This window comes from Brevundimonas pishanensis (genome assembly GCF_022750635.1).
Lineage (GTDB): Bacteria > Pseudomonadota > Alphaproteobacteria > Caulobacterales > Caulobacteraceae > Brevundimonas > Brevundimonas pishanensis.
On record NZ_JAJKBG010000002.1, the window covers coordinates 111,184 to 512,957 of the forward strand.

Sequence of the window (401,774 nt, forward strand, 5' to 3'; positions counted from 1 at the left end):
TTGTCGCTCTATCCCGAGGTTTACAGTGCTGCCTCCAGTGATGAGGCGATGGTCACGGGTGCAATAATGTTAGGCGGCAAGAAACTCGCCTATACCCAGACTTGGATTTTGGATTCGGCCTTGAACAAGTGGAACCTCAAAAGCTGGACCGTATCCGAAGCTGCGGACGAGAACTGAGACCCTTTGCTAAATAACTCCGGCGCACGATTCATAGAGGCCTTGGCACGGCGTTGGCCGGCTATCGTCGCCGGCTTGCTGGTCCTGCTTGGGATGACCCTGCTGTTCGCTGTGGGCAAGCACCATTTCGTTGATAGTCAGGACGAGGTTACCCGCTGGCTGTCGGGATATCGGGCAGGGCCGTGGGGCGTAGTCGTGGCTTCGGCGCTTTTTACGGCTGCGGCAATCGTTGGTGCCCCCCAGTTCCTGCTGATCGGAATATGCGTGCTGGTTTTCGGACCGTGGCACGGCTTTGCCTATAGCTGGGTTGCGACCGTCGTCTCGGGGGCGATCACCTATTGGCTCGGGCGCGGGCCGGCGGCACGTTGGCTGGATCGCGTCGGTGGGGAGGGCTATGCACGCGTTCGCGCCTTCATCGGAAAAAACGCCTTCGTGGCCAGTTTCGTGATCCGCAACGTCCCGTCTGCACCCTTCGTTGTGGTCAATGCCGCCTTCGGAGCGGTGCGCGCGAACTTTTGGGGTTATCTTGCGGGATGTGCTCTAGGGAGCCTGCCCAAGACAGCAGCGATTGCCTTCTTTGGCGGATCGTTTTTGACCGCCGTAAAGGGCGATGGCGTTTGGTCATCGGCCATTCTGGCGGCAATCGCATTTGTCTGGCTGTTGATCATGGTGCTGACGAAGCAGTGGATTCGCAGCCGCCTGAGACGCGCTGGCTCAGACCTTCAGCCGTGAAAGTGAATTGTGTCGGAAAGGAGTGGGAAATCACCATCTTCCGGCCCGATTTATACCTTCGCTTGCACAAGGCGTTGATCGTATCGCTTAGGCGCTTGCAATCGTCGCATCATAAGGGCAAACCGAAACTTCAGTCGGCTTGGCAAGGGCGATCAGAAGGGCCAACACACCATTTTGGTGTGCGGGCGGGGGCATTGCCGTTGCAGACCAAATCTTTCAGTGCCCTAACAGGCTCAAAACATACATAGCGGTAACCGACGCATGTTCTCACCCCTCTTCGGCATGATCTCCAATGACATCGCGATGGATTTGGGTACGGCTAACACCCTCATCTACATGCGTGGCAAAGGGATCGTTCTGAACGAACCTTCCGTGGTTGCACTTCGCAACGTCGGCGGTCGCAAGATTGTTCACGCTGTTGGCCTCGAGGCCAAGCAGATGCTGGGCCGTACTCCGGGCCACATGGAAGCCATTCGCCCGATGCGCGATGGCGTTATCGCCGACTTCGAAGTCGCCGAGGAAATGATCAAGCACTTCATCCGTAAGGTTCACAACCGCAAGGGTTTCGTGAATCCGAAGATGATCGTCTGCGTGCCGTCGGGCGCAACCGCCGTTGAGCGCCGCGCTATTAACGACTCGTGCCTGAACGCTTCGGCCCGCCGCGTCGGCCTGATCGACGAGCCGATGGCTGCTGCTATCGGTGCCGGCCTGCCGATCCACGAGCCGACCGGCTCGATGGTTGTCGATATCGGCGGTGGTACGACCGAAGTGGCCGTTCTGTCGCTGTCGGGTATCGTCTACTCGCGCTCGGTTCGCGTGGGTGGTGATATGATGGACGACGCGCTGATCGCCTACATGCGCCGCAACCACAACCTGCTGATCGGTGAAACGACCGCAGAGCGCATCAAGAAAGACATCGGTACCGCCCGTACCCCGGCCGACGGCGAAGGCCTGTCGATCGAGGTCAAGGGTCGCGACCTGATGCAGGGCGTGCCGCGCGAAGTGAAAATGAGCGAGCGTCAAGCCGCAGAGGCTCTGGCCGAGCCGGTCTCGCAAATCGTCGAGGCCGTGAAGGTCGCTCTGGAAGCCACTCCGCCGGAACTGGCTGCCGACATCGCCGACAAGGGCATCATGCTGACCGGCGGCGGCGCTCTGCTGCGCGGTCTGGATGCTGAGATCCGCGACCACACCGGCCTGCCGGTTCAGGTTGCTGATGATCCGCTGTCTTGCGTCGCCATCGGCTGCGGCAAGGTGCTGGAGCATCCGTCGTGGATGAAGGGCATCCTGGACTCGACCCTCTAAGGTTCGACAATCCACTGGTGTGAAGGCCGATTTCGTGAGAATCGGCCTTTACTCATTTCCGAACTCCCGACGTTCGCGTCGATTCTGTAAACTTAGCAGGAAGGCTGGCCGTGGCGTTTCGCGACGGACCATTCGAGAATATCAAGTTGCCGCTGGCGTGGGCCGCCGCGGCAGTTGTTGTCGTGGGTATTATCACGGCAATCTTCATGCTGGCAGGTGGTCAGCGTCAGGCCCCGACCCGCATGTCCTATATGCGCGCTGGCGTGGAGACTGCGGCTGCGCCGGTGGGCGAAGCGCTGTCGGCCCCTGTGCGCTGGACGGGCAATGCCTTTGACTACATCGGCGGCTACTTCTTCGCGGTGTCGGAGAACCGTCGTCTGCGCGCCGAGATCGCCGAACTGAACGATTGGCGCGACGAGGCCATCGCCCTCAAAAACATCAACGCCCGCTATGAAAAGATGCTGGGCGTCCATACCGACCCGCCGATTCCCATGGTCACTGGTCGTGCTGTCACGGACACGCGCGGTCCCTTCGCTCGTGCGCGCCTGGTCAATCTGGGGCAGGGCGACGGCGTGCGTCCGGGCAATCCCGTATTGTCTGAGCATGGTCTGGTTGGTCGCATCAGTGGCGTCAGCGGCCCTGTCAGCCGCATGGTCCTGCTGACCGACGTCTCCTCGCGTATTCCGGTAATGGTGGAGCGTACTGACGCACGCGCCGTGCTGGCGGGTGATGCCAGCCGCAACCCGCGCCTAGACTATGTGCGCGGCGTCAACATGGTTCAGGAAGGCGACCGCGTCATCACCTCGGGTGATGGTGGCGGCGTCCCGCGTGGTCTGCCGGTCGGAATTGTCGCCAAGGGCGTAGACGGCTCGTGGCGGGTGAAACTGTTCAGCGAGCGTGTGGCGATCGACTATGTGCGGGTCCTGCTGTTCCAGGACTTCAACCAGCTGGTTGATCCGTCGGCGCTGAACGCCGCGCCTTTGGCTGCACTGGATTCGGCACCGGCCCCCACGCCGCAGCAAGCCGCCGCCATTGCCGACGCCACCACCCGCCGTGCAGTAGCCAACGCCGCTGCCGCAGAGCGTGCGCGTCTGGCGGAGGCTAATGCCGTGGCACGCGAGCAAGCCGAAGCCGCCGCCCGTCGCCAGCAAGAACAAGCTGCCGCCGCTGCACCGGCGGCCACGCCTGCACCAGCCGGGAATACTCCGGGATGAGGCGGCCCATATCGGTTCGGGTGGTCGGTCCTCTGGAGTGGGTCGTCTATCCGGCCCTTGCGGCCATGGCGCTGACGATCTTGCTGGCCACTCCACTGCGTCTTTTCGGACTGGCGTTGCCAGAGCCGGTGTTCCCGTTGGTGCTGGCCTTCGCATGGCCGATGATCCGGCCCAATGCCTTGGGGCCGATTGTCCTGTTCGGACTGGGACTGTTTCTGGACCTGTTCTGGGGCGGGCCGATGGGGCTTTGGGCGCTTGGTCTGTTGGTCGTCTATGGCACGATGTTGATCATGCGCATCTTCATGTCGGGCCATGCGACGATCATTAATTTCGGATTGTACGCCGGATCGGTGTTGCTGGCCTTCTTCACTGCCTATCTAGTGACGGTGCTTCAGACCGATAACGCTCCGGCTATCATTCCTCTCGTGGGCCAGATGCTGCCGACGTTGCTGCTGTTTCCGGTGGCTGACTGGTTGATGCAGAAGTTCGACGACAATGATGTGAGGTTCATGTGAGTAGTGAACCGCAACTGTTTTTCACGGATGTGAACGAGCGTCAGGGTTCGTTCCTGCGCCGCACTGTGGTGCTGGGGGGAGCGACTCTGGGCGGCTTGGGGCTGCTGGTCGGGCGACTGGCCCAACTCCAGATCGTTCAGGCTGACGAATACGCTACTCTGGCCACGAACAACCAGTTCAACTTCCGCCTCGTGCCGCCGCCGCGCGGCCTGATCAAAGATCGCAACGGGGTGGTGGTTGCCGGCAACCGGCCCAGCTTCCGCGTACTGGTCGTTCGCGACGAAACCAAGGACCTGGACCAGACGCTGGATATTTTGGGGCGGCTGTTGCCCGATACGCTGGAGCGTCGCCGCAATATCATCCGCGAAGTCAACGCCGCGCCGCGCTTCTCGCCGGTTCCGGTTAAGAGCGATCTGTCGTGGGAAGAGTTCGCCAAGGTCAATCTGCACGCGGCCGATCTGCCCGGCATCATGGCCGATATGAACGAGGCTCGTTACTACCCCCACGGCGGTGCCTATGCCCATGTGGTGGGGTATGTAGCGAAGGTCTCGGACAACGACGTCAAGGCGCTGCGCGAACGCGGCGAGGAAGTTCCGTCGATCCTCTACAACCCCGGCTACCGGATCGGTCGTCAGGGCATCGAAAAGGCGCTCGACGAACAACTACGTGGCGAGGCGGGCGGAAACCGGGTTGAGGTTGACGTTCGTGGCCGTGTGGTTGCCGAGGACATGGCTGGCTCCAAGCCGCCGGTCCAGGGGGCCGAGGTCGTCCTGACGCTCGATAACGATATCCAGCAGCGTGCCCTCGAAGTGTTCGGTGAGGAAGCGGGCAGCATCGTCGTCATGGATGTGCGCAACGGCGACATCCTTGCAATGGTGTCATCGCCATCCTTCGACCCGAACCTGTTCGTTTCGGGTGTTCCGTCGCGCATTTATCGCGCGCTTGCCGATTACGAGCGCCGTCCGCTGACCGATAAGGCGTTGTCGGGTACGTTCGCGCCCGGCTCGACCTTCAAGCCCGTGGTCGGTCTGGCCGCGATGAAGCGCGGTGTGGACCCGAACCGACGCATTGTTTGCAACGGCAGCTTCTATCTGGGGCGCCGCTTTGCCTGCCTGGGCCGACATGGCGCATTGGATCTGCGCGGCGCGCTGAAGGCGTCTTGCAACGTCTATTTCATGACGCTGGCTACCGAGATGGGCCCTGACGCGATTGCTGAGGCCGCCCGCGATATGGGCTTTGGCCAAACCTTTGATATCGGCATTTCGGGACAGAAGGCGGGCCTCGTGCCTGACCGCGAGTGGCGCCGGAAGAATCCGGTGCGCGGTGACGCCAAATGGTATCCGGGCGAAACCCCCAGCTACGGTATCGGGCAGGGCGCACTGACGGTCAATGCGCTGCAGCTTGCGGTCTATACCGCGCGTATCGCCAATGGCCGCAAGGCAGTCGTGCCGCGTCTGATCAAGTCCATCGGCGGGGTCGAGCAACAGACCAGCGCGTTTGCGGACCTGCCGTATGATCCGAATATGTTCCAGGTCCTGCGCGACGGCATGGAAGCCGTGACTGCAGCGGGTGGTACGGGCTTCCGGAACAGCCAGTTGGGCCTTGGCACTGTGAAAATGGCAGGCAAGACCGGCACGGCGCAGGCTCGTAACTATGGGGCCGGTTCGCGTAAGGGCGCAGGTCGTCCGTGGGCCCAGAAGGACCACAACCTGTTCGTCGCCTATGCGCCCACCGACAACCCTCGCTATGCCGTTTCGGTCATTGTCCAGCACGGCGGTCTGGGCGGCGGCACCGCCGGTGCGCCGCGAGCGCGCGAGGTCATGAAGATTGCCCTCCTGAAGGATCCCGAAATCCGCGCCCGTATCGAGCAATCGGGCTTCGAGGTGCAGGAAGATGCCGGTGCACTCGAGGCCGAGGCGCGGGGCGAGCCTGACAACATCGTGGCGACCAATCCTGCCACCCCGCCGCCGCTTGTGGAGTAGGGAAGATGACGGCATCCGCCCTGACGCGTCCTGGTGAGCGCGAGCGTCTTTCGACCAAACTGACCCAGATCGACTGGCGTATTGTCGGCCTGCTGACCTTCCTCGCGGGGGTTGGCACGCTGATGCTGTACTCGCTTGGCAAGCTGTCGTGGGAGCCGTGGGCCGCCAAGCATCTCATCCGCTATGCAGTCCTGCTGCTGGCTATGCTGGGGCTGGCGCTGGTCCATCCCAAGTGGTGGTTCCGCTCGGCCTATCCGCTGTATGGCGTCTTGCTCGTGATGGTCGCCTTGGTGGATTTTACTCCGCTCGGCTACACGGCAGGCGGTGCGAAGAACTGGCTAAATCTGGGTGTCATCCGCATCCAGCCCGCCGAGTTTATGAAGCTGGGCTTGGTGTTGGCCCTAGCGCGCTGGTATCACAGCCACTCGGCCCAAGAGGCCCGTTGGTCTTGGAAGCTGCTCATTCCCGCAGGCATGATCGGGGTGCCGTTTGTACTCGTCGCGGCCCAGCCTGACCTAGGGTCGGCTATGATCATCGGCCTGACGGGTGCTGCGGTAATGGTGCTGGCGGGCTTGAGCTGGCGCGCTATCGGGGCGGCAGCGGCCGCTGCGGTCGCGATCATTCCGCCCTTCGTGATGTTCGTGATGCACGACTATCAACGCAACCGAGTGTTGAACTTCCTTAATCCGGAGATGGACCCCTCGGGCACAGGTTACAACATCATCCAGTCCAAGATCGCGCTGGGCTCAGGCGGCCTGATGGGCAAGGGCTTTGGCCTCGGGAGCCAGAGCCAGTTGGAGTTCCTGCCAGAGCGCCATACCGACTTCATTTTCTCGACGGTATCGGAAGAGTTCGGCTTCCTCGGTTCATTCACCGTGCTAGCGGCCTATGCGGCGCTGATCCTGATCGCGCTGCGGATTGCGGCCCTGTCGCACAGCCACTTTGGACGCATCGCCAGTTCGGGGATGACGGCCTTCGTGGCGCTGTTCGTCCTGATCAACGGGGCTATGGTCATGGGTCTGGCACCTGTGGTCGGCGTGCCCATGCCGATGCTGTCCTATGGCGGCTCGGGTATGATGACGGTGATGATCGGGTTCGGTTTGGTTATGTCGGTGCGCGTCCACCGCTATGCCGAACTGCCTAAAGGGCATGGCCTGTTCTAACAACGGTCGCTAGGGTAGGGGCATGACCGAGCCACTACCCAAGGCCGATCCGGCCATGTTTTCCGATTGCGGCGACACCCCGTGCCCGCAGCCTGTGACCGCAGACCCTGCCAACGCCAACGCCGTTCAGGACATGTCCGTCCGCATGCGCGACAATCCGGCAGAGTGGGCGTTTGTGCGCCTGTCCAAACTCATTCAGGAGTTTGAGGCCAACCTCAACAAAGACGAGGAAATCGGGGCCACCGTCGTCGGTTTGCCCGGAGATGGCACGATGCAGATCGTCGATGTCGGGTTTTGGGGGCCGGACTTGATCATGTTCTTTGGCCGGAACGTGGACGGAAAGCCTGTCCGGCTGATCCAGCATTACACCCAGCTCAATGTGGTGCTGAGTGCGGTCCGCAAGCCGGAAGATCAGGCTGAACCCAATCGCATCGGCTTCCGTCTGGACGAGTTGGTGAAAAGCACCAACCCGTCCTTGGGACGTCCGTAAAGATTACTGCTTCGCGGCCCAGTCGGTGCCGCGGATCAGGCTGTCGACGATGCCCGGCTCGCTGGAGGCGTGGCCTGCGTCGCCGATGATCTCAAGCTTGGCCTCGGGGAACGCACGGTGCAGGGCCCATGCGCCCGATGCGGGTGTCACTACGTCCCAACGACCTTGAGCGATCCACGTCGGGATATGGCGGATTTTTTCGACGTTTTCGATGATCCAGTTTTCGCTGTTGAAGAAGCCGCCGTTGGTGAAGTACCAGTTCTCGATGCGCGCAAAGGCGACGGCGAACTCCGGATCACCGAACTTGTCCGGTGCACCTGCCGCGCCGGCGACCGTGACGGTGTTGCCTTCCCATGTGGCCCACGCCACGGCGCAGCGATTGCGCTCTTCGATGTTGTCACCCGTCAGGCGCTTGTAATAGGCGGCCATCAGATTATCGCGCTCGTCCTCGGGGATCGGCGCGAGGAAGTCCTCCCACAGGTCGGGGTGAATCATCGATGCCCCGTCTTGATAGAACCAGTGCAGCTCTTTCTTCGTCATCAGGAAGATGCCGCGCAGCACCAAAGCGCGCGTGCGCTCGGGGTGTTTGATCGCATAGGTCAGCGACAGGGTTGAGCCCCATGAGCCGCCAAACACGACCCATTTGTCGATACCCAGCAGCTCGCGGATGGCCTCGATATCGTTCACCAGATCCCACGTCGTATTGTTCTCGAGGCTGGCGTTCGGGCGCGACAGGCCGCAACCACGCTGGTCGAACATGACGATGCGATAGACTGCCGGATCGAAAAAGCGGCGCATACCCGGATTGACCGCACCGCCCGGACCGCCGTGCAGCACGATGACAGGAATGCCCTGCGGATTGCCGCTCTCTTCCCAATAGATTTCGTGGACGCTGTCCGTCTTCAGCCAGCCGTGATTGTTCGCTTCGATCTCGGGATACAGGTCGCGGCGGGGGGCGGTGATTGGAGGAAAGGCCATGAGGGTTCTTTCTACAGGTTACGCGATGAGCTCACCGTGCGGCGCACAGCGTGCCCGGCCAGCAACAGCCAGCCCAGAATCATCAAACTGCCGCCGATCGGGGCGACGGCTCCCATGAAGCGAAGTCCGGCCAGAGCCAGCAAAGTAAGAGCCGAACAGAACACCAAGCCGCCCGACGCCGCAAGCCAGCCTGCTATCCGTCCGGCACGACCGGAATCGGGCCAAAAGCCAATGGCGGCGGCCAATACAGCGTGGACCATTTGGTACTGTCCGCCGGTCTGCAGCAGCTCAGCTTGGGAACTGGCGACCCCGTGGGCACCAAATGCGCCGATGGCGACGGACATAGCCCCGTTCAGGGCGGCGAAAACGATGAGGTTTTTGTTCGCTCTCATGACCAAGGTTTAGACTACATCCGGCCTAAAGTCTCTGCTACCGGCCCGCGCATGAATTCGGCAGCTCGCGTCTCCCTGCAATATGCACTCCTGTTCGGCACCACTGGTGTGGTCATGCCGTTCGCAGCCTTGTGGCTGGCTTCCACCGGTATGATAGGGGCGCAAATCGGCCTTCTGTTGGCTCTGCCGATGGTGGGGCGACTGGCGACGGGGCCGCTGTTAGCGGTCTGGGCCGACGGGTTCAAACACCGCAAGACCGCCATTGCCCTCCTAGGACTGGCCATGGCTGCGGGCTATGGCGGAGCCGCGCTGGTCGACAGCACACTTCTGCGCGGTGCGTTCTGGTTCATCGGGGCGACGGCCTGTGCGGCCATCATTCCGCTCGTGGACGTTCTGACGTTGCGGGTCGCCAAACGCGACGGCTATCCCTTCAGCCTGCCTCGGGGATTTGGCTCTCTGGCTTTCGTTATGGCCAATGTCGGAATGGGGGCGCTGCTGACGCAGTGGTCAGAGCAGGCGGTGATCGTATGGATTGTGGCCGCCAGCACGCTGTGCACGATGGTGTCGCTGCTCGTTCTGCCTGCTTTGCCGGTGACCGAGGATGGGCTTACCCAGTCGGGTAGGGAGCGTTTCCGCGGACTGGGTCGCTTGCTGAAGAACCGCACCTTCATGGCCGCTGTGCTGGGCGTTGGCGCTATTCAGGCCGCCCACGGCTTCTATTACAGCTTCTCCGCCATCCTCTGGAAACAGCAGGGCATTCCCGAGAGCACTACCGGTCTGCTTTGGGCCTTTGCCGTCGCGGGCGAGATTGTCTTTATGTGGCTGATCGACCCGTGGCGTCGCAAGATCGGGATCGGACCGTTCACGTTGGTTATCATCGGCGGCATGGCCGCTGTCGCACGCTGGCTGTTTATGGCCGGAGAGCCGTCGGTTGGGTGGCTTCTGCCGCTACAGGCACTGCATGCCTTCACCTTCGCCGCTGTTTATCTGGGCAGCGTGGAGATCGTCGACACGCTTAGCCCGCGTCAGGATCACACCTCGTCGCAGACGCTGGCGTCCATGCTTTCCTCGGGCCTGATGACGGGTCTGGCGACAGCCGCATCCGGTCCGATCTTTGATCGTTGGGGCGGTGCTGGCTATCTGCCTATGGCGGGCTTGGCCGTCGTGGGGGTCTTCGCGGTTATGGCAGTACGCGCCGAGGTCAGGCGCGGCCTGCCCCAAATCGCGGAGCCTGCGTAAAGTTCTGCGTCATTACAATGACGGCGCTCTTCACCGCCTGCGCGATGGAGGCTTCCGTCATGGAAGCGGGGAAGCGCAGAAGCGCCACCGGAGGGGTTTCCAGAGATTCCCCGATCCGGTTCAGCAAGCCGTAAAGCAGCTCGCTGCCCTCGTCGGGCTCATGCTCGGAAGAGGCGACGATCGAGACGTGGGCCTTGGCGACGGCATCGAGGATATCAGCCGCCGGACCGGTCGAGCGGACTACGCCGGGGCCGTCAGCGGAAATCCGTATGCCGTTCTGGTGCGGGATTTCGGCCCGCAGCTGCAGGCGGGCGGCGCCTTCGTGGCGGGTATGTCCGATCAACAGCACGGCCCGGGCGTCACGGCTCAATAACCGCTCGGCCAAGCTTTCCGCCAAGCTGGCGATGTTGCTGTCACCTTCGACGAGTTCGGTCTGGACGCCTTCGGGTTGCCACGGCACGCCGGACAGGTCCTCGACCAGATCCCATGCAGGGTTGGTAGAGGACCAGTTGCAGATCAGGATAGTTGGACGACGGTCATCGTGCGCGGACTGCGTTGAAAGAGCCATCAGCTAAGCTACTCCTGCCCATTGCCCGGGAAAGCTGCATATAGAGGCCAAAGCGGTCAACCCCCTGTATAGGTTGCGCCGATCAGCGATTATCGTTCAGCGCCGCATCATAGATGAGGAAGGCGCGGCCATCGTCCGTTGCCAGCCGTGCGTTGACCGTGTGCTGGTCATCGCCGTACTCGGCCAGCGCAGCAGCATAACGCTCTACATAGCCGAGGATGTCGCGGTGCAGCTCCTGATCGGCGGTGACGCGGCGGTTGACGCTGCGGACGGCGGCGGGGGCCACGCGGCGCACGATCTGGCGGGCGCGCGTGACATCCTGACGGGCCAGAGCGTAGGCGGCGTCTTCGATGCGGGCGCGTGGCAGAAGGGCATTCGGGTCCACGCCCATACGACGGATGGCAGACACGGCGCGCTCGGTCAGAACGCTCATCGCCACGGGGGCCGGTGGGACCGGCTCTGCATAGGATGATGCCCAAGGGGCCGACTGAGCGGGAGCACGCGTCTCGTGGAGCGGCGGGGCGGGGCGCAGCGGAATGCGGGGGGACAGGTCGTCTGCCGGCGCGTGCGGTTCGTTGGGCGTAGAGCCCATCAGGCGCACCGCCTCGTTGACCATCTCGTAGTTCTTACGAACGCGATCCTGGAAGCCCATGTCCAGCGCTTCAGCCTCGGCGGCGGCGCGGCGGGAGGCATCGGTCAGGCTGGCAAGGCTTTGTTCTGCGGTCTGGCGGACTGCGGCCATGCGCTGGGCCGCTTCTTCGGGCAGACGTGCTGTACGGTCATCCAGATCACGAACCGAGGTCTCGATACGGCCCAATGCCTCGTTCATGCGCTGGGTCAGTGTTTCCAGACGCGACATGGCTTCCATGCCAGTGTGGTCCACCAGTTTGAGGGTCTCATCGACAATGCGGCGCGCACCGGCGATGCGCGACTCTGCCGCGTCATCGGCCTGACGGGCCGCGTCGAACAGGCTCTCGCCCAGTCGGTCGGCACGGATCTGGGCTTGTTGCAGCGCTTGTTCGGCCAGTTGGCGCTGTTCAAGAGAAGCGCGGTTCAGGGTTTCGACGGCAGCGCGGGTTTCCGCCAGCAGACGGTCGCGGCTTTCGGCGGCCAGCGCCTCGAACTTGTCGAGCGACAGCTTGGTCGCGGCGTCGAAGCCTTCGGCCTCTCGTTGGGACATGTTCACCAGCGTTCGGAACTGCTCGAGAACGGCCTCGACCTGATTTTTGATGCCCTCGGCAATCTGGTCGCCGGTTTGGTTTAGATCGTTGGCCGCCGTGCGCGTCACGCTGAGGTGGTCGATAAACTGGGCGCGCTGGCTTTCGATCTGGGCTGCAAAGTCTTCCTGATCGGTGCGCAGCGAATAGGCGGCGGTGACAAGGGCGGCGCGTTGCTGGCTCAGACCATCTTCAACGGCCTTGATCTGTTCGCTGACGCCGGTGCCGGCGGTTTCCAGACGCAGGGTCTGGCGGCCAAGGTCTTCGGCGGCGACACGGGCGGCGTCCTGCGCCTCGTTGGCGGCGGCTGCAAGGTCGGCTGCACGGGCTGCGAGGGCAGCCTCGGCTTCGCGCAGTTGGGCCTGCGCCATGTCCGAAGCTTCAACAACCATTTGAGCCTGACGCTGAACGGCGTCCGCAACCGACAGTGCCTTGCTGTCCAGAGTTTCGCCCAGCGTTGCCAGCTGCTGGCGCTCGTCGCCCATGGTCCGGGTGATATTCTGGGTCGCGGCCTGGGCGGTGCGCGCGGCATCGGACAGGCGGGTCGCTTCGGTCAGAAGGATTTCGCGCAGCTGCGTCAGTTCCTGACGCGCGCGCTCTGCCATACCGGCGGCTTCGTCGATGTCGGTTCGGAGCGAGGCGACAATGCCGGACGTTTGCTGTGCACCGTAGAGCGTGGGGGCTACCAGGGCATCAGCCAGTTCACGCGCGCGGTTGCTCTCGTAAGCCAGCGCAGAGCCTAGGCGCAGCGCATGGGCCAACAGGAAGGCAAGTCCCACAGGCGCAACCGCGATGAGGGCGTAAACCGCAATGCGGATGGGCTCCAGATCCACCATGCCGGAGCCAAACTCATAGGCGAACCATGAGCCGATGCCGCCCACCCACAAGGCCGAACCAATGATGGCGAAGGCATAGGCCGCGCTACTGCGGGCAGGGGTATTTCTCTTTGTCTTGGCAACCTTGGTGGCCTTGGTCGATGCGACCGCGGGCTGTGTCTCGTTCGGTGCAGTTAGCGGACCGTCCGCACTTTCGGCCAAGGGCGAGAGGAACTGGTTCTGGCGTTCTGCGTCACGGCTGCGCTGCTCGGCCTGACGTTGCTGCTCGGCCAGACGGCGGCGCTGACGTTCGGACATGGGGCGCGCATAGGGATCGGGCTTGGGCTCGACGGCCTCGGCCTTCTTTTCCGGCTGGGGCGGGATGGCGTCAATCGGCGTATCGAACGGGTCGTTCAGAGGCGCGTTGTCGATATCCGCTGCGCCAGTCGCTGCAGAGGTTTCTGACGAGGTTTCTGGCCGATGGGGTGTCGTCATGGGCGTCAATCTCGGTCGGCTATGCGTCGGTGGGCAGGATCGAAGCTAGGACCCTAGACGCTAGCAGGAGCCGCGCAAAGCCGCATATGGCTGAAATTTGCGAAGAAATAGGCGGAAAACTGAGGGAAACCGGCCGTTCGTTCGCCCGGATAGCCGAAGAATCAGGGCTTCAGACGTCAGCAGGTCTTGCTGGCGTTTGCTTTCCCGGCTTCATCCGGCGAAGAATGACATTCCGGCAAGCGCTTGATTTCCAAGGGCTGCGACACGCGATCGATATTCAAGCCGAACTGGGCAAGGGCCGCAGCGGCTAGGAAGGCAACAATGCCTGCTAGAAAATCGATCAACATCTTCATGCGGCATTCATGCCAGAAGTTGTGAGTTGCGGCAATCTCTGGGCGGCATAAGGTCCGCATTGCGCGCGTTTTTTACGATCTTGCGGAACCTTGTCACGCGGCTGTCGCTGATCAGGTGTTGGTGGGCAAGTGGCTGTTACGACCGGGGGGGATATGCTTAGGCGCACAGTATATGACCACTCCCTCCTGATCGAGGGGGATGCCATCTGGCGAACGGCTGTAGCGGGGCGGCTGTCTCCGCTGATGGAGAACGATACCTATTTCGAAGCCCTAAGCGCGGCTTTGGAAAAGGCGGAAAAGTCAGTGTTGGTTCTGGGTTGGCAGTTCGATCCGCGGACGCGCCTTGATCCCCAGTCCCCCAGTGACGAACGCCGATTTGAAATCGGCGAGCGGCTCAAATCCATGGTGAAGCAGAGGCCGGAGCTTGAAGTTCGCCTGTTGATCTGGCGCTCGCCGATCCTGATTGCCGCCTCTCAGGGGTTCTATCCGCACAAGGCGCTCAAATTCTTCAACAAGCGCATGGTTCAGCTGGAACTAGAGGGTGTGGGCCTTCTCGGAGCCTGCCATCACCAGAAGGTGGTGGTCATCGACGATAAGGTGGCCTTCTGCGGCGGCGGTGATATCTCGGTCGACCGCTGGGACGAGGAGGGACACTTCAGTGGTGATCCCCGCCGCTGCATGCCGTCCGGCCTGATCCCTTCACCGCGCCATGAGTGGATGAGCGTTGTCGACGGCGATGCGGCCAGAATGCTGGGCGATCTCGTACGCCAGCGCTGGGCGATGGCAACAGAGGAGGCCCTGCCAACGGTTCAGACCGATGGTGACCCGTGGCCGGACCACGTCGCGCCGATCTTTACCGATATTCCTGTCGGGTTGTCCCGCACCTATCCGGCCGTGAAGGGGCGCGATGAGGTGAGGGAAAACGAAGCTTTACATCTTGAAGCAATACGTGCGGCTAAATCTCTGATTTACATGGAAAATCAGTACTTCACTTCACCTTTGATCGCCTCCGCCATTGCCGAGCGTTTGGCCGAACCGGATGGCCCCGAAGTGGTGTTGGTCTCAACCGGACGCAGCCCGTCCTGGTTCGATGGTTTGACCATGGATACGGCGCGGGCGGAGGTGCTGTGGCGATTGGAAAAAGCAGATGTGCACGACCGCTTCTTCTCCTTCTATCCGGTGACCCGTCGAGGCGACCGGATCATCGTCCACGCCAAGATGACCATTGTGGACGACAAGCTGATGCGGATCGGGTCCAGCAATCTCAACAACCGCTCGATGGGGCTGGATACTGAATGCGACCTATCGTTCGAGGCTCGTGACGAGACCGAGCGCACTGCCATCCGCCGGCTTCGCCAGCACTCGCTAGGGCATTTTATCGGTGTTTCGACCGACGACTTTGCCGAGGCCGAAAGCCTGATGGGGGGTGTGGGGCGATCTGTCGCCACCTTCGGTCAGGCCCGTATGCGGGCGATGGGGCTGCGCCAACCTACGGGGATTGAGCGCATGTTTGCCGAATGGCAGTTGGGCGACCCGCTCTCCGCACACGATGCGTGGCGGCCTTGGAGGCGACGTCATCTGACGCGCGCCACCCGTCCGCGTTCCGAAGGCGGCACGGCGGCCGGTTAAGCGGCGATCTCGAAATCCATCACCAACGGAAGATGATCGGAAGCCACCCGTGCCAACGGGCTGGTCGGCACCCGGATGCCAGTGACGCGGATATGCGGACTGATGAACAGATGGTCGATCCGTATCGCCGGGAAAGCGGACGGGAAGGTCTTGATGGACGGTTTCAGCCCCAGAACCCGCTGGGCGTCCTTCAGGTGGCGGGTCAGCTCGCCATAGGGGCGGGTGATGGACGTCGCGTTGAAATCACCGGCGAGGATCGTTGGGCCCTCGCACGCGCCCACCCATTCTCGGCTGGAAAGGGCGGCGGCCTGTTTGCGCTGTTCGCGCGGCACAAGACCCAGATGGGTGTTGATGATGTTCAGCCAATGCTCGCCAATCTGGATGCGCGACCAGACCGCGCCCCGAGGTTCCAGACCCCTAATGCCGGTTACCGATGGCAGGCTGTCAGCGCGGACGAGCGTTTCGGGCAGGCGCGAGAGAATGGCGTCGCCATACTGCTCGGCCTCGATCCGCATGGCCGGGTGAAACCGCGAAGTCATATTCAAACGCTGGGCCAGTTCGGCGGCCTGATCGACGCTGCCGGTCCGCAGGCGCCCGACGTCCAGTTCCTGAAGACAGACGATGTCGGCATCTTCATCGGCAATGACATCGGCGATGCGCGCGACGCTTAATGTCCGGTCTGTGCCCACGCAGCGGTGGACATTGTAGGTAAGCAGTCTGGGCATGACCGTATGAAAACGCAGGAATGTGACGAAAGATCAGTCGATCAGAGAACGATCAGTCTATCGGGGACTTCGTTGATATCGTTTTCACGCGGCGGGAAATGCTCGGCGAGCGCATTGCCACATAGAGCGATGGCGTCCTCCATCCCGTCTATCGGCTGCCCGCGCTTGATACCGCGCACTAGCGCCTGAACCGTTTCACCCCAGAACTCCGGCTTTGTTTTGGAGTAAATACCGGTGTCGGCGATGACCTCGACCTCATGATCGGCCATGGCGGCAAAGATCAGGACGCCGGTACGGTCCACGGTATCGTGCAGGCCGTGGGCCATGAACTGTTGCAGGGCAACGCGGCGGACGCGGGCACGACGAATGCGCTGCGGCACCATTATAAGCCCTATGACCGGTATCCTGCTCAGGAGATAGACACCGATGAAGGTGAGGGCTTGGGCGATAATATAGGCGGTAAGAGCCTGGTTGACCTCGTTGGACTGGCTGGCCGCGTGGGCTATGTGCCAACCGTCGTTGACGCCCAACCATTCGCCCGTCAGGCCTAAAGGCACTAGCACGGCAGGCAGGACCAGTGACGCTGTCGCCGCCCACGCCAGCCGGATATCGCGATAGGTCGAGACCCGCCGCGAGATGACGCAGAAGATTTCGCCACTGGTGTTGGCTTCGGCTGCGGAAATGGCGCTCGAGACGCGTGCGTGATCTTCGGGTGTGAAATCCATTACCAACCTCCAGACGCACCGCCGCCGCCGAAGCCGCCGCCGCCGCCGCCAAATCCGCCGCCGCCGCGACCACCGCCGCCGCCACGTCCACTGCCACCGCTGCTGACGATCATCGAAAGGATCTGTGCCGTCGTCCACAGTACAGTGCCCGCACCATTGGCTGCGCCATGGATGCGACGACCGCGTCCGCCTGAAGCAGCTCCTGCCGTAGCGCCCAGAGCCACCATCACACCGAAGACGATGAAGACGATCACCAGTATGCGCGAAGTGCCGTCGCTGCCGGATTGAGCCTCTGCCTGCATTTTGGCAGCGCGGGCAGCGGCCTCTTCGGGATCCAGAGTAAGCTGGGTGGTAAGGGCATCGACGCCCTTGTCGATCCCGCCGTAATAGTTGCCTTCGCGGAACGAGGGCAGGATGTCGTTGCGAATAACGATGGATGCAAAGGCGTCGGTGATGACGCCTTCGAGGCCGTAACCCGTCTCGATGCGCACCAGTCGGTCATTCGGTGCCACAATCAGCAGCGCACCGTTGTTGGCCTCTTTCTGGCCAATGCCCCAACTGCGGCCCAGTTGGTAGCCGTAGTCGGCAATATCATAGCCTTCGAGCGAGGCGAGCGTGACCACGACCACCTGATCGGTCGTCGACTGTTCGAGGCGCGAAAGCTTTTCCGTCAACGCAGCCTCTTCGGCAGGCGTGAGGATATTCGCGCCGTCGACTACGCGTCCGGTCAGAGCGGGAAACTTGATGTTGCTCTGGGCCATGGCCGGAAGCGGCATTGCCGTTCCCAGCCACAGACCCAGTACAAACAGAAGGGCGAGTGCCCTTTTCATTGGCTGAATGCCTTAGTTGGCAGCGGCAGGAGCCGCAGCAGGAGCCGAGCCCGGAGCCACAGCCGGAGCATTACCGCCCGGTTGAGCCGTAGCGCTCGGGTTCAGGCCGTCGAAGTTCACGTTCGGTGCCGTCTGGGCTTCAGCCGTAGCGGTGAACAATTGCATCGGCTTGGAGCCGCTCTGGATGGTCTTGGCCCAGATGATGCTGGGGAAGGTGCGCAGGGTAGTGTTGTAGTCGCGAACGGCTTCGTTGTAGTCGCGGCGGGCAACCGCGATGCGGTTCTCGGTACCTTCCAGCTGCGACTGCAAGGCGACGAAGTTCTGGTTCGACTGAAGCTGCGGATAGGCCTCAACCGTCACCAGCAGGCGCGACAGGGCACCCGACAGTTCGCCTTGGGCTTGCTGGAACTGCTGGAAGGAAGCCGGATCATCCGCGTTCACATTGACGCTGGTGGCCTTGGCGCGGGCTTCGATGACCTGCGTCAGGGTGGTGCGTTCCTGAATGGCGGCACCTTGAACGGTCGCAACGAGGTTCGGCACCAGATCGGCGCGGCGTTGGTACTGGCTCTGGACGTCGGCCCAAGCGGCCTGTGCGCGCTCGTGCTTAGTCGGAATGGTGTTGTAACCGCAGGCACCCACAGCCGGAGCCAGAGCGATAACAGCGGCCACGGTGGCCATACGGGGGGACATACCAGCCATCAGCTTCCTCCTGTCGGTCACTATGACCGATCTCGGGTATAGGATTGGGGTGCGATGGGGCCTTAGCGCAAGTCCAAAGCCACATCGCTTTACAAAATTACTGCGCCAGAAGGTCGTCCGGCTTTACGCCGACGGACCGGCAAGCTGCCGTATAGGTGTTGGCCAGCAGGCAGGCGATGGTCATCGGACCGACGCCACCCGGAACCGGAGTGATCTTGCCTGCGACCTGAGCAGCTTCGTCGAATGCCACGTCGCCGACTACGCGGGTCTTGCCATCGGCGGCCTTGACCGGGTCCTTGGAGGGGACGCGGTTGATGCCCACGTCGATAACGGTCGCGCCCGGCTTGATCCAGTCGCCCTTGATCATTTCCGGACGGCCAACGGCGGCGACAAGAATGTCGGCGGTGCGGCACAGGGCCGGAAGGTCCTTGGTGCGCGAGTGGGCGATGGTGACGGTGCAGCTCTCGCCCAGCAGCAGTTGCGCCATCGGCTTGCCCACAATGTTGGAGCGACCAACGATGACGGCATTCAGGCCCGACAGGTCACCCAACTGATCCTTGAGCAGCATCAGGCACCCCAGCGGCGTGCACGGCACCAGACCGTCCTGACCCACAGCCAGACGACCGGCGTTCACAACGTGGAAGCCGTCCACGTCCTTGTCCGGCGAGATGGCGTCCAGCACGGCATTGGAATCAATGTGAGCGGGCAGGGGCAGTTGAACCAGAATGCCGTGAATGCCGTCATCGGCGTTCAATTGGGCGATCAGATCCAGCAGCTGGTCTTGAGTGGTATCTTCCGTCAGGCGGTGCGTGTCGGAGCGCATACCGGCTTTCAGAGTGGTCTCGCCCTTGTTGCGAACATAGAGCTGGCTGGCGGGGTCCTCGCCCACAATAACGACTGCCAGACCGGCCTTTACGCCATTTGACTTGATAAGGCGCTCAACCGCTGCGCCAACTCGCGTCACCAGCGTTTGGGCAAAGGCCTTGCCGTCAATGATTTCGGCAGCGGCATTTTCGGTCGCCATGGGTTTGACTCCACCTGTTGGCACGGAACTGAATTCGTTCGGGGCGATTTACAGGCGCCACGGTTCGTCGTCTATGATGACGTTATCTTATTGAAGAGGCAGACCCCTTATGCGTCACTCGTTGCTTGCCGCCGTCAGTGTCCTGGCAATCCTCAGTGCCCCGGCATTGGCAAACGCGCAGGCGGATAGCGGATCGGTCCGGGTGGGGCAAAGTGTCTCTGGCAATACCGACGATGATGGCCGCGACTATACCCTGACGCTGCATGCAGGTGACGGCATCGAAGTCATCATGCGCAGCGACGATATTGATTCCCTGCTCGAGATCTACGGGCCTTCGGATTCCGAGGAGCCGCTGGCGATGGACGATGACGGTCTCGGCGACGGGCTTCATTCCCGCCTGCGCTTCATGCCGTCCGAGAGCGGCACCTATCGTATTCGCGCCAAGTCCCTGTCCGAGGCGGGCAATTTCAGCCTGTCGGTTCAGCGCTGGCGGCCGACGCCGGTCCGTTCGGTCAACATCAGTCGCGGGCGCGAGGTACGCGGCCAGATCAACAATCGTAGCTCACAGGATAATGACGGCAACAAGTTCCAGCAGTACCGCCTGAACCTGTCGCAGGGCGAGCGCGTCGCGATCAAGGTCGAAGCCAACGATATCGACCCCATCGTCCGAATTGGCCGTGAGACGAACGGTGTGTTCGAAGAGCTGGGCGTGAACGACGACGCGCCGGGCGCAGGTCTGAACTCGCAATTGAACTTCTCTGCGCCGACCAGCGGCACCTATGCCATTCGCGTAGGCTCGGTAAGCGGCTCGGATGGGCCATTCACGATCACTGTAGAGGACGCCGCCCCCCTGACACCGCCGACCCCGATTGTCATCGGCGAGAGCGTTGCGGGCGAACTGTCCGATAAGACCCCGACGGGGATGTCGGGCGTGCGCGCCGACCGCTACGCCTTGCAGGTTGTGGAGGGACAGGCCTACGAAATCACTATGACAGGCGATGATTTCGATGCCTTTTTGAATGTTTATGATGAAGCGGGCACCGAAGTGGCGTCGGACGATGATAGTGCCGGCGACCTCAACCCGTCGCTGTTGCTGACCCCGAAAACCAGCGGCACCTACATCATCGAGGCCCGCGGTTTGTCGGACGCTAATGGTGCCTACACGCTGGAAGTTGAAAGCGTAGAGCCGCCACCGCCACCGCAACCGCTTGCGATGGGTCAGGAAGTGGAGGGGGAACTGACCGATGACGATGCACGCCTGAAAGGCAATGCCCGTTTCGACGGCTACAGCTTCACGGCGACCGAGGGTCAGCGGCTTCAGATCACCATGACCTCGTCCGAGTTTGATGCAGTGCTGGAAGTCGGCAAGGCTGAAGGGACTTTCGAAGCCCTGGCCAGTGACGACGACGGCATGGGGCAGGGCACGAACGCGCGCCTGACCTTTGATGTGCCCGAGGACGGCGAATACATCATTCGTGCCCAGAGCTTCGATGACGGACGCTGGGCCTATCAATTGCGCTTGACCGATCGCGGGCCTGAACCGGAATCGGGCAGCCTGTTGATTGGATCGACTGTGCGCGGCTCGCTGGGCGAAAACGACAACACCTCGAACGAAGGCCGCTTCGGGGGCGGCTATTACGACGACTACACCTTTGCCGCACGCAAGGACGAGAAGCTGCGCTTCATCCTGGTTGCGCCAAAGTTCGATGCGGTTGTTCTGGTGGGGCAGAAGTCGGGCTCGTCCACCTCTTTCAGCAAACAGGACGATGACGGTCTGTCCGACACGCATTCGCGTCTGATCTGGACCGCGCCGCGTGATGGCGACTATGTCGTCCGTGTTACCAGCTTCGGACCGAATGCCACCGGTGACTATTCCCTGATCGTCGAACGACAGCCCTGATAGAAGAACGTCCTCAGCCTATGTCCGCGTCCCCCCACATTTCGCGAAAAGACCAGCACCTTGATGTGGTGCTGTCGGGGCGGGGGCGGCATGCGCTTGGCACGGGCTTTGACGACTGGCGCTTCGTGCACGAGGCCCTGCCGGATATCGATCACGCCAAGATCGATCTGGGCGTCGACTTTCTCGGGAGGCGTTTGAAATCACCTTTCCTTATCAGCGCCATGACCGGAGGTCCGGCGCGCGCGGAAGCGATTAACGCGCGGCTGGCCGAGGCAGCTCAGCAACTCGGCATCGCTTTGGCAGTAGGATCGCAGCGTTCTGCTCTGGCGGGCGAGGATACCGGACTGGATCTGGCGCTGCGGCGTCGTGCACCGGATACACCCATTCTTGCCAATATCGGCGCGGCCCAGTTGACCCGGGGTGTCGGGCGCGACGAGGCCCTGCGGCTCATGGATATGATCGATGCCGACGCCTTGGTCGTGCATCTGAACCCGCTTCAGGAAGCCTGTCAGCCAGAAGGCGATCGGGACTGGTGGGGTGTAGCTGCCGCCTTGCATGCCCTGGTGCGTGAGTTGGGGCGTCCTGTCATCGTCAAGGAGACAGGGACGGGCATATCCGCTCTTACCGCCCAGAAGCTGGTGGCTATGGGGGTCGCGGGCATCGACGTTGCAGGCGCTGGCGGTACCAACTGGGCGCTGGTGGAAGGCGCGCGCAGCGACGATCCTGACCACGCCGGGCACGCGGTCGCGTTCGCAGACTGGGGCATCCCGACGGCCCGAGCGATTGCCGAGGCTCGCAACGCTCTACCGAGTGTCTTGTTGATCGGCTCCGGCGGCGTTCGCGACGGCGTGGACGCCGCCAAGGCTATCCGACTGGGAGCCGATATCGTGGGCGTGGCGGCAGGCGTTTTGCCTGCGGCCACGCAATCTACCGAAGCCGTCGTCAGTCATTTCCAGACGATGACGCGACAGTTGCGAACGGCCTGTTTCTGCGTAAACGCACCCAGTCTCGCGCATTTGAAGCGGGTGCCGCTGCTACCCGCGCGCTGACTTTAGTAATCGGCAGGAACCTTGGTCACCTTGACCTTGGGATCTGCGACCGGAGCGGTATCGCGCACTTCGATCGCAGGGCCAGTCCCCTCGGCCCAGTTCTCGTCATTCCAGGTCGTGCCGATGTCGTCAACCGGCTGCTCTACCGCGTGGGCGCGCGCCATGGTCTGCTCGTGGTCATAGCCGTTGGCCAGATCACCGACTGACAACTGACCACCAGCAGGGACGATTTCGGGCTCGCGTGGGGCGACGACGTCGACCCGCAGGCCTTCGCCACCGACATGCGGCTCTGTCTTCTCGGGCGAACAAGCACCAAGGGCGACGACTGCGGCCAATCCAAGCAGGGAAAGGGTCTGTTTGCGCATTTCAGGCTCACCGACGGACTAAGCAACAGATTGACCGAGCGTTTCGCTCAGGCCGAACGTCCTCTCTACACCCGTTGGGGGGATCAAAGAAGCCGGCCCATGACATTCTGTCAGCGCGATAGGGCTTCAAGAAGGGCGTCGCGGACTGCGACCTCGGTGAAGGGTTTTTGGATGGTGGGGTGTCCGCGCCATTGCTCGGGCAGACCGCCTTCACCGTAACCGGTCGAGAATACGAAGGGGATACCGCGCCCCTTCAGGGCCTCGGCAACAGGAAATACCAGCTCGCCCGCAACATTTACGTCCAGCAGGGCTGCGTCGATCTCGGCGGAACGGGCGGTATCGGCACCCGCCGCCACCGTGCCCTCGGGGCCCACGACATTGCAGCCCAGATCTTCGAGAATGGTTTCCAGCAGCATGGCGACGAGCGACTCGTCTTCCACCACCAAAATCCGGCGAGTTTCCAAATCTTCCGCCATAAAGTGCGCCCCGCTCTTAATCGAATAATGCACAGTGTAGGGACCAATGGGTGATCCGCATACCGTGCGTAGCTACTGCCCAGCCAGCAACAATACAGCAACGTCTGATCTTGCGATGAGTGCCACAGACCCGTGAATAAAGTTCACAACGTCTGACATTTGGCACCAGCGAGGTGGATCGGACTTATGGGGGAGGGTGAAGATGGTGGACGCGACAGGGATTGAACCTGTGACCCCCTCGGTGTGAACGAGGTGCTCTCCCGCTGAGCTACGCGTCCATCTTCTGGAACGGGTTCGTGCGAACCGCGTCGGGAGGCGGCGATTTAGCCCGCGAATCCCCCGACGGCAAGTCCAAACTTATCAAATACCTGCGGCACGTGCCGCTTCGGCGGTTTCCGCTTCCGGATCACCGGGCAGCCATTCGACACGCCCGTTGTAGATGTCCTGATTGAGAATGCCTTCTTCCTTGGCGACAATCACAGGCACTAACATCTGGCCGGTCACATTTGTCGCGGTACGCATCATGTCCACAATGCGGTCGATGGCGACGATGTAGCCAATGCCTTCCAGCGGCAGGCCCGCAGTCGATAGCGTCAGGGTCAACATGACAATCGAGGTGCCCGGAACACCTGCCGTCCCCAGCGATCCCAGCACGGCAGTGAGGCCGATCAGGATGTACTGCGTCACCGTTAGATCGATCTGGAAATACTGGGCGATGAAGATGGCCGCGATTGCGGGATAGATGGCACCGCAACCGTCCATCTTCACATTGGCACCCAGAGGCACAGCGAACGCGGCATAGGCCTGCGGGACACCAAGGCGCTCGACCGTCTGGCGAAGCGTAATCGGCAGGGTGCCAAGCGAAGACGAGGTCGCAAAGGCGGTCTGCTGGGCGGCGAATGCGCCGCGGAAGAAGCTCGTGGCCTTAAGCCCGTGCAGCTTCAGCAGGCCGGAATAGACCACCAGAATGTGGAATAGGCAGGCGACGTAGATGGCAAGAATGAACTTGCCCAGCGGCAGCAGGCTTTCCCAGCCATAGCCACCCACAACCGAACCGATCAGGGCAAAGACCCCGAACGGGGTCAGCTGGATAATCCAGCGTGTGATGCGGAAGATGATGGCCGCACCTTCGTCCACGGCGCGGCGTGCAATCTGGGCACGATCACCCAATGCTACCAGCGCGGCACCGACAAAGGCCGAGAAGAAGATGATCTGCAGCACCTTCCCTTCGCTGAGCGCGGCGAAGGGATTGCGCGGTACGATATCAAGCAGGACCTGCAGCGGCGTCGGGATTTCACGCGCCTTTACCTCGCCAAGAGGCAGGTCCGCTAGACCCACCCCCGGATTGATGATGTGCGCCGTCGCAAAGCCCACCAGCACGGCCAAAAGCGAGGTGATAGCGAACCAAATGATGGTGCGCATGCCAAGGCGAACCGCGCCCACCCCTTCGCCCAGTTTGGCGATGGAGCTGGCGATGGTGAACAGCACCAGCGGCGCAACGACCATCCGGATGAGGTTCAAATAGACGTCGCCGATGGGCTGGAGCACGGTCGGCGCTAGGTCGCCCAGCAGCAATCCAGCCACTACGCCAAGCGCAAGGCCAGCAAAGGTACGTTTCCAAAGGGGGATGGCAAAGAAGCGACGGATCATAGGTTCACCTGAAGTCAGGAGGCCTATGTCTGGCTTCGCACCCCGCGCGGCAACCGGGGAGAGTGTTAGAAGTTCTAAACTTTGGGTGAGAATATCTAACGATCAGGCGACGAGTTTCGCCAACGCAGCCTCGAACTCGCTGTAATGGTCTATAGTGATGTCCCCACCCATTTCTGCCAGTGGAACGTCGCTGTAGCCAAAGCTGACGAGAATGCACGGGATGTTGGCATGCTTGGCCGCGCGGGTGTCGGTGGTGGAGTCACCGACCATGATGGCTTTCGCGGGATCGCCGCCGGCCTTGATCACAGCCTCGCGAATGTGTGCTCCGTCCGGCTTTTTCGCGGACACAACGTCGGGGCCGACGATAGCGGCAAACCGATTGCTGATGCCCAAGGTGTCCATCAGATTGGTGGACAGGTCTGTACGCTTGTTCGTAGCGACAACCAGCGTTGCTCCGCGCAATGCCAAACGGTCCAGCACGTCGAGGCACGACGGGAAGGGCGCGGTATCAACGGCGATATTGGCGTTGTAGTCGACGAGGAAGGCGTCAAACAGCGCCTTGCTGTTCTCTTCCTTCCAGTCGGCACCGGCCTCGGCAAAGCCGTTTTTTAGAAGAGCCAAGGCCCCGTGTCCGACCAGATGGCGCGCGGCCTCGATAGGCCGTGGCGGCAGGCCCTCCTTTTCCAGCAAACGGTTCAGCGTGCCGATCAGATCAGGTGCTGAATCCACCAAGGTACCGTCCAGATCAAAGGCAATCGTCCAGCCTTCGAGATCGCGTTCGGTCATTGGTGTCTCCCGTTCGAGCATTGGATGGTTTAGAGCCATGGGTGACTAGCCTCCGGGACGACTCATGACCAGCATTTCTACACGCCGCGCCGCTATCATTCTTGCCGCAGGGCAGGGTACGCGGATGAAATCCTCGCTGCCTAAGGTGCTGCATCCGGTGGGGCACCGCGCCATGGTGGATCATGCCATTGATGCCGCCGAGGCGCTGGGCTGCGAAAAGATCGTGGTCGTGGTGGGTAACCACTCGCCGGAAGTCCGCGCCCATATCGTCAAACGTCTGGGCGAGGATGCCATTGCGGTTCAGGACCCGCCGATGGGCACCGGCCACGCCGTGCGTGCGGCCGAAGAGGCGCTGAAAGATTTCGATGGCGAGGTCGTCATCACCTATGGCGACGTGCCGCTGCTGAAGGCCAAGGACATCGAGCAGGTGTTCGGCGGCAAGGGCGTCAGCGTGATCGGTTTCGAAGCTCGTGATCCGGGGGCTTATGGCCGTCTGGTCGTCGAGGGCGAGACACTGGTCGCCATCACCGAGGCCAAGGAAGCCAGTGCAGAGGTTCTGGCCATCCGTTCGTGCAACTCGGGCGTCATGGCGGCTCCTGCCAAGATACTGTTCGAGCTTCTGGCCGATGTGAAGAACGAGAACGCCAAGGGCGAATACTACCTGACCGACGTGGTCCAACTGGCCCGCAAAGGTGGTCACGACACCCGGGCCGTCTTCGCGCATGAGGACGCCGTGATGGGTGTGAACTCACAAGCCGAACTGGCGGATGCCGAGGCCCTGTTCCAGAAAGTTCAGCGTGAAACCTTCATGGCCAATGGCGTGACCATGAGCGCGCCGGAAACCGTCCACTTTGCCTATGACACCCAGATCGCGGCTGGCGTCACCGTTGAACCGTTCGTCGTCTTCGGTCCGGGGGCGGTGGTCGAGAGCGGCGCACGCATTCGCAGCTTCTCGCACATCGAGGGTGCCAAGGTCGGTCCGAAGGCCGAGGTTGGCCCTTACGCCCGCCTTCGCCCCGGTGCTGACCTCGGCGAGAAGGTGAAGATCGGCAACTTTGTCGAGGTGAAGAACGTGACGCTGGGCACCGGCGCCAAGGCCAACCATCTGGCCTATCTGGGCGACGGCTCGGTCGGTGCAGGGGCGAACATCGGCGCGGGAACGATCTTCTGTAACTATGACGGCTTCTTCAAACACCGCACTGAGGTGGGCGAGGGCGCTTTCGTTGGCTCGAACAGTTCGCTGGTCGCGCCGGTGACCATCGGTGACGGGGCCATGATCGGCTCTGGCTCGGTGGTGACGAAGAGTGTGGGGGCGGGGGAGCTGGCGCTGGCGCGAGCACCGCAAGTCAATAAGGCCGGTTGGGCCACGCGCTTCATGGAAATGATGCGCGCAAAAAAGGCTGCGAAAAAGTGAGTGATATCCAGAAGAAGAACGCCGGCTATGCCGCTGCCCAATATGTAGAGCCAGGCATGAAGATGGGCCTTGGCACCGGCTCGACCGCTGCATGGTTCGTCAAGGCTCTGGCAGAGCGTAACCTGCCGAACCTGAAGTGCGTGCCGACGTCGGAAAAGACGGCTGATCTGGCGCGCGAACTGGGCCTGACCCTTTCTACTCTGGAAGATACCCCGCGACTGGACCTGACGGTTGATGGCGCGGATGAAATCGGCCCCGAACTGGCGTTGATCAAGGGCGGCGGCGCGGCTCTGCTGCGCGAGAAACTGGTGTGGGAAGCGTCCGACCGCTGCATCGTTATTGCCGACGCGGCCAAGTCTGTCGCTGAACTGGGCCAGTTCCCGCTTCCCATCGAAGTCGTCGCCTTCGGGCACAAGACCACGGGCGCGCGTATTAACGCCGTACTGGCTGCCCACGGCCTCGGCGAGGCGACTGTGCGCCAAGCGGACCGTGGCATGGTCCGCACCGATGGCGGCAATGTCATCTATGACGCCGCGAAAGGCGTGATCCACGATCCGGTGAAACTGGCTGCTGACCTGAAAGCCATTACGGGCGTGGTCGAGCACGGTCTATTCCTCGGATTGACCGAGCTTGCAGTGATCGGCACCGACGAGGGTTTCCACACAATCGGCTGAACCCTTGATGGGTTCTGCCGTATGCAAGATTAAGGGCGACGGTCATGCCGTCGCCTTTTGTCTTATTCGTCAGTGGCCTCCATCAAACGGGCCTGTCGCTCGATAGAGTTCGCGATCTCATCCCTCGCGGCACCCGCTATGCGCTGGGTGCGTTGGGCCGAGTAGAGGCCCTGCAAATAGGCCTTGTCCCAGTTCGTGAGGCCCGCGACTTCATTAGGGTGTGCCACGACGTTCAGGATAGAGTCATAAGCCTCGGTGTCTGCTTCGGGGTTGACCTGGGCGAGGCTCAGGAATGCCAGATAGTCGGCGAGTTGGTCCGCGGTCAGGTGGGTGAGCCGGGTGGGATCAAACACAATAAAGACCGTACGGAGATAATCTGCGTCACCCGTGAGAATGCGGGATGCCGTTTGGTGGGATTTGCGCACTCCTTGCAGCGCCCGATCGATAATCGGATCGCCTGGTATGCCTGTGTCGTTGTGGATAGAGGTCACGTATGAAACGTGCCACCAGCGAACCGGAGCAGGGTTCTCGATGAACCTGTCGTAGGATCTCCGACCAGCCGTGGTCCCGCTTTCGTTTCTCATCAAAACGGGGCGCAGGTTCGTGCGCAGCCATTCATTTCCAGCGTTCGATTGGTCCGCCGCAATCATAAACACATTGGGTGTACAGCCGGGTGCACCGACCCGTAGTTCAAGGCCTCTGGCGACGTCGCCAATTCTGTCCGCGACATATTGGGATGTTGCCTGCGGCATATTCATTACGCCGACGCAAAACTGATCCCCCCGGCGCCAGCGTGCAACCTGACGGTTCGTCGAGGGCTGCGCGACGTTGGCTACGAAGCGGTCAATCAACGGGCGACGCCGTGTGCCCTGCACGGCCAAATCTTCCAGCCGGATGGGAGCCTCGGCGGCCGCTGTCGCAGGAGCCTCCTGGCCCACGCCCAAGGTCGGTGACAGCATGGCTGCTGACATTGCGATTGACGCTAGCAACATTTGTATCGGATCCCAATCTGCCAATGGTGTGATGACACTCAGACTGCACACAACAGTGTTATGTATAATCGGATTGTTGCAAGTCCCGATTTCGTGAGGCCCAGCACTCGCGAATGGGCGTCAGGCGCATTAAATAACGCCCGACAACTTTGTGGAGCCTTCTATGTCCAAATCCTATGACTACGACCTGTTCGTGATCGGTGCAGGTTCGGGGGGCGTGCGAGCAGCCCGCCTTACGGCCATGGGAGGCAAGAAGGTCGCTGTCGCCGAAGAGTATCGGGTCGGTGGTACCTGCGTGATCCGTGGGTGTGTGCCCAAGAAGTTCATGGTCATGGCGTCGGACATCACCCACCAGATCGAGGTGGCCGAGGGCTTTGGCTGGACCATCGAGAAGGCCAGCTTCGACTGGCCCAAATTCCGCGACACCAAGGAAACCGAGATTGCGCGCCTGTCGGGCCTCTATAACGCCAACCTGTCCAAGGCGGGCGTCGAGGTCATCAACGGCCGTGCGGTCCTAAAGGACAAACACACTGTAGAAATCGTGGGCACGGGCCAGACGGTCACCGCAGAGCGTATTTTGATCGCCGTTGGTGGCCGCCCGTTTGTACCGACCTTCCCGGGCTCCGACCTGACCATCACCTCGGAAGAGGCCTTCCATCTGCCGGAACTGCCCAAGCGTATCGTGGTGGTGGGCGGTGGCTACATCGCTGTGGAGTTCGCAGGCATCTTTGCGGGCTTGGGCGTGGAGACCACGCTTGTTTATCGTGGTCCGGGCATCCTTCGCGGGTTCGATGACGACGTCAGCGCCCATCTGACGCGTGAAATCGAGCGTCACGGCATCAAGGTCGTCCTGAGCGCCGAGCACACGGCGATCGAGAAAACCGAAACCGGTCTCCTCAATCGCCTCAGCAACGGCATGGAGTTGGAAACCGATGTGGTGATGTTCGCCACCGGTCGAGTGCCCTATGTGAAGGATCTGGGCCTGGAAAACGCTGGCGTGGCGTTGAACGACAAGGGCGCGATCAAGGTCGACGAATATTCGCAAACGACGGCGGACAACATCTGGGCCGTGGGCGATGTGACCGATCGCGTGAACCTGACGCCGGTTGCCATCCGCGAAGCCGTGGCCTTCCACGAGACGGTGTACAAGAATAACCCGCAGACCGTGGATCACACCAATATCGCGACGGCTGTCTTCAGCCAGCCGCCGGTCGGCACTGTTGGACTGACCGAGGCCGAGGCACGCAAAGTCTGCCCGGGCGAGGTCGATATCTACGTCGCCAACTTCCGTCCGATGAAATACGCCTTCTATGGCGCAGAGCATCGCATGCTGATGAAGCTGGTGGTGGATGCCACCACCCAGAAGGTGGTAGGCTGTCACATTGTGGGTGACGATGCGCCGGAAATGATCCAGCTGGCCGGTATCGCGGTGAAAGCGGGCCTTACCAAGCAACAGTGGGACGAGACCTGCGCCGTTCACCCGACGGCGGCAGAAGAGCTTGTGCTGTTGAAGGAAAAGCGCGTCGTCGAGCAGCTGCCCTAATCGAGCAGGCGATCGCGGGCCGCGTTAACACGCGCGGCCAATCCCTCGGACCCACCCTGATCGGGGTGGGTTCTTGCCATGAGGCGCTTCCAGGCGGCTTGGATGTCCTGTGGGCTCGCGTCCGGACCGACACCCAAGATGGCGCGGGCTTCGCTCTTGCTCATCCGGGATGACGGGTTCGGATTTGAGGGTCGGGGCGGGGCCGTCCTGATCCGCGACTGGACCACCAGATAACCGCCGGCCAGAGCCAGCGCCGCTGCAACCCAGTATGAGTTGCGCGCAACGCTAAGGACGGCACCTGCAAAGCAGACGCCGCCCAATAGGGTTGCCGATATCCGCCAATGACCGCGACGGGCTTTTTCAGTCTGCTTGCCTAGCCGGACAAGAACCCACAGCGCCACGGCCGCTAGGCCCAGCCCGATTAAAAGCATACCGCGTTTATGCCGCTTCGATCAGCGGCGCACCGTTGTCTTCGAGGCCCATGTCGGCCAGCAAGCCGCGCAGCTCTTGCCGCGCCGAGATGTGCGACATGGTGATCGATACTGGCTTGATGTCGTCGGACAGGTCGGCAACCGTCAGGCCGAATGGGAACAACTCGCGATAGATCACGCGTTCGCGCAGTCCGGGGCCGACGCGGAAGCCCACGCGCTTGGCCAGCTTGCCCATACGCTCTTCCAGACGGTCGCGGTTGCGCGCGTGCACGCCTTGCAGACGGTTGGTGACAACCAGCCAGTCGATGGTGGCCTGACGGCCTTGCTCGATGGCGCGTTGCTTGCGGGCTTCCCAGACGCTTTCCGAATAGATCGACGGCTTTTGCAGCTCGAGCGTGACGGGATCGACCTGACCCAACAGGTCAAAGTCGACGAAGCTGTCGTTCATCGGAGTGACGATCTGGTCCGCACGGGCGTGCGCCACGCGCGACAGGGTCGTGTCACCGCCGGGAGTGTCGATCAGAATGACTTCGGCATTGGGAACGGCGTCCGCAAAGGCGGCCTCGAACTTGGCAAGCTGTTCGGCCGGTTCGGCCTTGGCCAGAGCCTTGCCGTCGCCCATGTCCGGCACATAAGGCTGGGGCAGTTCATGCCCGTTAGCGGCCAGCCAGACTTTGCGGTTGGCAAAGAAGCGCTCCATCGAACGCTGGCGAAGGTCGAGATCGATGATGGCGACCTTCTTGCCCGCGTGGAGCAGGCCCGTGGCAATATGGATGGCGAGGGTCGACTTACCCGCTCCGCCTTTTTCATTGCCGATGACGATGACCAGAGGCTGCGCCATTGTGAGAACCCACTTTCAGGACGGGCGCGACTCAATAGCGAGGGCCCTGCATTATGGCGGGAAGATCACGCCACACGCCCAAATCGTCAATGAAAGCTTAATGGAAGATTGTGGATGCGTCCGCAGTCGTGACCGCGCGGGCGCACCAGGGATCAGCCGAGGCCACGGATTGGCAAAGGTTTTGTACCCGATCTTCGCGGGCAGACACGCGCAAACGCACAAGTTGGCGACCGCCAACTTCGGTCGGCTCGAACTGGGGGGCAAGGCCTCGCAGGGTGGCGGCATTGGCACCGGTGTTCAGGCGGTCCCACGCCGAGCGGGCCGCCTGTTCACTGCTGTAGGCCCCCAGTTGGACCGTGCGGAAGGCGGCACCTGATCCGGTCGCAGGTGTCGTTGTGGGGGGCGTGGGGGCGACAGGGATTGGGGACGAGGCGTCGGTGCTCAAGACGACGACGGGGGCTTGGCCGGAGTTGTCGGACACCAAGACAGCCTTGGTCGTACCCTCTGCCACCTCGATAGACGGCACTTTAAGCGGGCCATCGCGCAGGTCCCACAACTGATGCGGGGACATCAGTTCGACGCGCAGAGGCCGGGCCGGGCGATGCGCGGCGGGAGCCTCGTTGAGAGGTAACAGCGTGGGTGTACTCAGGCTGTCGTTGCCGACATCCTTGGGCGAGAGCGGAATGGACGACACATGTTCGGCCATCGCCTGATAGGTCGACGTGCTGCTTTGACCAGAGTTGTCGCATGCCGATAGGCAGGCGGAGACCGCAGTCAGGCAGACAAGGGGACGCAAGAACACAGCTCTCATGGTCCCCACTGTCGCTGCGCAATCTTGCGGCGTGGTTAACGCGATAAAAACTCTTGTTAGATGACTGCGCCGACGCAGCCTTCGGCGTCACCGACGCTGAGGTCTGCTTCGGTCAGGGCCAAGGTCCAGCCGTGATGGGTGTTCAAGCCCCAGCGGCGTGCGCCGGAACCATCGCCCGCGTCGCCACCAGCAGTGACCGTCACGCGGCGACCCGTCGGCAAGGCAGGCGGATCGATCTTGCCGACAGCCAGCGCAGTCGGGTTGTCGCGACCGCCCAGACCCTCGAAGACGCTGAGCATCGACCATTCTTTGCGCAGGCCAATCCACCAAGGCTCGTCGCCGTTGATGGCCAGAACCGACACGCCATTACCCTCGGCCGCGTGTTGCAGGGCGGTCTCGGCGCTGTAAACGACACGGATATCGGCAGCGGCACCGAAGCGGGTGCGGGCGGCATCCATGGCGCGGGCACCATCTACCGGAGCATAGACCTGAACCTGCAGACGGCCCTGACGGGCTAGACCCCAGCCGACGATCTCGCGCCAAAGGGCACCGACGGCTTCTTTATTTTCCGGCTGGGCGTTGCCTACAAGGCGGCCCAGCACGGACTGCTCGCGGTCGGGGCGCAGCTTGGTGTGCGGTCCGGTCGGGGCGTCCTTGGCCTTGCCGACTTGGGCTGCAATCGCAAGACGACGCTCGAACAGTTCGAGGATCTGGTCGTCGATGCTGTCGATTTCAGCGCGGAGGGCCGACAGGGCCTGTTGCTCGGCAGTCAACTCGGTCACCTCGACGGGCAGGGATTTTTGCAGGGTGGTGGTCATGGCACTAGCTTTGAATTCGGTTTTTCGATGGGGAGAAAACGCGCAAGGGCGCAATGCCGCTCTGGTCAGAGACGGTCGCCGGAGAAGCTGTCAGGAAACGGGGTGTCCCAACGCCTCAGCCGGCGTATCGAAAGCCGTAAAAGCTAAAGCCATAATAGAAACCGGCCACTTCGTACGAAGCGGTTTCAAGGACGAATTGTGCGTTCGAAGACGACATTTTCGGGTCCGGTTTCTGGATCAATGTTGATCCGACGGGTTCTTAAACACGCAAAGTTTGTGCGTGGTCAACCCTTGGGGGGTCCTAAAAGGACAAAGCGTGTGCGATTGTCACTGAAATCCTGAAGATCGTTGCGCAAAATCTGCAGGCCATAAACCTCTGCCGCACGGGCCGGAGCCACAGCAGCGCGGGTGAGATCGCCTGCTTCTGCAACGTCGCGGGCCGCACCGGCGGTGTCGAACACCACCAAAGGTTCAATGCGCAGCGCCTTCAGGCTCTGGGTGCATTGCTGCAGCGCGATGGGGTGGCTCTCAGCGGTTTTGATATCCGACAGTCGCGCCGAGGGCAGGGCCAGAAGCGCGTGCCGGATCGGACGCCATGCCTCGGACAGCGGTTCAAGCCCTGCTTCCTCGACGAGCGTGGCCGCAGGTTCGACCGTGCCGACTGTGGTGTTCTCCAGCGGGATCAAGGCCAGATCGCAGTCGCCGGTTAAGACAGCGTCGATCGCGCCCTCGAAGGTTTCGAACGCCACAGGAACGTCCCAAGGACGCAGGTCGAGGCAGGCCTCATGGCTGAAGGCACCCGGCGCGCCCTGATAAGAGATGCGGGCCGGGCGGACGTCTTCGGTCGTGTCGGTCATGCGGCTTTGGACTGGGCCTGACGTCCATCTTTCAGGCGCTCGGCGACCAGGAAGGCCAGTTCGAGTGCCTGATCGGCGTTGAGACGCGGATCGCAATGGGTGTGATAGCGGCTGGACAGGTCATCTTCGGTAACCGGCTGGGCACCGCCGAGGCATTCGGTGACGTTCTGGCCGGTCATTTCGAGGTGGACGCCGCCGGGGTGGACACCCTCGGCCTCGGCCACGTCGATGAAGCTGCGGACTTCACCCATGACGCGGTCGAACGGACGCGTCTTATAGCCGTTGGCGGCCTTGAGGGTGTTGCCGTGCATCGGGTCGATGGACCAGATCACGCGCTTGCCCTCGGCCTTCACCGCACGCATCAGCGCAGGCAGGCGGTCGCCGACCTTGTCATGGCCAAAACGGCCAATGAGCGTCAGACGGCCTGGAATATTGTTCGGGTTCAGCGCGTCGATCAGCGGAAGCAGGTCTTCTGACGTCATGGTCGGGCCGCACTTCACGCCGATGGGGTTCGAGATCCCCTTCATGAACTCGACGTGGGCACCATCCAACTGACGGGTGCGCTCGCCGATCCACAGCATGTGGGCCGAGGTGTCGAACCATTCGCCCGAACCGCTGTCGACACGGGTCAGAGCGGTTTCGAGGTTCAGCAGCAAGGCTTCGTGGCTGGTGAAGACCTCGACGCGCGACAGGTCAGGATGCGTCTGTGGCGTAACGCCAACCGCTTCCATGAAGGCCAATGCCTCGGTGATCTTGTCCGCCAGTTCACGGTACGCAGCGCCCGCACCGTTATCGGCAAAGCCCAGCGTCCACTTGTGGATGTTGTACAGGTCGGCATAGCCGCCGCCCGCAAACGCCCGCAGCAGGTTCAGTGTGGCCGACGACTGGTGATAGGCCTTCAGCAGACGCTGAGGGTCCGGAATACGCTCTTCCGGCGTGAAGCCCATGCCGTTGATGATGTCGCCACGATAGGACGGCAGTTCAACGCCACCGATTTCCTCGATGGGCGAGGAGCGGGGCTTGGCGAACTGACCTGCGATACGGCCCACCTTCACCACGGGCTTGCGGCCCGCGAACGTCAGCACGACCGCCATCTGAAGGATCAGACGGAAGGTATCGCGGATGTTGTCCGCCGAGAATTCTTTGAAGCTTTCGGCGCAGTCGCCGCCTTGCAGCAGGAAGGCATTACCGGCCTCAACCTGAGCAAGTTGCTGGGTAAGACGACGCGCTTCGCCCGCAAAGACGAGGGGCGGCATAGCCCGAAGTTCGTCTTCAACGCGGGCCAGTTCGGCCGCGTCAGGATAATCCGCCGGCATGTGCAGGGCGGGCATTTGTCTCCAGGAATCTGGGGTCCAGCGCTTAGTCATTTCCATAGAATAAGCGTTTCGCCTGCTTAGAACAATGAAAATGCCCACAATTGTGCGATGCGGAATAAAAAGAGCCGCCCCGATAGGGGCGGCTCCGTGTTTTGCGGTGGAATATGGCCGTGCTTAGACGTCGAGGACGTCTTGGGCGAACTGGGCATTCTCCTGAATGAACTGGTAGCGCGCCTCGGCCTTGCGGCCCATCAGGCGTTCGACCAGATCTTCGATCTCTTCTTCGCTTTCGGGCAAGGAGACACGAGCCAGCGTGCGCTTCTTCGGGTCCATCGTCGTTTCTTTGAGCTGGGACGCCATCATCTCGCCCAAGCCTTTGAAGCGGCCGATTTCGAACTTCTTGCCCTTGAAGACAGTCGCGATGAGTTCGTCGCGGTGGGCGTCGTCGCGGGCGTACTCGGACAGCGGGCCTGCCGAAATGCGGTACAGCGGCGGCAAAGCCATAAACAGTCGGCCCTGACGGATCAGGTCCGGCATCGAGCGGTAGAAGAAGGTAATCAGCAGGGCGGCAATGTGCGCGCCGTCGACGTCAGCGTCGGTCATGATGACGACGCGCTCATAGCGCAGGTCATCGACGCTGAAGCGGGTGCCCCCTTGAACGCCGAGTGCCAGCATCAGATCGGTCAGTTCGACGTTGGCGCGCAGTTTGTCCGCTGTAGCAGAGGCCACGTTCAGGATCTTACCGCGCAGCGGCAGAATGGCCTGGGTTGTACGGTCACGGGCCTGTTTGGCCGAACCGCCTGCCGAGTCACCTTCTACGATGAACAGTTCGGTGCCTTCGGCGGCCTGACGCGAGCAGTCGGCCAGCTTGCCGGGCAGGCGCAGCTTACGGGTAGCCGCGGCGCGCTGGACTTCCTTGTCCTTGCGTCGGCGCAGACGATCTTCGGCGCGGTCGATGACGAAGTTCAACAGGGTGTTGGCCTGTTTCGGGCTTTCCGTCAGCCACAGGTCGAACGGGTCGCGCAGCAGTTGCTCGGCCAGTCTCGCACCTTCCGGCGAGGACAGACGGTCCTTGGTCTGGCCCTGGAACTCCGGATTGCGAATGAAGATAGAGATCAGCGCGCCGGCGTTGGCGATCACGTCTTCGGCGGTGATCTGGGCGGCGCGTTTCTCGTTGGTCAGTTCACCATAGGCCTTGAGGCCCTTCACCAGAGCGGCGCGGAAGCCCGCTTCGTGGGTGCCGCCGTCAGGCGTGGAAACCGTATTACAGTAGGAGGCGACGAAGCTGTCGGCATCACCGAAGCCGATGGGCGACCATGTGACGGCCCATTCCAGCGCGCCAGCCTCGCCCTTACGCTCTACGCGGCCAGCGAAGACGGGCGTAACAGTCTCTATCTCGCCCACGCGCTCGGCCAGTGCATCGGCCAGACCACCGGGGAAGTGCAGGGTCGCAGACGCAGGCGTCTGATCGGTGATGCGTTCAGGTGCACAGGTCCATTTGATCTCGACGCCACGGAACAGATAGGCCTTGGCGCGGGCCATGCGGAACAGGCGAGCGGGCTTGAAGGCCGCGCCTGCGCCGAAAATCTCTTCATCCGGTTTGAAGCGGATGCGGGTGCCTTTTTTCTTCGACGGGCCGACTTGCTCGATTGGGCCAAGCACGTGGCCGCGGCTGAACGACTGACGCCATTCAAAGCCGTCACGCCAGACGGTGACATCGAGGTTGGTAGACAGGGCGTTCACGACCGAAACGCCCACGCCGTGCAGACCGCCGGACGTCTCATAGGCCTTGCCGGAGAACTTGCCGCCCGAGTGCAGCACGCTCATGACCACTTCCAGCGCCGACTTGCCCGGATACTTCGGGTGTGGGTCAACAGGGATACCGCGGCCGTCGTCGCGAACCGACAGGAAGCCGTCGGCGTCCAGATCGACCGTGATCAGCTTGGCGTGCTTGGCGACGGCTTCGTCCATCGCGTTGTCGAGCACTTCGGCGAACAGGTGGTGCAGGGCACGTTCGTCGGTGCCACCGATGTACATACCGGGGCGCTTACGGACAGGCTCAAGACCTTCCAGAACTTCGATCGACTCTGCCGAATAGCCGGTGGCCTGAGCCGCGCTGGTGGCACCTGCCGAAGCGGGCGCAGCCACAGGGGCCTTCGCAACCGGAGCGGCAGGGACAGGGGCAGGCGCAGCCGCCTTTACCGCAACCGGAGCTTCCTTTTTCGGCTCGGGTTTCGGCTCGGGCTGATCGTCATTCAACTGGGAAAAAAGGTCCATGAACTCAGTCTGCGGTGATTCGGAACGAGGTCACCTAGGACGATAGGCCCTGTGGTGCAAGCGGGGGTGGATTATTGGTCCACAACAGTGGGCAAGGCACTCTTTGAGCGGTTGCGGGTTAGGCATCCCATGACCCGACGAGACGACAGCAAGCAAGGCTTTAAGTATAACCGTTCAAAGACTACCGGGCTTGGGCCATCTACGGTCCGTTTGTCGCCGCCGTCATGTTGAACGCTATTGTGCGCCCCTCGCTAGCGACCCCACTGGGCGGCGAGCTTGTCAGTCGGGGCGGCTCCACCAGAGGCAACGATCGTTGGTGGGTGTTTGATGATGCAATACGCGCGGATCATCCTTGGTTGACTGGATTCCTGTCGCTTTCTGACGGGCTGATCGGGATTGGTTTCTTTGCCCTGATCGCCATTCTGCTGTCAGGAGGTTGGCTGGCAAACCGGTTAAAGGCGAGGCACCCTTAAGCGCCCCGGGAGTTTTCCCTCCGACGGGGGAGCACTTTAGGCCATGCGCGATAAGCCGATCTTTGAGTACTGGGTGTTGTTATTCTTCGTGCCGGTGGGGGTTGTGTTTCTGCTTAACGGCGTGGTGCGCCCGCTTATGGGGTCGGCGCTGGGTGGCACGATGGTGCGGACCAGCAACAACATACGGCGCGGTGACATATGGTGGATGTTCGACGACGCGACCCGCGCTGATCATCCGCTGCTCACAGGCTTTCTGGCGGATTATTCGAATGGAGCAATTGCCCTGACGGGCGTTGTTACCGTGATCGGCCTTATGACGGCAGGTTGGGTGGCGAAGCAGGTTCGGTCACGCTTGCCTCGGTAGGGTCAAACGCGCGGGCCAGCGCGGCAAGGCAGAGCACCCACGGCAGGTTCTGGGCCGTCATCACCACACTCTCCGACAGGCTCAATAGGACGAAGATGCCCAGATGGGCCAGAGACCACCAACCTTCGGTCTTCCCAGACCTACCAGCCCGCACAACGTGGATTAGCCCAGTGAGGGCCGTGACTGCGCCCGTGAAAATGGCACCGGTCCAGCCCAGTTCTAGCAGGATGTCCAGCCACCCGTGGTGGGCGGACGGGACGTCCCATCCGGTGCTGTGGCGTATCCAGTTGGCAGGCACGGATTCCTTGCCCCAGAAGGCGTTGTAACCATAACCCAAGGCGGGATGCTGCGCGCAGGCCTTGGCCACGGCCTCCCAGATCTCGGTGCGACCGGTCAGGGTCGGGTCCTTGCCCAGCAAGGCTAGAATAGCAGCGGAATCAGTTGTCCAAATCCACCACCCGACGCCGGCAACCACGACCCCGCACCAGACGGCGATGATACCCAACACGGGCCCGCCCCGCCGCATCACCGCTAATGCGGTCACGACGCCGACACCCAGCATGAGGCAGACCAAAGACGTCTTGGAGGCCGTCGCCAGTGCCAGCCCAGAGCACAGCACCAGCGTGCTGATGGCCAGTTTGGGGCGATCACTCCCAGCCGCCAGCCATGATGCAGCTCCGACGGCACAGGCCACCATCACCAGCCCCATCTGGTTCTTCTCGTACCAGATACCCCGCCACAGGCCGTCATTCACACCGTGGTGCACACCGATGTGCGGAAGGAAAAGGACGAACAGCACCGACAATCCGCCCATCCACAGGCCCGCCATCGCCAACAGGCGGGGCAGGGCGGCACCTCGATATCGCGCCCCCAGATAGACAGCGAAGGCGCTGTTCACTGACAAGGCGATAAATCGACGCTGGGTCGTCTCCGGATCAATGGACCAATAGCGCGACGCAAAGGCCAGCAAGGCCATCAGAGCGACCAACATGGCCGCCGGCCAAACCCGCACCAGATCGCGCCAACGCAACAGACAAAGCCCTACCGTCACCGCATAACTGGGCAACCAGAACAGGCGAAGCGCAGTGTTCTCGACCTGATCGGGTGCCAAGATCGGCCCGATCAGCGCCCCTGTTAGCATTATCAGCACATAGAAGGCCGCGCCTTGTTCCCATGCTGGAATATTGCTGATCGACGAATCTTGTACGGAATGGCTATTCACCATTTGCGTAATCGTTTGGGATGCGGCGAATGAGGGGTGGGTCATGTTGGAGCGATTGTTCGGGTCTAGGCCATTTCTCGATGCGGATGTTGAAGCGTGGCACCTTGAAACATGGGCCTGGCTAATCGATCATTTCGCCTCTGAAGTTCCTTTAAAGTCGACGCCGCTCGTTCTGGCAAACGCTGATTTTTTTCCGGCGTCGGATGCCACCGGGCATGCGCGCGCCTTGCACGTATTCGACTGTGTTAAGCGGATCATGCACATCGAGGATTGGCCCTGTACGTTAGAGGCTCAGTCTCGTCGTACCGCAGGCCACAGGGTCGCCGAGTTTGTCGCTGTGGCAGGCGGAGATGACCCTAATGGCACATTCCGTATCGAGGAAGGCGGAGAGGTCATCATCACCTATGCGCCAGACCTGCTAGATCGGCCGGTGGAACTGGTCGCGACGCTGGCGCACGAACTAGCGCACTATCTTTTGGCGCACGAGAATGATCTGGACGAAGAAACCCACGAACTCATCACGGACCTGACCGTAGCCTATACGGGCCTAGGACTGTTTGGTGCCAATGCAGCGTTCAGTTTCAGCCAGCACGGCGACGCCTTCTCCCAAGGCTGGTCCAGCAAACGTTCGGGGTATCTGTCACCGCCGAGTTGGGCATTTGCCTTGGCGGTGTTCGCCCAACTGACAGACGACAACCGAGATTACAGACCTTGGTTGTCTGCGGAGGTGGCGGGGCCGTGGAGGGCCGCCATGAAGTATTTGGGTAAGTCTCCAGAGATTCTGGCCCCGTTGAGGGCTAAAATCGCGGGGTAAATCAGGCCTTCTCTACGAAGGTGTCGATGACTTTTTTCTCGCCGGCCTTGTCGAAGCTGACGATCAGTTTGTTGCCTTCGGTGGCCTTGACCGAGCCATAGCCGAACTTCTGGTGGAAGACGCGGTCGCCTCGCTTCATGCCATTGCCGGACTTGGGATCGGCGGTGGCGATCAGCTTGCCTTCGCCCTCGATGACGGCGCGGCGGGCATAGGCGGGCTGGCTAGAGGCGCTGGCGGCATTGGCCTGACCGCGCATCCACCCGGGCGAGCCATAGCTGCCGGAGAAGGTCGGGGCATCGTCCCAGCGGCTGCGGGCGTCCTTCATGCCTTGCGATGCGCCGTAGTAGCCGGTGTCGGAGGCGACCTCGACGTGTTCGATGGGCAGTTCGTCCACAAACCGGCTCGGCAGCTGGGTGGTCCAACGGCCATAGACCATGCGGTTGGCGGCAAAGCTGATGCGGGCGTCGCGCTTGGCGCGGGTGACGCCGACATAGGCCAGACGGCGCTCTTCCTCGAGGCCCTTCAGGCCCTTTTCATCGATGCTGCGCTGGCTGGGGAAGACGCCTTCTTCCCAGCCGGGCAGGAAGACCAGCGGAAACTCCAGCCCCTTGGCCCCGTGCAGAGTCATGATCTGAACCGCGCCGTCACTGTTTTCCTCGTCAGCGTTACGCTCGAGGTCCATCACCAGCGACACGTGCTCCAGATAGGCTTGCAGCGTGTCGAACTGCTGCATGGATTGCACCAGTTCCTTGAGGTTATCGAGGCGGGTCTGGCCGCTGGTGCGGTCGGCCTTTTGCATGTCGGTATAGCCGCTCTCTTCCAGAACGGTTTCCATCACCTGCCAGTGCGGAGTGCCCATCTTCAGCAGGTCGCGCCAGCGGTCGAGGTCGCGCACGAAATTGGTCAGCGGCGTGCGGGTGCGGCCCGGCAGCTCATCGTTGAGCATCAGATGGCGCACGGCCTGCATGGCCGAAACGCCATTCTCGCGGCCGATGTGCAGGATCTTCTGGACCGAGGTGTCGCCGACCCCACGCTTGGGCACATTGACGATGCGCTCGAACGCCAGATCGTCATTTTCCGATTGCAGCAGGCGCAGATAGGCGTGGGCATCGCGGATTTCTGCACGCTCGAAGAAGCGCGGGCCGCCGATGACCTTGTAGGGGATGGCCAGCATGACAAAGCGTTCTTCAAACGCCCGCATCTGGAAGGAAGCGCGCACCAGCACGGCGATGTCGCGATAGGGGATGCCGCGACGGCGGGCGTCCTCGACCTCCTCGGCGATCATACGGGCCTCGGCGTCACCGTCCCAGAACCCGCGCACGCGAACCTTGTCGCCGCTCTCGTCCTCGGTCCAAAGCTGTTTGCCGAGGCGCTCCTTATTGGCCGCGATTAGCGCACCGGCGGCCCCGAGGATATGCACCGTTGAGCGATAGTTCTGCTCCAGACGGATCACTTTGGCACCGGGGAAGTCCTTCTCGAAGCGCAGGATGTTGTCGACCTCTGCGCCGCGCCAGCCATAGATGGACTGGTCGTCATCGCCCACGCAGCAGACGTTGCCGGTAGAAGACGTCAGCAGGCGCAGCCACAGATACTGGGCGACGTTGGTGTCCTGATACTCGTCGACGAGGATGTATTTGAAGCGGCGACGGTATTCCTCGGCCAGATCAGCGTGTTGGCTCAGGATCGTCAGGTTGTGCAGCAGAAGGTCGCCGAAGTCACAGGCGTTCAGGGTGCGCAGGCGGTTTTGGTAGGCGGTGTAAAGCGCCTTGCCGCGCCCCTCGGCGAAATCCTCGCTGGGCGGCAGCTTTTCGGGCGTCCAGCCACGGTTTTTCCAGTGGTCGATGGCGGCGGCCAGCGACTTGGGCGTGTGCTTTTTGGTATCGACATTGGCCGCCTCAAGAAGCTGTTTCAGCAGCCGCTCCTGATCGTCGGTGTCGAGGATGGTGAAGGAGGATTGCAGACCCACCAGTTCGGCATGGCGGCGCAGGATCTGCGCGGCGACCGAGTGGAAGGTGCCCAGCCAGCGCAGGCCCTCGGCCTGATCACCGATCAGATGGCCAATCCGCTCGCGCATCTCGCGCGCGGCCTTGTTGGTGAAGGTGACGACCAGCAGCTCCCACGGACGCGCACGGCCTGTTGCCAGAATGTGGGCGAGGCGCGTGGTCAGCACCCGTGTCTTGCCCGTCCCCGCGCCGGCGAGCACCAGAACCGGACCCTCGGTCGTTTCCACGGCTTCGCGCTGCTCGGGGTTCAGACCCGCCAGATAGTCTTTCACAGCGCCTTGCGGCGGCTGCGGGCGGGCGAGGTCGGAGATGCGGACGGGCGGTTGATCGGTCACAGTTCACTCGGGCGGCGGAATCGTGAGTGAAACATAAGCGGAACATGGGCCAAAGTCAGGCCCGCAAACCCAGAAACCTTATTTAGTGGTCCCTGGCGTCGGCAAAGCCGCGATCACCGGCAGCCCATTGAAGAGCCAGAACGCGGCAAGCGGACGCCAAGGGGCGGCGGCCCCGCCACTCGTCGATGCGGATCAATAACTCTGCGCGGGTCAGTTTCAGCTCTTCGCCGATGCCATCCAGAACGGCCCAGAATTCCGGTTCCAGCGCTACTGACGTTGCGTGGCCCGAAAGGAGGACAGAGCGTTTGGCTAGGTTACTCACTGACTTACTTGACCCCGATCATAATGATTGTCGCCGCGTTTGACTGGCCCAGGGTCAGCACACCGTGATGCGTATCGGTGGTGAAGCGCAAATTGCCTGCGCTGTCACGAATTTCAGCGCGCGCGGCATAGCGATGGTTAGGCTGGATCGCACTGGACGGCACGGTCACGTGGACCCGATAGGGGGGAGAGCGCCCGTCCAGAGGCAATGACACCTCGTTCAACGTCTTGGCGGGCGCGTCGGCGAGGCTGACATCCTGAACACTGACGCGAAGGACGTGGCCGGGCGTCAGCGCAATCCGCTCGCGATATGCGGCGTTGATCTCGACCGTCTCGGTCGCCATCGACACCGATGAACCAGCCATATCGGTCGGCGCACACGCGGCTAGCGAAAGGAGGGATGCAGCAGCCAGAACGGTGAGTTTCATCTGAGTTCCATATGCAGGCGATGACAGCGTCACCTTAAAATGCGCAGCGCCCAGTAAGGTGCCCGATTTGTAATCTTCTGATCTTTCAAACCGGTGTAAGGACGCTTCTCTCTTCCCCAGATTGCCGACCGGATTTCCAATGACCTCCACGCCTGCTTCTTCGTCTTCTGCGGGACTGGCTGGCTATAGCAGCGTCGCAATTTGCGCAGTGGTGTGGGGCACGACGTGGTACGCCATCACGTTCCAGCTCGGTGCGGCCGACCCGGCCGTCTCGGTTATTTTGCGGTTCGGGATAGCTGCCGTCGGCATGGCTATCGTCGCGAAGCTGTTCAATCAGCCTCTGCGTCTGAACCGCAAACAGCATCTGGCGGCTGTGGGGCAGGGGGCCTTTGCCTTCGCCCTGTCCTACTACTTTGTGTATGCGGCCGAAGAGCGCATCGCATCGGCGGTGGTGGCTATCATCTTTGCGGCGCTGACTTTCATTAGTCTGGGCGTTTTCCGCATTCTCTCGAACCAAAAGGCTGGAGCGGCGTCGTGGATCGGGGCGCTGATGGGTGTGGCGGGCGTCGCCGTCCTGTCGTGGGGCGAGGTTGCGGGCAAAGGGCTTGGCGATGACGTCGCGGCCGGTATCGCTTTCGGCTTCATCGCGGTGTTCGCATCGGCCATGGGGAACTGGTTCGCGTGGCGCGGGCAACGGGCGGGCGCAGCGGTTCTGCCTGCCACCGCATGGGCCATGGCCTATGGTACCCTTATCCTCGCCGCCTATGCGCTGATATCGGGTCGTAGCTGGCACATCGAATGGAGCCAGTCCTACATTCTATCGCTGGCCTATCTGTCGCTAGTGGGGTCGGTGGTGACGTTCGGCCTCTATTTCAGCCTCGCGCGCAGCAAAGGTTATGCGCTGGCGGCCTATATTTCCGCGCTGACACCGCCCATCGCCATGCTGGTCTCGGTCATTTTCGAAGGTGCACGTTTCGGGCTTTTGGCCCTCGCGGGACTGGTTTTTGTGCTAGCGGGGCAGGTGTTTATCGCCCGCTCGCCCAAACCCTGATCACTCGTCGGGGGTCAGCTTGTGGCCGTCCACATGACTGATGATCTGGGCACGTTCCTTTTCAGTCGTCAGCTTTTCGACCTTGGTGCGCCCGAAGGTAAGGCGGTTGGCTTCTGCCTTGGCCTTGTCCTGTTGGCGCGCGGCCTGTTTGCGGAAGCGGTTGAGGTTGACGACTTCACCCATTGTCGGCTGCCTTCGGGGTAGGCGTTTCGGCCGGACCTTCGCCGGTGGCGTTGTTGTCGTTGGCAGGTTGCTCTTCGACTTTCAGCTCTTCGGGAATGTCCTGCTCGGACACTTCATCCGCCGGCACAAAGTCCTTGGACGGGTCGTCTTCGTCCAGACGACGCCAAGCCGATCCATCACGTCCGCGTTGGCGAGCAAGCTCGAACAGAGCCGTCATGGACGCCTGATCGAAAGCCAGGGCCGAGGCCTGCACGTTGTCCGGAATGGCGGTGAACGAGAACTCCAGACCGTTGCGACGCGCAAAGCCCGCAGTTACAGCCAGATGGGTGCGCAGCGACGCCTTGCTCATACTGTCGTAGGTCCGGCCCAGAATGCCGGTCAGGCGACCCGGTGTGGTGCCGATGTTTCGACCCGTCTGGCCGTTGACGACCACATACATGGCACCGGCGCGGATGCCTTCCTGACGCGGTGAGGTCCACAGCATCAAGCCCTCGGGCACCGCCAGGTAGGGCAGGTTCACGCCGCCATCGACGTGCATCTCCATCATGACCTGCCCCTGATCGGACAGGCCGGGAAGAAGCACGGGCGGGAAGACACCGGGGATAGAGGCCGAGGCGACGAGGACCTTCTTGAACAGTTCGCGAGCCTCTTCATCTCCGCGACGGGCGATTTCGCCCATGTCCCAGATGACGGATTCCTGCGTGTCGAGATTGGTCGTTACCACCAGCAGGCGACGGCCTTTGGCATGCTCGCGGGCGACGGCAGACATCAGCTCGAAAGAGACATAGGAATCCACCAGATCTTGTAGGCGTCGCGACGAGAACAGGCTGGGGTTAAAGACTGCTGCGAAACTGCGCGCGCCGATCAGGTTGTCCGACTGGCCGCTGGTGTAGGCCTCACGAAGCTTGTCATCCCATTCGGAACCAAGGAAGGCGAAGGGTGCCGCCAGCGCGCCGGTCGATACACCCGTCACCACATCAAATACAGGGCGGGTTCCGGAGTCACTCCAACCCACCAGCAGTCCCCCGCCATAGGCGCCGTTCGCGCCGCCGCCCGACAGAGCCAGCAGGTTGGTCTCGTTGCGGTCGGCCATCAGGTTGCCGAACTCGTTCAGGAAGTCGGTGACGCGTGCATCGACGCTGGCCTGCGCCTGCGCCGGCGTGACACCCGCCTTGGGATCATTCAGACGCAGCGGGCCATCGGGCCGGTCAAGCGTGCCGCACGCTGCGAGGCTTGCGGTCAGTGCGAGAGTGGCTAGGGGACGGAGCAGAGAGCGCATGGAGTTCCCAAAGTGATCGGCGTTAAGGCAAGTCTTTAATGCCAAGCGTTGCCAATCGCTATCTGTTCCCCAAATTGGAAATAGGCGTCATGATTTTGCACGACGTAACCGAATGAAGGAATGGCTGTTGCCCTTTATCCGACTGATCCTGAACCTGCTGTGGTTTTTCACGGGTGGCTTTGCCACGGGATTCGCATGGCTGTTTGGAGGGCTTTTGCTGTTGCTGACCGTCGTCGGCGCGCCGTGGGCCTTTAGCGCGTGGCGGATTGCTTCCTACAGCTTCTGGCCCTTCGGGCGCGAGATCGTCTGGCGTGATCCGGATGCCAGCGTCGTCGGTGTAGGCTGCCTGGGTATCGGCATGAATGTTATCTGGCTGGTATTGGCGGGATGGTATCTGGCGATTGGCCACATCCTCGTGGCCGTGCCCCAGTTCATCAGCATCATCGGTATCCCGTTCGCGCTGAAGAATCTGGAGCTGGCCAAGCTGTCGCTGGCTCCGGTGGGGCGGATGATCCGCCCCAAGAGCTAAACCGCTCAGGCGGGCGGGCTGTCTTTCTGGAGCGCGCGAGCCAGTGCCGGTCGCTGGCTAATGCGCTCCAGATAGTTGTCATAGGGTTCACCGGCGGGCATCGCCGCCCGGTACCACTGCAGCAGACTCCCAAACAGGATATCCAGTGCCGAGAAATCGCCGAGGATATAGCCGCCGTCCTTGATGGCCGCGCTCCAGCGGCGTTCCAGCCCAGCATAGGCTTCATTCTGAACCGGCGACCAAGTTTCAGGGCTGCCCGAGCCCAGAACGCCTTCTACGACGCCGCTGTAGAGGCCCAGCCATGAGAAGTATTCTGCGCGGCGTGGATGGGTCGGTGTAGGCGCGAGATTGGCTATGCGGAAACGGTCGGTCAGGAAAGGAAAGATCAGCGCGGACTCGATCAGCAACTGATCGCCGACCTCGATCGCGGGCACCTGTTTCAAGGGATGGGGGTTATTGCCATCAGGGCCGCCCGAGCCATCCATCCTGCGGATCGTCACATAGTTGACCCTGTAATCGGCCCCGAGCTCCTCCAGCAGCCAAAGCAGTCTCGTCGAGCGCGTTTGCGGAGAGTGGTGGACGATGATGGACATGGGCTTCCTCGGTATTTTGTATTGTTTTGCCGCATCGTAACGCCGTTCGAGCGGTCGTGCGAGACAAGAAAAAGCCCCGCCGGAACGGTCCGGCGGGGCTTCTTTTTCGGAGTGAACCTTCGAAGGCTTACTTCGGGGAGATCATGTTTTCCGGACGGACGTACTGGTCGAACTCTTCGTTCGTCAGGTAGCCACCGCCGACAGCTTCTTCGCGCAGGGTGGTGCCGTTCTTGTGCGCGGTCTTGGCGATCTTGGCGCAGGCGTCATAGCCCAGCTTGCCGTTGAGTGCGGTGACCAGCATCAGGGAGTTTTCGAGGCCACGCTTGATGTTGTCTTCGCGCGGCTCGATGCCAACAACGCAGTTGTCGGTGAAGCTGATGGCAGCGTCGGCAACCAGACGGACCGACTGCAGGAAGTTGTAGGCCATGACCGGGTTGAAGACGTTCAGCTCGAAGTGGCCTTGCGAGCCAGCGAAGGTCAGGGTGGCGTGGTTGCCGAACACCTGAGCGCAGACCTGAGTCAGCGCTTCACATTGGGTCGGGTTGACCTTGCCCGGCATGATCGAGGAGCCCGGCTCGTTTTCCGGCAGGGCGAGTTCGCCCAGACCCGAACGCGGGCCCGAACCGAGGAAGCGGATGTCGTTGGCGATCTTGAACAGCGAAGCGGCAACGGTGTTGATCGCGCCGTGCGAGAAGACCATGGCGTCGTGGGCAGCCAGAGCTTCGAACTTGTTCGGAGCAGTGGTGAATGGCAGGCCGGTGATGGCGGCGATGTTTGCAGCGACCTTCTCGGCGAAGCCGACCGGAGCGTTCAGGCCGGTGCCGACAGCTGTACCGCCTTGCGCCAGCTCCATCAGCTTCGGCAGGGTCGATTCAATGCGCTCAATGCCGTTGGCGACTTGTTGGGCGTAACCACCGAACTCTTGGCCCAGCGTCAGCGGGGTCGCGTCCTGGGTGTGGGTACGGCCGATCTTGATGATGTGGGCCCAAGCCTTGGCCTTGGCGTCCAGAGCAGCGTGCAGGTGCTTAAGGGCCGGGATCAGGTCGTTGACGACCTGCTCGGCGCAAGCGACGTGCATTGCGGTCGGGTAGGTGTCGTTCGACGACTGGCTCATGTTGACGTGGTCATTGGGGTGAACCGGCTTCTTGGAGCCCATTTCACCACCCAGGATCTCGATGGCGCGGTTCGAGATGACCTCGTTGGCGTTCATGTTCGACTGGGTGCCCGAACCGGTTTGCCAGACGACCAGCGGGAAGTGGTCGTTCAGCTTGCCTTCGATGACTTCGTTGGCAGCCTTGATGATGGCGTCAGCCAGACCTGCGTCCAGCTTGCCCAGATCGCGGTTGGTCTCGGCGGCGGCGCGCTTGACGATGCCGAGGGCACGCACGACCGGCAGCGGCTGCTTTTCCCAGCCAATCTTGAAGTTACCCAGCGAGCGTTGGGCTTGGGCACCCCAATAGCGGTCGGCGGCGACCTCGATAGGGCCAAAAGTATCGGTTTCGGTACGGACGTTGCTCATCACGAACTCTCAGACGTGGCGGGAAGTTGGTTGGGGGTGTAGCACTTGCCGCCGTCAGGGCAAGGGAACTGACCTAAGGAAAAGGTACGAGTGCGTGACGCAGGGCTGGATCGGAACCGGAAAGGTACGTGCGCGTGAAGATGGCGACGCGGTCGAGATCGTCATCGACGGCCTGACGACACAGGCAAAATACTACAAGCCGCTGGTGTACGAGTTCATGCGCAAGGAGTGGCAGTCACGCCCTGCGTGGGGTGACCACGTGGTGGAGATTTTGATGGAACACGTCGGCGACCCGCCGTGGATGGACCTCGACAATCTGGCCAAGGCCCTGCTTGATTCCATCAAAGGCTATCTGTTCCACGACGACAGTCAGGTCGCGCGCCTGCTGGTCGAGCGGTTCGAGGGCGAGCGCGAGCGGATCATCATCCGCAGCTATCCGCGTCAATCGAAGGGCGGGTAACGCTCGAACGAGGGCAGGTGGTTCAGATCGGCCATCCAGCCGATACGTTCGGCGGTTTGTATCTGGCCTCCTAGTGGAATGACATCCGGGTTGTCCAGCGTGGCGGATTGCACGTCGATCATGCCAGGGAAAATCGTCTCGTTCAGATAGAACAGGCTGGTACCGCAATCGCCGCAGAACAGTCGTTGTGCGTCGGGCGACGAGGCGTAGCTCTTGGGCTTGCCGGAAATGCGAATGTTATCCCGCTTCACCAAGGCCCAAGATACGGCTGGCGCGCCCGAGGCGCGGCGACAATCCGTACAGTGACACAGCGCGTGATGTTCAACCTCTGCGGTCATCTCATAGTGGATCGACCCACAATGGCAGCGTCCTGAAATCATAACCCTTCCTCCCTTTTAGTTCTTCTTTTGTTCTAATATGTCTCGTCGAACATTGCGAGCGGAATGTTCATCCCGAAGAGTGTGTGAAGCGCAGGAGTGGCAGCCGGAACTGCATTTCCGAACCCACGAACAGTTGTGGCTCTGACGGGGTGTCGATTTCCGCCTCGGCTTCGCGGCGCGCGACACAGGCCCGCGCCGACTGCGCCAACCCCAGAAAGTCGTCCGCTGTGGGAAGGTTTTCCAAAATACAGGCGTCGAACCAGGGATAGGTCTCGCCTTCGCCGCAGCCGAACGAAGACCGGTCGCGTCGCGCCGCCGTAAGGATCATACGGTTGGGGGCCTTCAGCGCATCCACAAACGATCCCGAATAGCAGGCTGATAGCACCAGCACCGTCGGGCGCGCCTGGCACCAGCGGCGGAGCATGACGGCCAGGTCGACAGGCGTGATGCCCTTGGTGTCTCCGAAAACGATCTCTCCGGGCACGCCGTGCGATGTCATATAAAAGAAGCAGCCACCCGTACCGCTGGACAGTGTGTCGCCCATCTGGCGCAGGGCCTCGGCAGGGGCTGCGGCGTCTCTCTTCGCAGGGTTCAGCGTAATAGAGCGATGATGAGCAGAGGGCATGCCTGCTTTGACAAAGGCGCTCGACAGGTCACGCCGCGCATTATCGAACGCTTCAATCGGCCTGCCGTCTCCGTCGCGCCAATCCCCGGCGATTACGACCGACGACCAACCGTCCAGTCTGGTCTGGGCCTGACCGGAGACGGCAAAACAGAACGATACTGCAATCGCACTTGCACAGACGAGCACCCGTCGGATAATCCGTAACGACACCTACTGCCCTCCCGAGGAGCCATGCCGACAAAGATACCGGCCGGCCCTGTGTGGGACCGGCCGGCGTCAGATTACCGAAATATGCAAGGGCGCAAAGCCCAAAGCTTAGCTGGAGGCGTTTGAAATCATGGTCTGGATGTCGGCCGGTTTCCGGATGTCGCTGCCGGGAGTTTTGAGAACCTCCAGCTTGCCGCCCTGCCAAAGCCCGACCTCCAAAGCCTTGGTCTGAGGATTGACCAGCAGATAGGCGGCATCCGATCCGCCCTGATGAGGCTTATTGCCACTCAGATAAAGAACATCTCCGTCCTGCTGCAGCGGACTTTCAACCTGCATATTGGTTTTGAAGGCGTCGAACTTGTCGCCCAACAGGACTTTCAGCGGTTGGCTGATCACGCTGTTTTCCAGCAGGCCGCTTTGTGACGGATACTTGCCGTTGGCCGACTGGAGTGCGGCCCATTCGCCGGTGATCGGGGCAGAAGGGACTGAAGGCGCGGGAGCAGGTGTCGTTTCGCTGACCGCAGCGGGCGGCTCGGACGCGGGTGCAGGGGCGTTCGCATCACCACAGGCTGTCAGTAATAGACAGGTGCCTGCTGCGGCAAGAACGGTGAGGCGGGGGAGGGTCAGGCTGTACATAAATCAACTCCACATCGGCGCAGGGGCACGGAGGTACCGGGGCACCGATGTGGAAACGGGTATGACAGCGCGGCGGTTGCCGTTATTTTTTGCGGAATTGGTCCAGCGAAACGACCTTGGCTTCGCCGCCTTCACCCGACGGCGCGGCGGGCGCAGCTTCCGGGTCACGCACAGGCGTGGGCAGCGGGGCGACCTCGGCCTCTACGATTTCTGGCTCGTCGAACTGCAGCATGAACTGCACGCTCGGGTCATAGAAGCGCACAATCGCGTTGTAGGGCACGTTCAGAACCTTGGGCGCGCCGCCAAATTTCAGCATGACGCTGAACTGGCTGTCGGAGACTTCGAGGTCCCAGTACTGGTGCTGAAGGACGATGGTCATCTCGTCCGGGTATTTAGCGGCAACGTCATTGGGCAGGGTAACGCCCGGAGCGCGCGTCTTGAACGTGATGTAGAAATGGTGGGCACCGGGAATGCCTTCCGGTGACGCAGCACGTTCGAGCGCCATGCGGATAACCCCGCGCAGAGCATCCTGAGCCAGCTGCTCATAGTTCATATCGTCGATCGGTGGTTGCTGATCAGTCATGGCTGGCCTCAAAACTCGCGTTGCGAAGTGTTAGCGATGTGTGGGCCGCGATGAAAGGTGCAGTCGTCTGTCAGACGCGCTTTTCAGCAAATAAGTTTTGATGGAAGTGGTGGGTTTCTGTTGGCAGGCACCCACCGAGCCCCGCCTAAGGATCTGAACCCCTAGGACTTAGATCGGAAATTCACCGAACTGCGTTACGCAGCGAGGCGGACTTCACCAGCGAAGTTATCGTTCGCATTTAGTTTAAATAGCCCGATACGATGAGCCACGTCGGGCGAAAGCAACCTCTTTACACGTCCGTCGATGCTAGTCGGCCCCATACTCGCCCCGCCGATAACGCAAGGAGGAAAGAGAATGGTGGAGCCGCCGGGATTCGCACCCGGGTCCGGTCCGCTTATTACAAGCGCGTTTATCGCCATAGTCCGAGCAAGCCCGAACACCTTGAATATAGAGACGCTTTTATCGTCTCACAAGGGGCGTGGCGCAGGGATGTGGCGGGGCCAGTCGCGCTGCTGGTTGCGGAACCAGGTCAGCTGGCGTTTGGCATAGTTGCGGGTGGCCTGTTTCATAGCGTCGGTGGCGTCTTCGCGAGACATTTCACCGGACAGCCATGCGGCAATCTCGCGCACACCGACGGCCTTCATGGCCGGCAAGCCAGCGTCCAGATTGCGGGCCATCAGACGCGCGACCTCTTCGACTGCGCCGGTATCCAGCATGATATCTACGCGGTGGTCGCAGTTGACGTAGAGAACATCGCGCTCGGGCTCGACGATGATACCGCGCCATTCGTGCTGGTGGAGAAGGGGACGGGTGTTGGCTTTCCAGTGGCTTAGGCTCTCGCCGCTGGCCTGATAGACCGACAAGGCCCGTACCAACCGTTGGCGATCCGACGGAAAGATGGCCTGTTCGCTTTCGGGATCAACGGCGCGCAGTTCGGCGCGGAAGGCGTCCTCGCCGATTTGGTCGTAGTGCGATTGTACGTGGTCACGAACCGAAGTCGGCACTTCAGGAATATCGGCCAAGCCTTTGGTCAGGGCGTTAAAATAGAGACCCGTGCCGCCCACGATGATGGACGGGCGGCCCTGCGAGCGAGCTTTAGCGACTTCATCCAGTGCAGCTTCAGCCCAGCAACCCACCGACCAAGCGTCGGCGGCATCCGCGACGCCATAGAGGCGGTGTTCGGCCAAGGCTTCATCCGCACGCGAGGGGCGGGCGCTCAAAACATCCAGATCCGCATACAGTTGCTGACTGTCGGCATTGATAATGACCGCGCCGGACTCCAGCGCCAAATCCAGCGCCAGCCGCGACTTACCCGAGGCGGTCGGCCCTGCGATCAGGGTGATGTCTGGCGATGAATCGTTATTGGACAATGGTTCAGGCTCGCGGTTCTCTTCACACGGCGATAGAAGGCCCTCAACGACGCGGCAAGTCCCGCGAACGTATTGCTGGAGTTTCCCTTGATCGACCGCGCATCTGTCATCGCCGTTCTTGATACCGTCATTGACCCGAAATCCGGGCAGGGGCTCATGGCGTCGGGCATGGTGCAAGGTTTGGTCGTGGATCAGGGCCGTGCAGGCTTTGTGCTTGAGGTCGCAGCGCAGGATGCCCCGCTTTATGCCCCGGTGCGCGACGAGGCAGAGGCCAAGCTTAAGGCGCTTGAGGGCATGGATCGCGTGTCGGTGATCCTGACCGCCGAGGCCGTCGCAAAACCCGCACGCCGTACTGCCAGCCTTTCGACCGCAGCGGTCGAGCAGACCAAGCCCAAGGCACCCGTTCCGACCGAACGTCCTGCCCATGTCAAACGCGTGCTTGCGGTGGCCAGCGGCAAGGGCGGGGTGGGTAAGTCCACCGTATCCGTCAATCTCGCTGCGGCACTCGCTAAGCGGGGCCTGTCGGTCGGTATTCTGGATGCCGACGTCTACGGCCCGTCCATGCCGACGATGATGGGGATATCGGGCAAGCCTGACTATGTGGACGGCGCAATCGTCCCGCTGGAAGCTCATGGCCTGAAGGCCATGTCGGTAGGCCTTTTGACCAAGGGAACAGACGCCATGGTATGGCGTGGTCCTATGGCATCCCAGGCTATCAACCAGATGCTTAGCCAAACCCGCTGGGGCACGGCCGAACAGCCGCTGGATGTCTTGGTGGTCGATCTGCCGCCCGGTACGGGGGACGTTCAGCTGACCCTTATCCAGAAGACGCCGCTGGACGGCGTGGTCATCGTCTCGACGCCGCAAGAGGTTGCGCTATCCGACGCGCGCCGTGCGCACACGCTGTTCGAGAAGGTTGGTGTCCCGACGCTGGGTCTCATCGAGAATATGAGCGGCGACATTTTTGGGCGCGGCGGAGCGAAAGCCGAAGCCGAGAAACTGGGCGTACCCTATCTGGGTGATCTGCCGCTGGATGCCAGCGTGCGGGAGGGAGGTGACGCGGGGACACCCGTCGTCGTGGCCGTTCCGTTTGGCGATATCGCGAGCCGTTTCGACTCGATTGCCGAAAGCTTGGCTAATACCTTGAATAGCTGAGCCGTACGTTTACCATAACCCTTCGTTGAAATCGCCAGTCTGCGATTCACGCTTGCAAAAAGGCGATGCATCTCTGTGCGTTGTCGAGCGTTCAGTCAGGCCAAGTCACCAGGGAAAGGAGCTTTCCGTGAACGAAAAAAGTGTGCTGCGGAAATCGCCGATGACTTCGCCAGAGGCACCGGCCAAGGCTGACAAGCCCAAGACAAAGGTCACCGCGTCCAAGTCGCTACGGGACGAGTTTGCAATGGCCGGGCTGGATCACGCTACCAGCGTCTATACCAAGATGACGATGACCGAACTGGATCGTCTGATGGGGCGCAAGAACTACTCCAAGGACGAAGCGATCGCCCGTCTGGCCTATAATATGGCCGACGCTATGCTGGTCGCGCGGGAAATTTAATTTTCCCTCTTCCCTAAAGGCCAAGGCTCACCAACTCTCCTATCTGCATTCGAAGGAGATACAGTTCTGTGAGCCTCGACCTATTGTTCCAGCCATTCACCATCAAGAACCTGACCCTGCCGAACCGGCTGGTCATGGCACCGATGACGCGTTCGTTCTCGCCGGGTGGCATTCCGACTGACGAAGTGGCTGCTTACTACCGCCGTCGTGCCGAGGCCGACGTGGGCTTGATCGTGACCGAGGGGACGGTGGTTGACCGGCCCGCAGCGCGTAACGACGAGAACGTGCCGATCTTCTACGGCGACGCCCTGCCAGCCTGGAAAAAGGTGGTCGATGAAGTTCACGCCGCCGGTGGCCATATCGCTCCGCAAATCTGGCACGTCGGGTCCGCCCGCGGGCAGGGCGCAGACTGGAAGCCCTTCGGCAAGGTCGACAGCCCGTCGGGCATGACGGCACCGGACAAGGTCAAGTTCGAGCCGATGACCGAAGAGGAAATCGCCGACACCATCAGTGCTTTCGAAAAGTCAGCGGGACACGCGCGCGAGCTGGGTTTCGATGCGGTCGAAATACACGGAGCCCATGGGTACCTGATCGACCAGTTTATGTGGGACGGTTTGAACCGCCGCGACGATCGGTGGGGCGGTAAAACCCTGTCTGAACGCAGCCGTTTCGCTATCGAGGTCATCAAGGCCGTCCGGCGCGGTATCGGCGAGGATATCCCGCTGATCATGCGTCTGTCGCAGTGGAAACAGCAGGACTATACGGTCCAGATGGCCAAGACGCCGGACGAGATGGCCGCGTGGCTGCAGCCGATGGCCGAGGCCGGTGTGGACGTCTTCCACTGCTCGCAACGCCGCTTCTGGGAGCCGGAGTTCGAGGGTTCGGACTTGAACTTTGCCGGATGGGCAAAGAAGCTGACGGCCAAACCGACGATCACGGTCGGGTCGGTTGGTCTGGATGGAGAGTTCCTCGCCAGCCTGACCAAGGGTGAAGGTGCCCACAAGTCGGACCTCAATGAACTGCTGCGCCGTCTCGAACGTGAAGAGTTTGATCTGGTGGCCGTGGGCCGTGCGTTGCTGGCGGACCCACAGTGGGCCTCCAAGGTGAAGGCGGGCAAGTTCGACGAGACGGTCGACTTCGACCGCAAGCACATGATGAACCTGTACTGATAGAAAAAGGGCCGCTCGAAAGAGCGGCCCGATTTCTTTGCGGTTTAGCTGATGGGCTCGACCACTACGGCGGTACCATAGGCCAATACTTCGGTGGTTCCGGGCATGATCTCGGTGGCGTCATAGCGGACAGCGAGAATGGCATTGGCCCCCATCTCGGTGGCGTGTTTCAGAAGCTCGTCATAGGCTTCCTGACGAGCCATTTCAGCCAGTTTGACATAGGCACCGATACGACCGCCGAACATGGCGTTCACGCTACCGACGAAGTCAGCCACGGCATTGCGGGACCGCACCGTCACTCCACGCACCATGCCCAACTGGCGCACAACACGGTATCCGACAAGGTCGTTAGTGGTGACGATGATCATCGCAGTATTCCCGTTTTAGAGACGCTCCAGCGTCCGGAAGGTGAAGGCGTGATCGTCTTTCTCTGTGCCTTCATGAGGCTCGTTGAGAGTTTCTGTCCACGCGGATTCGTCAAAGGCGGGGAATAGCACTTCGCCATCGGGCGCGGCGTCCACCTCGGTGATGTACAGGCGCTTGGCCTTGGGCAGGGTGGCCTCGAAGATCGCCGCGCCACCGATGACGCAAACTTCGTCGACGCCGTCCTCCATTGCCTGTTCGCGCGCCATCGACAGCGCTTCGGACAGGGACGTCACGACCACGCAGCCCTTGGCGGCGCTGTGCTCGTGGTAGGACTCGTCTTTGGTCAGGACCAGATTCAGTCGGCCCGGCAGCGGGCGCAGCGGCAGGCTTTCCCAGGTCTTACGGCCCATGATGCAGGGCTTGCCGATAGTCACAGCTTTGAAGCGCTGCAGATCGGATCTCAATCGCCACGGCAGATCGCCGTCTTTGCCGATAACTCCGTTGCGACCGCGCGCAACGACCAGTGCGATAGAGGGTAGGGGCAAGGCGTAGTCTCCAGACGGAATCAGGGGCGGGCGAACCCGCCCCTTACGCCGTAAGGTTAGGCTTCTGGCTCCAGCAGATTCAAGCGGAACAGAACGCCACCGATTGCGGCACCGATCAGCGGGGCGACAATGAACAGCCAAAGCTGGCTAAGCGCTTGACCACCCACCAGAACGGCAGGGCCGAAGCTGCGGGCCGGATTGACCGATACGCCCGTAACTTGGATGCCCACGATGTGGATGACGGCCAGCGTGATGCCGATGGCGAGACCGGCAAATGCGCCATGACCCTTGCGGCCCGTCACGCCCAGAATGACGATCAGGAAGATGGCCGTGGCAACGATCTCGAAGATCATACCGGCTTGCAGGCTGTATCCACCGGGAGAACCGGCTTCGAAGCCGTTCTGACCCAGTTGGGCAAAGCCTGTCTTGGCGATCATGCCAAGGATGAAAGCACCCAGAAGGGCACCGATGAACTGAGCTACCCAGTAGACCAGCATGTCCTTGGCCGACATACGACCAGCGACGAACGCACCAAAACTAACGGCCGGATTGACGTGGCAACCGGACACCGGCCCGATGCCATAGGCCATCGCGACGATGGCAAAGCCGAAGGCGAGGGCGATGCCCAACTGGCCAACGATATCAAACCCGCCGAGTACGGCAGCACCACAACCGAACAGAACCAAGACAGCAGTGCCGATAAGCTCGGCTGCGAACTTTCTGATCATGGAAAGCCTCCCATAGGCCTGTTCTGCCAGACGTTCCGGCAGAATCAGTCCCAGAGAGATGAATCAGTTGGCGGCTTTTGACCATCCACTGTTTCGTGAGTTTACGTTTGAGGCTTTAACCAGTTCAACCACTTACGCTGCATCGCATCTTCAATATCGATGTTGTTCATGGTGCAGTAAATCAACAGCATACCGAGGACATCGGCGGCCTCGTCTGCCTGCAATTGCGTGTTCGGAACGCCCCGTGCGCGGCTGGTAAGGCGCAGGTGTTCTTGCGTCAGTTCGCCCAACTCTTCTTGCAACTTGAGCAGTGCCCAGTCGCGGTCGCGATTGATGGAATGTTCGCGCGCATAGATGTCAGAGATGCGCATAACCGCATCCTGTAGGTCTTTGATATTCATGATGTCTTTGGGTTTAGACCGAAACGGCGGCCTTGATGTGCGGCCACGCCTCATAGCCCGACAGGACAAAGTCCTCTGGGCCGAAAGCAAACAGGTCCGTGTGCGGCGCGATCTGCATCTGCGGGAAGGGCAGAGGTGTGCGCGTCAATTGCTCGCGCGCCTGATCGAGGTGGTTTAGATACAGGTGTGCGTCGCCGAAGCTGTGCACGAAATCACCCGGTTCCAGACCCACGACCTGCGCCACCATCAGCGTTAACAGCGCATAGGAAGCGATGTTGAAAGGCACGCCTAAAAACACATCCGCCGAGCGCTGATAGAGCTGGCACGACAGTTTTCCGTCCGCGACGAAGAACTGGAAGAGGCAATGGCAGGGGGGCAGGGCCATGTCATCGACGTCGGCGGGGTTCCACGCAGACACGATGTGGCGGCGGCTGTTCGGATTGGTTTTCAGGCCATGGACGAGCTTTTCGATCTGGTCGATGACGCGGCCATCCGGCGTCGCCCAAGAGCGCCACTGCTTGCCGTAAACGGGACCCAGTTCGCCCTCGGCGTCGGCCCATTCGTCCCAGATGCTGACCTTGTTTTCCTTCAGCCAGCGAATATTGGTCTCTCCACGCAGGAACCACAGCAGCTCGACAATGATGGAGCGGGTGTGCAGCTTCTTGGTGGTGAGAAGCGGGAAGCCTTTGGAAAGGTCAAAGCGGATTTGGCGACCAAAAACGCCCAGCGTGCCAGTGCCAGTGCGGTCCTCGCGCTGGATGCCGTTGTCCAGAATATCGCGCAGTAGATTCAGGTACTGCCACTCGGGATGGTCAGCGGGGGCCGCAGCAATGCGGTCGTGGAGATCGGCGAGGGCTGCGTGCGCGTTCATTCGAGAAGGATGCCAGCGAATCACCGCTCTTGTCAGTGGCATCGACCTACCTCTTGTGGACGATATCGATCACAAAAAGTTGGGCCCGCTAGCTGTGGCTAACGGGCCCGATTTAAGGCTTTGAAATGGCTCAAGTCCCCGGCGCGAGGCGCTCGTTCTGGACCCAGCCGATGTTGTCGTTGTCATCCATAACTTCCCACCAAACGCCTTCGCGTTTGCCGGTCGGATAGACGCGCAGGCCTTGTGGCAGTGCGCGCACAACCGATCCACCTTCCGGAGCCGTGCGCAGGGTGGACGGCTGCTGAACGGTATAGGTCTGGATCGGGGCTTCGGCCGCAGCGTTACCGCTCAAACCACCCAATTGAGTGACCATGTCGGTGTAGGCCTGAATGAACGAGGCAGCTACGATGCGACCGATCTCGGTGTTTTCGTACGCGCCGCCGCCCAGTGCACCAGCGCCAAAGCCGGCAGCACCGGCACCCCACGACATGTTGCTGCGCGAGGCATAGCCTTCGGTCACAGCCACAGTCTCGGAGGTGCGCACGCTGGTGAGGGACAGGACAGTGTTGGCTTCCTGGCGACGGGTGCGAAGGCCGCCTACGATGGCACCGGCGCGACCGCCAAGAGCGGCACCCGCCAGACCCGCTAGGGCAGAGCCACCTGCGTTATCGTTCTGGCTAGCGATTTCGCCGACCAGCACATAGTCGGCTGCACGGACTTGACCGCCGCCGATGTTCGAGCCGCGTTGCAGGTCGCCACCGGCGGCCATCTCGCGTTCGCGCTGGGCGACGCTCAGACCCGACCCGCGATCAACCAGAGTGAAGCAGCCCGAACGCTGAATGACGACACGCAGCAGCGACTGCGGCGGCGAAAGCTGTAGTTCACGCCAGTAGCTGGATTGTCCATCAGTGATGGTGATGGTTCCCAAGTTGGTCGTGCAGCGCGGGATTGCCGCTATTTGCTGGTCTTGGGCGCGCTGTGCACCGGTGCGACGGGACTGGGCGTCGGCAACCGACGGCAGACCCATGGTCAAAGCAATCGCGACAATGACGAGCTTCGAAGGCTTGGGGGACAAGAGGCATCTCTCCGCTAAAGACGTGTCGGGTATTATTTGCATGATCATACGGGACATAAAACACCTTTATGCCACATTTGGTATCTGGTCCGTAAAAGTTACTTCACACGGTCCTTGAGGATCCAACCGGTCGAGCCGTCCGACGTACGGACCTGAACCCATTCGTCGGTTTCCTGTCCGGTAGAGGTCACGATGGCACCGGCCTGAACGGGGGCCGTGGCGGTCCCCAACGGTGCGTCGCGAAGAACCGCGGTGCGGGCAATCTCCAACGACTGGCCAACGCTACCGGAGGTGACAGCTGCAGCGGGGCGGGCCGGAGCCTCGGTGTCTACGGGCGCAGGATCGGCACTCATGACTGGGCGCGAGGGCGCGTCTTCAATAGCGACGGGCGCTTCGGTTGCGGATGCGCGGGCGCGTTCGCGGGCCATTTCCAGCTCGACTTCGCGGCGGGCTTCGGCGCGGAGGCGGGCGGCTTCTTCAGCACGCAGGCGTTCGCGGCGCTCCGCCTCGCGGTTCTCGGCTTCGGTGACACGGCGCTCTTCGGCCAAGCGCTCGGTTTCAGCTTCCTGAATGGCCTCGCGGTTTGCGAGAACGATCTCCGGCGTGTCGGAACCCGTACCGCCAAGACTTACGACCAAGTCGGCGTAGGCCCGCACTAGCGCAAGCGCGACGACCTTGCCTTCGTCGGTTGATTCGTACCCGCTGCCGATGCGACCGCCGAAGTGATTGTCGCGGATGCGCAGACGACGCAGTTCGTCTTTGTTGGCGGTGCGACGGGTGTAGCCGACCTGTTCAGCGAGAGGCACGCTGGCGATCGACATAATGATCTGGGCGTCTTCCTTGCCCTTAGCCAGATCCTTTTGCAGGTCCTTGATAGCGTCAACCGAGCGGTTGCTGAGCGCCTGTCCGACCTGGTTACCGGCTACATTGGCGCCGAAGTTCAGCAGCTCGCCCATGCCCTCAGCCGCACCCCCTTCCTGCGTCATGGCAGCGACACCGGCTTGGAGCAGCATACGGCCGCCGCTGGCAGCCAGGCTGCCGAGCAGGCCGCGGCTGCGGTCGCCTGTATCGGCGTCGATAGTGTTGGCCAGTTCGGCGGCGATCACAAAGTCGGCCGTGCGAATCCGGCCTGCTGCCCCCAGACTGCGTTCGCGCTGGACCGCTGCCAAGCCTGCGCCGCGTTCAATCAGTCGAAAGCAGCCAGATTCGCGCACTACGTGGCGTAGAACATCGACGGGAGCGCCGAGTCCCATCTGTTGGAACATGACGTCCTGTTCGCCGGCCACGCTCAGTGTGCCGAAGCTCTGGGTACAACGCGGGATTTCGTTGATGACGTTGGTCTGGGCCGCATTGTTGTTGCGACCCAGCGAGAACATTTGCGCCGCCGCCGTCTGTGGGATCGCGAGAACGAAAGCAGCAGACGAGAGAAGAGCGAGGCGATGCAATGTCATGGTAAGCTCGTAACAGCGGCGTCAGAAACGCCAACCGCATAGCTTAGCCATATATTTGCCACAACCCGCGACGGGCGATCGTCAGCCGGAAAAACCGCCAGATTGAAGGAATTCAAGCTCTTGTGGTGTGGTTTCACGACCTAAAGACGTATTGCGATGCGGAAAGCGGCCAAACTCGGCAATGACGTCACGATGGATCACTGCATAGTTGTAGGTATTTTCGTGCACCGCCGGATCCAGCATATCGACGAGGTCTTGCTGGTCTTTCAGGGATTCTGAATGCATCAGCGGCATGAGAATGAACGGCTGGAGTTCAGTCGCCACCTGTTTGTGAAGTCCGGCCGCGATGGCTTTCTTTGCTAGCGCCAGCGCCAGACTGTCGGTGGCAAACATGTGGCCCGTGTTGCGGAAGGCATTGCGCGGAAGCTGATCCAGCAGGATCATCAGGGCCAGTACGCCTTCACCGGTCTGCATCCAGTGGTCTAGTTCGCGACGCGCGGCAGCATAGTGGGCCGCAAGGAATCGCGACTTGAACGCTTCGTCGAAGGCGTCGTCTTTGGTGAACCACTTCTCAGGACCGGCCTCGATCCAGAACTGGACGACTTCGGCGGCGGCGAGCAGGGGGGAATGATTTTCGGCCATATGCCATCATAGCCAGCGCTCAGCCTACAGCAATGCCGCGCCCTAGGGGGCGAGATAACATGGCGAGATAACATATAGATTTTTAGGGAAAAGATGGTCGGAGTGGCAGGATTCGAACCTGCGACCCCCGCGTCCCGAACGCGGTGCTCTACCAGACTGAGCCACACTCCGACTTGTTCTCGAAGCGGTGGGGCGCTGCCCGCCGCCGAGGTGTGGGTGTATAGCCACCCTCTTTCTGTGCTGCAAGAGCCAAAATAGCAGTTTTAAAAAAAGACGTTGCTCGATGAAAATTTCTGCAATTTCAGCAAGAAAGGGGCTTGCGAAACAAAAAGCTCGCGAGTATCAACCACACATCGCCGGGGCGCACTGCTCTCCAGCGGTTCACCGGAAACGGTGGGGAATGGTGTAATGGTAACACTACGGTTTTTGGTACCGTCATTCTAGGTTCGAGTCCTAGTTCCCCAGCCATCCGGTTCAAAAGGCCGCCCTTCGGGGCGGCTTTTTTGCTTTCTGGCCCCCGCAATCCCATAGGCGCGGGAGAGGCAGTTCCGGCCTGTGGCTTTAGTCTTCTGGCAGATCATTCGCAGGAGATGCCGACATGGCCGGTCACAAAAAACTCGTTGTCGTGGGTGTAGCCTCAATCCTACTGATGGGTGCCGGAGCCAGCGCCATGGCTTTGCGCGCTGATCGCACCGCAATGCCGGTTCGGCCGGTCATGATGAAACACGCTGCTGGTGAATCGCCCAGTTCACGCGCGAATGACGCTATTCCGGCGATGTCCTCATCTCAGTCTGCGACTTCGCCGGTCATTCCAGCTGAGTTGCGCGCACATTCCGAACGAATCCGCGCCATTTGGACCGACGGGGCCAATCTTGCGGACCACTATGTCCAGTTCACCGTGCCATGCGACGGCAATGATTGCCGCGAACTGCTGGTCGGCAACTTGATGACGGGCGAGATCGTGCAAACCGGGATGGGATTCGCGCAGATGCCTGATCTGACCGCATCTTCTTCGCAGGACAGCGCCCGCCTCGTCCTGTCGTGGATCAATGTGGCTGGGGCCAACTGCGCGCGTGCCACTTATCGCTGGACCGGCGAACAACTGGCGGCTGAAAGTGATATCGAAGAGATCCCCTATGAAGACGCAGGCTGCGACCGTGGCTTGGCGGAGCACTAAGCCAACTTAACCGTCGGAACGAACCCGCGCGCAGGCGATTGAAGGTCTGAAGAGGCTTTGATCGGAGTGGGATATGGCGGACAGCCGTCTGGATCGTTTGGAACGACTGAACCGGTTGCGCGAAAGCGGAGCCCTGACACAGCAGGAGTTCGAACGTGAAAAGCTCTTGCTTGATATGCCATCGCAAGAGCCGGTCGCCGCGCCAAGATCGGGCGATTCATCTAAAGCGCTACTTCTCGTTTCAATCGCAGCACTGGCTGTCGTTGCGGCGGGCGCTGTGTTTCTACTGACGCAGAATCGGGAACCCTCCGTGGTTCGTGAAGCGGCGCCGACTGTTGTGCAGCCCTCGGTCCAGGCACCGACCACGACCAACGCGCCAGAAGCGCAGGCTCAGCCGGTGGAACCTATTGCGCCAGCACAGCGTCCGGCCGACCCGCTTGTCGCGCCACAGCCTGCGGTTGCCGAACCCAATCTAACGGGCGGCTTCTATGACTATCGCACCCGCATTCGAGAGGGTTGGCGAGGGCGCCCGAATCTCGCGGGCGAGTATGTCGTGATCCGTTGGGGCTGCGGTTCGGGGTGCACGACGGGCGTTGTCGGAAACAAGCGCACGGGCGAGCTTCATTGGCTTGAATTGGGCGGCGAAGACTATCCGTACCTGCAACTGCAGTTCGGTGCGGGCGGGAATAATGTTCTGGCAACGTGGCGCGAGGATTTGCACCTATGCGCGGCCCAGATGTTCCAGTGGAACGGGCGCAGGATGATTGCACAGGAACAGGCGGAGTTCCGTAAGACGCCGGACGACGACTGCTCCATCTAGGCGAGGTCTAAAAGCAAAACAGCCGCCGGATCGCTCCGGCGGCTGTTCGCTTGTTTGACTGCTGGCTTGCTTAGAACCGGAAGCTGGCCCGCAGCAGCAGAGTGTAGCGGACGTAGTCTTCGAGCAGCTCGGCATCGCCAGTGATCGACAGCATGCCCAGCTCGTTGCCGACATTCATGCGGAAGCCGAGGATCGGACCACCGCCTTCGATGCCCAGACCGCTGAGCTTGAACGAGTCGCCACCCGAAGCGAAGCGGGCGATGGTGTCGCCGGCATCGACCGAGAAGTTATGGCGGTAACCGACGCGGAGTTCCGGACGGATCCAGCCATCCTTGCCGAAGCCGTAGCCGATGTTCACAGCAGCGACGCCCGAGAAGATGTGGCCGTCGCGGTCTTGGATGTCGAGGTCGAAGCCATCACCACCACCGCGTTCGGTACGGGCGTCCTCGCTCAGCGAGAAGTACTCGGCATAGACTTCGGGGCGAACGTTCAGGCGACCGAAGTGCTTCTCGTAGGATGCGCCACCGGCAGCAGAAAGGGTGAAGCCGTTCCAGTCGGACTCGTTCTTCAGATTGATGCCATCAGCGACGAGACGACGGGTTGCGTCGAACCATGCGTAACCGGCAGCAGCACGAGCCCAGGTGGTCCACGCCTGACCCTGAGCGCGCCAATACAGGCCCATCTCGAGCAGGTTGGCGGACAGGACTTCTTCCGCAGCCGATTCAGGATCTTCAAGGTCCGAAGAGGTGAAGGCCACCGACAGACCAAGAGCGCCTGCCTTGGTGCCGCGTTCGATGCCGCCCGCGACGCCAAAGCCTTCCGAACGGAAGCCGTAAGTGTCGGTCTTGTCCTTGTCGGCGTAGAAGTTGATCTCTTGGACCCACGCGCTGGTTTCGCCCTGTGCAGCCGACGCGTTACGGCCCGTCAAGGCACGCGTTACGGCGTCAACACCGGCAGCCAGCGACATCAGCGGGCCACCGGAGTGGTCCGGCAGCATTTGCTCGTAGACGTCGAAGAAGCCGTCGCGGGTGGTCTGCGAAAGCAGGGCATTGCGGACCGTTTCGTTCTTGGACAGTCCTTCGTACAGAACGTCATAGGCGCTGGCTTCAGCGGCAATCATGCCGGCTTCCTGCGCAGTACGACGGCGTGCATCGATGAACACTTGGCCGTTGGCCACGTCCGAATCCACGCCCACCACATAGGCATAAGGCGAGTTGGTTTCCAGCGACGGAAGGTCGATCTGGCCGAGGTTCAGGGTGTCGGCATCAATAACGGTGAAGCGCGACGGCTCCTTGACCAGCGAGTTGAAGCGAACGCCAAGGCCTGCGCCATCTGCCAGAGTAGCGGTGCCATTGACCTTGAAGCCACCGTTGGTGGAGCTCGCCGGGTCAAGCGTCACAACCAGAGTGCCATCAGCACCGACGTTCAGGTCGGTCAGATTGGTCACGCCGGTCTGGCGTGCATCCAGCGTGCCCTTGCTGACGTTGATCGAAAGGTTGCCGTCGCCCGAGTTGATCGCACCCGTAACCACTGCACCGCCCGAAACCAGCAGGCGGTCGGCACCGTTGCCGAACGACAGGTCGCTGTTGACGGAGCCGTTACGGATATCCACCACATCGGCACCCGAGCCGAGGATGATGGCACCCGTCGTCGTGGGTTCCTTCGCGTCGGGCACGCCGTCCTTGTCGCTATCCGGCGAGGTTTCGCTGACGCCGCCGACGATACCGTCCTGAATATAGGTCAGGCCGGCGGTGTTGTTCGCCGCGTTGATGGCTACAGCCTTACCGGTCAGCACGTCGTCGCCGTCGATCGGCGAAATCAGAGCGGCAATCGTGCCATTGTTAGTGATGCTGCTCAGCGAACCGCTGACGTCGTTGATGGCCGTGGCCGAGGCCTTGCCGCCGGTCACGTCAGAGATGATGTTGCCGGTGTTGGTCAGGCTGCCGAGCGAAGCGCCCGTACCGACGTCGATTGCCGTGAATTGGCGTGCGACGTTGGAAGTGCCGGTGGCGCGGATCGTGCCGGTGTTGTTGAGGGTAGGGGTGGTCGCGCCCTGGCCCAGACGGACAGCGGTGGCGTTACCGTGCAGCGAGCTGGCGACGATTTCGCCTTCGTTGCTGATACCGCCAGCGACAGTGACGGTTTGGCCACCGTCGACACCCACACGCAGGCCGGTGCTGTCGACGTTGTCGTAAACGCCTGCGCCGTTGATCAGGCCACGGTTTACGATGCCGTATGCATTCGAGCCCGTGCCCACGACATCCAGCGTGATGGCTTGGCTGGTGGACCCGATCTGAACAGCCGGAGCGCTGCCGAACGAGGTGATGGCCGCGCGTGTTTCCAGCGAGTCGAGGATGCCGTCGCCGTCGCGGTCGGTGTCGGTAGAGTTTTTGATGCCGTCGCCGTCATCATCCTCGTCACCGTTCTTGATACCATCGCCGTCATCGTCACCGTCGACGCCGCCCGTGCGGTACGTCGGTGCAGCATCCAGCAGGAGGCCCTGGCTAAGGTTGCCCGCGATGTTCACGGCCGGACCGCCTTGCAGCAGGTCGTCAGGCTCGAGGTTCTGATAATAGATCGCGCCGTCGATGGCACCGCTGGTCGGCTTATCGGCGGGGCGAGTGGTGTAGCGGTAACCGGTCGTGGTCACCTGACCTTGAATGTTCAAACGACCATTCACGTCGCCCTGTACATCGATGCCCGTAGCGCCTTCGCCCGTTGCCTTGATGTTGCCCAGCAGGTTGACGTTGCCGGTCTGGTCGCCACCGATGTGCACGGCGGTGCTGCGGTCGCCGAAGACCGTGACGGCACCAAGGGTAGTCACTGCGCCGTTGTGGTTGCTCTCGATCGAGATACCGCGCGAGTCGTTACCCTCGACGAGGATATTGCCCGAGGTTTCTACCGTCAGCGGGCCGGTCGAAGTTCCCGGACCGGCATAGCGCACGCCATAACGGTTGATGCCGCTTGCCCATGGTCCATCGAGGTCACCGTCTTTATCGGTGTCCGGATAGGTTTCGATCGAATCCAGCACACGGACCGTACCACCGATCACCACGGCACTGGTGTGGCCCGGCTGGACCAATACACCGGTCGAACCGTCCGCAGACTTGTCCATGTTGATCGAACCGCCGGACTCCAATTTGAAGTCGTGCGAAGAATCAACAGTGACGGCTGCGCCGTTAGCGACCGCGATCGAGCCGTTACCGGCGATACGGATGCTGTCCGGAGCGGAGCCGGTGGCGTTGGCGGTGTTGATCGGCGTCGTACGAGCGGTCGACACGACCTGCTCGGCCCAAGCGCCCGACGCGACAACTAGAGGAGCTATCGCTGCCGCTGTAGCCAGTAGTGCACGCATTCGAAACTAACCCCTCGATGCAATCAGTCGTCAAAGTAGCAAAGTCTGCGTTTAGCAGGACAATCACTCGTTGACCCCAAGTTTCTCAGATTTGAGGCGAATGCAAGACCAACCGGCCCTTTTAGAGGTCAAAGTGCAGGGTCACATTACCAAGATTTATATGCGAGATGTCGCGTCAGCTTTCGTTCATCTGGACTGTGCGATTCGTTGATGTTGGATGGCATCCTGCAGGCGGGTTGTGCGTTACGGTGATCCCCGCGCCAGAGGTAAGATATCCATGAGCCAAGTCGACATTCAGGAAGCCGAATTCAGTTTGCTTCCTGGGCTGGATGAACAGATCGGTTCAACGCTCCAGCGGCTGAAAGGCATGGCCAACAGCGACCGTCCGCGGCTTGTGGACACGACTATGCTGTTCGCGCCCCGCTCGGGTGGTGTGAAGCGCTATCTGCTCGCCAAGCAGGCTTGGCTGGCCGAGAACCGTCCGGGCGTCGATCACACACTGGTGGTCCCGGGTGCAAAGCATCAGGTTGGCAGGGATGGCATTGTCCAAATCCGGTCACCCAAGCTGCCGTTCGGGGATGGCTATCGCTGGCCCAGTTCCGTGCGCAAATGGGGAGCATGGGTTTCGGCCCTCAATCCATCCGTCATTGAAGCCGGTGACCCCTATACTGCGGGGCAGGGTGCGCTTGAGGCCGGTCAGCGGGTTGGCGCTCCGGTTGTCGGCTTCTGTCACTCCGACCCCGCAGCATTGGCCGCTCTGCATTTCGGCGAATGGGCCAAGAGGCCTGTCGAAAAGCGCTGGGCCAAACTGTTCTCGCAGTTTGACCGCGTGGTTTCCCCGAGCCGCTTCATTGCCCGCCGTCTCGAAGAGGCCGGTGTCGGCAATATTTTCATCCGCCCTCTCGGCGTGGAAATTGACACCTTTACGCCAGAGCGACGTGATCGCGACTGGCTGTTGAAGAAGGTTGGCCTCCCGGCAGACGCCCGTCTCCTCTGCTTTGCCGGTCGTCCGGCCAAGGAGAAGAATGTCGAGGTGTTGATCGAGGCTGTCCAAAAGCTGGGCGACCCGTACCACCTGATTCTTGTGGGCGCCGGTCAAGGCATGCCGGCAGAGGATCGTGTGATCTCTCTTGAGTATGAGAAGGATCCAAAGGCTGTCGCAAAGATCGTGGCGAGCGTGGATGCCTTCGTGCATGCCAATGACAAGGAGCCGTTCGGCCTTATCGTTCTGGAAGCTATGGCCTGTGGACGCCCTGTTGTCGGGGTGAACTCTGGCGGTGTCGCTGAAACGGTTGATTCCTCGGTCGGCCAGTTGGCTCCGCGCGCCGAGGCCGATGTTTATGCCGAGGCCATTACCGCGCTGTTCGAGCGGGACATTGAAGCTTTGGGCCGTGCAGCACGCGTGAAGATGGTCGAACAGTTCGCGTGGAATCGCGTCTTCGAGGAACTGAGCATGCTCTACGGCGACCTCAGCGGTTGCCCCGAGTTCGCTATGGCGGAATCGCAACTGACGCTCGACGGATAGCAGAAGGCCGCGCACGGCATTATCGTGTGCGGCTTGGCATCTTCGATTGTGAGGAGAGAGGGAAGGGCGGATGCGCCACTCTTGCTTCCTAGACTTTAGGAGAAGAGTGGCGCGAGTGACGGGGCTCGAACCCGCGACCTCCGGCGTGACAGGCCGGCACTCTAACCAACTGAGCTACACCCGCGTTTCCCAGCCGAGGCGTCTAGTGCGCCGCGGCGAGGTGGGTCGTTTACTGAGGCCCTACGTTCAGGTCAAGCGACCGGAGCGAAGAAAATGCATTTTTTCGAAAATTGTACGAAAAAATCCGACACTTGGCGCCAGTGAAGGAGGCAGGAAACTGCCCACATATAGAAGTGTCGAAGCTGCCAAGCTGAAATTCCGCTTTATCCGATATTCGGAACATAACCCGCGTTCAGGCGTCACCAACTGTGCGGTTTTCGTTGCGTAACGCAGGCCTATGAAATCCTCCTCTTTTTGCGAACCATTCTCAATGTGGACTTATTGGCTTCATGGGTTTGAACACTGGCGGAGTTGGGTCTAAGAAGCGCCGAATCCGCCCCCTCCATCGGCGGGCGAGGCAGCTCGAATGAATGAATTTCTTCTAGATTACCTACCGATCGTCGTTTTCCTGGGGATCGCCATTGTTCTCGGCTCGGCATTCATGCTGGCCGCATGGGTTCTGGCACCTAAAAACCCGGATACGGAAAAAGTCTCGGCTTATGAGTGCGGCTTCAATGCCTTTGACGACGCACGCATGAAGTTCGACGTCCGTTTCTATCTGGTTTCGATCCTCTTCATCATCTTCGACCTCGAAGTAGCCTTCCTGTTCCCGTGGGCTGTGTCGCTGTTTGATCTCTCGCACGCACAGATGGTCTTTGCCTTCTGGTCGATGATGGTCTTCCTCGGCGTACTGACCGTGGGCTTTATCTACGAATGGAAGAAGGGAGCACTGGAATGGCAGTGATCACGCCTTCGTCGTCGCTTATCGCACCGGCGTCGCCGCTGGTGCCGGCAGGTAGCGCCGCGCGTTCGACCGTTGAGGGCTATGACCCCAAGGTCCACGATAAATTCTTTGAAGCTGTGAACACCGAACTGGGTGAGCAAGGCTTCCTGACGACTTCGCTGGACGACGTCATTACGTGGGCCCGTACCGGCTCGCTGATGTGGATGTCGTTCGGTCTGGCGTGCTGCGCAGTGGAGATGATCCACCTGTCGATGCCGCGCTTCGACCTCGAGCGTTTCGGTACGGCTCCGCGTGGTTCGCCGCGCCAGTCGGACCTGATGATCGTCGCTGGTACCCTTACCAACAAGATGGCTCCGGCTCTGCGCAAGGTCTATGACCAGATGCCTGACCCGCGCTACGTCATCTCGATGGGCTCGTGCGCCAACGGCGGCGGCTACTACCACTACAGCTACAGTGTCGTTCGTGGTTGCGACCGTGTGGTTCCGGTTGACGTTTACGTCCCGGGCTGCCCGCCGACCGCCGAGGCTCTGCTGTACGGTATCCTGCAACTGCAAAAGAAGATCCGTCGTACCGGGAGCATCGAACGATGAGCGAACTCGTCCGCGTGGCCGAGCGTGAGTCGGCCCTGACCCCGCTGGGTACGGAAATGGTGGCGGCTCTCGGTGTCGAGGCCGTCGTTGCCTTTGGTGAACTGACCCTGATCGCTCCGCGCGAGCAGATCGTTTCGGTGATGCAAAGCCTGCGGGACCAATTCGGCTTCCAGCAGCTGATGGACGTCTGCGGTGCAGACTATCCGGATCGCGAAGACCGTTTCGAAGTGGTCTATCACCTGCTGTCGCTGACCCGCGCTGCGCGCCTGCGCGTCAAGATTCAGACCGACGAACTGAAGCCGGTCCCGTCGGTCGTTTCGGTTTATCCGTCGGCTGGCTGGTTCGAGCGCGAAGCTTTCGACATGTACGGCATGATCTTCTCGGATCACCCCGACATGCGCCGTATCCTGACCGACTACGGTTTCCAGGGTCACCCGCTGCGTAAAGACTTCCCGATGACGGGGTATGTCGAAGTTCGTTACGACGAAGAGCAGAAGCGCGTGGTCTATGAGCCTGTGAAACTGGCTCAGGAATACCGTACCTTTGATTTCCTCTCGCCGTGGGAAGGTGCCGACTATCCGGCTCCGGTCCTGCCGGGCGACGAGAAAGCGGGAGCCTGATCCATGGCTGATGGAAACAACACCCCCGCGCGTCCGCTTGGCGTCACCGTCGATCCGTTCGAGGATTACGAAGACAGCCTTACCCCGCACGCCCGTGCGATGGACGATCGCAAATTCACCATCAACTTCGGCCCGCAACACCCGGCAGCGCACGGCGTGCTGCGTCTGGTGCTGGAGCTGGACGGCGAGCTGGTCACGCGCGTTGACCCGCACATCGGCCTGCTGCACCGCGGCACCGAAAAGCTGATGGAATCGCGTACCTATCTGCAGAACATCCCGTATCTGGATCGTCTCGACTACGTGTCGCCGATGAACCAGGAGCACGCGTTCTGCCTCGCTATCGAGCGTCTGCTCGGTGTCGAAGTGCCGTATCGTGGTCAGCTGATCCGCGTGCTGTACTCGGAAATCGGCCGCATCCTGAACCACCTGCTGAACTCGACCATGCAAGCCATGGACGTGGGCGCTCTGACCCCGCCGCTGTGGGGCCACGAAGAGCGCGAGAAGCTGATGGTGTTCTACGAGCGCGCCTGTGGTGCCCGTCTGCACGCCAACTACTTCCGTCCGGGCGGCGTCCATCAGGACCTGACGCCGGAGCTGATCGACGACATCGACCTGTGGTGCAAGGAGTTCCCGCGCGCCCTGGACGACATCGAAAAGCTGGTCACCGAAAACCGCATCTTCAAACAACGCAACGTCGACATCGGCGTCGTGTCGAAGGAAGACGCGCTGGCCTGGGGCTTCTCGGGCGTCATGCTGCGTGGCTCTGACATCGCGTGGGATATCCGCAAGGCGATGCCGTACGACTGCTACGCCGACATGGAATTCGACATCGTTGTCGGCAAGAACGGCGACTGCTGGGACCGTTACCTGTGCCGCGTCGAAGAAATGCGCCAGTCGGTCCGCATCATGGAGCAGTGCATCCACAAGCTGCGCAACTGCCCCGGTGAGCCGGTTCTGGCTGAAGACAACAAAGTCACCCCGCCGCGTCGTGGCGAGATGAAGCGCTCGATGGAAGCGCTGATCCACCACTTCAAACTCTACACCGAAGGCTTCAAGACGCCTGAAGGTGAAGTGTATGCGGCTGTCGAAGCGCCAAAGGGCGAGTTCGGCGTGTATCTGGTGTCGGATGGCACCAACAAACCTTACCGCGTCAAGCTGTCTGCACCGGGCTTCCGCCACCTGCAGGCTATGGACTGGATGAACCGTGGCCACATGCTGGCTGACGTTTCGGCCATCCTTGGCTCGCTCGACATGGTGTTCGGAGAAGTGGACCGATGAGCGTTCGTCGTCTGGCCAAAGAGCAACCGGCCTCTTTCGAGTTCTCGAAAGAGACGATGGAAAAGGCTCAATGGTGGATCAAGAAGTATCCGGAATCGCGCCGCCAGTCGGCTGTGATCCCGGTGCTGTGGCTTGTGCAGAAGCAGGAAGGCTGGGTCTCCGAGCCGGCTATCCGCGCTATCGCCGAGCTGCTGGGCATGGCCTACATCCGCGTTCTGGAAGTGGCCACCTTCTACACCATGTTCCAGCTGGAGCCGGTCGGTAAGGTCGCTCTGATCCAGGTCTGCGGCACGACCCAGTGCATGCTGCGCGGCTCGCAAGACCTGATGCGCGTCTGCAAGGAAAAGATCGGTCCGAAGGACAAGCTTTCCGCCGACGGTCGTTTCACCTGGCAGGAAGTTGAATGCCTTGGCGCGTGCTCGAACGCCCCGATGGCCCAGATCAACGACTACTATTACGAAGACCTGACGCCGGAAAACATGGCTCAGATCATTGACGACTTCGCCGCTGGCAAGCAGCCGGAGCGTGGTCCGTACAATGGTCGCCATAACTCGGCACCGATCGGTGGTGCCAAGGTCCTGCTGGACCCGGCGCTGTACGACGGTTCGGCTGCCAAGCCGATCGACAAGCTGCCGAACTCCGAACCCGTTAAGGCTGACGCGTAATGGCAAAGCCGGACCTCGAAACACCTCAGGGCAGGGCAGCCTATCGCGCCGAGTTGAAGCGCGTGGGCTGGAAGCTGCGTCTGGGCGGCTTTGTGCTGATCGTGGTCGCGGCTCTGCTCGTCGTGCTGTCCCGTGACGGCAAGCTGGGTCTGACAGAAGATGCGGTGCCGGTTGCGTACGCTATGCTGTTCGCAGGATGGGTGATGGTCATTGCCGCCATCTTCCAACGCACCCGCCACCACAAACGCCGCATGGCGGAAGGACTTTAAGGAACCATGGTCGGAATCCTCGAAGACAAGGATCGGATCTTCACCAACCTCTACGGCTTCCATGATTGGGGTCTTGAGGGGGCGAAGAAGCGCGGCGCGTGGAACGCCACCAAGGACATGCTGGACCTTGGCCGCGACTGGATCATCAATAACGTTAAGGCCTCGGGTCTTCGCGGTCGCGGTGGCGCAGGCTTCTCGACCGGCCTGAAGTGGTCGTTCATGCCGAAGGAAGTGAAGGATCGTCCTCACTACCTCGTCATCAACGCCGACGAATCCGAGCCCGCGACCTGTAAAGACCGCGAGATCATGCGTCATGATCCGCAACTGCTGATCGAAGGCGCTCTGATCGCTTCGTTCGCAATGCAAGCCCACGCTTGCTACATTTATCTGCGCGGCGAGTACGTGCTGGAGCGCGAGCGTATGGAAGCCGCCGTCAAGCAGGCCTATGAGGCCAAGCTGATCGGTGACAACAACGTCCACGGCTGGGACTTCCACGTCTACATCCACCACGGTGCCGGCGCTTATATCTGCGGCGAAGAGACCGCTCTGCTGGAATCGCTGGAAGGCAAGAAGGGCCAACCGCGCCTGAAGCCGCCGTTCCCGGCTGGCGCAGGCCTGTACGGCTGCCCGACGACCGTGAACAACGTGGAATCGATCGCTGTGGTTGGCACCATCCTGCGTCGCGGTGCTGACTGGTTCGCCAGCTTCGGTCGCCCGAACAACACCGGCACCAAGCTGATGTCGCTGGCTGGCCACGTGAACACGCCTTGCGTGGTCGAAGAGGCCATGTCGATCCCGCTGCGCCAACTGATCGAAGATCACGGCGGCGGCGTGCGTGGCGGCTGGGGCAACCTGAAAGCCATCATTCCGGGCGGCGCTTCGTGCCCCGTCATCACTCGCGAACAAGCCGAAGTCGCCCTGATGGACTTCGATTCCATGCGTGAACTGCGCTCGTCGCTGGGTACCGCTGGCGTCACCGTCATGGACGAGTCGACCGACATCGTTCGCGCCATCGCCCGCATCAGCTACTTCTTCAAGCACGAGAGCTGCGGCCAGTGCACGCCGTGCCGTGAAGGCACCGGCTGGATGTGGCGCGTGCTGGAACGTATGGCTGTCGGCGATGCCGACCCTTCGGAAATCGACCTGCTGCTGGACGTGGCCGGTCAAGTCGAAGGCCACACCATCTGCGCTCTCGGTGACGCTGCTGCATGGCCTGTCCAAGGCCTGATCCGTCACTTCCGTCACGAGATCGAAGACCGCATCAACACCTACCGTAGCAGCCGCGCGAACTTCGCCGGCCACACGATCGCGGCGGAGTAATCGTAATGCCTATCGCCAAGGTAAATGGTGTCGAGGTTGAGTTCGAGCAGGGCATGACCGTGCTGCAGGTCGCGGAACGCGCCGGGCAGGAAATCCCGCGCTTCTGCTACCACGAACGCCTGTCCATCGCCGGCAACTGCCGCATGTGCCTCGTCGAGGTGAAGCCTGGACCGCCGAAGCCACAAGCTTCGTGCGCGCTTCCGGCTGCTGACGGCCAGGAAATCTTCACCGACACCCCGATGGTCAAAAAGGCCCGCGAAGGTGTGATGGAGTTCCTGCTGATCAACCACCCGCTGGATTGCCCGATCTGCGATCAGGGCGGCGAGTGCGATCTGCAAGACCAGGCAGTCGGCTATGGCCGCGACGGCTCGCGTTACAGCGAGAACAAGCGCGCCGTAGAAGAAAAGAACATGGGCCCGACGGTGAAAACCTTTATGACGCGCTGCATCCAGTGCACGCGTTGCGTTCGTTTCATCACCGAAGTGGCTGGCGTTCCGGACATCGGCATGATCTCGCGCGGCGAAAGCGCCGAGATCACGACCTATCTGGAAAAGAACATCGACAGCGAACTGTCGGGTAACGTCAACGACCTGTGCCCGGTTGGCGCTCTGACGCACCGCCCGTGGCAGTACCACTATCGTCCGTGGGAACTGCGCAAGTGCGAAACCATCGACGTCATGGACGCCATGGGTTCGAACATCCGCGCCGACTACCGTGGCTCGGAAGTGATGCGTGTGCTGCCGCGTGTAAACGAAGGCATCAACGAAGAGTGGTTGGCTGACCGTTCGCGTTACGCCGTCGACGGCCTGCAAGCCCGTCGTCTCGACCGTCCGTGGGTCCGTGAAAACGGCAAGCTGCGCGCTGCGTCGTGGGATGAAGCCCTGAACGTCGTCGCTGCCAAGCTGAAGGCCGCTCCGGCTGACCGCATCGGCGCGATTGCGGGTGACCTGCAAGACGCTGAATCGATGAAGGCTGTGCTGGACCTGTTCCGCGCACTTGGCTCGAACAACACCGACTGCCGCCAGGACGGCGCTGCAATCGGGGGCGGTTCGCGCGAAGGTTACCTGTTTAACACTTCGATCCAAGGCATTGAAAATGCTGATGCTATCCTGATCGTGGGTGCCAACCCGCGCGTCGAGGCTCCGCTGCTCAACGCCCGTATCCGCAAGGCTTGGCTGACAGGCGGCACCGAGGTTGGTGTCATCGGTCAACAAGTGGATCTGACCTACGACTACGCCTATTTGGGCGAAGGCTCGAAGACCGTCGGCAAGCTGCCGAAGGCCGCAACCGAGTTCCTGACCAAGGCTGAACGTCCGGCGATCATCGTCGGTATGGGCGCTCTGGTTGGCGAAAACGGCGCGGCTGTGCTGAACGCTCTTGGCGCAATCGCCAAGAAGGTTGGCGTGGTCAAGGACGGCTGGAACGGCTTCAACATTCTGCATACCGCCGCTTCGCGCGTTGCCGGTCTGGACATGGGCTTCCTGCCGGGCGAGGGCGGTCTTGCCGTCGCGGACATGCTGAAGCCGGGTGCTCTGGACGTTCTGTTCCTGCTGGGTGCCGACGAGGTGAATGCTTCGGGTTCGGACGCTTTCCGTGTCTACCTCGGCTCGCACGGTGACCGTGGCGCGCACAGCGCCGACGTCATCCTGCCGGGTGCCGCATATACCGAGAAGTCGGGTCTGTATGTGAACCTCGAAGGCCGCGTCCAACTGGCTGAACGCGCTGTGTTCCCGAAGGGCGAGGCCAAGGAAGACTGGGCTATCGTTCGCGCACTGTCGGAACGCGCAGGTCAAACCCTGCCGTACGATACGCTGGACCAACTGCGTACCAAGCTGATGTCGGACGTTCCGACCTTCGGCCGTATCGATTATCTGGCTCCGTCGGCTTCGTTCGACGTGGCATCGCTCGGTACCAAGGGTGATGTGGGCGATACCGCCTTCGTTTCCCCGATTGCCGATCCTTATCTGACCAACCCGATTGCGCGCGCCAGCGAAACCATGGCCGAACTGTCCCGTGAACGGGTCGCGCCGGTTGCTATGGCGGCGGAGTAAGACATGGAAGCTGCGACTTCATTCTGGGCTACGCCGGTCGGCTGGACCCTCATCACTGTTGGTGGGATCCTGCTGGTTACCGTCGGTATCCTGATTTCTCTGGCCTTCCTGCTGCTGGCCGACCGCAAGATCTGGGCGGGCGTTCAGCTGCGTAAGGGTCCGAACGTGGTTGGCCCGTTTGGCCTGCTGCAATCCTTCGCCGACTTCTTCAAGTTCGTGCTGAAGGAGATCGTGGTTCCGGCGGGTGCCGACAAGGTAGTCTTCCTTCTCGCGCCGCTGATCACTTTCGTCCTGGCCTTCATCGCCTGGGCGGCCATTCCGTTTGCACCGGGTTGGGTCATTGCAGACCTGAACGTCGGCATTCTCTACATTCTGGCGATCTCGTCGCTGGGTGTTTACGGCATCATCATGGGCGGTTGGGCTTCGAACTCGAAGTACCCGTTCCTCGGCGCACTGCGTTCGGCGGCCCAGATGGTTTCGTACGAAGTGTCGATGGGCCTAATCATCATCAACGTCATCCTGCTGGCTGGCACGATGAACCTGACGACCATCGTTACCCAGCAGGCCGGCTTCTTCTGGAACTGGAACGTGTTTGGCGGTGGCGCAGGGACGTGGCCGACGATCATCGTGATGATCCCGATGACCATCGTCTTCTTCATCTCGGCACTGGCTGAAACCAACCGTCCGCCGTTCGACCTTCCTGAAGCAGAGTCTGAACTGGTAGCCGGTTATCAGGTCGAATATTCGTCGACGCCGTATCTGCTGTTCATGATCGGCGAGTACGCTAACATCGTGTTCATGTGCGCGATGATGACCCTGCTGTTCTGCGGTGGCTGGAACCCGGGCTTCCTGTCTGCTGGCTTCCTTGAAAGCCTGCCGACGTGGATGAGCTACACCATCTATCTGCTGACCTTCATCATCAAGACGGTGTTCTGGTTCTTCATGATCGCCTTGGTGAAAGCGTTCGTACCGCGTTACCGCTATGACCAACTGATGCGTCTGGGCTGGAAAATCTTCCTGCCGTCGTCGCTGGTGGCCGTGGTGTTCGTGGCAGCCTGGCGCGTCTTCGCCGTAGGAGGCTGATGGGTATGATCCGTTCGCTTGCGATTTCGACGCTGTTGGTTATCGGTCTGGGGGCAGGGGCGTGCAGCCACTGGAAACCCTATGACTACGAGGCCAACCGCAGTTCGGAATCGTCGGTCGAGCGCGAGGCACGTCGTGAACGTGAGGCGCGTGGCGAGCAGCAACGGATCGTTCGATGCGAGACCATGGGGCAGGCGGCACGTCGTGACGCGCCGGACTGTCGCATATAATGGTCCGCGTCGGGCTTGCAGTCTTGGGTCTTTGTACCCTATCGGCGTGCGGAACCCCGTATGAGGCCGACCCTGTGTCGGTCTATCAATGGGAACGTCGCCAGGAAGAAATCGTGAGGCAAAACGCTGACAAACAGCGTCTTTGTCAGACTTTGGATAAGGATAGCGCACGCTATAAACGCGAGTGCGCTGGAGTGAGATCGTAATGCTGACCCGTATCGTTCAGGCGGCCAAGGGCGCGATGCTGACCGACGCGTTCGGCGCTGTTGGCCTTTCGCTGAAGTACATGCTGAAGCCCAAGGCGACGGTGAACTATCCGTTCGAGCGCAACCCGCAATCGCCGCGTTTCCGTGGCGAGCACGCTCTGCGTCGCTATCCGAACGGCGAAGAGCGCTGCATTGCGTGCAAGCTCTGCGAAGCCATCTGTCCGGCACAAGCCATCACCATCGAGGCTGAACCTCGTGCCGATGGCTCGCGTCGTACCACCCGTTATGACATCGACATGGTGAAATGCATCTACTGCGGTCTGTGCCAAGAGGCCTGCCCGGTGGACGCCATTGTCGAAGGGCCGAACTCCGAGTTCGCAACCGAAACGCGCGAAGAACTGCTCTACGACAAGGAACGCCTGCTCGATAACGGCGACCGTTGGGAACGGTTGATCGCGAAGAATCTGGAACTCGACGCGCCCTACCGCTAAAGGTCGCGTCGAATCCGCCGTACTGACCCCGTCCGTAGGGCGGGGCCGCAATTCTGGAATGGTTCGGGCTTCGTCTGAACCATGGTTTTGAAGGGGGCATCGTCCCGCACATGCTGCAAGGCCTGGCCTTCTATCTTCTGGCAACGATTGCCGTGGTTTCCAGCCTCCTGGTTGTGACCGCGCGTAACCCTGTCCACTCCGTCCTCTGGCTGATCCTGACGTTCTTCTCGGCAGCCGGTCTGTTTGTTCTGCTCGGTGCCGAGTTCCTCGCCATGCTGTTGGTGGTGGTTTACGTCGGTGCAGTCGCGGTTCTGTTCCTGTTCGTCGTCATGATGCTGGATGTCGACTTTGTCCGTCTGCGCGAAGGCTATGCGCGCTACCTGCCGCTGGCGGGTATCGTGGCCGCCATTCTGCTGGCCGAGATGGTCATGGTGTCGCTCAGCGTTGTTCAAGGTGGCGCTGCCAAGGACGCAGTCGCTCCGGTCCTGATGGCCGAGGGCGTGACGAACACCGAAACCATCGGTCGAGTCCTGTATACGGACTACGTCTACCTGTTCCAGGCTGCGGGCATTGTTCTGCTGATCGCGATGATTGGTGCAATCGTTCTGACCCTGCGCAAGCGCGATGGCGTTCGCCGTCAGGATCTGGCTGCTCAAGCCAACCGTCGCCGTGTGGATGCTGTTGAAATCAAGTCGGCCGCTACTGGCGTCGGCGTGAAACCCGAGGAGCTCCTGTGATGGACATTTCGCTCCAGCACTACCTCGCGGTCGCCGCGATGCTGTTCACCATCGGTGTGTTCGGCATCTTCGTGAACCGCAAGAACATCATCGTTATCCTGATGTCGATCGAGATGATCCTTCTGGCGGTGAACATCAACTTTGTCGCGTTCTCGCGCTACCTCGGCAACGTCGAGGGTCAGTTGATGGCGATGTTCGTTCTGACCGTTGCCGCAGCCGAGGCCGCCGTTGGCCTGGCTATTCTCGTGACCTTCTTCCGTAACCGTGGCGACATCGCTGTGGACGACGCCTCTGTGATGAAGGGCTGATTGGGACCGTGTCTATCCAAACTCTCGTCATTTTAGGCGTCTTCGCCCCGCTGCTGGGCGCGATGATTGCTGGCTTCTTCGGACGCCGGATTGGTGACATTGCCTCGCAGGCAGTGACCACCGGCCTGCTGTTCGTGTCGTGCCTGATTTCGTGGATCGTCTTCAGCAAGTGGACGTGGGGTGGCCTCGAGGCCTTCACCGTCAAACTGCTGCCGTTCATCCACGTTGGTGACTTCCAGTCGAACTGGGCGATCCGCATCGACGCCATGTCGGCGACCATGCTGATCGTGGTGACCAGCGTCTCGGCGCTGGTTCACACCTATAGCTGGGGCTACATGAAGGAGGACGACAGCCGTCCTCGCTTCTTCGCCTATCTGTCGCTGTTCACCTTCATGATGCTGGCGCTGGTGACGGCTGCCGACTTCCTGCAGATGTTCTTCGGCTGGGAAGGCGTGGGCCTCGCTTCGTACCTGCTTATCGGCTTCTGGTATAAGAAGCCGTCGGCTACGGCTGCATCGATCAAGGCGTTCGTCGTCAACCGCGTGGGTGACTTCGGTTTCCTGCTCGGCATGATGACCGTCTTCTGGATGTTCGGCACGATCGAGTTCGCCAAGCTCTTCCCGCTGATCGCTGCCAAGGCTGGCACCGGCTGGGAATTCCTCGGCTACACTTGGTCGGCTCTGGATCTGGCTGGTCTGCTGCTGTTCATCGGTGCGATGGGTAAGTCGGCCCAGTTCTTCCTGCACACCTGGCTGCCGGACGCGATGGAAGGCCCGACTCCTGTGTCGGCTCTGATCCACGCCGCAACCATGGTGACCGCAGGCGTCTATATGGTCTGCCTGCTGTCGCCGCTGTACGAACACGCGCCAGTCGCGACCCAGTTCATCACCGTCATCGGTGGCATCACGGCGATCTTCGCCGCGACCGTCGGCATGATGCAAAACGACATCAAGCGCGTGATCGCGTACTCGACCTGCTCGCAGCTCGGCTACATGTTCTTCGCTGCTGGCGTAGGTGCGTATCAGTCGGCCATGTTCCACCTGTTCACGCACGCCTTCTTCAAGGCTCTGCTGTTCCTCGGCGCAGGTTCCGTGATCCACGGCATGCACCACGAGCAGGACATGCGTAAGATGGGCGGTCTGTGGAAGCTGCTGCCGCTCACCTATGCAACCATGATGATCGGCACCATTGCCATCACCGGTCTGGGCATTCCGGGCATCGGCGGCTTTGCAGGCTTCTACTCGAAGGACTCGATCCTCGAGAGCGCCTACGCTTCGGCCACCTCGGGTCATGCTGTCTTCGGCATGTTCGCCTTCACCATCGGTATTCTGGCAGCACTGCTGACGGCTTACTATTCGTGGCGCCTGGTCTTCATGACCTTCCACAATAAGGCTCAATGGAAGGAAGAGGAGGGCGCTGCCCACCACGACGACCATCAGGCCGTTGTGGCTCATGACGATCACGCCGGCGCGCACGCTGCTCATGACGACCACGCGCACGACGACCACCACCACGGCCCGTTGCAACCGCACGAAAGCCCGTGGATCATGGTGTTGCCGCTGCTGGTTCTGTCGGTCGGTGCTGTGTTCGCCGGTATGGTCTTTGCACCGCACTTCATCGGTCATCACGAGGGCGAGTTCTGGCGTGGTGCTATCCAAACGCTCGAGTCGAACCACGTGCTGCACGACAGCCACAGCGTTCCGACCTGGGTGAAGTGGGCTCCGCTGATCGTCACCCTGCTGGGTACCTTCATCGCTTTCGTACTGTACGTACTGAAGGAAGGCACCGCCAAGCAGATGGCCGAGAAGAAGGGTGCGCTGTACACCTTCCTCTACAACAAGTGGTACTGGGACGAGCTTTACAACGTCACCTTCGTGAAGGGCACCAAGGCTCTTGGCGACTTCTTCTGGAAGGTCGGCGACGTGAAGATCATCGATGGTCTGGGTCCGAACGGTGCTGCTTGGGCATCGCTTAAGTCGGGCGGCTGGCTGTCGCGCTTCCAGTCCGGTTTCGTTTATTTCTACGCATTCGTGATGCTGATCGGCGTTGCGGCCTTCCTGGCCTTCGCGATCTTCACGTGGGGAGCTTAATCTCGTGCCTCACATTCTGAGCATCGTTACCTTCCTTCCGCTTCTCGGGGCCGCGGCGATCATCGTCGCGAGCCTCCTGAACAAGGGTGGCAAGGAAGCTGCGGCCCCGGCCGCACGCTGGATCGCACTGGGCACGTCGCTGGTGGGTCTGGCTCTGTCGATCCTGCTGGTGGCCCAGTTCGACCCGTCGAACACCGCCTATCAGTTCGTGGAATATGCGCCGTGGTTCGCCGGTGCGGCTTACCACCTCGGCGTTGACGGGATTTCGATCCTGTTCGTGCTGCTGACCGCCCTCCTTGTCCCGCTGTGCGTCATCGCCAGCTGGAAGGCGATCGAACACCGCGTCGTCGAATACATGGTCTGCTTCATGCTGCTGGCGACCATGGCGATCGGCGTGTTCACCTCGCTGGACATGTTCCTGTTCTATTTCTTCTTTGAAGGCACTCTGGTTCCGATGTTTCTTGTTATCGGTATCTGGGGTGGTGCGAACCGGATCTACGCCTCGTACAAATTCTTCCTCTACACCCTGCTGGGTTCGGTGCTGATGCTGCTGGCCATGCTGTGGATGCGCCACGAGACGGGCACGTCCAGCATTCCGGAGCTGAAGCAGTACGCCTTTGATCCGGCTGTCCAGCCGCTGCTGTGGCTGGCCTTCTTCGCATCTTTCGCCGTGAAGATGCCGATGTGGCCGGTTCACACCTGGCTGCCGGACGCCCACGTTCAGGCTCCGACCGCCGGTTCGGTCATGCTTGCCGGTATCATGCTGAAACTGGGTGGCTACGGCTTCATCCTGTTCAACCTGCCGATGTTCCCGCAGGCCTCGGAAATGTTCACCCCGCTGGTGTTCGCTCTGTCGGTTATCGCCGTGGTTTACACGTCGCTGGTCGCCTTCCGTCAGACCGACATCAAGAAGCTGATCGCCTACTCGTCGGTGGCACACATGGGCTTCGTGACCATGGGTATCTTCGCCGGTAACGACGCAGGTGTTCAGGGTGCTGTGTTCCAGATGCTGAGCCACGGTCTGATCTCGGGCGCACTGTTCCTGTGCGTTGGCGTGATCTACGACCGCATGCACACTCGCGAAATCGCCTTCTACGGCGGTCTAACGGCTCGCATGCCTTGGTACGCAGCCATCTTCCTCTTCTTCACCATGGCGAACGTGGGCCTTCCGGGCACCTCGGGCTTCATCGGCGAAGTGCTGACGATGACCGGTGCCTATCAGGTCTCGACCTGGACGGCTCTGATCGCTGCCTCGGGTGTGATCTTCTCGGCTGTTTACGCCCTGACGCTGTTCCGCAACGTCATGTACGGCCCGATCACCAATCCGAAGCTGGAAAACATCACCGACATCGACAAGCGCGAACTGCTTATCTTCGTGCCGCTGATCATCGGTACCGTGGCTCTGGGTCTGTACCCGAACGCCATCCTCGACATCACGGGGCCTTCGGTTGAAGCCCTGACCACCGCCTATCGCGCAGCAATCGGCGGGTGAGAGCACAATGACTGATCTGTCCTCCGCACTCCAAATCGCCGCCCCCGAGGTTACCCTCGCGGTCGGCGGCCTGGTCCTTCTCATGATCGGTGCTTTCACCGGCGAGAAGTCCACGCGTCTGGTATCGGGCCTGTCGGTCCTGCTGCTGCTGGCGGCGACGGCTCTGACCGTCACCGGCCCGCTGGGGCAGGCGTTCGGCGGTACCTACATCGCTGACCCGCTGGCTGTTTACGGCAAGGCCGTGATCTTCCTGTCGGCTGCTCTGGCCATCGTGCTGGGCGACGTCTGGATGCATCGCAACAACATGGCGAAGTTCGAATACCCTGTCCTGATCACGCTCTCGTCGATCGGTCTGGGCATGATGGCTTCGTCGGGTGACCTGATCTCGATGTACATGGGCATCGAGATGAGCTCGTTGGCTCTGTATGTTCTCGCGGCCTACCGTCGCGACAGCCTGCATGCCTCGGAAGCTGGCCTGAAGTACTTCGTACTGGGCGCGCTTTCGTCGGGTATCCTGCTGTACGGTGCCTCGCTGATCTACGGCTTCGCCGGCTCGATGAAGTTCGACGAAATCGCTGCCTTTGCCTCGAACAACCCGGGTCCGGGTCTGATCTTTGGCATGGTCTTCCTGATCGCTGGTCTGGCGTTCAAGGTTTCGGCTGCTCCGTTCCACATGTGGACGCCTGACGTTTATCAGGGCGCTCCGACCCCGGTCGTGGCTCTGTTCGCCACGGCGCCTAAGGTCGCAGCGATGATCCTGATCGCCCGCGTTCTGATCGACGGCTTCAACCTCGCGCACTTCCAGTGGGCACAGGTTGTGATCCTGATCTCGCTGGTTTCGTTCGCTGTCGGCGCCTTCGGTGGCCTGCTGCAAAAAGACATCCAGCGCCTGCTGGCTTACTCGTCGATCATCAACATCGGCTACGCGCTGCTAGGTATCGCTGCCGGTACCGAGATGGGCGTTCAGGCCATGCTGATGTTCATGACCCTGTATGTCATCGACCAGTTCGGCTTCTTCGCCATCCTGCTGTCGCTCAGCCGCAATGGCCGTCCGATCCGCAACATCTCGGATCTGGCTGGTCTGAAGCAAGAACGTCCGCTGACCGCGATTGCCCTGACTGTACTGGCTCTGTCGGCTGTCGGTATTCCGCCGCTGTCGGGCTTCTGGGGCAAGTTCTACGTCTTCGGTGCCGCTGCTGATGCGGGCTACTGGATGGCGGGTGCTGCTGGTCTGGTCGCCTCGGTTGTGGCTGCCTTCTACTACCTGCGTATCATCAAGGTCATGTGGTTCGACGCTGCTGAAACCGAAGTGAAGACGGACAAGGCTCCGGCTGTCCCGCAATGGATTGGCTGGGCTGCGGCTGCCTTCGCCTTCCCGGTTCTGCTGGTCGCACTGACCTGGCTTGAGCCGCTCACGAAGGCTGCGGCCGCTGGCGTGGGCGTAGGTTAAGGAGCCTTGGCGGCTCCGGTCCTGATCCTACAGGAGACCGACTCGACCAATGCCGAAGCGCGCAAACGCGCCGAGGCGGGCGAGTTCGGTCCCCTGTGGATCGCGGCCAAACGCCAAACCGCCGGACGTGGTCGCAGGGGCCGCGCGTGGGATACCGATACGGGCAATCTGGCCCAGACCCTGCTGCTCACCCTCGAAAAGACACCAATAGAGGCCTCGCAGTTGACGTTTGTCTCTGCGCTAGCGGTCTATGATCTGGTCGCGCGCCATGTCCCGCCCAGTCTGGTGACGATCAAATGGCCCAATGATGTGCTGCTGGATGGCCGCAAGGTCTCCGGCATCCTGCTGGAAAGCGGGCCACTGGGGACAGGGCATATCTGGCTGGCCATCGGCATTGGCGTGAACGTGCTGACTGCACCGACAGGGCTTGAGCGTCCGGCCACGGCCATCGCTGATCACCTATCCGCCGACCGCGTTACGCCGCCTTCGTTTGAAGAAGGAGCCAATGCATTGGCTGAAACCTTCCAACATTGGCTGGATATCTGGACGCAACAGGGCTTCGAGCCGGTCCGTCAGGCGTGGGTGGATCGCACTCCGGGGTTGTACGGCCCTTGTATCGCCCGATTGAGTAACGAAACGCTGGAAGGCACAGCCGACGGAATCGAATCCGACGGTTCGCTGCGTTTAAGGTTAGCGGACGGCACTGTACGGGTGGTATCCGCTGGTGACGTGTTTTTCGGAGTGAACGCCTGATGCTGTTGGCGATTGAACAAGGCAATACCAACACGCTCTTTGCGGTTCACGACGGCGAAAGCTGGATCGCCCAGTGGCGGACTGCCACCGAGGCGACGCGCACCGCCGATGAATACGCGGTTTGGCTGCACCAGTTATTCGTATTGATGGCGGCCAAGACCGGCCGCAGCATCGGCATGACCGACATGGACGGCTGTATTATCTCGTCCGTGGTGCCGCAATCGATCTTCAACCTGCGCAACCTGTCGCGCCGCTATCTGGAGGTGGAACCTCTAGTGATCGGCGAGAATGCCGAGCTGGGCATTGAAGTTCGCATCCCCAAGCCGAGCGAGGCGGGCGCGGACCGTCTGGTGAACGCCATTGGCGCCCTGACGACCTATTCCGGCGACCTGCTGTTGATCGACAGCGGTACAGCCACCACATTCGACATCGTATCGGCTGGTGACGCCCCGGGCACGGGTGCCTTTGAGGGCGGCGTCATCGCGCCGGGTATCAATCTTTCCGTGCAGGCTCTGCACGAAGCGGCAGCGAAACTGCCGCGCATCGCTATTCAACGCCCGTCCGTCGTGATCGGGCGCGACACCGTCACCTCGATGCAGTCGGGGGTTTTCTGGGGCTATGTCGGCCTCATCGACGGGCTCGTCGCGCGCATCAAAGATGAGTGGGGACGTCCGATGACCGTGGTGGGAACCGGCGGCGTCGCGTCTCTGTTCGAAGGGGCGAGCAACAGTATTGACCGGTTTGATCCGGACCTGACCATCCGCGGCCTTTTGGAAATCTGGCGGCGGAATAACCTCCGATAAGGACTGTATGACTCAAGTATCCCAGAACGAACTCGTTTACCTGCCGCTGGGCGGTTCGAACGAGGTCGGCATGAACCTCAATGCTTACGGCTTTGGGCCGGAGCATGATCGCAAATGGATCATCGTCGACGTAGGCGTGACCTTTGGCGATCAGTCGACGCCGGGCGTCGACGTGATTGTGCCCGATCCGGCCTTCCTCGAAGGCGAGGAAATCCTCGGCATCGTGCTGACCCACGCCCACGAAGACCACATCGGTGCTCTGGGCTGGATTTTGCCGCGCATCAGCGCGCCGATTTATGCCACGCCGTTCACGGCCTTCCTCGTTCGCGAAAAGCTGCGCGAACGTAACGTTTTGGACGATGCCGAGCTGAACATCGTCGAACTGGGCGGCAAGGTCGACCTCGGCCCGTTCGAAGTTACGTTCGTCAACATGACGCACTCGATTGCCGAACCGACCGGTCTGGCCATCAAGACGCCGCTGGGCTCCGTCTTGCACACGGGCGACTGGAAGATCGACGACACGCCTGTCGTCGGCACCCCGACCGACGAAAACTTCATCCGCAGCCTCGGAGACGAAGGCGTGCTGGCCATGGTCTGCGATTCCACCAACGTATTCGTTGATGGCGTTGCGGGTTCCGAAGGCGATGTGCGTATCAAGCTTGCTGAACTGATCCAGCCGCTGAAGGGCCGCGTTGCTGTGGGCTGCTTCGCCTCGAACGTCGCCCGTATGGACAGCGTGATCCACGCTGCCGAACTGGCCGGTCGTCGCGTTGCGCTAGCGGGTCGTTCGATGCACCGCATCACGGCTGCCGCCAAGTCGGTCGGTATGCTTGCCGACGTTCAGTTCCTGTCGGAAGAAGAGGCCAAGGTCTGGCCCGCCGACAAGATCCTGTACCTGTGCACCGGCAGCCAGGGCGAGGACCGCGCCGCACTGTCGCGCATCGCCGATGGTACGCACCCGTTCGTGCGTCTGGGTGCTGGCGACCACTGCATCTTCTCGTCGCGCGTCATTCCGGGCAACGAGCTGGGCATCGCCCGTCTGCAGGACAAGCTGGCCGAGAAGGGTGTGCGTATCTACACCGAGAAGGACAGCCGCGGCATCCACGTCTCGGGCCACCCGTGCCGTGACGAACTGCGCCAGATGTATGAGTGGGCCAAGCCGAAGATTTCGGTACCGACCCACGGCCAGCGTCGTCACCTGATCGAGCACGCCAACTTCGCCCGTGATATGGGCGTTACCCAGACCGCAACGCCGAAGAACGGCGAGATCGTCCGTCTGGCTCCGGGTATCGTCGAGATCATCGACGAGGTTCCGGCCGGCCGTCTGTTCGTAGACGGCGGCATGCTGGTCGAGGAACAGGGCGAGGCTCTGCGCGAGCGCAAACATGCGGCCAGCAACGGTATGCTGGTGGTGTCCTTCGCCCTCGACAAGCGCGGCAAGATCGTCAGTGATATCGACATCCGCTCGATCGGCCTTCCGGGCGACGAGAAGAACAAGCTCGAAGAAGTCCTCGATGATCTGGCCGAGCGCGTCGAAGATACGGTCAACGGCCTGAAGGGTGCAGCCCTTGAGGACGAGATCGTGATCGAACAGGCTGTGGCTCGGACGCTGAAAAAGGCCAGCCAGCGCGTCTGGGGCCGTCGTCCAATCGTTGAAACGGTTGTTCTGAGGCTCTGATGACCGACAGGCTGTACCTGCTCAATCCGGATTGGCACGACGATCAGGGCGGCCCATGGTTCTGCCCGCCGGGCGCGATGATCGAGGGCGTTCTCGGCCTCTATCCGCGCCTGCGCGAGCAGATGACCATCACCTATGTCGACCACCCGCGCCCGCGCGCGCTCGTGGTGGCCGAAGTAGGGGAGGCCGACCAATCCTGCCCTATGTTGATCCTCGACGGCGAGTTTGACTGGCCGGATGCTCTCGTCAGCGCCGAAACAGGGGCGCGATATCTCAAGGACGGCGACATTCTGCCGTATTGGGCGGCCCGCTACGGTATTGGCCGCCCGCACCCCTAAAGGGATTGGACCGGATCAGCCCGCTGTCACCTTGTGATAGTTGGGCTTGTCCAGTTCGCCGATCTCCACGCTGATCTGGCGCGGACCATCATATTGGGTCAAAGCCGCAACCAGGGCCTGTTGCACTGCCTGACCCAGAGCGGTCTTCTGCTCCTGCGTGCGTCCCGTGAGGATGCGCAGATCACAGTGCACCATGGCCTGAGCAGGCGATCCGTCCGCAATCACCAGATCCTCTGCCCGTACAATCCGGGTCTTGCATGATTCCAGCGTCGCACCGGTATGCACTTCGCACAGATGGTGGATGTCCAGCGCCAGTGCGCGGAAGTCGGCGTTGTCGAAATGGGTGGAGTGTTCGAGCATAATCTGTGGCATGACGGGTCCTGAGATTGGGTGACTGTCATCTACGCCGTGCGTGGGCTGGCGTCACCCTTACGTGCTTGTCTTTGGGGATGTGTCTATGCCGCTGGGTCCTTTCACCCTTGTCGCTATCTATCTGACGTCGTGGTGGATCGTACTGTTTATGATCCTGCCACTGGGTATGAGCGGTCAGGTGGACGCGCCCCCGACGGACGGCTCACAGTGGGGGGCACCGAAGAACCCCAATCTGAAGAAGAAATTCATCACCACGACCTGGGTTTCGGCCATCGTCTGGGTCGTCATCGTGGGTGTGATCTGGTCGGGTATCATCCCCGTGCCCGAGATCGATCCGTCGCGTCTGCCGGCGCTTTAAAGCGCGTCTCAAACCCATTTTTCCGGCGGCGTGCGTTGCCATGCCAAAGCCCTAGGGGCTAATCACTCCGGACAAGATTCAGGAAAGCCTACCCCATGCGTCTGTCGCGCTATTTTCTGCCGACCCTCAAGGAAGCCCCTTCGGATGCCCAGATCGTCTCGCACCAGCTGATGCTGCGTGCAGGCATGATCAAGCAGGAAGCCGCGGGCATCTATGCCTGGCTGCCGTTGGGCCTGCGTGTTCTGCGCAAGATCGAAAACATCGTCCGCGAAGAGCAGACCAAGGCAGGCGCTGTCGAGCTGCTGATGCCGACGCTGCAACTGGCAGACCTGTGGCGCGAGTCGGGCCGCTATGACGCCTATGGTCCGGAGATGCTGCGCATTACCGACCGTCACGAGCGCGAACTGCTGTACGGACCGACCAACGAGGAAATGGTCACGGACATCTTCCGTGGCTATGTGAAGTCCTACAAGTCGCTGCCGCTGAACCTCTTCCACATCCAGTGGAAGTTCCGTGACGAGCGCCGTCCGCGCTTTGGCGTGATGCGTGGCCGCGAGTTCCTGATGAAGGACGCTTACTCGTTCGACATCGACGAAGCGTCGGCCCGTATCGCCTACAAGCGTATGTTTGCGGCCTACCTGAACACCTTCTCGCGTCTGGGCCTCAAGGCCGTGCCTATGCGCGCCGACACCGGCCCGATCGGTGGCGACCTTTCGCACGAGTTCATCGTTCTGGCCGACACCGGCGAGAGCGAAGTCTTCTGCGACCGTAAGCTGGTGGAAATGGCCCCTCCGGGTCACGACCTGAGCATCGAGCAACTGGAAGCCGTGTTTGACGAGCGCACCGCGCTATACGCCGCCACCGAAGAAATGCACGACGCGGACCGCTTCGCTGCTGAAACGGCAGAGGGCGACCGCCTGTCGGCCCGCGGTATCGAAGTCGGCCACATCTTCTACTTCGGCACCAAATACTCGGCCCCGATGAAGGCCAAAGTCGCTGGTCCGGACGGCAAGGACACCGAAGTCCACATGGGCTCGTACGGCGTCGGCGTCTCGCGTCTGCTGGGTGCGATCATCGAAGCCAGCCACGACGACGCGGGGATCATCTGGCCGGATTCGGTCGCGCCCTTCGACGTCGCCGTCATTTCGATGCGCGCTTCGGACGAAGCCGTCTCGGCGGCTTGTGAAGATGCGGTGAAGCGTCTGGAAGCCGCTGGCGTCGACGTTCTGTACGACGACACCGACGAGCGCCCGGGCGGCAAATTCGCCACTGCCGATCTTATTGGCATTCCGTGGCAACTGGTTATCGGTCCTAAGGGTTTGGCTGACGGCGTGGTTGAACTGAAACGACGCGCGACGGGTGAAAAGCAAACCCTGTCGCTGGATGCTGCTGTGGAGCTGCTTACGAAATGACCGAACACGCGACCGGATCCGTTCCGTCGCCGTCCCCCGCATCGCGCCCGTCGGGCCCGTTCTCCTCTTGGGAGATCGGGCTGGCGCTGCGTTACCTCCGCGCCAAGCGCAAGGAGGGCGGGGTGGCCCTGATCGCCATCATCAGTTTTGTCGGCATCATGCTGGCTGTGGCGGTGTTGATCAGCGTGATGAGTATTATGGCGGGCTTCCGCGGTACGCTCATGGACCGGATCTTGTCGTTCAACGGCCATATGTACGTTCAGGGGCCGGTGTTGTGGGCTGCGGACCGCGACGCCACCCTGAAGCGACTGACGGACTTGCCTGGTGTGGCGTCGGTCAGTCCCTATACCGAGAACGCGGCCATGTTCCGCGTGGCCGGTGCCGCAACAGGCGGCATTGTCCGCGGCGTGCGTCCGCAGGACCTGCAAGCTTCCAAATACATCTATGAATCGCTCGACGATGCGGCCAAGGCCAGCTTCGGCAAGGGCGAGTGGGGCGGCGATAACGTCCTGATCGGCAAGACGCTGGCCAATGAGATGGGTCTGCGTGTAGGCGATCCTATCAGCCTGTACTCTCCGACAGGTGCTGACAGCGCCTTCGGCAATCTGGGCGGTCTGGAAAAGACCTATATCGTCGGCGGTATCTATACTTCCGGTGCGTCGGACTATGATCGCGCCTACGTCTTCATGCCGCTGGAACAGGCTCAACTGTTCTTCGGCAAGGACGGCGTCTGGGACGTGATCGAGATGAAGGTCGACCAGCCTGACAAGGTCGAGACCATGATCGCGCCTGTGACACAGCTTGCTGGACCCGGTGCCGTTGTTACAGACTGGCGTAACCGTCAGGCCGCCATCTGGGGGGCCCTGAAGGTCGAGCGCGTGGCCATGAGCATCATTCTGGGCATGGTGGTCGCAATCGCCGCCATGAACATCATCAGCGGCATCGTCATGCTGGTGAAGAACAAGACCCGCGACATCGCCATCCTGCGCACTATCGGTGCCAGCCAGTCGGCGATCCTGCGGATCTTCTTCGTGTCGGGTGCAGCCATCGGCATTGGGGGTACTATTGCCGGTCTGACGCTGGGCCTGCTGTTCTGCCTGAACATCGGCTCGATCCAGCACTTCCTCGAAGCCCTGCTGGGCGTCCAGTTGTTCAATGCGGACGTCTATATGCTCGATTCCATTCCGGCGGACGTCGATCCGTGGGACGTGACGTGGGTCGCGGTCTTCTCCTTCTTCATGAGCTGCCTCGCCAGCTTGCCGCCGTCGTGGAACGCGTCGCGCATTGATCCGGTGGAGGCTCTACGCTTTGAATAAGTTGCTCAAGAGAAAGACCGCCACGGCTCCGGTCGAAGGCGCGCCGACGCTCTCGCTGCGCGGCGTGACCCGTACCTATAAGACGGGGCAGGGCGGTTTAACGGTGCTTAAGGGTGTCGATCTAGACATCATGCCGGGCGAGGTTGTTGGCCTTATCGGTCCATCGGGTTCGGGCAAGTCGTCGCTGCTGCATGCTGCGGGCCTTTTGGAGCGCCCGACCTCGGGTCAGGTGATGATTGACGGCGAAGACGTCGGCGCTCTGGACGAGCGTGCGCGCACGCGCATCCGTCTGGGCCGCATCGGCTTCGTCTATCAGTTCCACCATCTGCTGCCCGAGTTCGACGCACTCGACAACGTGGCCTTGCCGATGCGTATCGCTGGCGTGCGCGAGGCGGAGGCCCGCGCGCGTGCGACCGAAATGCTGGCGGCGCTGGGGCTAGGCGAGCGTGTGACGCACCAACCGGCCCAGTTGTCGGGTGGCGAGCAACAGCGTGTGGCCATTGCCCGCGCACTGGCTAACAGCCCGCGCTTGCTGCTGGCCGACGAGCCGACCGGCAACCTTGATCCGACGACCAGCCATACTGTGTTTGAAGCCTTGCGCCGTCTGGCCAAGGAGGAGGGTGTCGCGGCTCTGATCGCGACCCACAACATGGAACTGGCCGGACATATGGACCGCGTCTTCGCTCTGAAGGACGGCCATCTGGAAGAGCGCAAGGCCGAGAGCCAAACATGGTGAAATGGAGGGTATTTTAATACCAACCTTCGGGTATTTTAATACCAACTAATAAAAATCGTTCTACTTCAATGCTCTAGCGATTTTTCGGCCTGTGGATTGACGTTGACGTTCTCCGCAACCCGCATTATCAAGCCCACCAATGTCCTCCCCAAGCGGGACGGACTGTTTTTACGTCTTTAGGACCCTCATAATGCTGAAGAGCACTACGGCTGCACAAAAGCCGGCTGAGGTCGAAAAGAAGTGGATCCATATCGACGCTGAAGGCGTCGTGGTGGGCCGTCTTGCGACCTTCATCGCTAACCGCCTGCGCGGTAAGCACCTGCCGACCTACACCCCGCACGTTGACATGGGCGACTACGTCGTCGTCACCAACGTCGATAAGGTTGTATTCACCGGCAAGAAGAACACCGACAAGGTTTACTACCGCCACACCGGTCACCCGGGCGGTATCAAGGAAACCACCCCGGAGAAGGTCCTGAACGGCCGTTTCCCGGAGCGCGTTCTTGAGAAAGCCGTTGAGCGTATGCTGCCGAAAGAGTCGCCGCTGGCTCGCGCGCAGATGACTCACCTGCGTCTGTTCGCTGGTTCGGAACACGACCACGCCGCCCAACAGCCGACCACCATCGACTTCAAGTCGATGTCGGCCAAGAACACCCGGAGCGCATAAGCATGACTGACGCGATTCAAGAAACCGCTGAAGGCTTCGACGCTCTGAAGGGCCTCGGCACTGAAGCTGCTGCTGTTGTTGCTGAACCGAAGATCGACGCCCTGGGCCGCTCGTACTCGACCGGCAAGCGTAAGAACGCTATCGCCCGCGTCTGGGTGAAGCGCGGCACTGGCAAGATCACGGTCAACGGCAAAGAACTGAACGACTATTTCGCTCGTCCGGTTCTGCAAATGATGGTTGCTCAGCCGCTAAACGTTGCTGACCGCCTGACCCAATACGACGTCGTCTGCACCGTCACCGGTTCGGGTCTGTCGGGTCAAGCTGGCGCAATCCGTCACGGCCTGTCGCACGCTCTGACTCACTACGAACCGGAACTGCGCAAGGTTCTGAAGCCGCACGGCTTCCTGACCCGCGACAGCCGCGTCGTTGAACGTAAGAAGTACGGCCGCGCAAAAGCACGCCGCAGCTTCCAGTTCTCGAAGCGCTAATCGCTTTACCGCGATCGGTATTTGGAAAGGGCGTTCCGGAGAAATCCGGGGCGCTCTTTTCTTTTGGGCTTTCTGCGCATTGTTCGCGCGGGCCAAGCCTATTATGTCAGCGTCGCCGCACCGTTGCGGCTTAGGGATTAGAGTGAGTTGACCCACACCATCTACATCGACGGCGAGGCCGGTACGACCGGTCTGGAAATCCGCGAACGCCTTGAGGCGCGCACCGACCTGCAACTGATGTTGCTGGGCGACCGACGTCGTGATGTGGAAGCCCGACGCGAGGCGCTGAACAGCGCCGATGCCGTTATCCTGTGCCTGCCGGATGATGCGGCCAAGGAAGCCGTGTCGATGATCGAGAACGATAAGGTTCGCGTAATCGACGCCTCGACGGCTTATCGCGTCGATCCGAACTGGGTTTACGGCTTTGCCGAAATGGACGCGGGCCAGCGCGAGGCCATCGCCAGCTCGACCCGCGTGTCGAACCCCGGCTGCTATCCGACCGGCTTCATCGCCCTGATGCGTCCGCTCGTCGCGGCAGGCATTGTGCCTGCGGATCATCCGGTCACCGTAAACGCCGTGTCCGGCTATTCGGGCGGCGGCAAGCAGATGATCGCCGAGTTTGAAGCTGCCAAAGAATCTGAGGGGGCCGCTTCGACCGCGTTCCGTGGGTATGGCCTGTCGCTGAAGCACAAGCACGTGCCGGAAATGACCAAGCACACGGGCCTGCAACAGCCTGTGCTGTTCTCGCCAGCCGTGGGCAACTATCGCCAAGGCATGCTGGTGGAAGTGCCGCTGCATCTGGTCAGCCTGTCGCAAGGCGCGTCGGTGGAAAGCATCCACGCGGCTCTGGCTGCGGCCTATGAAGGCCAGCGTTTCGTCGAGGTTGTCGATCTGGCAGCCTCGGAAGCCATGACCGGCATCGAGCCGGAAGCGCTGAATGGCACCAACACCGTGCGTCTGCATGTGTTCGGCGACCGCAACGGCGGTCAAGTCCGCCTGGTTGCGATGCTGGACAATCTGGGCAAGGGCGCATCGGGCGCTGCGGTCCAGAACCTCAACATTATGCTGGGTCTGGACGAAGCCACCGGCCTTCGCTGAACCCGACACAAGCTGTGAAAAAGGCCCGCTCCGATATCTCGGGGCGGGCCTTTCGCTGTTCAGAAGGCGAGGGGGCTTTAGCCCACCTTCACCCGCATGGCGGCTTCCGGCAGGTCCTCGCCAAAGGCGCGCTGATAGAACTCAGCGATGGTGGGGCGCTCCAGCTCGTCGCACTTGTTCAGGAAGGTCAGGCGGAAGGCGGTACCCACGTCGCCGAAGATCTCGACGTTCTGGGCCCAAGTGATGACCGTACGCGGCGACATAACGGTCGAGATGTCGCCGTTCATGAAGGCGTTGCGCGTCATGTCGGCGACACGAACCATCGCGGCGATTTGGCGACGGCCATTCTCGTCGGCGTACTGCGGCACCTTGGCGGCGACGATCTCGGCTTCCACATCATGGTCGAGATAGTTCAGCGTGGTGACGATGTTCCAGCGGTCGAGCTGGGCCTGGTTGATCTGCTGTGCGCCGTGATACAGGCCCGTGGTGTCACCCAGACCCACGGTGTTGGCGGTGGCGAACAGGCGGAAGTACGGGTTCGGGCGAATGACGCGGTTCTGGTCCAGGAGGGTCAGAGCGCCTTGCGCCTCCAGCACGCGCTGGATCACGAACATCACATCCGGACGTCCGGCATCATATTCGTCAAACACGAGGGCGACGGGGCGTTGCAATGCCCACGGCAGGATGCCTTCGCGGAATTCGGTAATCTGCTTGCCGTCTTTCAGGACGATGGCGTCCTTGCCGATCAGGTCGATACGGCTGACGTGGCTGTCGAGGTTGATACGCACCAGCGGCCAGTTCAGACGGGCGGCGACCTGCTCGATGTGGGTCGACTTACCCGTGCCGTGATAGCCCTGAACCATCACGCGGCGGTCGAACGCAAAGCCTGCACAGATGGCAATCGTGGTCTGCGGGTCGAACTTGTATGTCGGATCGATTTCCGGAACGTGGCTGTCGCGCTCGTCGAAGACCGGAACAAGCATGTCGGAATCAATGCCAAACACCTCGCGCAGCGTCACCTTGCGGTGCGGGGCCAAGGTCAGCAGCGGATCAATGTTGGCGTCGAGCGGAGAGGTCATGGCAATCCATTAGAGCGGGCGCGTTCATGGCTCAACCGCCATCAACTGATACGATCGGGAGTTTAGGCGGCGTGACCGGCCTTTTTAAGCGTCTTGTACGCTTTGATCACGTTCTGGAGTTTTGTCTCGGTAGCGCGGTCGCCGCCGTTGGTGTCGGGGTGGAAGCGTTTGAGCAGCTCGTGATAGCGCGCCTTGACCGCTTCCTTTGCCGCGCCGGGCTCCATACCCAGTTCGGCCATCGCCTGACGCTCCAGCTTGCCCATGCGCGCCTCGGCCTCGGACATGACGGGTCCAGCCTGATCGTTCACGCGACGCTCGAACAAGCCAAAGCTGTCCTGCCAGCCATTGGGGTTGGCAGCGCCACCGCCCATTTTGGCATTGATGGCTGCGTTGACGCGTGAGTTGCGGCTGACCTTCATGTCCCACGTCGGGCGTCCGCCCGTCATGGCTTCATTTTCTTGGGCGGCGCGAATCTGCCCCTCGGTCATGCCCGCGTAGAAGTTCCAGCTCTTGTTGTACTGGGACGCGTGGGGCTGACAGAAGTTATAGAAATCGTTCAGGCGTTCGCGCGACTTGGGCGCACGTGCAGTGGCCGGTTTTGAACAGCCTTCGAAGTCGCACGGCTTTTCGCCGGGCTTCAGGTGCAGTACGTCTTCGGTCGCCGCCTCTTCTTCGGGCTTGGGCGGCTTCACCCGAATATCGGTGAAACGGGGTTTGTATTCGAATGACGCAGACATCGTTGCAAGTGTAAGCCTGATTTGGACTGCTTCAAGGACTTGACCTATGTCCGAAGGCCCTGTGGCGCAAATTATCCGACAAAAGTTGGATGCCGCGCTCTCTCCGCAACGTTTGTTGATCGAGGATGACAGCTGGCGGCACGCTGGCCACCATCACGACGGCGGCATGGATGCCCAGCCCGGCGGCGAGAGCCACTTCAACCTGACCGTAGTCAGTGCTGCGTTTGAAGGGCAATCCCGCGTCAATCGCCAGCGCATGGTCCAAAAGCTGTTGGCCGATGAACTGGCGGGCCCGATCCACGCCCTGTCGATCTCGGCAAAAACTCCGACTGAGGATGAAAAATAATAACGTTGTTCGGCGTTCATCCTGTCTTAGCGACTCGACCATAATGTCGCCGCCAACGAAATAGCCGTGGGACGCGAGGGGCGGCCAATATGGTGGGTGGTGGAAGTATCGGGCGTGGCCTACATGGCGACGTGCCGGGCTCGGCTGGTCAAGCGCTGAGCGCAATTTTAGAGACGCAGTATCTCAGGTACCTGATCATCGTCAGCTGGGGTGTCGCTATGTGCGCCACAGTGGGCCTGAAGGTCGGGATGGCGTGGTTTGTGGCCACGCTGACGGCAGGCATGCTGCGTAGTCTGGCAGAGCGCCGCGCGAGCCGTCGGGAGCAGAACGACTGGGGCACAATCTTCCTTGCGGTGGCGACCTTGTCGACCGTCGCTTGGGCGGCGGCTCCGTTGCTGGCGTGGTTTTCCGGCCGATCCTTCGGTCAGGAGATGGCCGTGGCCCTTTTGGCCTCTGGCTATGTGTTGGTTTTCGCGCAACTGCGAAACTCCCCGCGTCAGGCCGTGCTGATCTCGTCGCCCTATGGCGGCGCAGCCGTCATCATCGCTTCCTCGCTTTGGGGCACGCCCGAGTTCTGGGCGTTTCTGGCGATGGGTCCGCTTATGTTGGGCGGTCTGTTCGTGCTGGTCTTGATGACCATGCTGCGCGAAGAGCGGATCATCGCCTTCCAGGAGCACCAGACCCACTTGATCGCCGAACTGGAAGCAGCGCGCGACAAGGCCGATGCGGCCAATACCGCCAAATCCAGTTTCCTCGGTGTGATTTCGCACGAACTTCGCACGCCCATGAACGGCGTTCTGGGTGCGGCTCAGTTGTTGAGCGCTTCACGCCTCGATGCCCAGCAGCGCGAGATGCTGTCTATCATCCGCAACTCGGGCGACAGCCTGCTTTCTCTGCTGAACGACATCCTTGATCTGACCAAGATCGAGGCGGGCAAGATGTCTTTTGAAGTGGTCGATATCGACCTCGATGCGCTCCATCGCCGCCTGCTGTCGCCATTTGAAGCACAGGCGAGGGCGAAAGGCCTCGTTATCACGCCGGTCTTTAGCGGTGAGGTGCCAGCGATTGTGCGCGGGGATCCTCTGCGTGTTTCGCAAATCCTGTCCAACCTGCTGTCGAACGCCGTGAAGTTCACGGACAAGGGCGAGATTCGCTACGGCGTCTTCGGTCGCAGGATTGCGGACAACCGCGTTGCTTTTGAATTCTCGGTCGAGGATTCGGGGGCCGGTATCGCGCCGGATGACCTGCAACGACTGTTCCAGCCCTTCACCCAGATCGACAACTCGTCGACGCGTAAATATGGCGGCACGGGACTTGGCCTGACCATTTCTCGTCGACTGGCCAATATCATGCAGGGTGATATTCATGTTGTTTCTGAAGTTGGCGTAGGTTCCACCTTCACCTTCATGGTCGAGGCCGAAGTCGTCGCGTGGGACGATCAGGTGGTCGAAGAAACCGAAGCCAGCGCACAAGGCGAGGTCGAAGGTCTTAACGTGTTGGTCGTCGAGGACCACCCGGTGAACCGGATGATCCTCGAAGCGTGGATGGGCAGCAACGGGCATCAGGCCACGACAGCCGAACACGGCGGGATGGCGGTTGAGCAGGCTTCGACACAGGCCTTCGATCTAATTGTCATGGACGTGAACATGCCGGTCATGGACGGGCTGGAGGCGACCCGCCAGATTCGTCAGGGCTCATCACTGAATGCGGAAACGCCCATCATCGTCTTGTCGGCCTCTGCTCGCGTTGAGGACCATCAGGCAGGGTTCGATGCCGGTGCCGATGCCTATCTGAACAAGCCGATCGATTTCAGGCAGTTGGCTACATACATGAACCGGTCATGTGAGGGGCGGGCCGCCCTGCGAGGACTTAGCGCAACGACGGAGCTGGCCCACTTTGCCGCCTAGGTGAGGTCGGGAAAGAATAAGCTTAATCATGCGCTTCCATTCGGCGGCCAAGGCGTTAGCCTATGGGAATGATTATCGATCCCGCCGCCGTTACTGCCTTGCCGCCCACTCTGGCTGAAATCGACAAGCGTCTGAGCGCAGACGCTGTCGTCATTGCCAAGGCCATCGACATGCTGGGTGGCTTTGCGATCAACCTGGTGATCGCGCTGGTAATCTTCGTTGTCACGCTGGTGGCGGCGAAATGGGCCAGTTCTGCAGCGCGCAAAATCCTGTCGCGCACCCGCGCGGTGCGTCGCGATCCGACAGTTTTGGCATTCCTCGTTCAGATCGTGCGGGTCGTGGTGATCGTGATCGGTATGATTGCGGTGCTTCAGCGACTGGGCGTCCAGACGACTTCGATCATTGCCGTGCTGGGCGCAGCGTCGCTGGCTGTGGGTCTGGCGCTTCAGGGTACGCTATCCAACGTGGCGGCAGGTGTGATGCTGCTCCTGTTGCGTCCATATCGTGTGGGCGAGGTTATCGAGATCGGCGGCGTTACGGGGCAGGTCCAGAAGCTGGACCTGTTCACCACCCAACTGTCGACCGCAGGAAGCAGCAAGGTGATCGTGCCGAACGCTAAGGTGCTGGGCGACGTGATCACCAACCTCAGCGGCCAAACCAATCGCCGCATCGAAATCCATTTCACCGTGGGTTACGGCGAGAACCTCAACAAGGTTCGCGAGATTCTGACGAACACCGCGATTGGCCATTTTCGCGTGCTGAAAGAGCCCTCGGTATGGTGCGGTGTGACGGCCTTACAGGATAGTGCCGTTCAAGTGACCTTGCAGGCTTGGGTGCGGTCCGACGACCACTTCCAGACGCAGTCAGACCTTATTCAAGCGGGTAAAGAAGCGCTGGATCGTGCCGGCGTCGAGATTCCATACCCGCATCAAGTCTCAATCAATCACGGCGAACTGGCGATGATGCCAGCGCCGGACCAAGCCCCCGTTCAGAAAGACTGAGTGCGTTGCGTTACGATTTTGCCTCCGACAACACCGCAGGGATGGCTCCGTCCGCGCTAAAGGCGCTGGTGGATGCCAACCAGGATTTCGCAGCGGGATATGGAGCGGACGCCTACTCAGCAAAGGCTGCCGATGCAGTTCGCGGATTGCTGGATGTGGATGCCGATGTTCGTTTCGTATTCAGCGGAACGGCAGCGAACTCCATTGCGCTTTCGATGCTGGCCCAGCCTTTCGAGGCAGTTTTGGCGCACCATACGGCGCACGTCTGTACGGATGAAACCGGCGCGCCCGGTTTCTTCGGCCATGGCATGGGTCTGATCGGCTTGCCGGGGTACTCGGGCAAGATCGACGTGGATGGCCTGTGCGCCGCTCTGGACGAGCCTGTCGTCGGCCATCGTCAACCTCCCGCTGCCCTGACCCTGACCCAAGCCACCGAATACGGCACGGTTTACAGCGAAGACGAGATGGCGCTGCTGATCCGCATGGCTAAGGGAGCCAATCTGGGCGTGCACGTTGATGGCGCGCGTCTGGCCAACGCGGTGGCTGCGGGCTTTGACCCCAAGTCGTTGGGACGTATGGGCGTCGATATCATCAGTCTGGGTGGCGCAAAGGCCGGTGCACACGGTGTCGAAGCCTTGGTGGTGCTCAACCGTTCGCTTTCGTCGCGTCTGGACAACCGGTTGAAGCAATCCGGTCAGACCGCATCGAAGGGCCGTCTGTTGGCTGCGCCTTTGGGTGGGCTAATCCAGAGTGGCGAGTGGCTTTCCGGCGCTCAGAACGCCAACGCTATGGCGCAGCGTCTGGCCGATGGGATTGAAGCCTCCACGCCGTTCGTGCTGGCCCATCCGGTGGAATCCAACACTGTCTTCGTGCGTATGTCGGACGAAGCCTTGGCAGCGGTCCGGAACAAAGGTTTCGCGGTTTACGCATTCGATGACGGTTCCGTTCGTTTTGTATGCTCGTGGGCAACGAAAACCGAGGCAGTTGATGAACTTATCGCTGTCTTGAGCAATTTGGACTGAGGGGCTTTGCCCCATAGGCCGCAAACCCAAAGGAAGGCAGCGAACCATGCGTGGTGAAAGAGGCGGTTCGCGACGGGGCGATGTAACCACCAAGGCCACACAGGCCGGAGCAGATACTGCGGTGTCTGACTCGCCCAAAACCTTGGCCGCAATCGGCAATCTGATCTCATTGGTCGGGCGTTCGGGTGCGCCTCAGTTGCCGTGGCGGATCACAGGCGCTGTTGGCCTGACCCTGGCAGGCAAGGGTTTGGGCGTCGCGGCTCCGTTGGTGCTTGGTGCAGCGGTGAACAAGCTGGCCGAAGGGCAGGGCGCAGCCGCCTCTGTGGGGCTGGGATTTGCCGCTTTTGCTGTCGGTTGGGCGGTTATACGCCTGTTGGCAGCGGCCACGCCTCAACTCTCCGACGTCGTATTCGCGCCCGTGCGAGCGGCGGCGCAACGGAAGACGGCGGCTGATGCTTTTGCCCACGCATTGAGCCTATCGACCGATTTCCACCAGACCAAACGCTCAGGGACCTTGTCGCGGGTGATGGATCGCGGATCGCGGGCGGTCGACTTCCTGCTGCGCATCCTGATGTTCAATCTGGGGCCTACGCTGCTGGAGCTCGTGCTCGCTGCTGCGGTTCTGGGTGGAAAGTACGACTGGCGTTTCGCATTGGTGGCGATTGTTGTGGTGGCCGTTTATGCGACCGTCACCTTCATGATGGCCAACTGGCGACTGGAACACAGGCGCACGATGAACGCGGCCGACGCCGAGGCGGCCGGCTTGTCGGTTGATGCACTGCTGAACTACGAGACGGTCAAATCGTTCGGCGCTGAAGATCGCACGTCGGCGGCTTATGAGCGCTCCCTGTCGGCCTACGCCACAGCTTCGCTAAAGGCGAACTCGTCGTTGGCGGCGCTGAACCTCATTCAAGCGGTCATCATGAATGTGGGGCTGGGTGTCATGGCGGTGATGGCCGGCTTTGAAGCCGCTGCGGGACGGATGGGGCCGGGGGATGTCACGGCGGCTGTCCTGATCATGACTTCGCTGTACCAACCGTTGAATATCCTCGGCTTCGCCTACCGGGAAATCCGTCAATCTTTCATCGACATGGAAGAGATGCTTAAGGTGATGCGCGAGAAGCCTCTGGTGGCGGATGCGCCCGATGCGAAGGATCTACCGCGCCCCGAAGGCGACTGCGGTGCCGAGGTGAAGTTCGATCACGTCAGCTTCCGTCACGACGCGCGCGCAAACGGTCTGACGGATGTCAGCTTCACCGTCCCGGCACACACGACCACCGCGCTTGTAGGTCCTTCTGGAGCGGGCAAGTCCACAATCGTCAAACTGGCCCTCAGACTGCTGGATGCCCAGTCGGGCAGTGTGTCGGTTGCGAGCCATGATGTCCGCAAGATCAAGCAACAGTCGCTGCGTCAGGCAGTGGCTCTTGTTCCGCAGGATGTGGCGCTCTTCAACGACACGCTGGCAGCCAATATCGCCTTCGCCCGGCCCAGTGCGAGCGAGCAGGAAATCTGGGCGGCGGTCGAAGCGGCCGAACTGGGTGATTTCATCCGCACCTTGCCCGACGGTCTGGAAACAAAGGTGGGCGAGCGTGGCCTCAAGTTGTCAGGTGGCGAACGCCAGCGTGTGGGTATCGCCCGCGCACTGATTGCCGACCCGTGTGTCCTTATTCTCGATGAAGCGACCAGCGCCTTGGACAGCCGTACAGAGTCGGCCATCCAGCAGACGCTGCGGAAAGCACGCAGGGGCCGGACGACGCTGGTTATTGCGCACCGCCTTTCCACCATTGTGGATGCCGACCAGATACTGGTTTTGAAGGCGGGCAAGATCATCGAGCGGGGGGCCCACCATGAACTGGTGGCACGTCAGGGCGGCGAATACGCCACCTTGTGGCGCAAACAGACCCGTGCAGGCCAAACGGACGCTTAAGCGCCCAGTTTGGCCTTAAGCACTTCCTGCAAGCTGGCCAGAACCTGTTTGCGGGCCTCGGCCTGTTCCTCAGGCAGGATCAGCAGCAACCGGAAGCTCTGAGCGTGCACGGTGATGATGCGCCAGTCGAACATCTGATCGACAGGCGAACCATCCAGCAGGTCGCACAGGTTGGTGGCCGCACGGCACAGGTCTTCGCGCGCAAAGGGGCCCGCGGCGTCGATAATACCCGCCGACAGGGCATAGGCCTCCTTCAGCTTGTCGTGCACTTCATCGATCGATGCAGGCGGCGACATGTCCGCCAGCTTCTGGATCGTTTCTTCGACCAGAGCGAGGCTCTGGCTTTCCAGACCGGCGAGGTTCTCGGCCGCCTGTTTTAGGGCAATGCGTGTGCTGATGCCGCCTGGCTGATCGATCAGGCTGGAGAGGCGGGAGCGGCGACGATTGTGGGTAATTACAGTCGTCATTCCTTACCTGCCTTTCTGCGTATCTCGTCGGCGCGGCGCTCGGGGCCGGCATAGGGTTCGGATTTGAAGCGGCGGTCGGGACCTAGATAGTCCCCGACCTCCATAAACGGTCGGTTGTCGCGCGAGACCCAGACGATTCGCTCTAGAAGGGTGAGCGAACTGAAAGGCTTGGTAATCAGGAAGTTGGCACCACAATCGCGGGCCTCGGCGACCTGTGACTGTCGTACGTGCGCGGCAGTCATGATTACGGGCGCGAATGCGTTTGGTTCCAGCTTCGAGCGTCGTAACCACCGCACGAACTCGAACCCCGTCATGCCGGGCATATCCGAGTCCACCAGAATCAGGTCGATCGGATTTTCCTTGAGAATGGAGATGGCTTCGACTGCAGACGCGCAGGCATGGCGGGTCTTCAAGCCGAAGCCGTTGAGCGCGCGCATGGTCAGTTCCAGCGCGAACGGGGAATCATCGATGACCATGGTCACCGCGCCTTCAAAGTTGAAGACGGCGCTTTCGCGCAGGGCTTCCCCGATGCCTGGCGAACGCGTTGCCGTGAATGACACGCTGGCCGTCTCCGAACTTGGTTTGAGGCTTAGCCTAGACGGCCGATGGCGTAGAAGCGATCTGCACGCTGGGTGCGCAGTTCGGCGGCAGACAGGCTTGATAGGGTCTTGAGCTCTTCCTCGATGGCATCGCCGACAGAGGTGAGGGCTTCTGCTGGCGCGGTGTGGGCACCCCCGACCGGCTCCTTGATCACGCGATCAACGATCTTCAGTTCCATAAGGTCGGGACCGGTGATTCGCATGGCCATGGCCGCATCTTTCGCGCGGCTGCCGTCGCGCCACAGGATGCCTGCGGCACCTTCCGGCGAAATCACTGAATAGATGGAGTGTTCCAGCATCATCACACGGTTGGCCGCAGCGATGGCGATAGCACCGCCTGAACCACCTTCACCGGTGACAGTGGCGATGTAAGGCACGCCCAGCGTGAGGCCGCGCTCGGTCGAGCGGGCGATGGCCTCGGCCTGACCGCGCTCTTCGGCACCAAGGCCCGGATAGGCACCGGCGGTGTCGACGAAGCTGAGGACCGGAAGGCCGAACTGCTCGGCCATGTCCATCAGGCGCACCGCCTTGCGGTAGCCCTCGGGGCGAGCCATGCCGAAGTTGTGGCGCAGGCGGGTCTGCGTGTCATGGCCCTTTTCGTGGCCCATGATGACAACGCCCTGACCCCGGAAACGTGCGACGCCGCCTAGAATGGCTTGGTCATCGCCGAACTGGCGGTCACCGTGCAGTTCTTCGAAATCGGTGAACAAGCCATCGATATAGTCGATGAAATGCGGACGCTGCGGGTGGCGAGCAACCTGAGTGCGCATCCACGGATCGAGATTGGCATAGGTCTCGGAGCGCAGGACCGCAGCCTTGTTCCTGAGGGTGTTGATCTCATCCTCGAACGAACCGCTGGACGGAGCGAGCTGCGAAAGCTCGGCGATCTTCGCTTCCAGTTCTGCGATGGGTTTTTCGAACTCGAGATAGTGCGTGGCCATAAAGCGCCCGTGTAACGACCGCGCCATCTTGGCGCTACGGAAAGTGGCGGACCCTAAAACCCGTAGGGGTTCGGGGCAATAGTCAGCTTGATATCAGTTTTTTCGCGCCAGCGGGTGCGACTTGTGCACCACTTGCGACAATCGGTCGGTGGCGACGTGGGTGTAGATCTGTGTTGTCGAGATGTCCGCATGCCCCAGCAGGGTTTGGACCACCCGTAAATCGGCCCCGCCTTCCAGCAGGTGCGTCGCGAAGGCGTGGCGCAACACGTGCGGACTTATGCGCGCGGGATCGATTCCCGCAGCGGCGGCGGCCTCGTCCAACAGCTGTGCGAAGCGGCGAGGGGTGAGGTGGCCCGTTCTTCCCGTCGAAGGGAATAGCCATGGATTGGCCGCCAGTTTCGCCTCGGCCTGTTTGTTGTCGGCCTTGGCGCGGGGCTGGCTGCGAATCTCCAGCCACGTCTTCACAGCTTCCCGGGCAGAGGCATTCAGCGGCACCAACCGCTCCTTGTTGCCCTTGCCGGTGATAATCAAATAGGCCGGATCGCGCTGAACCGCCGATAGTTTGAGACCCAGAACCTCCGATACGCGCATGCCGGAGGCGTAGGTCAACTCCACCAGCGCAAGCAGCCGGACCGCCGAAGCGCTGTCACGCTCGGCGATGGTGGAGAGCAATCGATCCACTTCTTCCCGCGACAGGCTTTTGGGCAGGGGGCGACCTTGCTTGGGGGCATCCAGCCGCCGCGAAGGATCATCTGTGCGCCAACCTTCGCCCATGGCAAAGCGGTAGAACTGCCGAACGGACGCACGACGACGCGCCGCCGTTGCGGCAGACAGTCCGCGTCGCGAGAGATCGGAATACCAGCCCTCGACGTCTTCCTGATCTGCCTTCAACAATCCTCCGGCACCGGACAATGACTGCTCGGCGTCCGTGAGGTCGCGACCATAGGCAGCAAGCGTGTGCGGAGAGGCGTCCCGCTCGACGGCCATCATTTCCAAAAAGGCTTCGATTTGTGGGGTCATCGGCGGTGCTGAGGGGTGCGAGGTTTGTTCATCCGTGTATAGAAGAGGGCGTTAAGAACATGAACTGTGCTGCCTCGCCCGATTCTCCGATAATAAAGTTGAACCGCACCATAGCGTTGGTGGGTCTGATGGGCGTCGGCAAATCGACAGTCGGGCGCCGTTTGGCGGCGCGCTTGAACCTGCCCTTTGCGGATGGCGATCACGAGATCGAATCTGCAGCCGGAATGACAGTCAGCGAAATCTTTTCGACCCGTGGCGAAGCCGAGTTCCGCGCTGGGGAAGCCCGCGTGATGAAGCGCCTGCTTGAAGGGCCGCCGGTCATTCTGGCAACCGGTGGCGGGGCGATGATGAACGAAGAGACGCGCCGCATGCTGAAAGACCATGCTGTGACCGTATGGATGCGCGCCGATCTGGAAGTCATCGCCGAGCGCGTGGCGCGACGCGATACCCGACCGCTCTTGCGCGGCCGCGACACGCTGCAAGTCCTGAGCGAATTGGCTGAAAAGAGATATCCCGTTTACGCCGAGGCCGATTTGACCGTCGATGTCGGGGGCGGGTCCCACGGCGTTGCGGTCGATGCGATGCTGACGGCTTTGAGAGCATACGCACAAGGCGCACTGAACAAATGATCACGGCTATCCGCGTCGAAGGCGGCGATTTCCAACCCTATGAAGTGCTGGTCGGAAATGGCCTGCTGGCGACGCTGGGTGCGCGGGTAAAGGCCTTGGCTCCGACCCGTGTGGCGGTGATTACCGACAGCACTGTGTCCGGCATCCATGCCGACGCCGCGCTGAACTCTCTGCGGGAAGCAGGCGTGCCGGCTGAACTGGTCGTCGTGCCGGCGGGCGAGGCATCCAAGTCCTTTGCCCAGTTGGACGCTGTGCTGGATCAGGTGATCGCGCACGGACTGGATCGTCGCAGCCTTGTTGTGGCGCTGGGCGGCGGAGTGATCGGTGATCTGGCCGGGTTGGCCGCTGCACTGTTCATGCGCGGTATCGATTTCGTTCAGGTGCCGACCACCTTGTTGGCCCAAGTGGATTCATCGGTGGGCGGGAAAACAGCCATCGATACCCCGCGCGGGAAGAACCTGATCGGCGCATTCCACCAGCCGCGTCTGGTTCTGGCCGACATCGATCTGCTGTCGACGCTGCCCGCACGGCAAATCCGATCCGGCTGGGCTGAAATCCTCAAGCACGGCCTCATCTGTGATGCGGAATATTTCGAATGGCTTGCCGGCGAGGGGGCTGTGGGAGCGGCGGGCGATGCCGCTGCGCTGACCAAGGCTGTTGTCCGTTCGGTCGAGATCAAGGCGCAAGTGGTTGGTGAAGACGAGAAGGAAGCTGGCCGGCGCGCGCTGCTCAATCTCGGTCACACCTTCGGCCATGCGCTGGAGGTCGAAGTCGGTTTCGACGATACCCTGACACACGGCGAGGCCGTGGCCCTCGGCTGTGCCATGGCTTTCCGGTATTCGGCATCGACGGGTCTGTGCTCGGCCGAGGACGCCGAGCGGGCAGAGCAGGGCATTCGCTCGGCGGGCCTGCCCACACGGCTTTCCGACATCGCGCATGCTTTCAAAGCCGACGTGCTGTTGTCCCGTATGCTCGGCGACAAAAAGGCCGAGGGCGGAAACCTCACGCTGGTTCTGGCCACGGGCATAGGGCAGGCGTTCGTCGACAAGAAAGCAGACACCGCTTCGGTCATGGCCTTCCTCAAGTCTGAAGGCGCAGACTAATGCTTTTCCCCGTCGTGCTTGAAGACGAGCATGAACGGCTGGAGCCATTCAGCGACAGGCACAAGGCCGAGGTCGCGCGTGCATTGGATCACGATCCGGAGGCTTGGCACGGCATGGTCGGGGCTGCCTACGGTCGCCACTTCGAGCCTTGGTGGTCGGCGGCCATTACGGCAATGGAAAGCGGCTCACGCATAGCCTATGCGGTGCGCCGTCAGGCAGACCAACAGGTCGTGGGGACGACCAGCCTTTACGAAATACGTTTCGAACATCTCCGGTGCGAGATTGGATCGACTTTCTACGTTCCTGCAGTTCGGCAGTGCCATCAATCCCGCTTCGAAGCTGCTGCTTCTAGACTATGCCTTCGCTCATGGCATGATCCGCGTGGAAATCATCACCGACGCTCTGAATGCAGCCAGTCAGGCTGCTATCCGCAAACTGGGCGCGACCTTTGAGGGCACGCTAAGGCAGCACAAGCGGACATGGACCGGCCGCATGCGAGACACGGCACAGTTCTCGATTCTGAAGGATGTGGAATGGCCCGAGGTGCGGGCGAAGCTGCAAGCCAGACTGGCGAACAGGTCCTAGTCGCGCGGTTTGACCTCGGTGACGGTGCAGGTGGTGTCGGCCAGTCGGGGCTCGCGCCACGTAGCATTCTTTCCGACACCCTTGAGTTCGGTTTGGGTGGCCTTGAACTCGTAACCGGTAGAGGTGGGCTCGCGCATGAGATCTGCGGCAAGTCCGTCTGACCGGCGCACAGTGGCCATCTGGCGCGGATGGTCGAACGTCGCGACCAATCCTATCCCGTTGGCGCACATCAAAGTCCACTCTGCAGCGTCGTCGGGGCGGACATTGTCGGCAATGTCGGGGCGATCGCCTGCTGTCGTCTGCGACGAACGCTCTGCAGGGTGGCAAGCCGCCAGCATCAATACGACGACCGAAACAATCTGTGCCTTCACGTTGCCAACCTGATTTGAAACTTGCCCGAACGCTATCTGCGCCCGTGTGACTAACTCGGCGGGTACGGCACAGTTCCGAAAAGAACAGCGTCAGACTAAGCGGGTCTGGATTTTCGACGGGAACGGAAAAAGGATTTCAACTGCTCAGCGGCGGTTTCAGCCTGAATGCCGGCTTCGATTTCGGGCCGCCAATGGCAGGTGGGCTGTTCGAAGAATTTCGGACCGTGCAATACGGCGCCGCCCTTGGGATCATTCGCTCCCCAGACAACGCGTCCGATACGCGCATGGCTGATCGCACCTGCGCACATGGCGCACGGTTCCAGCGTTACATATAAAGTGAGGTCCGTTAGTCGATAATTCTCGACCGTGGCTGCTGCGTCGCGCAGAGCCACGATTTCGGCGTGAGCCGTCGGATCATGGCTTGTGATTGGACAGTTTTGCCCTTTACCTATCACTTCGCCGGTTAATTCGTTCACTATCACTGCGCCGACAGGCACCTCGCCAGCTTCAGCTGCCGCTTGCGCCAAGTCCAGCGCCATGCTCATGAACCGCTCATCATGGATCGCCATCCCCGAGACAACGACAAGAAGCCCCGCGCCCGTCAAGATGACGCATCGCGCGGTCCCCGTAAATTCGCCGATAAGGGCCCGAAATTCGGCTCTGGTGACAAGAAAGACCGCAAGTTTGACGACCGCGGCCCCCGTTCGCGTGACGATGACCGTCCGCGCACCGAGGGTCGATTCGAAAACCGCGGCCCCAAGGGTTCCAAGCCGGCTGCGAAGCCCGCGACACCCGAACGTACCGAACGCATTGCCAAAGCACTGGCACGCGCAGGTATCGCTTCGCGTCGTGAGGTTGAGCGTCTGATTGGCCTTGGCAAGGTTGCCGTAAACGGTCGCATCCTCGACACGCCAGCCGTGCTGGTAAAGCGTGATGACGTCATCACCGTCGATGGAAAGCCCGTTGGTGCCGCCGAGGCCACCCGCGTCTGGCGCTATCACAAGCCAGCCGGCCTGATCACCAGCCACAACGATCCGGCAGGTCGCCCGACTGTTTGGGACGCGCTTCCGGCTGATCTGCCACGCGTGATCTCGGTTGGTCGCCTCGACTTGGCTACCGAAGGTCTGCTGCTGCTGACCAACGACGGTGAGCTGAGCCGTGCTCTGGAACTGCCGGACACCGCGCTGGTGCGTCACTATCGCGCCCGCGCCCGTGGCCGTATTACTCAGGACAAGCTGGACACGCTTAAGGAAGGCGTCGTCGTTGACGGCGTCCGCTATGGTCCGGTCGACGCCAAGATCGACAAGGCCAAGGAAAAAGAAGAGGACGGTCAGCCGAGCTCGGCCAACCTCTGGATCAGCGTTTCGATCACCGAAGGCAAAAACCGCGAAGTCCGTAAGGTTCTTGAAAGCCTCGGTCTTCAGGTCAACCGCCTGATCCGTCTGGCCTATGGCCCGTTCAACCTCGGTACCCTGCCGGTGAACACGGTCGAGGAAGTCGGCCCGCGCGTCATCCGCGAGATGCTGAGCGAATACATCCGGCCGGAAAACCTGCCGACCGGTAACTCGGTCGCGACCCCTGCGCCGATCCCGGGCCGTCGTCCGGCTGGTGCGATCATCAAGGGACGCTCGGGTTCGGCCATGTCAGATCCGTCGCGCAAGCCCAGCCGCGTTCGTGCTGCCAATCAGGCGGTCGAGGACGGCGTTCCGGCTAAACCGGCGCGTCCGGTGAAGAAGGAAGGCTGGGCCAAGGCCAAGCCGAAGTTCGAGCACACCAAGACCTTCAAACCGCGCGCCCGTCCGGAACCGCGTGAAGGTGACGAGGGCGCTTCGTCGGAACGTCCGCGCAAGCCGTTCAACCGTGAACTGCGTGCAGACCAGTTTATTGACGACCGCCGCAAGCCCGCGGGCAAGTCGTTTGGCGACAAGCCTACCGGTCGTTCGTACGGTGACCGCCCGTCGGGTGGTGAGCGGACTTTTGGGGGCAAGCCGGGTGGCAAACCTGCTGGCCGTTCCTACGGCGATCGTCCTACAGGCGAACGCTCGTTCGGCGACAAGCCTGCTGGCCGCACCTATGGCGACCGTCCGACGGGTGAGCGTTCCGGTGGTGACCGTCCGTCGGGCGGTAAGTCGTTTGGCGGCAAGCCGGGCGGTAAGCCTGCTGGTCGTTCGTTCGGTGATCGCCCGTCGGATGGCAAGCCCTCGGGCAAGCCATTCGGTGGTGGTCGCGGCGGCCCTCGCGGTCGTAGCTAAGGACTAGCCGACGATGCGGATTGTCGCTGGCAGTCTCAAAGGTCGCGCCATTGTCGCGCCGGAAGGGCAGGGCACCCGCCCGACGTCCGACCGCGCGCGTCAGGCCATCTTTAACGTGCTTGAGCACGCTGGCTGGGCTGAAGACGTTCTGGATGGCGCACGGGTCATCGACCTGTACGCCGGCTCGGGCGCGCTGGGCTATGAAGCAATTTCGCGCGGTGGTGCCTTCTGCCTGTTCGTCGAAACCGACGACGGTGCACGCGGTGCCATCCGTGAAAACATGGATGCCTACGGCCTGTTCGGACGCACCCGTGTCCACCGCCGCAGCGCCACCGATCTGGGTCCGCGTCCGGGCTCGGCGGGGGAAGCCTTCACGCTGGCTTTCCTTGACCCTCCTTACGGCAAGGGTCTGGGCGAGCAGACGCTGGAAAAACTGCTGGAAGGCAACTGGCTGGCCCCCAATGCCGTGGTTGTTTACGAGCGCGGCTCTGACGAACCGGAGATTGAAACGCCCGGTTACGAACGCATGGATGCCCGCGACTACGGCGCGGCGCGCGTTCTGTTCCTGAAGGTCGCTCCTTCAGAGTAGCATTACGCAGAATATCGTTGATAGGCTGTGGCGCATGATGATTCATCGCCGCAGCCTTATCGTCTCTGTCGCCGTAACGGCGGCACTTCCCAAAATCGCTATGGCCCAAACAAAACCGCGTTGGCAGCGTCGGGCCGATATGCCGTGGGCTACGCAGGAGGTGTACTGCGCGGTTCTGGATGGAAAGATCTACGTCGCGGGCGGGCTAATCCGTGACCGGCTGCACACGCGGATCAACGACCGCGTAGGCGCGTATGATCCCGCCACCGATAGTTGGTCCGAGGCCGCTCGTCTGCCGCAACCGCGTCACCACCCGATGCTGGCGACCGCCAAGGGGCACCTCTGGTCCTTTGGTGGATATGACCGTCGGGAGGGCGGGGAGTGGACTTCCATGACCGACGTCTGGGTGCTGGACGGCGACCTTTGGCGGCCGGTCGGGCAAATGCCGCAGCCGCTGGCCGAAACCGTGGGGGCCACCGTTGAGGATCGCGTTCACCTGATCGGTGGGCGCTCGCCGGTCACAGGGAGAAACGGCCAATGGAACGATCAGGCCGATGTGACGACCCATCTGGTGTTCGACGCGTCCGAGGGGGCGTGGGATACAGCAAGACCAGCCCCTGCGGCCCGCAACAGCGCGGCGGCTAGTGTCCACCACGGGCAGATCTACGTCGCGGGCGGTCGAACAGTCGAAGGCGGGCGCGGGACGGGGCGTCTGGACCGCTATGACCCTCGATCGGATCGCTGGGATACTTTAAGTCCAATCCCTGCGTCCGATAGTGGCAATCAGGTCGGCGGTGGGCTGGCTATGGCCGCCGTGGGAGAGAAGCTTGTCGCCTTTGGCGGCGAGTGGCTGACGCGGCCGGGTGGGGTGTTCACCGAGACCTGGGTTTACGACATCGCTTCCGACAATTGGACACGCGGGCCGGATATGGGCGTGCCGCGCCACGGCTTGGCAGGCGCAGCGGTTGATGGCGTCGTCTATGCGCTGGCTGGCGGAGAGGTCTATTCCGGCGGAAAAGCCAGCGGAGTGGTGGAAGCGCTACGGTTCTAAAAGACATTCAGTCGGATTTCAGGACCTGCTAGGGCATGCACAACTTCAATAGAGTGTGTCCCATGATCCAGCCGACAGCTTCTTTCAAAGACAACCTGCAGCTTCTGCCCTCTATCGAGGGGCTAGAGCAGATCGAACTGCTGGATGGCGCTGGTGCTGTTGTGGCGACCATCGAGAACCAACCGGGCAAGCAAGGCTCGTTGGCGGTTTACCAGTACTTGCAGAATGAGTTCGGTGCGTTGGACGCCGAAGCAGCAGCGCATGGGCTGATGGTATTTGCCGAACACACGCCGGACGCTCGCCAACATCCGGGTGCGCACCCCAATATCGACCGTCTGCTCGACATTGTGGGCGGTGCCAAGCCACTGCAAATCAGGCTGGTCGCAGCTTAAGGCTCAGGCCTCGTTGGCAAGGTGGTCGGCGAGGCCTTTCGATGCCTCGACCACATCGGCCCAAGTGATGTTGAAGCCGTCATCATCCCCGTAATACGGGTCTTGCACGCTCTCGCCCTTACGACCGGCCCAATCCAGCATTAGGCTAAGTTTCGCGGTCGCATCAGCTGGCATGATGCGCTTCAGATTGGCCAGATTATCGGCATCCATCGCCACGATGTGGTCAAAGCGCGTGAAGTCGGCCACTTTAACCTGACGACCTCGCAGGGTGGATATGTCCACGCCATTGCGCTTTGCCGTAGCGATGGCGCGAGGATCGGGCTTTTCGTCGATGTGATAGGCAGCAGTGCCCGCACTGTCAGTCACGACTGGCAGCTTGAGACCAGCCACCTCAGCGCGGAACGCCCCCTCTGCCAGCGGCGAGCGGCAGATGTTTCCAAGACAGACGAATAGAACCGATTTGAACATTAAGTCGCGCCTTTAACTATCGACGACCAAACAGCTTTTCTAGATCGTTGAGCTTTAGCTCCACATAGGTTGGACGGCCATGGTTGCACTGACCGGAGTGGGGCGTGGCTTCCATCTGGCGCAGCAGGGCATTCATTTCAGGGGCACTGAGCACACGGCCCGAACGCACCGAGCCGTGGCAGGCCATGGTGCCGCAGACCTCTGCCATCCGCTCTTTCAACGACAGTGCCGCTCCGTGTTCGGAAAGGTCGTCGGCGATATCGCGGATCAGGCCTTGAACGTCGGTATCGCCAAGCAGGGCCGGCGTCTCGCGTACCAGAACCGCGCCTGCCCCGAACGGCTCGACGATCAGGCCCATCTCGGCCAGTTCTTCAGACTTGGCGCCAATGCGGTCGGCCTCGGACGGGTCCAGTTCCACCACCTCCGGCGTCAGCAGGGCCTGACGGGTGACGTGCCCCCCCTCCATCTGCACCTTCATACGTTCATAGACGAGGCGTTCGTGGGCAGCGTGCTGGTCGACGATGACCAGACCATCGCGGGTCTGCGCGACGATATAGGTGCCATGTAGCTGCGCGCGGGCGGCCCCAAGCGGAAAGTCGATAGGATCGACCGGGGTATTCGGCTGCGGCGCAATCTGGCCCGCGTGCTCTGCTTGAACCTCGGACAAGGTACGGAAAGTCGGCGCGGCTTGCTGGCCCGACCAAGTGTGCTCCACGCGTGCTGAACGCTCCGACAAGCCGGGGATGATCTGGGAAACCGCGTCGGGCTTGGACCAACCAGCCCAACCCGAAAAGCCCGCTGCAGACGGGGGCATGGAGGCCTGATCGCCATAGGTCTGCACGCCTGTATGCGGTTGAAAGCCCGACAAAGCATCGGCCGCCACGGTGGTGGAGGCGCGGTGACCGGCAGCGTGCAGCGCATGTTTCAATGCGCCGACGATCAAACCCCGCACCAATGCCGGATCGCGGAAACGAACCTCGGCCTTGGCGGGGTGAACGTTCACGTCAACGTAAAGCGGGTCGATATCGATAAACAGCGCTGCTGCCGGATGGCGGTCACGCGCGAGGAAATCGGCATAGGCCCCGCGCAGCGCGCCTTGCAGTAGGCGATCGCGCACGGGACGACCATTCACGAACAGGAACTGGTGCGCAGCATTTCCTCGCGAATAGGTCGGCAGGCCCGCATAACCCGACAGGCGTACCCCGTCGCGCTCCTGATCGATCAGCAGGGCATTGGCTTCAAAGTCGCGCCCAAGGATCGCGCCCAGGCGGCGTAGGCGGCCTTCATCGCCTTTGTGTTCGGCGGGCAGGCGCAGCGTCGTCTTGCCGTCCAGCGTCAGGGCGAAAGCCACATCTTCATGCGCCATCGCCTGACGTTTGATCTCTTCGGAGATCGCCATGGCTTCGGATCGCTCCGACTTCATGAACTTCAGTCGGGCGGGGGTGGCATAGAACAGGTCGCGCACCTCGACCCGTGCGCCGTGAGGCCCGGGGAAGCCTGCGGGTGCGACCGGTTTGTGGTCGCCGCCTTCGACGGTGATGGCCCACGCTTCCTGCTGACCGGCATCGGACTTGGCGCGGGTCGTAATGGTCAGACGGGCGACCGACCCAATAGAGGGCAGGGCCTCGCCGCGGAAGCCCAGCGTAAAGATACGCAGCAGGTCTACATCGCCTGCATCGTCCGGCTCCAGCTTGGAGGTCGCGTGACGCTCGACCGCGATGGGCAGTTCTTCCTTTGGGATGCCCTTGCCGTCGTCGGCGATGAGGATGCGGGTCAGGCCGCCGCCGTCTGCCTGGATTTCAATATGGGTCGCGCCCGCGTCGATGGCGTTTTCCACCAGTTCTTTGATGGCGCTGGCAGGGCGTTCCACCACTTCGCCGGCGGCGATGCGGTTTACGGTTTCGGGCGGGAGACGACGAATAGGCATGCGAGTCTCAAGATAGGCGGCGCAGCGCCTTGATGCATCCACCGTTTGCTGGAAGCTAACATTTCAATGTGATTTTATTTGGGGTCGGGCTTGTAGAACTAAAACTGATACATATACTGATACCGTTCTCAAGCGGTCGATTCCGCTTCATCAAGGCCTCGACATTCGTGTGGCGGGGCAGGGCTAAACTGAAGAAGGTCTACTATGAAAATCAAAGCCAGCCTTATCGCCGTGGCCGCCGCCGCACTTCTCGCCGCCTGCGGTCAGCCGAACGCCGCAAATGAAAATACTGCCGCTGCTCCGGCGGCCGCAGGTCCGGTGGACCTCAAGGCTCCTGCTGGCGTCTATGTGCTGGACCCGACGCACGCCATCCTGCAAGCCTCTGTGCTGCATAACTCGATCTCGAACTACACCGTGCGCTTCAACAAGGTGGAAGCCAAGGTAACGCTGGATCCGTCTAATCTGGAAAACAGCACCGTGGAGATGAGCGTTGATCCCAAGTCGGTCGATGCCAACTTCCCGGGGGATTACACGGGCACCCACGCCAACAGCGGCTTCAAGAACTGGAATGAAGACATCGCCAACAATCCGGCAAACCTGAATGCAGGCAAGTTCGGCCAGATGACCTTTAAATCGACCAAGGTGACCAAGACCGGTGACCGCACCGCTGACGTGACCGGCGACCTGACCTTCCTCGGCGTCACCAAGCCGGTGACCTTCAAGGCCACCTTCAACGGAGAGATCGAAAGCCATCCGTTCATGCAGGTTCCGGCCATCGGTTTTGCCGCTGAAGGCACTTTCAAGCGTACCGATTTCGGCATGGCGGCTGGCTATGTCGGTGACGAAGTGACCGTGCGCTTCGACGGTGAGTTCATCAAGGAAGCGGCTCTGGCAGCACCGGCGGCCGCCCAATAAGTGGCAACGCGGGTGGAGGGATGACCTCCACCCGTTTTTTGTGATCCCCCAGACCCCTTGAACGCCATGACCACATCAGCCACCCACAGCCGCGACCGCTATCCTGCTGTTGCTATCCTTTTGCACTGGCTGATTGGCCTGTCCATTCTGGCCATGATCCCGATGGGGTGGTGGATGTCCGACGCGATTGAGCAGGCCGAGACACAGGCGCTGGCCTATCGCGTGTTCCAGATTCACAAGTCGGTCGGCTTTTTGATTTTGGCGCTTACGCTCCTGCGGATCGTGTGGCGTTTGACGCATCCCGTGCCGCGGTTGCCTGCGCAAATGCATGGCTGGGAGCGTTTTGCGGCGCGCGCGACGCATGTGGCGTTTTACGCGCTGATGCTGGGGCTGCCGCTGACGGGCTGGGCCTATGTGTCGAGCGGTTGGGCCGTGGCGACCGACACGCCGCTGTCGGTACCGACAAGCTGGTTCGGCCTGTTTGCCATCCCGCACATCGGCTTCATCGAACATGCGAGCGAGGCCGTGCGCCGTACCATCGGCTATATGGCTATGGGTGCGCACAGCAAACTGGCATGGGGGGCCATCGTATTAGTGGTGCTGCATGTTGGGGCGGCGTTGAAGCACCAGTTCCTCAACCGTGACGGCGTGTTGGCGCACATGGTTCCGGTCCTGCCGCACGCGGACGTGCCACTGGCCGCGCCGCCAAGCGCAAAGGAAAAATGGGTCGATGGTTTCGCAGGCGTCGCCTTTGTCGCCATCATCGGCCTGACGTTCGCAATCGCCGCCAAGCCCGCTCCGCTGGCGCAGGCAGACGCTCCGGCGACGGTGGCTGCTGCTGCAAACGATACGGCCCTGAAGGCAGGCACTGCATCGACGTGGACCGTGGATCAGGCGGCGTCCTCGATCCAGTTCAGCGGTACGCACTCTGGCGCGGCCTTCACGGGCAAGTTCAACAGCTGGACCGCCGAAATCCATTTCGATCCTGCTGATCTGGCAGGCTCGACGGCGGTGGTCACTGTCGAAACGGCATCGGCCCAAACCGGAGATGCCACCAAGGATGGCGCGCTGAAGGGTGCTGAATGGTTCAATCCGGCCCAGTTCCCGACGGCGCGTTTTGAAGCTTCTGAGTTCGTCGCTTTGGGCGGTAACCGCTACGAGGCACGTGGCACGCTGCGAATCAAATCGACGTCCCAGCCCGTCGTGCTGCCTTTCACCTTTGACGAGGCGTCGGGAGAGGCCAACGTCTCGGGCAAGGTGTCGGTTGATCGCACTCAACTGGACCTCGGCATGGTGTCTGACGCCGCCGCAGGCTGGGTCTCGAAGATGATCGACGTCGAGATCAAGGTACGAGCGAAAAAAGCGGCCTAATGTTACCGCCTATTATGGCTAACGGGTTTGCCTGTGAGCCTTAGTAACGGTAGAGCAGGGCCTTTCTTTAACTGCCCTAGCTTTAGGCCACGATCATGCACGACATCAGAGCGATCCGAGACAACCCCGCAGCGTTTGTAGCGGGCTGGTCGTCGCGCGGTGTCGAGGATGCCCAATCGGTCGTGGATCAAATTCTGGAGCTAGACGTCGCTCTTCGTGCAGCCCAGACCACGGGTCAGGAAGCCCTTGCCAAGCGCAATGCGGCTTCCAAGGCCATTGGCGCAGCCATGGGTAAGAAGGACATGGCCGAGGCTGATCGCCTGAAAGCCGAGGTCGAGACCCTCAAGAACGAAATCGCTACGGCTGGCGAAGTCGAGGCTGCCAAGGGCGCGGAACTGCGTGACCTGCTGGCTGGCCTGAAGAACATCGCTGCCGAGGACGTGCCGAACGGCGCTGATGAAAACGACAACGTTGAAGTCAGCAAGTGGGGCACCCCTCGCACGACTGGCCCGAAGAAGGACCACGCCGATCTCGGCGAGGCTCTGAAGCTGCTGGACTTTGAAGGCGCGGCCAAAATGTCCGGTTCGCGCTTTGCTGTGCTGAAGGGCCAACTGGCGCGTCTGGAACGCGCTATTGGCCAGTTCATGCTGGACATGCAGACCGACAAGCATGGCTACACCGAGGTGAATCCGCCGCTGTTGGTCCGCGACCACACCATGTTCGGTACCGGCCAGCTTCCGAAATTCAAGGAAGACCTGTTCCGCGCCGCCGATGGTGATCCGGCCGCTCCGGTTGATGAAGAGGCCGGTAGCCGCTGGCTGATCCCGACTGCAGAAGTTTCGCTGACCAACCTCGTGCGCGAGCAGGTGCTGAGCGATGAGGAAGTCGCCCAGCCGATCCGCATGACAGCTCTGACCTACTGCTTCCGCGCGGAGGCCGGTTCGGCGGGGCGCGACACCCGTGGCCTGATCCGTCAGCACCAATTCCAAAAGGTGGAAATGGTCTCGATCTGCAAACCGGAAGATTCGGATGCAGAGCACGAGCGCATGACCGGCTGTGCCGAGGCCGTACTTCAGGCGCTGGAACTACCGTACCGCAAGGTGCTGCTGTGCAAGGGCGACATGGGCTTCTCGGCCCAGAAGACCTATGACCTCGAAGTGTGGCTGCCGTCGCAGGATACCTATCGCGAGATCAGCTCCTGCTCGAACTGCGGTGACTTCCAGGCGCGTCGCATGGACGCCCGCTTCAAGCGCGCCGGCGAGAAGAAGACCGAGTTCCTGCACACCCTGAACGGCTCGGGCCTGGCCGTGGGCCGCACCCTCGTTGCCGTGATGGAAAACTATCAGCAGGAGGACGGCAGCATCGCCATTCCGGCCGTGCTGCAACCGTACATGGGCGGTCTCACCGCCATCGCTGCTGCTTAAAGAGTATTCATGCGTATTCTTCTGACGAACGACGACGGCATCGACGCCGAAGGCCTGACCTGCCTCGAAAACATCGCCCGCACCCTGTCGGACGATGTCTGGGTCGTGGCTCCGGCTGTGGAGCAGTCGGGCAAGGGCCGCGGCCTGACGCTCACCGAGCCTCTGCGCGTCAACAGGCACGGCGAGAAGAAGTTCTCGGTCACGGGTACCCCGACCGACTGCGTCATTCTGGCGGTGAACGACCTGATGCCTGAAAAGCCCGATCTGGTGCTGTCCGGCGTCAATCGTGGTCATAACGTCGGCGAAGACGTGTCCTATTCGGGCACGGTCGCTGGCGCACTGCAGGGCATGGCGTTCGGCATTCGCTCTATCGCCTTGTCGCAGTCTCTGGAGCGTTTCCACGACGACGTGACGGCGCACTGGGAAACCGCAGAAGCTTTCGCTCCGGGCATTATCAACCGCCTTCTGGAACAGAAGTGGCCGGATGGCGTGGTGATGAACGTGAACTTCCCGCGCCTGCCACCTGAACTGGTAAAGGAAGTCGAGATCACCCGTCAGGGCTTCCGTGATATCGGCGAACTGCACGCAATCCGTCGTGACGACCTGCGCGGTCGTCCGTATTACTGGATGGCTTTCCGTGGCACACCGCATGAACATCCGGCGGGGACCGATCTGCGTGCAATGGAAGAGGGCCGTATCTCGGTCACGCCTCTGCATATCGATCTGACGCACATGCCGATGATCAACGATCTTAAGAAGGTACTGGGCGGCGCTCCGCCCAAGGGTCCGCAAGAGAAGTAAGGCACTACACATGAACCTCGGGGATGATCGCGCTGGCCGTCTGATCCTGTCGCTACGGCGGCAGGGGGTGACCGATGCGCGCGTCCTCAAGGCCATGGAAGACGTCGACCGCTCGCTGTTCGTACACGAGAAGTTTCTGGATCAAGCCTGGGAAGATCAGGCGCTTCCCATCGACTGCGCCCAAACCATCAGCCAGCCGTTTATCGTTGGACTGATGACTCAGGCCCTGCAGGTCGGCCCGCGTCACCGCGTGCTCGAGATTGGCACCGGCAGCGGATACCAGTGCGCGGTCCTCAGCCGGATGGCCCGCTTCGTGTATACGGTCGAACGCTACAAAAGCCTGTTGACCGAAGCCGAGGGACGACTGAAACGCCTCGGTATCGAAAACGTGTTCACGCGCCACGGCGATGGCGGGGTGGGCTGGAATGAACAGGCCCCGTTCGACCGCATCATGGTCACGGCAGCTTCGCCCCATGAGCCGACCGAGCTGCTCAAGCAACTCAAACCCAACGGGGTTTTGGTGGCACCGGTAGGCCGCACCTCGGTTCAGATGTTGAACCGATACACCGGTCAGGATGACGGCAGCTTCACCCGCGAAAGCCTGTGTGAAGTGCGCTTTGTCCCGCTGGTCGAGGGCACCGCCAAAGAAGGGTAAATACGCCCTTAACCATTTCGCCCCACTTTCGCGCGAGTTTGCCGTTTTGGTCTGGATTCGAATCCGGCCAACCCGGATATTCTGAATGTGAATTGTGATGACGGAGACGGGGATGCTGAGCAGCCGCAATTGGTTACGGGCGGGATTGCTGGCAGGGAGCGCACTGACGCTCGCCGCCTGTTCGACCTATCCTACTGAGCCGCGCTATTCCACGCGTCCGACCCCGATGGGGCAGGCGCCGGCGCCGTATGGTCAGAATCCGTATGCGCCACCCGCGCAAACGCAGCCGGCCCAACCCGCGCAGACTGCCCCCAGTAACCCTTACTATCAGCCCAACACGCCGCCGCCAGTAGAGCAGGGGCCGATTGCCAGCGCCGGTTCGATCGAGGGCGGTGGTCTGCCGGCTCCTGCAGGTCCGGCCTATCCGTCCACGGGTGAACCCACCCGGGTAACCCCGCCGGCAAATACAGCTCCGGTCGAAGCGGGTGCAGCCTATGTGATCCAGCAGGGCGATACGATTTCAGGCGTCGGTCGCCGCTTTGGCGTTCCGGTGCAAACCCTGATCGACCTGAACAATCTCGGCCCCCGCGGTAGCATTACCGCCGGTCAGCGGCTGACCCTGCCGACTTCGGCGGTTGATCGTGGGACGGATCCTTACGCCACCGGTCCGGCACCATCGGGCGTACGTATCGCGTCCGGGGCTTCTGCGCCGCCACCGCCGCCGCCGCCGAGCGGGAATGCACCGCTTCCTGCAGCGCCGCGTCCGCAACCGGCACCGGCTCAATCCACGCCGTCTGCGACCAATCCACCCGCGCCGATTGGTCAGCGCGTTGCGCTTCAATGGCCTGTACGTGGCGACATCCTGCGTCGCTTTGGTCCAAGCGGCCTTGGCGAGCGCAGTAACGGCATCAATATTGGCGCTACGGCAGGCGCGGATGTCAAAGCTTCGGCAGACGGCACCGTGGCCTATGTCGGTAGCGATATTGTGGGGCAGGGCCTCACGGTGCTGATCGTACACCGCGACGGTTGGCGTACGGTCTATAGCCATCTGGGTTCGGCAACGGTTCGTGACGGAGCTACTGTTCGCGCAGGCCAAACCATCGGCACGGTCGGCACCACGGCGGGCGATGGCCGTCCGTCGATCCACTATGAAGTTCGCCAAATGCGTGGTGACGATCCCATTGCGATCGACCCGCTGAGCATTTTGCCGCGCTAAAATCACAAAAAACGATGCGATTGGGGACGGATTGAGTGAAATGATCCGTCCCTGCCATCGGGTCGCGTTGCAAATGCATGCCGCGCACCCTAGTTTTCGCGCCTTATTTCCAATGGGTCCCCCAAGGTGGGGCGTGGCCCAATTCGGGGAGCTATAAATTGAATATGTCCGATCCGGGTGCCATGGGTGCCATCATGCAGTTCGCGCCGCTGGTGCTGATCTTCGTGCTCTTCTACTTCCTGATGATCCGTCCTCAGCAGAAGCGCATGAAGGCTCACCAAGCCATGCTTCAGGCTCTGAAGCGCGGCGACGAAGTCGTTCTGTCGAACGGCATGGTCGGTAAGGTCACGCGCGTCGAAGAAAACGAAGCCATGGTCGACATCGCCCAAGGCGTTTCGGTCCGCGTCGTGCGCTCGATGATCGCTGAAGTGCGTAACCGCACCGCAATCGCGGCTAACGACAAGGGCTAAGGCCCCCATTAACGGCGGCTAGCCGCCCGGAGATGCCCTGACATGATTCAGCTAGCACGCTGGAAAGTCGTCTTGGTCAGCCTGTCGCTCGTTATCGGGCTTCTGCTGGCCTTCCCGAGCATGCTCACGTCCGAACAGCGCGCTGCGCTTCCGGGCTGGCTGCCGAAGAATGGTGTGAACCTCGGCCTCGACCTGCAGGGGGGCTCGTACCTCCTGCTCGAAGTTGACGTTCCTGCCATGCGCGCAAAGCGCGTCAACAACCTGATGGAAGACGTCCGCGTCACCCTCGGCGAGCAAAAGGTGGCCGTCGGCAACCTGCAGCGCGAAGAGGGCGGGGTGGTTGTGACCGTAACCGATCCTGTCCAGAACGAAGCCGCCCTCAAGGCGCTGCGCCAGTTGGCCAGCACCGGTGCGGGTGCTCAGGGCGTTTCGGATCGCGCGGTTACCAAGCTGAGTGGCGGTCGTATCCGTTACGGCTTCACCGATGCCGGCATGTCCAGCATGGGTGCAACCGCTGTCGATCAGTCGATTGAAGTGGTTCGTCGTCGCCTCGACAGCTCGGGCACCAAGGAAATCTCGATCACCCGTCAGGGCGCGGACCGCATTGTGGTTCAGGCTCCGGGTCAGTCGGATCCCGCTGAACTGGAACGGTTGGTCGGTCAAACCGCACAGCTGACGTTCCAGATGGTCGATACCTCGGCCACGGGTCTGCAAGACGCACTGGCTGGCCGCGTGCCGCCGGATGCCGAACTGCTGCTCGACGACAACAACACGCCTTATCTGGTGAAGCGCCGTATTCTGGTCTCGGGTGAGAACCTGACCCGTGCGGGCGTTGGTACCGATCAGAACGGTCGTCCGGCTATTGACTTCCAGTTCGACGGTCAGGGTTCGCGCCGCTTTGGCGAGGCAACTGCCCAGAACATTGGCAAACCGTTCGCCATCATTCTGGACGGCAAGGTCATTTCGGCCCCGACCATTCAGGGCGCGATCACTGGCGGTTCGGGCCAGATCACGGGCAGCTTCTCGATCCAGTCTGCTGCTGAGCTGGTGAACCTGCTGAACGGTGGCGCGCTTCCGGCTCCGCTGAAGGTGGAAGAGCGCCGTGTGGTGACCGCGGAACTGGGTGCTGATGCTGTTAAGGCCGGTGCCATCTCGACGGCCATCGGCTTCCTGCTGATCATCGTCTTCATGATCGGTGCCTACGGCTTCCTATTCGGCGGCATCTCGGTTCTGGGTCTTATCCTGAACGGTATCCTGATCGTTGCGGCCATGTCGGTTATCGGCGCGACCCTGACGCTTCCGGGTATTGCCGGTCTGGTTCTGACCTTCGCCGTGGCCGTGGACGCCAACGTTCTGATCTATGAGCGGATGCGTGACGAAGCCCGTCTGGGACGTTCTCCGATTGCGACCATGGATGCCGGTTTCAACCGCGCCATGGGCACCATCGTCGACGCCAACCTGACGACGCTGGTTGCTGCACTGATCATGTTCATGTTCGGTGCGGGTCCTGTACGCGGCTTTGCGTGGACGCTGACCATTGGCGTGTTCACCTCGATGTTCTCCTCGGTGATGGTCGCCCAGGTTCTCCTTGGTTATTGGCTCAAAGTGGCCAAGCCTAAAAAACTGCCGATCGCGGAGTAATGCCGATGCGTGGATGGCCTCTCATCAAACTGCTTCCGCAGAAAACCAACTTCCGCTTCGTGCGCTACGCCAAGCTTATGGGCGGTCTCGCCGTTCTGCTGTGCGTGGCCTCGATTGTCGGGGTTTTCTATCCGGGTCTGAACCTCGGCATCGACTTCCGTGGTGGCGCTTCGCTTGAAGTGTCCAAGCCGGCGGGTCAGGTGCTGGAATTGGATAAGGTCCGCTCGGCCGTGGGCGCACTCGATATGGGTGACGTTCAGGTTCAGGGTATCGACGGCGTCTCGTCCGCCATCGTCCGCTTCCAGGTTCCTGCCGGACAAGACCAAACCGCCGTCGTGAACCGCGTCGAAGGCGCGATCCAGTCGGCCGTTGGCGACGTGAAGTACTCCAACGTCAGCGTTGTGGGTTCGAAGGTATCGGGCGAACTGTTCCGTTCGGGCATTTACGCTCTGGGCGCGGCGATCTTCCTGATGTTCCTCTACATCTGGTTCCGCTTCGAGCCGCAGTTCGGCTTTGGCGCGATCATCGGCCTGCTGCACGACGTGATCCTGACCTTTGGTCTGATCGTCCTGTTCCGCTTCGAGTTCAGCCTGAACACCGTGGCCGCCATTCTGACGGTTATCGGTTATTCGATGAACGACACCGTCGTTGTGTTCGACCGCCTGCGCGAAAACCTGCGCAAGTATAAGACCATGCCGCTGCGCGACGTGATCGACCTGTCGCTCAACGAGACCCTGTCACGGACGATCATCACCGGCGTCACCGCCGTTGGCGTTCTGGCTGTGCTGGCGATCTGGGGTGGTCCGGCTCTGTTCGACTTCTCCATCGTTCTGATGATCGGCATCATCATTGGCACCTTCTCGTCGATCTATATTGGTACGCCGGTCGTGCTGATGTGGGGCGTGAAGCGTGGTGCACTCAGCAAGGATGGCGACGACGATAACAAGCCGGTCAAGTTCGGCATGGCCAGCCGCCCGTAAGGCGCGACTGAGTTCAAGCTTTGAAGGCCCCTTCGCCCCATGGTCGAGCGGGCCTTTTCTTTTGCTTACGCCAAGGGTTCGGCCTTGCTTGGGAGGACGGCATGCGCCATCGGGTGAGGCAATGACCGGATTTGATCTCGATGCGCAGGTGCGCGAAGCCGAACACGACCGCTGGCTATCCAGCCGCTTTGTGTCTGACCCCTCGCTGAGGGCTGATCTTGTTACGCTCTACGCACTGGAAGCCGAACTGCTGGCCATTCCCACGCGCGTAACCCAGCCGATGCTTGCCGAGATGCGCTACACTTGGTGGTCGGAACAGTTGGACGGCGTGTTCTACAATAACCCCCGCATCGGTCACCCCGTACTGGAAAGGCTGACGGCGGTCGTTGCACGTCATGATTTGCCGCGCGGGCCGTTCGATGCGCTGATCGATGCGCACGTTGATCGCGTGAACGGCCACCCCCACGATCTGGCTGCGCTCTTTGTTGCGCCGATGCAGTTGGCGGCACGCATCCTCGCCGGAGAGGGGCATGACGACGCCGTCGCGGGGGCAGGGCAGGTTTATGGTCTGATGCAAACGGGGCAAGAGGCCGAGGCCAAGGCAGCCAAGGCGCAGGCCAATCGCGATCTGGCGCGTCTGCCTGCGACAGCGTTTCCGGCGGTCGCCCACGCTGCGCTATCGCGTCAGGCACCCGAACCGTTTAAACGACTGCAGATATTCTGGGCGACGGTGAGGGGCCGAATCTAATGAATGAAGCGCAACTGCGCCGACCCGCGGCTCTGTGGCTGGCAGTCACGACCCTGTTTGGGCTGGCTGGAACGGTCGTGGGCCTGCTGCCCGTCGTGCTGACGTGGGGCCTGTTCCGCGATGGTCAGGTCGGGCTCGGCACCGCGCTGGGTACGATGATCCCGTACGTCATGCTCATGGTCTGCCCGCTGGTCGCATGGTGGCTGCTGCTGCGTCGCCGTTATCTGTCCTCGATAATCGTTGCCACGCCGCCCATCCTGATGTGGGCTATCAGCATCATCGCTCAGAAGCTGATGGCCTAATCTCAGATCTGGTTCAAAGGCAGTTTGATGAACCGCTTGCCGCTTTCCTCGGCAGGCGGCAGAGCCCCCGCTCGGATATTTACTTGAAGGGCGGGCAAGATCAGCTTGGGCGCGGACAGTGTGGCGTCGCGGGCTTCGCGCATAGCGACAAAGTCGTCCTCGCTGCGCCCCCCGCCGACGTGGATGTTCGACGCCTTCTGGGCACCCACTGTCGTTTCCCAAGCAAACTCGGTTCGACCCTGTGGCAGGTAGTCGTGCCCGACGAACACGCGCGTCGAATCCGGTAACGAAAGAATGCGCTGGATGGACTGATAGAGTGTCCGCGCATCCCCGCCCGGAAAGTCGCAACGCGCGCTACCGTAGTCGGGCATGAACAAGGTGTCCCCGACGAACGCTGCGTCCCCGATGACATAGGTCACGCAGGCGGGCGTATGACCGGGGGTGTGTATGACACGCGCTTCTAGGGCACCGATCATGAAGTGGTCGCCGTCGGAATAGGTTTCGTCGAACACCACGGAATCAGGCGTGACGTCGTGTGCATCAAACAGATTGCCGAATACCTTTTGGACCTTTGTGATGTGCTGGCCGATACCGATTGGCACGCCGGTGCGGTGACGGATTTCATCCGCGCCCGTGAGGTGGTCGGCGTGTGCGTGGGTTTCAAGTACGCGCACGAGCTTCAAATCGTGATCGCGAATGTGCGTCAGGATACGCTCGATTGAAGCGGTCGAGGTGCGCGCAGCGGCCTGATCGTAATCGAGCACCGGATCGATGATGGCCGCACTATTCGTCGCCGGATCAACCACCAGATAACTTACCGTGTTTGTCGCCGTGTCGAAAAAGCCGGTGACCTCGGGGGTGTGGGTATGGGTCATACGTGCCTCCATTCCGAGCCTTAAAATATTAGGCATTGCTAATTTAGCAAGAGCTAATATATATGCGGCATGGTTGATCTCACGCAAATAAGCCTCGAGCAGTTCCAAGCTAACGCCGACAAGGCCGCAAAGCTGCTCAAGGCGATGTCCAATGAAAGCCGTCTGATGATCCTTTGCCAGATCGGTGAGGGCGAGCGGCAGGTAGCAGAGCTTCACCTGGGCCTGTCCCAGTCGGCGCTGTCCCAGCATCTGGCCCGTCTGCGCGAGGATGGACTGATCTCGTCGCGTCGTCAGGGCACGGCAGTCTTCTACAGCATCAGCGATCCCTCCGCGATGAAGGTGATCGGCACCTTGGCCGAAATCTATTGTCCGCCGATGGCGGGCTGACCTCCCCGAAAGGAAATCCCCCATGAATCCTCTCGTCGTCCTGAATCCTCGGGATGTCGCTGCACGTTTGAAATCCGGACAGGCTGTCCTGATCGACGTTCGTGAGTCAGACGAATACGCGCGTGAGCACATTGCAGGCGCGGTTTCGGCCCCGATGTCTGTGTTCGAAAATGCCAACCTGCAACTAGAGGCGGGTAAAGACACCATCTTCATGTGCCGAAGCGGCAACCGCACGGCCAGCAACTGCCAACGTCTGGACGCCCGCGTCGTCGGGACGGCATTCGTGCTCGATGGCGGCCTTGAGGCTTGGAAGAAGGCTGGCCTGCCGATCAAGTTGGATACGAAGCAACCGCTTGAACTGATGCGTCAGGTTCAGATGGCAGCGGGTGGTTTGATCCTGACCGGAGCGGTGTTGGGCACCGCCGTTCATCCGGCATTCTTAGGGCTTTGCGCATTTGTCGGCGCTGGTCTGTTTGTTGCGGGTGCGACGGGTTTCTGTGGAATGGCGCGTTTGCTGGCCGTAATGCCGTGGAACCGCGGAATGAAAAAGGCCTAACCCATGGAACCGACCCAGCTTCTGCTGACGGCCCTCAGTGGAGGGTTGGTGGCCCTGTTGCTGACGGTGTTCGGCGGTGGCGGGTCGGTTCTGGCCGTCCCATTGCTGCTTTACGTCGTGGGCGTCGCAGATCCGCATACGGCCATTGGCATTTCGGCAGCAGGCGTTGCCCTGAACGGCCTGACGGCCTTGGCGGGTCAGGCGCGGGCAGGGCGTGTGCGCTGGCCTTGCGCCATCATGTTCGCCGTGATCGGCGCGGCGGCATCATGGGTGGGCTCATCGGTAGCCAAGGCCATACCCGGTGACGCACTATTACTCGCCTTTGCAGTGGCTATGGGCCTGATCGGTGCCTCCATGCTGAAGCCGAAGAAGGACCCTGGAGACCCTTCTGTGCGCCTGAACCGAGCCATGGCACCTCGCCTCGCAGGCGCAGCGACGGTCGTTGGCAGTGCGGCTGGCTTCTTCGGTATCGGTGGCGGGTTCCTGATCGTTCCGGGCTTGATGTGGGCCACGGGAATGACTCTGGCCGCAGCTCAGGCGACCTCGCTTCTCAGCGTCGCTGCGTTCGGAGCCAGTACCGCGGTCAACTACAGCCTGTCGGGCATGGTCGACTGGGTGGCCGTTGCTGTCATGGCGCTTGGCGGAGTTGTCGGCACCTTGGTCGGCTTGCCGATCTCCCGACTTCTGGCCGATTACGCTGCGCTGGGGCGGCGGTTGTTCGCAGGGTTGATCCTGCTGGTGGCGGTCTATGTGGCTTTTAAAGCAATAACGGGCGGCTGAGTTCTCAGCCGCCCGTCGGGTTTAGAAGTTGACGTCGCGCCAGTTCTTCAGCGCGTCCAGAGCGCGGATGCTCTGCAGACGCTTCTTGGCCCGGCCGCGTTCCTTGGGATGGATACGCTTGCCGTCTTCATCAACCTTGGGCGCTTCCAGTGGCGGCAGCAGGCCGTAGTTGATGTTCATCGGCTGGAACTTCGAGCCTTCCATGTGGCCACCGGTGATGTGCTCGACCAATGCGCCCATGGCCGTTTCCGGCGGCGGGACATCGATCTGGCGACCCAGAGCCTGAGCCGCAGCCAGACGGCCCGTCAGCAGGCCCATGGCGGCGCTTTCCACATAGCCTTCAACGCCCGTGACCTGACCGGCAAAGCGCAGACGCGGCAGAGCTTTAAAACGCAGTTGCTTGTCCAGCAGCTTGGGCGAGTTCAGGTACGTGTTGCGGTGAAGACCGCCCAGACGGGCGAATTGGGCATTCTCCAGACCCGGGATCATGCGCAGCACTTCGGTTTGCGCGCCGTACTTCATCTTAGTTTGGAAACCGACGATGTTGTAAAGCGTGCCCAGAGCATTGTCTTGACGCAGTTGCACGATGGCGTGGCATTTGACCGTCGGGTTGCGTGGATTGGTCAGGCCAACCGGCTTCATCGGGCCGTGGCGTAGGGTCTCGCGACCGCGCTCTGCCATCACTTCAATCGGCAGGCAGCCATCGAAGTAGGGGACGTGTTCCCATTCCTTGGATACAGCGGTCGGGCTGGCCAGCAGCGCGTCGATGAACGCGTCGTACTGTTCCTTGTCCATCGGGCAGTTGACGTATGCCGCCGTCTCGCCGCTCGGGCCTTCCTTGTCATAGCGCGACTGCATCCACGCGGTGTCAAAGTTGATGCTGTCGGCGTGAACAATCGGCGCGATGGCGTCAAAGAAGCTCAGGCCTTCTTCACCGCCCAGTTTCAGAACGGCGTCAGCCAGTGCTTCGGACGTCAGCGGGCCGGTGGCGACGATCACATTGTCCCAGTCTTCCGGCGGGATGCCTGCCACTTCACCACGCTCGATGGTGATCAGCGGGTGTTCCATCAGGCGCTTGGTTACAGCGTCCGAGAAGCCGTCGCGGTCAACCGCCAGCGCGCCGCCAGCAGGAACCTGATGTTCATGACCGCATGCCATGATAATCGAGTTCAGCTCGCGCATCTCTTGGTGCAACAAGCCGACAGCGTTGTATTCCCAATCGTCCGAGCGGAACGAGTTGGAGCAGACCAGCTCGGCAAAGCCGGCGGTCTGGTGCGCGTCGGTACGAACCTTGACGACTTCACCGTCTGCACCGGCTTCGTCGCGGCGCATTTCGTGAAGGATTACCGGCACGCCCGCATTGGCGATCTGCCAAGCAGCTTCCGAGCCGGCCATGCCGCCGCCAATAACGTGGACGGGGCGAATAGGGGAGGTGGTGGACATGAGGGCGCTTCTACCGATCAATGGCCTCGCTGTCATGCGGCTATACGTTGGTATAGGCTCTGGCGGAATCAAACGGGGAGCGGCTTATGACTGCAGCAACATTCGATCCATGGACGGCAGTCACTGACTCGCTGACGTTCCTCAAGGAAAATTACCGTCGCGTCGCGATATGGGGCCTGCTTATGTATGTCCCGGTTGTTTTTATCCTTCTGGCCTTCATGCCAATCTTCCTCGCCGCCGCTGCTGCCGGTGCAAGTGGTGGAACTCCCGAGGATTTAGGTTTGGGAACGTCTCTCGCTGTCAACGCTGTGAGCGGCTTGGGCAACGTACTTCAGGTCGTCGCGGCTATTCCGATCTATGTGGCCGTTGGTTTCATGATGTGGGGACGTACCCGCACTAAAACATGGCTTGGTCTGCGCATCGGCATGGACGAGGTGCGTGTGTTTCTAGTCTATCTCGGCATGATCGCCGCCATCTGCATTGGCTTTATGGTGGCCGCAGTTGTTATCGGTCTGATTGTTGTCCCGCTGAGTTACGTGTCCAAGGTCGCAGGCGCTTTGGTGGCTGTGCCCTTGGTTCTTGCGGCCATCGCCGCAACGATTTGGGTCGGCATCAGGGCGTCACTGATTATTCCGGCGACGCTGGACAAGGGTAACTTCGCCTTTGTTGAGGGCTGGCAGGCGACGAAGGGTCGATTCTGGCCGCTTCTGGGTGCGGGGCTTCTGGCGTTTCTGATGATGCTATTAATTGCGGTCGTGTTCGTGGTCGTGATCATGATTATCGCGCTGATTGCGATGTTGATTGTCGGTGCCGCGACTGGTTGGAGTTTCGATCTAGCACCTGGAACGATCCTCGCTTTGACCATTCCGGGCCTAGTGGTCTATGTCGTCGCGATGGCGGTGCTGGCCGGAGCTCAGGTCGTCTTGACGATGGGGCCGTGGTACTCGATCTGGAAGCAGCTGAATCACAATGGTTCTGCGCCTGTTGCGCAGCAGCCCGAACCTGATGCTCAGCTCTGAAATTCGAGGGTCTTAAATGACATTTTCGCCGACCGACGCCGCGTTTGAGGGATTTCGCCTCACGCGTCGCGAACCCAGAATGTTTATCGCGCTAGCACTCGTGTATGCCGTGTTTTCGGCATTGCTGTTGGTGGTGACCTATCAGCCCCTCGGCGAGATCATGCGGGCAGCCTCCCAAGTCAGTTCGGGCGGGGAGCCAGACCAGGCGCAAGTCCTGTCGATGATGAATGCCTACGGGCGCTTGATTTCGATCACCCTGCTGCCATCGCTCATTGTGAACTCGGTCGTGCAGTGCGCCATTATGCGTGCAGTACTGACGCCAGTTCCCGACCGTTATTCCTACCTTCGTCTGGGTAAGACGGAGTTGCGCGTGGTGGCGGTCAATCTGCTGGTCGGAATGATGCTTGGCGCAATCGCCATCATCGGCTTCGGGCTGGCCGGTGTGCTGATCGGATTTGCAGTCGGGGGCTATCCGCTGTTGGCCATCGCGGCTCTGCCGATTATGCTTGCAGTCGTGGCGGCTCTTATCTGGGTTTCTGTTCGACTTTACCTCGCTGTGCCGATGACCGTGACCGAGGAACGGATCGTGGTCTTTGGTAGCTTTGCGGCTACCAAAGACCATTTCTGGCCTCTGTTGGGAATGGTGTTGCTCGCCATGCTGTTGTCGTTGGCGGTTAGCTTCCTCGGCTCCATCGTCACGGCACCGCTGACGGCACTGACGGGCGGCCTCAGTGTTCTGGAAACCAGTGCAGCGATATCGGGTCCGATGATCGCGGCCCTGTTCGTCTGGATCGTGGTCAGCGCGGCCCTGAGCGCGGCACAGCTGCTCATTTTGTACCCGCCCATGGCGGTTGCCTGGAAATCGCTGAAAGCCTGAGGCGAGCGTGTTTCAGATAATGAAAAGGCCGGAGATCTGATCTCCGGCCTTTTTGCTATCCGGCCTTTGCCTTGGCCTTAGATTTGGTCTGCGTGAGTGCGGCGACGCGAGCCTTGCGGCGGTCTTCATGGCGCTCAAGCACCTCTTTGAGGTACCGGCCCGTCCAGCTCTTGGCGTTCGCCGCGACTTCCTCCGGCGTCCCGACCGCGACGATTTCACCGCCGCCATCGCCGCCCTCGGGACCGAAGTCCAAAATGTAATCGGCAACCTTGATGACATCGAGATTGTGCTCGATCACGACGATGGTGTTGCCGTTGTCGACCAACTCCTGAAGCACATCCAGAAGCTTGCGAATGTCCTCGAAATGCAGACCCGTGGTCGGCTCGTCGAGGATGTAGAGCGTCTTGCCAGTCGCACGGCGCGACAGTTCCTTGGCCAGCTTCACCCGCTGGGCTTCACCCCCTGACAGGGTGGTCGCAGGCTGACCGACCTTCACATACCCGAGCCCGACCCGCGTCAGGGTCAGCATCTTGTCCCGGATCGAGGGGACAGCGTCAAAGAAACGGGCGGCTTCCTCGACCGTCATCTCCAAGACATCGGAAATGCTCTTGCCTTTGAACAGGATCTCCAGCGTTTCGCGATTGTAGCGTTTGCCCTTGCAGACGTCGCACGTGACGTACACGTCCGGTAGGAAGTGCATCTCGATCTTGATGACCCCGTCACCCTGACAGGCTTCGCAGCGGCCACCCTTGACGTTGAAGCTGAACCGCCCCGGCCCGTAGCCACGTGCCTTCGATTCCGGCAGGCCGGCAAACCAGTCGCGGATCGGGTTAAACGCACCTGTATAGGTGGCGGGGTTCGAGCGCGGTGTGCGGCCAATCGGCGACTGGTCAATGTCGATGACCTTGTCGAAGTGGTTCAGCCCCTCAATACGGTCAAAGTGAGCCGGTGCCGCCGAGGCATTGTTCAGTCGGCGAGCCGCGGCCTTGTACAGGGTCTCGATGGTAAAGGTGGACTTGCCACCGCCCGACACGCCGGTGATGCAGGTGAACACGCCAACAGGGATTTCGCCGGTGACATCCTTCAGATTGTTTCCGGTTGCCCCCGAAACCTTGAGCATGCGCTTGCGATCGATCGGACGACGACCATCGACAGGCAGGGCAATCTCGCGTTCGCCCGTCAGATATTGGCCCGTCAGGCTTTTGGGGTTGGCCATGATCTGCTCTGGCGTACCCTCGGCGCACACGTGGCCACCGTTGATGCCCGCGCCCGGTCCCATGTCGATGACATAGTCGGCCGACAAGACGGCTTCCTCGTCATGCTCGACGACCAGCACGGAGTTGCCGAGGTCACGCAGCCCTTTCAGGCTTTCCAGCAGTCGGGTGTTGTCGCGCTGGTGAAGGCCAATGGAGGGTTCGTCCAGAACGTAAAGCACACCGGTCAGACCAGAGCCGATCTGGCTGGCCAGACGGATACGCTGGCTCTCGCCGCCCGACAGAGTGCCGGACGAGCGCGACATATTCAGATATTCCAAACCGACGTTGTTCAGGAAGCGCAGCCGGTCTGTGATCTCTTTCAGGATACGGCGCGCAATCTCCATCTGCTTTTCAGTCAGGCTGTCCTCCAGCGTGGAGAACCACAGGAAGGCCTTGCTGATGGACAGTTCGGAGATGTCGGCAATGTCCTCGCCACCGACCTTAACGGCAAGTGCTTCGGGTTTCAGGCGTTTGCCACCGCAGGCATCACACGGCGTTTCGGACTGGTAGCGGCCAAGTTCTTCGCGAACCCAAGCGGAGTCCGTCTCGCGCCAACGGCGCTCGAGGTTCGGGAGAATGCCCTCGAACGGCTTGGAGACTTCGTATTTGCGCGCATTATCGTCGTAGACGAACTTGATCTTGGTCGTGCCCGTACCGCGCAGAATGACCCTCTGGGCGTCCTCGGGCAGTTCGCGCCACGGCTTGTCCATCGAGAATCCGTAATGCAGCGACAGCGCCTGTAGCGTCTGGGTATAGAGCGGCGACTGCCCCTTGGACCACGGCGCGATGGCACCCTTGTGCAAGGTCTTGTCGCGGTCAGGCACTACCAGATCGGCATCAAACGCCAGTTTTACGCCAAGGCCGTCGCACTTCGGGCAGGCCCCGAAGGGATTGTTGAACGAGAACAGGCGCGGCTCGATCTCGGTGATCGTGAAACCCGACACCGGACAGGCGAACCGCTCCGAGAAGGTGAGGGTGCGAGGCTCGGTCTCGCCCTCGGCAGGTTTTACCCATTCAGCCACGGCAATCCCGTCGGCCAACCCAAGCGCAGTCTGCAGGCTGTCGGCGTAGCGGCTCTCAAGGCCTTCTTTGGTGACGAGGCGATCGACGACGATATCGATGTCGTGCTTGAATTTTTTGTCGAGCGTCGGCGCGTCCTCGATGGAGTAGAATTCTCCGTCGATTTTCAGGCGCTGGAAGCCCTGACGCTGCCACTCGGCGATTTCCTTTTTGTACTCACCCTTGCGACCGCGCACGACGGGAGCCAGCAACAGGATGCGTTCGCCATCAGGCAAGGCTGACAGCTTGTCGACCATCTGGCTGATGGTCTGACTTTCAATCGGCAAACCCGTCGCAGGCGAGTAGGGAACACCCACACGCGCCCACAGTAGACGCATGTAGTCGTGGATTTCCGTCACGGTCCCGACGGTGGAGCGCGGGTTCTTGGATGTGGTTTTCTGCTCGATCGAAATGGCCGGAGACAGGCCCTCGATCAGGTCCACATCCGGCTTACCCATCAGCTCGAGGAACTGGCGCGCATAGGCCGAAAGGCTTTCGACGTAGCGACGCTGACCCTCGGCGTAGATCGTATCGAACGCCAGCGAGGATTTGCCCGAACCCGAGAGGCCGGTCATGACCACCAGCTTGTCGCGCGGAATATCGATGTCGACATTCTTCAGGTTGTGCTGGCGCGCGCCGCGCACACGGATGTTGTTATGCTTTTCGATCATCAGGGCCCGTGAACGCGGGAGAAGGGGAACAGGTTCGTCTGCGAAGCGGCTTATATGGGAATTCGGACGCTTCGGATCATCTAGAACAAAAGTGGAACTTTAGTCGAGTCGTGCTCGACGAAAGCCTCACTCCGGCTCCCACGCCTCGACAGCGCGCATATAGCGTTGGCCATTGTCGAGCATAATCCCGTTGGCATTGGCCACGCCAAGCTCGAGGCTTTGGGCGATGCGGCGAGCGCGTACCAGAAAATGCTCGACCTGAAGTGGAGTGCAAAGTGTGCGGGCGGTGGATTCGAACAGTTGAAGCCAGCGGTCAAAATGGCGCGCATCGATGGGTAGCTTCAGATGCTTCGGCGTTGGACGGCCTTGATAGACCCCTGTCGACAGAGCCACCGAGGACCAGAACAACTTCATTTGCGCCAGATGCGGCCCCCAGTCCTCGATCCGGGCAGAGAAGATGGGGCCCAGCATCTCGTCATCGCGGACGCGCTCGTAAAACGCTTCCACCAACTGGTCGATGAGGTTTTCGGAGATGCCGGTCTCTTGCCGGAGTTTCTCTGTTGCAGCCGTGCGACGGGCGGCGGCTTCCAGCCGGTCCTCCGGCGTTTGCACGGTGAAGCTTAGTGTCTGACGGTGGCCGCTGCTCATAGCCCCTACATAGGCATTGCGGGCGGGTTTACCAAAGCGCGCGACGCTTGGATTTGCCGAAATGGGGCGTTTTGCACTTGCGCAGCGTGTGACCAGACCCCATCCTCCCTTCGAGCATTTTTTTTGTAGAGGAGCTCGAACACCATGATCAGCGCCCTGGCCATTGCAACCGCAACCGTGTTGTCTGCCTCGCTGCTTCTGGTGCTCAATGCCGCTCAACCCAAGCCAAAACCCATCCGCGTCCGCACGCGTGACCCTCGGATTGTTCGCCGTCCTCAAGACTGACGGCACAAGGCTTTTCGAACCTGCAAATCTAACCTTTGGTGCCGAACGCATCGGCCTTGTCGGTCGTAATGGCTGCGGCAAGACCAGCCTGCTTCGCGCTATCAATGGCGAGAACCTCGTCCATGAGGGGAGCGTCACTGTGTCCGGTACTGTCTGGACCCTGCCCCAGATCGGCCAGCCGGCGCCAGACGAGACCGTCGCCCACGCGCTGGGTGTAGCCAGCCAGATCGCAGTCGTGGACCGTGTTCTTAAGGGCATGGCCACAGAAGCAGACTTTGAAACTGCCGACTGGTCGTTAGAAGAGCGGGTAGAGCGGGCGCTGGCCAAGGTAGGCCTACCCTATGTGGATATCGACACCGGACTCGCCAGCCTTTCCGGCGGAGAACGAACCCGCGCTTATCTGGCGGGATGGTGATGGCAGAGCCTGATGTGGCTCTGTTGGACGAGCCGACCAACCATCTCGATGGCGGCGGACGGCAGGCCGTTCTAGATCTTATTGCCGGATGGGACGGTAGCTTGATCATTGCCAGTCACGACCGTGAGGTTTTGATGGCGGTGGACCGCATCGTTGAGATCTCGCCCTCCGGCCTGCGGAACTATGGCGGCAACCACGACGTCTATCGCCATCAGCGTGATCTGGAGTTGGACGCGGCCCAAGCCGCAGCCGAGAGCGCGACCCGATCATTGGAAACCCTCGAGCGAGAGACCCAGGCCATGCGCGAGCGTCGCGCCAAGCGTGACAGCGCTGGACGCCAGAATGCCCGTTCAGGCAGTTTGCCCAATATCGTCCTAGGACTTCGCAAATCCGCCGCACAGTCCTCTGCAGGCAAGGAGATGGCTCAGGCTTCTAGACGTCTGGAAGACGGTCAAGCCCGCGTCACCGAGGCACAGCAGGCGTTGGAACGCGTGCAGGCACTGGATATCCCTGTCGTCTCGACGGGGCTTTCTGCCGGTGCCGATGTGTTGAGACTTGAGGGAGTGGAAGTTGACCTCGGCGGCGGGCGCTTGTTCGATCCCGTGGATGTCCATCTCAGAGGCCCCGTGCGCGTGGCTTTGAGCGGACCGAATGGAAGCGGCAAATCCAGCCTGCTTCGTGCCTTAACGGGCCAAATCTCCCACTCGGCAGGGACACTGGAATGCACCATCAAGCCTGTACTGCTGGATCAGGATGTTTCAATCCTGCGCAACGACGAGACTTTGCGTGACGCATGGCTACGCCTCAATCCGACTGGTACGGTGGAAGATGCGCAGGCGGCGCTGGCTCGTTTTCTGTTTCGGAATAAGGCAGCCCAGAAACGTGTGGGCGAGCTGTCCGGTGGTGAGCGGGTCAGGGCAGGGCTCGCCTGCGTTGTTGCGGGTAAACCAGCGGCCAAATTCCTGTTGCTGGACGAGCCGACCAACCATCTGGATCTGAATTCGGTCGAAGCGGTGGAGCAGGTGCTCAAAGCCTATGACGGTGCGCTGATTGTGGTCAGCCATGACCGCCATTTCCTGGACGCCATCGGCATCGATCAGGAAATCAGCCTTAGCCCCAGCTCTCGGTTGCTCCGCGGCGACGGGCGCGAACTATAGAAGGACCAATCTGGGTGCGCGGCTCCGGCTCTGCGCGCCCGAACAGCCACCCTTGGGCATAATCGACGCCCAGTTCTTGCAGGGCCTTGGCCTGATCCTCGGTCTCGACCATCTCGCCGACAGTTTCCAAGCCGAGGGAACGGCCCAGTTCGACGACATGGCTGATCAGGGTGCGGATACGGGGCTCGGAAACGATGTCCCGGATCAAGGAGCCGTCAATCTTCACAATGTCAGCGTTCAGGCCGCGCAAATAGTCAAAGCTGGCCGAGCCCACGCCGAAATCGTCGATACAGATTTTGATGCCCACATCGCGAAGGCCGCTCAGGCGCCGGTTGGCAGAGGCGATTTCCGCAAGCGCAGCAGTCTCGGTCACTTCGACCAACAAGCGCTTGCGTACTTCGGGCGTCGATGCCGTGATGGCCAGCAAGGCCGTGACATAGGCATCGTTAGACAGTGACGCACCCGAAACATTGATTGCGAACTTCAGCAGGCCGCTACCGGGTGCGCGCAGCTTACGTACAGCCATTTCCGCCACGCTAAGATCGAAGGCTTCGATCAGGGCCAGTTCCTCGGCCATTTTGATCGCAGGGCCGGGACCGGTGGAGTTCGGGAAGCGTGACAGGGCTTCGAAGTGATGGACCGCGCGTGTCTTCAGATCGACAATGGGCTGGTAGTGCAGGCTGAAGTTACGGTCGCGTACCGTATTGCGGAAACGCTCTGCGTCTTTCAGCGTGCGCTCCAGCATTTCGGCAAAGCCGGTTGCCGGATTATCGATATCTTCGCGCAGACAGGCCTCGATGGCGAAGCGCATGGCACGCAAGGCGGCGGCTGCATCGGTACCGATAGGGGTCTGTTGGGCCGAGGCGGATAGAGGAACACCCTCCATAGTACCGACGGCCTTCAACTCTGCTTCTATGTCGCGACCATTGTTGGTCTGGCTGACAACGGCATAACGCGATCCCGATATGCGGCCTGCACATTCGCCGCCGAGAGAAATGGAGCGCAGGACGGAATAGAGTCCCGAATATATCGACGCCTGTTTGTCACTCGACACGTTTTCCATGCCGCCGACATCGACGAACGACAGGGACATGGTCTTGAGTTCGTCTGCAGAATGATTTGCCAGCCGCTGACGCAGTTCGCCCATCAGTTCCTGGGCGTCCGCAATGCCCTCGGGCAGGGCTGCCGCTCCAGCGTTCGCCTTGTGCGTGATGTAGGTTAGCGAGCACGACACGGCCGGAGCCAGTTCGGGCAGTTTGAAGGCGTGCAGGTGCGCCTGACGGATCACGCCGTGCCCGCAATCGATCTCGATATGGAGAGAGCTGCTGCGTTGGCCCGGCTGGAGTTTGCTCAGCGTGTCGCGAAGTTGAGCTGCAGTATCCGGTGTCAGCAAGTCGGCGAGCGAATGCCCAACCCATGACGCAACCGGCATGGATGAAGTGGGGCCGGCCCCCAGAGCGAAGCGAACGACTCCCCTAGCGTCGAGCTCGACAAGGGAATCCGCGGCCGCAAAGGCCAGACCCAATAGACGCGGAGCGAGCGACATAAGCTGGAATCAACGCTGTTGGGTGGACATTGTTGTGCGTCACAATGACGGCAGAGGTATCGCTACGCAACCCGGTATGGCTAAGCTTGACCGCTCAAGCCTTTCGATCGAGTGCGACAGCACGCCCGTCACCGGCCGCTGCGTGACCCGAGGCGACGTATCCTGTGCCCATGGCGCGGGCCCCTGCGACCTCGTTGGCGATGGTGCGGACCAGCCCTTCCGAAATCCGGCGAGCGGCCTCTACGGCCTCCGAATGGGTCGCCAGAGTGGCGTCGAACGCCTCGGTCGCCGCAACCAGCGCGCGCTTTAGGTCCATCGGCGCGTTCGCGATCAAACCGGGCGAGGCCTTAACGCGGGCAGACTCGCGGCGATATTCGTTGGCGAGGTCTGCTGTCTGGGCCATGCCGTGCGCAATGTGGGCAGCTTTATTCGACTGGATGAGTTCCAATTCGGTGCGAAGACGTTGATCCAGCTGCTCCGTCAGAGAAATCAGCTTCTGGACCTGCAGGCCCGCCATTTCGGGGTCCAGCATCATACCAGACCCTCCTGGGCCTTGAGCATGTGCGACAGAACCGTGTCGGCCAGTCCGACGCCCCCAGCGCGAGCGGTCTGTTTGCCCATCTCCTCGACGAGGAAGCCGCGCCACATCTCTTCGCCGGCACCACCGCCAAAGGGCCCGTCCGACTTCAACCCTTCAAACATGGGCTTGAGCATCTGTGAGAGGTAGCTGGCCTCGAAATCCGTTGCGACCTTGCGCATCGCCGCTTCCGATATGTCCTTGCAGGGAGCTGTAAACGTGCCGGCCGGACGCAGCAGAGCGGGGGAAACAGAGTTGGCATCCATTAGATGACCTCGATGTCGGCTTGTAGTGCACCTGCGGCCTTGATGGCCTGCAGGATGGAGATCATGTCGCGCGGGCTGACGCCCAGGGCGTTCAAACCGTTGACCAGCGACGAGAGTGACGTCTTGCCGCCGACAATCTGCATACGGCGGCCGGTTTCCTCTTCGACCTGCACCGACGACTGGGGGGTGACGACCGTCTGGCCGTTGCTGAAAGCATTGGGTTGGCTGACGGCGGGGGTTTCCTGCACCGATACGGTCAGATTGCCCTGTGCGATAGCGACGGTGGATATGCGGACTGCTTCGCCCATGACAATCACGCCATTGACCTCGTCGATCACGACCTTGGCCGGGCTGTCGACCTGAACCGGCATGTTCTCGACGCTGCTGATGAAGTTGGCGATGGACTGGCCCTGCGGTGCGCGCAGAGAGATGACCGTGCCGTTCTCCGCCGATGCGGTGCCTGGGAAGTTGGCGTTGATGGATGCGGCGACGCGCTGGGCGGTGGTGAAGTCAGGGTTGCGCAGTGCGAGACGAAGCACATCCATGTTCTGGAGGCTAAAACCCGTTTCGCGTTCAACGACTGCGCCAGACGAGATGCGGCCCGCCGTCGGCACGCCACGCGTAATGGACGAGCCTGATCCGCCCGAAGCCGAAACAGCCCCTGTTTGCACGGCACCCTGTGCGACGGCGTAAACTTGGCCGTCAGCCCCTTGCAGCGCCGTTACCATAAGCGTGCCGCCGAGTAGGCTCTTGGCGTCGCCCATGGCCGATACAGTCACATCAAGGCGCGAGCCGGGAACCGCGAACGGGGGCAGTTCGGCGGTGATGATCACCGCAGCGACGTTCTTGGTATTGGCCGTTGAGCCGCGGATGTTGACGCCCTGACGCTCCATCATCCCTTCCACCGACTGGCGCGTGAAGGGAGAGTTGCGAAGGGAGTCGCCTGTGCCGTTCAAACCGACCACCAGACCGTAGCCCATCAGCTGATTGCTACGGACGCCTTCTACCGTCGCGACATCCTTGATGCGCGACTGGGCGAGGGCCAAGGACGGGACCGCTGCAGACGCAATGAGCGCGAGGGCTGCAACCGGAGCCATAAAGGTGGTAAGAAACTTCGACATAAGACAGGCGTCCCTGTTTGGTGTTCGCGATTAACCATGCGAACTTCGTGCCGATTAATTTTCTAAATAAAATCAATGCCACGCTCGGAGGTGGGGCTAGGTGAGCGGCAAAAAATGCCGGGACGTTAACCAAGATTTCAGCCTGATGGCAGAGCTTGCAGGGGTAGGCAGGAGTTAAGACTGATGAAGGTCAATGGTGTAGGCGGCCCGTCCACAACCCCGACGTCTCGTCCGTCGTCGCGTACGGGCGCGGGCTTTAGTCTTCCGGGTTCTACGGGTGCAGCGTCGTCCAGCGCAACCAGTGCCGCCAGCGCGGCCTCCGGCGTTGCGGGCATGTCGGCGCTTATGGCGTTGCAAGGCGTAGAGGACCCGATGGAGCGTCGTCGCCGTGCCATTCGTCGCGGATCGAACCTGCTCGATAAGCTCGACGAGCTGAAATTGGCGCTGCTCGGAGGTGAGTCGTCGAGCGTCAATTTGCAGGCTTTAGCTCGCGCTATGGCTGAATCTCGCCCCGAAGGCGAAGAGGGCGACCTTAAAACCTTGTTAGATCAGATCGATCTGCGGGCAGCCGTCGAGATCGCCAAGGCAGGGGGACGGAGTGGGCGTTAGGTCCTGAAATTTCCGCATTATTGTTCGACCAAGGTCGTACAATCTGCGTTTGTAATTGCCGTGTTATCCACTGATCATGCAGGCTTTGCCGTATCACGGAAACGCGAACGGGATTGCTACGGGCTCAGACCTTCCCTATACGCCGCCTTGCGCCACAGGGGGGCGCGATGGAAACGAGCGTTAAGCTAATGAACGCAACCGCTTCTTTGGTTCATCCCACGCCGGTCCAGTATCGACCGTCGGACGACGAGCCGTTCATGAATGAACGGCAGCTGGCCTATTTCAAGGCCAAGCTTCTGCAGTGGAAGGAAGACATCCTTCTCGAAGCCAGAGGCACGGTGACCAATCTAAAAGCCGAAACCGAAAATCATCCCGATCTGGTGGATCGTGCATCGTCCGAAGCGGACCGCGCGCTCGAACTGCGGACGCGGGATCGCCAGCGCAAGCTGATCTCCAAGATCGACGACGCGCTGCGCCGCATCGAGGACGGCAGCTACGGCTATTGCGAAGAGACCGGTGAGCCTATCGGTCTGGGACGTCTCGAAGCCCGCCCGACGGCAACCCTGTCGGTCGAAGCGCAAGAGCGACACGAACGCCGCGAACGCGTTCACCGCGACGACTAAAGTAAAACGGGAATGGCCGCGGAACCTGGTTTCAGCGGCCATTCTTCGTTTCAGACTATCGGACGGGGGCAATAATCCGCCTCGCGCCTTGACTTCGAGGGTCGAGAGCGCGACCTAACCGCCTCGTTTTGAGGTCAAAGGCTATCATGTCCGTCAAGGTCCGCTTCGCCCCGTCTCCGACGGGTAAACTGCACGTCGGTAACGTTCGCACCGCTCTGGTGAACTATCTGTTCGCCAAGGGGCAGGGCGGCAAGTTCGTGCTGCGCATTGACGACACCGACCTGGTCCGCTCGACCAAGGAGTCGGAAGACAACATCGAGATCGACCTGAAGTGGCTCGGTATGGAATGGGACGAGCGCTACAACCAGTCGAAGCGCTTTGACCGCTATGAGGAAGCCGCTGCGAAGCTGAAGGCTTCGGGCCGCCTCTACCCTTGCTACGAGACGTCGGAAGAGCTGGACCTGCGTCGCAAGGTGCAACTGTCGCGCGGCCTGCCGCCGATCTACGATCGCGCAGCTCTGAGCCTGACCGAGGAGCAGAAGGCCGCCTACGAGGCTGAGGGCCGCACCCCGCACTGGCGCTTCAAACTGGAAGGCAAGCGCGTGTCGTGGGAAGATCTCGCCCGTGGTCACGCTGAGGTGGACACGGCTTCGATGTCGGATCCGGTTCTGATCCGCGCTGACGGCCTGTTCCTCTACACCCTGCCGTCGGTGGTCGATGACATCGATATGGAAATCACCCATATCATCCGCGGTGAAGACCACGTCACCAACACCGGCGCGCAGATCGAGATTTTCGAAGCGCTGGGTGCCAAGGTTCCGGGCTTCGCGCACATGCCGCTGCTCGTCGGTGCCGATGGTTCGGCGCTGTCCAAGCGTCTGGGCTCGCTGGCGATTATGGACATGCGCGCCGACGGGTATGAGCCGATTGCGATCACCAGCCACCTCGGCAAGATCGGCACTTCGGACAACCTCGAGGTCGCCCCTTCAATGAAGGAACTGGGCGAAGCCTTCTCCTTCTCGAAGATGGGCCGCTCGCCTGCGCGTTACGATGAAGCCGACCTGGGCCGCCTGAATGCTCAGGCTCTGCAGGTCATGGATTACGCCGTGGCCCAGCCGCGTCTGGCCGAACTGGGCGTGGATCTGGGTGAGGCGTTCTGGAACGCCGTCCGCCCGAACCTGCACTTCTTCAAGGAAGTCGTGGGTATGGCTGCCATCATCAACGGCCCGATTACGCCGGTGATCGAAGATGCAGCCTTCGCCGAAGCCGCTCTCAAGCTGCTGCCGGAAGACATCAATGCGGACGTCTGGTCTGTTTGGACCGGTGCCGTAAAGGCCGAGACCGGTGCCAAGGGCAAGAGCCTGTTCATGCCGTTGCGTCTGGCGCTGACGGGTCAGCCGCATGGTCCAGACATGGGTGCGATTGTGCCGATGATCAGCCGTGAGCGCATCGTCGCTCGCCTGAAGGGCGAAACAGCCTAACGGCCGAACAACAAACCAATAAAAAAGGCCGCTCCTGACGGGGCGGCCTTTTTCGTATTCGGATCGGGTCAGATCAGGCGTTGCAAGCCGCAATCTGTTCGGCGCTCAGTTCCTGACCCTTGTAGGAAAAGGCCGAAACCTTGCCGATGCGGGCAACGACGCGGCGGCAGGCGCGGGTTGCCGGTTGGGCCGAGCCGCCCGTAGCAACGCAGGCTTCGCCTTCGCAGCTCCAGCTTGCGCCGTCGATGATGACACGACCGGCTGGAGCCTTGGACGCGTCAGCCAGCGTAGCGCGGGTGACCGGAGCTTCGGCAAAAGCGGGGCCAGCAATCAGAATGGCCGCCGCGAGGGTGAGGGCACGCATAGTAAATCTCCTGAACGGGGGCCCGTTCTCCGGACCTCTGGATCGGGAGTTGTGCGTCTTTTTTGACTACTGTCAACCTAACTGAACGTCGATCTGTTACCAGCGATCAGTTTGTCGCAGCCCCTCTCGGATCGTGACGGATATGGGGGGTGTCCTCAGCGGATGTCATCTGGGCAATGGCGTCTTCGACGCTGTCGGCCACGGTGTAGGCCTCCAGGAAGCTGGCGGGTGTCATGCCGGCGTTGACTGTGTCTTCAACCAGTTTGAAGAACGAATCCCAGAAGCCGTTGATATTGAGGAAAATCACCGGCTTGGCGTGCAGGTCCAATCGCTTCCACGACAGCAATTCCACCACTTCTTCGAGGGTGCCGATGCCCCCAGGAGCGACGACGAACACGTCGGATTCGTCATACATCATCTGCTTGCGCTGGTGCATGGACTCCACGACCACCGTCTCGACCTCGTCGAACAGACGTTCGCGGCTGCGCAGAAAGCCCGGCATAATGCCTACGACGCGACCACCAATGGCATGAGACGCGCGCGCAGCAGCACCCATCAGGCCCACGCCACCACCACCATAGACCAGTCGCCAGCCTTCTTCCGCCGTACGGCGTCCAAACTCGCGGCCTGCCTCCAGATAGACGGGGTCATTGCCATCGGACGATGCGCAGAACAGGCATACCGATTGACCTTCATAGGGCGCGACAGTGGATTTCAGTTCAGTCATGGCAATCATAATTGGGGGAAAAGAAGGATATTCCCCATGTAATGGGGCAAGCATCTATCTAGAAGAGAATTCGAGGGGGATGGAAAGATGAAACGTTGCATGTCGGCCAAATCAATGACCGCCGCCGCGCTTGTATCCCTCATGGCCTTGTCGGGGTGCAAGTCCGAGGCCGATCAGGTGGGTGGACAACGCTCTGCCGGATCGGACTGGCAGCGGCCACCGACGGTCGAATCTGCCCGTTGGAACGGCCTTCGAGTGGCGCTGTCAGGTGTGGCGGAGCCGAGTGGTAGGGTGGTGTTATCCAGCGCTGAGGGCACTGTGTTTGCGGCGAATGCGGATCGCGACGGTAAGTTCACTATTGAACTGGACGCGCCGTCCACGGTCATTGCACTGAAACCGAAAGCGCAGGTTGGGCAAACCTTCATTGACGGGCAGGGGGTGCTTTATCTCGTGCCGGGTGATGCGCCTCTGGCGGTAACCGTTCTGGATGGAAAGGCCAGCCAGAGGCTTGGTAAAAGTGGGCCGCTCGATTCCGTCGATACCGATGGGGTGGTGTTGATCCTGTCCGGCCGGACCACGTCAAACGCCGCACCGAAAGTTCGCATCGGTCAGGAAACCTACTCGCCGCGTCCGGATCGAGAGGGGCGCTGGATTCTGGCTGCAACGGGCGGGGCATCGGCCACAGATTTCGCGGTAGGTGACAGAAGTTATGATTTCCCCGGCGTAGGGCGACTGGAATCACCGCCCCAGATAGTCGGCGGTGGTTGGCTGCTGACGCGTAATCTCGGTGGAAAGGCTGTGCAAACGACGTGGTTGCCCGTCGATATGTAGTTGTTCGGTAATGAAATCTTTACGGTTAACCTTTTGTTAACCAAAGCAGCACGATCTAGGGACGTTCTCTGAATTTCTTAGAGACACCCACCATCACCGAATACCTTTCACCCGGCGCTCCATAGCGTCGGGTATTTTTTCGACCTGCTGGCCTGATGCTTCCAGCAGAGCCTCGAACAGATACCGGCCCAAGTGTTCGACCACGGGCGCGACAACACCGTCTCCGGTCAGGTGATAGGCGTCGTTGTAGTTTTTAGGCAGGCGATAGGTATCAGGCAGTCCCATCAGGCGAGCCGTTTCGCGCGGAGAGATCAGGCGCGTGCGGATGCGGCGTCCGTCCACGACCATAATGATCTGGCGGCTGGAACCCCCGGAAGGTGTGCGCAGGCAACCGGCTACATCGTCGAAGCGCACTTCGGCGCGCTGAACCTTGGTGCCGTCGGGCAGGCGGCGCGTACGCTTATAGATGCCGCCGACCATCCGGCGTCCTGCACGCTTGGCAGCCGTAACCTTGGCGCGGTTCACGTCGGACATCTTTGCCAAAAGCGCGCGAGTTTCCTCAGCCGAATGCCATTCGACGCCCTTGGGACGATCCTCGATCAGGTCGACGAAGTCCTGTGCGCGACGTGGCGGGATCGGCAAGTTCCACCAAACCATCTGTTCGCGTACGGCGTCGGGCAGTTTGGACGCGGCGCGACGCAGCGGCGCGTTGTGGAATGGCGCGATGGGCTCAGGAGAGACCAGCTCTTCAGGGATGACGAGATCCTCGGCAACCCCGATGACGAACAGGCGTGGGCGCGACTGGGGCACGAACTGATCGGCGTTGATCACCAAAGCGCCAAAGCGATAACCCGCGTCCGCGAAACTTTGGCAGATGCGGATGAAATCCTCGCCCCCACGCGAACTCAGCGCGCCACAGACATTTTCGACTGCCACCATTCGCGGCGCGCGTTTCTCGGCCTTGAGTCGCTCGATCAGGGACCAGAAGACGTGGAAAGTGCCAGACCGCTCTCCAGCCAACCCCTTTCCCCAACCCGCTAGCGAAAGGTCCTGACAGGGGAAGCTGCCCCAACACATGTCGGCACGACCGGCGAGGTCGGACGTCTCGACTTTGCGGATGTCACTGACGAGCAGTTCGCCGCCAGTGCCCCAGTTGGCCTGATAAGACAGGCCTTTCTTGGCATCGAAGTCATTGGCGAACACACAGTGCCAGTCAGGCCCGAGGCCCTGACGCACCATGCCGCCGCCAGCGAAGAATTCGTAGAAGGTGGGCATCAACACATCATGGGGCGGGCGGGAATCGGACGCTCGAAGTGTGGACGCCGCCGTAACGCGCGTAAACCCGGCTTTAGGTGCTCCAGACGCTTAGTCCACGATCCAGATCGGCGATAAGGTCATCAACGTCCTCCAACCCAATGTGGAGGCGCAGGATTTCCCCCTCCAAAGCCTGCTGGTGGACACGCCATTCCAACTGGGAGGTGTCATTGGTGATCAAGCTCTCGAACCCGCCCCACGAATAGCCCATTCCGAAGAGGCTGAGCGCCGACATCAGGCGATGCGCGTCCGAACGGTTGCCGCCCTTCATTACCACGCCAATCAGGGACGCTCCGCCGTCGAACTGGTCCCGCCAAAGTCCGTGATAGGGAGACGAGGGCAGGGGCGGATAGAGCACGCGGGAGATTTCTGGACGCGTCTCCAGCCAAGCGGCCACCTTCATAGCTGACTGGAACTGGCTACGATAACGCACGGGCAAGGTACGCACGCCGCGCAATGCCAGCCAGGCATCGTCCGGCGAGACATGCCAGCCATTGTCGTCGATCGTCTCAAAAACGGTTTGGGCTAATGCGGGATGGCGCACCGAAATACTGCCCATCAGAATGTCGGAGTGCCCGCCCACATATTTGGTCAGCGCCTGCACACTAATATCCAAGCCATGCTCAAGCGGTCGGTAGGCCAGACCCGCACCCCATGTGTTGTCGACCACAGTAATGATGCCGCGTTCCCGACAGGCCAAACCGATTGCAGCCATATCGACCACCTCGAACGTCAGTGATCCGGGGGCTTCGATTATGACGATACGGGTACTCGGCGTGAGACATTCGATGATCTGGGCAGCCGTCGCGTCCGCCGGATGAAAGCGCGTGGTGACCCCACGGTCCGCCATATGCCGCGTCAGGAAGCGGCGCGTGGGACCATAGACAGCATCGGTACATACAACCTCGTCGCCGGGGCGGAGCACTGCGGTCAGCGGGACGGTTACCGCGGCAAGGCCCGAGGGCACGATAAAGCTGTCGGTTGCGCCCTCCATATTGCTCAGGACGCGACGAAGCTGCTGCGCAGCGCTGCCGCCCTCCAGTCCATAGACCGGACCGTCGCGCGAACTGTTCATTTGCGCGGGATCGTCGCTGAGCATGGTCGAGGCGCGCTCGATGGGAGGATTTACCGGTCTCCGACCCTGACCCCGACGGGTCGCCGTGGAAATTATGCGTGTGGCAAGGCCGTGTGGACTGTCTTTGGGGTCGCTCATTGGCATCCTAGGTTGCAGCTTGCCGAATACAGAGGTCTAAAGACCCGAGGGTGCATGCTGCCGCAGGAGATTTGCGTATGGAAGAGACGTCACGCGCACGCAAAGTGGGTTTGATCGTTGCTATAGCGGCGTCTCTGGTGCTGGCCGGCTGTCAGCGCGATACAAAGACAGCGGGTAACGAGCACACTTCCGTACCTTCGGCGGCAGATGATCTTCCGGAGATCGTCCATGCCAGTCCCACGCTTGCGCGGATCAAATCGCGCGGCCACCTGATTTGCGGTGTTCATGAAGGCTTGGTGGGCTTTGCCTATACGGACAACCGAGGCCAGTGGCGCGGTTTCGATGTCGATTTCTGTCGAGCGACTGCAGCGGCTGTATTAGGTGACCCGAACGCCGTCCGCTTTGTGCCGCTGGGATCTGCACAACGCTTTAACGCGCTGAAAGAGGGACGTGTGGACGTTCTATGGCGCAACACGTCCTGGACGATGAGCCGCGACACCGGCGGCGATTTGGCCTTCGCGGGAATCAATTACTACGACGGTCAGGGCTTCCTGGTGCGCCGCGCACTCAATCTCGCGAGCGCGACCGAGCTGAATGGAGCTCGCATCTGTGTCCACGGAAGCTCAACCAGCGAACTAAATGCGGAGGACTATTTCCGTACACGCGGAATTGATGTTCGCCCTGTCGTCGCTCCCAGCGAGGAAGAAGCACGTCGGACTTACGCGCGGGAAGGGTGTGATGCGCTTACGGGCGACGTGTCGTCACTGGCTGCCGCGCGTAGCCTTATGACCGACCCACAGCAGCACATTGTCCTGCCTGAAGTGGTGTCCAAAGAACCGCTGGGACCGGTCGTCAGAGCCGGTGACGAGCGTTGGACCGCCATCGTGCGATGGGTGCTGAATGCCCTTATATCCGCAGAGGAAATGGGCGTTACCAAAGCCAATGCCAAGTCCATCAAAGAGGATGAAGGCTCTCCGGACGTTAGCCGCCTGCTCGGCTTTGAAGGGGACTTCGGTCCTCGCTTGGGTTTGAGCCGCACCTGGGCGCGCGATGCTATCGCGGCCGAAGGCAACTATGGCGAGATTTTCGAAAAGAACATTGGTCACCAATCACCGCTCGATTTGGAGCGTGGACTGAACGCTCAATGGAGCGCATCACAGGGTGGCTTGATTTACGGCTTACCTATCCGCTAGGCGGCATAATCCAGTTTTGTAAGGGGGATTCATGGATCAGGCATCCAAACGCGGCCTGCCACTGCATATGTTGATGTTGATCGGCTTTGTCGTCGGCCTCGCCGGCGGTCTTGTGGTCAATACGACGGTGGGCGGCGATTCTTATTGGGTCCAGTGGGTCACGACCAATGTGACCGGTCCGATCGGCCAACTGTTCCTGCGCCTGCTGTTCATGCTGGTTCTGCCGCTGCTGTTCTCGGCGCTCGTCGTCGGTGTAGCCGAGATGGGGGACCTGAAGGTTCTCGGCCGCGCCGGTATCAAGAGCCTGCTGTTCACCGTGCTGGTGTCGGCCGTTGCCGTCCTCATCGGTCTGGTGATGGTGAACGTCTTCCGTCCGGGTGACGGTGTCGATCCGGCTGTGGCCCAGCAACTGCTGGATCAGGGCAAGGCCGGTGCAGCCAATATCGTAGAAAATGCAAAGGCCGGTGGTTCGGCGGGCGAGTTCTTCCTCGACCTGGTCCCGACCAACGTCTTCGCGGCTGCTGCTGAGAACCAGATCTTGCCGGTCATGGTGTTCGCCATGCTGTTCGGCATTGGCGTCGTCATGGTGCGCAACAGCGCCACCGATCACCTGCTGAAGACCCTTGAGGGCGTCTTCGAAGTGATGATGAAGCTGATCGGCTTGGTCATTAAGCTGGCCCCGTATGCCATCGCCTGCCTGATGTTCAATCTGGCGGCTCTATTTGGCTGGGATCTGCTGGTACGTCTGGCAGCGTTCGTCGGTGTAGCTGTGGGCGCAATGGCCATCCACATGTTCGTCGTCTATCCGCTGCTGATCTGGACCATGGGCGGCCGCAATCCGGTGACCTTCTTCAAGGACATCCGCGAAGCCATCGTGGTGTCGTTCTCGACCGCATCGTCGAATGCCAGCCTTCCGGTCTCGCTGCGCGTCGCTGAGGAGAACCTCGGCCTGCCGCGCAAGATCGCCCGCTTCGTTCTGACCGTTGGCGCAACCGCCAACCAGAACGGCACCGCGCTGTTTGAAGGCGTGACCGTGCTGTTCCTCGCCCAGTTCTTTGGCGTTGACCTCAGCCTCGGTCAGCAGTTCGTCGTGATGATGATCTGTATCCTCGGCGGTATCGGCACGGCTGGGGTTCCGGCTGGCTCGCTGCCGGTGGTGGCCATGATCCTCGGCATCGTCGGCGTTCCCCCGGAAGGTATCGGCCTGATCCTCGGCGTCGATCGCTTCCTGGATATGTGCCGCACCACGCTGAATGTATCGGGCGACCTCGTTGTTGCGACACTCGTGTCGCGCGGCGAGGAAGACACGCCGGACGCCGATCAAGGCACCGAACCGGTTGTGGCTACGGCCTGATGCCTAGGGCTCGATGGGGGTGTCCTCGCGGCTCCCCCATTCGGTCCACGATCCGTCATAAAGCTGAGATGGCTTACCTAGCAGTTCCAGACCCAACGTCAGGATTGCGGCAGTAACGCCGGAGCCACAGCTGGTGATGACGGGACGATCAAAATCGACACCGATTTCTTTGAAGGCGGCTTCCAGTTCGGAGCCGCCTTTTATTGTGCCATCAGCATTCAGGAGGTTGCCGAAAGGCAGGTTCAGCGCGCCGGGCATATGGCCGCTGCGCACACCGGGGCGCGGCTCTGCCATCTGAGCATTGAAGCGTGCCGCACCGCGCGCATCGATAATCTGCGTAAATGTGCCCAAGGCGGCCTTAACGTCGTCCAGATAGGCGACTGCGGACTGATCCTGCGAGGGCTCGAACCGGGCGGCCGGTCGCGGGCGTGCTTGGCCTATTTCGACAGCATGGCCGTCTGCCAGCCATTTGGGCAAACCGCCGTCCAGAACCTGCACCTTGCAGGCCCCGAACGTCTTGAACAGCCACCACATGCGCGCTGCGGAAAACAGACCTTGAGTGTCATAGACGACGATGTGGCTGTCATTGGAAATGCCATGTCCGCCGACTGTTTCCGCAAAATGGGCCGCAGTCGGGAATGTGTGGGGAAGAGCCGATGCAGGATCGGACACGGCGTCCACGTCTATGAACGTCGCTCCGGGAATATGTGCTTCGGCGAAGTCGAGGCGCGCGTCCCGTTTATCCATCCACCAACTGGCATCAATGACGCGCAGATCATCGTTGTCGAGAATGGCTGCCAACTCTGCAGCGGTGATCACAGGCGAGACAGATTGGGTCATTCGGTATCCGTATCACGATCGGAAATCGTGTCGTTTGAAATGATTGTGTCAGAGTGGTCACCAAAGGTGAGCGCGTGATAACTTGCGTTCCGACACGAGGGACGCCACCTAACGGCCAACCCTACGACGCAGGACGTGCGTCGAATCGTGAATTTGAAGGTTTCGCCGTGACCCAACCCAACTCTGTCATCACCCTGTCTGACGGTCTTGCCAAGCCGGTCGTCATTGGCGGCGGCAACCGCATCGTCTTCATCGCCGGCCCCTGCCAGATGGAAAGCCGCGAACATGCCCTGATGACGGCCCAGCGCCTGAAAGAGATCAGCGAGCGTCTGAACGTCGGCATCATCTACAAAACCAGCTTCGACAAGGCCAACCGCACCAGCGCCTCGGCGGCGCGCGGTATCGGCTTCGAAGCGGCTATGCCGATCTTCAAGGAAATCCGCGAAACGGTCGGTCTGCCGACCCTGACGGATGTACACTCGGAGGCCCAGTGCGAAGCTGTGGCTCCATATGTCGACGTCCTTCAGATCCCGGCCTTCCTATGCCGTCAGACCGACCTGCTGCTGGCCGCGGCCAAGACGGGCAAGGCGATCAACGTCAAGAAGGGTCAGTTCCTCGCCCCTTGGGACATGAAGAACGTGATTTCCAAGATCACGGGTGCAGGCAATCTGAACGTCATGGCGTGCGAACGTGGTGCTTCGTTCGGCTACAACACCCTCGTCAGCGACATGCGCGCCCTTCCCGAACTGAAGGCTATCGGTTGCCCTGTCGTGTTCGATGCCACCCACAGCGTGCAGCAACCGGGCGGTCAGGGTACGTCTTCGGGAGGTCAACGCCAGTTCGTTCCGGTTCTGGGTCGTGCGGCTGTGGCGGTAGGTGTGGATGCCGTCTTTATCGAAACCCACGAAGATCCGGATAACGCACCGTCGGACGGTCCGAACATGGTCCAGCTGGACCGTTTCGAGGCTTTGGCTGCCGAACTGATCGCCTTCGATGATCTGGCAATCAAAGTTGGTGCCAAGGGCCCTGTGGCCTGATCGGCAGGAATCCGTTAGTTCGGCAGTATGGCTGAACGCTCATTCGATCTCGCAGAGCTCCAGAACCTGCTGGAGCGCATCAAGGGCCTCAAGGTCGCCTGTGTCGGTGACCTGATGCTCGACCGCTTTGTGTACGGCGAGGTCAGCCGAATATCGCCCGAAGCGCCGATACCGGTGCTGAAGACACGCCGCTCGGTCGCCATGCCGGGCGGGGTGGGCAATGTGGCCCGCAATGTCGCGGCCATGGGTGCCGTCGCCCGCTTGGGCGCAGTTGCTGGCCGGGATGCCGCTGGTGACGAGTTGGCTGCTCTTATCGCTGGCGAAGACCGCATCGACGACGTCCTGACGCGTCCGGAAGGTGCTGACACCATCGTCAAAACTCGCTTCGTCTCGTCTGGTCAGCAGTTGCTGCGTCTGGATGAAGAGGCTGCGCCCCATGCCGGGTATGCGGACGCTACGGTGTTTGCGGGCGCTTCGGCTATCTTGCTGTCGGACTATGCCAAGGGCGTGGTGGATGACGGCCTGATCCAGTCAGCACTGGCGGCGGGTGCTGCGCTCAACGCCCCGGTAATCGTTGACCCCAAGGGCGCCGATTTTGCGCGTTACGGTTCTGTCGACCTGATCAAGCCCAACGCCAGCGAACTGTCAGGGGCAACCGGCATGCCCGTTGGCACCGACCAAGAGGTCGAGGCCGCGCTCCAAGCCCTGTTAGACACGACCTCGGTCAAGGCTGTCGTGGTCACGCGGGCGGGTAAGGGCATGTCCATGATCCGCCATGGCGAGGCAGTTGTGCACTTCCCAGGCCGAGCACGTGAAGTGTTCGATGTGTCGGGTGCGGGTGACACCGCCCTAGCGGCACTTGGCCTCGCGCTGGGGGCGGGAATGTCTCTGGAGCAAGCTGTTCAGTTCGCTTTGCTGGCCTCGGGCGTTGTGGTCGGCAAGGCCGGCACGGCTGTTGTCACCCCGCAGGAACTGCTGGACGAAGAGGGCGGCGAGGGCGTCCACGCCTTCGGAAACGGCCTTAGCGAAGCCGATGCGCTGGCCGATCAGGTTAGCCGTTGGCAGGCCGAGGGTTTGAAGGTTGGCTTTACCAACGGCTGTTTCGATATTCTGCACCGTGGCCACGTGGCCTATCTAGCGCAGGCCCGCAGTTGGTGCGACCGCTTGGTCGTGGCTCTGAACACCGATGCCTCGGTCAGCGCGCTCAAAGGGCCAACGCGCCCCGTGAACAATCTGGACAGTCGCGCCGCAGTTATCGGCGCATTGGCCAGCGTCGATGGCGTCACCTATTTCGGCGAGCAGACCCCGCTGGAGCTTATCAAGCGCCTGCGGCCCGACGTACTTATCAAGGGCGCCGACTACACCAAAGAACAGGTCGTCGGTGCGGCCGAGGTCGAAAGCTGGGGCGGGGAAGTCCGACTGGCCAGCTTTGAAGACGGCTATTCCACCACCAAGACGATTGAGAAAATGAAGAACACATCGGAGAAGCCAGCATGATCCCGCGCATGATTGTCGTCACGGGAGGCGCGGGCTTCATCGGTTCGAACATCGTTGCCAGCTTGTGCGATAGCGGTGCGTGGGATGTTGTCGTTTGTGATCGTCTGGAAACGGCTGATCTGGGCAAGTGGAAGAACATCGCCAAGCACCAGATCGCGGACTTCTGGGAACCGGAGGAGATGTTCGAGCAGCTGGAGCGCCATGCCGACCGCATCGAGGCCGTGATCCACATGGGGGCCATTTCCTCGACGACCGAGCCGGACGCCGAGTTGATCATGCGCACGAACTTCAGCCTGTCGCGTGACATCTGGGATTGGTGCTCGATCCGTGATGTGCGGATGATCTACGCGTCCTCAGCTGCGACATATGGCGAGGGTGATCAGGGCTTCGACGATCAGGATGATCTTGAGAGTCTGGCGAAGCTTCGTCCGCTAAACGCCTATGGATACTCGAAATATCTGTTCGATCAGTACGCCGTTCGCCAAGCAGAGCGCAAGCAGGCTCCGCCGCAATGGGCAGGCCTAAAGTTCTTCAACGTCTATGGCCCCAACGAAGGTCACAAGGGCGGCATGAAGTCGGTGATCGCGCAAATCTGGCCCAAGGTTGCGGCAGACGAGACGGTCAGTCTGTTCAAGTCGCACCGTCCCGATTATGCGGATGGTGGACAGTTGCGCGACTTTGTCTTCGTTGAAGACATCGTGTCGATTATCAACTGGCTGTTGTTACGTTCTGAAATCAGTGGCGTTTTCAACGCAGGTTCAGGTCGTGCACGTTCGTTCGCTGATCTTGCGAAAGCCACCTTTGCCGCAGCGGGCAAGGAGCCAAAGATCACCTACATCGACATGCCCGAAGTCATTCGTGACCGGTATCAGTACTTCACCGAGGCCAAAATGGATCGACTGCGGGCGCTCGGATACGATGGGCAATCGACGCCGCTTGAAGAAGGGGTTCGCCGCTATGTGCAGAACTTCCTGGCTACCGAGGACCCGTACCGCTGATGCGTAGTCGCCTGAGCCTTAAGCACTGGGTGCGGTTGTCGCTGTTTGCGTTGCTGTTTCTGCTGCTTCTGGCTTTGGCTGTGTGGCGCGGGGATATCCTGCGGGCGGCGCTGGACCCGAAAGTCCCGTTCCAGACCTATACGCCTCCGGCTGCGCCCGACTATTCCCAGAATGAAGCCTGGGCGATGCGGGATGTTCGCATCAACGGAGCAAAGGATGCGTCGGTCTTCTTCCTGCATTCCACTACCTATGACGGCGGGCAGGAATGGAATGGTCCGATCGGCGATCAAAAGGCAGATACCTATCTCCACCGAGTGGTCCTGCCGAACTTTGCGGCACCGTTTGCAGTGGCAGGATCGGTTTCAGTCCCTCTTTATCGTCAAGGGAGCCTCTATAGCCGCCTGACGCTGCGCGAGGATGCGCGTGAAGCGCGTGCCTTTGCCTATCACGATGTGGAGGCTGCATTTAATCATTGGATCGCCCGCCATCCTGACGGTCCGATTGTCCTGGTTGGCGTAGAGCAGGGCGGCGAACTATTGGCGCGGCTCCTTAGGGATCGGGTTGCCCCCGACGCAGCGCTGAAGCAGCGTCTGGCTGTGGCTTATATGATGGACACCATGGTGCCGGCCGATGCGATCAAGCTTCCGGTCTGTTCGCGTCGCGAGCAGAGCGGATGTCTGGTGGCGTGGTCTATGGTCGATGAGGGTGCCACAGGCGTGATTTCCAGACGTCAGCGTCGAGCGCTGTTCTGGGACGAGAAGGGTCGGCTGGTCGAATCCGGCAACAGGCCGATCATTTGCGTGAACCAGGTCAGCGGCTCCGATAACGAGCAAAAGACCGATCCGCGACTGCATCTGGGGGCCGCCAACGCGACCGGTCTGGAATGGGGCGTGCGGCCAGCATTCATCGACCGCGCTGTTACTGCGCAATGCCGCGAGGGTTTTCTGCGCAATACGCCGCTCAAGTCGGAATCTTTCCGCGAGCAACGGGCGTGGACGGATCGCCGAAAGGCCAAGCCCTATAATCTCTTCTACGCCGACACGATGGCGGACGTTCTGGCCCGTCTGGATGCGTGGCACGGCAAGAAAGCCACGACTTTTCCCCCGTCACCCCCAAGCGCGTGACAGAGTGGGCTAGACTTATTCGTCCTGATCCTCGATTCGATTTCGTATGACCGTTCACACCACACCGCTTAACGGCGGCCGCATCGTCGAAGAACCGATGGCCGAGGCGCTCTCGCGCCGTTATCTGGCCTACGCGCTCTCGACGATTACCAACCGTGCGCTGCCGGATGTGCGTGACGGGTTCAAGCCCGTTCACCGCCGCATCATGTACGCCATGCACCAGATGCGCCTGAACCCGCAGTCTGCGGCGCGCAAGTGCGCCAAGGTGGTGGGTGAGGTCATGGGTGGATACCACCCGCATGGTGACGCCTCGATCTATGAGGCGCTGGTGCGTCTGGCTCAGGACTTTGCCCAGCGTTATCCGCTGGTCGACGGTCAGGGTAACTTTGGCAACATCGACGGCGATAGCGCCGCGGCCATGCGTTACACTGAGTGCAAGCTGACGCCCGCTGCGGTTCTGCTGCTGGAAGGTATCGATCAGGACGCGGTCGATTTCCGTCCGACCTATGACGATCAGGACGAAGAGCCGGTCGTTCTGCCGGCCGGTTTCCCGAACCTGCTGGCTAACGGCTCATCTGGCATCGCCGTGGGTATGGCGACGTCGATTCCGCCGCACAACGTGGGCGAACTGATCGACGCGTGCCAACTGCTGCTGGATAAGCCGGAAGCGAACACCGACGACCTGATGCAGTTCGTCCCGGGGCCGGACTTCCCGACGGGTGGCGTTTCGGTCGAAGGTGCTGCCTCGATCCGCGAAGCCTATGAGACCGGTCGCGGTGGCGTGCGCGTGCGCGCCCAGTGGGAGACCGAAGACCTTGGTCGCGGCGTCTGGCGCGTGGTCATCACCGAGATTCCGTATCAGGTTCAGAAGTCCAAGCTGATCGAACAGCTGGCGGACCTGATCGAAAACAAGAAGGCCCCGTTGCTGGCCGACGTGCGCGATGAATCGGCGGAAGACATCCGCCTGATCCTCGAGCCGAAGAACCGCACCATCGAGCCCGAGATGATGATGGAGAGCCTGTTCAAGCTCTCCGATCTGGAAGCTCGCTTCCCGATCAATATGAACGTGCTGGATGCCACGGGCACGCCGCGCGTCATGGGTCTGAAGGAATGCCTCAAGGCCTTCCTCGATCACCGTCGCGAGGTTCTGAACCGTCGCTCGCAGTGGCGCATCGCCAAGATCGAGAAGCGCCTGCACCTGCTTGAAGGCCTGCGGGTTGCGTTTCTGAACCTCGACGAGGTCATTCGCATCATCCGCGAGGACGAGCAGCCCAAGGCGACCTTGATTGCGCGCTTCAACCTGACCGAGGTTCAGGCCGACTTCATCCTCGACACCCGACTGCGCCAACTGGCCCGTCTGGAAGAGATGGTCATCACTGAAGAATACAACAAACTTCAGGAAGAGCTGGACGGCCTTAAGGCGCTGACCTCGTCGGAAGCCAAGCAGTGGAAGGCCATCGGCAAGGAACTTCAGGCTGTACGCAAGGCGATGCTGTCGCCGCGCCGTACCGTCATGGCCGATGCCGTTGATTCCTCGGCGTTCGTCGCACCCGAAGCCTTCATCCCGCGTGAAGCCATCACCGTCATCCTGTCGGATCGGGGCTGGATCCGTGCGGCCAAGGGCAAGGTGGATGATCCGTCGGAACTGAAGTTCAAGGAAGGCGACAAGCTGGCCTTCCTCGTTCCGGCATACACCACGGACAAGCTGCTGATCGGTGCTTCTGATGGGCGCATCTTCACGGTGGGGGCCGACAAGCTGGCGTCTGGTCGAGGCCATGGCGAGCCGCTGCGACTGATGATCGATCTTGATGAAAAGGCTGATATTATCAATGTCGTAGCGCACGAACCTAATTCGAAGCTTCTGGTGGCTTCGACGGCGGGTTACGGCTTTGTCGCGCCTGAAAATGACCTTCTGGCTCAGAAGCGTGGCGGTAAGCAGGTACTGAACGGCGAGATGAAGTCGATGCTGCGCGTCAACGGCGACCACGTCGTAACCATTGGCGACAACATCAAGACCCTGATCTTCCCCATTGCCGAACTGCCTGAAATGGGCCGGGGCAAGGGTGTCAGGCTGCAGAACTACAAACAAGGCGGCTTGGCCGACGTGGCGATCTTCAATGCCGAAGTTGGCCCCGAGTGGGTCGATGGCGGCGGTCGCAAGCGCAAGTGGGACGACTGGCGCGAATGGCTCGGCAAGCGCGCTGGTGCCGGTCGTCAGGGCCCTCGCGGGATGCGCAAGTTCCGCTAAATAATGGTGCGGGCTCATCTGTATGATTTGTCATTTTAAATCTACGGACTGAGCCCGCATAATCCTGTTCTATTAATGAGCAGGAGGGATCGATGATCCTCATGATCGTCGTTATCGCCATCATCGCCGTTGTGGCCTTCATGATGGTGGGCGCTTACAACCGATTGGTGAAACTGGACCAATCCGCGAACCAGTCGTTTGCCGACATCGACGTCCAGTTGAAGCAGCGCCAAGACCTGATCCCGAACCTTGTTGAAACGGTCAAAGGCTATGCTGACCACGAGAAGGGGACGCTGGACGCCGTGACGCAGGCCCGCGCCGCCGCTGCGGGCGCTCGCACGGTCGAAGACAAGGTTCAGGCTGAAAACATGCTGACGGGCGCTCTGGGGCGTCTGTTTGCGGTGTCCGAGGCCTATCCGGATCTCAAGGCCAACTCCAATTTTCAGCAGCTTCAGTCCGAACTATCGGACATCGAGAACAAGCTGGCGGCGGCCCGTCGCTTCTTCAACAACTCGATCAACGAGTTCAACTCGGTGCGGCGTCAGTTCCCGACTGTGCTGTTCGCGGGCATGTTCGGCTTCGGTTCGGATAAGGCCTTCTTCGATGTCGGCTCCGCAGAGCGCGCGGCGCTGAACGAAGCTCCTCCAGCGCTCAAGTTCTGACACCGCGATGATCGGGTTCGGCCCAGCCGTCGGTATCAAGACCTTCATCTGGCAGAATAATACCCGTTCGGCATTGCTGCTGGCCGGGTTTCCCGTGCTGCTGGTGATGCTGGTATTTGCCGTCAATGTTCTAGCCATGGGCAGCGGTCTGGTGGGCTCGTCCGGGGGGGGACTGGCCGATGATCTGGCACTTGCGAGCCGCAACACTATAGCCAGCATTCCGCTCGCGGTCGTGGTGTCGGTGATTTGGTTCGTGGTGGCCTATTTCGGGCACCAGAGCATGATCGATGCCATCACAGGCGCTCGGCGCGTGGCTCGCGGGGAAGAGCCCGAGCTTTACAACTTGCTGGAAAATCTGTGCATTTCACGCGGCATCACAATGCCTGCTCTACGGATAATCGAGACGCATGGCTTGAACGCCTATGCGTCGGGTCTGCGGGACGGGCAATATACGGTCACCGTTACCCGCGGGCTTATGAATGTGTTGGGCCGCGACGAGCTGGAGTGCGTGCTGGCGCACGAGTTGACGCATATTCTGAACCGCGACGTGCGAACGATGGTCATTGCCTCGATTTTTGCGGGCATCATCAGCGTTGTGGCCGAACTGATATTTCGCGGTCTGTTCAGGTCGCGCGGTGGCGGTCGGGGGAAGAACGCGGCCCCCTTGATGCTGATTGGTCTGGCGATCGGTGTCGTAGGATACGGGCTGGCGTTTTTGATCCGTATGTCGCTGTCGCGCACGCGGGAGTATGTGGCGGATGCCGGCGCGGTGGAACTGACGAAAAATCCCGACGCGATGATCTCGGCCCTGCGAAAGGTCTCCGGCCATTCGGCTATCGAAGCACCCGAGGAACTGCGCGGCATGTTTTTGGACAACACGGCCGATAAAAGCGGGTTTGCGGGCTTGTTCGCGACCCATCCCCCGATCGAACGCCGGGTTGCTGCCTTGATCGAGTTTTCGGGTGGACGCGACTACGACCCGTACCAGACCGGCCTCGCGACTGCCGTGCCGACGACCTAGTCGATCTGGAGCGTTTGCCAGCCAAAGAGGGTCAGACCCTCCAGCGGTTGGTATTGCGCCTTATAGTCCATTGTCGGTGCGCCCTTCACCCAATAGCCGAGATAAAGGTAGGGCAGGGCCACCACGCTGGACTGATGCAAATGATCCAGCACGATGAACCGTCCAAGGCTGCGATTGGGCAGTTCTGGATCATAGGCGCTGTAAACCATGGACAGGCCATCAGCCAGCAGGTCGATGATGGCAAAGCCGACAAGGCGACCTCGCTCGCCTTCTGCCTCTGGGAGCCGGTATTCGACCACGTGCGTGCGGACACTGCTGTCCTCAACCATAGTGACAAAGTCGCTCTCGCTCATCTCGTTCATGCCGCCGCCGGGGTGGCGGGCCGCGAGATAGGCCTTCAGCAGGTCATACTGCTCGGCCGTGGCAATCGGATCGACCACACGGCGAACAAGGTCCTGATTGCGGTTTCGCACCTTCCGGTCAGTGCGGTTCATCACATAGGCGTGGACCGGAATACGGACCGATACACAGGCCGCGCAAGTCTCGCACGATGGTCGATAGGCAATGTTCTGGCTGCGCCGGAAACCGGCGTGGGAGAGGGCGTCGTTGACCGCTGCGCCATCGACATAGGGCAGATGGGCGAAGACCTTCTTCTCCATCTTTCCTGCCAGATAGGGGCAGGGCGCTTCGGCCGTCACATAGAATTTCAACTGACGCGTGGAGACGTGCTCGGTCATGGAAATATACTGCGCCCCCCGACGAAGATTTCGCAAGGGGGCAGCATCATCCTAGAGGCTTGTATCGCGAGGAAGAACAGGCGCTTCACGCAGCAGCACGATGGCGATGCGACGGTTTCCGGCCAGCGAGGGATCATCCGGATAAAGCGGGTCTGAGCCTGCCTTGCCCGCAACCGAATAAATGCGGTCGGTATTTACGCCCGACGACTGCAGGATCTGGCGCGAGGCGTCAGCCCGGCTGGCGGACAGCGGCCAGTCACCGGCGGCGCTGGCGCGGTTGGAGCCTGCCACGGCGCTGGTGTGGCCCGAAATGGTAATCCGGTTCGGTAGGCGGTTGATCACACGGGCCACAGCACGAAGCAGGGTTTGAGCCCGCGCATTGGGGCGAGCCGAGCCGTTCTCGAACATCGAACGGCCTTCCTGGTCCACCAGTTGGATACGCAGGCCTTCGGGGGTCTGGTCGATGATCAACTGTTTGGACAGTTCGGCCAGTTCCGGCATCGACTGCATGGCTTGGCGCAAGGATTCGGCGGCGCTGGCAAAGTCGGCGGCCTCGCGGCGGGCAATCTCGGCCCGAAGCGCCGCTTCGCTGGCGGAGGCCAGATCGGACGATTGACCGGCGGCCTCCGGCGATTCCGGCGCAGGCGGAGCCAGTTGCTCGATTACGGTGTTGGAGCCCGCACCCTTGGCACCTTCGTCGTCACCCAAAGAGGTGCCGCCCAGAATACCCCCCGAACCGGAGCTGGACGCAGACACGGACGATGGCGCGAAATATTCGGCAATGCCGCGCTTTTGCTCCGGATCGGTCGTGTTGATCAGCCACATCAGCAGGAAAAAGGCCATCATGGCGGTGACGAAGTCGGCATAGGCCACCTTCCACGCGCCACCGTGGTGACCGCCGCCCTGGACCTTCTTGACCTTTTTGATCAGAATTGGCCGATCGCTCTGCGCCATAGTTCCGCAACCTTAACCTTATTTGTAAGGCTTAATGTCATGGCGGGCGTTAAGAAGCGGTTGCGCTTTATGCAGTTGGACTTGCCGCGTGAAGCCGTGCGGCCTAGTCAGGGAGCGTGACCGGATTGCCTGAAAATACCGCCGAGTTTGACCCGCGTGCCTATCGTCAAGCGCTGGGAGGTTTCGCCACGGGCGTGTGCGTGGTGACCGCGCATACAGTCGACGGTGCCTTGGGCATTACCGTAAACTCGTTCACATCGGTGTCGCTCGACCCGCCGCTGGTGCTGTGGTGCATGGACATCAAGTCCGATCGCCATGATGCCTTCGCAGCGGCGGACCGGTTTGCGGTGCACGTCCTGCCGGTCGAGGATCAGGCCATGTCCGACCGCTTTGCATGGGGCGTGGCGCGGTTGTCCGAGACCGAGTTCGAGACCGGAAACCCCGAACCTCCGCGATTGCGCAATGCCGTGACCCGACTGGATTGCGTCACACACGGCCGGATCGTCATGGGAGACCATCTGGTGATCGTCGGTCGTGTGGTTGGCTTTGAAACGCGTCCCGGCGACGCCTTGACCTATTTCCGGGGCAAATACGGTCAGGCCGTCGATCCGACAGCCTGACAAGTAGGTGAGGGGGCTATTAAGCCCCCATCATGCGCGCTGCGGTCGGCGCGAAATAGCTGATGATGCCGCTGGCACCGGCGCGTTTGAACGCGTGCAGGCTTTCCAGAATAACGCGGTCACCGTCCAGCCAGCCATTGGCAATGGCGGCCTGCAACATCGCGTACTCGCCCGACACCTGATAGGCGAAGGTCGGTACGTGGAAAGTCGAGGTGACGCGCTGGACGATGTCCAGATAGGCCATGCCCGGCTTGACGATGACGGCGTCGGCACCTTCGGAAATGTCCATTGCGACTTCACGCAGGGCTTCTTCCGTGTTCGCAAAGTCCATCTGATAGGTCTTCTTGTCGCCGGTCAGCGACTTCGACGAACCCACAGCATCGCGATACGGCCCGTAGAAGGCCGAGGCGAACTTGGCCGCATAAGCGATGATGATCGTGTCCCAATAGCCGTTGGATTCCAGCGCATTCCGGATCGCCTGAATGCGACCGTCCATCATGTCCGATGGAGCAACAGCGTCCGCGCCGGCGTGGGCGTGGATGAAGGCCTGCTCTTCCAGACGCTCGATGGTCGCGTCGTTCAGAATCTTGTTGCCTTCCATCACGCCGTCGTGGCCGTGGTCGGTGTAACAGTCGAGCGCGACGTCGGTCATGATGCCGACTTCAGGAGCCGCATCCTTCATAGCGCGGATCACTTCCGGGATCAGACCGTCCGGATCGGTTGCGCCGGTGCCGACATTGTCCTTGGGCGTGTGGGCGATGTTGGGGAACAGGGCGATCATCGGGATGCCCAGATCGCGGGCTTCCAGAGCGGCATTAACCGCTTCTTTGCGCGACAGTCGGAACATCCCGGGCATGGAAGGTACGGCGACTTTGTCATCTTCGCCGTCATGTACGACGATCGGCCAGATGAGGTCGGACGGGTTGAGCGTAGTTTCAGCAACCAGACGACGCACCCACGGTGCCGTGCGCAGACGACGCGGACGCGCATAGGGGAAGGCGGCGGGCTGATAGGGAGGAATGCTCATGGGTAGTGTCCTTGGAACTCAGACGCGGTTGCTAACGCAATCGACGTTGTCACGCAAAACACAGCGTGAAACGTCATCTTTCACCTTGAAATCCGGTCTGTTTCCCTAACCTTGGCTGCGAACCGTTATCAGTTGGTCGAACTGGGTCATTTTGTCCTGCCGCTAACGTGGACAAGCGGTTATCAAGAGCGCAAATAAGCTAACGCCTTTATAAAGAAAAGAAACGCAGTCTTGTTCGACTATAAATCCGCCTTTCAAAACTCTGTAGAGCAGGTACGTACCGAGGGCCGCTATCGCGTGTTCGCGGACCTGAAACGCGTGCGTGGAGAATTCCCGAAGGCTGTACGCCGTCGTGAAGATGGCACCGAACAAGACGTCGTCATCTGGTGCTCGAACGACTATCTGGGCATGGGCCAGCATCCGGTTGTTCTGGAGGCTATGCACGAAGCGCTGGACAGTGTTGGTGCCGGTGCCGGTGGCACCCGCAACATCTCGGGTACGACGCGTTCGGCTGTTGATCTGGAAGCTGAACTGGCGAGTTGGCACCAGAAGGAAGCCGCGCTTCTTTTCACCTCGGGTTACGTTGGCAATGAAGCGACGCTTTCGACGCTTCAGAAAGTCCTGCCGGGCCTGATCATTTTCTCTGACGCCCTGAACCATGCTTCGATGATCGAAGGCATTCGTCACGGCGGTGGCCCGCGCCATATCTTCCGTCACAACGATCTGGCGCATCTGGAAGAATTGCTGGCCGCAGCACCTGCCGACGCACCAAAGCTGATTGCGTTTGAGTCCGTCTATTCGATGGACGGCGATATTGCCGACCTGAAGGCGACCATCGCTCTGGCCCGTAAGTACAACGCCATGACTTATCTGGACGAAGTCCATGCGGTTGGCCTGTACGGCGCGACCGGCGCAGGTGTGGCCGAGCGTGACGACGTTCTGGCCGAAATCGACATCATCGAATGCACCATGGGTAAGGCTATCGGCGTCATGGGCGGGTATATTGCGGCCGACGCTGTGATTATCGACGCTGTGCGTTCGTGGGCTTCGGGCTTCATCTTCACGACCTCGCTGCCGCCGGCACTGACCGCTGGTGCGTTGGCGTCGGTTCGCCACCTCAAGACGCACCCTGAACTGCGCGAGCAGCATCAGGAACGCGCTCAGGCGCTGAAAGACCGTTTCGCCGCTGCTGGCCTGCCGGTCATGCCGTCGGAGAGCCACATCGTTCCGGTGCTGGTCGGCAATCCGGTCCACTGCAAGAAGATTTCGGACATGCTGCTGGACGAGTACGGCATCTACGTTCAGCCGATCAACTATCCGACCGTGCCCAAGGGGACCGAGCGTCTGCGCTTTACTCCGTCGCCCAACCATGACGACGACATGATGGACAAGCTGGTCGACGCGATGGACAAGCTGTTCTCGCACTGCAACGTTGCGCGTCAACCGGTCGCTGCGTGAACACGAACACTGGCGAACTCGGCGAAGTGATCGTCGAGTTCGTTCGTAACGGCACATATTTGAAATGCTCCGCAGTTCACGTCGCCACAGGCCGTGAAGTGAGCGCGATGGGCTCGGCCAACGATCCCAGAGGCGTGGAGCGTGTCGCTATCGCAAAGCTGCGGCGTGCGCTGGCTATGACGTCGGGCTGATCTGGCCGACTGGCGGAGCTCAAACGGTACTCGGCACGCGATATAATGGGGTAGGGTGCCAACCTTGCCCTTAGATATTGTGGTTAGAGACGACGCGGCCTAGATAGGAGCACCGTTTTCCCCACAGCCTTCGGGATTCTCACAGTGACCGCCTTCACCCACGACTCCTATTTCACCAAATCTCTGGCCGACGCAGATCCGGAGATTTTCGGCGGCATTCAAAGCGAGCTGGGTCGCCAGCAGGAGCAGATCGAGCTGATCGCTTCTGAAAACATCGTCTCGAAGGCGGTGCTGGACGCTCAGGGTTCGGTCCTGACCAACAAATACGCCGAAGGCTATCCGGGTCGTCGCTACTATGGTGGCTGCGAGTTCGTCGACATCACCGAAGATCTGGCCCGCGAGCGCGCCAAGAAGCTGTTCGGAGCCCAATTCGCGAACGTTCAACCGCACTCGGGCGCACAGGCTAACCAAGCTGTGTTCTTCGCCCTGCTGCAGCCGGGCGACACCTTCCTCGGCATGGATCTGGCTTGTGGTGGTCACCTGACCCACGGCTCGCCCGCCAACCAGTCGGGCAAGTGGTTCCGTCCGGTGACCTATAAGGTCCGTGAAGACGACCACACCATCGACTACGACAACGTTGCCGAAATGGCCGAGCGCGAGAAGCCGAAGCTGATCCTCGCCGGCGCTTCGGCTTATGCGCGCGAGATTGACTTCAAGCGCTTCCGCGAAATCGCTGATAGCGTCGGCGCTTACCTGATGGTCGACATGGCGCACTATGCCGGTCTGATCGCCGGTGGCGTTTATCCTGACCCGCTGCCGCACGCCCACGTCGTCACCACCACGACCCATAAGACCCTGCGCGGTCCGCGCGGCGGTATGATCCTGTCGAACGACGTGGATCTGGGTAAGAAGATCAACTCGGCAGTCTTCCCGGGCCTGCAAGGCGGCCCGCTGGAGCACGTCATCGCCGGTAAGGCTGTGGCCTTCGGTGAAGCACTGAAGCCGGAGTTCAAGCTCTATGCCCAGCAAGTCGTGAAGAACGCCAAGGCTCTGTCGGAAGTCCTGATCGAGCGCGGTCTGGCCATCGTCACCGGCGGCACCGACAGCCACCTGATGCTGGTCGATCTGCGTCCGATGGGCGTGACCGGCAAGGCCACCGAGCATGAGCTCGAAAAGGCTCTGATGACCTGCAACAAGAACGGCGTGCCGTTCGACACGGCTCCGTTCACCGTCACCTCGGGCATCCGTCTGGGCACGCCGGCTGGCACGACCCGTGGCTTCGGCGAGGACGAGTTCCGCCAAATCGGTCACTGGATCGCCGACGTCGTTTCGTCGATGAATGGTGGCGATGAAGCCGATCCGGCTGTGATCGCCTCGGTCGCTGCTCAGGTTCGCGAGCTCACCAATCGCTTCCCGATCTATCGCTAAGGGATTGATTTGAATGAAGTGCCCCTTCTGTGGAAATGGCGACACTCAGGTGAAGGACAGCCGACCGTCGGATGACGGGTCAGCTATCCGTCGCCGTCGCTCGTGCCCGCAATGCGGGGGGCGCTTCACCACTTTCGAGCGCGTTCAACTGCGTGAATTGGTCATTCTGAAACGGAATGGCCGCCGCACCCCGTTTGATAGGGACAAGCTGGAACGCTCGTTGGGCATTGCCTTGCGTAAACGCCCGGTTCAGCCGGATCAGGTCGAACAACTGGTCAGCCGCATCGTGCGCCAGTTGGAAAGCCTCGGTGAAACCGAAATCCAGTCCAGCGTCGTGGGCGACTTCATCATGAAGGCGCTCAAGAGCGTCGATGAAGTAGCCTATGTCCGCTACGCCTCGGTTTACAAAGACTTCCGTCACACCAGCGACTTCGCCAAATTCCTCGGCGAAGAAGGCTTTGACGAGGCCAAGCCGCGCTCCGGTCTGGACTAGTGCGCCCGCGCGTCACCCTTAAACTGGCGACGTCTCTGGACGGCCGTATCGCTATGGCGTCGGGTGAGAGCCAGTGGATCACGGGTGCGGAGTCGCGCCTGCAAGGCCATCGGCTTCGTGCAGCACATGCGGCCATCATGGTCGGTGTTGAAACGGTGCTATGCGACAATCCGCAACTGAATGTCCGGGTACCGGATGAACAGCATCCCGACCCGTTGCGTGTCGTACTGGATAGCCGTCTGCGCACACCCGTCGATGCGCGTGTTCTAACTGGCGCATTGGTGCTTACTACGGCAGAACCCTTGGCGCTGGGTGATGCCGAGGTGGTTCGCGTAGAGGCAGACGGGCAGGGGCGTCCTGATCCAGCGGCGGTATTGGCCGCTCTAGCCGACAGAAATATTACCAGTGTTCTGATCGAAGGCGGTGGCCGCGTGGCCGCATCCTTTGTAAAGGCAGGGCTGGTCGACGTAATCGAGTGGTTCAGAGCTCCGGTGCTGCTGGGCCACGAGGGACGTCCAGCGGTAGCTGATCTCGGTTTTGACCGACTTTCGGATACGCCAAGGTTCAAGCGTCTTGCGGTTTCGCCTTTGGGTGACGACCTGTGGGAACGCTACGAGAAGGCATGAATTATGTTCACAGGCATTGTCACTGATATCGGGCGCGTCCGCGACGTCCGCCGCACGGAACGCGACTGGCGTTACGAGATCGAAACGGTCTGGGACACCTCGACGATTGATCTTGGCGCTTCGGTTTCGCATTCAGGCTGCTGCCTGACCGTTACCGAAAAGGGCGATGGCTGGTTCGCAGTCGAGGTTTCGGCCGAAACCCTGTCCAAGACCAAGCTGGGCGAGTGGGCTGAAGGTTCGCGCATTAATCTGGAACGTGCGGCGACCCTGGGTTCGGAACTGGGTGGTCACATCGTGTCGGGCCACGTCGACGGTCTGGGCATGGTTGTGTCGATCACGCCGGAGAACGGCTCGCACCGCATTCGTTTTGAGGCTCCGGCTCCGCTGCACCGTTTCATCGCGGCCAAGGGCTCGATCACCGTCGACGGCGTTTCGCTGACCGTGAACGAGGTCGAAGGCCAAGAGTTCGGCGTGAACATCATCCCCCACACCTGGGAAGCGACCACCTTGGGTACGCTAAAGGTAGGGGATAAGGTCAATCTGGAGATTGATATGCTGGCGCGATACCTCGCGCGGTGGCAGGAGACTGCATAATGCAACTGACGTCCGCCATCCCCGACAGCCCGATCAGCCCGATCGAAGACATCATCGACGACGCCCGTAACGGCCGTCCGTACATCCTCGTGGATGCGGAAGACCGCGAGAACGAAGGCGACGTGATCATTCCGGCCCAGTTCGCGACGCCGGACCAGATCAACTTCATGGCCAAGCACGCGCGTGGCCTGATTTGTTTGGCGGTTACGGCTGAACGCGCCAAGCAGCTTCGCCTGCCGCCGATGGCTGCGGAAAACCGCGAGAGCATGGGCACGGCTTTCACGGTCTCTATCGAGGCGAAGGAAGGCGTCACGACCGGTATCTCGGCGGCTGACCGTGCGCGTACTGTTCAAGTAGCTGCCGATCCGACCAAGGGTGCCGACGACATCGTCTCGCCCGGTCACATCTTCCCGCTGGTCGCGCGTGAGGGTGGCGTGCTGGTTCGCACCGGTCACACCGAAGCTGCGGTAGACATTAGCCGTATGGCTGGCCTGATCCCCGCAGGCGTGATCTGCGAGATCATGAACGACGACGGCACCATGGCCCGCATGCCGGACTTGGTCGCCTTTGCACAAAAGCACGGGCTCAAGATCGGTACGATTGCCGACCTGATCGCCTATCGCCGCCGAACCGAACGCTTCGTCGAGCGCACGCTGGATACTCCGTTCGAAAGTATCTATGGCGGTACGTTCCGCATGGTGGTCTATCGCAATACCATCGAAGGCCACGAGCATGTCGCTCTGATCAAGGGCGAGATCAACCCCGACACGGTGACCCGTGTTCGCATGCACCAGATCGACTTTGCAGCCGATCTGCTTGGCCATATCGAGGCGCGTCAGGACTATATCCCGCGCGCACTTAAGGCTATGAGCGAGCACAACGGCCCTGCCGTTGCCGTATTTTTGCGTGATCCGGGCCTTCACAGGCTTTCGGAGCGTCTGGTCGGTGGCGACCAACCTGCGGCAGCTGATAGAGCCCTTAAAAATTACGGCGTGGGCGCGCAGATCTTGCTGGATCTGGGCGTGCGCGACATGACTGTTATGAGTTCCAACCGCCCCAACCCGACGGCGCTCGATGGCTACGGCCTTCGTATTGTCGGCTGGTGCGATATGGACGGAGAAGACCAATCCTGACCGATCCTTATCGCGTCCTCATTGTCGAGGCACGCTTCTACGACGATCTCGCTGATGCGCTGCTGGACGGCGCAACCGATGCTCTGCGTTCGCAAGGCGTCGAATTTGACGTTGTTACCGTACCGGGCGCACTCGAAATCCCGACTGTAATCGCCATGGCTAATGAGGCAGGTAAACTGCCGACCGCACCGCGCTATGACGGCTATGTCGCGCTGGGCACCATCATTCGTGGTGAAACCTACCACTTCGAGATCGTCGCCGACCAATCGGCCGCCGGTATCATGGAGTTGGGCCTCAAGGGCCTGGCCATTGGTAACGGTATTCTGACGACCGAAGACGAAGATCAAGCCTGGCACCGCGCCAAGCGTTCGGAAGCAGATAAGGGCGGCTTTGCAGCCCGTGCCTGCCTGGACCTAATCAACCTGCGTAAACGACTAACCAAAGGACTGGCTTCGTGACGGACGCCCCCAAACCCGCAACCGTTGCCGAAGTCATGGCCCAACTGGCCGAGGCGGATAAGGCAAATGCCGAACCGCAACTGACCAGCCGTCAGCGCCGCGCCCGTACCGTGTCCCGTCTGGCTGCCGTTCAGGCGCTGTACCAGATGGAACTGGTCGGCGAGCCGGTCGAGAAGGTGGTCCGCGAGTTCCGCAACTTCCGCTTCGATGGTGATATCGAGGGTCAAACGCTGGCTGAAGCCGACGAAGACTACTTCGCGGACATCGTACGCGGTGTGGTTGAGGATCAGGCCGCTATCGACACGCTGGTGAAGGCGCATCTGGCGTCGAACTGGCGCATGGAGCGTCTGGACTCGACCGTTCGTGCGCTGCTGCGTTGCGGCACGTGGGAACTGAAGCACAAATCCGAAGTGCCACTGGAAATCGTCATCGACGAGTATGTCGAGCTGGCTAAGGCCTTCTTCGACGATGCAGAGGCCAAGTTCGTGAACGCAGCGCTGGACGCTGTGGCTCGCGATGCCCGCGATTGACGTTGTAGGCGAATTCGAGACGATCCAGCGGCTGTTGAAGCCGCTGGCCCATCCCGAGTGGGCGAGGGGGCTGGCTGACGACGTCGCTGCCCTTCCGTCCCGCTCGGGATTTGACTTGATCCTCACCAAGGACGCCTTGGTCGAAGGGGTCCACTTCCTTCCTGAAGACCCGTTGGACGAAGTGGCGCAAAAGCTGCTTCGCGTGAACCTGTCCGACATCGCGGCCAAGGGTGCGGTGCCATTTGGCTATCTGCTGGCCTGTCATTGGTCGGAACGATGCGGCTGGCCGGAGCGCGAACTGTTTGTCGCAGGGCTGCGACGCGATCAGGCGCTTTTCGACATTCAACTCATAGGCGGCGACACGGTCCGCACCCCCGGTCCGTTGTCATTTTCGGTGACGATGCTGGGCTGGGTGCCCGCAGGCAGGGCTGTGCATCGCGGCGGCGCGCGTCCCGGCGACGCTGTGTTTGTCACGGGAGCGATCGGCGACGGCTGGCTGGGGCTTCAGGCCTGTCAGGGCACGCTCAATCTGGCGCAGGACCGGCTCGAGTATCTACAGCGGGTCTATCGCACGCCCATGCCCCAAACCGACTTTGCCGAGGTGATCCTGAAGTCGGCCAGTGCCAGTGCCGATGTCTCGGATGGGTTGATGGCCGACGCAGGTCGCATCGCCGCGGCCAGTGGCTGCTCCGTTGTTCTCGACCTCGAGGTGACGCCGCGCTCTGCTGCTGCGGACGCGTGGTTTGATGGACGGGTTGATGAGCAGGCGGCGCTGGAACAGTTGGCGTCGGGTGGTGATGACTACCAAATTCTCTTCACCGCATCGGCTTCCACCGAAGAGGCGCTGCGTCGGGAGGCCGAGCGCCGTCATGTGCGCCTGACCCGTATTGGCTCGGTTGTGGCGGGCGAGGGGCTGGTCGTGCGTTATCGCGGTCAGGACATAACGCCCGAAGTGACAGGCTATTCCCACGACTGAGGCAATCAGTTGCTAACGGCTAAGCTGTACGTTCGCGGCATGCTTGTTCGATCTCTCGCCGCCCTTGCTCTGATACTGGCCGCTGCGCCGACCGCGGCGTTGGCCGCTTCACCTGAGGCGGCTGCCCCGCCCGAGGCCGCTTGGGTAACCTTGACCGGCGTCGGTCTGCCGATCATCGCGGACGGGCGGGTGCGAAACCACGTCTTTGTCGAGATGAAGCTTCATTTGAAGCCCGGTTTGGCTCCGGAACAGGCACGCGCCAAGAATACAGCGATCCGCGACGCACTGATCCGCGAGGGACATCGGCGGTCGCTTGGTGAAGCGCGGAACTGGAACCGGCTGGACGAGCGGGCCTTGGCCGCAGCGGTGATGCAAATCGCCAACACCCAGCTTGGACGCGGAAGCGTGCTACGGGTCGAGGTTGTTAGACAGACCCCTCGCATGCGTGTGCGCAATCCGGTCTGAGATTTCGCGCAAAGAAAAGGCCCCGATAAAATCGGAGCCTTGATCTTTTGAGAGTGCCCTAAGCCTTAGTCGCGGCGCTGTTGGCCCGGCACGTCTTCGTCGGTTCGCGGCAGTTGGCCACGGCCCACGTTACCCAGCAGCTGCTCGAGGATGGTCAGCGAGCGTCCACGGGTCGGGGTCTCGCGCTTGATCATCGCGATCTGCAGACCGTCATCCAGATCCACGTTGCGAACCGCCGCAACAACGCCGGTGCCTTCGTTGAAGGTGATCTCGGTGATGTTGCGCTGGGTCACCTTAGGCGTCGAGTAGGTGTAACGCTCGGTCACCTGGGTGACGTAGTACCAGACGTTTTCTGATTCGAACGTCGACGAGGTCGAGGGCGAGCCCAACTTGGACAGCACAGTCTCGCGCGTGTCGGTACCAACGACGATGTCGTCCGGCTTATTATCGATTACCTGAAAGCCCTGAGTCGTGATGCGCGGGGCGCAGGCAGCGGTAAGGACAGTCAAGGAAATGACGGCGAGAAGCGACTTAGTGCGGAGCATCTGCGATGGGCCTCTGCGAAACGAGCTCTTTGACCTAGCGTCCGTAGCGCCTTAGTGCAACGTCGCGGAGTAAAGAGGGTCGTGAAATAATATGTTCAAATCACTATTCAAAGCCAAACCTGTCCATCGTGAGGCGCTAGACCTCTATTCGCTGGCCGTGGAGCAGGCTCGCCAGCCGGCCTTCTATACCGATCTGGGCGTGGCCGACCGCATCGATGCCAGATTCGAGCTTTATACCCTCCATGTCCTGCTGCTTTTCGTCCGCATGCGCCATGACGGTCAGCGCGGGGCGGACCTGGCGCAGGCCATGTTCGATCAATATGTATCGGCCCTCGACAATGTTCTGCGCGAGCTTGGCGTCGGCGATGTTTCGGTAGGTAAGAAGATGCGTAAGCTCGGCGAGGCGCTTTATGGTCGTATGGCCAGCTACGAAAAGGCGCTTACCGATAATGACGTGGCGGGCATGACTGCGTCGATCGCACGTAACGTCTATGAAACGTCCGATGTGGAGCAGGGTGAGGCTTTGGCCCGTTATGCCTTCGCCAGCCACGAAGCCTTGGCCACCCAGACGATTGCCGAGATTGAACGCCAACCCAAATGGGCGCAAATTAGCGAATGAACGAGATTCCTCTCCCTTACAGCGAACCCCTCCGCCTTCATCAGATCGGCGCGGGCCTGACCCGCACCCTTGAGCCGGATGCCGCGCAGCGTACCAAGATTGCCAAGGCGCTGAGTCTGGCGTCGCTGGACAGCTTTACCGCTGACGTGTCCGTAACCCCGACCGTATCGGGCTGGCGCATGACGGGCCGCGTGGTTGCAGAGGCTGTGCAGAGCTGTGGTCTGACGCTGGAGCCTATTCCGGTCAGCATCGATCGGAACTTCGTCGTCAATCTGGTCGAGATAACCGAAGAAGAACCCGACGAGGACGGTGAGATTGATATCGAACTCGACGACGAGTTTCCCGACGAAGTCGAGGATGGCAAGATCGATCTGGGCCAATACGCTGTAGAGCAGCTTTTCCTGTCGCTTGATCCGTTCCCGCGCAAAGACGGTGCCGTGTTCGTGCAGCCGCCCGAGCCGGTAGAAATCTCGCCGTTTGCGGCGTTGAAAGCATTGAAAGACAAGAGCGAAGGTTGACCTAGCGTCGCCTTGGTAGCATCCAATCCTGCGACATTTGTGCGCAATCCCCCAGTATCCACCGCGAAATGCGGTGCCGGAGACCCGACGATTTTGGCATCCTCGACCCTGATTTCTCTAGACGCCATGGGTGGCGATCACGGCCCCTCGGTCGTTGTTGGTGGCGTCAAAGCCTACCGCGCCCGCTATGGCGGCGAGGGCGTCCACTTCCTGTTGCATGGCGACGAAGCCGCAATTCTGGGCGAGATGGCCAAGAACGGTCTGACCGACGCCCACATCACCATTCGCCATACCGACAAGGTGGTGGCCATGGATGAAAAGCCGGCAACGGCCATGCGTCGCGGTAAAGGCTCCAGCCTGTGGAATGCAATCGAGGCCGTTAAAACTGGAGAAGCTGCAGCAGTCGTGTCGGCGGGTAATACCGGCGCGCTGATGGCAATCTCGAAACTGCAGCTGCGTATGCAATCGACGGGCCTGGAACGTCCGGCCATCGTGGCTTCGTGGCCTACGTTGCGCGGCACGACGTCGGTTCTGGATGTGGGTGCCAATATCGGCAGCGACGCCAAGCAACTGGTCGAGTTCGCCATTATGGGCGAGGCGTTCCAATCGGCGGTGCATGGCACCAAGAACCCGACGGTCGGAATTCTTAACGTCGGCTCTGAAGAAATGAAGGGTCACGACGAAGTGCGTGAAGCCCATGCCATGCTTCGTACGGGCCATCTGCCGATCAACTATCACGGCTTCGTCGAAGGTGACGACATTGCCAAGGGTACGGTGGATGTCATCGTGACGGACGGCTTTACCGGCAATATCGCGCTTAAGACCGCTGAGGGGACCGCTCGCTTCATTGGTGCGCTTCTGAAAGACGCGCTGAAGTCGGGTATACAGTCCAAGATCGGTGCCCTGATCGCCATGCCGGCTCTGAAGCAGATGTCGCGCAAGATCGACCCCAGCACCGTCAACGGCGGCCCTTTGCTCGGCCTGAACGGTCTGGTGGTGAAGAGCCACGGCGGCGCATCCGCTGAAGGTTTCGGCAATGCGATCCGTGTGGCTGTTGATCTGGCCCGCAGTGATTATCTAACCAAGGTTGGTGCCAATCTGGCCCGTATGGCCGAGATGGCGGAAAACGTCGCGACGGCCGAAGTGGAGTCTGGTGAGTGAGCTTGATCAGAACGGCCGTCACGGGGGTCGGGTCCTTCCTGCCCGAAACCATCGTCACCAATGAAGAACTGAGCAAGACGGTCGACACGTCCGACGAGTGGATTGTCGAACGCACCGGCATCCGTCAGCGCCACCGTGCCGCTGACGACCAGCCGACCAGCGACCTGGCTGTAGAAGCCGCAAGACGCGCGCTGGCCGATGCGGGCAAGACCGCTGCGGACGTCGATTTGATCATCGTGGCGACGACCACCCCCGACAGCACATTCCCCGCAACGGCTGCACTGGTTCAGAGCAAGCTTTGCGCTCCGGTCGGTATCGCATTTGACGTTCAGGCCGTTTGCTCGGGCTTCGTCTATGCGTTGAGCGTGGCGGACGGCTTCATCTCGCGTGGCAACGCGAAGTGCGCTCTGGTCATTGGAGCCGAGGAAATGACCCGTCTGATGGACTGGTCCGACCGCACAACCTGCGTTCTGTTCGGCGACGGGGCGGGGGCGTTTGTTCTCGAACCTCGTGAAGGGGCTGGAACCAAGGAAGATCAAGGCGTGCTGGGCTTTGCCCTGCGTTGCGACGGCTCGAAGTCGGAGCTTTTGTACGTGGATGGCGGTCCGGCAACCACTGGCACCGTGGGTCATCTGCGCATGATCGGTAATCAGGTGTTCCGCCACGCTGTGGTGAACATTTCCGAAGCGATCGTTGCTGCAACCGAAGCTTCGGGCATCACCATTCCGGAAATCGACTGGTTCGTACCGCACCAAGCGAATCAACGAATCATCCGCGGAGTCGGCGAGCGTCTTGGCCTGGACGAGAATCGCGTCGTCTCCACCGTCGATATGCACGCAAACACGTCTGCTGCGTCAATTCCGCTCGCTATGGATACTGCGATCAAGGATGGCCGCATAAAACGCGGTGATTTGATCGTAATCGAAGCTATGGGCGGCGGTTTGACCTGGGGCGCTTGCGCCTTCCGCCTGTGATTTTGCAAAGAGTGCTTTGATTTTTCGCTGTTTTGGCTTTGTATGATTCCCGGATGATCAACGGGGAGACGCAAGTGACGGCACAGCACACCCTCACCCGAGCAGACTTGTGCGATGCGGTCCACGAAGAAGTGGGCCTCTCGCGCCAGGAATGCTCTGGTCTAGTAGAACGTACGCTCGAGTTAGTGGTTGAATCCCTTGAGCGCGGCGAGACGGTCAAACTGTCCGGCTTCGGCGTGTTTCAAGTCCGGGAAAAGCGGGCCCGCATGGGTCGTAACCCGAAAACTGGCGAACCGGCCGCGATTAATCCGCGCCGTGTCATCAGCTTCCGTGCATCCCAAATCATGAAGTCGAGGGTCCACGACGCCGTAGTCGAGGATTGAGATTGTCCAAGAGTCCCCAAGCTTTCCGTTCCATTTCCGAAGCCGCCGACGAGGTGGGTGTTCCTCAGCACGTGCTGAGATTTTGGGAAGGGAAGCTGGACGTCATCCAGCCCGTTAAGCGGGCTGGGGGACGGCGCTTCTATCGTCCTGAAGATATCCAACTTTTGAAGGATATCCGTCGTCTGCTGCACGACGAAGGCATGACGATCAAAGGGGTAGAGCGTCTATACAAAGAAAAGAAGGCGCGCACGCCGCGTGCGCAGTCCGACGTCGCGTCCGAAGCTGTGGTATCGGCTCGCCCGCTTGACGATGCTGCGCGAAGCCGTCTGGCCCATGTGTTGGTCCAGATCGAAGCGGCGCAGGCTAGCTTAACGTCGGTACTTTCGCGCTAGGCGCAGCTTATTGTTCATAAGCCGTTTTTTGGTTTGCGGTAGGCCGATTGGCCGTCTATACGAAGCCGCATCGGAGCGTGGCGCAGCCTGGTAGCGCACTTGACTGGGGGTCAAGGGGTCGCAGGTTCGAATCCTGTCGCTCCGACCATTTCCTCCCGGGGAACTGGCATAGAAAAGGGCACCTTTGGGTGCCCTTTTTGCTGTCCGGTAACTTCTCTAAAGATGTGCGCGAAATACGAAGTGGGGGTAGATCTGTTCGCTTCGGGCCCCGGTCTGCGCGATCCATTCTTCGACGGCCTGGGTCGCGCCGATACAGCTTGATGCGGTCGCGTCGTCGTAGACCATGTATCCGCCCTTCACGATTTGCGGATAGATGGCGTGCTGGATGTATTTGATCGGGTGGTAGATATCGAGGTCGATATGCGCCAGCCCAAACCGGTGATCCGGATCGAACCGCGCAGGGAAAGTGTCCTCGACCAGCCCTTTCACCGTGATCAGATTGGTTAGCCCGATTGACCGGGCATAGGCGTTGATCTCGGCCTCGTCGGAATTGGAAAAATCTCCGGCGCTGTGGTGATCCAGTTCCTTGTCGGTCGGTGGCATGCCTTCGAATGTGTCGCAGGCAAAAATGCGTGCATCCGGATAGAGACGCGCCAACAGGGTGGCCATGAAGATGGCGCTACCGCCCCGATAGGAGCCGAACTCAATAATGTCCTTGCTCTCTAAACTGTCGAAATAGAGCGCGATTAGCAGGAACAGGTTCATGGTGCGGTGATAGTGCATCACCGAGCGGCGCTGGGCGTTGTGACACGCCTCGATGAACAACGGATGCTGCTCGATCCGTTGGGCAAGATCGCCGTATTCCAATCCGACACCGCGCACTGTGCCGTCATAGATGCTGCGGCCGCCCATGATCTTGTTCGTCAGATCAATCGGCGGAAGCGGTAGATCGCTGTAACCAGCGCGTAGGAGTGCAGACATCGACGTCTCCTGATGGCCCCCCGTCAGAAACCAACTCAAGCTACGCTATTGATGTCATCTATAACTCCACAACCGTGGGTATGTATAGGTGCCTCGAAACGCGCCCTTAGCGCGAAGCCTATGACCTAGTCCCGCTCAGCCCAACGCAGAAGGGGAATGAGAGGCACGCCCCAACCGATACCGGCAACGGTGAAGAAGATCAGATCGACCCACCAGATGTCGGGTAGAAACCCGTTCAGCGTAACCGCACCCCAGACCCAGAAGGTGAGGAAGGCCAGAACGCCGACCGTGGCGATGAAACGTTTCAGGCGCGGGTTCATTAGCGTTGTTTCCGGAACAGGAAATAAAGAACGATGGCGGCAACGGCACCGATGGCGGCACCCATGGGCCATAGCCAGCTATCGATGGTGCTCAAGGCAAAGACGCGCAGTGTCAGGAAGGCACCACCCGCCGCGCCAGTCAGGGCGACCACGATGAAGCCCGGCAGATCTCGTCGTCCGGTTACAATATCGGCCAGCCAGGCCAGTGCGACAGCAACCACAGCCGTTGCGGCCATCTCAATGTACGGCATGAAAAAGGTGCTCCTGAACAAACCGTGACGCTTAGGCTGACGAATGCGACTCGAAATCGCCGCGAGTCAGGGGCATACCCCTCTCACGACCGTAAGACGATAGGCGGTCTCCATATCGGGGCAAAGAGCAGGCGTCGAATGATGCGTTTTGGTGAATCTACGCGCAGCCGCGCTGTGGCTGTCTGGTTGTTCGTTTGTGCTGCCATGGTGTTCGCCATGGTGGTCGTAGGCGGTGTGACGCGGCTGACCGGATCGGGTCTGTCCATCACTGAATGGAAGCCCATCATGGGCACCATTCCGCCGCTGAATCACGAGCAATGGATGTTGGCCTTCGAGAAGTACAAGGCCATTCCGCAGTACCAGTTGGTCAACGCTGGTATGACGCTTCAGGAATTCCAGGGGATATTCTGGTGGGAGTGGCTACACCGCGTCATCGGGCGTCTGATCGGGGCTGTGTTCGCAATTCCGTTCATCGCCTTCCTTGTTATGCGCATGATACCGCGCCGCCTGATCTGGCGCAGTGTCGTCCTGCTGGGTCTGGGCGCGCTTCAAGGCCTGATCGGATGGTGGATGGTCAGTTCGGGCTTGAGCGAGCGCGTCGATGTGGCTCCCGAGCGGTTGGCCGTGCACCTTGGGCTGGCGTTCCTGATTTTCGCCGCGCTGATCTGGACTGCTCTCGAAGCTTGGTCCGGTGAAGAGTTCAACCGCGCGCCGCGTGGCTGGACGATGGGTGCAACGGCATTGCTGGTGCTTGTCTTCGTGCAATGCCTTCTGGGCGCGCTGGTCGCAGGCTCCAAGGCCGGCATGGTCTATACCGACTGGCCTTTGATGAACGGTGCCGTGTTCCCGCCGGTCGAGTGGGGCATGGGTGGGCTGGCCTTCCTGCATGATCAGGGGTTGGTCCAGTTCAACCACCGCCTCGTAGCCTATGGCCTGTTGGCCGCGGTGACGCTTTACGCCGTCAATGCATGGCGCTGGCGTATCGCGGAAGGATCGGGCGTTTCGGCCTATCTGCTGGCGGCGGCTGTGTGGGTGCAGGCCATCCTTGGTATCGCGACACTGATGTACGCGGTGCCGATCACCCTGGGTGTTCTGCACCAGGCGATTGCCGCGCTCGTGCTTGGTATCGCCACTTTGAACCTCTGGTTGGTTCGCCGGTCGCGCCCGCGTATCTTCAGTTCGGGCCCACGAGGCTGATGACCCATTAAAAAAGCGCCGGAGGTTCAGCCTCCGGCGCTTTATTCTTTAATGGGACTCTTTTCGTTCCAGCAGGGCCGAACTGATGGTTCCGCCGAACCAGACGGCACCCACGATGATGAGGATGCCATAGTCGCGTCCGCTGAAAATAAGCGGCACGATCGCCAGCAGGGTAATCATCGCGGGATACAGCGTGGCCCACATGGCCGAGCGCTCGGATTCCAACGTGATGATTTTAGTCGTGGGCAGACCCATGCGACGGCGCATTATGGCGTTGAGCGGCGGGAAGGCGGCCGTCACGATGACCGCAATGATCACATATTTCAGCAGCAGGCCGGGCGCACCGAATATCGCGGCGCTGCCGATCAAAACGCCCAGCGAGCAACCCGTTGTGACGGCTAGCAGGGCATTGGGTTCTAAACGCATCAAGACTTTACCTTAACGTAGGAGCCGGGTGCCGGCTCGAGAGGGGCGAGGGGCCCCTTTTGCGGATCACGCGCGGTGACCATTTTTCCAGAGTGACCCGCCAGCCAATTGGCCCAGTGTGGCCACCAACTGCCTGGGTGAGCTTCGGCGTCGGCTTGCCATTCTTCGACCGTTTCGGGAAGGGCACTGTTGGTCCAGTGCTGATATTTCACAGCGTCGGGGTGGTTGATGACCCCGGCGATGTGACCCGATCCCGCCAACGTAAAGGTGACTGGGCCGCCAAACAGTTTGGCCGACCGGTAGACCGAGCGCATAGGAGCGATGTGATCTTCGCGGCTGGCCTGGAAATAAAGCGGGATTTTTACCTGATCCAGCTTGATAGGCGTCCCCTTCAACGTCAGCTCGCCCTTGGCCAGCGAGTTCTGCCCGTACATCAAGCGCAGATAGGCCAGATGAAGCGCCTTTGGCATCCGCGTCTGATCGGAGTTCCACGCCAGCAGGTCAAAGGCTTGCGGGGATTTGCCCATCAGATAGTTGGATACAAAGAACGACCAGATCAGGTCATTGCTGCGCAATGCATTGAAGGTCTCGGCCATGGTCGTGCTGGGCAATACGCCGCCAGCCTCATCCATTTGGCGCTCAATCTCGGCCAGCCAGTGCTCGTCCGTGAACAGCGTCAGATCGCCTGCTTCGGAAAAGTCGTGCTGTGCCGCGAAGAAGGTCGCGCTGTTGATGCGCGTATCCTTATTGGCAGCGGCATGGGCCAAGGCGGCCCCCAGCAAGGTTCCGCCGATGCAGTAGCCCACGGTGTTGGTGGTCTTTTGACCCGTCTGCTCCAGCACCTTTTCGATTGCGCGATAGATGCCTTTTTCCAGATAGTCGTCAAAGCCCAGCGAGGCCTTGTCCTTGTCCGGATTGACCCACGAGCATATGAATACAGAGAAGCCCTGAGCGGTCAGCCATCGGACCATCGAGTTCGACGGCTGCAGATCCAGAATGTAGAATTTATTGATCCAGGGCGGGAAAATCAGCAGCGGAATGGAGTGCTGCTGCTCGGTTGTAGGCGCGTATTGCAGCAGCTCGAACAGTTCATCGCGCCAAACCACCTGACCCGGAGTGGTGGCGACCGTCTCTCCGACCTTGAAGTTGCTGTCGTCAGTCTGGCGGATAGAGAGCCGTCCGCGCCCGCGCTCCAGATCCGAGGCGAAGTTCTGCATGCCGCGCACCAACGACTCGCCATTGGTTTCCGTCAGGGCCTTGAGGGCCACCGGATTGGAGGCGAGAAAGTTGGCCGGCGACAGGGCATCGGTCAGCAGGCGGGTAAAGAACTGGGCCTGGCGTTTGACCTTGGGATCAATGTCCTCGGCGCTGGCGACAAGGTTATTCATCCAGTCGGATGTGGTAAGATACGACTGCCGCATCATATCGAACAGCGGGTTCTCGGACCACGCAGGGTCGCGGAACCGTTTGTCGGTTGCGGGGGGCGTCTCGTCTTCCTGACCCCATGCCCGACGGGTCGCCGAGGACCAAAGCCCCATGTAACGATTGAACAGGTCTGCCTGGGCCTGGAACAGTTTTTCCGGCTTGGCGGCCAGACTGGTCATCACCGCCCCCATGGCGGGGGTGACATTGAAGGGATCGGCGCTGAGCGCTGCTGGACGATCGGCTTGGGTGAGGGCGGCTTCGGCTACAGCGGACTGGGCCAGCATCGCCGCCTTGGCCAGATTGAGCGACAACTGCTCGATCTGTTGGATGTGGTCCTGCCCCAGTCCTTGGGGCTGGCGTTGGTCGGCGGCTTCTTCCGGCGAGGGGGCTTGGGTTTGGCCCTCTGGCGTGCCCACAGCGGGCTTGGAACTGCGTTTTGGCGCAGCCTTTTTACGCGTGGTCGGTGTTGCAGCTTTAGCCATTACCCGTCCTCCCGGAGGCGCCAAGCAGTCTCGCGCCTTTCTCACAGTCGCATGTTGGCATATGTAGGTAGGTGAAATGAACGCGTATCTTGTGAAATTCTCGCTTCGGTCGATCGCTGTTGTTGCAGTTTGCGGCGCAGTGTCGGCCTGTGCCACGAATCCGCCGACGGATCCGTCCTCGCCACTGGTCGCCGAGATCGAGCAAAAAGTGGCGCAAAAGCGTGATTATCCGCGTTTGGAAGACTTTCCGCTTGCGCCCGTGAATGTGCCGACGCCCGCCTATGTGCGTACTGCCGTAAACCAGCTCGAACAATCGCAGGCGGGTTTAAACCGTCAAATCAGCGCCATCGACTGGACACTCGATGACGACGCCGAGCAGTATGCGGCTTCGTTACGTCAGCGTATCGCCCAAGATCGTGTGGAAATACCGACCCTCAGCACGCCCGCTGAAATCGAAGCGTTCGCTCAATCGCTGCGGCAACGGGCCAAGGCACCGCCACCGGTAGATCGTCCGCTGCGCTAAAGCGGACTGCGACCGACTTTGTCGTCGTCTTATGTTCACCCTAGAATCAGCGTCGCCTTGCGATGCTGATGCCACCTTGCGGGTGGCCACCCGTTCGAGGAAATGAAAGACCGCAATGGCGGATGACCTGACCCCGCAACCGTTTCTCGGTTTCAGCCGATCCATGTCGGGCCGTAACTGGCGTATGCGACCGGCCGATCCGACGGTAACACGCGCCCATATGCAAACTCTGGGGTTGGGGGAGGCTCTGTCGCGGGCGCTGGCCTCGCGCGAGGTCGCGGCGGACGACGGAACGCATTTCCTGAACCCGACCTTGAGGGCTCTGTTTCCGGACCCGTCCAGCTTCATGGACATGGACAAGGCGGCCAATGCCATCCTCGACTCACTCGAGGCCAAGGAGAGCATTCACGTCTTTGCGGACTATGATGTGGATGGTGCATCGAGCGCGGCTTTGCTGGTGCGCTGGTTCCGGTGTGTGGGCGCGGAACTGCCGATCTATGTGCCCGACCGCATGAAAGAAGGCTACGGCCCCAGCGCGCCAGCTTTTGACCGCCTGAAGGCCAGCGGTGCCGATCTGGTTATCACGGTAGACTGTGGCGCGGCGGCGAACGAGGCCGTGGCCCATGCCTCCGCAATCGGACTGAAGGTGGTGGTTATCGATCACCACATGATGCGTGAAGAACCGCCACAATGTCTTGCCGTGGTGAATCCGAACCGGCCCGGTTGCGGCTCGGGGCAGGGCAATCTGGCGGCTGCGGGTGTGGTTTTCGTTCTTCTGGCAGCCTTGAACCGTGAGGGCCGGCGACGGGGGCTGTTTGCTGACAAGCAGGAGCCGGATATCCGTCAATGGCTGGATTTGGCAGCCATGGGGGCCATCTGCGATGTTACGCGGTTGACGGGTTTCAATCGCGCTCTGGCCAGCCTTGGACTGCGCAGTCTGTCGGCCTGGAAGAATATCGGCCTTGCCGCACTGATGCGCGCTGCGGGCGCGGAACTGGGCGAGGCCAAGTCCCAGACCATCGGATTTGTTCTGGGCCCTCGCATCAATGCGGGGGGGCGAATCGGTAAATCCGATCTGGGTGCGAAGCTGCTTTCGACCGACGATCCGCGCGAAGCCGCCATGCTCGCCGAAGAACTGGACATGCTGAACCGCGCGCGTCGTGACGTAGAGGCCGAAGTCACCGATCAGGCTATCCGCATGGTCGAGGCCACCGGTGCCCATCAGGACGAATCAAGCTGCGTCGTGGTGGCAGGCGAGGACTGGCACCCTGGCGTCGTAGGTATCGTCGCAGGACGTCTGCGGGAGAGGTGGCGCAAGCCGGTTGTGGTTATCGGTCTGGATCCGGTCACTGGCATCGGCAAGGGCTCCGGTCGCTCTCAACTCGGTATGAATTTGGGGCGGGCCGTCCAGAAGGCGTGGGAAACCGGCGTACTTATTGCCGGTGGCGGGCATTCGATGGCCGCTGGCCTGACGGTAGAGACTGCAAAGATTGATGCCCTGCGTCAGTTCCTGAATGCCGAACTGTCCGGCGAGCAAGAAGCCGCGATTGCGCTGGACTGGGTCGAGATCGATGCCTTGATCGATGCACGCTCAGCGACGCGCGACCTGTTCGAGAGTTTCGAACAACTGGCTCCTTATGGCCCTGCCAATCCCGAGCCCGTGTTCGGCATGGAGCATATGCAGGTGAGGGAGCCCATGGCGATGAATGGCGGCCACGTCAGGTGTCGACTGGTCGGTCCCGACGGAGCGTCGGTGCGTGCAATCTCGTGGCGCTGTGCCGATTTGCCGTTGGGCAAGACCTTGCTGTCAGGGCAGGGCGGGCTTTGCGTTGCGGGCCGTCTCAAGGCTGACGACTGGAATGGCCGCCGCGGTGTGCAAATGGAAATCGAGGACGTCGCCGATCCCCGTATGGGTGGCTGAGGCGGGCAAGGCTCACCGCTCGCAGGTCTTTGAAAAAAAATACAGAAAATCGATTGGCACCGGTTGCCATCGTCGAGATTGGCCACTATCAAGCCACTCGTTCGCGACGCGGTCCCTTCGTCTATCGGTTAGGACGTCAGGTTTTCAACCTGAAAAGAGGGGTTCGATTCCCCTAGGGACTGCCACGCGGACCTGTTTTCGAGCTTCGGTTCGGGCGCGGATTTCATCACGGTTTCGCTCTTCTGTTGGAAGATCGGCCCAATGGTAAAATACGGGCTTGCATCAAAGTTAGAACGCAGCTAAATGCCCGCTCCTCGCGCTGCGGTCCCTTCGTCTATCGGTTAGGACGTCAGGTTTTCAACCTGAAAAGAGGGGTTCGATTCCCCTAGGGACTGCCACGCGATGTCGCCTCCGAGCTGTTCGGATAAGTGGCATTACAAACAATATTCGCGCTGCGGTCCCTTCGTCTATCGGTTAGGACGTCAGGTTTTCAACCTGAAAAGAGGGGTTCGATTCCCCTAGGGACTGCCACGCGGTTTTCGTTAGAAAACCCTTACAATCGACTGCTTGCAACCGTTTGACTGCTCTGTGCGCTGGTCAATGCGGCCGTTCGTATGCGCAGTTAATGCTCCGCTTTGAAAGAATCATTTTTCACTCTGCGGGACAGTTAATTTGTGTTACGTTTCGTTGTTCGTTCAATAGAAGCTTCTCGCTTAGATTGAATGCCTTGTCTGCTTTGCTTGGGTATGTGGGGATGGAAGAAAACGATTCGGTACGCGTCGAGGGGCGTGTAAAATGGTTCGATCCGGGGAAGGGCTACGGCTTCATCGTGCCTGATGACCCGAGCCTGACCGACATGAAGGATGTCCTGCTTCACGTCAGCAGTCTGCGCGATTTGGGTCGCGAAGATGCAGAGGAAGGGGCCCGTATCAGCATTGATTGCGCCCGCCGCGCCAAGGGCTGGCAGGTTGTGAGCATCGTGGATCTGGCCGAGCCGGTCGCCGAGCCGCGTCCGCAGCGCCCGTTGATTCAGCGCAGCGGTATTTCGGCTACGCCGATTGGCGAAATGGAGCCCGCGGTCGTTAAATGGTTCAACCGAACCAAGGGGTATGGCTTCGTTGTGCGTAACAGCGCCGAGGGCGACATCTTCGTGCATGTCGAAACCTTGCGCCGCAACGGTCTCGAAGACCTCTTGCCCGGCGACGCGGTCGATGTGCGTTTTGCCGAAGGTCCTAAAGGATTGGTGGTAGCCGAAATTCGTCCGGCGCAGTAAGTTTGTGGCCTCAACTGGAGGCGATTCCATGAAGTTCACGCGCCGTACATTGGTATTGGTCGCTGCGGGTCTTGCACTGTCGGCTTGTGCCGGTAGCAAACAGGCCGTCGACGAACGTGGCCGCCCGCTGGAGCCGCTCTCCATCGTCACGAGTTCAGGCGAGCACCAGTTTCTGGTCGAGATCGCCGATGACGACGCGTCGCGCGCTCGGGGCCTGATGTTCCGTCCGCCGCTCGCGGATGATCGCGGGATGCTGTTCCAGTTTCCTACGGCGCGCGAGCAGTCTTTCTGGATGCGCAACACTCCAAGCTCGCTCGACATTATCTATGTGGCTCCTGACGGCAAGATCGTCTCGATTGCCAAACACGCGACGCCTTATTCCGAAACGCCCATCCCGTCGTACGGTGCAGCCAACGGCGTGGTAGAGTTGCGCGCAGGTCGAGCCGACGAAATCGGTGCCAAACCCGGCGATGTCGTAAAACACAACTTCTTCAAACCGTAGAAGTTTTTCTATTGCAGTCCGGTCTCTGACGTGACATTAGAGCGTCTTCCGCGGCTCGGGGTATGGCGCAGTCTGGTAGCGCACCTGTTTTGGGAGCAGGGGGTCCAAGGTTCGAATCCTTGTGCCCCGACCACGGAATAATCTCCCTGCATTTCGAGCCTAGTTCCAGCGCCCGTTAAGGGCATAGCTGAAGCCGACCGGTAGAGCGTCGCGCACCTGGGTCATGTAGGCTCCGATCTCACCAACAGTATTCCGTGGCACAAAGATGATGTCGCCTCGACGTGCACGTGGCGCATTTCCTGCAGGTGCCCGAAGGTCGAGCGTGCGGACCATCGGCTGGCCGTCGGAGCCGCGACGGACCAAAACCGCCTTGCCCGCGCGGGCACCGACGGATGCGCCTCCCGCCAAAAGCAGCGCCTGATAGACCGTTATGGCTTCACCCGGCAGGTCATAGCCGCCCGGCGTCCTGACCTGACCATCTATCCAGACCTTCGACGGGGCAGCACGGCGTAGGGTAATCTCGACGGCGGGTCGGACAAGATGGGGTACCAGTGACTGCGACACGCGCGTCTCCAGCTCGTGGAGGCTGAGATCGGCAGCGGATACATGACCAATCAGGGGCATCGATATTCGGCCGTCAGGCCCGACCGTAACGCTGCGGTTCAACTCGGGCGCGGAGGGCAGGGCGATGTCGAGTTCATCGCCGGGAAACAGTACATAAGGCGGCTCGAAATCACTCCAAGCCGTATCAATCGCGCGGCCTGTGGCGGGGCGTGATGCATTCGCCGCGCAACCGGCAAGGCCGGTTAAAAGGCCGGCCAGAATAAGCCTGCGGTCAATCATGCATGTCCCCCGAGCCGACGATCCCAACTCCCGAACCAATGTTCGAAATTTATGGTTCACGTCTGATTAACGCCCTTTGGGGCATTCATATAGCAGAGGTTCATCTTTCGCAGGCTTGAGCGTATGGCGTCAATCAGCACCGGACATGGCCGCGCCCGCTATGGGTTGGTCGATGTCGTCGCGCTGTTGTGGCGCGAGTTATGGCTGATGGCGCTTGTGTTTATCGTGATCGTCGCGGTGGGCACCGCAGCCATTTTGACTCTCAAGCGATCATATTCGGCCGGTGCGACACTCTTCGTGGGTGTAGGGCAGGAATACGTTTATCAGCCGCGTGTGGGGGCGGGCGATAGCAGCCCGCCGATGGCGTCTGAAGTGGCCCAGTCCGAGGCGGCCATTCTCAACAGCCTCGAAGTCAAGCAACGCGTCGTTCGCGCGATGGGCGTCGAATCGTTCCAGCCTGCAGCCAAGGGGCCGGTAGAGGGAGCCAAGGCTGAGGCCGCGGCTATTCAAGCGGTCGGGCAGGCGCTGACCATCTCGGTATCGCCCGAGAGTCCGGTGATAGGCCTCTCATATAAAAGCACTGATCCACGTCAGGCCGCGCAGGTTCTGAACTCGGTCATCGACCAATACCTGAATTATCGCCGCGAGGTGTTCCGCGACCGCGCGACACCGGCGATCCGTAGCCAGCGCGCCGCGTTCGAACAGGAATTGAGCGCAGCCGACAAGGCATACGAGGACTTCTTGAAGTCCAACGACATCGGCGATTTCGCGACGGCCAAGGCGGCCTTGTCGCAGAGCTATCAAACCCTTTTTGCAGAGCGATTGGCCACACAGGCGCAACTTAATCAGGCTGCGCAACGCCTCGCGACGATAACCGCCCAACAGGGAAGGGTGCCGTCCGATATCGCCTTGCAGAAAGATCTGAACGTCAGCGCACAGGACCAAGTTCTTCAGTTGCGCACTGAACGGGAGGCGCTTCTGTCACGATATCAACCCGATGCTGCGCCGGTTCAGGAGATCGATGCCCGCATTCGCCAGCTTCAGGCCTATGTTCAAACCGGAACCTCGGTTGGACCTAAAGAGATCAGAACTGGCCCGAACCCCGTCTGGGTGGAGTTGGAAGGCACACGTATCTCGACGATGGCCGAACGCGATGCACTGGGGGCGCGCTTGCGGGTCATCGACAACCAACTGGCCGATATCAAGGCTCGCCAATCGCGCCTGACGGATCTCGAATCCCGCAACTCGACGCTGGCTGGTAACCGCGAAGTCCTCAGCCAGTCGATCCGCGAGTTTCAACTGCGTGAAACCCAGAGCCGCGCGGATAGCGAACTGGTTTCTGCTGGTGCGGACAACGTCACCGTCATCGAGCGCGCCCAACCGCCGTTGACGGGTAAAAGCATGAAGTTGCCCCTTATGGCGCTGCTGCTCGCTTTCGCAGCCTTCTCTGCGATCTGCGCCGGCCTTCTCAGGGTGTTCACGCGGGGTAATGTGCTCACCCCGTCTGCCGCCCGGCGTACGTTTGATTTGCCCGTGCTGGCCGTGGCCCCTGCTAAACGCTAAGCCGTGCTAGGATCACCCTGTTATTTTAGGGCGCACCGATTCGCATGGTTGACTTAACGGCTGAGATGGCAGGCCTCTGGACGGCGCTGGGCGCTGCTCCGAGCCATCGCGGCCGCTTGATCATGTTCGTAAGCGCTAAAACAGGCGAAGGGGCATCCACCGTCTCGCGTGAGTTCGCGCGTTTGGCGGCGGTCCGTGCCGAAAAGCCGGTTTGGCTGATCGACGCCGATTTGGGGCGGCAAGAGCAGCAAATCCAGATGATCCAGCATCCGGAACGATTTGGGCGCGCGGGTTCGGCCGTGGCGGCATCACCTGACGGGTCATGCTTCTTTGCCCTTAAGCCGGCCTTTGTCGACGATGCGGGTCGGCGCGTAAGGCCTGCCAGATTGTTGACGGCGAAACCTTTCCTTGGGCGAAGGCTGTACGTATCGCGCTTCCGGCAGGAGGCGCTCAAGGCAGGTCAGAACGCGATTATTCTTCGCCAGGGCGATTATTGGGCCGCGCTGGCCCATCACGCCGATACCGTGATTGTCGATGTTCCGGCGGCGGACCGAAGCGACGCAGCAATGATGCTGGCACCCTTTATGGACGATGTGGTGATGGTGGTCGGCGAGCGCGGAGACGTGGGGCCTTCTCTAGGCCTGAGAACCCAAATCGCCTCTGTCGGCGGGCGCTTGTCCGGGGTGGTGATCAATCGCGCGACCTATCAACCACCCAAAGCCTTACGTCGCCTGATCGCTTGACCCTGCAGGCTGTGCTTTTAACTCGCTTTGGCCGTAAAGTTTGGGCTCAAAGCTACTGAACCAAAACATCTTTCCAAGGCCCTCTGCGCACCTTATTGCAAGGCGCGCACTGGTGTGAGGTGAGGCGAAGCGTGTTGCCAATGCCGAGACGCCATAAACACAAACTTGCGCGGCACCTACCAGACTCCAACCAATCAAGCCTAACCAGTGCCGGTTCTCCGCTGAGGTCTGACTGGGGCCTTGGCCGCGGGCAAATGCGCGAACCAAGAGGTAGCGCATGGTCGCACGGTGCTTCGGCACATGCTCCTCCACTGCGGCGTCCGCACTCCACGCGATCACTGCGCCTTTTGCGATTAGGCGGGCAAAAAGTGTGTCGTCCTCACCGCCTGTCTCGTTGGTTGCGGGGTCAAATGGGACCCCGTCGATAAGACATTTCGCCTTCAGCAAGCTGTTGCCGCATCCGTAAGCACGATCGATGAGCTGCGTTTCCTTCGGACCAGACCGGCTGAAGAAGGCTTCGACCAGTGGGCGGGTCTCCACGGGGGCGCAGGAGGCATAACCGTCGATCGGACCAAAAACGACATCCGCGTCATACATTAAGGCTGTGGACACCAGTGCATTCAGCCACTGTGGGCTGGCCACTTCGTCATCATCGAGGAAGGCGATGAAGTCCGCATCCGCACATTGGGTGACGCCGGCATTCCGCGCATTCGCCACGCCCGGCCTTGGCTCGTGCACGTAGATTACAGAAAACTCTGCCTCGTGCTTCAGACGGTTGGCAACCGATAGGGCCGTGGCTTGTGGGTGGTTGTCGACAATGACCAGTTTTTCAACAGTGCCGGCATTCTCTGAGTTGAATAGAGAACGGACTGCCCGGTCCAACTGCTCGGGACGGCCCATAGTTGGCACAACAACGTAGACCTTGCTCATACCCTCAGCGCCTCGGCATAAAGCGACGCCCGATAGAACCTGAGAGCAAGGGCGCGTAACCCGGCCGGCAGGCGCTCACAAGCCGCCGTGCGATGCGACACGGCCTGAATTGGTTTTTCAAGAGATGCTGCCCTAATGATCCTCGCGATTTTGTACGAAGGGTAGGTTGCCACCAGCGTCGGATGACGCGCCGCGACCTTGGCGAAGTTGGATGCCGATTGACGGTACTTCGCCATCAACTGGGGCACAGTATCCAGACCCAGATGTGTTGCGGGTATGTCGTGGTGCTGAATGGCGTGGTCGGAAGATACACGCATGGCCCATTCCACGTCTTCCCAGCCCCAGCCCGTGAATCGTTCGTCGAAGTGCGCCGTGGTGAAGATGTCTGAGCGGACGAGAAGGTTGGATGTGAAGACGTATTTTTCTGGCTGCTGGCTCCGCCGTACGGCGGGGAGGCAATCGGACTTCGCAGCCATGGCGCGATGAACCTCATAGGCTGGATCGCGCGGGGCTAAATCGACGCTGAAGCCGCCGAATGCAATTTCAGGCGCGGCGTTGTCGATCAAGGCGAGCCAGTCGGCAACAAAGCTCTCGCCATCGGGTCGCATGTCGGCATCGAGAAACAGCAGATATTCGCCGCGCGCCTTGCGGGCCAACAGGTTCCGACCGGACGCACGCCCTGAGTTTTCGGTGAGGGTAATCAGCGATCCTGCAATCGGTATCGACTGGATAAGGCTGACCAACCTTGCGGACAGAATGGGATCATTTGTCCCGTCATCTAGCAAGATCAGTTCCAGCTGGGACGCCTTGTCCGGTCGTTGCTGGGAGAGCGGTTCCAGAAGCGGTGTCGGATCATCGCGCAGAAACGGTATCAGGATGGACAACTTTGGCCGTACGTCGGGCCAAGAGGTATTGGCATGGTGGATCACAGCGCGGCCTCAACGCCGCGGGCCTCGCCCCTGATCCGCGCAAGTAATTGACGGGCATTGCCGGCGTTGGTCGCGTAAACCAGCGCGGCATACACAAGCGCACCGACCGATGCGTCCAACATAACTTCTCCGATGCCACCAAAGCTTGGCAGCATGAGAACAACGGCGGCCATCGCTGCGCTACAGGCGAGGCACAACGTCAGATCACGCATGGGGACCGGCATCAGAAGTGTCCGACGTCCGACAAAAATGGATGCGATCACGCCAACGCCATATCCCGCCACAGAAGCTGCTGCGGCTCCTGACAAGCCAAACCGGGGAATGAGGACAAGATTGCCGCCGATATTGACTACGGCGGGTATCAGCATCGTCACCAGCAGCAATCGGGTACGCTTTGCCAAGGTGAAGGCCTGATTGAAATAATAGTACAGGAAGCCCGAGAGCAGGGCCGATGCGGCGATCCACGGGGTCACCATGGCCGAAGCGCTACGAAGTTGCGGCCCGATAACCACTTCGGCAAGCGGCCTCGCGACCAGTGCGAGTCCCACCGCTGCCGGTATCGTTAGCAGGATGAGGGCGCGTGCCTGATCCGTGGCGGCTTCCTTTAATGCGTCGCGGCTTCCGCGTTCCAGAGCCATGACAAGGGCAGGCGCACCTGCGGTACCAAGCCAGATGAACATGACGTCCAGCGTGCGGCTCGCGAGGCTATAGCTGGCGTGATAGGCCCCAACCGCCGCTTCGCCCATCAGCCATTCCAGCATGAACCGATCTGTCGTCGCCAGTATCAGCCCCATGCCTAGCGAGATGGAGATCGGATACCCGTAGGCAGCAAAGGCTTTGAGCCTGTCAGCATTTAGGACACCGCCCCGCGCACGCTTTAATTCGGCAGGCAGGACCACGGGCAAGAGCAACAGGGGCGCGATCAGCAGTCCGATCAACGGCGCTGACCCTCCAGCACCACTGAGCGCCGCGACGATGCCGATTGCAAAACCTGCAACGACGAAAAACATGTCGAGGTTGGCTGCCCTGCGGACATCGCCGCGAGCGCGCAAGGCGACCTTCACCAGATTCATGCAACAGCGCACCGGCACTCCGATCAGGCCAATGCAGACGGCAATGCGTATTTCGGCACTGGCGGGCAGAAACAGATAGGTGCCGATAACCACCGGTACGAACAGGACGCTGATCAGAAGCGCCGTTTTATATAGCGTGGCGTATAGTGCACCGTGCCCGCCGTCGCGGTCTGCCTCGGCCCAATGGCGCTCCATCGCTGCTTCGATCCAAGAAAAGAGCGAAACGTGGGCGAGCGTCAGAACCGCAAATGATAGTGCATAGATGCCGAACTGTTCCGCAGTTAGCAGGTGGGTGAAGACCCAGATAGTGGCCACCCCGACAACGGCCTGTAGGATGTTTGAGGGTAGGTAACCCAGAATACCGCGAACAAACATCAGCGCACTGCGAGCTTGTCGCCCAGCAGAACGGGCAGGGTGCGGGCCATGATCCAGATATCGAACCAGAAGCTCTGGCGCTCGATATAGTCGATATCCAGTTGCACGCGACGACGGACGTCTGCGGCGGTGTGCATGGGACCGCGCGAGCCATTGATCGCGGCCCAACCGGTCATCCCGGGCTTGATACGGTGGCGATGGGCGTAATCGGCGACAATGTCCGACGACATAACCTGACCGGTCTTCATCGCGATGGCGTGGGGCCGGGGGCCCACGAGGCTCATTTCGCCACGAACGACGTTGAATATCTGCGGAATCTCATCAAGGCTAGTGGTGCGTAGAAAGCGGCCTGCGCGCGTAATGCGGTCGTCATCGCTGGTGACTTGGCTAACTCCGGAGTGGTCAGCGCGGTCCGCCCGCATCGTCCGAAACTTCCACACGACGATTTCCTCGTGATTGAACCCATGACGGACCTGCCGGAAGAGGGCGGGACCCTTGCTATCCAGCCGCACCCAAATGGCGATGGCGATCATGAGTGGGGACAACAAAAGAAGTGCCGCCGCGCCACAGATGATGTCCTGGAGACGCTTGTAAAAGGCGGCTGTATCCCGTGAAGGGGGATGTCGGAGCGTCGCGACAGGCGTTAGAGCCATCTTGTCTAGCGCGTGCGCGATTTCCTCGTCGGAAGGTGCCTCACTCTGGATCAAAGTCACCACCCGATTGGGCATCAGCGTAAGTCTTCGCTCCAGTTGGCGGACGCGCTCGTTGGCCTCGCCGGGGACGGTGAGGGCGATACAGTCCAGATATCCGGTGAGTCGGTGCGACAGCAGCGCCTCTGTTTCGCCAAGCACCGGCACGCCACAAACCCGATCGGGTCTGCGGGCCCGTCGGTCGTCGAAAATGCCGAGAATGTTCACGTCCCGGCGCTTCAGCGCCGCCTGAATCATCCGCTCGGCATGATCGGTCGCACCGACCAAGGCGACATTTGGCGTTAGCGCTCCAGTGAGTCGCCCCTTGCGGATCGCTATCGCCCAAATGAGATGGAGGCAAAAAATAAGGGCCGCAAACCCGCACGCCCACACCAGATAACGGGGAGTGCCATCGGGATCCAAGGCAATCTGTGTGATGCCGCCCGCCAGACTGCCAATGATAATGCAGCCACCGGCGACCAGCGCGTGTTTGATGATCCCACGTGGAGACACAAAGCTGTACGAACTGGAGGCGAGCAAGAACCACATTCCGCCCAGCCACCCCAGAAGGTAGGGAGCGATCTCGAGCACGGTCAGCTGTCCGACAGCTGCGATGCTGCGCGGATAGGCCAACCAGCCCGCTGTCACCAGGAATGAAACGGCGAGGTCCAGACCGCGATAGTAGAAAACGCGTAGTCGATATCCGTTTCGCTTACGTGCGGTGATCCATACATCAGGGCGGAGGGGGCCGCGCATGGCATGGCCATGCTTCGACTCACTGTGAGTCGAATCGCGATCACTTGCGGGCGCGGGTTCACCGCGCGCTGCCATAGCCAAATTCGCTTCCAAACGGACGTCCACCCAACCCCTGTCAGCCCAAAACCCCTCTGACATGACGTCGAAATCTGACTTAGTGGCCTATACCGCAGGTTAACGCGCAAGATTTCTCGAAAACCCCGTTGCATACCCGACAGTTACGGGCTATCCACGCCGCCTGCCGGAGACGTGGCCGAGTGGCTGAAGGCAACGGTTTGCTAAATCGTCGTACCCTGTAAGGGGTACCGAGGGTTCGAATCCCTCCGTCTCCGCCAGTCCCTTCTGTGGACTGGCTTTCCCGCAAAATCAGGGGCTTATCGCAAGTGGGTGTTACATCTGGAGCAGATGAAGGCCCTATGCCGACCTACCTGACCAAGCGTGGTGCTACCTACTATTTCCGGCGTGTTATTCCAGATGATTTGCGGCCGGCTTTCGGCGGCAAGCGCGAACTGACTTTTTCTCTCGGAACGAAGGATCGCGCCGAGGCGTCGAGGCTGTGCCGAGCTGCAGCCGTCCAATCCGATATAGATTTTGAACAGGCTGAAGCTCAGTTAGCTAGACCTCCGGCGACTAGTTTGAAGTCCGCTGAAACCGCTACGATGGATCGGCAAGCTTATGCGGCTACCGCCTTTGCTTCGCTGCAACGACAGCGTGAAGCAGCCTTTGCGGCGGGGAACTTGGCAGCCTTCAATGCGCGGGCGCGCGATAATCTAGAGATGTATCAAACGATACTGGAAGGCGGCGACAATCTTGACCTGACGTTAGTGCAAGTTGAGGGGATGCGGAGAGCATACAAGGCATTACTAGCTGACGATGGCGCGGCCGTGTTTTCGGCAACGGCGGTCACATTGCAAGAGCGAGATCAAGTCTCACCTCCACCTGAGACGCCCATGCTGCCCGAACTCATCAAACTATGGGCGGCCGAACGTAGCCCTGATGCTAGATCTGTCGATATGTGGCGGCGGACGTGTGCCATGTTCTACGCGGTAGTTGGTGAAAAGCCCGTAGGTGCAATCACTAAGGCCGATGTGATTGCGTTCAAGGCGCACTTGATCGGCAAGGGTAATGCACCGGCGACCGTGGACAGCCGTCTCAATCATCTGCGCTCGTTGTTCAGGATCGCCGTTGAACAGGACATAATCCCCCTCGACCCGGCGGCCACTGTGAAGGCCCCCTCAATGAAGGGGGAAGCGTCGCCTCGTCGCTACTATGGCGCCGGTGAACTCAAGGCTGTGTTCGGATCTGCGATCTACACCAAAGGCGAGCGTCCTAACCGTGGGGCAGGGGAGGCCGCCTATTGGCTTCCATTGCTGGCGCTCTACACGGGCGCGCGGCTCAATGAGATTGGTCAACTTCGGCCGAAGGACATTTTGCAGGAAGTCTATCTGGACGCGGACGATAAGGAACTGAGGGCGTGGGTCATCCGCATCACGGAGGATAAGCAAGATGGCTTGAGGGTGAAGAACCCAAGTAGCAACCGGCGTGTCCCGATCCATCAGGCGCTTATCGATCTGGGCTTTCTTCGCTTTGTGGATGCTGCTCGCGACAAGGGGCAGGCTCGCATCTTCCCGGACCTCAAACCCGACCGCTACGGCGTAATTACCGGCAACTGGTCGAAATGGTATGGCCTTCACCTGCGCGAAGTCTGCGGCGTGTCGGATAAGAAGATCACCTTCCACTCATTCCGACATAACTTTAAACGCCATTGGCGTGAGTGTGATCTCAGCAAAGCGGCAAACGACGCGATCACTGGGCACGAGAGTGGTTCGGTAGCTGATAAATACGGTGGAGACTATCCGCTCAGGCCGCTGGTCGAGGGCATGGCCCGCTATCGGGTGCCAGACTTCACCTTGCCTCCTCCCCCTGCATCCCTGAAGTAGCCACGAATGCCGAAATGCGGGGCGCTGAGCGCCTAATAACGTCTGTGGCAGGGATAGATGTGCCCCTGAAAATCAGCCCCTGTGCGCCCCTCAATTCCGCGATTTTGCAAAGGCGGAAAGGAGACAGATGCCGCACCTGCATTTGCCGCTCAAATTCCAGCGTCAGCCAACAGTTCAGACACCAAACATCCCAGCGCGGCAGATATGCCGATTAGGGCCACTAGGCTGACGTTTCGCTTCCCCCGCTCCACCTCTCCCATATGGGTCCGATTGATACCTGCTGCATCAGCCAGCGCCTCTTGGGACATGCTCTGCGCGTTTCGTCGCGAGCGAATTTCATCACCTAGCCGCCCCAACGCGGCCTGATTATCAGTACTGACGGAAACCCTTGGCATACGTCTAGCGACGCCAGATGTTGGATTTACGCACCACCTGATCTATGAACCATTCCAACATATATGGAGGGTTTCATGGGGTATGTCGTAAGCGCTTTGGTTGCAGCCGCAGTGATTTGGTTTTTCACTGCTCTAGCTCGCGAACAGGCTGACCATAATCTTCATCGCAATCTCAGCCGACTACTCGATCAGGCTAAGGCCACTCTAGATGAAGATGATATGCAGAGATTACGCTCTGCATTGATCGAGTTGGAGATCATAGCCGACGCTCAGATTGCAACCAGACAGGTCACTACGAAGCAGGGACGTCGCATGCTCATGAAGGCGAGCATTCAAACGATCCAATCTTTCATGGAAATCGGACGGATGTTCTCAGGCCAAGCATCCACTTAAAGGAATTGGACAGCACGAAGCCTATCAGGCTGATTTTCTAACTGTTTCAAATAGATGCGGCCAATCCATGAGTAGCGCTCTCAGGAAGTAAATGGGACTGTTGTGCGAGAGGGTATCAAAACGATTTTCAAGAGTGGGATCGGGCTGATCCTCTCTCGCATCAGAAATATCTCATCGGTCCTGAGGTCCGGCTGTCACGCTGCGGAACTTGGGTGCTCGCGCATCACGCTACAGCCGCGCAGTATCGCTTCACAGTGGCCGGTGACAGCGCGAAATGACGAGCGGTCTGAGCAATGCTGGCAGCATTCTCCTTGCGCCACACGGCCACCGCAGCCGCGTCCTGAGCAACAGGACGGCCAAGGCTTTCCTTCCCCCTGTGCGTCTTTCCTGTGGCCGCGAGCGTTGCCTTGGCAACCTGCCGCCCGGCCTCAGTGCGCTCCCTGATACGCTGGCGCTCCATGTCAGCCACCTGAGCGAGCACTGCGAGGATCAGTTCGCCGACGCCCCTGCCAATGGGGCCGATGCCATAAACATCCACGGTCACGCCCGCTTCAATGAGGCGGCGCACAGTCGCTTGAACATCCAGCGCGTCCCGGCCTAACCGATCTACTGCGTACACATGCACAACGTCGCCAGAGCGCACCTTGTTAAGCAAGTCCGCAAACCCCGGACGATCAGCAGCGCGTGTCCCACCGCTCACGCCAACATCACTGAACTCTTGGTCGAAGTCCCCACCAAGGGCGAGACGCTGGCTCTCTATGCTCTGGTCCCCGGTACTGACGCGATAGTATGCGATACGGTGCATGTCTGGCTCATAAGTTAGGACGCTCTTTGATCTAGCTCATAACCATAGCTCAATTAGCCGTCAATGTATCTTATGAGCTATAGCGCATAAGCTACAACTTATGATCCGCCCAGCTCTACGCTTGGTGCGTTGGAGTATCAGGGAGGCCACTATCCTCTTGTGGCTGGTAGGACCTAAGGGGGGAGCTAGTCCCTTCTAAATTCAGATGAGCTGCCTCGGATGGCTAAGGCAAATTTCGGTTGAGCGTGGCTTTATTGAATAACAACGGTTAATGAATGGACATGCAGAATGAGCCACTCATCTTTGTCAGCTACGCAAGCCCCGACCGTGAGCGTGTTATGCCGTTCTACTCGGCGCTAAAACAGCGCGGGCTAAATGCGTGGATCGACAAAGAACGCCTCCTCGGCGGTCAGAATTGGGATTTCGAGATAAGAAAGGCATTAAACAGTGCCTCTCTAATTGTAATGTTTATATCCCACAACTCTATTACTAGGCGCGGTTACGTCCAGAGAGAGATTAAGCTTGCCCTTCACAAGCTAGAAGAGAAGCTCGTAGACGACATCTATATTATCCCCGTAATGCTTGATGTTGATGCAAGGCGTCCGGATCAACTGGAAGGACTTCAATTCTTAGATGCCTCCGATCCTGACTTCGTCAATCATCTATGTGAAGCGATTAGTCATCAGGCCATTGAAGCCGAAACTGCGACCGCCGCATGGACACATGAGCACGATCTTTCGTGGACCAAGGTAGCGATTAAAGAAGAATGGAGCGGCTTGCCGGGATATCAGTTCTCCAGCGAAGTCGTCCATCTAGTATCCGGAAAATATCAAAATTTATCAGACTGTGCCGATATAATTAAAGGCTGGATAAAGTCTTCCCTTTTAGAGCAAAGGTTAAGTATACTAGATCAGAGCTCTGAGTTTTATAACTTCGGGATGACAAGAGAACTTCGATCGCATATATGGGACGCGTTCGCCTCAGATCCTGTATTTGCAGGTAGATGCGTTTCCATCAAATATAGCGTTAGCTGGTATAACGCAGGTGCGGCGCATTCGATTTTTGGCTTTCATACGTTCAACTTTTTACTGGACCCGTGCTGCGAGTTAGGCAGGCTCGAAAGATGGTTTTCAGAAGAGGAAACTGTGCTGAGCATCATCCAAGCGACGGTTAAAGAAGAGCTATTGAAGCTAAGATGGGATGATGACGAAGAAGACACCCCCCTCCTCATGGAAGACGATATTGTTAACGGCACTTCTAGCTGGTCAGATTTCAGTAATTATTCGTTAGGCGAAGAGGCAATCGAGTTCTTTTTTGGTGCCTATCAAGTAGGCCCTTATGCTGTAGGTCCGCAATCTGCTCAGGTGCCTTACTCTAAAGTTGCAAAGTATATGAACGACACGCTGCGTTCGGCTTTGAATATTACTTATACCGACGGGCCTGAACCCCCGTGGCTTTCAGAAGAACCAAGCGCAGATGATGCGACCTCTAATGATCAAGGCTGATGAAGCGATTTCCACATGATTGGATTGAGCGGTGAGGCGATCCCCCCGCCTCTGCGGAACGCCTAGAAACCTTCACCCCTCCAGTTGCTACACTACGGCTCACGCAGTCGAAACGCTCTAAGTCATCGATTTTAAGAGACGTGAAGACAGTCCCTCTCGGTCCGCCAGCGTGCCGCCTTTTACCTATTGAGCAGTTGATACAAATTGCTACATTAGTGCGTAACAACAGCTACATTCCGCTTTCGTTAGGTTACTGATTTTGCTGGATAAATATTGATGGCGGGGTAATCCCTCCGTCTCCGCCAGATCTCTTTGCCGAGATCCGGCACCTTCCCTCAAAAGCTAACTTTACAGCCCTGATGATTTGGGGCGTTGACGCGCGACTGCAGCCAGTTTGCGCACGACAACAGCTCTACGCCCGCTGCTAAGCTGGATGGTATTTGCGCCGGAACATGGTTGACGGCCAGTTCACGCAAAAAATATTCGCATACCGACGTTTTTACTCTTGCTGATTTCGCAGATGCGTTCAAAACTTCGCACATGCGTAAACATAGAGGGGGATACTCGAGTGACGCACAAAAAGAGCATGATGCCAGGGCTTGTTGCCCTTGGCTGCTTTGCCGGCGGTCTCCTCGCTGCCGGAGCGGCATGTGCCGCGGCTACCCCTGAGGTAGCCACAACCATCGCAAACGTCGCTGCAACAGCGTCGGAGCCAGCCGCTCCGGCGCTGTTTTCACATCAGGTTCCGTTGGAGCTTGATGCCGCCGCGACGTCTTGGCTCGGAACGTCAACGGCACTGGTGCTGCTGATGACCTTGCCGGGTCTGGCCCTGTTCTACGGCGGTATGGTGCGCCGCAAGAACGTGGTGGCCACCATCACCCAGTCGGTGGCTGCCTTCGCGGTAGTCACGCTGGTATGGATGGTCGCTGGCTATACCATTGCCTTCGGCGTGAACCCCGATGAGGGGCTGAACCGCTTTGTCGGCAGCTTTGACGCGCTGTTCCTGAAGGGCATCACCAAGGATACGGCCTACGCCGCTCTTCCGGGCATTCCGGAGTATCTTTGGCTATCGTTCCAGCTGACCTTCGCGATCATCACGCCGGCGCTCATCACCGGGGCCTTTGCAGAGCGGATCAAATACTCTGGTCTGCTGCTGTTCATCGCCCTGTGGTCCTTGATCGTTTATGCCCCGATTGCCCACTGGGTGTGGGGCGGGGGCTTCCTCGGTGCGGGTGGCGTGCTGGACTTCGCCGGTGGCGCAGTTGTTCACGTGAACTCGGGCGTTGCGGGCCTTGTGTGCGCGATCTTCCTGGGTGCCCGTAAGGGTTACGGCGTCGAGCCGATTACAGCGCACAACCCTGTGCTGACGATGATCGGTGCTTCGCTGCTGCTGGTAGGCTGGATCGGCTTTAACGCCGGTTCTGCCGGCGCAGCAGATGGTCTGATGGCTGTCGCGCTCATCAACACCCTCATCGCAGCTGCGGCTGGCTCGTTGAGCTGGAAGTTCATCGAACGTATCGAAAAGCGCAAATGGTCGCTGATCGGCGTTCTATCCGGCATCGTTGCCGGTCTGGTGGGTATTACGCCAGCCGCTGGCTTCGTCGATCCTATGGGCGCACTCATCATCGGTCTGGTCTCCGGTCCGGTCTGTTACGTCTCGTCGGTCTGGCTCAAGAAGCTGCTCAAATACGATGACAGCCTCGATGCGTTCGGTCTGCACGGCGCGGGCGGTCTGGTCGGCGCACTGCTGACGGGCCTTCTGGCAACCACTGCGGTCAACGACCTGTCAGAAGGTGCAAACGTTCTGGCCCAGTTCATGGGTCTGGTCTGGACGATCGTCTGGAGCGCCATCGGTACGCTCGTCGTGCTGGTGATCTGCAAGTACACCACCGGTCTTCGCGTGAACGAGACCGTGGAAGACGAAGGCCTCGATACTCACCTGCATGGTGAGGCTCTAGAGCCTTCTGCCTAAGCGGCTTCATAGCCGTGGGGCTTTGATGCCCCGCTGATACCCAAAGTCGTGCCGGGCGGCGTGTCCTCCCACCGTCGTCCGGCCCGCAAGCCACCCTGAGTACTGTGATCGTTTTACCTCCGATGGCGGCTTCGCTGTCGGGACTGTTCGCGTGCGTAAAGTTCAATGACTTCCAGGGGATACACTAATGAAAAATGCAATCCTTGGCCTTGCAGCGCTGGGCCTGATGACTGTTCCGACGCTTGCTGTCGCGCAAGAGGCGGTGCCGGAATGGTCCTTTAACGCGGGCGTGGTGAGCGACTACATGTATCGCGGCTTCAGTCAGTCCGATAACGGCGTGGCTTTGCAGGGTGGTGTCGATTTCACCTACGGCCAGTTCTATGCAGGCACCTGGGCATCCAGTGTGAACTTCGGTGACGGAACCGATGCCGAGTGGGATTTCTACGCTGGTCTGACAGGCGTGGTGGGTGGCTTGGACTATGACGTAGGGGCCACCTATTTCACCTATGTCGATGCACCTGATGGCAGCGACTACAACATGATCGAGTTCAAGGCAGGCCTGTCCAAGACCATCGAACAGGTCACGTTCGGAGGCACTGTCTATTACTCCCCCGACTTCTTCGGTGCGGACGAGCACGCCACCTATATCGAAGCCTCCGTGGGCTATGAACTGAACGACAAATGGTCGCTCTCCGGGGGCATCGGCCGCCAGTATCTAGATGTCGGTACGGACTACAATTCGTGGAACGCGGGCGTGATTTATAACGTGAATGCCAATGTCGCGTTGGACGTCCGCTTCTGGGATTCCGGGGTTCGATCCGAACTCAGCGACGCGCGTGTCACTGTCGGACTGGGGTTGTCTTTCTGACCGTTGCTTTGCTTTCACTGATGAAAATAAGTGATGAAAGTGAAAAAGCCTTACGCTAGGTGATCTTGGCACGGGGGCCTGCAACCGCTAGCTCTTGGGTATCAAACGTCTAAGGGATGACGCTCATGGCCGATCTGGCTCAAATCACCGCAAAAATCCAAGAAGCCATCAACACCAACGGCGGCTTCGGCAAGACCATCAAGCTGGACCTCGGCGAAGCTGGCAAGATCTTCATCGACGGGATCAACAACACCGTCACCAACGATGACAACGCAGCCGATGCGACCGTCTCGCTGAAGATGGAAGACTTCCTGGCTCTGGCCGAAGGCCGCCTCGACCCGATGATGGCCTTCATGCAAGGCAAGCTGAAGGTTACTGGCGACATGATGCTCGCACAAAAGCTGGCTCCGCTGCTCAAGGGTCGTTGATCCTGAAGCGGTTAAGCTGAAAAGTAGGGCGCGGTTCTTTTAGGGCCGCGCCTTTTTCATGGCTCTAAATCGCCAGTCAGAGCGATGCGCCAAACGATGCCCAGGGGAGGGTTAATGCTATGGATTTCCGCTTTTCCGATCGATCGCTGGTTTGGCAGGACAAGCTTTCGCGCTTCATGCAGGACCACGTCATTCCGCAGGAGGACGCCTATATCGCTTCGGTTCGCGCCAATCCGCGCGTGTTCTCTCCGGTGATGGTCGAGCTAAAGGCCAAGGCTCGCGAGGCAGGCCTATGGAATATGTTCCTGCCGGGCGATCATGGGGCTGGTCTGAGCAATCAGGACTACGCACCGCTGGCCGAGATGATGGGGCGTCACCTGTGGTCGGCCGAGGTCTTCAACTGTAACGCGCCTGATACCGGCAATATGGAGGTGCTCCACCTCTATGGAAACCAGCGGCAGCAGGAACAGTGGCTGACACCTTTAATGGAGGGCGAAATCCGTTCGGCCTTCCTGATGACCGAGCCGGCCGTCGCGTCTTCCGACGCCACCAATATCGAGACGCGTATCGAGCGAGACGGCGATGAATACGTCATCAACGGGCGCAAGTGGTGGTCGACCAATATGGCCCACCCGAATCTGGCCTTCACGATTGTCATGGGCAAGACCGATCCCGATGCCCCCGTCCACCAGCAGCAGAGCCAAATCCTTGTGCCCGTCGATACGCCCGGTTTCCGTATCGAGCGCATGCTTTCGGTATTCGGCTATGACGAGCTTCCTATTGGTCACGCCGAGGTGGTGCTGGAGAATGTTCGCGTTCCGGCGGCGAACCTGATTGCGGGTGAGGGCAGAGGGTTCGAGATTGCACAAGGGCGCCTTGGACCAGGCCGCATCCACCACTGCATGCGCGTGATCGGTGCTGCCGAGCGTGCGCTCGAGCTGATGGTGGATCGCCTGTTGAGCCGCGTAGCATTCCGTAAGGCGTTGGCCGAACACTCCGTCTGGGAGCAGCGTGTCGCCGAGGCCCGCACCCAGATTGAAATGTGCCGTCTGCTTGTGCTGAAGGCCGCGTGGATGATGGACGATGTGGGTGCCAAGGGGGCCCGCTCCGAAATCGCCCAGATCAAGGTCGCTGCTCCGAAAATGGCGCTCAAGGTAATCGATGACGCTATTCAGGCTTATGGCGGTGCCGGTGTGTCTGCTGACACTCCGCTGGCAGAACTGTACGCTACGGTTCGCACCCTGCGGATCGCGGACGGACCTGACGAGGTTCACAACCGCACGATTGCCCGGCTGGAATACGCGGCAAGAGCGGTTCAAGCCGCGCGCTGAGGTCTAAGGGGGCGGGGGAACATCCTTCGCCCGCCTCGCGTTGCCTATGTAACGGTACACTCGATGTGCCGATTTACAGAGGGAAACGATGCGACCCGCCCCACGCCCCCTTCCGCTCGTCAGCACGGCCCTGCTTTCAAAATATCAAAGGGTTAGAGAACAGACCTTACGTTTGGTCTCAGGTTTTGCGCCGGAAGACCTTGTGGTTCAGTCCATGCCTAATGCCAGTCCGGCAAAGTGGCATCTTGGACATACCAGCTGGTTCTTTGAGGCCATGATACTGGCGCGTGATCCTCGCTATGTTCCGGTAAATCCCCAGCTCCAACTCATATTCAACTCCTATTATGAAGCCTTGGGGAAGCGTGTCGCTCGTGCGGAGCGAGGCCTAATGACGCGCCCGTCGCTTTGCGAAGTCCAGGCTTATCGGGCCGAGATTGACCGGCGAATGTATGACCGGCTGAATGATCCGCTTTCAGAAGCCGAAGAGTATCTGTTCAATCTTGGCCTCAATCACGAGCAGCAGCACCAAGAGCTTCTTGTTCAGGATCTACTGCATCTCTTTTCACGCAATCCCTTACGTCCCGCAGCGTGGCGCGAAGAGCCGCGCACGGCACCTTTGGCTTTGCCTAGAGGGGGTGTCATCGAGATCTCCGAAGGCTTGGTGTCCGTCGGCCATGACAAGGTCGATGGCTTTTCCTTCGACAACGAAATACCGGTTCATCGGCAGTGGTTAAATGCCTACGCCTTGTCGGCCGATCTGGTTTCCAACGGCCAGTGGGCGCGCTTCATTGAAGACGGCGGCTATGAGCGTGCGGAACTTTGGCTGTCTGACGGCTGGGCGCTAGTGCAAACGGAGGGACTGAGAGCGCCCGCATATTGGCGCAGCAGTGGCTCGGGCTGGAAGCAGTTTACCGTCACGGGCGAGGCCGATCTCGACGAAGACGCGCCCGTCCGACACATCAATTATTACGAGGCCGATGCCTTCGCGCGGTGGGCCGGCGGTCGCTTGCCGACCGAGGCCGAATGGGAGCACGCCGCTGCTACACGCGGAGCGGAGTTCTCAAATCTGGATACGGAGGTGTGGCAGTGGACCCAGTCGTCCTACGGCCCGTATCCCGGCTTCCAGCCGACCGAAGGGACTGCCGCCGAGTATAACGGCAAGTTCATGGCCAACCAGATGATCCTGCGCGGCGGAAGCTTCGCGACGCCACGCGATCACCTGCGAACCACCTATCGCAACTTCTATTATCCGCACCAGCGCTGGGCCTTTACCGGTCTGCGACTGGCCTTTGATCGCGCCCAGAATCCGGAGGTGGCATGCAAGCCTTTCGTCGTGAACTAACCGAAGGGCTGGCCGCATCGCCAAAATCGATATCTCCCAAATGGCTGTACGATGCCAAAGGCTCGGAGCTGTTCGAGGACATCACTCGACTGCCCGAATATTATCCGACCCGGCAGGAGAGGGCGTTGTTGCGCCGAGTGGCACCAACGTGGGCTAAGGGTGTCGGCCCCGACGCGACACTGGTCGAACTGGGCTCCGGTGCCAGCGAAAAGACCCGTATCGTGCTGGACGCTTTGCCTGCACTGGCGGCCTATATTCCTTTGGACATCAGCCAGTCGGCGCTTGAAGAGGCCGCCGCGTCTATCCGTGCAGACTATCCCAAGCTGGATGTCCGACCTGTGCTGGGTGACTTCAGCGCATTGCCATCACTACCGGACGATTTGCCGAGCGGCAGGCGCGTAGGGTTTTTCCCCGGTTCGACCTTGGGAAATCTCGAGCGGGACGAGGCCGTCAGGCTGCTCGCATCTTCGCGTCGCATGCTGGGTGAGGATGCGCTGTTTATCCTCGGGGTGGATCTCATCAAGGATCGCGAAACGCTGGAGGCAGCCTATGACGACGCGCAAGGCGTGACGGCGAGGTTCAATCTCAACCTGCTTGAGCGCGCCAACCGAGAGTTAGGCACCGACTTCGACCTTACGGCATTCCGTCACCGCGCGGTGTGGAACGAGGCGTGCTCGCGTATCGAAATGCATCTGGAAGCCGTGAGGGATACCCAAGTCACGCTGGACGGTATGACCTACGATTTTGCCGGGGGCGAAACGCTGCACACTGAAAGCTCGCGCAAGTTCAGTCGTGACCAGATCGAACAACTGGCATCGGCTTCGGGGTGGAGCGTGCGAGACTGGGCCCAATCCGACGCACCGTCGGTCGCATTGGCTGTGCTGGCCCCGGCGTAAAGACAAAGGGCGGTGCATCGCTGCACCGCCCTTGGATTACTCAGGTTGCCACAGTCTTAGTTGGCACGCGGAGTAGCCGATTGATCCTTGAGATCAGCCTTGTTGCGCGAACCGTGAGAAGCTTCGCCTCCTTTTCGACCGGCTTGTGCGGCCAGAGAACGATCTTGGGAAAAGCTGCGCTTCTCCGAAGGAACGCTTGCACCACCCTTGCGGGCGATTTCACGCTGACGCGCTGGGTCCATCGACGCGAACCCACGTTTGGAAATACCCGAAGGCTTAGCCGGTACTTGGTCGGCCATATGCGAACTCCTTTCGAACTGTAGCACTCACAGAAAGAAGGAGCCGAGCGTAGCTAAGGTTCCGCGACCTTTGTCGCATTTTACAACCTTTGCGGGACCAACATGTTAAGCATCGGAAATAACGAGCATTAATTGCTGTTAATCAAGCAAATCCGGACGTGTTATTTGACAATTCATCGCTGTTCAAAGCGGCGTCGCCCACGAAGGGATTTGTGCGCCGCTCCTGCCCGAAGGTCGAGTGGGGGCCGTGGCCGGGGATAAAGGTCACATCGTCCCCTAGCGGCCAGAGTTTCTGGACGATCGACTGCACCAGATCCTGATGGGAGCTTTGGGGGAAATCGGTACGGCCCACCGATCCCTGGAAAAGAACATCCCCGACCTGGGCGAATCGCGCCTCGCGGTTGAAGAAGATCACGTGGCCGGGCGTGTGACCGGGGCAGTGATAGACTTCCCAGCGGGTTTCACCCAATTCCACGGCATCACCGTCAGCAAGCCAGCTGGTCGGAGTGAAGCTGCGGGCGTCCGGCAGCCCCCAGCGCTGGCCCTGTTCTGGAATCATATCGATCCAGAATTTGTCGGCTGTGTGCGGTCCGACGATTTCGACGCCCGACAGATCTTGCAGGTCCTGTGCGCCACCGGCGTGGTCCAGATGTCCGTGTGTGATCCAGATCGCTTCCAGCGTCAGTCCGCGGCGCTTGATCTCGGCATAGAGCGCGTCTGCGGATGCGCCGGGATCGATGACTGCAGCCTTCAGGGTTTTGGTGCACCACACGATGGTGCAGTTCTGCTGAAGCGGAGTGACGGGGCTGACGAGAACGCCAATAGGTGCGACTTGCTGGTTCATAAACACTGAAATAGCGCTGCTAGAACATCAAAGAAACCCGCTGCGCGTTGACGTAAGGGTCTTGGATCGACATAAGAGCGGGCTTCGAGGGTACCGCTCCTGTGGGGCGGTCCTTTTGCTTTATTCCACTCGCGCGCCTTTTGGGCGTCGCCCCAGAGCGTCAGATATCCGACCATGCAAGTCGTCGAAAAGTCGAACGAAGGCCTCAGCCGCGTGATCGCGGTGACCATTCCGGTAGCAGAGCTGAACGAAAAGCTTGAAGCCCGTATCAAGGAAGTCGCCCCGCAAATGAAGCTGAAAGGCTTCCGCCCGGGCAAGGTGCCGGCCTCCTATGTGAAGAAGACCTTCGGTCGTGACTTCATGGGCGAAATCATCAACGCCTCGCTGAACGAAACCAGCCAAGGCGCTCTGGACGAACTGAAGGTCCGTCCGGCTGCTCCGGCAGAGATGAAGCTGATCTCGGACATGGACAAGGTCGTCGCAGGCGAAGAAGACCTGTCGTACGAAATGTCGCTGGAAATCATGCCGGAGTTCACCCCGGTTGATCCGAAGACCCTCGAGCTGTCGCGCCCGACCTATGAAGCGTCGGACGAAGACCTCGAAGAAGCTCTCAAGGAACTGGCCTCGCAAGCCAAGTCCTACGAGGACAAGAAGGGCAAGACCGTCAAGGCCGCTGATGGCGACCAACTGACCATCGACTTCGTCGGCAAGATCGATGGCGTCGAGTTCGACGGTGGCGCTGCTACCGACGCTGATCTGGTCATCGGTTCGGGCCGCTTCATCCCGGGCTTCGAAGAGCAGCTCAAGGGTGCCAAGGTCGGCGAAGAGAAGACCATCGAGGTCACCTTCCCGGAAGAATATCAAGCCGCTCACCTGGCTGGTAAGGCCGCAACCTTCGACGTCACCGTCAAGGCTATCAAGGCTGAAACCGAAACCGCCATCGACGACGAGTTCGCCAAGCGCATCGGTCTGGAGTCGCTGGACAAGCTGAAAGAGCTGCTGAAGGCCAACTTGAACCAGCAATACGCTGGCGCAGCCCGCTTCAAGCTGAAGCGCGCTCTGCTGGACGTTCTGGACGCCGGTCACGACTTCCCGCTGCCGCCGAAGATGGTGGAAGCCGAGTTCGAAGGCATCTGGGCTCAGGTGTCGGCCGACAAGGAAGCTGGCAACCTGACCGAAGACGACGCCAAGAAGTCGGAAGACGACCTGAAGGCCGAGTACAAGAAGATCGCCGAGCGCCGCGTGCGTCTGGGCCTCGTGCTCGCTGAAATCGGTCGCCTGAACAACGTCGGCGTGACCGATCAGGAACTGTCGAACGCCATCATGGCCGAAGCCCGCAACTACCCGGGCCAAGAGCGCATGGTTCTGGACTTCTACCGTCAGAACCCGAACGCAGCTGCCCAGCTGCGCGCTCCGATCTATGAAGAGAAGGTCGTCGACCTGATCGTCTCGGTCGCCAAGGTGAAGGACGAAGCCATCACCAAGGAAGAGCTGCTGAAAGACGAAGAAGAAGCCTAATCGGCGGTCCTTCTGATCAGAAGTTTAAAGGGCGGTGCGAAAGCGCCGCCCTTTTTCGTTGCTGAACTATTTTTTGCCGCAATCCATGCATCGATTTAACTAATGGCGCGTACCTAGCAATGTTACGTAAGGACGACCCTTAGGAGTAACGAATGTTTTTTGCCGCCTTGGCTCTCGCGGGAGCACTCACCGCCCAACCGCCGCAGCAGGCTCCGTCGTCGCCGACGCAGGTGGATGACATCGTCGTGGCGGGACGTCCGGTCGGCGAGCAAATCCGTAGCTTCCTTGACGACGTAGCTCTGCCGGACCCGAACCTGCGGGTCGCACGCTTCCATAATAATGTCTGTGTCGGTGCCGTGAATATGCGCGGTGAGATGGCTCAATATGTCGTGGACCGCATTTCGGACGTGGGCGACGCCATTGGTCTCGAGGTTGGCGGTCCGGGCTGCAAACCCAATGTGCTCGTGATTGCGGCGGACGATGGGGCTGCCTTTGCCAAGGGGTTGGTAGACTCGCGTCGCCGCGCCTTCGTACCGGGCGGTTCTGGAATGGTGCGCACCTACGCAGCGCTGGACCGGTTCCAGAACACTGATGCGGGCATCCGCTGGTGGCATGTCTCAATGCCGGTCGACGCGCGTTCCGGGGCAATCGCGACCCGTTTGCCGGGCGAAGATCCTCCCTTTGTGACCGGCGCGGGTTCGCGCTTGCGCTCGGAGATCCGCAACGACATCAACCGCGTCATCATTATTCTCGACTTCAACAAGCTGCAGGGCCTGAACTCCCGCCAGATCGCAGACTTTGCAGCTATGGTTGCGTTTTCGCAGGTGGACCTGGACTCCGACTTCTCCGGATATGATTCCATTCTGTCCCTTATGTCGGATCGCGAATATGAGGGAATGAGCGAGTGGGACATGGCTTATCTCAAGGCTCTGTACAGTGCCGAGCTTACCGGCGTGTCCAAGACCCAACAGCGTGGCGAGATCGCCGCCCTGATGGAACGTGCCCAGGTCGGCCCGCGCGCCCGTCGCAAGGCGGTCGATGCGGCGGTTGATCCGTCTTAATCGCTTAATCCGCTCATGTGGCCTTGCATCGCCCATAGCGGGTGATGATATCGTGAGAACTAAGGTGGGCGGCTGTGAGTCGCCCCGAGATTCTCGAAAAGGCCCACATGCGCGATCCGATCGACTACATCTCCAACAATCTCGTTCCTATGGTGGTGGAGCAATCCAGCCGTGGTGAACGGGCGTTCGACATCTTCTCGCGCCTGCTGCGTGAACGCATCATCTTCCTGACCGGCCCGTTCGAAGACGGCATGGCTTCGCTGATCTGCGCGCAGCTGCTGTTCCTTGAATCGGAGAACCCGAAGAAGGAAATCAGCATGTATATCAACAGCCCCGGCGGTCAGGTGACCTCGGCGCTGGCGATCTACGACACCATGCAATACATCCGCTCGCCGGTTTCGACTGTGGTGATGGGTATGGCCGCTTCGGCAGGTTCGCTGATCCTGACCGCTGGTGAAGCCGGTCAACGCGTCGCTCTGCCGAACGCACGCGTGATGGTGCACCAACCGTCGGGTGGCTTCCGTGGTACCGCTTCGGATATCGAGCGTCACGCCGAAGATATTATCGCGACCAAGCGTCGTCTGAACGAAATCTACGTCAAGCACACCGGTCGCACCTATGAAGAGGTTGAGCGCACGCTCGACCGTGACCACTTCATGACGGCCGACGAAGCCAAGGCCTGGGGCATCGTGGACCACGTCTATGATCGCCGTATTCAGGCGGACGCGGACGGCGTGAAGGCTCCCTAACGCCTGACGACATGACGAAATGACGCGGGGCGGTCCGGATTATCGGGCCGCCCCGAATCATGTTTGCACGTAATTTGAGTATGAGCGCGGGGCAGGGTGATGTGGGATAACGGCTTGAAATACGGACTGGTGACGCGGGTGCTGCATTGGTCCATTGCGACGCTGCTAGCCTATCAGCTGGGCGGCGTCATCGTCGGCATGGTCTTGGGCGAAACACCGCTGACCGAAGCGTGGGGCTCTGAACACAAGGCGACAGGCCTGCTGTTGTTTATACTCGCCGTAGTTCGCGCTGTGTGGGGACTGGTAAACTTGCGCCAACGACCTGCCGCGCACCGAGAGTTGATCGGCAAGGCTGCGGTCGCCGGTCATCTGGTGCTTTACGGCCTGTTGCTGGTCGTTCCTGCGATCGCATTGGTGCGCCAATACGGGTCTGGCAGGCCATTCGAGGCGTTCGGGCTAACGATCATGCAAGGCGGCCCCGACAAGATCGAGTGGATGACCAAGCTGGGTAGCGATTTTCACGGCGAAATGGCGTGGGTGTTGCTTGTGATGATCGCGCTGCACATCGTTATGACGCTGGTGCACCAATTCGTCTGGAAGGATGGCACGCTGAAGCGGATGGCGGGCTGATCCTCCTCGCCGAACATGCTATCAGGCCGCCATGCAGTACACCAATGACACCAAGGGCACGATAGAGGTCGATGGCGACGTCTATCTTTGGGAACTCCGCCGACAGCAGCGTCCGGTGGGCAAGAATGCGTGGGAGGGCATAGCCATCGCCTTCCGCCATCAGGACTATAAGCGCGAGGCTGTGGCCCAGTACCCTGCGCTGTTCCGCCCGAACGGTTCTCCCAATCTGGAGAAGCAGCGCATCGATCTGGACGTGCTGGCCAGCACGGTACGTTCAATCATCGAAGCCGGCTGGGAGCCTGCGTCGCGCGGCAAGACGGTGAACTTCGACGTGGATGCGGACGGCAACTGACCGCCCGCACCGTCGGACAGATCAGGGCTTCCGGGTGAAAACCTGGAGGCCTTTTTCTTCGGCCATGGCGATCATCTGTTCATCGCCGGACGTGTCCCCATAGGCCGCCAGGACGCGCACATCGGGTCCGTAGACGGCGTGGATGCGCTGGACCTTCTGTTCGCGACGGCAATTCGGTGTGGCAAACCGTCCGGTGACGCGGTCATCGCCATCGAACTCCAGTTGCGTGCCGATAAGGTTTTCCGCACCCAACCGCTCTGCGAATGGCGCGATGGTCGTTTCGGGCGATGCGGTCACGATGACGCGGTGGACACCCTTGGCACCCCATTCTTCCCATTTGGCGAGAGCGTCCGGACGCATAAACTTCTTCCAGACCTCGTCGCGATAGGCCTCGGCCTGAATGGCCAGTGCCTCGCGCTTGATGCCCTTGAGAAACACATCGACCGACGCTGCCTTGATCCGCCCCCGATCGCGGTCACCAAGATAGGCAAGGGCCGCCGGCACCAGCCGGAGCATCCCGCCAAGGTACTTAAGTGGTCCTACCCGCCATTTGAGAAATGCGGTGAAGCTGTCGCGAATCGACAGAGTGCCGTCAAAATCGAACGCGACTATTTCCTTTGGCATTTCGCTTGTGCGAAAAGGGGGCTGGCGCGACGCGTCCACATTACCCATCTGTGACATCCTGCCTGTATTCCCCATAAGTTCCTGCGGAGTGACGTTTCTCGCGTCACGGTACCCAAACGGGCTTGTGGCGGAACCTCTGATGGGTGATTGTTATTTTTTGAAGACTTTGCTGCTTAGATTCTAGTGTCTAACATCAAGGTTGTCGCCTTTTCCCCCAATCCCGGTGGAAATGGCGGAGAGTGAGATGGGTCTATGACCAAAGCCGCCGGCACTGACGCCAAAAGCACGCTCTACTGCTCCTTCTGTGGAAAGAGCCAGCATGAGGTCCGCAAACTGATTGCGGGCCCGACCGTGTTCATCTGCGATGAATGCGTCGAGCTGTGCATGGACATCATCCGCGAAGAACAGAAGATCACGCTCAAGACGTCGAAGGACGGGGTGCCAACCCCGAAAGAAATCCGCGACGTTCTGGACGACTATGTGATCGGTCAATCGCACGCCAAGAAGGTGCTGTCGGTTGCCGTACACAACCACTACAAGCGCCTGAACCACGCGGCTAAGAACAACGACGTCGAACTGGCCAAGTCGAACATCATGCTGATCGGTCCGACCGGCTCGGGTAAGACCCTGCTGGCACAGACCCTGGCGCGCATCATCGATGTGCCGTTCACCATGGCGGACGCGACGACGCTGACCGAAGCCGGTTACGTCGGTGAAGATGTCGAGAACATCATTCTGAAGCTGCTTCAGGCGTCGGATTACAACGTTGAACGCGCCCAGCGCGGCATCGTTTACATCGACGAAATCGACAAGATCAGCCGCAAGTCCGACAATCCTTCGATCACCCGCGACGTGTCGGGCGAGGGTGTTCAGCAGGCTCTGCTGAAGATCATGGAAGGCACGGTTGCATCCGTCCCGCCGCAAGGTGGCCGCAAGCATCCGCAGCAGGAATTCCTGCAAGTCGACACGGCCAACATCCTGTTCATCGTCGGCGGCGCGTTCGCCGGCCTTGAGAAGGTGATCTCGGCGCGTGGCGATGGCGTGTCCATCGGCTTCGGTGCCAAGGTCAAGGAAGTCGACGAGCGTCGTACCGGCGAAATCCTCAAGGAAGTCGAGCCCGACGATCTGATGCGTTTCGGACTTATTCCGGAGTTTATCGGTCGTCTGCCGGTCCTGGCTACTCTGGAAGATCTGGACGAAGAAGCGCTGATCAAGATCCTGACTGAGCCGAAGAATGCTCTGGTCAAGCAGTACAAGCGCCTGTTCGACATGGAGAACGTGAACCTGACCTTCACCGACGACGCGCTGTCCGCGGTCGCCAAGAAGGCTATCACCCGCAAGACGGGTGCACGTGGTCTGCGTTCGATCCTGGAAGGTGTTCTGCTGGAAACCATGTTCGACCTGCCGACCTACGAGGGCGTGGAAGAAGTGGTGGTCAATGCCGAGGTTATCGAGGGCCGCGCCCAACCTCTGCTGATCTATTCCGAGTCGAAAAAGAAGAAAGCTGACCCTGCAGCTTGATTTGAACTGATGAGCTAGCGGGCAGGGCGGTCCTTTACGGGGCCGCCCTGTTGCGTTTTTAGCCCATGTTTACCGCTGTAAGCCCGAACTCTGTGGGTCGTTCTGGCGTTAAGCTTGAACCCGCATAATCACGTCCCACATAGTCCATTTGAAAAGCCGCCTGATGGCGGGCCGAGTCGGTAAGCGGAACAGGTTGTTCAAGCGGATCGGCTTTGGCGGGCCGGAGATTCACAAAGGCTCCCGAAAGTAAGCACCATGACCGAGAGCAAAATCCTCCCAGTCCTGCCGTTGAGAGACATCGTCGTCTTTCCGCACATGGTCGTGCCGTTGTTTGTCGGCCGCGAGAAGTCCGTGCGTGCCCTCGACGAGATCATGAAGGGCGAGAAGCAAATCCTGCTCGCGACCCAGAAGAACTCGACGGATGACGATCCCGCGACCGATGCCATCTATCCAACGGGCGTTCTGGCGACCGTACTGCAGCTGCTGAAACTTCCCGACGGCACCGTGAAGGTGCTGGTGGAGGGCAAGTCGCGCGCGCGACTGACCAAGTTCACCGACCGTCAGGAATATTACGAAGCCGAAGCTGTCGAAATCGACGACGAGCCGGGCGAGGCTTCGCAGTCCGAAGCTCTGCTGCGCGCAGTTATCGAGCAGTTCGAAAACTACGTGAAGCTGAACAAAAAGGTCCCGCCCGAGGCCCTCAGCTCCATTCCGCAAATCGCTGAACCGTCCAAGTTGGCTGACAGCGTGGCGGCTCATCTGGCCGTAAAGATCGCCGAGAAGCAGTCGCTGCTGGAAACCATCAGTGTCACCGAGCGCCTCGAGAAGGTCTACGGCCTGATGGAAGGCGAGATCTCGGTCTTGCAGGTCGAGAAAAAAATCCGCTCGCGCGTGAAGCGCCAGATGGAAAAGACCCAGCGCGAGTACTATCTCAACGAGCAGATGAAGGCGATCCAGCGCGAGCTGGGTGAGACCGACGATGCCCGCGACGAACTGCTGGAGCTGGAAAAGCGCATCGCCAAGACGCGCCTGTCGAAAGAAGCCCGCCTGAAGGCTGATGCGGAGCTGAAGAAGCTGCGCAACATGAGCCCGATGTCGGCGGAATCGACCGTGGTCCGCAACTATCTGGACTGGCTCCTGTCTATCCCATGGGGCAAGGCCAAGACCAAGGCTATCGACCTGAGCAAGGCCGAGGACATCCTCGAAGCCGATCACTACGGTCTGGAAAAGGTCAAAGAGCGCATCATCGAGTATCTGGCCGTTCAAGCCCGTACCGGTTCGCTTAAGGGCCCGATCCTGTGCCTCGTTGGCCCACCGGGTGTTGGTAAGACCTCGTTGGCGCAATCCATCGCTAAGGCAACGGGCCGTGAATACGTCCGTATGTCGCTGGGCGGCGTGCGTGACGAGGCCGAGATCCGCGGTCACCGCCGAACCTACATCGGCTCCATGCCGGGCAAGATCATCCAGTCGATGAAGAAGGCTAAGACCACCAACGCCTTCGTGCTGCTGGACGAGATCGACAAGCTGGGCGCAGACTGGCGCGGTGACCCGTCGTCGGCCCTGCTCGAAGTGCTGGATCCGGCACAGAACTCGACCTTCGGCGACCACTACCTGGAAGTCGACTACGACCTGTCGCAGGTCATGTTCGTCACTACGGCGAACAGCCTGAACATGCCGCAGCCGCTGCTGGACCGCATGGAGATCATCCGTGTCTCGGGCTACACCGAAGACGAAAAGGTCGAGATCGCCAAACGCCACGTGCTGCCGAAGCAGCTCAAGGATCACGGCCTCAAGGACGGTGAACTGATCGTTCCGGAGCAGACCATTCGCGACCTCATCCGCTACTACACCCGCGAAGCCGGTGTACGTTCGCTGGAGCGCGCGCTGGGTGGTCTGGCACGCAAGGCGGTCCGCGAGATGGCCAAGACCGGCGTGAAGTCCATCACGGTCGACGAAGCCAAGCTGGCCGAGTATGCGGGCGTGAAGAAGTTCCGCTATGGCGAAACGGAAGCCGAAGATCAGGTGGGTATTGTAACCGGCTTGGCCTGGACCGAGTTCGGCGGCGACATCCTCACGATCGAGGCGCTGAAGATGCCGGGTCGCGGTCGTATGACTGTCACGGGCAACCTGAAAGAAGTGATGAAGGAGTCGATCTCGGCTGCTGCATCCTATGTCCGTAGCCGCGCCCTCAGCATCGGCGTGAAGCCACCTGTCTTCGAGAAGACCGACATCCACGTGCACGTGCCGGACGGTGCGACGCCCAAGGATGGTCCGTCGGCTGGTGTCGCTATGACCGTGGCCATGGTTTCTGTTCTGACCGGCATACCGATCCGCAAGGATATCGCGATGACGGGCGAGATCACTCTGCGTGGTCGCGTGACCGCTATCGGCGGGCTGAAGGAGAAGCTGCTGGCGGCTCTGCGCTCGGGCGTGAAGACGGTGCTGATCCCTCAGGAGAACGAGAAGGACCTTGAGGACGTGCCGGAAAACGTGAAGGCCGCCCTCGAGATCGTTCCGATTTCAACTGCCGACGAAGCTTTGAAGTGGGCCCTGACCGGCACCCCGCAAGCCGTTGAATGGGACGAGGAGGCAGAGCCTCTCAATCCTGCGCCTGCGGCCGCTGGCCAAGTGGGCGGCGCATCGATCAGCCACTGATCGAGTTTAAGCTAAAGGATGCGGTCCGGTTTCCGGGCCGCATTTTTTATTGGAAATATTACGCCAGCTAACTGGCACGAGGGGAGGGATAACTCATGAGCAAAAGCGAGCTGATCGGTCGGATGGCTGAGGCGGCGGGAATCACCCGCGAGCAGGCAAAATTGGCGCTGGAAGCGTTTACCGATCACGTCGGCCAGACGCTAAAAGACGGAAGAGACTTAAGAATCGTCGGTTTTGGAAGTTTTTCTGTTTCCGAGCGCGCAGCCGGAAAAGCCCGTAATCCAAGGACTGGAGAGGTTGTTGAGCGCCCCGCATCGCGCAATGCACGCTTCAGAAGTGGAGAAGGATTAAAAAGCCTCTTGAACGGATGAGCGATAGGAGGCAAAGAAGCGCTCCGCAGCGGCTTCGGCCACTCAGGAAATCGGGCGGCTAGCTCAGCTGGTCAGAGCACCTCGTTTACACCGAGGGGGTCGGGGGTTCGAACCCCTCGCCGCCCACCATTCCTTCAAGTTGCGAAAAAAGGGCGTGATCTTCGTGATCACGTCCTTCTTTTTTTGCCTAGAGCCGAACGTCGACAGCCCCGCCGGATTCCGGCGTAGTACCGCTCATATTGGCCTTGGCGATTTCGAAGGCAAACTTCAGCAATCCGCCATCCGATACCCAGATACGACCATCAGCGCCGTCGAAGCGGAGAAGGGTCAGATGGGGATCTTCTTTGCCTTCTGGATACCATGCCGCAACAACCGGGTTCCAATGGCGGTCGATGATGGCTTGATCTCGCGGTGCTACGGTGAGGTTGCCGCGAAGGCTGGCCCAGATTTTCTGGTCTTTGGACCCGTATTCAAAGCAGGCCGCTGCGCCTGACGCCGCATCGCGCGCCAGTTCGACGTCATCGCGCGTGAAGAACCAGATGGAGTTGCTGCCTTCTTCCTGGAAGGCGGTCATCGGCTGGCTCAGATAGCCCGGCTGATCCAACCCCAGCATTCCGGTGTTGCTGGATTTCAGGGCTTTCCAGAATGCGTCTTGGGCTTCGGCAGGGGTGAGCTGTTTATCCGACATAGGCGTACTCCCGGGGTTGTTGACCCGGGAGGAACGGGCATAAGCCTCCCGCCGTTCCGCCAATGACGACTATCACACGGTAACGTCAGGCACCGGTAGAGACGAAACCTACAGCGCGCACCGGATGATCAGACAGATCGCGAATGATGGCAGCAGTTGCGCGGACCTGACGGATTTTGCGGGCGTCATCGACCACGCGGAAATCGACGGCGTACTCACCCTTTTGGTCAAATGCGTTTTCACGCGCGTGCCAATGGCTGCGGATACGTTCGACGTCGTCCGGATGCACGTAACCGAGGAACTGGGCCATCGAGTTGATCCCCACGGACGAGGAGATGCCCATGACCTTGTACCAGACGTCATTGCAGTGCACCCGGCCGGAGCGCAGGTCGATATCCCAGATCCCCAGTCCAGCGGCTTCGGCTGCCTTGGCCAGACGTTCCTCGCTCTGGCGGGTGGCCTCTTGAGAGCCGTGGCTGCAGGTGACGTCACGCGAAACGCAGAGCGCAGCAATAACGTGGCCGCTGCCATCCCGGTACGGCGTCAGAATGTGGTGCCATGTCTGCGGTTCTTCACCGGGGAACTGGCTGTGGTTCGAAAACTGGGTCGCTTCGCCGGCCAGCACCTGTTCAAGGATTTGCTCGACCTTGGGTCCCGCAGCGGGGGGCAGCAGGTCGACCCACTTCATACCCAGTTGCTGGGTCGGGGAGACCTTGAGCACACGACGGCCGGCTTCGTTCAGAAACAACAGACGGCCCGACGGGTCGACCACCTTCACGCAGTCCTCGAACATGTCCAGCATGCTGCGATAGAAGTCGGGGCGGGCCGCGGACGTTGTCTCGGGACGCAGGTCCGAGATGTCGGTCATGGTGCAGACCTGAATATCGTGGTCCAGAGCGGCAGAGGCGGCCAGCGACGGGCGGACGAGTGAACCGTCCTGGAGCAGGATGTCACGGCCAACGTCGGGCCCAATGCTGCGCAGGCCGATATCAACGCTCCAAGCCTTGTTGGAGGCCAGAACAACGCCGGCTTTGTCTACCAAGGCCATCGGTAGCGGAGAGACTTCCAGCCATGCGGGATCGTCCGCCGTCAGCGGGGCGGCGGTCTGTGCAAACAAATTCAGCTTACTAAGGAACTTGGCCATGCCGAGATTACACCCATCTTCTGCGGGCTTAATGCCAAGGCTTGCGACCAATGATAACTAGGTAAGACGTAAACAATTCTAACATTTGGCAACAGCTCGCAACCTTTTACGAGGTTTCGCCAATGGTTAAGCTTCTTTCGGTCCTAGATATCAAGCTTTGCTATAATTTGTTTCCAACCGCTCGTTATCGGATGAAATGAGGGACGAAACGCGAGGTATTGCGCGTGATCTTGCCCGTATCCTCACGAAGGCCGACGCCTACTGCCTCCGCACCGACGACCCACGAGCCGACAATGACGTACTGGCCCGAAAACCTCGGGGCAGGGTGAAGAGCTTGAATAATATGGCGTCCCTTGCCGTATCCCGCGTCCTGAATGCCGCCGCTGATTCCGTGCTCGACCAGTTCGACGTTGGCCCCTTCGCGCGAGAAGAATGGCTTGCGGGCATAGTTCCCGCTCAGGTTTGTTACGCTCGGATTACGCTCGAAATAGGCTTCGAGCAGGTTGGGGTGGCCGGGATGACGCTCCCACAATAGGGGCAGGATGGCCTTGTTGGAGAGGATACTCTTCCACGCCGGTTCCAGCATCTTCGTCCCGCTCGCGGGCAAATTCTGTGCCCAGCGATCGCGCAGCATGTCCTCCCACGGGTATAGCTTGAATAGGTTGGTGATGGTCCGGTCTTCGATGTCGACAAACAGGCCTGCGCCATCAATCCCAATCTGGTCGATAGCAACGAACTTCGGCTTCAGGTCTGCTTGGACAGCAAGGTCCTCAAGGAAGAGGACGGTCTGCCGGTCCTCTACAAACTCTGCGTCGGAGGCGAAATGGATCGGCGTCAGCGGCGGGACGATCTCTTTGAAACGCGAGACCAGCTTTTCATGGAGACTGTTGAACTGGTCGGCATGGGCGGGCAGGACGCCGTTCGCGATCTGCTCTTCCAGCCAGAGCCATTGAAAAACCGCTGTCTCAAAGATGCTGGTCGGAGTGTCCGCGTTGTATTCGTACATTTTCGCCGGAGACTTGCCGTCATAGGCGAAATCGAAGCGGCCGTAGAGCGATGGTTCGCCGGCGTGCCAGCTGTTGGCCACGTAATCCCGCATCGGTTCGGGGATATCGACGGCTTCCATCAACTCTTCGGATTCCACGACCTCATCGACGAGGTCGAGACACATGGCGTGCAGCGTTTCGGTGGGCGCTTCGATGTCGTCTTCGACCTCGGCCATTGAAAACGCGTAGGCGACCGACTCGTCCCAGTACGGGAGGCCGTTATCGTGGTGCCAGGTGAAGCCGACAGCTTTCGCTTTTGCTTGCCAATCCCAACGGGGCGCAAAATTCAAACGTTCCATAATAGGCCTTGGCTAGGTACAAACTGATCGCTGATAGTTCACTTACTGGATTCTGTCCCTCTGGGGCAGTTGTCCAGTTGCCGCGACGCCGCAGCTTGAGAGACGCATATGACCACTCGCCCCGAGACGCATAACGCCCTGCGCCGCATGAAGCGCTCCCGCATTCTGCATCTCAGCAGCCTGATGGCGACCGCCAGCTTCACGCTCGCTGCTTGTGGGTCGCCGCCGCAACAGGTTGCTGCCGCACCTGAAGGCGAATGGGACACCCGCGCCGAGGGTGCGTTCCGCACGGTTGAAGAGTGCAAGACCTCGGGCACCGCTACAGCCGCCGAATGTGATGCTGCCTATCAGGCGGCTTCTACCGAGGCCGCGGCCAATGCGCCAAAGTTTGCATCGAAGGTGGATTGCGAACAGGCGTCGGGCGTTGGCCAGTGCGAGGAGCGTGTTCAGGCGAACGGCAGTTCGGTATTTATGCCGATGCTTGCAGGCTTCCTGCTTGGGCGCATGCTGTCGAATGGAACGCGGGCGGCACCGTCTGCCTTGTTCCGTCAGAATGGCGACCTGCGCACGGCTAATGGCACCTTTGCAGGTCGCACCACCACGACGCAGCGCGCTGAACAAAAGACGGGTGGCTCGCGCGCCGTTGCACGCGGTGGCTTTGGCGGCAGCCGTGGCGGTTACGGCGGCTAAGCTTTTCACAAGTTTCGAAACATTTGTCCCCCGCATGGCTCGCCGTGCGGGGATTTTCTTTGCCTCGGAAATGCCCAGCTTAGGACATTTTGCAACGTCTCGGTCTGGCACACGCTCTTAATGCGGGGCTGTGCATATGGCGGCCGCGAATGTGTTTGAAGGCGCAAGCCGCAAGTCGCCGGAGTGCTGGGAATGGCAGACGATTACGCCAACGGTCGGGAGCTGGAGATCGCACCGCCGCTGGAAGCTATTGAGAGGGGTGTCAGTCTCTTTCTGGATTTGGATGGGGTCTTGGCGAATATCGAGCCCACTCCTGATGAAGTGGTTCCCCATAAAGAGCGGACCGAACGTCTGACCCGCTTGCAGAAGATGCTCGAAGGCAGGGTAGCGATCCTGAGTGGTCGAACGATCGAAGACGTTGATCGGATTACCGAAAAATCGATCGCACTGGTGGCCGGTGTACATGGCCTACAGTCCAGAGGTTTCGAGGCAGAAGAAAGCGAGCCTGGCGAAAAAGACCGCGTCGGCTTGGCGCTCGCGGCGGCCAAGGATTTTTCGCGGTCCTATCCTCTATTGCTGATTGAAAACAAGGATGTCGCCGTTGCTATCCATTACCGCGACACTCCAAACTCGGCCTCTGCCGTCAAAGAGTTCGCGGACAAGATTGCGCGCACCTTCGGCCTCGTTCGACAGAGCGGGCATTTCGTTGAAGAGGTGCGGCTGGGCGGTCCTAACAAGGGTGACGCGCTTCGTCGCTTCATGACCCTCCCAAAGTTTAAGGCAACCCGTCCCATCATGATTGGCGATGACCGGACCGACGAGGATGGGTTTGAGGCTGCCGATGAGCTGGGCGGCTTTGGCATCCGGGTTAACCCGCAAGGTCCGACGCTGGCGCGCTATCGTCTCGATAATACCGAGCACGTGGCCGCATGGCTCGATGCCTTTTTGGACAGAAAGTGAGGTCCGGCGTGGGGAGGCTTATCGTCGTATCTAATAGGGTTCAGGCTCCCAAGGATGCGTCGGACAGCTCCGTCGGCGGCTTGGCTATGGCACTGGCCGCTGCGCTTCGTGCTTATGACGGCTTCTGGTTCGGTTGGTCCGGCGAGACGACCGAGGAATTCGACGGCCAGATGAATGTGGAAGAGCGGGGCGGGGTGACCATCAAGACCATCCCGCTGGAAGCACAGGACGTCGATGAATATTACAACGGCTATGCCAACAAGACCCTGTGGCCGCTGTTCCATCACCGGATCGACCTGACTGCCTACGAGCGCTCATACAGTCATGGGTATGAACGGACGAACAAGCGTTTTGCCGAAGTTCTGGAACCCATGCTCGAGCCAGACGACGTGGTCTGGATCCATGATTATCATCTGATCCCGCTGGCTAGTTATCTTCGTAAACTGGGGGTGCGAAACCGTATTGGCTTCTTCCTTCACACCCCGTGGCCGGCACGGCAATTGCTCGTCACCTTGCCGCATCATGGCCAGATGGTCCGGGCGATGGGGGCCTATGACCTTATCGGATTCCACACCGAAGAATGGCGCGGCCTGTTCTGCGATTATCTGATTGAGCAGGCGCAGGGCAAGCGGCTGGATTCCGACACGGTGGCTGCGTCCGGCGAAATCTATCGCACAGGGGTATTCCCGATCGGGATTGACGTAGAGGGCTTCGTTGAGGGCAGCCACTCGGAACTCGCTATTCGCACGCTCAAGCGCATGAACAAGTCTGGCGATGGCCGATCCATGATGGTGGGTGTCGACAGGCTTGATTACTCCAAGGGCATTGAAGAGCGGCTCTCGGGCTTTGAGCAGTTTCTGACGGACCACGAGGAGTGGCGAAAGCGTGTGTTCCTGTTGCAGGTCACGCCGTTGTCACGCGATACGGTCGATAGCTATCAGGACATTCGCGAACGGCTTGAAGGTCTGGCTGGACGCGTGAACGGTCAGTTCGCGGATATGGACTGGCAGCCGATCCGCTATTTGAACCGGACCTATCGGCGCGACCAGTTGGCCGGCATATACCGCGCCTCCCGCGTCGGGCTGGTTACGGCGCTTCGGGACGGAATGAATCTGGTGGCCAAGGAGTATGTGGCTGCGCAGAACCCTGATGACCCGGGGGTGCTGATCCTGTCACGCTTTACCGGTGCAGCCGAGCAAATGACTGCGGCGCTGCTGGTAAATCCCTATGCGCGCGAGGAATTGGCCGATGCCATCTATCGTGCACTGGAGATGCCGTTGGAAGAGCGGATAGAGCGGTGGCAAAGTTTAATGGATGTCGTTCGGCACACGGACATCGCGATCTGGCGCGACACCTTCGTCAGCGAGTTGCAGGCAACCGCCGTGACGCCCCCAAGGTTCGCAGCTTCGGTGCACTGACGGCCTGAGTGACTGGGGGCGGCCTTGCGGCTGCCCCCCACTTTGTCTGATTAGAAGCGGACGCGAACGCCGCCGAAAACGCCGCGGTCTGCGGTACCAAAGTTCTGGAACATCTCGTACTGCTCGTCGAAGAGGTTTTCGACACGGCCGTAGATCTCGAGCTTGTCGTTGATCGGGTAGGAAGCCCGAAGATCAACCAAGGTGTAGGCCTCCAGCACGCCGGTGTTCGTCGCATTGGTGAACGTCTCACCCGAATAGCGCACGGCGACACCGGCCTTCAGACCGTTGGCGAATGCGTAATCAGCGGACAGATTGCCCATGTGCTCCGGACGGTAGGTCAGTCGCTTGCCCTCGGCCGAGCCCGAAGCGTTGATCGCATCGGTCCACGTGTAGTTTGCGGCCACGCGCAGAGAAGAGGTCAGGTCGATCGAGCCTGCAACTTCTACGCCCTGGGCCTCGGTACGCTGGATGTTGGCGTAGTAGCCCCAGCGCGACGTGCCGTTGACGAGGCACAGAGGATCGGTCGTTCCGAACGCACAGCTATTATAGCGGATTTCGTTGTCGGCCTTGCGGTTGAAATAGGTGACCGCAACAACGGCTTTGTCCGACAGCTTGTGCTGTGCCCCGAGTTCCCAGGACTCGAACTCTTCGGCCTGTAGGGTGAGATTGCCGTAGTCGCTGTAAAGCTCGTAGAGGCCCGGTGCACGGAAGCCTTGGCCCCAGCTTGCGCGGACAACGGTTGCACCGTCATTCAGCGTCAATGCAGCGGCCACGGAGCCTAGCGCATTATCGCCATACTGTTCGTGGTCGTCATAACGCAGACCGGCGGTGATGTTCAGTTGCGGTATGATCGCCCACTGGACTTGAGTGTAGGCGCTGTCCAGATCGGCGCGCCCCGACCCGTAAGCGGGCTTATCGTTACTGTCGGATGGTGAGCGCGATCGCATTTCCGAACGCTCTGTTTCCACTCCAAAGGTCGCTGTCAGGTCGCTCGTAAAGGCGAAGATGCCCTGATAGTCCCAACGGATATTTTGGCCGTCAGACTCAAAGGTCGTCGGCTCGATGATCCGGTCAGGGTTCAGCGTGCGGCGCTTGGTATCGGTGTAGGCAAAGCCGATGCGGTTGCGCAGCCGGTTCTCGAAAAGGTCGAAATTTAAACCGGCGTAGGTGATCAGTTCCTCGGTATTGCCATACTCGCGGCTGTCACCGTTGTAGGCGTCATAATCGTTCGTGCCATCGGACCAGACAGAGCGTAGATCAACCGACACATTGTCCGAGACCTTGTAGTTCAGTCGGCCGGAGAGGTTCGTCTGGCGGTAACCATCGTCCTCGGTGCCCGGGGAATAGGCCGAATAGCCATCGGTATCGAAGCGATTGGCGGCAAGACGCCAGCTCAGGCGGTCGCCGGCACCGCCGATAGCTCCACGGAAATGGCGGGTGCCGCGTGAACCGGCTTCTGCGCTGAGGTTACCCTGAAGAGAGGCGGTCGGTTCAGCGGTGACGATGTTGACTACGCCGCCAATGGCCTGACTGCCCCACAGGGTGGACTGGGCACCGCGAAGAATCTCGATCCGTCCGAAATCACCAACCATAAGGGTTCCGAAGTTCACGCCGCCTTGGGTGGAAGCGGGATCGTTCATCTTCACACCGTCGATCAGTACGACTGTGTGATGGCCTTCGGCACCGCGAATATTGACCGAGGCTGCGGAACCCAGATTGCCGCTGCGGGTAAAGCTGACACCGGGGGTGCGAGCCAGTTCGTCGGCCACAGTGGCGGCTTGGGCATTATCCAGCGCCGCACGGGTCAGGATCGTTACCGAAGCGCCGACCTTGTCGAGCGCCTGAGCGGATCGGTTTGCCGTGACCACAATGTCGGGCAGGGCAGTAGAGGCGGTGTGGTCCGCGACCGATGGCGCAGCGGCTTGCTGGTCCATCTCGGTGGCAAACGCTTGCGACGACAGAAGTAGTGCTAGGCCCGCAGTCGGGAAAAAGAGCCTGTTCAATGTGACATCCCCACATGGATGCGAACATGGACGACGCCGTGCGCGGTTTAGACACACGAGTTCGCTCGCTGGTCGCGGTTGAAAACGATGTCGTCACACGAGTTACCTCGACCACCTGGCTATTCCCGGCCACGCGGAGAACGACGGCGACAGGTAGGTCTCCTGGCTTGCGGATCACCGCCGTTGCACGTCGCCTTCCCAGCGGCTGTCAGGCCGTGGCCTTCGAGCTTCCAGTGGCGTTTGACGTGCGGGCTAACCGCTTACAGTTGCGGGAACAGCCAGAGCTTGAGACTCCGTTCCCTTTTAATCCCCGAGCGGGGAACCTGACGCACTTGGGCAGTAGGACTGTGTCTGGCACAGGTCAACCAGGAATTTCAGGCTGGGAATGCGGATAACATGGTCGGGCTATGTCCATTGACGAAGGAGGACGGGTTAGCCAGAACGATCATCGGTTGTAGGGGAGCACACCAGCATGCACCGTCTCGTTATCATTGCCCTGATCACAACGGGCGCGGTTGTCGTCGGCTGTACAGACAGCAAACGTGCAACGATGAGCGCGGAATTCAGCGATCAGCCAGCGGACATCACTTGCTGGTCCTACGGGACGGAAACCTACAACGGACGTTCTACGGGCCGGGTCACCCGCCGCGACGCAGCCACCACTTTTGTTGACGCCGCGAATGGCCGTCTCACCGCTATCGAGGGCGACTGCCGTATCGTCTATCTGCCCAAGACGAACTGAGCGAAGGGAAGGTTCAGGTCGGCTGGGCGGCCGTTTGAGCAATCGGCATATGGACGACGAAACAACTGCCGTGACCGGGTCCGTCGCTGAACACTTCGATGCGGCCCTGGTGCATTACGACCAGTTGTTTCACAAGGGCTAGACCGATGCCCAGCCCGTCGCGAGCCCGATCATCAGGCCCTTTCGACTGGGCGAACAGTTCGAAGATGTGGTCGCGCACTTCGAGCGGAATGCCGATGCCATTATCCTTGACCGAAATCCGGACCTGATTACCGGTAACGCTCGCAACCAGATGAACTTGGCCTTGCGTCGGCGTGTATTTGGCAGCGTTGGTCAGAAGGTTGCTGACAATCTGGGACAACCGAGTGAAGTCGCCGCTCAGCCAGCAAATATCGTCGGGCACTTCGACCGTCAGGGTGTGATCGCCGGCCTGCATCTTTGGCATAGCGATATCCACAGCCGACTGGATCACGTCCTGGAGGCTCACTTTTTGCTGTTTCAGTGAAATCTTGCCCTGATCGATACGGGCAACGTCCAGAAGGTCCTCGACGAGGCGCGACAGGTGCTGAGATTGAACTCTCATGCGCTTGCGAAGAGCAGCATGGCGCTCCGGGTCATTGGTCTTGTCCATCAGCTGGAAGCCAGCATTCAGGGCCATGATCGGGTTTCGGAGTTCGTGACCGAGAACAGCGATGAACTCGTTCTTGCGGCGATCTGCGATGCGCAGCGCATTGGCGTAGGCTTCCAGCTCATCGCGCTGGGCGAGGATTTTGAGCTTGCTGCGGTACAGGTCAATAAAGACACGCGCCTTGCTGCGCAGAATATCCGCCTCGATCGGCTTTTGGATGAAGTCCACGGCCCCGGCTTCATAGCCGCGGAAACGGCGCTGAACGTCCGCACTGCCTGCCGTCAGGAAGATAAGAGGGATGTCGCGGGCATTCACATTGCCTCGCATGAACTCGGCAAGTTGGAACCCGTCCATGGTCGGCATCTGCACATCGAGCAGCGCCAAGGCGACGTCATGGACCAACAGCAGTTCCAGCGCCTCTTCGCCGGACCGTGCCTTCAGACACGTCACATCCTCGCTGGCCAGCAAGGCTTCCAAAGCGATGAGGTTTTCCTGGAGGTCGTCCACCAGGAGGATGTTGATCGGCTGATCGACGGTGCTCATTGGATTGCAATCGCTTTTAACTGGTCGACGATGCCCTGAAGCGTCTCAATGCGCGCCGTCGGGCAAAACTTTAAGCCCGCATCGGGCATGGCACGGACACTGGCTGTGACCGGATTTTCTACGATGACATGACCGCCTGCCGCGGCCACAGCGGCTAATCCGCGCGCCCCGTCGTCGTTAGCCCCCGTCATCAGAACGGCCAGAAGGCGCTCTCCGTAGGTATCGGACGCGGTCTCGAACAGGACGTCGATGGAGGGTCTCGAGAAGTTCACCCATTCATCAGAAGACAGAGCAAGATCGCCGTTGGCCTCCACCAGAAGGTGATAATCAGACGGCGCGAAATAGACGACGCCAGGCAAAGCGGCCTCTTTGTCCTCGGCTTCTTTGACCGCGATTTTGCATTTGCTGGCGAAAAGCGGTGCCAACACATTGCTGCGGTCAGCCGGTATATGAACCACGACAAACACCGGAACAGGCAGACTGGCCGGCAGCGCGGGCAATACCTCGAGAAGTGCCTGCACCCCGCCCGCGGACGTGCCGATGGCAATGGCCTCTATGCCGTTCATCCGTCCTTCCTCCGGTAGATTTTCTCCTGAGGGACGAAATCGGTGAAAGCGTCGACGTGGCGCGAAAAACGAAGCGTCTCTTTTGACCCGATCCCGAGGAAGCCCTGCCGGCTAAGCGAGTCCTTGAACAGTCCGACCGCACGGTCCTGTAACGCACGGTCGAAATAAATCATGACGTTCCGGCAGGAGATCAACTGCATCTCGCCGAATACCGCATCCGAGACGAGGCTGTGGTCCGAGAAAACGACATTCGCACGCAGGCTGCTGTCGAAGACGGCCCGTCCGTAATCGGCGGTGTAATAGTCTGATAGCGACGAGCGACCGCCAGACTTCTGATGGTTTTCGGTGAACTTGCGGATGCGATCCAGCGGGTAGATACCCGCCTTGGCCGCCGCCAGCGCATGGGGGTTGATGTCGGTCGCGTAGAAGAGCGTGCGATCCAGCAGGCCTTCCTCCTTAAAGAGGATGGCCATCGAGTAAACCTCTTCCCCTGTGCTGCAGCCTGCGATCCAGACCTTGAGCGAAGGATAGGTTTTCAGGTGCGGCAACACCTGTTCCCGAAGCGCGCGGAAATAGGTCGGATCGCGGAACATTTCGCTGACCTGTACGGTCAGGAAGCTCAGCATATGACCCATCATGGCCGGATCGTGCAGAATGCGTTCCTGTAAGGCGGTGATGTTCGGCACCCCGAAGTGGATGCGCGCTTGCATCAGCCGCCGCTTGATCGAAGCGCGGGCATAGTGACGGAAGTCATAGTGGTAACGAAGGAACACGGCCTCCAGCAGAAGCTGGACTTCGATATCCTCGATGGAAGGCTGATGGGCAGGGCTCAACGCGGCATCCACACACGTACAAGCGAGAGCAGTTTGTCGACGTCCAGCGGCTTGGCCATATAGTCATTGGCACCGGCAGCCATGCATCGTTCCTGATCGTCGGGCATAGCCTTGGCCGTCAGCATCAACACTGGGAGATTCTTCCAGCGTTCATCCTTGCGGATTTCCTGCGTCGCGGTCAGGCCGTCCATGACCGGCATCATCACATCCATGAGGACCAGATCGATACGCTTGGACGGATCGGTCGCCGACTTTTCGAGGGCGTCGAGAGCTTCCTTGCCGTTGCGGGCGATCTCGATACGCGCCCCGCGCGGCTCCAGCACATTGGTCAGCGAATAGACGTTGCGCACATCATCTTCGACGATGAGGATTCGGCGATCTTCAAGCACAGCGTCGCGGTTCCGGGCCTGCCGGATCATCTTCTGCTGCTCGGGCGGCAGCTCGGACACGACCTGGTGCAGGAACAGCGAGACTTCGTCGAGCAGGCGCTCGGGCGACTTTGCGCCCTTGATGATGATCGAACTGGAATAGCGACGCAGCTGTTGCTCGTAGTCGGGCGACAGATCCTGACCGGTGTAAACAATCACCGGCGGGAAGGCGTAGGCACCCTCGCGGCTGAGAGTTTCCAGCAGGGAGAAGCCCGAGGCGTCGGGCAAGGTGAGGTCCAGAACCATACAGTCGAAGGTCTGGGTCTTAAGTTGTTCCAGACATTCGGCGGCGGTACCGACACCTACCGTTTCGACGTCGCCGGAAGCCAAGAGGCGGCTGACGGCATCACGTTGCACCAGATCATCTTCGACGATCAGTACGCGTCGGACCGAGCGGGTCAGCTTTTCTTCGAGAGATTCAAGGACCTGAACCAAATCCTCGCGCTTCACCGGCTTGACCAAATAGCCAATCGCGCCGAGCGACAGGGCGGTCTGGCTGTGGTCCTCGCCGGAGACGACGTGGATCGGGATGTGACGGGTGGCATCGTCGCGCTTCAACACGTCGAGCACTGTAAGGCCTGATTGATCCGGCAGACCGACGTCCAGCACAACGGCGCTGGGCTGATAACGCTTGGCCAGACGCACGGCTTCTTCAGCCGTTCCTGCCACCAGGACCTGGAAGCCCAGTTCGCGGGACAGATCGCGGACAATAGATGCAAATCGCGCGTCATCCTCGACCACCAGCAGTACCCGGTGGGTCGAAGTGAGGTGATCGCGGTCGTCATCGACCGAGCGGGCAGCCGGACGGACCGGTTCTTGAGACAGCTCGGGAGCTGGTGCCAGTGAAGCGCGGGGCGGGGCACTGACGGGCGCGGGGAGGGCATCGCGCGCGGTAACGCGGTCGGCTTCATAGATGCGCGGGATGATCAGGGTGAAGGTGCTGCCCTTGCCCGGCTTACTGTCCAGAGTGATGCGCCCGCCGAGCAGGCGCGCCAGTTCTCTGGAGATGGACAGGCCAAGGCCGGTACCACCGTATTTGCGGCTGATCGTGCCATCGGCCTGACGGAAGGCGTCGAATACAGCGGCCTGCTGTTCGGGCGAGATACCGATGCCGGTGTCGGATACGGCGAAAGCTATCTCGTCCGCGCCCACGCTCTCGAGAGACAGTTTGACCGTGCCGGCCTCTGTGAATTTGAACGCGTTCGAGAGCAGGTTTTTGATGATCTGCTCCAGACGCTGGCGGTCCGTTTCCAGATCACCCGCGCCTGCCGACGCGGTGTCGATCTCGAAGGTCAGACCGCGCTCGTCCGCCACGGGCTGGAACATCTGGCGAATGTCGCCGCTGAGGCGCTGGACCGAGACAGCTTCGGGGCGGGCCTGAATGTGACCGGCCTCGATCTTCGACAGGTCCAGAATGTCGTTGATCAGGTCGAGAAGGTCATTGCCCGACGACTGGATCGTGCGGGCATAGTTGACCTGTTGTTCGGTCAGATTGTTGTCGTTGTTGTCCGCCAGCAGTTTGGACAGGATCAGCAACGAGTTCAGCGGCGTGCGCAACTCGTGCGACATATTGGCGAGGAAGTCGGATTTGTACTGGCTGGCCTGTTCGAGTTCGCGGGCCTTGAGCGTCAGTTCAGCGCCGCTGCGTTCGAGATCGTCGCGCTGGGTTTCCAGCATCTGCGCTTGTTCTTCGAGCTGGCTGTTGGTCTGCTCCAACTCGGCCTGCTGCTGTTCCAGACGGACTTGCGATTCCTTAAGCGCACGCCCTTGTTCCTCCAACTCCTCGTTGGAGACGCGCAATTCTTCGCTCTGGACCTGTAGTTCTTCGGCTTGACGTTGGGTTTCTTCCAACATGTCCTGCAGACGGGCGCGATAACGCGCAGATCGGAGTGCAGCACCGATGGCCGACGCAGACTCGTTCATGAGCGCACGTGCCGGCTCGTCGACCGCCTGTAAGAAGCCAAGTTCCAGCACCACGTTGACGGAACCGTCCGCCTTGCCCGGCGCGATGAGCAGATGGCGCGGATTATCACGCCCAAGCGCCGAACCGATTGTGAGATAGCCGTCCGGCACGTCGTTCAGGATAAGGCATTCACCTTCATCGGCCACCCGTCCCAAGAGGCCCTCGGAAGGGAGGAAGTGAGTGGGTACGTCGACATCCGCGGGGACGCCGGTCATGGCCACGCGACGGAAGCGGTTGTCCTCGCCCTTGAACAGTGCGCCTGCATGGGCACCAGTATAACGTGTCAGGAAACTGAGAACATTCTGAGCGAGTTGCTCCAGGGTCTGGTCGCCCAGCATAGCGTTCGCCAGCCCGACCTGACCCTGATGTAGCCATTCCTGACGCGCCCGCTCGCGCACGCTGCGGCGGATCAACAGGAAGACGACAATAGTCAAGAAAGCACCAAAGAGGCCGGAGAGAACGCCGCTGAAGATTGCCGTTCGGGCAGCGGCTTCCATCTGACGGATACGCTCCTGGCGGACCCGTTGTTCCTCGACCTGCATCTGGTTGACGAGGGCGCGGATGGCGTCCATTTCGCCTTTGCCGCGGTTGGAGGTTAGCCGCTCAATCGCGCCCTGCATCCCGTTCTCGCGACGGGCCTGAAGGGCGGTTTCCAGCTCGGCCATACGGGTCGAAACGTGGGTGCGAACCTGCTTCAGATAGGCGGTCTGGGTCGGGTTTTCCTTGGTAAGATCCGAGATTTCTTTCAGACGCTCGTCGAGATCTTCAGTGGCCCGCTCATAGGGCATCAGGTAGCTCGGATTGCCAGTAAGCAGATAACCGCGCTGGCCGGTCTCTGCGTCCAGCATTGACGTCATGAGGCCGTCGATGCCGACGATCACCCTATGGGTGTGCATGATCTGCTGGTTGTTAGACCGCAGAACCTGAATGTTCATATAGGCAATGACGCTAGTGGCGCAGAAAAACGCCAGCACGAGCACCAATCCAAGCGCAGCCCATGCCTCGGTGCGCGACGAAGAACTCGGTCGGATCTTCTCGAACATAAAATGCGGCTCCCCCCGGAGCGAGAATGGCGGGTTACCCGGCCTTCAAAGCAAAAACTTATCAAAAGTTCGCGTTATGCGACGACGTATGCATACCCCACACGAGCCGAACCGCAACGCTGTGTTTGCCTAATCGGTTCCAGAGAATGCAAAGCCCAAGTTACATTTTATTGTGGAGCATCAGTCGAGAGACGTGCCGAGCCGATAACGCATGGGGGCCAGCCCCTTGCGAACCTGACTCCATTTGATCGGCATCGATACTGGTGCACCGGGACGACCACGGGGGGAGTAGGGCGCAACTGCAGTGGCCTTGCGGTCATTGCGCAGATAATCAATGAAAATGCGCCCCTTACGCTCTTTCTTTGACATGTTGATCAAATAGCGGTCCGGCGAATCCGCCGCCATAACGCGGGCGAATTCACGGGCAAAGGCCTTTGCTTCGGGCCAGTCCATGTCGAGATGCTCGACATATGTGGTGACGTGCAGGCCCTTGCCGCCCGTCGTTTTGCAGTGGCTATCGAGCCCAAGGTCTTTCAGCCTGTCCCGAACTTCCTTGGCCGCCGTAATAACGTCCACGAATGCAACATCAGGGGCAGGGTCCAGATCGAAGATCAACCGCTCTGCCTTCTCCGGGTTGTAGGGCACGCAGTTCCAAGGGTGGATTTCGACAGCCGATATCTGGGCTGCTGCGATCAGGCCTTCGACCGTGTCGATGCGTATGTAGGGCTTGGGGTCTCCCTTGATCTCCACAGCCTCAATGAGCGGTGACTGCCCTTTGGCTGGATGCCTCTGGAAGAAGGCCTCGCCCTCGATCCCGTTAGGCATGCGAATGATTGAGCAGGGTCGGCCGCGAATGTGTTCGAGCATCTTTTCGCCCACGCGCTCGTAATATCGGGCGAGATCGAGCTTGGTGTAGGCGGGGCTATCCTTGGTCGCAGGCCACAGAACCTTGTCCGGACTGGACAGATGCACGCCGCGCAACGGGGAAGCAGGGACTGTGGGTGTTGGTGTCGCTGTCGTTTTCGGTTTCGAGGGTGCCTTTACCGTGTCCAATGCTACGTCTTTGGCGGGCTTGTCTTCCCGCAGCCCTTTGAATGAAGCCTGACGGATGGCTCCTGAGCCTGTGAAGCCCTCGAAAGCGATTTCGGCGACGAGGACCGGCTTGACCCAATGGACACCTGCAATGGTTTTGGGGCCATCTGGGAATGGGCTTTTATCGGTTTCCACGGCCTTCAATCGGGGCATAATTTGATCGACGGTTTTGCGACCAAATCCAGTTCCGATACGACCGACGTGAACAAATTTGCCGTCGCGATAGACGCCCGCGATAAGGGATCGGAAGGCCTCGCCCGTTGTGGCCCATCCGGCGATGACGACCTCTTGCCCTTGTCGGCACTTCGACTTCACCCATTCATCGCTCCGTCCCGAGCGATACGGGGCGCTCAGGCGCTTTGAGATGATGCCTTCGAGATCAAGTCGACAAGCCGACTGCAGCAAGGCGTTACCGGTTGTCTGGAAGTGTTCGACATAGCGGATTGTGCCCTTGGCTTTGGCAAGACGCTTGGCGAGTTCAGCCTTGCGGTCGGTCAGAGGAAGCTTGCGAATGTCGTTTTGACCATCGTGCAGAAGATCAAACGCATAATAGATAAGCTGAGCGACGCTCTCACCGCCCAACACGGCCTGCAGAAGAGCGAAGCTGGGCTTGCCCTCGTGGTCCAGTGCAACGGCCTCGCCATCATAGAGGCCATCCTTGAGTCCCTTCGCATCGGCGACGATCGTTGGAAATCGTTTCGTCCAGTCCAGCCCTTTGCGGGTCCGTACCGTGATGTCCCCCCCAGCGACCCTTAGTTGAAGCCGATATCCATCAAACTTGATCTCGTGAGCCCATGCCTCTCCGGCGGGCGGGTTGGATGCGTTGGACGCCAACTGCGGCTCGATAAAGTCGGGCAGGGACGGAGCTCGGGCAGTTTTGGCTGTCGCTTTTGTCGGCGCTTTTCGTGTTGCCGCCTTTTTTGGCAGCGTGCCTCTGGGCAGGGTCATAAAAGGTTCGACATCGGCCGGCGCATTATCGGCGATCTGCTTCATGGTCCGGCTTGAGGCGACCGACTTGTCGCGATCCGTGGGTCCGCCGCGATTGCCGGTCTTGGCTACACTGTCCTTGTGCTTGATCAGCATCCACGGCTTTCCCTTTTCGCCGGGCTTGGGCTTGAGCCGCACCAGTACCCAGGAGCCATGCATGCGGGTGCCTTCCATCACGAACTTCAGTTCACCCTTTTGAAGATGACGGTCGACGTCTTCGAAACCATGTTCCGGTATCCAGAGGCCGCGATCCCAGATCATCACGGTGCCGCCGCCGTACAGACCCTTGGGGATGCATCCTTCGAAGTCGCCATAGTCCAGCGGGTGGTCTTCCACCGCCATCGCCAACCGCTTGTCCGCGGGATCGAGCGAGGGGCCTTTGGGCACGGCCCATGACAGGAAGGTGCCATTCCACTCCAGTCTCAGATCGAAGTGGAGTCGGCTGGCGTCATGCTTATGGATGACAAAGCGGAGTTGATCTGACGGCGCGATGGCTGCCCCTATGCCTGACGGCTCCTCCGTGCGGGAGAAGTCGCGCATCTTGCGATAGGTATCGAGACGGGGATTGGGCATCGGAACCTCCGCTGTGGCTAACGGCCTCGAAGGGATTGCGCTCCACCATCCACAGATTTCCGAGCCTTGCATGAATCCATAGCGAGGCCTGTGCGTTTAGGTGGAACGGAGGTCCAAATGACTGCAACTGATGACAAAGAGCTCAACAGCTATCGGGTCACTGCCACGGGTCACCCCACGCGGATTGTCCAAGAGCCGACAGTCGAAGCCGCCGCCATCACCTATATCGAGGACTTCATCACCTCACCGCCAGTACCGGAATTGCGGCTCTGGGTGACCGATGTGGATGACGGACGCCAGCATTGCTTCCTGCTCGATCTGGAAACCGGCGAAGTCGAAGCCTGCGGCTAGCGAACGATTCGGCGCAAAGGCCGTTTGTGGATTGTCTCTATTGATCAGACTTTCACAACGAGGTGCGTCCATGGCTCCCAGACCCAGTTGGCAAGGGCATTTGAAGCTGTCCCTGGTGACCTGTCCGGTTGCCCTTTACACCGCCACCTCAACCGGCGGTGATGTCCACTTCAACTTGATCAATCCCAAGACCAACAACCGGATCAAGATGATCACAACCGATCCGGATACGGGGCCCATTTCGCGATCCGAACTGGTGAAGGGCTACGAAGTTTCGAAGGGCGAGTACGTCTTGCTGACTGACGAGGAGATCAAGTCGGTCAAGCTGGAGAGCACCAAGACCATCGACATCGAGAGCTTCGTGCCAGCCAAGGACATCGACAGGATCTATTGGGATAATCCCTATTTCCTCGCGCCTGATGGCAAGATCGGACAGGACGCATTCAACGTCATCCGGACCGCGATGGAGAAATCTGGCAAGATCGCCTTGGCACGGGTGGTAATGTCCACCCGCGAGCGGCTGTTGGCTCTGGAGCCGAGGGGCAAAGGCATTTTGGCCTATACGTTGAGGACCGATGACGAGGTGCGTCAGCCCGATGAGGTCTTCGGCGGGATATCCTCCGCAAAGGCGGATGCCGACATGATCAAGATTGCCGAGAAAATCATCGAACAGAAAGCAGGCCCCTTCGATCCCAGTATGTTCAATGACCGGTATGAAGAGGCGCTGAAAGCCCTGATTGCAGACAAGCAAAAGGGTAAGAAGCCCGCTAAGGTCGCTGCTCCGAAGGAAGACAATGTTGTGGATCTGATGGCGGCGCTTCGGGCCAGTCTGGATGCTAAAGCCGGCCGCGCTTCCGGCAAGACGGCCTCCAAGTCGTCTGCCAAGCCCGCAGCGAAAACCACCAAGACCCGCGCTCGCAAGGCGGGGTAATCAGCAGTGGCAAAGGTCGCTGACGACGCCGACGATATCCCACAGGGGCTGCGCTGGTGCTCCGACGAGGTGGAAGGAATCCGTCGCAAAAGAGCGGGGCGGGGGTTCGTTTATCTTCGACCAGACGGCGCGCGGGTAACCGATGAAAAGGTGCTGGCGCGCATCCGTGCGCTCGCCATTCCGCCCGCGTGGACGCAGGTTTGGATTTGTCCTCATAGCAATGGACATATTCAGGCGACGGGTCGCGATGCGCGTGGGCGAAAGCAATACCGCTACCACCCGGAGTGGTCCAAGGCGCAGTCCGAGAACAAGTTTGCGCGGATGCCCGCATTTGCCGCCGCCTTGCCCAAACTTGAAGCCGCTATCGAACTGGGTCTGGCGCGCCGAAGGTTTGATCAAGAAAAGGTTGTCGCCACTGCAATGCGGCTGATGGAGCTAAGCCTGATCCGCGTCGGCAACGCGCGCTATTCCCGAGAGAACAGCAGCTACGGTCTGACGACCCTGCGCAAACGCCACATCGAGATCAGCGGCTCAGAACTTCGCCTGCGGTTTCGCGGCAAGAGCGGCATTGTTCATGACTTGAACATTCAGGACAAAAGGCTGGCGACAGGTGTGAGGCGATTAAGCGAACTGCCCGGTCATACTCTGTTCCAGTATCTCGATGACGACGGCGAATACCGCGCCGTTACGTCAGACGACATCAACGCCTTTATCCGCGACCACATGGGCGAGGAGTTCTCCGCGAAGGATTTTCGAACGTGGGCGGCAACGGTCTGCGTGGCCCGCGCCCTGTGTGACACCGAACTGCCGACCTCGGCTACAGATGCCAAGCGCAAAACCAACACCTGCATACGCGAGGCGGCTTCTCTGCTGGGCAACACTCTGGCCGTTTGCCGGAGCGCCTACGTCCACCCCCGCGTGATCGAGATGTTCGAGCAGGGGGAGTTGTCTGAGGCACTTCCTCGTACTTCGGCCAAGTCCTTCGAACGCGCTCTGGCCAAGGCTCTGATCCACGACCCGTAGATGTGCGCAGTGTTGGCTACGATGCACGGCGCAACAAACGGCGTCCGCAGAGGATTTATCGGGAAGCTAAAGACCTCGATCATGGAGACAAGCGATGGACAGACTGGCAATGCAGGATCCCCGAAATCAGTATCCTCGGCCTCCTTTTCCTGAGCAGGAACAGTCTCCCCCCGGCCTTGTGAAATGTGTCACGCCCGCACCCGACCATGGCGAGACCAGCTATAAGGGCCACGGGCGACTGGCCGATCGTAATGCTCTGATTACAGGCGGTGACTCCGGCATTGGCCGTGCGGTCGCTATCAGCTTCGCCAGAGAGGGAGCGAACGTCGCCATATCCTATCTGCCTTCGGAAGAAGCAGACGCTCAGGAAGTCATCAAACTGATAGAGGCCGAGGGCGTAAAGGCACTGGCCCTTCCCGGTGACGTCCGTGACGAGGCGTGGAATGCCACCATGGTGTCTAGAACGGTCGACGCGTTTGGCGGGCTAGACATATTGGTGGTGAATGCAGGCCGCCAGCAATACCGCGACGACCTGAGCGAGTTCACGACCGCGGACTTCGACGCAACGATGAAGACCAACCTGTACGCCATGCACTGGCTCTGTCAGGCAGCGATGCCGGTCATGCCAGCGGGTGCGTCAATCATCACCACGGCCTCCATTCAGGCCTATGAGCCGAGTGATATTCTACTGGACTATGCGACCACCAAGGGTGGCATCGTTACCTATACCAAGGCACTCGCCAAACAGGCCATCGACCAAGGCATTCGCGTCAACGCTGTCGCCCCGGGTCCCTTCTGGACGGTGTTGCAACCCAGTGGCGGTCAGCCCGACGAGAAGGTGCGGAACTTCGGTGCCCAAAGCGCATTCGGCCGCCCCGGCCAGCCGGTGGAAATCGCGCCTGTCTATGTCCTGCTGGCGTCTCAGGAAGCCAGCTTTGTTACGGGCGAAGTCTGGGGCGTAACCGGCGGTGCGGGCGTGGGTTAAGGTAGGTCGATATGTCTTCGCGTCATGGGGGACAGGCTGTGCGTTCGTCTTACGTCAGGGATCTGGGGCGCGCCTTTGGCGGTGCCTTGCTCTTTTCGCTGCCTCTGCTGATGACGATGGAGATGTGGGAACTGGGCATGGCCTTGGAGCCATGGCGGCAGTTGCTGTATCTCGTGATCAGCCTGCCGCTGCTTTATGGCCTGGCTCACTATGCAGGGTTCACCAATCGTCGGGGAACGCTGCAGAACATACTGGACGTTTTGGTCGCAGTGCTCGTTGCCGCGGTCACGGCGTCGGTGTTGTTGACCCTGATGGGCGCGTGGGAACTCGCCAATACGAGGGTGGCGACGGGCCAGCTGGTAATGCAGACCGTGCCCGCTGCGATAGGTGCACTCGTTGCGCGCAAGCAGCTTGCCGCTTCAGGGGCAGAGGATCGCATCCATAAGGGCGACTATTTCGGCGAACTGTTTCTGATGATGGCGGGTGCGTTGTTCCTCGCCCTCAATCTTGCACCGACCGAGGAGATGCAACTGGTGGCCTATCGCATCGGCCCACTAACTGCCTTGGCGGTCATGGCATTGTCGTTAGTGCTGTTGCATCTGTTCGTATTTGAAGTCGGATTTGCCGGACAGGAGGAAAAGGAAACGCCGATGGGCGCCTTCATGCACTTCACAGTGCCGGGCTATGCCATCTGTCTGCTGGCAAGCCTTTTGATCCTGAGCCTGCTAGGAATGAACGACGGCCACGGTATCGGCGCCATCGCAGCCAATACGGTCGTACTCGCGTTTCCAGCTTCGTTAGGTGCTGCTGCAGCAAGGCTTTTGGTATGAGATTTGGTGTGTCCAAACCCAGAAAGAAACGTCGCATCTCGCGCACCCAGGCGTGTCTCGCTGCACTGGGAGCTATAGTTATCTGTATCGGCGCAACGATCCTCGCGATCGAGAGCGCCAATGGGGGCGATCAAGCAAGCCTGTCCGCAAAAACGCTGCGCATAGACCACGTAGGCGGGGCGCGAGAGGTCACGATCGAAGTCGAAAACGACGGCGGGCGCACAGCATCTGAAGTTTCCGTCTCGGCTCAGGCATCAGGTGAAGAAGCTGCTGTGGTGATTGATTACGTGCCGGCGGGCGGGGGCAGGGAAGTGGTCGTGCGTCTGGAGGCAGCCGGTCCTGTGGAAGTAAGGGTCGACAGTTGGATTTACCCGTAGGGGAACTGATCCTTACCAGACACTAGGCGACATTCGAGAAACGCACGGAGCAAGCCGACACTTTCCTTTTCATCAGGCAGAAAAGGAAAATCCCATGCGACTTCCCGAAACGGTGGCCCGCCAAACGAGTGCGAGGCTGGAAACATGAGTGCCTCTGATATCCAGCCCACCCAAGGTACCAATGCCGAGATGGCAGGCACAGGTCTGCTGGACCGCAAGGCGCACGAGGGTGAGCATGCCGCCTCGTCAGTGCAGGCGGTGATCATCAACCGCCCGCGGGCCGACCTTTATCAATTCTGGCGGGACTTCCAGAACCTGCCGACCTTCATGCCAAACGTGCGCAGCGTGTCCGAAGACGGACGGCGCTGGGTGATTGCGGGGCCGGGCGGCACTGACATTGAACTTGAAACCGAAATCACCGCCGATGATCCCGCCTCCTTCATTGGCTGGCGCTCCACCGAAGACTCCGACATTGACCATGAGGGGTGGGTAGAGTTCCGCGATAATGCGTTCGGGCGTGGCACCGAAGTGCGGGTGATGATCAGCTATGACCCGCCCGCAGGGGCCGTCGGTAAGCTGGTCGCCAAGGTGATGCAGCGCGAGCCGCGCATTCAGGCCCGACGTGAACTGCGTCGATTCAAACAACTGATGGAAACCGGCGAAGTCTCGACCTCGCAGGCTCCTGAAGCCGCACCCCGTAGTTGAGGAGAACTGAACATGCGCGCTCTTACCTGGCACGGAAAGCACGATGTCCGCGTGGATACGGTTCCCGATCCCCAGATCGTCAATCCTCGTGACGCCATCATCAAAATCACCGCAACGGCCATCTGCGGCTCCGATCTTCATCTCTATGACAGTGTCATTCCCGGCATGCACTCAGGCGATATACTGGGTCATGAGTTCATGGGCGAAGTAGTTGAGGTGGGCCGCGGGAACACCAGTCTGCAAGTCGGTCAGAAGGTCGTCGTGCCATTCACCATCGCCTGCGGCAGTTGCTTCTTCTGCGGCAAGCAACAGTACTCGGCCTGCGATAACTCCAATCCGGCGGATAAATCCGACGCTTCAGAAGTGGCCTACGGTTATCCGGCAGCGGGATTGTTCGGCTATAGCCACCTGACCGGAGGCTATGCCGGTGGGCAGGCCGAATATGCACGGGTTCCTTACTCGGATGTTGGCCCGATTGTGGTTCCTGATGGCATTGAGGACGAGCGAGTGCTGTTCTTGTCCGACATCCTCCCGACAGGTTGGATGGCCGCAGAAAATGCCGAAATCGAGCCGGGCGATACCGTCGTAGTGTGGGGTTGTGGCCCCGTCGGCCTGTTCTGCATCAAGAGCGCCTTTCTGATGGGAGCAGGGCGAGTTATCGCCATCGACCACCAGCCGAACCGGTTAGCTCTCGCCCGGCGAAATGGTGCCGAGACCTTGAACTATCACGAGGTGAAAATCCTCGAGGCTCTCAAGGAAATGACCGCAGGCATCGGGCCGGACGCATGCATCGACGCCGTGGGCATGGAGGCGCACGGCTTTGCGCCGGACAATATCATTGATGCTGTGAAGCAGGAGACTAAGCTCGGCACGGATCGCCAGCACGTCCTGCGCGAAACCATCATGGCCTGTCGCAAGGGCGGACGCATATCCATGCCGGGCGTCTATGGCGGCATTGGCGACAAGCTGCCCATCGGGGCCTTTATGCAAAAGGGTCTGACCCTGAAGACAGGTCAGACCCATGTGCAAAAATACCTGCCGGAGTTGTTAAAGCTGGTATTGGAAGGCCGGATCGATACGACAGACCTGATCAGTCACCGACTGCCGCTGGAAGAAGCTCCGACGGCCTACAAGAACTTCCACGACAATCCGAACGAATGGACCAAGGTGGTCCTGCAACCGCACGGATAATACTGCCAGATCAGGTCAGCGTCTCGCCATCCTGCTCACGGAGCCAGTTATGGGCTTTGGTGGCAGCAAGGGCTCCGTGGCCCATGGCGACGCTGATCTGATCCAATCCTTCAACCACATCGCCTGCTGCCCATAGTCCCTCGACCGCGCTTTTCGTCACCGCTTCTGGAGGCAGGCAACCGGTGTCGGTGAGGCCTAGGCCAAGTGCGGTGCCCAGCTCGGCTCGTGGCGAGCAGCCCAGCGCCGGATAGACAACGTCGAAACTGGCTTCTTGCTGTCCCTCCAACGCGACTTCGATGCGGTCGCTGTGAGGCGTCAGTTTGGCCAGTGCGCCATGGGCCACCTTGATACCGGCCTGGTCGAGCTGTGCTTGCTCTGATGCTGTCAGTTCGGGATGGGACAATGGCATCAGAGTGATGCGGTCTGAGTACTGGCGCAGGAACAGCGCTTCGGCCGCGCCGTTGCTATCACACCCCAGCACCCCGATGTTGGCATCCGTATGCTCGTATGCATCACATATGGGGCAGTACCGCAGCACACCGTCCTTGATCGCCTGTTCGTGGACATCACGGGACAGGTCCACCTCGTTCAGGAAAATGCCGGTCGCGAGGATGACGCCACGGGCGCGAGTATCGGGCTGGCCATCGCTTGAAACGATGAAGGCTCCATCTGCGCGGCGAATGTTCGAGACGCACATCTCCAGCATTTCGGCACCATATTTTTCTGCGTGCTCGGTCATGCGGGCGATCAAGTCTATGCCAGTGATACCATCGGGATAGCCCGGCGCATTGTGCGTGAGCGGGATACGCAGAGCGCGGCTCTTACCGTCGTGTATGACCAGCACGCGGCGATGGTACCGCGCCAGGTATAGAGCGGCCGTCAACCCTGCAGGTCCGGCCCCTACGACCACCACATCCCAATCGGTACTTTGATCCATTTATGTGTCCTCTTTAGTGGGAGAACTTAAGAGCGCGGGGTGGCGTTCCCCCGATACGCCGCGCGTTGTGTCCGACAATGGATTGTAAGCGACGCGCAGGAACGGCGAAGACGGATTGCAATTTCTCACTCCCGATAGGGAGAGCCGCAATGACAGAAGAACAATTCCCGACGTTAAACAACGGGCTATCTGAAGGGGAAACAGCGTCTGGAAGTGGCAGGGTTCACTCTGGAGTGCGACCAATGCAGGTCCTCGAACGCGCAGTCTATCGCGGACCTCATCGATATAGCAGAACCCCTATGGTGAGGGTCCGTCTCGATCTTGGCGCGATGGAAGAGTGGCCCAGAAACCTGATCGCAGGCTTCAAGGAAAAGCTGCTCCAAGAGTTGCCCGGACTGCAGGAACACGGGTGCTGCTTTGGCGTCGCCGGAGGTTTTGTGCGCCGGCTGGAGGAGGGCACATGGTTCGGGCATATCGTCGAACATGTCGCATTGGAACTCCAGTTTCGCGCGGGCCACGAAGTATCGCGTGGCAAGACACGTTCGGTAAGGGGACGGGTCCGAACACATGCCGCGATACCGTCATTTGTTTGCCATTGAGAACGATGCCGTACACGTCAGCATCCAGGTTCCAGTTAGGTTTATAAATGAAGTTCGTGACGCAGCAGCGCAGCGACGAGTGACGGCCAATGAGCTTGTTTTTACCGCTGTGAGTCACGTGCTTGAAGCTGAGAACGCGCAAGCAGCTTAGACCTGCGAGTCCGATTTAATGGGAACCGAGTCCCATAATATCGGCACCATATATTCGGTCCGAACCCTAATCTCACTGGGAGTCTCAGAAAATAGGGACTCTGACAATATGCAACAGAATTCAACATGTGTTTCCTTCGCATAATATTCGTTAGGCGATATTCTATACCAGCTCAACGGTGCCCCTTTGCGCTGCACTTGCATCAGTACGCGCACAATATGGTTGAGCGGTTCTAGGCCGCGTCACAGACTTCGATCACGCGTCTCAGGCGCGCTATCTTATAACGCATTGTAATTCGACGGTTGGCTGAATACGTTTGCCGAAGATGACGAAAGCAACCTGGCAAATAGCTAAGTTGTTCGCCGTAATGAGCTTGCTCGTTGCGGTTTTCGTCGCGACGCCATTCACGGATGCTACGGCATGTACGTTTGAACTGCCGTCTATACAGCAAAGCTTGTCCGACGCTTCAGATAGCGATTGCTCGTTGGATGCTGACGGCGTTGCGTCGTGTGCGCATGGCCACTGCCATCACACGGCATCGTAACGCGGCGCACCACAAATCGAGGCGGAAAATCGGGTTTTGAGCCCCCTGCTCCGCCAATTCTGGCACGTTAACGATTATCTGGAGACACGTGCTCCAGACGGATTAATGCGCCCGCCAAAGGGCTGATCAGACGCTGCGTATACGCACATCTATCTGAAACCTTTGGATATTTCTTATGTCACGGACATCATTGCGTCTGGCGCTGATCGCTGCCGGATGTGGGGTAGCGTCGCTTGCTGCGACCTTGCCCAACTTGGCGCGTGCAGAACCTGCGCCATCCTACCAACAGCTTCCGGCGGGCTTGACCCAAACTCCGCGCGCAACCGAAGCCAACGCCCTTGCCGATGCCGCACAGGCACGGGTCCGCCAAGCGCTAACGCGGCCCAATCCGACACTAGCGTTCTCGGCCGACAATACATTCGGTACCGGTCCTTACAAGAATTGCGGCGGTAGCGACCTGAGCCTATCGGTCGAGCAAAACGTGGACTTTTGGGGCCGAAGGTCAGCGCGCACCAACATAGCGCGCGCTGACGCAGGCGTCGCATCGGCCCGCCGTGATCTGGCGTTGATCGACGCCAGCGGACAGTTGGCTTTGATCTATGCCGAGGCAGAGGCAGCACAAAAGCGCGCGGCGCTAGCGCAAGAAGCACTGACACTGGCGCTTGCGGACGCGCGCGCGGCGGTGGCTCTGGTCGAGGCCGGACGTGAGCCCATGCTCCGAGCTATACAGGCCGAAAGCGAGGCAGCGTCGGCCCGAGCCGCTTTGGACGAAGCCAATGCCGAGGAACTGGCGGCCTTCGCTCGCTTGACCGGTCTGGCGATGCTGGCGCAGCCGGTCACCGCCATTGAGGCCAGCCTACTGGCGACCGCCTCAAGTGCGCCGTTGAACCAATCAGACGACGCGCCGGCCATACGGATCGCCGAGGCCGAGCGTCTGGCTGCCGAACGACGTGTAGCCGGAGAGCGCACGAACGCCCGCCTTGACGTCACAGCAAGCGCTGGCGTCACGCGCTATGGGCTTGAGAACGAAACCGCGCTGACCGTTGGGTTAAGCGTGTCCTTGCCGTTGTTTGACCGAAACCGTGGCAACATCGATGCCGCCCGTGCCGAGCAAACTGCGGCTGAGGCTCGCGTCCTGTCCGCGCGTCAGGACGCCATGGCCGAGCGCCGAGGTGCGGTTGCGCGGTTGTCGTCCTCGACCAATCGCATCGCCGCAGCCGATGCAGGCGTAACGCGGCCGAAGAAGCCTATCGGCTCGCGCGGATCGGCAGTGAGGCTGGGCGTATCTCGCAACTTGAACTGCGGGCCTCCCGCACGGCGCTGATCTCTGCGCGCTCGGCGTCGGTGGATGCCCGACTGGCCGGGGTACGGGCTGAAATTGACCTCGCGCGTCTCGAGGGTCGCGCCCCGTTCCAAGGAAATCTGTGATGAAACAGAAACTGTTGCCGAACCGGGCTTGTGGCAGGTGCTGCCGCCATCGCCCTTGTTATGGCTGCTGGCGGCTTCGTCATTGGCCAACGTTCCCAACCCGATACCGCCAAGGCAGAACCACGGCCTGCATCCGCGCTGGCCGAGGAAGAGCCGCAAGCCGATGATGGCGCGATCGAGCTGTCCGCTCAGCAGATCACAGCAGCGGGAATCGAGGTTGTCGCCGTGAAATCGGGTGGCGGCGCAGAGACACGCCTGTCCGGTCGTGTTCAGCCGATGACCGACGCCAAGGCGGCGATCACGGCCAATCTCTCGGGGGCGGTTGAGCGCCTGTTGGTCGCGCCCGGTCAGGCGGTTCGTGCTGGCCAGCCGATTGCTACGGTCGTCAGTGGCGAAGGTGCCGCGCTAAAAGCCGACACCGCTCGGGCTTCCGCAGCCGGATCGCCAAGCGCCAGCGGACGTGCGTCAATCGTCAGCCCGATTTCCGGGGTGATCACCAACGTGCAAGTCGGCCCCGGTGGCTTCGTCACCCAAGGCACCGTGCTGGCCGAAGTCACCAATCCGAACAGAGTCGAGTTGGTGTTAACGCGCCGCCCGCAGTGGCGCACCTGATCAAGTCCGGAACCGTGATCAAGGTAATCGGCCCTCAAGGCGAGTTTGATGCCCGCATCGTCGGCGTAGCCGTAGGCGCAGATCTGCAAAACAGCGGCGCAACTGTCGTCAGGGCACAGCCACTGGGCACAAACACCCCGCCGGTTCAACGGTCACGGCATTCGTCGTAACGGGCGGCAATGAAGGAGGCGGAGTCTCGGTGCCATCCAGCGCCATTCAAACCGTCGATGGTGCGACTGTCGTCTTCGTCAAGACGACCACAGGCTTCCGTGCCCATTCCGTTCTCGTCGGCACGGCAGCCGCCGGACAGACGCAAATTCTGCGCGGTCTTTCCGGCACAGAACTCGTCGCCTCGACCAACGCCTTCCTGCTTAAGGCCGAAATGGCCCGCGGCGAAGCCGAGCACGGTCACTGAGGACGCCCTATGTTCAGTAAAATCATTTCGGCTTCTGTCCGCTTTCGCTGGTTCGTCATTCTGGCGACCGTTTTGTTCACCTTCTGGGGTTTGTTCCAGCTAACGAAACTGCCTATCGATGCCGTGCCTGACATCACCAACCGTCAGGTACAGATCAACACCGTAGCCCCTGCCCTCGCACCCGAGCAGATGGAGCGACAGGTCACCTATCCACTGGAAACCGCCATGGCGGGTATTCCTGGGCTGGAAAGCACGCGATCACTGACCAGAAACGGGTTCAGTCAGGTCACGGTCATTTTCACCGACGCGACCGACATCTACTTCGCCCGCCAGCAGGTGGCCGAACGTATGGCGCAGGCTCGAGAGCGTTTGCCCGATGGCGTCGAGCCTGCGCTGGCTCCGATCACGACGGGGCTCGGCGAAGTCCTATGTGGACGGTCGATTTCAAACCCTTCGACGCGAGCAAGGCCAAAGCCGGAAAAGCGGGCTGGCAACCGGACGGAAGCTATCTGACGCCCGAAGGTGAACGCCTGACCACGCCGCGCGCACGCTCGACCTATCTGCGAACCGTGCAGGACTGGACCGTCGCGCCGCGTATGCGCACGGCCAAAGGGCTGGCAGGCGTGGACGTCAACGGCGGCGATGTGAAGGAATATGCTGTCCGTCCCGATGCCGCCAAGCTGTCGGCCTATGGCATCAGCCTGGCCCAGCTGGTCGAAGCGCTGGACCGCGCCAACACCCAATCGGGTGCGGGGTACATCCAGCGCTCGGGCGAGGCATTGACTGTTCGTACCGACGCATTGGCCCAGTCCGTCGAAGATCTAGCACAAGCGCCTGTGGTCAATCGCAATGGCCTTGTCGTTCGGGTCACCGACGTCGCAACTGTCGAGATCGGGCAGTCCACGCGCCTAGGAGCCGCCAGTCGTGACGGGCACGAAACCGTTGTTGGCACGGCTGATGCTGGCGGGCGAGAACAGCCGCACGGCCGCCCAAAACGCAGCCGGACGGCTGGAGGAAGTCAACGCAACCCTCCCGCCGGATATCGTCGCAGAACCCGTCCTGAACCGCAGTGCGCTGGTGAACTCGACCATCAAGACGGTAGCCAAGAACCTGACTGAAGGCGCGCTGCTGGTGATCGTGGTGCTGTTCCTGTTGCTGGGGAACATACGCGCCGCAACGATCACGGCCTTGATGATCCCGATCAGCTTCCTGTTCGCGGTCGTGGGCATGAACCGCTTTGGCATCAGCGGTAATCTGATGAGCCTTGGCGCTTTGGATTTCGGCCTTCTGGTCGATGGTGCTGTGGTTGTGGTCGAGAACACCCTGCTGATGCTCAGCCAGCGCCGGGCCGATCTGGGGCGCGCCCTGACGCGCTCGGAACGCCTGAACGTGGCCGGACAGGCCGCCAAACAGATGATCAAGCCTGCCGCTTTTGGACAGCTCATCATCCTGTTAGTGTTCACACCGCTCCTTCTGCTGGGAGGCGTCGAGGGTAAAACCTTCATCCCCATGGGTGCGACGGTCATGCTGGCGCTGGTGGGTGCTTCATCTTCTCCTTCACCTTTGTGCCAGCCATGACCGCGCTTTTGGTGCGGGATCCGAAGAAGGTGGAAGTCGACGAAAACGGTCACGCGCACGAGCATGAAACGGCCATCCTCCGCTTTGCTCGCCGCTGGATCGAGCCTGCGATCCGCCGCGCGGTCGACAGCCCGAAGATCGTGATCATCTCGGCCTGCGCCATGCTGTTGGCGGGTACACTGGCGTTCATGTCGCTTGGACGCGAGTTCATCCCGACGCTGGATGAAGGCGACGTAGCCATGCAGGCGCTTCGCGTCCCATCGGCCTCGCTTGATCAGTCGTTGGCCATGCAAATGGCACTGGAGCGCGCCATCAAGGCACAGCCGGAGGTGAAAACCATCTTTTCGCGGACCGGCACTGCCGAAGCAGCCGTTGACCCCATGCCGCCCAACATCTCCGACGCGGTTATCATCCTCAAACCTAGAAAAGAATGGCCTAATCCGAAGCTACCGAAAGAGGAACTGATCGCTCGCTTTGAAGAGGTTGCATCACGCCAACTGGGCAACAGCTTCGAGTTTAGCCAACCTATCGAGTTGCGCTTCAACGAGCTGATCTCGGGCGTGCGCACCGATCTGGCCGTCATGGTCTATGGCGACGACTTCACCCAGCTTCAGGCCGCCGCCGATCAGGTTGCCAACGCCCTACGCGCAACCACTGGCGCGGCGGATTTTCGGGTAGAACAGGTATCGGGCCTGCCCACTCTGACGGTTGCTATCGACCGCTTTGCAGCCGCCAGCTTTAGCCTGTCGGCGGGGGATGTGTCCGATGCCGTGTCCACGGCCATCGGCGGTACCGAAGCGGGCCAAATCTTCGAAGGCGACCGCAGCTTCAACGTCGTCGTGCGACTGAACGATGAAGAGCGCAACGATCCGGCTGCGCTGGCCGCCATTCCGATCACCACGGCCAACGGCGTCACCATCCCGCTATCCACGGTGGCGCGTATTCAGGTGAAGGGAGGCCAGAACCAGATAAGCCGCAATGACGGCAGCCGCCGCATGGTTGTTCAGGCCAATGTCCGCGGTCGCGACCTGGGCGAGTTCGTCACCGACGCGCAGAAACGGGTCGCGAAGGACGTCCAACTGCCGACAGGCTACTCGCTGAAATGGGGTGGCCAATTCGAAAACCTGAAACGCGCCGAACAGCGACTGGGGCTGGTGATCCCTGTCGTGCTGGTCCTGATCGGTATCATCCTGTTTGTCGCGCTGGGTTCGATAGCGGAGGCGGGACTGGTGTTTGCCTGTGTGCCGTTGGCCCTTGTCGGTGGCGCATTTACCCTGTTGCTGAGAGGGATGCCGTTCTCGGTGTCAGCCGCCGTTGGCTTCATCGCTGTATCAGGGGTGGCCACACTTAACGGACTGGTGCTGATGCAGGCCATTCGCGAGCGCTTGCAGAGCGGTCACACCCCGCCTGATGCCGCGCTCTATGGTGCCTTCAGTCGCCTGCGGGCCGTTTTAACAACGGCGCTGGTGGCGATTGTTGGCTTCATCCCCATGGCCATCGCGTCCGGTGCTGGTGCAGAGGTTCAAAAGCCGCTCGCGACCGTTGTCATTGGCGGCCTTATCACGGCAACTGCCCTCACCCTGCTCGTGCTGCCCACATTCGCCGCACGCACAATGAAGCGGCGATCCGAATTGACCGAGGACTGACCGGCAAGTTCGGCCATCGCCCCATCGCGGCGGTGGCCGAGCGCACTCGACACACCCCAAAATTGCATTGCCAAACGAGAGCGCACGCACGGCGAGAAAGTGGCGTTACCCCTTGTCCACGCGACAGGCTTAATGCGGAGAATTACCTTAAAACCAGCGCATTAAGCTACACCGTTCCTAAAATCACGATTATAAACCTCTGGTTTTCGTGACGGTGGCGACGCGTTTGCCGACCCCACATGTGCCAGTTGGATAATCGGCTTTTTATGGACGCCCTGACCTTTAGCGACGAACACCGCGATGCCCTCCGATCCTCTGCTAAACGGATCGTACTGGTCGGCGGGGGGCGCAATGCGAACAACCTTCTGGGCGTCTTGAACGACGCTGGGGTCATCGTCTCTGCCATTCTGGATGATCGTGCGGGGGCCATTGTCCACGGCCATACCGTCCAACCCATCGACACCTACGAAGGTCCCGAATGGCGAGCCATCATCACGGTCGCTGATCCCGCGGCCCGAGCCAGCCTGATCCTACGCCCGCCGCTGCGACGCGTGATCTGGACATCCTATATAGATCATCGGGCCGCGGTATCGCCCTATGCCGAGGTTGGCGAAGGCACGTTCATCGCCCCCTTCGCCACATGCGCTGATGCCACCATCGGCCGTCACGCCTCGATTATGCCGGGTGTTGTTCTGGGAGCGAGGGTTACGATCGGCGACCACACCAACGTCCTGCCCGGTGCCACGGTCGCCAGCGACACCCACATTGGGGAGAACTGCATCATCAGCATGGGCGCACGCATCGAAGCGGGCCTCAAGATCGGGAACAACTGCCGGATCGCCCCCAACACCGTCATACGCGAGGACATGCCGGACGGCACTTTGGCCGTACCGACTGCGTCGACCCGCTACATCCTGAACCACTATTCTTAGGTAATCGCTTCGATCGAGCGGAGGCAGACACCGAGGCAGCGGTTGTCTTCGTTATAACCCGCTTGCGACGGTCGCACTGCTGAAGGGGCTTCGATCCTCAGCGTGATCGGTTCATGGGTCGGCTCGATGTTCAATGTCACCGTGCTGATCCCGCCGGACAATGTAGCGGAGACCCAATCCCCGCCCCCGATCCTCAGCGACACGCTCTGCTCGCCAAGGAACAACAAACCCGACAACGTCACGCGGATAGTACGGGCACCAGGTGCTCTGAACACCAACAGGCCGCGACGTCCGGTCCAGTTCCAGTCGTCTTCAGGAGGGAAAATGCCGGCCCACTGCCCTGCTGCATTGCCCAGAACATCCGACGCGCCGAAATAGCGGGTCGTATTTGCTGCGATCGTGACGATGGGCGGCACGGAGATCGCGGTTGCACCGCCCGACGTCGGCGCAGTCTGACCTCCACTCGAGATGACCTCGTTGTGCAGCAAGCTCCACTCAGCGAACTGATGCATGAACTTTGCACGCGCAAACTCGAGCAGTCCCTCCGGCACCGCAGAGGCAGATGCCGTCGACAGCAGATGTTCGATATCGCGCACGCGCTGGGCCCACGCCGCCAGTTCCAGATAGAGATAGCGGTCCTTGACGGCATTATTTGTGCTCAGGGCACCTTCGACGCGGTGGGTATTTCGTGGGTGCTGGCGCCACTCGATCAACGGTTCGCAGATGTAGTGATGCGTCCCGACAAGGCTCGCCCGCGGGCCCAGAATAAGGTCCAGCCCATAGGGGCAAAGCTCGGTGTCCAGCGGGAAGTCTTCAATCAGACTACGATGGAATGCGGACGTCGCACCGATCCAGCGCACGTTAAAGATTTTGGACACCGCGTCGAAGGGATCTTTGAGGATGCAATCATCGTGTTCTACGTCCTCGATCGCTATCGGAAGGCCTTCCATCGATGTGCGCAGGGCGTTGGACGTCACCAGCTTGCACTCTGGATCGGCGTCGAAACGGGACAGGATCGCATCAAGTCGACCGGGCAACGAAACGTCGTCGCTGTCGGCCTGAATGATGATCTCAGCTTTCGACAGCTGCAGAACTTGCTGTATGACGGCCAGCCCCGAGCGTCGGTCGTTACGCACGACGACAGCCGACACGTCCGGCCGCGTGGCGATTGCATCCAGCGCGACTTGGAGGCTGCGATCACTGGATCCGTCGTCAATGATGACGAGGTCGATGTCCGGACGCCATTGCTCCAGCAAGCTCTCGATCTGCTGAGCAATCCATCGCTCGTTCTCGTAAACCGAAATTACAACTGAAGCGCGACAGACAACGGCGGAACTCGACAACTTGGATTAGGCTCCAAACGACTTTGCATAAGATCAGCCGAAAGAGCGCGCGTTAAATGCTACCCAAACTTGATTTATTGAAATCAAATCTATCTAAAGTATTAAAACAACTGCACTTCGTCTTTTAGGCCGACGCCGATATCTACTATATCAGCACGTCTACTTGAAATACCGATCTCGTGGACATGCTTCAAATCTACGCAGTTATCGCCAAAATACGCTGTGTTTAGTGAACACAGATTACGGTCCGATGTCTAAGGCCGACCGCTAGTCATAGACTTCCGGATCGTCATAGCTGCCATTGCGCCGTACGAGCTCCGACCAGAAGTCAATCTCGCGAAGCTCTGTCCAAGGCTGCTCGTCCCGTCTGTTCTCTTCTCTGTCGAAATAGTCCGCCAGATTGGCACCATAGTGAATGGTATCAGACCCATAGACCGAGAAGATCGGGTTGCCCGCCACGTTCGGGGTCGCGGGCAAGTATCGGTGCGCCAAGATCGGAATGAGTTTCGGTGCTTTGCTGACAACCGCTCGAAGTACGTCCTCGCGATCTGTGACCTCGGTTGGGCGATCTCCCCATTCAGGCCACCACAAGCCTTTCTTCTCAACATCGATCAGCAGACCCTCAAATGGCCAAGCCAATGAGGACACAACCTCTTGCTCGTCATTCCAGTCCGGCCCCTCGACCGGACGCCGATTCCGCAAAAGTTCGACCAAATCCGGCGGGAAGCTAATACGAAACCGCGTCTGCGCCCTTTCGAGCTCCGCCGCCGTATAGCCCGATGTCCAGAGTATCTTCGTAATGCACTTAGATGCCCCGCAGTAAGCCAGACCCTGGCGCGCCCTGCAGGACTCGAACCTGCAACCGTCCGCTTAGAAGGCTAAACAAAATTCTTTGAAAACCGTAGGATAGCTGTAAAACGCGCGCGCAGCTGCATCAACGAATACAAACACTTACCGGCGACGCGTAAAACTTCAGCGAGGCGTTGGGGACATTGACGTTGCTGATGCGCCCAGTGATCCTTGGGTAAGGAGGTTGTGAGGCGGACATATCTAACAGCACTGTTCTGCCTAGGTTTCGGGGCAGTGCCCCCCTGCTCCCATTCATCGTTAGCATTCATATGCTCAGTTTGCCTCTTGTCGGCGTGTCCAATGCGCACTTTGAAGCGGTCTTCACTTGGTCTGGTGTGGGAATAACCCACTGCACTCGTCGATTCGTATTGGGTGATGACAGCCTCGCCCGTCATCAAATCACTTGCGCACCATGAAACGGGAGAGCTATTCCCAAGGTATGGCTAGTTTGATGGGTGATCTGGACGTGCGGCGTGCCGTGCACGCGCGAATGTTAAGGTTCGCCCGTGATCGTCAAGATACTTTGGTTATCGACGAGCTTGGCCTCGATCACGGTGCCTGCCGTATCGATATCGCAGTGATTAATGGGCATATCCGTGGCCTTGAAATCAAGGCAGAAGCGGATACTCTCAGCCGACTTCCTAATCAGATTGCCGCTTACGGCAACGTCGTTGATAAGGCCTCACTGATCGTCGCAGAGCGTCATTTAATGGCAGCTTCGGCGATGCTTCCTGATTGGTGGGGCATTGTTCTGGTTAGCCGTCACAAAAACGGTCAGGTCGCACTCAAACGGCTCCGTGAGGAGCGCGTCAACCGCGCCACCGACGCTGTCACCCTCGCGCGATTGTTGTGGAGACCCGAGGTCGTGCAGGTGTTGCGAGAACTCGGTCATTCGGAACGGACGCTACGAGCGCCGCGGGAAGAGCTCTATGGTGTCCTTGCGCTCAGTCTTACACGCCGTGAACTCGGGCGACGTGTTCGTGAGGCACTGAAGGCTAGGGAATCCTGGAGAGATCGTCCACGACCACAGTGATGTGGTGATTAGTTGCGACCCACTTCCAAGTAGTAGCATTGCCCCTCGTTTCAGTGCCCGCATGGCAACCGCTGATATAGGCGCTGCCTTGCGAAAACGTGGGTCCCCTGTACTGGCCTGAAGTTATGATAGACTGGCAAAGGCTCGGATATGCGTGATTTGTCTGACCCTTTAGCCGCTTCGTTCGAGCGACCAGCCAGCCGTCGCGAACGGTATATCTAATATTAGGCGAGCCGCGCATGAAACGCATATCGCCTCTCGGAAAGTCGATGGCGGCAACTGCATAATCACCAAAAGCTGGTCGGCGCTCTTGAGCCGTTAATGCCGTGATGAGGGTTTTATATAGTCGCCATTCAAGACGATCTATCGTTTGTATCGGTAGAGTCAGCGCCGTTAGCGTCTCGGGAAACGAGGCCCCGAGCACGACGCTGCTTCGGGCACCGAGGAAAGTCGGCGACGCCAATGCAGATCGGATTATGGCGATTAAGGCGGCCTGCGGCTCGTAAGACGGTGAACGGAGGTCAAGGACAATGTCCAATTGCGGCGGCGCTATTGCGATCATTCCGAGAAGGAACGCGACATTGACTGCGAAGTCAGGGTCAAGAGCCTCGTCAAGGGTGCATCGCAGAACCACACCATTCATGTCTTGTGCAGCGATGTCGCGGACAGCGATCTGGTAGTCGAGATCGCTGGACAGAGCTATGACTGGAGTCAAAACAGCCCCTTGCGCCCGGGCCGCATTGAACAGAAATGTCATAGGATGACTTCCGTCAGCCATCCGTGTCGCAGTAAGGAGCTGACGGCCATCCAACAAAGCAGGGTGCTGACCCCAGCTCTTTTGCAGTTGGGCACCGAAATCCAACAGTTGCTTGTCGATCGTTTTTACTGGTCTCAATTTCTCAAAATCGAAATCTGGTTCGAGGACTTCGATCAAAGGGACGACTAAAGATTTACAAGCTACGCTGAGTTTAGAGAGAGCCCGGTATTCCCCAGCCCGCCAGCGAAGGACAGGTACATATTGTTTAGGCGATATCGTCAATAGAGCCTCACAGACTGAACTGGCGACGGACTTCACCCGCCCCAACAAGACCCCGCAACAGACTGTAGTCCCCCGCTTCTCGACGGACTCTCCCAGCAATAACTGCTGGCGCAACTCCAAACCGCTTCGCGTCGGTCATCACAGACTGCTCGGTTCGACTGAACCGAGAGATCGCGAGCTCCCACTGAGCTGTCGGAAGCAAAGCTTCCTGTGCGAACATATCCGCTTCGCTTTCGTGGTCGCCGCACGCGGGGCTCTCGGTGTTGTCAAAAATCGCGGTAAAGGCCTGCCCTGCCCCGATATGAAGCTTCAGATGCCCGATCTCGTGCATAAGAGTGAACCAAAAATTATCCAGTCGATCGTGTCGCAGCGTCAGAGCAACAACACCAAAGCCTTCTTGTGCATACAGGGCTGCACCGTCGAGCAGGGTCCCAGGTAAATGTCGCTCTACGACCAGAGCAATTCCAGCGTCGCGCAGATAGTCGACGACCATGGCAGGCCCTGTCGGTTCCAACGAAAGACTTACAAGGCCTCGTATCCAAGCATCATCTAAACGTTGACGATCAAAGACGACAGAAGGAGCAGCGTTCAGGGCCAAGCGACGAACTCGCGCTTCCCAAGCAGCTATTGACGCCTCATGGACGGAGCCGTTTGCCCTGACTGATTTACGATGAAGTGCAATCGGAACTAGCTGAGAGCTTGCACCTCGAAGGAAAGCTGGCACCAGCTCGCTGGCTGACTTGCGAGCTTGTGCCAATGTACCCGCAAAATCCTCAAACCAACCGCGCTTGTACATTTCCGCGATCGGAAAGGCACTCCAAGCGCCTGGGTCTACAGATTCCATGTGGCTGTCACCCACGAGCGAGGCACGGTTCTCAATCATTACGCCAAGAGCGTCGGATATCTCCACAAGCCGCCCAAGACTCGCCGACCGATAGCGCTCCGCTTCATAGCGCTGCACTTGCTGTTCCTTCATGCCGAGAAAATCCGCCAAATCTTTCTGGCTCATTCCGCGCGCAATCCTAGCGCGAACGAGAATTTCAGGAAGCTCGGATAGCCTCTCGGCTTTAAACTCTTTAACCGCACCTGACTTTAAAAGCTCATAGTCAGCTATAAGCTCTTCGAGTTCGGCGATCTGGTTAGCCAAGGCGCTGCCGACTATTTTTGAAAAGATTGGATCAACGTCGCTGGCTGTCGGAGCATTCGCTGCCGCCGTTAGCTTATCGAGCATAACTCGGGTAGAACGATACTGCTTTTCGTTGGTAATCATGGTGCCGCCCCTGTCGAGGTCGTCAATAAAATGCGCAGGATACCCTTCGGCTGACCTGATGTTTTCTCAACTTGAAAGAAATCGACAAATAGTCCGCCGCCGCTTTGGGCGTAGGCTGGAAACATTTCGCCGAGATATTTAGCCTTTTGGGCTTGTCGTTTTCCGCTGAAGTCCTGAAGGACGGGATCCAGTTTGGAAAAATCCATACCGGCGTGATCCCAGCATCCATCAAAGTCGTCTGGATGATCCTTGGCTGTAGTGAAGCTCCCGTCAAGGAAAAGAATACGGCAGCCCGCAGCACGAAGACTATCGACCGCACGTACAAAACCCGCGAACAACAACTCACGATGGGGTGTCGTCGCGAAGCGAGCGGCGATCTCCTCAATCGTCGCATCGTGAACACCCGGGGGCAATACCGCCCAGGGCGAACCGTGTCCAATGTCAATCAGATCAGGAATCATTAGACCCAACATTATTGTTGTGTCAGCTTATGTCAAGTAACGTTGGAATCTGATTGGTCGCGACATTCGTATGCTAATGCCACCTCAAAAGCCTTAGTTTTGAGTCTATCTGGATCATTTGCACGGGATAGTGCCTTCACAGATCAATCGATCACACTGGCTGAACTAAGGGCCGCCATCAAGAAGATGGAACTGCCGAAGAATCCAAACTACGGTCGAATTGGGGTCAAGAACATTAAGCCATTGGACTGCAAGGAACTGCAAGGCTCACTCAGACGATCCAGTACTTTTCTAACCCACCACTGAGCTTATTTTACCGACCATAATAATTGCAAGGATAGCGACACATTAAGCCCGGGGGTGGCGCGGGGGGAAAAGCGCGGGGTTTGGGGCAAGGCGGCGCAATTCGCCACTGAGCGGCCAAAATCGCGCTTTGCGGACCAAAGTCGAGCCGATCCGCACCGACACGGCCTAGCGGCGGCGCTCCCACCACATGACGTCGAGCGCCCCGAGCAGCATCTGCTTCCCCTTCGGCGTCAGCAGCTGGATTGGCCAGTTCCCATCACGGAAGGCTGCGCTGTAGGTAATGATGCCATCGCACTCGGGGCAGATCCGCAACTGGTCCCACAGGCTGAACTCCTCGCCTTTGGCCTCAGCGATCTTGGCGGGATCGACCCTGCCGTGGCGCTTGCAGTGATGGCAGTCCCAATGGACGCTGACGTGATCAGCGGCCATTGCTCCGACAGTTAGGGACCAGGCGGGTTCGATCATGATCTTGCCTTACGCCCGCCGGTCCCGCGCCGCTAGCGTATGTTGCTAATTTGTTCTGCTTTGAGTTTCGGATCTGGCGCGGGCGAGCGCCTGCCCTACCCGCGCCGGCGATCGCGATCAGCGATTGGTGATGATCACCTCGCGGGCTTCGACGGCTCCGTTGCCGGCCAAACCATAGGACGTCCCGACGCCCTCGATCGCGAACTGCCCGAAGATCTCGCGCACCTCCGGTCGATCATTCAGAGACACGATGAACCGGCCCTTGATCGACGCCAGCCGCTCGGCCATGCGGGCGAACTGATCGCGCCCGAAGCCGTCGCCATAGTAGGTCTCGGTCCCGTAGTATGGAGGGTCGAGATAGAACAGCGTCCCCGATCTGTCGTATCGATCGATGAAGGCGAGCCAGTCCAGGTTCTCGATCGTGACATCCTGCAGACGGTTGCCGGCAGCGATCAGATCCTCGGACACCGATGACGATCGGAACCGTGACCGACCATCCAGGCAGACGCCGAAGTGTTGACCGATGACCTTTCCACCGAAGGCCAGCTTCTGCAGCTGGACGAACCGCGCCGCCCTCTGAAGATCCGTCATCGATGTCGGATCCGCAGCCTTCAACTGGTCGAAGTCAGCGCGGCAGGAGAAGGTCCATTCCAGCAGCTGCGTCAGCGCCGCCGGGTGCGCCCTCATACAGCGAAACAGGTTCACAAGTTCGCCATTCCAATCATTGATGATCTCGGCCTTGGGGCGCAGCTTGCGCCGGAAAAACACCCCGCCCATGCCGACGAACGGCTCGGCATACAGATCATGCGGCGTGGCTTCGATCATGGCACACAGCCGCTTCGCCAATCCCCTCTTGCCTCCGACATACGGGGCTACAGGACGAACAGGCTTAATTGCGCTCATCGCGCTCAATTTGGTTGAACTCACGTCAGACTCAACAATATGTAGCCCGCGCCTGGACAGGCAGCGGGGCATGACGAGGGTGGCCACCCTCTGATGTGTCGAGTTACGGCTCGGCGGCTTGGGTGCTTCAACACCCAGGCCACCGCTCAAAATGCCGTGGCCGCCACTGAACTTCTTTGATTCGAAGAGCGGGTCACCAACCTGCTGTTGTAAAAGCCCGCTACGACAAATTGACCACTTAGAGACCTTCGCCCAGCCTCCATTTCGAGTGTTCAATGCACGATGATCTACTTGGTAATCGTATTGAGAAAATCTCTCACGAGATCCGACGCATAGAGGCGTCAATTGCTGATGGATCGTACAGCGAGCGTTTGGAAGGCCTGTATGAAACACTTGTCGATCTCGAGGCTGTAAAGGTCAAGCGGGATCTTGTTGACGCCCAACGCCAGGTCGCGGCCTCTCAAGATGCGGCGACTAAAGCGCAATTGGCCGAAACTGCGCTTCAAAACGAGATCCGTGGCAGAAGCGACGAACAACAATATTGGTCCCGTCGGTTTCTGACGTCGCTGACCGTGGCTCACGGCGTCGGCTTTGTCACAAGCTTGACTGCGCTAACTCGTCAGCCACCACCCATAACAACGCCGGTAGCTGCTTTTGCTATAATATCGACGTTCGGACTTGGGCTATTATTCATGGGATCATTGCCCATTTCGATGGCTCGGATAGACCCTTCGAACCCAAATCCCAAGAGAGACGCTCACCGCTTGTTCACCGCGAAAGTTTTTGCTGCCGTAAGCGTAGCCCTACTCATATTGGGGACTGTCGGTGTTGGCAGCGTGGCTTTCAACACTTTCCAATCTAGCACTGGTACGTCAGCTGATCGCCCAACTACCTCGGGTTCGCGGGCCGTTGGCATACCAAGTGATGAAGCTCATCCTCTCGCCGCCGTCTGAGTGACCGCAAGAGGTCTTTTTGCTTTTGTCCCCTGATTACAGCATCAGGGTGGGAAGCATCGATCAATCTGCCCAGCTGGTGAATCTCTGACGTAAGCCTCTCGATATCCTCATGGGATTGAGTCATAACGAACTCCCTATCGTGAGAATTCAAGATTACAGCGGTATCAGCAAAGCACAACCGTAGTTTCCCTCAGGGATTAACCGCAGTCCGCGCCTTGAACCGCACCACCTCCATCCCCAGCCAGTCATTGATCGCCAGGAACCGTTGCTGCAGCGGCTGGATCTCGTTGCGATAGAATACGGCGTCTGCCTTCTCGACATCGCCGAACCCGCCTGCGTTGGCCGGTACCACGCCCAGCAGCTGCGGCGGGACGCGGTGCGCGGCCAGTACATCATCGCGGGTGATGTTCTTGATGCCGACGAACTCGTCCTTCGCCGCCGCCTCTCCGGGATGCAGCAGCTGGATGCTGTCCTTCTTGCCCTGCGGCAGATGCACGAACATCGAGCGGAAGTTGCCGACGCCCTTGGTGTCCTTCATCGCCTTGCGCAGCGCGTCCGCATCCTTCTCGGTCAAGCCGCCCTCGCCGACGTACATGATGAAGCCGGCATGCGCGCCATTGATGTAATAGCGACGACGGAACAGGGTCGCGCCTTCATTCAGGAACGCCGACTGCAGCGCGCTGAGATACTCCGGCACCCCGTAGATCTCCTGGTCCAGCCAAGGCTGCATGCCGTGGAAGACCGTATCGGGCTTGAACCAGTGTTCCTTGTTCCAGCCGCTCAGGAATACGAACTGGCCATCCTCGACGCCGCGGCGGGTATAGCGCGCCAAGCTGCGCTTCAGCTTCATCGGACGGCCCAGCATGTTGTCGACGCGCTCGACGTAGAAGTTCGCCAGGACAAGATGATCGAGAACGATGCCCTCGAACGTGGCGCGATCCAGCATCGGATGCGGGATGAAGTCGCGCAGCAGCTGGTTCACCTTCACGCGGAATGCGCTGGAGTGGTGCGACGCGGCATTGCCCGCCTTCGACAAGGTGTCGAGCGGCAGCGGCGGCTGGTAATAGACGCCGCCGGCTCCCCTCACCTCCCAGCAATCCAGACCTTCCATCAGATCGCGACGGTTCAGCACCGGTTCCGCATCGCCCAGCGCAAAGGCCGTTGCCGATGCCGGGGCATTGGTTGCAGCTTCAGGTCGGTCTGCTCTGGCCTTAGTCATCGCCGTAAATCTCCACAGTGGATTCATGTCCGCCCTCGGCTCCGATGGCGGCTGAAATTGGTTCATTGATCAGGGATTGAAGCAGCGCCCAGGCCAGATCGGCGTGTCCTGCTTCGCGGGTTCTGCCGGCTTCGTAAGTGACTTTACGGCCCGACGCGGTCGTGGTGCGCCGGATCCCCATCAGCGCATTGGCCAGATCCCGGAACTCGGCATCGAACTCGAGCCGGCCCTTGGTGATCACGTCCAGCGCCTTGTAAACCATCTGGGTCTTCAGGAAGGCGTCATAGACGTGGCCGACCGCGGTCGGGAAGAAGGTGTTGACCAGCTGATAGACGGCGTCACCGATGCCGGTCTTGTCGATATCGATCTTGGTGACGTTGTAACGCTGGGTGTAGTCGCGGATGACCTCGGCCTGTTCGTCGAACCGGCTGCCCGCGAACTGGCGGCGCTCGATCACCCGGAACTTGCCGCCCGGTACCTTCGGCGGTGCCAAAACGATCAGCGCGGCCTTGTCGGCGTTCTCGCCGTCACCGTTCGGGTCGTATGACAGCCAGACCTCACCGGCATAGGGCCGGCCAGCGCGCAGGATGATGCGCGCCTGGTCCACGTCAGGCCAAACGTCTCGCGGATCCACCATGCACGGCCCGATGACCGCCATCGGGAAGACCGACATCGTGTCATCGACAAAGCCGCACATCAGCAGATTGTCGAACTCCGGCGCGGAATACTCGTCGCGCAGTTCGTCGAGGTCGAACAGGTCGCAGCCCAGCCGCGCCGCGTCCTCGATCGTGACCTTGTGACGCCAGATCTTGTCCGCCCCGACAATGCCATCCTCGTGCAGCGCTGCCGACATCACGTCGAACAGCTGGCGCTTGTCCTTTGATCGCTTCTTGTTCCAGTCCTCGCCGGTCCAGAACCTATAGGCTTCGTGGGTGATGGCGCTCGGCGTCGAGAAGTAGGTCTTCCGATACCGCTTCTGCATCGCCATGCCCGACGCGACCTTCTTCAGCGTCTCGAAGCCGTAAACCCAGAAGAATTCATCGAAATAGAAGTCGCCATGATAGCCCTGCGCCGTGCGCGCATTAGTACCAAGGAAGACCAGCTCCGGTTGTTCGAGCAGCTGGCCGTTCTCGTCACAGCCGCGATCGATGACGATAGGATCGCCCGTCAGTTCGACACCGATCTCCTTCATCACGAAGGCCCGGATATAGCCCTTGAACACATGCGCCTGGTTCTTCGATGCCGACAGGAAGATCTGGTTCTTGCCCGTCTCGAGCGCGACGATCAGCGCCTCGAGCGCGAAGTAATAGGTCGCGCCGATCTGACGCGACTTCAGGATCATGCGGTTGCGTAGATCACGCTTCGACCACCAGATCTCCTGATAGCCGAACATAAGCTTTTCGAGCGCGGCCTTCAGCTGCGCCGTCTGTTCCGGCGTGATCCGGTTCTTTTCGGGCTTCTTCTTCGGTCCAGCGTTGCGATTGCCGACCTTGGGGTTGAGGTCGCCTTCGTGGCCGCCTGGTTGCTGGTACCGGCGGATCCGCGCAAATCGTTCGGCCTGCCGTGACAGCAGATCGATCTCTTTGAAGTCGAGGCCGGTCTTCGCCGCCTTCATCGTCAGCGCGACATAGCGAGCCTCGGTCACGCCCTCCATGCGCTCAAGCGGGCTGGCCTCGTCCCATTTATCGCGGCTCTTCCAGCTGGCGATCGTGCCTTCAGGCAGTTCGAGCAGCTTGGCGATATCGGTCAGCCGCCACATCGACCAGTAGAGGAATTTGGCGGCGCGGCGTTCATCCAGCAGCGCCGTTACCGGGAAGCCGAAACCGCCGCACGACGCCAGCAGCGCGCCCAGATCATCTGGCCCACCTGGCTCCGGTCCATCCTGTTTTATCGGCTTCATTCGCATGGTGCGGACGCTAACCGCGCCGGCGTCGGGGCTTGACCGGTCCATGTTGTAAGAACCGCCCCGCACAACAGGCCTGCCTTGAGAATGAAGGGCTAAGGCGGGCGTCTTGGAGGCCTCAGAGGCCCGCTTATGACGGGCACACCCAATCAGGACCGATCAGGAACCGTCATGGCCGATAAGACCGCCCGCTTCTTCCGTGTTGCCGTCGAAGGCGCCACCGCTTCGGATGGCCGCACTATCGAGCGCGTCTGGCTCGAACAGATGGCCGCTTCGTACAACGCCGACACCTATGCTGCCCGCGTGAACATGGAGCACATCCGCGGCTTCACCGGCGATGGCCCGTTCAAGGCGTATGGCGACGTCCGCGCACTTAAGACCGAAGAAGTCGAGATCGAGATCGACGGCAAGACCGAGAAGCGTCTGGCCCTGTTCGCGCAGATTGACCCGACCGACGAGCTGGTCACGTTCAACAAGGCTCGCCAGAAGATCTTCACCTCCATCGAGGTCGAGCCCAACTTCTCCAATACCGGCAAGGCCTACCTAATGGGTCTGGCCGTCACCGACAGTCCCGCCAGCCTCGGCACCGAAGCCTTGCAGTTCAGCGTCAACAGCAAGGAGCCATTCGCGGCCACGCTGAAGCAAGCCCTCGACGACCGCAAACAGCACAAAACCAGCGTGTTCAGCGCCGCTTACGAAACCGAACTGAACTTCGACGCCTCCGGTGATGATGCCAAATCGGGCGGTGCTCTCACCCTTGACGCAATCGTCTCGGCTTTCGGCCGTCTAGTCGGCAAGTCGGAGCCAACCGCCCCTGTTCAGGCTTCAGCCGCCGCCGCTCCGACGGTCGCCGCAACAGCACAACCCGATCAAGCTGCCTTGGCTCACGCCTTCAACCAGTTCGGCACCGACCTGAAGTCGCTGCTGGCCGAAACCACCCAGGCCACGAACGCCCGCTTCGCCAAACTGGAGACCGAACTGGGCACTCTGACCAAGGCGCTCGAAGAGACCCCCAACAGCTCCTACGCGCGCCGCCCGTCGCACACCGGCGGCAATGGCGTCGAACTGACCGACTGCTGATCCCGCCCCTTCCCGCCACGCTCCACACGCCCAACCGCACCGGACCCGATCATGAAGACGAAAACCCGCCTGCTGTATTCCAGCTATCTGTCGCGTCAGGCAGAACTGAACAACGTCGCCGAAACCACTGTCGCCACTGGTGGCAAGTTCAGCATCGACCCGTCGGTTCAGCAGACCCTTGTTGGAAAGCTGGGCGAAAGCTCGGCCTTCCTCGGTCAGATCAACGTCATCGTCGTTGACGAACAGTCGGGCGAGGCCCTTGGCCTTGGTGTCGCCGGCACCATCGCCGGGCGCACCAACACCGAATCCACCGACCGCGAAACGCGCGACCCGACCTCGCTGGAGGCCAACAGCTACTTCTGCAAGCAGACCAACTTCGACACCCATGTCAGGTACGCGAAGCTGGATATGTGGGCGAAGTTCGCCAACTTCCAGGCGCTGATGCGCGATCAGATCCTGCAACAGCAGGCCCGCGACATCATCATGATCGGCTTCAACGGCGTCCAGGCAGCAGCCACCACGGACCGCACCACCTATCCGATGCTGCAGGACGTCAACATCGGCTGGCTGCAGAAGATCCGTGCCCATAAGCCGACTGCCGTCTTCAAGACCGGCACGATCGAGGCCAACCATATCCATGTTCGCGCCACCCAAGGCGATTACAAGAACCTGGACGCGCTGGTCTATGACGCGCTGCAGAACTTCATGCCGGAATGGGCGCGCGACGACACTGAACTGGTGGCCATCGTCGGCGGCGGTCTGCTGCACGACAAATACTTCCCGATGGTCGACGGTGAAGACAAGCCGACCGAGAAGATCGCTACCGACATCCTGATGTCGAAGAAGACGCTCGGCGGCCTGCAGGTGGCCAAGGTGCCGTTCTTCCCTGCCGGTACCATCCTGATCACCCGCCTGGATAACCTGTCGGTCTATGAGCAGGAAAACACCCGCCGTCGCACTATCATCGACAATCCTAAGCGTGACCGCATCGAGACGTTCGAGTCGGTGAACCACGCCTATGTCGTCGAAAGCTACGACTACGCCGTGTTGATCGAAAACATCGTCGTTGACGAGCCGGTCCCGCCCCAAGGCGGTTAATCGGCCCCTCTCACCCCCTGATTAGATCAACATAAGGACGAACCCGAATGACCCCCGCCGCCAAAGCCGCCGCCGCCCTCCGCGCCGAAGCCGACCACAAAGCCAGAGCCGTAGTCGCAGCGGCGGCCAAGGCGGAAAAGGCCGTTCGTAACGCCAAGCCCACGCGCCACTTCGCGGACACGCCCGTCCCCGAAGTGCGTTCTGGTCGCACCTCGCCTGCAGCCCAGGCACGGTCCTATCTGGCTGCCAGCCTCAGCACCGGCATCGCGGCCATCGCCCGCGCCCAAAGCGATATCGCCCTGTCATCGGACGAGGCGAAGATCGTTCTGCAGCTGGAAGACGATCGCAAACGCCTGAAGGAATTCAAGGCGACCGATCGCAAGATCGAGGCCAAGGCCGCGATGTTGCCCTTCTATGAGGGCTGGATTGCCGGTTTCATGGCGAACGCCAAACACGAAGCCGGTCCTATGGATCAGGTCTTCACCCAGCTGCTCGCCTGGACCATCGACGTTGGCACCTACGACGCGGCCCTGCCGATGATCGAACACGCGCTGGATCTCGGCCTCGATATGCCTGGTCAGTTCAACCGCGACGTCATCACCTTCGCGATTGACGAGATCTCCGACGCCGCGCTGTTTGCCTTTGACCTCGGCGGTGAGCGCGCCTCGACCTTCGAAGCCGGCATCCTGCCCAAGCTGCAGGATCTGGTCGAAGTCTATGAGGTAGATCTCCACGATGAAGTCGAAGCCAAGCTGTTCAAGGCCATCGGTCGCGCCATTTTGGTCGGAGCCAATGAAGCCGATGCCGCCCACCTTCGCGCCCGCCAACAGTCGGCGCTCTCCTACTACCTGAAGGCCATCGAGAAACACGACCGCGTCGGCGTCAAGAAAGACATCGAGAAGCTCGAGCGCGAACTGAAGAAAACCGATCCGGCTGCAGCCCCGCCTGCCGCCTAACCTATCGCCCCCCGGCGCTCGGGGCGGGGCTGGTCCGACAACAGCGGTTTATCCGTCTGCAGCGTCCGACCAGCCCCCCACCCCGTTACCGGATCCGGCGACACCTGGAATCCCTCGCCTACCATGTCCGGTCCTTTCTCTGCCCCTTCCAGCATCCCCGCACCCGATACCGCCCCGTCGCCGGGGTCGATCGACTGCGGCCCGTTCTGGCCGGCAACAGATCTCGTCCGCCTGCGTAAGGCCATCCGCATCGATCAAGCGGTCACAGACGAGCGGCTGCGCGATGTGGCCAAAAACGCAATCCTCGATGTCATGGATGAACTGAACGGCTGGAAGGCCGAACAGCTTGCCGCCGGTTACGCCACACTCACCGACGTACCCAGCCGCTATGACATCGATGGCGAGAGCGACTACGTCGTCCGCTGGGGCAGAGCCATTGCATCGGTCATCGCCGCGGATCTTTCCGACCGCCAGCTGGGACAGTCCGCCCGTCAGGCTGGAATCGAGCGCGCCGAAGAGCTTTCGACCGACGCCGACATCCATCGCCGCAACGTGACGATCGCCGTTCGCGACTTCCTCGGACGCAGCCGCATCATCGCTGAGGTCATCTGATGGCCGCCTCCAATATGATGAAGGTGTCCGCGATCGATGGCGAAACCCTCGACCAGCTGGTGTGGCGCACGACGAGCCGCGCCTCGCCGGTTGTCGAACAAGTGCTCGCCGCGAACCCCAACCTCGCTGATGCCGGCACTTTTCTCAAGCGCGGCCAGATCGTGCTGATACCCGCCTCGGCCAACCGGTCGGCCCCCGTCCCTATGGTTCAACTCTGGAGCTGATGAGCGTGAACAAAAACCCCGTCACCTTCAGCATCAATCTCGTCCAGCTTCTGTTCGCCGTCGGCATTCAGGTTGTGATTGTCGCTGCCGCCATGGGCGCGCTGTTCAACCGCGTCGAGGCTATGGAAGTCACGGTCGAGCCAATCACGCGGGGCGAGTTTGCCCGCCTGGACGAGCGCGTCACCCATATGCAATCCGACATCGCCTGGATCCGAGCCCACATCGAAAAGGACCGCGGTCGATGAGCGCCCCTCAACCTGAAGCCCAATGGCTCTGGCGCAGACTGTTCACCTGGATCGTCACGGCTTTCATCCTGCTGCAACTGCATCTGCTGATTGATCGCATGCCGCTCGAGGATCTGCGCACGATCGCCGAGCGCCTCATCCTGCTGCTGGCCTCCCTGATCGCCCTTTACCTCATTGGCCCAAGTGCGGAACACATCATCGCACTGGTCCGCGCCTGGAAAGACAAGCCATGACCAAGATCAAGAACGTCAAGCACCTGGTCGTTCACTGCGCCGCCACCCCGCCTTCGCGCGATATCGGCGTTGCCGAGATCCGCGCCATGCACAAACAGCGCGGCTTCAATGACGTCGGCTATCACTACGTCATCCGCCGTGATGGTCGCATCGAAAAGGGTCGCGCCGACACGGTGATCGGCGCTCACGTGAGTGGCTTCAACGCCACGTCGCTCGGGATCTGCATGGTCGGCGGCATCAATGCCAAAGGCTGGTCGGAGCAGAACTTCACGCCGGCACAGTTCGAAGCCCTGCGCGGCCTGCTGCCCAAGCTGAAGGCCGCACACCCCGACGCCGAGATCCTCGGCCATCGCGACCTGTCTCCCGATACGAACCGCGACGGCAAGGTTTCGCGCAATGAATGGCTGAAGGATTGCCCGTGTTTCGACGTCCGCGACTGGCTGGCCGGCAACCCGCCTCAGTTCCAGGTCCGCTAAGATTATGCCTCTGGAACTGCCTTCTCCTGCTGGATTGTCCCTTCGGACTATTGGGCTGGTTCTGGCTGCCGTTGCCACCCTCGCCGTGGCCGTGATGGGTCTGGGCGCTCTGGGCTTCAGCTTCGATCCGTTCGATCTGCAAGGCCGTAAACTCGACCGCGCCCTGGCGGGTCAGGCGACGGCGAAGGCCGAAGGCGCAGCAGCCGCGATCGAGGCCGCAGGATCCCGCGACACGACCACAAGGGTCGAGGTCGCATTGAACCAACGTTCAGCCGCGCAAGAGCGGCTCACCGAACTTTCAGCCGCAACCAGGAGCGCGCCGGATGCGAACGAACCTATCGACCCTGATCGCATTGATCGCCTGCGCGACTTTGACCAGCAGCTGTGCGCTATTCGCCCCGCCATCTGCGCCGGCGCGTCCGATCCTACCGCCGCAACGCGAGATGCCGGCAACGGCCCTGCAGCCCTGCCAATTGGTCGGACGCCTGCCGGCTAACCCGACGCAAGCCGATCTCGAAATGGGTTACGCCCTGCGCGGTGCCGAGATCCTGTCGTGCGATGCCCGTCGCGAACTGGCCGTCGACATTCACGCCCGCCAGAACGCAGACCAGCTGCAATGGCAAGACCAGCTGACGCCGCAAAGCTGGTGGCAAAAACTTACGGGACGACGCTGATGCGCAAGCTCGAAAGCCTACGCAAACACATGATGGCGGCGCTCGCACACCGTGGCCTGAAGGACAATCCTTCAGACCTTCACTTCGCGATCCCGTCAGGCAGCACAATCGCCCAGAACCGGGGCGGCTCTGATCGCGGATTCGAATATAGATACACCCTGTCGATGGGCATCTTCGATTGCGCCTGGTCGTTCGATGAAATCATTCTGCCGCTTATGATCTGGGTCGAACGTTGGCAGCCAGAACTGCTCTCGCTTGCCGCCGGCGCTGGCGGCATCGCCTGGGAAGTCGATCAGCTGGATGACGGCAAATCCGATATTCTGGTCAAGATCCCGATCACCGAAACGGTTTTTTTGAAGATCCGACCGGATGGCGGCCACGACCTTACTCGCCCAGAGGAACCCGTCCCGTTCGCGCTCGAACCCGCGACTCCGCTGCACCGCGTCTATATGGACGGCGAACTCATCGTGGCCTGCGCACACGAGGTGGAATGACCATGCCCTCATGTAGCGAAGCGATAGGGCAAGATTAATGACCGACCGCGCTGACGAACTGGCCGTCTATCGAAAGGCGGTCTCTGATTACATCGACAAGCTCGAAGCACGCGAGCGATCGCAGCTGCTGCGCAAACTCGCTTCCAACATTCGGCGGTCGCAGCAGCAGCGGATCCGCGCTCAAGTTGCGCCCGATGGTTCGCCTTGGCCCAAGCGTAAACCTCGCAAGACCCAAAAGGCCGCCAGCCGCCCGATCCGATTCCTCTACCGAAAGGGCAGCGGGAAAGAGCGCGTCGCCGATATGCGCAGCTGGGTCCGGCAAGGCGACCGCCTGACGGGCTTCGACCGCGAAGCCGATGGTCTGCGCACCTTCTTAAACAGCCGCATCGCCCGCCACCTCCCCTCAGAAGGGGGCGCGGATCCCGGCCCGATCGAGGGCAGCTTGAGAAACGCCAAGGGTGCCGTCCGACGTCGCTCTGCAGCGATGTTCTCCAAGCTGCGCACCCAGATGAAGGCCGGTACCAACGGCGATGAAGCCTATGTCGAGTTCCGTGGCCGTGCTGCCCGCCTCGCTCGCGTCCACCATTTCGGCCTGAAGGATCGGGTCGTTCCCGGCGGTCCAGAGGCGGACTATCCCCAGCGAGAACTGCTCGGCTTCACGCAAGCCGACGACGAGGCCATCCTCGCTATGCTGCTCGATCACATGGAAGGCCGGCTTTAGGCCACTGGCCGCCGATGTTTTCATTGTTTGAAGGAACTTTACATTCTTTCATACAGCGTAGATAGGAAAATACAGCCGCGCTTTCAGCGCTTGGGGAGAAGGCGATGAAGCACGATTTCTTCCGACGCGTGGCGTGGCGCGGTTATGTGTTGGCGCTTGTCTGTTGGGGTGTCGCTTTCGCCGTGCGTTTTGGGCTTGCGGACTCGTTCCCGCCAGGCTTCCCCTATCTGACCTTCTTCCCGGCAGTTGTTCTGGTCACCTACTTCGCCGGTCTGCGTCCGGCTATTTTGACTGCCACATTGTCAGGCTTGACCGCGTGGTGGTTCTGGATCGGGCCTCAAGGATTTGACCTCAGCGGTGACACTTTGGTTGCCGTGACGTTTTACATCTTTGTCGTCGCAATCGACATCTTCTTCATCGTTGGTATGGACGGCGCGTCGCGTCGGCTCGCTCGCGAGGTCGCTCGCAATGCCGCGCTTGCAGAGAGCCGTGACATCCTATTACGGGAGGTCCAGCACCGGGTGTCTAACAATATCCAAGTCGTGAGTGCACTGCTGAGTTTAGAAGCGCGCGCAACGGACGATCTCAGCGCCCGGAAAGTTCTGCTGGACGCCTGCGCCCGCACAGCCCTTGTCGCGCGCATCCAAAGAAGCCTAGCTGAAGCCGAGCGGCAGGCTACCGCCTTTGAAGATCTGGCACGCCTAATAGTGGACGACGCTATCGCGGCGGCAGCCCGCGAGGACGTAAAAGTTTCCATCATAAGCGGCGACGTGGCGTTGTCGGCCGAAGAGGCGACGCCTGTGGTGCTCATCATGCTGGAGTGTGTGAACAATGCTCTGGAACATGCCTTTCCGGACCGTGCGGGGACACTCACCATTGAGCTATGCGATGACGGATCGGTCCGAACCCTGGTCATCACCGACGACGGCGTGGGGGTTCGTGAAGCTGTGGATTCTGTGCACCAAAGCCTTGGATTGAAAATCATCAGCGCCCTCGCGAAGCAGTTGGGGGGACAGTGGTCGCTCCAGTCTACCAATCCCGGCACCTGTGCCCGGCTTTGCTGGCCTAGCGAGGGCTTGGCACACGAGGCCTAGTTCGCCTTGCACATTCTACCGAAGAAGCGACCGATCCGCCGCAGCATTGCCCACAATCCCTGGAGACATAAGATATAGAATGCGAGGCTTGCTATGAACGGTGCCAAACGGAAGTCGTCTTCGGGGAAGCCAATTTTGCCTTCGACCGATATGCCCGGACGATCGAATGCGAAGGGAGCTGGCCAGCCACCGTTCAAAACAGGTTTTGGGCAGTAAATATCAACGCCATCTGAGGTCTTGCCCAGATCGCAATAGATCGCCTGATCTGGCCCGTGACGTTGAATAGCGCATGAGCTGACTGACAAGATGCTCCCCAACACCGCGATGATGACAAATCTCAATTTCAACTCAACGACGCTCCCGTTAGGCGAATAAGATTATATAAAATAATCGATCCTCACCTGCGCGCCACGGCTACTCGCCCTTCGCGAGAAATTTCCGTGACCACCTTCGGCAGGCATAACCTGAAGACGGTTATACTCCAGTGGTGTTCGGGGGACGTTGAACCGCAATGATGATGCATGCCGCCCAGCCGTCCATGTTGTGCGGGGCGGTTCTTACAACAAGCCCCCGTCAGCCCCGCCCGCGCTCGCGGTTAGCGTCTGGGCATGACCCAATATTCCGGCCCGTCAGGCGGCACGACCGCCGTTGATCTGTCTCGACTGCCCTTCCCTGCGGTGATCGAAACGCTCAGCTTCGAGCAGATCGCCGAAAGAATGAAGGCGGATCTGATCGCGCTGATCCCCGAGACCGCAGCCGTCCTGCAGGATGAAAGCGAAGTCTTGGTCAAGTTGATCCAGATCTGGGCTTACCGCGAACTCAACCTTCGCCAGCGCGTCAATGACGCCGCGAAGGCTATGAGCCTGCCCTATGCGACCGGCTCTGATCTGGACGTTGTGGCGGCACCCTTCGCCACGCGCATGATCCTGACCCCAGCCGATCCGCTCACCGGTGCGCCGGCAGTCATGGAGAACGACAGTTCGCTACGCGAGCGCGCCATGCTTGGCCCTGAAGGCTTCTCTGTCGCCGGACCCGCTGGTGCCTATGTGAAGCTTGCCCGCCAAGCCTCGCCGGATGTTCTCGACGCCTCCTGCACGTCACCGGAACCCGGCACAGTCCTCGTGTCGGTTCTGTCGCGTGACGACGGCGGTGTCGCTGATCAGGCGCTGATCGATCAGGTCATGGCCGCCGTCTCGGCAGAAGACGTCCGACCGCTGACCGATTATGTCGTCGTGGCCTCTGCAGAGATCATTCCGTTCGAGGTCGAGGCTGTCATCAAGACCTTCAATGGCCCCGACAGCGAGGTCGTGATGACGCTCGCGCGATCGCGGCTGGACGAACACATCGCCCGTTCCTATCGCCTTGGCCGCGATATCACCCGTTCATCGTTGATCGCGGCGCTCTGCCCCGATGGCGTCCAGGACGTGAACCTGATCAAGCCGGCAGCGTCAATTGTCATCGAACCAGAGCAAGCCGCACTCTGCACCGGCATCACGATCACGCACGGCGGTCTGGCCGAATGACCGACCTCAAGTCCGCTGATCAGACTTCGCTGTTGCCGCCAAACGCGACCGCTGTCGAGCGCGCTATCGAAACCCTCAGCCGCCGGCTGGATGACATCCCGTCCCCGTTGCGCGATCTGGTCAATCCCGAAACCTGCCCTGCCCGCTTCCTGCCGTGGCTCGCCTTCACGCTGTCTGTCGATACTTGGAACCCCGCCTGGTCGGAGCGTGTAAAGCGCAACCTGATCGCGGCATCGATGGATCTGCACAAGCGCAAAGGATCCGCCGGATCGGTGCGGGCTGTCGTTCAAGCCTTCGGCGGTCAAATCGCCCTGCGCGAGTGGTGGCAGATGGAACCGCCGGGGCAGCCGCATACCTTCGACATAGTCCTGACCCTGTCAGGCAATGACGGAGAAGCGGCCAGCCAGAGCTTCATCGAAGAAGTCATTGACGAAGTCGCCCGCACGAAGCCGGCGCGCAGCTGGTTCACCGTCACCCAAGGATTCCTCGCCACCGGCGCACTCCGCGCGATCGCTGCCGCCCGTCCCGCAATCTATCGCCGTCTAACTCTGACTGAGGCCAGCTAACCGATGACCGGTTTCACGATCACCATCACCGATGCAGGGCGCGCCGCTCTGATCAATGCCCAGAACAATGGCTCGGCGGCCTTCATCCTGTCCCAGATCGGCGTCGCATCCCAAGCCGTCACGACGCCGCTGGCCGCTCTGACGGCTCTGCCGAACGAAACAAAGCGCCTCGCCACCATGGCCGGCGATGTAGTCGCTGACGATACTCTGCACGTCACCATCCGCGATGAAACGACCGATGCCTATGCGCTACGCGCCTTCGGGATCTACACCGACACCGGCGTCCTGTTCGCAGTTTACAGCCAAGCGGACCCGATCATTGAGAAGTCGGCCGCCGCGATGCTTCTGCTGGCCGTGGATGCGCGTCTGCTTACGCTCGACACCGACCAGATCGAGTTCGGCCCTGTCGGCTTTACCCTGCCGCCGGCAACCGAAACGCTCGCTGGTATCAGCGAGGTCGCCACGGACGCCGAAGCCGACGCTGGCACTGACAACTGGCGCTACATCACCCCGCGCCTGCTGAAGCGCGCTCTATCGGCACTTAGCGGCTTCGCGGCCATCGGCTATAAGCACGATGCAGCCGACGTCGAGACCGGCACCTTCCACGTAAGCCGGATCCCCGAACTGGCAATGAGCAAAATCACCGGCCTGGTGGCAGCGCTCGGTGCGAAAGCCGACGCCGTACACAGCCACGGCGTCGCCGCCATCGCGGGATTGTCCGACGCGCTGGCCGGTAAGGCTGCATCGGTCCACCAACACGCGGCAGATGACATCGTGTCGGGTGTTCTGGCTGTCGCCCGAATACCGTCGCTGGCAATGGACAAGATCACCGGACTGGCCGCTGCGCTTGCTACGAAGGCAACCTTGGGCGTGAACAATGTGTTCCGTGATGTGATCGCCGGCCGCGATGCGCTCACCGGCGTCTACTACTTCGGCACCGATGCGGGCAGATGGCTTGCATATTCCAACAACCGTTTCGAACTGGTGGGTCTTGGAGGACTGACGGTCAACGGATATCCCGTATTCACGACGCAGAATTTCGATCCCAACAGCAAGGCCAATATTTATGCCCCAACCTTTGGGGGTCTAATCACGACGCCAAACGTCGCCATCAGGGCTGATGCTTCGACGTGGCGCAGTCTAAAATTCTTCTCTGGCGATGCCGAACGCCACGGCTTCATGATGGACACCCAGGCAGAAAACGCAGCCAGTGCCGGCGGCAATCTGCTCTACTATCTCGTCCGTAACGACGGCGTGACGGTCAACATGTGGCAAGGTGAGCGCGCCTCGGGTCGAATGCGTTATTTCGCGACCCCTCACGTCAACGGGGCTGACGTATTCCACGGCGGCAACATCATCAACGCGGCGCAGTACCGGGCTAACACCGGCACCGGTGCGATCACGCCGGCGACGGTCTGGTCGGCAGCCGAGATCCAGACCATCACCCAGGACGCAATCCTGACGGTCAACCTGGGCACTGGCCTGAACTTCACGACCGTCATGACCGGCAATCGCACCCTCGGCGCGCCTTCCAATGCCAAGCCGGGGCAATCTGGCGTAATCCAGATCTGGCAGGATGGTACCGGAGGGAGAACCCTGACGTTCGACTCTGCCTGGAAGTTCGCCAACGGGCTTGTCCCGCAACTGTCGACTGCCGCCAATGCCCGCGATGTCCTGGTGTTTACAGTCATCGCATCGGGTGATGTCGTGGCCTCTCTTATGAAGGACGTCCGCCGATGATGCCGGGTATCCTCCCTTCGCTGCTGATGGCCAGCACTTCGACGCTTTCGGTGAAGGTTATCCCCGCAGTCGGCTATTGGCCGACGGAAGCTCCCTATCGCGTGACCACAATCGCCGAGGCGAGTGGTGGTGTTCCCCCTTACACCTACGGTTGGAACGACACCGGACCTTGGCCGGTCGGCGGGACTTACGGGGGGCAGGTTAAGGACTGGGAGCCTGCGGGCGGCGTTCCGCAGGACGCATTCGTCTCCATCCTCGTTATCGACGCAGCCGGCAACCAGGCAACCGCTAGTGGCGAGATCCGATTGTTCATGGATGGCCCTATCCTCGGCTGATCTGGCCGCTTGTTGTGCGGGGCGGTTCTTACAACATCGCCGCCGCGCACACGCCTAACGCCTGATCCATCGTCGGCGGCATGCACGGGAACCAACGCGCCGCTACCCCCTCCAACACCGATCGCGCCATTAGCGATCTGGTGCGCGAAGGCGTGGTTGAGAGCGTGGACCTGAATGCCGGCACGGCCATCGTGCGCATTGGCGATATTCTGACGCCTCCCTGCAGTTGGTCGATGTCGGTCGGCGACACCTCGATCTGGATTCCGCTCGCAGTCGCCCAGCCCGTTCTTGTCTGCTGCCCCGAAGGCGACATCGAGCGCGCCTTCATTTCCGGTTCACTCCCGACGACCGCGATGCCGCCGCTCGCGCTGGGGGAAAAGGTCGGCATCAAGTTCAAAGACGGCGCGCTGATCACTTACGACCCCGCCGCGCAGCTGCTGCAGATCGAACTGCCAGGGCAAGCCACGATCATTGCGCCTTCCGGCGTGTCAATCGAAGCCGACGTAACCCTGCAGGGCGATCTGTCCGTCTCGGGTGACGTGTCGTGTGCAGGCACGGTGACTGGCTCGAGCGACGTGATCGGAGGCGGCAAGTCCCTCAAGGGACACAAACACACAGGCGTCGCGGCTGGCTCTGCCTTATCGGGTGCGCCCCAATGAGCGGCCTTCGCGCATCGAACGCCACGGCCATTGCGCCTGTCGACGACGATTATATCCGCCTTTCGGTCGCCGACATCCTGACGACGCCGGTCGGAACGCGAGTCATGCGCCGCGACTACGGCTCGTACATTCCCGAGCTGATCGATCAGCCGATGAACGACGTGACCCGCCTGCGGATCCTGGGCGCGACCGCCATGGCGCTGTTGCGCTGGCACAAGCGGTCAAGGCTCAAATCCGTGCAGCTGAACGTCGACGGCCACAAAGCGGATCTGAAGCTGCAGCTGGTCCGCACCGATCTTCCCCGCCGCCAAACCCTCTGGGCGAGCGTCCCCCTTCTCAAATGATGTGTTCTTAAGGATCTGAACATGGCTCTCTCGCCTCGCCCGCACGGCGTCAAAATCGTTGAAGTCGCCGCCGGCGCAACCACCCTGGCCATCGCGGCGACCGCCATCTGGGGCATCGTGGCGACGGCTCCTGCAGCCGACACTGACGCATTCCCTCTGGACACGCCGGTACTCGTTACCGACATCGAGGACGCCATCGTGAAGGCGGGCGCAGGCGGTACACTGGCCGTATCGCTGAAGGCTATCGGCGATCAGGCATCGGCAATCGGCGTCGTGATCCGCGTCGCCGAAGGCACCGGCGGCAACGCCGCAGACAAGGAAGCCTCGCAAATCGCAAACCTGATCGGCGGTGGCGCGGCTGGATCCCGCACCGGCATGCAGGCCATGCTTGATGCCGAAAGCGTGCTGGGTGTTCGCCCGCGCATCCTCGCCATTCCGGGCTTCAAGGATCAAACCGTTGGCTCGGCTCTCGGGCTGATCGCCGCCAAGCTGAACGCGGTCGGCTATTTCGAGGCGGGGCCGACCCGCACCGTCACCGCAGCTGCGGCGTTCCGCGCCAACTTCACCCAGCGCGAACTGTTCCTGATCTTTGGCGACTTCCAGGCTCCTGACCCCTTCACCAAGGTCGTCGGCCCGTCGTACGCCACGGCAGTCGCGGTCGGCCTGCGCGCTCGCATCGATCAAGAGGTCGGCTTCCACAAGACGATCTCGAACGTGGCGGTGGCTGGCGTCACTGGCATCGACACTATCGTCAGCTGGGATCTGCAGGACGAAAACACCGAAGCCGGCCTGCTGAACGGCGCCGACATCACCTGCCTGATCCGCCGCAACGGCTTCCGTTTCTGGGGCAACCGCGGCTGCTCGGAAGATCCGCGTTTCGCCTTTGAAAGCGCCGTCCGCACCAATCAGGTGCTTCGCGACACCATCGCCGAAGGGCTGTTCACCTATGTTGATCGCCCGCTCACACAGGCACTCGCGCGCGACATTGTCGAAAGCATCAATGCTCTGTTCCGCCGCCTCAAGGCGTCGGGTCAGATCATCGGCGCTGAAGCCTACCTGACCGAAGCCAATACCGCGTCACAGTTGGCCGGCGGAAAGCTGAGCCTCGGCTATCGCTTCACCCCCGTCGCCCCGCTGGAAGATCTCGGCCTCGAGAGCCTGATCTCCGACGAATACTACGCCGACTTCAACACCCTCGCCGCCTGATCCTCTGACGACAAAGTCAGACACAAGCCCTCGATTTATCAGGAAACATCGAAATGAAACTGCCCCGCAAACTTAAGGACATGGTTGTCCACGGCAACGGCGAGAGCTTCATGGGTGAATGCAAGACCTTCACCCGTCCCCCGCTCGAAATGGAAGGCGAGGACTATCGCGGTGCCGGCATGATCGCTCCGGTCAAACTGTTCACCGGTTTGGCTGGGCTCGAGGTCGAGCATGTCTATGGCGGCGAGATCCCCGCTCTGAATGCCACCTTCGCCGAACATGCCCTGGACGCAAGCCAGCTGCGCTTCACCGGTGCCTATCAGCACGGTGCCGATGGCGCCTACGACCATGTCGAGATCACGGTTCGTGGCCGCACCTTTGCCATCGATGCAGGCGGTGACGAAATCGGCGGCGACACCGAGGTCACCTATAAGACCACCTGTGTCTATTACAAACAGGTCCGCAATGGCCGCGTCGAGTTCGAGATCGATGTCCTGAACAAGGTCTTCATCGTGGCCGGCGTCGATCGCATGGCTGAAGAACGCTCGATCCTCGGCACCTGATCTGCCTGGGCGGGTCGCGAGATCCGCCCCACTCTTCATCCAGAACATTAAGACCGGACACCCGCCATGAGTGATACCACCCAGACCCAGACCGCCGTTGTTGAATTCGATACGCCACTAAAGCGCGGCGAGACGGTGATCGATCGCGTGACCCTTCGCAGGCCGCTCGGCGGCGCACTGCGCGGCGTCAAGCTTGTCGATCTCTACAACCTCGACGTCGTCGCTGTATCCAAGGTGCTGCCGCGTATCTCAGAGCCGGTGATCACCGAAGCTGAATATCTAACCATGGAAGCCCCCGACTGCGCCGCGATCGCAGAGGAAATCGTCGCTTTTTTGCTGACGAAGAAGCAGCGGGACGAAGCTGGCCTAGCCTGATTGACGACGCCATGGCCGACATCGCCATGGTGTTTCACTGGTCCCCCGACGTGATGGCCGAAATGAGCCTCGGGGAGATCGTCAGCTGGCGCGAGAAGGCCGTCGATCGCTGGAACAAGATGCACGCTGCACCTGAAAAGGGACGCGGCAAAACCTGAGACCCTAAAAATGTCCCGTAGTCTGCGCCTATCGCTGATCATGAACGCCGCTGGCAACGCCACCCGCTTCCTGAAGGAAGTCAAAGGCGGCAGCGATGGCGCGTCGAAGGCACTACGGGCAGCGCGCGAGCGGGTCACTGAACTGCAGCGCGCGTCCAAGGACATTTCAGCCTATCGCCAGATGTCGGATCGGCTGGGTCAGACCCGCGAGAGCCTGCAGGCGGCAAGGGTCGAAGCCGCAAGGCTCGCCCAGGCGCACAAGAACGCCGAGAAGCCGACACGCCAACTGACCCGCGCCTTCGAACAGGCTCGCGATCGTGTCCGTAACCTGAAGGCTGCAGAAGAAGGCCACAGCCGAACTTTGCAAGAGATCCGCGGTCGCCTCGATCGCGCCGGCTACTCGACCAAGAACCTGTCGGGTGCCGAAGCGAAGCTCGCTAACGAGACGCGCAAAGCGAACAGAGCGCTGGTCGAACAACGCGACAAACTGGCAGCGCTCGAGTCCCGACAAAAGCGCATGGCCGATGCCCGGACCCGCTACGACCAAACGCAGTCGTTTGCAGGCAAGGCTGCTGGCGCTGGCGCTGCCTCGATCGGTGCTGGCGTAGCGGCAGCGGCACCGCTGGTAGTGGCTGGCCGCGCCGCCATGAACTTTCAGGATGCCATGCTGGACGTAAAGAAGGTGGTCGACTTCGACACGCCTGAACAGTTCCAGCAGATGAACCGCGACATCATCGATCTGTCACGGCAGCTTGCCCTGCCGGCGGAGGGCATTGCGCAGATTGTTGCAGCAGCGGGTCAAGCCAAGATCCCGCGCGATGAGCTAAAAGGCTTTGCAACCGATGCGGGCCAGATGGCTGTTGCCTTTGGAACCACAGCCGAAGACGCGGGCCAGAAGCTCGCAACCTGGCGTGTCGCCTTTGGCATGAACCAAGGTGCGGTACGCGGGCTGGCTGACCAGATCAACTATCTCGGCGACAACGGCAACGCGACAGCCCTGGCCATTTCTGACGTCGTCACACGCGTGGGGCCGCTGGGCGGCGTTGCGGGCATGGCGGCTTCTGAGGTTGCCGCATTGGGTTCAACCATCGTCGGCATGGGCGTTGAGCAAGAGATCGCCGCCACCGGCATTAAGAACACCATGCTAGCGCTGACGACAGGCGATGCCGCCACCAAGAGCCAGCGCACCGCCTTCAAAGCTCTTGGTCTTGAGGCCGGCAAGGTCTCCAAAGCCATGCAGATGGATGCCGGCGGCACCATCGTTGATGTCCTCGAGCGCGTCAGCAAGCTATCGCCAGACAAGCAGGCATCCATCCTGCGGCAACTGTTCGGATCTGAATCGGTCGCGGCCATCGCGCCAATGCTGTCGCAGCTGGACGTCCTGAAGCAGAACCTCGACGCCGTTTCCGACAGTCAGAAGACCGCCGGATCTATGGCAATCGAATTCGAGAACCGCATGTCCGGTGCCAAAGCCGGGATGGATCGCGCAAAGCAGGGTCTTATCGGTGTCGCAATCACGGCTGGCACTCAGTTCCTGCCGACAATCGAAAGCGTGGCTAAAAAGGTTGAAACCGCATCTTCCCAGCTGACGGACTTCGCCAATAAGCATCCAAACGTGATCAAGGTCGCCGGTGCGCTGGTGGCCATTATCGCCGCTGCCCTTCTGGTGTTTGGCGCTCTAGCTATGATCGTGGCCGCAGTGCTGGCCCCCTTTGCGCTGCTGCAGTTAGCCTTGTCGACGTCCGCAGCACTCTTTGCACCGGTCATGGCGGGGATGTCGGGGCTAGTCGCCACCACATGGGCATGGACCGCCGCGCTATTGGCCAACCCGTTGACGTGGATCGTTCTGGCTGTTGTCGCGGCTGTCGCCCTGCTGGCCGGTGCCGTCTACCTCATCTATCGGAATTGGGGCGCGATCAGCCAATGGTGGTCCTCCTTCTGGGCCTCGATGCGCGACATAGGAAGCAAGGCCATCCAAGGCCTGATCTTCCTGTTCATGAACTTTACCCCCGCAGGGCTGCTGATCCAGGCCTTCCAGAAGGTCTGGCCGGCGCTACAAGCCTTGGGGGCCAACTTTAAATCCATTGGTGCAGACCTCATCAGAGGGCTGATCAACGGCCTAATGGGCGGCCTGCCTGCCGTCCTGTCGTCAGTCACCAACATCGGCGGCAAGGTCGTCACGGCGCTGAAGAACAAGCTTGGCATCCGCTCACCGTCGCGCGTGTTCGCGGGGCTGGGCGATGACACAGTCGCCGGCCTCGCCCAAGGCCTTGATCGGTCGAGTGACCGCGCTGTCAGCACTGTCGCCAAGATCGGTGCAGGTATGACCGCAGCCCTCGCTGTCGGATCCGGCGGCGCGGCTATGGCATTCGACAACGGCCCCCAGATTGGACCAAGCGCGACGGCGCAGGCGATGGCGGCCCCTGCCCCCAGCGCCGCATCGATCACCATCAACATCTACCCCCAGCCTGGGCAGTCCCCGATCGACATCGCGCAGTCGATAAAGAGCGTCCTCGAGGGGAACAACCTGTCTGGCTTCGGCGACGATCCTGAAGGGTTTGACTGACCATGGCCCTAATCACCCTGGGGATGTTCGTGTTCGATCTCCCGACGCTGACCTATAACCAGCTGCAGCGCCGCAGCAGCTGGCGTCACCCGACCAGCGACCGTGTCGGCGCTCGCCCGAAAGGCCAGTTCGCAGGCCCAGGCGATGACGATATCACTTTGAGTGGCGTCTTCGCCCCTATCACGCTGGGTGCAGCTGATAGCTTGGACAAGCTGCGCGAAATGGCCAGCACGGGCGAAGCTTTCCCGCTTGTGGACGGCACTGGCGAGGTGTTCGGCGCATATGTGATCACGGGCATAGACGAGACGAAGCGCGCCATCATGGACAACGGTCGCCCCCGCGTGACCGACTTCAGCCTTTCGCTCAAACGCATGGACGATGATTTGCCAGACGACGGCGAGACGGACGACGCGCCCGAGGCCGCATCATGACGGGCCACTACCAGCATAGGCAGGCGGCCTGGAAGCTGATCATCAACGGCAACGATATCGGTGCCGTGATCTCGCACCGGCTTATCAGCCTCGAACTGACCGAGAAGCGTGGCACTGACGCTGACGAACTCTCGATCAGTCTCGCGGACAACGATGGCCAGCTTGCGTTGCCTGCCGCCGGAGCCGTAATCGAACTGCACCTCGGCTGGCGAGATCTCGGCACGTCCGCAGGCGCAACGCTGATCGACAAGGGACGGTTCAAGGTCGACCAGCTGACGCATACCGGCACCCCCGACGTCCTCACCATTCGCGCCCGATCGGCAGACCTGACGCGCGCATTCAGAACCCGCCGCACTCAGTCCTGGTCGTCATCGACTTTGGGCGCAGTTCTGGCCGAAGTGGCAGGACGCAACGGACTGCAGCTGCGATGCTCGGCAGAAAAATCGGCCGTCGCCATCGCGCACCTGGCGCAAAGCAATGAATCGGACGCGGCGCTGATCGCTCGACTAGGGCGGCTGCACGATGCCGTCTCAACCGTAAAGGCCGGCACTCTGGTGTTCATGGCCTGTGGTGCGGGTCAGACGCCTAACGGCCAGCCTCTCGAACTATCCTCGATCACTCGGCTTAATGGCGATCGACACACCTGGGAGGCCGCAGAGCGCGGCTCATACTCCGGCGTCGTCGCGGAATGGCAGGATCGTGCAGCTGGTCAGCGCAAGAAGGTCGTCGTCGGCGATGAAGAGAATGCCAAGAAGCTCGCCCGAACCTATGCCTCTGAAGCCAATGCCCGTCGCGCTGCCGATGCAGAATATAAGCGATTGAAACGCGGTGCGGCCAAGTTCTCGCTCACCTTATGCTCGGGACGTCCCGATATCTTCCCCGAAAAAACAGTAAAAGTCGTGGGATTTAAGCCAGAGATAGATGCAACCGACTGGCTTGTGGATGAAGCGTGGCACTCCCTTTCGAGTAACGGCCTGACAACGACTCTCCAAATGGAGCGCGGCGGCAACAGTGACAAATAAACAGCAAGCTTAAGCGACACGGCGTTGCCGTATAGCGCGGTCCGAATTATCGTCTTCCCCAAGGATGGGGCGTCATCCGAGTTCACCATGTCGATTCAACAAGATCGCGTATCAAACCTTAGCGGTGGGCGTAGCAGACCGCCCCACAGCAGTGGCGGCACCATTCGCCAGATTTGCCCCCACTGCGAACACGTGGCGACAGCCCGCACGACAAGAACGATCACGCCTCTATTCAGAGAGATGCGTTTCCAGTGCACCAACGTCGATGGCGATGATCCGTGCGGTCACACGTTTGTTGCATCTCTGGTAATTGACCGAACCATTGTGCCGTCAGCGCGACCGAACCCGGATATCAATCTGCCAATAGCGCCGCCGCGCAAGAAGGCAGACCAGGCGATTACAGTCAGGTAGGTACTTTGTCTTTTTTAGGCTTAAGCGGCGACTGCTGCGCAGCGATGGCCAGTGCAGCTTGCCGCAAATGCCTAAGCTGTATTGCTTCCTCGGGTGGCATCAAAAGCTCATATGGCTCGATTTTCAGCCACTCGGCGATCTCATTTACAGTCTCGCGCTTGTAGGGCTGCAATCCATTGAAGACCTCAGACGCCTTACGACGGGTCCAACCGAGTTCATTTACGAGATCGGCCTGACGCTTCTGCGCGTGGGCCATCCACTCAGATATGTGCCAGTCCATTTTCATGGGTGGATATTGAGTGTTTCGGCACAACAAGTCTGCGCCGATTATCGGAACGAATGTTGTTGACTCATTGTTCCGATTATCGGAACAAGTGTCACTATGAAGCTTGGCACCTACCGACGCACGAACAACCTCACCCTGCAGGCCATGGCCGCGCGGGTCGGCTTGGCGTCCAAGGGGCGCATGAGCCGTATCGAGCGCGGCCAAGAGCGGTGCCCCACCGATCTCGCCATTGCCATCGATCGCGCCACTGACGGCGAAGTCACCATTGCTGATGTGCGGCCCGATCTGCGCGACCTCTGCATCCTGCGGGAGCAACGCTCCGCATGACGGGTTTTCAGGAAAAGCTTGGGTCATTCAGCGCGGCTCACTTCTGTGACGACTGCGGATGGCAGGCTTGTTTGACAGCCGGCACTTGCCTTGCCGCCGCATCCAGCGCCTGCGGGGTCAGCGCCGATGATCTTGAACTGGATCTCATGCGCCCCCGCTGCAGCGCGCCCCCAATGTCAACCGATGACCTCTCGGCTCTATCAGCCGAGCTAAAACGCCAAGTCTCAAAAGATTGTTCCGCTGCGACTGCGAGCCGGCGCAGCGGACCCGACGTCGACGCACCGACCGCGCCGATGCCTGTCGGGACGGAGAACCCGCCCCAACCCCCCGCTGTCCCGACAGGCCCCTCTTTTTTCCGGCATCGTCTGATGCCACCGCATTATGGCCCCAACCCCCAGGGTCTGACCCTTAAACAGCAGCTGCGCCGCAAGGCGCTTGATCGCGAACGACGAGATCTCTGAGGGCGCTAAGCGCCCCTCCCCCGACAAGTCCGGGCTGGGTGAGATCCATCCAATCAAAGCCAATGAGGGCGGAGACGCCCAGCCCATCGCGCTCTCCCTTTCCGTGTGAACCCCCACGGTCATCGGCTCGCCTTTGTCCAACGCTCGGCACTAGCGCCAGAGCGACTGAGATCCTGCGCGCCGCACACCAAGGTTGTCATGCGGATTCTGACGACGAGAATCCGATGAATTCCCGCCAACACGCCTTCCTTGCTCGCGCCCTTCAAGATGCCTTGGGCGGCACCGACAAGTGCGTCGATCTTCTTGAAAAGACCCCATTCGCTATCAGTCGGACTAGCCTCTATGACTGCCGAGATCCCCAAAAGGGAAAGACGATGCCGGCAGGCGTCATCACGACCCTCGAGCTAATCGCGGGCAAGAATATCTATTCGGCAGCGTTGCTACAGACCCGCGCCGCACCGACCGACGTCGAATGCGCCGTCAGCGAAGCTTGCGAGGCATCGGAGACGATGGCCCGAGTGCAAGCCATGATCCGGCGCGCCGGTGAAGATCGGATCTTCACCGAACACGAGAAACGAGAAATCGAACCGCAGCTGCAGCGCGTCGAGTCGCTGCTAGTGGGTGTCCGCGCAGCCATGGATGCTGCGCAATGACCGCCGTTGCCGCACCGCTCCCTGGCAGCGCAATCCGCCGCGAACCCGAACACCGCCGCACATACCAGCGCGTCCGGCGTGAAAGCCGTTGGGCTGGCCAAGAACGCTGGCAATCCATCAGCGTCCAGCACGGCAAGGATATGGTTCTGGCCCTGCAGGTGTATCGCGAGAAGCTTCGCCAGCCCGGTCAACGTTGGGGATCTGCTGGCACGATCAGCGCCGGCGCAGTCGATCTGTATCGCCTGATGGTCAACATGGCCGTCCGTGGCCGTGGCCGTCTCGAGCCTTCGGTCGCGTGGCTTGCCGAAAAGCTGAACGTTCCGGCCAAGGTGATCCATAGCTGGAAGAACCAGCTGCACGACCATGGCTTCTTGAACTGGCAGCGCCGCTACGTAGAAGCCGGTCTGAAAGGCATTCGCGGTCCACAGGTCAAACAGATCTCGAACGCCTATTACCTCAAGACCCCTGCTAAGGCTTGGGACGCGATATCGAAGATCATCCGCAGGCGCCCCCAGATGGCCCGTACAGCGGCTTCAGGCTCTTCGGCCCCCGCACCTCTAAGCGCAAAGGAACAGCGCCTGGAGGCCAGCCGCAAGGCCGGCAAGGCCCGTTACCTTGACGCCCTCGACACTCTTGGCGTTCACGTCGCCCTGGACTCGGCTCAAAACGACCCGTCGAAGCTGGAAGGAACGTGAATCACCTGAGGGGTCAGAATCCCGCCTGATATCTATCAAATAGGGTCTCGCTAGTCGCGAGACGGCTCCATTGAATAGATAAAAGGCGTCTCGCTGGTCGCGAGACAGCATAAATGCCGGATCGATGAAGCAGATCGCGGCACAAAATACAGAAACCGCAGGGCGGACAGGCTCCGCCTGCCCTCACTTGCCTACCGGCTGCCGCGCTATGCACGGCGGCCATTGCTGTTTGAGGCCAATGGTCTTGGCTCGGCGAAGGACGAGGGGTTTCGATTTTTGAGACAAAGCTGCAGCCGTTCGTTTCTCTGAACGGTTGCAGCGCCTGCATTAGACGGGACGGGCCATAAGGTCCGTTCCGGCTAAGGGAGACGCAGATCGGGCGCGGGCGGGCGGGCGGCGGCGGGTGGCCGGCGTAAAGTTTATTCAGTGATCGCGGCGCTGGGCGCGCTCTCTTCTCCAGGTGCGATAATCCCGCCGGCCACGCACGGCCCAAGACCCAACAGCGCAATCAGCACGGCCGCATTTGGGCTGGGCAGCTTTCGCTTGGCTTGACTGATGACCAGCTCGCGAACGCCGACGACCGTTAGAACGCATCCCAGAAAAATAAGAATAATATACAACGGCTTCTCTCCCTCGGGTTTGAGTGACATAGCTAGACCGTTGACTCCTTTGATTACAAAGGTCTTTTCAGTTTGTTCCGTTAAGCGGAACAAAACAGATTGACAGCAGTTCCGGTTTTCGGAACACTCTCCCCCAAGTTGAAAGGGGGAGCCAATGCTCAAACCTGTTGTCTCGAAAAATCCCAGCTGGACCGTTGGTCAGCTAACTGAACTCAAAGAACTGCACATTTCATTCCGTGGCGACCTAACCGAAGTCGCGGAAGCGGTCGGACGTCCCCGCGAAGATTGCGACGCTGCAATTTTCGCCCTCATAGGACGGTCGGCAAGGGAGGCGTTTTGCGCCCTTAATCGTATGGCCCCGAGGGCCGTCGCGTGACCGAGATCCTCGACACCCAAAAACTGACCGCCGAAGTCCAAGATGCTGTCGCAAAGATCGTGATCGTCTCGATCCTTCCGATTCTTGGCATGTGTGCCGACACAATCCGCGCCAACGGCGGCATGGGTGGCGGTAAGGCCATCGGCTTCATGACCGGTCTCGCCTTCCATCAGCGCGAAGAAGCCCAGATCGACACAAACGAGTTCCTACACGGCCTCGGCGAAGCTTTCGGCGAACGCATGCGCCTGGAACAGCAACCCCCTCAAGCCGCAGAGGCCGTGACCGCCCTATTCATCGAAGGCGTCCAACGCGGCTTCGGCGAGCCGCTGGCAAAGGATGGGGCGAAATAATGGCAGCCATCCCGACCCACTCCGCACTGGACCTGTTCCAGGAAGCTGTAAAAATTGTCGTCGGCGAACAGAACGCCTCGACTTCTCATCTGCAGCGCAAATTGCAGATCGGATACAACTCCGCCGCCACGCTGATCGAAGCCATGGAAACTGCCGGTGTCGTTAGCGCCGCCGACCATGCTGGCAAAAGATCGGTCTTGTACGCCGTCGAAGATCTCGCCGCTCGCGGCGTTGGATCACCTCCGATCCTCAACGACCCCGATCGTGACGCATCCTTCGAAAACCCTGACGTCATGACCGCTGCCGCTCAAGGCCGCCTTCGCACCATCATCGAGCGGATCGAAAAGCTCGAGGAAGAGAAGAAGGCGATCATGGAGGACATCAAGCAGGTGTTCGCTGAGGCAAAGGGCGAAGGCTACGACGTGAAGGTTCTCCGCAAAGTCGTCCGTATCCGCAAACAGGACAAGGCCAAGCGCCAGGAGGAAGAGGCCATTCTCGATCTCTACCTGTCTGCGCTGGGCGAGGTGTGATCATGAACAGGCCAAAAATCATCGCAGACCCTGCACTGTACGGTGTTCCTGCAACGCCCGTCCGCGTACTCCCCCGTCGCGTGAACCGACCGCGCCCATGGCTACTGCTGGCACCAGGGATCGCCATGGCGATCGCTGCCGCGTGGCTAGACGGCTACATCGAGCGCCCTCTGCTTCTGGCGCTGATGGTGCCCTCCGCCATCTTAATCGCGCCGATATATAGCCATCGGATCAGCCTCTACCTGGTCTATGCCTGCGTCTTCGGTGCCTACGCCTATGCAATCCATCTGTTCGGGATCTGCTGCTGATGGCCGACAAACTAGACACCGAGATTGGTCTACGCCTTCGCAGAGCGCGCATAGCGCAGAATCTCACGCAAAAGGACGTCGCCGAGGCCCTCCGTATTTCCCCCCAAGCCTATCAGAAATACGAAACCGGCGCGGTGCGGCTGTCGCTGGCTACCCTGGCCAAACTGCAGAACGTTTTAGATCTGCCACTCGGCGGGCTGCTGCCAACCCTTCGCGCCGATGGGTCGGCAATCGATAGTCCCGAGGCTGCTATCGGCAGCAGCATCACTGGCGTCCGATTGGCTAAAGCGTTCAGCCGCCTCACGACAGAACAGCAGCGAACGCTCCTCGACGTCGCCCATGCAATGCGTCCTGAACCATCAGCCGCGGCATGACCGGCTTTTACGCTCTGCCACGGCCACATTGCCCGCTCGAACGGGCGGCGGCCGATATGTTCCGCATCCTTCAGAACCTGGTCGAGAGCCACCCGGAAGAATTGCCGGCTCTCAGTCGGCAGGCCGATCACGATCTTCGCGAAGCCCGCGCGACCGTGGAACGCCTCAAAGACCAGCTGCTGACCCACACCCATCAACTCGACCAATTCACAGAGGGGGAAACCTATGCAAACTGAAACGACTATCCAGCCGATCCGCTCGACCGCTGCGGCAAAGCCTAAACGCCGCAAAGCCGCGCAGGAGCGTAACCGAACTGCCGTGATCGACGCCGCGAAGGCCCTGTTCGAGCGCGACGGCTACGAAGCCGCCACGATCCGTCAAATCGCGCAGGCGGCGAAACTGTCGACGGGCGCAGTCTTCAGTAACTTTGCCGACAAGGCCGAACTCTACGAAAAGATCGTTGGTCATGCCCCGATCACTGCGGAGCAAGGCAAGCAAATGGCCGCCGCCCTCATTCGTGCCGAAGCGTTCGTTGCTAGCTTCGAAGGCGACCCGCTTCAGCACGGCATCGATAAGCTGCTCGCCGAAATGCGCGTCGCCATCGCCTGCATCGCTGCCGCGCCCGAACAGCCAGAGATTCTCCAGGTCGCCGCCTAATGCCGATGTACGACAACCCGATCACCGCCGATCGGCACCCGCGCTTGGTCGTTTGGGCGCAGTGGTTTCTCGCCGCCGGCTACTCCCTCACCCACGTCGCCGACCTGTTCGACTGCGACGCTCACGATCTCAAGATGGCGGTGCCTCATGACTGAAGTGAAGAAAAAGCCAAAGGAAGGCTTTGTCGATCGGATCTCGGATCGATTGGCCGATGGTCGATACCTGGTCGTCGTGCGCGTCGGGTCGAAAACGATGGGGGCATACACCACGTCGCCCCCGAAGGCTGGTGCGACTGTTCCGATTGAACGCGGGCAGCCGGTCCTATGACGCGCTTCGGTGTCGCAGTCGACCGCACCGCTTGGCTGCTCGGCCTTGCCATCTATCCGGCAGGCCGCACCGCCTCCCTTCACATCGGATACCTCTATCTAGAGGTGCAGATCGCAGGAAGAAAAAGATGCCAGTGATCCAGATGCAAGAAGCCATCGCCGAACGCGCCTGTGCCGCGATCGACAACCTTCGCGCCCTAGAACTGCAGGCGGGGCTAAAGCTCTCGCCTGCAGCCGCTTGGGTGGTTGCCATGATGGAAGCCGACCGCGCTGGGGTGTCCACCGAAGAAATCCACCACGAAAGCCACACCGAGCGTCACCCGTTCTTTAGGAAAACTGACCTGATGAAGAGCCTTGTCGCGCAGATCCATGAACGGATCAGCGGCGATGCAACGCTCACCGAAGACGGCGTCATACGCCTAACCCCGCTCGGTCGCCTTCGGATCCGCTTAGCCATGGGAGAACGTTTCCAATGACTGCCCCTACGAGAAGCCGCCGAAGCCTGACTTCGCTGGTTCAACGCGCCATCCAATCGGGCAATCACCGGGTCGACATCGCGCCGGACGGTATGGTCACTATCTTGCCTTTGAACGTTTCTGCTGCGCAGGCTGATCAGATTGCGCTCGATGCAGAGATCTCAGAGCTACTGAACAATGGCCATGGTCCCCGTTAAAGGTGTTCACGTCGTCAAGAGTAACGGCCGAACCTACGTTTATGCCTGGCGCGGGGGGCCGCGACTTCAAGCCCAGCTGGGTACGCCTGAATTCTTTCAGGAACTGGCTGAAATCACGGCCAAAACAACCGCTCCGGATAGTCGCAAAATCCTTGGGCTGGTTGCGGATTATCGCGGCTCGGACGACTGGAAACGACTTGCCGAGAAATCCCGAAAAAACTGGCAGCCATTTCTAGACAGCATCTGCGACACGTTCGGCTCCACAAGCATAGCCGCATTCGACCGCCCTCTTGTTCGGGTCGCTATCCGCCAGTGGCGCGACCGTTATAAGAACACGCCTCGTCAAGCCGACATGGCGCTGCAAGCACTGTCGCGCGTACTATCCTTTGGTGTTGCTGAGGGCCGCCTTCAGGCCAATGCCTGCACAGGCATTCCACGCCTCTATAAGAGCAATCGCGCAGAAATCATTTGGCTGCCTGAAGACATTCAGGCGCTATCCGAACACGCCTCCAAAGAGGTCATGTGGGCTGTGCGAGTGGCCAGTCTGACAGGCCTGCGCAAATCCGATCTTTTGAAACTGTCCTGGTCCCACGTGCAGCCCTATTCGATTGAGCGCCGGACAGGCAAAAGCAATCATCAGAAGACTGCCGTCATCCCGCTCTATCGCGAGCTGCGCGAACTTCTCGCTGAGATACCAAAGCGCGCTACCACCATCCTGACCAACACAGACGGCCATCCCTGGAAGAGCGGCTTTGATGCCTCATTCCGACCGGCCAAACTCAAAGCTGGCATAGATCACCACTTCCATGATCTGCGAGGCACCGCTGCGACGAGAATGTACATGGCCGGCCTCACGGTGCGCGAAATTGCCGAAATGTTCACATGGAGCGAAGACCAGGTCGAACGCCTGATCAAGGTCTACGTCAAAAAGGACGAGATCCTTCTGGACCGGATTCGCCGCATCGATGAGCTCGAAGCGAGAACAAAGCTGTAAAAAACGCTGTAAAAACGTTCAGCCCCAATCCCCCTAAAACCCTGGCGCGCCCTGCAGGACTCGAACCTGCAACCGTCCGCTTAGAAGGCGGGTGCTCTATCCGGTTGAGCTAAGGGCGCTTGGCAGTTTGGGTGCGGCGAACTGGTAAGGGGGTTCGCGATTTTCGACAAGATGTCAGTGGCATTCTGGACATGCAAAAGGCCAGCCAAATGAATGGCTGGCCTTTTCGCAACATTGCCGCCGGACTTAGTGGGTCCAGGAGACCTTGCGGTTGGTCGCAAAGTTGTCAGCGTAAGCCTTGATGATCACCGGGGCTTCGTTCGGCTCATGCAGGCGGAAGGCGATGCCGTGACGCTCGGCATAGGCCACAGCGTCTTCCTTGGTTTCGAAGGTCAGGCGCACTTGGCCATTCATGTCGGTCGTGCCGCTCCAACCCATCAGCGGGTCGTTGAAACGGGCCGTCGCCGGTTCGAACTCAAGACGCCAATCGCGCGACTTGGCCTTGCCGGACTGCATAGCGGTCTTGGCCGGGCGATAGATGCGGGCGAGCATGGGCGAAATCCTCAACAAACAGTCGTGAGGGTCCATAGCCTCCCCTGCCCGTCGGGTCCAGACTTTGCTGCGCCGAATACGTCCAATCAGGCCGCGACATGTGCCGGAGCAGTGTCGATCCATCGGCGGGCGGCCCGTTGAGCCTCTGCCAACTCCTCGCTGCCCATCTCTGCGCTCATTTCCTTGCGGTATTCCCGCGCTTCGACCGAGCCCTTCATAGCGGCCAGATTGAAGATCATATGGGCCGACACACGATCCAGCGGGCACCCATCCTGTCCGGATGAATAGGCAAGACCCAGTTTAAACAAGGCCTCGCCATCCATATCGGGCGTCGGCAGCGGCAGTTGGTCGCCAGACAGATCAGCGGCCGTATCTTGAACACTAATCATAGTCACATCCTCATAAGTGGGACCTTCTGTCCCGACCTCGTTGGATGCATTCAAATAACAGCGGTTTGAAATTTTGGTTAACGGCTACGCTGGCCAAATAGAACGCGACGCGCTGCTTCGGCATCTTTGCCGTTATTGGTGATATCCCGACGGAGTTCTGCACCAACGATCTTCCCCTTCTGAACAGCGGGACGCGTCCCTACCCGTTCATGCCAGGCTTTCAAATTAGGGAAGTCATCGAAGCTCTGACCCTGAAGGCTCGGGATGACCCAGGGCCAGCAGGCCATGTCGGCTATGGAATACTCCCCCGCCAGATAATCCCGATCAGACAAGCGGCGATCCATCACGCCGTACAGGCGGTGCGTTTCGTTGGTGTAGCGATTGACGCCATATGCCAGCTGCCGCTGGTCGCGGATCATAGCGGGTGCGTATTGGCGGAAGTGATGTGTTTGACCGGCCATGGGCCCCAGCCCCGCCATCTGCCAGAATAACCACTGATCAACCTCGACCCGTGCGCGCTCTTCGGACGGGTAAAACTGACCGGATTTGCGACCCAGATATTGGAGTATTGCGCCGGATTCGAAAATGCTGAGCGGTTTGCCATCGGGTCCATCAGAGTCGACGATGGCAGGCATGCGACCGTTCGGGCTCAGGGCCTGAAACGCGGCTGCGAACTGCTCACCGGTGCCGATGTTGATGGGCTTAACCTCGTAAGGAAGACCCATTTCTTCCAGCGCGATGCTGATTTTTATCCCGTTCGGCGTTGGCCAGAACCACAGTTCGATTGGGGCAGACATTCGATACTCCCTCACCTTTAGCGTTCAAACAGTCATGCCACAGGCACGAATATGAACAAGACCTGCCAAATACTGACTGCACAGTTCAGTTTCGGTTCAGGCAGCAAGGCTCATGAGTTGCGTCAGACAGGATTCAACTTTGGAGGCGACTATGAAGTTCGCAACTAAGGCCGCAATCGCCGCTTTGGCGCTGGCAACGACCGCCGCCCCTGTGCTGGCGCAAGCTCAAGACCGCCACCATCGTGGTGATGATCGTCGCTATGAACGCGGTGATCGTCGGGGCGACCGAGATCGCGGTCCGGGCCGTGACATGCGTCCCAATGATCGCCCGGGTCCGCAGCACGTTCGTCCGCAGGGTCGCCCGCATGTATCGGGTCCGGCCCGCTGGGAACGCGGGAACCGTGACTGGTGGCGTGGTCGTCCCGAGTTCCGTGACTATCGCGGTGCGCGCAACGGCTATTGGTATGCACCGGGCCGCGGCTATTACCGTGTAGAACCGCGCTACTATAACTATCGCTGGCGCACCGGTGCCTACCTGCCGGCAGCTTATCGCAGCTATGAAGTTCGCGACCCGTACTTCTACGGCCTGCGTCCGGCACCGCGCGGCTACCGCTACGTCCATGCCGGCAACGACATTGTGATGATTGCTATTGCTACGGGCCTGATCACCAGCGTCCTGAGCGGCATCTATTAAGTCAGGCTCTTTCTAGTCATCGAGCTAAACTTGCCCCCGACAGCCTCTCGCGTCGGGGGCATTTTCTTATCTGGAATGAACTTTGTTAGTTGAACGCTCCATTCAGTCACAGTTCATGTGACGGAGTTCATTCTGAGGGCGTAATAAACGGGCGAGGTCCCAACATGAAACGTACCCTGCTTACCTTCACCGCAATCACCAGCATGCTGCTACCGCTGGCAACCCCGGTTGTGGCTACAGCGCAGGACAGCGCTGTTCAGCGCCGTGTCGAACGCGCCCAGCGTCAGCTGGACCGCGACACCGCACGCGAGCAACGCTCGGAGCCGCGTCGCGAAGAGTCGCGTCGTCAGGAGCCTCGCCGCCAGGAACAACGCTCTCAGGAACAACGCCCGCAACCGCAGCGCAGTCCCGAAGCGCGTACTCCGGATCAGCGCAACAACTCGCGCCCGCAGTATCGCGCCGAGGACCGCAGCGGACAGCGCCCCGAATATCGCGGGCAGGACCGTCGTAACCAAAGCCCGGTCCAGCGTCGCGTAGAGGAAGCCCAGCGCCAACTGGATCGCGCCAACGGTGTCCGCCCCGATCAGCGCGATCGGGATCGTGATCGTGACAGGCGCAACGACACCCGTCGCTGGGACAGTAACAACAACCGTCCGCAGGCCAACCGTCAGGACCGCCGCGACAACTATCGCGACTTCCAGCGCCGTTGGAATTCCGATCAATGGCGTCGTGACTTCAACCGCGACCGCCGCTCGGACTGGTGGCGTAACGACAACCGCTTCCGTAGCTGGAGCGGTGTGCGCGTCGGCTTCTATTTCGCGCCCGGCTATGGCTACTACAGCGTCCCGCGTTCGTACTGGAACCGTCACTGGCAGATCGGCCAGTTCCTGCCGGACGTGTTCTGGCGCTATCAGGTGAACGATTATCGCACCTATGGCCTCGGCTACCCGCCCCCGGGCACTCGCTGGGTTTACGTCGATAACTCGATCTATCTGATCGACGAATACGACGGCTACATCGTCGAGGTCATCCGCGACGCCTGGCGCTGGTAAACTTCACGTAGAACATAAAGAAAGCCCCTGAAGCCTAAACTTCAGGGGCTTTTTTGTACTCCACTGCCGCTCAAGTAGCGAATGACCGCGTCATGAGCGTTAGCGGCAACCCGAGGGGTCGGGGGCGCGGCCCCCGAGCATTACAAACCGAGCTTTGCTTTGAGGATATCATTGACCGCAGCAGGGTTCGCCTTGCCGCCGGTAGCCTTCATGACCTGACCGACGAACCAACCGATAGCTTGCGGCTTCTCGGCGACAGCAGCGGCCTTGTCCGGGTTAGCGGCGATCAGGTCGTCAACGGCCTTCTCGATTGCGCCCGTGTCAGTCACCTGCTTCAGGCCGTGCTTCTCGACGACCTCTGCCGGAGAGCCTTCGCCCTTCCAGACGTGGTCGAACACTTCCTTGGCGATCTTCGACGAGATGACGTTCGTTTCGATCAGCTCGACCAGTTCCGCAACGTGCGCTGCCGGAAGGGGGCTTTCGCTGAAGTCCTTACCATCAGCGGCAAGACGCGCCGACAGTTCGTTCGTGACCCAGTTGGCAACCAACTTCGCGTCACGGCCCTTGGCGGCAGCTTCGAAATAGTCAGCCTTGGCCTGTTCCGAGATCAGGACGATGGCGTCGTATTGCGACAGACCGTACTGATCCATCAGGCGACGGCGCTTGTCGTCCGGCAGTTCCGGCAGGCTGGCCTTGATGCCATCAACCCACGACTGTTCCAGAACCAGCGGCAGTAGATCCGGATCCGGGAAGTAGCGGTAATCCTGCGCTTCTTCCTTGGAACGCATGGAGCGGGTCTCGCCCTTGGTCGGGTCGTACAGGCGGGTCTCCTGATCGACCTTGCCGCCGTCTTCCACGATCTCGATCTGACGACGAGCTTCGTAGTTGATGGCTTGCGAGATGAAGCGGAACGAGTTGACGTTCTTGATCTCGCAACGGGTGCCGAGGAAGCTGAAGTCGCCGGTTTCCATGAACTTGTCGTAGTTGCCGACCGGGCAAACCGACACGTTCACGTCCGCGCGCAGGTTGCCCTTCTCCATGTCACCGTCGCAGGTGCCGAGGTACATCAGGATAGTGCGGATCTTCTTCACATAGGCAACAGCCTGTTCAGGCGAGCGGATGTGAGGACGCGACACGATTTCCATGAGGGCGGTGCCCGCACGGTTCAGGTCGACATAGGAATCCGTCGGCGACAGGTCGTGGATCAGCTTACCTGCGTCTTGTTCAAGGTGCAGACGCTCGATGCCGACGTTGAAGAAGGTGCCGTCTTCGGCCTCAACCTCGACGACGCCCTCACCCACGATCGGGTGATACAGCTGGCTGATCTGATAGCCGGTCGGAAGGTCCGGATAGAAGTAGTTCTTGCGGTCGAACTGCGACTTCAGATTGATCTGAGCGCGCAGGCCCAGACCCGATTTCACAGCCTGCTCGACGCAGAACTTGTTCAGGGTCGGCAGCATGCCCGGGAAACCGGCATCAACCAGCGAGACCTGCTCGTTCGGGCCAGCGCCGAAGCCGACGGCCGCGCCCGAGAACAGCTTGGCCTTCGAAGCGACCTGAGCGTGGATTTCCAAGCCCATGACGATTTCCCAATCGCCGGTGCGGCCTTTGATTACAGTTGCGTTCGCGCTCATGCTCACCACCACTTAGCCGGCTTGGAAACGAAGCCAGCGGAGTCTTCGATCGCGCCTGCGACCTTAAAGACGGTATCTTCATCCAGAGCCTTACCGATGACCTGAAGGCCGAGCGGCAGACCGTTTGCGTCCAGACCGGCCGGAACCGAGATGCCCGGCAGACCTGCCAGGTTGGTGGTCACGGTGAAGACGTCGTTCAGATACATGGTCAGCGGGTCGATCTGCTTGTCGCCCAGCTTGAATGCAGCCGACGGGGTCGACGGCGTCAGGATGGCGTCAACCTTGCCCCAGACGTTGTCGAAGTCCTCGGCGATACGACGACGAACCTTCAGGGCGCGCACGTAGTAGGCGTCATAGAAGCCAGCCGACAGAACGTAGGCACCGATGGTCAGGCGACGTTGAACTTCCTTGCCGAAGCCTTCAGCGCGCGATGCGGCGTACAGGTCGTCCAGCGACGAGAAGTCTTCGGCGCGGTGGCCGAAACGCATGCCGTCATAGCGTGCGAGGTTCGACGAAGCTTCGGCCGGAGCGACGATGTAATAGGTCGGCAGAGCGTATTTGGTGTGCGGCAGGCTGATCTCTACGATCTCGCAGCCCGCAGCCTTGAGCCACTCGACGCCTTGCGCCCAGAGGTTCTTGATCTCTTCCGGCATGCCGTCGACGACGTATTCCGCCGGAACGCCGATGCGCAGGCCCTTGACCGACTGACCGACCGACTGGGTCCAGTCAGGGGTCGGAACGTCAAGGCTGGTCGAGTCCTTGGTGTCGAACGAGCACATGGAGTTCAGCAGCAGGGCCGAGTCCTTGACCGTCTTGGTGATCGGGCCAGCTTGGTCGAGCGACGAAGCGAAGGCGACCATGCCGAAGCGGCTGGCGCGACCATAGGTCGGCTTAATGCCAACAGTGCCGGTGAAGGCCGCCGGTTGGCGGATCGAGCCGCCAGTGTCCGATGCAGTCGCCGCAAGGCAAAGGTCAGCAGCAACAGCCGAAGCCGAACCACCCGACGAACCACCCGGCGTCAGAGCCGCGTCGTCGTTCTTGGCTTTCCACGGGTTCACAACCGGCCCGAAGGCCGAGGTCTCGTTGGCCGAGCCCATGGCGAACTCGTCCATGTTCAGCTTGCCGAGCATGACCGCGCCGTCGCGCCACAGGTTGGCGGTGACGGTCGATTCATACGGCGGAACAAAGCCGCGCAGCATGTTCGAGCCAGCAGCCGTTTGCACACCCTCAGTGCAGAACAGGTCCTTGATGCCCAGCGGTGCGCCTTCCAGAGCACCACCCTCGCCCTTGGCGATACGGGCGTCGGACGCGCGTGCCTGCTCCAGAGCCTTTTCGCCCGTCACTTCGACATAGGCGTTCAGCTTGGGGTTCGAGGCTTCGATCTGCGTCAGGAAGGATTTGGTGATTTCTTCCGACGAGAATTGCTTGGACTTGAGGCCTTCAACGGCATCGGCAAGCGTCAGTTTAGTCAGGTCGCTCATACTCTTACTCCACGACCTTCGGCACGACAAAGAAGCCGTCCGTCGCCTTGGGCGCGTTCGACAGGACGTCGGCAACCTTGTCACCGTCCGTCACTTCATCTTCACGCAGACGCAGGGTCTGGGCCACATTCGAGGTCATCGGCTCGACACCGTCTACGTCCACCTCGTTCAGCTGCTCGATCCAATTCAGGATGCCGTTCAGCTCCTGGGCCAGCGGCTCCAGTCGTTCCTCGGGGGTCTTGATACGGGCGAGGTGGGCAACCCGCCTCACCGTCGCGGCGTCGATAGCCATGAAAGTCTCCGAAATTCCGGTAGCGCGACGATAGGGAGTCGAAGCGCCTACATTGAATATGTGGGTTACCGCCCTGCTGCCGCTTCGACAAGCGGTTCCCACGAAAAGCGCCCCTTAGAGGCTCTCAATCTTGCATCCTTCAGGAGCCAGAGGCGTTAGCGTCGATCAGCATGCGCAAATACGACCGTAGCAGAACCGCCATCATTCTAAGTGGCATTGGCGCGATCCTGCTGATGGTGTCGCTATATCTCGTCTTTCGGGCGAACCTGCCTCGACTAATCGCCGTCATTCCCTTGGTCATCACGTGCTTGTCGCTGACCGCCTATTATCGCTTCGACGATTTCCTGTTGAAGCCTGCGGACGACGACCCCGCATCAACTCGCCGCGCCATCACCCTGTCCAACACTAGCGCCATCGGCGCACTGGCGTTCGGATGGATCAGCCGATGGGTCTATTCGGGCGATTTGATACTGATTTGGGCATTGGATGTCGCGGGTTTGCTGGTCCTGATTTCAGCTATGGTCCGGATGATCAGGCTACGTCTCGAACGTCTTCAACGACGATCCGGCTGATTATCGGGCAATGGCAATTGCAGCGTCACCAGGGTAAGGGATCGCCGTGCCTGTATATGACCTAAAAGACCTACCCGCCGCCTGCCCTCCGAACACCCCGTGGATCGGACTGGACCTTGGCGAGAAAACCATCGGCGTCGCCGTTTCCGACGGCAGCCGCATGATTGCCAGCCCCCTCAAGCTGATCCGCAAAAGCAAGTTCACGTTGGAAGCCGAAGAACTGTTCAAACTGATGGCGGGCCGTGACGTGTCGGCGCTTGTCATCGGCTTGCCGCTCAACATGGACGGCACTGAGGGCCCTCGGGCCCAGTCGTGCCGTGCCTTTGCTCGAAACCTGGAACGCCTGCGCCCTGTCAACGTCGCGTTTCAGGACGAACGCCTGTCCACCGCGGGCGTAGAGCGCTTCCTGATCGAAGAGTTGGACCTGAACCGCAAGCGTCGCGCGGAAGTCGTGGACCGCACCGCGGCGTCGTGGATCCTTCAGGGGGCGCTTGATCAAATCCGTATTTCCAACGGCCAAATCTGAGACATTCGGAAACCGGAAGTGACGCCATCCACCGATAGGATGGCGTCCGCCTATTCCCTCGGCCGCGAGTCACGCCTATAGCGGCTACTCGATGACCCAAGCCGCACTAGTCACCGAAATCATTCAGGAGCGGCTGACGCCGTTCCCTAAGGACCACTTCCTCGCCGCAGCGGACCTGAACCCGCCCGCCGCCATGGCTTTGCTCGATCTGGCCGACGCCTTCGTCGACTTCAATCGCCAAAGCGCCAAGGGCGTCGATGTGATGCGCGGCCAGACGGTCGTGAACCTGTTCTTCGAGAACTCGACCCGCACCAGTTCCTCGTTCGAGATCGCCGCAAAGCGTCTGGGTGCGGATGTTGTGACCATGCCTGTCGCCTCTTCCTCGGTGAAGAAGGGCGAGACCCTGATCGACACCGCCGTCACGCTGAACGCGATGAAGCCGGAAATCCTTGTGGTGCGCCACTCAGCCTCGGGCGCGGTGGACTTACTCTCGCAGAAGGTCGGCTGTGCAGTTGTGAACGCCGGTGATGGGCGTCACGAACACCCGACCCAAGCCCTGCTCGACCTGCTGACCCTGCGCCGCACCTTTGGCGATGTGGGCGGCCTGACGGTGGCCATCTGTGGCGACGTGACCCACAGCCGCGTGGCTCGCTCCAACATCGCCCTGTTGCAGATGATGGGTGCCCGCGTGCGCCTTGTCGGTCCGCCGACCCTGATCCCCAGCGTCGCCCAGCGCTGGAATGTCGAGATTTGCCATGACATGAAGGAAGGGCTGCAAGGCGTTGATGTTGTTATGATGCTTCGCCTTCAGCTGGAACGCATGGCTGGCGCGCTCATTCCGTCAACCCGCGAGTATTTCCGCTTCTGGGGGCTGGACCGCGAGAAGCTGGCCTATGCCAATCCCAACGCCAAGGTCATGCACCCCGGCCCGATGAACCGCGGCGTCGAAATCGACTCCGACGTGGCAGACGACCTGTCCGTCTCGCTCATTCAGGATCAGGTCGAGATGGGCGTCGCTGCCCGAATGGCCGTTCTGGCCGCCCTCGCCCACCGCCGCGCGGTAGGCAACTAAATGAACTCGGCTATGACCAAGACCGCCATTATCAATGCCCGACTGATCGACCCTGCGACCGACTATGACGGTCAGGGTGCGGTCGTGATCGAGAACGGCAAAATCAAACAGGTCGTGCACGGCCACGGCGCTGTCGATATCGATGGTGCAAACGTCATCGACGCCATGGGCCGCATCCTTGCACCGGGTCTGATCGACATTCGCGTGAAGACGGGCGAGCCAGGCAATGAGCCCAAGGAAACTCTGAAGTCGGCAGCCCTGTCGGCAGCGGCGGGCGGCGTCACCACCATCGTCATCCAGCCCGATACTGATCCGGCCGTCGACGATCCGGCCATGATCGACCACATTCAGCGTCGCGGCGCGGCTTTGGAATTGGTGCACGTCCGCGCTGCCGGTGCCGCCACCCAAGGGCGCAAGGGCGAGCGCATGGCCGAAATCGGCCTGATGGACGAAGCCGGCGCATTGTATTTCACGGACGTCGACAATGTGATCCTGAACTCGCGCACGCTTCAGCGGGTGATGAGCTATGCGGCTTCGTTCAACGCCCTGATCGCGTGCCGCCCGACCGAGCCTTGGCTGTCGGAAGGCACGGTCGCCACCGCCGGCGAGTTGTCGACCCGTCTGGGCCTGTCTGCCCAGCCTGCCATCGCAGAACGCATCCAATTGGAGCGCGATCTGGCTCTGGTCGAGCAAACGGGTGCCCGCTTCCTCGTGGACCAGATTTCGACCGACAGCGCGCTTGAGGTCCTGACCCGCGCCCGCAAGCGCGGGTTGGACGTCGCCGCTTCGGTGTCGATCAACCACCTGTGCTTCAACGAGATCGACATCGGCGATTACCGCACTTTCTATCGCCTCGATCCGCCGCTGCGCACCGAGGAAGACCGTCAGGCCATGATCGAAGCCGTCCGTGACGGTCTGATCGACGTGATCACCTCGGCCCATTGCCCTGAACCCGCCGAAAACAAGCGCCGCCCGTTTGCCGAAGCTGAACCGGGTGCCGTTGGTCTTGAGACCCTGCTGGCGGCGGCGATCACCAATCTGCACCACGAAAACGGCATCGAACTGATCGACGTCCTTCGCCCGCTGACCCACGGTCCGGCCAGCCTGTTGGGCCTTGAGAGCGGTACGATTGCCGAGGGTGCCCCCGCCGATCTGGTGCTTTTCGATGCAGGCGCTCCCATCGTCGTGGATGCCGCCACACTCAAGTCCAAATCCAAGAACTCGCCGTTTGATGGGCGCCGTCTGCAAGGCAAGGTCTTGCTCACCCTCGTCGAGGGCCGCATCGTCCACGATCAACGCCAATAGGAGCGAATCAAAGTGCAGGATCTCGCGGCCCCCGCCGCAGCGACACTCGGACTGGTCACACTGGCCGGATATCTTCTTGGCTCCATCCCGTTCGGGGTGTTGCTGACCCGCGCCTTCGGGGCTGGTGATGTCCGCAAGATCGGCTCGGGCAATATCGGTGCAACGAACGTTCTGCGCACCGGTCGCAAGGATCTGGCGATCGCTACCCTGTTACTGGACGCGGGCAAGGGCGCGGTTGCGCTACTGCTGGCCCGTCACCTGACCGGAAGCGATCTGGCCGCAGCCCTTGCCGGCGGTGCCGCCTTCCTCGGCCACCTGTATCCGGTGTGGCTCAAGTTCAAGGGCGGCAAAGGCGTCGCTACCTTCTACGGCCTGATGCTGGCCGCCACTTGGCAGCTGGGTCTGGCCGCCGCTGCGATCTGGATTTTGTGCGCGGTGCTGTTCCGCATCTCCTCGCTGGCTGCTCTGATTTCAGCTGCGATCACGCCGCTGCTGGCGTTGTCGCTGCTCAAAGTCGGCGTTGATGTGCCCAAGCCCATCTTCCTGCTGTCGATCTTCTCGGCCGTACTGATCTGGTTCCGCCACCACGAGAACATCGCCCGTCTCGCCAAGGGACAGGAACCGCGCATCGGCGCGAAAAAGTCCGGAGCTGAAAAAGCATGACGGGCCTGCCGGAGGCCGAGCGCATTGCCCGCCTCCGGCTGGCGCGGACCGACAAAATCGGTCCCGTCACCTTTTCCCAACTTCTCCAGCGATTTGGCTCAGGCCTCGAAGCTATCGATCGTCTACCCGAACTGGTCCGCCGGACGGGGCGTGCGGCCTATCGCGTGCCCACTGTCGACGAGGTGACGCCGGAACTGGAACGGGGCGAAACCTATGGCGCGACGCTTTTGGTTCTCGGAGACGTCGCCTATCCGGCTCGCCTTGCTGCCATTGATCCGCCTCCGCCCGTTCTGTGGGCCAAGGGCAAGGTCGATTTGCTGAGCAGCGAAGCCGTCGCCATTGTCGGCGCTCGGATCGCATCAGCGGGGGCCATCCGGTTTGCCCGTAGTCTCGCGCAGGACCTCGGCCAACACAGCTATACAGTCGTCTCCGGCCTCGCACGGGGCATCGACACTGCTGCGCACATCGGCTCGGTCGAAAGCGGTACGGTCGCGGTGCTCGGCGGCGGGATCGATGACATCTACCCGCCGGAAAATGCCGAACTCCACGCACGCATCGGCACCGAAGGCTGCATCCTGTCTGAAAACCCTATGGGTGCCCGCGCTCAGGCCCGCGATTTCCCCCGCCGCAACCGTATCATCTCGGGTCTGACCCGTGGCGTCGTCGTGGTCGAAGCCGAGCTCAAGTCCGGCTCTCTAATCACCGCGCGGCTGGCCGCCGAACAAGGGCGCGATGTGTTCGCCGTTCCGGGGTCGCCGCTTGATCCGCGCACACGCGGAACCAACGACCTGCTACGCCAAGGTGCCATCTTGTGCGAAGGGATCGAGGACATCGAACGCGCCTTCACGACCCTGCGCACCCTGTTCGAGCCCCCGGCATACCAGTCCTTTGAACCGGCCAATGAGGACTGCACACCAGATTTGCTCGATCAGGTCGCCGCCCTGCTCTCGCCCGTTCCCACACCTAGCGACGAGATCGCGCGCGCCTTGAACATCAGCGCCTCGGTCGCTGCGGGTGCATTGCTCGAACTCAGTCTGGCAGATCGAGCCTCTCTGCTACCGGGCGGTTTGGTCGCCAGCGCCTAGCTCAGGTCTGATGGCTGCGCGCGACGTCGGCAGCAACCTCCAACAGACAGGCCAGTTTCTCGTCTCCCTGCGCCCGTGCCATGACAGCCAACTCCTCCGTCATGTCCCCGACGTACTCGCGCATTTGCGAAACGCCATAAGGCAGCGCACCCGCTGCACTCGTTAAAGCACCGCCATCAGGGGACCTTCGACGTAAATTCGGCATCGACCAACTCCACAACCCCAGCTTCACCGTTGGTATAATCTAAGGTTGTAAAAAATTGCAATACACACGTGTTAATAGAGCGCCAAATCATGGCGCATTGACATATTGGCCGGTCACCACCACGTTCGCGCCCCGTTTTCCCGAATAGAGCGCCATGAATCTCGTTATCGTCGAGAGCCCCGCGAAGGCCAAAACTATCAATAAGTACCTGGGTCCGGACTATAAAGTCCTGGCCTCGTACGGTCACATCCGTGACCTGCCGTCCAAGGACGGCTCGGTCTTGCCGGATGAGGACTTCGCCATGTCGTGGGAAGTCGACGCCAAGGCTACCAAGCGCTTGTCCGAAATCGCGGAGGCAGCCAAGAAGGCTGACCGCGTTATTCTCGCGACCGACCCCGACCGCGAAGGGGAAGCGATCAGCTGGCACGTTCTGGAAGTCCTGAACAAGAAGAAGGCCCTGAAGGACACCGAAGTCGAGCGCGTAACGTTCAACGCGATCACCAAATCGGCAGTTCTCGAGGCCATGGCCAATCCGCGCCAATTAGATATGGAGTTGGTCGAGGCTTACCTCGCCCGTCGCGCTCTGGACTATCTGGTGGGCTTCAACCTGTCGCCGGTTCTGTGGCGCAAGCTGCCGGGCGCACGCTCGGCCGGTCGCGTTCAATCGGTCGCCCTTCGCATCGTCGTCGATCGCGAAATGGAAATCGAAAAGTTCAAGCCGCAGGAATACTGGTCGGTTGAAGCCGACCTGACTGCAGACAGCCCGCCCTTCACCACCCGTCTGGTCAAGCACGAAGGCAAGCGCGTACAGCGCCTCGACATCGTGTCAGAGGCCATGGCGACGGCTGCCCGCAATGCGATCAACAACGGCGACTTCACCATCAAGTCGGTCGAGAAGAAGCCGGCCAAGCGCTCGCCTGCCCCGCCGTTCACCACCTCGACGCTTCAGCAAGAAGCTGCCCGCAAGCTCGGCTTCACCGCCCAGCGCACCATGCAGGCCGCGCAAAAGCTGTACGAAGGCGTCGACGATACGGGCGGTCTGATCACCTACATGCGTACCGACGGCGTTTACGTAACGCCCGAAGGCATCGCGCAGGCCCGTGAGGCCATCACCCAACGCTTCGGTCCGGCCTACGTCCCGTCGGAACCGCGCTATTACAAGGTGAAGGCCAAAAACGCCCAAGAGGCGCACGAAGCCATCCGCCCGACCAACATGCTGCGCCATCCGGACAGCGTGAACCTCGAGCAGGACCTCAAGCGTCTGTACGAACTGATCTGGAAGCGCATGATCGCCTCCCAGATGGAATCGGCGCGCATGGATCGCACCACCATCGAGATCGAGACGCCGGACGGTCAGACCGGCCTGCGCGCTACGGGTCAGGTCATTGTCTTCGACGGCTTCATCGCCGCCTATGAAGAAGGCCGCGACGAGAAGCAAAAGGGTGCCGAGGACGACGAGGACGAAGGTGGCCGCCTGCCCGCGCTGAAGGAAGGCGCGAAGGCACAGGTTCAGGCCATCCGCACCGACCAGCACTTCACCGAGCCTCCACCGCGCTTCTCGGAAGCGACACTGGTCAAGAAACTCGAAGAGCTGGGCATCGGCCGTCCGTCGACCTATGCGTCGATCCTGTCCACTCTGCGCGACCGCGAATATGTCCGCATGGACAAGAACCGCTTCTATCCGGAAGACAAAGGCCGTCTGGTCACGGCCTTCCTTGAACAGTTCTTCACCAAGTGGGTCGAGTACGACTTCACCGCCGCCCTCGAAGGCCAACTCGACGAGGTTTCTGCTGGCGATTTGAACTGGAAAGAACTGCTGCGTTCGTTCTGGGGTGATTTCCACGCCGCTACTCAAGCTGCGGGCGAACTGCGCACAACCGCCATCCTCGATCACCTGAACGAGGCACTCGGCGCGCACATCTTCCCTGACAAGGGCGATGGCAAAGACCCGCGACTGTGCCCCGTCTGTAACGAGGGCCAGCTCAGCCTGAAGACCAGCCGTTTCGGTGCCTTCATCGGTTGCTCGCGCTATCCGGAATGCAAATACACCCGTCCGGTCGCGTCGCCCGACGGTGCCGAAGGTGCCGCTGAAAGTGGCGACCGCGAGCTGGGCGTCGATCCGGTCACGGGCAAGCCTGTGCACCTGAAGATCGGTCGTTTCGGCCCATACGTAGAAACCGAAGCCGCCGAGGAAGGTGCCAAGCCGCGCCGCTCGTCCCTGCCCAAGGGCTGGTCGCCTGCGTCGCTGGATCTGGATCGTGCGCTCAAGCTGCTCAGCCTGCCGCGTGTCGTGGGTGAACACCCTGAAGACGGCAAGCCGATCACCGCAAGCCTCGGCCGTTTTGGTCCGTTCGTGGCCCACGACGGTACCTATGCAAATGTCTCGGACATCGAAGAGGTGTTCGAGGTTGGCCTGAACCGTGCTGTCGCTCTGCTTGCCGAGAAGCGCGCCGGTCGCGCAGCCCGTGGTTCCGCTGCGGCACCGCTGAAGGAACTTGGTGCCCACCCCGAGGACGGTGCAGCCGTTCAGGTCATGGCTGGCCGCTATGGTCCGTACGTCAAGTGGAACAAGGTCAACGCGACCCTGCCCAAGGGCACCGAGCCTGACGATATGACGCTGGAAGCGGCCCTGCCGCTGCTGGCCGCCAAGGCTGGCGCTGCACCCAAGAAGAAGGCTGCCGCCAAGAAGCCGGCAGCGAAAAAGCCTGCGGCTAAAAAGGCCACTGCCGAGAAGAGGCCAGCAGCCGCCAAAAAGCCCGCTGCGAAAAAGGCTCCGGCCAAGAAGGCAGCCAAGGCCGCCGAAGAGTGATGGATTAGCCGGGGCTGTTACCCAGCCCCGGCCGTCCTCTGACCAGTGTGTTTTCTACGCGCCGCCCCAACGGATCGCGCCCCGACCATCGGTCACCGACCTTCGCCGGGAAATAGTCAGTGCAAAAACGGCCCAGCAGGACACGCGGGCGAATATCGTTCAAGCACAGCTTGCGGCCCTCCAATGTCCAGCGCGCGGTCACCTCGCGGCCATCAGTAAAGAACGAGCGGTATCGACCGTTGGCATCGAACCAATGATGGACCTGACCGCCATCTCGATAGGTCGTCACGATCGTATTGCCGAAGGTCGCCGAAATACCTTGGTCGCGGGCCACGACCGGCGTTGCCAGCGCAAGCGCAGCGACCAGACACAAGAGGTTCCGCATAGGCCAATCCGTCGTATCCGCGCGGGATCGCGCCAAATGTCTACGTTCGGGAAACGCTGGCGGATTTCGAAAAAAGTTGACTGTGTCGTAGGGCTTTACCTATACCGCCCCATGCTCGGAGCAGGACTGGCGATGCGCGCCGCCCGCTCGCCCAAGAGGGGCGGCTCCGTCAGCAGAAGGCGTCGATGACGCTATCCTCTGTCCAAATCAGGACTACATGACCGAGTTTTCCAAACTGGGCCTCTCGCCCACGATCCTGCAAGCTGTCGCCGAAACCGGCTACACCGAAGCAACCCCTATTCAAGAACAGGCCATCCCGGTGGCCCTGGCAGGCCGCGATGTTCTGGGTATCGCCCAGACCGGTACCGGTAAGACCGCTGCCTTCACCCTGCCCCTGATCGAACGCCTGTCCACCGGCCGTGCCCGCGCCCGTATGCCGCGCGCCGTCGTGCTGTGCCCTACCCGCGAACTGGCCGATCAAGTCGCCGAGAACTTTGCCAAATACGCCAAGGGTACCCGCCTGAACTGGGTGCTGCTGATCGGCGGTGTGTCGATGGGTGATCAGGTTGCCATGCTCAACAAGGGCGTGGACGTGATGATCGCAACGCCGGGCCGTCTGCTGGACCTGTTCGAGCGCGGCAAGATCCTGCTGACCGGCGTCGAGATCATGGTCGTCGACGAAGCCGACCGCATGCTGGACATGGGCTTCATTCCCGACATCGAGCGCATCTTCAAACTGACGCCGCCGCGTCGCCAGACCCTATTCTTCTCGGCAACCATGCCGCCGGAGATTACGCGTCTGACCCAGCAGTTCCTGAAGGACCCGACGCGCATCGAAGTGTCGCGTCCGGCCCAGACTGCGGACACCATCACGCAATACATAACCCGCCTGCCGGTGGGCGATCCGAAGGCCAAGCGCACGGCGCTACGCCTGCTGATCGAACGTTCGGAAATCAAGAACGGCATCGTCTTCTGCAACCGCAAGTCCGACGTCGATATCGTCGCCAAGTCGCTGACGGTTCATGGCTTCGACGCTGCGCCGATCCACGGTGATCTGGATCAGTCCCTGCGTATGCAGACCCTGGCCAAGTTCCGTAATGGCGAGTTGAAACTGCTGGTCGCATCGGATGTTGCGGCTCGCGGTCTGGACATTCCGGATGTCGGCCACGTCTTCAACTATGACGTTCCGCACCACGCGGACGACTATGTGCACCGTATCGGTCGTACCGGTCGTGCTGGTCGCTCGGGCGAGGCCTTCATGATCACCACGCCGTCCGACGAAAAATCTTTGGATAAGGTTCTGAAGCTGATCAAGAAGGACCCGGTCGAACTGGTTCTGGAAAACGTCGACTTCACCGAGATCAAGGACCGTCCTGCTCGGAGCAGCAGCGAAGGCCGCTCGGGCCGTGGTCGTCGCGAACGTACGCGTGACGCCAAGCCGACGGAAATCGAAGACGTCGTCGAAGTCGTCGCTGTGGCTGATGAAGCTCCGGAAGGTACCCGTTCGCGCCGCTCGCGTACCCGCCGCAAGCCCGAAGCCGAAGCCGTGGCGGCTAACGAAGTTGTTGTTACTCCGGTCGAGATCGCTACCCCGGCCGAACAGCCAATCGCCGAGCCTCGCGCCGAAAAGCCGTCGCGCAATCGCAACCGGAACAACCGCAAGGCGAACTCGCCGGAGGTCTCGTTGTCCAGTCCTGCGACCCACAGCGCGGCATTCGGCGATGAAATCCCCGCCTTCCTGCGCCGTCCGGTTATATTTCCGGCCTAAGTGATTTTTATCGCCTAGCTTAACACACAGGTTACGGGTTTTCCCTTAGGTTGCACTGGAACTGTCTCCGGGGGGAAGCCAATGAGTGAGTTCGTCGATACGGCCGTACGCGGCCCGCAGGCCTATTCACTGGCCCGTAAGGTGATTGATGCGATGGAGGCCGCCTCTGTGTGGCCGACACCGCTCAATTACGAGCTTTGGCTACACTATATTCAGGCACCTGAAAGTCCGCTGGCCGTCGAGATGCGCCGCATCTTCGACAGCAAGCTGCCGTTCACCGACACAGTCGCGGAAATGCTTGCGACCGAGTTCCTGCCGCGCAGCCGACTGTCCGAAGAAATTCGCGATGCCGGCGCGGTGCTCAACCGCGAACTTGCGGCAGTCGCTACGGCCATCGACAAGGCTCGCGAAGTGCAGGTCCAGTACGCCGAGACCCTGTCAGAGGCCAAGGAGCAGTTTGAAGAGGCCGCTCCGCTCAGCCCGCTATCCGATCTGATCACCACTCTCGCCCGCGCCACGCGCCGTATTCAGCGTCACACGGTAGTTCTGGAGCGCAGGCTGGAGTCCTCGCACACCGAGGTCAGCAAGCTGCGAAACCACTTGGAACAGGTTCGCCGCGACGCCATGACGGACGCCCTGACCAATCTAGCCAACCGCAAAGCGTTTGACGAGAAACTGGACACGATCTGCGCCGACCACGACGAGCACGGCGGCACCGTGTCATTGGCGATTATCGACATCGATATGTTCAAGCGGTTCAACGACACTTGGGGCCATCAGACGGGCGATCAGGTGCTGCGTTACGTCGCCAGCGCGATCTCGCGGATCGCCCAGATGCCGCGTGTTGCCGCCCGTTATGGCGGTGAAGAGTTCGCCATAGTCTTCCCCGGTGAGACAGCTTCGCAAGTCGAGCATGTGCTCGAAACCCTGCGCAGTGACATTGCTTCACGCGCCCTGCGCCGCCGTTCGACCAATGATGATCTGGGCGTGGTCACAATCTCGGCCGGTGTGGCGCACCGCCATAAAAACGAAAGCCCGCTCCAACTGATGGAACGGGCCGACGCAGCGCTCTATGTTTCCAAGCGGGCCGGACGCAATCGCATTTCCAGTGCCCAGAATATTCTGTCAGAGACGGCTGCCTAACCGGCATCCGCCTCGACAAGGCCTCATTGGGCGGGGATGACCGCGCCCTGATACTTCTGGGCGATGAAGGTGCGTGCGGCCTCGCTGCGAAGCGCGTTGCCCAGAGCGACGATGCGCAGATCGTCCTTATTGTCCGGGCGAGCGACCAGATAGTTGATGTACGGGCTGTCCGCACCTTCCAACGACAGCGCGTCTGTGCGCGGCGACAAGCCGGCATCCAGCGCATAGTTGGTGTTGATCACAGCAGCATCCACTTGCGGCAGGATGCGCGGGATCGTAGCCGCCTCCACTTCGCGGAACTTCAGACCCTTACGATTGTCCTGGATATCCGCCACGGTTTGGAGTGCATTCTCACCCTTACGAAGCGTGATCAAACCAGCCGACTGGAGCAGCAACAGCGAGCGGCCGGTATTCGATGCGTCATTCGGCAGAATGATTTCCGCACCATTCGGAAGATCAGCCAGCTTAGCGTGCTTTTTGGAATAGAGGCCCAAAGGCTCGACGTGAATGCCCGCAACGGTCATCAGATCGCTGCTACGGGCTGTGTTGAATTCGTCCAGATAAGGCTTGGTCTGAAAATAGTTCGCATCCAGACGCTTTTCAAAAAGCTGGACGTTCGGCTGGACGTAGTCGTTGAAGACCTTGATCTCCAGCGTCACCCCTTCGGCGGCCAACAGCGGGCGCACCATTTCCAGAATTTCCGCGTGAGGCACAGCCGTTGCTCCGACCTTCAGCGGTTTGGAAACGTCAGGGGCTGCGCCTTGCTCGCTTCCCTTGCCACAAGCTGCCAATAGACCAACGGCGGCCAAAGCAGCAGCGTTCAGGAGAAGGGTACGGCGAACAAACATAAACAGCCTCTGGAATCAGTCAGCGATGCGAGACCCTAGCGACTAGCCAGTCCCCGATCATCTGGAGAATTTGTACCATAACCAGCAGAAGCACTACCGTCACGATCATTACGTCGGTCTGGAAGCGCTGGTAACCGAAGCGAATAGCCAGATCGCCCAGTCCGCCTGCGCCCACCACCCCTGCCATGGCCGTATAGCCAACAAGTGCAATGGCCGCGACGGTCGCCGCAGCAATAATGCCGGGCAGTGCTTCCGGTAGCAAAGCGCGAGTAACGATCTGCCAGGTGCTCCCCCCCATAGCCTGCGTGGCCTCGACCACGCCGTGATCGACTTCGCGCAGGGCGTTCTCGACCAAACGGGCATAGAAGGGGGCCGTACCCACAACGAGCGGCGGAATGGCACCCGCCACCCCCAGCGACGTGCCGACCAGCAGCACCGTGACCGGCAACATTACGATCAGCAATATGATGAAAGGCAGCGAGCGCAGCACATTGACTACAAACGACAGCACTCCGTTCAGAACCGGATTGCTGGCCAGTCGCCCCTTGCCCGACAAGAACAGCAGAACGCCGAGCGGGATACCGATGGCGAGGGTGAGTACCAGCGATCCCGCCAACATCAACAGCGTGTCGATTGTTGCCTGACCGATGTCGCCCCAGTCCACATTATCGAACATCAGCGGCCTCCGACGGTTTCAACGCCGACCCCACGACTGGCCAGTTGCTCAAGAGCAGCCTCGGCATCTCCGTCTGTAAACGCAACGACTAGCTGTCCGCACGGCACGCCTCGAATGCGGGCAATGCGGCCCGACAGGATCGAGTAATCAACGCCGACGGTCCGTGCCACCCGGCTTAGTTCGGGCTCATAGGTCGAGGTGCCCTGGAAGATAAGGCGCGCGATGTGCGCGTTGGCCGGAGCCATTGCCGCATCGAACCCGTCATCGCTTTCCGCCAGCATGGCCTGCGTCACAGGATGTTGGGGGCGAAGGAATACGTCGACCGTAGCACCCTCCTCCACGATCTTGCCGTCCTTGAGGACAGCGACCCGATCACAAACGCGACGAACCACCTCCATTTGGTGGGTGATCATCACGATGGTCAGCTCCAATTCGCGGTTCAACTGTTCCAGCAGGCCGAGGATGTCTTCGGTTGTTTCTGGATCCAGCGCACTGGTCGCCTCGTCGCACAGCAAGACGTCGGGCCCACAGGCCAAGGCGCGCGCAATACCTACGCGCTGCTTCTGGCCACCTGACAATTGGTGCGGATATTTCTTGGCATGTTCCGCCAGCCCAAGCCGCACCAGCAGTTCTGCCGTTCGAGACTTCACCTCCGATGCCGAACGTCCTTCGAGGCGCAACGGAAAGGCAACGTTGTCTTCAATCGTTTTGGACGCCAGCAGATTGAAATGCTGGAAAATCATGCCGATCTTGCGCCGCGCGGCCCGCAACTGAGCTGGGTTGAGTGCCGTGATTTCGGCATCGCCCACGAATATGCGGCCCTCGTCCGGGTTTTCCAGACGGTTGATCGTGCGGATCAATGTGGACTTGCCCGCGCCGGAGCGCCCCACCACGCCGAAAATCTGTCCGCGCTCTACGTGCAGATCGACAGAGTCCAGCGCAACACGTCCGCCTGCACGGCTCTGATAGCGACGCGTGACGCCCTCCAGACGGATCATGAAACCTCGGTACTCGTGGCGGGAATGATGGTGACGCTCTCACCACAACCGCAGGCGTCTGTCTCGTTAGGGTTTCTAAAGACGAATTTAGAAGACATGCGGGTCGTTTCGAAGTCGATTTCCGATCCCACGAGGAACAGCACCGCCTTGGGCTCGATCAGCACGACCGCGCCCTTGTCTACGACCACTTCGTCCAGAGGTTCTACACTCTCGGCATAGGCGAAGGTGTATTCCTGACCCGCACACCCCCCATTTTTGACACCTACACGCAGACCGACGCACGGACGGTCCGCATTCGCCATCAGTTCGCGCACGCGAGCGGCTGCGGCCTCCGTAAGGGTCACAACCTTGGGACGGGGGCGGCGCGGACGGCTGGATGTCTGAAAATCGGTCATCGTGATCAGAACATATTCAAGGCCAGCTTGGCCTCGTCACTCATACGCGATTGATCCCACGGCGGATCAAACGTGAGGTTGGCACGCGCAGAGCGCACACCTTCCACATTCAGGACAGCCGCCTCGACCCATGCAGGCATTTCACCGGCGACAGGGCAACCCGGTGCGGTCAGCGTCATGTCGATGACCACATCCTTATCGTCAGAAACGTCGACCTTGTAGATCAGGCCCAGTTCATAGATGTCGACCGGAATTTCGGGATCGTAGACGGTCTTCAATGCCGCGATCAGGTCGTCGGTCAGCTTGTCCAGCTCGGCCTGCGACAGAGCGCTTTGCTGCGGCTCGTTCCAGCTCTCGGCAAAGGCCGGGCTGTCGGTAATCGCATTGTCGGTTTTAGCGTCCATGATCGTCACACAAAGAAGTTCCGCGCCTTGATCAGCGCATCGGCGAAGGCATCAACCTCCTCCACCGTATTATATAGGGCGAACGAGGCGCGCGTGCTCGACGTCACGCCCAATCTTTTGGCTAGAGGTTCCGCACAGTGCAGGCCCGCGCGGACCGCCACGCCATAGCGGTCCATAATCTGGGCGATGTCGTGGGCGTGTGCACCTTCGACGGTAAAGGTCAGCAAAGCGCCCTTCCCTTCGGCGGTGCCCAGAATACGCAGCCAATTCAGACCGCCCAGACGTTCGACTGCACGGTCATACAGCGCCTGTTCGTGCGCGATGACAGCCTGCGGATCGAACGACATCAGCCATTCCAGCGCCGTGCCAAGGCCTACAGCCTCGATGATCGGCGGGGTCCCCGCTTCGAAACGATGCGGCGGCTTGGCATAGGTGATGCGCTCCTGCTCGACCGTCTCGATCATCTCGCCACCGCCTTGATACGGCGGCAGTGCCTCCAGAGCCTCGCTCGTGCCGTACAGCGCGCCAATGCCGGTCGGGCCATACAGCTTGTGGCCGGTGATAACGTAGAAGTCGCAGCCGATGGCTTGAACGTCCGGTGCAGCATGAACCGCACCCTGACACCCGTCGATGACGACCTTGGCACCCGCCGCGTGGGCCAGTCGGGTAATCTCGGCGACAGGATTGATGGTGCCCAACACATTCGACATGTGCGTCACGGCGACAACTCGGGTGCGCTCGTTCAGCAGGCCTTTGAAGGCCTCCATGTCCAGCGACCCATCGTCTTTGATCGGTGCGAAGCGCAGAACAGCACCTTTGCGCTCGCGCAGCAGGTGCCACGGGACAATGTTGGAGTGGTGCTCCATCTCGGTGACGATGATCTCGTCACCTTCCTTGATGGACAGGCCCAGACCGTTGGCGACCAGATTGAACGCTTCGGTGCCGCCCTTGGTCCAGACGATGTTTTCCGGCGACGGCGCGTTCAGGAAACGCGCCACCGTGGCACGTGCCGCCTCAAAGGCTTCGGTCGCCTCGTTCGACAGGGTGTGAAGCCCGCGGTGCACATTGGCATAGCCGTTGGACATCACGTCGACGAAGCGGTCGATCACCACCTGCGGCTTCTGGGCCGAGGCAGCGTTATCCAGATAGACCAGCGGACGGCCGTTCACCTGACGCGACAGGATCGGAAACTGTTCGCGTACGGCATAAGGGTCAAAAGTTTTCACAGACGATCCGTCAGCCATTGGTCAACCCGTTCGCGGATGTCTTCACGCTCGATGCGGTCCACGACTTCGCCAAGGAAGGCGGTCGTCAGCAGCGCACGGGCTTCGTCTTCGGTGATGCCGCGCGACTGCATGTAGAACAGGGCGGATTCATCCAGCGTACCGACCGTATTGCCGTGTGCGCACTGAACGTCATCGGCATAGATGATCAGTTCCGGCTTGGCGTCGATTTCGGCGCGTTCACCGGCGATCAGGGCGTGATGGCCCATGCGGGCATCGGTGCCATCGGCACCGCGCTCGACGATGATCTTGCCCTGGAACACACCGCGCGAGGTATCGCGGGCCACGCCCTTGGACAGTTGGCTGGTGGTCCCGTTTGCGGCCAGATGGTCGACCACGGTCGTCAGGTCCACGTGACGCGAACCGTTCAGGACATAGACGCCGTCCAGACGGGCATCTGCGCCATCGGCATAGTGGGCCAATCGGGTCTCAATCCGTTGAAGCTTGGCACCGGTCGAGACAACCGTCTGGGCAAGCTTGCCGCCGGCAGCCAAAGTGATTTCTGCATCAACGATCGAGACAGCGTCGGCCACGTCATCGGCGACAACAATCCGCGTCAAAAAGCCACCAGCCTCGACCACATAGGTGAGGCGAACGTGAGAGGCATAGGCCGAGCCTGCACCTTCATAGCTTTCAACGACCGTCACCGAGCTACCGGCCGGTACACGCACGTCATAGCGGGCACTGTGGGCTGTTCCCGTGGCGTCGGACACGAAGCGCAGAGCCAGAGTTTGCTTACCCGCAGCCGTGAAAGATGCCTCGTCCGACTGGCCATTGGCGAACACAACAACGGTGTCAGCAATGTCGTCGAAGGCACCGGCGGTGCCCACATTGGCCGTAGGCGAAACTTGGGGCGCGTCGCGAAGAACGCGCGCCAAGTCGCTGTATTTCCAAGCCTCGACCCGACGTGAAGGATAGGTCGTCGGATCCAGCAGGTTCAGTTGGGCCGATGCGCTCACGCAGCGGTCGGAAGGTATTTGTCATAACCTTCCGCCTCGAGTTGCAGAGCCAGTTCCGGTCCACCCGAAGCGACGATACGGCCGCCGGCCAGAACATGCACGCGGTCCGGTTTGATGTAATCCAGCAGGCGCTGATAGTGGGTGATGACCAGCATGGAACGGTCCGCACGGCGAAGCGCGTTCACGCCTTCGGACACAATGCGCAGAGCGTCGATGTCGAGGCCGGAGTCCGTTTCGTCGAGGATCAGCAGCGATGGCTCAAGAACCGCCATCTGTAGGATTTCCATGCGCTTCTTCTCACCACCCGAGAAGCCGACGTTCAGCGGGCGCTTGAGCATGTCGAAGTCCATCTTCAGGGACTTCGATGCTTCCTTCACCAGCTTCATGAACTGCGGAGCCGTCACCTCTTCTTCGCCACGCTGGCGGCGCTGGGCGTTAAGAGCCGTACGCACAAACGTCAGGGCCGGAACGCCCGGGATTTCGACCGGATACTGGAACGACAGGAACACACCTGCAGCTGCACGCTCGGCCGGATCCAGTTCCAGAACGTCAACGCCGTTCCAGCTTACCGAACCGTTGGTCACTTCATAATCAGGACGACCTGCGATCACATTACCGAGGGTCGACTTACCCGCACCGTTCGGGCCCATGATGGCGTGGACTTCACCCGCCGGCACTTCCAGCGACAGGCCTTTCAGGATGGCCTTATCTTCGACCGATGCGTGAAGGTTATAAATCTTAAGCATTGTTTTTGTTACCTTAGCCCACCGAGCCTTCAAGGCTGATGGCTACGAGTTTCTGCGCCTCTACGGCGAATTCCATCGGCAGTTCCTGCAGCACGTCGCGCACGAAACCGTTGACCAGCAGGGCCACTGCCTCTTCTTCCGAAAGGCCGCGCTGCTGGGCGTAGAACAGTTGGTCTTCCGACAGGCGGGTCGTCGTCGCCTCGTGCTCCATCTGGGCCGAGCCATTCTTGGCCTCGATGTACGGAATGGTGTGCGATCCGCACTCCTTACCGATCAGCAGGCTGTCGCACTGGGTGAAGTTGCGAACGCCCGACGCTTTGGGGTGTACCGAAACCAGGCCGCGATAGGTCGAGTCCGACTTACCCGCCGAAACCGCCTTGGCGATGATGCGCGACTTCGAATTCTTGCCCAGGTGGATCATCTTGGTGCCGGTGTCGGCCTGCTGATGACCATTGGTGATCGCGATCGAATAGAACTCGCCCGAGCTATCCTCGCCCTTGAGGATGCAGGACGGGTATTTCCACGTCACAGCCGATCCGGTCTCCACCTGCGTCCACGACACCTTGGAGCGGTCACCACGGCAATCCGCGCGCTTGGTCACGAAGTTGTAGATGCCGCCCTTGCCCTCGGAATCGCCGGGGTACCAGTTCTGGACGGTCGAGTATTTCACCTCGGCGTCGTCCAGAGCGACGATCTCGACCACAGCGGCATGAAGCTGGTTCTCGTCACGCATCGGTGCTGTGCAGCCCTCGAGGTACGAAACGTAGGAGCCCTTGTCGCAGATGATCAGGGTGCGCTCGAACTGGCCGGTCTGGCTGGCGTTGATGCGGAAATAGGTAGACAGCTCCATCGGGCAGCGAACGCCCGGCGGAACATAGACGAACGAGCCATCCGAAAAGACGGCGCTGTTCAGGGCAGCGAAATAGTTGTCCGAGACCGGAACGACCGAGCCCAGATATTGACGCACCAGATCAGGATATTCACGCAACGCCTCGGAAATAGGCATGAAAATCACGCCTGCCTTGGCCAGTTCCTCCTTGAAGGTGGTCACGACCGAGACGCTGTCGAACACAGCATCCACGGCCACCCGCGGCGCGCCCTGCACGCCCGCCAGAACTTCTTGCTCTTTCAGCGGGATGCCCAGTTTGGCGTAGATTTCCAGCAGTTCGGGATCGACCTCGTCCAGCGACTTCGGCCCGTCCTTCTTCTTCGGCGCAGCGTAGTAATACAGGTCCTGATAGTCGACCGGCGCATACTTCACCGCAGCCCAAGTCGGCTCTTCCATAGCCAACCAGCGCTCATAGGCCGCCAGACGCCATTCCAGCATCCATTCCGGCTCACCCTTCTTCTCGGAGATGAAGCGGACGATGTCGGGGCTCAGGCCCTTAGGCGCGAACTCCTGCTCAACTTCGGAGGTGAAGCCGTATTTATACCGCTCCAACTCGGCGACGGTATCGATAGTTTCTTTAACAGCGGCCATAAGTTACGCGACTTTCTTCACACCGGATGGGTGACGCGACTGGTGTTTTTCCCAAGCTGCGATCCAGGCATCGGCGAAGCGAACCCAATCGCTTTCGACCGTGCCCCAACCACCCGAAATCCTCACGCCGCCCGTCGCCAGGTGATCCAGCCCCATCGCCAACATGGTCTTGGAGGGTTTCACCTTGCCCGACGAGCAAGCCGATCCGGCAGAGATCATCACCCCGGCCAGATCCAAACTGATCAATTGCTGCGGGCTGTCCCAGCCCTCTACAGCCATAAACAATGTGTTCGGCAGGCGCGGTGCGCCATAACCGACGATGGTCGCACCAGCGGCCTTTACACGTGCTTCGGCGGCATCACGCCAGGCGGAATGATCGATACCTTCGCCCATTTCGCGCTGAACGCAGATCGCTGCGGCCCCAAATCCAGCAATCCCCGGAACATTCTCGGTACCTGCACGAAGGCCGCGCTCTTGACCCGCACCATGGACGATGCGGATGGCGTTCTTGCCCTCTGCCACAACCAATGCACCGACCCCTTGGGGGCCTCCGATCTTGTGCGCGGACAAGGTGACGGTATCGGCACCCAGTTTACGGATATCGACTTCGATCTTGCCCAACGTCTGGATCGCATCGACATGCATCCAGCCGCCCTGCGCGTGAACCAGTTCTGCAGCCCGCTCGACTGGCTGGATCACGCCGCTTTCGTTGTTTGCGTGGTGCAGGGCCACGAAGGTGCGCACACCATCGCTCAATGCGTTCTCAAGCCAGTCCAGATCAGCGACGCCCAGCCCATCGACCGGCATCACTTCGACGGGAACGCCAGCGTGAGCGGCAGCCTCAGCAACGCAAGGATGTTCGGTCGCATTGACGATCACGCGCTCGCAACCGGCAGCCACCGCACTGGCGATTGCCTGCGCGTTGGATTCCGTACCGCCGGAGGAAAAGATAATCGAGGTTGGATCGGCTCCAACAAGCTCGGCCACCGCAGCACGGGCAGTTTCGACACGCGCACGCGCCTTTCGGCCCAAGGCGTGGACCGCCGAAGGGTTACCGCCCGGCGACATTGCGTCGATGACAGCGTCACGCACCTCGGGTCGCACCAGACCCGAAGCGTTGTAATCCAGATAAATATTCATGCTGCGGCGTTCACCTGCGCGTTGCGACGCTCGCGAAGACGGTTCTTCACAACGTCGTCCAGCGAGACACTGGCCAGATATCGATGGATTTCAGCGCCCAGATCTTCCCAGAGGTTATGGGTGATACAGCGCTCGCCTGCCATCATACAGCCACCGGCTTTGACATGGCTCTCGCAACGCGTCGCACGGATAGGCTCGTCTACGGCGAGGACAATATCGGCAACCCATGTCTCCGACGTTGCTCTCGCCAGACGATAGCCGCCCCCCGGGCCGCGCACACTCGTCACCAGATCGGCTTTGCGCAGGCGCGCAAACAACTGTTCGAGATAAGAGAGCGATATTTCCTGACGCGCGGCGATTTCGGCAAGCGACACAGCCCTGTCCGCGCCATTGCGCGCCAGATCGGCCATCGCCATCACCGCATAACGACCCTTTGTTGAAAGGCGCATCGAAATCCTCAAAAAATGCACGCTTTTCAGGGTTGTTGTGGTAGAACCCGCGCCCTTACAGGCGAATGCGCGACACTGTGGGGCTTTAGAAAGTCCTACTGCGTTAGTCAAGTATTCTGCCGCGATGAAATACATGTTGAACGACAGGGACTCTGCGATCCATGCCTGAAGTCATTCTTCCCGGTGCAGCCGGCCGTATCGAAGGCCGTTATTCGCCGGGCAAGCGCCCCAATGCACCGATCGCGCTGATCCTGCACCCCCACCCGAAAGCGGGTGGCCACATGAACAATCCGGTCGCTGTGACCCTGCACAAGCTGTTCGTAGAGCGTGGCTTTGCCACCTTGCGCTACAACTCGCGCGGCGTGGGCAAGTCGCAGGGCGAGTTCGATAGCGGCATCGGCGAACTGGCAGACGCAGCGACCGCTCTGGACTGGCTGCAAGCCAATAACCCTGCTGCGACCCAGACGTGGGTGGCTGGTTATCAGTTTGGTGCCTACATCGGCATGCAACTGCTGATGCGCCGTCCCGAAACCGATGGTTTCATCTCGGTGTCGCCGCCGTCGAACATTTACGACTTCAGCTTCCTGGCACCTTGCCCAGCTTCGGGCCTGTTCCTGCACGGCACGGCTGACACGGTCGTCCCGCCGGTGGAAGTCGAGCGCGTGGTCAACAAGCTGCGCACCCAAAAGGGCATCATCATCGATTACGAACTGGAAGAAGGCGCTTCGCACTTCTGGCAGGACCACATGGGGGCCGTCGATCGCCGCGTCGGTGCCTATCTGGACAAGCGTCTGGAAGAAAAGCCGGCTTGATGGCTTGTGCGGTGGCATAGCCACCGCGCCCCTATGCTCGACCCGCGGGGTCTCGCGGCTTGAGGGGCAAGTCTAAAGATAAAAGGGCGCGCTTCCGGTTGGAGGCGCGCCTTTTTCATCAGCAGGGCATGGCTTGGAATCCAGCGACATACTCGGCGTATGTATCAGGGAAGCCCATCGCTCGGCGACGCTCGTCAACATTGTCTGGATCCTCTAGATACAGCGCAACCCAACGGCCATTCTCGCAAGCGACCTGAGAGCCATATCGCTGTGGCCGTTGCTCGGACAAGGCCAGACGGTCGTACATCAACGCATAGGCCGGGCCAGCAACCTCGCCCTGCGCGACCAAAGGCTCGAGCACCGGCACAAAACGCCGCCAAGTCTCAACATCGGAGTGCTGGACGACATAAAAGGCCGTCGTAGCAACCTCGTCGCCATAGCGACTACGCAGATACCAGCCCTCGGGCGGCAAATGATCCAACACGATCTGGAGGTTCTTGCGGTCCTGATCCTCCATTATCGGCCTAAGAGCGGCGCGAGCTTCCGCTTTGTCTTCTACCGACATGCTACTGCGCATGATGTCGCTGATGGCCGTGCGCGGAGCCTGATCCAGCACATAGACGCTGGCAAAGCGCGTTTTCAGGTCTGCATCCGGCGGCAGGCTATCCAGCTTCGCGCGCTCCTGATCCATCTTCTGGACCAGTGTTACGATGAACTGGTCGGACGGTGACTGTTCTGCACAGCCTCCCAGACAAAGCAGACCTACAGCAAACAGCCAAACCATCGCACCCGCTCCTTAATGCTCGGCGTCGCGCTCCACCACTGCCACCGGACGGTGAGCACGGACACACCAGATAACACTGATCACCATCAAGATCATCGCTACGATCTCAATCGCCGTCGGTCCGCGCTGTTCCAGAATGAAGCCGTAAAGGAAGGCAAAGAGCGTTTCGAAAACGATCATCTGACCGAGCATGGTCAAGGGCAACAGGCGGCTGGCGCGGTTCCATAGAGCGTTGCCAACGACCGATGCCAGAATCGCGATGCCGACGCTGACGGCGAGGAAGCGGGTCCACACTTCGCTGTTCATCGCGCCCATGGTCAGAGATGCAGGAATGATCAGCAGCAGGGCGAGCGCCCCTGTCATGACACCGATCAGCAGCGACCAGTCGTGCGAGCTGACATGGCTGAGGCGCACCATCCAGCGGCTGTTTCCCACGGCATAGGCCGTCCACACCACCAGTGCGATCAGGGCGCACGCCAGCCCTATCAGCACTGTCGCCAGACTGCTGTCGGCGGCCAAATGGCCGCGCGTCAGGCTCTCCCAGCCGATGAGCCCGATAGCTACGGCGGCAACGGCGATGGGCGGGCCAACATGGCTGACAGGCGGAGAGTCCTTGTCGCGCAGCCCCCACAGCGCCACGACGACAGGCACAGCCCCGACGATCAACGCCGAGGCGGCGACCCCTGCGAAATGCACGGAAACCACGAGGAACAGGTAATAAACTACATTGCCTGCGAGGCTCAGCCAGACCAGAGCCCACCACGTCTTGGCGTCCAACAGCGCCACCAATCGCTTCCAGCGCGGCGCGATCAACATAGCGGCAATCAGGCCATATGAGATGTAGCGCCCCGCCGCCAACAGCCACGGCGATGCTTCCGGAACGAGCTTGGGCGCGAGGAAGACCAGCCCCCACATGGCGCCCGCGCCCAAACCGCTGAGGACGCCCCACAAACGCGCACTGGATACTGTCACTTACTCGTCTCCGGGAAGAACGGTTTGGCCGCCCGTCAAAGGTTGTGTGACGCCTGTCGTGCCGGGGAAGCTGATAGGCAAACCAAGGTGGCTGCGCGCGGCCAGATAGGCGAAGGCTTCGGCCTCGATGCTGTCACCGCGCCAGCCCTTATCTTCAGCCGTTGTTACGGGCATCGACAGACGCGAGCGGATGGCATCCATCAGCGCAGGATTTCGACGTCCGCCACCGCATACGATGACTTCCTTGGGCGCTTCGCTGCAACGACCGACGCCCAGCGCCACGGCCTGAGCCGCAAACGCCGTTAGGGTCGCGGCGGCGTCCTCGATTGCCAGATGCTCGACGGCATCCAGCGAGAAGTCGAAGCGGTCGAGAGACTTCGGCCCCGTCGTCTTGAAGTACGGGTGCGAGAGGTAATCGGCCAGCACTGCCTCATCGACCGTACCGGCCCGTGCCAGTGCGCCGTTCTCGTCCATGCGCTTGCGTGTGCGCGACTGAACCAGAAGATCGACCATTCCGTTCGCGGGCCCCGTATCGAACGCTTCAAGCTCACCGTCAGCGCGAACAAGAGTGATGTTCCCTACGCCCCCAAGGTTCAACACGGCCACCGGTCCCGAAAGGCCCGAATAACGCACCAGAGCCGCGTGATAGACTGGGGCCAAAGGTGCGCCCTGCCCGCCTGCGGCGACATCTGCGGTGCGGAAATCGAAGACAACGGGTCGGCCCAAACCGTCGGCCACCGCCTGAGCGTCGATCAACTGGACCGTGCGACCAACCTGCTCTTCGGTCGGTGCCTCGTGCAACACGGTCTGTCCGTGCACACCCACCAGATCGAGCGAAGACGTCTTCACCCCGTTCATCGCCATAAACGACAGCGACGCGGCCAGATGTGCGTCGGCCACCGCAGCGCGCGCGTCGTCAAAGCTCTCCGGCTCTTCCTCGTCGCGCTCCCAGTCGAAAGCGTCTTCGATGGCGTATTCGAGGGCCTCGCGCGTGTCGGGGTCCAGCTTCATCTCGCCTGCTGGACCGAACCCGATAATGTCGTGCCCGTCCGTCTCCAGAACCGCCATATCCACGGCATCCAGAGAAGTGCCCGTCATGAAACCGAGCACGCGAAGGGTCTTGTTAGAAGCTTGAACCGTCATGCGGCTTGACTGCCACGTCACGTTAGCCGTAGCTAGATGCATGATCGCACGTGACGTTCTTTTCGTGACCTATTATTACGGCCTCGCCTAAGCGAGCGGCCGCGATCTTTGCCGCCCATTCCTTGGCGGCTGTATTCTCCGGAAAAATAGCCGCCGTTCTGACTGTAACGGATCTGCTATGACCGAGACCGCCTTTAAGTCCGACTTCCTGAAGACCCTTCAGGAACGTGGCTATATTCACCAGATTACCCACCCGTCCGAACTGGACGAGGCTGCGGCAAAAGGTGTTGTCACCGGCTATATCGGCTTTGACGCAACGGCCCCGTCGCTACACGTCGGCTCGCTGATCCAGATCATGATGCTGCGTCGTCTCCAGCAGGCCGGCCACAAACCGATCGTCCTGATGGGTGGTGGCACGACCCGCGTCGGCGACCCCACGGGCAAGGACGCCTCGCGCCCGCAACTGACCGATGAGACCATTCAGGCCAATATCGACGGCATCCAGAAGGTCTTTGCCAAATTCCTGACGTTCGGTGATGGCCCGACCGATGCTGTCATGCTGAACAATGACGAGTGGCTGTCCAAGTTCGGCTATGTGCAGTTCCTGCGCGACTTCGGCACCCACTTCACCATCAACCGCATGCTGGCTTACGACTCGGTCAAGCTGCGCCTCGAGCGTGAACAGCCGATGACCTTCCTCGAGTTCAACTACATGCTGATGCAGTCGGTAGATTTCCTGGAACTGAACCGTTCGCACAATGTCACCCTGCAAATGGGCGGCTCGGACCAGTGGGGCAACATCACCTCGGGCGTGGACCTCGTGCGTCGCGTGGACCAGAAGTCGTCCTTCGGCCTGACCACGCCGCTGCTGACGACCGCGTCGGGCGGCAAGATGGGCAAGACCGCTGGCGGCGCGATCTGGTTGAACGAAGAGCAGCTCAGCTCCTACGACTACTGGCAGTTCTGGCGTAACGTTGAAGACGCCGACGTCTGTCGCTTCATGCGCCTGTTTACCGACCTGTCTCTGGAAGAGATCGCCGCGTTCGAGGCCATGGAAGGCGCTCAAATCAACGAAGCCAAGAAGGCCCTCGCCGACGCCACCACCACCATGATGCACGGTGAAGAAGCGGCCAAGGCTGCCCGCGCTGCTGCTGAAGCCGCGTTCGAGAAAGGTCAGTTGTCCGCTGACCTTCCGACGGTCGAACTGCCGCGTGACGAAGTGTTCGGTGCCATGATCGCTGCCGTTCTGACCAAGTCTGGCCTCAGCCAGTCCAACGGCGAAGCGCGCCGTCTGGCCCAAGGCGGCGGTCTGCGTCTGAACGATGTGGCCGTCACTGATGGCGCACAACTGGTGACCGAAGCGGACATGAATGCCGATGGCGTCATCAAGCTGGCCGCCGGCAAGAAGAAGATCGTGCTGGTCAAGCCGGTCTGATCAAACCGAATGAGGCCCGCGCGGGTCGTCGTATTTCCTGAGTTAAAGCAGATGACTGAATTAAACACCGGCAATCCGGCACCCGCGCTGGTTCTTGCGACGGATGGCGAAGGCCAGTTCGACCTCGCGGCCCACAAGGGTCGCAAGGTCGTGGTCTATTTCTATCCCAAGGCCGACACGCCCGGCTGCACAACTGAGGGTCAGGACTTCTCTGCCCTCGCCGATCAGTTCGAGGCTGCCAACACCGTCGTCATCGGCATCTCGCGCGATCCCGTGAAAAAGCTCGATAAGTTTAAAACCAAGCATGGCCTCAAGGTTATCCTTGGCTCGGACGAGGAAGGCGTCGTGACCGAGGCGTGGGGCGTTTGGATCCTCAAAAAGCTTTATGGCCGCGAATACATGGGCATAGAGCGCGCCACCTTCCTGATCGACAGCCAAGGCGCAATCGCCGGGGTCTGGCACAATGTGAAGGTCAAAGGCCACGCTTCAGCTGTGCTGAAGGCTGCGCAGGCCCTTTAAAAGAGCGGCCGATTGGAAAAACACACATTTCTCCATTTGATCGAACATCGATTTACCGTTGATATACCCAAGCTGTAACAAGGTTCGGTGAGTCGGTTCATCAAAAGCGCGACCTTGCGCCCCCCCGGAGGTTTGTATGTTTAATAAGGGTAAGCCCTATGTTCCGCCCCCTACCCGCGCGATGGGTACAGCAAGCGGTCATGACGACCTTCATGATCTGGACGACGCAGAACTCGAACTAGACACTGAAGTCCTCAGCGATATCGAACCCGCTACACCATCTACGGCCTATAGCCACGCCGCCGAGGAACGAATGGGCAGTCACGAAGACCAGGCCGCGGAAGAGTCCGTGATTCACGTGGCCCCTACCTCTTCCGCCCAAGTGAGCGAAGATCCTGGTCCTGCCCCCGCCCCTGCTACTGCTCCGCAGGGCCTTTCCGACACCGTCGGGCAGGGTGGCGGCGCTCGCTCCTCCGGTGGCTGGGGCAGCGGACGCACAGGCGGTGCTGGCGGATCCGGTGGGTCCGGCGGCGGTTTTGGATCTAACCCTTCACGTCCTAGTAGAGAGGCGGCTTCGGTGCTCGGTAACGGAATGACCTTTGAGGGCGACATCTCTGGTGTCGGCGAACTCGTAATCGAAGGCACTGTGAAGGGCGACGTGCGCGTTTCCCAGGTGCTGATCAACGAGAAAGGCGCAGTCGAGGGCACCGTTCACGCTGACGTTCTGGATGTGCGTGGTCGTGTCAGCGGTGCAATCGTTGCCAAACAGGTTCACCTGCACGCCTCGTCCCATGTCGAAGGCGACATAACGCAAGAACAGCTGGTGATCGAACGCGGTGCATGGTTCTCGGGTCGCTCGACCCAAGCCAAACGTGGCGAAGAAGCACCTGCAGCCCAAGACTAAGCGGTCTGCATAAGCAACAAAAAAGGGGATGGCGTGCCATCCCCTTTTCTAATTTCTGACCTAACAGATCAGCTATCGCGCGTTTCGCCCACGCGTGCCGCCAGAGCGGCACCCATGAAGGCATCGAGATCACCGTCAAGAACACCTTGGGTATCCGAGGTTTCGACGTTGGTGCGCAGGTCTTTGACCATTTGATACGGCTGCAAAACATACGACCGGATCTGGTGACCCCAGCCGATATCGGTCTTGGCATCTGCCAGCGCCTGAGCCGCAGCCTCGCGCTTTTGCAGTTCCAGCTCGTACAGACGTGCACGCAGCATCTTCCACGCTTGTTCGCGGTTCTGATGCTGCGAACGGCCTGCCTGACACGCCACAACCGTATTGGTCGGAATGTGGGTCAGTCGGACAGCCGAGTCCGTCTTGTTGATGTGCTGACCACCCGCGCCAGAAGCACGGTAGGTGTCCGTGCGAACATCGGCAGGGTTGATGTCGATCTCGATGGTGTCATCCACCACAGGCGACACGCCGATCGAGGCGAATGAAGTGTGGCGCTTGGCTGCCGCGTCATAAGGGCTGATGCGGACCAGACGGTGCACGCCCGATTCCGACTTCAGCCAGCCATAGGCGTTCGGGCCCTTCACCAGAATGGTGGCGGACTTGATACCGGCTTGTTCACCCGCTTCTTCCGCTTCAAGCTCGACTTCGTAGCCGTGGGCTTTGGCCCAACGCGAGTACATGCGCAGCAGGATACCGGCCCAGTCGTTCGACTCGGTACCACCGGCACCCGAGTTCACTTCCAGATAGGCATCATTACCGTCGGCCTCACCCGAAAGCAGCGCTTCCAGTTCGGCGCGCGCAGCACGCTCCTTGATGCCACGCAGCAATACGCGAGCTTCTTCGAGAGCGGCTTCATCGCCTTCTTCGTCGGCCATTTCAGCCAGCATCAGGCCGTCTTCCAGATCGCGTTCCATCTGTCTGACGGTATTGATCTGGCCTTCCAGACGCGAACGGTCGCGGCTGACAGCTTGGGCTTGTTCGGGATCGTCCCAAAGCGTCGGGTCTTCAACGCGGGCGTTAAGCTCGTCGAGCTTTCTTAGAGCGACATCCCAGTCAAAGTCGCCTCCTGAGCAGAGCAACGCTCTGCTCGATGTCGGCCTTCATGGCCTCGACATCCAGTCTCATCGCAAACTCCTACGCGATTTACGGTCCCTCGGCGCGGCGCGCACGAGGATCGAAAGATAACGGCGCACTCGTGAGACGAATGCGCCGTGTTGAGGGTCTAACTAATGCGTCAGTACAATCCGCTCAAGTCCTCAGGGACTTCCTTGCGCGGGGGCGTCGCAGGCGTGGCCGGCGCTTGGGTCTGAGCCGGTGCCGCAGGCGCATTATTCTGCTCGCGAGCAATGACATCGTTGTAGGCTTGCGGACCGGTCGGCTCGACACGCACCGGATCGGCGCGGACGTTACGCTCGGTGCCCGGACGGAAGGCTTCTTCAATGCCGTTCACGGTCTTGAAGATCGCATTCTTGGGACGGACAAGCGGACGGGCCGGACGCGAGCGTAAGGCCGTTTCCATAAACTCGCCAAAGATCGGCACGGCTGCCGACGCACCGGCTTCCCCTGAACCCAGCGAGCGGTTGTCGTCAAAGCCGACGAATACGCCGACGACGATATCCGACGAGAAGCCAACGAACCATGCAGAGCGATACTCATTGGTCGTGCCGGTCTTGCCGCCGACATTCGGGCCCAGGCCGCGAACGCTGGCAGCGGTGCCGCGCTGAACAACGCCTTCCAGCATGGAGCTGATTTGGTACGCCGTGATTGGATCGATCACCTGCGTTCCGCGCGGCTCTAGGCGAGGAGATTCCTGCCCTGAGAAGCTACGCGAGCATTCGCGGCAGGCACGACGGTCCGCACGGTGGATGGTCTTGCCATAGCGGTCCTGCACCACCTCGATGAGATACGGATCGACGCGACGGCCGCCGTTCACAAAGGCCGAATAGGCTGCGGTGATCTGGTAAGGGGTGGTTTCCCCTGCTCCCAACGACATGGCGAGGTTAGGCTGCATGTCGTCCACCACGCCCATGCGCTTGGACAGGTCGACGATGCTCTTCATGCCAACAGCCTGCGCCAGACGGACAGTCATGACGTTGCGCGACAGTTCCAGACCACGGCGCAGGGTTTGCGGGCCATAGAAGCGACGCGAATAGTTCGACGGCGTCCAAGGCTTGCCGCCCGGACCGCCAGGGAAGCTGATCGGAGCATCCAGAACAATCGACGCTGGCGTGAAATCGCCCTCGAGCGCGGCGGCGTAAACGAACGGCTTATAGGCCGAACCCGGTTGACGGCGTGCTTGGGTGGCGCGGTTGAAGCTGGACAGCGCGTACGAATAGCCACCGACCATTGCCAGTACGCGGCCCGACTGCGGTTCAATCGCCACCAGCGCCCCATTGACGGCAGGCACCTGACGCAAGGCGAACTGGCCGCCGGAAGGCTCAACGAAGATCAGGTCACCGCGCTTGAGCGGTTTGCGCGAATTGTTGGACCAAGCCACGTCCGCGGCCAGAAGGGTGCCGCTGCGCTGTTCTTTTGCGGTTCTCACGCGAACGGTGCTGCCTTGCACGCTTTCGACGGCAGCGGCTTCCCAGGTGCGGCGCTCTGGCGGCGTTTGGCGGCGCAAGGCTTCTTCTTGCCAGCCATCGGCAAAATCGGTTTCGCCCCACGCACCGCGCCAGCCGTGGCGGCGGTCATAGTTTTCCAGACCGCGCATCAGGGCCACGCGAGCAGCCGACTGCAGTTCCGGATCAAGCGTCGTACGGAGATAATAGCCGCCGCGGTTGACCTCTTCCTGACCGAACATGGAAATCGCCCGACGGCGGGCTTCTTCAACGAAGAAGTCGGCATCGGCATATTCAGCACGGCGCGGAGCGGCCCGGGCGTTCAGAGGACGTGCCTGAGCGGCGTCGCGCTGTTCGGCCGTGATAAAGCCGGCATCCTCCATCTGGCCCAGCACCCAGTTGCGGCGACCGATAGCGGCTTCGGTGCGACGACGCGGGTGATAATTGGACGGACCTTTGGGCAAGGCCGCAAGGAAAGCCGCCTCTTCCAAAGTCAGCTGATCCAGCGACTTGCCGAAATAGTTATAGGCTGCAGCGGCAACGCCATAGGACCGATAGCCGAGGTAGATTTCGTTTAGATATAGCTCAAGCAGTTGCTCCTTGGTCAGAACCGTCTCCAGACGGGTCGAAAGGATTGCTTCCTTGAGCTTGCGGTTCAGCTTGGTTTCGTCGCTGAGCAGGACGTTCTTGGCGACCTGCTGGGTGATGGTCGAGCCACCTTCCAGCCGATTGCCTGACAGAACGTTGAACACGTTCTTGAACATGGCACGCCCAACGCCTGAGACATCCAGACCGCCATGGTTGAAGAAGCTGCTGTCTTCGGCCGCGAGGAAGGCGTGAACAACCTGATCAGGAACCTGATTATAGGTGACGTAGATGCGGCGCTGTTCGGAGAACTCGCCGATTAGAGTGCCATCACCGCCATAGACACGGGTAGCCGTGGCCGGACGATAATCGGCCAGCTCTGCAGCATCCGGCAGATCGTGAATGACGTAAGCCGCGTAAACGGCAACAACCACACCTGCGGCTGCGACGGCCCCCATCAGGGCTGTACCAGCCCAGACGAACCAGCGATCGGCTATTTTCACCATGCACTCCGCACCCGGTCTTAACGGGATAAATCCTAGCCTGAGCCGCCTCCCGCGCATAGGGCGCCAGAGACACGAACTTCCTTAGCCGCGTTCCTTGAGCAGACGCGCCTTGTCGCGCTGCCAGTCGCGCTCGGCCGTTGCCTCGCGCTTGTCGTGGTTTTTCTTGCCCTTGGCCAAGGCAATTTCCAGCTTCGCCTTGCCGCTCTCGTTCAGGTACAGCCGCACCGGAATGATGGTGCGGCCATCGCGCTGGACCGCCGAAGCCATCTTGTCGATCTGGCGACGATGCAGCAGCAGTTTGCGGTGGCGGCGCGGCTCGTGATTGAACCTGTTGGCCATTTTGTAGGGCGGGATATCGGCATTGACGAGCACAAGCTCGCGTCCCTCGACCGCAACATAGCTTTCGGCAATGTTCGCGCGCCCGTCGCGCAGCGCCTTGATCTCGGTACCCAGCAGCTGGATTCCGGCCTCGATATGGTCTTCGAGGAAGTAGTCGTAGCGAGCGCGACGATTCTCGGCGATTGTCTTCTGCTGTGGCGCTTGTTCGGCCATTAAACGATCCCGGCTGCCGACATTGCGGCGTCAATATGCGGACGGACCTCGTTGCGGGTCTGTACTAGAGGCAAACGCACCTCTTCCGAACAGTATCCCAGCTTAGACAACGCATATTTGGTTGGCGAGGGCGAGTTATCGAGGAACAGCCCCTTGTGTAGACCGATCAGGCGATCCTGCCAGCTGCGGGCCGTTGCCAGATCGCCAGCCTGAACTGCATCGTGCAGGGCCACCATACCTTCGGGAGCGACATTCGACGTCACGGAAATCACGCCGCAACCGCCTTGAGCGGCATAGCCGAGATAGCTCGGATCATCGCCGGAGATCAGGTCGAAAGTACCTTCGATATTGGCGCGCATCCAGCTGACGCGCGACAGATCGCCGGTGGCGTCCTTGATACCGACGATGTTGGGGTGCTTGGCCAGTGCCGCAACCGTTTCGTTAGCCAGATCAACGCCCGTGCGTCCCGGCACATTATACAAAAGCACCGGGATCTGGACAGCATCGGCCATCGCTTCGAAGTGGGCCCGCAGGCCGGCTTGCGATGGGCGGTTGTAATAGGGCGTCACCGCCAGCACGCCATCCGCACCGACAGTCTTTGCGAACTGCGACAGCTCGATCGCCTTTTCTGTCGAAGACGAGCCCGCTCCCGCAATAACGCGAATACGGCCAGCGGCCTGCGCAACGCACATTTCAACCACGCGTTTATGCTCGTCGAGGTGCAGGGTAGCACTCTCGCCGGTGGTCCCCATCGGGACAACGCCGTGCACGCCAGCAGCAATTTGGCGTTCCAACAGTTTTTTAAACGCCTCTTCGTCCACGTTTCCGTCACGAAGAGGTGTGATCAAGGCGGTGATCACGCCCTTGAACAAATGGGCGATCATGGAAAAACTAACCTGTGCGGAGAATGAGCGGATGAGCCGCTCGTTATCTTGATGGGGCCAAAGGGTATTTCGCCAATGGCTCTACCGCAACAAGTAGATGAATGAGGACGAAGAAGCTGATGATCGCGACGACCCTCGCAGCCGCCCTGGCGGTCATGGCCCCCCCGACTCAAGACGTGATCAACAGCGTCCCGGCCGCCTATAGTTCCCAAACGGCGGGCTCTATCAGCCCGTCAGATCAGTCGCTGGTACAGCAAGGGCTGGCCGCAGCGCGGGCACGTGATGTTGTCCGCACCCAACAGATCATGGCATCGATGAATGATCCCGCCGCACGTAAACTCGTCGAATGGGCATTGGTGGATACGTCGGATCGTCAGATGTCGCCCTCCGAAGTCCTGCGTGCAGAGTCGGACCTCAAGGGATGGCCGCGAGCCGAATCACGTCGCGCCGCTGCCGAGCGTGCACTGAGTGTCACAGGTCTGAGTCCCGAGGCCACTCTGGCATTCTTCGCAGAAGAACAGCCGCGTACCGTCCAAGGTGCCATCGCCTACGCAGGCGCATTGGAGCAAGCAGGTCGCCGCGAAGATGCCCAGAACCTCATTCGCAACTGGTGGCGTCAGGAATCGTTCGACGCCGCTGAGCAGGACCGAATTCTCTCTCGCTGGTCCGGCTGGCTGGCGACCGACGATCATATTGTACGCCTGAACACCTTGCTGAGCGGCCCGCACGGCCCTGCTACCCGCGCGATGGTTAATCTGGTGCCCGCCGACCGTCAGGCTATCGCCAATGTGGTGATGAACCTGCGCACCGCCTATGCGCCAGACAGTGTCATTGCCAGCCTGAGCCCTCAACAGGCGACTGATCCCAATGTGGTGCTGGAGCGCGTGCGGCTGTTGCGCGCCGCGAACCGTCAGAGCGAAGCGTTCGACCTTCTGCGCTATCTGCCCCCTGCGCCCAAACATACCGACGGTCAAAACACGCTATGGAACGAGCGTCGCAACCTGTTCCTCGACGCGCTGCGTATGGGAAATAATCGAGCCGCCTACGACGCGTTTGCGGGGCACGGCTTCTCGTCTGGCGAGCGCTCGGTTGACGCCGAGTTCTTTGCCGGTTGGGCTGCGCTGGTCAAACTGAACGATGCGCGTCGCGCCGAGCAGCATTTCGAAACCCTTCGCAATATCTCCCAGACCCCCATCACTCAGGGACGGGCACTCTATTGGCTGGGCCGTGCTGCAGAAGCGCAGGGCGACCGCGCTCGCGCTCAACAGTTCTATGCCGCCGGTGGCCAGCATTGGCAGACATTCTATGGTCAACTTGCCGCCGAGAAAGCCGGCACCCAGACCCTGACCCTGCCTGGCGAACCTGACCCGACGCCTGAAGATGTCGCGCGTTTTGAAAGCTATGAGATGGTGCGGGCTACCCGTATCCTCGGCCAGATGGGCGAACAGCCGCTAATGCGCGTCTTCGCCTATCACCTCGATGACACCCTACCCCTGCCCTACGACCTGTCGATGCTATTCGATCTGGTCAAATCCTATGGTGACCAGTTCGGTGCCATGATGGTCGGGCGCGCCTCCAGCGGCCGAGGCTTTATCATGCCGGAGCGGATGTATCCGATCCAACTGCCGCAACAGGTACCAGGCATGGCACCGGCTGACTTTACGCTGGCCATCACACGTCAGGAATCCAGCTTCGATCCGGGTGTGCGTTCACACGCCAATGCTCGCGGTATGATGCAGATGCTGCCCAGCACGGCCTCGGCAGTGGCGCGTCGTATGGGGCAACCCTACAGCGATGATCGCCTGTGGGACCCCAACTACAATATGACTTTGGGCAGCTATCACCTTGGCGAACTGCTCAACAACTTCGGTCAGTCGCCGTTGCTGGCCGCGGTCGGATACAACGCAGGACCCGCACGTCCACCCCAATGGACTGCACGCTGTGGTGACCCGCGTCAGGCACAGGTCGACCCGCTGGACTTCATCGAGTGCGCGCCGATCACCGAGACGCGCAACTATATGATGCGGGTGATGGAGAATATGCAGATCTACCGCGCCCGTCTGAATAACGGCTCGGCACAGCTCACGCCGTCTGCAGACCTTGCGCGCGGTACTCCGCCCAACGCAGGACCTCGTTCATACAGCCAGTAACCAGGGGTTCAATCCTACAGTCGACGGGTCGCCAAAAGCGGCCCGTTTTCTGTTTCTACCCACTGGCCCGCGATCTTGAAATGGTCCCGCAGCACATCCACGGTCAGAGCCTTTAGCGGTGCAGCGTTTGCGACGACCCTGCCCTTGGCTATGACGACGACGCGGTCCGCAAACTGGGCTGCAGCCGATAGATCGTGCATGGTAACCACCACGGCAGACCGATCAGCTGCACGCTGACGCAGTCGCTCCAGCACCAGCAGTGAAGCGTCGGGGTCGAGCCCTGCGACAGGTTCATCGGCGATCAGCAACGGCGCATCAGTCACCAGCGCCCTAGCCAGCAGCACGCGCGCACGCTCTCCACCCGACATATCCGCCACGCCGCGATGCGCCAGATGGCCCACACCCACCAGGTCCAAAGCGCGCGCTGCACGGACCATCACATCTCCTTGCGAGAAATGAAGTCCGCCCAGTGCCGCAATCTCTATAGCGGGCAGGTTCCAGGCGATGGTCCGGTCCTGCGCCAGATAGGCGAAGCTCTCTCCCCGCTGGCGGGCCGACAGGCTTCGAAGGTCGCGACCCAGGAACTGCACAGCGCCCTGACGGGGGCGTATAAGCCCCGCAGCGACCTTCAGCAGGGTGGACTTGCCCGCTCCGTTCGGGCCGCAGACTGCCACCATCTGACCGGCCTCGACCGTCATGGACGCGAAATGGAGCAGGCGCTGTCGGGCGATATCGACGCTGATGCCTTCGAGGCAAAGCAGGCTCATAGCCTCCACTCCTTCGCGGCGCGCCATGCAATCAACGCGAACAACGGCGCACCGATCAGTGCAGTGAACACGCCGAGCTTTAACTCCTGATCGGTGGGGATGAGGCGCGTCGCCAGATCGGCCAAGACCAGCATCAAACCGCCGGCAAGCGCGGAGGGAAGCAGTACCCTGCCCGGATCACCTCGAACTGCAGAGCGCACCAGATGCGGTGCGGCCAACCCGACGAAGCCGATAATACCCGCGACCGCGACCGCGGCCCCAGCCGCGACGGCAGCGGCCAGAAGTGCGCAGACCCGCAAACGGACCAGCGGTAATCCCGATGCCTTGGCGACATCTTCGCCTAGCGTCAGCATCCGCAAGCCCTGTCGGGCCAGAACCGCAAAGACGGCAGCAACGACCAAAGCCGTCGCCACCCACGCCACGTCAAACCAGCTGCGATTGGCAACCGATCCTAGCATCCACGCCATGACCTCGGCCGAGGCAATCGGTGACGGCGAGAGGTTGAAAATCAGCGCGGTCGCCGCGCCCGAGAAGCTTGATAAAGCCACCCCGAACAGGATTAGCCCCTCAGGCGCTCCCAGTCTGGCACCGACCAGCGTCAAAAGAACACCCGCTACAGCCGCACCGATAAGCGCGGACGCTTCAACCGCACCGGGGATAACGGCCAATCCGCTAACAATCGCCAGCGCCGCAGCGAAAGCGGCTGTGCCAGACACGCCGATGACGCCCGGTTCTGCCAAGGGGTTTCGCAGCAAACCCTGCATGACTGCCCCAGACAGCCCCAACGCTGCCCCTACAAAAAGCGCGCAAAGCACACGCGGCAACCGGATCTGCCACAGCACGTCGCCCTCGCCCGATGCTGGATCGGCAAATGCGTGCGCAACGCCTGACCAACCCAAGACTGTCTCACCAAAGCTGACAGCCAATAGCGACGCAGCCGCAATGGCTACAAACAGTCCCAAGGACAAATAGTGGCTACGGATCACTGTGCCGTCTCCGCCAGCGTAAGCGCCGCATCAGCGGCAAACCAGCCAGGACACGTCAATGTCGAAGCGTGAAGATCGGCGGTGTCACTGGCTGCCATCAGCGGTTTGAGCACCGGATGACGCCCCACTCCCCGCCAATCCATGAAAGCCTGCTCGAAAAAGCCCCGCACAAACATAAGTGGCGGCGTCAGAACCAACTGCTCGAGCTTTAATGCCTGATAGCCCGCAGCTTTAGTGGCATTTTTGAAGCCGGCAGCTCTCAGAATACTATCGATCAGCGTGCCCGGCCCTGCGGAAAAGCCACTGGCGGTCATATAGGTCGCACGCCTGCCCTTGCCCTGACCTGCCGCAGCGGCCAGTCGCGCGTCCATGTTGCGGATCATTTCTTCACCTCGATCCGGAACATTTAGAGATGAAGCCAAATTACGGATATTGCTTCGAATACTGTCAAAGTCGCGGCTGTCTTCAATGTTGACCACCGAAACTCCACCCTGCTCCAAACGACGCAGCAGCAGCATATCTCCGCCCCAATATCGGACAACCACATCCGGCTTGAACGCGACAGCCGCTTCGAGACTAGGGCGAATGTGTTTGTGAGCGCGGGCCTGCTCGCGCAGATAGGCGTCCGCGTCATCCGAGCGCGGCGAAAGGCGCAGTTCCGCATCCGGTTTGAGAGCCAGCACAAACTGGTCGGCGCATTGGTCCAGCGACATCACGCGTAGCGGTCCCTCTGCGCCCGACGCGGTCGCAAATCCGCAAGCCAGCACGGCAACCAGACCGGCCACCCACTTCCAACGCAAACTCACGGGCAGGTCACACCCCTGACAAGGATATCGACCTGCGTTTCGATCAGGGTACGCTGGTCCTCCCAGCCGAACTGGGGCTTGGTGATGATGATCGATACCAGTCCGTGGATGCTGGCCCAAAGAACCTGCGCGAGGGCGCGCACGCGATCAGGCTCGACGCATCCTTCGACGGCAGCAGCAACACCGCTCTCGAACTTTTGGAACAATTCGGCGGCCACTTTGCGTGATACCGGTTCACTACCGTCCTCGCTGAGGATTGTCGGCGTCATGAACGCCAAGCGATAGGCATTGGCGTTTTCAAAGCCGAACTGGACATAGCCAATCATCAGACCGCGCAATCGGGCCTCGGGATCAGGCTCGGCCTCGGACATAGCCACCTGCCGCTCGAGCAGCATGGAGAATGCCCGCAGACAGATTTCGTTGAGGATCTCGGCCTTGTCCTTGAAATGCAGATAAAGAGCCGTCGACGACAGCCCCACAGCCTCGGCGATCTTGCGGATCGTTGCCCCTTCGTAGCCATGGGCGACGAAAATCTGCTCTGCCGCTGCCAGGATTTCTCCTCGCCGCGCATGGCCTTCGCCCTTTGGCTTGCGCACAGAGCGCATCTTTGGCGCGTCTTCCGTCACAGGGACCTCCGAACCTACTCACACTTATCCTAGGGGTGGAATCAATCGAGCGCCACACGGTTGCGTATGTCCAAGCTTTGCCATTAGTGTCTGCCTCCGACTTGTCTGGGGGGAGAAAGTCAGGTTGAGCGGATTTCTTCGTCCGCCGCTCAAAGTTCCATATGCTGTTGATGCGGCTAGTGGCGTGATTATCGCAATCAAGGTTGTTGGAGTTGTTGCTGCGGCTTTAGCACTCGGTCTATGGGCCCTATGGGACGCACGCTGGGGCTGGATAGTGATCACAGCCTTCCAGATCGCGCTCGTTGGGCTCGCGCTGTGGCGGGGGGCGCTTATCTTCGCGAGCTCCCAAACACAACCACGCCCGACAGAGTTAGAGAGCTGGCCCCGCTACACCATTCTCGCCGCGCTCTATAACGAGGCGGAAATCCTACCCCAGCTGGTGTCGAAGCTTGCGCTGATTGACTATCCGCAAGATGCGCTGGAGGGTTTTATCCTTCTGGAGGAGGATGATTTCCGCACCCAGGCGGTTGCGAAGAATTTGCGGCTACCTTCGTGGTTGAAAGTCGTGGTCGTCCCGCAGGGTAGCCCGAAGACCAAGCCTCGAGCGCTCAACTACGGGCTCGCCATGGCAACTGGCGAATACCTGACCATTTACGACGCGGAAGACTCGCCCGACCCCTACCAACTCAAGGAAGCGGCCAGCCGGTTTGCGAGCGATGGCGCTATGCACGCCTGTTTTCAGGCCCCCTTGCGTATTCAGCGACGTCACCGCGCAGCGGTCAAAACCGTGCTGCTGGATCGACAGTTTGCGGCTGAGTATGCGGGCTTGTTCGAGGTCATCCTGCCGGGAATGGCACGGTTTGGATTGCCGTTCCCGTTGGGCGGGACCAGCAACCACTTTCGGGTCGATGTTTTAAGGGCCGTCGGAGGCTGGGATGCCTATAACGTCACCGAAGACGCCGACCTCGGATTCCGGCTCTGGCGCGCAGGCTGGAAGCTGGGCACCATCACCTCGCCGACCTGGGAAACACCGCCCGGCCCCTTCAAGCTTTGGCTTCCCCAGCGCACACGATGGCTCAAAGGCTATCTGCAAACCCTGGCAGTCCATCTCGGCAAACCCGGATTAGGACCACGTGGCGTCTTCGCTTTTGCAACCACACTTATCGCAGGATTGGTCGCAGCCTCCATCCACGGCTATGCGCTCGCAGCCGTCACGACCCTGGGCATCTTGAGCCTATTGTCGTTGAGCCCGCCCGACGTCGGATATGGCGCCTTGTCAGTATTGATTACCGGATACTGCGCCTCATGGATGACGTGCTGGGTCGGCGCAAACCGGATCGGTATCCCCTACGGTCTGCGTGAAATCCTGATGGCACCCTTCTACTGGGCCCTGATGACCATCGCATTCTTCCATGCGCTGGTCCGGCTCGTGTTCCAGCCCCACACCTGGGACAAGACCCCCCACCTGCCCGATATCCCTGTTGCCGATCACCACACGCCTAAAGTCCGCCCCACCTATTCTGCGGCTCCCGCTGGACGAAAGGCCGCATAACGGCTTATCAGCCCAGACATGGCTCCGGTTCTTTCCCCTACTCCCGAAACCCTCGTCACCCGAGGCTGGTCGGATTACGCACTGATCGACAGCGGCAATGGCCGCAAACTTGAACGCTATGGTCGCTATACGGTCGTACGTCCCGAGCCCCAGTGCTTCTGGTCGGTCAAGGACGAGAGCAAGTTCGAGCAGGCGACCGCAATGTTCGACCCGCAGCAGGAGGAAGAAGATTCCGGCCGCTGGCGTTTCGACAAGCATGGTCCTGTTGATGCGTTTCCGCTGAAATGGCGCGACGTGAAATTCATGGGTCGGTTCACGCCCTTCCGCCACCTGGCCTTTTTCCCAGAGCAGGCTGCCAACTGGGAATGGCTGGACGGCCGTATCCGCACCCTGCAACAGCCGAAGGTTCTGAACCTGTTCGGCTATACGGGCGTGGCCTCGCTGGCGTGTGCTGCCGCTGGTGCGCACGTCACCCACGTCGATGCTTCCAAGAAGTCGGTGAACTACGCCCGCGAGAATGCCGAGCTGTCGGGTATGTCGGACAAGCCGATCCGCTGGATCGTCGAGGACGCCCGCAAATTCGTGGCCCGCGAAGTTCGCCGCGGCAGCAAGTATGACGGCATCATTCTGGACCCGCCGAAATACGGTCGCGGTGCCAATGGCGAAGTCTGGCGCCTGTTTGAGGATATGCCGGACTTGCTGAAGGACTGTGCCGCCTTGCTGTCAGACGATGCGTCCTTCCTGCTGCTGAATGCTTATGCCGCCCGTATCTCGGGCCTGTCGCTGGCGCATATGATGGCCGAGGCGACACATGATCGCGGTGGCCGCATCGACTGGGGCGAACTGGCCCTGTCGGAAGACGGCAAGGATTCCCGCGCCATCGGCCTGTCCTTCTTTGCCCGCTGGAGTGCCAAGTAATGAGCGAGCATCTGATTACCTCGCTGACCAACGACACGGTTAAGGCCGTGCGCGCCCTGCATATGCGCAAGGAACGCGATGCCACGGGCCGGTTTCTGGCGGAGGGTCTGAAGTTCATCGGCGAGGCTCTGGATCAGGGCCGCGCTCCGGTGATGCTGCTGGTCGGTCAGGACGCCCGTCCGCACCCGATCCTCGACCGTGCCAAGGCCGAAACGAAGAAGGCGGGCGGACAGATCATCACGGTCACCCACGCCATCCTCGAAAAGATCAGCCGTCGCGATAACCCGCAGACCGTGCTGGGCGTGTTCGAGCAGGTCTATACGCCGCTGAACGACATCGATCCGTCGGACAAGCCGTGCTGGGTGGCACTGGAACAGGTCCGTGACCCGGGCAATCTGGGCACTATTATCCGCACCGCCGACTCCGCGGGCTGCGGTGGTGTGATCCTCATCGGCGATTGCGTTGACCCCTACTCGGTCGAGGCTGTGCGCGCGACCATGGGTTCGGTCTTCGCTGTCACCATCACCAAGACCAGCCGCGAAGAGTTCGTGGAATGGCGCAAGGGCTGGAAGGGCAGCGTCATCGGCACCCGTCTGGATGCCAAGCACGGCTATCGTGACAGCCCCGTCCAGCATCCGGCCATTATCCTGATGGGCAATGAGCAGGCTGGCCTGACTGACGAGCTGGCTGCGACCTGTGACGTGAACGTCAAAATCCCGATGCGTGGACGTGCAGACAGTTTGAACCTGTCCGTCGCCACCGGCGTCATGGTCTATGCCGTGACCGATGCGGCTTACGGCTCCGGTCTCTAAGCCGGCCCTAACTAGGAAATGAAGAAGGGGGAGGCTTTACGCCTCCCCCTCTGTTTTTATCCGCCCCATGCCGATCAGGGCGACGATGGTCAACAAGGCCGCTACCGACAGATAGGCGCCCACGGCGGGCAATCCGTATCGGCTGGCCAACCAGGTCGCGGCATACGGTGCAATCGATGCCCCCAGAATACCGGCAAGATTGAACGTCATCGACGCACCGGTGTAGCGAACCGCCGTCGGGAACGGGCGCGCCAGTGCGGCACCGATCGGGCCATAGGTGCAGCCCATCAGCGAGAAGCCGATGACGAAGAAGGCGATAACGCCCCAGAAACCGCCACCGAACAGCAGCGGCAGAACAAGGCCGAACAAAGCGATACCAACCGAGGCCGCCAGCAAGGTGCGACCCTGCCCCCAGCGGTCAGCCGCCAGAGCGGCAATGGGGATGAACAGCGCAAAGAAGCAGACGCCGAACAGCTGGATCGGCAGAAACTCTTCGCGGGTATAACCCAGCGCCGTGGTGCCCCAGCCCAGCGCGAAGACCGTCATCAGATAGAAGATGACGAAGGTCGCCATACCGCCCAGCGTGCCCGTCAGTAGCGCCCATTTATGGCTGGCGAACAGAGTGACCACTGGAGCCCTCTCGCGCTCTTCCTTGTCGATGGTCTTCTGGAACTCGGGTGTCTCGGTAATCTTGAGGCGCATCCACAGACCAACAATGACCAGCAGCGAACTGGCGATAAACGGAATGCGCCATCCCCAGGCCAGGAAAGCCTGCTCGTTCATAAGCTGACCCAGAACAATGAAGCTGAGGGTCGACAGGATAAAGCCGATTGGTGCCCCCAACTGCGGGAACATCCCAAACCACGCCTTCTTGCCCGGAGGCGCGTTTTCCGTGGCCAGCAGGACCGCCCCGCCCCATTCGCCGCCAAGACCCAAGCCCTGACCAAAACGGCAGATCGCCAAAAGCGCCGGAGCCAGCACGCCCACCTGTGCGTATGTCGGCAGCAGCCCAATAGCGATGGTCGAAAGGCCCATGGTCATCAGCGCAGCCACCAAGGTGGCCTTGCGCCCGACGCGGTCTCCGAAATGGCCGAATACCACTGCACCGACGGGGCGCGCGAAGAACGCGATGGAGAAGGTCGCAAACGAAGCCAGCATCGCCGTCATGGAATCGGTGCCCGGGAAAAAGAGCGCCGGAAACACCAAAACAGCAGCCGTGGCGTAGATGTAGAAATCGTAGAACTCGATTGTCGTGCCAATCAGGCTGGCGAACAAAACGCGCGCCTTTGAGTTCGATACGGGTTTATTTTGGCTGTCAGCCATCGATAATTCCTCAAGAATGAGGAATTTATTTCAGAAATTTCCTCATTGCGTCAAGGATTTACGTGCCTCGCGGCTTGACCCGATTGGTGGGGGCCGCATTGGCTGGTTCTTCCGGCCATGGGTGGCGGGGATAGCGCCCGCGCATCTCGGAGCGCACGGCAGCCCACGACCCCGCCCAAAAACCAGGCAAGTCTCTGGTGACCTGAACCGGCCGGCGCGCGGGTGACAGAAGTGACAGTGTAAGCGGTACGCGCCCACCTCCGATGCAGGGGTGGGTCTTCACGCCGAAAAGCTCTTGCACGCGTATCTCGACACGCGGGCCACCTTCGGCCGCGTAATCGATTGCCGCCGAGCCGAGTGGCGTAGTCAGGCGCATTGGTGCCAACTCGTCAAGCTTGCGGGTCAAATCCCAAGGGATCAGAGCGCGCAGTCCATCGGCCAGCGCTTGATCGGGCACGGATGAAAGACTTTGGGCATTGTCGAGCGCCCCCCAGAGCCAGTCCTCGCGCCGCTCGAACAGAGCATCGTCAGAGACCTCAGGCCAGACCGGATCGATCTCGTGAAGGAATGCCAAGCGCGCTCGCAATGCAGAAGCACCCTCGCCCCATTTCAATCCGGCGATGCCCTGCTGTTCCACTTCGTTGCGCAGTGCCGCTGAAATCATTTTGCGGTCTGGCGTACCGAGAACCTTCTCGTCCAGCACAATGGCTCCGATGCGTCGCTGGCGCTTCATGACCATCCGTCCGGAGGGCTCGCGGCTCAGTTGATCAACGCTTTGGATACGGTGCGCCAAGTCGGTCTCCAGCGTACGCGTATCGAGTTGCACAGCCAGACGGACCTTATCTCGAACGTCGCCACCGCCCAGTTCAGCGACCGCCAGCCATGGCACTTGTGACAGGCGTTCGCTGGCGTCCAGCGTGACACCGCGCCCTGACGACAATAAGAAGTCGCCGGTCTTGCCTTTGGCCTTGGCGATGCGGTCGGGGAAGGCCTCGCAGATCAACAGCCCCGCATCGACCTCTTCCCCCGAGCCACCGCCGGCGGCCCGTGCCCAGCGCTCTACCAGCTTCATGGCATCGCGTGCCCTCGGCGAGCGATCGCATTCAAACCCCTTCAGACGTTCTTCGACATCGACGGCAGTCCCGCCGAGGCCGGGCTCACTCAATAATGCAGCCAGTTTGGCACCGCCCGCGGCATCGCCCAGATCCGAAGCAACCGACACCATGTGCGCCAAGCGCGGTGACAACGGCATCTTCACCAGGCGCTGGCCGTGTGCCGTAAGTTCGCCCTTCGGGTCCAGCGCGCCCAATCGCGTCAAGAGCTGACGGGCCTCGGCAACCGCCCCTGCCGAGGGCATATCCAACAGCGCCAGTCCCTCCGGCGAGCGCCTGCCCCAGCGCGCCAGATCAAGCGCGAAGGCCGACAGATCTGCTTCCTGAATTTCCGGCCGCTGATGCGCAACCAGTCCCCTCGTCTGCTCCTTGTCCCACAGTCGGTAGCAGACACCGGGCTGGACACGGCCCGCCCGACCTCGCCGCTGCTCGGCCGAGGAACGGCTGACCTTGACGGTCAGTAGTCGGGTCAGGCCGCTAGATGGTTCAAAACGGGGCACCCGTGAAAGACCGCCGTCGATGACAACCCGCACGCCTTCAATGGTCAGGCTGGTTTCGGCAACTGAGGTGGCCAACACAACCTTGCGTTTGCCAGCAGGAGCAGGATCAAGGGCGCGATCCTGATCCGCCTTGTCCATTGCGCCGAACAGACCCACCACGTCCACATTCGGATCCCGCAGCAGCTCCTTCAAACGTTGCAGAGTGCGATGGATTTCGCCCTGCCCCGGCAAGAATGCCAGGACCGACCCTTCTTCTTCATCCAGAGCCTGAAGCACGGCCCTGCACATGGCGTCCTCGAAACGCTCCGTCGGGTTTCGACCCAGATATCGCGTTTCCACCGGAAACATGCGGCCTTCGGTTTCAATGACGGGCGGGTTGTCCAGCAGTCGGGCTACACCTTCGACGTCGAGCGTAGCCGACATCACCACGATACGCAGATCATCGCGAAGGACCTGCTGACACTCTCGCGCCAGGGCCAGCCCAAGGTCGGCATCAAGGCTGCGCTCATGGAACTCATCGAACAGAACGGCCGTAACGCCTTCCAGCGCCGGATCGTCCAGAATCATCCGTGTAAAGACGCCTTCGGTCACAACCTCGATGCGGGTTTTCGGCCCCACGCGACTTTGAAGCCGCGTGCGATACCCCACCGTCTCGCCAGCCTTTTGGCCCAGTGTCTGGGCCATGCGTTCAGCGGCCGCGCGCGCCGCCAGACGTCGCGGTTCCAGCAGCAAGATTTTGCCGTCGCCTGCCCATGTCCGATCAAGCAGGCTCAGCGGCACAACCGTCGTCTTGCCCGCTCCCGGGGGAGCGGCGAGCACAAGGGTCGAATGTTCGTCTAGCGAGTGGACAATCGATTCGAGGACGGCATGGATCGGTAACATACGGTCCTAGTAGCGCGCCCGAAACCTTGGACAAAATTGTCGCAAAATCGTCCAGATTTCGTCAATCGCGTTGCGTGAACAAAAAACCCTGTCTAGCGTCCTCGCGAGGGTCGACATGCGTCGGCACATAATACGTGAGGGGACATTCATGTCTTGGCGGATCAAACCGCTGGATGCAATTTTGGCATCCGCAGAAAAGAAAGCGCTTACGCGCTCGCTGGGTGCTGTCCAGCTAACCCTGCTCGGCGTCGGTGCAATTATCGGTACGGGCATTTTCGTTCTGACCTCTGAGGCTGCTCAGAAGGCCGGTCCGGGCATGATGTGGAGCTTCATTATCGCCGCCGCGGTCTGTGCCGTAGCGGCGCTTTGCTATTCGGAAATCGCGTCCATGGTTCCGGTGTCGGGCTCTGCCTACACCTACACCTATGCCGTGATGGGCGAACTGCTAGCCTGGACGGTCGGTTGGGCACTTATCCTTGAATACACCGTCGCTGCGTCGGCAGTGTCTGTGGGCTGGTCGGGGTATTTCACGGGGCTGCTAAGCAGTTGGGGTGTGACATTACCGCTATCGCTCACAGCCGGACCGTACGCTGGCGGCATCGTGAACCTTCCGGCAGCTTTGATCGCTCTGCTGATCACCGGGCTGCTGATGATCGGCACAACCGAAAGCGCCCGCGTGAACGCCATTCTGGTGGCCATCAAGGTGACGGCTCTGACGGTCTTCATCATCCTGACGGTTCCGGTCATCAAGGGCGCGAACTTCCAGCCCTTCACCCCGAACGGCTGGTTCGGCGTGGGTGACCACGCTGGTCTGGGCGTTGTCGGCGCTGCGGCTTCGATCTTCTTCGCCTACGTGGGCTTCGACGCCGTTTCGACTGCGGCCGAAGAAACCAAGGACCCGCAAAAGAACGTTCCGATCGGCCTGATCGGCTCGCTCGTGATCTGCACCATCTTCTATCTGCTGGTCGCCGCTGGTGCCATCGGCGCACTCGACCCGAGCAGCGCTCAGCCGGTAACCGGCCCGAACGGTGAAATCCTGCACGCTGGTTCGACCGCTATGGCTCAACAGTGCCTGACGCTGGCTGCTGCGGGTTCGGAACCGCTGGTTTGCTCGAAGGAAGCTCTTGCTCACGTCCTTCGTGAACTGGGCCACAAGCGCGTTGGCGACATGATCGGCGTCGCGGCCTTCCTGGCTCTGCCGTCGGTTATCCTGATCATGCTGTTCGGTCAGACCCGCATCTTCTTCGTGATGGCGCGTGACGGTCTGCTGCCGGAGTTCCTGGCTAAGATCCACCCCAAGTGGAAGACGCCGCACATCGTGACCATGATCACCGGTGTTGCTGTGGCCTTCTTTGCGGCCTTCCTGCCGGTCGGCAAGCTGGCTGACATCTCGAACTCGGGCACCTTGTTCGCGTTCTTCATGGTGGCCATCTCGGTGATGATCCTGCGCATCAAGCAGCCGGACCGCCATCGTCCGTTCAAGACGCCTATCGTGTGGGTCACCGCACCGCTGGCGGTTCTGGGCACGCTGGGCCTGTTCTTCAACCTGCCGACCGAGTCCAAGCTGGTCCTGCCGATCTGGGCGGCTATCGGTCTGGTCGTGTACTTCCTCTATGGCTACCGTAAGAGCCATGTGGGTCGCGGCATCGTTGATACCGACGAAGCGCACTAATCCCCGGATTAGAAGACTGGAAAGCCCCGGAGAAATCCGGGGCTTTTTCATTGGCATAGCCGCCATAGTGGCTTGCGCCTGTCGGCAACACTGTTTAAACGCGACAGCGACCTAATGCGGATGTGGCGGAACTGGTAGACGCACTGGATTTAGGTTCCAGCGCCGAGAGGCGTGGAGGTTCGATTCCTCTCATCCGCACCACCTTCCCAACATTGCAACGCACACTGTTCTCTGCACGATCTTGCCGTGCGGACGTTGTCGAGGTGCCTTCATCTGCGCGTATCGTTGCAAATCTATCCGATAAACGACATTTCCGATCACTGATCATGACAATGGCCGGAAAAGGGCTTGCGTTATGACGCGATGCAATGTGTTTTGGACGTCGAGCGTCGGGCCATCAGGGGACCCGGCTCGGAAACGCCATGAAGAAGATCGAAGCCATCATCAAGCCGTTCAAGCTGGATGAAGTCAAAGATGCCCTGCAAGACATTGGGGTGCAGGGGATGACCGTTCTGGAAGCCAAGGGATATGGCCGTCAGAAAGGACATTCTGAACTTTATCGCGGCGCTGAGTACGTCATCGACTTTCTGCCGAAGATCAAAATCGAGATCGTTGTCGCCGACGACCTCGCTCCGGCGGTTGTCGAAACCATCCAGAACGCTGCGCGGACTGGAAAGATTGGCGACGGCAAAATCTTTGTCAGCACAATCGAAGACGTCATTCGCATCCGAACCGGAGAAACTGGCTCGCAAGCTATCTGACTAAACACGGCCGTCCCTTTGGGGCGGCCGCTTTTGTTTCCTCCCATTTACAGGACCTCGAGAAATGAGCGCCGCACAAAAGATCCTGCAAGAGATCAAGGACAAGGGAATCGAGTACGTCGACCTGCGCTTCACCGACACCAAGGGTCGGTTGCAGCACGTCACGTTCGACATCAGCCAGGTCGATGAGGACTTCCTCACCGAAGGCACGATGTTCGATGGTTCGTCGATTGCTGGCTGGAAGGCCATCAACGAGTCGGACATGCTGCTGATGCCGGACCTGTCGACCGCCTATGTTGACCCGTTCTACCAACAGCCGACGATGTTCCTGTTCTGCGACGTTCTGAATCCGGACACCGCCGAGCCGTACAACCGTGACAGCCGCTCGATGGCCAAGAAGGCTCTCGCCTTCGTCCAGTCGGCTGGCGTGGGCGACACCGTCTACTTCGGTCCTGAAGCCGAGTTCTTCGTCTTCGACGACGTTCGCTGGAACACCGCTCCGCACGACACCCGTTACAGCTTTGACTCCTCGGAACTGCCGGCCAACACCGGTGCCGAATATGCCGAAGGCAACATGGGTCACCGTCCGGCGACCAAGGGCGGCTACTTCCCGGTAAACCCGGTAGACTCGGGTCAGGACCTGCGCGGCGAAATGCTCGCTGTCATGCGCGACCTCGGCCTTGATCCCGAAAAGCACCACCACGAAGTGGCCCCGGCTCAGCACGAACTGGGCCTGAAGTTCAGCGACCTGCTGACCATGGCTGACCGTCTGCAGCTGTATAAGTACGTGATCCACAACGTGGCCCACGCCTATGGCAAGTCGGCGACCTTCATGGCCAAGCCGATGTTCGGCGACAACGGCTCGGGCATGCACGTGCACATGTCGATCTGGAAAGACGGCAAGCCGCAGTTCGCTGGCGACAAGTACGCTGGTCTGTCGCAAGAGTGCCTGTGGTACATCGGCGGCATCATCAAGCACGCCAAGGCCATCAACGCCTTCGCCAACTCGACCACCAACTCGTACAAGCGTCTGGTTCCCGGTTACGAAGCTCCGGTCAAGCTGGCCTACTCGGCCCGCAATCGCTCGGCCTCGATCCGTATCCCGCACGTGTCGTCGCCGAAGGCCAAGCGCATCGAAGCCCGCTTCCCGGACCCGATGGGCAACCCGTACCTGACCTTCGTAGCCTTGCTGATGGCTGGCCTCGACGGTATCGAAAACCGCATCGATCCGGGCGCAGCCGCCGATAAGAACCTGTACGACCTGCCGCCGGAAGAGCGCGGCTCGATCCCGGAAGTCGCCGGTTCGCTGCGTGAAGCACTGGACGCCCTCAACGCCGACCGCGCCTTCCTCAAGAAGGGCGGCGTGATGGATGATGACTTCATCGACGCCTACATCACGCTGAAGGAAGAAGAAGTCGCCCGTCTGCAACTGCACCCGCACCCGGTCGAGTTCGACATGTACTACAGCTGCTAATCGCTAAACCGCGATTGTAGCAAAGCCCCGGTCAGCCCAGCTGGCCGGGGCTTTTTACGGGCTTTAGGTCCAGTAGATCCTGTTGTCCGGGGTCCAGCCGATGGCCAGTTCCCATTGGCGCCCGGCGTCTGTGACGCGATAGCGAACAATCTCGCCCTCTGCCGGACCATCTCCTACGAGCCAGGATTCAAGCGGTTGAATGGTAGCGTCCTTGGATGCGCGAGGAATAGATGCACGACCGAGTGCGGTCTGTTCAGGTGCAAGGATCCCCTCCCCAACCGGCACGCCTTCACCCCGCGTCATCACTCTCAACAATGTCTGTGAACGCTCATCGGTCCCATCACCCAGATTGGTCGCAGGTTGGATGCGCCCCGGCTCCAGTCCTTCGGCCATCGTATAGATCATCTTCGTCAGGTTCGGCCTGCGGCTGGAAGGTCCAATAGAGTTGGAGACGGCCCAGATCGACAGACCCGTATCAGGCCAGGTCCGCCAGAAGCTCATGAAGCCGGGGACACCACCGCTGTGATGAAGTATCTGACGACCGTTGCGAACCTCAGAGAATGTCCCGAAGCCATAAGGAACGCAGCGTCCCGTCTTCAATCGGGTCACCGCGTTTATGCGCGCCATGTCTTCGGCAGGTAGAAGACGGTTGGAAGTCAGCGCCTGACGCCACGGTGCGACATCACCCGCAGACATCAGAATACCGCCGTCGCCCGCGCGGGACACTCCGTCCTCCATACGCACCGCGTGGGTGATCACACTATCGGCCGAAATCTCGTAAGGCTCGGCACGATGTCGGATAGGGACTGCAGCGGAATCAGCGCGCGCTGTGGGCGTTCCGGCAGGCCCAAATACCCTGCTCGCGAGGTAGTCCGCGTAAGGCTGTCCTGACAGGTGTTCAATCAACCACGCGAGTACCACGTAGTTGGAGTTGCAATAGGACCAGGCCTCCCCAACATTGAACGCCCTTGGTGCGTCCGCGATAGCCTTCTCGACGGCATCACGCGGCTGCGGGCGGTCCCAGTCTGTAAGCGTTTGACTGTAGTCAGGCAGACCGGAAGTGTGGCTCATCAGGCGATCTATCGGTATCTGGGCGATGATCGGGGGTAGATTGGGAAGCAAGTCCCCGACCGGTGTCTCCACCGAATGACCGCTCGCTCTCAGCAACTGCATAGCCGCTACGGCAGTCACCAGTTTGCCATTGGACCCCATATGGAACAGCGTGCGGCTGTCCACCGGTTGCTCAAAGGGTAACGAGGCATTGCCCCAGAAGTACTGGCCCAGCGTCTGGCCGTATCGGACGGCGACGATCGCGCCTCCCACAGTCAGCTTGCCTTGGACTTCCTGAGCCAGCGCGCTGACGAGGTCGGCGGACAGGGCCTGTCCTTGTGTTGCAAAAGCCATACGCGGTGCCGCCACACCGGCGACGACACCCGCCCCCAGAACAAACCGTCTGCTGATCATTCGACCCTCCATCGAAGAAGGGAGCAGAACACGAAACAGCGTTTCTTTAAACAGCTTAGCTGCCTCACGCCCACAAATGCGTAACAGTAAGATCTGAGACTTTTTTGTAACGTCGCCAAACGATTACGTGTCGCCACATTTCGAACACCGATTTGCAAACTTTTGGCAATGTATGAGACGTAATCCGCCGCATTCGTACAAACCTGAGTGGTTTCCAAGCGGGAAACGACAGGCCTCTCTGTAACGTACCGCGGACTCCGTTGTTTATGCCCAGTTCATTGTTGAGTAGCCCAGAAACTACCCAAACCGAGTCACCTGCCGCCGGCACTGTTGCGCCAGCAGCGGCCGCGAAGAGAAAACGTCTTTATCTCACCGTTCCACAGAAGTTCTCGGTCGCAGTAACCATCGCCTTGGCTTGGACTGCGCTCAGCGTATGGTTGTCGTCGCCATGGCTGAATGATCTGGCAGAGTTGACCAACTGGCCGTTTGCGATCATCGCCATCGGGTTTATCGCCTATGTGCCGGGCTTCATGAACGCCTTCATGATCTCGTCCCTGAGCTTCGACCGCAGGCCCGAGCGGCGGCCCCTGCTCCAGTATCCGGGTATCACCATTCTGGTTGCGGCGTACAATGAGGCCGCCGCGATCAACGACACCCTGACCAGTCTGGCGCGACAGGACTATCAGGGACCGATGCAGGTACTGGTCCTGAACGATGGCTCGACCGACGAGACCGTCGCCATTGCCCAACGCACGCTGGAATCCCTCGCCCTGCCCGCCAACTTTGACTTCCGCGTCATTGATTACCCCGTAAACGCAGGCAAAGCCGCTGTACTGAACCGCGGCTTGCAGCTGGCAGAGCATGATCTGGTCGCAACGATTGACGGCGACTCGTGGGTGCGTACCGACGGCGTGACCCAGATTGTCGAGCGTCTCTATGCCGACCCGGCCAACACTGTGGCTGTTGCCGGTGCCGTCATGGTTCGCAACTCGCGCGAGAACTTCCTGACGCGCGCGCAGGAATGGGACTATTTCCACGGCATCGCCGCAGTGAAACGCATGCAGTCGATGTATCACGGCACGCTTGTCGCCCAAGGTGCCTTCTCGCTGTACCGCAAGGACGCCCTGATGGAAGTCGGCGGTTGGCCGGAGTGCGTGGGTGAAGACATCGTGCTGTCCTGGGCTCTGCTCGAAAAGGGCCACCGCATTGGCTACGCCGAGGACGCTCTGGCGTTCACCAACGTTCCCACCCGTATCAAACAGTTCTCGCTTCAGCGTAAGCGTTGGTCCCGCGGCCTGATCGAGGCGTTCAAAGCCCACCCCTCGCTGTTATTCAAACGCCGCCTGACCACTCTGTTTATCTGGTGGAATCTGTTCTTCCTGCCGCTGGATCTGGTTTACACCTTCATCTTCATTCCGGGTCTGGTGCTGGCACTGTTCGGCTTCTTCTGGATCGCTGGCCCGCTGACGCTGGCAGTCCTGCCTTTGGCTGCGCTGTGGAACATGTTCATCTTCCGTATCCAGCGCAAAATGTTCCGCCGCGAAGGCCTCAAGGTTCGCCAGAACTTCGGTGGCTTCCTTTTCTATTCGCTCGCCTACAGCCTTCTGATGCAACCGGTCTGCGTTTGGGGTTATGTCGCCGAGAGCATCGGCATGGCCAAAAAGTGGGATACCAAATGAACCGTCACTCGATCTTCAGCCTGCTGGTGACGGTGTCCGCCGTCGCGTTGTCGTCACATACGTCAGCACAAACGGTTGAGACGGCGCAGGAGATTGCGCGCGAGCAGCATCGCGACAGATCCGCCGAGGGGTTTACGCCTTCACACGCGGTGGGCGCTGATATCTTCTATTCGACCGATGCCGATGACACCGAAGTGCTGAAACTCGGTGCCAATCTGGACTGGAAGTGGAAGGGCCCGGACGAATATCTGGGCCTGCGGGTTGAGACGGCCAAGTTCAGCCCCATTGGGCAATCTTCGCGCGAGGCTCAACGGGTCTATCTGCGCGGCGCGGATACGACCGGCGACTGGACGTGGAAGTTCAACGCCGGGACCGATGGCGACGCCCTACTCGGCTCGGCCTCGGTCAACAACAATGCCCGCTTCCGTCAGGAGTATTTCATCGAGCGCGAAGTTCTCGAGACCCCGCAAGGCGTCGATGACGGCATCTACTATACCTTCATTGGTGGCGCGCTCGACCTGCCGATCAACGACCGCAACAATGTGACGCTGGTCGCCGGTCTGCAGGACTTTACCGGCGAGAATGTTCGTACCCATTTGCGGGCAACCTATGTGCACGTGCTGAAGCCGGAATGGGGCGTCTCGGTACAACTACGCGCCCGCTATTTCCACAGCAGCCATCCGGGCGAGTTCGACTATTTCTCACCTGAGGACTACGTCGAGGTCATGCCGGTGGTGCAGATGCGCCGTTACTACGGTGGCTGGCGCTACCTCGTGGCAGGCGGCTATGGCGGCCAGAAGGCCAGCGGAGACGACTGGAACGAGGCCCGCTTTGTCACCGCGCAGGTCGTTAGCCCGCCTGTGCGCGAATGGGCCGTCAATGCAGGCGTGACCTATTCCAACACCCCTATCGCCAGCGGGTACACCTACGACTACACGCAGTTCAATGTCGGGCTGACCCGAGCATTCTAAGGCTCAGTCAAACAAAAAGGCCGGCTCCTGAAGGGGCCGGCCTTTTCTTTTAAGCCGCTTCGGCCAAATCCGCTTTACGGCGGCGCATCTCGATAATGCGCACACACCAGATGGAGACTTCGTAGAGAAGCACCATCGGGATCGCCAGCATCAGCTGACTGATGGGGTCCGGCGGCGTAACCACCGCAGCAACGACAACCACAGCCACAATGGCGTAGCGGCGGCCCTTGGCCATCAGCTCGCTGCTGATCAGGCCTGCCATGCCAATCAGCGTCATGACGACGGGCAGCTGGAAGCAGAAGCCAAACGCCAGCACCAGCGCCATCACGAGGCTGAGATAGTCGGAAACCTTGGGCAGGAGTTCTGCAGAGACGCCTTCGCCGACAATACCCTGGCTCAACGAGAACCACATCACGAACGGCAGCATCACGTAATAGACCAGCGCCGCACCAACGACGAACAGAACAGGTGCCGCCACGAGGAATGGCAGGAAGGCCCCGCGTTCGTTCTTGTACAGGCCCGGCGCAACGAAACGATAAAGTTGATAGGCAATCACCGGGAAGGCCCCAAACACAGCCCCCAGAGCCGCCAGCTTCATCTTGGTGAAGAGGATTTCCAGCGGGGCCGTATAGATCAGCCGCACTTCCTCCGCATCTACGTGCGGCAGCGGGATAGCACCAGCCGTACCCAGGATCAGATCAATCGGGGAAGCGTGTGGATGACCACCGCCCGCCGACTGGAAAAACGCATAAGCCGCGACATATGGCTTCACCAGAAACAGATAAATCTGGCTGGAGAAGTAGAAGCACAGGATGAAGGCCAGACCGAACGCGACCACGCATTTGAGCAAGCGTGAGCGCAGTTCGACGAGGTGGTCCATCAATGGCGCACGCGAGGCCTCGATCTCGGCCTCGTCTCGATCAATATGCGTCATAGAGCGTCCTTCTTGAACGCGTCTGCTTTGGTTTGCTCGATCTGGGCTTGCTCGACCTGAGCCGCCTGCGCGTCCAGATCAGGCCATTCGTCGACGCCGGTTGGCACGATCACGGGGTCCACTGGAGCGGCTTCCGACACAGGCACTTGGTTCGCGTCGCCGTCAGCCTTCCCGGTCTCTGGCGCGCCCTCCAATTCCTTACGGATATCTTTGAAGGCGTTCTCGGCGTCGGCCCCCAGAGCATACATACCTGAACCGGTACGCAGCGCCTGAACCTCTTTGCGAAGGTCGTCCAACTCGGACTGGCGCGCCATTTCGTCGAAGCTGGCACGAAACTCGTTGGCCATGGCCCGAGCCTTGCCCACGAACTGACCCACCCGACGCATCAACAGCGGCAGATCCTTTGGCCCCACGACAAGCAGGGCCACGATTCCGATCACAAGGATTTCGAAACCGCCGATACCGGGGCCTAGACCACCCATACTTCAGCGTCTTTCAGAGCAGATTAGTGGGTTTCTTTGTCTTCGGTGCGGGTAATGGTGCCAACCGGCTCGTTCTTGGTCTTGTCGTCGTCTTTCAAGCCGTCCTTGAAAGCGCGGATGCCCTTGGCGGCATCGCCCATCACGCTCGACAGCTTACCGCGACCGCCGAACAGAACGGCGACGACAACAATAACGATTGCCCAGTGCCAAATGCTGAAAGAGCCCATCGAAAATCCTCCTCGGTGGGCCGCGAGTGTCGCGCGCCCGAACACAGATTGTTATCGCTCATATAGGCGCAGAGATGGCAGTGCGCCAAGTGACGCTGTAGGCAAGGTTAAATGAGTCTCCCAGATCACGTCATCGTCCACACGGACGGAGCCTGTAAAGGCAACCCCGGCCCCGGCGGCTGGGGAACAATCCTGCAAACGCGCGGCCACGAAAAAGAGCTGTGGGGCGGTGAGCTAAACACCACCAACAACCGCATGGAAATGATGGCCGCCATTCAGGCGCTAGAAGCCTTGAAACGCCCGTGCCGCGTGGATTTGCACACGGACAGCAAATACGTGATGCAGGGTGTCACCGAGTGGATGCGCGGCTGGAAAGCACGCGGCTGGAAAACTGCAGACAAGAAGCCGGTGAAGAACGAAGACCTGTGGCGCCGGCTGGATGAAGCGCGCAACCGCCACGAGGTGAAGTGGCATTGGGTGAAGGGTCACGCTGGCCATGAACTGAATGAGCGCGCTGATTCGCTGGCAAATCGCGGCGTAGATGAAGCGAGGGGCCGCTAAGGCCCCTCCTCCACTCATTGGGTATTTAGTTGGCACGCACGCGAAGGCGTCCGCCCAGTACCTGCTCGACGACGACGTTTTCGCCGACGAGCGGGTTGCCCCCTTCGATCTCGGCGGCCCATTCGGCCCCCGAGATAAACACGCGGCCCGAACCGTTGTGGAAGGGCTCTACAACGCGCGCGCGTTGCCCCACCAGTCGCAGGTTCACGTCGTTTATATCGGGCGAGTCGTCCGGATTGACCTTTTTGACGAAACGCTTCGACAGCAGCGTCAAAAGCACCGTCAGCGCGGCAAAGACACCGAGCTCAACCCACAGACCCAGTTCGGGAAGAATGGCTGACAGCAGTGCGGTGATACCCGCCGCAACTGCAGGCCATAGAAGCCACTCGGTCGAGAACATGGCCTCGATGCCCAGCAAGGCTACACCGACGCCCAGCCATAGCCAGAACGGTTGGGAAGCATACAGACCTGTCAGCCATTCCATAGCGATCACTCCGAAGGCGGAACGGATGTGCGCGGCGGATTACCGCGCGACGAAGTGGTATTCTGGGCCTGACGCGCACGTGCGCGTGCCGGACCCGGCTCGTCGCCGCTGCGCGCCAGACCGACCAATTCGCCCACGCCGGCGATGGTGCCGACCAGAGCCGACATTTCGCTGGGCACGATAACGGTCTTCTGTTGCGGGCTGCGGGCCAGTTCGGCGAAGGCCTCGACGTATTTCTGCGCGACGAAGTAGTTGATGGCGTTGACGTTGCCGTCGGCGATTGCATCCGAAACCATGCTGGTTGCGCGGGCTTCGGCCTCCGCTTCACGCTCGCGGGCTTCTGCGTCGCGGAAGGCGGCTTCCTTGCGGCCTTCGGCCTGCAGAATGGCCGACTGCTTGGCACCTTCAGCGCGGGCGATGGCGGCTTGCTTCTCGCCGTCCGCCTCGGTGATGACCGCACGACGCTCGCGCTCGGCCTTCATCTGGCGGGCCATGGCATTGGTGATATCGACCGGAGGGGTCAGGTCCTTGATCTCGATACGGGCGACTTTAACGCCCCACGGTTCAGTCGCGGAATCAATGACGTGCAGCAGACGGGTGTTGATGCTGTCGCGCTGACTCAGAACCTCGTCCAGTTCCATCGAGCCAACCACCGTACGCAGGTTGGTCATGCAGAGCTGGGAGATAGCATAAGGCAGATTATCAACGCGGTATGCCGCAGCCGAGGCATTCGTCACCTGAATGAAGACGATGCCGTCGACCTTCACCATGGCGTTGTCCTTGGTGATGACTTCTTGCGTCGGGACGTCGAGGACCTGCTCCATCATATTCATGCGATGGCCAATGCGCTCGATGAACGGTGTCAGCAGGTGAATGCCCGGCGTCAGAGTCTTGGTGTAGCGGCCAAAGCGCTCAACCGTGAACTCGCGCCCTTGCGGCACAATCTTCACCACGCTGAACAAGAGCACCAGCGCGAAGACCACGAAGGGGATTACGAAAAAGAGGCCCATCAAATTCCTCCGAACAGGCTCGCGCAACATTAACTACATCGCGCTTGTGCCCCATTTCTGACACAGCCGGGCCGATTGTCACTCTACGATTTTGTTAGAATAGGTAGCGACGGCCATGCGGATGATGCGCCGTGTCTCATCCCAATCGACCATTCGCAGAGCTTCTTCGATCCCGAAGAACCGTGCTTCGGCGGCGTCATCCCCCGCTACCGGCTCGCCGGAAATCCATTCCGCCCAATAGTCGATCAGCACATAATGTCGGCCCGATCCGGGTAACAGGCCGTCTACCACATCCAATAGCCCGCCTATGCGCGCCGTCACGGCCGTTTCTTCGCCAAGCTCTCTCAGGGCTGCATCAATGGCGCGCTCGCCTGCTTCGATTCGACCGCCAGGTAGGCTCCACTCCCCCATTCGCGGCGGATTGCCACGGCGGATGAGCAAAACTTGGTCGCCCTTCAGACAGACGACACCGACGGCGGGCACTGGCGTCATGAATATTTCGCAGTTTGAGGGTTCGACAGCATAGGTTTGCGCTTCCACCACCGCGACGCATTTGTCAAAAGGGCAAACATGACTCTCCCGACGCCTGAAGCCCTCGCTGAATTGAAATCCGCACTGCCGGACGCCTTCATTGATGACACGGTGCAGATGGCCCCGTGGCTGACCGAATGGCGCGGGCGCTGGACCGGACACGCTCCTATCGTGCTGCAACCGCGCACCACCGAAGAGGTCAAGCGTGCAGTCGAGATTTGCGCAAGGCATGGCACAGCGATTGTGACCCAAGGCGGCGGTACCGGACTGGTTGGCGGGCAAATCCCTTACGGGCAGGTGCTGCTGTCGACGCGCAAGTTGCGCGAGGTGCGCGATGTGACGCCTCTGGACGACGCGATGACGGTTGAAGCCGGCGTTACCCTGTTGGAAGCACAAGAAATTGCCAAGGCTAATGGTCGCTTCTTCCCTCTGTCTTTGGCCGCTGAAGGTTCAGCGACGATTGGCGGGGTTATCTCGACCAATGCAGGCGGAACGCAGGTGCTGCGCTATGGCATGATGCGCGATCTGGTGTTGGGCATCGAAGCCGTTCTGCCCAGCGGCGAGGTCTTCGACGGCCTGAAGCGACTGCGCAAAGACAATACCGGCTACGATCTCAAGCAACTGATGATCGGTGGCGAAGGTACGCTAGGCGTCATTACGGCGGCCACGCTGAAACTGTTCCCGATCATGCGATCGCGCTGCGTGGCGTTCGTGGGTCTGGAAAGTGCCGCAGCTTCGATCGAGCTTCTCGCACGCGCCAAGGACGAGACAGGCGGCGGCGTCGAAGCCTTCGAGATGATGAAGCGTCTCGGCATGGAACTGGTGCTCAAGAATATTCCTGACACGCGCGAGCCGCTGGAAAGCACGCCGCCGTGGTACGTGCTGATCGAGATTACAAACGGCACCCCCGGCGGGGCCGAAGCGCAGATGGAGCGTCTACTGGAGGTCGCCTTCGAGGAAGGCCTGATCACCGACGCCTCTATCGCCCAGAACGATGCCCAGCGGGCCCAGTTCTGGCGTCTGCGTGAAGAGCACTCTGCCGCGCTCAAGCCCGAGGGTGGCGGGTGGAAGCACGACGTTTCCGTACCGATCAGCCGCATCGCCGACTTTATCGAAGAAGCGACAGCAGCGATCGAGGGCTTCCATCCGGGCTGTCGCGTGTCGTGCTTCGGACATATCGGCGACGGCAATCTGCACTACGATATTATTCCCGGCGTCGGCGAGGATATCCCGGCCTTCATCGGTCGCTGGAAGGAGGGCTCCACTGTGGTGCACGACATCGTTGCCCGTTATGACGGCTCGATTTCGGCAGAACACGGGCTGGGCCGCCTAAAGACGGACGAAGTCAAACGGTACAAGAACCCCGTAGAAATCGACCTGATGGCTTCCATTCGCCGGGCCATCGACCCCCAACGGATCATGAATCCGGAAATCCTCTTCTAGGGTCCACCCCGACCTATGACCTTAATACGCGCGTAGCCTCGCCGAGGTTTGATTTCGCGCGATTAGGTCCTATGTGAGCGCCGACCAAGGAGCGCCTGTTTTGCTAATCGTTGTCTCTCCAGCCAAAAAGCTGGACTTCACGCCTGCTGCCATCGCCCTGCCTATGACCCCGCGCCGGTGCGCGAAAGAAACGGCAGAGTTGGAGAAGGTCACCCGCAAGCTGACGCGCGCTGATCTGCGGCGCTTGATGTCCATCTCCGAGACCTTGGCCGATTTGAACTGGCAGCGCTTCCAGTCCTTCAACAATGAAGTCACCGATGCTGACGTGCAGGCGGTGTTCGCCTTCGCCGGCGACGTGTACGAGGGCCTGAAGGCTCGCGAGATGACCAAGGACGACCTGCTGTGGGCGCAGGATCACCTGCGCGTTATATCGGGCTTCTATGGCCTGCTGCGTCCGCTGGACGGTATGCAACCCTATCGCCTCGAGATGGGTACCCGTCTGAAGACCCCGCGCGGCAATAATCTTTATGACTTCTGGGGTGAGCGTATCTCCCTGCGTCTCAATGAGGACGCTGCAGGCCAACCTGATCAGACGCTCGTGAACCTGGCCAGCCAGGAATATTTCGGTGCCGTTGATGCGCGCGCATTGAAACTTCAGGTCGTCACTCCGCATTTTAAAGAGCGTAAGGACGGGGAAGACCGGATCATTTCCTTCCATGCCAAAAAAGCGCGTGGTGCGATGGCGCGTTACGCCATCCTGAACCGCGTTGAAAAAGCTGAGGATTTGAAGGGGTTTGATCAGGACGGCTACCGCTTCATGCCGGATATTTCGACGGAATCCGACTGGATATTCATCAGAGAAGGAAATTCCTGATGCGTTGAAGGCGAGCCGGCGTTAGGTTGAACCCAAATCATAATATCAGGGTGGATTCCTCGCATGCTCGCCATGAACGATCTCAAGGGCCAAGTTGCCGTCATCACCGGCTCTACCTCCGGCATCGGTCTGGCCCTTGCCTCTGCTGCCGCTGAATGCGGCGCGAACGTCGTCCTGAACGGACTGGGCGACGCCGACGCCATCGAGAAGACCCGCGCCGAACTGGCCGCGAGGACGGGCGTGACTGTCCTCTACCATCCGGCAGACATGACGCAGCCGGACCAGATCGCGGACATGGTCGACTTCGCCAAGCGTGAATTAGGCCGCTTGGATATCCTCGTGAATAATGCCGGCATCCAGCATGTCGAGGCCGTCGAGAAATTCCCGAACGATGCGTGGGAACGCATTATTTCGATCAACCTGTCGTCGGCATTCTATGCCACCAAGGCGGCCGTTCCGATCATGCAGGAACAGGGTCGCGGCCGGATCATCAACGTGGCCTCTGCCCACGGTCTGGTCGCCAGCCCGTTCAAATCGGCTTACGTCGCAGCCAAACACGGCGTGATCGGCTTTACCAAGACCGTCGCATTGGAACTGGCCCAGCAGAACATCACCTGCAACGCCATCTGCCCCGGCTTTGTGGAAACCCCGCTGGTTCAGGCCCAGATCGCGGAGCAGGCCCGCACGCGAGGCATGAGCGAAGAGGACGTGATGAAGAACGTCATCCTCGGCTCTCAACCGACCAAGAAGTTCGTCACCACCGAGCAGTTGGCCGGCATTTTCCTCTACCTCGTGTCCGAACTGGGCGCTTCGGCGAACGGCAGTTCGTATTCGGTCGACGGCGGCTGGACCGCGCAATAAGCTCATGGCCTTCTGGTCAGGAGGCCCCAATGGCGAAACGCAAACCTGTTTGTCTGGCCCTGCAAGGGGGCGGATCGCACGGTGCCTTCCAATGGGGCGTCCTTGACCGTCTGTTCGAAGACGACCGCATAGAGGTGACAGCTGTGACAGCCGCCTCTGCGGGGGCCATGAATGCCGCCGCGCTTGTGACGGGTCTGGAAAAGGGTGGCAATGAAGGGGCGCGGATCGCGCTGGATCACCTGTGGCACGAGGTCAACCAGTCCGGAGGTCGCAACGTCTTCGGCTCTAGCGGTCAGTGGCTACAGAGCCTGACCAAACAATGGGTCTCCGATAATCCGCTGTGGCAGGCTGGACAGACGCTGGCCATGTCCATGAGCCCCTATGCTTTCAACCCGTTCAACCTCAACCCGCTGAAGCGTGTGGTCGAGTCAGCGGTCGATTTCGCGGCGGTCAGAGCTTCATCTGTCCAAATGCACATTTCAGCCACGGCGGTGCAGAGCGGCAAATCTCGCATCTTCGAAACCAAGGAAATCTCGCCCGAAGTACTGATGGCGAGCGCCTGCCTGCCTCATATGTTTCAAGCCGTCCGCATTGATGGGGAGGACTATTGGGATGGCGGCTATCTGGCTAATCCGGCGCTTTATCCCCTGTTCGAAGACAAGCAGCCTCACGACATTCTGCTTCTACCTTTGAACCCGTTCCGACGGGACGACACGCCACAGCAGTCGGCAGAGATCATGGATCGTCTGAACGAAATTCTGTTCAACGCCCCATTGGTGGCAGAGCTGCGCTCCATCGCCTTCGTCCAGCGACTGATCGAAGAAGGCCGCCTTCAACGCGGGGAAGGCTGGGGCGAGATCAGGCTGCACGCCATTCCGGCAGACCAGTGGCTGGGCGATTTGTCGCTGGCTTCCAAGCTGGATACCGAATGGCGCTTCCTCACAACCCTGAAAGACAAGGGTCGCGAGGCGGCTAATCAGTGGCTTGAAGGCTGCTTTGCTCGCGTGGGCAAGTCGACGACAATAGATCTTCAGGCTGAGTTTCTTTAGCCCACAAACCCTGCAGCACGCTTGAGGCGGTCATTGATCGCCTCGCCCAGCCCGTCATTTGGAACAGGTGTTACGGCGATACCCTTGGGATGGGTCCGGTCCGCTTCGCGCAGCAGGCGGAACAGGTTGGCCGCCGCTTCCCGAAGGTTTCCGGTGGGACTAAGACTCCAACGGGGATCACCCACGCCCTCGCCAAAGCCCAATAGAAGTTCGCCTTCGGCTGGCTGCTCGACATTGATCCTGACGGGGGCGTCGGGTGCATAGTGAAGCGCCATGCGGCCGGGAGATCGATGCCCCTCCTCCGCTCGCTCGGCCAAGGGGCCGACGATCTCTTCCAACTCGCGACGCGTGACCGACCCCGGACGTAGCAAGGCAACCTGCCCGCCCAGCACCGACACCACCGTGCTCTCTACGCCCACGGCGCACGGACCACCGTCGATAGCCGCACCGGTCGCTAATCCCGTCTCTTCAACCGCATCGGCATAGGTTGTCGGGCTGGGGCGCCCTGAACGATTTGCAGACGGAGCAACGACCGCACCGCCGAACGCTGCGATAACTTCGCGCGCCTTTGCATGCCCCGGAACGCGGATGGCCACACTGTCCAGACCCGCTCGCGCAAGATCACACACCGCGAACCGATTCTTGATCGGTGCCACGATCGTCAGCGGTCCGGGCCAAAATGCCTCGGCCAAGGCGCGCGAGCGATCATCAAAAATGGCCACCTTCTCGGCGGCGGCACTGTCCGCCACATGCGCGATCAGAGGATTGAAACGGGGACGACCCTTGGCTTCAAAAATGGCCGCCACAGCCTCGGGGTTCGATGCGTCCGCGCCCAGCCCATACACAGTCTCTGTCGGCAAAATTACCAGTTTGCCCGCTCGCAAAGCGTCAGCGGCTGTGGCAACTGCATCTTTCTGCGGGGTCACTATCATAAACAGACTTTCTTTACGCGGCGGCACTTGCGCACACTTACACCGCGCTGGGCAAAATCTCGACTAAAGTCCAACCGGACTTGCGCAAAGGTCGAGGAAGTTCGACACATCCCCGCATCAGATTAGAGGAATTACGATGACTTATCGCGCTCCGGTTCGAGACATTGCCTTCGCCTTGGAAGCCGTTGCGGGCATTAGCGATGTGGCGGCCACGGGGGCATTCCCCGACTATGACGCCGACGTCTCTGCTGCTGTGCTGGAAGCTGCCGCACTATTCTCCGAAGAAGTGCTGGCTCCGCTTAACCGCGTGGGCGACCTGAATCCGGCCACCATCGTGGACGGCAACGTCACTGCATCGCCGGGCTTCGCCGACGCCTATCGTCAGTTCGCAGCCGGTGGCTGGACCTCGCTGTCGGCATCGACCGAAGCCGGTGGTCAGGCGCTTCCTAAGGCGCTGGAACTGGCCTCGTACGAGACCGTGCACTCGGCCAACATGGCGTTCGGCCTGTGCCCGATGCTGTCGCTGGCGGCTATCGAAGCCCTTGAAGCTGTCGGCACCGACTTCCAGAAGCATACCTATTTGCCCAAGCTGGTTTCGGGCGAATGGACCGGCGCGATGGTTCTGACCGAGCCGAGCGCAGGTTCGGACCTCGGCGCACTGGTTGCCACCGCGACCCCGACCGAAGACGGCAAATATCTGCTGAACGGCCAGAAGATCTTCATCACCTGGGGTGATCACGACGCGACGGACAACATCGTCCACCTCGTTCTGGCCCGCTTGCCGGGTGCGCCTTCAGGTCCGAAGGGCATCTCGCTCTTCCTCGCCTCGAAATTCCACCTCGACGCAGACGGCAACGTCACCACCGAGCGCAACAGCTTCGCGCCGGTCGGTCTGGAGCACAAGCTGGGCATCCACGGCAGCCCGACCTGCGTCATGCAGTATGACAACGCTGTCGCCGAGCTGGTTGGCCGTACGAACGAGGGCCTTGCCCACATGTTCGTCATGATGAACGCTGCCCGTCTGGCCGTTGGCGTTGAAGGCGTCGGCATTGCCGAGCGCGCATACCAACACGCTCTCGCCTACGCTCTGGAACGCCGTCAGGGCACCAGCGTCTGGACCGGTGAGCGTAACGCACCGCTGTTCGACCTTCCCGACGTGCGCCGCATGCTGGTCACCATGAAAGCCAAGACCTCGGCTGCCCGCGCCATCTGCCTGTCGACGGGCGTTGCTGCCGATCTGGCTCGCCACGCTGCGACCGAAGAAGAGCGCAAAATCTGGAAGGGTCGCGAAGACCTGTTCACCCCGATCGCCAAAGCATGGTCGACCGACGTCGGCTGTGAAGTCGCTTCGCTGGGCGTCCAGGTCCACGGCGGCATGGGCTTCATCGAGGAAACCGGCGCGGCACAATACTATCGCGACGCCCGCATCACCCCCATCTACGAAGGTACCAACGGCATTCAGGCCATGGACCTCGTTGGCCGCAAGCTGTCGATGGACAACGGTGAATCGGCCAAGCGCCTGATCGAAGAAATGAAGACGACTCTGCACCAGCTGTCGTCGATCTACTCGGGCAAGCCGGTCGAGCGTTTCGCGAACGCTATCGAGTCGGTCGAAGATGCCACCCTATGGCTGCTGGATGCCAAGCAGGACAAGGCTCGCGCTGCCGACGTACTGGCGGGTGCCGATGCCTATCTGAAGCTGCTGGGCGACGTTGTCGGCGGCTGGATGCTGGCCAAGGGCGCTCTGGCAGCCAAGGCCAAGCTGGACGCCAATGACGGCGATGCGGCATGGCTGCAAGGCAAGCTGGACCTCTACGAAGTCTACGCTGCCAACGTTCTGGGTCACGTCTCCAGCCGTCTGGCTGGCGTCGGCCAAGGCGGCGAGCTGCTGAACAAATTGACGGTTGAAGCACTGGCTGGCTAATCAGCCAAGCCGCGCTTCCTAAGAAGGAACGCCCCTTGCATCATGGCATGCAGGGGGCGTTTTTCATGTCCGGTTTAGGGAATAGCCCACTCTCTCGACGGCTCGCCCTCCGACGTGAGAGATTGGGCCGAGGGGGATTCGATCTAATGACGCTTTCAGTTCTGGCCGGTGCGATGCTGTTCGCTGCCTCGATTCAGGTAGGCGAGCCCACTGTCGAAGTGGTCGCGGTCCCGCAGGTGCCAGTCAGGATCACAAATCCCGTGTGGCACACCGCGCCGACAGTTGAACCCTCTGACTATCCCATTTTGGCAAACCATCTGGGCATGTCGGGGCGGGTCGATGTCGAATGCCAGATCAGCGCAGAGGGCGTGCCCGCTTGTGAAGCGGTAAAAGCCATCCCTGAAGGCCTAGGATTCGAGGCGGCGGCAGTCGCCATTGTCGAGCGAGGCCGTCTAACCCCGCGACGGGTTGATGGCGTGGCGACCGACGGACAGCTGAAGGTGTCGGTCCCCTTCATTCCCGAGCCTGTCGATCCCCCACCCTCGATCTGGATGGGACCGCCGCCGAGCAATGCAAATCTGCTGGCCGGCATGGTGGCCGCACAGTCGCTAGCGCGGGATCGTAACGCGGCATCCGACTTTGACTGGGGCCTGCACCAACTGCCACCTGAGCGCGCGATGAAAGTTCAGGCTTGGATCGCCGAAATGTATATCGGGCGCACCAACGCGAAGCTGCTGGCCAAAGGGATCGCTATGGTGCTGGCCAAACGCGGCGAGACTTCGGTGCCGGCCCAGAAGCCTGCAGACTGGGACGACTGGGTTCGGGAGATGGATCAGGCGGTCGCCAGCATCTATTCCCCCGAAACCAACTTCGCCCCGCTGAGAGTGCGTGTCTGCGAGACCTACGACTGCGGTTCTTCGTACGTGATCCGCTGAGCGTCCATCAGCGCCAGTGTCTCGCGGACATATTGGGCATGGGCCACCACGCCCAGTTCGATGCCCTCACCGTCACCTTGAACTTCCTTGATCAGGATGCCGGCAATAAAGGGGTGGTCCGGCACAGGAACGTCCGGACGACGTGTGGCCGCCGGCACCCAAAATACAGGGCCGCCAGAGTTTCCCTGCGAGACGTTAAAGTCCAACAGGAAGGTCGCAAAATGCTGCACCGGCGTTAGCGGCCACGATGCAATGCGCCCCGAGCGTAGGATGGGAAAACCGGCACGGTTCGCAGACAGGCCGTGCGGATAGCCCAGAGCGAACAACTCGTCGCCTGGCCCCATGCGCCATTGGTCAAAGGTTTGGGAATCGCCCAGCCAGCCGACCGGAATGGCGGCACGGGCAAACGCCTCCGGCGCTTCGATCTCGATGACAGCGACGTCCTGATCCGGATGCTTGGTCCACAGGGGCGTGCCGTCTTCCGCGCGGATCGGGAACTCCTGAGGGGCGTAGCGCCAATTCCCGTCCGCCTCGGCCACCCGCCATCCTGCACGCGCCTGGGCGTTGGGCATGACACTGAACACGTGATCAGCCGTGACCAAGACCACACGAGGAGAGCCGTCAGGGCGCGGTGCCTCGATCAGAAATCCCGTCCCGACTTTGCGTCGCCCCCCGCCAATCGACTGGTCGATCTGGATCGTCGCGCTGATCAGGCCGAGGGTCATGTCCCACTCGGCAGCAGGCGACTGGGCAACGGGCGGTTCGGGGGGATATGCGTCGAGGACCATGATCGACATTTGACCTTATGACGCGACCGGCACAAGGTCCGTTTCACAAGTTCACTGGGAGGCAGGGTCTATGAATCGCCGCGAGCTACTCGCTACCACCGTCGCCGGCCTTGTGGCCGCGACACCTGCCCTCGCCTACCCGTCGATTACCCAGACTACCGGAGCCCGAATGCCTCGCCCTGTACCGCCCGTTGCCAAGAAAGTCCCTGTCACCATCGAACAGCTGGGTCGCACCCGCACCGATGAATATCAGTGGATGAAGGACGACAACTGGCAGGCCGTTCTGCGTGATCCGAAACTGATCAAACAGGACGTCAAAGAGCATCTCAACGAAGAGAACGCCTATCGCGAAGCCATGATGGCCTCGACCACCACGCTTCAGGCCCAGATGTTCGAGGAGATGAAGGGCCGCATCAAGGAAGACGACGCCTCGGTCCCGTCCGCTGATGGTCCGTGGGAATACTACACCCGCTATAATGTGGGTGATCAGCACCCACTGTACTGCCGCCGCCCGCGTGGCCGCACCGACGGCGAAGAAATCCTGCTGGACGCCAACAAACTGGCCGAGGGCAAGGCCTATTCCGAAGTCGGCGATACCGAGGTCAGCCCAGATCACAGCCTGTTCGCCTATTCCGAGGATGCCCAAGGCTCCGAAGTCTACAAAATCTACGTGAAGGACCTCGCTACCGGTCAGGTCCTGCCGGATGTCATCGACTCCGCAACGGGCGACTTCACCTTCTCGCCGGACAGCCAGTGGATCTTCTGGACCAATCGCAACGACAACGGCCGTCCTGACAAGATTTTCCGCCGACCGGCCAAAGGCGGAGAAACGACCCTCGTTTATGAGGAAGAGGACGAGGGCATGTTCCTCGGCTTCGGCCGTACTTCGGACGATGCCTTCATGCTGGTGACAATCGCCAATCAGGAAACTTCAGAATCGCGTCTGATCCCGGGCACCAACCCCACCGCAACGCCGGTGGTCGTAGAGCCGCGCGTAGAGGCCCGCCTCTATTCGATGGATCACTGGGGCGACCGCTGGGTAATCCGTACCAACGCTGACGACGCCATCGACTTCAAAATCGTCGAAGCCCCGACAAACGCCCCCGCCAAGGCCAACTGGACGGACCTCGTTCCCCATACGCCGGGTCGGTACATCGAAGGCTTCTCGCTGACGAAGGACTTTGTCTCGCGTCAGGAACGCTCGGACGCCAACACCAGGATCGTCATTCGCGACCGCGCGGGTTCAGAGCACGAGATCGCCGTGGACGAGCCGGCCTACAGCCTGTCGCTGGCAGGCGCGTCGGAATTCGACACTACGGTTATCCGCTACACCTACAATTCCATGTCCACGCCGACCTCGGTTTACGACTATGACCAGAAGACCCGCGAGCGCACCCTGCGCAAGGTTCAGGAAGTGCCGTCGGGTCATAACCCCGCCGATTACATCGTCGAACGCCTGAACGCTCCGGCTGCCGACGGAGAACTGGTCCCCGTCTCCATCCTGCGCCACAAGGACACGCCCGCGGACGGCAGCGCGCCTGTGCTGCTGTACGGCTATGGCTCCTACGGTATGTCGATGCCTGCGGGCTTCTCGACCAACCGTCTGTCGTTGGTGGATCGCGGCTTCATCTATGCCATCGCCCACATTCGCGGTGGTGCGGACAAGGGCTGGAACTGGTTCCTGAACGCCCGCCGCTTCACCAAGAAGAACACCTTCACCGACTTCATCGCGGCCGCCGATCACCTGATCGACAAAGACTATGCCCGCGCAGGCCACATCGTGGCCGAGGGCCGCTCGGCTGGTGGTCTGCTGATGGGGGCCGTCACCAATATGCGCCCCGAACTGTGGGCAGGCATCATCAGCGGTGTACCGTTCGTGGACCTGATCAACACCATGAGCGACACCTCCCTGCCCCTCACCCCGCCGGAATGGCCGGAATGGGGTAATCCCCTCGAGGACGCCGAAGCTTACGACTACATGTGGTCGTACAGCCCATACGATCAGATTTCGGCCAATGCGTACCCCGCGGTACTGGCGACCGGCGGTCTGTCCGACCCCCGCGTGACCTATTGGGAACCGCAGAAGTGGGTCGCCCGTCTGCGCGACCACACCACCTCGACCAATCCCGTCCTGCTGAAGATCAATATGGAGGCGGGCCACTTCGCCTCGTCGGGTCGCTTCGACTATCTGAAGGATATCGCGCTGGATTACGCCTTCGCGATCTGGGCCGTGAACAAGGGCTGGGAAAAAGACTTCGCCTGATGCATGAGTTCATTATTCGTGAGGCGGTGGAAGACGACTTCCTCGCCATCACGCAAATCTATGCCAGATGGGTCAACGAAGCCTGCGGCACTTTCGAATTGGTCCCCCCGACCGAAAACGAGATGAAAGCCCGCTTTGCTTATGTGCGGGCGCTGGGCATGCCCTATCTGGTTGCCGAGAAAGACGGTCAGGTCATGGGCTATGCCTATGCCGGTCCGTTCCGCGCCCGCGAGGCCTATCGTTACATGGCCGAGGATTCGATTTATCTCGATCCGGAAGCCAAGGGCATGGGCGTCGGCGGCGCTCTTCTCGACCGACTGATTCACGAATGCGAAGGAAAAGGCGTCCGCCAGATGGTCGCGGTCATCGGCGATTCCGAAAATGAGTCGTCAATCGCGCTGCATCGCTCACGGGGATTCGCGGATTCCGGCCGATTCACATCTGCTGGATGGAAGTTGGACGGATGGCGCGACGTTATTTTCATGCAGCTCTCACTCGGGGCCGGAGACACCACGCCGCCGGATGGCCCAGCGCTTCTGCTCAGTGACAAGGGACGATAAAGGCCGGATTTGCGGGCTTTTGCGGGGGCGGCAACGTCCCCGTCTTCGTATCTAACAAGGTTCTGAATTCGCTATCCATTTCGCAAATTGCCGTATTTTTTCAGGGCTCTGCATTTTTTCCGTTGACCCGAAACGAAGCCCCACCTAAACACCACCTCGTTCCCGCCGGACACGGCGCGAACGGGACCAAGCGGGTGTAGCTCAGTTGGTTAGAGTGCCGGCCTGTCACGCCGGAGGTCGCGGGTTCGAGCCCCGTCACTCGCGCCACTCCCCTTCTTTAAGAAGTACGGAGTGGCGCATACCGCTCTTGGTCCGAAACGCTTTCCTGAAAATAGAAACAAACCGCCCAGCGCCCTCGTGCGCCTGTTGTTGTTTCAAGCTGGCGTTAGTTGACTTTTAACCAGAACACTTACAGAACATTCGGCAACGGTTCACGCCTTGTTCTGAAAGCGCTCTGACATGCTCACCAAGAAGCAGCACGAACTCCTGATGTTCATCCACGAACGCATCAAGGAAACCGGTGTGTCGCCTTCTTTCGACGAGATGAAGGAAGCGCTGGATCTGGCATCGAAGTCGGGCATCCACCGCCTGATCACCGCTCTTGAGGAACGTGGCTTCATTCGCCGACTGGCGCACCGCGCCCGCGCTCTCGAAGTTGTCAAAATGCCGGAACAGGCCACGGCTGCTGCACCCGCCAAGGGCCGCGCACCGTTCAAGCCTGATGTCATCGAAGGTGGCGGCCGGAACCGCGCCGTGCCTCAAGCGGCGAACGACGTGCGCGAACTGCCGCTGCTGGGCAAGATCGCCGCCGGTACGCCGATTGCCGCCATTCAGCACGAACAGGACCGCTTTTTCGTTCCCGAATCCATGCTGGGCTCCGGAGAGCACTACCTGCTGGAGATCGAGGGCGATTCCATGATCGAAGCGGGCATCTTCGATGGCGACACCGTCGTCATTAAACGCACCAACAACGCCAATAACGGCGAAATCGTCGTCGCTCTGGTCGAAGGCGAAGAGGCTACCCTCAAGCGTCTGCGCCGCAAGGGTCAGTCGATTGCACTAGAACCGGCCAACCGCGCCTATGAGACCCGCATCTTCGGTCCGGATCAGGTCGAGGTTCAGGGCAAGCTGGTCGGCCTGCTGCGCCGCTATCACTGATAGTCGGGGTCGCCCCAGCGTGACCAAGGCCTGACCCCGCGCGTGTCCCGCACCCATTTGGCACGCCAACCCGAGGGGTCGCGCCAAAGTTGGACGGCTCCGCCTTCAGCGAAGTCATGACCGTCCAGCACCAGACGATTGCTACAGGCCGCAGGTAAATCCGCCACGACCGACCTGACGGCAACGACTTCCGCGGCCATGCACATAGCCTCCAGCTTGTCGGTTGCCGGCACCGCCCTTCCCCACCACAGCGCTATAAGGGCGATGCCTTCGGATTGGTGACAATGCGTTCTCCCGCATGTCCAGTCGGACTTGTCGCGCTGCTGAACTTCCAAATTCCATCGCTGCGCCCAGATCTGCGATGCGAATGCCCTGACATGACGAAAAACTGTCGCCTGCTGGCCTTCAACCCATGCGGCATTGGTGGCGGCCTCGCCTATCCAGATCGATGGAGGTTCAGGTCGCGGCCACAACAAAACCGCGCATGCCATGGGTAGTCCAAGCAGTCGCAGCCATCCGCGCCATAGGCACATGAACAGAACGCCGATGAAGGCGACCGGAAGGGCTATAGCGGGTGCACTGGCCATGGTCTGAACAGCTCCGGGCAAGGAGGCAGCCCAATGCCCGACCGCCAACATGGCCTCCACGCCCACGCCTGCAACCCAGAGGAACGGTCCGCCAAGCCCGAATGGCTCCAACACCGCACCCAAGGCCAGCGCCGGAAGCATGATCAAATCCGCCAACGGCGCGCTGGCCATATTCGCAACCAGTCCATAGACGCTGGTGCGGTTGAAGTGATGCATCACGAAAGGCCCCGTCGCGAGCCCCGCCACCAGGCTTGCTGCGATCGCTGTGCCACCCCACGAAAGTGCCCGTTGGAGCGCGGCTATCGGCCATGGCGTGTTGATCTCGCGTATCCGTCTTGGCCAAATCTCGGCTAGCGCCACCAGAGCAGCCGTTGCTGCAAACGACATTTGGAAGCCGGGCGTGATCACCGCTTCGGGTTGCAACAAGAGAACGACGAAAGCGGCCGTCGCCAGCGCCCGCATGCTGATGGCTTTTCTGTTCAGCAGGATGGCACCGAAGGCAATCGCTGCTGTCACCGCCGCCCTTTCGGCCGGAGCCGGTGCACCGGACAGCAACAGATAGGCCCCGACCGCCAGCAAGCCCGCCACGGCTGCAATCTTCTTTCCGGACGCCCTTAACGCCAGCCACGGCACCAGAGCCACTAGCAGGCGTATCAGGAAGAATACAAATCCCCCAACCACCGCCATGTGCAGGCCCGAGATCGACAGGATGTGCGCCAGTCCCGAATCCCGCATCGCCTGGAGGTCGTCTGCACCGATCCAAGTCTCGTGGCCCGTGACCATTGCGGCGGCAATGCCGCCTCTTTGTTCGCCCAGCCGCGCTACCAACCTTTCGGCCAACGCGAACCGGATCGCATTGATGCGCATTTCCTGCCGCACTGCGTAGGGTGGCTCGGCAAGATCGGCAGATCGCGCCTCCGTCAGACCGAACAATACGCCGCCCATACTCTCGAACCATGCCCCTCGCCCGAAGTCGTAGCTGCCCGGACTGGCCGGGGCGGGCGGAGGGTTCAAAAGCCCGAATATCGTCACCGCCTCACCCGGTCGCGGGGGCTCGCCTTTGACAGTGGCGCGGACGCGATGCGGAACCTGCTCTGGCTCCAGTCCGCGAATCCGAACCGGTGCCAGAATCACGCGATGACCTCTCGCCCCCGGAGAATCGACATCGATTACATACGCTTCGACCAAAGTCGGTTTGCCCATAGACGGCGCAATGGGCGCAGCAACTGCATCGGAACGCGCCTTGGCCGTGGCTAGTCCTCCAGCCATGCAGGCGAGCATGAGCAACGGCAAAGTTACCGATCTGGCCGCACCTCGGACACGCGAAAATCCCCACGTTAAAAGGCTTAGGGCCGCAAATATAAGCAGCGGCCAAAGGGGTGGCTCTGTCCGAAACCAGAAATAACTGGCACAACCTGCACCAAAGCAGACGGCGCTCCACAGTGGCCAGCGGTCACTTTGGGCCATCCATTCGTGCTTAAGGCGAGAACGGAAACCGTCGATCAACTTTACCGTAAGGCTTCGTTTTGTCGCTGACGAGCGTATAAGGGCGGCCGAATTGGACTCATTGCCTATGACCTCCCTATCTTCGACTGTTGTCACCCGCTTTGCCCCCTCGCCGACAGGCTACCTGCATATCGGCGGCGCGAGAACCGCGTTATTCAATTGGTTGTACGCCAAGGGCCACGGCGGCAAATTCCTGATCCGTATTGAAGACACCGACCGCGAGCGCTCGACCGACGAAGCGGTAAAGGCCATTTTCGATGGTCTGGACTGGCTGAACCTCCACGCCGATGAAGAACCGGTCTATCAGTTCTCGCGCGCTGACCGTCACCGCGAGGTAGTCCAGCAACTGCTCGACACCGGTCACGCCTATCGCGACTACCTTTCCGCTGAAGAAACCGGGGCTCTGCGCGATCAGGCCAAGGCCGAGGGCAAGGACTTCGTATCGCCGTGGCGCGACCGTGAGCCGACCGACGCCGAAGCGGGTAACCCCTTCACGGTTCGCTTCCGTCGCCCGCTGGGACAGTCAGTCATTGTCGATGATGCTGTTCAGGGAACGGTTCGCTGGGAATCTTCGGCCCTGGATGATCTGGTTATTCTGCGCTCGGATGGTGCTCCGACCTACAACCTTGCCGTGGTTGTCGATGACCACGATATGGGCGTGACGCACGTTATTCGCGGTGATGACCACCTGAACAACGCTGCGCGTCAGGGCTTGATTTATGATGCTCTGGGCTGGACGCGCCCAACGTTTGCCCACATCCCGCTGATTCACGGTCCTGACGGTGCCAAGCTGTCCAAGCGTCACGGCGCACAGGCTGTCCACGAATATGCCGAGATGGGCTACCTGCCCGAAGCTATGCGTAACTACCTGGCGCGCCTCGGCTGGGCTCATGGCGATGATGAATTGTTTGACGACGAACAGGCCAAGACCTGGTTCGACTTCGGCGGCATCAACAAGGCTCCGGCGCGTCTGGACTTCGACAAGCTGGCGCACGTCAACGCCCACTGGATTCGCCAGGCCGACGATCAGCGATTGGCTGACCTGACCACTGGCGTGCTGGCCTCGCGGGGCCAGACCCTTGATGCAGCGGCACGCGAAAAACTGCTGCGCGTCATTCCCTTGATCAAGGACCGGGCCAAGATGGTTCCGGAACTAGCTGATCAGGCTCAATTCGCCCTTCTGGTGAACCCAATCGCGCTAAACGAGAAAAGCCGTGGTTTGCTGCAAGGCGAAAACCTCGACCGCCTTTCACGACTTCGTGAATTCCTGACCGAAATTCAGGGTTGGTCAGTAGAAAACCTTGAAGCTTCGCTTAAACTTTTTGCTGAAAAAGAAGGCGTAGGCTTCGGTAAAATCGGGCCTTTTGCGCGCGCCGCTTTGACGGGCGGCGTTCCAGCTCCAGATATTGCAAAAATTCTGGTCGCTATCGGCCGCGACGAAAGTCTCCAGCGCTTGGATGATGCGCTGCAACAGACTAAGTAACACACCAACCAACACAAGGCCGTCCGCCTCCCCGCGCCCGGTCCAAGTATAACAAGGGGCCCAGATGACTGAACAAGCTAAACCTGCCGCCACTCTTACCCTCGGCGACAAGAGCATCGACCTCCCCGTTCTGGCCGGTTCGACCGGTCCGGACGTCATCGACATTCGCAAGCTGTATGCGGGCACCGGTGCTTTCACCTTCGACCCGGGCTTCACCTCGACCGCTTCGTGCGAGTCGGCTCTGACCTATATCGACGGCGACGCTGGCGTGCTGCTGCACCGCGGCTATCCGATTGACCAACTGGCCTCGGAATCGAACTTCCTGGAAGTTTGCCACCTGCTGCTCAAGGGTGAGCTACCGAACGCTGCCGAATACGAAGCGTTCAAGGAAACCGTCACCCGCCACACCATGCTGCACGCGCAGTTTGACCGCTTCTTTGAGGGCTTCCGTCGCGACGCCCACCCGATGGCGATCATGGTTGGTACCGTCGGCGCTCTGTCGGCATTCTACCACGACAGCCTGGACATCCATGATCCAGTTCAGCGCGACATCTCGGCCATCCGTCTGATCGCCAAGATGCCGACCATCGCTGCCCGTGCTTATAAGTACCACGTCGGCCAGCCGTTCATCTCGCCGCGCAACGACCTGTCGTACGCCGAAAACTTCCTGCGTATGTGCTTCGCCGTTCCGGCTGAAGACTATCAGGTCGACCCGCGTCTGGTCCGCGCCATGGACCGCATCTTCACCCTGCACGCCGACCACGAGCAAAACGCCTCGACCTCGACCGTCCGTCTGGCCGGTTCGTCGGGCGCAAACCCGTTCGCTTGTATCGCAGCGGGCATCGCCTGCCTGTGGGGCCCGTCGCACGGTGGCGCGAACGAAGAAGCCCTGAACATGCTGAAGGAAATCGGTACCCCGGACCGTATTCCTGAGTTCATCCAAGGCGTTAAGGATCGTAAGTATAAGCTGATGGGCTTCGGCCACCGCGTGTACAAGAACTACGACCCGCGCGCGAAGGTCATGCAGCAGTCGGCATACGAAGTGCTGGAAGCGACCGGCCGTGCAAACGACCCGCTGTTCCTCGTTGCCAAGGAACTGGAAAAGGTCGCCCTGTCGGACGAGTACTTCACCTCGCGCAAGCTGTTCCCGAACGTAGACTTCTACTCGGGTATCACCCTGTCGGCGATGGGCTTCCCAACCACCATGTTCACCGTCCTGTTCGCTCTGGCCCGCACCGTCGGCTGGATCTCGCAGTGGCAGGAAATGATGGCCGATCCGACCCAGAAAATCGGTCGTCCGCGTCAGCTGTACACCGGCCCGACGCAGCGCGATTACGTTCCGATCGACAAGCGCGGCTAATCGATCCGAACAGATCAAATGGAAAACGCCGGGGTTTTGCCCCGGCGTTTTTCTTTGTCTGCGGTCATGGTCCAACTGTGTTAAAGGGCGACATGACAAACGAAAACACCCAGAACGAGACGCCGATCCAACGCGCCCTGCGCCAAAAGCAGGAAGCCATCGCGGCGCGCGAGCAAGCACCGCGTGGCGGCGCTTTCCAACGCGAACAGAACAAACGTATTGGTGCGGGTAAATCTCGCCCGTGGATGACGAAGTAAGTCAGACCTTACGGTCGGCTAGAACCTTTAGGACTGCATCCGCGGCGATGTCCGAAGGATGCGGTCCACCCCCGCCCAGCGCCTCGAGCGCCTCGAGTTGGGCCTTGGCCTGCGCCCCTGCCAAATCTGGGTTGGCCAACCTCTCCACCACAGCCTTGGTCAGGTTTTCGGGCGTCGCATCATGCTGGATGAACTCTGGCGCGACTTCACGATCAGCGGCGATGTTCAGCATGGTGATATATTTGGCCGTCACCAGACGCTTCATCAGCGCATAGGACAGGTTGTCGATGCGGTAGGCGATCACCATTGGGGTGCCAGCCATGCCGATCTCGCTTGAGACCGTGCCGCTGGTAGCCAAGGCGAGATTGGCCGCCTTCATGGCCGCGTACTTCTCGTCTTCTTGAACCAGATGTGCGCGGAAGGGCCAAGCCGCCACGCGGCCTGCTACATCGTCAGCTACAGTGCCCGCCGCAATCACGGCAACCTGCAAGCCCGGTATCTGGGATTTGACGCGCTTGACCGTCTCTTCATAGACGGACGTCATGCGTTCGATCTCGCTAGGGCGGCTCCCTGGCAGGACGAGCAATAAAGGTGCATCAGCCGCAATGCCCCGCTTTGCGCGGAAAGCATCGCCGTCAGCCCCGCTCATGTCGATGTGCAATGCGGACGATCCAACCACAGTGGTCGGCAAGCCTTCGCTCTCGAACCACGGCGCGTCGATGGTGTAAAGCGCGAGCAGGTGATCGACCGCACTGGTCAGCACCTTGGCGCGCTTCGGTCGCGACGCCCAAACCTGAGGTCCGACGTATTTGATCAGGGTGATTTCCGGAGCCACCTTACGAACGGCCTTGGCCACGCGGATGGTGAAGCCCCACGAATCGATCAGAACGATTGCCTGCGGTCGTTCACGCAGGACAAATGCGACCGTTTCGTCGATACGCTTCTTCACGCGCCCGTAGGCTTTGATGCCGTCGATCCATCCAAGGATCGAGAGCTCCGCAATGTCGAAAGGGCTTTTAATCCCCTCGGCCGCCATACGGGGCCCTCCGACGCCAACCAGCGTCAGATCGGTTCCCACGCGCTCCTTCAGCGACTTGGCCAGGCCTGCGCCCAGCGCATCGCCGGAAGCCTCGGCGGCGATCAGCATGATTTTGGTTGGCTCAGACACGCTCGCCTCCGGCAATGCCCCATACGAACATTCCTAGGCGATCCGCAGTCTGGCGCGTCGCATCGATGTCCATGATGATCAGCCGGCCCTCATATCCGCCGATGCCGGCAAGGCCGGCCTGGGCAGCCAGCTCAACCGTGCGAGGACCGATGACAGGCATATCGACACGGATGTCCTGGATGGGCTTGGGTGCCTTGGCCAGCGCGCCCTTGCGGGTCGCTGGTGTCCCGCGCAAATCTTGCGGCAGAGCTGCGACGCGGGTCAGCATCAGGTCAGTGCCCTCTTGAGCTTCGACAGCCAACACGAGGCCGTCAGCTACAACGGCGCCCTGACCGATATCAAGTTCACCTGATTTTTCAGCGACATGGATAGCTTTTCTCAGGTCCGACATCTGCTCCGGAGTAGGGTTTACCGATCCCAGCGCGCCGGCGGAGAGCATATGGCTGCCCAGAATGTCATCGGCGCCTTCGACGGCGAAACCTTCGCCTTCGAACACCCCGAGGATTTTACGTAGCAGGGCGTCGTCACCCTTGGTGGCCGCAGCGACAATGCCCGGAAGCAGAGTCGCGCCCTTAAAATCCGGCTTCAACGTTTTGAAATCGGGACGATTTACGTATCCCGCCAAACAAACTGCCTCGCAGTTTTCGCGGCGAAGAGCCTTCAGGATGGTGCCGATCTGGGCCATGCCGATGGTCTCGCCGGGCCAGCGCGATACGCTGTCGTCGGCGAAACCATCAAGACGGATCACATAGACCGCGCGGCCTTCTTCTTCGCAGCGTGCCGCCACGGAGGCAGGCAGGTCGCCGCCGCCAGCGATCAGTCCAAGCTTTTTCATTCAGCGTTCGGTAGGCAGAGCGGGCGTTTAGCACCATCGCGAATGAAGTCGAGGATTTCGACGATTTCCGGAATATCCGAATAGCTGTCGCCCACGCTGACCAGACGTTCGGCAAAGGCACCTTCGCCTTCGAAAAGATCGCGATAGAAGGCCAGCAGACGGCGCAGTTGATCCTTGCCGTAACCCTTGCGCTTCAGGCCGATGATATTCAGGCCACGCAGACGCGCATGGTTGCCCCATGCCGAGCCGTACGGGATGACGTCGCGGGTTACAGCGGCCAGACCGCCGATGATCGCGCCCTGCCCCACACGAGCGTTTTGGTGCACCGCACAGAGGCCACCCAGGAAGGTGCGCGCGCCGATGTGGGCGTGGCCGCCCAGCGTCGCATTGTTGGCCATGGTGACATTGTCTTCGACGACGCAGTCGTGGCCGATGTGTGCACCCGTCATCAACAGGCAGTTGTTGCCAAGGATGGTCACACCCGTGCCCTGCGGCGTGCCGCGGTTCAGCGTCGAGTGCTCGCGGATGATGTTGTTCTCGCCGATCTGGAGGAGAACCTGTTCACCCTTGTAGCCGAGGTGTTGTGGGTCGCCGCCGACCAGCGCAAACGGGTGCACGACAGTGTTGGCACCGATCGTGGTGTCCTGTTGGACCACGACGTGCGATTTCAGCACGACGCCGTCAGCCAGACTTACGTTCGGTCCGACGACACTCCACGGTCCGACGATAGCGCCGTCCGCAATGACGGCGCTGGAATCGACGACGGCTGTCGGGTGGACATTGCTCACGCCGCAGGCTCCTGAACCGTCACGACCATGGCCATGAACTCGGCTTCGGCGGCGAGTTTGCCATCGATGAAGGTCTCGCCACGGAACTTGTAGGCGTCGCCGCGAGCCTTGATGACCTTCACTTCCATGCGCAGTTGATCGCCCGGACGGGCCGGCTTGCGGAAGCGCACGCCATCAATCGACATGAACATGATGACCTTGTCAGCCACAGCCACGTCCAGCGTCTTGGACATCAGCAGAGCGCCCGTCTGGGCCATGGCTTCGACGATCAGAACGCCCGGCATGACCGGATCAATCGGGAAGTGACCGGGGAAGAACGGCTCGTTGTGCGTGACGTTCTTGATGCCGGTGATCGACGTGGCCGGAACGAAGTTCTCAGCCTTGTCGACGAGCAGGAACGGGTAACGGTGCGGCAGGCGACGCATCACCTCGGCATAGTCGATGTTGATCTGTTCGCTCATGCTTGAGATTCCTTCGAGCCCTTACGGTGGGCCACTTGTTTAGAGAGCCAGACCGTTTCGCGCAGGAACTGGCGAAGGGGTTTAGCCGGATAGCCGGACCATGTTTCACCGGGCGGAATGTCGGCTAGCACACCGGCACCGGCCGCAACTCGTGCGCCTTCGCCGATGTTGATGTGGTCACCGATGCCGGCCTTGCCGCCGAAGATGACATTGTCGCCGGTCGTAACCGAACCCGAAATGCCGGTGTTTGCCGCCATCAGGTTGTCACGGCCAATGACGCAGTTGTGGCCGATCATGACCAGATTATCGATCTTGGTGTTTTCGCCAATGACGGTGTCGTCATAGGCTCCACGGTCCACACAAGAGTTCGCCCCAATGGTCACATTGTCCTGAAGGATCACGCGACCAAGTTGCGGAATGTCGATCGGGCCGTCGCGAGAAACAGCGGCACCAAAGCCGGATTCCCCGATACGGACGCCCGAATAAACCTTCACCCTGTCCCCCAACAGGCAGAAGTTTAGACTGGCGTTAGAGCCGATCACGCAGTCGCGGCCGATCTGTACGCCCGGGCCGATGACCGTGTTTGCACCGATGTAGGAGCCCCGACCGATGCGGGCTCCCTCGCCGATCACCACACCCGGCTCGGTGACGACGGTGTCGTCTTCCGCCGCTTCGGACAGCGGGATCGAGCGCGTAAGGCGACGCGGGGCGTGCAGCATCATCGACGTGCGCGCCCAGTCGGCCTGCGCTTGACGCGAGGCGATGATCGCCACGCCCTCGGGGACGTGGTCCACCATGGATGGATGTACGATGACGCAAGCGGCGCGGGTTTCCCGTAGCGCCGATAGAAATTTGCGATCACCCATAAAAGCGATAGCGCCCCCGTCCTTTCCGGACAGGGGCGCAACCGCCGATACGATGACCTCTCCACCCCGGATCACCTCCGCGCCGAGATCAGCGGCGATGGCGGAGACCGTGCGGGGGGGCAAGGTCGTGAAGAAGGTCGTGTCGGGCATGGCCCCTATTAGTTCTGAGCTTGAACCGGAACCGGCATGCGGTTGAACGACAGCGAAGGCAGCTGAGCGTTCAGGCGCTGGATTACGGTGTCCGTGATGTCCATAGCAGGGTTGATGTAGGCGACGGCTTCAGCCGACAGCAGGACGCCGCAACCACGCTCTTGGTACACAGCGATCACGATCGGACGTGCAGCGGTATCGATGGCTTGAGCTTGAACCGACTGGGTGTAGCGCAGCTCGTTAGCGCGGGTTTGCTGCAGTTGTTGCAGTTCGCGGTCACGGGTTTGCAGCGCTTGCAGGCGGCTGTTGCGATCAGCTTCCGACAGGCTGGCGGCGCTTTGTTGCAGCTGCTGGGCTTCGCTCTCGATCGAGGTGGCGTACGGCTGCAGTTCGCCTTGAACTTCTTGGTAAAGTTGGACCATGCGGGCTTGCAGGGCTTGGCCAGCGGCCGAAGCGCCAAGAACGCGCTCGCCCGAGAACGAGCAGACGCCCGGCAGGACCGGACCCGGGTTTGCCGGAGCCTGTTGAGCTGCAGCAGCCGAAGCGGTCAGCGTGGCCAGAGCGAATGCACCGATAGAAAGCATCTTCATAGTGTTAAGCCTTAGTGCGGGCTGAAAGCCGCGGTTTAGAACTGGGTAGAGGTCGAGAAGCGGAAGGTTTCGGTCTTGTCGTAGTCTTCCTTGGCGAGGACCTTCGACAGATCGAAGCGGATCGGACCCATCGGCGAACGCCAGTGGATGCTGAGGCCCGCAGCGGCGCGCAATGCCATGTCATCAACGATTTGCGGGTTGGGCAGACCCTGCGAGTTGACGAGGTAACGGTCGTCCAACTGGCCAAGCGTACCCACGTCCGCGAACAGGCTGGTCTTGATGCCATACTGCTCAGGCAGACCGTTCGGGACCGTCAGTTCGACGGTGCCGATGGCGTAGAAGTTGCCGCCGAGGGCGTCGGTCGTGGTCAGATCGCGCGGGCCCATACCGGCGGTTTCAAAACCTCGGAACGACTGGCCGCCCTTGAAGAAGCGGTCGTTAATGCGGATCGAGTCACCGGCCCAGCCCGCGACGTAGCCGACAGAGCCCTGGACGCTGACGACCCAATTCGGCGTGATGCCGTAGTAGTAGGCACCATCGATCTCGGTCTTGATGTAGTTCACATCGCCGCCGATACCGGCCAGATCCTGACGTAGTGCAGCGGTCCAGCCGCGGGTCGCGCGGATGGGGTCGTTACGACGGTCCACGAACAGGGTGTAGCCTGCCGACGAGTTGATATAGGCACCGATCTGATCACACAGGGCCGACGAGCCGTAACCTGCTTGCGAGCAGTAGCTGTTCGGCACCATGACCTCATCATCCTTGATGAAGTAGCGCAGGCTGAGACGGGTGTAGTTGTTGAGCGGATAGGTCAGACGCACACCTGCGCCGGTCGAGCGGTAGTCGTAGGACGAGTACTCGCTCAGATCGAGGCGGGTGTGGAACAGGTCGAAACCAGCAGCGATATCGCGGCCCATGAACTTCGGCTCAGTGAATCGGAAGTCGATCTGTTGACGGATCGAGCCCCACTCTGCGCGGGCCACGATGTTCTGGCCACGACCGCGGAAGTTACGCTCGGTAATGCCGAGGTTCAGAGTGAAGCTGTCGAACGAGCTGAAGCCGGCACCCACTGACAGTTCGCCGGTCGGCTGCTCTTCAACCGTCACGTTGACGATGGAGCGGTCCGGTGCCGAGCCACGGGTCTCCTCGATTTTCACATCCTTGAAGAAGCCCAGTGCGCGCAGATTGTTACGCGAGCGCTCGATCAGGTTGCGGTTGAAGGCATCGCCCTCGCCCAGCAGCATTTCGCGACGGATCACGCTGTCCAGCGTGCGGGTGTTGCCCACGACGTTGATGCGCTGGACATAGACGCGCTGGCCTTCGCGGACATTGAAGGTCACGTCAACCTTGTCGGTTTCCGGATTGGCGCGATAGGTCGGGTTGATATCAACGAAGGCGTAACCTGCCGAGCCGGCGGCGAACGTCAGGGTGTCGACTGCCGTTTCAATGCGGTCGCTCTGGTACAGGTCACCCGAGCGGATCGGCAGCAGGCTGGTCAGGAACTCTGCATTCAAGCGGTCGCTTTCGGTGACAACCTTGACGTCGCCGAAGGTGTATTTATCGCCCTCGTCCACGGTCAGGGTCACAGCGAACGCGCTGTTGTCCGGCTTCAGTTCTGCAACCGACGAACGAATGGTGAAGTCGTAGTAGCCGCGGTTCGTATAGAACTTACGCAGTTGCTCGCGGTCGTAGTCGAGACGGTTCGGGTCGTAGTTGTCGTTCGACGAGAACAGGCGCCACCAACGCGAGGTCTGGGTGACCATAACTTCGCGCAATTCGGCGTCGGTGAAAGCTTTGTTACCGAGGAAGGTGATGCCCGAGATACCGCTCTCGGGGCCTTCATCGATCTCGAACACGACGTCTACGCGGTTCTGGTCCAGTTGAACCAGACGCGGCGTCACCGTGGCCGAGATACGGCCCGACATACGGTACAGTTCCACGATCTTGCCAACGTCTTCCTGAACGCGCGCACGGGTGTAGATGCCACGGGGGTTGATGCTGACTTCGTCGCGCAGCTTCTTCTCGGTGAGAGCCTTGTTACCCTCGAACGTCACCTGGTTGATGATCGGGTTCTCGACCACTTCGATCACCAGATCGCCATTCGGCTGCAGGCCCAACTGGACGTTGGCGAACAGGTTGGTGCGGTACAGAGTACGAACAGCAACGTCGAACGTCACCGGATCGACGATGTCGCCCGGCTGGATCGGCAGGTAGGACAGGACCGTCGTTTGATCGATGCGCTGATTCCCGCGAACCACGATGCGGTTCACCTGGGCGCGATCAGACTCGGGCACCACAATGTTCGGCGTCTCTTGGGCAACCGGAGCAGCTTGCTGGGCCAACGATGGCGTGGCCAGACCAGCGGCCATCACGAGGGCGATACCACTCGGACCCAGAATTCGCGCGCGGAAGGAAGTTCGGTTCATCAGGTCGATCATTCGGGATGTCCTTAGGGGCAGGTCTCGACTCACGCGACGAGCCCGCCAAGGAATTTAAAAAGATTCAGCTTCTGCAGGTCGTTCCAAGTGGCGAACAACATCAAACAGGCCAACATGGCAAGTCCAACTCTGTAACCGGCAGCCTGAATACGGGCGTCCAAGGGGCGTTTAGCAATAGCTTCATAAGCGTAGAACATAAGGTGCCCCCCATCCAAAACCGGAATCGGCAAAAGATTTAAAAATCCGATTCCGACCGAAAGTATGGCGGCAAAGTGCGTTAGCGTCAGCAACAGGTTTAACGTAGCCACAGCGGGATCGGGATTTACTGCTACTGCAGCGTTTGTGATCGCTCCGGAAGCACGGGCAATGCCGAGCGGTCCACTGAACTGATCGCCATTTTCGCGGCCAGTGAAAATGCGGCCGATATACTTGAAGGTTGTGCCCAGAATGTCGCCGATCTCTTCGACGCCCTTGCCCACGGCCGCGACTGGCGAATAGCGGACGCGACGCACTTCGTTAGGAAGAGAACCCAGCGCGAGACCGATACGTCCCATGGAGACGCGGCCACCGACAGGATCATCCACCATGGTGCGAACGGGGGTCGCGACGATAGAAACGATCGCCTGGCCGCGTTCGACCGTGAAATTCACAGGCGTATTGCTGGAAAGCACGACAGCCCGGATGACTTCGGAGCTATCTTCGATGGCGCGGCCGTTGACGTGGGTAATGACGTCATTTTTCTCGAAGCCGGCTTGGGCTGCTGGCGAACCCGCCGATACGTCCATGACCCGCGCCGGGCTTTGCGGCTCGCCCACGACAGAGAAGATCAGGGTAAAGATGGCCATGGCCAGCGCAAAGTTAGCGAACGGGCCGCCCGCTACGATGAGGGCGCGCTGCCAGATTGGCTTGAAATACATATAGGCGCGCTCGGCACCCTGCCCTTCGGTGGCGACGATCCGCTTGCGCAGTTCTTCGAGGCCAGCGCGGTCGGGCACGCCGGTTTCATCCAGATCACCGGCAAATTTCACATAGCCGCCCAGAGGCAACCAGCCGACGCGCCATTCCACGCCGTGCTTGTCGGTGCGTTGGAAGATGGCGCGGCCAAAGCCGATAGCGAAACGATCGATCTTTACGCGGAAAGCGCGGGCCGTAAGGAAATGGCCGAGTTCATGGATCGTGACCACCACGGTCAGGACCAGCAGAAACGGGACCACATAGGTCAGCAGTTGGCCCAAGAAGCCGATCATCCGATCTCCAGTCTAAAACCGCGACGTTTACGCCGCCATATCCAGTGCCGAGACAACACCCCGTGCGATAAGTCTAGCTTCACGATCTACGGCCAGCGCCGCTTCAGCAGCGCTTCCCGTTCCCATCGCAAGGCCGTCTCTCGTCGCCTTTTCAAGGGTTTCGGCTATGACTGCGGCAATATTTAGAAATGCCAACCGTCGGTCAAGAAAAGCGAATGCGGCCACTTCATTGGCGGCATTGAACACGATAGGCGAAATACCGCCTGCCTCGAGTGCATCGCGTGCCAGCGCAAGCGCCGGGAAGCGCGCCACATCGGGCCGCTCGAAGGTCAACTGGCCCAGCGCGGCGAGATCCAGCTTTGGTGCCGGCCACGGCATTCGATCCGGCCACGACAAGGCGTTGGCGATCGGCGTCTTCATGTCCGGCGGCCCCATCTGGGCCAGCGTCGAGCCATCGACGTATTCCACAAGGCTGTGGATAATCGACTCAGGATGTACCACCACGTCGATCTTGGACTGGGGCATATCAAACAGATAGGCCGCCTCGATCAGCTCCAGACCCTTATTGGCCATAGATGCGCTATCGACCGAAATCTTGGCCCCCATGGACCAGTTCGGATGGGCCACAGCCTGTTCAGGCGTGATAGCGCGCATGTTTTCGATGGGCGTTTGGCGGAACGGACCGCCCGAAGCGGTCAGGACCAGCTTCGACACGCGTTCGGGAGCGTCCAGCGGGAAGACCTGGAAGATTGCAGAGTGCTCGGAATCTACCGGAATGATCCGTCCACCCGCCGTGCGGACGCGCTCCAGCAGCGCCGGGCCACAGCAGACGAGGCTTTCTTTGTTGGCGAGCGCCAAGGTGTTGCCTGTACCCGCCGCCGCCCATGCCGAACGAAGGCCGGCAGCGCCCACGATAGAGGCCATAACCCAGTCCACTGGACGCGAGGCGGCCTCTACAATTGCGGCATCCCCTGCCCCGACCTCGATCCCCGTGCCGGATAAAGCGTCAACTAGTTCGGCGCGCTTGGCCTCATTGGCGATCACCGCAAGCTTGGGTTTCCAGCGGCGGCATTGTTCAGCCAACAGGCCGACGTTGGAGCCACCGGTCAGGACTTCTACCTGAAACTGGCCCGAGCCGTTTTGTTCGGCAGCGGCCATCAGGTCGAGTGTCGAGGTGCCGACCGAACCGGTTGACCCCAGCACACTGATGGTGCGGCTAATCACCCGTTGCCCCCGATCCAAAGGACAATCAGGCGGCCGATAGCGACAACGACCACGGCAAACATCAAACCGTCAACGCGATCCAGCAGGCCGCCATGGCCAGGGATCAAGTTACCGGCATCCTTGACGCCGAACCGGCGCTTCAGGGCCGACTCCCAAAGGTCCCCGCCCATGGTCGCCAATGCCGCAGCAAGACCGAGCACACCGCCCCACAGGGCTGTCAGCGCGCCCATGTCCAACCATGCGGCCATAACCGCACCGGCAATCGAGCCGGCTAACAGACCGCCGATAAAGCCGGACCACGTCTTGTTCGGAGAGAACCGCGGCCACAGTTTGGGGCCGCCCAGCGCGCTGCCGACCAGATAGGCCAGAATGTCTGCGGCCCACGCCACAGCGAACACCAGCACGGTCCAGTACAGACCCTGCGCCGAGTTCAAATCACGCATCCAGATCAGGAGAATGCACGGCCAACCGAGGTAGAGCACGCCGTAGGCAGCATCCAGCCCCTCGCCGCCTCGTCGGTGCGAAACCAGTCCGGCGACGGCAGCACCAAACACCAGCAGCACAAATGACAGGGACATCAAGCCAAAGTGCGCGGCAATCAGCGGGGCCAAAACGCCGCCAGCGACGGTAAGGCCTACGGACTGCCAGTCGCGCGGTTCGCTCATACGGGCCCATTCGAGGGCAAGCATGCAGCCCGCCACGAACACCAGCATGGAGAACCAGATTCCGCCGCCCCAGATGGCCAGTACAGCCGCCGGAGCGAGCACGCCCGCCGATGCGGCGCGAATAGCAATATCTTTAGGTTTGAGGGCCATCAGATGACCACTCTTTCTGCGGAAGGCGACACGGGAGCCTCTAAAACCTCACGCCCGCCGAACCTGCGTTCGCGACGGGAAAACTCTTCGATTGCGGCTTGTAAGGCCTCGGGTCCGTAATCGGGCCACAGCACCGGTTGGAACACCAGTTCCGCGTAGGCGCAATCCCATAACAGGAAGTTCGACAACCGCTGCTCGCCAGAAGTGCGGATAATCAGATCAACGGGCGGCGAACCGGCTGTCGATAGTTGGTCGCCGAAGGTGTCTTCATCGACCTCGAACGTTCCTTCGCGTGCGGCACGGTCAACCAGAGCCTGCGCGGCATCCACCAGATCGGAGCGGCCGCCGTAGTTGAAGGCGACCTGCAACAGGAATTTGTCATTCCCTGCGGTCGTTGCCTCAGCGTGATCGATTAATTTGAGAATGTCGGCGGGAACGCCCGCCCTACGGCCCAGCACACGCACGCGCACACCGGCCTTGTCCAGCTTCTTGAGGTCGCCACCGATAAAAGCGCGGATCAGACCCATAAGGTCCGATACCTCGTCGGCAGGTCGGCTCCAGTTTTCGGTCGAGAAGCCGAAAACCGTCAGGCATTTCACGCCCAACTCCGGAGCCGCCTTGATCGTACGACGCAGAGCCTGCACGCCCTCACGGTGGCCTAGCGCACGAGGTACACCTCTGCGCTCGGCCCACCGTCCGTTGCCGTCCATGATAATCGCCACATGAAGTGGCTTAGGCGTGACGGTTGAGGCCGACATCAAGCTCTGGTCCTTGCTTACTAAGGCTTACGGCGGCCTTAGACCTGCATGATCTCGATTTCTTTGGCCTTGTAGGTCTCATCGATGCGCTTGATAGCGGCATCGGTGTCCTTCTGGACCTCGGTTTCCATCTTCTTTTGATCGTCTTGGCTGATTTCGCCGGCCTTTTCAGCCTTCTTCAGCTCGTCGTTGGCGTCGCGGCGAACGTTGCGGACAGCGATCTTTTTGTCCTCGGCGTACTTGCCGGCCAGCTTGACCAGATCCTTGCGGCGCTCTTCGGTCAGCGGCGGGATTGGAATACGCAGGGTTTGCCCATCAACGATCGGGTTCAGGCCCAGACCCGCAGCGCGGATGGCCTTCTCGACCGATACAACCATGCCCTTGTCCCAGACACTGACCGAGATCATGCGCGGTTCCGGCACCGACACAGCTGCCACAGCGTTAAGCGGCGACAGCGAGCCGTAGGCTTCAACCTGAACCGGATCGAGCAGGCCCGAGTTGGCGCGGCCCGTACGCAGACCGGCGTAGTCGTCTTTCAGCGCATTGACCGACTTGTCCATGCGGTCGCGGTAGGTCTTGAGGTCTGGTTTTGCCATGACGGTGGGTCCTTGGACTGTTTTGTTCTTGTTCCTGCCGATTAGGCAGGTTGGTTCTTGATGACGGTGAAGGTGCCTTCGCCCGTCAGGGTTTTCATCAGCGAGCCTTCTTCACGGATGGAGAAGACCACAATCGGCACGCCGCTGTCGCGCATCAGCGCAATGGCGGAGGCGTCCATGACACGTAGGTCTTTCGCCAGCACTTCCTGGTAGGTCAACGTGTCATAACGCGTCGCGTTCGGATCCTTCTTCGGGTCAGCGGTATAGACGCCATCGACGCTGGTGCCCTTGAGCAAGGCGTCGCAGCCCATTTCGGCAGCGCGCAGCGCGGCGCCGGAATCAGTGGTGAAGAACGGTGCACCAACGCCAGCAGCGAAGATAACCACGCGACCTTTTTCGAGGTGGCGAAGCGCCTTGCGGCGGATGTACGGTTCGGCAATCGCTGCCATCGGAATGGCGCTCTGGACGCGGGTCTCGATGCCGATCTTCTCAAGAGCGCCCTGCATAGCCAGCGCGTTCATGATGGTCGCCAGCATGCCCATATAGTCAGCCTGGGCACGATCCATGCCCTCTGCTGCCTTGGACAGGCCGCGGAAGATATTGCCGCCACCGATGACGAGGCAGATCTCGACGCCCTGACGCGCGACAGCTGCCACGGCGGCCGCCACGGTGTTCACGGTCTTGGTGTCGATGCCATAGGCTTGATCGCCCATGAGCACTTCACCCGAGACCTTGAGCAGGACGCGCTTATATCGGAATTCAGAAGGGGCGTCGGTCATGCGGCAATATCCGTAAAACTGGGTCACGCATCCGCGCGAAAGAAGAATCGGCGGATCCATATAAACGAAGGGCGCGCCGACCTTCAAAGCCGAACGCGCCCTTACTGCTTTTTATTCCCGAATGGGAACAATTTTTAGCTTAGTTGCCGCCCGTCATCGAGGCAACTTCAGCGGCGAAGTCAGGCGTATCAGCCTTCTCGACGCCTTCACCCAGAGCCAGACGCACGAAGCCAGCCAGCTTCAGCTCAGCGCCCAGTTCCTTGCCCGTGTTTGCGACCAGTTGTTCAACGGTCACGTCCGGGTCCATCACGAACGGCTGCTTCGACAGCACGACTTCCTTCTGGAACTTGTTGATTTGGCCATCGACGATCTTTTCGATCATGCCTTCCGGACGGCCTTCTTCCTTGGCCTTTTCGATCAGAACAGTGCGTTCTTTCTCGATAGCAGCCGGATCGAGGTCCGAGGTGTCCAGAGCCAGCGGAGCGGTTGCAGCAACGTGCATCGCGATCTTGCGGCCCAGTTCACGGACAGCCGCCTTGTCGCCAGCGCCTTCGATGGCAACCAGCACGCCGATACGGCCGAGGCCCGGCGAGACAGCGTTGTGAACGTACGAAGCCACAGCACCTTCAGCAACCGACAGGCGGGCCGAGCGACGCAGGGTCATGTTCTCGCCGATGGTTGCGATCAGCTGGGTGATTTCGTCCGAAACGGTGCGACCGTTTTCCAGCGAAGCAGCCGAGATGGCTTCAACGCCTTCGTTGGTCAGACCCAGTTGAGCAAACTGCTTGGCAGCGGTCTGGAACAGGTCATTACGGGCAACGAAGTCGGTTTCAGCGTTGAATTCGATAGCAGCGGCGGTTTCGCCAGCGCCGTTTTCTTGGGTTGCAACAGCAACAACGCCTTCAGCGGCAACGCGGTCAGCCTTCTTGGCAGCCTTCGAGAGGCCCTTGGCGCGCAGCCAGTCGATAGCTGCTTCGATGTCGCCGTTGTTCTCAACCAGCGCCTTCTTGCAGTCCATCATGCCGACGCCCGAACGCTCGCGAAGTTCCTTCACGAGGGCGGCAGTGATCTCGGCCATGTTCTTCTCCTGAAAATCGAATGCGCGGCCGGACTTGGATAGCCCGGCCGCATGTCGGTTTGACGTTAGTTCGTCCCTATGTAGGTACGAACTTTCAAAAATCAGCCTTGAGCGGCTTCTTCAGCGACAGCTTCAACAGCCGGAGCTTCTTCAGCAGCCAGAGCCGGCTCAACCGGAGCTTCCAGAGCACCCAGGTCGATGCCTTGAGCAGCAGCGCCAGCAGCCAGACCGTCCAGAACCGCGTCAGCGAACAGGTCGCAGTAGGTTTGGATGGCGCGGGCAGCGTCGTCGTTACCCGGGACCGGGTAGGTGATGCCGTCCGGATCCGAGTTGGTGTCCAGGATTGCGACGATCGGGATGTTCAGCTTGCGGGCTTCTTGGATCGCGATCGACTCTTTGTTGGTGTCGATGACGACCATGATGTCCGGAACCGAACCCATGTCCTTGATGCCGCCGAGCGACAGCTCGAGCTTGTCCATCTCGCGTTGCAGGGTCAGCAGCTCTTTTTTGTTACGGCCTTCGCCCGAAGCGAGGATGCCTTCCAGTTCGCGCAGGCGCTGGATCGAACCCGAAACGGTGCGCCAGTTGGTCAGCGTACCGCCGAGCCAACGGTTGTTCATGTAGTACTGGGCGCAGCGCTTGGCAGCTTGAGCAACCGGATCAGCAGCTTGACGCTTGGTACCAACGAACAGAACACGACCGCCCTTGGCAGCCACGTCGCGAACAGCAACCAGAGCCTGGTGCATCAGCGGCATGGTTTGCGACAGGTCGATGATATGGATGTTCGAGCGCGAACCGAAGATGTAGCGCTCCATCTTCGGGTTCCAGCGGTGGGTCTGGTGGCCGAAGTGTGCACCAGCTTCCAGCAGGGTACGCATCGAGAATTCAGGCAGAGCCATGATCGTATTATCCTTTTTCCGATCAAACGTAGCGTGAATGATTAAAGGACCGACGGTCCCTCGGAACGGTGCAGGTCAGGATTTCTCCCCAACCGCGCCTCATCCACGTGCGAAGTGCGCCGCCCCTCTACGCCCCGCTGGGGGAAAACGCAAGAGCGGGCGGCAAGAAAACTTAGGCGCACAAATGATTTAGGCGTCTTCCAGCATCACGACGCCCGGTACGGTTTTCAACGCCCCGCGCAAGGCAGCGTCCAGACGATAGCGACCCGGAAGCTTCACCTCGACCTCGGTTCGTCCTTGAAGCGTAGTCTGCACCCAAACTTCGCCGCCCTTCCCATTCGCCCGTGCCCGTTCGAGCCTAGACTTCAGTGCTTCGGGGTCCGCGGCATTCGACGACACGACAACCCGCAGGCCGATGTTCGCATCATCAAGCAGGACATCCATACGGGATGCATCATCCCCGAAGAAGCGAACCTCGCCGTCCGACGCCTTGGCGCGCACCTTGACCAGCACCGCAGTACCAACCTCGAGAATCTCGCGGCAGCGGCGCAGTTGCTCCGGCGGGAAGAGGCATTCGAATTCACCGGTCGGGTCCGAGAAGGTCACGAAGGCGAATTTCTCGCCTGACTTTTGGCTGGCCCGCTCTTGTTTACGACGCACGACGCCTGCCATTTGGAAGGCTTCGTGCCCCGCTTCGGCAAGACCGGTGGCTTCGGCGACAAAGGTCACGCGCTTGCGTTTCAGCGCGGGGGTCAGTTCTTCTAGCGGATGGCCCGACAGGTAGAAGCCGACGGCGGCCAGTTCCTGATCCAGCTTTTCGGGTCCGGCCCACGGCTCGACCGTACGCAGGCGCGGACGCGCGGCCCCCGCCTGATCCGCTCCGAACAGGCTGACCTGCGAGGATGCACGCTCGGCTGCAACGCTCTGGCAATAGGCGACCAGAACATCGGCCTGCTCAAATAACTGGCGGCGGTTGGGGTGGATGCTGTCGAATGCGCCAGCACGCGCCAAACCTTCCAGAGCGCGCTTGTTCACGACGCGTGGGTCTACGCGCTCGAGGAAGTCAAAGATATCCTTGAACGGGCCGCCGGTTTGGCGAACTTCCACCACGTGTTTCATGGCCTCGAGGCCCACGTTGCGGATGGCACCCAGCGCATAGAGTACACTGCCCTGCCCGCTTTCCCACGACACATCGAAGTCGGCGGATGACCGGTTGATATCCGGTGCAAGTACCGGAATCTCGAAACGACGGCAGTCCTGATAGAAGACGGCGAGCTTGTCGGTGTTCGACAAGTCGAGGCTCATCGAGGCGGCAAAGAACTCGACCGGATGGTTGGCCTTGAGCCAGCCGGTCTGGAACGAGATCAGCGCATAGGCGGCGGCGTGCGATTTGTTGAAGCCATAGCCTGCGAACTTGGCCACAAGGTCGAAGATGCCGCCGGACTGCTCTTCCGGTACGTCTTTTTCGGATGCGCCCTTCACGAAGCGGAGGCGCTGGAAATCCATCTCCTCCTTCTTCTTCTTACCCATGGCGCGACGCAGCAAGTCTGCTTCGCCGAGGCTGTAGCCTGCCAGGATCTGGGCGATCTTCATCACCTGTTCCTGATAGATGATGACGCCGTAGGTTTCGGTCAGCACTTCTTTCAGGCTGGGGTGTAGGTAATCGACCTCCGCGCGACCGAACTTACGGTCGATGTAGGTGTCGATCATCTCCATCGGGCCCGGGCGATACAGCGAGATCAGAGCGGTGATCTCTTCGATCGAGCCGCATCGCATCTTGCGCAGCGTGTCCCGCATGCCTTGTGATTCAAGCTGGAACACGCCGACCGTCTGGCCCGACGCCATCAGCTCATAGGTTTTGGCATCGTCCAGCGGGATCAGGTTCCACTCCGGACCCGCTCCGCGACGGTCAAGGAAGCCCTTTGCACGGTCCAGAACCGTAAGAGTTTTCAAGCCGAGGAAGTCGAACTTCACAAGGCCTGCGGGCTCCACCCATTTCATGTTGAACTGGGACGCCGGAATGGTCGAGCGCGGGTCCTGATACAACGGGACCAGTTGCGTCAGAGGGCGGTCGCCGATGACGATACCGGCGGCGTGCGTCGAGGCGTTCCGATAAAGCCCCTCAAGCTCCATCGATGTGTCGAGCAGCGCTTTTACGTTCGGCTCTTCGTCGCGCATCTGGCGCAGGCGCGGCTCCATCTCCAGAGCCTGCGCCAGCGTGACCGGATTGGCGGGGTTCGCCGGAACCATCTTGGCCAGACGGTCCACCTGACCGAACGGCAACTGCATCACGCGACCAACGTCACGCAATACCACGCGGGCCTGCAGCGTACCAAAGGTGATGATCTGCGCCACACGGTCGGTGCCGTAGTGGTGCTGAACGTAGGTGATGACCTCTTCGCGACGCTCCTGACAGAAGTCGATATCGAAGTCGGGCATCGATACGCGTTCGGGGTTCAGGAAGCGCTCGAACAGCAGGCCGAAGCGTAGCGGATCAAGATCCGTAATCGTCAGGGCCCAAGCGACCAGCGAACCGGCACCCGAACCACGGCCCGGACCGACGGGAATGTTGTGGGTCTTGGCCCATTTGATGAAGTCCGAAACGATCAGGAAGTAGCCCGGGAACCCCATCTGCTGGATGATCCCGACCTCCCATTCGAGGCGGTCCCAATAATCCTGTTCGGGCGCGTAATGCTGATGGCGCGACAAACGCATCTTAAGGCCCTCTCGGGCCTGGTGCGCCAGTTCGTCGGCCTCGGAGCGGCCATCGCCGGTATTGAAGCTGGGCAGAATGGGTTTATGAGTCTTCGTCAGGAAGGCGCAGCGACGTGCGATCTCAAGTGCGTTGTCGCAAGCCTCGGGCAAATCCGCGAAAAGTTCGCGCATCTGCTCGGTAGATTTGAACCAGTGTTCGCCGGTGATCCGACGACGGTCCTCTTGGCCTACAAACGAGCCGTCCGAAATACACAACAGCGCATCGTGCGACCGGTACTGGGACGCCTTGCCGTAATAGACGTCGTTGGTCGCGACCAGTGGCGTTTCGGATTTATAGGCCCAGTCTACCAACCCGCCTTCTGCAGCGCGTTCTTCGGGCAGGTCATGGCGTTGAAGTTCGACATAGAAGCGGTCACCGAATACGCGCTTCATTTCCTCTAGAGCCGCCTGCCCCTCTTCATCCTTGCCCTGTGCGAACAACGGGTCGACAGGACCGTCAGGTCCTCCGGAAAGAAGAATGAGACCCTCAGATCGTTCTGCGACCAGTTCCCACTGGACCCCCTGCTCTGTCAGCTCGATGGTGTCGAGGAATGAGGAGGACGACAGGGCGCAAAGGTTGAGCCAGCCCTGCTCGTTCTGGGCCAGCAGCGTGATGGTGGGCACCTTGGCCCATCGCTCGGATTTGCGGCCACCAATACCGAACACCGGCAGGGCGCAGCCCACAATCGGCTGGACACCGGCATCCTTTACCGACTGACTGAACTCCAGCGCGCCGAACAGGTTGGAGCGATCAGCAACAGCCACTGCGGGCATGCCTGCATCCGCCGCCATCTTGCCGATCTTGCTCGCCTTGATCGCACCTTCCAGCAGCGAATAAGCGCTGCGAACGCGAAGGTGGACAAATCCAGCGGTGTCAGTGGTTTCAGTCACCCACTCTGCTCCAAACTCACGACCGATTCCGGTCATGGTTACCATTGTGTGCAGAGTCGGTCTGTCGCTCTAGCTGACGGCGAGAGCGAGGCCGACCCTTACGACACCAAAAATGCTGCGTGCCAAACCATCCAGACGAAGCTGCCGCAGGACGCAAGTGCCAGAAGGTCTTTGAAACGACGGGTCATAGGCTTATCCCCAATCCATAATACATGTTCTTCTTTTGTTCTAGTCACGCAGGATAGGTTTGCGCAAGCCCAAATTACGCAGTTGGGTGAATTTTTGTTCTTGTTATGTTCGCACGCCCGTGGTGATGTTCAGGCATGCAGGAAGCGGTACGCGGTCGCGGTGCGCGATCTAACAGGACAGGCAGATTCGAGCCGGAAGTCAGAGAAGCCTTCGATGACGGATGGGTGGTGGACGACGCCGAAGTGGCCCCCTTGCGCACCACACTCTCGATTGAAGCGGCCAAAACCATCATCACCCACAATAGCAGTCCGGACATCAGCTTTGATCGATCGATCAACCCGTATCGGGGATGTGAACACGGCTGCATCTATTGCTATGCCCGTCCCGCTCACGCGTGGATGGGGTTATCGCCAGGCATCGATTTCGAAAGCAAGCTTTTCTACAAGCCCGACGCGGCGACCTTACTAGCCAGCGAACTCAAAAGGCCGAGATACGAATGCCGCCCGATCCACATCGGAGGCAACACCGATCCCTATCAACCGGTGGAGCGCGATACCGGAGTGACGCGCCAGATCCTGAAGGTCTTGCAACGCTTCAATCACCCGTTGTCGATTATTTCCAAGTCGGCCTTGATGGCCCGCGATGCGGATATCCTGGGCGAAATGGGGCGCGAGGGCTTGGCACATGCCTGCGTGTCAATCACCACGCTAGACCGCAAGCTCGCCCGCGCGATGGAGCCGAGGGCCGCAACTCCGTCCAAGCGACTGGAAACAATCCGCCGCCTCACCCAAGCCGGATGCCCCGTCACCGTAGGCTTCGCGCCTGTTATTCCCGGGCTGAATGACCACGAGTTGGAGGCTGTTCTGGAGGCTGCGGCGGACGCCGGCGCGGTTCGGGCTATGTACGTGACCCTGCGCCTGCCTCTGGAAATCAAAGACCTCTTTCGCGAATGGCTGGAGGACGCGACGCCGGACAGGGCTCGCAAAGTCATGTCGCTGGTGCGCCAGACACGCGGGGGCAAGGACTATGATCCGGACTGGTCGCAACGGATGAAAGGTACCGGCCCTGTGGCGGACCTGATTGCAGCACGGTTCAGGGCGGCACGTAAGCGCTACGGGCTTGATCAGCCCGCGAAACCGCTGGATACGAGCCGGTTCAGAATACCTGCGTCCGAGCGCATCCAGCGGGATCTATTTGATATCTAGTCGATCAGTCGTCGGCTGCGGACGGATCGATATAATCCTGCACCAGCTTACGCCATGTTGCGTCAGTGGCATCGACCAGATCAACGTCCTCTGACAAAGCCACTGCGCCGTCGCCGTCCGGAAGGATCAGGCCATAGACCTCCATCTCCTCGTCGTCGGAGTTGGTATGGATTTCGGCCTGCACAATGATGGCGGGCTTTTCTCCGTCGTCGTCCCACCAGATGGCGGGCTGGGGCAGTTCCATATCCATCGGATACGGGCGCTGGGTATCGCCAAGTGCGAACACTGCCGCCTTGGCCTGAACGTCTTCAAGTGAGGCCACGCGGCCGGTGAACGGTTTCAGACGATCCCAGTCGTCGAAGTCAAAGCCGCCACCGTCGATATCCTCGGCATCGTGCGCTTCGGTCATGTCAGGTCCTCAAATGCGCTTAGCGGCGGAATACGCCGACGAGTTCGATATGGGTGGACCAGATGAACTGATCAATCGGGGTCACCTTCTCCAGTCGGAAACCGGCATCCACCAGCACACGGGCGTCACGCGCGAAGGTTTGCGGATTGCACGACACGCCGACGATGGTGTGCGCCTTGGTGCCCGGCAGTTGCTGGGTCTGTTCCAGAGCGCCCGCACGCGGAGGGTCCAGAACAATGGCTTCGCAGCCCTTGAGGTCGTAGGGCGATAACGGACGGCGGAACAGGTCGCGGGCCTGAGCATCGATCCCCTTCAAGCCCTTGGCCGTGGCAAAGCCTGCCTTAAGCGCCGCAATGGACGATGCAGACGAATCCGCGGCCATAACCGAAGCGACTTCGGCCAACGGGAAGGTGAAAGTCCCTGCCCCGCAGAACAGATCGGCCACCTTTTTGGTACCCTGGACAGCAGCCACGACACGCTCGGCCATAGCAGCCTCGGCGGCGGGCGATGCCTGGAGGAAGCCACCCGCCGGGATCGGCACGGACGCGCGGCCGAAGGTCACTCGCGGCTGGCGTTCCATCACCAGCGTGTCGCCATCAAGGCTGAGACGAGCCAAGCCGCCCTCTGCCGCCGCGGTAATCGCTTTGGCGATCTGGTCAGCCGACGGACCGCCCGAACGCTTTTCAACGCCCGTAACGTCCACGTCCAAGCCCGTATCGGTCAAGGTCGCGTGAAGTGTGGGGGCGGATTTGGGATGGGTAAGAAATGCGTCGGCGACCTTGTGCAGTGCCGGAAACGCCGCAACCAGAGCCGGATCGGATACGGGGCAGTCGGTGATCTCAACCAGACGCCACGAGCGGCGCGCCTTGAACCCGAGAACAACGCGACCATTGGGGCTGCGGCGAGCGTGCAAGGCAATGCGACGGCGCGAGGCCGGCGGAGTTGCCACAGTCGCCTCGACTTCGGTTTCCAGGCCTTCGCGCGAAAGGGTGTGGATGACCACATCACGCTTCCACTCCAGATAAGGCCCATCCGCCCAGTGCTGGAGCGGAGCTACGCCGCATTCGGCATAGGCATGCGAGAAAATCGGACGGCGGTCAGCGCTGGCCTCGACCAGTTCAAAGGAATCGAGACGACCATCCTTCACTTCGCCACGCACGACTTCGCCGGGCAATGCACCGGGCACAAAGACAGGGCCATTGGGGGTTTCGGCGATTCCGTCGCCGTGGTGGCCCATTCGGGCGATAGTAAGGGTCTGCGTCATAAGGGGGCTTCTATCCGCAGATCGCGGCGAAAACAAAGATGAACGAAGATGAACACAGCGATCAATCTTCGTTCAGGTTCGTTCACCTAAGCCATATCTCGACAACGGAACGGAGACCACGCGGTCACCCTTCCCCGAGGGAGCTGTGAATTACATGATTGCCAAGATCGCGAAACCCGCTGCATTTGCTCTGGCCGGGATGGCCTGCGCCATTATGGCGATGCCGCAATCCGCAGCGGCCCAGTCCTATGGCTATCCGTCCTATTCCCAGAACTCGGGCTTTTACGACCCGTGTATGCGGGACCAACGCGAGCGTCAGGCTTCGTCCGGTCTGCTGGGCGCTGCCATCGGTGCCATCGCGGGATCGCAAATGGCATCGCGCGGTCGCCGCACCGAAGGTAGCCTGCTTGGCGGCGTATTGGGCGCTGCGGTGGGTGCGGGCGTAGGTCGCAGCACCGCGGCCTGTACGCCGAGATACGACACCGTTCCGACCTATCCGGTAGGTTATGACGCGCCGCCCCCGCCGCCAGCGCCAGTTTACGACCGTCGTTACGACGACCGTTACGACGACTACCGATATCCGCAAGATTACGACCAAGGCTACGCCAAGCCTGCCCCCTCGCGCGACGAGTGCCAGTTGGCGCAGAGCGAAATCCGCCTGCCTGATGGTCGTATAGAAACCCGTTACGTCCGCACCTGCCGCGACGAGAACGGCCGCTATCGCGTCGTCGACTAACTTCAGCCCCCCTGTCATCGACGACGTGAAAAGGCCCGCCAGAGCAATCTGGCGGGCCTTTAATCTTTAGGGGCGTTTGATAGCCCAGAGCAGGAACTCGCGGTTGCCGTCTCCGCCCTCAATGGGGCTGTCGGCGACATCCTGAACAGCCCAGCCTTCGCTTTCCAGCCAGTCACGGACCTTTGTCACGGCGGCGTCGTGGGCGTTGGCATCTTTGACGATGCCTTTCTTACCGATGGCGCTGGGGCTATCGGCCTCGAACTGGGGCTTAACCAGCGTCATAAGGTGGGCACCGTCTGCCGCCAGCGAAAGCGGCACAGGCAGCACCTTTAACAAGCTGATGAAGCTGGCGTCGCAGACGATCAGCGCGGGCGCTTTGGTGATCTCGGCGATCGTCAGTTCGCGGGCATCGGTCTTTTCAAGGTTCACGACGCGGGCGTCATCGGCGACGCGCGGATGCATCTGCCCCTGCCCCACATCGACGGCAAACACCTTAGCGGCACCGCGATCCAGGCAAACCTCGGTAAAGCCGCCCGTCGAAGCCCCGACATCCATCGCCACCTTGCCCGCAACATCCAGCGGCCAAAGTTCAAAAGCGCGCTCCAGTTTGAGCGCGCCCCGCCCGACCCAGCGGTGGGCGTCGGCATATTGGATATTCGCGTCCTCGAGCACCTTGAGCGAAGCGGCCTTGGCCACTTCGCCGTCCACGGAGACATTGCCCGCCTCAATGGCCGCCTTGGCCTTGGACCGGCTTTCAGCCAGCCCAAGGGTCACAAGATGTTGGTCGAGCCGGATACGGCTCACGCCATCGCTTCCAGACGGGTCAGAGCGGCAACCATCTTGGCCTTGCCGGCTTCGGCATCAGCCAGCTTCTGGCGCTGTTCCTCAACGACTTCCGGCGCAGCGCGCGAGACGAAGTTCGGGTTGCCCAGCTTCTTGTTGTAGTGGCCGATGTCGCTGTCGAACGCGGCGATTTCCTTGTTCAGGCGAGCCTTTTCGGCACCCAGATCGATGAAATCAGCCAGCGACAGAGCCACGGTCGAACCGCCCGACACGCAGGTCACAGCACCGGCAGGCGCGGCATCCAGCAGCGAGACTTCCGACACACGGGCCAGTTGCAGGATCAGCGGACGGTGACGCTCGACCAGAACCTTGATCGCGTCCTCGGCACCCACGAACGACAGCGGCGGCTTGGCCGACGGCGGCACATTCATTTCAGCACGCAGAGCGCGGATTTCACCGATCAGGTCAACCAGCCAGCCGATTTCGGCCTCGGCAGCAGCATCAACAAACGAGTCCGGCAGTTGCGGCCACGAAGCGCCGATCAACAGGGTTTCGCGTGCCGGACCGGTCTTGCCCAGTTCAGCCCACAGTTCCTCGGTGATGAACGGCATCACCGGGTGCAGTAGCTTCAGCGTCTCGTCCAGAACCCATGCGGTCATGGCGCGGGTCTCGGCCTTGGCGGCTTCGTCCGAACCATTGAAGACCGGCTTGGCCAGTTCCAGATACCAGTCGCAGAAGACGTTCCAAATGTAGCGATACAGGGCACCAGCCGCGTCATCGAAACGACCGCCGAGGATCGCTTCCGACACGACGCGCTCGGCCTTGGCCAGTTCGCCACGGATCCAGCGGTTGATGGTCTGCTCGACGGTTGACGGATCGAAACCTTCAACGCGAGCGCATTCGTTCATCTGGCTAAAGCGTGCGGCGTTCCACAGCTTCGTGCCGAAATTACGATAACCTTCAATGCGTTGCTTCGACAACTTAATGTCGCGCGTGCCCGACAGGATCGCCATGGTGAAGCGCAGCGGGTCAGCACCCAACTCGTCGACGATCTCCAGCGGATCGATGACATTGCCCTTGGACTTCGACATCTTCTGGCCCTTCTCGTCGCGGACGAGGCCATTGATGATGACGCGCTTGAACGGGGCATCGCCCATGAAGTGCTTGCCCATCATCATCATGCGGGCAACCCAGAAGAAGATGATGTCGGCGGCGGTGACGAGGTCCGACGTCGGATAGAAACGGGCCAGATCGTCGGTCTTTTCCGGCCAGCCCATGGTCGAGAACGGCCACAGAGCCGACGAGAACCACGTATCGAGCACGTCTTCTTCGCGGGTCAGTTCGACACCTGCACCGTGCTTGGTTTCGGCCTCGGCGCGGGCTTCCTCTTCGGTCTCGGCGACGAAGATTTCGCCATCCGGACCGTACCAAGCCGGAATCTGGTGGCCCCACCACAGCTGGCGCGAGACGCACCACGGCTCGATGTTGTTCAGCCACTCGAAATAGACCTTCTCGTACGACTTCGGCTCGAAGACGGTTTCGCCGTCCTGAACAGCCTTGAGCGCAGGCTGAGCCAGCGTCTTGGCATCAACCCACCACTGGTCGGTCAGCCACGGCTCGATGACCGCGCCCGAACGGTCGCCGTGCGGGACCTGATGCTTGGTTTTTTCAATTTCCTTGAGCCAGCCGTCTTCTTCCGCCTTGGCGATGATAGCCTTGCGGGCCACGAAGCGGTCCATGCCGACGTATTCAGCCGGAATTTCCGGCACTTCATCAGCGATGATGCGGGCCAGCGAGTCCATGACGTTCAGCGACGGCAGACCGGCACGCTTGCCGACCTGGAAGTCGTTGAAATCGTGCGCAGGTGTGATCTTCACCGCGCCCGAACCCTTTTCCGGATCGGCGTATTCGTCAGCCACGATCGGCACGCGACGGCCCGTAATCCGCAGGACGACTTCCTTGCCAACCAGACCTGCGTAACGCTCGTCCTTCGGGTGGACGGCCACGCCGGTATCACCCAGCATGGTTTCCGGACGCGTGGTGGCGACCACGATGTAATCGCGGGTTTCAAACTCGGTCGGCTTGCCTTCTTCGTCGAAAGCGACCGGATGTTGGTAAGTCACGCCGTCGGCCAGCGGATAGGCGAAGTGCCAGTAGGCGCCGTCGACTTCCTTCTGCTCGACCTCGAGATCCGAGATGGCAGTCTGGAAATGCGGGTCCCAGTTCACCAGACGCTTGGCGCGGTAGATCAGGCCTTCTTTGTACAGCTGCACGAAGACCTTGCGGACGGCCTCGTTCAGACCCTCATCCAGCGTAAAGCGTTCACGCGACCAGTCAGCCGACGCGCCCAGACGGCGCAGCTGGCGAATGATGGTGCCGCCCGATTCAGCCTTCCAGTCCCAAATCTTTTCGACGAAGGCTTCACGGCCCATCTCGCGACGGCCCGGCAGGCCATCAGCGGCCAGCTTGCGCTCGACGACCATCTGGGTCGCAATACCGGCGTGGTCGGTACCCGGCAGCCACAGGACGGCCTTGCCGGTCATGCGGTGATAGCGCGCCAGAATGTCCTGAAGCGTGTTGTTCAGGGCGTGGCCGATGTGCAGGCTGCCCGTCACGTTCGGCGGCGGAATGACGATCGAATAGGCCTCGGCAGCGCCGTCGGTCTTGGGTGAAAACAGTCCGCTTTCTTCCCACTGTGCATACAGGCGGGGCTCGGCGGCCTTCGGTTCGAACGTCTTCTCAAGCATGGTCATGTCTTTGTCTCTAGCGCGTCAGACGCGCCGAGGGTGATAAATAACAACAGAAAAAGGCGGCCCCGCCGGAGCCGCCCCCTTCATCTAATGTCTGGCGAAGCCGAGGGCTAGCTCGCACTGCGTGCGATACGCTCTACTTCCTTACGAACTTCACGTTCAACGATGGACGGCAGGTTGGCATCCAACCACGATTTCAGCATCGGGCGCAGCATGTCACGCACCATGCCTTCTACGGTGTTGCCGCTCTCGAACGGCATGTCGTGAGCCGCCGGTGCAGCGGACGGACGACCAACAGCAGCCAGACCGGCAAAAGCGTTCGCGGCTTCGGCAGCGGTCGTGTCGCTGACGAGCGCATCGTCCGAAATGGACGGGAAATCTTCTACGACCGGCGCTTCCGGCTCCGGCTCATAGACAGGCGCGCTGACATCGAGGTCACCGATGACCTCGGCGGCAGGCGCTTCGTACGGCTCTGTCAGTTCCAGAACCTCGTCCTCCGGTTCGGCAACGAAGGCGGCGACTTCCGGTTCCGGCTCTACAACCGGCACATCCTCAACGGCCTCAGCGGTCTCGGCCGGGGCATCGTCTTCCGAGATAATCCGGCGAATAGACGCCAGAATCTCTTCCATCGTCGGTTCCTGAGCGGTTTGGTCGGTCATAACGAGCCTTGGGATATGGCGGGTGCCAGAAATCGAATGTAGCGCGATCAGAAACCATAAGTTTTAAAAAAACGGGAATCTGTACGCACGTAACAGTAGATTTGCCTTCGTCGCACCAACCCCCGTCAGAATCAACGACCGTTTTTCCCTTTTTGGGGGACCCGGGCATAGAAAAAGGGCGGGATTGCCCCCGTCCCTTCCGACTTAGTTTTGCGGTGCCGTCCGGACTACTTCGCCTTTGAGCTGGCGATCCACCGGAGCGTCCTCGTAATCGGCGGTCGGGGTGATGCGCGGAGAGCCGATCGCATCGATCGCCTCGACCACACCATCCCACGGCAGGGCACCGCGGTTGCGCACGGCGCGATAGTTATCGCCGGCGTCATAGACTTCGAGGGTCGGATCCAGAGCCGGCCCCGTCAGGTTACCCATGGCGGCCAGAAGTTGAGCCTGAGCGACGTAGTAGTTGCGACGCGCGGACGCCAGCGTCACCTGCGCGCTACGCAGTTCGAGTTCCTGGTTTAGGACGTCCAGGGTGGTACGCAGACCGACCTGAGCTTCCTGACGCACACCCTCGGCAGCAACCGAAGCAGCACGGACTGCCTGTTCGCCAGCTTGCAGCGACGAGCGGGCCGAAATCGACTGGGCATAGGCCGAGCTGACCGCTTGCAGAACGTTACGGCGCTCGCCCTCGATATTGATCTGGGCGGCGTTGGCACGTTCAAGCGACTGGGCGACGCGCGACTGGTTCAAGCCACCCGTGAACAACGGCACAGAAATGCTGGCCCCTGCGGTGAAGTTGGTGTTGTCGGTCAGGTCCACATTAGTGAACTCCGACGACGTGCCACCATACGACGCGGTCAGGCGGGCCGACGGACGGTATTCGGCGCGAGCCGCTGCGACATTGGCCTCTGCGGCCTGCAGGGCATGTTGGGCAGCCAGCAGGTTCGGGTTGTTCTCAAGACCGACGTCCAGCGCAGCATCGAAGTCCGAGGGAACGTTCGGCAGGGCCGGAAGCTCTTCCAGATTGCTAGGTGACTGACCCACAACGGTGGCATAGCTGGCACGCGAAACCGACAGTTGGGCCTGAGCCTGAGCCAGATCCGATTCCGACTGGGCCAGACGGGCTTCCGACTGGGCCACATCGGTACGGGTGATTTCGCCCACTTCGAAACGGGCGTTCGACTCATCCAGCTGACGACGCAGAACGACGAGGTTCTCCTCGCGGACACGAAGGATTTCCATGTCACGAATTACGTCGGCATAGGCCTGAATGACCGACAGCATCACCGACTGCTCGACACCGCGCAGGTTTTCGCGACCCGACAGGATGTTCGCATCGGCCGCCGCGATGGCGTTGCTGGTCCGGCCGCCCGACCACAGGGTCTGGGACAGTTGAACGGTCGCCGAGAGAGAATCGGATTCGCGCGTACCGCCCGTGACCGTAGTCGAGCCCGGGATGGTGCCCGTTGCGTCAGCGATCCCGTCACCGTTCAGGTCGATAGGAAGAACTGTGGGCGGAACAGTTGTCGAAACACGCTCGGTGGTGCTGCGCTGATAGTTGGGGCCACCCGAAACAGAGATGTTCGGACGCAAGCCCGCACGCGCCTGAACCGTGGTCTCGTCCAGGGCGCGCTGGTTTGCGCGCTGGGCCAGCAGGGTTGGGTTTGTGCGGTAAGCCAGGTTCACGGCATCGCGCAGCGACTCGGCCATGGCAGGACCTGACAGCCCACCTACGATCAGAGAAATGACTGCTGCCGAAGCCAAAACGCGCGAGCGATTCAACATAAAACCTGTTCCTGACTGCCCTCTAGTGAGGGTCCAACATCGTTCTTGTGACTGGCGTAGATGATCGTAACCTTTCATCTGCGCCAGTTAAGATTTTTTCACGCAGGCAAGGCTGTGGTCCGTCGCCCGTCACGAATTTAATTCGTTAGAGGGCAAAGGCCGGTTGTTCGACCAGTTCGGACAGGAGATCCGGAGCCGCGTCGAACAGCTCGCGACGCGAGACGCCTTCCTTACCCTTGACGTAAACGACCGCCTTGCCTGCCGGTCCAGAACGTTCAACGACTACCAGACGGCCACGTTCCGCCAGTGCAGCGATCCATGCGTCCTGACGGCCGGGGACAGCAGCTTCCGAAACGATGACGTCATAGCCTTCGCCATGCGGCTTGCTCAGCGGGGCGACTACGGTCTCGACGCCGTAGTCAGCCAGGGCCTCACCCGTTACCGCGAACACTTCGGCGTCCGAATCTTGCACCGTCACCTTCAGACCCATGCGAGCCAGAACGGCCGCAGCGTACGGACCTGCAATGACGAGGGCCTTTTCGCCCGCCTGAACTTCGGCACCTTCGAGCAGCTTGCCCATATCGCGGGGCAGCATCAGGCGGCGACCAGCGGTCACTTCCGGCATGACGTCGGCATATGCGGAGAAGGCGCGCTCCGGCGACACGAAACGCTCACGCTCGACGCTGCCCATTGCAGCGTGCAGTTCACGATTCGTGACGTCATTTACGCGGACTTGGCTGTCCACCATGACCTTGCGAGCGGCGGCGAAATCCATGTTTCGGTGTCCTTGAAGGCGACTAAGGCAAAAAATCTGCCGCGCTTATAAGACTCTACGTTGCGAACCGCAAACTAATCAGGTAGTCACCCCTTCCTCGCAGCAGCGCAGTGCCCCTCGGGGCGACGGCCTGATGGCGGAGTGGTGACGCAGAGGACTGCAAATCCTTGCACCCGGGTTCGATTCCCGGTCAGGCCTCCACTGCTGCAGAGCAAAAAAGTGAGCCGCCCTTCGGGGCGGCTTTCTTTTTATTCCTACCCCCCCTGACGAAAGATTCGCGCCGCGCCGAGACTGTGTGCTGACGCTCCCTGCGCGTCCGCCGCTCTTGACATTGATGTTAAAATGTGCAATCTTTCGGCCATCGATTGCGTCGGTGGGTTTGTCTCGTGCAGCCCAAACGAATCGACACCCCGAAAATCTGACATTTGAAATCAGACACGGCCACATGCCGTGTGGGGCTGGCCTACGGCCGCTCGACTTTTCCGAACGTCGCGAGACTGTGCGGTATCCCTTGATGGAAAGGCGTCATCGTTTGCACGCCCAGTAAGGGACGACCGCTGACCAATAGGCTTGGCAGCGGTCGCCCTTAGCTTTTTTCCGGCACGTCGTGCCTGCGTAAAACAATCCAGCAGCGTCGGATGACGCCGCCTTCCCAAGATGGAACTTCAAAAATGGAAGAGACGATTCACCCTACGTCCGAGCCCTCGGTTAGCCCCATGGGCTTTCCGGCATCTGCCGGACGTGATCTGCCGTTCAATAACCTGGTCGCCTTCTTGGGCGACAGCATAACCTCTTCGGGCATCAACAATGATGCCAGCAATCTGCGTGACACGGCTCGCGGGATGGGCTTTTGGATCCCTACCCTCACGCGTCAGGCATTCCAGACCCGTCAGGACCTCAACTTCGGCGTGTCGGGCGACAACACCGCTGGCGCGCTGGCTCGCATTCAATCGGTGATCGACTGCGGTGCCGGAACCTGCGTGGTCCTGATCGGCACCAATGACATCGGCGGCAGCATCAGTGCCACAAAAGCGAATCTGTCGGCTATCTATAGCGCCCTGACGGATGCCGGCATTTTGACGATCGCCATGACGATCTTGCCGCGCACGGCTGTTGGCACGTCTGCCTATGGCTGGCTCAACACGATCAACCAGTGGATCCGCAAGCAAGAAAACAACTTCCCCTGCCTGCGCGTCGTCGATGCATCTCAACCCTTTGGCGATCCGTATTCACTGACGATGTCGCCCCTTCCCGGCTTCACTTATGACGGGCTGCACCCAATGGGGATCGGTGCCCGATATGCGGCCCAGCCGGTGGCAGACCTTCTTCTGACATTGCGCAAGCCGCAAAGCCGCCAGTTACAGACCATTACCGACCACTATTGGCCGACGACGAATGAAGGCGGCTATCTCAACCAGAACCCCGCGCTTTCGGGTACAGGCGGATCGGTTAGCGGCGGCGTGACCGGCCAGTTGGCGGACCACTGGAGCATCACGACATCCCAAGGCGGCGGTGACCTGTCAGCGCTGAGTATCGCCGCCAGCAAAATTACCCATCCCGCCACCGGAATGGCGGCCCAGCGCATTACATACTCGGGCAATGTCACGGGCGGCTGGCAGACCGTCATCGTCATGAATGATTACGGTCTCCAATATCAGGAACACCTCAAGGCGGGCGACAAGGTCGAGTTCATCGTCGAACTGGACATACCTGCGGGCCTTCCCGCGGTGTCAGGCGTCGTGCCCTTTTTCGCGATCGATCAGGCATCGACGCTGAAGTCGGCCTACGGCGGCTCGGTGTCTGTTTCAGACGATTGGACCAACTCTGGCTTCAGAGGTGTAATCAAGACGCCAGCGCTCACGCTGACCCACGCGCTGGCTCCCGGCGAAAACGCCCGTTGCGACATCTGGATCTACTTCAAGAATGTCCCGCACACCGGCGTCTCAGGCACAATCGACATCCTGAGCGCGGCTGTACGCAAGGTCGTCTAAAATCCCCGAACATCCCGAAGCGCCGCTTCGGGATGTTTTTTCAGGCCCTCAGGGAGGCCGTCGTTATCTGATGCAGCGCGATGCCGCTGGTGACTGCGACATTGAGGGAATCAAAGCCGCCCGCCATTTGGATTCCTATAGGCGTGCATTGGTCGATGACTTCCTGCGGCAGACCTGGCCCCTCGGTTCCCAGCAGCAACGCCACGCGCGCGGTTGGGCGATAATGGGCTAACTGCTGTTCAGCAGAGGGCGTAAGGGCCAGTACCTCATACCCCCTAGCCTGCAACGCCGTGACGATCTGGGAAGCGCTTCCTGTGCGAACCATGGGCGTGCGTAGCGCCGCCCCAACCGAAACGCGGATAGCCTTTCTATAGAAGGGATCACAGCAGGCCGAATCCATCAGCACCCCACGTGCGCCAAACGCTGCGGCGTTGCGCAAGATGCCACCCATGTTGTCGTGGTTCCCGATCCCGCTAGCCACGACCAAAGACACGCGCGGCTCGGCCTCAATCTGATCCAGAAACCCGTCCAGCCCCAAAGGCTGAGGCTTACGCCCCAACGCGAGAATTCCGCGATGCAGGTGAAAGCCGGCAATTTGGTCCAAAACTTCCTGAGTCGCCAAGAACACCGGCACCTCCTCCGGCAAGCGACTCAATAGAGGCTCGAGACCTTCCCATCGCTTTTGCGCAATCAGGACGGACACCGGTTCGCATAAGCTGGCCGAAGAGAGCAGAACGTTCAGCACCACCTCGCCCTCGGCGATAAACAGCCCGGCTCGCCCCGTCAGATCCCGCTCTTTAATGTCCCGAAAGGGCTGGACGGCGGGATGGTCGGCGCTGGTGATGGTAATTGGCGTCATGGCCACCAATCTAGCCTATCAGATGCGTGAAGCCGCGAACGAAAATTCTTGCCGTTTTCTGCATTTTAGCTGTTGCAAAACCCGAAACCTCGCTGCTATACGCCCCTCTCCCTCGGGGCAGTGTTCCGCGGTAGCTCAGCGGTAGAGCAGCCGACTGTTAATCGGCTGGTCGTAGGTTCGATCCCTACCCGCGGAGCCAGCCCCGAGAGGATTTTACGAAATGCGCCCGCTGTGGCGCATTTTTCGTATCTGCCCCTTTCCTCGCTCCAGCGATCAAAGATTTTTCTCTTTTAGATCAAGTCTTAGCTTGCGAGAATCAAAATAGGGCTGCTATACGCACCTCACCGAGAGGCGCTGGTCCGCGGTAGCTCAGCGGTAGAGCAGCCGACTGTTAATCGGCTGGTCGTAGGTTC

407 protein-coding genes, 16 tRNA genes, 1 other RNA gene, 5 pseudogenes and 1 riboswitch (1 of these 430 running past the window's edge) are annotated in these 401,774 nt (G+C 60.5%); of the genes and pseudogenes, 251 read left to right on the plus strand and 178 right to left on the minus strand.

Annotated features, from left to right (window positions below; all coding sequences use genetic code 11):
- From LOX95_RS04170 to LOX95_RS04205, 8 genes are all read left to right on the plus strand, one after another.
- Window positions 1–177, plus strand: partial view of a hypothetical protein gene (locus tag LOX95_RS04170; RefSeq protein ID WP_242913216.1) — the end only. It extends 417 nt beyond the left edge of the window; 177 of the gene's 594 nt are visible here — the last part of the coding sequence; its start codon lies off the left edge, out of view; it ends in the stop codon at window positions 175–177.
- A gap of 42 nt (window positions 178–219) precedes the next feature.
- Window positions 220–909, plus strand: a complete 690-nt coding sequence (locus tag LOX95_RS04175) for a TVP38/TMEM64 family protein (protein ID WP_242913217.1) — start codon at window positions 220–222, stop codon at window positions 907–909.
- A gap of 261 nt (window positions 910–1,170) precedes the next feature.
- Window positions 1,171–2,211 carry a rod shape-determining protein gene (locus tag LOX95_RS04180; protein WP_242913218.1) on the plus strand — a complete coding sequence of 347 codons (1,041 nt, stop codon included), beginning with the start codon at window positions 1,171–1,173 and terminating at the stop codon, window positions 2,209–2,211.
- A 110-nt stretch (window positions 2,212–2,321) separates the two neighbouring features.
- Complete coding sequence (gene mreC / locus LOX95_RS04185) at window positions 2,322–3,425, plus strand: rod shape-determining protein MreC (protein ID WP_242913219.1); 1,104 nt, start codon at window positions 2,322–2,324, stop codon at window positions 3,423–3,425.
- Entirely contained in the window at window positions 3,422–3,940 is a 519-nt protein-coding gene (locus tag LOX95_RS04190) for a hypothetical protein (protein ID WP_242913220.1), read from the plus strand. Before mreC ends, LOX95_RS04190 begins: the two co-directional genes overlap by 4 nt.
- Window positions 3,937–5,922 carry a penicillin-binding protein 2 gene (gene mrdA, locus LOX95_RS04195; RefSeq protein ID WP_242913221.1) on the plus strand — a complete coding sequence of 662 codons (1,986 nt, stop codon included), beginning with the start codon at window positions 3,937–3,939 and terminating at the stop codon, window positions 5,920–5,922. The genes LOX95_RS04190 and mrdA overlap by 4 nt, the downstream gene beginning before the upstream one ends.
- 5 nt (window positions 5,923–5,927) lie before the next feature.
- The gene (gene rodA / locus LOX95_RS04200) at window positions 5,928–7,085 is read left to right on the plus strand and encodes a rod shape-determining protein RodA (RefSeq protein ID WP_242913222.1); all 1,158 of its coding nucleotides are present in this window, start codon (window positions 5,928–5,930) and stop codon (window positions 7,083–7,085) included.
- Window positions 7,086–7,107: 22 nt separating this feature from the next.
- Window positions 7,108–7,575, plus strand: a complete 468-nt coding sequence (locus tag LOX95_RS04205; RefSeq protein WP_242913223.1) for a DUF6173 family protein — start codon at window positions 7,108–7,110, stop codon at window positions 7,573–7,575.
- Window positions 7,576–7,578: 3 nt separating this feature from the next.
- On the opposite strand, the gene pip is transcribed toward LOX95_RS04205, so the two are convergent.
- Together pip and LOX95_RS04215 are read right to left on the minus strand one after the other, a co-directional pair.
- A complete protein-coding gene (gene pip / locus LOX95_RS04210; protein WP_242913224.1) occupies window positions 7,579–8,553 on the minus strand; it encodes a prolyl aminopeptidase in 975 nt (324 codons plus the stop codon).
- 11 nt (window positions 8,554–8,564) lie between these two features.
- Window positions 8,565–8,945, minus strand: a complete 381-nt coding sequence (locus tag LOX95_RS04215) for a DUF423 domain-containing protein (protein WP_242913225.1) — start codon at window positions 8,943–8,945, stop codon at window positions 8,565–8,567.
- A 51-nt stretch (window positions 8,946–8,996) separates the two neighbouring features.
- On the opposite strand from LOX95_RS04215, the gene LOX95_RS04220 reads away from it, so the two are divergent.
- Window positions 8,997–10,184, plus strand: coding sequence for an MFS transporter (locus LOX95_RS04220; RefSeq protein ID WP_242913226.1), 1,188 nt, complete (start codon window positions 8,997–8,999; stop codon window positions 10,182–10,184).
- Here LOX95_RS04220 and LOX95_RS04225 read toward each other — a convergent pair.
- The 3 genes from LOX95_RS04225 to LOX95_RS04235 all read right to left on the minus strand — a co-directional run bounded on the left by LOX95_RS04225 (window position 10,147) and on the right by LOX95_RS04235 (window position 13,632).
- Complete coding sequence (locus LOX95_RS04225) at window positions 10,147–10,752, minus strand: hypothetical protein (protein WP_242913227.1); 606 nt, start codon at window positions 10,750–10,752, stop codon at window positions 10,147–10,149. The genes LOX95_RS04220 and LOX95_RS04225 overlap by 38 nt on opposite strands.
- An 82-nt stretch (window positions 10,753–10,834) precedes the next feature.
- Window positions 10,835–13,279, minus strand: a complete 2,445-nt coding sequence (locus tag LOX95_RS04230; RefSeq protein WP_242913228.1) for a coiled-coil domain-containing protein — start codon at window positions 13,277–13,279, stop codon at window positions 10,835–10,837.
- A gap of 176 nt (window positions 13,280–13,455) precedes the next feature.
- Complete coding sequence (locus LOX95_RS04235; RefSeq protein ID WP_242913229.1) at window positions 13,456–13,632, minus strand: hypothetical protein; 177 nt, start codon at window positions 13,630–13,632, stop codon at window positions 13,456–13,458.
- Between the two features lie 153 nt (window positions 13,633–13,785).
- On the opposite strand from LOX95_RS04235, the gene LOX95_RS04240 reads away from it, so the two are divergent.
- On the plus strand, window positions 13,786–15,261 hold the full coding sequence (locus LOX95_RS04240) for a phospholipase D-like domain-containing protein (RefSeq protein ID WP_242913230.1): 1,476 nt from the start codon (window positions 13,786–13,788) through the stop codon (window positions 15,259–15,261).
- On the opposite strand, the gene LOX95_RS04245 is transcribed toward LOX95_RS04240, so the two are convergent.
- The 5 genes from LOX95_RS04245 to folD form a co-directional block, all read right to left on the minus strand.
- Window positions 15,258–15,986 (minus strand): endonuclease/exonuclease/phosphatase family protein, encoded by a 729-nt coding sequence (locus LOX95_RS04245; RefSeq protein ID WP_242913231.1) that lies wholly within the window; start codon window positions 15,984–15,986, stop codon window positions 15,258–15,260. The genes LOX95_RS04240 and LOX95_RS04245 overlap by 4 nt on opposite strands.
- Window positions 15,987–16,027: 41 nt before the next feature.
- Complete coding sequence (locus tag LOX95_RS04250) at window positions 16,028–16,711, minus strand: TPM domain-containing protein (RefSeq protein WP_242913232.1); 684 nt, start codon at window positions 16,709–16,711, stop codon at window positions 16,028–16,030.
- On the minus strand, window positions 16,711–17,541 hold the full coding sequence (locus LOX95_RS04255) for a TPM domain-containing protein (RefSeq protein WP_242913233.1): 831 nt from the start codon (window positions 17,539–17,541) through the stop codon (window positions 16,711–16,713). The genes LOX95_RS04250 and LOX95_RS04255 overlap by 1 nt, the downstream gene beginning before the upstream one ends.
- Before the next feature lie 12 nt (window positions 17,542–17,553).
- Complete coding sequence (locus LOX95_RS04260) at window positions 17,554–18,240, minus strand: LemA family protein (protein ID WP_242913234.1); 687 nt, start codon at window positions 18,238–18,240, stop codon at window positions 17,554–17,556.
- 97 nt (window positions 18,241–18,337) lie between these two features.
- Entirely contained in the window at window positions 18,338–19,264 is a 927-nt protein-coding gene (gene folD, locus LOX95_RS04265) for a bifunctional methylenetetrahydrofolate dehydrogenase/methenyltetrahydrofolate cyclohydrolase FolD (RefSeq protein ID WP_242913235.1), read from the minus strand.
- A gap of 109 nt (window positions 19,265–19,373) precedes the next feature.
- Here folD and LOX95_RS04270 point away from each other — a divergent pair, with 109 nt between their 5' ends.
- Both LOX95_RS04270 and fni read left to right on the plus strand, forming a co-directional pair.
- Entirely contained in the window at window positions 19,374–21,164 is a 1,791-nt protein-coding gene (locus tag LOX95_RS04270; protein WP_242913236.1) for a PPC domain-containing protein, read from the plus strand.
- Window positions 21,165–21,184: 20 nt separating this feature from the next.
- Window positions 21,185–22,213, plus strand: coding sequence for a type 2 isopentenyl-diphosphate Delta-isomerase (gene fni, locus LOX95_RS04275; protein WP_242913237.1), 1,029 nt, complete (start codon window positions 21,185–21,187; stop codon window positions 22,211–22,213).
- Between the two features lie 2 nt (window positions 22,214–22,215).
- Here the strand turns inward: fni and LOX95_RS04280 are convergent, their stop codons facing one another.
- The 5 genes from LOX95_RS04280 to LOX95_RS04300 all read right to left on the minus strand — a co-directional run bounded on the left by LOX95_RS04280 (window position 22,216) and on the right by LOX95_RS04300 (window position 25,490).
- Window positions 22,216–22,578, minus strand: coding sequence for a hypothetical protein (locus tag LOX95_RS04280; protein ID WP_242913238.1), 363 nt, complete (start codon window positions 22,576–22,578; stop codon window positions 22,216–22,218).
- Window positions 22,579–22,688: 110 nt separating this feature from the next.
- A complete protein-coding gene (locus LOX95_RS04285; protein ID WP_242913239.1) occupies window positions 22,689–23,054 on the minus strand; it encodes a response regulator in 366 nt (121 codons plus the stop codon).
- A gap of 203 nt (window positions 23,055–23,257) precedes the next feature.
- Window positions 23,258–23,332: transfer RNA gene (locus tag LOX95_RS04290), tRNA-Val, on the minus strand.
- 82 nt (window positions 23,333–23,414) lie between these two features.
- Window positions 23,415–24,704 (minus strand): dicarboxylate/amino acid:cation symporter, encoded by a 1,290-nt coding sequence (locus LOX95_RS04295; protein ID WP_242913240.1) that lies wholly within the window; start codon window positions 24,702–24,704, stop codon window positions 23,415–23,417.
- Between the two features lie 102 nt (window positions 24,705–24,806).
- Entirely contained in the window at window positions 24,807–25,490 is a 684-nt protein-coding gene (locus LOX95_RS04300; protein WP_242913241.1) for an HAD-IA family hydrolase, read from the minus strand.
- Between the two features lie 64 nt (window positions 25,491–25,554).
- Between LOX95_RS04300 and glmU the strand changes: the two genes are divergently transcribed.
- Together glmU and rpiA are read left to right on the plus strand one after the other, a co-directional pair.
- On the plus strand, window positions 25,555–26,904 hold the full coding sequence (glmU, locus tag LOX95_RS04305) for a bifunctional UDP-N-acetylglucosamine diphosphorylase/glucosamine-1-phosphate N-acetyltransferase GlmU (RefSeq protein ID WP_242913242.1): 1,350 nt from the start codon (window positions 25,555–25,557) through the stop codon (window positions 26,902–26,904).
- Entirely contained in the window at window positions 26,901–27,578 is a 678-nt protein-coding gene (gene rpiA / locus LOX95_RS04310; RefSeq protein WP_345791432.1) for a ribose-5-phosphate isomerase RpiA, read from the plus strand. The genes glmU and rpiA overlap by 4 nt, the downstream gene beginning before the upstream one ends.
- A 62-nt stretch (window positions 27,579–27,640) precedes the next feature.
- On the opposite strand, the gene LOX95_RS04315 is transcribed toward rpiA, so the two are convergent.
- A complete protein-coding gene (locus tag LOX95_RS04315; protein WP_242913243.1) occupies window positions 27,641–28,549 on the minus strand; it encodes a hypothetical protein in 909 nt (302 codons plus the stop codon).
- A 184-nt stretch (window positions 28,550–28,733) separates the two neighbouring features.
- Between LOX95_RS04315 and gor the strand changes: the two genes are divergently transcribed.
- Entirely contained in the window at window positions 28,734–30,113 is a 1,380-nt protein-coding gene (gene gor, locus LOX95_RS04320; protein ID WP_242913244.1) for a glutathione-disulfide reductase, read from the plus strand.
- On the opposite strand, the gene LOX95_RS04325 is transcribed toward gor, so the two are convergent.
- The 7 genes from LOX95_RS04325 to parE all read right to left on the minus strand — a co-directional run bounded on the left by LOX95_RS04325 (window position 30,110) and on the right by parE (window position 37,464).
- Window positions 30,110–30,544: a J domain-containing protein gene (locus LOX95_RS04325; RefSeq protein ID WP_242913245.1), complete on the minus strand. Its 435-nt coding sequence runs from the start codon at window positions 30,542–30,544 to the stop codon at window positions 30,110–30,112. The genes gor and LOX95_RS04325 overlap by 4 nt on opposite strands.
- 7 nt (window positions 30,545–30,551) lie before the next feature.
- Window positions 30,552–31,385, minus strand: coding sequence for a division plane positioning ATPase MipZ (locus LOX95_RS04330; protein WP_242913246.1), 834 nt, complete (start codon window positions 31,383–31,385; stop codon window positions 30,552–30,554).
- A 97-nt stretch (window positions 31,386–31,482) separates the two neighbouring features.
- Window positions 31,483–32,091, minus strand: coding sequence for an SPOR domain-containing protein (locus tag LOX95_RS04335; RefSeq protein ID WP_242913247.1), 609 nt, complete (start codon window positions 32,089–32,091; stop codon window positions 31,483–31,485).
- A 161-nt stretch (window positions 32,092–32,252) separates the two neighbouring features.
- On the minus strand, window positions 32,253–33,014 hold the full coding sequence (locus LOX95_RS04340) for a chorismate mutase (protein WP_242913248.1): 762 nt from the start codon (window positions 33,012–33,014) through the stop codon (window positions 32,253–32,255).
- Between the two features lie 284 nt (window positions 33,015–33,298).
- Entirely contained in the window at window positions 33,299–33,871 is a 573-nt protein-coding gene (locus LOX95_RS04345; RefSeq protein WP_242913249.1) for a prephenate dehydratase domain-containing protein, read from the minus strand.
- Window positions 33,868–35,238: a class II 3-deoxy-7-phosphoheptulonate synthase gene (locus LOX95_RS04350; protein WP_242913250.1), complete on the minus strand. Its 1,371-nt coding sequence runs from the start codon at window positions 35,236–35,238 to the stop codon at window positions 33,868–33,870. The genes LOX95_RS04345 and LOX95_RS04350 overlap by 4 nt, the downstream gene beginning before the upstream one ends.
- 123 nt (window positions 35,239–35,361) lie before the next feature.
- Window positions 35,362–37,464, minus strand: coding sequence for a DNA topoisomerase IV subunit B (gene parE / locus LOX95_RS04355; protein WP_242913251.1), 2,103 nt, complete (start codon window positions 37,462–37,464; stop codon window positions 35,362–35,364).
- A 516-nt stretch (window positions 37,465–37,980) separates the two neighbouring features.
- On the opposite strand from parE, the gene LOX95_RS04360 reads away from it, so the two are divergent.
- Window positions 37,981–38,301 (plus strand): hypothetical protein, encoded by a 321-nt coding sequence (locus tag LOX95_RS04360; protein WP_242913252.1) that lies wholly within the window; start codon window positions 37,981–37,983, stop codon window positions 38,299–38,301.
- On the opposite strand, the gene LOX95_RS04365 is transcribed toward LOX95_RS04360, so the two are convergent.
- Window positions 38,249–39,568 carry an O-antigen ligase family protein gene (locus LOX95_RS04365; RefSeq protein WP_242913253.1) on the minus strand — a complete coding sequence of 440 codons (1,320 nt, stop codon included), beginning with the start codon at window positions 39,566–39,568 and terminating at the stop codon, window positions 38,249–38,251. The genes LOX95_RS04360 and LOX95_RS04365 overlap by 53 nt on opposite strands.
- 211 nt (window positions 39,569–39,779) lie before the next feature.
- Between LOX95_RS04365 and LOX95_RS04370 the strand changes: the two genes are divergently transcribed.
- On the plus strand, window positions 39,780–40,337 hold the full coding sequence (locus LOX95_RS04370) for a hypothetical protein (protein ID WP_242913254.1): 558 nt from the start codon (window positions 39,780–39,782) through the stop codon (window positions 40,335–40,337).
- Between the two features lies 1 nt (window position 40,338).
- Here LOX95_RS04370 and LOX95_RS04375 read toward each other — a convergent pair whose 3' ends face one another.
- From LOX95_RS04375 to LOX95_RS04385, 3 genes are all read right to left on the minus strand, one after another.
- Window positions 40,339–42,675, minus strand: a complete 2,337-nt coding sequence (locus LOX95_RS04375) for an ATP-dependent helicase (RefSeq protein WP_242913255.1) — start codon at window positions 42,673–42,675, stop codon at window positions 40,339–40,341.
- Between the two features lie 82 nt (window positions 42,676–42,757).
- Window positions 42,758–42,997, minus strand: a complete 240-nt coding sequence (locus tag LOX95_RS04380) for a ribbon-helix-helix domain-containing protein (protein WP_242913256.1) — start codon at window positions 42,995–42,997, stop codon at window positions 42,758–42,760.
- A 4-nt stretch (window positions 42,998–43,001) separates the two neighbouring features.
- Window positions 43,002–43,424 (minus strand): YbaY family lipoprotein, encoded by a 423-nt coding sequence (locus LOX95_RS04385; protein WP_242913257.1) that lies wholly within the window; start codon window positions 43,422–43,424, stop codon window positions 43,002–43,004.
- A 139-nt stretch (window positions 43,425–43,563) separates the two neighbouring features.
- Between LOX95_RS04385 and LOX95_RS04390 the strand changes: the two genes are divergently transcribed.
- The gene (locus LOX95_RS04390; protein WP_242913258.1) at window positions 43,564–44,475 is read left to right on the plus strand and encodes a DMT family transporter; all 912 of its coding nucleotides are present in this window, start codon (window positions 43,564–43,566) and stop codon (window positions 44,473–44,475) included.
- Here LOX95_RS04390 and LOX95_RS04395 read toward each other — a convergent pair whose 3' ends face one another.
- Complete coding sequence (locus LOX95_RS04395; RefSeq protein ID WP_242913259.1) at window positions 44,476–44,658, minus strand: DUF4169 family protein; 183 nt, start codon at window positions 44,656–44,658, stop codon at window positions 44,476–44,478. It abuts the gene before it with no gap.
- The gene (locus LOX95_RS04400) at window positions 44,651–45,937 is read right to left on the minus strand and encodes a patatin-like phospholipase family protein (RefSeq protein ID WP_242913260.1); all 1,287 of its coding nucleotides are present in this window, start codon (window positions 45,935–45,937) and stop codon (window positions 44,651–44,653) included. Before LOX95_RS04400 ends, LOX95_RS04395 begins: the two co-directional genes overlap by 8 nt.
- A 112-nt stretch (window positions 45,938–46,049) precedes the next feature.
- Here LOX95_RS04400 and LOX95_RS04405 point away from each other — a divergent pair, with 112 nt between their 5' ends.
- Complete coding sequence (locus tag LOX95_RS04405) at window positions 46,050–46,466, plus strand: YccF domain-containing protein (RefSeq protein ID WP_242913261.1); 417 nt, start codon at window positions 46,050–46,052, stop codon at window positions 46,464–46,466.
- A 5-nt stretch (window positions 46,467–46,471) separates the two neighbouring features.
- Here the strand turns inward: LOX95_RS04405 and LOX95_RS04410 are convergent, their stop codons facing one another.
- Both LOX95_RS04410 and fumC read right to left on the minus strand, forming a co-directional pair.
- A complete protein-coding gene (locus LOX95_RS04410) occupies window positions 46,472–47,059 on the minus strand; it encodes a glutathione S-transferase family protein (RefSeq protein WP_242913262.1) in 588 nt (195 codons plus the stop codon).
- A 127-nt stretch (window positions 47,060–47,186) separates the two neighbouring features.
- Window positions 47,187–48,578 (minus strand): class II fumarate hydratase, encoded by a 1,392-nt coding sequence (gene fumC / locus LOX95_RS04415; RefSeq protein ID WP_242913263.1) that lies wholly within the window; start codon window positions 48,576–48,578, stop codon window positions 47,187–47,189.
- A gap of 94 nt (window positions 48,579–48,672) precedes the next feature.
- Here fumC and LOX95_RS04420 point away from each other — a divergent pair, with 94 nt between their 5' ends.
- Window positions 48,673–49,038, plus strand: coding sequence for a RusA family crossover junction endodeoxyribonuclease (locus LOX95_RS04420; protein WP_242913264.1), 366 nt, complete (start codon window positions 48,673–48,675; stop codon window positions 49,036–49,038).
- On the opposite strand, the gene LOX95_RS04425 is transcribed toward LOX95_RS04420, so the two are convergent.
- The 6 genes from LOX95_RS04425 to miaA form a co-directional block, all read right to left on the minus strand.
- The gene (locus LOX95_RS04425; protein ID WP_486598869.1) at window positions 49,020–49,418 is read right to left on the minus strand and encodes a GFA family protein; all 399 of its coding nucleotides are present in this window, start codon (window positions 49,416–49,418) and stop codon (window positions 49,020–49,022) included. The two genes, LOX95_RS04420 and LOX95_RS04425, sit on opposite strands and share 19 nt — an antisense overlap.
- A 67-nt stretch (window positions 49,419–49,485) precedes the next feature.
- Window positions 49,486–50,253 carry a C13 family peptidase gene (locus LOX95_RS14270; protein ID WP_242913266.1) on the minus strand — a complete coding sequence of 256 codons (768 nt, stop codon included), beginning with the start codon at window positions 50,251–50,253 and terminating at the stop codon, window positions 49,486–49,488.
- 105 nt (window positions 50,254–50,358) lie between these two features.
- On the minus strand, window positions 50,359–50,886 hold the full coding sequence (locus tag LOX95_RS04435; protein ID WP_242913267.1) for a hypothetical protein: 528 nt from the start codon (window positions 50,884–50,886) through the stop codon (window positions 50,359–50,361).
- An 82-nt stretch (window positions 50,887–50,968) separates the two neighbouring features.
- Window positions 50,969–51,469, minus strand: a complete 501-nt coding sequence (locus LOX95_RS04440; RefSeq protein ID WP_242913268.1) for an SspB family protein — start codon at window positions 51,467–51,469, stop codon at window positions 50,969–50,971.
- 105 nt (window positions 51,470–51,574) lie between these two features.
- Window positions 51,575–51,946: a transfer-messenger RNA gene (ssrA, locus tag LOX95_RS04445) on the minus strand.
- Window positions 51,937–52,839 carry a tRNA (adenosine(37)-N6)-dimethylallyltransferase MiaA gene (gene miaA, locus LOX95_RS04450; protein WP_242913269.1) on the minus strand — a complete coding sequence of 301 codons (903 nt, stop codon included), beginning with the start codon at window positions 52,837–52,839 and terminating at the stop codon, window positions 51,937–51,939. The genes ssrA and miaA overlap by 10 nt, the downstream gene beginning before the upstream one ends.
- Window positions 52,840–52,926: 87 nt before the next feature.
- Here miaA and LOX95_RS04455 point away from each other — a divergent pair, with 87 nt between their 5' ends.
- The 3 genes from LOX95_RS04455 to LOX95_RS04465 all read left to right on the plus strand — a co-directional run bounded on the left by LOX95_RS04455 (window position 52,927) and on the right by LOX95_RS04465 (window position 55,563).
- Window positions 52,927–53,994 carry an Mrp/NBP35 family ATP-binding protein gene (locus tag LOX95_RS04455; protein WP_242913270.1) on the plus strand — a complete coding sequence of 356 codons (1,068 nt, stop codon included), beginning with the start codon at window positions 52,927–52,929 and terminating at the stop codon, window positions 53,992–53,994.
- Between the two features lie 127 nt (window positions 53,995–54,121).
- Window positions 54,122–54,394, plus strand: coding sequence for a hypothetical protein (locus tag LOX95_RS04460; protein ID WP_242913271.1), 273 nt, complete (start codon window positions 54,122–54,124; stop codon window positions 54,392–54,394).
- Window positions 54,395–54,462: 68 nt separating this feature from the next.
- On the plus strand, window positions 54,463–55,563 hold the full coding sequence (locus LOX95_RS04465; protein WP_242913272.1) for an NADH:flavin oxidoreductase: 1,101 nt from the start codon (window positions 54,463–54,465) through the stop codon (window positions 55,561–55,563).
- Window positions 55,564–55,607: 44 nt separating this feature from the next.
- Here LOX95_RS04465 and LOX95_RS04470 read toward each other — a convergent pair whose 3' ends face one another.
- The 9 genes from LOX95_RS04470 to LOX95_RS04510 form a co-directional block, all read right to left on the minus strand.
- Window positions 55,608–55,931, minus strand: a complete 324-nt coding sequence (locus tag LOX95_RS04470) for a YbjQ family protein (RefSeq protein WP_242913273.1) — start codon at window positions 55,929–55,931, stop codon at window positions 55,608–55,610.
- 15 nt (window positions 55,932–55,946) lie between these two features.
- The gene (locus LOX95_RS04475; RefSeq protein WP_242913274.1) at window positions 55,947–56,474 is read right to left on the minus strand and encodes a dihydrofolate reductase; all 528 of its coding nucleotides are present in this window, start codon (window positions 56,472–56,474) and stop codon (window positions 55,947–55,949) included.
- A 56-nt stretch (window positions 56,475–56,530) separates the two neighbouring features.
- Window positions 56,531–57,202 carry an aquaporin gene (locus LOX95_RS04480; protein ID WP_242913275.1) on the minus strand — a complete coding sequence of 224 codons (672 nt, stop codon included), beginning with the start codon at window positions 57,200–57,202 and terminating at the stop codon, window positions 56,531–56,533.
- 101 nt (window positions 57,203–57,303) lie between these two features.
- Window positions 57,304–57,603 carry a nucleoside triphosphate pyrophosphohydrolase family protein gene (locus LOX95_RS04485; protein ID WP_242913276.1) on the minus strand — a complete coding sequence of 100 codons (300 nt, stop codon included), beginning with the start codon at window positions 57,601–57,603 and terminating at the stop codon, window positions 57,304–57,306.
- A 13-nt stretch (window positions 57,604–57,616) separates the two neighbouring features.
- Window positions 57,617–58,474 (minus strand): thymidylate synthase, encoded by an 858-nt coding sequence (locus tag LOX95_RS04490; RefSeq protein WP_242913277.1) that lies wholly within the window; start codon window positions 58,472–58,474, stop codon window positions 57,617–57,619.
- Window positions 58,475–58,604: 130 nt separating this feature from the next.
- The gene (locus LOX95_RS04495; protein ID WP_345791433.1) at window positions 58,605–59,549 is read right to left on the minus strand and encodes a CsgG/HfaB family protein; all 945 of its coding nucleotides are present in this window, start codon (window positions 59,547–59,549) and stop codon (window positions 58,605–58,607) included.
- 98 nt (window positions 59,550–59,647) lie between these two features.
- Complete coding sequence (locus LOX95_RS04500; protein ID WP_242913278.1) at window positions 59,648–61,000, minus strand: SH3 domain-containing protein; 1,353 nt, start codon at window positions 60,998–61,000, stop codon at window positions 59,648–59,650.
- Between the two features lie 81 nt (window positions 61,001–61,081).
- Window positions 61,082–61,642, minus strand: a complete 561-nt coding sequence (locus LOX95_RS04505; protein WP_242913279.1) for a DUF924 family protein — start codon at window positions 61,640–61,642, stop codon at window positions 61,082–61,084.
- 94 nt (window positions 61,643–61,736) lie between these two features.
- Window positions 61,737–61,813: transfer RNA gene (locus LOX95_RS04510), tRNA-Pro, on the minus strand.
- Window positions 61,814–62,036: 223 nt separating this feature from the next.
- On the opposite strand from LOX95_RS04510, the gene LOX95_RS04515 reads away from it, so the two are divergent.
- The 3 genes from LOX95_RS04515 to LOX95_RS04525 all read left to right on the plus strand — a co-directional run bounded on the left by LOX95_RS04515 (window position 62,037) and on the right by LOX95_RS04525 (window position 63,639).
- A tRNA-Gln gene (locus LOX95_RS04515) sits at window positions 62,037–62,110 on the plus strand.
- Between the two features lie 130 nt (window positions 62,111–62,240).
- Window positions 62,241–62,819 carry a hypothetical protein gene (locus LOX95_RS04520; RefSeq protein ID WP_242913280.1) on the plus strand — a complete coding sequence of 193 codons (579 nt, stop codon included), beginning with the start codon at window positions 62,241–62,243 and terminating at the stop codon, window positions 62,817–62,819.
- Window positions 62,820–62,892: 73 nt separating this feature from the next.
- Window positions 62,893–63,639 (plus strand): hypothetical protein, encoded by a 747-nt coding sequence (locus tag LOX95_RS04525; RefSeq protein WP_242913281.1) that lies wholly within the window; start codon window positions 62,893–62,895, stop codon window positions 63,637–63,639.
- Between the two features lie 70 nt (window positions 63,640–63,709).
- Here the strand turns inward: LOX95_RS04525 and LOX95_RS04530 are convergent, their stop codons facing one another.
- A complete protein-coding gene (locus LOX95_RS04530) occupies window positions 63,710–66,994 on the minus strand; it encodes an autotransporter outer membrane beta-barrel domain-containing protein (protein WP_242913282.1) in 3,285 nt (1,094 codons plus the stop codon).
- A gap of 277 nt (window positions 66,995–67,271) precedes the next feature.
- Between LOX95_RS04530 and LOX95_RS04535 the strand changes: the two genes are divergently transcribed.
- Entirely contained in the window at window positions 67,272–68,519 is a 1,248-nt protein-coding gene (locus LOX95_RS04535) for a glycosyltransferase (protein WP_242913283.1), read from the plus strand.
- Between the two features lie 107 nt (window positions 68,520–68,626).
- On the opposite strand, the gene LOX95_RS04540 is transcribed toward LOX95_RS04535, so the two are convergent.
- Window positions 68,627–68,703, minus strand: a tRNA-Asp gene (locus tag LOX95_RS04540).
- Window positions 68,704–69,105: 402 nt separating this feature from the next.
- On the opposite strand from LOX95_RS04540, the gene LOX95_RS04545 reads away from it, so the two are divergent.
- The 20 genes and pseudogenes from LOX95_RS04545 (at window position 69,106) to LOX95_RS04640 (ending at window position 87,935) form a co-directional block, all read left to right on the plus strand.
- A complete protein-coding gene (locus LOX95_RS04545; protein ID WP_242913284.1) occupies window positions 69,106–69,483 on the plus strand; it encodes an NADH-quinone oxidoreductase subunit A in 378 nt (125 codons plus the stop codon).
- On the plus strand, window positions 69,453–70,073 hold the full coding sequence (locus LOX95_RS04550; protein WP_242913285.1) for a NuoB/complex I 20 kDa subunit family protein: 621 nt from the start codon (window positions 69,453–69,455) through the stop codon (window positions 70,071–70,073). The genes LOX95_RS04545 and LOX95_RS04550 overlap by 31 nt, the downstream gene beginning before the upstream one ends.
- Window positions 70,070–70,693 carry an NADH-quinone oxidoreductase subunit C gene (locus LOX95_RS04555; RefSeq protein WP_242913286.1) on the plus strand — a complete coding sequence of 208 codons (624 nt, stop codon included), beginning with the start codon at window positions 70,070–70,072 and terminating at the stop codon, window positions 70,691–70,693. Before LOX95_RS04550 ends, LOX95_RS04555 begins: the two co-directional genes overlap by 4 nt.
- A 10-nt stretch (window positions 70,694–70,703) precedes the next feature.
- A pseudogene (locus tag LOX95_RS04560) lies at window positions 70,704–71,971 on the plus strand (NADH-quinone oxidoreductase subunit D).
- Window positions 71,968–72,636 (plus strand): NADH-quinone oxidoreductase subunit NuoE, encoded by a 669-nt coding sequence (gene nuoE / locus LOX95_RS04565; protein WP_242913287.1) that lies wholly within the window; start codon window positions 71,968–71,970, stop codon window positions 72,634–72,636. The pseudogene LOX95_RS04560 and the gene nuoE overlap by 4 nt, the downstream one beginning before the upstream one ends.
- The gene (locus tag LOX95_RS04570; RefSeq protein ID WP_242913288.1) at window positions 72,636–72,905 is read left to right on the plus strand and encodes a hypothetical protein; all 270 of its coding nucleotides are present in this window, start codon (window positions 72,636–72,638) and stop codon (window positions 72,903–72,905) included. Before nuoE ends, LOX95_RS04570 begins: the two co-directional genes overlap by 1 nt.
- Before the next feature lie 6 nt (window positions 72,906–72,911).
- A complete protein-coding gene (nuoF, locus tag LOX95_RS04575; RefSeq protein ID WP_242913289.1) occupies window positions 72,912–74,225 on the plus strand; it encodes an NADH-quinone oxidoreductase subunit NuoF in 1,314 nt (437 codons plus the stop codon).
- 5 nt (window positions 74,226–74,230) lie between these two features.
- Window positions 74,231–76,276, plus strand: coding sequence for an NADH-quinone oxidoreductase subunit NuoG (gene nuoG, locus LOX95_RS04580; protein WP_242913290.1), 2,046 nt, complete (start codon window positions 74,231–74,233; stop codon window positions 76,274–76,276).
- A gap of 3 nt (window positions 76,277–76,279) precedes the next feature.
- Entirely contained in the window at window positions 76,280–77,359 is a 1,080-nt protein-coding gene (nuoH, locus tag LOX95_RS04585; protein WP_242913291.1) for an NADH-quinone oxidoreductase subunit NuoH, read from the plus strand.
- 5 nt (window positions 77,360–77,364) lie between these two features.
- On the plus strand, window positions 77,365–77,589 hold the full coding sequence (locus LOX95_RS04590; RefSeq protein WP_242913292.1) for a hypothetical protein: 225 nt from the start codon (window positions 77,365–77,367) through the stop codon (window positions 77,587–77,589).
- Between the two features lie 205 nt (window positions 77,590–77,794).
- Complete coding sequence (gene nuoI / locus LOX95_RS04595; RefSeq protein WP_242913293.1) at window positions 77,795–78,286, plus strand: NADH-quinone oxidoreductase subunit NuoI; 492 nt, start codon at window positions 77,795–77,797, stop codon at window positions 78,284–78,286.
- A 110-nt stretch (window positions 78,287–78,396) separates the two neighbouring features.
- The gene (locus LOX95_RS04600; protein ID WP_242913294.1) at window positions 78,397–79,023 is read left to right on the plus strand and encodes an NADH-quinone oxidoreductase subunit J; all 627 of its coding nucleotides are present in this window, start codon (window positions 78,397–78,399) and stop codon (window positions 79,021–79,023) included.
- Window positions 79,023–79,331 carry an NADH-quinone oxidoreductase subunit NuoK gene (gene nuoK / locus LOX95_RS04605; RefSeq protein WP_242913295.1) on the plus strand — a complete coding sequence of 103 codons (309 nt, stop codon included), beginning with the start codon at window positions 79,023–79,025 and terminating at the stop codon, window positions 79,329–79,331. The genes LOX95_RS04600 and nuoK overlap by 1 nt, the downstream gene beginning before the upstream one ends.
- Before the next feature lie 14 nt (window positions 79,332–79,345).
- Complete coding sequence (gene nuoL, locus LOX95_RS04610) at window positions 79,346–81,421, plus strand: NADH-quinone oxidoreductase subunit L (RefSeq protein ID WP_242913608.1); 2,076 nt, start codon at window positions 79,346–79,348, stop codon at window positions 81,419–81,421.
- A 4-nt stretch (window positions 81,422–81,425) separates the two neighbouring features.
- On the plus strand, window positions 81,426–82,913 hold the full coding sequence (locus LOX95_RS04615; RefSeq protein ID WP_242913296.1) for an NADH-quinone oxidoreductase subunit M: 1,488 nt from the start codon (window positions 81,426–81,428) through the stop codon (window positions 82,911–82,913).
- Window positions 82,914–82,920: 7 nt separating this feature from the next.
- Window positions 82,921–84,363, plus strand: a complete 1,443-nt coding sequence (gene nuoN / locus LOX95_RS04620; protein WP_242913297.1) for an NADH-quinone oxidoreductase subunit NuoN — start codon at window positions 82,921–82,923, stop codon at window positions 84,361–84,363.
- A gap of 6 nt (window positions 84,364–84,369) precedes the next feature.
- A complete protein-coding gene (locus LOX95_RS04625; RefSeq protein WP_242913298.1) occupies window positions 84,370–85,116 on the plus strand; it encodes a biotin--[acetyl-CoA-carboxylase] ligase in 747 nt (248 codons plus the stop codon).
- Window positions 85,113–85,919, plus strand: a complete 807-nt coding sequence (locus LOX95_RS04630; protein WP_242913609.1) for a type III pantothenate kinase — start codon at window positions 85,113–85,115, stop codon at window positions 85,917–85,919. The genes LOX95_RS04625 and LOX95_RS04630 overlap by 4 nt, the downstream gene beginning before the upstream one ends.
- 7 nt (window positions 85,920–85,926) lie before the next feature.
- The gene (locus LOX95_RS04635) at window positions 85,927–87,597 is read left to right on the plus strand and encodes a ribonuclease J (protein ID WP_242913299.1); all 1,671 of its coding nucleotides are present in this window, start codon (window positions 85,927–85,929) and stop codon (window positions 87,595–87,597) included.
- Window positions 87,597–87,935: a DUF3088 family protein gene (locus LOX95_RS04640; RefSeq protein ID WP_242913300.1), complete on the plus strand. Its 339-nt coding sequence runs from the start codon at window positions 87,597–87,599 to the stop codon at window positions 87,933–87,935. Before LOX95_RS04635 ends, LOX95_RS04640 begins: the two co-directional genes overlap by 1 nt.
- A gap of 15 nt (window positions 87,936–87,950) precedes the next feature.
- Here LOX95_RS04640 and LOX95_RS04645 read toward each other — a convergent pair whose 3' ends face one another.
- Window positions 87,951–88,307, minus strand: coding sequence for a 5-carboxymethyl-2-hydroxymuconate Delta-isomerase (locus LOX95_RS04645; RefSeq protein ID WP_242913301.1), 357 nt, complete (start codon window positions 88,305–88,307; stop codon window positions 87,951–87,953).
- 85 nt (window positions 88,308–88,392) lie between these two features.
- Between LOX95_RS04645 and LOX95_RS04650 the strand changes: the two genes are divergently transcribed.
- From LOX95_RS04650 to argC, 7 genes are all read left to right on the plus strand, one after another.
- Window positions 88,393–88,665: a DUF1467 family protein gene (locus tag LOX95_RS04650; protein WP_242913302.1), complete on the plus strand. Its 273-nt coding sequence runs from the start codon at window positions 88,393–88,395 to the stop codon at window positions 88,663–88,665.
- A 95-nt stretch (window positions 88,666–88,760) separates the two neighbouring features.
- Window positions 88,761–90,077, plus strand: a complete 1,317-nt coding sequence (gene proS / locus LOX95_RS04655) for a proline--tRNA ligase (protein WP_242913303.1) — start codon at window positions 88,761–88,763, stop codon at window positions 90,075–90,077.
- Window positions 90,074–91,393 carry a lipoprotein-releasing ABC transporter permease subunit gene (locus LOX95_RS04660; RefSeq protein ID WP_242913304.1) on the plus strand — a complete coding sequence of 440 codons (1,320 nt, stop codon included), beginning with the start codon at window positions 90,074–90,076 and terminating at the stop codon, window positions 91,391–91,393. The genes proS and LOX95_RS04660 overlap by 4 nt, the downstream gene beginning before the upstream one ends.
- A complete protein-coding gene (locus LOX95_RS04665) occupies window positions 91,386–92,129 on the plus strand; it encodes an ABC transporter ATP-binding protein (RefSeq protein WP_242913305.1) in 744 nt (247 codons plus the stop codon). The genes LOX95_RS04660 and LOX95_RS04665 overlap by 8 nt, the downstream gene beginning before the upstream one ends.
- Window positions 92,130–92,319: 190 nt before the next feature.
- Window positions 92,320–92,796 (plus strand): 50S ribosomal protein L13, encoded by a 477-nt coding sequence (rplM, locus tag LOX95_RS04670; protein WP_242913306.1) that lies wholly within the window; start codon window positions 92,320–92,322, stop codon window positions 92,794–92,796.
- Window positions 92,797–92,798: 2 nt separating this feature from the next.
- Window positions 92,799–93,284 carry a 30S ribosomal protein S9 gene (gene rpsI / locus LOX95_RS04675; protein WP_242913307.1) on the plus strand — a complete coding sequence of 162 codons (486 nt, stop codon included), beginning with the start codon at window positions 92,799–92,801 and terminating at the stop codon, window positions 93,282–93,284.
- Between the two features lie 147 nt (window positions 93,285–93,431).
- Window positions 93,432–94,382 (plus strand): N-acetyl-gamma-glutamyl-phosphate reductase, encoded by a 951-nt coding sequence (gene argC / locus LOX95_RS04680; RefSeq protein ID WP_242913308.1) that lies wholly within the window; start codon window positions 93,432–93,434, stop codon window positions 94,380–94,382.
- A gap of 77 nt (window positions 94,383–94,459) precedes the next feature.
- Here argC and cobS read toward each other — a convergent pair whose 3' ends face one another.
- Both cobS and LOX95_RS04690 read right to left on the minus strand, forming a co-directional pair.
- Entirely contained in the window at window positions 94,460–95,461 is a 1,002-nt protein-coding gene (gene cobS / locus LOX95_RS04685; protein WP_242913309.1) for a cobaltochelatase subunit CobS, read from the minus strand.
- 62 nt (window positions 95,462–95,523) lie between these two features.
- Entirely contained in the window at window positions 95,524–96,198 is a 675-nt protein-coding gene (locus tag LOX95_RS04690) for a J domain-containing protein (protein WP_242913310.1), read from the minus strand.
- Window positions 96,199–96,244: 46 nt separating this feature from the next.
- Here LOX95_RS04690 and LOX95_RS04695 point away from each other — a divergent pair, with 46 nt between their 5' ends.
- The 5 genes from LOX95_RS04695 (at window position 96,245) to LOX95_RS04715 (ending at window position 102,401) form a co-directional block, all read left to right on the plus strand.
- Window positions 96,245–96,544 (plus strand): BolA family protein, encoded by a 300-nt coding sequence (locus tag LOX95_RS04695; protein WP_242913311.1) that lies wholly within the window; start codon window positions 96,245–96,247, stop codon window positions 96,542–96,544.
- Window positions 96,545–96,633: 89 nt separating this feature from the next.
- Entirely contained in the window at window positions 96,634–98,451 is a 1,818-nt protein-coding gene (locus tag LOX95_RS04700; RefSeq protein WP_242913312.1) for a response regulator, read from the plus strand.
- A 68-nt stretch (window positions 98,452–98,519) separates the two neighbouring features.
- Window positions 98,520–99,452, plus strand: coding sequence for a mechanosensitive ion channel family protein (locus tag LOX95_RS04705; protein ID WP_242913313.1), 933 nt, complete (start codon window positions 98,520–98,522; stop codon window positions 99,450–99,452).
- A gap of 5 nt (window positions 99,453–99,457) precedes the next feature.
- A complete protein-coding gene (locus LOX95_RS04710) occupies window positions 99,458–100,474 on the plus strand; it encodes a threonine aldolase family protein (protein ID WP_242913314.1) in 1,017 nt (338 codons plus the stop codon).
- Window positions 100,475–100,520: 46 nt separating this feature from the next.
- Entirely contained in the window at window positions 100,521–102,401 is a 1,881-nt protein-coding gene (locus LOX95_RS04715) for an ABCB family ABC transporter ATP-binding protein/permease (RefSeq protein WP_242913315.1), read from the plus strand.
- On the opposite strand, the gene LOX95_RS04720 is transcribed toward LOX95_RS04715, so the two are convergent.
- The 4 genes from LOX95_RS04720 to LOX95_RS04735 form a co-directional block, all read right to left on the minus strand.
- The gene (locus LOX95_RS04720) at window positions 102,398–102,868 is read right to left on the minus strand and encodes a chemotaxis protein CheE (protein WP_242913316.1); all 471 of its coding nucleotides are present in this window, start codon (window positions 102,866–102,868) and stop codon (window positions 102,398–102,400) included. The genes LOX95_RS04715 and LOX95_RS04720 overlap by 4 nt on opposite strands.
- Window positions 102,865–103,428, minus strand: a complete 564-nt coding sequence (locus tag LOX95_RS04725) for a response regulator (RefSeq protein ID WP_242913317.1) — start codon at window positions 103,426–103,428, stop codon at window positions 102,865–102,867. Before LOX95_RS04725 ends, LOX95_RS04720 begins: the two co-directional genes overlap by 4 nt.
- 29 nt (window positions 103,429–103,457) lie before the next feature.
- Complete coding sequence (locus tag LOX95_RS04730; protein WP_242913318.1) at window positions 103,458–104,408, minus strand: acetyl-CoA carboxylase carboxyltransferase subunit alpha; 951 nt, start codon at window positions 104,406–104,408, stop codon at window positions 103,458–103,460.
- A gap of 93 nt (window positions 104,409–104,501) precedes the next feature.
- Window positions 104,502–105,428, minus strand: a complete 927-nt coding sequence (locus tag LOX95_RS04735) for a site-specific tyrosine recombinase XerD (RefSeq protein ID WP_242913319.1) — start codon at window positions 105,426–105,428, stop codon at window positions 104,502–104,504.
- Window positions 105,429–105,487: 59 nt separating this feature from the next.
- Here LOX95_RS04735 and LOX95_RS04740 point away from each other — a divergent pair, with 59 nt between their 5' ends.
- From LOX95_RS04740 to LOX95_RS04750, 3 genes are all read left to right on the plus strand, one after another.
- A complete protein-coding gene (locus LOX95_RS04740) occupies window positions 105,488–106,057 on the plus strand; it encodes a shikimate kinase (RefSeq protein ID WP_242913320.1) in 570 nt (189 codons plus the stop codon).
- Complete coding sequence (aroB, locus tag LOX95_RS04745) at window positions 106,054–107,160, plus strand: 3-dehydroquinate synthase (protein ID WP_242913321.1); 1,107 nt, start codon at window positions 106,054–106,056, stop codon at window positions 107,158–107,160. Before LOX95_RS04740 ends, aroB begins: the two co-directional genes overlap by 4 nt.
- A 282-nt stretch (window positions 107,161–107,442) precedes the next feature.
- The gene (locus LOX95_RS04750) at window positions 107,443–107,745 is read left to right on the plus strand and encodes a GNAT family N-acetyltransferase (RefSeq protein WP_242913322.1); all 303 of its coding nucleotides are present in this window, start codon (window positions 107,443–107,445) and stop codon (window positions 107,743–107,745) included.
- On the opposite strand, the gene LOX95_RS04755 is transcribed toward LOX95_RS04750, so the two are convergent.
- Window positions 107,742–108,116, minus strand: a complete 375-nt coding sequence (locus LOX95_RS04755) for a hypothetical protein (RefSeq protein WP_242913323.1) — start codon at window positions 108,114–108,116, stop codon at window positions 107,742–107,744. The two genes, LOX95_RS04750 and LOX95_RS04755, sit on opposite strands and share 4 nt — an antisense overlap.
- A 95-nt stretch (window positions 108,117–108,211) precedes the next feature.
- Window positions 108,212–108,661: a tRNA adenosine(34) deaminase TadA gene (tadA, locus tag LOX95_RS04760; protein ID WP_242913324.1), complete on the minus strand. Its 450-nt coding sequence runs from the start codon at window positions 108,659–108,661 to the stop codon at window positions 108,212–108,214.
- Between the two features lie 12 nt (window positions 108,662–108,673).
- Here tadA and LOX95_RS04765 point away from each other — a divergent pair, with 12 nt between their 5' ends.
- From LOX95_RS04765 to LOX95_RS04780, 4 genes are all read left to right on the plus strand, one after another.
- The gene (locus tag LOX95_RS04765) at window positions 108,674–110,368 is read left to right on the plus strand and encodes a pseudouridine synthase (RefSeq protein WP_242913325.1); all 1,695 of its coding nucleotides are present in this window, start codon (window positions 108,674–108,676) and stop codon (window positions 110,366–110,368) included.
- Window positions 110,369–110,381: 13 nt separating this feature from the next.
- Window positions 110,382–110,957, plus strand: coding sequence for a 16S rRNA (guanine(966)-N(2))-methyltransferase RsmD (gene rsmD, locus LOX95_RS04770; protein WP_242913326.1), 576 nt, complete (start codon window positions 110,382–110,384; stop codon window positions 110,955–110,957).
- 34 nt (window positions 110,958–110,991) lie between these two features.
- A complete protein-coding gene (locus LOX95_RS04775; protein ID WP_242913327.1) occupies window positions 110,992–112,008 on the plus strand; it encodes a Kelch repeat-containing protein in 1,017 nt (338 codons plus the stop codon).
- Window positions 112,009–112,070: 62 nt separating this feature from the next.
- Window positions 112,071–112,400 carry a DUF2322 family protein gene (locus LOX95_RS04780; protein ID WP_242913328.1) on the plus strand — a complete coding sequence of 110 codons (330 nt, stop codon included), beginning with the start codon at window positions 112,071–112,073 and terminating at the stop codon, window positions 112,398–112,400.
- Window positions 112,401–112,403: 3 nt separating this feature from the next.
- Here the strand turns inward: LOX95_RS04780 and LOX95_RS04785 are convergent, their stop codons facing one another.
- Together LOX95_RS04785 and mutL are read right to left on the minus strand one after the other, a co-directional pair.
- Window positions 112,404–112,868, minus strand: a complete 465-nt coding sequence (locus tag LOX95_RS04785) for a low molecular weight protein-tyrosine-phosphatase (RefSeq protein WP_242913329.1) — start codon at window positions 112,866–112,868, stop codon at window positions 112,404–112,406.
- A 16-nt stretch (window positions 112,869–112,884) separates the two neighbouring features.
- The gene (gene mutL / locus LOX95_RS04790) at window positions 112,885–114,795 is read right to left on the minus strand and encodes a DNA mismatch repair endonuclease MutL (RefSeq protein ID WP_242913330.1); all 1,911 of its coding nucleotides are present in this window, start codon (window positions 114,793–114,795) and stop codon (window positions 112,885–112,887) included.
- 204 nt (window positions 114,796–114,999) lie between these two features.
- Here mutL and LOX95_RS04795 point away from each other — a divergent pair, with 204 nt between their 5' ends.
- The 11 genes from LOX95_RS04795 (at window position 115,000) to LOX95_RS04845 (ending at window position 125,318) form a co-directional block, all read left to right on the plus strand.
- Window positions 115,000–115,710 carry a YceI family protein gene (locus LOX95_RS04795; RefSeq protein WP_242913331.1) on the plus strand — a complete coding sequence of 237 codons (711 nt, stop codon included), beginning with the start codon at window positions 115,000–115,002 and terminating at the stop codon, window positions 115,708–115,710.
- A 66-nt stretch (window positions 115,711–115,776) separates the two neighbouring features.
- Window positions 115,777–117,081, plus strand: coding sequence for a YceI family protein (locus LOX95_RS04800; RefSeq protein ID WP_242913332.1), 1,305 nt, complete (start codon window positions 115,777–115,779; stop codon window positions 117,079–117,081).
- 95 nt (window positions 117,082–117,176) lie between these two features.
- On the plus strand, window positions 117,177–118,505 hold the full coding sequence (serS, locus tag LOX95_RS04805; protein ID WP_242913333.1) for a serine--tRNA ligase: 1,329 nt from the start codon (window positions 117,177–117,179) through the stop codon (window positions 118,503–118,505).
- Window positions 118,506–118,514: 9 nt separating this feature from the next.
- Complete coding sequence (surE, locus tag LOX95_RS04810) at window positions 118,515–119,306, plus strand: 5'/3'-nucleotidase SurE (protein WP_242913334.1); 792 nt, start codon at window positions 118,515–118,517, stop codon at window positions 119,304–119,306.
- Window positions 119,307–119,316: 10 nt separating this feature from the next.
- Window positions 119,317–119,961, plus strand: coding sequence for a protein-L-isoaspartate(D-aspartate) O-methyltransferase (locus LOX95_RS04815; RefSeq protein WP_242913335.1), 645 nt, complete (start codon window positions 119,317–119,319; stop codon window positions 119,959–119,961).
- Window positions 119,962–120,073: 112 nt separating this feature from the next.
- On the plus strand, window positions 120,074–121,177 hold the full coding sequence (locus LOX95_RS04820) for a M23 family metallopeptidase (RefSeq protein WP_242913336.1): 1,104 nt from the start codon (window positions 120,074–120,076) through the stop codon (window positions 121,175–121,177).
- Window positions 121,178–121,341: 164 nt separating this feature from the next.
- Window positions 121,342–121,647 carry a preprotein translocase subunit YajC gene (yajC, locus tag LOX95_RS04825; protein WP_242913337.1) on the plus strand — a complete coding sequence of 102 codons (306 nt, stop codon included), beginning with the start codon at window positions 121,342–121,344 and terminating at the stop codon, window positions 121,645–121,647.
- Between the two features lie 42 nt (window positions 121,648–121,689).
- A complete protein-coding gene (gene secD, locus LOX95_RS04830; protein WP_242913338.1) occupies window positions 121,690–123,288 on the plus strand; it encodes a protein translocase subunit SecD in 1,599 nt (532 codons plus the stop codon).
- A complete protein-coding gene (secF, locus tag LOX95_RS04835) occupies window positions 123,288–124,268 on the plus strand; it encodes a protein translocase subunit SecF (RefSeq protein WP_242913339.1) in 981 nt (326 codons plus the stop codon). Before secD ends, secF begins: the two co-directional genes overlap by 1 nt.
- A 121-nt stretch (window positions 124,269–124,389) precedes the next feature.
- Window positions 124,390–125,016 carry a squalene/phytoene synthase family protein gene (locus tag LOX95_RS04840; protein WP_242913340.1) on the plus strand — a complete coding sequence of 209 codons (627 nt, stop codon included), beginning with the start codon at window positions 124,390–124,392 and terminating at the stop codon, window positions 125,014–125,016.
- The gene (locus tag LOX95_RS04845) at window positions 125,016–125,318 is read left to right on the plus strand and encodes a hypothetical protein (RefSeq protein ID WP_242913341.1); all 303 of its coding nucleotides are present in this window, start codon (window positions 125,016–125,018) and stop codon (window positions 125,316–125,318) included. Before LOX95_RS04840 ends, LOX95_RS04845 begins: the two co-directional genes overlap by 1 nt.
- Window positions 125,319–125,320: 2 nt before the next feature.
- Here the strand turns inward: LOX95_RS04845 and LOX95_RS04850 are convergent, their stop codons facing one another.
- On the minus strand, window positions 125,321–126,193 hold the full coding sequence (locus LOX95_RS04850; protein WP_242913342.1) for an MBL fold metallo-hydrolase: 873 nt from the start codon (window positions 126,191–126,193) through the stop codon (window positions 125,321–125,323).
- A gap of 69 nt (window positions 126,194–126,262) precedes the next feature.
- On the opposite strand from LOX95_RS04850, the gene LOX95_RS04855 reads away from it, so the two are divergent.
- Genes LOX95_RS04855 through LOX95_RS04865 form a run of 3 tightly spaced genes read left to right on the plus strand, consistent with a single transcriptional unit; the run spans window position 126,263 to window position 127,916 of the window.
- Window positions 126,263–126,580: an ArsR/SmtB family transcription factor gene (locus tag LOX95_RS04855; protein WP_242913343.1), complete on the plus strand. Its 318-nt coding sequence runs from the start codon at window positions 126,263–126,265 to the stop codon at window positions 126,578–126,580.
- Between the two features lie 22 nt (window positions 126,581–126,602).
- Window positions 126,603–127,136: a rhodanese family protein gene (locus LOX95_RS04860; protein ID WP_242913344.1), complete on the plus strand. Its 534-nt coding sequence runs from the start codon at window positions 126,603–126,605 to the stop codon at window positions 127,134–127,136.
- Between the two features lie 3 nt (window positions 127,137–127,139).
- Window positions 127,140–127,916, plus strand: coding sequence for a sulfite exporter TauE/SafE family protein (locus LOX95_RS04865; protein ID WP_242913345.1), 777 nt, complete (start codon window positions 127,140–127,142; stop codon window positions 127,914–127,916).
- A 21-nt stretch (window positions 127,917–127,937) separates the two neighbouring features.
- Here LOX95_RS04865 and trmFO read toward each other — a convergent pair whose 3' ends face one another.
- Window positions 127,938–129,359 (minus strand): methylenetetrahydrofolate--tRNA-(uracil(54)-C(5))-methyltransferase (FADH(2)-oxidizing) TrmFO, encoded by a 1,422-nt coding sequence (gene trmFO, locus LOX95_RS04870; protein ID WP_242913346.1) that lies wholly within the window; start codon window positions 129,357–129,359, stop codon window positions 127,938–127,940.
- Between the two features lie 86 nt (window positions 129,360–129,445).
- Here trmFO and LOX95_RS04875 point away from each other — a divergent pair, with 86 nt between their 5' ends.
- Together LOX95_RS04875 and LOX95_RS04880 are read left to right on the plus strand one after the other, a co-directional pair.
- A complete protein-coding gene (locus LOX95_RS04875; RefSeq protein WP_242913347.1) occupies window positions 129,446–130,378 on the plus strand; it encodes a hypothetical protein in 933 nt (310 codons plus the stop codon).
- Between the two features lie 79 nt (window positions 130,379–130,457).
- Window positions 130,458–131,255 (plus strand): hypothetical protein, encoded by a 798-nt coding sequence (locus tag LOX95_RS04880; protein ID WP_242913348.1) that lies wholly within the window; start codon window positions 130,458–130,460, stop codon window positions 131,253–131,255.
- Between the two features lie 55 nt (window positions 131,256–131,310).
- Here the strand turns inward: LOX95_RS04880 and uvrA are convergent, their stop codons facing one another.
- Together uvrA and LOX95_RS04890 are read right to left on the minus strand one after the other, a co-directional pair.
- Window positions 131,311–134,241, minus strand: coding sequence for an excinuclease ABC subunit UvrA (gene uvrA / locus LOX95_RS04885; protein ID WP_242913349.1), 2,931 nt, complete (start codon window positions 134,239–134,241; stop codon window positions 131,311–131,313).
- A 126-nt stretch (window positions 134,242–134,367) separates the two neighbouring features.
- The gene (locus tag LOX95_RS04890) at window positions 134,368–134,889 is read right to left on the minus strand and encodes a group III truncated hemoglobin (protein ID WP_242913350.1); all 522 of its coding nucleotides are present in this window, start codon (window positions 134,887–134,889) and stop codon (window positions 134,368–134,370) included.
- Window positions 134,890–135,033: 144 nt separating this feature from the next.
- Between LOX95_RS04890 and LOX95_RS04895 the strand changes: the two genes are divergently transcribed.
- From LOX95_RS04895 to LOX95_RS04905, 3 genes and pseudogenes are all read left to right on the plus strand, one after another.
- Window positions 135,034–135,174 carry a hypothetical protein gene (locus tag LOX95_RS04895; protein ID WP_242913351.1) on the plus strand — a complete coding sequence of 47 codons (141 nt, stop codon included), beginning with the start codon at window positions 135,034–135,036 and terminating at the stop codon, window positions 135,172–135,174.
- Between the two features lie 43 nt (window positions 135,175–135,217).
- Window positions 135,218–135,589, plus strand: a pseudogene (locus LOX95_RS04900) (ATP-binding cassette domain-containing protein); the annotation flags it as partial.
- Entirely contained in the window at window positions 135,589–136,746 is a 1,158-nt protein-coding gene (locus tag LOX95_RS04905; protein ID WP_242913353.1) for an ATP-binding cassette domain-containing protein, read from the plus strand. The pseudogene LOX95_RS04900 and the gene LOX95_RS04905, both read left to right, overlap by 1 nt.
- Here the strand turns inward: LOX95_RS04905 and LOX95_RS04910 are convergent.
- The 4 genes from LOX95_RS04910 to LOX95_RS04925 all read right to left on the minus strand — a co-directional run bounded on the left by LOX95_RS04910 (window position 136,700) and on the right by LOX95_RS04925 (window position 140,256).
- Window positions 136,700–138,292 carry an EAL domain-containing protein gene (locus LOX95_RS04910; protein WP_242913354.1) on the minus strand — a complete coding sequence of 531 codons (1,593 nt, stop codon included), beginning with the start codon at window positions 138,290–138,292 and terminating at the stop codon, window positions 136,700–136,702. The genes LOX95_RS04905 and LOX95_RS04910 overlap by 47 nt on opposite strands.
- A gap of 94 nt (window positions 138,293–138,386) precedes the next feature.
- Entirely contained in the window at window positions 138,387–138,827 is a 441-nt protein-coding gene (locus tag LOX95_RS04915) for a flagellar basal-body protein FlbY (protein ID WP_242913355.1), read from the minus strand.
- Window positions 138,824–139,135: a rod-binding protein gene (locus LOX95_RS04920; protein WP_242913356.1), complete on the minus strand. Its 312-nt coding sequence runs from the start codon at window positions 139,133–139,135 to the stop codon at window positions 138,824–138,826. The genes LOX95_RS04915 and LOX95_RS04920 overlap by 4 nt, the downstream gene beginning before the upstream one ends.
- A complete protein-coding gene (locus LOX95_RS04925; protein WP_427846567.1) occupies window positions 139,135–140,256 on the minus strand; it encodes a flagellar basal body P-ring protein FlgI in 1,122 nt (373 codons plus the stop codon). Before LOX95_RS04925 ends, LOX95_RS04920 begins: the two co-directional genes overlap by 1 nt.
- A gap of 183 nt (window positions 140,257–140,439) precedes the next feature.
- Here LOX95_RS04925 and LOX95_RS04930 point away from each other — a divergent pair, with 183 nt between their 5' ends.
- The 3 genes from LOX95_RS04930 to gltX (LOX95_RS04940) all read left to right on the plus strand — a co-directional run bounded on the left by LOX95_RS04930 (window position 140,440) and on the right by gltX (LOX95_RS04940) (window position 142,969).
- The gene (locus LOX95_RS04930; protein ID WP_242913357.1) at window positions 140,440–140,865 is read left to right on the plus strand and encodes a flagellar assembly protein FliX; all 426 of its coding nucleotides are present in this window, start codon (window positions 140,440–140,442) and stop codon (window positions 140,863–140,865) included.
- Window positions 140,866–141,053: 188 nt separating this feature from the next.
- Window positions 141,054–141,488, plus strand: a complete 435-nt coding sequence (gene dksA / locus LOX95_RS04935; protein ID WP_242913358.1) for an RNA polymerase-binding protein DksA — start codon at window positions 141,054–141,056, stop codon at window positions 141,486–141,488.
- Window positions 141,489–141,634: 146 nt separating this feature from the next.
- Window positions 141,635–142,969 carry a glutamate--tRNA ligase gene (gene gltX, locus LOX95_RS04940; protein WP_242913359.1) on the plus strand — a complete coding sequence of 445 codons (1,335 nt, stop codon included), beginning with the start codon at window positions 141,635–141,637 and terminating at the stop codon, window positions 142,967–142,969.
- A 73-nt stretch (window positions 142,970–143,042) separates the two neighbouring features.
- On the opposite strand, the gene LOX95_RS04945 is transcribed toward gltX (LOX95_RS04940), so the two are convergent.
- Entirely contained in the window at window positions 143,043–143,333 is a 291-nt protein-coding gene (locus LOX95_RS04945) for a DUF8200 family protein (RefSeq protein WP_242913360.1), read from the minus strand.
- Between the two features lie 106 nt (window positions 143,334–143,439).
- Window positions 143,440–144,060, minus strand: a complete 621-nt coding sequence (locus LOX95_RS04950; protein WP_242913361.1) for an LOG family protein — start codon at window positions 144,058–144,060, stop codon at window positions 143,440–143,442.
- Window positions 144,061–144,159: 99 nt separating this feature from the next.
- Between LOX95_RS04950 and LOX95_RS04955 the strand changes: the two genes are divergently transcribed.
- A complete protein-coding gene (locus tag LOX95_RS04955; protein WP_242913362.1) occupies window positions 144,160–144,891 on the plus strand; it encodes a hypothetical protein in 732 nt (243 codons plus the stop codon).
- A 93-nt stretch (window positions 144,892–144,984) separates the two neighbouring features.
- Here LOX95_RS04955 and LOX95_RS04960 read toward each other — a convergent pair whose 3' ends face one another.
- The gene (locus tag LOX95_RS04960; RefSeq protein WP_242913363.1) at window positions 144,985–146,166 is read right to left on the minus strand and encodes a DNA cytosine methyltransferase; all 1,182 of its coding nucleotides are present in this window, start codon (window positions 146,164–146,166) and stop codon (window positions 144,985–144,987) included.
- A gap of 73 nt (window positions 146,167–146,239) precedes the next feature.
- Window positions 146,240–147,424, minus strand: a complete 1,185-nt coding sequence (gene metC, locus LOX95_RS04965) for a cystathionine beta-lyase (protein WP_345791434.1) — start codon at window positions 147,422–147,424, stop codon at window positions 146,240–146,242.
- A gap of 71 nt (window positions 147,425–147,495) precedes the next feature.
- Between metC and LOX95_RS04970 the strand changes: the two genes are divergently transcribed.
- Both LOX95_RS04970 and LOX95_RS04975 read left to right on the plus strand, forming a co-directional pair.
- Window positions 147,496–148,611 carry an amino acid ABC transporter substrate-binding protein gene (locus tag LOX95_RS04970; RefSeq protein ID WP_242913365.1) on the plus strand — a complete coding sequence of 372 codons (1,116 nt, stop codon included), beginning with the start codon at window positions 147,496–147,498 and terminating at the stop codon, window positions 148,609–148,611.
- A 31-nt stretch (window positions 148,612–148,642) separates the two neighbouring features.
- Window positions 148,643–149,965 carry a dicarboxylate/amino acid:cation symporter gene (locus LOX95_RS04975; RefSeq protein ID WP_242913366.1) on the plus strand — a complete coding sequence of 441 codons (1,323 nt, stop codon included), beginning with the start codon at window positions 148,643–148,645 and terminating at the stop codon, window positions 149,963–149,965.
- A gap of 3 nt (window positions 149,966–149,968) precedes the next feature.
- Here the strand turns inward: LOX95_RS04975 and sseA are convergent, their stop codons facing one another.
- Complete coding sequence (gene sseA / locus LOX95_RS04980; RefSeq protein WP_242913367.1) at window positions 149,969–150,805, minus strand: 3-mercaptopyruvate sulfurtransferase; 837 nt, start codon at window positions 150,803–150,805, stop codon at window positions 149,969–149,971.
- 167 nt (window positions 150,806–150,972) lie between these two features.
- Between sseA and kdsA the strand changes: the two genes are divergently transcribed.
- From kdsA to LOX95_RS05015, 7 genes are all read left to right on the plus strand, one after another.
- A complete protein-coding gene (kdsA, locus tag LOX95_RS04985; protein WP_242913368.1) occupies window positions 150,973–151,842 on the plus strand; it encodes a 3-deoxy-8-phosphooctulonate synthase in 870 nt (289 codons plus the stop codon).
- Between the two features lie 27 nt (window positions 151,843–151,869).
- A complete protein-coding gene (gene rfaE2 / locus LOX95_RS04990; RefSeq protein WP_242913369.1) occupies window positions 151,870–153,339 on the plus strand; it encodes a D-glycero-beta-D-manno-heptose 1-phosphate adenylyltransferase in 1,470 nt (489 codons plus the stop codon).
- On the plus strand, window positions 153,336–154,337 hold the full coding sequence (gene rfaD, locus LOX95_RS04995; protein ID WP_242913370.1) for an ADP-glyceromanno-heptose 6-epimerase: 1,002 nt from the start codon (window positions 153,336–153,338) through the stop codon (window positions 154,335–154,337). The genes rfaE2 and rfaD overlap by 4 nt, the downstream gene beginning before the upstream one ends.
- Window positions 154,337–155,461 (plus strand): DUF3089 domain-containing protein, encoded by a 1,125-nt coding sequence (locus LOX95_RS05000; RefSeq protein WP_242913371.1) that lies wholly within the window; start codon window positions 154,337–154,339, stop codon window positions 155,459–155,461. The genes rfaD and LOX95_RS05000 overlap by 1 nt, the downstream gene beginning before the upstream one ends.
- A 46-nt stretch (window positions 155,462–155,507) precedes the next feature.
- Window positions 155,508–157,709 (plus strand): DNA topoisomerase IV subunit A, encoded by a 2,202-nt coding sequence (gene parC, locus LOX95_RS05005; protein WP_242913372.1) that lies wholly within the window; start codon window positions 155,508–155,510, stop codon window positions 157,707–157,709.
- Window positions 157,710–157,801: 92 nt separating this feature from the next.
- Entirely contained in the window at window positions 157,802–158,371 is a 570-nt protein-coding gene (locus tag LOX95_RS05010; protein WP_242913373.1) for a LemA family protein, read from the plus strand.
- Window positions 158,372–158,378: 7 nt separating this feature from the next.
- Window positions 158,379–159,392, plus strand: a complete 1,014-nt coding sequence (locus LOX95_RS05015; RefSeq protein ID WP_242913374.1) for a M48 family metallopeptidase — start codon at window positions 158,379–158,381, stop codon at window positions 159,390–159,392.
- Here LOX95_RS05015 and LOX95_RS05020 read toward each other — a convergent pair.
- On the minus strand, window positions 159,389–160,129 hold the full coding sequence (locus LOX95_RS05020) for an arginyltransferase (protein ID WP_242913375.1): 741 nt from the start codon (window positions 160,127–160,129) through the stop codon (window positions 159,389–159,391). The genes LOX95_RS05015 and LOX95_RS05020 overlap by 4 nt on opposite strands.
- 51 nt (window positions 160,130–160,180) lie before the next feature.
- Entirely contained in the window at window positions 160,181–161,083 is a 903-nt protein-coding gene (locus LOX95_RS05025; protein WP_242913376.1) for a flagellar motor protein MotB, read from the minus strand.
- Between the two features lie 116 nt (window positions 161,084–161,199).
- On the opposite strand from LOX95_RS05025, the gene LOX95_RS05030 reads away from it, so the two are divergent.
- The gene (locus LOX95_RS05030) at window positions 161,200–161,703 is read left to right on the plus strand and encodes a flavin reductase family protein (protein ID WP_242913377.1); all 504 of its coding nucleotides are present in this window, start codon (window positions 161,200–161,202) and stop codon (window positions 161,701–161,703) included.
- Window positions 161,704–161,722: 19 nt separating this feature from the next.
- Here LOX95_RS05030 and hemB read toward each other — a convergent pair whose 3' ends face one another.
- Window positions 161,723–162,730 (minus strand): porphobilinogen synthase, encoded by a 1,008-nt coding sequence (gene hemB / locus LOX95_RS05035; RefSeq protein ID WP_242913378.1) that lies wholly within the window; start codon window positions 162,728–162,730, stop codon window positions 161,723–161,725.
- Between the two features lie 231 nt (window positions 162,731–162,961).
- Here hemB and hemA point away from each other — a divergent pair, with 231 nt between their 5' ends.
- The 11 genes from hemA (at window position 162,962) to LOX95_RS05090 (ending at window position 171,082) form a co-directional block, all read left to right on the plus strand.
- Window positions 162,962–164,188 (plus strand): 5-aminolevulinate synthase, encoded by a 1,227-nt coding sequence (hemA, locus tag LOX95_RS05040; protein WP_242913379.1) that lies wholly within the window; start codon window positions 162,962–162,964, stop codon window positions 164,186–164,188.
- The gene (locus LOX95_RS05045) at window positions 164,185–164,379 is read left to right on the plus strand and encodes a DUF6898 family protein (RefSeq protein ID WP_242913380.1); all 195 of its coding nucleotides are present in this window, start codon (window positions 164,185–164,187) and stop codon (window positions 164,377–164,379) included. The genes hemA and LOX95_RS05045 overlap by 4 nt, the downstream gene beginning before the upstream one ends.
- A gap of 144 nt (window positions 164,380–164,523) precedes the next feature.
- Window positions 164,524–165,807: a serine hydroxymethyltransferase gene (gene glyA / locus LOX95_RS05050; RefSeq protein WP_242913381.1), complete on the plus strand. Its 1,284-nt coding sequence runs from the start codon at window positions 164,524–164,526 to the stop codon at window positions 165,805–165,807.
- A gap of 13 nt (window positions 165,808–165,820) precedes the next feature.
- Complete coding sequence (nrdR, locus tag LOX95_RS05055) at window positions 165,821–166,300, plus strand: transcriptional regulator NrdR (RefSeq protein WP_242913382.1); 480 nt, start codon at window positions 165,821–165,823, stop codon at window positions 166,298–166,300.
- Window positions 166,300–166,926, plus strand: coding sequence for a RibD family protein (locus LOX95_RS05060; protein ID WP_242913383.1), 627 nt, complete (start codon window positions 166,300–166,302; stop codon window positions 166,924–166,926). Before nrdR ends, LOX95_RS05060 begins: the two co-directional genes overlap by 1 nt.
- A 3-nt stretch (window positions 166,927–166,929) precedes the next feature.
- Window positions 166,930–167,520, plus strand: coding sequence for a riboflavin synthase (locus LOX95_RS05065; protein ID WP_242913384.1), 591 nt, complete (start codon window positions 166,930–166,932; stop codon window positions 167,518–167,520).
- Window positions 167,520–168,653, plus strand: a complete 1,134-nt coding sequence (ribB, locus tag LOX95_RS05070; RefSeq protein ID WP_242913385.1) for a 3,4-dihydroxy-2-butanone-4-phosphate synthase — start codon at window positions 167,520–167,522, stop codon at window positions 168,651–168,653. Before LOX95_RS05065 ends, ribB begins: the two co-directional genes overlap by 1 nt.
- Entirely contained in the window at window positions 168,623–169,111 is a 489-nt protein-coding gene (ribH, locus tag LOX95_RS05075; RefSeq protein ID WP_427846568.1) for a 6,7-dimethyl-8-ribityllumazine synthase, read from the plus strand. The genes ribB and ribH overlap by 31 nt, the downstream gene beginning before the upstream one ends.
- A gap of 35 nt (window positions 169,112–169,146) precedes the next feature.
- Entirely contained in the window at window positions 169,147–169,641 is a 495-nt protein-coding gene (gene nusB, locus LOX95_RS05080) for a transcription antitermination factor NusB (RefSeq protein WP_242913612.1), read from the plus strand.
- A complete protein-coding gene (thiL, locus tag LOX95_RS05085) occupies window positions 169,628–170,617 on the plus strand; it encodes a thiamine-phosphate kinase (RefSeq protein ID WP_242913386.1) in 990 nt (329 codons plus the stop codon). The genes nusB and thiL overlap by 14 nt, the downstream gene beginning before the upstream one ends.
- A 39-nt stretch (window positions 170,618–170,656) precedes the next feature.
- Entirely contained in the window at window positions 170,657–171,082 is a 426-nt protein-coding gene (locus tag LOX95_RS05090) for a hypothetical protein (protein WP_242913387.1), read from the plus strand.
- 65 nt (window positions 171,083–171,147) lie between these two features.
- On the opposite strand, the gene LOX95_RS05095 is transcribed toward LOX95_RS05090, so the two are convergent.
- The gene (locus LOX95_RS05095; protein ID WP_242913388.1) at window positions 171,148–171,591 is read right to left on the minus strand and encodes an outer membrane protein assembly factor BamE; all 444 of its coding nucleotides are present in this window, start codon (window positions 171,589–171,591) and stop codon (window positions 171,148–171,150) included.
- A 127-nt stretch (window positions 171,592–171,718) separates the two neighbouring features.
- Between LOX95_RS05095 and LOX95_RS05100 the strand changes: the two genes are divergently transcribed.
- From LOX95_RS05100 to LOX95_RS05130, 7 genes are all read left to right on the plus strand, one after another.
- Complete coding sequence (locus LOX95_RS05100; protein WP_242913389.1) at window positions 171,719–172,246, plus strand: ubiquinol-cytochrome C chaperone family protein; 528 nt, start codon at window positions 171,719–171,721, stop codon at window positions 172,244–172,246.
- Window positions 172,243–172,764 carry a YceD family protein gene (locus LOX95_RS05105; protein ID WP_242913390.1) on the plus strand — a complete coding sequence of 174 codons (522 nt, stop codon included), beginning with the start codon at window positions 172,243–172,245 and terminating at the stop codon, window positions 172,762–172,764. The genes LOX95_RS05100 and LOX95_RS05105 overlap by 4 nt, the downstream gene beginning before the upstream one ends.
- A gap of 93 nt (window positions 172,765–172,857) precedes the next feature.
- Window positions 172,858–173,925, plus strand: a complete 1,068-nt coding sequence (gene plsX / locus LOX95_RS05110; protein ID WP_282452667.1) for a phosphate acyltransferase PlsX — start codon at window positions 172,858–172,860, stop codon at window positions 173,923–173,925.
- Window positions 173,922–174,899: a beta-ketoacyl-ACP synthase III gene (locus LOX95_RS05115; RefSeq protein ID WP_242913391.1), complete on the plus strand. Its 978-nt coding sequence runs from the start codon at window positions 173,922–173,924 to the stop codon at window positions 174,897–174,899. Before plsX ends, LOX95_RS05115 begins: the two co-directional genes overlap by 4 nt.
- 53 nt (window positions 174,900–174,952) lie before the next feature.
- Window positions 174,953–175,282 carry an integration host factor subunit alpha gene (locus LOX95_RS05120; RefSeq protein ID WP_242913392.1) on the plus strand — a complete coding sequence of 110 codons (330 nt, stop codon included), beginning with the start codon at window positions 174,953–174,955 and terminating at the stop codon, window positions 175,280–175,282.
- Between the two features lie 2 nt (window positions 175,283–175,284).
- Complete coding sequence (locus tag LOX95_RS05125) at window positions 175,285–175,674, plus strand: MerR family transcriptional regulator (RefSeq protein ID WP_242913393.1); 390 nt, start codon at window positions 175,285–175,287, stop codon at window positions 175,672–175,674.
- Between the two features lie 71 nt (window positions 175,675–175,745).
- Window positions 175,746–175,822, plus strand: a tRNA-Pro gene (locus LOX95_RS05130).
- Window positions 175,823–175,890: 68 nt separating this feature from the next.
- Here the strand turns inward: LOX95_RS05130 and LOX95_RS05135 are convergent.
- From LOX95_RS05135 to LOX95_RS05145, 3 genes are all read right to left on the minus strand, one after another.
- Window positions 175,891–176,655 carry a TylF/MycF/NovP-related O-methyltransferase gene (locus tag LOX95_RS05135; protein WP_242913394.1) on the minus strand — a complete coding sequence of 255 codons (765 nt, stop codon included), beginning with the start codon at window positions 176,653–176,655 and terminating at the stop codon, window positions 175,891–175,893.
- 125 nt (window positions 176,656–176,780) lie between these two features.
- The gene (locus tag LOX95_RS05140; protein WP_242913395.1) at window positions 176,781–176,975 is read right to left on the minus strand and encodes a DUF2842 domain-containing protein; all 195 of its coding nucleotides are present in this window, start codon (window positions 176,973–176,975) and stop codon (window positions 176,781–176,783) included.
- Entirely contained in the window at window positions 176,975–177,226 is a 252-nt protein-coding gene (locus LOX95_RS05145; RefSeq protein WP_242913396.1) for a transglycosylase, read from the minus strand. Before LOX95_RS05145 ends, LOX95_RS05140 begins: the two co-directional genes overlap by 1 nt.
- Before the next feature lie 138 nt (window positions 177,227–177,364).
- Between LOX95_RS05145 and LOX95_RS05150 the strand changes: the two genes are divergently transcribed.
- Window positions 177,365–178,423, plus strand: coding sequence for a COX15/CtaA family protein (locus tag LOX95_RS05150; protein WP_242913397.1), 1,059 nt, complete (start codon window positions 177,365–177,367; stop codon window positions 178,421–178,423).
- Between the two features lie 48 nt (window positions 178,424–178,471).
- Here LOX95_RS05150 and LOX95_RS05155 read toward each other — a convergent pair whose 3' ends face one another.
- Window positions 178,472–178,849: a hypothetical protein gene (locus LOX95_RS05155; protein WP_242913398.1), complete on the minus strand. Its 378-nt coding sequence runs from the start codon at window positions 178,847–178,849 to the stop codon at window positions 178,472–178,474.
- Entirely contained in the window at window positions 178,849–180,756 is a 1,908-nt protein-coding gene (phaC, locus tag LOX95_RS05160) for a class I poly(R)-hydroxyalkanoic acid synthase (protein WP_242913399.1), read from the minus strand. Before phaC ends, LOX95_RS05155 begins: the two co-directional genes overlap by 1 nt.
- 76 nt (window positions 180,757–180,832) lie before the next feature.
- On the opposite strand from phaC, the gene LOX95_RS05165 reads away from it, so the two are divergent.
- The 8 genes from LOX95_RS05165 to LOX95_RS05200 all read left to right on the plus strand — a co-directional run bounded on the left by LOX95_RS05165 (window position 180,833) and on the right by LOX95_RS05200 (window position 185,108).
- Window positions 180,833–181,279, plus strand: a complete 447-nt coding sequence (locus tag LOX95_RS05165; protein ID WP_242913400.1) for a hypothetical protein — start codon at window positions 180,833–180,835, stop codon at window positions 181,277–181,279.
- 115 nt (window positions 181,280–181,394) lie between these two features.
- On the plus strand, window positions 181,395–183,200 hold the full coding sequence (recJ, locus tag LOX95_RS05170) for a single-stranded-DNA-specific exonuclease RecJ (RefSeq protein ID WP_242913401.1): 1,806 nt from the start codon (window positions 181,395–181,397) through the stop codon (window positions 183,198–183,200).
- Window positions 183,201–183,310: 110 nt separating this feature from the next.
- Window positions 183,311–183,385: transfer RNA gene (locus tag LOX95_RS05175), tRNA-Glu, on the plus strand.
- A gap of 138 nt (window positions 183,386–183,523) precedes the next feature.
- Window positions 183,524–183,598, plus strand: a tRNA-Glu gene (locus LOX95_RS05180).
- Window positions 183,599–183,656: 58 nt separating this feature from the next.
- Window positions 183,657–183,731: transfer RNA gene (locus LOX95_RS05185), tRNA-Glu, on the plus strand.
- 223 nt (window positions 183,732–183,954) lie between these two features.
- A complete protein-coding gene (locus LOX95_RS05190) occupies window positions 183,955–184,473 on the plus strand; it encodes a cold-shock protein (protein ID WP_242913402.1) in 519 nt (172 codons plus the stop codon).
- Window positions 184,474–184,501: 28 nt separating this feature from the next.
- Window positions 184,502–184,975, plus strand: a complete 474-nt coding sequence (locus LOX95_RS05195; RefSeq protein WP_242913403.1) for a DUF192 domain-containing protein — start codon at window positions 184,502–184,504, stop codon at window positions 184,973–184,975.
- 56 nt (window positions 184,976–185,031) lie between these two features.
- Window positions 185,032–185,108 (plus strand) — tRNA-Pro (locus LOX95_RS05200).
- 26 nt (window positions 185,109–185,134) lie between these two features.
- Here the strand turns inward: LOX95_RS05200 and LOX95_RS05205 are convergent.
- Window positions 185,135–185,818: a polysaccharide biosynthesis/export family protein gene (locus tag LOX95_RS05205; protein WP_242913404.1), complete on the minus strand. Its 684-nt coding sequence runs from the start codon at window positions 185,816–185,818 to the stop codon at window positions 185,135–185,137.
- Window positions 185,819–185,941: 123 nt separating this feature from the next.
- On the opposite strand from LOX95_RS05205, the gene LOX95_RS05210 reads away from it, so the two are divergent.
- Window positions 185,942–187,381, plus strand: coding sequence for a GumC family protein (locus LOX95_RS05210; protein ID WP_242913405.1), 1,440 nt, complete (start codon window positions 185,942–185,944; stop codon window positions 187,379–187,381).
- Between the two features lie 44 nt (window positions 187,382–187,425).
- On the plus strand, window positions 187,426–188,124 hold the full coding sequence (locus LOX95_RS05215; RefSeq protein ID WP_242913406.1) for a P-loop NTPase family protein: 699 nt from the start codon (window positions 187,426–187,428) through the stop codon (window positions 188,122–188,124).
- Here the strand turns inward: LOX95_RS05215 and LOX95_RS05220 are convergent.
- From LOX95_RS05220 to LOX95_RS05235, 4 genes are read right to left on the minus strand one after another with little or no spacing between them, the layout of a single operon-like run.
- Entirely contained in the window at window positions 188,104–189,054 is a 951-nt protein-coding gene (locus LOX95_RS05220; protein WP_242913407.1) for a glycosyltransferase family 2 protein, read from the minus strand. The two genes, LOX95_RS05215 and LOX95_RS05220, sit on opposite strands and share 21 nt — an antisense overlap.
- A complete protein-coding gene (locus LOX95_RS05225; RefSeq protein WP_248286870.1) occupies window positions 189,051–189,938 on the minus strand; it encodes a glycosyltransferase family 2 protein in 888 nt (295 codons plus the stop codon). The genes LOX95_RS05220 and LOX95_RS05225 overlap by 4 nt, the downstream gene beginning before the upstream one ends.
- Window positions 189,939–189,979: 41 nt before the next feature.
- Window positions 189,980–191,431 (minus strand): lipopolysaccharide biosynthesis protein, encoded by a 1,452-nt coding sequence (locus tag LOX95_RS05230; protein ID WP_242913409.1) that lies wholly within the window; start codon window positions 191,429–191,431, stop codon window positions 189,980–189,982.
- Window positions 191,431–192,951, minus strand: coding sequence for an exopolysaccharide biosynthesis polyprenyl glycosylphosphotransferase (locus LOX95_RS05235; RefSeq protein ID WP_242913410.1), 1,521 nt, complete (start codon window positions 192,949–192,951; stop codon window positions 191,431–191,433). The genes LOX95_RS05230 and LOX95_RS05235 overlap by 1 nt, the downstream gene beginning before the upstream one ends.
- 168 nt (window positions 192,952–193,119) lie before the next feature.
- On the opposite strand from LOX95_RS05235, the gene LOX95_RS05240 reads away from it, so the two are divergent.
- Both LOX95_RS05240 and LOX95_RS05245 read left to right on the plus strand, forming a co-directional pair.
- Window positions 193,120–193,211 (plus strand) — tRNA-Ser (locus LOX95_RS05240).
- An 81-nt stretch (window positions 193,212–193,292) separates the two neighbouring features.
- Window positions 193,293–194,816 carry a DUF6538 domain-containing protein gene (locus LOX95_RS05245; protein ID WP_242913411.1) on the plus strand — a complete coding sequence of 508 codons (1,524 nt, stop codon included), beginning with the start codon at window positions 193,293–193,295 and terminating at the stop codon, window positions 194,814–194,816.
- A 149-nt stretch (window positions 194,817–194,965) separates the two neighbouring features.
- On the opposite strand, the gene LOX95_RS14220 is transcribed toward LOX95_RS05245, so the two are convergent.
- Window positions 194,966–195,211, minus strand: coding sequence for a helix-turn-helix domain-containing protein (locus LOX95_RS14220; protein WP_282452677.1), 246 nt, complete (start codon window positions 195,209–195,211; stop codon window positions 194,966–194,968).
- A gap of 75 nt (window positions 195,212–195,286) precedes the next feature.
- On the opposite strand from LOX95_RS14220, the gene LOX95_RS05255 reads away from it, so the two are divergent.
- Window positions 195,287–195,604 (plus strand): hypothetical protein, encoded by a 318-nt coding sequence (locus tag LOX95_RS05255; protein ID WP_242913412.1) that lies wholly within the window; start codon window positions 195,287–195,289, stop codon window positions 195,602–195,604.
- A gap of 223 nt (window positions 195,605–195,827) precedes the next feature.
- On the opposite strand, the gene LOX95_RS05260 is transcribed toward LOX95_RS05255, so the two are convergent.
- Entirely contained in the window at window positions 195,828–196,409 is a 582-nt protein-coding gene (locus LOX95_RS05260) for a recombinase family protein (protein ID WP_242913413.1), read from the minus strand.
- 275 nt (window positions 196,410–196,684) lie between these two features.
- Here LOX95_RS05260 and LOX95_RS05265 point away from each other — a divergent pair, with 275 nt between their 5' ends.
- The 7 genes from LOX95_RS05265 (at window position 196,685) to egtD (ending at window position 204,751) form a co-directional block, all read left to right on the plus strand.
- Window positions 196,685–197,914 (plus strand): TIR domain-containing protein, encoded by a 1,230-nt coding sequence (locus tag LOX95_RS05265; protein ID WP_242913414.1) that lies wholly within the window; start codon window positions 196,685–196,687, stop codon window positions 197,912–197,914.
- A 586-nt stretch (window positions 197,915–198,500) separates the two neighbouring features.
- Window positions 198,501–199,886: an ammonium transporter gene (locus LOX95_RS05270; protein WP_282452680.1), complete on the plus strand. Its 1,386-nt coding sequence runs from the start codon at window positions 198,501–198,503 to the stop codon at window positions 199,884–199,886.
- A 187-nt stretch (window positions 199,887–200,073) separates the two neighbouring features.
- Window positions 200,074–200,754, plus strand: a complete 681-nt coding sequence (locus LOX95_RS05275; protein ID WP_242913415.1) for a TorF family putative porin — start codon at window positions 200,074–200,076, stop codon at window positions 200,752–200,754.
- Between the two features lie 125 nt (window positions 200,755–200,879).
- Window positions 200,880–201,182: an SCP2 sterol-binding domain-containing protein gene (locus tag LOX95_RS05280; protein ID WP_242913416.1), complete on the plus strand. Its 303-nt coding sequence runs from the start codon at window positions 200,880–200,882 to the stop codon at window positions 201,180–201,182.
- 119 nt (window positions 201,183–201,301) lie between these two features.
- On the plus strand, window positions 201,302–202,513 hold the full coding sequence (locus LOX95_RS05285; protein ID WP_242913417.1) for an acyl-CoA dehydrogenase family protein: 1,212 nt from the start codon (window positions 201,302–201,304) through the stop codon (window positions 202,511–202,513).
- A gap of 88 nt (window positions 202,514–202,601) precedes the next feature.
- Window positions 202,602–203,855 carry an ergothioneine biosynthesis protein EgtB gene (gene egtB / locus LOX95_RS05290; RefSeq protein WP_242913418.1) on the plus strand — a complete coding sequence of 418 codons (1,254 nt, stop codon included), beginning with the start codon at window positions 202,602–202,604 and terminating at the stop codon, window positions 203,853–203,855.
- Entirely contained in the window at window positions 203,831–204,751 is a 921-nt protein-coding gene (gene egtD / locus LOX95_RS05295; protein ID WP_242913419.1) for an L-histidine N(alpha)-methyltransferase, read from the plus strand. Before egtB ends, egtD begins: the two co-directional genes overlap by 25 nt.
- 56 nt (window positions 204,752–204,807) lie before the next feature.
- Here the strand turns inward: egtD and LOX95_RS05300 are convergent, their stop codons facing one another.
- Entirely contained in the window at window positions 204,808–205,050 is a 243-nt protein-coding gene (locus tag LOX95_RS05300) for a con-10 family general stress protein (RefSeq protein ID WP_242913420.1), read from the minus strand.
- Window positions 205,051–205,192: 142 nt separating this feature from the next.
- On the minus strand, window positions 205,193–205,894 hold the full coding sequence (locus LOX95_RS05305; RefSeq protein ID WP_242913421.1) for an MBL fold metallo-hydrolase: 702 nt from the start codon (window positions 205,892–205,894) through the stop codon (window positions 205,193–205,195).
- A gap of 174 nt (window positions 205,895–206,068) precedes the next feature.
- Here LOX95_RS05305 and tig point away from each other — a divergent pair, with 174 nt between their 5' ends.
- The 5 genes from tig to LOX95_RS05330 all read left to right on the plus strand — a co-directional run bounded on the left by tig (window position 206,069) and on the right by LOX95_RS05330 (window position 210,204).
- Window positions 206,069–207,412 carry a trigger factor gene (gene tig, locus LOX95_RS05310; protein WP_242913422.1) on the plus strand — a complete coding sequence of 448 codons (1,344 nt, stop codon included), beginning with the start codon at window positions 206,069–206,071 and terminating at the stop codon, window positions 207,410–207,412.
- A gap of 152 nt (window positions 207,413–207,564) precedes the next feature.
- Window positions 207,565–208,473 (plus strand): hypothetical protein, encoded by a 909-nt coding sequence (locus tag LOX95_RS05315; protein ID WP_242913423.1) that lies wholly within the window; start codon window positions 207,565–207,567, stop codon window positions 208,471–208,473.
- A 107-nt stretch (window positions 208,474–208,580) separates the two neighbouring features.
- On the plus strand, window positions 208,581–209,222 hold the full coding sequence (locus LOX95_RS05320; RefSeq protein WP_242913424.1) for an ATP-dependent Clp protease proteolytic subunit: 642 nt from the start codon (window positions 208,581–208,583) through the stop codon (window positions 209,220–209,222).
- A gap of 99 nt (window positions 209,223–209,321) precedes the next feature.
- The gene (locus LOX95_RS05325) at window positions 209,322–209,852 is read left to right on the plus strand and encodes a cytochrome b (RefSeq protein WP_242913425.1); all 531 of its coding nucleotides are present in this window, start codon (window positions 209,322–209,324) and stop codon (window positions 209,850–209,852) included.
- Window positions 209,853–209,883: 31 nt separating this feature from the next.
- Window positions 209,884–210,204: a hypothetical protein gene (locus LOX95_RS05330; RefSeq protein WP_242913426.1), complete on the plus strand. Its 321-nt coding sequence runs from the start codon at window positions 209,884–209,886 to the stop codon at window positions 210,202–210,204.
- 21 nt (window positions 210,205–210,225) lie between these two features.
- Here the strand turns inward: LOX95_RS05330 and LOX95_RS05335 are convergent, their stop codons facing one another.
- Window positions 210,226–210,828: an HAD-IB family hydrolase gene (locus LOX95_RS05335; protein WP_242913427.1), complete on the minus strand. Its 603-nt coding sequence runs from the start codon at window positions 210,826–210,828 to the stop codon at window positions 210,226–210,228.
- Between the two features lie 252 nt (window positions 210,829–211,080).
- On the opposite strand from LOX95_RS05335, the gene clpX reads away from it, so the two are divergent.
- From clpX to LOX95_RS05355, 4 genes are all read left to right on the plus strand, one after another.
- Window positions 211,081–212,349: an ATP-dependent Clp protease ATP-binding subunit ClpX gene (clpX, locus tag LOX95_RS05340; protein ID WP_242913428.1), complete on the plus strand. Its 1,269-nt coding sequence runs from the start codon at window positions 211,081–211,083 to the stop codon at window positions 212,347–212,349.
- Between the two features lie 255 nt (window positions 212,350–212,604).
- Window positions 212,605–215,004, plus strand: a complete 2,400-nt coding sequence (gene lon / locus LOX95_RS05345; RefSeq protein WP_242913429.1) for an endopeptidase La — start codon at window positions 212,605–212,607, stop codon at window positions 215,002–215,004.
- Between the two features lie 95 nt (window positions 215,005–215,099).
- The gene (locus LOX95_RS05350) at window positions 215,100–215,375 is read left to right on the plus strand and encodes an HU family DNA-binding protein (protein ID WP_242913430.1); all 276 of its coding nucleotides are present in this window, start codon (window positions 215,100–215,102) and stop codon (window positions 215,373–215,375) included.
- Window positions 215,376–215,427: 52 nt separating this feature from the next.
- Window positions 215,428–215,504 (plus strand) — tRNA-Val (locus tag LOX95_RS05355).
- Between the two features lie 58 nt (window positions 215,505–215,562).
- Here LOX95_RS05355 and LOX95_RS05360 read toward each other — a convergent pair.
- The 3 genes from LOX95_RS05360 to LOX95_RS05370 all read right to left on the minus strand — a co-directional run bounded on the left by LOX95_RS05360 (window position 215,563) and on the right by LOX95_RS05370 (window position 218,552).
- The gene (locus LOX95_RS05360) at window positions 215,563–216,063 is read right to left on the minus strand and encodes a pyridoxamine 5'-phosphate oxidase family protein (RefSeq protein WP_242913431.1); all 501 of its coding nucleotides are present in this window, start codon (window positions 216,061–216,063) and stop codon (window positions 215,563–215,565) included.
- A gap of 85 nt (window positions 216,064–216,148) precedes the next feature.
- Window positions 216,149–217,207 (minus strand): PAS domain-containing protein, encoded by a 1,059-nt coding sequence (locus LOX95_RS05365; RefSeq protein ID WP_242913432.1) that lies wholly within the window; start codon window positions 217,205–217,207, stop codon window positions 216,149–216,151.
- A 184-nt stretch (window positions 217,208–217,391) separates the two neighbouring features.
- Window positions 217,392–218,552 (minus strand): glutathionylspermidine synthase family protein, encoded by a 1,161-nt coding sequence (locus tag LOX95_RS05370; RefSeq protein WP_242913433.1) that lies wholly within the window; start codon window positions 218,550–218,552, stop codon window positions 217,392–217,394.
- 108 nt (window positions 218,553–218,660) lie between these two features.
- On the opposite strand from LOX95_RS05370, the gene LOX95_RS05375 reads away from it, so the two are divergent.
- From LOX95_RS05375 to LOX95_RS05385, 3 genes are all read left to right on the plus strand, one after another.
- Entirely contained in the window at window positions 218,661–219,242 is a 582-nt protein-coding gene (locus LOX95_RS05375; protein WP_242913434.1) for a DUF1190 domain-containing protein, read from the plus strand.
- A gap of 192 nt (window positions 219,243–219,434) precedes the next feature.
- Entirely contained in the window at window positions 219,435–220,202 is a 768-nt protein-coding gene (gene otsB, locus LOX95_RS05380) for a trehalose-phosphatase (protein ID WP_242913435.1), read from the plus strand.
- An 8-nt stretch (window positions 220,203–220,210) separates the two neighbouring features.
- Window positions 220,211–221,620, plus strand: coding sequence for an alpha,alpha-trehalose-phosphate synthase (UDP-forming) (locus LOX95_RS05385; RefSeq protein WP_242913436.1), 1,410 nt, complete (start codon window positions 220,211–220,213; stop codon window positions 221,618–221,620).
- A 50-nt stretch (window positions 221,621–221,670) separates the two neighbouring features.
- On the opposite strand, the gene LOX95_RS05390 is transcribed toward LOX95_RS05385, so the two are convergent.
- Entirely contained in the window at window positions 221,671–223,623 is a 1,953-nt protein-coding gene (locus tag LOX95_RS05390) for a TonB-dependent receptor plug domain-containing protein (protein WP_242913437.1), read from the minus strand.
- 135 nt (window positions 223,624–223,758) lie between these two features.
- Window positions 223,759–223,965: riboswitch (cobalamin riboswitch) on the minus strand.
- 130 nt (window positions 223,966–224,095) lie between these two features.
- On the opposite strand from LOX95_RS05390, the gene LOX95_RS05395 reads away from it, so the two are divergent.
- Window positions 224,096–224,365, plus strand: a complete 270-nt coding sequence (locus tag LOX95_RS05395) for a hypothetical protein (protein WP_242913438.1) — start codon at window positions 224,096–224,098, stop codon at window positions 224,363–224,365.
- Between the two features lie 13 nt (window positions 224,366–224,378).
- Here the strand turns inward: LOX95_RS05395 and LOX95_RS05400 are convergent, their stop codons facing one another.
- The 5 genes from LOX95_RS05400 to ligD all read right to left on the minus strand — a co-directional run bounded on the left by LOX95_RS05400 (window position 224,379) and on the right by ligD (window position 233,021).
- Complete coding sequence (locus tag LOX95_RS05400) at window positions 224,379–225,536, minus strand: hybrid sensor histidine kinase/response regulator (protein ID WP_242913439.1); 1,158 nt, start codon at window positions 225,534–225,536, stop codon at window positions 224,379–224,381.
- Window positions 225,533–226,102: a chemotaxis protein CheB gene (locus tag LOX95_RS05405; RefSeq protein ID WP_242913440.1), complete on the minus strand. Its 570-nt coding sequence runs from the start codon at window positions 226,100–226,102 to the stop codon at window positions 225,533–225,535. Before LOX95_RS05405 ends, LOX95_RS05400 begins: the two co-directional genes overlap by 4 nt.
- Window positions 226,099–226,935 (minus strand): CheR family methyltransferase, encoded by an 837-nt coding sequence (locus LOX95_RS05410; protein ID WP_242913441.1) that lies wholly within the window; start codon window positions 226,933–226,935, stop codon window positions 226,099–226,101. The genes LOX95_RS05405 and LOX95_RS05410 overlap by 4 nt, the downstream gene beginning before the upstream one ends.
- Window positions 226,932–230,369, minus strand: coding sequence for a response regulator (locus LOX95_RS05415; protein WP_242913442.1), 3,438 nt, complete (start codon window positions 230,367–230,369; stop codon window positions 226,932–226,934). The genes LOX95_RS05410 and LOX95_RS05415 overlap by 4 nt, the downstream gene beginning before the upstream one ends.
- A 180-nt stretch (window positions 230,370–230,549) precedes the next feature.
- Window positions 230,550–233,021 carry a DNA ligase D gene (gene ligD, locus LOX95_RS05420; protein WP_242913443.1) on the minus strand — a complete coding sequence of 824 codons (2,472 nt, stop codon included), beginning with the start codon at window positions 233,019–233,021 and terminating at the stop codon, window positions 230,550–230,552.
- Between the two features lie 117 nt (window positions 233,022–233,138).
- On the opposite strand from ligD, the gene LOX95_RS05425 reads away from it, so the two are divergent.
- From LOX95_RS05425 to LOX95_RS05460, 8 genes are all read left to right on the plus strand, one after another.
- Window positions 233,139–233,372 carry a DUF5961 family protein gene (locus LOX95_RS05425; RefSeq protein ID WP_242913444.1) on the plus strand — a complete coding sequence of 78 codons (234 nt, stop codon included), beginning with the start codon at window positions 233,139–233,141 and terminating at the stop codon, window positions 233,370–233,372.
- Window positions 233,373–233,442: 70 nt separating this feature from the next.
- The gene (ku, locus tag LOX95_RS05430; protein ID WP_242913445.1) at window positions 233,443–234,303 is read left to right on the plus strand and encodes a non-homologous end joining protein Ku; all 861 of its coding nucleotides are present in this window, start codon (window positions 233,443–233,445) and stop codon (window positions 234,301–234,303) included.
- A 6-nt stretch (window positions 234,304–234,309) separates the two neighbouring features.
- A complete protein-coding gene (locus LOX95_RS05435; protein ID WP_242913446.1) occupies window positions 234,310–235,326 on the plus strand; it encodes a DNA topoisomerase IB in 1,017 nt (338 codons plus the stop codon).
- A gap of 94 nt (window positions 235,327–235,420) precedes the next feature.
- On the plus strand, window positions 235,421–236,311 hold the full coding sequence (locus LOX95_RS05440; protein ID WP_282452688.1) for an SDR family oxidoreductase: 891 nt from the start codon (window positions 235,421–235,423) through the stop codon (window positions 236,309–236,311).
- A 38-nt stretch (window positions 236,312–236,349) separates the two neighbouring features.
- Complete coding sequence (locus LOX95_RS05445) at window positions 236,350–237,141, plus strand: TIGR02587 family membrane protein (RefSeq protein WP_242913447.1); 792 nt, start codon at window positions 236,350–236,352, stop codon at window positions 237,139–237,141.
- An 8-nt stretch (window positions 237,142–237,149) separates the two neighbouring features.
- A complete protein-coding gene (locus LOX95_RS05450; RefSeq protein ID WP_242913448.1) occupies window positions 237,150–237,518 on the plus strand; it encodes a hypothetical protein in 369 nt (122 codons plus the stop codon).
- A gap of 144 nt (window positions 237,519–237,662) precedes the next feature.
- Window positions 237,663–238,223, plus strand: coding sequence for an SRPBCC family protein (locus LOX95_RS05455; protein WP_242913449.1), 561 nt, complete (start codon window positions 237,663–237,665; stop codon window positions 238,221–238,223).
- A gap of 12 nt (window positions 238,224–238,235) precedes the next feature.
- Complete coding sequence (locus LOX95_RS05460; RefSeq protein ID WP_242913450.1) at window positions 238,236–239,414, plus strand: zinc-dependent alcohol dehydrogenase; 1,179 nt, start codon at window positions 238,236–238,238, stop codon at window positions 239,412–239,414.
- Between the two features lie 10 nt (window positions 239,415–239,424).
- Here the strand turns inward: LOX95_RS05460 and LOX95_RS05465 are convergent, their stop codons facing one another.
- On the minus strand, window positions 239,425–240,351 hold the full coding sequence (locus tag LOX95_RS05465; RefSeq protein ID WP_242913451.1) for an NAD(P)/FAD-dependent oxidoreductase: 927 nt from the start codon (window positions 240,349–240,351) through the stop codon (window positions 239,425–239,427).
- A gap of 299 nt (window positions 240,352–240,650) precedes the next feature.
- Between LOX95_RS05465 and LOX95_RS05470 the strand changes: the two genes are divergently transcribed.
- From LOX95_RS05470 to LOX95_RS05490, 6 genes and pseudogenes are all read left to right on the plus strand, one after another.
- A complete protein-coding gene (locus LOX95_RS05470; RefSeq protein WP_282452699.1) occupies window positions 240,651–240,950 on the plus strand; it encodes a cyanophycin synthetase family protein in 300 nt (99 codons plus the stop codon).
- A gap of 870 nt (window positions 240,951–241,820) precedes the next feature.
- The gene (locus LOX95_RS05475; RefSeq protein WP_242913453.1) at window positions 241,821–242,969 is read left to right on the plus strand and encodes a TolC family protein; all 1,149 of its coding nucleotides are present in this window, start codon (window positions 241,821–241,823) and stop codon (window positions 242,967–242,969) included.
- A 134-nt stretch (window positions 242,970–243,103) separates the two neighbouring features.
- Complete coding sequence (locus tag LOX95_RS14275) at window positions 243,104–243,685, plus strand: HlyD family efflux transporter periplasmic adaptor subunit (RefSeq protein WP_345791435.1); 582 nt, start codon at window positions 243,104–243,106, stop codon at window positions 243,683–243,685.
- Window positions 243,686–243,884: 199 nt separating this feature from the next.
- Window positions 243,885–244,100, plus strand: a complete 216-nt coding sequence (locus tag LOX95_RS14280) for a hypothetical protein (RefSeq protein WP_345791436.1) — start codon at window positions 243,885–243,887, stop codon at window positions 244,098–244,100.
- A gap of 9 nt (window positions 244,101–244,109) precedes the next feature.
- Window positions 244,110–247,324 (plus strand): annotated as a pseudogene (locus LOX95_RS05485) (efflux RND transporter permease subunit).
- Between the two features lie 266 nt (window positions 247,325–247,590).
- Window positions 247,591–248,256: an LbetaH domain-containing protein gene (locus LOX95_RS05490; RefSeq protein ID WP_242913454.1), complete on the plus strand. Its 666-nt coding sequence runs from the start codon at window positions 247,591–247,593 to the stop codon at window positions 248,254–248,256.
- On the opposite strand, the gene LOX95_RS05495 is transcribed toward LOX95_RS05490, so the two are convergent.
- Window positions 248,253–249,599 (minus strand): glycosyltransferase, encoded by a 1,347-nt coding sequence (locus tag LOX95_RS05495; protein ID WP_242913455.1) that lies wholly within the window; start codon window positions 249,597–249,599, stop codon window positions 248,253–248,255. The two genes, LOX95_RS05490 and LOX95_RS05495, sit on opposite strands and share 4 nt — an antisense overlap.
- 267 nt (window positions 249,600–249,866) lie before the next feature.
- Window positions 249,867–250,091 (minus strand): hypothetical protein, encoded by a 225-nt coding sequence (locus tag LOX95_RS05500; protein ID WP_242913456.1) that lies wholly within the window; start codon window positions 250,089–250,091, stop codon window positions 249,867–249,869.
- A gap of 796 nt (window positions 250,092–250,887) precedes the next feature.
- On the opposite strand from LOX95_RS05500, the gene LOX95_RS05505 reads away from it, so the two are divergent.
- Window positions 250,888–251,481: a sce7726 family protein gene (locus LOX95_RS05505; RefSeq protein WP_242913457.1), complete on the plus strand. Its 594-nt coding sequence runs from the start codon at window positions 250,888–250,890 to the stop codon at window positions 251,479–251,481.
- Here the strand turns inward: LOX95_RS05505 and LOX95_RS05510 are convergent.
- The 5 genes from LOX95_RS05510 to LOX95_RS05530 all read right to left on the minus strand — a co-directional run bounded on the left by LOX95_RS05510 (window position 251,444) and on the right by LOX95_RS05530 (window position 255,997).
- Window positions 251,444–252,556 carry a beta family protein gene (locus LOX95_RS05510; protein WP_242913458.1) on the minus strand — a complete coding sequence of 371 codons (1,113 nt, stop codon included), beginning with the start codon at window positions 252,554–252,556 and terminating at the stop codon, window positions 251,444–251,446. The two genes, LOX95_RS05505 and LOX95_RS05510, sit on opposite strands and share 38 nt — an antisense overlap.
- On the minus strand, window positions 252,528–253,790 hold the full coding sequence (locus LOX95_RS05515; protein ID WP_242913459.1) for an XRE family transcriptional regulator: 1,263 nt from the start codon (window positions 253,788–253,790) through the stop codon (window positions 252,528–252,530). The genes LOX95_RS05510 and LOX95_RS05515 overlap by 29 nt, the downstream gene beginning before the upstream one ends.
- Window positions 253,787–254,263: a DUF6932 family protein gene (locus LOX95_RS05520; RefSeq protein ID WP_242913460.1), complete on the minus strand. Its 477-nt coding sequence runs from the start codon at window positions 254,261–254,263 to the stop codon at window positions 253,787–253,789. Before LOX95_RS05520 ends, LOX95_RS05515 begins: the two co-directional genes overlap by 4 nt.
- A 459-nt stretch (window positions 254,264–254,722) precedes the next feature.
- Entirely contained in the window at window positions 254,723–255,022 is a 300-nt protein-coding gene (locus LOX95_RS05525) for a hypothetical protein (protein WP_242913461.1), read from the minus strand.
- A 117-nt stretch (window positions 255,023–255,139) separates the two neighbouring features.
- On the minus strand, window positions 255,140–255,997 hold the full coding sequence (locus LOX95_RS05530; RefSeq protein WP_345791438.1) for a DNA adenine methylase: 858 nt from the start codon (window positions 255,995–255,997) through the stop codon (window positions 255,140–255,142).
- A gap of 203 nt (window positions 255,998–256,200) precedes the next feature.
- On the opposite strand from LOX95_RS05530, the gene LOX95_RS05535 reads away from it, so the two are divergent.
- The gene (locus LOX95_RS05535; RefSeq protein ID WP_242913463.1) at window positions 256,201–256,878 is read left to right on the plus strand and encodes a hypothetical protein; all 678 of its coding nucleotides are present in this window, start codon (window positions 256,201–256,203) and stop codon (window positions 256,876–256,878) included.
- Window positions 256,879–257,071: 193 nt separating this feature from the next.
- Here LOX95_RS05535 and LOX95_RS05540 read toward each other — a convergent pair whose 3' ends face one another.
- Together LOX95_RS05540 and LOX95_RS05545 are read right to left on the minus strand one after the other, a co-directional pair.
- A complete protein-coding gene (locus tag LOX95_RS05540; RefSeq protein ID WP_242913464.1) occupies window positions 257,072–258,100 on the minus strand; it encodes a phage portal protein in 1,029 nt (342 codons plus the stop codon).
- Window positions 258,093–260,000: a terminase large subunit domain-containing protein gene (locus LOX95_RS05545; RefSeq protein WP_242913465.1), complete on the minus strand. Its 1,908-nt coding sequence runs from the start codon at window positions 259,998–260,000 to the stop codon at window positions 258,093–258,095. Before LOX95_RS05545 ends, LOX95_RS05540 begins: the two co-directional genes overlap by 8 nt.
- Window positions 260,001–260,174: 174 nt before the next feature.
- Between LOX95_RS05545 and LOX95_RS05550 the strand changes: the two genes are divergently transcribed.
- The 27 genes from LOX95_RS05550 to LOX95_RS14315 all read left to right on the plus strand — a co-directional run bounded on the left by LOX95_RS05550 (window position 260,175) and on the right by LOX95_RS14315 (window position 279,809).
- Entirely contained in the window at window positions 260,175–261,083 is a 909-nt protein-coding gene (locus LOX95_RS05550) for a GPO family capsid scaffolding protein (protein WP_242913466.1), read from the plus strand.
- A gap of 51 nt (window positions 261,084–261,134) precedes the next feature.
- On the plus strand, window positions 261,135–262,181 hold the full coding sequence (locus tag LOX95_RS05555) for a phage major capsid protein, P2 family (RefSeq protein WP_242913467.1): 1,047 nt from the start codon (window positions 261,135–261,137) through the stop codon (window positions 262,179–262,181).
- 47 nt (window positions 262,182–262,228) lie between these two features.
- Window positions 262,229–263,137 (plus strand): phage terminase small subunit, encoded by a 909-nt coding sequence (gene gpM, locus LOX95_RS05560; RefSeq protein ID WP_242913468.1) that lies wholly within the window; start codon window positions 262,229–262,231, stop codon window positions 263,135–263,137.
- 123 nt (window positions 263,138–263,260) lie between these two features.
- Window positions 263,261–263,749 (plus strand): head completion/stabilization protein, encoded by a 489-nt coding sequence (locus LOX95_RS05565; RefSeq protein WP_242913469.1) that lies wholly within the window; start codon window positions 263,261–263,263, stop codon window positions 263,747–263,749.
- Window positions 263,749–263,973, plus strand: coding sequence for a tail protein X (locus LOX95_RS05570; RefSeq protein ID WP_242913470.1), 225 nt, complete (start codon window positions 263,749–263,751; stop codon window positions 263,971–263,973). The genes LOX95_RS05565 and LOX95_RS05570 overlap by 1 nt, the downstream gene beginning before the upstream one ends.
- Window positions 263,973–264,218, plus strand: a complete 246-nt coding sequence (locus LOX95_RS05575; RefSeq protein ID WP_242913471.1) for a hypothetical protein — start codon at window positions 263,973–263,975, stop codon at window positions 264,216–264,218. Before LOX95_RS05570 ends, LOX95_RS05575 begins: the two co-directional genes overlap by 1 nt.
- The gene (locus tag LOX95_RS05580; RefSeq protein ID WP_242913472.1) at window positions 264,215–264,451 is read left to right on the plus strand and encodes a hypothetical protein; all 237 of its coding nucleotides are present in this window, start codon (window positions 264,215–264,217) and stop codon (window positions 264,449–264,451) included. Before LOX95_RS05575 ends, LOX95_RS05580 begins: the two co-directional genes overlap by 4 nt.
- Window positions 264,448–264,927, plus strand: a complete 480-nt coding sequence (locus LOX95_RS05585; protein ID WP_242913473.1) for an N-acetylmuramoyl-L-alanine amidase — start codon at window positions 264,448–264,450, stop codon at window positions 264,925–264,927. The genes LOX95_RS05580 and LOX95_RS05585 overlap by 4 nt, the downstream gene beginning before the upstream one ends.
- Before the next feature lie 34 nt (window positions 264,928–264,961).
- A complete protein-coding gene (locus tag LOX95_RS05590; protein WP_242913474.1) occupies window positions 264,962–265,423 on the plus strand; it encodes a hypothetical protein in 462 nt (153 codons plus the stop codon).
- A 22-nt stretch (window positions 265,424–265,445) separates the two neighbouring features.
- Complete coding sequence (locus tag LOX95_RS05595) at window positions 265,446–265,601, plus strand: hypothetical protein (RefSeq protein ID WP_242913475.1); 156 nt, start codon at window positions 265,446–265,448, stop codon at window positions 265,599–265,601.
- Window positions 265,601–266,095 carry a phage tail protein gene (locus LOX95_RS05600; RefSeq protein ID WP_242913476.1) on the plus strand — a complete coding sequence of 165 codons (495 nt, stop codon included), beginning with the start codon at window positions 265,601–265,603 and terminating at the stop codon, window positions 266,093–266,095. Before LOX95_RS05595 ends, LOX95_RS05600 begins: the two co-directional genes overlap by 1 nt.
- Before the next feature lie 37 nt (window positions 266,096–266,132).
- Window positions 266,133–266,816 carry a phage virion morphogenesis protein gene (locus LOX95_RS05605; RefSeq protein WP_242913477.1) on the plus strand — a complete coding sequence of 228 codons (684 nt, stop codon included), beginning with the start codon at window positions 266,133–266,135 and terminating at the stop codon, window positions 266,814–266,816.
- A gap of 104 nt (window positions 266,817–266,920) precedes the next feature.
- On the plus strand, window positions 266,921–267,910 hold the full coding sequence (locus tag LOX95_RS05610) for a sensor histidine kinase (RefSeq protein WP_242913478.1): 990 nt from the start codon (window positions 266,921–266,923) through the stop codon (window positions 267,908–267,910).
- A 608-nt stretch (window positions 267,911–268,518) separates the two neighbouring features.
- A complete protein-coding gene (locus tag LOX95_RS05615; protein WP_242913479.1) occupies window positions 268,519–269,433 on the plus strand; it encodes a baseplate assembly protein in 915 nt (304 codons plus the stop codon).
- Window positions 269,430–269,999 carry a phage tail protein I gene (locus LOX95_RS05620; protein ID WP_242913480.1) on the plus strand — a complete coding sequence of 190 codons (570 nt, stop codon included), beginning with the start codon at window positions 269,430–269,432 and terminating at the stop codon, window positions 269,997–269,999. The genes LOX95_RS05615 and LOX95_RS05620 overlap by 4 nt, the downstream gene beginning before the upstream one ends.
- Window positions 270,000–270,002: 3 nt before the next feature.
- Window positions 270,003–271,739, plus strand: a complete 1,737-nt coding sequence (locus tag LOX95_RS05625) for a hypothetical protein (RefSeq protein WP_242913481.1) — start codon at window positions 270,003–270,005, stop codon at window positions 271,737–271,739.
- Window positions 271,736–272,074: a hypothetical protein gene (locus LOX95_RS05630; RefSeq protein WP_242913482.1), complete on the plus strand. Its 339-nt coding sequence runs from the start codon at window positions 271,736–271,738 to the stop codon at window positions 272,072–272,074. Before LOX95_RS05625 ends, LOX95_RS05630 begins: the two co-directional genes overlap by 4 nt.
- Window positions 272,075–272,154: 80 nt before the next feature.
- Complete coding sequence (locus LOX95_RS05635) at window positions 272,155–272,733, plus strand: phage baseplate assembly protein V (RefSeq protein WP_242913483.1); 579 nt, start codon at window positions 272,155–272,157, stop codon at window positions 272,731–272,733.
- On the plus strand, window positions 272,730–273,077 hold the full coding sequence (locus LOX95_RS05640; protein WP_242913484.1) for a GPW/gp25 family protein: 348 nt from the start codon (window positions 272,730–272,732) through the stop codon (window positions 273,075–273,077). Before LOX95_RS05635 ends, LOX95_RS05640 begins: the two co-directional genes overlap by 4 nt.
- Window positions 273,078–273,098: 21 nt before the next feature.
- Entirely contained in the window at window positions 273,099–274,283 is a 1,185-nt protein-coding gene (locus LOX95_RS05645; protein ID WP_242913485.1) for a phage tail sheath subtilisin-like domain-containing protein, read from the plus strand.
- 53 nt (window positions 274,284–274,336) lie between these two features.
- Window positions 274,337–274,846 carry a phage major tail tube protein gene (locus LOX95_RS05650; RefSeq protein WP_242913486.1) on the plus strand — a complete coding sequence of 170 codons (510 nt, stop codon included), beginning with the start codon at window positions 274,337–274,339 and terminating at the stop codon, window positions 274,844–274,846.
- Between the two features lie 66 nt (window positions 274,847–274,912).
- A complete protein-coding gene (locus LOX95_RS05655) occupies window positions 274,913–275,221 on the plus strand; it encodes a phage tail assembly protein (RefSeq protein ID WP_242913487.1) in 309 nt (102 codons plus the stop codon).
- A gap of 11 nt (window positions 275,222–275,232) precedes the next feature.
- Window positions 275,233–275,379 (plus strand): GpE family phage tail protein, encoded by a 147-nt coding sequence (locus tag LOX95_RS05660; protein WP_242913488.1) that lies wholly within the window; start codon window positions 275,233–275,235, stop codon window positions 275,377–275,379.
- A 10-nt stretch (window positions 275,380–275,389) separates the two neighbouring features.
- Window positions 275,390–277,945: a phage tail tape measure protein gene (locus tag LOX95_RS05665; protein WP_242913489.1), complete on the plus strand. Its 2,556-nt coding sequence runs from the start codon at window positions 275,390–275,392 to the stop codon at window positions 277,943–277,945.
- Window positions 277,946–277,947: 2 nt separating this feature from the next.
- Window positions 277,948–278,376, plus strand: coding sequence for a phage tail protein (locus LOX95_RS05670; protein ID WP_242913490.1), 429 nt, complete (start codon window positions 277,948–277,950; stop codon window positions 278,374–278,376).
- The gene (locus LOX95_RS05675; RefSeq protein ID WP_242913491.1) at window positions 278,373–279,398 is read left to right on the plus strand and encodes a contractile injection system protein, VgrG/Pvc8 family; all 1,026 of its coding nucleotides are present in this window, start codon (window positions 278,373–278,375) and stop codon (window positions 279,396–279,398) included. Before LOX95_RS05670 ends, LOX95_RS05675 begins: the two co-directional genes overlap by 4 nt.
- Before the next feature lie 87 nt (window positions 279,399–279,485).
- Window positions 279,486–279,809, plus strand: coding sequence for an ogr/Delta-like zinc finger family protein (locus LOX95_RS14315; protein ID WP_427846569.1), 324 nt, complete (start codon window positions 279,486–279,488; stop codon window positions 279,807–279,809).
- Here the strand turns inward: LOX95_RS14315 and LOX95_RS05680 are convergent.
- Window positions 279,802–280,095 (minus strand): hypothetical protein, encoded by a 294-nt coding sequence (locus LOX95_RS05680; protein WP_242913492.1) that lies wholly within the window; start codon window positions 280,093–280,095, stop codon window positions 279,802–279,804. The genes LOX95_RS14315 and LOX95_RS05680 overlap by 8 nt on opposite strands.
- A gap of 96 nt (window positions 280,096–280,191) precedes the next feature.
- Between LOX95_RS05680 and LOX95_RS05685 the strand changes: the two genes are divergently transcribed.
- The 3 genes from LOX95_RS05685 (at window position 280,192) to LOX95_RS05695 (ending at window position 282,231) form a co-directional block, all read left to right on the plus strand.
- Window positions 280,192–280,422, plus strand: a complete 231-nt coding sequence (locus LOX95_RS05685) for a helix-turn-helix domain-containing protein (RefSeq protein WP_242913493.1) — start codon at window positions 280,192–280,194, stop codon at window positions 280,420–280,422.
- Window positions 280,423–281,107: 685 nt separating this feature from the next.
- Window positions 281,108–281,536, plus strand: coding sequence for a hypothetical protein (locus LOX95_RS05690; RefSeq protein ID WP_242913494.1), 429 nt, complete (start codon window positions 281,108–281,110; stop codon window positions 281,534–281,536).
- Window positions 281,533–282,231 carry a hypothetical protein gene (locus LOX95_RS05695; RefSeq protein ID WP_242913495.1) on the plus strand — a complete coding sequence of 233 codons (699 nt, stop codon included), beginning with the start codon at window positions 281,533–281,535 and terminating at the stop codon, window positions 282,229–282,231. The genes LOX95_RS05690 and LOX95_RS05695 overlap by 4 nt, the downstream gene beginning before the upstream one ends.
- 419 nt (window positions 282,232–282,650) lie before the next feature.
- Here LOX95_RS05695 and LOX95_RS05700 read toward each other — a convergent pair whose 3' ends face one another.
- Window positions 282,651–282,881 (minus strand): hypothetical protein, encoded by a 231-nt coding sequence (locus tag LOX95_RS05700; RefSeq protein WP_242913496.1) that lies wholly within the window; start codon window positions 282,879–282,881, stop codon window positions 282,651–282,653.
- A gap of 342 nt (window positions 282,882–283,223) precedes the next feature.
- Between LOX95_RS05700 and LOX95_RS05705 the strand changes: the two genes are divergently transcribed.
- The 10 genes and pseudogenes from LOX95_RS05705 to LOX95_RS05750 all read left to right on the plus strand — a co-directional run bounded on the left by LOX95_RS05705 (window position 283,224) and on the right by LOX95_RS05750 (window position 287,439).
- Entirely contained in the window at window positions 283,224–283,577 is a 354-nt protein-coding gene (locus LOX95_RS05705; RefSeq protein ID WP_242913497.1) for a hypothetical protein, read from the plus strand.
- Window positions 283,577–283,768, plus strand: a pseudogene (locus tag LOX95_RS05710) (DNA translocase FtsK); the annotation flags it as partial. The gene LOX95_RS05705 and the pseudogene LOX95_RS05710, both read left to right, overlap by 1 nt.
- Before the next feature lie 54 nt (window positions 283,769–283,822).
- Entirely contained in the window at window positions 283,823–284,107 is a 285-nt protein-coding gene (gene gapR / locus LOX95_RS05715) for a nucleoid-associated protein GapR (protein ID WP_486598870.1), read from the plus strand.
- Window positions 284,108–284,109: 2 nt separating this feature from the next.
- Complete coding sequence (locus LOX95_RS05720; RefSeq protein WP_242913498.1) at window positions 284,110–284,415, plus strand: hypothetical protein; 306 nt, start codon at window positions 284,110–284,112, stop codon at window positions 284,413–284,415.
- A complete protein-coding gene (locus LOX95_RS05725; protein ID WP_242913499.1) occupies window positions 284,415–284,789 on the plus strand; it encodes a helix-turn-helix domain-containing protein in 375 nt (124 codons plus the stop codon). The genes LOX95_RS05720 and LOX95_RS05725 overlap by 1 nt, the downstream gene beginning before the upstream one ends.
- Window positions 284,786–285,025 (plus strand): hypothetical protein, encoded by a 240-nt coding sequence (locus LOX95_RS05730; protein ID WP_242913500.1) that lies wholly within the window; start codon window positions 284,786–284,788, stop codon window positions 285,023–285,025. The genes LOX95_RS05725 and LOX95_RS05730 overlap by 4 nt, the downstream gene beginning before the upstream one ends.
- The gene (locus LOX95_RS05735; protein WP_242913501.1) at window positions 285,015–285,446 is read left to right on the plus strand and encodes a TetR family transcriptional regulator; all 432 of its coding nucleotides are present in this window, start codon (window positions 285,015–285,017) and stop codon (window positions 285,444–285,446) included. Before LOX95_RS05730 ends, LOX95_RS05735 begins: the two co-directional genes overlap by 11 nt.
- Before the next feature lie 5 nt (window positions 285,447–285,451).
- Window positions 285,452–285,601 carry a hypothetical protein gene (locus tag LOX95_RS05740; RefSeq protein WP_242913502.1) on the plus strand — a complete coding sequence of 50 codons (150 nt, stop codon included), beginning with the start codon at window positions 285,452–285,454 and terminating at the stop codon, window positions 285,599–285,601.
- A gap of 314 nt (window positions 285,602–285,915) precedes the next feature.
- Window positions 285,916–286,248 carry a hypothetical protein gene (locus tag LOX95_RS05745; RefSeq protein ID WP_242913503.1) on the plus strand — a complete coding sequence of 111 codons (333 nt, stop codon included), beginning with the start codon at window positions 285,916–285,918 and terminating at the stop codon, window positions 286,246–286,248.
- A 183-nt stretch (window positions 286,249–286,431) separates the two neighbouring features.
- Window positions 286,432–287,439 carry a tyrosine-type recombinase/integrase gene (locus tag LOX95_RS05750; protein WP_242913504.1) on the plus strand — a complete coding sequence of 336 codons (1,008 nt, stop codon included), beginning with the start codon at window positions 286,432–286,434 and terminating at the stop codon, window positions 287,437–287,439.
- A 42-nt stretch (window positions 287,440–287,481) separates the two neighbouring features.
- On the opposite strand, the gene LOX95_RS05755 is transcribed toward LOX95_RS05750, so the two are convergent.
- The 4 genes from LOX95_RS05755 to LOX95_RS05770 all read right to left on the minus strand — a co-directional run bounded on the left by LOX95_RS05755 (window position 287,482) and on the right by LOX95_RS05770 (window position 289,177).
- Window positions 287,482–287,558 (minus strand) — tRNA-Arg (locus LOX95_RS05755).
- A 127-nt stretch (window positions 287,559–287,685) separates the two neighbouring features.
- Window positions 287,686–287,991 (minus strand): ETC complex I subunit, encoded by a 306-nt coding sequence (locus tag LOX95_RS05760; protein ID WP_242913505.1) that lies wholly within the window; start codon window positions 287,989–287,991, stop codon window positions 287,686–287,688.
- 86 nt (window positions 287,992–288,077) lie between these two features.
- Window positions 288,078–288,380: a sel1 repeat family protein gene (locus tag LOX95_RS05765; RefSeq protein ID WP_242913506.1), complete on the minus strand. Its 303-nt coding sequence runs from the start codon at window positions 288,378–288,380 to the stop codon at window positions 288,078–288,080.
- Between the two features lie 77 nt (window positions 288,381–288,457).
- Window positions 288,458–289,177, minus strand: coding sequence for a glutathione S-transferase N-terminal domain-containing protein (locus LOX95_RS05770; RefSeq protein WP_242913507.1), 720 nt, complete (start codon window positions 289,175–289,177; stop codon window positions 288,458–288,460).
- 151 nt (window positions 289,178–289,328) lie between these two features.
- Here LOX95_RS05770 and LOX95_RS05775 point away from each other — a divergent pair, with 151 nt between their 5' ends.
- Together LOX95_RS05775 and LOX95_RS05780 are read left to right on the plus strand one after the other, a co-directional pair.
- Window positions 289,329–289,871 carry an RcnB family protein gene (locus LOX95_RS05775; RefSeq protein WP_242913508.1) on the plus strand — a complete coding sequence of 181 codons (543 nt, stop codon included), beginning with the start codon at window positions 289,329–289,331 and terminating at the stop codon, window positions 289,869–289,871.
- Window positions 289,872–290,035: 164 nt separating this feature from the next.
- Window positions 290,036–290,923 carry an RcnB family protein gene (locus LOX95_RS05780; RefSeq protein ID WP_242913509.1) on the plus strand — a complete coding sequence of 296 codons (888 nt, stop codon included), beginning with the start codon at window positions 290,036–290,038 and terminating at the stop codon, window positions 290,921–290,923.
- 140 nt (window positions 290,924–291,063) lie between these two features.
- Here the strand turns inward: LOX95_RS05780 and gatB are convergent, their stop codons facing one another.
- Genes gatB through gatC form a run of 3 tightly spaced genes read right to left on the minus strand, consistent with a single transcriptional unit; the run spans window position 291,064 to window position 294,330 of the window.
- Window positions 291,064–292,557, minus strand: coding sequence for an Asp-tRNA(Asn)/Glu-tRNA(Gln) amidotransferase subunit GatB (gene gatB, locus LOX95_RS05785; protein WP_242913510.1), 1,494 nt, complete (start codon window positions 292,555–292,557; stop codon window positions 291,064–291,066).
- Window positions 292,558–292,559: 2 nt separating this feature from the next.
- Window positions 292,560–294,038, minus strand: coding sequence for an Asp-tRNA(Asn)/Glu-tRNA(Gln) amidotransferase subunit GatA (gatA, locus tag LOX95_RS05790; protein ID WP_242913511.1), 1,479 nt, complete (start codon window positions 294,036–294,038; stop codon window positions 292,560–292,562).
- A gap of 4 nt (window positions 294,039–294,042) precedes the next feature.
- A complete protein-coding gene (gene gatC, locus LOX95_RS05795; RefSeq protein ID WP_242913512.1) occupies window positions 294,043–294,330 on the minus strand; it encodes an Asp-tRNA(Asn)/Glu-tRNA(Gln) amidotransferase subunit GatC in 288 nt (95 codons plus the stop codon).
- Between the two features lie 170 nt (window positions 294,331–294,500).
- On the opposite strand from gatC, the gene LOX95_RS05800 reads away from it, so the two are divergent.
- From LOX95_RS05800 to topA, 7 genes are all read left to right on the plus strand, one after another.
- Window positions 294,501–294,902 (plus strand): hypothetical protein, encoded by a 402-nt coding sequence (locus tag LOX95_RS05800; RefSeq protein ID WP_242913513.1) that lies wholly within the window; start codon window positions 294,501–294,503, stop codon window positions 294,900–294,902.
- Between the two features lie 46 nt (window positions 294,903–294,948).
- A complete protein-coding gene (gene ruvX, locus LOX95_RS05805; protein WP_242913514.1) occupies window positions 294,949–295,428 on the plus strand; it encodes a Holliday junction resolvase RuvX in 480 nt (159 codons plus the stop codon).
- A gap of 91 nt (window positions 295,429–295,519) precedes the next feature.
- On the plus strand, window positions 295,520–296,500 hold the full coding sequence (locus LOX95_RS05810; protein WP_242913515.1) for an aspartate carbamoyltransferase catalytic subunit: 981 nt from the start codon (window positions 295,520–295,522) through the stop codon (window positions 296,498–296,500).
- Between the two features lie 12 nt (window positions 296,501–296,512).
- Complete coding sequence (gene pyrC, locus LOX95_RS05815; RefSeq protein ID WP_242913516.1) at window positions 296,513–297,805, plus strand: dihydroorotase; 1,293 nt, start codon at window positions 296,513–296,515, stop codon at window positions 297,803–297,805.
- Window positions 297,806–297,817: 12 nt separating this feature from the next.
- A complete protein-coding gene (plsY, locus tag LOX95_RS05820) occupies window positions 297,818–298,468 on the plus strand; it encodes a glycerol-3-phosphate 1-O-acyltransferase PlsY (RefSeq protein WP_242913517.1) in 651 nt (216 codons plus the stop codon).
- Window positions 298,465–299,553 carry a DNA-processing protein DprA gene (gene dprA, locus LOX95_RS05825; protein WP_242913518.1) on the plus strand — a complete coding sequence of 363 codons (1,089 nt, stop codon included), beginning with the start codon at window positions 298,465–298,467 and terminating at the stop codon, window positions 299,551–299,553. The genes plsY and dprA overlap by 4 nt, the downstream gene beginning before the upstream one ends.
- Before the next feature lie 359 nt (window positions 299,554–299,912).
- Window positions 299,913–302,567, plus strand: a complete 2,655-nt coding sequence (gene topA / locus LOX95_RS05830) for a type I DNA topoisomerase (RefSeq protein ID WP_242913519.1) — start codon at window positions 299,913–299,915, stop codon at window positions 302,565–302,567.
- A 4-nt stretch (window positions 302,568–302,571) separates the two neighbouring features.
- Here the strand turns inward: topA and LOX95_RS05835 are convergent, their stop codons facing one another.
- A complete protein-coding gene (locus tag LOX95_RS05835; RefSeq protein WP_242913520.1) occupies window positions 302,572–302,952 on the minus strand; it encodes a hypothetical protein in 381 nt (126 codons plus the stop codon).
- Between the two features lie 217 nt (window positions 302,953–303,169).
- On the opposite strand from LOX95_RS05835, the gene LOX95_RS05840 reads away from it, so the two are divergent.
- The gene (locus LOX95_RS05840; protein WP_242913521.1) at window positions 303,170–304,720 is read left to right on the plus strand and encodes a DEAD/DEAH box helicase; all 1,551 of its coding nucleotides are present in this window, start codon (window positions 303,170–303,172) and stop codon (window positions 304,718–304,720) included.
- An 81-nt stretch (window positions 304,721–304,801) separates the two neighbouring features.
- Window positions 304,802–305,863, plus strand: a complete 1,062-nt coding sequence (locus LOX95_RS05845) for a GGDEF domain-containing protein (RefSeq protein WP_242913522.1) — start codon at window positions 304,802–304,804, stop codon at window positions 305,861–305,863.
- A gap of 23 nt (window positions 305,864–305,886) precedes the next feature.
- Here the strand turns inward: LOX95_RS05845 and LOX95_RS05850 are convergent, their stop codons facing one another.
- The 11 genes from LOX95_RS05850 to LOX95_RS05900 are packed head-to-tail and all read right to left on the minus strand — an operon-like array spanning window position 305,887 to window position 315,241.
- A complete protein-coding gene (locus LOX95_RS05850) occupies window positions 305,887–306,711 on the minus strand; it encodes a MetQ/NlpA family ABC transporter substrate-binding protein (protein WP_242913523.1) in 825 nt (274 codons plus the stop codon).
- Between the two features lie 19 nt (window positions 306,712–306,730).
- Complete coding sequence (locus tag LOX95_RS05855) at window positions 306,731–307,387, minus strand: methionine ABC transporter permease (RefSeq protein ID WP_242913524.1); 657 nt, start codon at window positions 307,385–307,387, stop codon at window positions 306,731–306,733.
- On the minus strand, window positions 307,387–308,385 hold the full coding sequence (locus LOX95_RS05860; RefSeq protein ID WP_242913525.1) for a methionine ABC transporter ATP-binding protein: 999 nt from the start codon (window positions 308,383–308,385) through the stop codon (window positions 307,387–307,389). The genes LOX95_RS05855 and LOX95_RS05860 overlap by 1 nt, the downstream gene beginning before the upstream one ends.
- Window positions 308,382–308,780, minus strand: coding sequence for a HesB/IscA family protein (locus LOX95_RS05865; protein ID WP_242913526.1), 399 nt, complete (start codon window positions 308,778–308,780; stop codon window positions 308,382–308,384). Before LOX95_RS05865 ends, LOX95_RS05860 begins: the two co-directional genes overlap by 4 nt.
- A 5-nt stretch (window positions 308,781–308,785) precedes the next feature.
- A complete protein-coding gene (locus tag LOX95_RS05870; protein WP_242913527.1) occupies window positions 308,786–309,184 on the minus strand; it encodes an SUF system Fe-S cluster assembly protein in 399 nt (132 codons plus the stop codon).
- A 5-nt stretch (window positions 309,185–309,189) separates the two neighbouring features.
- Window positions 309,190–310,428 (minus strand): aminotransferase class V-fold PLP-dependent enzyme, encoded by a 1,239-nt coding sequence (locus LOX95_RS05875; protein ID WP_242913528.1) that lies wholly within the window; start codon window positions 310,426–310,428, stop codon window positions 309,190–309,192.
- Complete coding sequence (gene sufD / locus LOX95_RS05880) at window positions 310,407–311,426, minus strand: Fe-S cluster assembly protein SufD (protein WP_242913529.1); 1,020 nt, start codon at window positions 311,424–311,426, stop codon at window positions 310,407–310,409. The genes LOX95_RS05875 and sufD overlap by 22 nt, the downstream gene beginning before the upstream one ends.
- Entirely contained in the window at window positions 311,423–312,172 is a 750-nt protein-coding gene (gene sufC, locus LOX95_RS05885; protein ID WP_242913530.1) for a Fe-S cluster assembly ATPase SufC, read from the minus strand. Before sufC ends, sufD begins: the two co-directional genes overlap by 4 nt.
- Window positions 312,173–312,185: 13 nt before the next feature.
- On the minus strand, window positions 312,186–313,652 hold the full coding sequence (gene sufB, locus LOX95_RS05890; RefSeq protein ID WP_242913531.1) for a Fe-S cluster assembly protein SufB: 1,467 nt from the start codon (window positions 313,650–313,652) through the stop codon (window positions 312,186–312,188).
- Window positions 313,653–313,655: 3 nt separating this feature from the next.
- On the minus strand, window positions 313,656–314,792 hold the full coding sequence (locus LOX95_RS05895) for a cysteine desulfurase family protein (RefSeq protein ID WP_242913532.1): 1,137 nt from the start codon (window positions 314,790–314,792) through the stop codon (window positions 313,656–313,658).
- Window positions 314,789–315,241, minus strand: coding sequence for an Rrf2 family transcriptional regulator (locus LOX95_RS05900; protein ID WP_242913533.1), 453 nt, complete (start codon window positions 315,239–315,241; stop codon window positions 314,789–314,791). Before LOX95_RS05900 ends, LOX95_RS05895 begins: the two co-directional genes overlap by 4 nt.
- 161 nt (window positions 315,242–315,402) lie before the next feature.
- On the opposite strand from LOX95_RS05900, the gene LOX95_RS05905 reads away from it, so the two are divergent.
- Entirely contained in the window at window positions 315,403–316,053 is a 651-nt protein-coding gene (locus LOX95_RS05905; RefSeq protein WP_242913534.1) for an alpha/beta hydrolase, read from the plus strand.
- A 118-nt stretch (window positions 316,054–316,171) separates the two neighbouring features.
- Here the strand turns inward: LOX95_RS05905 and LOX95_RS05910 are convergent, their stop codons facing one another.
- Genes LOX95_RS05910 through LOX95_RS05920 form a run of 3 tightly spaced genes read right to left on the minus strand, consistent with a single transcriptional unit; the run spans window position 316,172 to window position 318,952 of the window.
- Window positions 316,172–316,837, minus strand: a complete 666-nt coding sequence (locus LOX95_RS05910; RefSeq protein WP_242913535.1) for a DUF6624 domain-containing protein — start codon at window positions 316,835–316,837, stop codon at window positions 316,172–316,174.
- 12 nt (window positions 316,838–316,849) lie between these two features.
- Window positions 316,850–317,809, minus strand: coding sequence for a DMT family transporter (locus tag LOX95_RS05915; RefSeq protein WP_242913536.1), 960 nt, complete (start codon window positions 317,807–317,809; stop codon window positions 316,850–316,852).
- The gene (locus tag LOX95_RS05920; RefSeq protein ID WP_242913537.1) at window positions 317,810–318,952 is read right to left on the minus strand and encodes an anhydro-N-acetylmuramic acid kinase; all 1,143 of its coding nucleotides are present in this window, start codon (window positions 318,950–318,952) and stop codon (window positions 317,810–317,812) included.
- A gap of 178 nt (window positions 318,953–319,130) precedes the next feature.
- Between LOX95_RS05920 and tyrS the strand changes: the two genes are divergently transcribed.
- The 3 genes from tyrS (at window position 319,131) to LOX95_RS05935 (ending at window position 321,810) form a co-directional block, all read left to right on the plus strand.
- On the plus strand, window positions 319,131–320,387 hold the full coding sequence (gene tyrS / locus LOX95_RS05925) for a tyrosine--tRNA ligase (protein ID WP_242913538.1): 1,257 nt from the start codon (window positions 319,131–319,133) through the stop codon (window positions 320,385–320,387).
- A 51-nt stretch (window positions 320,388–320,438) separates the two neighbouring features.
- On the plus strand, window positions 320,439–320,906 hold the full coding sequence (bcp, locus tag LOX95_RS05930; RefSeq protein ID WP_242913539.1) for a thioredoxin-dependent thiol peroxidase: 468 nt from the start codon (window positions 320,439–320,441) through the stop codon (window positions 320,904–320,906).
- A gap of 136 nt (window positions 320,907–321,042) precedes the next feature.
- Window positions 321,043–321,810, plus strand: a complete 768-nt coding sequence (locus LOX95_RS05935; protein ID WP_242913540.1) for a bactofilin family protein — start codon at window positions 321,043–321,045, stop codon at window positions 321,808–321,810.
- Window positions 321,811–321,878: 68 nt separating this feature from the next.
- Here the strand turns inward: LOX95_RS05935 and prfB are convergent.
- The 4 genes from prfB to dapA form a co-directional block, all read right to left on the minus strand.
- Window positions 321,879–322,992, minus strand: a protein-coding gene (gene prfB, locus LOX95_RS05940) for a peptide chain release factor 2 (protein WP_242913541.1) whose coding sequence is annotated in 2 segments (ribosomal slippage) — window positions 321,879–322,922 and window positions 322,924–322,992 — 1,113 coding nt in all. Because the reading frame shifts where the segments join, the coding sequence is not laid out codon by codon here.
- 109 nt (window positions 322,993–323,101) lie between these two features.
- Window positions 323,102–325,519: a penicillin-binding protein 1A gene (locus tag LOX95_RS05945; protein ID WP_242913542.1), complete on the minus strand. Its 2,418-nt coding sequence runs from the start codon at window positions 325,517–325,519 to the stop codon at window positions 323,102–323,104.
- 81 nt (window positions 325,520–325,600) lie between these two features.
- Window positions 325,601–326,071, minus strand: a complete 471-nt coding sequence (smpB, locus tag LOX95_RS05950) for an SsrA-binding protein SmpB (RefSeq protein ID WP_242913543.1) — start codon at window positions 326,069–326,071, stop codon at window positions 325,601–325,603.
- Window positions 326,071–326,955, minus strand: a complete 885-nt coding sequence (gene dapA / locus LOX95_RS05955) for a 4-hydroxy-tetrahydrodipicolinate synthase (RefSeq protein WP_242913544.1) — start codon at window positions 326,953–326,955, stop codon at window positions 326,071–326,073. Before dapA ends, smpB begins: the two co-directional genes overlap by 1 nt.
- A 101-nt stretch (window positions 326,956–327,056) precedes the next feature.
- On the opposite strand from dapA, the gene LOX95_RS05960 reads away from it, so the two are divergent.
- Window positions 327,057–329,105 carry a lytic transglycosylase domain-containing protein gene (locus LOX95_RS05960; RefSeq protein ID WP_242913545.1) on the plus strand — a complete coding sequence of 683 codons (2,049 nt, stop codon included), beginning with the start codon at window positions 327,057–327,059 and terminating at the stop codon, window positions 329,103–329,105.
- Window positions 329,106–329,119: 14 nt separating this feature from the next.
- On the opposite strand, the gene LOX95_RS05965 is transcribed toward LOX95_RS05960, so the two are convergent.
- The 4 genes from LOX95_RS05965 to LOX95_RS05980 form a co-directional block, all read right to left on the minus strand.
- On the minus strand, window positions 329,120–329,872 hold the full coding sequence (locus LOX95_RS05965; protein WP_242913546.1) for an ABC transporter ATP-binding protein: 753 nt from the start codon (window positions 329,870–329,872) through the stop codon (window positions 329,120–329,122).
- Window positions 329,869–330,858, minus strand: a complete 990-nt coding sequence (locus tag LOX95_RS05970; RefSeq protein ID WP_427846570.1) for a FecCD family ABC transporter permease — start codon at window positions 330,856–330,858, stop codon at window positions 329,869–329,871. Before LOX95_RS05970 ends, LOX95_RS05965 begins: the two co-directional genes overlap by 4 nt.
- Window positions 330,855–331,571, minus strand: a complete 717-nt coding sequence (locus LOX95_RS05975; protein ID WP_242913619.1) for an ABC transporter substrate-binding protein — start codon at window positions 331,569–331,571, stop codon at window positions 330,855–330,857. Before LOX95_RS05975 ends, LOX95_RS05970 begins: the two co-directional genes overlap by 4 nt.
- Before the next feature lie 89 nt (window positions 331,572–331,660).
- Window positions 331,661–332,269, minus strand: coding sequence for a TetR/AcrR family transcriptional regulator (locus tag LOX95_RS05980; protein ID WP_248286901.1), 609 nt, complete (start codon window positions 332,267–332,269; stop codon window positions 331,661–331,663).
- Window positions 332,270–332,474: 205 nt separating this feature from the next.
- Between LOX95_RS05980 and LOX95_RS05985 the strand changes: the two genes are divergently transcribed.
- Genes LOX95_RS05985 through LOX95_RS05995 form a run of 3 tightly spaced genes read left to right on the plus strand, consistent with a single transcriptional unit; the run spans window position 332,475 to window position 335,572 of the window.
- The gene (locus LOX95_RS05985) at window positions 332,475–333,842 is read left to right on the plus strand and encodes a glycosyltransferase (protein WP_242913548.1); all 1,368 of its coding nucleotides are present in this window, start codon (window positions 332,475–332,477) and stop codon (window positions 333,840–333,842) included.
- An 18-nt stretch (window positions 333,843–333,860) separates the two neighbouring features.
- The gene (locus LOX95_RS05990; RefSeq protein ID WP_242913549.1) at window positions 333,861–334,760 is read left to right on the plus strand and encodes an RsmD family RNA methyltransferase; all 900 of its coding nucleotides are present in this window, start codon (window positions 333,861–333,863) and stop codon (window positions 334,758–334,760) included.
- Window positions 334,760–335,572 (plus strand): TrmH family RNA methyltransferase, encoded by an 813-nt coding sequence (locus tag LOX95_RS05995; RefSeq protein ID WP_242913550.1) that lies wholly within the window; start codon window positions 334,760–334,762, stop codon window positions 335,570–335,572. The genes LOX95_RS05990 and LOX95_RS05995 overlap by 1 nt, the downstream gene beginning before the upstream one ends.
- Window positions 335,573–335,608: 36 nt before the next feature.
- On the opposite strand, the gene LOX95_RS06000 is transcribed toward LOX95_RS05995, so the two are convergent.
- Window positions 335,609–336,895, minus strand: coding sequence for an MFS transporter (locus LOX95_RS06000; protein ID WP_242913551.1), 1,287 nt, complete (start codon window positions 336,893–336,895; stop codon window positions 335,609–335,611).
- 58 nt (window positions 336,896–336,953) lie between these two features.
- Window positions 336,954–339,389 carry an ATP-dependent helicase HrpB gene (gene hrpB / locus LOX95_RS06005; protein ID WP_242913552.1) on the minus strand — a complete coding sequence of 812 codons (2,436 nt, stop codon included), beginning with the start codon at window positions 339,387–339,389 and terminating at the stop codon, window positions 336,954–336,956.
- Between the two features lie 148 nt (window positions 339,390–339,537).
- Here hrpB and LOX95_RS06010 point away from each other — a divergent pair, with 148 nt between their 5' ends.
- The 4 genes from LOX95_RS06010 (at window position 339,538) to glnA (ending at window position 343,296) form a co-directional block, all read left to right on the plus strand.
- A complete protein-coding gene (locus LOX95_RS06010) occupies window positions 339,538–341,061 on the plus strand; it encodes an amino acid permease (protein WP_242913553.1) in 1,524 nt (507 codons plus the stop codon).
- A gap of 116 nt (window positions 341,062–341,177) precedes the next feature.
- A tRNA-Leu gene (locus LOX95_RS06015) sits at window positions 341,178–341,262 on the plus strand.
- 221 nt (window positions 341,263–341,483) lie between these two features.
- A complete protein-coding gene (locus tag LOX95_RS06020) occupies window positions 341,484–341,822 on the plus strand; it encodes a P-II family nitrogen regulator (protein WP_242913554.1) in 339 nt (112 codons plus the stop codon).
- Between the two features lie 64 nt (window positions 341,823–341,886).
- Window positions 341,887–343,296, plus strand: coding sequence for a type I glutamate--ammonia ligase (glnA, locus tag LOX95_RS06025; RefSeq protein ID WP_242913555.1), 1,410 nt, complete (start codon window positions 341,887–341,889; stop codon window positions 343,294–343,296).
- 63 nt (window positions 343,297–343,359) lie between these two features.
- On the opposite strand, the gene LOX95_RS06030 is transcribed toward glnA, so the two are convergent.
- The gene (locus LOX95_RS06030; protein WP_242913556.1) at window positions 343,360–344,760 is read right to left on the minus strand and encodes a serine hydrolase domain-containing protein; all 1,401 of its coding nucleotides are present in this window, start codon (window positions 344,758–344,760) and stop codon (window positions 343,360–343,362) included.
- A gap of 410 nt (window positions 344,761–345,170) precedes the next feature.
- Between LOX95_RS06030 and LOX95_RS06035 the strand changes: the two genes are divergently transcribed.
- Window positions 345,171–346,439, plus strand: a complete 1,269-nt coding sequence (locus tag LOX95_RS06035) for a glycosyltransferase family 2 protein (protein WP_242913557.1) — start codon at window positions 345,171–345,173, stop codon at window positions 346,437–346,439.
- A complete protein-coding gene (locus LOX95_RS06040) occupies window positions 346,436–347,410 on the plus strand; it encodes a hypothetical protein (protein ID WP_242913558.1) in 975 nt (324 codons plus the stop codon). Before LOX95_RS06035 ends, LOX95_RS06040 begins: the two co-directional genes overlap by 4 nt.
- Window positions 347,411–347,459: 49 nt before the next feature.
- On the opposite strand, the gene tatC is transcribed toward LOX95_RS06040, so the two are convergent.
- The 3 genes and pseudogenes from tatC to LOX95_RS06055 all read right to left on the minus strand — a co-directional run bounded on the left by tatC (window position 347,460) and on the right by LOX95_RS06055 (window position 349,053).
- Window positions 347,460–348,344, minus strand: coding sequence for a twin-arginine translocase subunit TatC (gene tatC / locus LOX95_RS06045; protein WP_242913559.1), 885 nt, complete (start codon window positions 348,342–348,344; stop codon window positions 347,460–347,462).
- A 253-nt stretch (window positions 348,345–348,597) separates the two neighbouring features.
- Window positions 348,598–348,826: pseudogene (gene tatB / locus LOX95_RS06050) on the minus strand (Sec-independent protein translocase protein TatB); the annotation flags it as partial.
- Between the two features lie 23 nt (window positions 348,827–348,849).
- Window positions 348,850–349,053, minus strand: a complete 204-nt coding sequence (locus LOX95_RS06055) for a twin-arginine translocase TatA/TatE family subunit (RefSeq protein WP_242913560.1) — start codon at window positions 349,051–349,053, stop codon at window positions 348,850–348,852.
- A gap of 111 nt (window positions 349,054–349,164) precedes the next feature.
- Between LOX95_RS06055 and rnhA the strand changes: the two genes are divergently transcribed.
- Complete coding sequence (rnhA, locus tag LOX95_RS06060) at window positions 349,165–349,614, plus strand: ribonuclease HI (protein ID WP_242913561.1); 450 nt, start codon at window positions 349,165–349,167, stop codon at window positions 349,612–349,614.
- A gap of 25 nt (window positions 349,615–349,639) precedes the next feature.
- Here the strand turns inward: rnhA and LOX95_RS06065 are convergent, their stop codons facing one another.
- The 3 genes from LOX95_RS06065 to LOX95_RS06075 form a co-directional block, all read right to left on the minus strand.
- Window positions 349,640–350,098: an NfeD family protein gene (locus LOX95_RS06065; protein ID WP_242913562.1), complete on the minus strand. Its 459-nt coding sequence runs from the start codon at window positions 350,096–350,098 to the stop codon at window positions 349,640–349,642.
- Window positions 350,099–350,103: 5 nt separating this feature from the next.
- Window positions 350,104–351,108, minus strand: a complete 1,005-nt coding sequence (locus LOX95_RS06070) for an SPFH domain-containing protein (RefSeq protein ID WP_242913563.1) — start codon at window positions 351,106–351,108, stop codon at window positions 350,104–350,106.
- Between the two features lie 78 nt (window positions 351,109–351,186).
- On the minus strand, window positions 351,187–351,600 hold the full coding sequence (locus tag LOX95_RS06075) for an NUDIX hydrolase (RefSeq protein WP_242913564.1): 414 nt from the start codon (window positions 351,598–351,600) through the stop codon (window positions 351,187–351,189).
- Window positions 351,601–351,678: 78 nt separating this feature from the next.
- Here LOX95_RS06075 and LOX95_RS06080 point away from each other — a divergent pair, with 78 nt between their 5' ends.
- From LOX95_RS06080 to LOX95_RS06095, 4 genes are all read left to right on the plus strand, one after another.
- Window positions 351,679–353,082 carry an FAD-binding oxidoreductase gene (locus LOX95_RS06080; protein ID WP_242913565.1) on the plus strand — a complete coding sequence of 468 codons (1,404 nt, stop codon included), beginning with the start codon at window positions 351,679–351,681 and terminating at the stop codon, window positions 353,080–353,082.
- Between the two features lie 100 nt (window positions 353,083–353,182).
- Window positions 353,183–353,956: a peroxide stress protein YaaA gene (gene yaaA / locus LOX95_RS06085; protein ID WP_242913620.1), complete on the plus strand. Its 774-nt coding sequence runs from the start codon at window positions 353,183–353,185 to the stop codon at window positions 353,954–353,956.
- Window positions 353,957–354,019: 63 nt separating this feature from the next.
- Window positions 354,020–354,817 (plus strand): 3-hydroxybutyrate dehydrogenase, encoded by a 798-nt coding sequence (locus LOX95_RS06090; RefSeq protein ID WP_242913566.1) that lies wholly within the window; start codon window positions 354,020–354,022, stop codon window positions 354,815–354,817.
- A gap of 29 nt (window positions 354,818–354,846) precedes the next feature.
- Window positions 354,847–355,866: a patatin-like phospholipase family protein gene (locus tag LOX95_RS06095; protein WP_242913567.1), complete on the plus strand. Its 1,020-nt coding sequence runs from the start codon at window positions 354,847–354,849 to the stop codon at window positions 355,864–355,866.
- On the opposite strand, the gene LOX95_RS06100 is transcribed toward LOX95_RS06095, so the two are convergent.
- Window positions 355,863–356,798, minus strand: coding sequence for an L-threonylcarbamoyladenylate synthase (locus LOX95_RS06100; RefSeq protein WP_242913568.1), 936 nt, complete (start codon window positions 356,796–356,798; stop codon window positions 355,863–355,865). The genes LOX95_RS06095 and LOX95_RS06100 overlap by 4 nt on opposite strands.
- A 136-nt stretch (window positions 356,799–356,934) precedes the next feature.
- Between LOX95_RS06100 and LOX95_RS06105 the strand changes: the two genes are divergently transcribed.
- Both LOX95_RS06105 and LOX95_RS06110 read left to right on the plus strand, forming a co-directional pair.
- Window positions 356,935–358,722 (plus strand): acyl-CoA dehydrogenase, encoded by a 1,788-nt coding sequence (locus LOX95_RS06105; protein ID WP_242913569.1) that lies wholly within the window; start codon window positions 356,935–356,937, stop codon window positions 358,720–358,722.
- A 146-nt stretch (window positions 358,723–358,868) separates the two neighbouring features.
- The gene (locus LOX95_RS06110) at window positions 358,869–359,657 is read left to right on the plus strand and encodes an energy transducer TonB (protein ID WP_242913570.1); all 789 of its coding nucleotides are present in this window, start codon (window positions 358,869–358,871) and stop codon (window positions 359,655–359,657) included.
- Here the strand turns inward: LOX95_RS06110 and LOX95_RS06115 are convergent.
- The gene (locus LOX95_RS06115) at window positions 359,624–360,445 is read right to left on the minus strand and encodes a trypsin-like serine peptidase (RefSeq protein ID WP_242913571.1); all 822 of its coding nucleotides are present in this window, start codon (window positions 360,443–360,445) and stop codon (window positions 359,624–359,626) included. The genes LOX95_RS06110 and LOX95_RS06115 overlap by 34 nt on opposite strands.
- A gap of 70 nt (window positions 360,446–360,515) precedes the next feature.
- Between LOX95_RS06115 and LOX95_RS06120 the strand changes: the two genes are divergently transcribed.
- From LOX95_RS06120 to lexA, 4 genes are all read left to right on the plus strand, one after another.
- Entirely contained in the window at window positions 360,516–362,708 is a 2,193-nt protein-coding gene (locus tag LOX95_RS06120) for a S9 family peptidase (protein WP_242913572.1), read from the plus strand.
- A 26-nt stretch (window positions 362,709–362,734) separates the two neighbouring features.
- Complete coding sequence (locus LOX95_RS06125; RefSeq protein ID WP_345791437.1) at window positions 362,735–363,268, plus strand: GNAT family N-acetyltransferase; 534 nt, start codon at window positions 362,735–362,737, stop codon at window positions 363,266–363,268.
- 190 nt (window positions 363,269–363,458) lie between these two features.
- Window positions 363,459–363,535: transfer RNA gene (locus tag LOX95_RS06130), tRNA-Asp, on the plus strand.
- A gap of 192 nt (window positions 363,536–363,727) precedes the next feature.
- A complete protein-coding gene (gene lexA / locus LOX95_RS06135; protein WP_242913574.1) occupies window positions 363,728–364,426 on the plus strand; it encodes a transcriptional repressor LexA in 699 nt (232 codons plus the stop codon).
- Here lexA and LOX95_RS06140 read toward each other — a convergent pair.
- On the minus strand, window positions 364,420–366,480 hold the full coding sequence (locus LOX95_RS06140) for a ComEC/Rec2 family competence protein (RefSeq protein ID WP_242913621.1): 2,061 nt from the start codon (window positions 366,478–366,480) through the stop codon (window positions 364,420–364,422). The genes lexA and LOX95_RS06140 overlap by 7 nt on opposite strands.
- A gap of 106 nt (window positions 366,481–366,586) precedes the next feature.
- Here LOX95_RS06140 and gltX (LOX95_RS06145) point away from each other — a divergent pair, with 106 nt between their 5' ends.
- The 3 genes from gltX (LOX95_RS06145) (at window position 366,587) to LOX95_RS06155 (ending at window position 369,619) form a co-directional block, all read left to right on the plus strand.
- Window positions 366,587–368,002, plus strand: a complete 1,416-nt coding sequence (gene gltX, locus LOX95_RS06145; protein ID WP_242913575.1) for a glutamate--tRNA ligase — start codon at window positions 366,587–366,589, stop codon at window positions 368,000–368,002.
- A gap of 64 nt (window positions 368,003–368,066) precedes the next feature.
- Entirely contained in the window at window positions 368,067–369,362 is a 1,296-nt protein-coding gene (gltA, locus tag LOX95_RS06150) for a citrate synthase (RefSeq protein ID WP_242913576.1), read from the plus strand.
- Window positions 369,363–369,454: 92 nt separating this feature from the next.
- On the plus strand, window positions 369,455–369,619 hold the full coding sequence (locus LOX95_RS06155; RefSeq protein WP_242913577.1) for a hypothetical protein: 165 nt from the start codon (window positions 369,455–369,457) through the stop codon (window positions 369,617–369,619).
- Window position 369,620: 1 nt separating this feature from the next.
- Here the strand turns inward: LOX95_RS06155 and lpxB are convergent, their stop codons facing one another.
- The 16 genes from lpxB to dnaE all read right to left on the minus strand — a co-directional run bounded on the left by lpxB (window position 369,621) and on the right by dnaE (window position 387,956).
- Entirely contained in the window at window positions 369,621–370,787 is a 1,167-nt protein-coding gene (gene lpxB, locus LOX95_RS06160) for a lipid-A-disaccharide synthase (protein WP_242913578.1), read from the minus strand.
- Window positions 370,780–371,622, minus strand: coding sequence for a UDP-2,3-diacylglucosamine diphosphatase (lpxI, locus tag LOX95_RS06165; RefSeq protein ID WP_242913579.1), 843 nt, complete (start codon window positions 371,620–371,622; stop codon window positions 370,780–370,782). The genes lpxB and lpxI overlap by 8 nt, the downstream gene beginning before the upstream one ends.
- Window positions 371,619–372,410 carry an acyl-ACP--UDP-N-acetylglucosamine O-acyltransferase gene (gene lpxA, locus LOX95_RS06170; RefSeq protein WP_242913580.1) on the minus strand — a complete coding sequence of 264 codons (792 nt, stop codon included), beginning with the start codon at window positions 372,408–372,410 and terminating at the stop codon, window positions 371,619–371,621. Before lpxA ends, lpxI begins: the two co-directional genes overlap by 4 nt.
- Window positions 372,407–372,871 (minus strand): 3-hydroxyacyl-ACP dehydratase FabZ, encoded by a 465-nt coding sequence (fabZ, locus tag LOX95_RS06175; protein ID WP_242913581.1) that lies wholly within the window; start codon window positions 372,869–372,871, stop codon window positions 372,407–372,409. The genes lpxA and fabZ overlap by 4 nt, the downstream gene beginning before the upstream one ends.
- Window positions 372,868–373,887 carry a UDP-3-O-(3-hydroxymyristoyl)glucosamine N-acyltransferase gene (gene lpxD, locus LOX95_RS06180; RefSeq protein WP_242913582.1) on the minus strand — a complete coding sequence of 340 codons (1,020 nt, stop codon included), beginning with the start codon at window positions 373,885–373,887 and terminating at the stop codon, window positions 372,868–372,870. The genes fabZ and lpxD overlap by 4 nt, the downstream gene beginning before the upstream one ends.
- Window positions 373,888–373,895: 8 nt before the next feature.
- Complete coding sequence (locus tag LOX95_RS06185) at window positions 373,896–374,477, minus strand: OmpH/Skp family outer membrane protein (protein ID WP_242913583.1); 582 nt, start codon at window positions 374,475–374,477, stop codon at window positions 373,896–373,898.
- Between the two features lie 35 nt (window positions 374,478–374,512).
- Window positions 374,513–376,915 (minus strand): outer membrane protein assembly factor BamA, encoded by a 2,403-nt coding sequence (gene bamA / locus LOX95_RS06190; protein WP_242913584.1) that lies wholly within the window; start codon window positions 376,913–376,915, stop codon window positions 374,513–374,515.
- A gap of 29 nt (window positions 376,916–376,944) precedes the next feature.
- Window positions 376,945–378,162: a M50 family metallopeptidase gene (locus LOX95_RS06195; RefSeq protein WP_242913585.1), complete on the minus strand. Its 1,218-nt coding sequence runs from the start codon at window positions 378,160–378,162 to the stop codon at window positions 376,945–376,947.
- Window positions 378,163–378,189: 27 nt separating this feature from the next.
- Window positions 378,190–379,386, minus strand: a complete 1,197-nt coding sequence (gene dxr, locus LOX95_RS06200) for a 1-deoxy-D-xylulose-5-phosphate reductoisomerase (RefSeq protein ID WP_242913586.1) — start codon at window positions 379,384–379,386, stop codon at window positions 378,190–378,192.
- Window positions 379,383–380,201 carry a phosphatidate cytidylyltransferase gene (locus LOX95_RS06205; RefSeq protein WP_242913587.1) on the minus strand — a complete coding sequence of 273 codons (819 nt, stop codon included), beginning with the start codon at window positions 380,199–380,201 and terminating at the stop codon, window positions 379,383–379,385. Before LOX95_RS06205 ends, dxr begins: the two co-directional genes overlap by 4 nt.
- On the minus strand, window positions 380,201–380,959 hold the full coding sequence (gene uppS / locus LOX95_RS06210) for a polyprenyl diphosphate synthase (RefSeq protein ID WP_242913588.1): 759 nt from the start codon (window positions 380,957–380,959) through the stop codon (window positions 380,201–380,203). The genes LOX95_RS06205 and uppS overlap by 1 nt, the downstream gene beginning before the upstream one ends.
- A 38-nt stretch (window positions 380,960–380,997) precedes the next feature.
- Window positions 380,998–381,555, minus strand: coding sequence for a ribosome recycling factor (gene frr, locus LOX95_RS06215; RefSeq protein ID WP_242913589.1), 558 nt, complete (start codon window positions 381,553–381,555; stop codon window positions 380,998–381,000).
- Window positions 381,556–381,596: 41 nt separating this feature from the next.
- On the minus strand, window positions 381,597–382,334 hold the full coding sequence (gene pyrH / locus LOX95_RS06220) for a UMP kinase (RefSeq protein ID WP_242913590.1): 738 nt from the start codon (window positions 382,332–382,334) through the stop codon (window positions 381,597–381,599).
- 139 nt (window positions 382,335–382,473) lie between these two features.
- A complete protein-coding gene (tsf, locus tag LOX95_RS06225) occupies window positions 382,474–383,412 on the minus strand; it encodes a translation elongation factor Ts (protein WP_242913591.1) in 939 nt (312 codons plus the stop codon).
- Window positions 383,413–383,513: 101 nt separating this feature from the next.
- Complete coding sequence (gene rpsB, locus LOX95_RS06230; protein ID WP_242913592.1) at window positions 383,514–384,311, minus strand: 30S ribosomal protein S2; 798 nt, start codon at window positions 384,309–384,311, stop codon at window positions 383,514–383,516.
- A gap of 189 nt (window positions 384,312–384,500) precedes the next feature.
- Window positions 384,501–387,956 (minus strand): DNA polymerase III subunit alpha, encoded by a 3,456-nt coding sequence (dnaE, locus tag LOX95_RS06235; RefSeq protein ID WP_242913593.1) that lies wholly within the window; start codon window positions 387,954–387,956, stop codon window positions 384,501–384,503.
- A 323-nt stretch (window positions 387,957–388,279) separates the two neighbouring features.
- Between dnaE and LOX95_RS06240 the strand changes: the two genes are divergently transcribed.
- Window positions 388,280–389,350, plus strand: coding sequence for a PA0069 family radical SAM protein (locus LOX95_RS06240; protein WP_242913594.1), 1,071 nt, complete (start codon window positions 388,280–388,282; stop codon window positions 389,348–389,350).
- A 4-nt stretch (window positions 389,351–389,354) separates the two neighbouring features.
- Here LOX95_RS06240 and LOX95_RS06245 read toward each other — a convergent pair whose 3' ends face one another.
- Both LOX95_RS06245 and LOX95_RS06250 read right to left on the minus strand, forming a co-directional pair.
- Window positions 389,355–389,759: a hypothetical protein gene (locus tag LOX95_RS06245; protein WP_242913595.1), complete on the minus strand. Its 405-nt coding sequence runs from the start codon at window positions 389,757–389,759 to the stop codon at window positions 389,355–389,357.
- Window positions 389,760–389,778: 19 nt separating this feature from the next.
- Window positions 389,779–391,023: a class I SAM-dependent RNA methyltransferase gene (locus tag LOX95_RS06250; protein WP_242913596.1), complete on the minus strand. Its 1,245-nt coding sequence runs from the start codon at window positions 391,021–391,023 to the stop codon at window positions 389,779–389,781.
- Between the two features lie 154 nt (window positions 391,024–391,177).
- Between LOX95_RS06250 and LOX95_RS06255 the strand changes: the two genes are divergently transcribed.
- Window positions 391,178–391,759, plus strand: coding sequence for a glycine zipper 2TM domain-containing protein (locus LOX95_RS06255; protein WP_242913597.1), 582 nt, complete (start codon window positions 391,178–391,180; stop codon window positions 391,757–391,759).
- Between the two features lie 66 nt (window positions 391,760–391,825).
- Here LOX95_RS06255 and LOX95_RS06260 read toward each other — a convergent pair whose 3' ends face one another.
- From LOX95_RS06260 to LOX95_RS06280, 5 genes are all read right to left on the minus strand, one after another.
- The gene (locus LOX95_RS06260) at window positions 391,826–392,563 is read right to left on the minus strand and encodes a TlyA family RNA methyltransferase (protein WP_242913598.1); all 738 of its coding nucleotides are present in this window, start codon (window positions 392,561–392,563) and stop codon (window positions 391,826–391,828) included.
- Complete coding sequence (locus tag LOX95_RS06265; RefSeq protein WP_242913622.1) at window positions 392,560–395,289, minus strand: valine--tRNA ligase; 2,730 nt, start codon at window positions 395,287–395,289, stop codon at window positions 392,560–392,562. The genes LOX95_RS06260 and LOX95_RS06265 overlap by 4 nt, the downstream gene beginning before the upstream one ends.
- 113 nt (window positions 395,290–395,402) lie before the next feature.
- Window positions 395,403–395,951 carry a DUF2497 domain-containing protein gene (locus tag LOX95_RS06270; protein ID WP_242913599.1) on the minus strand — a complete coding sequence of 183 codons (549 nt, stop codon included), beginning with the start codon at window positions 395,949–395,951 and terminating at the stop codon, window positions 395,403–395,405.
- A gap of 204 nt (window positions 395,952–396,155) precedes the next feature.
- On the minus strand, window positions 396,156–397,736 hold the full coding sequence (locus LOX95_RS06275) for a TolC family outer membrane protein (RefSeq protein WP_242913600.1): 1,581 nt from the start codon (window positions 397,734–397,736) through the stop codon (window positions 396,156–396,158).
- Between the two features lie 145 nt (window positions 397,737–397,881).
- Entirely contained in the window at window positions 397,882–398,511 is a 630-nt protein-coding gene (locus LOX95_RS06280; protein WP_242913601.1) for a protein-L-isoaspartate O-methyltransferase family protein, read from the minus strand.
- 127 nt (window positions 398,512–398,638) lie between these two features.
- On the opposite strand from LOX95_RS06280, the gene LOX95_RS06285 reads away from it, so the two are divergent.
- Both LOX95_RS06285 and LOX95_RS06290 read left to right on the plus strand, forming a co-directional pair.
- Window positions 398,639–398,712, plus strand: a tRNA-Cys gene (locus LOX95_RS06285).
- 470 nt (window positions 398,713–399,182) lie between these two features.
- On the plus strand, window positions 399,183–400,502 hold the full coding sequence (locus LOX95_RS06290; RefSeq protein ID WP_242913602.1) for an SGNH/GDSL hydrolase family protein: 1,320 nt from the start codon (window positions 399,183–399,185) through the stop codon (window positions 400,500–400,502).
- Window positions 400,503–400,542: 40 nt separating this feature from the next.
- On the opposite strand, the gene LOX95_RS06295 is transcribed toward LOX95_RS06290, so the two are convergent.
- Complete coding sequence (locus tag LOX95_RS06295) at window positions 400,543–401,361, minus strand: TrmH family RNA methyltransferase (RefSeq protein WP_242913603.1); 819 nt, start codon at window positions 401,359–401,361, stop codon at window positions 400,543–400,545.
- 124 nt (window positions 401,362–401,485) lie between these two features.
- Here LOX95_RS06295 and LOX95_RS06300 point away from each other — a divergent pair.
- Window positions 401,486–401,560, plus strand: a tRNA-Asn gene (locus tag LOX95_RS06300).
- The last annotated feature ends 214 nt before the right edge of the window (window positions 401,561–401,774 follow it).

Excerpts from the sequence above, each read along its gene's own strand:
- LOX95_RS05810 (WP_242913515.1), top strand. The coding sequence starts at position 295,520 with ATGACCCAAGCCGCACTAGTCACCGAAATCATTCAGGAGCGGCTGACG.
- pyrH (WP_242913590.1), bottom strand. The coding sequence starts at position 382,334 with ATGACCGACGCCCCTTCTGAATTCCGATATAAGCGCGTCCTGCTCAAG.
- LOX95_RS04840 (WP_242913340.1), top strand. The coding sequence starts at position 124,390 with ATGACCGGATTTGATCTCGATGCGCAGGTGCGCGAAGCCGAACACGAC.
- LOX95_RS04220 (WP_242913226.1), top strand. The coding sequence starts at position 8,997 with ATGAATTCGGCAGCTCGCGTCTCCCTGCAATATGCACTCCTGTTCGGC.
- LOX95_RS05910 (WP_242913535.1), bottom strand. The coding sequence starts at position 316,837 with ATGGTTTGGCTGTTTGCTGTAGGTCTGCTTTGTCTGGGAGGCTGTGCA.
- LOX95_RS04350 (WP_242913250.1), bottom strand. The coding sequence starts at position 35,238 with ATGACTAAGCGCTGGACCCCAGATTCCTGGAGACAAATGCCCGCCCTG.
- LOX95_RS04695 (WP_242913311.1), top strand. The coding sequence starts at position 96,245 with ATGTCCGAAGGCCCTGTGGCGCAAATTATCCGACAAAAGTTGGATGCC.
- LOX95_RS05140 (WP_242913395.1), bottom strand. The coding sequence starts at position 176,975 with ATGAACCCGCGCCTGAAACGTTTCATCGCCACGGTCGGCGTTCTGGCC.
- LOX95_RS05105 (WP_242913390.1), top strand. The coding sequence starts at position 172,243 with ATGAACGAGATTCCTCTCCCTTACAGCGAACCCCTCCGCCTTCATCAG.
- LOX95_RS05580 (WP_242913472.1), top strand. The coding sequence starts at position 264,215 with ATGAGCGCCCCTCAACCTGAAGCCCAATGGCTCTGGCGCAGACTGTTC.
- LOX95_RS05535 (WP_242913463.1), top strand. The coding sequence starts at position 256,201 with ATGCACGATGATCTACTTGGTAATCGTATTGAGAAAATCTCTCACGAG.
- nuoF (WP_242913289.1), top strand. The coding sequence starts at position 72,912 with ATGGTCGGAATCCTCGAAGACAAGGATCGGATCTTCACCAACCTCTAC.
- LOX95_RS04660 (WP_242913304.1), top strand. The coding sequence starts at position 90,074 with ATGACCGAACACGCGACCGGATCCGTTCCGTCGCCGTCCCCCGCATCG.
- parE (WP_242913251.1), bottom strand. The coding sequence starts at position 37,464 with ATGGACCTTTTTTCCCAGTTGAATGACGATCAGCCCGAGCCGAAACCC.
- LOX95_RS04335 (WP_242913247.1), bottom strand. The coding sequence starts at position 32,091 with ATGGCCGAACATGTGTCGTCCATTCCGCTCTCGCCCAAGGATGTCGGC.
- LOX95_RS05905 (WP_242913534.1), top strand. The coding sequence starts at position 315,403 with ATGCCTGAAGTCATTCTTCCCGGTGCAGCCGGCCGTATCGAAGGCCGT.
- LOX95_RS04215 (WP_242913225.1), bottom strand. The coding sequence starts at position 8,945 with ATGAGAGCGAACAAAAACCTCATCGTTTTCGCCGCCCTGAACGGGGCT.
- LOX95_RS06105 (WP_242913569.1), top strand. The coding sequence starts at position 356,935 with ATGACTTATCGCGCTCCGGTTCGAGACATTGCCTTCGCCTTGGAAGCC.
- parC (WP_242913372.1), top strand. The coding sequence starts at position 155,508 with ATGACCGTTCACACCACACCGCTTAACGGCGGCCGCATCGTCGAAGAA.
- metC (WP_345791434.1), bottom strand. The coding sequence starts at position 147,424 with ATGCCAATGAGCGACCCCAAAGACAGTCCACACGGCCTTGCCACACGC.
- LOX95_RS04505 (WP_242913279.1), bottom strand. The coding sequence starts at position 61,642 with ATGGCCGAAAATCATTCCCCCCTGCTCGCCGCCGCCGAAGTCGTCCAG.
- LOX95_RS04785 (WP_242913329.1), bottom strand. The coding sequence starts at position 112,868 with ATGTTCAAATCGGTTCTATTCGTCTGTCTTGGAAACATCTGCCGCTCG.
- LOX95_RS04405 (WP_242913261.1), top strand. The coding sequence starts at position 46,050 with ATGAAGGAATGGCTGTTGCCCTTTATCCGACTGATCCTGAACCTGCTG.
- LOX95_RS04955 (WP_242913362.1), top strand. The coding sequence starts at position 144,160 with ATGTCGGCCAAATCAATGACCGCCGCCGCGCTTGTATCCCTCATGGCC.
- LOX95_RS05655 (WP_242913487.1), top strand. The coding sequence starts at position 274,913 with ATGAGTGATACCACCCAGACCCAGACCGCCGTTGTTGAATTCGATACG.
- LOX95_RS05190 (WP_242913402.1), top strand. The coding sequence starts at position 183,955 with ATGGAAGAAAACGATTCGGTACGCGTCGAGGGGCGTGTAAAATGGTTC.
- dprA (WP_242913518.1), top strand. The coding sequence starts at position 298,465 with ATGACGGGCCTGCCGGAGGCCGAGCGCATTGCCCGCCTCCGGCTGGCG.
- LOX95_RS05525 (WP_242913461.1), bottom strand. The coding sequence starts at position 255,022 with ATGATCGAACCCGCCTGGTCCCTAACTGTCGGAGCAATGGCCGCTGAT.
- LOX95_RS05260 (WP_242913413.1), bottom strand. The coding sequence starts at position 196,409 with ATGCACCGTATCGCATACTATCGCGTCAGTACCGGGGACCAGAGCATA.
- LOX95_RS05635 (WP_242913483.1), top strand. The coding sequence starts at position 272,155 with ATGCACGGGAACCAACGCGCCGCTACCCCCTCCAACACCGATCGCGCC.
- sseA (WP_242913367.1), bottom strand. The coding sequence starts at position 150,805 with ATGACCCAATCTGTCTCGCCTGTGATCACCGCTGCAGAGTTGGCAGCC.
- serS (WP_242913333.1), top strand. The coding sequence starts at position 117,177 with ATGCACGACATCAGAGCGATCCGAGACAACCCCGCAGCGTTTGTAGCG.
- LOX95_RS04815 (WP_242913335.1), top strand. The coding sequence starts at position 119,317 with ATGAACCTCGGGGATGATCGCGCTGGCCGTCTGATCCTGTCGCTACGG.
- LOX95_RS04845 (WP_242913341.1), top strand. The coding sequence starts at position 125,016 with ATGAATGAAGCGCAACTGCGCCGACCCGCGGCTCTGTGGCTGGCAGTC.
- LOX95_RS04225 (WP_242913227.1), bottom strand. The coding sequence starts at position 10,752 with ATGGCTCTTTCAACGCAGTCCGCGCACGATGACCGTCGTCCAACTATC.
- LOX95_RS04315 (WP_242913243.1), bottom strand. The coding sequence starts at position 28,549 with ATGTCAGCAGCCATGCTGTCACCGACCTTGGGCGTGGGCCAGGAGGCT.
- LOX95_RS04860 (WP_242913344.1), top strand. The coding sequence starts at position 126,603 with ATGAATCCTCTCGTCGTCCTGAATCCTCGGGATGTCGCTGCACGTTTG.
- LOX95_RS05150 (WP_242913397.1), top strand. The coding sequence starts at position 177,365 with ATGATGCGTTTTGGTGAATCTACGCGCAGCCGCGCTGTGGCTGTCTGG.
- LOX95_RS04590 (WP_242913292.1), top strand. The coding sequence starts at position 77,365 with ATGATCCGTTCGCTTGCGATTTCGACGCTGTTGGTTATCGGTCTGGGG.
- LOX95_RS04960 (WP_242913363.1), bottom strand. The coding sequence starts at position 146,166 with ATGCCCACCTTCTACGAATTCTTCGCTGGCGGCGGCATGGTGCGTCAG.
- LOX95_RS06140 (WP_242913621.1), bottom strand. The coding sequence starts at position 366,480 with ATGGCCCAAAGTGACCGCTGGCCACTGTGGAGCGCCGTCTGCTTTGGT.
- LOX95_RS05270 (WP_282452680.1), top strand. The coding sequence starts at position 198,501 with ATGATGCCAGGGCTTGTTGCCCTTGGCTGCTTTGCCGGCGGTCTCCTC.
- LOX95_RS04875 (WP_242913347.1), top strand. The coding sequence starts at position 129,446 with ATGACTGCAGCAACATTCGATCCATGGACGGCAGTCACTGACTCGCTG.
- LOX95_RS05870 (WP_242913527.1), bottom strand. The coding sequence starts at position 309,184 with ATGGACGCTAAAACCGACAATGCGATTACCGACAGCCCGGCCTTTGCC.
- lpxD (WP_242913582.1), bottom strand. The coding sequence starts at position 373,887 with ATGCCCGACACGACCTTCTTCACGACCTTGCCCCCCCGCACGGTCTCC.
- LOX95_RS04365 (WP_242913253.1), bottom strand. The coding sequence starts at position 39,568 with ATGACCCACCCCTCATTCGCCGCATCCCAAACGATTACGCAAATGGTG.
- LOX95_RS06080 (WP_242913565.1), top strand. The coding sequence starts at position 351,679 with ATGACTCTCCCGACGCCTGAAGCCCTCGCTGAATTGAAATCCGCACTG.
- LOX95_RS05315 (WP_242913423.1), top strand. The coding sequence starts at position 207,565 with ATGTTTTTTGCCGCCTTGGCTCTCGCGGGAGCACTCACCGCCCAACCG.
- nuoE (WP_242913287.1), top strand. The coding sequence starts at position 71,968 with ATGAGCGTTCGTCGTCTGGCCAAAGAGCAACCGGCCTCTTTCGAGTTC.
- lexA (WP_242913574.1), top strand. The coding sequence starts at position 363,728 with ATGCTCACCAAGAAGCAGCACGAACTCCTGATGTTCATCCACGAACGC.
- LOX95_RS04800 (WP_242913332.1), top strand. The coding sequence starts at position 115,777 with ATGACCACATCAGCCACCCACAGCCGCGACCGCTATCCTGCTGTTGCT.
- LOX95_RS04390 (WP_242913258.1), top strand. The coding sequence starts at position 43,564 with ATGACCTCCACGCCTGCTTCTTCGTCTTCTGCGGGACTGGCTGGCTAT.
- LOX95_RS06185 (WP_242913583.1), bottom strand. The coding sequence starts at position 374,477 with ATGAAGATGCTTTCTATCGGTGCATTCGCTCTGGCCACGCTGACCGCT.
- LOX95_RS04970 (WP_242913365.1), top strand. The coding sequence starts at position 147,496 with ATGGAAGAGACGTCACGCGCACGCAAAGTGGGTTTGATCGTTGCTATA.
- LOX95_RS04440 (WP_242913268.1), bottom strand. The coding sequence starts at position 51,469 with ATGACTGATCAGCAACCACCGATCGACGATATGAACTATGAGCAGCTG.
- LOX95_RS04230 (WP_242913228.1), bottom strand. The coding sequence starts at position 13,279 with ATGACGACACCCCATCGGCCAGAAACCTCGTCAGAAACCTCTGCAGCG.
- LOX95_RS05025 (WP_242913376.1), bottom strand. The coding sequence starts at position 161,083 with ATGGCGCAGAGCGATCGGCCAATTCTGATCAAAAAGGTCAAGAAGGTC.
- fni (WP_242913237.1), top strand. The coding sequence starts at position 21,185 with ATGTCCGCGTCCCCCCACATTTCGCGAAAAGACCAGCACCTTGATGTG.
- otsB (WP_242913435.1), top strand. The coding sequence starts at position 219,435 with ATGGCAGACGATTACGCCAACGGTCGGGAGCTGGAGATCGCACCGCCG.
- tyrS (WP_242913538.1), top strand. The coding sequence starts at position 319,131 with ATGACCGAGACCGCCTTTAAGTCCGACTTCCTGAAGACCCTTCAGGAA.
- LOX95_RS06195 (WP_242913585.1), bottom strand. The coding sequence starts at position 378,162 with ATGATCGGCTTCTTGGGCCAACTGCTGACCTATGTGGTCCCGTTTCTG.
- LOX95_RS04775 (WP_242913327.1), top strand. The coding sequence starts at position 110,992 with ATGATGATTCATCGCCGCAGCCTTATCGTCTCTGTCGCCGTAACGGCG.
- sufC (WP_242913530.1), bottom strand. The coding sequence starts at position 312,172 with ATGCTTAAGATTTATAACCTTCACGCATCGGTCGAAGATAAGGCCATC.
- surE (WP_242913334.1), top strand. The coding sequence starts at position 118,515 with ATGCGTATTCTTCTGACGAACGACGACGGCATCGACGCCGAAGGCCTG.
- LOX95_RS04850 (WP_242913342.1), bottom strand. The coding sequence starts at position 126,193 with ATGACCCATACCCACACCCCCGAGGTCACCGGCTTTTTCGACACGGCG.
- LOX95_RS05995 (WP_242913550.1), top strand. The coding sequence starts at position 334,760 with ATGAGCGAGCATCTGATTACCTCGCTGACCAACGACACGGTTAAGGCC.
- LOX95_RS05865 (WP_242913526.1), bottom strand. The coding sequence starts at position 308,780 with ATGACCGATTTTCAGACATCCAGCCGTCCGCGCCGCCCCCGTCCCAAG.
- LOX95_RS04635 (WP_242913299.1), top strand. The coding sequence starts at position 85,927 with ATGACTCAAGTATCCCAGAACGAACTCGTTTACCTGCCGCTGGGCGGT.
- topA (WP_242913519.1), top strand. The coding sequence starts at position 299,913 with ATGAATCTCGTTATCGTCGAGAGCCCCGCGAAGGCCAAAACTATCAAT.
- LOX95_RS04530 (WP_242913282.1), bottom strand. The coding sequence starts at position 66,994 with ATGCGTGCACTACTGGCTACAGCGGCAGCGATAGCTCCTCTAGTTGTC.
- LOX95_RS04910 (WP_242913354.1), bottom strand. The coding sequence starts at position 138,292 with ATGTCGCTCGCTCCGCGTCTATTGGGTCTGGCCTTTGCGGCCGCGGAT.
- egtB (WP_242913418.1), top strand. The coding sequence starts at position 202,602 with ATGCGACCCGCCCCACGCCCCCTTCCGCTCGTCAGCACGGCCCTGCTT.
- secF (WP_242913339.1), top strand. The coding sequence starts at position 123,288 with ATGCCGATGCGTGGATGGCCTCTCATCAAACTGCTTCCGCAGAAAACC.
- LOX95_RS05570 (WP_242913470.1), top strand. The coding sequence starts at position 263,749 with ATGGCCGCCTCCAATATGATGAAGGTGTCCGCGATCGATGGCGAAACC.
- LOX95_RS06040 (WP_242913558.1), top strand. The coding sequence starts at position 346,436 with ATGAACCGTCACTCGATCTTCAGCCTGCTGGTGACGGTGTCCGCCGTC.
- clpX (WP_242913428.1), top strand. The coding sequence starts at position 211,081 with ATGACCAAAGCCGCCGGCACTGACGCCAAAAGCACGCTCTACTGCTCC.
- LOX95_RS05645 (WP_242913485.1), top strand. The coding sequence starts at position 273,099 with ATGGCTCTCTCGCCTCGCCCGCACGGCGTCAAAATCGTTGAAGTCGCC.
- LOX95_RS06245 (WP_242913595.1), bottom strand. The coding sequence starts at position 389,759 with ATGACCGAAGCGCACGATGCCGAGGATATCGACGGTGGCGGCTTTGAC.
- LOX95_RS05415 (WP_242913442.1), bottom strand. The coding sequence starts at position 230,369 with ATGTTCGAGAAGATCCGACCGAGTTCTTCGTCGCGCACCGAGGCATGG.
- cobS (WP_242913309.1), bottom strand. The coding sequence starts at position 95,461 with ATGACCTCTCCGCTCGACGCCAACATTGATCCGCTGCTGACCTTGGCC.
- LOX95_RS05015 (WP_242913374.1), top strand. The coding sequence starts at position 158,379 with ATGATCGGGTTCGGCCCAGCCGTCGGTATCAAGACCTTCATCTGGCAG.
- LOX95_RS04895 (WP_242913351.1), top strand. The coding sequence starts at position 135,034 with ATGATCAGCGCCCTGGCCATTGCAACCGCAACCGTGTTGTCTGCCTCG.
- LOX95_RS04555 (WP_242913286.1), top strand. The coding sequence starts at position 70,070 with ATGAGCGAACTCGTCCGCGTGGCCGAGCGTGAGTCGGCCCTGACCCCG.
- LOX95_RS04735 (WP_242913319.1), bottom strand. The coding sequence starts at position 105,428 with ATGACCCCACAAATCGAAGCCTTTTTGGAAATGATGGCCGTCGAGCGG.
- LOX95_RS05670 (WP_242913490.1), top strand. The coding sequence starts at position 277,948 with ATGGCCCTAATCACCCTGGGGATGTTCGTGTTCGATCTCCCGACGCTG.
- LOX95_RS05575 (WP_242913471.1), top strand. The coding sequence starts at position 263,973 with ATGAGCGTGAACAAAAACCCCGTCACCTTCAGCATCAATCTCGTCCAG.
- gatA (WP_242913511.1), bottom strand. The coding sequence starts at position 294,038 with ATGAGCGACCTGACTAAACTGACGCTTGCCGATGCCGTTGAAGGCCTC.
- LOX95_RS05775 (WP_242913508.1), top strand. The coding sequence starts at position 289,329 with ATGAAGTTCGCAACTAAGGCCGCAATCGCCGCTTTGGCGCTGGCAACG.
- secD (WP_242913338.1), top strand. The coding sequence starts at position 121,690 with ATGATTCAGCTAGCACGCTGGAAAGTCGTCTTGGTCAGCCTGTCGCTC.
- LOX95_RS06095 (WP_242913567.1), top strand. The coding sequence starts at position 354,847 with ATGGCGAAACGCAAACCTGTTTGTCTGGCCCTGCAAGGGGGCGGATCG.
- LOX95_RS04330 (WP_242913246.1), bottom strand. The coding sequence starts at position 31,385 with ATGGCGCAGCCTCTGGTCATCGTCATCGGCAATGAAAAAGGCGGAGCG.
- LOX95_RS05245 (WP_242913411.1), top strand. The coding sequence starts at position 193,293 with ATGCCGACCTACCTGACCAAGCGTGGTGCTACCTACTATTTCCGGCGT.
- LOX95_RS05120 (WP_242913392.1), top strand. The coding sequence starts at position 174,953 with ATGATCAACGGGGAGACGCAAGTGACGGCACAGCACACCCTCACCCGA.
- LOX95_RS05565 (WP_242913469.1), top strand. The coding sequence starts at position 263,261 with ATGTCCGGTCCTTTCTCTGCCCCTTCCAGCATCCCCGCACCCGATACC.
- LOX95_RS04295 (WP_242913240.1), bottom strand. The coding sequence starts at position 24,704 with ATGATCCGTCGCTTCTTTGCCATCCCCCTTTGGAAACGTACCTTTGCT.
- LOX95_RS05515 (WP_242913459.1), bottom strand. The coding sequence starts at position 253,790 with ATGATTACCAACGAAAAGCAGTATCGTTCTACCCGAGTTATGCTCGAT.
- LOX95_RS05285 (WP_242913417.1), top strand. The coding sequence starts at position 201,302 with ATGGATTTCCGCTTTTCCGATCGATCGCTGGTTTGGCAGGACAAGCTT.
- LOX95_RS04385 (WP_242913257.1), bottom strand. The coding sequence starts at position 43,424 with ATGAAACTCACCGTTCTGGCTGCTGCATCCCTCCTTTCGCTAGCCGCG.
- nuoG (WP_242913290.1), top strand. The coding sequence starts at position 74,231 with ATGCCTATCGCCAAGGTAAATGGTGTCGAGGTTGAGTTCGAGCAGGGC.
- LOX95_RS05935 (WP_242913540.1), top strand. The coding sequence starts at position 321,043 with ATGTTTAATAAGGGTAAGCCCTATGTTCCGCCCCCTACCCGCGCGATG.
- LOX95_RS06270 (WP_242913599.1), bottom strand. The coding sequence starts at position 395,951 with ATGACCGACCAAACCGCTCAGGAACCGACGATGGAAGAGATTCTGGCG.
- LOX95_RS05280 (WP_242913416.1), top strand. The coding sequence starts at position 200,880 with ATGGCCGATCTGGCTCAAATCACCGCAAAAATCCAAGAAGCCATCAAC.
- LOX95_RS05370 (WP_242913433.1), bottom strand. The coding sequence starts at position 218,552 with ATGGAACGTTTGAATTTTGCGCCCCGTTGGGATTGGCAAGCAAAAGCG.
- LOX95_RS06010 (WP_242913553.1), top strand. The coding sequence starts at position 339,538 with ATGTCTTGGCGGATCAAACCGCTGGATGCAATTTTGGCATCCGCAGAA.
- LOX95_RS05680 (WP_242913492.1), bottom strand. The coding sequence starts at position 280,095 with ATGAAAATGGACTGGCACATATCTGAGTGGATGGCCCACGCGCAGAAG.
- LOX95_RS05455 (WP_242913449.1), top strand. The coding sequence starts at position 237,663 with ATGAGTGCCTCTGATATCCAGCCCACCCAAGGTACCAATGCCGAGATG.
- LOX95_RS05980 (WP_248286901.1), bottom strand. The coding sequence starts at position 332,269 with ATGCGCTCTGTGCGCAAGCCAAAGGGCGAAGGCCATGCGCGGCGAGGA.
- LOX95_RS05840 (WP_242913521.1), top strand. The coding sequence starts at position 303,170 with ATGACCGAGTTTTCCAAACTGGGCCTCTCGCCCACGATCCTGCAAGCT.
- LOX95_RS06070 (WP_242913563.1), bottom strand. The coding sequence starts at position 351,108 with ATGGGCCTCTTTTTCGTAATCCCCTTCGTGGTCTTCGCGCTGGTGCTC.
- LOX95_RS06065 (WP_242913562.1), bottom strand. The coding sequence starts at position 350,098 with ATGGAATGGCTGACAGGTCTGTATGCTTCCCAACCGTTCTGGCTATGG.
- bcp (WP_242913539.1), top strand. The coding sequence starts at position 320,439 with ATGACTGAATTAAACACCGGCAATCCGGCACCCGCGCTGGTTCTTGCG.
- LOX95_RS05165 (WP_242913400.1), top strand. The coding sequence starts at position 180,833 with ATGAACGCGTATCTTGTGAAATTCTCGCTTCGGTCGATCGCTGTTGTT.
- LOX95_RS06290 (WP_242913602.1), top strand. The coding sequence starts at position 399,183 with ATGGAAGAGACGATTCACCCTACGTCCGAGCCCTCGGTTAGCCCCATG.
- LOX95_RS04470 (WP_242913273.1), bottom strand. The coding sequence starts at position 55,931 with ATGATCATCGTCACCACTAACGACCTTGTCGGATACCGTGTTGTGCGC.
- LOX95_RS04650 (WP_242913302.1), top strand. The coding sequence starts at position 88,393 with ATGCCGCTGGGTCCTTTCACCCTTGTCGCTATCTATCTGACGTCGTGG.
- LOX95_RS05100 (WP_242913389.1), top strand. The coding sequence starts at position 171,719 with ATGTTCAAATCACTATTCAAAGCCAAACCTGTCCATCGTGAGGCGCTA.
- nusB (WP_242913612.1), top strand. The coding sequence starts at position 169,147 with ATGGCCCAACTGGCCGAGGCGGATAAGGCAAATGCCGAACCGCAACTG.
- LOX95_RS05745 (WP_242913503.1), top strand. The coding sequence starts at position 285,916 with ATGCAAGAAGCCATCGCCGAACGCGCCTGTGCCGCGATCGACAACCTT.
- LOX95_RS06000 (WP_242913551.1), bottom strand. The coding sequence starts at position 336,895 with ATGGCTGACAGCCAAAATAAACCCGTATCGAACTCAAAGGCGCGCGTT.
- LOX95_RS05470 (WP_282452699.1), top strand. The coding sequence starts at position 240,651 with ATGGTGAGGGTCCGTCTCGATCTTGGCGCGATGGAAGAGTGGCCCAGA.
- LOX95_RS04720 (WP_242913316.1), bottom strand. The coding sequence starts at position 102,868 with ATGACGACTGTAATTACCCACAATCGTCGCCGCTCCCGCCTCTCCAGC.
- LOX95_RS05640 (WP_242913484.1), top strand. The coding sequence starts at position 272,730 with ATGAGCGGCCTTCGCGCATCGAACGCCACGGCCATTGCGCCTGTCGAC.
- LOX95_RS05690 (WP_242913494.1), top strand. The coding sequence starts at position 281,108 with ATGAATTCCCGCCAACACGCCTTCCTTGCTCGCGCCCTTCAAGATGCC.
- rfaD (WP_242913370.1), top strand. The coding sequence starts at position 153,336 with ATGATCCCGCGCATGATTGTCGTCACGGGAGGCGCGGGCTTCATCGGT.
- rnhA (WP_242913561.1), top strand. The coding sequence starts at position 349,165 with ATGAGTCTCCCAGATCACGTCATCGTCCACACGGACGGAGCCTGTAAA.
- LOX95_RS04425 (WP_486598869.1), bottom strand. The coding sequence starts at position 49,418 with ATGATTTCAGGACGCTGCCATTGTGGGTCGATCCACTATGAGATGACC.
- gpM (WP_242913468.1), top strand. The coding sequence starts at position 262,229 with ATGACCCCCGCCGCCAAAGCCGCCGCCGCCCTCCGCGCCGAAGCCGAC.
- LOX95_RS05770 (WP_242913507.1), bottom strand. The coding sequence starts at position 289,177 with ATGTCTGCCCCAATCGAACTGTGGTTCTGGCCAACGCCGAACGGGATA.
- LOX95_RS05855 (WP_242913524.1), bottom strand. The coding sequence starts at position 307,387 with ATGTTCGATAATGTGGACTGGGGCGACATCGGTCAGGCAACAATCGAC.
- tadA (WP_242913324.1), bottom strand. The coding sequence starts at position 108,661 with ATGAGCATGGCGCTGGACTTGGCGCAAGCGGCAGCTGAAGCTGGCGAG.
- LOX95_RS04280 (WP_242913238.1), bottom strand. The coding sequence starts at position 22,578 with ATGCGCAAACAGACCCTTTCCCTGCTTGGATTGGCCGCAGTCGTCGCC.
- LOX95_RS04645 (WP_242913301.1), bottom strand. The coding sequence starts at position 88,307 with ATGCCACAGATTATGCTCGAACACTCCACCCATTTCGACAACGCCGAC.
- LOX95_RS05600 (WP_242913476.1), top strand. The coding sequence starts at position 265,601 with ATGCGCAAGCTCGAAAGCCTACGCAAACACATGATGGCGGCGCTCGCA.
- LOX95_RS05835 (WP_242913520.1), bottom strand. The coding sequence starts at position 302,952 with ATGCGGAACCTCTTGTGTCTGGTCGCTGCGCTTGCGCTGGCAACGCCG.
- LOX95_RS05700 (WP_242913496.1), bottom strand. The coding sequence starts at position 282,881 with ATGTCACTCAAACCCGAGGGAGAGAAGCCGTTGTATATTATTCTTATT.
- LOX95_RS04250 (WP_242913232.1), bottom strand. The coding sequence starts at position 16,711 with ATGGATTTCACACCCGAAGATCACGCACGCGTCTCGAGCGCCATTTCC.
- LOX95_RS06110 (WP_242913570.1), top strand. The coding sequence starts at position 358,869 with ATGACGCTTTCAGTTCTGGCCGGTGCGATGCTGTTCGCTGCCTCGATT.
- LOX95_RS05800 (WP_242913513.1), top strand. The coding sequence starts at position 294,501 with ATGCGCAAATACGACCGTAGCAGAACCGCCATCATTCTAAGTGGCATT.
- LOX95_RS05675 (WP_242913491.1), top strand. The coding sequence starts at position 278,373 with ATGACGGGCCACTACCAGCATAGGCAGGCGGCCTGGAAGCTGATCATC.
- LOX95_RS04400 (WP_242913260.1), bottom strand. The coding sequence starts at position 45,937 with ATGCGCTCTCTGCTCCGTCCCCTAGCCACTCTCGCACTGACCGCAAGC.
- LOX95_RS04690 (WP_242913310.1), bottom strand. The coding sequence starts at position 96,198 with ATGTCTGCGTCATTCGAATACAAACCCCGTTTCACCGATATTCGGGTG.
- LOX95_RS05945 (WP_242913542.1), bottom strand. The coding sequence starts at position 325,519 with ATGGTGAAAATAGCCGATCGCTGGTTCGTCTGGGCTGGTACAGCCCTG.
- LOX95_RS05550 (WP_242913466.1), top strand. The coding sequence starts at position 260,175 with ATGGCCGATAAGACCGCCCGCTTCTTCCGTGTTGCCGTCGAAGGCGCC.
- LOX95_RS05465 (WP_242913451.1), bottom strand. The coding sequence starts at position 240,351 with ATGGATCAAAGTACCGATTGGGATGTGGTGGTCGTAGGGGCCGGACCT.
- trmFO (WP_242913346.1), bottom strand. The coding sequence starts at position 129,359 with ATGTCCACCACCTCCCCTATTCGCCCCGTCCACGTTATTGGCGGCGGC.
- LOX95_RS06055 (WP_242913560.1), bottom strand. The coding sequence starts at position 349,053 with ATGGGCTCTTTCAGCATTTGGCACTGGGCAATCGTTATTGTTGTCGTC.
- mutL (WP_242913330.1), bottom strand. The coding sequence starts at position 114,795 with ATGCCTATTCGTCGTCTCCCGCCCGAAACCGTAAACCGCATCGCCGCC.
- LOX95_RS05695 (WP_242913495.1), top strand. The coding sequence starts at position 281,533 with ATGACCGCCGTTGCCGCACCGCTCCCTGGCAGCGCAATCCGCCGCGAA.
- gltX (WP_242913575.1), top strand. The coding sequence starts at position 366,587 with ATGACCTCCCTATCTTCGACTGTTGTCACCCGCTTTGCCCCCTCGCCG.
- LOX95_RS05860 (WP_242913525.1), bottom strand. The coding sequence starts at position 308,385 with ATGATCCGTCTGGAGGGCGTCACGCGTCGCTATCAGAGCCGTGCAGGC.
- LOX95_RS05000 (WP_242913371.1), top strand. The coding sequence starts at position 154,337 with ATGCGTAGTCGCCTGAGCCTTAAGCACTGGGTGCGGTTGTCGCTGTTT.
- LOX95_RS04865 (WP_242913345.1), top strand. The coding sequence starts at position 127,140 with ATGGAACCGACCCAGCTTCTGCTGACGGCCCTCAGTGGAGGGTTGGTG.
- LOX95_RS04550 (WP_242913285.1), top strand. The coding sequence starts at position 69,453 with ATGGAAGAAGGGAGCACTGGAATGGCAGTGATCACGCCTTCGTCGTCG.
- LOX95_RS05235 (WP_242913410.1), bottom strand. The coding sequence starts at position 192,951 with ATGGCAGCGCGCGGTGAACCCGCGCCCGCAAGTGATCGCGATTCGACT.
- LOX95_RS04640 (WP_242913300.1), top strand. The coding sequence starts at position 87,597 with ATGACCGACAGGCTGTACCTGCTCAATCCGGATTGGCACGACGATCAG.
- sufB (WP_242913531.1), bottom strand. The coding sequence starts at position 313,652 with ATGGCCGCTGTTAAAGAAACTATCGATACCGTCGCCGAGTTGGAGCGG.
- LOX95_RS04345 (WP_242913249.1), bottom strand. The coding sequence starts at position 33,871 with ATGACCGACACGACCGAAGACGTCCGCCCGGCCCGCATCTCTTATCAG.
- LOX95_RS04890 (WP_242913350.1), bottom strand. The coding sequence starts at position 134,889 with ATGAGCAGCGGCCACCGTCAGACACTAAGCTTCACCGTGCAAACGCCG.
- LOX95_RS04765 (WP_242913325.1), top strand. The coding sequence starts at position 108,674 with ATGGATCGCCATCCCCGAGACAACGACAAGAAGCCCCGCGCCCGTCAA.
- LOX95_RS05265 (WP_242913414.1), top strand. The coding sequence starts at position 196,685 with ATGGACATGCAGAATGAGCCACTCATCTTTGTCAGCTACGCAAGCCCC.
- LOX95_RS05530 (WP_345791438.1), bottom strand. The coding sequence starts at position 255,997 with ATGCCCCGCTGCCTGTCCAGGCGCGGGCTACATATTGTTGAGTCTGAC.
- LOX95_RS04600 (WP_242913294.1), top strand. The coding sequence starts at position 78,397 with ATGCTGCAAGGCCTGGCCTTCTATCTTCTGGCAACGATTGCCGTGGTT.
- LOX95_RS06265 (WP_242913622.1), bottom strand. The coding sequence starts at position 395,289 with ATGCTTGAGAAGACGTTCGAACCGAAGGCCGCCGAGCCCCGCCTGTAT.
- nrdR (WP_242913382.1), top strand. The coding sequence starts at position 165,821 with ATGAAGTGCCCCTTCTGTGGAAATGGCGACACTCAGGTGAAGGACAGC.
- LOX95_RS05895 (WP_242913532.1), bottom strand. The coding sequence starts at position 314,792 with ATGAATATTTATCTGGATTACAACGCTTCGGGTCTGGTGCGACCCGAG.
- LOX95_RS06295 (WP_242913603.1), bottom strand. The coding sequence starts at position 401,361 with ATGACGCCAATTACCATCACCAGCGCCGACCATCCCGCCGTCCAGCCC.
- pip (WP_242913224.1), bottom strand. The coding sequence starts at position 8,553 with ATGGCCTTTCCTCCAATCACCGCCCCCCGCCGCGACCTGTATCCCGAG.
- LOX95_RS05750 (WP_242913504.1), top strand. The coding sequence starts at position 286,432 with ATGGTCCCCGTTAAAGGTGTTCACGTCGTCAAGAGTAACGGCCGAACC.
- LOX95_RS05330 (WP_242913426.1), top strand. The coding sequence starts at position 209,884 with ATGCAGTACACCAATGACACCAAGGGCACGATAGAGGTCGATGGCGAC.
- ku (WP_242913445.1), top strand. The coding sequence starts at position 233,443 with ATGGCTCCCAGACCCAGTTGGCAAGGGCATTTGAAGCTGTCCCTGGTG.
- lon (WP_242913429.1), top strand. The coding sequence starts at position 212,605 with ATGACCGAGAGCAAAATCCTCCCAGTCCTGCCGTTGAGAGACATCGTC.
- LOX95_RS04300 (WP_242913241.1), bottom strand. The coding sequence starts at position 25,490 with ATGACCGAACGCGATCTCGAAGGCTGGACGATTGCCTTTGATCTGGAC.
- LOX95_RS04370 (WP_242913254.1), top strand. The coding sequence starts at position 39,780 with ATGCACATCGAGGATTGGCCCTGTACGTTAGAGGCTCAGTCTCGTCGT.
- rpsB (WP_242913592.1), bottom strand. The coding sequence starts at position 384,311 with ATGGCTCTGCCTGAATTCTCGATGCGTACCCTGCTGGAAGCTGGTGCA.
- LOX95_RS05425 (WP_242913444.1), top strand. The coding sequence starts at position 233,139 with ATGACTGCAACTGATGACAAAGAGCTCAACAGCTATCGGGTCACTGCC.
- gltX (WP_242913359.1), top strand. The coding sequence starts at position 141,635 with ATGTCCGTCAAGGTCCGCTTCGCCCCGTCTCCGACGGGTAAACTGCAC.
- LOX95_RS05545 (WP_242913465.1), bottom strand. The coding sequence starts at position 260,000 with ATGAAGCCGATAAAACAGGATGGACCGGAGCCAGGTGGGCCAGATGAT.
- gatB (WP_242913510.1), bottom strand. The coding sequence starts at position 292,557 with ATGAGCGCGAACGCAACTGTAATCAAAGGCCGCACCGGCGATTGGGAA.
- LOX95_RS05145 (WP_242913396.1), bottom strand. The coding sequence starts at position 177,226 with ATGCCGTACATTGAGATGGCCGCAACGGCTGTGGTTGCTGTCGCACTG.
- LOX95_RS04795 (WP_242913331.1), top strand. The coding sequence starts at position 115,000 with ATGAAAATCAAAGCCAGCCTTATCGCCGTGGCCGCCGCCGCACTTCTC.
- LOX95_RS05405 (WP_242913440.1), bottom strand. The coding sequence starts at position 226,102 with ATGAACGGCATAGAGGCCATTGCCATCGGCACGTCCGCGGGCGGGGTG.
- LOX95_RS05760 (WP_242913505.1), bottom strand. The coding sequence starts at position 287,991 with ATGCTCGCCCGCATCTATCGCCCGGCCAAGACCGCTATGCAGTCCGGC.
- LOX95_RS05615 (WP_242913479.1), top strand. The coding sequence starts at position 268,519 with ATGACCCAATATTCCGGCCCGTCAGGCGGCACGACCGCCGTTGATCTG.
- LOX95_RS05320 (WP_242913424.1), top strand. The coding sequence starts at position 208,581 with ATGCGCGATCCGATCGACTACATCTCCAACAATCTCGTTCCTATGGTG.
- ligD (WP_242913443.1), bottom strand. The coding sequence starts at position 233,021 with ATGCCCAATCCCCGTCTCGATACCTATCGCAAGATGCGCGACTTCTCC.
- LOX95_RS06090 (WP_242913566.1), top strand. The coding sequence starts at position 354,020 with ATGCTCGCCATGAACGATCTCAAGGGCCAAGTTGCCGTCATCACCGGC.
- rodA (WP_242913222.1), top strand. The coding sequence starts at position 5,928 with ATGACGGCATCCGCCCTGACGCGTCCTGGTGAGCGCGAGCGTCTTTCG.
- LOX95_RS04715 (WP_242913315.1), top strand. The coding sequence starts at position 100,521 with ATGCGTGGTGAAAGAGGCGGTTCGCGACGGGGCGATGTAACCACCAAG.
- LOX95_RS14220 (WP_282452677.1), bottom strand. The coding sequence starts at position 195,211 with ATGCCAAGGGTTTCCGTCAGTACTGATAATCAGGCCGCGTTGGGGCGG.
- LOX95_RS05685 (WP_242913493.1), top strand. The coding sequence starts at position 280,192 with ATGAAGCTTGGCACCTACCGACGCACGAACAACCTCACCCTGCAGGCC.
- LOX95_RS06030 (WP_242913556.1), bottom strand. The coding sequence starts at position 344,760 with ATGATCAGCAGACGGTTTGTTCTGGGGGCGGGTGTCGTCGCCGGTGTG.
- LOX95_RS05325 (WP_242913425.1), top strand. The coding sequence starts at position 209,322 with ATGTGGGATAACGGCTTGAAATACGGACTGGTGACGCGGGTGCTGCAT.
- LOX95_RS06120 (WP_242913572.1), top strand. The coding sequence starts at position 360,516 with ATGAATCGCCGCGAGCTACTCGCTACCACCGTCGCCGGCCTTGTGGCC.
- LOX95_RS05375 (WP_242913434.1), top strand. The coding sequence starts at position 218,661 with ATGACCACTCGCCCCGAGACGCATAACGCCCTGCGCCGCATGAAGCGC.
- LOX95_RS05360 (WP_242913431.1), bottom strand. The coding sequence starts at position 216,063 with ATGTCGGATAAACAGCTCACCCCTGCCGAAGCCCAAGACGCATTCTGG.
- LOX95_RS06275 (WP_242913600.1), bottom strand. The coding sequence starts at position 397,736 with ATGTTGAATCGCTCGCGCGTTTTGGCTTCGGCAGCAGTCATTTCTCTG.
- LOX95_RS04180 (WP_242913218.1), top strand. The coding sequence starts at position 1,171 with ATGTTCTCACCCCTCTTCGGCATGATCTCCAATGACATCGCGATGGAT.
- LOX95_RS05010 (WP_242913373.1), top strand. The coding sequence starts at position 157,802 with ATGATCCTCATGATCGTCGTTATCGCCATCATCGCCGTTGTGGCCTTC.
- LOX95_RS06250 (WP_242913596.1), bottom strand. The coding sequence starts at position 391,023 with ATGACGCAGACCCTTACTATCGCCCGAATGGGCCACCACGGCGACGGA.
- LOX95_RS04285 (WP_242913239.1), bottom strand. The coding sequence starts at position 23,054 with ATGGCGGAAGATTTGGAAACTCGCCGGATTTTGGTGGTGGAAGACGAG.
- LOX95_RS05460 (WP_242913450.1), top strand. The coding sequence starts at position 238,236 with ATGCGCGCTCTTACCTGGCACGGAAAGCACGATGTCCGCGTGGATACG.
- LOX95_RS05275 (WP_242913415.1), top strand. The coding sequence starts at position 200,074 with ATGAAAAATGCAATCCTTGGCCTTGCAGCGCTGGGCCTGATGACTGTT.
- folD (WP_242913235.1), bottom strand. The coding sequence starts at position 19,264 with ATGGCGACCGAAAATGCCGCTGCCGAAATCATTGACGGCAAGGCCTTT.
- fumC (WP_242913263.1), bottom strand. The coding sequence starts at position 48,578 with ATGAGCAACGTCCGTACCGAAACCGATACTTTTGGCCCTATCGAGGTC.
- dapA (WP_242913544.1), bottom strand. The coding sequence starts at position 326,955 with ATGATCGCCCATTTGTTCAAGGGCGTGATCACCGCCTTGATCACACCT.
- yajC (WP_242913337.1), top strand. The coding sequence starts at position 121,342 with ATGTCCGATCCGGGTGCCATGGGTGCCATCATGCAGTTCGCGCCGCTG.
- LOX95_RS05920 (WP_242913537.1), bottom strand. The coding sequence starts at position 318,952 with ATGACGGTTCAAGCTTCTAACAAGACCCTTCGCGTGCTCGGTTTCATG.
- LOX95_RS05395 (WP_242913438.1), top strand. The coding sequence starts at position 224,096 with ATGCACCGTCTCGTTATCATTGCCCTGATCACAACGGGCGCGGTTGTC.
- ribB (WP_242913385.1), top strand. The coding sequence starts at position 167,520 with ATGCAACTGACGTCCGCCATCCCCGACAGCCCGATCAGCCCGATCGAA.
- LOX95_RS05975 (WP_242913619.1), bottom strand. The coding sequence starts at position 331,571 with ATGTCGCTGGACCAATGCGCCGACCAGTTTGTGCTGGCTCTCAAACCG.
- LOX95_RS04190 (WP_242913220.1), top strand. The coding sequence starts at position 3,422 with ATGAGGCGGCCCATATCGGTTCGGGTGGTCGGTCCTCTGGAGTGGGTC.
- fabZ (WP_242913581.1), bottom strand. The coding sequence starts at position 372,871 with ATGAGCGAACAGATCAACATCGACTATGCCGAGGTGATGCGTCGCCTG.
- LOX95_RS05740 (WP_242913502.1), top strand. The coding sequence starts at position 285,452 with ATGTACGACAACCCGATCACCGCCGATCGGCACCCGCGCTTGGTCGTT.
- LOX95_RS06155 (WP_242913577.1), top strand. The coding sequence starts at position 369,455 with ATGACAAACGAAAACACCCAGAACGAGACGCCGATCCAACGCGCCCTG.
- rplM (WP_242913306.1), top strand. The coding sequence starts at position 92,320 with ATGCTGAAGAGCACTACGGCTGCACAAAAGCCGGCTGAGGTCGAAAAG.
- LOX95_RS05400 (WP_242913439.1), bottom strand. The coding sequence starts at position 225,536 with ATGAGCACCGTCGATCAGCCGATCAACATCCTCCTGGTGGACGACCTC.
- LOX95_RS04820 (WP_242913336.1), top strand. The coding sequence starts at position 120,074 with ATGCTGAGCAGCCGCAATTGGTTACGGGCGGGATTGCTGGCAGGGAGC.
- LOX95_RS04235 (WP_242913229.1), bottom strand. The coding sequence starts at position 13,632 with ATGAAGATGTTGATCGATTTTCTAGCAGGCATTGTTGCCTTCCTAGCC.
- LOX95_RS04905 (WP_242913353.1), top strand. The coding sequence starts at position 135,589 with ATGGCAGAGCCTGATGTGGCTCTGTTGGACGAGCCGACCAACCATCTC.
- hrpB (WP_242913552.1), bottom strand. The coding sequence starts at position 339,389 with ATGTTACCGATCCATGCCGTCCTCGAATCGATTGTCCACTCGCTAGAC.
- gor (WP_242913244.1), top strand. The coding sequence starts at position 28,734 with ATGTCCAAATCCTATGACTACGACCTGTTCGTGATCGGTGCAGGTTCG.
- LOX95_RS05090 (WP_242913387.1), top strand. The coding sequence starts at position 170,657 with ATGCTTGTTCGATCTCTCGCCGCCCTTGCTCTGATACTGGCCGCTGCG.
- LOX95_RS04700 (WP_242913312.1), top strand. The coding sequence starts at position 96,634 with ATGGTGGGTGGTGGAAGTATCGGGCGTGGCCTACATGGCGACGTGCCG.
- LOX95_RS04410 (WP_242913262.1), bottom strand. The coding sequence starts at position 47,059 with ATGTCCATCATCGTCCACCACTCTCCGCAAACGCGCTCGACGAGACTG.
- nuoI (WP_242913293.1), top strand. The coding sequence starts at position 77,795 with ATGCTGACCCGTATCGTTCAGGCGGCCAAGGGCGCGATGCTGACCGAC.
- LOX95_RS04855 (WP_242913343.1), top strand. The coding sequence starts at position 126,263 with ATGGTTGATCTCACGCAAATAAGCCTCGAGCAGTTCCAAGCTAACGCC.
- LOX95_RS04525 (WP_242913281.1), top strand. The coding sequence starts at position 62,893 with ATGGCGGACAGCCGTCTGGATCGTTTGGAACGACTGAACCGGTTGCGC.
- LOX95_RS05620 (WP_242913480.1), top strand. The coding sequence starts at position 269,430 with ATGACCGACCTCAAGTCCGCTGATCAGACTTCGCTGTTGCCGCCAAAC.
- LOX95_RS05520 (WP_242913460.1), bottom strand. The coding sequence starts at position 254,263 with ATGTTGGGTCTAATGATTCCTGATCTGATTGACATTGGACACGGTTCG.
- LOX95_RS05665 (WP_242913489.1), top strand. The coding sequence starts at position 275,390 with ATGTCCCGTAGTCTGCGCCTATCGCTGATCATGAACGCCGCTGGCAAC.
- LOX95_RS05440 (WP_282452688.1), top strand. The coding sequence starts at position 235,421 with ATGGACAGACTGGCAATGCAGGATCCCCGAAATCAGTATCCTCGGCCT.
- LOX95_RS05220 (WP_242913407.1), bottom strand. The coding sequence starts at position 189,054 with ATGAGCAAGGTCTACGTTGTTGTGCCAACTATGGGCCGTCCCGAGCAG.
- LOX95_RS04245 (WP_242913231.1), bottom strand. The coding sequence starts at position 15,986 with ATGCCCAGACTGCTTACCTACAATGTCCACCGCTGCGTGGGCACAGAC.
- nuoN (WP_242913297.1), top strand. The coding sequence starts at position 82,921 with ATGACTGATCTGTCCTCCGCACTCCAAATCGCCGCCCCCGAGGTTACC.
- LOX95_RS06020 (WP_242913554.1), top strand. The coding sequence starts at position 341,484 with ATGAAGAAGATCGAAGCCATCATCAAGCCGTTCAAGCTGGATGAAGTC.
- LOX95_RS05605 (WP_242913477.1), top strand. The coding sequence starts at position 266,133 with ATGACCGACCGCGCTGACGAACTGGCCGTCTATCGAAAGGCGGTCTCT.
- LOX95_RS04485 (WP_242913276.1), bottom strand. The coding sequence starts at position 57,603 with ATGAATATCAAAGACCTACAGGATGCGGTTATGCGCATCTCTGACATC.
- LOX95_RS04270 (WP_242913236.1), top strand. The coding sequence starts at position 19,374 with ATGCGTCACTCGTTGCTTGCCGCCGTCAGTGTCCTGGCAATCCTCAGT.
- LOX95_RS05960 (WP_242913545.1), top strand. The coding sequence starts at position 327,057 with ATGAGGACGAAGAAGCTGATGATCGCGACGACCCTCGCAGCCGCCCTG.
- LOX95_RS05595 (WP_242913475.1), top strand. The coding sequence starts at position 265,446 with ATGGGTTACGCCCTGCGCGGTGCCGAGATCCTGTCGTGCGATGCCCGT.
- LOX95_RS05215 (WP_242913406.1), top strand. The coding sequence starts at position 187,426 with ATGGTTGACTTAACGGCTGAGATGGCAGGCCTCTGGACGGCGCTGGGC.
- LOX95_RS04480 (WP_242913275.1), bottom strand. The coding sequence starts at position 57,202 with ATGATCAGAAAGTTCGCAGCCGAGCTTATCGGCACTGCTGTCTTGGTT.
- recJ (WP_242913401.1), top strand. The coding sequence starts at position 181,395 with ATGGCGGATGACCTGACCCCGCAACCGTTTCTCGGTTTCAGCCGATCC.
- LOX95_RS05585 (WP_242913473.1), top strand. The coding sequence starts at position 264,448 with ATGACCAAGATCAAGAACGTCAAGCACCTGGTCGTTCACTGCGCCGCC.
- LOX95_RS05335 (WP_242913427.1), bottom strand. The coding sequence starts at position 210,828 with ATGCCAAAGGAAATAGTCGCGTTCGATTTTGACGGCACTCTGTCGATT.
- LOX95_RS04920 (WP_242913356.1), bottom strand. The coding sequence starts at position 139,135 with ATGGATGCCAACTCTGTTTCCCCCGCTCTGCTGCGTCCGGCCGGCACG.
- LOX95_RS04255 (WP_242913233.1), bottom strand. The coding sequence starts at position 17,541 with ATGAAAAGGGCACTCGCCCTTCTGTTTGTACTGGGTCTGTGGCTGGGA.
- LOX95_RS06205 (WP_242913587.1), bottom strand. The coding sequence starts at position 380,201 with ATGGCCCTCAAACCTAAAGATATTGCTATTCGCGCCGCATCGGCGGGC.
- LOX95_RS05850 (WP_242913523.1), bottom strand. The coding sequence starts at position 306,711 with ATGTTTGTTCGCCGTACCCTTCTCCTGAACGCTGCTGCTTTGGCCGCC.
- LOX95_RS05845 (WP_242913522.1), top strand. The coding sequence starts at position 304,802 with ATGAGTGAGTTCGTCGATACGGCCGTACGCGGCCCGCAGGCCTATTCA.
- LOX95_RS04535 (WP_242913283.1), top strand. The coding sequence starts at position 67,272 with ATGAGCCAAGTCGACATTCAGGAAGCCGAATTCAGTTTGCTTCCTGGG.
- LOX95_RS05875 (WP_242913528.1), bottom strand. The coding sequence starts at position 310,428 with ATGGCTGACGGATCGTCTGTGAAAACTTTTGACCCTTATGCCGTACGC.
- LOX95_RS05720 (WP_242913498.1), top strand. The coding sequence starts at position 284,110 with ATGAACAGGCCAAAAATCATCGCAGACCCTGCACTGTACGGTGTTCCT.
- LOX95_RS04780 (WP_242913328.1), top strand. The coding sequence starts at position 112,071 with ATGATCCAGCCGACAGCTTCTTTCAAAGACAACCTGCAGCTTCTGCCC.
- rsmD (WP_242913326.1), top strand. The coding sequence starts at position 110,382 with ATGCGGATTGTCGCTGGCAGTCTCAAAGGTCGCGCCATTGTCGCGCCG.
- LOX95_RS05205 (WP_242913404.1), bottom strand. The coding sequence starts at position 185,818 with ATGATTGACCGCAGGCTTATTCTGGCCGGCCTTTTAACCGGCCTTGCC.
- gltA (WP_242913576.1), top strand. The coding sequence starts at position 368,067 with ATGACTGAACAAGCTAAACCTGCCGCCACTCTTACCCTCGGCGACAAG.
- nuoK (WP_242913295.1), top strand. The coding sequence starts at position 79,023 with ATGGACATTTCGCTCCAGCACTACCTCGCGGTCGCCGCGATGCTGTTC.
- LOX95_RS05300 (WP_242913420.1), bottom strand. The coding sequence starts at position 205,050 with ATGGCCGACCAAGTACCGGCTAAGCCTTCGGGTATTTCCAAACGTGGG.
- LOX95_RS06100 (WP_242913568.1), bottom strand. The coding sequence starts at position 356,798 with ATGATAGTGACCCCGCAGAAAGATGCAGTTGCCACAGCCGCTGACGCT.
- LOX95_RS04260 (WP_242913234.1), bottom strand. The coding sequence starts at position 18,240 with ATGGCTGGTATGTCCCCCCGTATGGCCACCGTGGCCGCTGTTATCGCT.
- LOX95_RS05490 (WP_242913454.1), top strand. The coding sequence starts at position 247,591 with ATGGACGCCCTGACCTTTAGCGACGAACACCGCGATGCCCTCCGATCC.
- LOX95_RS05555 (WP_242913467.1), top strand. The coding sequence starts at position 261,135 with ATGAAGACGAAAACCCGCCTGCTGTATTCCAGCTATCTGTCGCGTCAG.
- LOX95_RS14315 (WP_427846569.1), top strand. The coding sequence starts at position 279,486 with ATGTCGATTCAACAAGATCGCGTATCAAACCTTAGCGGTGGGCGTAGC.
- LOX95_RS04340 (WP_242913248.1), bottom strand. The coding sequence starts at position 33,014 with ATGACCACCACCCTGCAAAAATCCCTGCCCGTCGAGGTGACCGAGTTG.
- LOX95_RS06280 (WP_242913601.1), bottom strand. The coding sequence starts at position 398,511 with ATGGATTTCGCCGCCGCTCGCAAGGTCATGGTGGACAGCCAAGTCCGC.
- LOX95_RS06115 (WP_242913571.1), bottom strand. The coding sequence starts at position 360,445 with ATGGTCCTCGACGCATATCCCCCCGAACCGCCCGTTGCCCAGTCGCCT.
- LOX95_RS04950 (WP_242913361.1), bottom strand. The coding sequence starts at position 144,060 with ATGACTGAACTGAAATCCACTGTCGCGCCCTATGAAGGTCAATCGGTA.
- LOX95_RS06255 (WP_242913597.1), top strand. The coding sequence starts at position 391,178 with ATGATTGCCAAGATCGCGAAACCCGCTGCATTTGCTCTGGCCGGGATG.
- LOX95_RS05765 (WP_242913506.1), bottom strand. The coding sequence starts at position 288,380 with ATGATTAGTGTTCAAGATACGGCCGCTGATCTGTCTGGCGACCAACTG.
- LOX95_RS05365 (WP_242913432.1), bottom strand. The coding sequence starts at position 217,207 with ATGGCCAAGTTCCTTAGTAAGCTGAATTTGTTTGCACAGACCGCCGCC.
- LOX95_RS06075 (WP_242913564.1), bottom strand. The coding sequence starts at position 351,600 with ATGACGCCAGTGCCCGCCGTCGGTGTCGTCTGTCTGAAGGGCGACCAA.
- LOX95_RS05725 (WP_242913499.1), top strand. The coding sequence starts at position 284,415 with ATGGCCGACAAACTAGACACCGAGATTGGTCTACGCCTTCGCAGAGCG.
- LOX95_RS04520 (WP_242913280.1), top strand. The coding sequence starts at position 62,241 with ATGGCCGGTCACAAAAAACTCGTTGTCGTGGGTGTAGCCTCAATCCTA.
- tig (WP_242913422.1), top strand. The coding sequence starts at position 206,069 with ATGCAAGTCGTCGAAAAGTCGAACGAAGGCCTCAGCCGCGTGATCGCG.
- proS (WP_242913303.1), top strand. The coding sequence starts at position 88,761 with ATGCGTCTGTCGCGCTATTTTCTGCCGACCCTCAAGGAAGCCCCTTCG.
- LOX95_RS06240 (WP_242913594.1), top strand. The coding sequence starts at position 388,280 with ATGCAGGAAGCGGTACGCGGTCGCGGTGCGCGATCTAACAGGACAGGC.
- hemB (WP_242913378.1), bottom strand. The coding sequence starts at position 162,730 with ATGAGCATTCCTCCCTATCAGCCCGCCGCCTTCCCCTATGCGCGTCCG.
- LOX95_RS04240 (WP_242913230.1), top strand. The coding sequence starts at position 13,786 with ATGCTTAGGCGCACAGTATATGACCACTCCCTCCTGATCGAGGGGGAT.
- tsf (WP_242913591.1), bottom strand. The coding sequence starts at position 383,412 with ATGGCCGAGATCACTGCCGCCCTCGTGAAGGAACTTCGCGAGCGTTCG.
- LOX95_RS04545 (WP_242913284.1), top strand. The coding sequence starts at position 69,106 with ATGAATGAATTTCTTCTAGATTACCTACCGATCGTCGTTTTCCTGGGG.
- bamA (WP_242913584.1), bottom strand. The coding sequence starts at position 376,915 with ATGATCGACCTGATGAACCGAACTTCCTTCCGCGCGCGAATTCTGGGT.
- nuoH (WP_242913291.1), top strand. The coding sequence starts at position 76,280 with ATGGAAGCTGCGACTTCATTCTGGGCTACGCCGGTCGGCTGGACCCTC.
- LOX95_RS04945 (WP_242913360.1), bottom strand. The coding sequence starts at position 143,333 with ATGCGTGCCCTCACCCTCGCGGCGGCCATTCTGATTGCTGGCCCCGCT.
- LOX95_RS05155 (WP_242913398.1), bottom strand. The coding sequence starts at position 178,849 with ATGCGTTTAGAACCCAATGCCCTGCTAGCCGTCACAACGGGTTGCTCG.
- glnA (WP_242913555.1), top strand. The coding sequence starts at position 341,887 with ATGAGCGCCGCACAAAAGATCCTGCAAGAGATCAAGGACAAGGGAATC.
- LOX95_RS05350 (WP_242913430.1), top strand. The coding sequence starts at position 215,100 with ATGAGCAAAAGCGAGCTGATCGGTCGGATGGCTGAGGCGGCGGGAATC.
- LOX95_RS05505 (WP_242913457.1), top strand. The coding sequence starts at position 250,888 with ATGGCTAGTTTGATGGGTGATCTGGACGTGCGGCGTGCCGTGCACGCG.
- uvrA (WP_242913349.1), bottom strand. The coding sequence starts at position 134,241 with ATGATCGAAAAGCATAACAACATCCGTGTGCGCGGCGCGCGCCAGCAC.
- LOX95_RS04705 (WP_242913313.1), top strand. The coding sequence starts at position 98,520 with ATGATTATCGATCCCGCCGCCGTTACTGCCTTGCCGCCCACTCTGGCT.
- LOX95_RS04925 (WP_427846567.1), bottom strand. The coding sequence starts at position 140,256 with ATGTCGAAGTTTCTTACCACCTTTATGGCTCCGGTTGCAGCCCTCGCG.
- LOX95_RS04880 (WP_242913348.1), top strand. The coding sequence starts at position 130,458 with ATGTTTATCGCGCTAGCACTCGTGTATGCCGTGTTTTCGGCATTGCTG.
- LOX95_RS04570 (WP_242913288.1), top strand. The coding sequence starts at position 72,636 with ATGGCAAAGCCGGACCTCGAAACACCTCAGGGCAGGGCAGCCTATCGC.
- LOX95_RS05065 (WP_242913384.1), top strand. The coding sequence starts at position 166,930 with ATGTTCACAGGCATTGTCACTGATATCGGGCGCGTCCGCGACGTCCGC.
- rpsI (WP_242913307.1), top strand. The coding sequence starts at position 92,799 with ATGACTGACGCGATTCAAGAAACCGCTGAAGGCTTCGACGCTCTGAAG.
- dksA (WP_242913358.1), top strand. The coding sequence starts at position 141,054 with ATGAACGCAACCGCTTCTTTGGTTCATCCCACGCCGGTCCAGTATCGA.
- tatC (WP_242913559.1), bottom strand. The coding sequence starts at position 348,344 with ATGACGCATATTGATCGAGACGAGGCCGAGATCGAGGCCTCGCGTGCG.
- LOX95_RS05965 (WP_242913546.1), bottom strand. The coding sequence starts at position 329,872 with ATGAGCCTGCTTTGCCTCGAAGGCATCAGCGTCGATATCGCCCGACAG.
- LOX95_RS05630 (WP_242913482.1), top strand. The coding sequence starts at position 271,736 with ATGATGCCGGGTATCCTCCCTTCGCTGCTGATGGCCAGCACTTCGACG.
- lpxI (WP_242913579.1), bottom strand. The coding sequence starts at position 371,622 with ATGAAAAAGCTTGGACTGATCGCTGGCGGCGGCGACCTGCCTGCCTCC.
- LOX95_RS05780 (WP_242913509.1), top strand. The coding sequence starts at position 290,036 with ATGAAACGTACCCTGCTTACCTTCACCGCAATCACCAGCATGCTGCTA.
- LOX95_RS05135 (WP_242913394.1), bottom strand. The coding sequence starts at position 176,655 with ATGTCTGCACTCCTACGCGCTGGTTACAGCGATCTACCGCTTCCGCCG.
- LOX95_RS05210 (WP_242913405.1), top strand. The coding sequence starts at position 185,942 with ATGGCGTCAATCAGCACCGGACATGGCCGCGCCCGCTATGGGTTGGTC.
- smpB (WP_242913543.1), bottom strand. The coding sequence starts at position 326,071 with ATGGCCGAACAAGCGCCACAGCAGAAGACAATCGCCGAGAATCGTCGC.
- LOX95_RS04490 (WP_242913277.1), bottom strand. The coding sequence starts at position 58,474 with ATGAACGCGCACGCAGCCCTCGCCGATCTCCACGACCGCATTGCTGCG.
- pyrC (WP_242913516.1), top strand. The coding sequence starts at position 296,513 with ATGACCAAGACCGCCATTATCAATGCCCGACTGATCGACCCTGCGACC.
- frr (WP_242913589.1), bottom strand. The coding sequence starts at position 381,555 with ATGGCAAAACCAGACCTCAAGACCTACCGCGACCGCATGGACAAGTCG.
- LOX95_RS04975 (WP_242913366.1), top strand. The coding sequence starts at position 148,643 with ATGGATCAGGCATCCAAACGCGGCCTGCCACTGCATATGTTGATGTTG.
- LOX95_RS05020 (WP_242913375.1), bottom strand. The coding sequence starts at position 160,129 with ATGACCGAGCACGTCTCCACGCGTCAGTTGAAATTCTATGTGACGGCC.
- gatC (WP_242913512.1), bottom strand. The coding sequence starts at position 294,330 with ATGGCTATCGACGCCGCGACGGTGAGGCGGGTTGCCCACCTCGCCCGT.
- LOX95_RS05230 (WP_242913409.1), bottom strand. The coding sequence starts at position 191,431 with ATGTTTGTTCGCGGTATTCTGGGTTACCTACCCTCAAACATCCTACAG.
- LOX95_RS04205 (WP_242913223.1), top strand. The coding sequence starts at position 7,108 with ATGACCGAGCCACTACCCAAGGCCGATCCGGCCATGTTTTCCGATTGC.
- LOX95_RS04915 (WP_242913355.1), bottom strand. The coding sequence starts at position 138,827 with ATGATGCTGGACCCCGAAATGGCGGGCCTGCAGGTCCAGAAGCTGATT.
- LOX95_RS05735 (WP_242913501.1), top strand. The coding sequence starts at position 285,015 with ATGCAAACTGAAACGACTATCCAGCCGATCCGCTCGACCGCTGCGGCA.
- egtD (WP_242913419.1), top strand. The coding sequence starts at position 203,831 with ATGCAAGCCTTTCGTCGTGAACTAACCGAAGGGCTGGCCGCATCGCCA.
- LOX95_RS04395 (WP_242913259.1), bottom strand. The coding sequence starts at position 44,658 with ATGGGTGAAGTCGTCAACCTCAACCGCTTCCGCAAACAGGCCGCGCGC.
- LOX95_RS05195 (WP_242913403.1), top strand. The coding sequence starts at position 184,502 with ATGAAGTTCACGCGCCGTACATTGGTATTGGTCGCTGCGGGTCTTGCA.
- phaC (WP_242913399.1), bottom strand. The coding sequence starts at position 180,756 with ATGGCTAAAGCTGCAACACCGACCACGCGTAAAAAGGCTGCGCCAAAA.
- LOX95_RS05625 (WP_242913481.1), top strand. The coding sequence starts at position 270,003 with ATGACCGGTTTCACGATCACCATCACCGATGCAGGGCGCGCCGCTCTG.
- glmU (WP_242913242.1), top strand. The coding sequence starts at position 25,555 with ATGACCAGCATTTCTACACGCCGCGCCGCTATCATTCTTGCCGCAGGG.
- LOX95_RS04325 (WP_242913245.1), bottom strand. The coding sequence starts at position 30,544 with ATGCTTTTAATCGGGCTGGGCCTAGCGGCCGTGGCGCTGTGGGTTCTT.
- aroB (WP_242913321.1), top strand. The coding sequence starts at position 106,054 with ATGATCACGGCTATCCGCGTCGAAGGCGGCGATTTCCAACCCTATGAA.
- LOX95_RS04930 (WP_242913357.1), top strand. The coding sequence starts at position 140,440 with ATGAAGGTCAATGGTGTAGGCGGCCCGTCCACAACCCCGACGTCTCGT.
- LOX95_RS04500 (WP_242913278.1), bottom strand. The coding sequence starts at position 61,000 with ATGACATTGCATCGCCTCGCTCTTCTCTCGTCTGCTGCTTTCGTTCTC.
- LOX95_RS05650 (WP_242913486.1), top strand. The coding sequence starts at position 274,337 with ATGAAACTGCCCCGCAAACTTAAGGACATGGTTGTCCACGGCAACGGC.
- LOX95_RS05990 (WP_242913549.1), top strand. The coding sequence starts at position 333,861 with ATGGCTCCGGTTCTTTCCCCTACTCCCGAAACCCTCGTCACCCGAGGC.
- LOX95_RS05730 (WP_242913500.1), top strand. The coding sequence starts at position 284,786 with ATGACCGGCTTTTACGCTCTGCCACGGCCACATTGCCCGCTCGAACGG.
- LOX95_RS05660 (WP_242913488.1), top strand. The coding sequence starts at position 275,233 with ATGGCCGACATCGCCATGGTGTTTCACTGGTCCCCCGACGTGATGGCC.
- LOX95_RS05305 (WP_242913421.1), bottom strand. The coding sequence starts at position 205,894 with ATGAACCAGCAAGTCGCACCTATTGGCGTTCTCGTCAGCCCCGTCACT.
- LOX95_RS05540 (WP_242913464.1), bottom strand. The coding sequence starts at position 258,100 with ATGACTAAGGCCAGAGCAGACCGACCTGAAGCTGCAACCAATGCCCCG.
- rfaE2 (WP_242913369.1), top strand. The coding sequence starts at position 151,870 with ATGGCTGAACGCTCATTCGATCTCGCAGAGCTCCAGAACCTGCTGGAG.
- LOX95_RS04740 (WP_242913320.1), top strand. The coding sequence starts at position 105,488 with ATGAACTGTGCTGCCTCGCCCGATTCTCCGATAATAAAGTTGAACCGC.
- LOX95_RS05475 (WP_242913453.1), top strand. The coding sequence starts at position 241,821 with ATGTCACGGACATCATTGCGTCTGGCGCTGATCGCTGCCGGATGTGGG.
- LOX95_RS05610 (WP_242913478.1), top strand. The coding sequence starts at position 266,921 with ATGAAGCACGATTTCTTCCGACGCGTGGCGTGGCGCGGTTATGTGTTG.
- uppS (WP_242913588.1), bottom strand. The coding sequence starts at position 380,959 with ATGTCGGCCTCAACCGTCACGCCTAAGCCACTTCATGTGGCGATTATC.
- LOX95_RS05255 (WP_242913412.1), top strand. The coding sequence starts at position 195,287 with ATGGGGTATGTCGTAAGCGCTTTGGTTGCAGCCGCAGTGATTTGGTTT.
- thiL (WP_242913386.1), top strand. The coding sequence starts at position 169,628 with ATGCCCGCGATTGACGTTGTAGGCGAATTCGAGACGATCCAGCGGCTG.
- LOX95_RS05900 (WP_242913533.1), bottom strand. The coding sequence starts at position 315,241 with ATGCGCCTTTCAACAAAGGGTCGTTATGCGGTGATGGCGATGGCCGAT.
- LOX95_RS04730 (WP_242913318.1), bottom strand. The coding sequence starts at position 104,408 with ATGGCCACGCACTATCTCGAGTTCGAAAAACCCATCGCAGAACTGGAA.
- LOX95_RS04360 (WP_242913252.1), top strand. The coding sequence starts at position 37,981 with ATGCGCGATAAGCCGATCTTTGAGTACTGGGTGTTGTTATTCTTCGTG.
- LOX95_RS04435 (WP_242913267.1), bottom strand. The coding sequence starts at position 50,886 with ATGTACAGCCTGACCCTCCCCCGCCTCACCGTTCTTGCCGCAGCAGGC.